Source organism: Proteus penneri, from assembly GCF_022369495.1.
GTDB classification, from domain to species: domain Bacteria; phylum Pseudomonadota; class Gammaproteobacteria; order Enterobacterales; family Enterobacteriaceae; genus Proteus; species Proteus penneri.
In genome coordinates this window covers 2,825,588-3,286,960 of the sequence record NZ_CP059690.1, presented here as the reverse complement: position 1 = coordinate 3,286,960, position 461,373 = coordinate 2,825,588, and the positions used below count along the sequence as shown (strand labels likewise).

Here is a 461,373-nt window from a genome sequence, read left to right as displayed (position 1 = left end):
ACTTAAAATGAAATGGCAGGCGATTTGCTCATCAAGCGATGTCTGTTCTGAGATTGTCGTTAAAGAGTAAGTTCCGGGTAAATCGACGAGCTCAATTTTATGATTTGCAGTTGTGAAACGACCAACTTTACGTTCGACCGTTACACCCGCCCAGTTACCCACACGCTGACGAGAGCCTGTTAACTGATTAAAGAGTGTTGTTTTACCGGCATTGGGATTACCGATAAGGCCTATAGTGAGAGGAGTCATAATAGTGATGCCAATAGTTGTCTTGCCAGGTTGAATGAGAAATAACGATTATTTTTCGCTATGAACTACTTCGCTAAGATTAATGAATGCGAGATCTTTTTTTCTTAAAATTAGGGAGACTCGGTGCGTTTCTATTTGAATAGGATCACCCAGTGGTGCGATACGAATAACGTTAAACACAGCGCCAGGTAACATACCTAAAGATAACAATTTCTGTCTGTATGCAGGGCTAATCTGAGGTGAGTAGCTCAAGATTTTATAACTGTGATTTGGGATCAGAGACATAATCGTCCTTCCACGAATGTTGATACAAAAAATAATGATACTGATAATTATTAACGCGTATGAGAATTCACATAATAATAGTCAGGATAATTATAATAAATATTTTTAATGCTAATGAGAATTATAATTATCCTTATTGGGTATAATTTAGCCTAGACTACACTTATCTGCACTTGATTTAAATCAACCAGAGAAAAGATATTGGGAGGAAATCAGGCTGTTTTCTCTATCTGTTACTAGACAAAAACAAAATGTGAAGTGTTGAGATGTCGATGTAGCAATAAAATAATAATCAATTAATAGTATTAACAGGGAACAAGATAAACGTAGATTTCAAGAATATGAAGATCGCGAGCTTAAGTAAAAAAGCTCGCGTTGTTATTGTGAATGCCTACTAATTAGTGAGTTTGCTGGTGGCTAAAAAGCTGGTAAATATTGTTAGGGGTATAGCTATCACCTTCAAATGAAACGACCCAATCAGTAATTAAATCTATATTGATGGGATAGATTTCACCTTCTTGCATCTCTTTCACATAAAATGGCACATTGAGTAATTTTGCATAAACAGTGTCTCCATCACGAGACTGTGGCACAAACCACATATGCTCTAGCTCTTCCTCTTCACCATAAGGAATGCCGAATTTGATCATAAATTGCCACGGGTTTTCGGTCTCTTCGGGTTTGTCTTTTCCTAATAACTTGGAGAGAAACCCACTTTTTTTCTCAACAGGTGGTTGATTGTAGTTATCAAACATAGAAACGAAGTATTCCCAACGTCGCTTGGCTTTTTCAGACATCTCATAGGTTTCTTCATTGCTACGCAGTAGCATCATCGCTTGCTGCTCTTCATAACCTTTAAAGAAGGTTTCTAAAACAGGATTTTCTTCATTGGTTCTAAATAGCATAGAAGAAGGATGTTGATGATATTCATCACGATCGGCCAAATCACCCAAGAAAACGCCGTGTGGTGCACCTTCCGTGTCGTAACGCATCTCTTCTAAAGGTCTAAGGCTTTCGAGTGGTGTTGATTGATTAATATGGCGAATACCTTCTTCAAAAGGTAATGCGACAAGATACTCCAAGCCTGATGATGTTTGACCGCAAAGCATTGGTTCACCAAATGCAATTTGGCGATGATTAATGCTGTTATTAACAAAGCAACGGAAGAGATCAGGAATACCATAGTAAGATTCAAGCATACTTGGAATAACTAAATCGACTTCTGTTAAACCACAACGAGCTAATCCATGTGTATGGAACCAGAACATGGTTGGTGGTTCATTTTCTGTGTCATAGACAGCATGAATAACATATAAGCTTTCTACTTCAGGATAAAGATCGGGCGTTTCTAATTGGAAGCGTATCCACTCAGGCGTTAATGCTTTACCTGCCGCTGATTCATCTAATGCTAAAACTATTTCGGGTGCGATGATATTAAGAAAATTCAGTTGATGGCGATAACTCGCTAAAGGATGCAAGGTTTCAGTAAACAGTGTTTCCAACAATAAATCTTGAGTTGTGGCATTTGCGTGCGCTAATAATTGCGGGGTAAGTTCATCTGTTGAATACATTGGGCGTATTTCGTAATTTTCATCACGAGGGTAAAGACAGACAAAAAAATGTAACTCGTCATCACCATGTTGGCAACGATAGAAAAAACCGTCATCAATATTTTCACTGAGATAATTTATTTCACCATCAGTGTAATCTGTCTGTTCGTCTAGACGTTGTTCAATAAGCGCATAGTTTAGTGGCTGTGCAGGGAAGGCCACTATACGAGAGGGCACTTTTTCTCCTTGCCCGGCTGCGATATCTAAGTACTGCTGTCTGTTATCCATATTTTTTATCACTCGTATATTAAAGATAGAAAAATAGGATATCAGGGATAACAAGAGAGGAATAGATGGAGTTATCTGAGCTTGTGAGGGTTATTTAATCTATTGTTGATAATAAAAATTAATGAAAAGTAAAACAGAGAAAACGTTATAAAAAATAACGGATATCAATAAGTTATTAATATCCGTTAGATGTCAGCTAATCAAGGAAAATAATTAATCTTTTGATTATTTACCTTTCAGCAATTGCATGATGTCTTCTGTTTTCTCTTCATCGTCATCATCTTCAAACTCAATACCCAGTTCAACCATTAATTCGTCAATACGATCAAGGGTTTTCTCAGTATAAGCCTGTTCTTCTGCGTTGAGTTTTTCACCGTTTTCAAGACGAGACAGTAATTCATCTAAACGAGCATCGTTTTCTAACAGGTCTAATTCTTGCTCAGATGTTAAACGAACGGGCTCTTCTTTAACGGGTGCCGGTTTTTTCTTCGCCACTTTTGGTGTATCACCCACAATCAGAGGGATCGGTTTTTTGCTACCAATACGGGGATCTTTCGGCGCTGTATTTTTCGTTTGCTGTTTATTTTCCGCTTCCTGCTGACGGTTACCGGCAGGATTGCCGCGGTGTTTTTTTTGACGTTTACGTTCACGTCCTTCCGCGTTCAGCTCTTCACGAGATTTCTTACGTGTTTTAGCTGCGGGTTTTCTTTTAATCATATTCATAATGGTAACTCGATAGTGATCTTCTTGGTTGCGCAATCTATCAGAAACAAATTTTCAATAAAAGCGCAAATTTAAGACAATTTAATTTTTGCTCACGTACAATGTGCGGTTCGTTTCACTATACTTTACTGTGTTGTGACGTCAATCAACGACCAAACTAAATTAATTAACTTAAATTTTTATTTATTATGACATTATTATCTGCACAATTACGTAAACCAGTATATTGGTGGGTTATTGGTTATGCGACGCTCTGGATCTTAGTGAGTTATCTCTTTGACCCTACCGTGCCTTATGATGCTGTTGAGGCTGTTAATTGGGGCACTAATGGAGGGTGGGGATCTCCAAAAAATCCTTGGTTTGTTGGTTTTATAATGACACCGGCTATTTATGGCGGTATCGATTTTAGCTTTTATTGGTATTTTATCCACTTTATTGTCATTGCCATTGGGCTATTAGGTGTTTGGAACTTAGCCTATAAGTTGACACAAAATACTAATCTAGCTTGGTTTGCTATGTTGTCGCTTAATTTATCTGGCGTTATCAACTTTGATATTATCCCGTATAACGATAATTATATTCTAGTGGGTTGTTGGGCATGGGCGTTCTATTTTTTCCTTTGTGCTATTAATGACAATCAAAAATATTGGATTGGTTTTGCGATTACGATGGGTATCGCCACAATGGGGAAATATTCATCGTTAGCTTTTATGGGTTCTGTGTTTTTATCAAGCCTTTTTGTACCTAAAGTTCGAGCAAGTTATTGTTCTCCCTATTTCTATATAGCGTTGGTTATTTGGTTTGCTTTTGTTATCCCTAATTTTATTTGGTTATGGCAAACCGACTTTGCCGCTTTTAAGTGGGTCGATTCACAAATAGAAAACCGTTTTAATTTGCGTACAACGCGTGCTGTACTGACGGTTTTTTATCCCATTATCTTGATGTGGGTAATATTACGTCTTTATGGTGGCCGAGTAAGTTGGTCTGCATCTAAAGATAGCCAATTGTTGAATTTTGTATTGCTATTCCCATTGGTAATTATTTTTGTCTGGTTTAGTTTTCATGAAGGTGGACGTATCACGGAATGGTTACAGCCCTTTATGTCAGTTGCAACTGCGCTTTTTGTGGGTTCAATCAGTGTCATGCCTAAGCGTTCATTGCGTGGTGTATTGTACGGTTTAGGTGTGTTTGGCATGTTGGTTGTTTCTGGCTATACCGTCGTTCAAGCTGCTAATGTGCGTAATGCAGGTCAAAAATTTATTGGTGTAAAAACCTTTGTGCAAGAGGTTGAACAAGCATGGCATCAGCATTATCACACGCCACTTGCATATGTTGGTGGTGAGTATATGCATGAATGGGTGACTTTTTATGGTAAAGATAGACCATTATCTTCACAGCCTTGGGTGTTAGAAGAAAATGTTCAACCACCTAATATTTATAATCGATATATAACACTTCAACAATTAGAAGAAAAAGGTGTCGTCTTAGTGAGTGCAGTCGGCTATTACTGTGAAAAAGCACATTTTGATGAAGGATTAAAGCACTGGCCGAGCTTAAAAATAGCGGATACTCAAGAGATAATGTTTCGTGCTGAACCTGATGCCATTGCCGAGCCAGTTTGTATTGCATTTGTGGCGCCAAAAACACATAAGGAAAAGTAGAGATGCGTTACGCCGATATTCAGGTTGAAACAGAAAGATTAAGATTGCGCCCTTTTGAAATGGGGGATGCGGAAGATTGGTTTAAGATCATGAGCTCACCTGAAGTGACGCGCTACTGGAGTCATCTTCCTTGGCAATCTCTGCAAGAAGCGCAAGAAGATATCATTCAAGATATCACCCATATGGAAAGAAAAGAGTATCTGCGTTTAGCGGTGATAGATAAAGCAACTAATACACTGATGGGGATGTGTGTTTTCTTTAATCATTACCCTAATTCACGACGTGGCGAAATCGGATATTGCCTTGATACGGCTTATCAAGGCAGGGGGGTGATGAAAGAAGCTATGGCTGCGTTTATCACGTATCTCCAAACGCATTTATCTGTTCGTCGTTTAGAGGCCGATATTCACCCTGATAATAAAGCTTCAGCTGCTTTATTAGCGAAATTAGGTTTTGAACAGGAAGGGTATCTTAAACAGCGTTGGATAGTCGGTGATGAGGTTTCTGATTCGATTATCTTTGGTTTGTTGTTGCCCACGAACGTTGCATAATCACCTCTTTTCTTATAAAAAACGGCACGTTATTGGTGCCGTTTTGTCTGTATCATCATGATCTTAATTTATTAAATGTTAAAATAAATTATTTAAATCAATCACGTGAGTATCAATTAGTAATATTTTTAAAATAAATAGCAGTGAAACAATCACAACACATAGATTAATTTCTTTCCAGCGGAAAGTACCCACTTTCATCACACAATAGGCAATAAAACCAAGAGCAATACCTTCAGTAATTGAGAAGCTAAATGGCATCATGACAGCAGTGATAAAGGCTGGAACAGATTCTGTTAAATCATCCCATTTCACGCGCGTAAGGCTGGATGTCATTAATACACCCACATAAATCAGTGCGCCTGCCGTCGCATAGCTTGGTACCATGCCTGCGAGTGGTGATAAGAAGATCGCGAGTAAGAAAAGAACACCGACAACGACCGCCGTTAAACCTGTACGACCGCCGACAGAAACACCCGAAGTACTTTCGATAAAAGCAGTGACAGACGATGTTCCCATTGCAGAGCCTGCAACAGAGCTTAAGCTATCGACATATAATGCTTGTTTCATCCGTGGAAATTTGCCTTTGTCATCGGTTAATCCCGCTTTATCTGTCACACCAATTAATGTGCCTGAAGAGTCAAATAGGTTAACTAACATAAAGGCAAAAATCACACCAGAAAGGCCGATATCTAACGCGCCAACAATATCCACCTTACCTACCACGGTAGTGATAGAAGGTGGCATAGCAAAGATACCTTGATATTGAACATCCCCTAAGAAAAGACCAATGATAGTGGTGATAACAATTGAGATAAGAATTGCGGCATGAATATTACGAGCAGCAAGAATAGCGATAATAAAAAAGCCTAATGCACCTAGTAATACGTTATGAGAAGCAAAATTACCGATAGTCACGATAGTGTCGTTATTAGGAATAATAATACCGGAGTTTTTTAAGCCCATCATGGCGATAAAAAGGCCGATACCGCTCGTAATACCCACACGTAAACTCAGTGGAATATGGGCAATTATCCAATAACGAATACGAAAGAGCGTGAGTAAAAACAGACCTACGGCACCCCAGAAAATCGCTCCCATAGCAACTTCCCATGAGTAGCCCATTGCACCAACAACCACAAAAGCAAAGAAGGCGTTTAGACCCATAGCGGGGGCAACGGCGATAGGTAAATTTGCCACTAATCCCATTAAAATACTGCCGAAAGCCGCAATTAAGCAGGTCGTTACGAAGACGGCTTTGATATCCATATTGGCAGCGGCGAGAATTTGAGGGTTAACGAAGATAATATAAACCATCGTTAAGAAAGTCGTGATACCCGCAATTAGTTCAGTGCGAGCGTTTGTACCGTGTTCTTGTAGCTTAAACACACGTTGGAGCAAACCCTGTGAACCAGAGTTTGGTGATGACATGCTCATAGACAAAAGATCCCAAAAAAAATGTTTTTCGCTTTATCCTACACAAATAAAACCATAACTGCACCTAAAAAAGTAATCGATTGCGTAGAGGGAAAATCTAAAGCTTAAAAAACGTTGAGATCCTTTAAGGGTTAAACTGGATAAATGTAAGGAGGCTAATAAGTCTAATAATGGTATCGACATGATGCAATTTCTATAGCGAGATCAGTCATACATTTAAATCCTTTTCTATGCCTTTTCTTTTTCGGTGAAATATTTTTTTCTAAACGGCAACACCCTTTGCCAAAAAGGGCGCTTTTCTTTTTGTGTGGAAAATAATTTAGCCACTCTATTGGCAATAATTTCCAATGAAAAACAGAGCACAAAATAGATAAAAGCAACAAACAGAAAGACTTCCATTGGGTAAACCATACTGCGGTTATTGACTTGTGTCGCTAAGAACGAAAGCTCACCGACACCGACGACATAAGCTAATGAAGTATCTTTGATTAAGGCTATCCACTGATTAATAAATGAAGGCACCATCATGCGTAATGCTTGTGGCAATACGATATGCCACAACACTTGCCAGCGATTAAAGCCTAAAGATAATCCAGCCTGCCATTGCCCTTTTCCTATTGCTAAAATGCCAGCTTTGACGCCATGTGCAATATAAGACGATGTAATTAACGCCAATGCACAAATTACGGTGGTGATTTCAGGTATTTCCATCCCTAATACAACGGGCAATAAAAAATAGACCCAAAATATCAACATAATGACGGGAATAGCGCGGAAAAAACCTAAAAAAGCCGCGAAAAGGTTAACCCAGATGCCTCTGAGCATAGCTAGGGCAATGCCACCTAATGTACCTAAAATAATAGATGCAATACCCGCAATGATACTGATAAAGATGGTCAGCGCTGCACCTTCTAAAGGCCCATCAGGATAAGCACCAAAGAGTAAGTACTGCCAGTTATCAGCAATAACAGTAAAATCCATTTTAATATCCTTGTGCTAATTTACGTTGCTGATGCCATTGTCCCCAAGCCTCCATCAAGGCTATCGCCGCAATATAAAGAATGGTTGCGACACCAAAGGCTTCAAAGGTACGTAGTGATTCTGTTTCGACTTGTCTTGATGCGTAAGAAAGCTCTGCAACACCAATAGCCATAGTCAGTGATGAATTTTTTATCACATTCATGTATTGACCCAACAAAGGAGGCAGAGCAATACGAAACGCTTGAGGTAAAATCACATAACGCATAGATTGCCACGGTGTTAAGCCTAGTGCTAAAGCGGCATATTTTTGCCCTTGTTTAACACCTTGAATGCCCGCTCTCAGCTCTTCGGCAATAAATGGCGTTGAGTAAAATGTCAGCCCCACAATGCCAGCCAAAAACTCAAAAGAAGGCCAAGAAAGTGTTACACCTAAGAATACAATCTCATGAGGTGTGTTTAACCACATCATGGCGCTTTGTGGCAGAAATTCTCCTGAGGCGAAATACCAAAAGAACAACTGTACTAACAGTGGAGTATTTCGAAATAGTGAAGTATAAGCAGTGGCTAACCAGCGTAATGGCGCAAACGTGCTATCTCTTGCAGCACTAAGGGCGAAGCTCATTAATGTTGCGATGACAATAGTCCAAAAAGAGATAAGCAAAGTGATTAGAAAACCGTTCCAGAGCCAGCTTAAATAGTGTGGCTCAAGAAGGTAATGTGATAGAAATTGCTCAAACATATAATAGGCCTATTGTAGACACCAAACCCCGCAAAAGCGGGGTAGGTGTTTTAGTAAAGGAATAACTTTATTTTGATGAAAGAAGAAAGTTATTACGCTTTAAAGATCAAGATTGTGGTGTTTGCTCTGATAGTGGGGCAAATTTAAAATCACCGCGAGGTTGAGCTGATTTGGTTTCAGGGCCAAACCAGCGGTTATAGATCTCTTCTGCTTTGCCTTCTTTTTCCAATCTTAATAGTGTGTTATTGATTTCATTAATTAAACGTTCTTCACCTTTAGCTGCTGCAACTGCTTGGTATTCACGGGTGATGCTAAACGGTGAAATTTCAAAATCTGCTTTAATGGCATCAGGAAGATTGGCTAATAAACCCACTAATTTTGCATCGTCTTGTGTGATGGCTTGTACGTTACCATTACGTAATGCGGCGAAAGCCAGTGGTGTATCGTCATAAGAGATAACTTTGGTGTCAGGATAGCGTTCACGTAACGTGATTTCTTGAACAGTACCTTTATCTGCACCAATGCGCAGTGAATGAATTTGTTCTGGGTTAGTTAAAACCCCTTTACGTGCAATAAATTTTTGTCCGGTTGCAAAGTAAGGAATAGAGAAGTCAACCTGCTTAGCGCGTTCATCGGTAATGGTGAAGTTGGCCGCGATTAAATCAACTTTCTTAGAACTTAAAAGTGGGATACGGTTTGCTGGGTTTGTTGGGCGAAGTTCCAGTTTTACACCTAAATCGTTGGCGATCTCATTGGCGATATCCGCATCATAACCTGCCAGTTTTTTGGTTTGAGGATCAATGAAGCCAAAAGGAGGATTGCTATCAAAAATCGCGATACGTACTACACCTGCTTTTTTTATATCATCGAGTTTATCTGCTTTTGCAAGACCAGAGAAAAGCACAGAGCCTGCAATTAATGCGGTTGCCAAAACACGTAGTTTCATTATTCACCCCAAAGAAAAGAATTATCATCGTTATGTTGGATATCACGCTATCAAGTTGATCTAAGTTCATAAAATAATAAAAATTGATATGTATATGCTTTTAAGGAATAAGATAAAAAAACGTGTTGAGCTAGAAGGGGATTAATTGATAAGAAAATAAAAAAACAGCGACATCAGCGTCGCTGTTTTGAAGAAAAGAAAAAGAGAGATAAATTTATTTAGAGGTGCTGCTGTCGTCACTTTTGGTGAGCATTTTTTCTACTTGGTCGCCCCCTAAATGGCGGAAATCATGACCTTTTACGTAATAGAAAATGAACTCACAAATGTTCTGGCAACGGTCGCCGATGCGTTCAATTGAGCGTGCACAAAAGAGTGCGGTTAACACACTTGGAATAGTGCGAGGGTCTTCCATCATGTAAGTCATTAATTGACGGACAATCCCCTCATATTCGTTATCAATTTTAGCGTCTTCACGATAGATGCGTACCGCTTCATCTAAATCCATGCGCGCAAACGCATTAAGAACATCATGAAGCATTTGTATGGCGTGTTGACCTAAAGATTCTAAACTCACAAGCAGAGGTTGATGCTGGTGTGAAAACTTTTCAAGCGCCGTTTTACAGATTTTTTCAGCAACATCACCGATACGTTCTAGCTCAGCGATCGTTTTTGATATCGCCATAATTAAACGTAAGTCACTCGCGGTTGGCTGGCGTTTAGCAATAATTCGCATACACGCATCATCAATGGCGACTTCCATCATATTGACGTTATGGTCACCTTCAATAACTTCATTTGCCAATGCTTGGTCTTGATTATGCATTGCCATAACGGCTTTTTTCAGTTGTTCTTCAACAAGCCCACCCATAACCATCAGCTCGGTACGGATATGCTCTAACTCAGCATTAAATTGACCAGAAATATGCTTGTTGTGATTTAAATTATCCATTGATTGCCTCGTTATCAGCCATAACGCCCAGTGATGTAATCTTCAGTTTGTTTTTTCGCAGGACGCGTAAATAACGTATCCGTATCGCTAAATTCAATTAACTCACCTAAATACATAAATGCAGTGTAATCAGAACAACGTGCTGCTTGTTGCATGTTATGTGTCACGATAACCACGGTATATTCTGATTTGAGTTCGCTGATAAGTTCTTCAATACGACCTGTTGAGATTGGGTCAAGTGCTGAACAAGGCTCATCGAGTAATAACACTTCAGGACGAATAGCGATACCGCGTGCAATACATAAACGCTGTTGTTGACCACCAGATAAACTATATCCACTTTGATGTAATTTATCTTTGGTTTCGTTCCATAATGCGGCTTTAGTCAAAGCCCACTGAACACGTTCGTCCATATCAGCGCGAGATAACTTTTCGAATAAGCGTACACCAAAAGCGATGTTGTCATAAATTGACATCGGGAAAGGTGTTGGTTTTTGGAACACCATACCGACTTTGGCACGCAATAGCGCGATATCTTGCTTATCTGTCAGGATATTGTTGCCATCTAGCAGAATCTCGCCTTCTGCACGTTGTTCGCCATAAAGCTCATACATCTTATTAAAAGTACGCAGTAAGGTTGATTTACCACAGCCAGAAGGGCCGATAAATGCAGTCACCTTATTTTTGGCAATATCTAAAGAGATATTTTTCAGCGCATGGAATTTACCGTAGTAGAAGTTCAAATCACGAACTTGAATTTTATTTCCTGCGTTATCATTAGCCATAATCATTCAACGTCTCTCTTGCTTAACTTTCTGCGTTAACCGTGCTTGCGTTTAGCAAACAGCACGCGCGCAATAATATTGATAAATAGAACACAGAGGGTGATAAGTAATACGCCAGCCCAAGCAAGCTCTTGCCATTGTGCAAAAGGACTCATGGCGAACTTAAAGATAGTCACAGGTAAGTTAGCTATCGGTTCGTTTAAGTCTGTGCTCCAGAATTGATTTGATAGTGAAGTAAATAACAGTGGTGCTGTTTCACCTGCAATACGTGCAATCGCTAATAACACACCCGTGATAATGCCTGATACCGAGGCTTTTAAGGTGATTTTAGAGATCATTTTCCACTTTGGTGTTCCTAATGCGTAAGCGGCTTCGCGTAAGCTATCAGGGACTAACTTCAACATATTTTCAGTGGTACGTATCACGATAGGAATTTGCAGTAACGCTAATGCGATAATCCCAGCCCATCCTGAAAAGTGCTGCATCTGTGCAACCACAATGGTGTAGACAAAGAGTCCGACGACGATTGATGGCGCTGACAGCAAAATATCGTTAATAAAACGTGTAGTTTCAGCAAGCCATGAACGACGACCATATTCAGCCAGATAAATCCCTGCAAGAATACCTAACGGTGTTCCAATAACCGTCGCCCACAAAATCAGTAAGCCACTACCAGCAATGGCGTTCGCCAATCCACCACCATCAGTATTCGGTGGTGGAGTCATTTCAGTAAAAAGCGCGATTGACATGCCATCAAAGCCTTTGGTGAACGTAGAGAATAAAATCCACGTTAACCAGAAAAGACCAAATGCCATAGTCGAGATAGATAAAAACAGCGCGATACGGTTTTTTTGACGACGCCAAAGTTGGCGTTTATGGCGTACACGCAGTTCGTTTTCTGTTTGAACTCGTAATGAAGAAGAGGATGTTTTAGACATATCAGCGCGCCCCTTCATTTTTTGATAAACGTAATGTCATAAACTTAGAAATCGCGAGAACGATAAAGGTGATGACAAACAAGATAAGCCCTAATTCCATTAATGCAGCAGTGTGTAATCCCGTTTCTGCTTCAGCAAATTCGTTCGCTAATGCAGACGTGATACTGTTACCTGGCATAAACAGTGAGATAGAGTCTAATTGGTAGGTATTACCGATGATAAAGGTCACCGCCATGGTTTCACCTAAGGCACGGCCTAATCCCAACATAACGCCACCGATAACACCGTTACGGGTATAAGGTAGAACGATATTCCAAATCACTTCCCATGTTGTACAACCAATACCGTAGGCTGATTCCTTCATCATGACAGGTGTCTGTTCAAACACATCACGCATCACAGAAGCGATATAAGGAATGATCATGATAGCGAGGATAACACCTGCAGCTAAGATACCAATACCAAAAGCAGGGCCTGAGAAAAGCTCACCCACAATAGGAATGGATGAAAGCACATTACCGACAGGCTCTTGGAAATAGGTGGCAAACAGTGGTGCGAAGACAAATAGCCCCCACATACCATAAACAATACTTGGGATAGCCGCGAGTAACTCAATCGCAATACCTAATGGACGTTTTAGCCAATTAGGCGCTAATTCAGTGAGGAAAAGGGCGATACCAAAACTGACAGGAACAGCAATAATCAGTGCGATGACTGAGGTCACAATGGTACCGTAGATTGGCACTAATGCACCAAATTCCTGTGCCGGTGGATCCCATTCTTTTGTCCATAAGAATGAAAGGCCAAACTGCTGAATACTTGGCCATGAGGCAAAAATCAGTGAAACAATGATACCTGTTAAAAGCAAAAGCGTAATCAACGCAGCTAGACGGACTAGTGCGCTGAAAATAACGTCCCCTCGTTTACTAGGGGCCTTTATTACCGTTGTGTGCTCGGCCATAAAGCCTCTTTTAATTTATTACCCCCTGTTTTACAGGGGGTGAACGTTAACTAATTTCTTAATGGTTGCCGTTTTATTAGTAAATCGGTTTACCATTACTGTCTTTAATACTTGTTTTCCACGCTGTGCGGATTTGTTCTACAACTTCGGTTGGTAAGACGGCATAATCAAGATTTTTCGCTTCCTGATTACCTTTCTCATAAGCCCAGTTGAAGAAATTCAGTACTTCTTTACCTTTCACAGCATCTTTTTGTGTTTGATGCACAAGGATAAAGGTGGTTGAAGTAATCGGCCATGCATTTTCACCTTTTTGGTTAGTCAGATCTTGTGCAAAGCTTTTGCTCCAATCGATTTTTCTTGCTGCCGCACTGAAACTGTCTGCTGTAGGCGCGATGACTTCGCCGTCAGCGGTGACTAATTTAGTATAAGCAAGATTGTTTTGTTTCGCGTAAGCATATTCAACATAACCAATTGAACCCGGTACACGTTGAACGAATGCAGCGATACCATCATTTCCTTTTCCACCTAAGCCTGTTGGCCATTTAACGGTAGAGCCAGCACCTACGCCATCTTTCCATGCACTATTTACTTTTGATAAGTAGCTAGTGAAAACGAAAGAGGTGCCTGAACCATCAGCACGACGAATAACCGCAATATTTTGGTCTGGTAATTTTAAGCCTGGATTGAGTTTAGCAATGGCTGGGTCGTTCCATTTTTGGATCTTGCCTAGATAGATATTACCGATAGTGTCGCCATCTAAGGTCAGTTCACCTGATTTGATACCAGGAATATTGACTGCCATAACAACGCCACCAATCACAGTAGGAAATTGGAATAAACCGTCAGCTTGTAATTTATCGTCTGCTAATGGCGCATCAGAAGCACCAAAATCAACGGTATTAGCAATGATTTGTTTAACACCACCAGAGGAGCCAATGCCTTGGTAGTTAATTTTGTTACCCGTTTCTTTCTGATAGGAATCTGCCCATTTAGCATAAACTGGGGCAGGGAACGTTGCGCCAGCACCAGTCAGCGAGGTCGTTGCCTGTGCAGAAAGAGCGGTCATTGAAAACGCAGCGGCAATGACACTAGTCAGGGTGGTACGCATCAGTTTCATAATCCCTCCTGTGGGATAGGTAGAATAATTTTCGACATCTATCAACTTCGGTTACGGTACGCACAGACAATAGGTCAGTTAGATGACAATTAAATGTCTTAATTGTGACAGTTTTATGACAAAGCATAAAAATGATGAAATATTTATAGGGGAGAAAGAAAAAAAGGAAGTGAGAAAGATAAAAAGAGATAGATTAAGATGTGCCTAATCGTCTTCGTCTTCTCGCTCTTTTAATGGAAAGTTAGCTCGAATTAATAATCCACCTTTAACACTATCATCAAGCTCAACATAACCACCGTGAGCATCCATGATACGGCGAATAATGGATAATCCTAAACCCGCCCCCGTTGAGCTACGCGCTTGTTCACCTTGAACAAAAGGCTGGAAAAGACGTTGTCTATCCTCTTGTGGAATACCAGGGCCATCATCTTCGACTTGAAACCATGCATATTCTTCATTTTTTCCACTTGAAACGCTTATCCAGCCATTGCCATAGCGGGTGGCATTGACAACCATATTGGCAAGTGCTCGTTTTACAGCGATAGGATTAGCTGTGATATTAATGGGTTCTGGATAAAGATGTTCTTCACTGATTTTTCCTGAATTAGATTCAGCTGAAATGACTTCTTGTAATAGATTATTCATATCACACAGTTCTAAAGATATCTCTTTACCCGTGCGCATATAGTCTAAAAATTGCCCAATAATAGCATCACAATCTTCGATATCTTTATTAATAGAGTCTGCGAGGTAACTATCTTCGGGACTCATCATTTCAGTTGCTAAACGAATACGAGTCAGTGGTGTACGCAAATCATGACTAACACCTGCCATAACAAGTGTTCTATCATTGTCTAATGAGCGAATTCCTGATGACATCTGGTTAAAGGCGCGAATGATTGAACGCATTTCTGAAGAGCCAGATTCAGGAATAGGAGGAGGAATGACGCCTTTTCCAATCCGGCGCGCAGCATACTCTACTTCATTGAGTGGGCGATTTTGAAAACGACTATAAAGCCAGAAAAAAGCGACAACGATAATAATAAAAATAATCGCTTGTCGATAAACAGGCAGTAAGAAGTTTTGCCCTAATTCAGTTAGTGGTACACGGATCCAAAGAGAAGGGGAAATATGTGTATTGACCCATAAAACAGGATATTCCAGCGTATTCTCGATCCAAATTTCAGTTTTCCCCTCAAGATATTCAGTCATCTGTTCACTTAATTCATCGTCTATTTTTGCCCAATAGAGCCCTTCCTTAAGTGCAGCTTCTTTATCAAAGAAAGAAATGCCTAATTCGTTATAGATTTTATTGCGTAAAGCCGGGGATATTTTTAGCGGAGTGCCGTCAACTAGGATCAGTTCTTCAGGTACTAATGTGCGTATTTCATACGCTAATACTTTATTAAATTGCTGAAGGCTTGGCCCAACAATAAGATGCTGCACAAGGATATAGCTGGCTATCAAGCTAAAAAAAAGCAGCGAGATAACCAGAAATAACGAGCGTGTCAGTTTATTGTGAGGGGAAAGCCTCAGCCTTCTCATTGAACGTTGGTTCCATCAGGAACAAAGACGTAACCAAGACCCCAAACCGTTTGAATATAGCGAGGATGTGTTGGATCTTCTTCAATCATGCGGCGTAAACGAGAAATTTGCACGTCAATTGAGCGCTCCATTGCACTGTATTCGCGACCACGAGCAAGGCTCATTAACTTATCACGAGAAAGCGGTTCACGAGGGTGTGATACCAACACTTTCAATACAGCAAATTCACCACTTGTCAGAGGCATATGCTCTTCTTCGTGGAACATTTCACGTGTACCAAGGTTTAGCTTGAATTTACCAAAAGAGATAATGGCATTATCTTGTGATGGTGCACCGGGCAGTTCGTTCGCTTGGCGACGAAGAACGGCGCGAATACGTGCGAGTAATTCTCTTGGGTTGAAAGGTTTTGATATGTAATCATCAGCGCCAATTTCAAGCCCTACAATTCTATCAACCTCTTCCCCTTTTGCAGTAACCATAATAATAGGAATAGGGTTATTTTGGCTTCTTAAGCGACGGCAAATAGATAAGCCATCTTCACCTGGAAGCATTAAATCGAGCACAATAAGGTGGATAGATTCACGTGTGAGCAGACGATCCATTTGATCAGCGTTTGCAGCAGTACGGATTTGAAAACCCTGCTCTGTCAAATAACGCTCGAGTAGTGAACGTAGACGTAAATCATCATCTACGATTAGCACTTTATAACTTTCTTGCATTTTTTAAGCTCCCGAAGTGCAAATGCTTCTATTAGCGAATTCTATCATCGATAAGAATATTAAACCAAAAACAAAGAATAAATATTAATAATTTATAGATAAAACTTGTTCTTTGGTGAGGATAAAGAGAATAAATCTATTTATTTGCCTTATTCTGAATGATACTTGATAGATAATACGCAGTAATTAACTTCACCACCTGGTGTTTGCACACTAATTTCATCATCAACTTGCTTACCAATAAGCGCTCTGGCAACAGGGGAATCAATAGAAATCCACTGCTTTGCTGGGTCAAATTCATCGGGACCCACAAGTCTAAAGGTTTTGACATTTTCGTCATCATCTTCAAGCGTAACCCAAGCACCAAAATAGACTTTTCCTTCTTGGCGAGGATCGGGGTCAACGATTTTTAGCTCATCAAGACGTTTTGATAAAAAACGAACACGTCTATCAATTTCGCGTAATCGCTTCTTTCCATAAATATATTCAGCATTTTCTGAACGGTCACCTTGTGCCGCGGCTTCTGAAACCGATTGTGTGACACGGGGGCGTTCTTCTTTCCAAAGATATTTTAGCTCTTTGTCTAAGGCATACCAGCCATCACGAGTAATATAGTTACTTTTTGCCATTACAAATAAAAACTATCATCAACATTGAATTTCATAAAGATACTATAACGTGAATGTTAAAATAATCTGTTAATTTCCTCATAATTGTCGAGATAGATAGGAAATTTGCCCAATTTTTTTAGTGCTCTGCGTGTATAATAACCATCTTTTTTTAACTATTCCTCTCGGTAGGTAAATATTTTATGAATGAATCATTAAGCCGAATTATTGCAGATGAGCTCTCAGTTAAGCCCCAGCAAGTCCTTTCGGCTATAACGTTACTGGATGAAGGGAATACGGTGCCATTTGTTGCCCGTTATCGTAAAGAGGTCACCGGCGGACTAGATGATACGCAATTACGTCAATTAGAAACTCGCCTTAGTTATCTACGGGAACTCAACGATCGCCGCCAAACAATTTTAAAATCAATTGAAGAACAAGGAAAATTAACGCCTGAGTTACGTTCTTCAATTAATGACACTCAAAGTAAAACAGAGCTTGAAGATCTCTATCTTCCTTATAAGCCTAAGCGCCGTACTCGTGGGCAGATTGCGATTGAAAATGGATTAGAACCCTTAGCGGATTTACTGTGGAATGAACCACAAAATAATCCAGAAGAAGTGGCAACCGCTTATATCGACGCAGAAAAAGGCGTGAATGATACGAAAGCCGCTTTAGATGGTGCGCGTTATATTTTAATGGAGCGCTTTTCAGAAGATGCTGGATTATTAGCGAAAGTCCGTCAATATCTATGGAAAAATGCACACCTTGTTGCCAAAGTGATTGAGGGTAAAGAAGCAGAAGGGGCGAAGTTTAGTGATTATTTTGATCATCATGAACCTATTGCTAATGTTCCTTCTCACCGCGCATTAGCAATGTTTCGTGGTCGAAATGAAGGTATTCTTCAATTATCACTTAATCCAGATCCACAATTTGAAGAAGCACCCAAAGAGAGCTACGGTGAACAACTGATTACGGAACATTTAGGGTTACGTTTAAATAATCAACCCGCAGATAGCTGGCGTAAAGCGGTTGTAAGTTGGACTTGGCGCATAAAAGTTTTAATGCATATTGAAACAGAACTGATGAGCCAATTACGAGAAAAAGCGGAAGAAGAAGCGATTAATGTTTTTGCTCGTAACCTTAATGATCTATTGATGGCTGCTCCTGCCGGCATGCGTGCCACAATGGGGCTTGATCCTGGTTTACGTACCGGTGTTAAAGTTGCGGTTGTTGATAGCACTGGTAAATTAATCGCCACAGATACGATTTATCCACATACAGGCCAAGCGGATAAAGCGGCAGCCAGTGTTGCGGCGTTATGTATTAAGCATAATGTTGAACTGGTGGCAATTGGCAATGGTACTGCTTCTCGTGAAACCGAACGCTTTTTTGCTGAAACTGTAAAACGTTACCCAGATGTCAAAGCACAAAAGGTAATTGTGAGTGAGGCAGGAGCGTCCGTATATTCCGCATCAGAGCTTGCTGCTAACGAGTTTCCTGATTTAGATGTTTCTATTCGTGGTGCGGTATCTATCGCTCGCCGTTTACAAGATCCGTTGGCTGAACTGGTAAAAATTGATCCTAAATCAATTGGTGTTGGTCAATATCAGCATGATGTTAGCCAAACATTATTAGCCAGAAAACTGGATACTGTCGTGGAAGACTGTGTGAATAGTGTTGGTGTGGATTTAAATACAGCATCAGTACCATTATTAACGCGTGTTGCAGGACTTAGCCAATCTATTGCTCAAAATATTATTAGCTGGCGCGATGAAAACGGTCGTTTTGTTGATAGAAAACAGTTACTCAAAGTGGCGCGTTTAGGGCCAAAAGCCTTTGAGCAATGCGCAGGATTCTTGCGTATTCGAGATGGCAAAAACCCACTTGACGCCTCAACAGTTCACCCTGAAGCGTATCCTGTTGTGGAAAATATCTTGCAATCTACGCAGCAAAAGATTGACGATTTAATGGGAAATAGCGCTTTGATCTCACAGGTTGATGCAAGAGCATTTATCACGGAGCAATTTGGTCTACCAACGATTAATGACATCTTAAAAGAGTTAGCAAAACCAGGGCGCGACCCTCGCCCAGAGTTTAAAACGGCAACGTTTGCTGAAGGTGTCGAAACAATGAATGACTTAGTCAGTGGTATGATCCTTGAAGGAACTGTGACTAACGTGACGAACTTCGGCGCATTCGTTGATATCGGTGTACACCAAGATGGCTTGGTTCATATCTCTTCTTTAGCAGATCGATTTATTGAAGATCCACATACTGTGGTAAAAACGGGTGATATTGTTAAAGTTAAAGTTCTTGAGGTGGATTTAGCTCGCAAGCGCATTGCACTGACTATGCGTTTAGATGAAGTCGCGGGTGATAGTGATAAAAAACAGTCATCATCAAATAACACGAATTCTGTTAGAAATAACAAAGGGCAAAAAACAGCTCGTAATAACCGTCAGCCAATGAGTAATGGTAATAATGCAGGAAATAGTGCAATGGGTGATGCTTTAGCCGCAGCATTTGGAAAAAAACGCTAATAGCGCATTTATTGCTACCCTATTAGTTGGTAGTTGGTAAAAAGAACGAGAATAATAAGTGCGATATAACTAATATAGGTTATATCGCCTTTTTTATTACACATTATTTAGATGTTTTCTTTTGATAAAGATACTTATAAGAATTAATTAAATAGTAAGGTAATATAAATTCTCTTCCATTTTTTATAGCTTTAATATTGAACTGACTTAAGTGATATTAAAAAAATAATAAACAAAGCATTCTCTGTTTTATCTCTATATTTATTTGTTATTATTTTTATCATTCATCTTCTATTCTCCCTATCGCTGATTACCTTTATATTATAAATATGAGTTGATCGCCTTATAACCTTATTATTATTAAGGTTTTTAAGTGAACGTCTATGAGCTAGAACTGGGAACCATTGTTTCTGTTTATATCAACTCTATCTTAATTAATAGAATGAATATCTATAGGTTTATTTCACCTTTATTAGGTTATTAATATGAATTTAAATAAATTATCGTTTGGTTTGATCATGATTTCTGCTTCATTACTAGCAGGCTGTGCATCAGAATCTTCACGCTCTTTAGAGGTTGCTAAAGTCGCAACCTATCACACAACTTATACAGGCACTAAGAGCGCTATTTCAATTGGTAAGTTTGATAACCGTTCTAGTTATATGAATGGAATATTCTCTGATGGTGTTGATAGATTAGGTAATCAATCCAAAACCATTTTAATGACGCACTTACAACAGACTGGGCGTTTTAATGTATTAGATAGAGCTAATTTATCTGAATTAAAAGAAGAAGCGGGTATTAAAGGCCAAAGCCAGCAATTAAAAGGTGCAACCTATGTTATTACAGGTGATGTCACTGAATTTGGCCGTAAAGAAGTCGGTGATCGCCAATTATTTGGTATTTTAGGCCGCGGTAAAACCCAAGTTGCTTACGCAAAAGTCAATTTAAACGTTGTGAATGTAAACACATCAGAAGTGGTGTTCTCATCTCAAGGTGCGGGTGAATACGAGCTTTCTAACCGTGAAATCATTGGATTTGGTGGAACAGCAAGCTATGACTCAACACTTAACGGTAAAGTGCTAGATTTAGCAATTCGTGAAGCGGTTAATAACTTAGTTGCAGGTATTGAGAGCAATGCTTGGCAGCCTTCAAAATAATATGTCTTTATAAGGATATAACGATGTCTAAATCATTAGTAAGCCTTGCTTTTGGGGCATTATTACTGACGGGCTGTGCAAGTGGCCCTAAACCACTTTATAACTGGGACAGTTATCAACAAGTGGTTTATCAACACTATCAACAAAGTGAAAGTGACCCTCAAGCACAGATTGATGCATTAAAGAAAAGCATCGAACTTTCTCGTGCTAAATCATTAGGTATTCCACCAGGATTACATGCGCATTTAGGCATGTTATATGGTGCGACAGGTGCATTAGATTTAGCGATGGCTGAATTTAATGAGGAAAAAGCACTTTACCCTGAATCAGCAGAATTTATGGATCGCCTGATGAAAAATAAAGGAATGCAAAAATGAGTCGCTTATTCACTTTAGTTTGCTTGGCTTTTACGTTGGTATTAACGGGTTGCGCCCAGCCAGTTAAAACAGATTACACTGCATTTAAACAGAGTAAACCAAAAAGTATTTTAGTCTTAGTGCCGCAAAACCACACAACGGAAGTTGAAGCAGGGCACAGTTTCTTATCTCAAGTGACATACCCTTTGGCAGAAGCAGGATATTATGTTTTCCCTGTTGCTGTCGTTGAAGAGACATTTAAGCAAAATGGTTTATCCATGGCTGGGGATATTCACGCGGTAAGTCCTAATAAATTACGTGAAATCTTTGGGGCAGATGCTGTTTTATACTTAGATATCACCGAGTTTGGAACGTCATATCAAGTTATTTCCAGTGATACGAGAGTGACCGTGACTGCTAAGCTTGTTGATCTTCGTAATGGTGGCGTGTTGTGGAGCAGCTCTGCAACGGCATCAAGTACAGAAACAGAAGGTTCATCAGGTAGTTTAGTCGGGATGTTGGTTTCAGCTGTTGTGAATCAAATTGTTAATACCGTTTCTGATAAGAGTTACCAAATTGCAGGAATAACCAGTGTGCGGTTACTTTCAGCCGGTAAAGTAAATGGTATTTTATACGGCCCTCGCTCACCTAATTATGGTAAAGATGCAGAATAAGTAAATGCATTAAAATAAGCATCATAATGAAAGGTTCTGTTTAATTAGTTTAAAATAAGCAGAGCCTTATTTTATTTACAGATAATAATTATTCTTATTTAATGTTAGGTAATACTGCTTATACTTACGATCTGATAAGTATGAGATAGAGAGGAAATAAAAAAGAAGTGCTGTTATTGAAAAGATAAACCATCCTTGGTTGCTAGTCCATTTCCTTCCATAGTTAATAATCCATAATTCGGGTATAAAAGAGACTGATAAAATAAGAGAATGGTCAATTAGAATAAGATAAGGTATGGGGGATGCTATCTTTCCTTGTAATATAGCGACCTCTATTCTTTAAATGACTCTCAAATTTAAATCAAAACACGACTGATTTGGATATTAATCAATGTTTGTCTCTAGGATATGTAATATTATAATTTAGGTAAAGGTATAAATGTTACTATTATTATAATCATCGAATTAAGAGGGAATAAAAGAATAATAAAACCAATATAACGAGATATTTAATTAATTTAAATCGTATTTTGAGTAATATATCGCTTTAAACTCGGTGTAAAAGTTTTCTTCTGATATTCCACAATAAATTTAAACGACTAACATATTGAATAAACTTAATTTATTCATGAATATCTTTAATGGATAAGACTATTTTTATATAATGTGATTTACATCACGCCGTATATTTGAGAGTTATCGTCTATCAATAAGAAGATAGAGATTTATGCGATACCTCTTTCGATCATATTCAGTTTCTGATTTATTGGTTACACTATATCTTCCAGATATTCATAATGTCTGTTTGCTGGTATGAAATATCAGCGGTTCACTTTTGGAAGGTAGAGGCATGTCAGAACAAACAATTATTTGGGATCTTGACCTGATCCATAAGTATAACTATTCAGGTCCTCGCTATACATCATACCCAACAGCATTAGAGTTTAATCAGCAATATGGCGATGCTGATTTTATCAAAGCGACTCAACGTTATCCTGAGCGCCCTTTATCACTTTATATCCATATTCCTTTCTGCCATAAGCTGTGTTATTTCTGTGGATGCAATAAAATTATTACGCGCCATAAACATAAAGCAGATGAGTATCTTGATGTTTTAGAAAAAGAAATTATTAATCGAGCACGCTATTTTAAAGACCGAAAAGTGACTCAAATGCATTGGGGTGGGGGGACACCGACTTTTCTAGATAAGCAACAAATTAGTCGATTGGTTTCGTTATTACGTCAGCATTTTGATTTTGTCGATAATGCAGAGCTTTCTATTGAAATTGACCCGCGTGAGATTGAATTAGATGTTATCGATCATTTGCGTAATGAAGGCTTTAACCGTCTGAGTATGGGCGTGCAAGATTTCAATAAAGAAGTACAACAAAAAGTCAATCGTGAGCAAGATGAAGCGTTTATTTTTGCATTAGTAGAGCGTGCGCGTGAAGTGGGTTTTCACTCCACCAGTATTGATTTAATTTATGGCTTACCTAAGCAAACCAAAGAGAGTTTTGCCTTTACATTAAAACGAGTCATTGAATTATCACCAGATAGATTAAGTGTATTTAATTATGCTCATTTGCCTAATTTATTTGCAGCTCAACGTAAAATTAAAGATGAAGACCTCCCTTTAGCGGAAGAAAAATTAGAAATATTACAAGAAACCATTTCTACGCTAACGACAAATGGCTATCAATTTATTGGGATGGATCATTTTGCAAAGCCTGATGATGAATTAGCCGTGGCTCAGCGCAAAGGTATTTTACATCGTAATTTCCAAGGTTATACCACTCATGAAGAGTGTGATTTATTAGGTATGGGTGTTTCTGCAATTAGTATGTTAGGGGATAACTATGCGCAAAATGAGAAGGTATTGAAAGAGTATTATGCGCGCGTAAATAGTGAAGGTAATGCACTATGGCGAGGTTTATCACTGACTCATGATGATTGTATTCGCCGTGATGTAATTAAAACCTTAATTTGTAATTTTAATCTGCATTTTTCTGATATTGAAAAAATGCACGATATTGTTTTCCATGACTATTTTAAAGAAGATTTAGAATTACTTGTGCCAATGAAAGATGACGGTTTAGTTGAAATAACAGTTGACGGCATTCAAGTGACACCAAGAGGACGTTTGCTTATTCGTAATATCTGCATGTGTTTTGATACCTATTTACGAAATCAAATGCGCCAACGTCAATTCTCTCGTGTAATTTAAATACAAAAGAGGGTATATATTCTAAATCATTTGAGTTGCAGGTAGGCGGCAAGCAAAGATATCCCGATGAGCATACTCATGTATGTGATTCGGGATAGCTGAGCGTAGCCAACACCCTTGCAACTTGAAGGATGACGAGTATAGAGGATTAATATTCCTCTATCCCCAACTCTTTTAATTTACGGGTTAGTGTATTTCTGCCCCAACCTAATAGTCGTGCGGCATCTTGTTTATGCCCTTGTGTATATGCCAAGGCACTGAGTAATAGTGTGCGTTCAAATTGAGGTAGAGCATCTGTTAAGATGTTTTCTTTTCCTTCCCCTAATGCTTCATCTGCCCATAATGAAAGATGTTGTGACCAATGTTGAGAAGAAGCAATTCGATTGATATTTTTGGCTCTCTCATCAGGTTGGCGAATTTCTTGTGGTAAATCTTGAGGCATAATCTCTTGGCTTGCCGTCATTACCGTTAACCAGCGACACACATTCTCTAATTGTCTAACGTTGCCTGACCAGTTGTATTCCATCATGATTTGCAAACTTTGTTGATGTAATACTTTGGCTTCGACGCCCAATTCTTTAGCTGTTTTTTGCAGAAAATAGCGCGCTAAGCTGGGAATATCTTCCGTTCTATCACGTAATGGTGGTAATTGAATACGTATTACATTAAGTCGATGATAGAGATCTTCACGAAAATCACCGGCTTGAACGCGCTTTTCTAAGTCTTGATGTGTAGCGGCAATAATGCGCACATCAACTTTAACTGGAGCATAACCGCCGACTCGATAAAATTGCCCTTCAGCAAGCACTCGCAGTAACCGTGTCTGAATGTCGAGAGGCATATCACCAATTTCATCAAGAAAAAGAGAACCGCCATTGGCTTGTTCAAATCGCCCTTGTCGTACTTGAGAAGCACCTGTAAATGCCCCTTTTTCATGACCAAAAAGCTCTGATTCAATTAAATCTTTAGGAATAGCTGCCATATTGAGAGCAATAAAAGGAGAGGAAGCTCTTGGGCTGTGGCGATGTAATGCATGTGCGACTAGCTCTTTTCCCGTACCCGATTCTCCATTAATAAGTACACTGATTGAGGAACGAGAAAGTCGACCAATAATACGATAAACCTCTTGCATTGCAGGCGCTTCACCAATCATATCGGTAACTGATTGCAGTGAGGTTTCATCGGTATTCGGTTGTTTTTGCTCGCGATAATGCGTAATAGCGCGGTCAATTAATGCTAATGTTTCGTCGATATCAAATGGCTTTGGTAAGTAATCAAAAGCGCCTTGTTGATAAGCATTTACTGCAGCATCCAGATCAGAATGTGCAGTCATAATTATCACGGGTAAAGTAGGGTAGTTTTCTTTAATGATTTTAAGAAGAGATAAACCATCAATATCAGGCATACGAATGTCTGATAACAACACATCAGGTATTTCTGTATTGAGTGCATTAAGCACATCATTCGCATGTTCAAAGGTTTTACAAGATATACCTTCACGAGAAATGGCACGTTCAAGTACCCAGCGAATTGAGCTGTCATCATCAACAACCCATACATTTCCTTTTTGCATTGGTTATCTCCTACTTAATTGGTAAATAAATAGAAAACTCAGTATTTCCGGGCCAACTGGTAAATTCGATTTTACCTGCATGTTGATCGACTAAATTACGCGCAATAGAGAGCCCTAATCCATTACCTCCTTCTCTACCGCTTACCATAGGATAAAAAAGTGTATCTTGTAGATGAGGAGGTATGCCATCACCCGTATCAATGACATCAATACGCGCAACCAGTTTGTAGCGCTCACCATGGAGTGTGACTTGAAAAGCAGTACGGGTACGCAAAATAATCGTCCCTCCTGTTTTTTCAACAGCTTGTAAGGCGTTACGAGTAATATTTAGGAGTACTTGTTCTATTTGATCGGGGTAATGTGATAACTCAGGTAAGCTGGGATCGTAATCTTTTAGCAAGGTAACATTTTCAGGGCATTCGAGAGAAATAAGTTGAGCAACGCGCTCAACGACATGGTGAATACTCTGATGTGTTTTTGTGCCTGGATGTTGGGGGCCGAGTAATCTGTCCACCAGCACACGTAGGCGATCAGCTTGTTCAATAATGACTTGCGTATATTCCGTTAAAGCAGGATCAGGTAAGGATTTTGCGAGCAATTGAGCCGCACCCCGTAATCCGCCCAACGGATTTTTAATTTCATGTGCCAGCCCCCTAACCAATTCCCTAGCAGCCATTTGCTGGGCTTGTTGTATCTGCTCTTGGCTTAACCGGCGTTGACTATCCATAGGCGCCAGTTCCAGCAAAATATGTTGCTCGGAAATAGGTTGGGCACTGAGCGACATTGTGTGTGATTGGTTATTTACAACCAATATCACTTCATTGTCGGTAAAGCTTTGTCCATTTGCTAATGTTTCACGCATTAAATCAGCATCAAAGGAGTAATAGCTGAAAAGGGCAGTGAAAGGTGTTTCAAATAATTTTCGACGGCTTTGTGCTAAAACCTGTAACGCAGAATGATTTGCGTAGCAAATAATAAACTCTTTGTTGATAACCAATACTGAGTGAATCAATGAGTCTAAAATTAATGTATTGTCAGGTAAGTCTGCCGTTTCCATATTGAATACCTCTTTGCACCATTTTAGTGCATCTTACCTTTATTGCATTAATGAACCAATGCGTAAGTGATAGATGGACTCCTTAAGTGGGAGAAAAGTGCCCATCCGAAGATGGGCAAAATAGCTTCACGGCAAAAAAAAACAGTTTTACATCTTGGCTTAAGTTTTTATCAGTAAAACTTATCTTAAGCGCTGTAATACATTTCAAATTCAAGAGGATGTGGCGCCATACGTACACGTTGAACATCCGCACGTAATAACTCTAAATAAGCATCAATAGCATCATCAGTAAATACACCACCGCGGGTTAAGAATTCACGATCTGCATTTAATGCATTTAATGCTTCTTCTAATGAACCTGCGACCGTTGGGATCTCTTTTGCTTCTTCTGGCGGTAAGTCATAGAGGTTTTTATCCATAGCATCACCAGGATGAATTTTATTGATAATTCCATCAAGACCAGCCATTAATTGAGCTGCAAACGCGAGATAAGGGTTTGCTAAAGGATCAGGGAAGCGTACTTCAATACGGCGTGCTTTCATGCTGGCAACCACTGGAATACGAATTGACGCTGAACGGTTACGCGCAGAGTAAGCCAGCATTACAGGTGCTTCAAAACCTGGGACTAAACGTTTGTAAGAGTTAGTGGTTGGGTTAGTGAACGCATTGAGTGCACGAGCATGTTTGATAATACCGCCGATGTAATACAGCGCCATTTCAGATAATCCGCCGTATTTGTCACCTGCGAACAGGTTTACACCGTTTTTAGACAGTGACATATGGCAGTGCATACCTGAACCGTTATCACCCACGAGAGGTTTTGGCATAAAGGTCGCTGTTTTACCAAATACGTGAGCCACGTTTTGTACCACGTATTTATAAATTTGGGTTTCATCTGCTTTTTTGGTCATGGTATTGAAGCGAGTTGCTACTTCGTTTTGACCTGCAGTTGCTACTTCATGGTGATGTGCTTCAACCACTAAGCCCATTTCTTCCATAATGTTACACATGGTAGAACGAATATCTTGTGATGAATCAACAGGTGGCAGTGGGAAATAACCCCCTTTCACCATAGGGCGGTGACCTTTGTTGCCATCTTCATATTTGGTATTGGTGTTCCAAGCTGCTTCAATATCGTTGATAGCGTAAGAAGCACCTGAAATATCGTTTTTAAAACGAATGTCATCAAATAGAAAGAATTCGGGTTCTGGCCCAAACAGTACTGTGTCTGCAATACCACTTGATTTTAAATAGTCTTCAGCACGTTTTGAAATAGAACGAGGGTCGCGGTCATAACCTTTCATTGTGCCTGGTTCTAAAACGTCACAACGAATAATCAGGGTTGGATCTTGGAAAAATGGGTCGAGCATTGCGGTTGTTGCATCAGGCATCAGTACCATGTCTGATTCGTTAATGCCTTTCCAGCCACCAATAGAGGAACCATCGAACATTTTTCCTTCTTCAAAGAAATCATCGTTAACCTGATGAGCCGGAATAGTAAGATGTTGTTCTTTACCGCGGGTATCAGTGAAACGTAAGTCAATATATCTAACTTTATGTTCTTCAATCATGGATAACACATGTTCAAGGGACATAGGAACTCTCCTGGCGAATGGTTTTATTGAGTGCAGTGGCCTTACACATTTTTCGGTGAATTTTTTGCTCACCTGAATTCTATTGCGAAAAGCATGCCAACTTATCTAAAAAGGGATATATACTGTATTGATGAAGTTTAGTGTAGAATATCTCCTGTGATTTTTTAATTATTGCACAAACTTGGTGCAAATTAAGCCTAATTAGTTGCACTGTTTTGGTGCAATGGAACGGATACTACTAAATTCTGAGGCGTGAAAAGGATCACAATTCAATTAATTGCATATTGTTAAGCAATCATTATTGTGATCTTGTTTAGTCTCTCGTCTAAAGCGTGTACAATACTGCGCTTATTTCTACAATGCCTGAGGCAAATTTTGTGATCGAAAACTTGCGTAATATCGCCATCATCGCCCACGTTGACCATGGTAAAACAACTATCGTCGATAAATTACTACAGCAATCTGGTACGTTCGGTGAACGTGAAACCGTTGCTGAGCGCGTGATGGACTCAAATGATCTCGAAAGAGAGCGCGGAATTACTATTCTTGCGAAAAACACAGCGATTAAATGGAATGACTATCGTATTAACATCGTAGATACCCCAGGACACGCCGACTTCGGTGGTGAGGTAGAACGCGTTATGTCTATGGTAGACAGCGTTCTATTGCTGGTTGACGCGATGGATGGCCCAATGCCACAAACTCGTTTTGTGACACAAAAAGCGTTTGCTAACAACTTAAAACCAATTGTTGTTATCAATAAAGTTGACCGCCCTGGTGCGCGTCCAGACTGGGTTGTTGATCAGGTATTTGACCTGTTCGTAAACTTAGGTGCAACTGACGAACAACTTGATTTCCCAATTATCTATGCATCTGCATTAAACGGTATTGCGGGAACAGATTATAATGACATGGCTGAAGATATGACTCCGTTATATGAAGCTATTGTCAAATATGTAGAGCCACCAAAAGTTGATCTGGAAGGTACATTCCAGATGCAAATTTCTCAGTTGGACTACAACAACTACCTAGGTGTTATCGGTATCGGTCGTATCAAGCGTGGTAAGGTTAAACCTAACCAGCAAGTGACTATTATCGATAGCGAAGGTAATACCCGTAATGGTAAAGTCGGTAAAGTTTTAGGCCATTTAGGTTTAGAGCGTATCGAAGTTGATGTTGCTGAAGCTGGCGATATCATTGCAATCACTGGTTTAGGTGAACTGAATATCTCTGATACGATTTGTGAAGTGGGTGCTGTTGAAGCGCTACCTGCATTAGCCGTTGATGAACCAACTGTTAGCATGTATTTCTGTGTTAATACTTCACCTTTCTGTGGCCGTGAAGGTAAGTTTGTGACTTCTCGTCAGATTTTAGATCGTCTGAAAAAAGAGTTAGTCCATAACGTTGCATTACGTGTAGAAGAAACAGAAGATCCAGATGCATTCCGTGTATCAGGTCGTGGTGAGCTTCACCTGTCAGTTCTGATTGAAAATATGCGTCGTGAAGGTTACGAATTAGGCGTATCTCGCCCTAAAGTTATCTTCCGTGATATTGACGGTCGTAAACAAGAGCCTTTTGAACAAGTGACTATCGACATTGAAGAACAGCACCAAGGTGATGTGATGCAAGCGATGGGTGAGCGTAAAGGCGAAATGCGTGATATGCAACCAGATGGTAAAGGACGTGTACGTTTAGACTACATTATCCCTAGCCGTGGTCTGATTGGTTTCCGTACTGAATTTATGACCATGACATCAGGTACTGGTTTACTGTATGCAACATTCAGTCACTATGATGATGTTCGTCCAGGTGAAATTGGTCGCCGTAATAATGGTGTTATGATCTCTAATGGCCAAGGTAAAGCCGTTGCTTACGCACTGTATAGCTTACAAGACCGTGGTAAATTATTCGTTACTCATGGTGCAGAAGTTTATGAAGGCCAAGTAATTGGTATTCATACTCGCTCTAATGACTTAACAGTAAACTGTTTAACGGGTAAAAAGCTGACTAACATGCGTGCTTCTGGTACCGATGAGGCGACAACGCTGACTCCACACCTGAAACAAACATTAGAACAAGCACTAGAATTTATTGATGACGATGAGTTAGTTGAAGTTACTCCGCAGTCTATTCGTCTGCGTAAGCGTTATCTGTCAGAAAACGATCGTCGTCGTGCTTACCGTAGCAAAGACTAATTCGTTATTTTGATAACATAATTCTTAGGGCGCGTTTAGCGCCCTGAGTTTATACTCATCAAGAGTCTATGTTGCTATAAAAGACGAATGCGGTGGAAAATAATCTCTGCCGCATAAGTTTTCTCTCAATCCTTTCTTCTCCCACCTTTTATCATGTTTTATCATCACCTCATAATTCCATTCTAGGTAATGATGCTTCTCATCTCTTTTTTTATCTCTCCCTCTTTGGATTTTATGTTTTACAAAAAATTAAGTGTGATTATTGTACTTTTTTAGCGTTTAAGCCTGTTCAGTAACGCGATTTATGATTAAAGTAAAACGAGTTTTCTATTATGGAGAGGATTTATGCTTTATATCTTTGATATGGGTAATGTGATTATTGATATCGATTTTAACCGAGTATTCGCAGTATGGAGTAAGCTTAGTGGTGTTCCATTAGCAAGTATAAAAAAGAACTTCACAGCCGGCGAAGTTTTTAAATTACATGAGCGCGGTAATATTACAGATATCGAATTTGCTGAAGAAATTAACTCAGAACTTGGCATGAACTTAAGTTTTGAGCAATTTGCTGAAGGATGGCAGGCTATTTTTATCGCAGTACGACCTGAAGTCATTGATATAATGAATAAATTAAGAGAGCAAGGACATCGGGTTGTGGTGTTATCAAATACGAATCGCTTGCATCATGATTACTGGCCAGAGCATTATCCTGAAATCGCAGCTTCCGCTGATTTCCTCTACTTATCGCAAGATCTTGGTATGAGAAAACCCGATCCTGAACTGTTTAAGTATGTTTTGGAGTCTGAAAATGTTGAAGCACAAGACGCCATTTTTTTTGATGATTTACAAGCTAATGTCGATGCTGCTCTTTCGGTTGGTATGAAAGCCGTGCATGTGGTTGATAAAAATACCATTATTGATTACTTCAAAGATTATGATTTTTCTCTCCCAGTAGAAGAATAATGCTATCGTAAGGATAACAATAGGCTGAGTTTGTTATCCTTTTTTATTGATTTATTTTGGAGAGAGTATGATCGCATTAATTCAACGAGTGACACAGGCAAAAGTGGATATTGCAGGTGAAACAGTCGGTGCTATTAATCAAGGTTTATTGGTTTTATTAGGTGTAGAGAAAGACGACAACGAACAGAAAGCCAAAAGATTATGTGAAAAAGTATGTGGTTATCGCATCTTTAGTGATGAAAACGACAAAATGAACCTAAATGTGCAACAAGCTGGTGGCAGTTTATTAGTTGTCTCTCAATTTACACTTGCCGCGGAAACACAAAAAGGAATGCGTCCTGGGTTTTCGAATGGCGCCCCCCCAGAATTAGCGAAAAATCTCTATCACTACTTTATTGAACAATGTCAGCAACAAGGCTTAGAAACGCAAACAGGCCAATTTGCCGCAGATATGCAAATTACACTGACGAATGATGGCCCTGTTACCTTCTGGTTACAGGTATAACATCGAACGAGCAGTGATGTTAAAAGGAGCTCAGATATGTACCATTTACGAACCCCAAAAACAGAGGCCGAATTTGATGCCTATTATGCTTTTCGCTGGGAAATGCTTCGTAAACCTCTACATCAACCTGAAGGCTCTGAAAAAGACGGTTATGACACCTTTGCACATCACCAAATGGTTGTCGATGAAACAGGACAACCTGTTGCGATTGGACGACTCTATATCAATGCCGATAATGAGGGTGCTATTCGCTTTATGGCGGTGCACACGGATGCACAAGGTAAAGGTTTAGGTACTCTCGTTGCTATGGCACTTGAGTCATTGGCTCGCCAAGAGGGTATAAAACGAATAGTGTGTAGTGCGAGAGAAGAATCTGTAAGTTTCTTTGAAAAATTGGGTTATGAAAATTGTGGTTTAGTGACAGGCCCGCAAACAACACCCATTAAGCACTTTTTTATGAAAAAAAGTATTGAGTCTTTAGATGATATTCTTCATCGGCCTGATTGGTGTGCTGAATTACAAAAACAGTGGCATCAACATATTCCTTTAAGTGAAAAAATGGGGTTACGTATTACTCAATATACGGGAACACGTTTTTACACCACTATTCCAGAAGCGGGGAACCAAAACCCTCACCACACTATTTTTGCAGGCAGCCAATTTTCACTCGCAACATTAACGGGTTGGGGATTGATTTGGCTATTAATGCAAGAACATAAGTTGCAAGGTGATATTGTGTTGGTGGATGCGCATATTCGTTATCGCAAACCTGTATCAGGGCGTCCTGCTGCCGTTGCTGATATGGAAAATTTAAGCGGAGATTTAGGGCGATTAGCGAAGGGGAGTAAGGCACGAATTAAGCTAGATGTTGATATTTGTGGTGATGAAGGTGTTGGTGCTGTTTTTAGTGGTACTTATATTGTTTTACCTTCACAAAATAAGCAGTGCTAATTCAGCTAGCTATCTTTAAAAGTAATTTAAAGGGAAATTATTATTTTCTTTTGGGTTACTTTTTCTATTTTCTGCGTTTTTAATTAAAAAAACAGAGTATAAAAAATCTATTCTTGAATGCTAGTGTTATAGAGTTTCTATCCCTATCCAATTGATGTATATTTCGCAGTTTACGGAGGGAAGCATGGACACCAATTTATCTACTCGTCTTAATAAATATATCAGTGAAAGCGGGATCTGCTCACGTCGTGAGGCTGACCGTTATATTGAGCAAGGACTTGTCCTTATTAATGGCAAACGCGCCAGTATTGGCGACCAAGTATTTGCTGGCGATGAAGTCAAAGTCAATGGTCGATTGATTGAAGCACAGGATAATTCTGAGCTGGTGCTGATTGCGCTGAATAAACCTGTGGGTATTGTCAGTACCACAGATGATGGCGAAAAAGATAATATTGTTGACTATGTTAACCACAGCACCCGCATTTTCCCAATTGGACGTTTGGACAAAGATTCACAAGGATTGATTTTCTTGACCAACCACGGTGATTTAGTCAATAAAATCCTACGTGCGGGTAATGATCACGAAAAAGAGTACCTTGTGACAGTGAATAAACCGATCACTGATGAATTTATTCATGGAATGGGTGCGGGTGTTCCTATCATGGGACAAAAAACCAAGAAATGTAAGGTCAAGAAAGAAGCGCCGATGGTGTTTCGTATAACCTTAGTTCAAGGGTTAAATCGCCAAATTCGTCGTATGTGCGAATATTTTGGTTATGAAGTCACTAAGCTTGAACGTGTTCGTATTATGAATGTGAGCTTATCTGGATTACCAGTCGGTGAATGGCGAGACTTGACGGATGATGAGCTGATCAAACTCTTTGATGCGATTGAAAAATCAACGTCAGAAGCACCACCAAAAGCTAAGCAAAATAAGCCGAAGAAACAAATCAGCAGTAATGCAAAAGCCTTGGGTATTCGCATTCCTCAAACAAAAACTAAAGAAACGGAAAATAACTCTCGTAAGCGCTTTGCTCAGCCGGGTCGAAAAAAGAAAAAACGTTAATTTCATTTTTGTAGATGCGATAAAAACAAAAAAACACCTGAAAGGGTGTTTTTTGTTTGTTCTATTTAGGCATCAATAAAGTTAGTCTAAATTCAACTCATCTAATTTATTTTGACGACGTTCAAGCACTATCGCGGCAAGTTCGGCATCCATAACTCGTTCAATTAAGGCGTCATAGTCTTCTTTAGAAAGGCAATAGAACAACGGAGTTTTGTTGTCATCACACACAAGCAGTGTGCTGTTATCTTTAAGTGCAGTTAAAGGAGATTGTTGAAACGTGTTTAAAGATATTTTTTCAGGGGAAAAATCTTCGTCAGACATGAAAACTCCACGATAAAGAAAAGGGCAATAGCGCATTGTAACGCTTTTTATTAAGGGAGCAATCCGTGCTCCTGCGAAAGATCAATATTATAGGTGATTAATTATTTCACCATTTTGTATTTCTGAATTGAGTATTTGTTGCTCACCTTTACTTCCAGTCAATGTGCCATTGAGTGTTGATATCACTGGGCTTGCACGTAAATTACCTTTCAATTTTAGTGTAAATTGACCTATTTCATCAGAGTAGGTTGTTTTTAAACCTAATGTATAAGGTATTGATAAAGGTACATTTAAACCATTAGTAATAAGTGAAAATTGGCGTTGTTGGTTAGATTGGATTAAGCCGGCTGAACCTCGAACAATGCCGTCACCAATAAATGCTGAATATTGCTCAATAATAGCGTTATCTTGCTGAGTGACAATTTTTAAATCAGGGCGACGTAATTCAATGCGATTTAATGTTCCACTATCTGCATTGAATACGGCTGAACCTTGCCATAATCCCCATTCACCTTCTTTTGCAACCATTAAATTTTGCAATTTTCCTGTTAAGTTGGTGAATTGAAATGGAAATTCCGGCGTGATATCAATCAAAATAGATTGGTTGATAGATAACTGTTCGATAGTGATATTTTGAATATTACTCTTGGTATCTATCGGTTTAGCTAAAAAATTGAGCCAATTTTCAGGTAACGTATATAAAAGACCTGATAGTGTGGCATCTTGGATCGTGATGGTTTTATTGTCTTTATTCCAATGACCAGCAAGCTTAATTAAGCCTTTTTCATAGCGTAAACTGAGGTTATCTAGATTGAGTTGATTGTTCTGCTGGTTGAGTTTTGCGATAAGATCAGTGAAATGCTCATCTTGAAAAACAAGGTCATTTGTATTGAGCTCGCCGGTTGTAAATGAAAGAGCGTTATCCCAATTAAATTGAGAAAATTGCCCATCAAAACCACTCATTGCCCACTGTTTCCCTTCAGCCGTAAAATCAACAATATTAAGCGCTCTTATGCTAATGCGTGGGTACTCAGAGAGAGATTGAATTAATTCATTAAAAGTTTGCGAAGATTGCCAGCGTAAGCCATTCATATAAACTTCATCAAACTTCCATTGATTATCTTGATACTGACCACTTAATGAGAGTGAGCCATTAAGTAAATGCGTTCCTAGTTTTTCTATTTGAATATTATTGGGCTGATATTGACCAGAAATAATAAAGTTACTGAATTTATTATTATTTATCATTCCATCAGCAATAGAAAATTGAAAATGGCCTGCTCCAATAAAATCTTCCGATGTAGGTGCCCAAGGTGTAATTCCCCCCGTCACTTTGTTTGCTTCGAAAGAAAAATCCGCATTGGTGCTGTTTAAAATCATATTTTTAAATTGCAGAATATCAGCACTTAACGGTATTGATGGAGACTTATTGGTAAATTCAATATTGCCATTTTCTAATGTAATTTTTTGCAGATGGGAAGGGGTGGTAAAAAATTGCCAATCAAATCGGATTTGTGCTGATTTTGCCGATACTCTGGCTTTATCTTGTTTAGGATTAACGAGGAGATCATAAACAATAACTTGTTCGGGCTGCATAAGGTCATGTTCAATACCTGAGAAGCGAATATCATAATCAGTGTATTCTGTTAGCCATTCGCTTGTCTTTTGCGCTCCCCACTGAGTCTGAATAAAAGCGTAAATTATAATAATAAATAAAATAACAATAAGTATCAGAGATACCATACTTTTCATCAGCCAGCGCATTGCCCTTCTCCTGTTTTATACTCCATCAAAACAGTATACAGTTATGCCTGAAAACTAGGCGATGCTCAAGTATTCATCACTAGATAAAACAAGATTATTTAACTGTTATAATTTATGGCAACTACTTTTCTTGAGGGAAAATAAGATTAAGAATAATTGCCGTTAAGCCACCTGCAGCAATACCTGATGACAGCAATGTTTTTAGCCAATCTGGAGCAAATTGTAATATTTGAGGCTGCTGTGAAACGCCCAGCCCTACCGCAAGTGAAATCGCAAGGATCATGATGGCTCGGCGATTTAACGCTTCTTTAGAAACAATGCGTACACCAGACGCAGCTATCGTACCGAACATGACTAATGTAGCTCCGCCTAATACTGGTTCAGGAATTCTTTGCACAAATTCTGCGACAAACGGAAATAATCCTAAGATAATGAGCATCGCGGCAACAACATAGCCTACGTAGCGACTAGCAACACCAGTTAATTGGATCACACCATTATTTTGACCAAAACAAGAGTTTGGAAAGGTATTGAAAAATGCCGAAACCATAGAGTTAATTCCATTAGCCAATACGCCTCCTTTGATCCGTTTCATATACAAAGGGCCACTGACGGGTTGTTCTGAAACATCAGAAGTTGCCGTGATATCGCCAATGGTTTCTAGTGAAGTGATCATAAACACCAGCATTAAAGGAATAAGCAAGTGCCAATCAAATGACAGCCCATAATAAAACGGCTCAGGAATAGTCATAAAAGGTGTTTCTTGATGTTCTACTGGTGTGGGCAACATATCTAAAGCCCAAGCAAGAACATAGCCCACAGCCATTGCAATGACTAAAGAAGCAACGCGTAAGTAAGGATTTTTTTGTCGATTAAGTAAAATAATAACGATAAGAACAGAGCCTGCTAATAACAGGTTTTGTGGTGAACCAAAGGTATTATTTTCGATAGCAGCATAACCACCACCAATTGAAGTTAATCCAACTTGAATTAAAGAGAGGCCGATTATCATTACTACGACACCTGAAACTAATGGTGTAATGATACGTCTTGCTAAGTGAAGTACACGAGAAAGGATGATTTCGGTTAATGAGGCGACCATTAATGTCCCAAAAAGGGCCGCCATCATTGTAGGAATATCTGCTCCACCATTTTTAAGTGCTAATCCTCCCATAATGAGCGGAGCAACAAAGTTAAAGCTTGTTCCTTGGATTGATAATAATCCTGAACCTATCGGTCCCCATGCTCGAATTTGAATAAGAGAGGCAATACCTGATGCAAATAAAGACATGCTAATAATGCGTTGAGTATCGTGTGCAGGTAATCCTAATGCTTGGCAAATAAGGATCGCAGGCGTGATAACCGCGACAAACATAGCTAAAAGATGTTGGCAAGCAGCAAAAAGTGTTTGTGGTAATGGCGGTTTCTCTTCTAAAGCAAAAAGAAGTTCGCTATTTTTTTTAATTGAAACATCACTATTTTTAGGCAAATTTTGTTTTTCTGAAGTAACCATGGTGTGAATTTCTTATTCGACAAAAACAGTATTTTAATGATCTGCGCCACAAAAGCAATCGTTTGCGTGAAAATGATGTTATTAAAATGCATAAGAGGCGCTCACATTTTTATATGTTTTAACTTGTGTTTGTCTGCGTTTTTTTTTCTAATCGGGGATACCTGCTTTTGGCGTTGTTTATGGATGAACTTAGCGTCGTAGTATTTTTATATAAAATTAACAAATAAGACGGGGTACATAAATGTATCATCTTGATGTTTATGGCACGCTGGTTGCGGCCACTTTGGTTCTCTTGATCGGACGTAAGTTAGTGAAATCTGTTCCTTTTTTAGAACGGTATACGATCCCAGAACCTGTTGCAGGTGGGCTACTTGTTGCAGTTCTTCTATTAGCATCTAAATCTTTTATGGATTGGGAAGTCAGTTTTGATCTCTCACTTAAAGATCCATTAATGCTAGCCTTCTTTGCAACAATTGGTTTAAACGCGAACCTTGCAAGCTTAAAAGCGGGAGGAAAAGCGCTTTTTATTTTCGTTTTCGTTGTTGTTGGGTTGTTATTAGTGCAAAACACTGTCGGTATTGCATTGGCGAAAATGTTAGGCCTTGATCCTCTTATGGGATTATTGGCTGGTTCTATTACATTATCGGGTGGTCATGGTACAGGGGCTGCTTGGGGTAAAACGTTCGTTGAAAGTTATGGCTTCATGAGTGCGTCTGAAGTCGCAATGGCGTGTGCAACCTTTGGTTTGGTCTTAGGTGGATTGATTGGTGGCCCAGTTGCGCGTTATTTAATCAAAAATATTCCAACACCAGGAATTGGTGCTGATGATCATGAAATGCCAACGGCCTTTGAGAAACCCACTACAGGTAGAATGATTACTTCAATGGTATTGTTAGAAACCATTGCGATGATCTCTATCTGTTTAATGGCCGGTACGTTCCTTTCTCAATTGTTAGAAGGCACGGCATTCTCACTACCAACCTTTGTGTGTGTTCTGTTTATTGGTGTTATTTTAAGTAATAGCCTTTCAATGCTTGGGTTCTACCGTGTTTTTGATAGAGCGGTGTCAGTTTTAGGTAACGTGAGTTTATCGTTATTCTTAGCAATGGCATTAATGAGCCTGAAATTATGGGAACTGGCTTCACTGGCGATCCCAATGCTGGTTATCCTTGGTGTTCAAGCAGGTGTAATGGCACTTTATGCAATTTTTGTTACTTTCCGTGTCATGGGTAAAAACTACGATGCGGCGATTTTAGCAGCGGGTCACTGTGGTTTTGGTTTAGGAGCAACACCAACGGCGATTGCGAATATGCAAGCTGTTACAGATCGTTTTGGCCCTTCTCATCTTGCGTTCTTAGTCGTACCAATGGTAGGGGCATTCTTTATTGATATTGTGAATGCGATAGTGATCAAACTGTATCTACTATTGCCATTCTTTACGCCTATAGTTGCAGGATAGTTTGGTTGCTATAAATTAAAATAGCTTCAAAAACGTTAAAGAGCACCTCAATGTTGGATATCGGCATTGAGGTGTTTTTCTATGTGATATGTAACTTACTAATATATTTCAAGATCGACCTAAAGCGAGTTTAAACGCACGCTAAGCCATGTAAAAGAGAAACTTTAAGCTTGGCTGTATTGTGTTTTAGCAGGTAGCCAGCGTTCGATTAAGGCTTGAGAATGTTTAGGATAGTGTTGATGCAGGTAACGAGCGATACGCTGAACTTCAGGAACAAGTCCTTGGTCGCGCAATAAATCAGCGACTTTAAATTGTGCATTACCCGTTTGCTTGGTACCTAAAAGCTCACCGGGGCCACGGATCTCTAGATCTTTTTGTGCAATGACAAAGCCATCATTGCTATCCCTTAATACCTGCAATCGCAAACGTGCCGTTTGAGTGAGTGGTGTTTTATATAACAAGACACAATGAGAGGCGATTGCGCCTCGACCTACACGTCCACGTAGTTGGTGTAACTGTGCAAGGCCTAGCCGTTCTGGATTATCAATAATCATCAAACTGGCATTAGGCACATCAACGCCAACTTCAATCACTGTTGTTGCAACTAAAAGTTGGAGTTCATTTTCTTTAAATGCGGTCATTACGGCCTGTTTTTCTGCGGGCTTCATTCGCCCATGTACCAACCCTACTTTGATTTCAGGGAGTGCAATTGTAAGCTCATCATAGATAACTTGGGCTGCTTGCGCTTCAAGAACATCAGAATCTTCAATTAAGGTACATACCCAATAGGCTTGTCGCTTTTCTTCTGTGCAAGCCAACCTAATGCGTTCAATAATGTCATTACGGCGAGTATCAGGGATAGCGACAGTGGTAACAGGTGTGCGTCCCGGTGGTAATTCGTCGATGATAGAGGTGTCCATATCAGCGTAGGCTGTCATGGCTAATGTGCGAGGGATCGGCGTTGCTGTCATCACCAATTGATGGGGATGAAAGCCTTGCTCTTCGCCCTTTTTCCATAATGCGAGGCGTTGATGTACACCAAATCGGTGTTGTTCATCAATAATCACTAAGGCTAGAGAGTGGAATTTAACTTGTTCTTGGAAAATAGCGTGCGTTCCAATAATGATCGATACTTCACCATTCGCAATGGCGTTTTGCTGTGCCTCGCGAGCTTTCCCTTTCTGCTTTCCAGCCAACCAACCCACTTGGATACCAAAAGGCTCAAACCATTTTCTAAACGTCAATGCATGTTGTTCTGCTAATAATTCTGTTGGAGCCATTAACGCCACTTGCTTACCATTTGCAATAGCACGTAATGCACTTAATGCTGCAACTAGCGTTTTACCTGAACCTACATCTCCTTGGATTAATCGCATCATCGGATAGTTTTTTTCTAAATCTGTTTCTATCTCATTGACGACACGTTGTTGAGCATTTGTCGGGGTAAAAGGTAGCATTGCGAGAAATTGCTGGCGTAATGTGGAAGTGCTTGGCATAAACAGCGGTTCTGCACGATAAGATTGCGCACCAGCTCTGGCATTGAGCATACCTAGATTGTGGGCGAGTAACTCTTCAATAATGAGTCTTTTTTGAGCAGGGTGCTGTCCTTTTTCAAGCTGTGCAAAAGCGATATCAGGGGGAGGATTATGCAGTGTACGTAATGCGGTGGCTAATGGAGGTAAACCATGAATAAATTGATCGGGCAATAATTCATTAATAGCACAGGTATCAAGTAATTCTAACGCTTGCTCTATCAGTTTTCGCAATGATGTTTGGCGTAAGCCTTCGGTTGTTGAATAAATCGGGGTGAGTGTTTCTTGTAGTTTAACCTCAGCACCTGCCACTTTGATTTTATATTCAGGGTGGATAATTTCAGGGCCACGACTTCCTCGCTTTACTTCACCATAGGCGATGACTTGTTTACCTTGAGCAAGGTTATTTTTCATTGCAACTGTAAAGTTAAAAAAGCGAAGCGTTAAAATACCTGAGCCATCAGAAATTTGGCAGGTCATCATTTTTCGTCGACCAAAACTGACTTCAGTTCTTAATACTTCACCTGAAACAGTGGCAGGGATACCGGGAAGAAGATCGCTAATAGCATAGAGGTGCGTTTGATCTTCATAACGCAAAGGAAGGTGGAGTAACAAATCCTCAATAGTCACAAGCCCTATTTTTGCCAGCTTGTCTGCCTGACTTGCACCTACGCCGTGAAGAGTGGTTAAGGGGATTGCATCAAGCAGTTTTCCTTTCATGGGATCAATACTCCGTCTTTTTTAATTTCCTAAGTTGCTTTTGTGTCATTTGCATTTCTGCCCACCATGACTCAGGTGCTTCAATTTCACCACGATCATTAATGTATGGGCGAGGCAGGCCTTTTCGACGAGAAACTTCTGCCAATACTGGGTATCCACCTTCAAATAGCAGAATTTGTTGTTCTTCTTCTGTTAAGGTGCTCTCTGTTCGATTATACATACCCGCAGCCTGACGTTGGCGTTGTGCTTCATATAAAATTAAAGCACTGGCAACTGAAACATTCAGTGATTGCACCATCCCCATCATAGGAACAATGATATCTTGATCGGCAAGCGCTATCGCATCTTGTGAGATACCGGTTTTTTCCTGTCCCATAATAATACAAGTTGGGCGAGTGTAATCAATCTCACGAAAATCGACGGCTTTATCTGAGAGATGTGTCGCAAGAACTTGCATACCTTGAGTACGAAAGGCACCTACGGCATCAGTGATTGTGGGGTGTGTTTCTACATTAACCCAACTGTTACTTCCGGCTGCTGGTGATACGAGCATTCGCATTTTTTCTTCAGGCCAAATAGCATGAATTTTAGGAATACCCACGGCATCAGCTGTCCTTATAACAGCAGCCACATTATGGGATTTATGCACTTCTTCAAGGCAAATCGTCAGGTCAGGTTGCCGCATCGCCATCATTTGACAGATGCGGGCATATCGAATTGAATTCATGACTAGTTTTTATTACGGCTAACGCGCAGAACGTCTGGCATGATACGAAGTTTACGCATGATATTGGCTAATTGAATTCGGTCTTTTGCTGTTAAGCGAATAAAAGCACAATACACGCGACCATCTTTCTCTTCTGTATTCATACTTTGAATACTTGAATTTGCATCATTAATAGCTGCGGTTAAGTTTGCTAAAGCACCTTGGTGGTTAATCATATCGACTTTAATTTCAGTAATGAAATCGCTGTTGATCTCTTTGTCCCACTCGACAGGCATGAATTTTTCAGGCTCTTTTTGGTAACCACGAATATTACGACAAGACTCATGGTGAATAACTAAACCTTTACCCGGGCTAATATGTGCAACGATAGGATCTCCCGGAATAGGGCGACAACATTTAGCGAAGGAGATCAATACGCCATCAGCACCTTTAATTGGGAGTTTAGGTGGAGCATCATTGGTTGTTTCGGTTTGTGCGTTTTCATCTTGATTTTGACTATCAATCAATAAATTACGCGCAACAACAACGCTCATGGTATTACCTAAACCAATTTCAGCCATTAAGTCGTCGATTGAATGAAGTTTCATCCGTTTCAACTCACGCTCAATATTTTCTGCTGAAATATCAGCAAGCTTGTGCTCACCTAATGCGTGATTGAGTAAACGGCGACCTAAATTAATAGAGTCTTCACGTTTTAGGTTTTTCAGCAGTTGTCTAATTTTAGAGCGTGCTCTTGAACTGACGACAAAGTTTAGCCAAGCCGCATTTGGTCTTGCGCCTGGAGCAGTAATGATTTCAACCGTTTGTCCTGTGCGTAGCGATTGTGAAAGAGGATAAGGTTGTCTATCAACCCTTGCGCCCACGCAGGCATGGCCGATATCTGTGTGGACCGCATAAGCAAAATCGACAGGAGTCGCACCCGTTGGTAATTCAACAATGCGACCTTCTGGCGTGAAAACGTAGATTTCATCAGGAAAAAGATCGGATTTTACGTTTTCGATAAATTCAAATGAGCTACCCGCGCTTTGTTGCAATTCAAGTAGACTTTGCATCCAGCGTTGAGCTCTTACTTGTGCGGTTGTGCCCGGTTGTTCACCTTGCTCTTTATAAGCCCAATGCGCAGCAACCCCCATTTCAGCCATTTGATCCATATCTTCCGTACGAATTTGCACTTCAACGGGTACTCCATGAGGGCCAATTAGTGAGGTATGAAGAGATTGGTAGCCATTGGCTTTGGGGATGGCAATATAGTCTTTAACTCGACCGGGACGTGGTTTATAAAGACTGTGCATTTGCCCTAAAACCCGATAACAGGTATCGACTTCCTTCACAATAACGCGAAAGGCGTAAATATCCATGATCGAGTGAAAACGTTGCTCTTTTAACAACATTTTTCGATAGATAGAGTAAAGGTGTTTTTCGCGACCGTTAACTTTGCATTCGATATGCGCTTCCGTTAGGCGACCTTCAATTTCAGAGAGGATTTTATTAATCATCTCTTTACGATTGCCTCGAGCAGCTTTAACGACTTCTTTGATTACACGGTAACGATTAGGATGTAGCGCCTCGAAACCCAGCTCTTCAAGCTCTGTTTTGATATGGTGTATACCTAAACGGTGTGCAAGAGGACTGTAAATTTCGAGTGTTTCGCGAGCAATACGGCGACGTTTGTCTGGGCGTAATGATCCCAGAGTGCGCATATTGTGAGTTCGGTCTGCCAGTTTGATCAAAATGACGCGGATATCTTTTACCATCGCCATAATCATCTTACGGAAGTTTTCAGCCTGAGCCTCTTTTTTGTCTCTAAACTTCAATTTATCAAGTTTAGACACGCCTTCAACAAGATCGGCCACCGTACTACCAAATAGGTTTTCGATATCTTGGAAGGTTGCAGGAGTATCTTCGATAACATCATGCAATAGCGCCGCCATTAGCGTTTGGTGGTCTAATCGCATATCTGCAAGAATACACGCAACCGCAACAGGGTGAGTAATATAAGGCTCACCACTTGAACGAGTTTGCCCCTCGTGGGCATTTCGGGCGACGATAAAGGCTTTTTTAAGTTGTTCAACTTGCTCCGATGGCAAGTATTTTTGAACGATTTGATTCAGGCTTTCAAACAGGTACAAGGCAGACCTACCCCTATTTTATAAACGATTAACGACGACCTTCCGCAATCGCTGAAACAGCTTGTAATTCTGCTGCTTCTTGCTCTTGCTGCTCTTGACGTTCACGAGCATCAAGAATTTTACCGTTAATCAGGCCTTCTTCGATTTCACGTAGCGCGACAACAGTCATTTTATCATTTTCTTCTGGAACTAAAGGGTCTTTAGCGCCAACTTGTAGCTGACGCGCACGACGTGCTGCGACCAGAACAAGGTCAAAACGGTTACCAATTTTTTCTACAGCGTCTTGAACGGTTACGCGTGCCATATTTGTGTTACTCCACCATTAACGAAATGACTGGGCATAATACTGAAAGTTAACTCAGTCTGCCAATAATTTGCTGATTAAATCACCATGTCGTAGCGTTTGACGATCAAGGCGTAATTTTTCTGAACGAATAATTGATTGTAAATCAGCAAGCGCAGTATTGAAATCATCATTAATCAGCAAATAATCATACTCATTAAAATGTTCCATTTCCGATACAGCTTGTGACATACGTTTTGTAATCACTTCTTCGCTATCTTGGCCACGTCCACGAAGTCGGCGGTAAAGCTCTTCTTTTGACGGTGGCAGAATAAAAATACTGCGAGCTTCAGGCATCGCTTTACGCACTTGTTGTGCGCCTTGCCAATCAATATCTAAAAAGACATCAACACCACTGGCTAAAATTTCTTTGATAACTTTGCCTGATGTGCCGTAATAGTTACCAAAGACACAAGCATGTTCGAGGAAATCTCCGCTGTCTATCATGCTTTTAAATTCTTCTTCAGTAACAAAGAAGTAATGTTCACCATGGCTCTCTCCCGGTCGCATTGGGCGGGTTGTATGAGAGACAGAAACCTGCGTGTCATATAAAGGCTGTGTTTTTAACAGCGCTTGAATAAGACTTGATTTACCCGCACCGCTTGGGGCGGAAACAATATAAAGTGTTCCTTGGATCATGATGACTTTCTGAATTTGACTGGAGAATTAAGTATAAATACATGTTTAGGGAGTAAATCCCCCCATATAGTATACACATACAATGAATGACATACAGCGCCCATGTTTAATACAGAGCTATTTTTTTCTTATTACATTCTATTTTCTGAATATAGAAACAAGAGAAAAATTAAACTATGTCAATATTAACATACAATTAAAGGCTCAGTGATAGGAATTACCTTTTATCACAATAGCGAAAAGAGATTATATTTTGAGATACCCCACAGAATCAAAAAGAACCGCTGTCGTTAAAATAGCGATTCGTTAATCTTGATTCTCGTAATTAAAGACAGGTAGGCCCAATTTATAACGAATAGCGAGAAGTCGAGCTGTTAACCCAGCAATTAGGGTAATGATGATAATGACGTCTCTTGGTAACGGTGTATAAAACAGTAATCCCATATAAAGCCACGCAGCACCAAAAGCGATACCGGCATAAATTTCTTTTTGGAACACGAGAGGAATGGTATTACAAAGCATATCTCTTAATACACCGCCAAAAGCACCTGTAATCACTGCGGCAATAGCAGCAATAATTGGGCCATACTCCATATCGAGTGCGATTTGTGCGCCGATAATAGAGAAAACCATTAGACCGATGGCGTCTAGGATAAGAAAGAGTCGCTGTAAGTGTTTCATCATGGGAGCAACCCACATGGTGATAACAGCAGCACATGCAACAGTGACAATATATTCAGGATGTTTTACCCAACCGAGGGGGTAATGGCCCAGTAGAATGTCCCTGACAGAGCCACCACCAATGGCAGTTGCAGAGGCGATAATAATAACGCCAAAAACATCCATTTTACGACGACCAGCAGCAAGTGCACCGGTCATGGCTTCTGCAGTAATACCAATAATATAGAGAACACTAAGTAACATGATTTTCTAATTTTTTGACTATTTAGTGAGGGTAGAGTAATTACCTTGCGAAAAAGTCTCGACTGAATTTTTTTAGTGCCAGGTAAAATTAATTAGTTTTTATAATGTGGAAATTTATTTCCCGATAAGGATAAATATGTCTTTTCAGGAACACCAGATTACGTTTGATAGCCGTCATCATCAGTTAACCAATATAAATGTTTGGACGCCAGATAGCCAGTGGTTAGTCTATGATGTACGTCCCAATGGAGGATCTTTTACAGGTCTAACCATAGAAAAAATTCATGCGAAAACAAAACAGCAACAGATAATTTACACAGCAACACAAGGGGCACATGTTGGTGTGGCTACAGTATGCCCAATTGAGCCTGTGCGTTATGCTTTTATTCATGGACCTGAAAACCCAGATGATGAATGGCATTATGATTTTCATCATCGTCGCGGAGTGATTGTTGATGGATCAGAAAACAATCGTGCATTTAATATCGACGCTTGTTCGTTGACATCACCTTATCAGGCTGGTGCTTTACGTGGCGGTACGCATGTTCATGTTTTTAGTCCTGACGGCACGCGTTTAAGCTTTACATATAACGATCATATTATGCACGAACTGGGTGGCGAATATGATCAACGTAATGTGGCTGTTGCTGTGCCACTGAAAGCGATTAATGTTGTTAAAAAACACCCTCGTGAATATGACGGTGAATATTTTTGCACTGTCATAAGCCAAACTGTCGCTCATCCACAAAAGGGGAGCGATGAAATTAATAAAGCTTATGAAGAGTGTTGGGTTGGTACTCAGGGGTATACAAAGGCTGATGGTTCACAACAACGTTGGGCTATTGCATTTATTGGCGATACCGTCAGTGAAACGGGTGATAAAGTTTCTGATATTTTCTTAGTGGATTTACCGGATGATAATCAGGCTTTCAGTATTGAAGGTGATAAACCACTGGCAGGAACCGAGACAACAATGCCAGCAGTGGCTAAAGGTATTCATCAAGTTCGCCTAACAAATACCGCAAATAGAAAATATGCAGGTGTTTTAAATCAGCCTCGTCATTGGTTAAGAAGCTCCCCACAAGGTGATGCGATTGCTTTTTTAATGAAAGATGATAACGGTGTTGTGCAGTTATATACCGTCTCGCCAAGTACGAAAGAAATAAAGCAAGTTACCTCGCAGGATTGGGATATTCAGTCCGCCTTTACATGGAATAGTAACGGACAATATCTCACTTTTATTTGTGATAATAGTGTGATGTTATGTAATGCAAAAACGGGTGAACTAACGCGATTAACAGAAAAAACAGCACAAGCACCAAGTAGTGATGCTGTTGTATTCTCTCCTGATGATCAATATATCGCCTTTATGCGTGATGTTGATGGTTATCGTCAGATATTTACGGTAGAGACTGGATTGTAGTTATTATTCTAAAAATAGAGCCTGTATTATATAGGCTCTAAAAATAGAATGAATTAGATTATAAGTGACTTTTTGAGCAATCAAATTTACACGTCTCAGTGTAGCTCCGTTGGGTTTAATTTTGTTCCGCTCCCATTTTGATACACTCTCTTTTGTCATATTGAGTATTAAAGCAAGAGACGATTGCGGAATATTATTTTGTTCACGAATTCATTTTATATTTTCACCATTCATTGGAAAAAAAACCGGCATTGCTTTCACAATGCCGGTTTTGTGTTTTTTTGTATTTCTACAATTTATTGTAAAACAGAAATATCCGCGACTTTTAAGAACAGTTCACGCAATTGACTTAACATGGTTAAACGGTTGATACGAACCGCTTCGTCTTCATCCATTACCATAACTTTATCAAAGAAGTTATTGACCACATCACGTAATGATGCCAGTTCAACTAAGGCTTCTTGGTATTTGCGCTCTGCAAATAATGGCGCCAACTTATCTTGTAATACAGAAAGATTCGCCGCTAATTGAACTTCTTCTGGTGCTTTTAAGACGGAAGCTAAAACCGTGTCGTTTAGTTTTACGTTAGCAGATTTTGCTAAGATATTAGAAACACGTTTATTCGCTTCTGCTAACGCAGCGGCTTCCTCTAATGTGCGGAAATAAGTTACCGCTTTAACGCGAGCATTGAAGTCTGCAGGTTGTGTTGGGCGACGTGCTAATACAGCTTGAATAGTATCAATGCTGTAACCCAATTCTTGATACCAAGAACGGAAACGACCTAACATAAATTCAACCACATCACTGACGACATTTTTATTTGTCAGTTTTTCGCCGTAAAGGCGAACGGCTTCTTGCGTTAATTCTTCAATATCTAGCGGTAAATCTTGCTCAACGATAATACGTAAAACACCCAATGATGCGCGACGTAGAGCAAATGGATCTTTGTCCCCTTTCGGATGTTGACCAATACCGAAAATACCCGCAAGGGTATCCATCTTCTCTGCAATAGCGAGGGCGCTAGCAACAGGATTAGACGGTAATTCATCACCTGCGAAACGAGGCTGATATTGTTCTTTCAATGCAACCGCAACTTCTTCGGCTTCACCATCATGACGTGCATAATGCATACCCATAACACCTTGGGTATCTGTGAATTCGAACACCATATTGGTCATTAAGTCACATTTTGACAGTAAACCTGCACGGGTTGCTTTATTAACATCAGTACCCATTTTACCTGCGATAAAGCCAGCTAATGCCTGAATACGGTCGGTTTTATCACGCAGTGTGCCTAAATCTTTCTGGAATAATACGGTTTCAAGGCGCGGCAAGTTATCTTCTAAACGTTGTTTACGGTCAGTTTTAAAGAAGAACTCAGCATCCGCTAAGCGAGGGCGTACCACTTTTTCGTTACCACTAATGATCTGTTGTGGATCCGAAGATTCAATATTAGTGACGAAAATAAAGTTAGGTAACAATCCACCTTGTTTATCATAAACAGGGAAGTATTTTTGGTCACCTTTCATGGTGTAAACCAGTGCTTCAGCAGGCACTTCAAGGAATTTTTCCTCAAATTTTGCTGTTAGTACAACTGGCCATTCAACCAATGAAGTGACTTCTTCCACTAAGCTATCGCTTAAATCTGCGATACCACCGAGTTTTTCAGCGGCAAGGCGAGCATCATGAAGAATAATTGATTTACGCGTTTCGTAATCAGCAATCACTTTTCCGCGTTCATAAAGAATTTCAGGATACTGATCTGCGTTATCAATAGTGAATTCAGCTTCACCCATAAAGCGATGACCACGAATAACGCGATCGCTTTGGATACCTAAAATTTCACCATCAATAACAGTATCACCTAATAATAAAGTGACGGTATGAACAGGACGTACAAAGTGAGTTTCTTTATCGCCCCAGCGCATTAATTTTGGAATTGGTAATTTTGATAATGCAGTGCTTACCATGCCAATCAGTAATTGGTTAACCGCTTCACCTTTTACTTCTGCACGATAAAATAACCATTCGCCTTTATCTGTTGATAAGCGTTCTGCTTGGTCAACAGTAATGCCATTGCCTCTTGCCCAACCTTCAGCCGCTTTGGTTGGTTTACCTTCAGCATCAAATGCTTGAGCAATTGCAGGGCCACGTTTTTCGATGGTTCTATCTGCTTGTGATTTCGCCATATTAGCGACTTTAATGGCTAAACGGCGAGGTGCTGCAAACCAAGATACATCACCATGAGTGATATTGGCGTTGTCCAGCTCTGCAGTAAAATTAGCAGCAAAAGATTCGGCTAAAGAACGAAGCGCTTTCGGCGGTAATTCTTCTGTGCCGATTTCCACGAGGAAAGTCTCAGTTGTCATGATAGCCTCTTACTTTTTACACATAGGGAAACCAAGCGCTTCACGAGAAGCATAATATGCTTCAGCAACCGCTTTGGTTAAAGTACGGATACGTAAAATATAACGCTGACGCTCTGTTACAGAGATAGCTTTACGTGCATCCAATAGATTAAAAGTGTGTCCTGCTTTTAAAATACGTTCATAGGCAGGTAGAGGCAGAGGTTTTTCTAATTCTAACAACTCACGAGCTTCTTTTTCATATTGCTCAAAGCAAGAGAATAAGAAGTCTACATCTGCGTATTCAAAATTATAAGTTGATTGTTCAACTTCGTTTTGATGATAGATATCGCCATAGGTGGTTTTACCTAATGGGCCATCACACCAAACTAAGTCATAAACGCTATCAACACCTTGAATATACATGGCAAGACGTTCTAAGCCGTAAGTGATTTCACCTGTAACCGGTTTACACTCTAATCCACCCACTTGTTGGAAATAGGTAAACTGCGTGACTTCCATGCCGTTGAGCCAAACTTCCCAGCCTAAGCCCCAAGCACCCAGTGTTGGGTTTTCCCAGTTATCTTCCACAAAACGAATATCATGGATTGTAGGATCCAAACCTAACTCTCTTAATGAGCCAAGATAAAGCTCCTGAATATTATCAGGCGATGGCTTAATGATAACTTGGAATTGGTAATAGTGCTGTAAACGGTTAGGGTTTTCACCGTAACGTCCGTCTGTTGGACGACGTGAAGGCTGTACATAAGCCGCAGCGATAGGCTCTGGGCCTAATGCTCGTAAACAAGTCATTGGATGTGATGTGCCTGCGCCCACTTCCATATCTAATGGTTGGACAATGGTACAGCCCTGGCGAGCCCAGTAATCCTGTAATGTCAGGATAAGACCTTGAAAGGTTTTGGTATCAAACTTTTGCATGTTATATCCGCATGGCGATACATAGAATAAAAAGAAAGGTTTCAGTATACCTTCTAGACGAAAGATATACAGCAAGGAATGCGGGCAATTTTCCCTCGATCAAAAAAATAATCCTTTAATTGACTTTATGACTATGCTCAAAGAATTAGATTGAATTTTTTTTACCTATTTACATGTATATTTATACAGTATATAAGTGATGCTATTGAAAGTTATTGATAACAAGGAATGAGTGAATGAGTAAACAACGCTGCGATTGGGTAACCAATGATCCTGAATATTTGGCATATCACGACGATGAATGGGGAAAACCTGAACGAGATAAATACAAGCTTTTCGAAATGATTTGCCTTGAAGGCCAACAAGCTGGGCTATCTTGGTATACCGTACTCAAAAAAAGAGAAGGTTATCGTCGCTGTTTCTTTGGTTTTTCACCTGAAAAAATTGCCAAAATGACAGAGAAAGATGTCGAAGCTTTATTACAAGATCCCGCTATTATCCGTCATCAAGGAAAAATTAACGCCATTATTAATAACGCGCGTGTTTTTATAGCAATGGAAGAGCAAGCTGAGGATTTTAGCCAGTTTATTTGGCAATTTGTTGATAATAAACCAATTGTTAATCAGTGGGATGATATATCCCAAGTACCTGCGTCCACTGAAATCTCAGATAAAATGGCAAAAACGTTAAAGAAAAAAGGTTTTAAATTTGTTGGTACAACAACTTGCTACGCTTTTATGCAAGCCGTTGGTATGGTGAATGACCATATTCTCTCCTGTTTTTGTCGCCAAGAAGAGAGTAAAAACACCAATAAAAATTAAAATGTGGGTTGAGTTATCTTTAATTTAAGAAATTATTGGTTTTATATTTCAATATTTAAATCTGTATTAATATTCCTATTTTATCATTTCCATTATAACTATTGATGCAGATTAAAGCTCGCGGTATGGTATTTCTTAACGAGAAAGCAACATAGAAGATACCTGCAAAGATGACTCAATTATCACAATTCGGGCAAAAATTTGCTCAGCACTCAGGCATTGCTCGCTTGATGCAAGATTTAAATGAAGGAATACGGACACCGGGTGCCGTGATGTTGGGAGGTGGTAATCCTGCGCATATTCCTGAAATGGACAACTATTTTCGTCAATTACTTAAAGAGATGACAGAAAATGGTACGTTAAGTGATGCAGTTTGTAACTATGATGGTCCGCAAGGCAAAGATGCTATGTTACAAGCGTTGGCGACATGCTTAAAAGAGAAGCTGGGTTGGAATATTTCGGCGAAAAACATTGCATTAACCAATGGTAGCCAAAGTGCTTTTTTCTACCTGTTTAATTTATTAGGTGGCACAACTAAAGATGGGAAAAAACGAAAAATTCTTTTCCCTATAGCGCCTGAATACATTGGTTATACTGATTCTGGATTAGAAGAAGATCTGTTTGTTGCGAATAAGCCAACAATAGAAATGTTGCCGAATGGGCAATTTAAATATCATGTGGATTTTGCTCATCTTGAAATTAGTGATGATATTGCGGCTATTTGTGTTTCAAGACCAACAAACCCAACGGGTAATGTGATTACAGATGACGAAGTTGAAAAGCTAGAGATTTTAGCTAAACGACATAATATTCCTCTGATTATAGATAATGCTTACGGTGTTCCTTTTCCGGGTATTATTTTTACTCAAGCAACACCTCGTTGGAATGACAATACTATTCTCTGTATGAGTCTGTCTAAACTAGGTTTACCGGGGGCACGTTGTGGCATTATTATTGCCAATGAAGAACTGATTTCAGCCATTACAAATGTTAACGGCATTATTAGTCTCGCACCTGGTGGAATTGGACCAGCAATGGCATTAGAAATGTTAAAACGCGATGATTTAATGCGGTTATCTCAAGATGTGATAGGGCCTTTTTATCATCAACGAGTACTTGAAACTATTAATATTATTCGTCGTTATTTACCTGAAGAGCGTTGTCTTATTCATAAGCCTGAAGGTGCGATATTTTTATGGCTTTGGTTTAAAGATTTACCGGTTTCTTGTGAAGAGCTTTACCGTCGTTTGAAAAAACGTGGTGTATTAATGGTGCCGGGACATTACTTCTTTCCGGGATTAGAAGATTCATGGGATCATGCTCATCAATGTATGAGAATGAATTATGTACCAGAGCCTGAATTGATAGAGAAAGGAATAAAAATTCTGGCTGAAGAAATCGAGAACATCTATCAGCCAGTGAATATCTAATAAAAATGCCCCTTCAGCGAGAAGAAGGGGCAAAGACAATAACGAGGACTTTTGAGCATAAGTTTGACGGAAAGAAATTGATTACTAAAAATTTAGTAATCCGTCTCAATCTAAATTTCTTAGCACGAGAACTATTAAAACAGACATTTATAAAATCTATGGCTTAAATAAGGGCTATTCATTGCCTTAATTATCACTCTGCTAAGCTAAATATAGATTTTGATAACAACTTCGGTTCAATTATTTAATATATTTATTATTTTCACTACAAAGTCCATATAATCAGTGCCATTAATTGTGGTGTTATGATGCGTAAAAACATAGCCAAGGGATAAACTGTAGCATAGGAAAGTGAGGCTGCCCCACTTGAGCTATGAATTGAATTTGCGAAGGCTAATGCAGGCGGATCTGTCATTGAACCTGCTAACATTCCACAGAGGCTTAAATAATTAAGTTTAAAGAAGACTCTGGCGATCACCCCAACAATCAATAGCGGTAATAACGTAATCAAAATGCCGTAGCCAATCCAACTCAAGCCTTGACCATCAATTAATGTTTCGACAAATTCACCGCCAGAGTTTAATCCTACCACCGCAAGAAACATGACAATACCGAGCTCTCGCAATGCCAAGTTAGCACTTGGAGGCATAAACCAATAGAGTTTACCAAATGTACCAATACGTCCTAAAATTAAGGCAACAACAAGGGGACCACCAGCTAATCCCAGTTTAAGTGCCACAGGAATACCAGGAATAAAAATAGGAATAGAGCCAAGTAAAACCCCTAAACCGATACCAATAAAAACAGGAAGCATTTGAACTTGTTCTAATTTCTGACGAGCGTTACCTAACAGGGCTGTAATGGCTTCAATAGACTCAGGGCGCCCAACGACATTAAGAATATCCCCGAACTGTAACATACTATTATTGCTTGGAATAAGTTCGATACCCGCGCGGTTCAATCGAGTCACGACAACATCGTATTTTCTTTTAAGATCCAGATCTTTTAAACGCTTACTGAGAACGGAATCATTTGTTACAACGATCCGTACTGATTGCAATAAATTTGTTGATGTTGAAAGTGAAGCATCGACCTCTTCACCAAGTACTAGGCGTACTTTATTGAGATCTTCTTTTGAACCCACAATATGCAGTAAATCTCCCAACTGAATAATTGTTGATGGCATCGGTACCATAATATTATCTCCACGCTTTAAGCGAGAGCAGACAATGGCATCTTCATTGAGCAGAGGAATATCTTGCATTAATAAGCCATCTAGATTGGGGTTTTTAATTGCAATATTAATGGTATGTAGTGCATCTTTAGTGTTGTTTTGTTGGTTGCTAAAGGCTTTTGCTTCTTCATCAATGTTGATTTTAAAGAACACACGAATAAGCCACATGACTAGCAGAATGCCACAGATCCCCATAGGGTAAGCCATGGCATAGCCCATCCCCATTTGTCCCACTGATGCTGGGTCGACATGCAGATCAGTCAGTATTTGTTGTCCTGCCCCTAAAGAAGGGGTATTGGTAACCGCACCAGAAAAAATACCCAAAATAATAGGTAAAGGAACATCAAATAGATGATAAATAGACGCGGTTATGATTGAACCAAGAAGAATAATTAGGATAGCAAAGGCGTTTAGTTTTAAGCCCGAAACACGTAGTGAGGAGAAAAAACCAGGACCGACTTGGATACCAATAGTATAAACGAAAAGGATAAGCCCAAATTCTTGAATAAAATGAAGAGTTTGTGCATTAAGTAAGAAATTATAGCGCTGAGCAAAGTGGCCAATAATAATTCCACCAAAAAGAACACCGCCTATTCCTAGGCTAACCCGATAAATTTTGATATTGCCAATCCAAAGACCTAGAGCGCCTGCTAATGACAACATCACCATTGTTAATGCAATATCACTCATAAAAAAGATCCTGTACCCAAAAAATAAAAAAAGAAGAAATTTGAGCTAAAACGATAAACCTATTTTGGCAAAGAATAATGAAAGTCGCTGTGTCTTATCGCACAGATTCAACATATATAGAGATCAAACTAACAAGAAAGATAAATATAGCGTTAAAGTGTTAATTTAAAATAATGAAGGTTGAATTTTAATATCATCAAAACATAATCATTAATAATATTATTATGATTTTTTTAATTAGAGAAAATGAAACTTTCTTACACTAGAACTATTTATTTACTGACTAAAAAATTAAGCTTTTTTATATCATCTTTCTCTTGTCCTGTAAGAGAAAACAGGTTTAACTATATGATAAAAAGCGTTGATTACAGCTCTCGTTTTATAGGTGCCCTATGATATTCAGAACGACAAGTAAAAATTTAACATTAGTTACATTTTTGACGACATTACTGACAGGTTGCTCAAGTGTTATGACTCATGCTGGCCCGAATAAAGAACTTTATTCAGGGACAAAAAATAACATGACAATGTTAAAAGATGATGAAACCGGATGGGCAATGAAGCCACTGGTTATTCTCGATTTCCCTTTTAGTGCCGTATTAGATACTTTATTATTACCATATGATTATTATACTCAAGGTGATGATAAAAGTGATAATTCACCTAAGGAACGTATAAAAAGATTGGAAAATACAACTGCGAATAATAATCATGAAAATAAGAATTAATATAAAAATTAATGACTAAATAATAAATAAGTAATTATATTTAGTCATTATCTATTTGATTATTTATGTAAAGCTGTTTCTTCTTTAGGGCCAAACATTTTATTCAAACTATTAAGCTCTTGCATTTCCTTGTCACATATAACTTTTTGTTCTGCTTGAGGTGCTGTCATTATCTGCTTTTTGCTTTGCTCGAAGTTAGCCTTAATCTCCGGCATATTATGTTTTAGATCTTCTCTTTCAGAAATGTACTGAATAAATTTATCCGCTTCTTTAAAGTACACTCGGCAAGCATGAACTGTAGATGCTTGAGCTGGAAGTGTGATTGACAATAAAAGTAATGCGACACCCAACCAACATTGTTTCATTCTCTAAATTACCCACCTTATTTGACATAATCGAATTATATAAAAAGTACACTAATTAGACGATAATAATTAAGAATAAATTTGTTATTTTTTTTCATATTTTATAGATAACGTAAAGAAAGCCATAGTAAAGCGAAGAAAGAAAGCTAAGCTTGTTACAGTAACGCTAAAAATCACCTCTTGTTTATGATAAAAAAGTTAAAAATCAACTATTTTGGTCGAAAACCGTACGAACAGTCAGGTGATACTAAAAAAGTATTGACGGAGTGGGTTTCTGGCAGTAAGATGCACCTCGTTTTCGGCGAGTAGCGCAGCCTGGTAGCGCAACTGGTTTGGGACCAGTGGGTCGGAGGTTCGAATCCTCTCTCGCCGACCATATTAAGAAACCCCGCTTTTAAAGCGGGGTTTTGTCGTTTTGGGCATCTCTTCATCAATCATCTCTTTTTACTTTCTGATAGATAGGCATGGTTGCATTATTGGCACCTATGTAGGTAAAAGACGTTTTTTATAAATCTTTTTTGTTTCTCTTTACATATACATAACACTCCTATTCCCTGTATAAGAGTGTAAATTGAATGCGTATTGAGTTGTCTATTCTAATCTACTGTATTTTATGGTGTTGTGCCTTTTTCTCTGTAGCGAATGAAAGTCATATTGATCTTTCCGTACCAGTAGATTTACCAACAGAGACACAACTTAGAGATGACTTACTACAACAAAATGACAGTGTCTCTTTAGTGAATTTAGCGCAACAAAATAAAATGGAGTTTGTCACGCCTTCTTTGCCATGTTTTTCAATCAAACAGGTAAAAATTCATCATTTGGAGGAGTTTTCTTCTCCATCATTACAACGCCAAGTGGCGAAATGGCAAGCAGCATTAATAGGGCATTGTCATTCGCAATCATTATTAGAACAAGATATCAATATTCTTAATGCGATGCTTTATGATGCTGGCTATGTGACGAGTGAAGTGGGTAACGTTGATCTTTATGCTGATGACGAGGTATTGGATATCACATTAAATGTCGGGAAAGTACAAGACATTGTTTCTAAAACGTCGACAGATAAACACTATTTGATCTCACAGGCGATGCCTATAAAAAAAGGCGATATTTTAAATATTAAAGATATTGAACAGGGCGCTGAAAATTTCAAAACCATTCCTAAAAGTAATGTCAAAATTCAGATAGAACCATCATCAAAAGAAAATGAGTCAATTATTTCTCTTTCTCAAGTTGGAAAAAGGACAGTCGCAGGCTCGGTATCGATTGATAATAAAGAGCAAAAAATTTACGGAGATCTATTTGGTACGACAAGGTTAAGCTTTGGTAATTTAGCGCAACTTAATGACACATTAATGGTTATTCTTTCAAGTCAACTTGATACCTTAAAATCAAGAGGTATCAAAAAGCAGATCTTTTTATGGCAGGTACCTTATCATTATTGGCGTGCGACATTATTTGGTTATAACATTGGATCAAACCGTAGAATATCGGAAACGACAAAAAAGTTACAAAAAACGCGTCAACAACTTCTTTCCTTTGAGATCCAGCGCCAGTTTAGACCCTCAACGCAGCGTACAGTGACTTTAAAAGGGGGAATTCAGTATTACACTTACCGAAATGAAATGTCAGGCTATCGCTTATCAGTACATGAGCGTCGTAGCCCTTATGTTAATGCGGGTATTGAGCAAAATTATCGTTTTATGAGAGGGGGTTATCTTAATACTAAATTTAATTATAAGCAGAGCGTTTTTATTCCTGGCGCTAAACTTTCTCCGATAGATTCGCTTAATGGTGTGCCAATTTTTAATATTAATTTAGAAGCGTTAATTCCTTTTAAAATTAATTCACAGTTATTTTTTTATCAGCCAGAAATACTGTTTCAACTAACTCGATCGGATATTGATGGGTTACTTGATAAAGCAAATATCGGCGGTTTATATAGTGTGTATGGTTTTGAGTCAGGCAAAGGTTATTCTGATGCAAATCAGTTTGTTTCCCGACACAAGGTCACTTGGCTTACACCCTTTAATAACCAAATGCTATTCTCTGCAATAGATTATGGTTCCGTCTCTGAAGAGAGAAAAAACGTTTTTTATAATAAAAATAAATATTTGATTGGTGCAGCAACAGGGCTAGAAGGAAGCTTTAAACAGCTGAGTTATCAGTTAATATGGAGCATACCGTTATCGGCCCCTTCTAGTAGAAAAGCAACAGGATCACAGTTTAATTTCAACGCCCAATTTAACTTCTGATTTTGGTGGTTTATCTTATATTTTTTACTATTGATTTTGTAAATCATTTGATAAATAACTATATATTATTGGCTTATATAGCATTCTAGTAGTTAAAAAGAGAAAAAGGCATTTTTCTCTTTTTAAGTTAGCTTAGTATTGCACTGATTATCTTCTATGTGTGGTGTTATTTTTTAGGGCTAACAGAATAAATCATCCATTTCTTTGTTTCATTTCAATATATTCGTTTAATATTTAAGCGTTCAATCACAAATTATGGCTTTTTTTAAAACAGTTATTTCACTTAAGGATTTTTTAATATGTGGTTTTTTTGACTAGATATTAGCCAGATACTTATTTTTTTATTCTGAGTTTGTTCGATATTTGTTTCATTTGTGTTTATAAAGAGTTCTTTTTACCTTCTAATGCCTTATTGACGTAAGGGAATACAGTTGGTTAATTGAACAATGACAAAATAAAAAGGTATTCCGTTTTTAAATAGGAAACCAAAACACAACAGAACAATTTCGGAGAGTAATGATGAAAAGCTCCAAAAAACAGACAGGAATTTTGACCGCCACAATTGGATTGCTTGCATTCGCTGTTTCTGCGGGTGTACAGGCCAAAACATTGGTGTATTGCTCTGAAGGTTCACCTGAAGGATTTAACCCTCAGTTATTTACCTCTGGAACAACCTATGACGCAAGTTCAGTGCCTATTTATAACCGTTTAGTTGAATTTAAACTGGGTACAACAGAAATTATTCCGGGCTTAGCTGAAAGCTGGGATGTGAGCGATGATGGAAAAGTGTATACCTTCCATTTGCGTAAAGGGGTGAATTGGCATAGTAGTAAGACCTTTAAGCCTACCCGTGAATTTAATGCGGATGACGTGATGTACACGTTTATGCGTCAAATGGACCCAAAACATCCTTACCATAAAGTTTCTGGCGGAAGTTATGAATACTTCTCAGGAATGGATATGAACAACATGATCGAGAAGATCGAGAAAGTTGATGATCATACCGTTCGTTTTGTTCTAACTCGTTCAGAAGCCCCTTTTATTGCTGATATGGCGATGGACTTTGCATCCATATTATCTGCTGAATATGCGGATAATATGATGAAAGCAGGTACACCTGAGAAAGTAGATCTCGAGCCTATCGGTACAGGGCCTTTTCAATTACAGCAATATCAAAAAGATTCTCGTATTCTTTATAAAGCCAATGACCAATATTGGGGTAAAAAACCAGATATTGACCGTTTAGTCTTCTCTATTACACCTGATGCCTCTGTACGATATGCAAAACTGCAAAAAGGTGAGTGTCAGGTAATGCCTTTCCCAAATCCTGCTGATATTGAGAAGATGAAACAAAATAGCGATATCAATTTGTTAGAACAACCCGGTTTAAATGTGGGTTATATCTCGTTTAACGTCGAGAAAAAACCACTGGATAACCAAAAAGTTCGCCAAGCATTAAGTATGGCTGTGAATAAAGACGCCATTATTGAAGCGGTTTATCAAGGTGCTGGCCAGAAAGCGAAAAATCTTATTCCACCAACAATGTGGGGTTATAACGATGATATCGTCGATTATGAATATAATCCTGAAAAAGCTAAAGCACTGCTAAAAGAAGCGGGCCTTGCTGATGGCTTTACCATCGATTTATGGGCAATGCCAGTACAACGTCCTTATAATCCAAATGCACGTCGTATGGCTGAAATGGTACAAGCGGATTGGGAAAAAATTGGCGTTAAAACCAAAATAGTAAGTTACGAGTGGGGTGAATATCTCAAACGTGCTAAATCCGGTGAACACCAAGCGGTTATGATGGGTTGGACAGGCGATAACGGGGATCCAGATAACTTCTTCGCTACGCTATTTAGTTGTGCAGCAAAAGAGCAAGGTTCGAACTATTCAAAATGGTGCTATAAGCCATTTGAAGATCTGATCCAACCAGCACGGATCACCGCCGATCACGACAAACGTGTTGAACTCTACAAACAAGCTCAAGTTGTGATGCATGATCAAGCACCTGCTCTAATTATTGCTCACTCGACTGTTTATGAACCAGTGAGTAAAAAAGTAGAAAACTACGTGGTTGATCCATTAGGCAAACATCACTTCGAGAATGTCTCTCTTAAATAAGAGCAATACCTAATTGTTGGGTTGCTTTAAGTACGGTGTCTTTCTTGATGAAAGACACCGCTATTCAATAATAACGAATACATTCAGTACACTGTGAGCGCAGAGGACTTTCCTCTGATTTATCAGCGCTATCTTTTAGCTGATGTTTGAAAAGAGAATTAGGATATGCTGCAATTTATCCTTCAACGTTTGGGACTTGTGATCCCTACGTTTATCGGAATTACATTACTGACGTTTATTTTCGTTCATCTTATTCCCGGTGATCCGGTCATGATTATGGCGGGTGAGCGTGGACTTTCTCCAGAACGACATGCTTATTTAATGGCAGAATTAGGCTTGGATAAGCCGTTATGGCAACAATACCTCAATTACCTAAATGGTATTTTTCATGGTGATTTGGGTATTTCGTTAAAAAGCCGCATTCCCGTCTGGGATGAATTTTTACCACGTTTTAAAGCCACTTTAGAACTTGGCGTTTGTGCCATGATCTTCGCGGTTTCAGTCGGTATTCCCGTAGGTGTTTTAGCTGCGGTGAAACGTGGCTCTATTTTTGATCATACTGCGATTAGTGTGTCATTAGCCGGTTATTCTATGCCCATCTTCTGGTGGGGGATCATGTTAATCATGTTAGTGTCTGTAAAATTAGACTTAACCCCTGTTTCTGGCCGCCTCGCTGATAGTGTCTTTTTAGATGACAGTAATCCTCTTACCGGATTTATGCTAATTGATACCTTTATTTGGGGTGAAGAAGGGGATTTTATTGATGCTATCCATCACATTATTTTACCTGCCATTGTATTAGGAACCATTCCTTTAGCTGTGATAGTGCGTATGACACGTTCTTCAATGCTTGAAGTATTAGGTGAAGATTATATTCGTACTGCTAGAGCAAAAGGCTTAAGTCGTGCTCGTGTTATTCTTATCCACGCACTACGCAATGCGATGTTACCTGTTGTCACTGTAATTGGATTACAAGTTGGGACAATGCTGGCTGGCGCAATCTTAACAGAAACCATCTTCTCATGGCCGGGATTAGGGCGCTGGTTAATTGATGCCTTACAACGACGAGATTACCCCGTAGTTCAAGGTGGTGTGCTGTTAATTGCAACGATGATTATTTTTGTCAATCTGTTGGTTGATGTTCTTTATGGCATTGTGAATCCACGTATTCGCCATAAAAAATAAGGAATGCATAATGACTGAAAATAAAGTTACACCGGTCATCAATGCACCGGCTCCCATGACACCCTTCCAAGAATTTTGGCACTATTTTAAACAAAATAAGGGCGCAGTTGTTGGATTAATTTATATCGTAATTATGTTGCTGATTGCGTTATTTGCAGGCTTTCTTGCACCTCATGCACCGAATGAGCAATTTCGTGATTTCTTATTAGCGCCTCCTGTTTGGCAAGAAGGGGGAAGTTGGCAATTTATTCTAGGTACTGATGATGTTGGCAGGGATATTCTTTCTCGCTTAATGTTTGGTGCTCGCCTTTCGTTATTAGTTGGCTGTATCGTTGTCGTACTATCACTTATTTTAGGAATTATTCTAGGACTGGCGGCGGGTTATTTCGGTGGACTTGTGGATATCGGCATTATGCGAGTGGTCGATATTATGCTGGCATTACCCAGTTTATTATTAGCATTAGTGTTGGTAGCCATTTTTGGGCCTTCTATTGTTAATGCGTCTATTGCATTAACTTTTGTCGCCTTACCGCATTATGTCCGATTAACACGAGCTGCTGTTTTGATTGAAGTAAACCGTGACTATGTTATTGCGTCTCGCGTTGCTGGTGCAGGTTCACTGCGTCAAATGTTTATCAATATCTTACCTAACTGCCTTGCACCTTTAATTGTTCAAGCCTCTCTCGGTTTTTCTAATGCAATCTTAGATATGGCGGCATTGGGCTTTTTAGGCATGGGTGCGCAACCACCAACACCTGAATGGGGAACCATGTTATCTGATGTGTTGCAGTTTACACAAAGTGCATGGTGGGTTGTGACGTTTCCTGGTTTGGCGATTTTGTTTACCGTATTAGCCTTTAACTTAATGGGTGATGGTTTACGAGATGCGCTTGATCCGAAATTAAAGCAGTAACGGAGTAAGAACATGGCATTACTAAATATTAATCAACTATCTGTTCACTTTGGTGATGAAGATACTCCGTTTAAAGCGGTAGACCGAATTAGCTATCAAGTTGAAGAAGGGCAAGTGGTCGGTATTGTAGGGGAATCAGGTTCAGGTAAATCAGTCAGCTCATTAGCGATTATGGGGCTTATTGATTTCCCTGGGCGAGTGAGTGCACAAGAGCTCTATTTTGATGGTAGAGATCTGATGAAAATTTCTGAATCAGAGCGACGCAATTTAGTTGGTGCTGATGTTGCGATGATTTTCCAAGATCCGATGACAAGCTTGAATCCTTGCTTTACGGTTGGCTATCAAATTATGGAGGCGTTAAAAGTACATCAGGGAGGAAGTCGTAAAACACGTAAGCAGCGTGCTATCGACCTCTTAACGCTGGTGGGTATTCCTGATCCAGCTTCTCGCTTAGATATCTATCCACACCAGCTTTCGGGGGGAATGAGTCAGCGTGTTATGATCGCAATGGCGATCGCTTGTCGCCCTAAATTATTGATTGCTGATGAACCGACTACGGCACTGGATGTGACTATTCAGGCTCAAATTATAGAGCTTTTGCTTGATTTACAAAAACAAGAAAATATGGCGTTAGTGTTGATCACCCATGATCTAGCATTAGTGGCAGAAGCTGCCGACACCATTATTGTGATGTATGCGGGGCAAGTGGTGGAATCCGGAAAAGCATCAGAAATTTTTAAAGCGCCTCGCCATCCTTATACACAAGCATTATTAAGAGCACTTCCGGAGTTCGCGAGTAATAAAGCGCGATTAGCATCGTTACCGGGCGTTGTACCGGGACGCTATGATCGACCAACAGGTTGTTTACTCAATCCACGTTGTCCTTATGCTCATGATGAATGCTATAAAACTGAACCTGCTTTAAGAGAATTGGGAACACATCGCGTGAAATGCCATACACCGTTAGATAATACAGGGAGACCTACTCATGGTTGAAGTTAATCCAAATGTCACTACTCCCTTATTAAAGGCGGTCAATTTAGCCAAGTATTACAGCGTAAAAGGCGGGCTGTTTTCAAAAGAGAGAACAGTGAAAGCGCTTGATGGTGTCTCTTTTGAATTAGAGCGCGGTAAAACATTGGCGGTTGTTGGCGAATCAGGTTGTGGAAAATCGACATTAGGTCGATTATTAACCATGATTGAAATTCCTACCTCAGGGGAGCTTTCTTACCGTGGGCAAAATCTGTTGATCAAAGATAAATCAGCAGAGAAATTGCGCCGCCAAAAGATCCAAATTGTATTTCAAAATCCTTATGGATCATTAAACCCGCGTAAAAAAGTAGGGCAAATTTTAGAAGAGCCTTTATTGATCAATACAACATTGAATGCCTCTGAACGTAAAGAGAAAGTATTATCAATGATGGCTAAAGTGGGATTAAAGACAGAGCATTATAGTCGATACCCACATATGTTTTCTGGTGGTCAACGTCAGCGTATTGCTATTGCTCGTGGTTTGATGCTTGATCCAGACATTGTGGTAGCGGATGAGCCTGTTTCTGCACTGGATGTATCAGTTCGTGCTCAAGTACTGAATTTGATGATGGATCTGCAACAAGATATGGGACTTTCTTATGTTTTTATTTCTCATGATCTGTCGGTTGTTGAGCATATTGCAGATGAAGTTATTGTAATGTATTTAGGACGTTGTGTTGAAAAAGGAACAAAAGCTCAAATTTTTGAAAATCCGCAACATCCTTATACGCAGGCATTGTTATCAGCAACCCCAAGATTGACGCCTGAATTAAGACGAGAGCGTATTAAATTAACGGGAGAATTACCAAGCCCGTTAAATCCACCACCAGGTTGTGCTTTTGCAGCTCGTTGCCGTCGTGCATTTGGGCCATGCAGTCAATTACAGCCAACTTTAAAAGATTATAATGGCCAACTTATTGCTTGTTTTGCGGTGGAGCAAGATAGCGTGATAGTTTAAATAAAATAAATTTATCTCATTAAATAAGAACAATATACTTATTTATATTGTTCTTATTTTTTTCATTAATAATGTTTAATAAATTTTAACTAAATAATCTAATAATAATTTTATAAATGTAAAATATTATATTTATGTGAGCTTTTAAAATGTAAATCTCAATGATATTAAAGGGAAATAATGTTTTTTATTAAGAAGTATATTACGCTTAGTATTGTATTTTAACTTTAAAATAAGGGGTTTGTAGCGTTTAATTTTATATACTTTGGTATTTTTTAGTGAATTGTATCTTTTTATTAAAATAAAGTAGATTAGTTGTAAGTAATAAGAAGAGAGTAAGGTTTTATTTTTATTTTACTATTTTTATCTTATAACTATACTCAAATAATAATTATTATATATTTATCTACTTCCATTTTAATGGATAAGCGCTTTTTATAATGTTATTTTCTTTATTGAGAGTGATACATAATCGAAAAAATACAGTATAATCCCCTTTGTTCAAGCATGGTTACCGGAAATAGCAACGATGAAACCTCATCTTAAACATTCATTAACAATAAAACAGATGGCCGCTGTTGCGGGCGTTACGTTGGTGACTATTGCTATTTTTATCAGTATTCAACTTGTTTATTTGATTGATCAACGCCGCGAAGATTATCAAAATCAGCTTTTTAATGCCGGTGTCAGTATTCAGCAACCACTCGCTGATGCATTGTTACGATCAGATTTGAATGATGCTAAACAACAAATAGTTGCACTAAAAGCGACGGGTATTTTGGGTAAAGCGATTGTTATGCAACCTGAAAATGTGCAAGTGATGAATTTAGATTTTGCACCTAAGAAAGAAGTCTCTGAATTCTCAAGTTGGCTTTTTGGTATTCCCGTTGAAGCTGTTATTCCTTTACAGCCTTTAGGTATTACTTCAACAGATGATAAGTCCTATGGTGGTCATCTCATTTTACAGGCTGACACAAATCGTTTTTATCGTTTTACCAGTAATACTGTTGCATTAATGCTAACAACATATCTGTTGATGGGGCTTATTCTAACGGTCGCTATTAGTTGGTGTATTAATCGTATTGTTGTAAAACCGTTACGCCAAATTGCCGTCACTCTCAATAAAGATAGCCAAGTTTCAGCGTTATCTTGTCCAAAATCACATTGTGATGATGAGATTGGTTTGCTGGTTAAAGGATATAATCATCAAAAATCTGATCAAAAATTGCCGAAGGTCTGAACCTTCTTACGCCATAATGAGTCTAATCACTATAGTGATTTTATTTCATGTTTCTGTGGTGATAAAGAATGATAATACAAAAAATAGATATCCAACATCTAACATGTCTTTTGGCACTTATTGTTAAACCTCATAAGTGGTTTAATACCAAGGATTAATACAATAGAGGTTCACATGCAGGGTGTAATGACACGAATTTTATTGGGAAGCGTTATGTTTGGCGCTGTTGTTTGCCAAGTTCAAGCGGAGGCTTTACAGCCTGATCCTGCTTGGCAAGAAGGGCGACTAGCAAATGGCTTTCAGTGGCAAATCTTACAAACACCGCAACGCCCAAATGATAGAATACAGATCCGTTTATTAGTTAATACGGGATCTTTGTCAGAAAAAAGCAGTGAAACGGGTTTTTCATCCTTAGTGTCCAAACTCAACGTTTTGGAAAATACAGGTTTAACACCAGAAAAACGCGATAATTTATGGAAAAATGCGTTAGATCCTGACTATCCGTTGCCTCCAATGATCGTTTCATATGATTTTACTGTTTATAATTTAAGTTTACCGAACAACCAGCCTGAGCTGTTAAAGGATGCTTTTGCATTGTTAGCAGGTATTGCTAAACCCGCACAATATACTGAAGATGCGGTTCGTAACGCAATTCAATCGCCACTTCCGATTGCAACGTTTCCTCTTAACATTGAAGATCCTATCTGGCGTTCACGTCTTGAAGGCTCTAATTTAAAAGGCCGCAATCCGGGAAAACCTGTTAATCAATCTGTAAATACTAAAGAGTTGTCAGATTATCAGCAGCGTTGGTATACCCCGGATATGATGACGCTTTATGTTGCAGGTAATGTTGATAATCGATTATTGACTGAAAGTATTAATCAAGCCTTTTCATCGCTATCAGGAAAGCGTGTAACACCCGTTCCAGTACCTGTCCTTGCCGATATGAAACCTGAAACGTTATATGTGCAAGAGCCTATGCGTGTAAAAGACCAAATTGCTTTAATTTGGGATTTAGACTGGTCGCCAGTAAAAGACTCTGACACGTTAAACAAATATTGGTTAAGTGATTTAGCTCGTGAAGTGATTTTTGTGCATTTAGGTCGTAGCCTTGAACAACGTAAGGAAAAAGACAGCACTCAGATTAACATTGATTGCCGAGTACAATATCAACGTGCAAGTTGTTCTTTAAATCTTGATACTGTCACAGCGCATATTCCTGCATTAGCATCATGGGTGGGAGAAGAATTGGGTCGCTTGCGTAATCAAGGCATCAGCGATGAGTTATACCAAGAGTTGCAACAAGAGAAACAGCTACAGTTAACTCAGTTGTTTGCACGTTATGCAAAAACCAGCACAGCGATTTTAATTAATCAGCGTCTGTTATCACAACAAAGCAATATTATTGATATTCCACCTGAACAATATCAACGTTTACGCCAAGCATTTTTAGCGGGTTTAACAAAAGAGACATTAAATCAGGAACTTTCAAGAATTCTATCTGAAGATATTACTTTTGTATTAACACAAAGTGGTGAAACGCCAACCGTAAATTTAGGTGAATTACGTATTCAATTTGAAAAGCAAGTTCATCCAGAAACGGCAAATACACCTGCACCTGCTGTAACAACGTCAGTGGTAACAACAGCGAAATAGTAATAGAACAGAAATAGACAGATATTGAAAAAATATCCGCGATAAAATAAACAAAAAGCTAAAAGTGTTATTGATACATTTTTGGCTTTTTGTTTTTTTGATATTAAAGGCGTTTAAATGCTTCTTTAATAATGGTAATCAAATCTTCACGGTTATTTCTTTGAGTTATAAAACCTGCAATAGCAATCTTTTTTTCAGGTAAGTAGTAAGCTGCTGAGCCCCAATAACCAAGGTGATAGTAAAGTGTGCCTAGGTCAGTTTCTTCGGCCATTAGACCTAAACGATAATTTGTCGCACCTGTATGTGAACCTTGCCATTTCATCTCTTTTAAGGTTGATGGATGCAAGTAAACTCTATCTTCGAAGAGATCAGCTGTAAATTTAGCTAACTCAAGGGTTGTCATCACAAGCCCGCCACCGCCAAAAGCATCCATTGATGCATCAATATGAGTACCTTCATGCTCACCTGCAAATTGTCTAGCTCGTACTTTAGGATGCTTAGGTTGTTGTTCTAAACCCTCCCACCACGTTTGTGGTAAATCTAAGTCTTGAAAATGCAATAATTCACGAACGGCGGTGGCCATATTTTTTCTCATAAACTTAGAAAGGATGTCACCTAACAAAATGTATCCAGTATCTGAATAAATGAAGCGTTTTCCGGCTGGAATAATGGGAAAGCCTTGTTGAGCATAGTGTGCTATTTGCTCTTCTCGTGTCCATTTATGAGAGGGATCTTTAATCACTTCTTCAAAGTAAGCTTCATTTGCATGGTCGAGTAATCCACTGCTATGGCTTAATAAATGGCGTAGTGTAATGGTTTTAAGATCATAGCCTAGCTCTAATAATGTCTGTTGATAATTCGCACTTAAATATTTAGTTATATCATCATCAAGGGATAAAGCATCCTGCTCCCATAAACGTAAAAAAGCAGCGGCGAGAAAGGTTTTCGTATTACTAGCGATGCGAAATGGGGTATCTACAGTTAATTTTTTCTGGGTACTTTCGTCAGCAAATCCGTGAGCCATACCAAAAGGGTATTGAATGCCTGCACCTGTAATATAGATAGCGCTTGCTGAAGGTAAAGCATGAAAAGCATCAGTCATTGATTTAACCATAGTTACTTCCTTATCTGTCAGGAAAATAAATCAGCAAAAAGGGTGTACTTGACACCCTTTATTTATATTGCAGAAATTTTTTATTTACTTTTTGTTGCTGCTCGTAATTCTGTTACTGTTTTACCGCCTATTCCCCAGTTATCTGTTTCAACTTCATCAATTACTACAACGGTAGTTGCTGGATTTTTGCCTAAGACATCAACCAAAAGTTGTGTTGCTCCCGCAATGAGTTGCTCTTTTTGCTCAGCGGTTGCACCTTCGCGTGTAATTTTAATATTAACGTATGGCATTGTTTTTCCTTATTACGTTATTTATAGGCGGTTAATGTAGGGAATTAACCATATAGTTTTATCATAAAGTTAAGATGTTGATTGCGTTTCAACCAACTGTTCTTTGCGCATATTTGGGCCATCAGTGGCGATCCAAGCGGCACAAAAGAGTGTTAATCGGGCAAAAAAGTAGAAGAAAGCCATCAAACCTATCACTGAACCAAATGCAGCACCTGAAGGTGAGCTTGCTATTCTTGGTAGCATCCATGTCATAACGGATTTTAAAATTTCAAAACCAATGGCAGCGATAAGCGTGCCTTTCATAAGCGAAATTCGTTTGGGTTGATGGCGAGGTAAGATCCACAATATCCATAAAAATAGTAAATAGTTTGCAGTAATGGAAATAGTTAAACCTATTGTTGTCCATACTGGCGTTAGCCATTCAATACCGTCTAATCCCAATATATGAACAATCATTCTTTGGGCCGAACCCGCTACAGATGTGAGTGTAATAGTGAAAATTAACGCAAAAAGTAAGCCAATTAGCGCTAAAAAGTCACGAAAATAGCGGAAATAGATTTTCTCTTGCTCTTCTTTGTTTCTTTCCCATACGGGGCGTGATTGCGCCAAAATAGCTTGGCGTAAATTACCCACCCAATTAACACCAGAATAAAGAGCAATCGCTAAACCGGTTAAACCAACGGTTGTACGCTGGCGAACTGCGGTATCAATACTTTGTTGGACCGTAGATGCAAGTGTTGGATCGTCAATGCTATTTGCGACACCTGTGATTAATTTAGCGAGCAAATCGGGATTTGAGGCTAAAACAAAACCGGCACAGGCAAAGGAAAGCATTAATACAGGGATTAATGATAAAAATGAGAAATAAGTGATAGCAGCACCAAACTGATTTCCCATTCTGTCAGTAAAGCGCTCTGCGGCACGAATAAGATGTGCAATAAAAGGAATATTGGTAATGAAATGACTAATTTTTATCCCAATACCGATGGCTTTTTTTCCACCATGTAATCCTTTTTCCAGCCCTTTCTTGAGTGGCTGAGTCAGTTGAGTTTTTTCGTTCTCTGTTTTGGGTTGTTGCTCTTCTGACATATATCCTCTTTAATTAGATCAGTCCATTTTTAATAAATTAGTGGCATTACTATAATTTCTACTCAAAAATAGCATAGCTTAATTTCTATTACACACCTTATGCTTCTTATCATTAGCCACTATTTTAAGCGATCTATTTGTTTGTTCTGGCTTAAGTGTAGATGATGCTCTGCCAAAAGGTGTCGGTAATCTTGTACTTAATAAAAGATAAAAAACCAATACAGCAATTCTGATATTAAGTTTGGTTTAATAAGAGAATGGCTACTCACTTATTGTTTTATTCTGTGTTTCACAGTCAAATAAGGAGTAGGCATTAATTACTGATGATAACTACTTTGTCAGTAGATTTAATTCTTCTTCAATAGCTTTTAATTCTGCTTTTTCTTCAGCTAGCTTTCTTTCTTGTTTAGCAATTTTATCTGCATCACCCTTAAGTTGTGCTTCTTTTAATTCGAGCTCGCGCTCTTTGATATCAAGTTGTTTTTCACGTAATTCAAGGCGCGTGTTTTCAACCACTCTTTCTGGTGTGCAATAGCGCTCAACATTTTGTAATGCTCGCTCTAAGCCTTGGATACGGTATTGATTACCGTGTGCTTTCGCATATTCCATCTGTTTTTGGATATTTTGTTTTTTAATCTCGCAGCCATTTATTGAGCTGTTGGCATACGCACTGCTAATGGAGAGTGTTAATGCAATTGTGGTAAAGAGTACTTTTTTCATTTTAATATCCTATTTAAACTTAAGTGAAATATGGACTTATCATAACGGTTGGGTACTAAGACACAACGTTTCTTTCGCTTTCAATGAAGAAGTTCGGCTTTTTCTGATACACTGAGTTCAATCACTATTTCAGAGTAAATTAATTACTAAGCTATACTTATTTCTAACGGAAGATAAAGAATGCTGAGCTATCGCCATAGTTTCCATGCTGGCAACCACGCCGATGTTTTAAAACATATTGTTCAAACACTGATCATTGAGTCTTTAAAAGAGAAAGAGAAACCTTTCCTTTATCTTGATACTCATGCTGGCGCTGGACGTTATCAATTAACCAATGCTCATGCGACTCGCACCGGTGAATATTTAGAAGGGATTGCGCGTTTATGGCAGCAAGAAGAAGTGCCAGAGCTTATTTTGCCTTACCTTGAAGCGGTTGGAGAATTAAACGCAAATGGGGAACTGCGTTATTATCCGGGATCACCTCTGTTAGCGGGTAAATTGCTAAGAGAACAAGATTCTTTAATGCTAACAGAATTACATCCAACAGATTTTCCTTTATTACGCACAGAATTTTCTCGTGATGAGCGAGCTAGAGTTTCTCGTGAAGATGGTTTTGGCCAATTAAAATCTAAGTTACCTCCGCCAAGTCGGCGTGGATTCGCATTAATTGATCCACCTTATGAACTTAAACAAGACTATTCTGCCGTTGTTAAAGGTATTGTTGAAGGTCATAAGCGATTTGCGACGGGAACTTATGCGATTTGGTATCCCGTGGTTCATCGTCAGCAAATCAAACGCATGTTAAAAGAGCTTGAAGCAACAGGGATCCGTAAAATTTTACAAATTGAATTAGCAGTGAAACCCGATAGTGATCAACTCGGGATGACGGCATCAGGCATGATTGTGATTAATCCACCTTGGAAATTAGAATCACAAATGAAATCAATACTTCCTTGGTTACATAAAACCTTAGTTCCTGAGGGTATTGGACATACATTAGTTGAGTGGGTTGTACCAGAATAAGTATCTTTATTATTGTTTTTGTCTATTACTGTAAAAGCTAAAATCTGACGAGCTATGTTTTAAATTTTGTCATAATAGATATCATGATATGAAAGGCTTAGACTGTGAGTTACCTATTTTTCTACAGATAAATGGATCAGATAAATGACGAGCAAACATTACGATTACATCGCCATCGGTGGCGGTAGTGGCGGTATCGCGTCAATTAATAGAGCAGCAATGTATGGACAAAAATGTGCATTAATTGAAGCGAAAGCATTAGGTGGCACTTGTGTTAACGTGGGCTGTGTACCTAAAAAAGTGATGTGGCATGCGGCGCAAATTGCTGAAGCTATTCATCAATATGGCCCTGATTATGGTTTTGACACTACGGTGAACCGTTTTGATTGGGATACACTCATCAGTAGCCGTTCTGCTTATATTGACCGAATTCATCAATCTTATGACCGTGTCTTAGGTAATAACAAAGTTGATGTTATCCAAGGTTTTGCTCGTTTTGTTGATGCCAATACTATTGAAGTTAATGGTGAAAAGATCACAGCGGATAATATTCTAATTGCAACAGGTGGTCGTCCTGTTCAGCCTAATATTCCAGGTGCTGAATATGGTATTAATTCTGATGGTTTCTTTGAATTAAAAGCTTTACCAAAACGTGTTGCTGTTGTTGGTGCTGGTTATATCGCTGTTGAACTTGCTGGTGTGTTAAATGCTTTAGGTAGTGAAACTCATTTATTTGTGCGTAAACATGCGCCACTGCGTAATTTTGACCCATTAATTGTTGAAACACTGTTAGAAGTGATGGAAACCGAAGGGCCTAAGTTACACACACATGCCATTCCTAAAGCTGTGATTAAAAATGCCGACGGAAGTTTAACGCTACAACTGGAAAATGGTACAGAACAGATTGTTGATACCTTAATCTGGGCGATTGGTCGTGAACCTGCAACAGATAATTTGAATCTGGCAGTAACGGGTGTTGAGTTAAATGAAAAAGGTTATATCAAAGTCGATAAATTCCAAAACACCAATGTAAAAGGAATTTATGCGGTTGGCGATAATACTGGTGCGGTTGAATTAACGCCAGTTGCTGTTGCCGCAGGGCGTCGGTTATCCGAGCGTTTATTTAACAACAAACCTAACGAACATTTAGACTATTCAAATATTCCAACCGTTGTATTTAGCCATCCTGCTATTGGTACTGTTGGTTTAACAGAGCCTCAAGCGATTGAGCAATATGGTGCAGATCAAGTTAAAGTGTATAAATCGTCTTTCACCGCAATGTATAGTGCCGTGACTCGTCATCGTCAACCATGCCGTATGAAGTTAGTTTGTGTTGGTGCCGATGAAAAAATTGTTGGTATTCATGGTATTGGGTTTGGTATGGATGAAATGCTACAAGGTTTTGCTGTGGCTCTGAAAATGGGAGCAACGAAAAAAGACTTTGATGATACTGTGGCAATCCACCCTACAGCGGCAGAAGAATTTGTTACGATGAGATAAGCACGTAATACGGCTTACTTTGATATTAATATGCAAAAGCTAGAGTTTAACGCTCTGGCTTTTTTATTGAAAATTTTGACTTAACCTAGCTTTATTTCGAACTCAAACCTCCTCTTTCTATGCATTTTCCCAAAAGCATATTCGTCTACTTACTGACCAATAAACCAGTTATTAAGTGAATTTACTTATTTTGTGAAAATAAGGTTATTACAGGATTAGGATCATCTTTTTATTTATGCAATTGTGCTACCGATTTTGCTTGTTTTGTAAATAATTTTTTACAGACCCTCCTTGTTATTTGTATCAAAATGTTAATTATTTAAACAATTACTTTTTCTATTTAAAACTTATTCCATTCTTATTATCTCATTATTTATCAATATGTAATAAAGATAAAGTTCTCATTGTCATTTCATTGAGTGATGAATTTCTATGAAAAAAAACGATTGAAGTAACCATATTGTATCTATGGATATTGTTATTCTAAGAAATGGTTAACAAATAATTATAATTATTAACAATATAATAAACTATGGTATTATTCAATTTTAAGGCAATAAATGAATGACATTATAAATATAAATGGTAAATCCATTACTGAGGTAGAAGATGAAAATTTCAAGGAGAAAGCTGCTTTTAGGTGTTGGTGCTGCGGGGGTTTTGGCCGGTGGTGCTGCATTAGTTCCAATGGTGCGCCGTGATGGCAAATTCGTTGAAGCTAAATCTAGAGCATCATTTGTCGAAGGTACAGAGGGTGCGCTGCCTAAAGAGTCTGATGCAGTGATTATTGGTGGTGGTATTCAAGGTATCATGACTGCTATCAACCTTGCAGAACGTGGCATGAGTGTCACTATTTTAGAAAAGGGCGAGATTGGCGGTGAACAATCTGGCCGTGCATACAGCCAAATTATTAGTTATCAAACATCACCAGAAATTTTCCCATTGCACCATTACGGGAAAATCTTATGGCGCGGAATGAACGAGAAAATTGGTGCTGATACTAGTTATCGTACACAAGGTCGTGTAGAAGCGCTTGCTGATGAAAAAGCATTTGATAAAGCTCAAGCGTGGATCAAAACAGCAAAAGAAACTGCGGGATTTGATACACCATTAAATACTCGCATTATTAAAGGTGAAGAGTTATCAAACCGTCTTGTTGGTGCTCAAACACCATGGACAGTTGCTGCTTTTGAAGAAGACTCAGGTTCTGTTGATCCCGAAACAGGAACACCTGCATTAGCACGCTACGCTAAACAAATTGGCGTAAAAATCTATACTAACTGCGCGGTAAGAGGCATTGAAACTGCCGGTGGTAAAATTTCTGATGTTGTAACAGAAAAAGGCGCAATTAGAACATCTCACGTTGTTCTTGCTGGTGGTATTTGGTCACGTTTATTTATGGGTAACATGGGCATTGATATTCCAACGCTGAATGTTTACTTATCACAACAACGTGTATCAGGTGTTCCTGGCGCACCTCGTGGTAACGTGCATTTACCGAATGGTATTCACTTCCGTGAACAAGCCGACGGTACTTATGCTGTCGCACCGCGTATTTTCACCAGTTCTATTGTGAAAGATAGCTTCTTATTAGGGCCTAAGTTCATGCACCTATTAGGTGGTGGTGAGCTGCCATTAGAATTCTCTATCGGTGAAGACTTGTTTAATTCATTCAAGATGCCAACATCTTGGAAATTAGATGAAAAAACACCGTTTGAACAATATCGTATTGCAACAGCAACACAAAATACTGAGCACTTAGATGCGGTATTCCAAAGAATGAAAGCTGAATTCCCAGTATTTGAAAAATCACAAGTTGTGGAGCGTTGGGGTGCTGTTGTTAGCCCAACATTTGATGAATTACCAATTATCTCTGAGGTTAAAGAATACCCTGGTCTTGTCATTAATACGGCGACAGTATGGGGTATGACCGAAGGCCCAGCAGCAGGTGAAGTTACTGCTGATATCGTAACGGGCAAAAAACCAGTTATTGATCCAACACCATTTAGTATGGATCGCTTTAAGAAGTAAATAACCCCTTGTTTTACTGTAAATTAAACATGTTAAGGAGTTTTCATGCGTTATAAAAGTTTACTTGTTGCCCTGCCTTTTATCTTTGGTGTAGCAAGCGCGAATGCGGAGGGTGTTGTGCACCATAAATTAAACGGTATGCCTATTTCAGAATCTGTTGAAGTGAGTGCAGGTAACAACCTTGTATTCTTAAGCGGTAAAGTACCCGCTAAGAAATCAGCAGATGCACCAGAAGGCGTATTAGCGTCTTATGGTAACACTGAAGAACAAACTATCAGTGTATTAGAACAAATTAAAACTCACTTAAATGAACTTGGCCTAGACATGAAAGACGTTGTTAAAATGCAAGTCTTCCTAGTTGGTGGTGAAGAAACTAAAGGTGAGATGGACTTTAAAGGTTTTATGGATGGTTATTCTAAGTACTTTGATGCTTCGAAAACTGACCAACTGCCAGCACGCTCAACTTTCCAAATCGCTAAACTGGCGAATCCAGCATGGCGTGTAGAAATTGAAGTGATTGCGGTTCGTCCTGCAAAATAAGAACGATAGCTTTTATTCAGTTTCGACGTAAAACACAATCCACTAAAACGCTAGAGAAGGGTAACTTTCTTTGGCGTTTTTTTATTTGATTTATAGCCTTTAAACTATAAGGGGTAAATTAAGTATTTTTTACAGGGGCTCTAACTACTTTCACCTTGAATAAACTTCACTGGAATAACAGAAACGTTATCTGTTATTTCTTTATTCTCAATTAATGTACTAATCACTTCTACGCTTTTTTCAGCTAGTTTTTCAAAGGGTTGTTCAATACAGGTTAACTGGCGCAGTGTTTGATTTAACCAAGGGCTACCATCGTAAGCAACAATTTTTAGTTGCTCTGGAATGGTAATATTTCGCCTTGTAGCTTCATTAAACAATGCCATGGCAGGAATATCAGCAGCAAAAATAGCATCGATATCTGTATGCAAAGAAAGTATTTTTGTTGCGAAAGAGTGAAAATAGTCTTTCTCTTCTTCTTTCCAATTTACTTTGCAAGGAATGGGGTTAATACCTGCCTGAATAAGCGTTTCTTTAAAGGCTAAACAGCTTTGATATGAAGGGGTTGATGATAAATAACTTGAGTTATCTTCAATATAGAGGATTTTCTTGCAACCTTTTTGAATAAGGTGTTCTGCTGCTAATCGACCCCCCGTGTGGTGATCAGAACAAACTAATGGAATATCACGAAGATGGCGATCTAGTGTGACTACAGGTCTTTGAATATGCTGATATTTACTATCATCCAATAACAGATATTCTGCAATAATACCGTCGATCTGACCACGTTTAAGCATATCAAAAAATATACGCTCACGTACTTTGCTATTTTGGGTTGCACATAACATCATGCTATAGCCATTTTCAGCGAGTTTATTTTCAATAAAACGGGTTACTGTCGCAAAATAAGGGTATTCAAGGCTATTAATAATGACACCAACAACTGCACTTTTTTGTTGATATAAATTTCTTAGCCAAGTATCAGGAATATAATCTAATTCCTCTACCGCTTTTTTTATTTTTTCTCGTGCAGCTTGAGACACATAACCACTGTTATTTAATGCTCTGGAAACAGTACTTGCTGCGACATTTGCTTTTTTTGCGACATCACGGATCCCGGCCATTGAATATGCTGTTGCTCCTTTCAATTCGTTGATGTCCTAATATATCTTAATATGATTATTACAAACCCATTTTTATTGAGGTAATTGTGTTTTTTTAGTATGAGCTATTTCACATTTTAGTATGTTAATTACCTTACCCTCCTTTTTAGTGCTTATAGTATCTTATATTAACTATGGAACAGTTCCATATATACTAATTACCTTGGTGAGGTGAATATGTCTAAAACTTGGTGGAAAGAAGCAGTGGTCTATCAAATTTATCCCAAGAGTTATTATGATAGTAATGGGGATGGTGTTGGGGATTTAGCAGGGATCACAGAGAAGTTAGATTATATTCAGTCACTCGGTACAAATGTTATTTGGCTATGCCCCATTTTTAAATCGCCAATGAAAGACAATGGTTATGATATTGCTGATTATTCTGTTGTCGATCCTATCTTTGGTGATAATAATGCATTAGATAAACTGATTAGCGAAGCTAAAAAACGTGATATTAAAATTTTATTAGATTTAGTATTAAATCACACTTCTGATGAGCACCCATGGTTTAAATCGGCAATTGAAGATCCTGATAGCCCATATAATGATTATTATATTTTTAAACAATGGGATAAGCCGACTCCTCCTAATAATTTACGCACTTATTTTGATTGCTCTGTTTGGAGTCGTGTTGGAAAAACTGATCGTTGGTACTTTAATTCATTTGGTCCGGAACAACCGGACTTAAATTGGGAAAACCCACAATTACGTAAAGATATTATCGACATGATAAATGTCTGGATCAAAAAAGGGGTTGCAGGATTTCGCATTGATGCGATTGGTAATTTAAAAAAATCCCCTGAAGCCTTATCTGAATATCAATTTGAACCTGATAAAGATGATGGTACTGCATCTTTAGTGCCTTGGGTTTTAAATCAACCAGGTATTGATAAATTCTTAACTGAATTAGCCGAGAAAACTTTTAAGCCTGCGAACAGTATGACCGTTGCAGAAATTGATGTGCCAGAAAAAGATTTACGTGCTTATGTCGGCGAGGATGGTTATTTCTCTATGGTATTTGATTTTAGCATTGCCGATTTAGATATCCGCAATGAAAAGCCATTTACAATTAACCCAATTACAGGTGAAAGATTAAAACCTGTATTTATCAAAAGCCAATTAGATACTCAAAGAGTAGGGTGGGGAGCGCCTTATTTAGAAAATCACGATCAACCTCGTTCATTAAATAAATTTCTCCCTAAAGGTGCTATTAATCCCATTAGTGCCAAAATGTTAGCAACATTTTTATTAACGCAACGGGGCACGCCTTTTATTTATCAAGGGCAAGAGATTGGCATGACAAATTGCCCGATGACATTAGAAGAACATGATGATTTACATGTGTTTAAATTACATGAGTGGGGTAAGAAATTAGGTTACAGCGATAAGCAAATCATTGAATACTTTAATGACCGTAGCCGTGATAATTCAAGAACACCTTTCCAATGGAATAGCGAAGTAAATAGTGGTTTTAGTACAGGTAAACCATGGTTAAAAGTTAATCCTAACTATGTCGATATTAATGCACAGAAAGAAACGCAAGATAATCACTCTCTTTTCGCTTATTACCAGCAATTGATTGCATTAAGACGGCATTCAGAGATCAGTGATATTTTGATTTATGGTGAATTTTTGCCATTAGATTCACCAGAAAATGTGATTGCTTTTAAGCGTACTTATGAAGGTAATTCAATCAATATTTATTGTAATTTTAGTGGTGAAGAAAAGGCACTAACCATTAAAGCTAAGGATATCTATTTGCATAACAGCCCAATAGTGAAAAATGCGCACGGCGACCTTATCCTTCAGCCTTATCAAGCGATTATTTTTGCTTAATTTCTTCTATTTGATTGAAAATAAAGCGCCTTTATTGGGCGCTTTATTATTGGCCATTTTTATTTCATTTGTTTCAGCCAATCTGCAATAAATTCTGCAATAGCTTCGGGTGCGTTGATATCTAGTAGTGGAAAGTCCACACTTAAATCACAATCACTGGCGATGGCAATAACATGCTCATCGAGTAATTCATTAAAATCACGCTCGTTGATGTGGCGATAAAGTGCAATTTTAGGAATGGTTTCGCCTTTAAATCCTTCGACTAAGATTAAATCTAGTTTACTTGTATCAAAACGAGATGCGAGGTAATACAAATCTAATTCTGGTAGTTCTGGGGTTTCTGTCATTAATGCCCAACGTTGTTGGCTTGCGACTAATGTCTGATCTGCACCTGCTTTTCTAAGCTCGTAGCTGTCTTTGCCAGGCTTATCCACATCCATATCATGATGAGTGTGTTTGATCATGCCTACACGAATTTCTCTTCTGCGTAATTGTGGAATAAGTTGTTTTAGTAATGTTGTTTTACCTGTTCCACTCCATGCGGTGATCCCTAAAAGGGGTAGATCAACTTGCGCCATATTTTTCATTCCTATTTTTTAATTTATTGGCTTTTTCAATATCGTCAGGGGTATTTAAATTAATAAAAGCACTTGCTTGATCCGCGAATAAAACAGGATGTGCATTTATTTGCTTCATAAACAACATTAATTTTCGATCGCCTTGTGCTAAATAAGCTTCTAGCATAGGAATAATACGACGATTTAGTAGTGCTAAGGTAGGATGTTCTCTTTCACCATCATCAACATAAACGGCTAATGCTTCGCCTCTTTGTTCATAGAGTTTTTCAACTAAATTAAGAGGGAAATAGGGAACATCGCAAGGCACAAAGGCAACCCAAGGTGTTGGGGCTTGCTTTAATAATGTGAGCATGCCAGCTAAAGGCCCTGAAAATCCTTCTATTTCATCTGTAATAACAGGATATTGGCTTTGGCGATATTGTTCTAAATTGCGGTTAGCACTAATCAGTATATTATCAACTTGAGGTGCTAGTTTTTGGGCTATATGGCGGTATAAAGGCTGTCCATGTAGAATTTGAAGTCCTTTATCAGCGCCACCCATTCGTGTTGCTTGACCACCCGCAAGTATACCACCTGTAATATTCTTCATTTTCATATTCAATATTTGTGAATAAATTGGCTAAAATTTCCGAACGATTTTTATCAAGTAAAGACGATATACTAATAAAAAATATCGACATAATGAGATTTCATGTAAAGCGACAGCAATTTTTATCAAAAAAGCGTAATATTTACGCATATTGACAGAGGTTTCCTTTTTCTATCGGATAATAATTGGTACTTTGTTGTTGTAATTAATAATAAGGATTTTTTGTATGAAATGTCACCGTCTTAATGAAGTTATGGAATTACTGCACCCAGTTTGGGAAGAAAATTCTGATTTAAACTTAGTTCAATTATTGCAGAAACTGGCTGATGAAGCGGGTTTTAAAGGTCAATTATCTGATCTGACTGATGATATTTTGATTTACCATCTGAAAATGCGTGGTTCAGCACCGACAGAAGTGATACCAGGACTAAAAAAAGATTACGAAGAAGATTTTAAAACCGCTATTTTACGTGCTCGTGGTGTGATTAAAGATTAAATTCAGGATAGAAAATGGAAATGTCTGCCTCATTTAATTTTCAGGGACTGTCACCTGACAACATTTGGGACGCGTTAGTTAAAATTGGTTTTTATCCTGAGTCAGGGTTAACAGAATTAAATAGCTATGAAAATCGTGTTTTTCAATTTATGGATGAGCATCGACAACGTTATGTGGTGAAATTTTATCGTCCTCAACGCTGGTCGTATGAACAAATAAAAGAAGAACATGAGTTTGTTTTAGCATTAAAGGAGGCTGAGATATCTGTTGCTGCTCCTTTAATGATTAATAGTGAGACGGTTCATCTTTCTGATGGTGGCTTTTATTTTGCAATCTTTCCTAGTATAGGAGGAAGAGCCTATGAAACTGATAATTTATTTCAGTTAGAAGAAGTTGGACGCACATTAGGGTGTATTCATCAAATAGGCCGAAAAAAGAGTTATGAATATCGATCGACAGTTTCTATTGCAGAATATCTGATAGCGCCAAAATTAGAATTTGAAAGTAGTGCGTTAATTCCTAATAACCTGAAACCTCAATTTATAGAGGTTATAGATAAACTTATTCATGATGTGCGTCCTAGAATAGAGGACTCTGCATGGCAAATGTTACGGCTACATGGTGATTGCCATCCTGGTAATATATTGTGGCGTGATGAAGTTGTAATGGTTGATTTTGATGATTCCCGAATGGGACCTGCAGTACAAGACTTTTGGATGTTATTAAACGGCTCACGGCAAGAGCAGGTTATACAATTAGATACGATCCTTGAGTCTTATTATGAATATCAAGATTTTGATTTACGTGAATTGTCATTGATTGAACCATTAAGAGCAATGAGAATGGTGCATTATCTCGCGTGGGTATTAAAACGTTGGAATGATCCTGCTTTTCCTCGTGCTTTTGTTTGGTTTCAAGAACAAGATTTTTGGTTTAAACAATTAGCCTTATTCAAGGGACAAGTGGAGCAACTAAATGAGCCTCCTTTACAACTTAGTCCAATGTATTAATTTTTAGGAGACGATGAGAAATGAAAAAAATTTGGCTGGCGTTAGCAAGTATGGTGTTAGCATTCAGTGTTTCTGCTGCTGATATATCTGAAGGAAAACAGTACACTAACCTTTCTAAACCTGTTGCGGCTGCGCCGGATGTTGTTGAGTTTTTCTCTTTTTATTGCCCACATTGTTATCAATTTTCTGAAGTGTATAAAGTCAATAGTACTGTTGAAAAGAATGTGCCAGAAAATACCAATGTTGTCCGCTATCACGTTGATTTTTTAGGGCCTTTGGGTAAGGACTTAACACGTTCTTGGGCTGTGGCAATGGCCTTAGGTGTTGAAGATCAAGTTTCTCCTGTTTTATTTAAAGGTATTCAAGAAACTCAATCTATTCGTTCTGTTGATGATATCCGTAATGCTTTTATTAAGGCCGGCGTTAAAGGCGAAGATTATGATGCGGCAATGAATAGCTTTGTGGTGAACTCTTTAGTTAGCCAACAACAAAATGCTGTTGCGGATTTTCAAATCAATGGTGTGCCTGCCATGATAATTGGTGGTAAATATAAAATGAAAAATGATGGTATTAGCGCAAAATCACCAGAAGAGTATGCAAAGACATATTCTGATATTGTGAATCAGTTATTGCTGAAAAAATAATATAGGCTTAATTTTTTCCTATGTAGACTAAGTAAAAGTATATAGGTTCTTATATGAAAAATAGCACTCAAGAAATAGGAGTGCTATTTTTTTACTTTCATAATTTTGTCATAATATAACTATCCACATTAATAAAAAATACAGATATTAATTTATAATATCTTAATAAATTTGCTAAGTGATTGATTTTTTAATTATGTTAATAAATTGAAAAGGAAGCTAACTTATTAATATAGAGAGGGTTACAAAACTACTCACAGAGTTATCCACAGGTTTTTTTGATATTGGTTACAAAATAAATTCTTAATAAAAAAGATGACACTAATATGAACGTTAATATTAATGATGAGTAAATGGCTCTTTCTTAAATACTTTCTAAATTACACAATAAGTTTACTGTTTATTCTTTGTTTTTAATTGAAATTAGATTAATGGATATCTACTCTGACAAAATGACCTTAATGAATATTAACTTATCATTCATACTTATTCTTTTTGTTAAGTCTGGTTAATAATAAATAATTGAGTATTTAAGCCGAATTTCTGCATTTAAGAACAGGTAATATTCGTCTATTGGGCTGTGATGTGGCATTCTAGTCATATCAACGAACCTCAGAACAATGATGAACAGATTATGGTCCAGATAGCAGAAAACCCCTTTATCCTTGTAGATGGCTCCTCATATCTTTACCGCGCCTATCATGCATTTCCACCTCTAACCAATAGCCAAGGTGAGCCAACAGGTGCGATGTATGGCGTGTTGAACATGCTACGTAGCCTGATAATACAGTATAAACCAAGCCATGTTGCGGTTGTGTTTGACGCTAAAGGTAAAACATTCCGTGATGAATTGTATGAGGAATATAAATCTAACCGTCCTCCAATGCCGGATGATTTACGCGAGCAAATAGCACCTTTGCATGAAATGGTACAAGCAATGGGTTTACCCTTGTTATCTATTTCAGGTGTGGAAGCAGACGATGTCATTGGAACATTGGCACTAAAAGCGGCAGCTGATGGCCGTGATGTTTTAATCAGTACTGGCGATAAAGATATGGCGCAATTAGTAACGCCAAAGATCACGCTAATTAACACTATGACCAACGTTATTTTAGGTCCTGATGAAGTTAAAGAAAAATATGGTGTTCCTCCTGAACTGATTATTGATTTTCTCGCATTAATGGGCGATTCATCCGATAACATCCCTGGTGTTCCAGGAGTGGGAGAAAAAACTGCATTAGGTCTTTTACAAGGGCTTGGTAGTTTAGATGATATCTATCAACAGCTTGATAATATCGCAACGTTGAGTTTCCGTGGTGCTAAAACACTTGGCGCTAAAATGGCAGAGCATGAGAAAGTGGCAAAACTTTCTTATAAGTTGGCAACAATTAAAACGGATGTTGAACTCGATAAAACGTTTGATGATTTAGTGGTTAGTGAGCCAAATTTAGAGCAATTACTAGAAATGTTCACGCGTTATGAATTTAAACGCTGGATAAGTGATCTTCAAAATGGTGGGTGGTTAGCACAACGTAGTACACAAAAAGTTGCTGTGCCTTATACCTCTGAAGCTGTTAAACCCAAAGAAGCCTCTGCATCAGCTAATTTCCCTGTTATTACACAAGAGAATTATGAAGCTATCTTGACACATGAAAGCTTAGCACGATGGGTTGAGCTTCTCAAAAAAGCACCCACATTTGCATTCGATACAGAAACGGACAGCTTAAATAATATTGATGCACGTTTAATTGGCATGTCGTTTGCGATTGAGCCAGGAAAAGCAGCTTATATTCCGTTGCGTCATGAGTATTTAGATGCACCAGAGCAACTTCCTGTTAATGATGTGCTAGCGGCATTAAAACCTATTTTAGAAGATAAGAACATTCTAAAAATTGGGCAAAATTTGAAGTTTGACCGTGGCATTATGGAAAATGAAGGCATCGAATTAAACGGTATCCATTTTGATACGATGTTGGAGTCTTACGTATTAAATAGTGTCAGTAATCGACATGATATGGATACGTTGGCTGAAAAGCACTTAAATCATAAAACTACAACATTTGAAGAGATTGCGGGTAAAGGTAAAGGCCAACTGACTTTTAACCAAATTGAGGTTGAGCAAGCAACGTTATATGCTGCTGAAGATGCGGATATCACTTTATTACTCCATCAAGCGCTATATCCTCAAATAGAAGCCATTGAGCCTCTTAAACATGTTTACCGCGATATTGAAATGCCATTAGTCCCAGTGCTTTCTAGAATGGAACGCAAGGGGGTATTAATTGATGCTCAAGTGTTAGCTGTTCAATCTCAAGAAATCACACAGCGTTTAGCTGAAATTGAAAAAGAGACGTTTGCGCTAGCAGGACAAGAATTTAATCTCTCTTCACCTAAACAGTTACAAGAAATTTTATTTGATAAACTGCAATTACCTGTTATTAAGAAAACGCCAAAAGGGGCACCATCTACCAATGAAGAAGTATTGGAAGAGTTAGCGCATAGCCATGAACTGCCCCGTTTGATTTTAGAGCATCGTGGTCTTGCGAAACTAAAATCTACCTATACGGATAAATTGCCATTGATGGTTAATAGTAAAACGAAGCGTGTACATACTTCATATCATCAAGCAGTGACGGCAACAGGTCGTTTATCTTCTCGCGATCCGAATCTTCAAAATATCCCAGTGAGAAACGAAGAAGGACGCCGTATTCGCCAAGCCTTTATCGCACGTGAAGGTTTTAAAATTGTTGCAGCCGACTATTCACAAATTGAATTACGGATCATGGCGCATTTATCGCAAGATAAAGGCTTGTTAGATGCCTTTGCTCAAGGTAAAGATATTCACCGTGCAACGGCATCTGAAGTGTTTGGTATACCTTTAGAAGAAGTCACTTCTGAACAACGTCGTAGTGCGAAAGCCATTAACTTTGGTCTTATTTATGGCATGAGCGCTTTTGGCTTATCGCAGCAGATTGGTGTTGAGAGAAGAGAAGCTCAGCGTTATATGGATCTCTATTTTGAGCGTTATCCTGGCGTATTGGATTATATGGAGCGCACACGTAAACAAGCTTCTGAACAAGGCTATGTTGAAACGTTAGAGGGTCGTCGTCTCTATTTACCAGAAATTAATTCAAAGAATGCAATTCGTCGTAAAGCTTCAGAGCGTGAAGCGATTAATGCTCCAATGCAGGGTACAGCTGCGGATATCATTAAAAAAGCAATGATTGCTGTGGATAATTGGATTTGCAATGAATGTCCTGCTGATGTGCATATGATTATGCAAGTACACGATGAATTGGTGTTTGAAGTGCGGGAGTCTTACCTAGAGAACGCAAATATCATGATCCATAAATTGATGGAAAGTAGTATGGAATTAGCTATCCCATTAAAAGTCGAAGTGGGTGTGGGTAATAACTGGGATGAAGCACATTAATTTTTAAATATTATTCTTGTTTAAAGTAGAAAAAAGAAAAGCTCGGTTAATTACCGAGCTTTTTTATGTCAAAACTTATCAAAATATGAAAAAGAGATAAGTGAATTATTAAGCAACTTGTGAATCGATCAGTTTGCTTAATTTCTTCTGTTTTTTCTCAATACGTTGACGTTTTAACGGAGATAAATGGTCAATAAAGAGTTTACCATCAAGATGGTCTAACTCATGTTGAATACAGCCTGCAAACAAATCAGAGGCTTCAAGTTCAATTTCATCACCATTTCTATCTAATGCTCTCACCTTTAAGAAGCGGTAACGTTCTGTTGGGGCAAAAGAATCTGGAATAGATAGACACCCATCCATCATATCCATCACTTCATCTTCAGTGCTGATAATTTCAGGATTAATAAGTGCAATCGGTTGATCTCGGTTTTCAGAAACATCAATTACAACAATGCGTTTAGATACATTAACCTGAGGTGCTGCTAAGCCAATACCTCGTTCTGCATACATGGTTTCAATCATGTCATCGATTAATGTGCGTATTTCGTCATCTACTTTTTCCACTGGTACTGCGACTCTGCGCAGACGCTCATCGGGAAAACGCAGGAGCGGTAATACAGCCATGGATACCTCATTTTATCGCTAATTACATATTTACTACGGTCTCGCGGTAAGCGTATCACAAAATCATTAAGGAGAAACCGCACCTTTTGTGTGATTTGTTCTATTTTTAATCATATTCATGCGAGTGATTAAAGTCTCATAATTATGTAATTAAACTACATTTATTTATGATTTGAATACATAAATGCATAGCTGAATCGTGTCTGCCTGTGAAAAAAAATTACAAAAGGGCTTTTATTAACCAATAAAATAGAGTACATTATCTCTCGTAGGGTACAGAGGTAAGATGTTCTATCTTTCAGACCTTTTACTTCACGTAATCGGATTTAGCTGAATATTAGCTGCCCCAGTCGACTTTATTTCGGCTGGGGCATTTTTTTGCCTAAAATTTGCTGAAGTGGTTTGTGCTAGAAGTGAAAGGGGAAAGGTGATTTTCCCCTAATCAATAAAAGATCAGTCAGTTTTGGGTGGGAAGAAGAGATTAAACGTTATTGTCGTTTACAGGTGCTTCTTCTTTGTCTGAAAACCATTCATTAAGCGTGTTACGTAGTTTATCAATGCCAATTTTTTTCAATGATGAAAAATATTCTACGCGGATATCACCTACTTTATTTGCTAGCTCTTCACGTACGCTCATGAGCTGCTTTTTACGCGCGCCTGATGCTAGTTTATCTGCTTTAGTCAGTAAAACGAGAGTCGGAAGCTCTGAGCCAACAGCCCAGTCAATCATTTGCATATCGAGATCTTTTAATGGATGACGAATATCCATTAAAATAACTACACCTTTTAAGCACTCTCTTTTTTGTAGGTATTCACCTAAAGAGCGTTGCCATTTACGCTTCATTTCTTCAGGAACTTGGGCGTAACCATAGCCAGGTAAATCAACTAAGCGTAAACCTTCTTCAATTTGAAAAAGGTTGATTAATTGCGTACGGCCTGGCGTTTTACTGGTTCTGGCTAATCCGTTTTGTTGGGTTAACGCATTTAAAGCACTGGATTTACCGGCATTAGAGCGACCCGCAAAGGCAATTTCAATTCCTGAATCTGGTGGTAAATGGCGGATATCAGGTGCACTGATGATGAAATGTGCTTTTTGGTAATTAAATTGGGTCATTATGGTATAAACCTCTCTGAAATAATGCGGCTTTTCATGCATACTCATTTCAATTTTGCATGAAAATGAATATCTAAAATATCTATTTGCTCTATTTTGGCGCAATTTAATGACTTATAACAGCGATTAAAAATTAAAATTTACTCCGCTATAGCGTAATTAGACTTATTGAGCGTAAATAAAGGTAAATGATTGGCACTATTTACCTCAGCGAATTAGAATCGCTGCATATTAAGTAAGTTGTAGACTATTAAAGTAAAGGATCCCTGCATGTTAAAACGTTTTCTTGTCACCTTCGTTACCGCTTGCACTTTAACAACAGCGACTTTTGCAATGGCAACGGGAGAAACCTTCGTTAAATTAGTCACCTCTGAAGGCAATATTGAAATATCACTGGATAATAAAAAAGCCCCAATAACAACGAAAAATTTTATTCAGTATGTCGAAGATGGATACTATAACGGCACCACTTTTCATCGTGTTATTCCTGGTTTTATGGTTCAAGGTGGTGGTTTTACTGCTGATTTACAGCAAAAACAAACCAGAGCACCAATTAAAAATGAAGCCGACAATGGATTACGTAATGTAAAAGGCTCTATTGCCATGGCGCGCACGTCAGATAAAGACAGTGCAACCAGCCAGTTCTTTATTAATGTGGCTGATAATGCATTTTTAGATCATGGCCAACGTGATTTTGGCTATGCTGTCTTTGGTAAAGTTGTGAAAGGAATGGATGTCGTTGATAAAATTTCACAAACGCCTACTCGGAATATTGGACCTTACCAAAATGTGCCAGTAAAAACGGTCACTATTTTATCTGCGGAAGTTGTAAAACAATAAACGCATTATTAGGATAGGATATTTACTTATTCTAATAAGATAGAAAGCATATAAACCGGAATGAATGTTTTCATTCCGGGGTTTTTAGTACGAAAAAAATATTTTTATCCTTCTTTTTTTCGTGTGATCTCCTGCAATAAGTATTCATTACACTATTAATCACTCTATTCATCATCAATTACCGTCATTCTTGTTATTGCGCAATAAACCAGCAGGTTTTCTTGCTTACTATTCATATTTTATACCTGTGCTATGATAATCGGCTTTGTTGTACCCAAGTCGGTTAAACAACGAGCTATTTTGGCAAATCTACACTCGCTTTAAAATAGTAATAAAATAGATAATGATAAGAAAATCAGTCGGATAGGCTAATATGCTGTTACTTATTGATAATTACGACTCGTTTACTTACAACCTCTATCAGTATTTCTGTGAATTGGGTGCTGAGGTTGTTGTTAAGCGTAACGATGAGATCGGACTTAAAGAGATAGAAAAGATGATGCCAGCACATCTAGTGATCTCGCCAGGACCTTGTACTCCTGATGAAGCTGGGATCTCTCTTGAGGCTATACAGCGGTTTGCCGGTGAAATTCCTATTCTTGGCGTTTGTCTTGGACATCAAGCAATAGGGCAAGCTTTTGGTGCGTCGGTTGTCAGAGCGCGAGAAGTGATGCATGGTAAAAATTCATTAATACATCATAATCAACAAGGTGTTTTTAAAGGACTTAATCGACCTTTAAGTGTGACGCGTTACCACTCTTTAGTGATTGATGCGACAACATTGCCTGTACCTTTTGAAGTGACGGCATGGAGCCAGCATGATGGAAATGTTGATGAAATTATGGGAATTCGTCATCGTACTCTGCCAATTGAAGGAGTTCAATTTCACCCTGAAAGTATTTTAAGTGAACAAGGACATGAGCTGTTAAATAATTTCCTTAAATATTAAATGGATAGCATTTAAATAGCGAAATAACGTCTTTTTATACAAAACCACATTTGATTTTTTATTCATATTTAGTGATTATATTTTCATATTGAACATGAATAACGATCAGGTGGGGTAATGACAACGCAAAGCATTAACAGGGCAACTTACGATCAAGTAATGTTGCCAATTTATTCACCCGCAGAATTTATTCCTGTAAAAGGGGTGGGGAGTCGTGTTTGGGATCAGCAAGGAAAATCGTATATTGATTTTGCTGGTGGTATTGCTGTTTTAGCATTGGGGCATGCTCATCCGGCTCTAAACCAAGCCTTGAAAGAACAAAGTGAAAAACTTTGGCATGTTAGTAATATTTTTACTAATGAACCTGCATTATGTTTAGCTCAAAAATTAATAGATAACACATTTGCAGAACGTGTCTTTTTTGCCAATTCAGGCGCAGAAGCGAATGAAGCAGCATTTAAATTGGCTCGCCATTATGCCATCACTCGCCATAGTCCTTATAAAACTAAAATTATTGCTTTTCACCATGCATTTCATGGTAGAACGTTGTTTACAGTATCTGTTGGTGGACAACCTAAATATGCCGATGGATTTGGCCCAAAACCTGCCGATATCGTACATGTTCCTTTTAATGATTTAGATGCTGTTAAAGCAGTAATAGATGATCACACTTGCGCCATTGTTTTAGAGCCAGTTCAAGGTGAAGGTGGCGTAACAGCTGCAACATCTGAGTTTATGAGAGGGTTACGTGCATTGTGTGATAAGCACCAAGCTCTGCTTGTTCTTGATGAAGTACAGACAGGTATGGGCCGTACAGGTAAGCTCTTCGCCTATATGAACTATGATGTGACACCTGATATTATTACCACTGCAAAAGCGCTAGGAAGTGGTTTTCCACTCAGTGCGATGTTAACAACAGATGAAATAGCTTCTGTAATGGGCGTAGGGACTCATGGCACAACTTATGGTGGTAATCCATTAGCTTGTGCAGTGGGCAATGTCGCATTTGATTTGATTAATACACCTGAAGTACTTGAGGGGGTTGAAAAGCGCTATCAATGGATTGTAGATGAGCTGGCGGTAATCAATCAAACGTACAATGTCTTTTCGCAAATCCGTGGGCAAGGTTTACTGATTGGTGCGCAATTGGCACCACAATATGAAGGTAAAGCCAAAGAGTTACTCGGCCTTGCTGCCAAACATGGTTTAATGATGTTAAACGCAGGAGCGAATGTGATGCGTTTTACACCATCATTAATTATTACTCAAGAAGAGCTACAAGAAGGAATGGCGGCATTAAAAGCGGCTATTGCGGAGTTTGTAAAAGGGTAGGCATTATTATAAACCCCATCGCAAGAATGGGGTTTATACAGATTTGTTATCAATAGCCCTTTGTATCGGGCTATTGTTTGTTCGGGCTGGGAAACTTAGCGAGTCCCGTAAACGACGATAGTTTTACCGTGTGCAGAGATCAGATTTTGATCTTCTAACATTTTCAGAATACGGCCTACAGTTTCGCGTGAACAACCAACGATTTGACCGATTTCCTGACGTGTAATTTTAATTTGCATGCCATCAGGATGCGTCATTGCATCGGGTTGTTTTGCTAAGTTTAATAAGGTTTGTGCAATACGACCTGTTACATCTAAGAAAGCAAGGTTGCCTACTTTTTCTGATGTCGTTTGTAATCTGTTCGCCATTTGAGCAGAAAGGCGCATCAGAATATCAGGGTTAACCTGAATTAATTGGCGGAATTTTTTATAGGAAATTTCTGCTACTTCACAGGCTGTTTTTGCTCTAACCCATGCACTACGTTCTTGATCTTCTTCAAATAATCCAAGTTCACCGATGAAATCCCCCTGATTTAGGTAGGAGAGGATCATTTCTTTTCCTTCTTCATCTTTAATAAGAACAGCCACGGAACCTTTAACAATATAATAAAGTGTTTCCGCTTTCTCACCTTGGTGGATCAGCGTGCTCTTGGATGGATATTTGTGAATATGGCAGTGTGACAAAAACCATTCAAGAGTCGGGTCTGTTTGCGGCTTGCCGAGAACCATTCGCGTTATCCTCTGTACGTTAAATGCAGCCTTTCAAAACGGATAGGCTCCCTTTTGAGACAGCGTGCTTAAAAATCCTATCTTGACCTATTAACTTCCTGAGAACACGGTAAGTTAATATGGAGTAGATTATAATAAATGAGAAAATAATGCATTGATCTTAACCACTATCATCAAGCAGATATTGTTTTTAACACAATTAGTGCATTAAGTCTCGTTTTACGCAGTCAGCATAATAAACCTATTTGCTAATTGCTAGTTGAATTATGAGAATGTACTCTTTTAGTTTCTGTCATCTTTAGGGGGAAAATAAATGGAAGCGAGAGTTAAGTGGGTTGAAGATTTATCTTTTGTCGGCGAATCTTCATCTGGCCATCAAATTATGATGGATGGGAATTCAGGAGATAAAGCCCCAAGCCCAATGGAAATGGTATTAATTGCTGCGGGTGGGTGTAGCGCTATTGATGTTGTAAGCATTTTACGAAAAGGTCGTCACCAAGTGACTGATTGTGAAGTAAAATTAACATCAGAACGACGCGAAGAAGCTCCTCGTTTATTTACTGATATCAATTTACATTTTATTGTTTCAGGTAAGGAATTAACGGATAAAATCGTAGAACGAGCTGTTCAATTATCTGCAGAAAAATATTGTTCTGTTTCTTTAATGTTAGGAAAAGCAGCCAATATTACGCATTCATTTGAAATAAAAAACGCTGACTAAATTTGATATTTTAAAATAAAGTTTAATTTGAAAAATAATATCCCTTAATTAATGGGATATTATTTTTATAGAGATAATTTTTATTTTGGTTAACTTATCTTTTCGCCATTTAATAATTTTTTGACTAATGGCGCCATAATTAATTCCATCGCTAATCCTAATTTCCCTCCCGGTACAACAATTGTGTTTATTGTCGACATAAATGAGCCATGCAGCATCGCAAGTAAATAGGGAAAATCAATATCGGTTAAGCCTCGAAAACGAATAACAATAAAGCTTTCATCAAGAGTGGGAATTGCTTTGGCAGAAAAAGGGTTTGAAGTATCAACAGTTGGGACTCGTTGGAAATTAATGTGAGTGCGCGAGAATTGAGGAATAATGTAGCTAATATAATCATCCATTGAGCGTACAACCGAATCTCTTACCGCTTCTTGCGAGTGTCCCCTTTCAGTGGTGTCTCTAATAAGCTTTTGTATCCACTCTAGGTTTACGATAGGAACAACTCCGACTAATAAATCAACATGTTGAGCTACATTATGTTCGTTAGTAACAACGCCACCATGTAATCCTTCATAAAAGAGAACATCAGTATTATTGGCTAAGGGTTCCCAAGGGGTAAATGTTCCTGGTAATTGATTGTAAGGTGTTGCTTCATCATAAGAGTGTAGATATTTGCGGGATTGACCTTGTCCTGTATCACTATATTGACTTAATGTCTTGCTCAGTAGGCTAAAATCATTTGCTTCAGGGCCAAAATAACTGATATGTCTACCTTGTTCTCTCGCTTTCCTTATCGCCATATCCATTTCGGGACGGGTATAGCGATGGAAACTATCTCCATCAATTAATGCGGCATTTGCATTGAGTTGTTGGAATATTTTACGAAAAGCTTGGCTTGTTGTGGTAGTTCCTGCACCACTCGAGCCAGTCACTGCGATGATAGGATGCTTGATTGACATAGGTTATCCTTTTGCTAAATAAGGTTGGCCCTTATTGATGGCGATGCATTGTTTGCTTTGAATAACTAACCAGAGCGAAACTGCGATGCTGGCATAATATTAACGCTCTCATGAAGTTCAGACCAAACCAACACGACCTCACCCGATTTAAGTTGTTTTTTTACGTCGGCGACTTTTTGTTCAAGCGTTTTCTCTTGGATACCATAATCAGTGCCTTCTCGTAAAACAAAACTTTCAATAAGATTATCAAGTGTCTCTGCGGAAAGCTCATTCCAAGGAATTATCATTGGGTTTTCTCCAAATAAGCGGATAACCAGTCAGGTATTCGGCTTTCAAGCCACATCACAGGTTTTGAGAGTTTTCCACCAACAAATCCCACATGCCCACCAAATTCTGTAAGTTGATATTCAATGTTGTTGGGGAGTGTTCTGACATCAGGAATAACATCCGCAGACATAAATGGATCATCTTTAGCATGAATGATAAGTGTAGTTTTCTTTATTTTATTTAATAAAGGTAATGCACTGCATTGGCGATAATAATCTAACGCATCTTTAAATCCGTGAATTTTAGATGTAATAAGATCGTCAAACTGGCGTAGTTTTTTGATGGATTTTATCGTTAATAAGCTGATTGGTAAGGATTCTGGATAACGAATAAGTTTTCGTGTTGCGTTATTTTTGAGTTCTTTTAACAGATACCATTGATAAAAACGAGAAAAGCCATGTTCAATTTTTGTTGAGCAAGGTTCTAGCATTAATGGTGCAGAGACAATAACGGCTGCATCTACAACGGCATTTTCGCCACTTTCTGCAAGATAATAGGCAAGCATATTTCCACCAAGAGAATAGCCAACCGCGGCTGTTGGTTGTTCACCAAATTCCTTTTTCAACCAATTTAAGAAGTAGCGAGCATCTTCCGTTTCACCTGAGTGATAAATACGGTTTTGTCTATTGGGTTCACCACTACATCCTCTAAAGTGCATCACAACGCCTAGCCAGCCTCTCTCTTTTGCTGCGGTTAACATGCCGTGAGCATAAGGACTATTAAATCCGCCTTCTAAGCCATGAAAGATGACTAAGCGCGGTTTATTGAGTGCTGTTGTCGGATCTTCACTCCACGCTAAATCAACAAAATCGTTATCTGGAAGATTGAGTCGTTGCCAATGTGGCGTCAGTTGTGGCGTCCTACGTATAATTCTCGGTAAGAGTGTCTGTAAATGTGGATTTTTAGCCCAACGCATTGGATTAAAGTATTGAGACATATTTTCCGTCTATCAAAATGAATTAACACTTGTTTGCTAAATAACATACTGCTATTTTCGGTGAAAATAAAACGCCTGTCACATTTTTGAGTCTTTATCATGACAATTAGCCTTATTTTTTCCTTAACTATTTTCCTGTTTATTGCCGCGATAACACCTGGACCAAACAACTTACTGCTTACCTCATCAGGGGCAAATGTAGGCTTCAAAGGCTCGTTAAAACTAATGGCCGGCATTATGCTAGGTATGCAATGCGTTTTATTGAGCTCTGCATTTGGTGTTGCCACTTTATTGATAATTTATCCTGCTCTGCATGTCGGATTGAAGATAGTTGGGAGTGCGTATTTGCTTTGGCTTGCTTGGAAAACCGCAGCATCATCTTATCAGCGTTTAGATATTCCAGCAAAAACCTTGCAGGCAGTAAGTTGGTTTCAGGGTGGATTATTGCAATTTCTAAATCCAAAAGCGTGGATGATGGGATTAGGTGCAGTAGGAAGCTTCAGTTTATCGGGCGATGCTTATTTTAGCTCGGTTATTACTATTAGTATTGTTATGGTCATTGTTAATTTCGTTGCGGGTATTGTTTGGATATTAGGCGGAACATTAATTAGCCTATTTTTACAAAGCCGACGCGCTTGGTTTATTTTCAATATCTCAATGGGATTATTAACGGCGCTCTGTGTGCCGTTGATCTGGATAGAATAAGTTAATAAAATAATTTAAAATCAATAACTAATAAACCTTTTTTGATGTAAATGATGTTTTTTTAAGATTGGTTGAAATGATATCTTTTGATATGTGTTAAAAAAAGAGTATTTCTCTATAAAAAGAGCGATCTACGATCGCCCACTGACACAATTATTCATGTTAAAATACTACTTTATATAAATAGATGACTCATTTTTAGTCGCTATACAGATCGTTATTATTTAACGACTTGATTTTTTATTTTTCATTCTTTACATCATTAAAATGAAAAAATAACTATTTTATAGAGAATTATTTATTCTTTTTTGGTGGTTTTCTTTTAAAATATTTTATATTACGTTTACGTTTTTTAATTGTTGTTAACTTAATGAAACTATTTGAAAATAATAAATAATTAAATGTAAATAGAATAAGCCTATATCGTCCTATTGACCTAAAAGAATAAATTATTATTTAAAACAAAGAAGAAAGTAAATTAAGTATTATAAAAGCTGGGTTCGATAAACATAGATTGGATTGAAAAGATAATTATAAAACTATTATAAAAATAAGTATTCTAATAATAAGGTAATTTCCCCTATACTTTATGATTGTTTATTTTCTATTTTTAATTGATTTTATTCTGAAAATTTAATTTTTTAGGTAGTAAACGCTGTACTAAGAACTATTCCAGATATAATTATATAGAACTCGAAGTGGATATTGTCATTATGCCAACATTAACAAAAATTGCCTGGATAAAGCCAGGTATGGCTACAAATCAGCGCAAAATAGCGGACTATATTTTAGACAATCCGGAAAAAACAGTGACTCTTTCATCACAACAACTTGCTCAAATTATGGGGGTGAGTCAATCGGCAATTGTTAAATTTAGCCAAAAAATAGGATTTAAAGGTTTTCCTTCTTTGAAACTTGCAATCAGTGAAGATCTTGGCAGGAAAAATGCGAACTCAGGAACCAACCCTAATATATTACATAACCAAATAGACGCTGATGATAGCTTAGTTGTTATTGCACAGAAACTCGCTCAAGAGAAAAGTAATTCAATTTGTGATACGACTCGTCAAATTAATTACCTTCATTTTGAAAAAGTCGTTCAGCTTATTGATGAAGCACAACGTGTTCAAATTATCGGTATTGGTGGCTCAGGGTTAGTTGCGAGAGATCTAAGTTATAAATTGCAAAAAATAGGAATAACAACGCTGATTGAAACAGATCATCATGTACAAATATCTGTTGCTCAAATGTTAAGTCCAAAGGATTTACAGATTGTAATTTCTTATAGTGGTAAAAGGAAAGACATGTTAGTTGCAGCCTCTGTGGCTAAAAAACAGGGGGCCAAAATCATTGCTATTACAGGAGAAAAACATTCACCATTGGGCCAAATTTCTGACTATATATTAGAAACAATTGCGGATGAGGGAGAGTGGCGAAGCGCTTCAATCTCTTCACGTACAGCACAAAACACGATCACTGACCTTATTTTTATGGCATTATTAAAGAAACGTGATGAATGTGCGAAGACATTAGTACTAAGTTCACAGGCATTAATTAATAGTCTGGATAATTAAAAAATTTGAACTGATTCAAAAAATTAATATTTAAAGATAAGTATTTACACTTATTACTAAAGTTATTCTCTTAACGGCCGAAACGATAGTTATTTAGGCAGTCTTTTTTTGTTGAGATGTTTTAATTTCAATATCGAGGAGAGTAACTAATGCGTAACAATCAACCGGTGACACAGCGAGAATACCCGGTATCTGAAAACGCAACACTGATGTCGACGACAGATCTTGATGGCAATATTATTTATGCCAATGAGGACTTTATTGAAGTCAGTGGATTTTCAATGGAAGAGCTTGTGGGGCAACCCCATAATATTGTCCGACATCCAGATATACCTTCAGCAGTCTTTAAGGATATGTGGCAAACGTTAAAGCAAGGAGAAGTTTGGACAGGGATCGTGAAAAATCGACGTAAAAATGGGGATTATTATTGGGTAAGAGCGAATATCACCCCAATTATACGTCAGGGTAAAATTCAAAGTTTTATGTCGGTAAGGACTTCAGTAAAAAAAGAGGAAATCGCACAGGCTTCAGCACTTTACGCTGCATTTAATCAAGGTAAGTATCCTTCACATATGTTTTTAAAAGGCGCTTTTGTGTATAAAGGATGGCAACGTTGGCGCTCATGGAATCAAACCATTTCATTAAAAAAACGACTCCGTCTTTTTATCCTATTACCTCTACCTTTCATGTTGTTAAGTGCATGGTTTGCTGGTTTATCGGGTTATGCTCTTTTTATGCATATTATGATTTTGCTGGTATTACTGATGGCAAATGAGCGTATTCTCTATTTTCAGCTTGTTAAGCCAATTAGACTACTTAATGAACAAGCAAATCGTGTTGCAACTGGCGATGAACATAACGTGACATATATAAACCGCATTGATGAAGTGGGTATGACACAGCGTTCAGTTAATCAATTAGGGCGTATGTTCCGTTGGTTAGTCAGTGATGTGAGTCATCAAATTCATCAAGTCGATATCTCTTGTGATCAATTAGCCGCAGGTAATCGCGATCTGTATGTGAGAACGGAGCAAACCGCTAGTAATGTTGAAGCAACTGCCTCAACAATGAATGAGTTAACAACAGCGGTAAGTAGTAATAGTGAAACGGCAGGGCAGGCAAACAGTCTTTCTAATATCACTTGTGAAGCTGCGATAAAAGGAGGTAGTGCAATGGATAGTATCGTTAATACAATGAATGATATTGCGAAAAGCTCTGATCGCATTAGTAATATCATTGGTGTTATTGATAGTATCGCCTTCCAAACTAATATCCTTGCACTTAATGCATCCGTAGAAGCGGCCAGAGCCGGCGAACAAGGTCGAGGTTTCTCCGTCGTTGCGACCGAAGTCAGGGAGCTGGCTCAGCGTAGTGCAGAAGCGGCTAAAGAGATCAAAGCCTTGATCAGTGCCTCAAGTAGCAATATCAAAGTCGGTTCAAAGCAAGTTAATGAAACTGTCGGAACTATGGAAGATATTGTGGTGCATGTTAAAAATGTGACTGATTTAATTGGTGAAATTAGCCTAGCCTCATCAGAGCAGAGTGCGGGGTTAAAAGAGCTTGGTCGTGCGGTTGAAAAATTAGAATCGATTACGCATGAAAATGCGAATTATGTTTCCAAAGCCTCAATGATTTCAGGTGAAATGAAAGTACAAACTAACTACTTAGTTAGTGCAATCAATGTATTTCATTAATTTGTCATGAGTTAAAAAATAAAAGACACCCACTAAAATAGGTGTCTTTGTGTTTATCTAAATCATGTTTTTGTCATGATCAAATTAATGGATTAAAAACTTGTCCAATCATCATCTTCATCATCATTTACAGTCGCTGTTCCTTTCGCCGATTTCCTCTCTTTCGCTTCATCTTTGACTGTATTTTTTCTCTCCTCATGTTTTGTCTGTAGTGATTTTTCAGATGAGAACTGTTTTTCTATTGCTTTGTGTTGTGCCTTTTTGTTATTGAACAGTTCACTTTCCGCTGTTTTAAACTGTTCAACGATTTGTTCAAGATTACCTGCTTCTTCAGTCAATAAACTGGCAACAGCGGAAGATTGTTCAACCATCGTTGCATTTTGCTGTGTTGCTTTATCCATTTCAGTGACTGCAAGAGAGACTTGAGTGATACCTCGAGTTTGTTCTTCTGACGCAGATAAAATTTCAGTCATTGAGTCTTCAACATGTTTTACAGATGTCAGTATTTCACCCATAGAAATGCTAACTTGTTCAACGAGATCATTACCATGACGAACACGGCTAATAGAGGCATCAATCAATTCTTTAATTTCTTTCGCTGCTTCAGCACTACGCTGTGCTAACTCCCTGACTTCCGTCGCCACCACAGAAAAACCACGCCCTTGTTCGCCCGCTCTAGCTGCTTCAACGGCTGCGTTTAAGGAGAGAATATTGGTTTGGAACGCAATGCTATTGATAACGGCAGTGATTTCACCAATTTTTTGTGAGCTATCGGCTATATCAGTCATCGTTTTCACCATTCTATTGGTGACATCGCCCCCTTTGCTGGCAATATTGGAGGTCTGGCTGATAAGGTGTGAAACTTCACGAGCACTTTCTGTATTGTTTCTCACTGTTGCTGTGAGTTGTTCCATACTTGATGCAGTTTCCTCTAAGGCACTCGCTTGCTCTTCAGTACGACAAGAGAGGTCAGTATTTCCTGCTGATAATTCTTGAACACCTGTATAAATATGATGACTTGTCCCTCGGATCGCATTCACAATTAATGACAATTCGGTACGCATATATTGAATACCTGTAATTAATTGGTCGATTTCATTATTCCCTTTTGCGGTGATATCTTTATTTTCTAATAAATTTCCTTGTGAAATTTCCGACATATAACCGACAATTTGATTGATACGTAAAACAATATTTCGGCGTATCCAAACTACAACAAGAATAGTGAAAAGAATAAAAATAAACATAAAGACAAAAGCTAAGACCAAGGTACGTTCATAATTACCTTGAGCGGCTTTTATTGCGTGAGTAACAACGTTATCACTGAGATAATCTGTTGCTTCATAAAGGGATTGAGTAAAGCGTTCATTGGTATTATGTGCATAAATAGATTGAAAACCGTAGTAATCGCGGATCTCTAGACATGATGCAAGTTGATCAAGGTCGTAAAGCACACGATTAAAGAGTTTTTTCATACTCTCTATTTTTTCGGGAGCAAAATTTGCTTTTTCGGTAGCTGTAAAATATTCGGTAATAATACGTATAACTTCTTGTTTTCTTTGTGGATAAGAGGAAAGGAAATCAGAGGTTTTATTTTCTGCTATATCGGGTGTGAGATGAGCTTCAAACATAACATTTAGCATATCTTCACGTAATTTATTTAACTCGGCATAACCATAATCCATCGTTTGTATCTGTTCAAAACCATTCGCTAATTGTGAGAGCCGTTTATTTGTTAAACTCGCATCACGGATACTCATTGCACCTGAAAAAAGTTGAATAGCGCAAAACAGTATTAAGATAAACATTAAGCCATTAGATATTTTTATTCGTTTCAGCATAGCCTTACCTATTTAATTGGTTTATAGGACACACAGCAAGGAGCGATAACTATTTATCAATTAAACTTATTCGGCTTGATATTTAAAAACTTTACCTTTTCTACTCAGTTTGATAGTAAAGACAACTTATATTTCTTTTTTTAGCTTTAATTGTCAGCTAATGGCTAAAATTTTCTAATGATTAATAGAAAAAACCATAAGTATATTACCTTACTTATTTTTTGTGTTAATTACTAATATGTAAATCTTAATAATGCATTGTTTAATATTAAAACGATAATAAGCAGTATTTTGTTTTTATTTATTTTTTTATCTTATGATAAGTAAAATAAAATTTTCTATTTCATAAATGCTCTTAATCTTTCTTAAAAAATTCTTTATTTTGTATGAAAAACGATCTTTTTTGGGTGTTTATGTACGACAGAAACAGAAATACTCCCAGAAAAATCACTGGGAGTAGGGTAGGTAGAGGTTTTGTTATATGTTCTGGACTATTTTCTACACAGAGCTCTCACACGATGTTGTGTGAGAAATATCATTAAAAGCTTTCCCAATTATCATCTGTTTCATGATTATTGGTTTTTATTGTTGGTGTTTTTAGTGTTTCAGTGTCTTGTGATTTAGCTGATAATGTAGGCAATATAGCTTTAACGGGTGTGACTTTTTCATGCTCAACTTTAAATGTATTCACAATAGTATCCAACATACTTGCTTGTTCACTTAATGTGGCAGAAGCTGCTGTTGACTGTTCAACCATCGCTGCATTTTGCTGAGTTGCTTTATCCATCTCATTAACAGCAAGACTGATTTGTGTAATGCCACGTGTTTGCTCTTCTGATGCCGATAAAATTTCTTTCATCGAACCCGAGACATGATTAACCGATGTCACAATCTCGCCCATTGATAAACTAACTTGTTCGACGAGATCGTTACCTTGTCTAACACGTAATATTGTCGATTCAATAAGCTCTTTAATTTCTTTCGCTGCTTCTGCACTACGCTGTGCTAAATTGCGGACTTCACTTGCCACTACAGAGAAACCTCGGCCTTGTTCGCCGGCTCTGGCTGCTTCAACGGCAGCGTTAAGGGCTAAGATATTTGTTTGGAATGCAATATCATCAATAACAGCCGTAATTTCACCAATCTTTTGTGAACGATCGGCAATATCTGTCATTGTCATAACCATCTTATTACTGTGTTCGCCACCTTGAACGGCGATATCTGCAGTACTCATCACCAACTCTGTGACTTCACGAGCGCTCTCTGTGTTATTGCGAATGGTTGCGGTCATCTGCTCCATGCTAGACGCCGTTTCTTCTAGTGCGCTAGCTTGTTCTTCAGTTCGGCTCGATAAGTCATTATTACCCGCAGCAATCTCTTGTACACCTGTATAAATAGCCGCACTACTATTTCGGATAGAGCTTACCATCTCTTTTAATTGTGCGCGCATTTGCTGTAATCCCAGCATTAGCTGGTCTATTTCAGTATTACCTGAAATGTCACTGTCCACACGACTGACTAAATCACCTTTAGCAATTGTCTCTTGATAGGTGATCATTTGATTAATACGAGCAATGATGTATTTACGTATCCAAATAAGCACTAATGTGGTGAAAATAAGGAAAATCCCCATAAAGGTAGACGCTATCCACAGCATGCTGTCGTAGTTCTTTTCCGCTTCGGTCACTGACGGATTAACCACTTCATCTGTAATAAAGTCTGTGGCTTCATACAGTGAGTTAGTAAAGTTAGTATTCGCTGGGCTTTTTAAGATCAATCGAACAGCATTAGTATTTCGTTCATTTAAATATTGTGCCAATAAATCAAGATCAGCGCGGCTCTTTTGATAGAGCTGTTTGATCTGTGCCATACGTTGCTGATCGAAACCTGTTTGAGCAGATAACTCAACATACTCATTCATCAAAGCATCAACTTGCGCTTTACGTGCTGGCATGGTTTGCATAAATGCGGTGATGTTTGCATCTTCTGCTTGAGGGTTTGATATATAGCTAAATGCTTGCGCAATAATATCTGTACGCAATGTGTTCAACTCCGCATAGGTATTATCCATTGTGCGTAGTTGGTCGAAACTGTATGAAATTTGCTTGAGTTTATTTTGAGTTTGGTAGGCATCGTGAATGCTCTGTACTCCAGAAATGATCTGAATAATACAAAACAGAGTCAGGACACACATTAAACCTTGAGAGATTTTAATTCGTTTTAACATAACCCTACCTATTAGCTTTGTCTTTTCGTTGGTAAGTGGGAGGTCCACTTAGCAGAATGATTAATTCGGCTGGAATGTTAAAAACTTTAGCGAGAAAGAATTTATTTCCTTTACTTAATATAAATAGGTAAAAAATAAACGTTAGATGGTTATTTTTATTGGGTTATTACTAGATAGGGTGAGATTATGTTTTGTGTAAATAGTGCTATTGTAAAATGATATAAATCCCCTAAGCGAAATGAATTGTATAAATTTTAAGAATGAATTGAAGGGTAAAAATAAAGGAACGATTTTAAGTAAAATTGTTCCTTTATTAGTGAATTGCGTTGTATTACTGGGCTTCAAATGCGTTTGTCATTTCTTCCAGCGTTTCTTGTAATTCCATCCACTCCATTTCAACTTCTTCAAGTGCTGACTTTGCGATACCTTGTCGGCTTAAACAATCTGAAAGCTCATTTTTACGGCTGATATCGTAAATGCCACTGTCAGAAAGTGCTGTTTCAATGAGGGTAAGCTCTTGGCTGAGTTTATCCATTTTACTTTCTAAGGTAGTCAGTTTTTTACGTAGCGGTTGAGTTTGTTGTCTAAACTCGGCTTCTTTACGTTTTTGTTCTTTTTTGTCTTGCGCACTTAAATTGGCGGTTGCTGTAGCATTGCCATTCTCTTGTTGGCTCTTATTTGCCTGTGTCTCTTGACGATTTTGATCAACTAACCATTGTTGGTAATCATCAAGATCGCCATCAAATGATTCAACTTGACCATCGTGAACAAGATAGAGGTCGTCAGTGGTTGAACGTAATAAATGCCTATCATGCGATACGACTACAATTGCCCCTTCAAAGCTAATTAAAGCTTGGGTCAGTGCTTGGCGCATATCTAAATCAAGGTGGTTTGTTGGCTCATCCATTAATAGCAAATTAGGGCGTTGCCAAACTAAAAGTGATAAGACCAAACGTGCCTTTTCACCACCAGAAAATTGACCACAAGCATCAGTGACTTTATCGCCATGGAAACCAAATCCCCCCAAGTAATCACGTAATTTTTGTTCAGTTTCTTTGGGCGCTAAACGAGTTAAATGTTGTAGTGCCGATTCATCAGGGCGTAAAAACTCTAATTGATGCTGGGCAAAATAACCAAGCTTTATACCTTTAGAAAGAGCCAATTTCCCTTGTAATGGTTGAATTTCACCTGCAAGTAATTTAATCAGTGTTGATTTACCTGCACCATTGCGCCCTAATAATCCAATACGTGAGCCAGGAACTAAATTGAGTTTGATGTCATTAAGAATAACTTTTTCACCATAACCCGCGCTGACTTTCTCCATTGATAAAAGTGGATTAGGTAAACTTTCGGGTTGGCGGAAACTAAATTGGAATGGGTTATCTGAATGTGCAGGAGCGACTCGTTCCATTCGTTCAAGCATTTTGACACGGCTTTGGGCCTGTTTTGCTTTTGTCGCTTTTGCTTTAAATCTATCTATAAAACTCTGTAAGTGTGCAATTTTGGCTTGTTGATTTTCAAACAAAGCTTGTTGTTGTGCGAGTTTGGTTGCACGTTGCATTTCAAACGAAGAGTAGTTACCCGAATATTCAAAGATTTTTTCTTGCTCAATATGCAATATTTTATCCACGATAGGATCAAGAAAATCACGGTCATGGGAAATTAAAATAAGTGTGCCTGTGTAGCTTTTCAGCCATTTTTCTAGCCAAATAACAGCATCTAAATCTAAGTGGTTGGTGGGTTCATCGAGTAGTAGTAAATCAGATCGACAAATCAGCGCTTGTGCTAAGTTTAAACGCATTCTCCAGCCACCTGAAAATGATTTTACAGGTTCACTAAGCTGCTGTTGGCTGAAACCTAAACCATTTAGTAAGGTCGCTGCACGAGATTGTATTGTCCATGCGTTTATTGCATCTAATTGCCCATGTATTAGTGCAATGGCGTGGCCATCATTTATCTCGTTAGCTTTTTGTAATCGTTGCTCTAACTGGCGATATTCTCTATCACCATCAATAACATAATCAATAGCCGGTACATCAAGTGCCGGTGTTTCTTGGTTAACCCATGCCATTGACCATGTACTAGGATAGGTGACATTGCCTGCTTCTGCTTGAAGTTCACCTTTTAATAAAGAGAGCAATGTGGTTTTACCACAACCATTTTTGCCGACTAGACCAATTTTTTGCCCTGGATTAATGGTTGCACTGGCATTATCCAGTAACACTCTGACGCCACGGCGAATTTGCAAAGAAGAAAAAACAATCATAAATATCGTCTATTAAGAGTATGTAAATTAATATATAGAGTAAGTTGTTCGTAACAGTTGGTCACAATGCGTGCATGGTAACGGAAAAAACAGTTTCTGACACGTTTTGTAAGGAGGAATGATGTCAAACGCATCAAATGTATTACTGGTGTATGTTCATCCCGAGCCGCGCCAATCAGTCGCCAATAAAGCGTTATTAAAAGCGGTGAGGGATTTAGAGAATATAACTATCCATGATTTATATGCTACTTATCCTGATTTTTTTATTGATATACACTATGAACAATCCTTGTTGTGTAAGCATCAAGTGATCGTTTTTCAATTTCCATTGCAAACATATAGTTGCCCTGCGTTATTAAAAGAGTGGCAAGACAGAGTGTTAACACGTCCATTTGCGAATGAAAGTGGACGGTCACATTTAAAAGGGAAAGCATTTCGCTGTGTTGTGACCACCGGTGAGCCTGAATATGCTTACCAACATAATGGAAAAAATCACTATACACTCACAGAACTATTACGTCCCTTGGAATTAATGGCAGAAATGTGTGGTATGCGCTGGCTACCACCCATGATTGTGTATTCAGCAAGACAACAATCTAAAACAACACTGACCCATATTGGTGAAGCTTATCGTCATTGGTTAAGTGCGCCACTTGAAGGGGAGCAAGCTTAATGGAAGATAATTGGATGATTAAGGCGGTGCTCTTTTTCCTGTGTGCTGCTGTAGTTATGGTACCTATTGCTCAACGTCTTAAAATTGGTGCAGTACTCGGTTATTTGATTGCTGGGATTGTCATTGGACCTTGGGGATTCGGGCTGTTTAAAGATGTCGATAATATCTTGCATTTTGCTGAGCTAGGTGTGGTCTTTTTAATGTTCCTTATTGGTTTGGAATTAAATCCAGCTAAGTTATGGGAATTGAGACGTGCTATTTTTGGTGTTGGTTCAATGCAGGTGGTATTAACCGCTTCTATTTTTTCAGGGCTCATTCTCGTTTTTACTTCTTTTTCATGGCAGGCTGCCGTTATTGGTGGATTAGGTATTGCGATGTCTTCTACGGCGATGGCATTGCAACTTATGAATGAGAAAGGAATGAACCATAATGAAGGTGGGCAATTAGGTTTTGCTGTTTTACTTTTCCAAGATATGGCGGTTATTCCTATCCTTGCCGTTATTCCTTTGTTAGCCGGAGAAACAGCAAGTAGCGATTGGTATCGAATTGCGTTGAAAGTAGCTGCTTTTGCTGGATTGCTGATTTGTGGGCGTTATTTATTACGTCCACTCTTACGCTTAGTTGTGAAATCTGGAGTAAGGGAAGTTTTTACTGCGGCTGCGCTACTTGTTGTATTAGGTGCTGCTATTTTTATGGAAACCCTAGGTTTTTCAATGGCAATGGGAACCTTTATTGCAGGGGTGTTATTGGCAGATTCAGAATATCGACATGAATTAGAGATCTCTATTGAACCTTTTAAAGGTCTTCTTTTAGGACTCTTTTTTATCTCTGTCGGTATGTCTTTAGATATCGGTATTTTATGGCGTTATCTTCCACAAGTATTATTAGGTGTCTTAGTGCTGGTTATTGTGAAAGCATTAATACTTTATAGTATCGCTTGGTTAGCCAGATTACGTTTTTCCACGCGCTTACAATTTTCAGCTGTATTAAGCCAAGGTGGGGAATTTGCGTTTGTTGTTTTCTCGACGTCTATGGCAATGGGCGTATTAGAAAGTCAGCAAATGGCATTATTGTTGGTTGTTGTCACGCTTTCTATGATGACAACGCCACTTGTGATGCAAATGACAGACGCTGTATTATCTCGCCGTTATAATGATCCTAAAACAGACGAACAGCCTTTTGTTGAAAACAATCATCCAGAAGTTATTCTTGTTGGTTTTGGTCGAATGGGACAGGTTGTAGGGCGCTTATTAATGGCGAACAAGGTTAATGTCACGGTATTAGAGCATGATGTCGGAAGCATAAGCACCATGCGTAAATACGGCTATAAAGTTTATTACGGTGATGCAACCGATCTCAATCTATTGCGTGCAGCGGGTGCGGAACACGCAAAAACGATTGTAATCACTAGTAATGAACCTGAAGCAACGATGGAAATTGTTCATCTCTGTCAGCGACACTTCCCTAATTTGCATATTATTTCCAGAGCAAGAGGACGTGTTGAGGCTCATGAATTGCTTAAAGCAGGTGTAACAGATTTTAGCAGAGAAACATTTTCTAGTGCTTTAGAGTTAGGGCGTAAGACATTAATTGAATTAGGTATGCATCCTCACCAAGCTTATCGAGCACAACAGCATTTTCGTCGTTTGGATATGCAATTACTTAGAAAGTTGGTGGATGAATCACCTGAAGAAGTTTCCAATGTTTCTCGTGTAAAAGAAGCAAGGCGAGAGCTTGAAGAACTTTTTAGTGAAGAAATTCGTCAAGAGCATCACCAACCGGATATTTGGGATGAGTCTTTAACAGAGGATATTCCTCAAATAAGTAAAGAAAAAAGATCTATTGATAAACAGGAGAACTGACCCCATGTCTGCAACCCGTAAACGCTTTATTGCAGGAGCTGTGTGCCCACACTGTCAAGCTCAAGATACACTTAAAATGTGGCGTGAAGATAAAGTGGATATTGTGGAATGTGCGAAATGTGGCCATCAACAACGGCAAACAGAGGGTGAAGTTAACTCACTTGTTCGTAAAAATGAACAAGTCATTGGGATCTTTACACCACAATAATTATAGGTTTTTTGATATAACCCGATACAGAAGATTTATTTTTCGTTACAATCGGGAAAATTTTGCCCACGGGTATGTAGGAGATGTCATGAAAGTAGCAAACGACTTGGTAGTTAGTCTGGCTTATCAAGTAAGATCGGAAGACGGTGTTTTAGTTGATGAGTCCACGGTGAGCGCACCGTTAGACTATCTGCATGGCCGTGGTTCTTTAATCAGTGGTTTAGAAAATGCATTAACAGGTCGCGAAGTCGGTGAGAAATTCGACGTAGAAGTGGCTTCTGATGATGCATATGGTCAATATGACGAAAACTTAGTTCAACGCGTACCGAAAGATGTTTTTGTGGGCGTTGATGAGTTAGAAGTTGGTATGCGTTTTCTGGCTGATACCGACCAAGGTCCAGTACCAGTAGAAATTACTGGTATTGAAGGTGACGAAGTTATTGTTGATGGTAACCACATGTTAGCAGGTCAAAACCTGAAGTTTCATGTTGAAATCGTTGCAATTCGTGAAGCGACCGAAGAAGAATTAGCTCACGGTCACGTACATGGTGAAGAAGAGCACGAATGTTGTGGTGGCCACGGTCACGGTGAAGAAGGCGGATGCTGTGGCGGTGGTCACGGTCATGGTCATTCACACGGTGAAGAAGGTGGATGCTGTGGCGGCGGTCATGGTCACGGTGGTCACGGTCACGGCAATGGCGGTTGTGGTTGTCAGCACTAATCTTTCTTTGAAAAGATCAAAAGGAGCGTTTAAGCGCTCCTTTTTTGTTTTCAGCTTTGATATTAACAGCGAACAACAACTCAATAGTGAGGTGGCGGTGTTTCATCCTCAGGTCTAGCAAGTATTGAGGTTTGAGAATTTTTTAGGCGCTCAGAAACAATTTTTAAGGCTTCTTTAAAGCGGCTGATTTCAATTTGTTGCTGTGTGACCACCTGATTTAATTCTTCAATAGTCGCATCTTGGAAAGCAACTTTGCTTTCTAATTGAATGAGCAATCGCTCTACTTCCTTAATATCCATTGTGTTTTTCCTCCTTTAAAATGTCCTATTACGACGACTATGACTAACAAACTTGCGAAATTTAATCTTATTTACTGATATATACACAGGAAGACATAAATCTGGTTTGAGATAAAAGACTATTTTGCTAATGTGGTAGCACTCAGTGCTGACAAAAATCCTAACATTAACTGTTAAGAGTGTCGGCAAAATTTTTTAAATTCATATAAAATTGCTACCCGTAGATGAGGTTTATACTCTGAATATTCGAGGTGCGACTAGGCGACAAGTGAATAAGTCACTAAGAACATACATCGTATGTGACTCGTGCAAATAAACTCAGTCAACAACTCGACAACTTGAAGTATGACGAGTACATACCGCAACGACAGCAAGAAGTGATGCAAAACGTTTTAGTGAAGGTCTATGATGATCGTTTGCAAAACGTAGCGACTCACTAACATATACTGGAGAATGGGATGAAATCTTTATTAAAAACGACGTTGTTGGCAACCAGTTTAGCTTTCGCATTCAGTGCATCGCATGCATTCGCTGAAGAAGCAGCTAAAGTGCCAACACTAAATAGCGCATTTAAAACTCAAAATGAGCAAAATGCCTATGCGTTAGGTGCGTCGATGGGTCGCTATATGGAAGCTGCATTACAAGAACAAAAAAATATTGGTATTACTTTAGATTCTAAACAACTGTTAGCCGGTGTTCAGGATGCATTTAATAGTAAATCAAAATTATCAGATGCTGAAATTGAATTAACATTAGCGGCTTTTGAAGATCAAGTCCGTACTGCAGCAACGGCAAAAATGGAAAAAGAAGCGACTGAAAACAAAGCTGCTGGTGATAAATTCCGCACAGAATTTGCTGCTGAAAAAGGTGTGGTAAAAACAAAATCCGGTTTACTGTATTTAGTTGAAAATCCGGGTAAAGGAAAAACACCAACAGATGCTGACCGTGTTACTGTAAACTACAAGGGTATGCTGATTGATGGTAAACAATTTGATAGCTCTTATGATCGTAAAGAACCTCTGACAATTAGCCTGAAAAGCGTTATTCCTGGTTGGACTGAAGGTATGAAATACATCAAAGAAGGCGGTAAAATCAAATTAGTTATTCCACCTGAATTAGGTTATGGACAACGTGCAACTAGCGGTATTCCAGCTAATTCAACCTTAGTGTTTGAAATTGAATTACTGAGTGTTGAAAGCGACAAGTAATTTATTTATAAAGAAAAAAATGCTGACATAAATGTCAGCATTTTTGTTTCTAATACATTATTTATTAACACATATAGTATTAATCGATTTTTGTTTTTTTTAATAAAAACAGCAAACCAATAATAATAGCCCCATTCCTACTAAGCTAAGTAGCGACATCTTATTGCCCAAGAAAATATAATCCATTAAGGCTGTCACTTAGGGTACTAAATAGAATAAGCTCGTGACATTAACTAAGTTACCGCTTGAGAGTAAGCGGTATAATAGCAAATGCGCTACCATTATCTAAGCCCCAACGAGAAAAGATAGCACCGCTATTCCATAATAAAACAAATAATGTCGTTGGACCGAATCTCGCCCAATATTGACGTAAATGCATGATGATACACCTGTAAAATGAGCAGTAAGATAGCTTGATTATTTTTAGTCATGGTTGGCGATTGATAAAACATCAATAAATAAACGTAAATAACACATCAATTTAGCCTGTTGGTTAAATATGCGATTAAGCCGATTAAATAGATCAAGCGATGCAAGTTGCAACAATAACCGTTGTATTGACTACAACCTCTTTCATAGGTTGAGGTGGTGGAAAGAGAGTTTCAATAGGCATAGAAGCGACAGAAATTAATCCTATTATTGATGAAGTTTGCTGAGATTGGCATATCATCAGTATATTCATGGGATTAATCGCTAGTTAAAATAACAATAAATTGGAATATAGGTAATCTATTCAATAGAGTCAATTTTGATCCTTCTCACGCCTAAAAAAGGAATTCTTCAAAAATAAAGAGAGGGGATGAGTACAAAATATGAAGAAAAATGAAAAAAGCTGTGACCTATCACAAAGCTCTTATTTTAAGTCACTTGACGTAGATCTTCTGACGATCTAACGTCAGAATCGTTCTTAATTCTGTTTTTATATTTAAATTTTTTCAATATTGAATTGATCCGCAATGACGAATCGTTATAAAAAATAGAACCTCAAGTCATTATCATAATTAAAGCCTTTAAGGATTATATAATCAAATGTCTAGCCCGTTATTTAATGGTGACAGCAGCGAGTTTGAAAAACTAGATAGCCGACCTTTTACTCAAACTGATCACGAAATATTGAAGTCCTATGAAGCAGCCGTGGATGGTTTGGCTATGCTCATCGGTAACCATTGCGAAATCGTATTGCACTCTCTGGAAGATTTGAAATGTTCAGCGGTTAAAATCGCCAATGGAGAACACACTGGTCGTAAGATTGGCTCTCCAATTACCGATTTGGCATTACAAATGTTACATGATATTACAGATGAAGATTCAAGTTTTTCAAAGGCTTACTTTACTAGAGCGAAAAGTGGTGCACTGATGAAATCAATCACGATTGCTATTCGTAATCGTGAACGTCGAGTCATTGGTTTATTGTGTATCAATATGAACCTTGATGTTCCATTCTCTGAAGTAATTAAAACCTTTATTCCTGAAGAAACACATGAAGTTGCATCTGATGTTAACTTTGCCTCATCAGTTGATGATTTAGTGGCTCAAACATTAGAGTTCACGATTGAAGAAGTAAATAATGATCGTGAAGTCGCGAATAATGCCAAGAATAAGCAAGTTGTGTTAAATCTTTATGAAAAAGGTATTTTTGATATTAAAGATGCCATTAATCAGGTTGCAGACCGCTTAAATATTTCAAAACATACTGTGTATCTTTATATTCGCCAATTTAAAAATGGAGAATAAGGCAACATTATGAGTTCCTTGACATATTGTTTAGTGGTTACGGGGCCTCATTACGGAACTGAACAAGCTTCAAGTGCCTATTTATTCGCAAATGCCCTTATTGAAAAAGGGCATCAAATTGCACAAATTTTCTTCTATCGAGAAGGTGTTGTGAATGCTAATAAATTGGTATCGCCTGCAAATGATGAATTTGATCTTCATAAAGCGTGGGTTGCGTTGGCGAAAAAACATCAAATCCCTTTACATGTTTGTGTTGCTGCGGCATTGCGTAGAGGAATTATTGATAAACAACAGGCCAAAGAACTGGAAATGATGAACGATAACATGGCGCCTGAATTTGAGTTAAGTGGTTTGGGTTCACTGGCTCAAGCTATGTTGACTTGTTCTCGTGTGGTGCAATTTTAAATGAAGAAAATGAATTCAGTTGCCTTCCTTTTTACTCAAGCACCTCATGGTAATAGTGCGGGTCGAGAAGGTTTGGATGCTTTACTAGCAACCTCAGCCTTAACAGAAGATATTGGCGTTTTTTTTATCTCTGATGGTGTATTTCAACTCGTTGAAAATCAACAGCCTGAAGGGGTGTTATCACGTCATCATGCAGCAACATTTAAAGTGCTACCCTTGTATGATGTGACAAGCGTCTATATATCACTGAAAGACATGGTTCATCGTGGATTATCCTCTCAAACTTCTTTTGTCTTGGATGCACAGGTGATATCCCAACAAGATATTGCTCAAAAATTGAGTGAATATGATGTGGTATTGCGCTTTTAATACAGAAGTTAGTCAGGAAGGTTGAACGGTTATGTTGTATACTTATTCCGTCTCTATTTATCAAAGTGATTTAGAGACTTTTTTATCTTTATTGACAAAAGAAGATGATGTTTTGTTAATACAAGATGGTGTACTGGCAGTTCTTGAAGAGAATCCCTTATTAAAATATTGTCTTCAACAGCAAATTTCAATTTACGCATTAATTGATGATGTTTTGGCAAGAGGCTTAAAAGATCAAGTATCTCATCATATTAAACTCATCAATTATGGTGATTTTGTCGATTTAACGGTAAAACACCCCCAACAAATTCATTGGGGAGCGTAGAATTGCTGTATAATTCTTGACACATGAGCCCGTCAGCAATAAAATTCTGCGTCCTCATGTTTTGTCTTGTTGACAAGACAGAGTTCAAATCCGTGTTTACGAAGCAAAAACCAGGAGCTTTTTTTAAATGGCAACTATTAATCAGCTGGTACGCAAATCTCGTAGCTCGAAAGTTGTTAAAAGCAACGTTCCAGCTCTGGAAGCTTGCCCGCAAAAACGTGGCGTATGTACTCGTGTATATACTACCACTCCAAAAAAACCAAACTCAGCACTGCGTAAAGTATGCCGTGTGCGTTTGACTAACGGTTTCGAAGTTTCTTCCTACATCGGTGGTGAAGGCCACAACTTGCAGGAGCACTCCGTAATCTTAATCCGTGGTGGTCGTGTTAAAGACTTACCAGGTGTGCGTTACCACACTGTTCGCGGCGCGCTGGACTGTTCTGGTGTTAAAGACCGTAAACAAGCTCGTTCTAAGTACGGTGTGAAGAAGCCAAAGGCTTAATGGTTCTCCGTTAAGTAAGGCCAAACATTTTTTCACCAATAATGTCAAAATAAACTCATTGAGTTTTGGACAACCCTGAATTTTAAACGGAGTATTTCCATGCCACGTCGTCGTGTAATTGGTCAACGTAAAATTCTGCCAGATCCTAAGTTCGGATCAGAACTGCTGGCTAAATTTGTAAACATTCTGATGGTAGACGGTAAAAAATCTACTGCAGAATCTATCGTATATAATGCGCTTGAGACCCTGGCTCAGCGTTCAGGCAAAACTGAACTGGAAGCGTTCGAAATCGCATTAGATAACGTACGCCCTACTGTGGAAGTTAAATCCCGCCGTGTTGGTGGTTCAACTTACCAAGTTCCAGTTGAAGTACGCCCAGTTCGTCGTAATGCATTAGCAATGCGTTGGATTGTTGAAGCTGCTCGTAAACGCGGTGATAAATCCATGGCTCTTCGCCTGGCAAATGAATTATCTGATGCGGCTGAAAACAAAGGCGCTGCTGTTAAGAAACGTGAAGACGTTCACCGTATGGCAGATGCAAACAAGGCGTTCGCACACTACCGTTGGTAATCCACGGAGTATCGCAACTCTTTTCAGGACAGCTCTGCTGTCCTTTACCTGAATTGAACGCCCACGAGAGAGGAAAAAATGGCTCGTCAAACCCCCATAGCACGCTACCGTAATATCGGTATTAGTGCGCACATCGATGCCGGTAAAACCACTACAAGTGAACGTATTCTGTTTTATACCGGTGTAAACCATAAAATTGGTGAAACTCACGAAGGTTCAGCAACAATGGACTGGATGGAGCAGGAGCAGGAACGTGGTATTACTATCACATCCGCAGCAACTACTGCATTCTGGTCTGGTATGGCTAAACAGTTTGAGCCTCACCGTGTAAACATCATCGACACCCCAGGACACGTTGACTTCACAATCGAAGTAGAACGTTCTATGCGTGTTCTTGATGGCGCGGTTATGGTTTACTGTGCAGTTGGTGGTGTTCAGCCTCAGTCAGAAACAGTATGGCGCCAGGCTAACAAATATCATGTACCACGTATCGCGTTCGTTAACAAAATGGACCGTATGGGTGCAAACTTCCTGCGTGTTGTTGAACAAATCAAAACACGTCTGGCTGCAAACCCAGTTCCACTGCAAATTCCAGTAGGTGCTGAAGAACATTTCACCGGTGTTGTTGATTTAATTAAAATGAAATCAATCCGTTGGAATGAAGAAGACCAAGGTGTTACCTTCGAATACGAAGACATTCCTGCAAATCTGCAAGATTTAGCTGAAGAATGGCACAACAACCTAGTCGAATCAGCAGCTGAAGCATCAGAAGAACTGATGGACAAATATCTGGGCGGCGAAGAACTGACAGAAGCAGAAATCAAAGCTGCTCTGCGTAAACGCGTTCTAGATAATGAAATTATCCTGGTTACCTGTGGTTCTGCGTTTAAGAACAAAGGTGTTCAGGCAATGCTGGATGCGGTAATTGAATACCTGCCAGCACCAACAGATGTTCCTGCAATTAAAGGTATGTTACCAGACGGTAAAGATACTCCAGCAGAACGTCATTCAAGCGACGAAGAGCCGTTCTCATCTCTGGCATTCAAAATCGCAACTGACCCATTTGTTGGTAACTTAACATTCTTCCGTGTGTACTCTGGTGTTGTAAACTCAGGTGACACAGTTCTGAACCCGGTTAAAGACAAAAAAGAACGTTTTGGCCGTATTGTTCAGATGCATGCTAATAAGCGTGAAGAAATTAAAGAAGTTCGTGCAGGCGACATCGCTGCTGCTATCGGTCTGAAAGACGTTACTACAGGTGATACTCTGTGTGCAATTGAGGCACCAATCATCTTAGAACGTATGGAATTCCCAGAGCCAGTAATCTCTGTTGCTATCGAACCTAAGACTAAAGCTGACCAAGAAAAAATGGGTATCGCTCTGAACCGTCTGGCTCAGGAAGATCCATCTTTCCGCGTATCAAGTGACGAAGAAACTGGTCAGACTATCATTGCTGGTATGGGTGAGCTGCACTTAGACGTGTTAGTTGACCGTATGCGTCGTGAATTTAAAGTTGAAGCGAACGTAGGTAAACCACAGGTTGCTTACCGTGAAACTATTCGTGATACAGTAACTGATATCGAAGGTAAGCACGCGAAACAATCTGGTGGTCGTGGTCAGTACGGTCATGTTGTTATCGACCTGTCTCCATTACCAGCAGGTGGTGAAGAGAACTACGTATTTATCAACGATATCGTTGGTGGTGTAATTCCTAAAGAATTCATCCCAGCTGTTGATAAAGGTATTCAAGAACAGCTGAAATCTGGTCCATTAGCAGGTTATCCTGTTGTGGATATTCAGGCTCGTTTACATTATGGTTCTTACCATGATGTTGACTCCTCAGAAATCGCGTTTAAAATCGCCGCATCAATGGCATTTAAAGACGGCTTCATGAAAGCTAAGCCAATTCTGCTTGAGCCAGTCATGAAAGTTGAGATTGAAACGCCAGAAGATTACATGGGCGACGTTATCGGTGACTTAAACCGTCGTCGTGGTATGGTTGAAGGTATGGACGATCTGCCTACCGGTAAGATCATCCGTGCCCAAGTACCACTGGCTGAGATGTTCGGTTATGCAACTGACCTGCGTTCACAAACTCAGGGTCGTGCTTCATACTCTATGGAGTTCTTGAAGTACAGCGAAGCGCCTAGCAACGTCGCTCAGGCTATTATCGAAGCTCGTAAAGCGAAATAAGATCCTTTCGAGTTCAATTTAGTTTACGCTCCCTCTATTTGAGGGAGCGATATTAAGGAATATAGTCGTGTCTAAAGAAAAATTTGAACGTTCAAAACCGCACGTTAACGTTGGTACTATCGGCCACGTTGACCACGGTAAAACAACTCTGACTGCTGCAATCACTACAGTTTTAGCTAAAACTTATGGTGGTGCTGCTCGTGCATTCGATCAAATCGATAACGCACCAGAAGAAAAAGCTCGTGGTATCACCATCTCTACTTCACACGTAGAATATGACACCCCAACTCGTCACTACGCACACGTAGACTGCCCAGGTCACGCCGACTATGTTAAAAACATGATCACTGGTGCTGCGCAAATGGACGGAGCTATCCTGGTTGTTGCTGCGACAGATGGCCCAATGCCACAAACTCGTGAGCACATCCTGTTAGGTCGTCAGGTTGGTGTTCCTTACATCATCGTATTCCTGAACAAATGTGACATGGTAGATGATGAAGAGTTACTGGAATTAGTCGAAATGGAAGTTCGTGAACTTCTGTCTCAGTACGATTTCCCAGGTGATGACACTCCAGTAATCCGTGGTTCAGCGCTGAAAGCACTGGAAGGCGAAGCAGAGTGGGAAGCAAAAATTGTTGAATTAGCAGAAGCACTGGATTCATACATCCCAGAACCAGAGCGTGCAATCGACAAACCATTCCTGTTACCAATTGAAGACGTATTCTCAATTTCAGGCCGTGGTACAGTAGTAACAGGTCGTGTTGAGCGTGGCGTAATCAAAGTTGGTGAAGAAGTTGAAATCGTTGGTATTAAACCAACAGCGAAAACAACTTGTACTGGCGTTGAAATGTTCCGTAAATTACTTGACGAAGGTCGTGCAGGTGAGAACGTAGGTGTTCTTCTGCGTGGTACTAAACGTGAAGAAATCGAACGTGGACAAGTACTGGCGAAACCAGGTTCAATCAACCCACACACTAAATTTGAATCAGAAGTTTATATTCTGAGCAAAGATGAAGGTGGTCGTCATACTCCATTCTTCAAAGGCTACCGTCCACAGTTCTACTTCCGTACAACTGACGTAACTGGTACTATCGAATTACCAGAAGGCGTAGAAATGGTAATGCCAGGTGACAACATCAACATGATCGTTGAACTGATTCACCCAATCGCGATGGACGACGGTTTACGTTTCGCTATCCGTGAAGGTGGCCGTACAGTAGGTGCGGGCGTTGTTGCTAAAGTATTAGGTTAATTACTCGCGTAATTTCCTAAAAAAGGGCATCAATTGATGCCCTTTTTATGCGTTGTTTGAAAAAGAACCTATCTCATCACTAGTTTGTTGTAAATTATTGGTGAGATAGGCTCTGATACAACGAATCGAGTCCAGTATCTTGCAGATACGAATGTCATAGAGATATGACACTGTGTCAGATGCAATCATAGTTGATTTTATGGTTAGTCTGATTTGTTTTGCTCTTGCGAGGCAAGCTGGCTATTTATTTACATCATAGTGACAGGTTAATTTATGAGTGCGAATAGCGGAGCTCAAGATAGCAAACGCGGTGGTGATATCGCTAAGTGGATCATTACCGTTTTATTGCTGGCAGTAGCAGTGGGTGGCAACTATCTTTACCGTGAATTTAACCTAGCGTTGCGAGCTTTAGCTGTTGTTGCTTTGTTCGTAGCAGCAGGTGGTTTCGCGTTGTGGACAACACAAGGTAAAGCAACGTTAGCATTTGCTCGTGAAGCGCGTATTGAAATGCGTAAAGTAGTATGGCCAACACGTCAAGAAACATTGCAGACAACTCTGATTGTTGCTGCGGTGACGGCTATTGTGTCATTAGTTCTTTGGGGACTGGATGGCATTCTGGTTCGTTTTGTTTCATTTATTACTGGCCTGTGAGGTGTTCATGACTGATTCTCCAAAAAAACGCTGGTATGTCATTCAGGCATTTTCAGGCTTTGAAGGCCGTGTTGCACAGTCTTTGCGTGAACATATCAAATTAAACGAAATGGAAGACTCATTCGGCGAAGTTATGGTTCCAACTGAAGAAGTGGTTGAAATCCGTAGCGGTCAACGTCGCAAAAGTGAGCGTAAATTTTTCCCAGGCTATGTTCTTGTCCAAATGGTCATGAATGATGCGACTTGGCACTTAGTACGTAATGTACCTCGTGTTATGGGATTCATTGGTGGAACGTCAGACAGACCTGCACCAATTAGCGATAAAGAAGTTGATGCGATTATGAATCGCTTACAACAAGTTGGTGATAAACCACGTCCTAAAACACTGTTTGAACCAGGCGAAATGGTTCGTGTTAGTGATGGTCCATTTGCTGACTTTAATGGTGTTGTTGAAGAAGTTGACTACGAAAAAAGTCGCTTAAAAGTCTCTGTATCAATCTTTGGTCGTGCAACACCAGTTGAATTAGACTTTAGTCAGGTTGAAAAAGGTTAAACCTTTTTACCTTGCTTTCTTGCAAAAGGTGGAAAAGTTATCTACAATTTTCCACCTTTCGTTTTGAGTTGTTTTGTCATAAGACAGAACAAAGTAAAATCGGGGAGCCCTAGCCGGGCGATATACCCAAATTGAGGAATTAATTAATGGCTAAGAAAGTCCAAGCCTATATCAAACTGCAGGTTTCTGCAGGTATGGCTAATCCAAGTCCACCAGTTGGTCCAGCTCTGGGTCAACAAGGTGTTAACATCATGGAATTCTGTAAAGCATTCAACGCTAAAACTGAAAGCGTTGAGAAAGGTTTACCAATTCCTGTTGTTATTACAGTTTACGCTGACCGTTCTTTCACTTTCGTTACCAAAACTCCTCCAGCAGCAGTTCTGCTGAAGAAAGCAGCGGGCGTGAAATCAGGTTCTGGCAAACCGAACAAAGAGAAAGTAGGTAAAATTACTTCTGCTCAAGTTCGTGAAATCGCAGAAACTAAAGCTGCGGACCTGACTGGTGCTGACGTTGAAGCTATGATGCGTTCAATTGCTGGTACTGCTCGTTCCATGGGCCTGGTAGTGGAGGATTAATCTGATGGCTAAACTAACCAAGCGCATGCGCAATATCCGTGAGAAAGTTGAAGTAACTAAACAGTACGAAATTACTGAAGCTGTTGCTTTACTGAAAGAACTGGCTACTGCTAAATTCGTTGAAAGCGTTGACGTTGCTGTTAACCTTGGCATCGATGCACGTAAATCAGATCAAAACGTTCGTGGTGCAACTGTACTTCCACACGGTACTGGCCGTTCAGTTCGCGTTGCTGTATTCGCACAAGGTGCAAATGCAGAAGCTGCTAAAGAAGCAGGCGCTGAATTAGTCGGTATGGACGACTTAGCTGCTAAAGTTAAAGCTGGCGAAATGGACTTTGACGTTGTTATCGCATCTCCAGATGCAATGCGCGTTGTAGGTCAATTAGGTCAAATCCTTGGCCCACGTGGCTTAATGCCAAACCCGAAAGTGGGTACTGTAACGCCTAACGTTGCTGAAGCAGTTAAAAATGCTAAAGCGGGTCAGGTTCGTTACCGTAACGACAAAAATGGTATTATCCATACCACTATCGGTAAAGTTGATTTCAACGAAGTTCAGTTGAAAGAAAACTTAGAAGCTCTGCTGGTTGCGTTGAAAAAAGCAAAACCATCAGCAGCGAAAGGCGTTTATATCAAGAAAGTAAGCCTGTCTACTACTATGGGTGCAGGTGTTGCTATTGATCAAGCTAGCTTGAGCGCGACAGTTTAATCTGAGATTAGACTAAAGTCATAAAAGACTTTACCTTGGCGTCAAATTTGTATAGAATTTGACGCCTTGAGTTTAGCTATGTGGTATTTTATTTAAGTCTACATAACTAAATTCTCTGAATTTCGGTTGGAGTCTGGCCTATCCAGACCCCGTCCAAGACCGCAGGTGTAAGTGATTACTTAATTTTCCTGCGTAGACGGTGAGAGAGCCAATAAAGAATTATATATTCTGGATTCTACTCACCGTGTTTTAGCGCTTATACCATTGTGGTTATAAGTGATGTGAGTCCCGAGTTTTTACTCGGTTAATCCAGGAGCAAGAAGCTAATGGCACTAAATCTTCAAGACAAACAAGCGATTGTTGCTGAAGTCAGCGAAGTTGCCAAAGGTGCGCTTTCTGCAGTTGTTGCGGATTCCCGTGGCGTTACTGTAGCTAAAATGACCGAACTGCGTAAAGCATGTCGTGAAGCTGGCGTTACTGTACGTGTAGTGCGTAACACTCTTCTGCGTCGTGCTGTTGAAGGTACTTCTTATGAAGTACTGAAAGATGCATTTGTTGGTCCAACCTTGATTGCATTTTCTGCTGAACATCCGGGCGCTGCTGCTCGTCTGTTCAAAGATTTCGCGAAAGCGAACCCAGCATTCGAGATTAAAGCGGCTGCCTTTGAAGGTGAGTTTATCCCAGGTTCGAACATCGATCGTCTGGCTACACTCCCAACTTACGATGAAGCAATCGCACGCCTGATGGCAACCATGAAAGAAGCCTCTGCAGGCAAATTGGTTCGCACTCTGGCTGCTCTGCGCGATCAGAAAGAAGCTGCTTAATAGCCAATTTCTTCGTTGCTTTATTTACGTATAAACTTTTTCTGAATTTTAGGAACACTTGTTATGTCTATTTCTAAAGACGATATCTTAAACGCAGTTGCTGAAATGTCTGTAATGGACGTTGTTGAACTGATCTCTATGATGGAAGAAAAATTCGGTGTATCTGCTGCTGCAGCTGTTGCTGTTGCTGCGGGTCCAGCAGAAGCTGCTGAAGAGAAAACTGAATTTGACGTTATCCTGAAAGCTATCGGCGGTAACAAAGTAGCAGTAATCAAAGCAGTACGTGGCGCTACCGGTCTTGGCCTGAAAGAAGCTAAAGACTTAGTAGAATCTGCACCAGCAGCTCTGAAAGAAGGCGTAAGCAAAGATGATGCTGAAGCTCTGAAGAAAGCTCTGGAAGAAGCAGGCGCTGAGGTTGAAGTTAAATAATTTAACTTCCCAGAGTGCAGCCTAACGGCTGATGGCTGGTGATTTTTTGGTCACCAGCCTTTTTGCGCTGTAAGGTAAGAGTAGCTTTTTCACACTTTTTGGCTTTCTCTTTACCTCAATATTTTTTGCTATTGACGACTTAATATACTGTGTTAGTCACTACGATCCACGTTGTCCAAAAGCTCGGTAGTGAGCTCAATGCAATGAAATGATTTAAGAGTAATAGCAATAAGTATTATGGAAAATTACATTTTCCTACCTACAAAAAATAGTGTTAGCAGAATGTCGTGTCGCCCTTAATAACTAAGGGTAGGCAGAGTGGGTCACTTTTCAGCGAGCTGAGGAACCCTATGGTTTACTCCTATACCGAGAAAAAACGTATTCGTAAGGATTTTGGTAAACGTCCACAAGTTCTGGATGTTCCCTATCTCCTTTCTATCCAACTTGACTCGTTCCAGAAGTTCATCGAGCAAGATCCTGAAGGTCAAAACGGTCTGGAAGCAGCTTTCCGTTCCGTATTCCCTATCCAAAGCTATAGTGGCAATGCTGAATTACAGTATGTCAGCTACCGCTTAGGCGAGCCTGTTTTTGATGTTAAAGAATGTCAGATCCGCGGTGTAACTTATTCTGCACCTTTGCGTGTAAAACTGCGTCTGGTCATTTATGAACGTGAAGCCCCAGAAGGCACCGTTAAAGACATCAAAGAACAAGAAGTCTATATGGGTGAAATCCCATTAATGACCGATAACGGTACCTTTGTAATCAATGGTACTGAACGTGTTATCGTTTCCCAGTTACACCGTAGCCCTGGTGTGTTCTTTGATAGTGACAAAGGTAAAACACACTCATCTGGTAAGGTACTGTATAACGCACGTATTATCCCTTATCGTGGCTCATGGTTAGACTTCGAATTCGACCCTAAAGATAACCTTTTTGTCCGTATTGACCGTCGCCGTAAATTACCTGCGACTATCATTTTACGCGCGATGAACTACAGCACCGAAGAAATCTTAGGTTTATTCTTCGAAAAAACATTGTTTGAAATCAGCAACAACAAGCTGATGATGACATTAGTGCCTGAACGTCTGCGTGGTGAAACTGCTTCATTTGATATTGAAGCAAACGGCAAAGTGTATGTCGAAAAAGGCCGTCGTATTACCGCTCGCCATATTCGTCAATTAGAAAAAGAGCAAATTGACCGCATTGAAGTACCTGTTGAATACATTGCAGGTAAAGTGGTTGCTCGTGACTATATTGATGAAGCAACAGGTGAACTGATTTGTGCTGCTAACATGGAAATCTCTTTAGATGTGTTAGCTCGCTTAAGTCAAGCTGGTCATAAAACGATTGAAACGCTGTTTACTAATGACTTAGATCATGGTGCTTATATTTCAGAAACTGTTCGCGTCGATCCTACAAATGATCGTTTAAGCGCATTAGTTGAAATCTATCGCATGATGCGTCCTGGTGAACCACCTACACGCGAAGCTGCAGAAAACTTATTTGAGAACTTATTCTTCTCTGAAGATCGTTATGATCTGTCTGCTGTGGGCCGTATGAAATTCAACCGTTCTTTAGGCCGCGACGAAGTTGAAGGTTCTGGCATCTTAAGCCAAGAAGATATCATTGAAGTAATGAAAAAACTGATTGATATCCGTAATGGTAAAGGTGAAGTGGATGATATCGACCACTTAGGTAACCGTCGTATTCGTTCTGTTGGCGAAATGGCTGAAAACCAATTCCGTGTTGGTCTGGTGCGTGTTGAGCGTGCAGTTAAAGAACGTCTGTCTTTAGGCGATCTTGATGCATTAATGCCACAAGATATGATCAACGCAAAACCGATTTCTGCTGCTGTCAAAGAGTTCTTTGGCTCTAGCCAGTTATCACAGTTTATGGATCAGAATAACCCGCTATCAGAAATTACGCACAAACGTCGTATTTCTGCATTAGGCCCAGGAGGTTTGACCCGTGAACGTGCAGGCTTTGAAGTTCGAGACGTACACCCAACTCACTACGGTCGTGTGTGCCCAATCGAAACGCCTGAAGGTCCAAACATCGGTCTGATCAACTCATTATCTGTTTATGCACAGACTAACGAGTACGGTTTCCTTGAAACGCCTTACCGTGTTGTTGAAAATAACGCTGTAACAGATGAAATTCACTATCTGTCTGCAATCGAAGAAGGTAACTTCATCATTGCTCAGGCTAACTCCGTATTAGACGATGACAATCACTTCGTTGAAGAATTAGTGACTTGCCGTCATAAAGGTGAGTCAAGCTTATTTAGTCGTGACCAAGTTCAGTACATGGACGTTTCAACCCAACAGGTTGTTTCTGTCGGTGCTTCACTGATCCCATTCCTTGAACACGATGACGCCAACCGTGCATTGATGGGTGCGAACATGCAACGTCAGGCTGTTCCTACACTTCGTGGTGATAAACCACTAGTAGGTACAGGTATGGAGCGTGCTGTAGCGGTTGACTCCGGTGTTACTGCGGTTGCTAAACGTGGTGGTGTTGTTCAGTATGTTGATGCTTCTCGTATCGTTATCAAAGTTAACGAAGAAGAGACTTACGCTGGTGAAGCGGGCATTGATATCTATAGCTTGACTAAATACACCCGTTCTAACCAGAACACATGTATTAACCAAACTCCTTGCGTATCTTTAGGTGAACCTGTTGATCGCGGTGATGTGTTAGCTGATGGTCCTTCAACAGACCTTGGTGAGTTAGCATTAGGTCAAAACATGCGCGTGGCATTTATGCCATGGAATGGTTATAACTACGAGGACTCCATCCTTGTATCTGAGCGTGTTGTTCAAGAAGATCGTTTCACAACTATCCACATTCAAGAACTGGCTTGTGTCTCTCGTGATACTAAGTTAGGGCCTGAAGAGATCACTGCTGATATCCCGAACGTCGGTGAAGCAGCGTTATCTAAACTGGATGAATCAGGTATCGTTTATATCGGTGCTGAAGTGAAAGGCGGTGACATTCTGGTTGGTAAAGTAACACCTAAAGGTGAAACTCAACTGACTCCAGAAGAGAAACTACTGCGTGCTATCTTCGGTGAAAAAGCGTCTGATGTTAAAGATTCTTCTCTGCGTGTTCCTAATGGTGTGTCTGGTACAGTTATCGACGTACAAGTCTTCACCCGTGATGGCGTAGAAAAAGATAAACGTGCATTAGAAATCGAAGAGTCACAGTTACGTGAAGTTAAGAAAGACTTAACTGAAGAACTGCGTATCTTTGAAGCTGGTCTATTCGCTCGTATCCGTGGTGTTCTGATTGCTGGCGGTATTGAAGCTGAGAAATTAGATAAATTACCTCGCGAACGTTGGTTAGAACTGGGTATTGCGGATGAAGAGAAGCAAAACCAGTTAGAACAATTAGCTGAACAGTATGATGAACTGAAAGCTGAGTTCGCGAAGAAACTGGAAGCTAAACGTCGTAAAATCACTCAAGGTGATGATTTGGCACCAGGCGTGCTGAAAATCGTTAAGGTTTACCTGGCGGTTAAACGTCAGATCCAACCTGGTGATAAGATGGCGGGTCGTCATGGTAACAAGGGTGTTATCTCTAAGATTAACCCAATTGAAGACATGCCATACGATGAAAACGGCAACCCAGTTGACCTCGTACTGAACCCACTGGGTGTTCCATCACGTATGAACATCGGTCAGATCCTTGAAACTCACTTGGGTATGGCTGCTAAAGGTATCGGTGATAAGATCAATGCGATGCTGAAACAGCAACAAGAAGTTGCTAAATTACGTGAATTTATCCAGAAAGCTTACGATCTGGGTATGGCACCTCGTCAGAAAGTTGATCTGGACACCTTCAGCGATGAAGAAGTGTTACGTCTGGCTGAAAACCTGAAAAAAGGTATGCCAACCGCAACACCAGTGTTCGATGGTGCAGAAGAAATGGAAATTAAAGAGATGCTGAAATTAGCTGATCTTCCAACTTCTGGTCAGATTACACTTTTCGATGGTCGTACAGGTGAACAATTTGAGCGTCCAGTAACTGTTGGTTACATGTACATGCTGAAACTGAACCACTTAGTTGATGATAAGATGCACGCCCGTTCAACCGGTTCGTACAGCTTAGTTACTCAGCAACCTCTTGGTGGTAAAGCTCAGTTTGGTGGACAGCGTTTCGGGGAGATGGAAGTGTGGGCACTGGAAGCATACGGTGCAGCTTATACTCTTCAAGAAATGCTTACTGTTAAGTCGGATGACGTTAACGGTCGTACCAAAATGTACAAAAACATCGTTGATGGTAACCATCAGATGGAACCAGGTATGCCAGAGTCGTTCAACGTATTGTTGAAAGAGATCCGTTCACTGGGTATCAACATCGAATTGGAAGACGAATAACGGATTCCATATAGACAGACTGCTAGAGATGGCAGTCTGTCAAACAGTGACTACACTGGTTTAAAGGGGTGAATGACAGGGGTCATTTGCCTGGCAGGTCTAACTCCGACAGGAGCCATTTCGTGAAAGACTTATTAAAGTTTCTGAAAGCGCAAACCAAGACCGAAGAGTTTGATGCGATCAAAATTGCTCTGGCATCACCTGATATGATCCGTTCATGGTCATTTGGTGAAGTTAAAAAGCCAGAAACAATTAACTACCGTACGTTCAAGCCAGAACGTGACGGTCTTTTCTGTGCCCGTATTTTCGGACCAGTAAAAGATTACGAATGTTTGTGTGGTAAATACAAACGTTTAAAACACCGTGGTGTTATCTGTGAGAAGTGTGGCGTTGAAGTTACACAAACTAAAGTTCGTCGTGAACGTATGGGTCACATCGAATTAGCTTCTCCAGTTGCTCACATTTGGTTCTTGAAATCACTGCCGTCCCGTATCGGTCTGCTGCTGGATATGCCACTGCGCGATATTGAACGTGTACTGTATTTCGAATCTTACGTTGTTGTTGAAGGCGGGATGACTAGCCTTGAACGTGGTCAAATCTTAACAGAAGAGCAATACCTCGATGCATTAGAAGAGTTCGGTGACGAATTTGATGCGAAGATGGGTGCTGAAGCTGTTCAGAACCTCTTACAGAGCATGGATCTGGAACAAGAGTGTGAAACGCTACGTGAAGAGTTAAACGAAACTAACTCTGAAACTAAACGTAAGAAACTGACTAAACGTATCAAGTTACTTGAAGCGTTCATGCAATCAGGCAATAAACCTGAGTGGATGATCTTAACTGTACTGCCTGTGTTACCACCAGACTTACGTCCACTGGTTCCACTTGATGGCGGTCGTTTTGCGACATCTGACCTGAACGATTTATATCGTCGTGTGATCAACCGTAACAACCGTTTAAAACGTCTGCTTGATTTAGCAGCACCAGATATCATCGTACGTAATGAAAAACGTATGTTGCAAGAGTCTGTGGATGCGTTATTAGATAACGGTCGTCGTGGTCGTGCGATTACAGGTTCGAACAAACGTCCTCTGAAATCTTTGGCTGATATGATCAAAGGTAAACAAGGTCGTTTCCGTCAAAACCTGTTAGGTAAACGTGTTGACTATTCTGGTCGTTCTGTAATCACCGTTGGTCCATACCTGCGTCTGCATCAGTGTGGTCTGCCGAAGAAAATGGCGCTTGAGTTATTCAAACCATTTATTTACGGAAAACTGGAAACCCGTGGTTTAGCGACAACAATCAAAGCCGCTAAAAAAATGGTTGAGCGTGAAGAAGCGGTTGTTTGGGATATCTTAGATGAAGTTATCCGTGAACATCCAGTGATGCTAAACCGTGCACCAACACTTCACCGTTTAGGTATTCAGGCATTTGAACCAATCCTTATCGAAGGTAAAGCTATTCAGTTACACCCACTCGTTTGTGCGGCATACAACGCCGACTTCGATGGTGACCAAATGGCGGTTCACGTACCATTGACATTAGAAGCACAGCTAGAAGCTCGTGCGCTGATGATGTCAACAAATAACATCCTGTCTCCAGCAAGTGGTGACCCAATCATCGTTCCTTCACAGGACGTTGTATTAGGTCTTTACTACATGACTCGTGACTGCATCAATGCCAAAGGTGAAGGCATGGTGCTAAGTGGCCCTAAAGAAGCTGAACGCGTTTATCGCGCTGGTTTAGCCTCTTTACACGCACGCGTTAAAGTACGTATCACTGAAGAGATCAAAGATGGCGAAGGTAACATCACCACTGAAACTAGCTTAAAAGATACCACTATCGGCCGAGCTATTTTATGGATGATCGTACCAAAAGGTCTACCTTACGCGCTGGTTAACCAACCATTAGGTAAGAAAGCAATTTCTAAAATGCTGAATACCTGTTATCGCGTATTAGGCTTGAAGCCAACCGTTATTTTTGCTGACCAAATCATGTATACCGGTTTTGCTTACGCAGCACGTTCAGGTGCTTCAGTAGGTATCGATGACATGGTTATCCCTGCGAAAAAAGCAGAGATCATTGCAGAAGCAGAAGCAGAAGTTGCAGAAATTCAGGAACAGTTCCAATCCGGTCTGGTAACAGCGGGCGAACGTTACAACAAAGTCATCGATATTTGGGCTGCGGCGAATGAGCGCGTAGCAAAAGCGATGATGGAAAACCTGTCTACTGAAACCGTTATTAACCGTAATGGTGAAGAAGAACAACAAGTATCTTTCAACAGCATCTTTATGATGGCTGACTCCGGTGCTCGTGGTTCTGCAGCTCAGATCCGTCAGTTAGCAGGTATGCGTGGTCTGATGGCTAAGCCAGATGGCTCAATCATCGAGACACCAATCACAGCGAACTTCCGTGAAGGTCTGAACGTACTCCAGTACTTCATCTCAACCCACGGTGCTCGTAAAGGTCTTGCGGATACCGCACTGAAAACAGCAAACTCCGGTTACTTGACTCGTCGTTTAGTTGACGTTGCACAAGACTTAGTTGTCACAGAAGACGACTGTGGTACAACCGAAGGCGTTATGATGACTCCGGTTATCGAAGGTGGAGATGTTAAAGAGCCACTGCGTGAACGTGTATTAGGTCGTGTAGCTGCAGAAGATATTCTGAAACCAGGTACTGCCGATATTCTTGTTCCACGTAACACCCTGTTAAACGAAAAACTGTGTGACTTGTTAGAAGAAAACTCAGTTGACAGCGTGAAAGTACGTTCAGTTGTAACCTGTAACACAGACTTCGGTGTATGTGCTAAATGTTATGGTCGTGACCTTGCTCGTGGTCATATCATCAACAAAGGTGAAGCTATCGGTGTTATCGCGGCACAGTCAATCGGTGAACCAGGTACACAGTTAACGATGCGTACGTTCCACATCGGTGGTGCGGCATCTCGTGCGGCAGCAGAATCTAGTATTCAAGTACGTAACAAAGGTACTCTGAAGCTGTTCAATGCGAAGTTCATTACCAATACTGCGGGTAAATTAGTTATCACTTCTCGTAACACAGAATTACGTTTAATTGACGAATTCGGTCGTACGAAAGAGAGCTACAAAGTGCCTTACGGTGCTCAATTAGCGAAAGGTGATGGTGAAGCGGTTAACGGTGGCGAAACTGTTGCTAACTGGGATCCACATACAATGCCAGTTGTGAGTGAAGTATCTGGTATCATCCGTTTTGCTGACATGGTTGATGGTCAAACTATCACACGTCAAACAGATGAATTAACAGGTCTTTCTTCACTGGTTGTTCTGGATTCAGCAGAGCGTACAGGTAGCGGTAAAGATTTACGTCCAGCATTACGCATCACTGATGCACAAGGTAATGACGTATTAATTCCGAATACTGATATGCCAGCACAGTACTTCCTGCCAGGTAAAGCAATTGTTCAGTTAGACGATGGCATTACAATTAACGCAGGTGACACTTTAGCGCGTATTCCACAAGAATCAGGCGGTACTAAAGATATCACCGGTGGTCTGCCACGCGTTGCTGACCTGTTTGAAGCTCGTCGTCCGAAAGAGCCTGCAATCCTTGCTGAAATCAGCGGTATTGTATCGTTCGGTAAAGAGACTAAAGGTAAACGTCGTCTAGTTATTTCTCCATTAGACGGTAGCGATGCATACGAAGAGATGATCCCTAAATGGCGTCAGCTTAACGTATTCGAGGGTGAGGTTGTGGAACGCGGTGATGTTATCTCCGATGGTCCAGAGTCACCACACGACATTCTGCGCTTACGTGGTGTTCATGCGGTTACTCGCTATATCACTAACGAAGTACAGGAAGTTTACCGTTTACAAGGCGTTAAGATTAACGATAAACACATCGAAGTTATCGTTCGTCAGATGCTACGTAAAGTTACCATTGAGAATGCAGGAAGCTCTGAGTTCCTCGAAGGTGAACAGGTTGAATACGCTCGCGTTAAAGTGTCAAACCGTATTCTGGAAGAGGAAGGTAAAGTACCAGCAACGTATGCTCGTGACCTGTTAGGTATTACGAAAGCATCTCTGGCAACTGAATCTTTCATCTCTGCTGCATCGTTCCAAGAAACAACTCGTGTTCTGACTGAAGCGGCGGTAGCAGGTAAACGTGACGAATTACGTGGCTTGAAAGAGAACGTTATTGTTGGTCGCTTGATCCCAGCAGGTACAGGGTATGCGTATCACCAAGATCGTATGAAGCGTCGTCAATCACAACTGCCGACAGATGAAACTGAAACAACAATCAGTGCTGATGAAGCCTCTGCGAACTTAGCAGAATTACTGAATGCTGGTTTTGGTGGATTAAAAGACTAAAATCTAATTTAGATTAGATTGAAATGCCCTCCATTGTGAGGGCATTTTTTGTTTCTGTTCTACAATAAGTAGGCGAAATGATGAGAATAATAACTAACGGATTGATTATCCTATTTTTTATTTTTACCGGTTTTGCTTTTGCAACCTCTTTAGAAAGGGAAATACCAACAGAAACGCAATGGGATTTAGAAACTCCGACCACAACATTGATGCAGGTTCGCCAACAAAAAACCTTATATGCTTTTATTGGTAATAAATTAAGACCTGTTGCTGAGCTATATCCTAATCAGGGATTTTATGTTTCAGATGAGATAAATAATTACCATAAAATACAATTTGGAAATGCCCAAGGTTATTTGGAAGCAGGTTATTTAGAAGATGGTTACTTTGAAGATATTGCTTCTATTTCGGCTGATAAGAAAATACGTTTCTTATCAGATAGTACGAAGAAAACCGATTACCCTATCTATGGATATCTGATCACAACAAAAAATACCCCTATCTATAGTGATAAAGATATTGCTAGCCCACAAATAGCGACTCTCTTATCCAATTTACGTTATCCCGTACTCTCTCGCACAATAAAAGAAGAGGCTAATGGAAGTAAGATCAATTGGTTTGAAATCTCTTTAGGTGACCGCTTAGGTTATATTTCATCAAGGGATGTAAAGCCTGATTTAGGAATACCAATACTTACTTATCACCATATTCTCAAAGCAACGGAAAACCATAAATTTCGCCATACATCAACAACAACATCATTAACTGCCTTTACAGAGCAGATGAATTATTTAAAAGAAGCCGGATATGAAACGCTTTCACTAAATCAAGTTGCAGGCTATTTAAATAAGAGTATTAATTTACCAGGGAGAGCTGTTGCATTAACATTTGATGATGGTTTGCAATCCGTTTATCGCTATGCTTATCCTCTTTTAAAAGAAAATGGCCAACGTGCAACACTATTTGTTATCTCATCGCGGATAAAATCTAAAACGTCCAAATGGGCACCTAATTCATTACAGTTTATGAGTTGGCAGTCACTTAGATCGAGTCGTGATGTTTTTGATATTCAATCACACTCCCATTTTTTACATCGTTTAGATAATAATAAAAAACCTATTATCTTTAGCCGTCAGTCCCACACAATTATATTGGATTTGCAACGTTCACAACGTGTATTGAGCTTATTAAATCCACATCAATATGCATTTGCATATCCTTTTGGTGGATATAACCAAAGGGCAATTAATGCAGTCAAAGCATCAGGAATGACATTGGCAGTGACGACACAACAAGGAAAAGTACGTTTAGGTGATCCGCCTTTTGCTTTAAAACGACTCTATGCGTTAAGTACCGATCCAATTGAGAAATTTGCGAGGATGGTGGGCAATGATGAGTATGAAGTAGTGAATAAAAATATCGTTGTTGATAAATAACCAAAGATGTTATGTAAAATTATTAATAGTTACCCTCGACAATTATCGAGGGTATTTCTCTATTATTACAAATTCATTTTAAATTAATAAATAACGTATATTTTTCAGATGATTATGATAATTTTTCAGTAAGGGGAATACATTTTTTTCTGTAAGCTGGCAGTCCAAATTCGGCATGGAGTCAGCTATGAATAAGCCCCTATCAATTTCTTCTCATGATTCTGCATTCAAACGTTTTATGATGAATGTCAGTAATGCCAAAGACTTTTTCTTTATCCATTTGCCTGAAGAATTAAAAAGCCAGTGTGATTTTTCGACTTTGCAATTACAGAATTCTTCTTTTATTGATATTAAATTACGTTCTCGTATGTCTGATATTTTATATTTGGTGAAAACCAAAGAGGGTGATGTGCCCATTTATTTATTGATAGAGCATCAATCTAGACCTGATAAAATGATAGCTTGGCGTATGATGCACTATGCATTTTGCACCATGAATCAGCATTTACAGCAAGGTTATAAGTCTTTGCCTCTCGTTGTTCCAATCTTGTTTTATCATGGAAAGAAGAAACCTTATCCTTTTCCTGTTAATTGGATGGAATGTTTTCCACTTTCTTCACTTGCTAATCATATTTATTCTAATGACTTTTCTTTAATTGATTTGACCTCGATTGATGATGATATTTTGCTGACACATAAAAAAGCGGCGGTAATGGAAATTGCAATGAAGCATGTTAATAGCTGTCATGATCTTAATAAGATTGCAATGCTATTATCAAAAGCCATAAATCAGAAAAACTGCAGAGATGAAGACACTGTTGCTGTTGTACAATATTTATTCTCAATCATGGATGCATCAGATTTCGAATTTATTATAAATAAGATAGCTGAACGAGTAGATAACCACAGAGAGACAATTATGAATATCGCATGGAGATTAGAAAATAAAGGGTTTAAATTAGGTATAGATGAAGGATTTGAAATAGGAAAAACTGAAGGTATTGAATTAGGGAAAACTGAAGGTATTGAAATAGGAAAAACTGAAGGTATTGAAATAGGAAGAAAATCAGTGCAATTAGAATTGGCACAAAAATTATTAAAAGAGAATTTTGATCTTCCATTTATCGAACGAATGTCTGGTTTAAGTCTACACGAGATTAAATTATTATTGATAGTCTCGTAAATATAATCAATAGCTATTATTAATTAAACACCAATAATTTATTAGAGTAACTTTTTATTTTATCTCTTTACGTATTTATTATAAATAGAATACTCCTTTCTATCATTTAAGAGGAGTATTCATATTTTATAACCGAGGGATTAATTACCATTCATCTCGATATTTAAAAGCAGCTTGATAATCATATTTATCTAACTAAATAAACTAAAGGTGGTTTTATATGATTTAAACTTTAATTAACGCCCCAAATAATTATCCCAATCTTTCCATACGGGTTGTAATCCTCGTTCTTTTAATGCGTTAATCACATCATTAACATGGCGATTATCATTAGGCGAGAATTGTTCTAATTCTTCATGACTATCAGAATATCCTCCCGGTTGAGTTTTAGAGCCCGCGCTAATGTTATTAATGGCTAATGGCACTGTGTTATCACGAAAATAAGGAGATTCACGGGTTGAAAGTGAAAGTTCAACATCAGGTGCCAAAATACGAAAAGCACAGATCAATTGCACTAATTCCGCTTCACTCATTACTGATGCAGGGCTTAGTCCACCAGCACAAGGACGTAAACGAGGAAAAGAGATTGAATAACGGCTTTTCCAATAGCGTTTTTGTAAGAACAAGAGATGTTCTGCCACCATATAACAATCGCTACGCCACTGGCTTGAAAGACCAATCAATGCGCCTAAACCAATTTTATCAATTCCAGCTTGCCCTAATCTGTCAGGTGTTTGTAGTCGCCAATGGAAGTCCTGTTTTTTACCTCTTAGATGATGCAATTGATAGGTTGGTTCATGATAGGTTTCTTGATAAACCATCACACCATCAATACCGAGTGTTTTTAACTCGGCATATTCTTCTGTAGCAAGAGGTTGAACTTCCATCATTAATGAACTGAAATGCTTTCGAATAAGAGGGATATATTGGCGAAAATAATCCATACCCACTTTTCTTTGATGCTCTCCAGTCACTAATAACAAGCTATCAAAACCTAATTGCCTGATACTATTGCATTCAGCGATGATTTCACTTTCATTTAATGTTTTACGTTTAATGGCATTACTCATTGAAAAACCGCAATAAGTACAGTCATTCGCACATAAATTAGAAAGGTAAAGTGGCACATACAATCCTACGATATTACCAAAACGCTGACGCGTTAATTGTTGAGCGCGTTGTGCCATTGGCTCTAAATAATGACGACCCGCGGGTGAAATCAGCGCCATAAAATCATCAAGTGTCAGCGTGTGGCGATTTAATGCGACTTCAACATCCGCATTGGTTTTACTATTAAGTTTTAGTGTAATGTCATCCCAATCAAGTTGTTGCCAATAATCAGAAAAAGTGTCCATTAGAATGCCTCTAAATATTGAGTTAATGGACTAGAAGCCTGTGCTTGCATATTTACAACTGAAGCAGGTGTAGCAAGTCCTGATTGTCGAGCAAGTTCACCCGCCTCAAGCGCTGCTTTAAATGCTTGTGCCATTAGAATAGGATTTTTTGCAACAGCAATTGCGGTATTAACCAATACGGCATCAGCCCCTAACTCTAAAGCTTCGAGTGCATGACTTGGTGCACCAATTCCGGCATCGACAACAACAGGAATTGAGGCTTGTTCAATGATAATTTGTAGAAAGTCACGAGTTTGTAAGCCTTGATTGGAGCCAATAGGAGAGCCTAAAGGCATCACAGCGGCACAGCCAACTTCTTCTAAACGACGACATAAAACAGGATCTGCACTGCAATAAGGCAAAACAATAAAACCTTCTTTAACGAGAAGCTCAGCGGCTTTAAGTGTTTCAATAGGATCGGGTAGTAAATATTTGGTGTCAGGATGAATTTCTAATTTTACCCAATGGGTGCCAAAGGCTTCTTTGGCTAAACGAGCCGCAAAAATAGCTTCTTGTGCTGTTTTTGCGCCAGAAGTATTAGGTAATAATTTTACTCCTAATGATTTAAGTGGTGCGATTAAATCATCATTACCATTTTTTAGATCTACACGTTTCATGGCCATCGTGACTAATTGGCTACCTGAAGCTTTAATAGCTTCTGTCATTAGTGTTGATGTTGCAAATTTCCCTGTGCCTGTAAATAGTCTAGATGTGAATGTTGTATCAGCAATTTTTAACATATCAGCCCCCTGCAATTGCTTGGAAGAGAAGAATAGTATCGCCATCATTGATAAAATGTGTTTCCCAATTTTCACGGGGAACAATGGTTTCATTGATAGCAAGCGCCACACCAATTGGTGGTTGCTCTAACTGAATAAGGAGCTGACAGATGGTGACAGGCATATCCAGAGAATATTGTTCGTCATTTACGGTGATGTTCATGCTACCCCTCGACAAACAGGACATGTTTTTGATGGTGTTAAACGCAAAGTACTCCAATTTTGTTTTCTACCATCGAAAAGGCGAAGTTTTCCACTCAGAGAGCAGGGTAAACCAGAAAGCAATTTAATTGCTTCAAGTGCCTGAAGTGTGCCAATTACACCCACAACAGGACCTAGAATTCCAGCTGTTTTGCAGTTTCTTTGTGGTTCAGTTTCATCAGGATACAGGCAGTGATAACAGCCATAAGTAAAAGGAGGTTCAAACACCATAAGCTGGCCACTAAACCCTACGGCACTGCCACTGATAAGTGAAGTTTGCTGTGCGACACAAGCACGGTTAATCGCTTGGCGTGTAAGCATGTTATCTGTGCAATCTAAAACTAAATCGACCTCTTTAACTAATTTATATAATGAATCATCATTAATACGTTGTTTATAAGAGGTAATTTTTATATCCGGATTTAATGCAAGGAGAGACTGCTTTGCGACCTCTGATTTTGCATCAGGAATATCTTGGGTACGATAAAGAATTTGACGCTGTAGATTAGAAACATGTAACTCATCATCATCAACTAAAATAAGTTCGCCAACACCTGCACCAGCAAGATAAAGAGAAGCAGGAGAGCCTAATCCACCCAGACCGACAATTAAGACTTTAGCGCATTGAAGTTTATTTTGACCTTCTAAGCCAATATCTTCTAACATCACTTGTCGGCTATAACGCATAAAATCATTATCATTTAGCATGATGGTTTTCCTTCTACTAATTCTAATAATTTACGAGTCACTTGTTGCCAATCTGGTGCTTTTGTTATTGCACTGACTAAGGCAACACTCCCAACACCAGTTGCAACAACATCAGGCACTCTTTCTAGTGAGATCCCACCAATAGCAACAGTGGGAAAATCAGGAGTCTGTTCTACTTGATGTTTGAGTGCTTTCAAACCTTGAGGCTTAGATGGCATCTCTTTTGTTGTGGTTGGAAATATATGCCCTAATGCGATGTAAGATGGGTATAACGCTTTTGCTTTTTGTAATTCCGCTTCATCGTGAGTGGAAATACCAAGGCGTAATCCTGCATGTTTAATAGCATTAAGGTCAGCAATATCAAGGTCTTCTTGACCAAGGTGAACACCATAAGCCTGATGTTTAATGGCGAGTTGCCAATAATCATTGATAAACAGTCTTGCGTGATACTGTTTACCTAGTTTTATCGCCTCAATGATCTCTTGTTCAACGTCTTCTGGCTGTTTATCTTTTATACGCAATTGAAGTGTGGTAACGCCTGTTTTTAACAGGCGTTCTATCCATTCAATAGAATCAACAACGGGGTAAAGCCCAAGCTTTTTTTCTGTTGATGCAAACGGTGTGTTAGAGGATTTGTTCATTTTCAGTCACCTCAACACTGGCGATTTCTGCACCGTGGTATAATTCACTGCCGTGCTCTTTAAAGGCTTGAGACATTTGTTCCATACCAGCTGCATAATCACGTACTTCTTGCGTTATCTTCATTGAACAGAATTTAGGACCACACATTGAGCAGAAGTGAGCCACTTTACCTGATGCTTGAGGCAAGGTTTCGTCGTGATATTGACGTGCGGTTTCAGGATCAAGCGCTAAATTAAATTGATCTTCCCATCTAAACTCAAATCGCGCTTTTGACATTGCATTATCACGAATTTGAGCGCCAGGATGTCCTTTAGCTAAATCGGCAGCATGAGCAGCGATTTTGTAAGTAATAAGGCCTTGTTTTACATCTTCTTTATTTGGTAAGCCAAGGTGTTCTTTTGGCGTAACATAACAGAGCATTGCACAACCAAACCAGCCAATCATTGCTGCACCAATACCTGATGTGAAGTGATCGTAACCTGGTGCAATATCCGTAGTAAGAGGGCCTAATGTATAAAAGGGTGCTTCATGACAATGCTCTAATTCTTCTGTCATATTGCGGCGGATCATCTGCATTGGAACGTGGCCAGGGCCTTCTATCATGACTTGCACGTCATATTCCCATGCAATTTTTGTTAGTTCACCTAATGTATGTAACTCAGCAAATTGTGCTTCATCGTTTGCATCTTGAATTGAACCGGGTCTTAACCCATCGCCCAGTGAAAGGGAAACATCATAAGCGGTACAAATTTCACAGATTTCACGGAAATGTTCGTAGAGGAAATTTTCTTTGTGATGTGATAAACACCATTTCGCCATTATTGAACCGCCACGAGACACAATACCGGTTAGGCGTTTTGCCGTCATTGGCACATAACGTAACAATACACCTGCATGAATAGTAAAGTAATCAACCCCTTGCTCTGCTTGCTCAAGTAACGTATCGCGGAACATTTCCCAAGTGAGATCTTCAGCAATACCGTTAACTTTTTCGAGTGCTTGATAAATGGGAACTGTGCCGATAGGAACAGGGCTATTGCGAATGATCCACTCACGCGTTTCATGAATGTAACGGCCTGTTGACAGATCCATTACGGTATCTGCACCCCAGCGTGTAGACCAAATTAGCTTTTCAACTTCCTCTTCAATCGAAGACGTTACAGAAGAATTTCCGATATTGGCATTCACTTTCACTAAGAAATTACGCCCAATAATCATCGGTTCTGATTCTGGGTGATTAATATTGGCGGGAATAATGGCTCGACCAGCGGCAACTTCTTGGCGCACAAATTCAGGCGTAATATTGTCAGGGAGATGAGCCCCAAAGCTAAAGCCTGCATGCTGTTGGCGTAAAACTTCGCTACGAATTCTCTCGCGCCCCATATTTTCACGAATCGCAATAAACTCCATTTCAGGTGTGATAATACCTTTTCGAGCATAATGCAATTGCGTCACGCTTTTCCCCTTTAGCGCTTTTTTAGGGCTTGGTTTTAACGGGAAACGCAGATGCTCTAATCCTGCATCAGAAAGACGTTGTTGCGTGAAATCAGAGCTTAAGAGTGAAAGTGCTTCAGTATCGTTACGCTCATCAATCCATGGTTGGCGTATTTTTTTTAAGCCAAGATTAACGTCGAGTTGAGAAGCTGGATCGCCATAAGGGCCAGAAGTGTCATATACGGGAACTGGTTCATTATCTTCAAAAACAGGGTTTTCTTTTGATCCGCCTACCAATGTTTTATCAAGCTGGATCTCACGCATTGGTACTTGAATATCGCTACGAGAGCCTTCAAGGTAAATACGTTTTGAATTTGGGAAACTTACGCCTTGAATGGTGCTAATAAACTCTTGAGCAGCATCACGCTGTTCTTTTCGTGGGCGTTGTTTGTTGTTTGTTGGTGAAATATCTTTAACGGATATAGTTTGATTTTGGGACATAGCATTTCCTAATAAATATCATGCAGGCTAATCGCCTGTCGGGTGAATATTGAGAAAAATGCTTGTCTGGAGGTCGCAGGGAGTATCGACAGATAGGTGTATATGGGAGTGTAAAAATATACGCAATAAAGCTATCAAAAGGTCGAATCACTCTTGTTCCCTTCGCGGGTATTAACCCGATCAGGTTCCGCGGATCCCGAATTAACGGTCTCAGCCTGTGTTTATAATAGCCTTATAAACACTAGGCACTCCGACAAGAAGAACTCCAGTATATGAAAGATTTTGAAAACTACAAGTCTGACATGGGTTATTTATTTAAATTCCAATGTTGCTGTTTCCAGTTTTTCATGTGTGAAATTTGAGCTAACTGTTCATCTGGATTGATAACTGTGACGTTATCAGCTTGATAACACAATGGGAGGTCATTAGCAGAGTCAGTATAGAAATAAATATAAGTATTGTTAATGTTATTGGCTTCTTTCCATTGATTTAGACGCTGCACCTTTCCTTCTCGAAATGTAGGTGTACCTTCAATATATCCAGTGTAATAATTATCTTTAATTTGCATATCAATGCCCATTGAAATATCTGCATTGAGTTGTTTTGCAATAGCGTGAACGAGAAAAGACATTGTTGCTGAAATAATTATAACAGGAATATTTTGCTGTCGATATTGTGTAATTATTGATATTCCTTCTGGGTAAAATAGTGGCTGAACTTTTGTTTCAGTAAAGTCATTAACCCAATGATTTATTTTGTTTATATCATGATGTTTAAAATAAGATAAATGTTGATAAAGATATTGATTTATATCCAATTTTTCAGCGTAATAGTCTGCAATCATCTGCTCATCTAGTTTTAGGAAATGAGGATCAGTGACTATTTTTTTATCCCATAAATAGCGTGTCCATAAACGACTAGAATCACCCGCTAAAAGCGTTTCATCTAAATCAAAAATCGCAATTTTATTTTGGGTTTTATCTATCATGCTAGTATTCCTTTATTATAAATATAATTTATAAAATTCCTTTTTGAATGTTAATAAATTATAGAGAATAATCATAATACATTGAGAGGGTCTAACTAAAGAGAGTATCCTCTATTCTATATCATTATTTTGGATAGAATGGTCGTTATGCATTTATATACATTAACAGGCTCAGAAAAGGGCTGGTGGACAGTCAGTCTTGGTGGGCGAGTGTGGTTGCCTAAAGGTGAACTTCCGTTTGGTTTAGCTAAAGATTGGGATCTCATTGGTCAGCACGCTAAAATTGTGGGTGAATGGCAAGGTGAAACAGTTTGGCTTATTCATGGAAAAATGGATAACGATATGTGTTCACCAAGGCTTATCGCCTCACAAGATGAAAACTTATTTAAATTAGTCGGCCGTGGTGTCCAACTGGCTGAGTTTTATCGTTCTCACCGTTTTTGTGGTTATTGTGGTTCTAAAATGCGCCATAGCGAGAGTGAATGGGCGTGTTTATGCGATAACTGTCATGAACGTTATTATCCACAAATTGCCCCTTGTATTATTGTGGGTATTCGTCATGAAGATAAAATTTTACTCGCACATCATGTTAGGCATAAACATTCCCCGCTTTATACTGTGCTCGCTGGTTTTGTTGAGGTTGGTGAAACCTTAGAAGAGGCCGTCGCTCGTGAAGTATTTGAAGAAAGTAATATTCGTATTCGTAATATTCGCTATGTATCTTCTCAGCCTTGGCCGTTCCCTCATTCTTTAATGATGGGCTTTTTAGCTGATTATGATGGTGGTGAGCTACGTCATGATCCTTCTGAATTAACCAGTGCGGCTTGGTATCGTTACGATCAGCTACCACAGATCCCACCGCCAGATACTATTGCGCGACGCTTGATAGAAGATACGATAGCGAATATTAGACAAGATAAAGAAAAGAACTAAATAAAGGCGTTGTCTGCCAACAGTTATTTTTCCAGCATGTTACAATGCATGCTATTTTGCGGCCCTATTACTGTTAATGGAGTTAGTCATGAGTGAGTTGAAAAACGACCGCTATTTACGTGCGCTGTTGCGCCAACCTGTTGATGTCACCCCAGTTTGGATGATGCGTCAGGCAGGCAGATATCTTCCTGAATATAAGGAAACACGGGCACAGGCGGGGGATTTCATCTCATTGTGCAAAAATACAGAATTGGCATGCGAAGTGACATTACAGCCTTTAAGACGCTTCCCTTTAGATGCCGCTATTTTATTTTCTGATATTTTAACTATTCCTGATGCTATGGGATTAGGTCTTTACTTTGAAACGGGTGAAGGCCCTCGTTTTAAATCACCAATAAAGAGTCTTGCCGATATTCAAAAACTGCCAATCCCTGATCCTGAAGATGAACTTGGCTATGTAATGAATGCAGTACGTGCAATTCGTCATGCATTGCAAGGCAGTGTGCCATTAATCGGTTTTTCGGGGAGTCCTTGGACGCTGGCAACCTATATGGTGGAAGGTGGAAGTAGTAAGGCCTTCACAAAAATTAAAAAAATGATGTACGCAGAGCCACAAGCACTACATCTATTACTGGATAAACTCGCAGATAGCGTTATCCTTTATCTGAATGCTCAAATTAAAGCGGGTGCACAATCCATCATGATCTTTGATACATGGGGTGGTGTGCTAACAGGGCGTGATTACCAACTTTTCTCATTACACTATATGCATAAGATTGTTGATGGTCTTATCCGTGAATATGATGGAAGAAAAGTGCCAGTTACTTTATTTACCAAAGGTGGCGGTCGCTGGCTAGAAGCGATGGCGGCGACAGGTTGCGATGCATTAGGGCTAGATTGGACGATTGATATCGAAGATGCACGTCGTCGAGTGGGGGATAAAGTTGCGCTACAAGGTAATATGGATCCTTCTATGCTGTATGCACCACCTGCCAGAATAGAACAAGAAGTCGAAACTATTCTTGCTGGGTTTGGTAAAGGCAACGGTCATGTCTTTAATCTTGGGCACGGTATTCATCAAGATGTTCCACCTGAACATGCTGGTGCATTTATTGATGCGGTTCACCGTTTATCGAAGCCTTATCATCAGGATAATGATTAATACCCAACAATTACGTCAGGAGCAGACAGAAAAAGCTCAACAAATTATTTTGACAGACCAATTTACAATGCCTACTTATATTGCTGGCGCTGACGTTGGTTTTGAAGATGGTGGCGCAGTCACTCGCGCTGCCATCGTGATAATGCATTATCCTTCTTTTAAAATTCTTGAATACCAAATCGCGCGAATACCTACAACTCTTCCTTACATCCCAGGTTTGCTTTCATTTAGAGAGTGTCCAGCGTTATTGACTGCTTGGCAATTAATCAAACAAAAGCCTTCTCTTATTTTTGTCGATGGGCAAGGTATTGCTCATCCTAGAAGGCTGGGGGTTGCCAGCCATTTTGGTTTATTAGTGGATACACCGACTATTGGTGTAGCAAAAAGTCGTTTATGTGGTATTGATAAAGCAGTCAATGAAGAAATGGGAAGCTATGAGCCATTAATGGATAAGAATGAGCAAATAGGGTGGATTTATCGCAGTAAGAAAAAATGCAAACCCCTGTATATATCTCCGGGTCATAAAGTGAGTATGGAAGGCGCTTTGCAGTGGGTTGAGATGTGTATGAAAGGGTATCGATTACCAGAACCAACGCGTTGGGCTGATGGTATTGCTTCAAATAGGCGATTATTTGAGCAATTGAATAAGAATAAGCTCTAAATGACCGGGAAATATGTGGATATTTTTAATTTTCAGGTAAACTGCGCCTAAGTTAAGAAAATGAGTAATCACGAATGTTGAAGAACCCAATCCATTTACGTTTAGAAAAGCTAGAGGCTTGGCAACACCTGACGTTTATGGCGTGCCTGTGTGAGCGAATGTACCCAAATTATCAGGTATTTTGTCGCGAAACAGGATTTGCTGATCCAACGCTTTATCGCCGTATTCTCGATCTGGTTTGGGAAACTTTAACGGTGAAAGATGCAAAGGTTAATTTTGATTCTCAATTAGAGAAATTAGAAGAAGCGATCCCTGATGCATCTCAGTTTGATATTTATGGTGTCTATCCTGCGATTGACGCCTGTGTTGCGCTTAGTGAAATTGTTCACTCTCGTTTAAGCGGTGAATCGTTAAGTCACGCTATTGAAGTGAGCAAATTATCAGTAGGGACAGTTGCTTCACTTGAAATGACACAAGCAGAAAGAGAAATGAGTGAAGAAGAGCTTAGATCGCTACCTGCTGTTATTGAAGAATTCGATATCCAATGGGAAATTTACCGTCTACTTGTAGAGTGTGAAGAAAGAGATATCGAGCTGATTAAAGGTCTACGTGCAGACCTTCGTGAAGCAGGAATGAGCAATATCGGTATAGAATTAACGCACTAAATCAGAAAAACGTGATTTAGTGCTTGAAAAGCGACGTTTAAAGACTTCACATCACCCCCGTGTATGTTCTACATTGGGTACGAAAAGAAGTGGCTCAGGTGTTTTACTTAATTCATCTTTTTAAAAAGATAAGTTAAGTTTTTTCACCAGATGTTTTTCAAACGATAAAACATACTTTAAGGACTATTTTATGAACAAAGCTGAATTAACCGAATCAGTTGCTGAAAAAGCGGATCTGACAAAAACTCAGGCAAAAGCTGCTATTGAAGCGTTTATCGACTCAGTAACAGGAGCTCTGAAAGAAGGCGATTCTGTACAGTTAGTTGGTTTCGGTACATTCAAGGTAAATCACCGTGCTGAGCGTACTGGTCGTAACCCTCAAACTGGTAAAGAAATTAAAATTGCAGCAGCTAACGTTCCTGCATTTACTGCCGGTAAAGCACTGAAAGACGCAGTAAAATAATTCCTTTGAACGGAATGAACAATAGAGGGGGATTTACTCCCCTTTTGTTGAAACGACAGGGGCTGTTAGCAATAGGATCTGCTTTTTTGCTCAGCGCCTGCTCTTCTACTGTGCAACTCCCTGAATTTTCTGCAACAGGTTATATTGCAGACGAAGGTGTTGTACGTCTATGGCGTCTAAATAATAAAACGTCAGAACCTCAAGTGATCATGAGTGTTTATAGCTTTTATAAAAAGCCAGAAACTGTCATCACATTTTATGAGTATCGCCAAAATAAACTTTGGCAAATCCGCTCTGAAGTTATTAATCGTAACGATCCTTCATCTTGGCACCTTCGTTTAAACAAACGTGGTGAAGTTATTTTCATGCAACAAGAAAGCCAGAAGCAAAAACGCGCGTTAACAGAAGATGAACGTTTAAGAATGGTATTTGCTGCAAATAAAGAGCGTGAAATCAGTGAAGCACTTACTATTGGAAAAGTGAACTTAGTACAGGGTGTCTGGTATCAAAATACAATGACAACATGTGCTGGTGAGAAAGTGAGTGTTTCATTTGAAGGCCCAGAGCAACGCTGGTTAAAAACAAGGACACGTAATTCAAGTAAACCTTCTTATGTTGCTTGGCTTGATTCACCAGAAGGTAAACAGTTGCTTATGGTAGCCGACCATGATTTCTGTAAATGGGAGCCAACAAAAGAGAGCTTGTGATCACTCCCTTCTGCTGTATTTAGTCACTTACTTCTTTAAACGTGCAATTGCACGATAGCCAATATCATGGCGATAAAAACTTCCATCCCAATGAATACTTTTTGCTAAGGCATAAGCATTTTTTTGAGCTTGTTCGATATCATCACCTAATGCAGTTGCACATAGTACTCGCCCGCCGGCAGTGACTACCTCGCCTTTGTCATTGAGTGTTGTTCCCGCTTGAAATATTTTTGCAGTTGTTGATGATGTCGGTGTTAATCCTTCGATAACATCACCTTGGCGATAATCAGCAGGATAGCCGCCGGCTGCAATCACAATTCCTAAAGCTGGACGAGGATCCCAAACAGAATCTTTATCTTTTAAATTGCCTTTTGCTCCAGCTAAACAAAGCTCAACTAAGTCAGATTGCATACGCATCATAATAGGTTGGGTTTCTGGATCGCCAAAACGACAGTTAAATTCGATAACTTTCGCAACGCCTTGTTTATCAATCATTAGTCCAGCATAAAGAAAACCCTGATAACGATGACCTTCAGAAGCCATGCCTTTTACTGTTGGGTAAATGATTTTTTCCATTACTTGCTGGTGGATCTCATTAGTGACAACGGGGGCAGGTGAGTAAGCGCCCATCCCACCAGTATTAGGACCAGTATCACCATCACCAACACGTTTATGATCTTGACTTGTTGCCATTGGAATAACATGTTCACCATCAACCATGACAATAAAACTGGCTTCTTCACCATCAAGAAATTCTTCAATAACAATGCGATGCCCAGCATCTCCAAAGGCATTACCTGCTAGCATATCTTTTATGGCATTTTCAGCCTCAGATTGCGTCATTGCAACAATAACGCCTTTACCTGCGGCTAAACCATCGGCTTTAATAACAATCGGCGCGCCTACTTTATTGAGATACTCAAGTGCTGGTGCTATTTCTGTAAAATTTTGATAATCCGCAGTTGGGATTTTATGACGGGCTAAAAAATCTTTTGTGAAGGCTTTAGAACCTTCTAATTGAGCCGCTCCTTTTGTTGGACCAAAGATGGTCAGCCCCGCTTCTTTAAATGCATCGACAACACCAATAACCAGTGGTGCTTCTGGGCCTACGATAGTTAAATCAATTTGATTTTCGAGGGCAAAAGCGACCAATGTAGGAATATCTGTTGCACTAATAGCCACATTCTCAACACCATTTTCTAATGCTGTACCTGCATTACCGGGGGCAACAAAAACCTGTGTTGCAAGCGGTGATTGAGCCACTTTCCATGCTAAAGCGTGCTCACGACCGCCATTACCAATAATCAAAATCTTCATATCAATACCCTATTAATGACGGAAGTGACGCATATTGGTGAAAATCATTGCGATGTTGTGTTCATTAGCCGCGGCAATCACTTCATCATCACGAATTGAGCCACCAGGTTGAATAACACAAGTCACACCGGCAACTGCTGCCGCATCAATGCCATCTCTGAATGGGAAGAATGCATCTGAAGCCATCGCGCAACCTGCAACTTCTAAACCTTCATCAGCAGCTTTTATACCTGCAATTTTTGCAGAATACACCCTGCTCATTTGTCCTGCGCCAATACCAACTGTCATATCGTTTTTAGCGTAAACAATGGCATTTGATTTTACGAATTTAGCCACTTTCCAGCAGAAGAGTGCATCTTTAAGTTCACGTTCACTTGGTTGGCGTTGAGTAACTACTCTTAAGTTTTCTTCTTTAACCATGCCTAAATCACGATCTTGCACTAAAAGCCCACCGTTAACTCGTTTGAAGTCAAAAGCAGGTTTTGGCTCTTGCCACTGGCCACAAGCTAATACCCGAACATTTGGTTTCGTTTCTAAAATTGGTAGTGCATCTTCATTAATAGAAGGAGCAATGATCACTTCAACAAATTGACGTTCGATGATTGCACTAGCTGTTTTTGCATCTAAAGGCCGATTGAATGCGATAATGCCACCAAATGCAGAGGTTGGATCAGTTTTAAATGCATTGTCATACGCCTGTGTGAGCGTGCTCGCAATAGCTACACCACAAGGGTTTGCATGTTTCACAATAACACATGCAGGCTCGGAGAATGATTTCACACATTCTAATGCGGCATCAGTATCAGCGATGTTGTTATAAGAAAGCGCTTTGCCTTGTAATTGGTTTGCAGTAGCAATAGATGCTTCTTCTATATTCTCTTCTATATAGAAAGCAGCTTGCTGATGAGCATTTTCACCATAACGCATATCTTGTTTCTTTATATAGTTCAGATTTAAGGTACGAGGGAAAGTACCTGATGGTTGTGAAGTATCACCATAATAAGGTGCAACCTTCTGACCAAAGTAGTTAGCAATCATTCCGTCGTAAGCCGCTGTGTGTTCAAAGGCTTTAATCGCCAAATCAAAACGGGTATCTAAAGTAAGGCTATTTTCGTGATTATCCATTTCTTCAATCACTCTTTCATAGTCATTACTATTTACTACAATCGTAACGTCTTTATGATTTTTCGCTGCTGAGCGAACCATTGTTGGTCCACCGATATCAATATTTTCAACGGCATCTGCTAATGAGCAATCAGGGCGAGAGACTGTTTTAGCAAAGGGATAAAGATTCACTACGACCATATCGATAGGACGGATCTCATGTTCTTCCATTATTGCATCGTCTTGGCCACGGCGGCCTAAAATGCCACCATGTACTTTAGGGTGTAGCGTTTTTACCCTGCCATCCATCATTTCTGGGAAACCGGTATAATCGGAAACTTCGATAACAGGTAAGCCAGCTTCTGCTAATAGACGTGCAGTTCCACCTGTAGATAATAGTTCTACGTTTCTTTCAACAAGCGCTTTAGCAAATTCTAAAATACCTGCTTTATCAGACACACTTAAAAGCGCACGGCGGATAGGACGAAGATGTTGCATGAGTTTTATCCCTTGGGTTTTTGGTATAACGGTAGTAATGATGAAGTTAAATCACATTAATACAGTGAAATTGTGTTTGCTTAACTAACATTTCAGAAGATGGACACAAAATCAATCTTACTTAATAAGCCCTCATAATAACGCAAACGATTGCGTTTGACATGCTAATTTTATGTAAAAAGGAAGGTTGTGGATAAAATTGTTGATAAGTGCGTATAACTAGGGGTTTTGCTGTGGAATTAAGCAAACGATTTTTTTTCTTAAAAAAACTATTGCCAGCCTCAGAAAACTCCCTATAATGCGTCCTCGTTGTCACGGCACAGGGCGCTAAGCGAACTGACTGAGAGAACAAAAAATAAAGTGAAAAGCCTTGAAAATAAACGCTTGACACTGAATGAGGAAGATGTAGAATGCATCTCCTCGCAACAACGCAGAAGACCGGAAACGGCAGCGAAGGTTGCACTGCTCTTTAACAAATTATCAGACAATCTGTGTGGGCACTCGCAGAGACGATATCTTCTAAAATATTAGATGTATCAAGTCTTGAAGAGTGAACAACAAAAGTAAATTCATTTATGAATAGCTAAGTTTTCGATTTCTTTGAGCATCAAACACTTTTAATTGAAGAGTTTGATCATGGCTCAGATTGAACGCTGGCGGCAGGCCTAACACATGCAAGTCGAGCGGTAACAGAAGAAAGCTTGCTTTCTTGCTGACGAGCGGCGGACGGGTGAGTAATGTATGGGGATCTGCCCGATAGAGGGGGATAACTACTGGAAACGGTGGCTAATACCGCATGACGTCTACGGACCAAAGCAGGGGCTCTTCGGACCTTGCGCTATCGGATGAACCCATATGGGATTAGCTAGTAGGTGAGGTAAAGGCTCACCTAGGCGACGATCTCTAGCTGGTCTGAGAGGATGATCAGCCACACTGGGACTGAGACACGGCCCAGACTCCTACGGGAGGCAGCAGTGGGGAATATTGCACAATGGGCGCAAGCCTGATGCAGCCATGCCGCGTGTATGAAGAAGGCCTTAGGGTTGTAAAGTACTTTCAGCGGGGAGGAAGGTGATAAAGTTAATACCTTTGTCAATTGACGTTACCCGCAGAAGAAGCACCGGCTAACTCCGTGCCAGCAGCCGCGGTAATACGGAGGTGCAAGCGTTAATCGGAATTACTGGGCGTAAAGCGCGCGCAGGCGGTCAATTAAGTCAGATGTGAAAGCCCCGAGCTTAACTTGGGAATTGCATCTGAAACTGGTTGGCTAGAGTCTTGTAGAGGGGTAGAATTCCATGTGTAGCGGTGAAATGCGTAGAGATGTGGAGGAATACCGGTGGCGAAGGCGGCCCCCTGGACAAAGACTGACGCTCAGGTGCGAAAGCGTGGGGAGCAAACAGGATTAGATACCCTGGTAGTCCACGCTGTAAACGATGTCGATTTAGAGGTTGTGGTCTTGAACCGTGGCTTCTGGAGCTAACGCGTTAAATCGACCGCCTGGGGAGTACGGCCGCAAGGTTAAAACTCAAATGAATTGACGGGGGCCCGCACAAGCGGTGGAGCATGTGGTTTAATTCGATGCAACGCGAAGAACCTTACCTACTCTTGACATCCAGCGGATCCTTTAGAGATAGAGGAGTGCCTTCGGGAACGCTGAGACAGGTGCTGCATGGCTGTCGTCAGCTCGTGTTGTGAAATGTTGGGTTAAGTCCCGCAACGAGCGCAACCCTTATCCTTTGTTGCCAGCGCGTGATGGCGGGAACTCAAAGGAGACTGCCGGTGATAAACCGGAGGAAGGTGGGGATGACGTCAAGTCATCATGGCCCTTACGAGTAGGGCTACACACGTGCTACAATGGCAGATACAAAGAGAAGCGACCTCGCGAGAGCAAGCGGAACTCATAAAGTCTGTCGTAGTCCGGATTGGAGTCTGCAACTCGACTCCATGAAGTCGGAATCGCTAGTAATCGTAGATCAGAATGCTACGGTGAATACGTTCCCGGGCCTTGTACACACCGCCCGTCACACCATGGGAGTGGGTTGCAAAAGAAGTAGGTAGCTTAACCTTCGGGAGGGCGCTTACCACTTTGTGATTCATGACTGGGGTGAAGTCGTAACAAGGTAACCGTAGGGGAACCTGCGGTTGGATCACCTCCTTACCTAAGAGATACGTGTTATGTGCAGTGCTCACACAGATTGTCTGATGAAGAACGAGCAGAAATACCGGTATAGGCTTGTAGCTCAGGTGGTTAGAGCGCACCCCTGATAAGGGTGAGGTCGGTGGTTCAAGTCCACTCAGGCCTACCAAATCGTATTGATACTGCGTTGTGAACTCACTCGTTTACTGTAAGTAAACTTCGTGACTCCACGCCTTGTCTCACTACGATTAGCTCAATTCTTAATTAAAGGAACATTTCCGATAAGAAAGAAAGCTGAGTAACAAAAAACGGTATTAAGAATGCATTATGGGGCTATAGCTCAGCTGGGAGAGCGCCTGCCTTGCACGCAGGAGGTCAGCGGTTCGATCCCGCTTAGCTCCACCATAATCTCTTGAATATAAACTAATAATTCAGAGTATATTAGCAATAGTATACTGCGAATTATTTTGCTCTTTAACAATCTGGAACAAGCTGAAAAATTGAAAACAAATCAATATATCACCGAGGTATATTGATGAGTCTCTCAAAATCTCAAACTTTGAATGTGTTTTTCGACATCAAAGTGGGATGAGCGAGCAATTTACAGTTCGAGGCGGCCAGCGCACAGCCAGCGCAACATACATAAGTATGTGAGCATGGCGAGCACTGCCCAACAACGAAATGTAATCTGCGCAGCCATCACCACCCAGATGTCTTCAAGAAAAGACACCTTCGGGTTGTGAGGTTAAGCGAATAAGCGTACACGGTGGATGCCTAGGCAATCAGAGGCGATGAAGGACGTGCTAATCTGCGATAAGCGTCGGTAAGGTGATATGAACCGTTATACCCGACGATTTCCGAATGGGGAAACCCAATATCCCATGGATATTATCCTGACATGAATACATAGTGTCAGGAAGCGAACCGGGAGAACTGAAACATCTCAGTACCCCGAGGAAAAGAAATCAACCGAGATTCCCCTAGTAGCGGCGAGCGAACGGGGAACAGCCCAGAGTCTTAATCAATGGCAGCATCAGGAGAACGGTCTGGAAAGTCCGGCAGTAAAGGGTGATAGCCCCGTATCCGAAGATGCTGTTATTGTGAACTCGACGAGTAGGGCGGGACACGTGTTATCCTGTCTGAATATGGGGGGACCATCCTCCAAGGCTAAATACTCCTGATTGACCGATAGTGAACCAGTACCGTGAGGGAAAGGCGAAAAGAACCCCGGCGAGGGGAGTGAAAAAGAACCTGAAACCGTGTACGTACAAGCAGTAGGAGCCCCATCACTCAAGTGCCTCGCACTGAGTGATTGGCAAAACCACTCGAAAACAGCGTAGCGTTTACCTACAAAATGGGGTGATTTTTTCAAGCCGTCGCGCAGTGTACATAGAAGTACACGAGCAACGGAAGTTAAAAAATCGCGCCAGTTTGACAGTAAAAGCAAGCGGGACATTTGAGGATGGGGTGACTGCGTACCTTTTGTATAATGGGTCAGCGACTTATATTCTGTAGCAAGGTTAACCGTATAGGGGAGCCGTAGGGAAACCGAGTCTTAACTGGGCGAATAAGTTGCAGGGTATAGACCCGAAACCCGGTGATCTATCCATGGGCAGGTTGAAGGTTGGGTAACACTAACTGGAGGACCGAACCGACTAATGTTGAAAAATTAGCGGATGACTTGTGGATGGGGGTGAAAGGCCAATCAAACCGGGAGATAGCTGGTTCTCCCCGAAAGCTATTTAGGTAGCGCCTCGTGAACTCATCTTCGGGGGTAGAGCACTGTTTCGACTAGGGGGTCATCCCGACTTACCAACTCGATGCAAACTGCGAATACCGAAGAATGTTATCACGGGAGACACACGGCGGGTGCTAACGTCCGTCGTGAAGAGGGAAACAACCCAGACCGCCAGCTAAGGTCCCAAAGTCATGGTTAAGTGGGAAACGAAGTGGGAAGGCTCAGACAGCCAGGATGTTGGCTTAGAAGCAGCCATCATTTAAAGAAAGCGTAATAGCTCACTGGTCGAGTCGGCCCGCGCGGAAGATGTAACGGGGCTAAACCATGCACCGAAGCTGCGGCAGCAATACTGTGTATTGTTGGGTAGGGGAGCGTTCTGTAAGCCTGCGAAGGTGTACTGTGAGGTATGCTGGAGGTATCAGAAGTGCGAATGCTGACATAAGTAACGATAATGCGGGTGAAAAACCCGCACGCCGGAAGACCAAGGGTTCCTGTCCAACGTTAATCGGGGCAGGGTGAGTCGACCCCTAAGGCGAGGCTGAAAAGCGTAGTCGATGGGAAACGGGTTAATATTCCCGTACTGGTGGTAACTGCGATGGGGGAACGGAGAAGGCTAGGTTGTCCGGGCGACGGTCGTCCCGGTTCAAGCATGTAGGCAGAGTGATTAGGCAAATCCGGTCACTTAATGCTGAGGTGTGATGACGAGCCACTAAGGTGGTGAAGCAATTGATGCCCTGCTTCCAGGAAAAGCCTCTAAGCTTCAGGTTACCAACAATCGTACCCCAAACCGACACAGGTGGTCAGGTAGAGAATACTCAGGCGCTTGAGAGAACTCGGGTGAAGGAACTAGGCAAAATGGTGCCGTAACTTCGGGAGAAGGCACGCTGGCGGTAAGTGAAGTCCCTTGCGGACGGAGCCGAAGCCAGTCGAAGATACCAGCTGGCTGCAACTGTTTATTAAAAACACAGCACTGTGCAAACACGAAAGTGGACGTATACGGTGTGACGCCTGCCCGGTGCTGGAAGGTTAATTGATGGGGTTATCCTTAGGGAGAAGCTCTTGATCGAAGCCCCAGTAAACGGCGGCCGTAACTATAACGGTCCTAAGGTAGCGAAATTCCTTGTCGGGTAAGTTCCGACCTGCACGAATGGCGTAATGATGGCCAGGCTGTCTCCACCCGAGACTCAGTGAAATTGAACTCGCTGTGAAGATGCAGTGTACCCGCGGCAAGACGGAAAGACCCCGTGAACCTTTACTATAGCTTGACACTGAACATTGAGCCTTGATGTGTAGGATAGGTGGGAGACTATGAAGTGTGGACGCCAGTCTGCATGGAGTCAACCTTGAAATACCACCCTTTAACGTTTGATGTTCTAACCTAGGCCCATAATCTGGGTCGGGGACCGTGTCTGGTGGGTAGTTTGACTGGGGCGGTCTCCTCCTAAAGAGTAACGGAGGAGCACGAAGGTTGGCTAAGCATGGTCGGACATCATGCGGTTAGTGCAAAGGCATAAGCCAGCTTGACTGTGAGAGTGACGGCTCGAGCAGGTACGAAAGTAGGTCTTAGTGATCCGGTGGTTCTGAATGGAAGGGCCATCGCTCAACGGATAAAAGGTACCCGGGGATAACAGGCTGATACCGCCCAAGAGTTCATATCGACGGCGGTGTTTGGCACCTCGATGTCGGCTCATCACATCCTGGGGCTGAAGTAGGTCCCAAGGGTATGGCTGTTCGCCATTTAAAGTGGTACGCGAGCTGGGTTTAGAACGTCGTGAGACAGTTCGGTCCCTATCTGCCGTGGGCGTTGGAAGATTGAGAGGGGTTGCTCCTAGTACGAGAGGACCGGAGTGAACGCACCACTGGTGTTCGGGTTGTCATGCCAATGGCATTGCCCGGTAGCTAAGTGCGGAAGAGATAACCGCTGAAAGCATCTAAGCGGGAAACTTGCCTCAAGATGAGTCTTCCCTGTCACCTTGAGTGACCTAAAGGAACGTTTAAGACTAAGACGTTGATAGGCTGGGTGTGTAAGCGTAGCGATACGTTGAGCTAACCAGTACTAATGAACCGTGAGGCTTAACCTGACAACACCGAAGGTGTTTTGTCTGAGAGACAAAGATTAATGAAGTAAGCTTGTTTAAGATTGAATATTACTGGTTACGAACTGATGAAGGGTGAGTAACGGGTAATAAAACAGACCAGTTTGTCTGGAACAAACTGGAACAGTGCGGAGCACTGGCCCCAAAGGGGTGAGTCTCAGGAAGAGACGAATAATTAAAGAATTTGAAGAATTCTGCTTGGCGGCCATAGCGCAACGGTCCCACCTGATCCCATGCCGAACTCAGAAGTGAAACGTTGTAGCGCCGATGGTAGTGTGGGGTCTCCCCATGTGAGAGTAGGGAACTGCCAGGCATTAATTAAGACGAGAAAGCCAACCCAATGGGTTGGCTTTTTTGCGTTTGGGGGGTTTTAAATCTCAAAAAATGAGCCATTTATTCTATATTTAGGTTGTTAATAAGATAATTGCTAAATAATACCTTGGCTCCAACGAGAAAATTGCTCAATTCCCATTCGATTTAATATATAACGAAACCAAACACTGTAATTTTGTGCATTCTCTTCAATATCTTGATAAAGAGAATCGAGGGAGATCCAGCGGTAATTCATCACTTCATCTGGATTACTCTGGGGTAATTCGTTACTAAATCCAAGAAATAGATGATCAAACTCATGTTCTATAAGATCATCAGTCACTTTTTCGTTATACAGAATAGTTCCAATAGATTGCATATCACATTTCATGCCTAATTCTTCATTTAAACGACGATTAATAGCATCTGAAAGTAATTCGTTTGGAAGAGGGTGACTACAACATGTATTTGCCCATAAACCACCGGAGTGGTATTTGGATATTGCACGTTGTTGAATAAGTAATTGCTTTTTTGAATTAAAAATAAATATTGAGAAGGCTCGATGTAAGGCGCCTACAATATGAGCTTCAAGCTTTGGCATCGTTCCCAGCTCATTATCATTTTTATCTACGAGAATAACAGCGTCTTCCACAAGAAATCACCTTAATAAAATAATATATTGTTATATCGTGAATATAGCATGACTGTATATCAAATAACGATTCATTGTGTTGTTCTTTTTATGGCATCACCGTGATGATGCCTTTATTATCGTAATAAATACGTAGATAATCTGTTTTTCAAAAAATGTAAAATAACTATTTGTTTTATATAAATTAAAAATAATTAACGAAAATGATTTAGATAATGATTATTAGAGAGTTTACTAGATTCATATTATGATGAGAGGTAATATGAAATACTAATTCTGCTATTGTGTGTAGCAAAATCTAAAATAAAGGAATTTAGTTATGTCATCTATATTACCTCGCTCTGTAACCTCACCAAAAAAATTCTTTATTGGCAGCCAATTACTGTCTTCTGTCGGTAAATATGTAAAAGATTTTGGTGATAACGCATTTATTATTAGTGATGAGTTTTTTTTAGAAAAAGTAACTAAAGAAGCCATTCCTTCTCTAAAAGAAAATAACATTGTTTCACTGGTTGAAAAATTTAATTACGAATGTACTGAGGCAGAAGTTAATCGCCTCGGTAAAATTGCGGTTGAAAATAAAGCGAACGTGATTATTGGTATTGGGGGAGGTAAGACATTAGATGTGTCTAAAGCCGTTGCTTATTATCAGCACATTCCTGTTATTTTATTCCCAACTATCGCTTCAACTGACGCGCCTTGTACTGCATTGTCTGTGTTATACAAAGAAAATGGTGAGTTTGATAAATATTTATTCTTGCCACAAAACCCGGACGTTGTTATTGCAGATACCGCTATTATTGCATCTGCCCCACAACGCTTTTTCTCAGCAGGTGTTGGTGATGCCCTAGCGACTTACTTTGAAGCTCGTGCTTGCTATCAAGCAGACGGCTTAAATTTGGTCAATCAACGTCCATCACGTACAGGTCTTGGCTTAGCACAGCTTTGCTTTGAAATGTTAAGTGAAAACATTGATAAAGCAATGGACGCTATTCGCCATAAAATTACCACTCCTGCATTAGAGCAAACTATTGAAGCAACAATCTACCTGAGTGGTGTTGGTGCTGAAGCCGGTGGCTTAGCTGCTGCTCATGCAGTAAATAATGGTATGTCAGCGGTTGAGTCTTTACACCGTGTTCAACATGGTGAAAAAGTAGTATTCGGTTTATTAACTCAATTAGTGTTAGAAAATGCACCACAAGAAGAAATTGATGAAGTGATCCGTATTATTAAAGCGGCAGAATTACCACTGACACTTGAAGATATGGGTATGAAAGAATTTATTGAAAGCGAATGGCGTACTGTGGCGAAAATTGCCTGTGCTGAAGGTGATACCATGGGCAATATGCCAATGAAAGTTACTGAAGATGATGTTTATAACGCAATGATCGCGGCTAACGCATTAGCTCATCGCTATAAATAATTCTTAGCTTGGCAAATGATTATCTTAAAACCCCAAATTTATTTTGGGGTTTTTCTTTAATCCAAGGTTGGATTCATGTGGGCAAGATCGAATGGTGTTATCTGATAAACATAGTAATTCAACCAATTTGAAAACAATAAATGCCCATGACTACGCCAAGAAGCGATAGGTTTTTTTCTTGGATCATTATTAGGAAAATAATTTTCTGGTAATTGAGGATCTAGCCCTGCTTTAACATCACGATGATATTCATCTGCTAGTGTATTGGGATCGTATTCTGGGTGCCCAGTTGCAAAGACAACTCTTTTATCTTTTGATGCAAACAAATAAGCGCCAGCTTCTTCTGAAGTCGCGAGGATCTCTAAATCAGTATTATTTTGAATAAGGTCGATAGGAAAACCTGCATAACGAGAATGTGGCGCAAAGAAAGTTTCATCAAATCCGCGAGTTAACAGTGAAAATGGTGAGCAAGTGTTATGATTATATACGCCTGAAATTTTTTGTTCTAGCGTGTATTTAGGCAGGCCGTATAAGATATTCAATCCAGCTTGAGCCGCCCAGCAAATAAAGAGTGTAGAAGTGACATGCTCTTTAGCCCATGTAATTACTTCTTTTATTTCATTCCAATAAGCCACATCTTTAAATTCGACTAGCCCTAATGGTGCGCCAGTGACGATAAGTCCATCGAAATTTTGTTCTTTAATTTGGTCAAAATCGCAGTAGAAAGTATCGAGATGCTCTACTGGGGTATTTTTAGGTATACGAGAGTCAATACGTAATAATTGAATATCAATTTGAAGAGGGCTATTAGAAAGTAATCGCAGAAATTGATTTTCTGTTTCTATTTTCTTTGGCATTAAATTAAGGATAAGCACTTTTAAAGGGCGAATATCTTGAATACTCGCTCTACTGGATGTCATAACAAAGACATTCTCTTTTTGTAAACAACTGACTGCGGGTAGCTCATCGGGTACTCTAATTGGCATTTTAATAACCTCTAAAAACATCTAGACATCTAGAAGCCCAAATTTAGCTAATAACCTTTTGAATGTCGAGGTCTTCATGTTGTATATGAAGAATATTCATATAAGAAAAAGCTATATAGCCAAAATTATCAAACATTAACATTCCTTTTCTCTGTCTATTATCGATCTCTTCCAGAGCTCTCGAATTATTTTGTAATTCTGATTTTTGTACAATAAAAAAACAACGATGTAATCACATTGTTAAAAATTATTTAAATAAAAATGGAATTCATTTTTGATTTTTGTAAAAACTGCATTAATCTTAATCAGGTGTGTAAACGCTTTTAGGGGAATGCAGAATGTCACAATCGTTAACTAAAGAAGAACTAAATTTTACGCAATCTTTTGGTAAACAGGAAAAAGAGATATTAAATCATGATGTTAAGTTGTTTTTAACTGACTTGTTAAATCACTTTTCAGATAGACGCCATACTTTATTAGCTGAAAGAGATAACTGGAAAAACAGAGTTGATAATGGTGAACTTCCTAATTTTATTTCGGAATCAGATTCCATTATAAACTCAGAGTGGAAAGTTAATCCCATACCTAAAGATCTTCAAGACCGTCGTGTTGAAATAACAGGGCCCGTTGATCGCAAAATGGTTATCAATGCATTAAATGCGAATGTAAAAGTCTTTATGGCGGACTTTGAAGATTCCTTAGCACCTACATGGGACAAAGTGATTGATGGTCAAATTAATCTGCGTGATGCCGTTAAAGGCACTATTTCTTATACCAATGAACAAGGTAAATGCTATCAACTTAAAGCGTCACCGGCAGTATTGATTGCCAGAGTAAGAGGACTCCACCTGCCCGAGAAGCATGTGCTATGGAAAGGGGAGCCTATTGCAGGGGGATTATTTGATTTTGCTTTGTATTTTTACCATAACCACAAAGCCCTATTAGAAAAAGGGAGTGGCCCTTATTTTTACATTCCTAAATTGCAAACATGGCAAGAGGCTAAATGGTGGAGCGATGTTTTTCATTTCACTGAAAAGCGCTTTGGTTTAGCAACAGGAACCATTAAAGCCACGGTATTAATTGAAACTTTACCCGCTGTTTTCCAAATGGAAGAAATTCTCTTTCATATGAAAGAGCATATCGTTGGACTTAACTGTGGCCGTTGGGATTATATTTTTAGCTATATCAAGACATTAAAAAATTATCCTGATCGTGTCTTACCTGATAGACAGGGGATCACGATGACTCAACCTTTCTTAAGTGCTTATTCGCGTTTACTGATCCAGACTTGCCATAAGCGAGGTGCTTTTGCTATGGGCGGAATGTCGGCGTTTATTCCAAGTCGAGATCCTGAGCAAAACGGCATTATTTTGAAAAAAGTATTTGATGATAAAGAACTTGAAGCAACAAATGGCCATGATGGCACTTGGATTGCTCATCCAGGCCTTGCTGAAACGGTATTATCTGCTTTTGATGCGGTATTGGGAGCTCGCTCTAATCAGCTCGATGTGCAACGTAATGAAAAAATAACGGCAGAAATGTTATTAGCACCTTGTACAGGTGAACGTACAGAAAAGGGCATGAGAGCTAATATTCGTGTTGCCGTGCAATATATCGAAGCGTGGATTTCGGGTAATGGTTGCGTACCTATCTATGGATTAATGGAAGATGCCGCAACGGCAGAAATATCGCGTACTTCTATTTGGCAATGGATCCGCCATCAAAAAACACTGTCTGATGGGCAAATTGTGACTAAAGATCTCTTTCGTAACATGTTGAAAGAAGAGCTTGAGGTGATACGCCAAGAAGTCGGTGATACTCGTTTTGAAGAAGGGCGTTTTAAAGAAGCGGCTTCTTTAATGGATAAGATCACAACCCAAGATGAATTAGTCGATTTTCTGACTTTACCGGGTTACCAACTTTTAAATTAAAAAAGATACGTCACAACGTATTTATAAACTGCAAACATCATCACTACCGTATTTATAGGAGCTGTTTTTATGACTATTAGTAGATCAGAGCAAATCGCCCAATTAGAGAAAGAGTGGGAACAACCCCGCTGGAAAGGTATTACCCGTCCTTATAGCGCTGAAGATGTTATTAAATTAAGAGGTTCGGTTAACCCAGAACATACCTTAGCACGACGTGGCGCTCAAAGGCTTTGGTCATCATTAAATGGAAAATCGAAGAAAGGCTATGTTAATGCATTGGGTGCTTTAACGGGTGGGCAAGCATTGCAACAAGCAAAAGCAGGATTAGAAGCTGTTTATCTTTCAGGGTGGCAAGTCGCTGCTGATGCAAACACGGCTGCAAGCATGTACCCTGATCAGTCGCTATATCCAGTTGATTCTGTTCCTAATGTTGTCCAACGTATTAATAATACCTTTAGACGTGCAGATCAAATTCAGTGGTCAAATGGCATTGGTCCTCAACATAAAGATTATATTGATTTTTTCCTTCCTATTGTGGCTGATGCAGAAGCTGGCTTTGGTGGCGTATTAAATGCCTTTGAATTAATGAAGGCGATGATTGAAGCGGGAGCAGCCGGTGTTCACTTTGAAGATCAGTTAGCCGCAGTGAAAAAATGCGGTCATATGGGGGGAAAAGTCTTAGTTCCAACCCAAGAAGCTGTCCAAAAGCTGGTTGCTGCACGTTTAGCCGCAGATGTGTCTGATGTGCCTACATTACTTGTTGCAAGAACGGATGCCGATGCCGCCGATCTCTTAACTTCAGACTGCGATCCTTATGATAGTTCGTTCTTAACTGGAGAACGCACACCTGAAGGTTTTTTCTGTACTCATGCTGGTATTGATCAAGCCATTAGCCGAGGGCTTGCTTATGCGCCTTATGCCGATCTGGTGTGGTGTGAAACATCGCTACCTGATCTGAAAATGGCAGCTAAGTTTGCTGAAGCTATTCACGATAAATACCCAGGGAAAATGCTGGCTTATAACTGTTCTCCTTCTTTTAACTGGAAAAAAAATCTTGATGATCGCACGATTGCGCATTTCCAAGATGAGCTTTCTGCAATGGGATATAAATTCCAATTTATTACTTTAGCGGGCATTCATAGCATGTGGTTTAACATGTTTGATTTAGCACATGACTACGCTAAAGGTGAGGGTATGAAGCATTACGTTGAAAAAGTACAAGAAAAAGAATTTGCTGCACTTAATCAAGGCTATACCTTCTCATCACATCAACAAGAGGTGGGAACAGGGTATTTTGATAAAGTCACGACGATTATTCAAGGTGGTATGTCTTCAGTGACGGCACTAACAGGCTCAACAGAAGAGCAGCAATTCTAAAGATCCAAAAATATTATTATCTGTTTTTGTGGTGATAATTCAGGAGCAGGATGCTCCTCTTTTTCGTGAGGTTGCTATGACGCCAGAAGATTTAATTGCTCAAACAATTTTACAAGGCTTTGATGCTCAATATGGTCGTTTCCTTGAGATAACGTCAGGAGCTCAATATCGTTTTGAGCAAGCGGATTGGCATGGTGTGCAAATCGCGATGAAAGAGCGCATCCGTTTATATGATAATCATGTTGGATTAGTGGTAGAGCAACTTAAATGTATTCGACATGACATTGATAAAGATAGTCTTTTTCTACAAAAGGTGAAAGAGAACTATACGCAATTATTGCCCAATTACCCTCGATTTGAGATTGCAGAGAGTTTTTTTAATTCTGTTTATTGTCGTCTGTTTTACCATCGTGAATTGAATAAAAAAAACCTCTTTGTTTTTTCATCACAGCCAGCTTATCGCTTTACACAAGCGCCTCGACCGTTATCAAAGCAGTTTGTTATTCAAAGTGATTTATCCGCATTACTGCAAGATATTTTATCACGCTTACCTTTACGATTGCCGTGGCAAAATAAGCAACGCGATATTCACTCTATTTGTAATGTACTTACCGCTCAGTTCTCTTCGGAACAATTACAGAGCGCAGTATTTCATATCGCAAATGAACTCTTTTATCGCAATAAAGCTGCTTGGCTGATAGGTAAAATTGTTATTGATAATCAATATATTCCGTTTCTATTACCTATTCATAATATTGAACAACAATTGTTGATTGATACTTGTTTGATAACCGCAGATGAAGCCAGTATTGTCTTTGGTTTTGCCCGTTCTTATTTTATGGTTTATGCGCCATTTCCTGCGGCATTAGTCGCATGGTTAAGAGATATATTACCGAGCAAATCTATTGCTGAGCTTTATATGTCGATAGGGTGTCAAAAACACGGTAAAACAGAATACTATCGTGAATACCTTGCCTTTATGAATTTTTCATCAGAGCAATTTATTGAAGCTCCTGGTGTAAAGGGTATGGTGATGTTGGTATTTACATTACCAACTTATGATCGTGTTTTTAAAGTGATCAAAGATAAGTTTGCACCACAAAAAACGATCACGGCGGAGCGTGTAAAAGAATGCTATCAATTGGTTAAAGAGCACGATCGTGTTGGACGAATGGCAGATACCCAAGAGTTTGAGAATTTTATAATCGAGAAGAAAAGAATTAGCCCTGAGTTAATGGCTGTCTTTGAACAGGAGATCCCCAATAAATTGGAAGATCTAGGTGATAAGCTACTGATCCGCCATCTTTATATGGAACGGAGGATGATACCACTCAATATCTATATGGAGCAGTGCGATGATAATCAACTTAAGGCTGTTGTTGAAGATTATGGACAAGCGTTGAAAGAGCTTATTGCTGCGAATATTTTTCCCGGTGATATGCTGTTTAAAAACTTTGGTGTGACTCGACATCATCGTGTGATTTTCTATGACTATGATGAAATTAGTTATATGACAGATATGAATTTTCGTGCGATCCCTCCTGCTCGTTACCCTGAAGATGAATTAGCGAGTGAGCCTTGGTATAGCGTTGCACTCAATGATGTTTTTCCAGAAGAATTTCGCTATTTTCTATGTAGTGATAAGCGAGTTTGCCACTATTTTGAAGCGCAACATCGTGAGCTTTTATCACCCGAATATTGGCAACAACGACAGCAAAAAATTAAAGATGGCTATATTGAAGATGTGTACGCTTATTCTCAAACTAAGCGATTTGCATATCAGGCAAAGTAAGCAAAAAATATGAATAGAAATAAAAGATAGGCGCAAAGGAAAGAACCTATCTTTATTGAATTTAAATCATCAAATTAATGCGTTGCCCCTGCAACGGCTTCTTTCGCTAATTCAGTAATACGCTGGAAATCACCTGCTTTCACCGCATCATTAGGCACTAACCAAGAACCACCAATACAAAGCACGCTCTCAAGTGCAAGGTAATTACGATAGTTTTCTGGCGAGATGCCACCAGTTGGGCAGAAGCGAATTGTTGAGAATGGTCCTGCAATTGCTTTTAAAGCCTTTACCCCACCATTCGCTTCTGCTGGGAAAAATTTAAATTCATTTAAGCCATAACTCATACCGAGCATTAGCTCAGAAACTGTTGAAATACCCGGAATTAAAGGGATTGTTCCAGCCACCGCAGCTTTGAGTAGCGCTTCTGTTAACCCTGGGCTAATAGCAAATTGAGCGCCTGCTTCAGTAACTTGTGCTAACTGTTGTGGATTAATCACGGTTCCTGCACCCACAATGGCTTCTGGGACTTCTTTCGCAATACGTCGAATAGCTTCAATCGCGCAATCTGTACGTAATGTGACTTCTAAAACTTTTACACCACCGGCGACTAATGCTTTTGCAACAGGGACTGCATCATCAATATGGTTGATAACAATAACAGGAACAACAGGCCCTGATTTTAGTACAGACTCTGCACTTGTATTCCAATGATTCATCATTTGTATTTCCTAATTAGAAAATGGTGAGCAAATGAATTAAATCTGCTCCTCGTTAGGCATTAAAACTTGTTGCCATTAAAAATCAATACAACAAGCACCTTGTTCAGCTCCGGATAAATGACGACGCAAATTCACAAACAGTTCACGGCCACAGCCTATATCGTTCGCACTTAAATCAGGCATCTTATCTTGGCGAGCATTGAGTGTTTGTTCATCAACAAGGAGTGTTAACTCACCTGTTTTACCATTAACACGAATGATATCACCATCACGTACTTTGGCTAATAAACCGCTATTTACAGCCTCTGGTGTAACATGAATTGCAGCGGGAACTTTACCTGAAGCCCCTGAAAGTCGACCATCTGTCACTAATGCTACTTTATAACCTTTATCCATTAATACACCTAAAGGTGGCATCAGTTTATGCAATTCAGGCATACCGTTAGCTTGCGGTCCTTGATAACGCACAACAACCACACAATCTTTATTTAGCTCACCGGTTTCAAATTTAGCGGCAATATCATGTTGGCTATTAAACACCACAGCAGGGGCTTCAATAATTTTATTTTCATCAGGTACGGCAGAAGTTTTCATTACAGCTCGACCTAAATTACCCTGCATCACTTGTGTACCACCATGGGATGAGAATGGTGTATTGATATCAGCAATGACATCTTTATCTAAAGAGCTCGTTGTACCTTCGCGCCAATCCAGTTTACCCTCATTTAACCAAGGTTCTAAGGTATAACGCTCAATGCCAAACCCTGCAACAGTATTGACATCACGATGAATTAAGCCTTTTTTCAGTAGTTCACGAATAATCAGTGCAATACCACCTGCTGCTTGAAACTGATTGATATCGGCAGGGCCATTAGGATAAATACGAGCAATAAGTGGCACAACTTGCGAAAGTTCAGAGAAATCATCCCAATTAATGATAATGCCAGCTGCGCGTGCCATGGCGACTAAGTGCATAGTGAGGTTAGTTGAACCACCTGTTGTGAGTAGCGCAATAATGCCATTAACAATGACTTTTTCATCAACTAACTGACCGATAGGAAGATAATTACCTGAGTTTTCTGTCAATCGTACAATCTGACTTGCCGCAGCATCTGTTAATGCATCACGCAATGGTGTATTTGGATGGACAAAAGAAGCGCCAGGTAGATGTAATCCCATCATTTCCATGACCATCTGATTTGAGTTCGCTGTACCGTAAAAGGTGCAGGTACCAATGCTATGGTAAGACGCTGCTTCGGCTTCTAATAAAGCATGGCGATCTACTTTACCTTCAGCATAGAGTTGGCGAATACGGACTTTTTCTTTATTGGGTAAACCGCTAGTCATAGGGCCTGCTGGAACAAAAATCGCAGGAAGATGACCAAAAGAGAGCGCTGCCATCGTCAGTCCGGGAACAATTTTATCGCAGATCCCTAAATAGAGTGCCCCATCAAACATATTATGGGATAAACCAACTGCCGCTGACATTGCAATCACATCACGACTCAGGAGCGATAACTCCATACCATCTTGTCCCTGAGTGACTCCGTCGCACATTGCCGGAACACCGCCTGCTACTTGTCCTACAGCACCAACAGCATGTAATGCTTTTTTAATTTTTTGAGGATAATTTTCATATGGCTGATGAGCAGACAACATATCATTGTAAGCCGTGATAATGGCAATATCATTATGAACCATATTTTTCAGGCGATTTTTGTCGTCAGCCTGACAAGCAGCGAAACCATGAGCCAAATTACCACAAGCCAATTGAGCACGATGTACAGTTTGGCTTTTTGCGGCTTCGATTTTTTTCAGATAAGCACGACGAGTTACATGTGAGCGAGCAATAATGCGCTCAGTCACCTGTTTTACTGTCTCATTAAGCGGAACAAAGTCGTTCTGAATTGGGTCATGGTTTTTAGGGGTCATAATGATGCTTCCTTTATTCACACAGAGTGATGAGCGTTACTATTGGCTATGAAAAGAGAGTATTTGAATTTAGCTATAGTATTTGTTACCGGTAACATTGTTACGGGTAACAAGAAGAGTTGCAATACTCTTAATGCGTCTTAAACAACATCTGTGATCAACATCAATTTTTTTAGGTGATAAATAACAGTTTTTTAATATTTAACGAATATAAAGCCGAAACTCTGTCTTTTTAAAAAGCTGAATCGGTTTAATTAAGGAGTTCCTTCCTCATTGTTTGGTAATGAGGAAGGTGAAAGAGAGGATCAGCTTTTTACCCCACCATATTCACGGCTAATTTGTTTTGCTGCTTTGATAACCATTGCGCCTAATTCAGTGATACGTGAATCAGTCATTCTAGAAACCGGGCCTGAAAGTGAAATTGCTGCAAAAGGCTGGTGGTGTTCATCATAAATACAAGCACCAATACAGCGTAAGCCTAAAGCATGCTCTTCATCATCGAAAGAAAAACCTTGTTTACGGGCTTGCTCTAAGTTTTCTTTTAGTGAAGAAGGGAGTGTTCGGGTGTGAGGTGTATAAGCCATTAAGCCTTTTTTCTGGAGCAAAGGCAGTAATTTATTTTCTGGCAACGTAGAAAGGAACGCTTTACCTGCACCGGATGCGTGCATCGGTAATTTACCGCCAATAGGCGCCGACATTCTCATTAGCGCATTACATTGCACTTGATCGACAATCACGGCATCAAATTCAATTTGGTCAAGAATAGCCAGATTGACGGTTTCACCAGAATCTTCCATCAACTGACGCAAAATAGGATGCACCATGACTAAAAGATTACGAGTTTGTAGAAAGCTACTGCCAACAATAAAGGCGTGTGTACCAACAACCCACAATCCTAAATCGCCAACTTGACGGACAAAACCATGTTGCTGAAGTGTCGTGAGTAAGCGGTGTGTTGTGGAATTAGGTAATCCAGCTTGAAAGGCGAGATCAGTTAGGGCAATACCACCCGGAGATTCGGAAATATATTCCAATAATGTCAGTCCTCGACTTAATGACTGAACGGGGCCTCCTTGTGTAGTGCTTTGAGTGGCAGTTGTTTTCGTCTTACGCACTTTTTTATTTGTAGGGGAAACTGTCATGTATACACTCCAGAAATGCTATCCATATTAGTATCTATTATGAACTATCCCGTGTAATAAAACTCCTCCGATCACTGCATTTTTCAAAACAATATGTGTGATAAGAAATATTTATTAAAAGTATTTATCACTAAGTGAAAATCTCTCATCTTCGTCTTAGAAATCTTTGCAAAAAGATATGGTAGGATAAAAAAACAACGAAAGAAAAATAAAGAAATAAGAATAAAAACATTCTCGATTAAGAGGAAGCAACGTGGCAAACATAAAACAACAACTGGTGGAAGCATTAGAAAAACGCATCTTAGTACTTGATGGCGCAATGGGGACAATGATCCAGCAATATCAACTAACAGAAGCTGATTATCGAGGTGAACGTTTTGCTGATTGGAATTGTGATGTTAAAGGAAATAATGATCTTTTAGTGTTAACACAGCCCCAGATTATTGCGGATATACATGATGCTTATTTTCAAGCGGGTGCTGATATTGTTGAAACCAATACCTTTAACTCGACTTCTATTGCGATGGCTGATTATCACATGGAGTCACTCTGTTTCGAGCTAAATGAAGAGGCTGCAAAATTAGCAAAAGCCTGTGCAGATAAATGGAGTGCCTTAACACCTGATAAACCTCGCTATGTCGCGGGTGTGTTAGGGCCAACAAACAGAACAGCATCTATATCCCCAGATGTTAATGATCCAGCTTTTCGTAATGTTTCGTTTGATAAGCTGGTGGAAGCTTATCGAGAAGCAACGCGCGGATTAATTAAAGGTGGTGTTGATTTAATTATGGTCGAAACTATTTTCGACACTCTAAACGCGAAAGCCGCTATTTTTGCGATTAAATGTGAATTTGAATCGCTCAATATTGAATTACCTGTGATGATATCTGGCACCATTACAGATGCATCAGGGAGAACCTTAACAGGACAAACAACAGAAGCGTTCTACCACTCTTTACGTCATGCTGATGCGCTCTCATTTGGTCTAAACTGCGCGTTAGGACCTAAAGAATTACGTCAATATATTCAAACACTTTCACAAATTTCTGAAACTTATGTTAGTGCTCACCCTAATGCTGGTTTGCCTAATGCATTTGGAGGCTATGATTTAGATGCCCAAGAAATGGCTGAGCAAATTAAAGAATGGGCGCAAGCGGGTTTTCTCAATATTGTAGGGGGATGTTGTGGAACAACACCTGCACATATTCTTGCCATTTCACAAGCAGTAGAAGGTATCGCACCAAGAGTATTACCGACTCTTAAGAAAGCGTGTCGTCTTTCAGGTTTAGAGCCTTTAGTGATTGATGATAATTCACTGTTTGTAAATGTGGGGGAACGAACTAACGTCACAGGTTCTGCGAAATTTAAGCGCTTGATAAAAGAAGGCAATTACCAAGAAGCATTGGATGTTGCACGTCAGCAAGTTGAAAATGGTGCTCAAATCATCGATATCAACATGGATGAAGGCATGTTAGATGCGGTGGAAGCTATGACACGTTTTCTCAATCTTATTGCAGGTGAGCCTGATATTGCCAAGGTTCCGGTGATGATCGACTCTTCAAAATGGGAAGTAATAGAAGAGGGACTAAAATGCATTCAAGGCAAAGGCATTGTTAACTCTATTTCGATGAAAGAAGGAGAAATACCTTTTCTTGAACACGCTAAATTGGTGCGTAAATACGGTGCCGCTGTTGTTGTTATGGCGTTTGATGAAGTGGGGCAAGCGGATACTCGAGAGCGTAAAATCGAAATCTGTCGTCGAGCTTATCAGTTATTAACAGAGCAAGCAGGTTTTCCACCTGAAGATATTATTTTTGATCCTAATATTTTTGCCGTTGCAACTGGTATTGCTGAACATAATAATTATGCTGTTGATTTTATTGAAGTCTGTGCAGATATTAAATCTCAACTACCTTATGCCTTAATTTCTGGTGGGGTCTCTAACGTTTCATTCTCATTTCGGGGTAACGATCCTGTTCGTGAGGCTATTCACTCCGTTTTTCTCTATTATGCCGTCAAAAATGGTATGGATATGGGAATTGTGAATGCAGGGCAACTTGCCATTTACGACTCATTACCAGATGAACTGCGTAATGCGGTTGAAGACGTCATTTTAAATCGCCATGAAGAGAGCACCGACAATTTATTAGCACTTGCTGAGCGTTATCGCGGAAGTAAAAGTGATGAGCAAAATCATCAGTTAGCAGAATGGCGACAATGGGATGTAGAAAAACGCTTAGAATACGCGTTAGTAAAAGGGATCACCGAATTTATTGTTGAAGATACGGAAGCTTGTCGTCAACAAGCATCAAGCCCAATTGAAGTCATCGAAGGGCCATTGATGAATGGTATGAATACAGTGGGTGATTTGTTTGGCGAAGGCAAAATGTTTTTACCCCAAGTTGTGAAATCAGCTCGTGTGATGAAACAAGCGGTTGCTTATCTCGAACCTTATATTCAAGCGACAAAACAAGCAGGTACTTCCGCAGGTAAAATTTTACTCGCTACCGTAAAAGGGGATGTTCACGATATTGGTAAAAATATTGTCGGAGTTGTTTTACAGTGCAATAACTACGAAATTATCGATTTAGGTGTGATGGTGCCTTGCGATAAAATTTTGCAAACAGCAATTGATGAAAAAGTCGATATTATTGGTCTTTCAGGGCTGATCACACCTTCACTGGATGAGATGGTGAATGTTGCTAAAGAGATGGAAAGGCGCGGTTTTTCTTTACCATTAATGATTGGTGGAGCAACAACATCTAAAGCGCATACGGCAGTAAAAATAGAACCCAATTACAGTCATCCTACCGTTTATGTACAAAATGCATCGAGAACTGTAGGTGTTGTTGCCGCACTATTATCTGAAACACAAAAAGCGGATTTTGTTGCAAAAACACGGCGTGAATATGAAGTCGTACGCCAGCAATATGCCAGAAAAAAACCTCGTACGCCTCCTGTTTCTTTAGAAGCTGCACGACAGAATGCACTACAAATTGATTGGCAAAATTACATACCACCAAAGCCTAATCAATTAGGCGTGCAGGAGATCGCTGCAAGTATTGAAACCTTGCGTGAGTATATCGATTGGACACCTTTCTTTATGACGTGGTCTTTAGCGGGTAAATATCCTCGAATTTTAGAAGATGACGTGGTGGGCGAAGAAGCAAAACGTGTATTTGCCGATGCAAATGCGATGCTGGATAAATTAAGTCACGAAAAATTATTAACACCAAAAGGAATTGTTGGGTTATTTCCTGCAAATCGTGTCGGTGATGATATTGTGATTTATCGCGATGAAACTAGGCAACAACCGTTGTTATATAGCTGCCATTTACGTCAGCAAACAGAGAAAAAAGAGTTTCCTAACTACTGTTTAGCCGATTTTATTGCTCCTGTAGAAAGTGGTGTTCCTGACTATTTCGGTGCTTTTGCTGTAACAGGAGGGTTAGAAGAAGACACGCTCGCCAATGCTTATGATAATGCTCATGATGATTACAATAAGATTATGGTGAAAGCATTATCAGACCGTCTTGCTGAAGCTTTTGCGGAATACCTTCACCAACAAGTGAGAACAAAAATTTGGGGATATAACCCTGATGAAGCTCTCTCTAATGACGAGCTTATTCGAGAAAAATATCAAGGAACACGACCTGCACCGGGATATCCGGCTTGTCCTGAACACACAGAAAAAGCCAAAATTTGGCAACTGCTTGATGTTGAAAATCGTATTGGTATGAAGCTAACAGATGCTTATGCAATGTGGCCAGGTGCTTCAGTATCCGGTTGGTATTTTAGTCATCCTGAAAGTAAATATTTTGCAGTTGCTCAAATTCAAAAAGATCAGGTTGACGATTACGCAAAACGTCGAGGGATGAGTGTTAGTGAAGTTGAACGTTGGTTAGCGCCTAATTTAGGGTATGAGTCTTAATTTGTCTTTATTCTAAGATCTCAACAATATAATAATCTAGAGGGGATAGCGATATCCCCTTGTTATTTCCTCTCGCAGTTCCCATTAAAGGTGTATAAGCTATAAGCCTGTATCAGAAAAAAGGACATGACGATGAACTATACTTTGTACCTTCAGAAAACCCCACCTGCTGGCGTTGAGGTGCCGTTTCCTTCTTTAGCAAAAGGGAATTATCCATTAAGTGAAGTTTTAATTAATGCTTTTTTAAATCTGATGCAATTAACAGGAAGTTTAGATACAGAGGCAATTTTAGACGAAAAAGCATTTGACAATATTTGGCTAAAAGCAGAAATGACGCCTGCACGAATTGAAGAAGTTGGAGACTATATTTATCATAAAATTCCTACTTCTCCTGAGCCTGTTGATGAAGAAATTGTGTTATTTAAGCAAGCCATGAAAGAAGAAGAAGCGTTATTAGCGAAAGAAAGTGACAAAGAAGGTCATATTCCTATTCATAAATTTGCCACTAATGATGGTTGGATTGTCACTCCGAATGAGTGTGAAATCATTGCAGTTACGCTTACCGCTAAGTTACTAGAAGATAACCGAGTTTTTGTTGAGAAAATTGCAAAGATGTCTCATCTAGCTCATCGTTCTTTAGAAATTGCTTTAATTGATTTTGGTAAATTTAACCAATTTGCGAAAAAATATGGCGGTTATCGAGTCTATTAAAAAAATAAAGTATTTTTAATGTAACGTATGAAAAGTAGAAGAGAAATAATGTCTTATCTCTCTTCTATATCTTGAAATTAGTCATTAATTAAAACAGTGTATCATGTAATTTACGCACAATATTATCCGCATCTTTCCCATCAACTAATAAACATAAATTATGGGTACTTGCGCCGTGACTTATCATTCGAATATTGTAATTTTCTAATGCGCCAAAAATCTGGCTTCCTAAGCCATTCACTTGTGAGAGTGAATTACCGATAATCGCAACCAGAGCCAAATTTTCTTCTACTTCAACACGACATAATGCGGATAGTTCCGTTAAGAGCGCATTGGTTAATAAACTACCTGATGCGCTGGTGGTACCTGTTGTATCGAGGGTTAACGCAATGCTTACTTCAGATGTGGTTATCACATCAACAGAGATATGATGACGCGATAAAATAGTAAATATTTCTGCTAAAAAACCGCGTGCATGAAGCATTTTCAGGCTATGTAACGTGAGTAAAGTTTGTTTTCTACGTAGCGCAATCGCGCGAAATACAGGTGGATTTTCTGTTTGAGCACAAACCAATGTGCCACCTTCTTCGGGGGCTTTACTTGAGCCAACAAATACAGGAATACCACTACGAACTGCGGGTAATAATGTCGCAGGATGCAAAATTTTAGCGCCAAAAGTTGCCATTTCTGCGGCTTCATCAAAGGCAATTTGATCAATACGATGTGCCTCTGGCACTATTCTTGGATCAGTGCTGTAAATACCCGGTACATCCGTCCAGATATCCACACGAGACATGCCGAGTGCTTCACCAATCAATGCAGCGGTATAATCACTACCACCACGACCTAGCGTTGTTGTTCTACCTTTTGGCTCTTGACCAATAAAGCCTTGTGTGACAATCACTGTTTCCTCTAAACGAGGTTGAATAAGGCTTTGTGTGAGCTCTGTTAATTGCATCATATCGGGTTCAGCATGGCAAAACAGATCGTTGGTTTTCATCACTTTTCTGACATCAAACCAGTCTGCTTGTACACCTTTTTCACGCAATAGTTCAACAAAGAGCAATGTCGACATTAATTCACCGTGGCTGACTAATTCATCTGTTAATGCATCAGATGTGGCAAGTGACGCTGCTTCTGAGAGCATCTCAATATTCTCAAGCAGGCGATTTATTTCTTGAGAAATAATTTCTGGCTGAGAAAGCTGATTGATAATCGCATACTCAATATCACGCACTTGTGAGAGTAAAGCTTCTCGTTGTGAAAGTTCAGTCCCTGATGCAAGTTCAATTAATAAATTAGTTATTCCCGCAGATGCCGAAAGAACGACGACACGAACTGATTTTTGTTTAAGAATAATATCTGCACACTTTTCCATTGCTGAATAGTTAGCAACACTAGTGCCACCAAATTTAGCGATAGTGTATGGCGATGATGTAGATGAAGGCGTAGCAGTATTATCAGTCATTGTCGTATTCCTTTAGGCAAAAATGAGATGTTGGACACAACTTAGAAATATCGGTTATTAAGTAGAGAGTCAATGTAGAGTGAAGAATAATCAATTTAATTAATAATCAGCTCTACATTATCGGTTTTACCTATGAAAGTAATTAGTACTAGATTTGTTGAATGGTTTTGACCAATATCATCAAATGAGAAAGAATTGACTGTAACTATTAAATGTCAGGCTACAATCTGAGAATATCAGATTGTAATCTTAAGAGAGTATTGTGAATGAAAAATGTAAACCCAACCCAAACACTCGCCTGGAAGGCATTAGAAAACCATTTTTCGGTTATCAAAGATACCGAGATGAAAACACTTTTTGCTCAGGAACCATCACGCTTTGAGCAATTTTCAAAAGTATTTTCAGACCAAATTCTAGTGGATTTTTCAAAAAACCGTATTACGAAAGAAACATTAGATAAATTGCAGGCTTTGGCTAAGGAATGTGACGTAGAAGGTGCGATACATAGCATGTTTACGGGTGAAAAAATCAACCGTACTGAAGATCGTGCTGTATTGCATACCGCATTACGTAATCGTAGCAATACTCCCGTCATCGTTGATGGCAAAGATGTCATGCCAGAAGTTAATGCCGTGCTGAATAAAATGAAACAGTTCAGTGAACGTATTATTAGTGGCGAATGGAAAGGTTATACAGGCAAAGCAATTACTGATGTTGTGAATATTGGTATCGGTGGATCCGATCTCGGCCCTTATATGGTAACAGAAGCATTACGTCCGTATAAAAACCACCTTACTATGCATTTCGTTTCGAATGTTGATGGTACACATATTGCCGAAACACTGAAAAAATGTGATCCCGAAACGACATTATTCTTAATTGCGTCAAAAACATTTACCACACAAGAGACCATGACAAATGCGCATTCAGCAAGAGATTGGTTCTTAGCATCAGCGAAAGAGAGTGCTTTTGTCGCTAAACATTTCGTCGCGTTATCTACGAATAGCACCGAAGTTGAAAAATTTGGTATTGATACGGCCAACATGTTTGAGTTTTGGGATTGGGTCGGTGGTCGTTATTCATTATGGTCAGCAATTGGTTTATCTATCGCGTTATCTGTTGGTTATGACAACTTTGAGCAATTACTGGAAGGTGCTCATGCAATGGATAACCACTTTAGAACCGCTGATGCTGAAAATAACATCCCAACAATCCTTGCACTGATTGGCATTTGGTATAACAATTTTTTTGGTACAGAAACTGAAGCGATTCTACCATACGATCAGTACATGCATCGTTTTGCTGCTTACTTCCAACAAGGCAATATGGAGTCAAATGGTAAGTATATTGATCGCGATGGAAATAAAGTCAGTTACCAAACAGGGCCTATTATTTGGGGCGAACCGGGTACAAATGGCCAACATGCGTTTTATCAACTGATCCATCAAGGTACAAAAATTATCCCTTGTGATTTTATTGCACCTGCAATTAGCCATAATCCTCTATCTGATCATCATGCAAAACTGATGTCTAACTTTTTTGCTCAAACAGAAGCACTCGCTTTTGGTAAAACTCGTGAGCAAGTTGATGCTGAATTTGCCGCAGCAGGAAAAGATCCTAAAACCATGGACTATGTTGCACCTTTTAAAGTATTTGAAGGTAATCGACCAACAAACTCTATTTTATTAAAAGAAATTACGCCTTATTCATTGGGGGCATTGATTGCCATGTATGAACATAAGATCTTTGTACAAGGTGTTATTTTCAATATCTTCACGTTTGACCAATGGGGTGTTGAATTAGGTAAACAGCTAGCTAACCGCATTCTTCCTGAATTAGAAGGTAAGGAAAGTGTTAACAGCCATGATAGCTCAACAAATAATCTGATTAATCGTTATAAAGCATGGCGTTAATCGAATAAACTGAATATAAGTAGTCGGTTAGATACAAAGGAGGTTTTTATGGCCTCCTTTATTTTTCGAATGTTTCGTGCTCAATCTAATTTTCTTTTAACGCTTTTTTAGATTATTTATGCGAAATGTTATCAGCTTTTAACTTCCCTGAGTCACATCATGATATCCTTATGAATAATAAATCGCATAAGCTAGGATCATCAACGCGTGATGATGAAATAATGTTCAAAAAATCAATAATTACTCCCGCTCCTATCCATTGGTTACCTAATGAGGAACACGAAAGTATTAAAGAAAGTACATTAAGTTGGTTAATGGAATTAGGCTCGATGACTCGACGTTTTGAGCAATATTGTAATAAAGTCACTGTAATGCCTTACCAAGAAGGATTTGTTGACTTTATTGAACTTGCTGACGAAAGAGCGTGTTTACCCAAAAGTCAGCGTTATTGGTTAAGAGAAGTGGTATTGTGTGGTGATGATATTCCTTGGTTATTAGGGCGGACGTTAGTGCCAGAAGAGACATTGACAGGCGAAGACAGAAAACTGGTCAATCTAAGAACCGTTCCACTTGGGCGTTATCTGTTTCAGGAAACAACCTTAAGTCGTGATTTTATTCATATCGGGCAACAAAATGGGTATTGGTTACGCCGTTCTCGTTTTCAGCTTTCAGATAAACCTTTATTATTAACCGAGATGTTTCTACCTGCATCACCAGTTTATGAGAAGTAATTAAGGGGAGCTAAAATTGGAGGGAAGTATGACGCAAAGTAAATGGCAAGCATATAGCCGTTTAATGCGTATAGATAAACCTATCGGAGCGCTATTACTACTTTGGCCAACTTATTGGGCTTTGTGGATTGCCGCTAAAGGCTTTCCAGATTGGCATATTCTGATTGTCTTTACTATTGGCGTGTTCTCTATGCGTGCCGCTGGGTGTGTAATAAACGACTTTGCTGACCGAAAAATTGATGGCAGTGTTGAACGAACTAAAAATAGACCATTACCTAGTGGGGCAGTGACAGAAAAAGAGAGCAAAATCTTATTTATCGTTTTGGTACTCTTGTCATTTGCATTAGTTCTAACACTTAACACCATGACTATTTGGCTCTCTGTGGCAGGGCTTGCACTGGCGTGGTTTTATCCTTTCGTTAAACGGTTTAGTAACTTACCTCAGCTTATTTTAGGTATGGCTTTTGGTTGGTCAATTCCAATGGGATTTGCCGCCGTTTCTGAAACTTTGCCGTTAGTGTGCTGGCTATTATTCCTGGTTAATATTGTCTGGTCTGTTATTTACGATACGCAATATGCAATGGTTGATCGTAATGATGATATAAAAATAGGGGTTAAATCTACCGCTATTTTATTCGGTCGTTATGACAAAATTATTATCGGTATTTTACAACTGGTGATGCTGGCATTATTAGTGGGTATTGGTATTTTGCTGAATTTGAAAGGTATCTACTACTGGTCGCTATTGTTAGTCACAGCTCTGTTTATTTATCAACAGAAGCTTATTGCAGAGCGTGAAAGAGCGCCGTGTTTCCAAGCTTTTATGAATAATAACTATGTTGGTTTTGTTTTGTTTGCGGGTATTTTATTTAGTTATTTTTAAGATAAATAAGCGCTAAAGTATTCTCTATTATTGAGTAGAAATAAAAAGGGATAAGCAATGAGCTTATCCCTTTTCTATTTCGGTCATAATGCTAATTACTGATTATTCATCAGCTTTAGGCTCACTTTTTTCGTCAACAGTTTGTACTAAATTGTTATCTTCAGTGATCCCGACGCTTTCAATGGTTAAGCGAATTTCTGGTGACATTAATTTTGCAATCACTTGGTAAAGGGCAGATGCATCTGCTTTTAGGATATCTTCATTATCATTGAGATACCCTTCTTCACGTAGCGTTGAAACTAAGGTAGAGAATACCGCTTTATCAAAGAATTCAGGTGCGTTGATACCATGCAAAACTGAAAGACGTTGTGCCAAGATACGGCTCTCTTTTTCCAATAATGCACGGCTAATTTCAGGTGCAAAATTGAGTAAAGAGAGTGTAATGCCATAGCGTTGCAGTGTTTCTCTGACACTGGCGGCTAAAAGCTGTAATGGACGAATACGCGCTGGATTGATACGCAGTAAGCCATCACTATCACAACAAATCAGGCGCTGACGGCACAATTCTGCAATCAAAGTATTAATGACTTCAGGGAGTTCTTCTTTCTCATAACGAATAAATAGTTCCGCTTTAATAAGAGGGAAGATGAGCTCAACTTGTTTCATTAAATCATCACGATGAATTTTTTCATGATGTAAGACGATGCTTGCAATTAATGACGGAGTGATCATTAAGTGGATTGTGTTATTGCGGTAATAAGTCATTAATACCGCGCTTTCACGAGGGAGTACCACAATATCACCCAAGCTGTCTTTTTCGACTTGGAATTTATCTGACTGTAGAGCGTGTTCTAATAAGGCTTTAGCGTTTTTATCAGACACAATCATATCCGTCGAATAAGGCACATTGCGTAATAATTGTAGATAACAATCTATTTGCTCTAACAGTTGTTCTCTCGTGAGTGCGCGTTGACGTGATGCCAATAAGGCTGTTGAAACAAGATTGATTGCATTAATAGATGCTGCATTATTGATATGAACCATAATGTTATCAGCGAGTGTGCTTACTGTTGGGTTTAACCAACTTGGGCGCTGTGGCTCAATGGGGTCAATATCATCACGCCATTGTGGTACAGCTTGATTTAAGTATTGTACAACAGAAATTGGCTCACCAAAATTCACATAGCCTTGACCAAGGTTACGTAATTTACGTAATCCCCTGACCATCTGCATAAAGCCTTCTTTCTCTTTTGTTGCGCCACGTAATTCTTTGGCATAGGTTGCCACTTCCATAACGTGTTCATAACCAATGTAAATTGGAACAACAGAGATAGGACGTGTTTCACCACGCAACATGGCTTGTACCGTCATTGAAAGTGTTCCTGTTTTAGGATCTAACAATCGACCTGTACGAGAGCGGCCACCTTCAACGAAATATTCAATGGAGTAGCCACGTGTAAATAGCTCGCCTAAATATTCACGAAAAATGGTGGAGTAAAGCTTGTTACCTTTAAAGGTTCTTCGAATAAAGAAAGCCCCTAAACGGCGGAAAATAGGGCCGGCTGGCCAGAAATTGAGGTTAATACCTGCTGCTATATGTGGGGGGACTAAACCTTGGTGGTAAAGTACATAAGAAAGCAGTAAGTAGTCCATGTGGCTACGGTGACAAGGAACATACACGATTTCATGCCCATCTTGCGCGAGTTTACGTACTCGTTCGGCATTATAAACGTTGATACCTTGGTAGAGCTTATTCCATGTCCAACTTAATACGCGATCACTAATACGCACTGCTTCATATGAGAAATTAGCTGCAATTTCTTCCATGATATCTGTGGCATTTTTACGCGCTTTGTCAAGTGAGATTTTCTTCGCTTTTGATTCATCTTCAATCGCTTTTTCAATTGCTTTTGATGAAAGCAATTTATTGAAGAGATCTTGGCGTGCTGGCAATTTAGGGCCAACAGCGGCTAAACGCTGGCGTGAAAAGTGAATACGTGCAACACGTGCAAGTTTTCTCGCTATACTCGTGTCCGTGCCGTGTTCGTTCGCCATTTCACGCATTGATACAGTGGGTGAAAAACGAACAAAACTATCACGACCTAACCAGAGGATAGCGATAAATTTTTGGATACCGTTAAGCACGCGTAAATGTGGAACACCATTATGGCCTTCACGACCAGGAGAGCGTCCAAACATCACAGAAACTGGCAACATCTCGATATCAAGATGTGGGTTATTACGATGTGCATCAAGATAAGCGTGGAATGTCTTCACGGAATCTTTACGAGGATCGGGGGAGTAGTAACGGAATACTCTTGGGCCGTCATCAATAAAGACATAAGCAGGAAGCTTTGTACCGCCTATCTCAATGGGTTGCAGTGGATCAGGCAATCCTAAAGATAAACATTGCTGTCTTAATGTCAGTAAGTCCGCCTTTGAATGATAAGGCAGAACATAAAGGAAAGATCGCGACGTATCTAACCCTAATTCAGTGATAGGATCAGTCGGAACTCGTTTGCTTTTTACCAGTAATTTTAGTGGTAAATTCAATGTGTTATAATATAGTTTACGCCAAGCTGACATAAATAGTTGTAGCCTCTTATTAGCAATACTTCGAAAGCATAACAGAAAGTCTTTCGTAGATCTGTGGTGCTGTGACAATATTAATAGAGAAAAGTGGCAAAATAATCGTTTGTTTTCGATAGAGTTTATTATGGCTAATCAAAATAAAGGTCTTACCCGAATCATCAAAGCAGGTGGCTATTCATACAAAGGCATTCGTGCCGCTTGGATTAATGAAGCCGCTTTTAGACAAGAAGCAATTGTGACCTTGGTTGCAATTATCCTTTCATTTTTCATCGATGTCAGTGGTCTAGAGCGCATTTTACTCATTGGTTCCGTTGTATTGGTTGTGATCTTGGAACTGGTAAATAGCGCAATAGAAGCGGTTGTCGATCGAATTGGATCTGAATACCATGAATTATCCGGACGTGCAAAAGATATGGGTTCTGCCGCCGTTCTGATTGCTATTATATTGGGATTATTTACTTGGGTAACCATTCTTTGGGGGCATTTCTTCGCATAAAGTTAAAAATTTCGCTTTTTGTCGAAAAATAATCCAGAGATGCGTGTTTTATATTCATTTTAGGTTTCAAATCGTCATATACCTGTATATACTCACAGTTTGACTGTATAAACAAACAGGGGGCGGAATGAAAGCATTAACTGCAAGGCAGCAGCAGGTTTACGATTTGGTTCGTGATCACATTTCGCAAACGGGTATGCCACCAACACGGGCTGAAATAGCTTCCCAGCTTGGGTTTCGCTCACCAAATGCGGCAGAAGAGCACTTAAAAGCTCTTGCTCGTAAAGGCGTGATAGAAATTGTCTCTGGTGCATCCAGAGGTATCCGTTTGCTAATGGAAGAAGAACCAGAAGGATTGCCATTAATTGGGCGAGTCGCGGCGGGTGAACCACTTTTAGCGCAAGAGCATATTGAAAGCCATTATCAAGTTGACCCAATGCTATTTAAACCAAGTGCAGATTTTTTATTGCGTGTTAATGGCATGTCAATGAAAGATATCGGTATTATGGATGGTGATTTACTTGCTGTGCATAAAACGCAAGATGTTCACAATGGGCAAGTGATTGTGGCGCGTATTGAAGATGAAGTGACAGTAAAGCGCTTCAAGAAAAGCGGTAATAAAATTGAGCTTCATGCAGAAAACCCAGAGTTTTCACCAATTATCGTCGATTTACGCGAACAAAGCTTTACTGTGGAAGGTTTAGCCGTTGGGGTTATTCGTAACAGCGAATGGCTGTAATTTGTGCCAAAGTAAGTCAACAAAACTTATTTTAAAAAGATGCAGATGATGTGTAAAAACATAAAATCATCTGCATTTTTTATTTTTCTAATTTGTATAAAAAAACACCATTACACTACAAATGTAATTACAATATGATGTGTTTTAATTGCGTAAGTGCTTATGACAACGATACAAGTCACCTGGCTTTTTGTATTTTATAAGTTTAACGAGGCTTATAGTCGCCGGTTTTTTTCTGCTTAAGATTATCATCCATACTATGATCATGATGACAACCTTCAGGATGGGTACACTCTTGTGCTTCATGGCATTGTGAACACAATCCATGAATTTCGATGACGCTATGTCGTAAATGAAATCCACTCTCTTTTGCTAGTAATGAAATCGCATCTTCGATTTTATGACTATTCTTTTCAGTGACAGATAAGCAACGGTCACAAATTAGCATTACTGACGTATGTTCAACATCATCAAAATGATGACAAAGCACATAACTGTTGGTGGATTCTATTTTATGGATAAATCCTTGCTCAAGTAAAAACTCTAATCCACGATAGACTGTTGGCGGTTTTGCTTGAGGCTCAACTTGGCGTAATAAATCCAATAAATCATATGCGCTGATAGCAGAAGGTTGCTGGATTATCAGACGTAATACTGCCAGACGTTGTGAAGTCAGGCGAACACCTCGTTTCTGGCAGATCTTTTCTGCCTGAGCGAGCAATTTCTCTTCATTCATGGGGATAAGATGCTCTCAGACGTTGTTAATAACATAGATCCTATCATATTTTTCAAGAGTAAACCTTTGTGTAAAGTGGGGTTTTGTGAAAATAACTGTAGTATTACATCCTTTTTAAAAGGATCTGCTGTTCGATAAAAAAACATGTTTTCTTTCAACAATATAAAGTAGATACTTTTAAAGAGAGATAAATAAGTAATAATTTATTGTGTAAAGCAAGTTGATTCACATGGGCGAACTGGTTTTTCATGTTGATATGTACTGGCCATTAGTAACAAAAACCCAGCCTAAGCTGGGTTAATTTTTTAGATGATTTTAGATAATTTGTTCTGAACCGTTGGGTAGGACACGTGCGCCCTCAAAAGGGTTAGCCGTTGTCCCCCCACCGAACCGTACGTGCACATTTCTATGCATACGGCTCTCCGCTAGACTTAGCAAAGTTTCTATAGTCTGGCAGCTTCCCTCTGTGAAGATCGACATGACAGTCCTTACATAAAACTAACGTCTTCCGATGTCGGGCAATCATCAGTCTTTTCCAAGGCTCTGTACCATCCTTAATATCCTTCAGTTTACGCACATGGTGAACTTCAAGATATCCAGTAACGGTGCCGCAGTATTCACATTTGTTACCTGCCATTCTGTCTAGCAATTCAGTTCTGCTCGAATATTTATAAACATTCGGAAACGGGTCGGCAAAACTTGCTAGAGACACACTTCGATTTTTAAGTTGAAAAACTTCAAGTTCATAAAGTTTTCCATTACGAATTTCTCTGTGGATATATCGACCATCAGCCTGCTTCAATCGTTTAGCGATTTTAGTTCTAGATGAACGATGTTTTCCAGCCAGCGTCTTTAACAGACTATTCATCCATATCCAATGTAGCTTATTCAGATATAGAACTGGTGCTAAGTTATAGTAATTGGCATAGCCACGCATTTCAGCATTGTATTGACTAATAATTTCATAGTCAGACAAATACATCATTGCAGGCTTTCCTCTGCAACCGTCCATGCCAGATTCGTAATTCCCGTAGCCACGGAGCGCACAGAATTTCTGTATTTTCGCTCTCGGAACACCAAGGTGAATGTGTTCAGTAATGGTGCGCTTAACAGCGTGAGTTTTACTGCCATCCGAGTTGTGTCCCACAACACATTTAACTCGTTTATTTTCCCTACGACATAGAATTTCATATCCGAGAAAGATAAAACCTTGTTTCGGGTCAACTACGCTTGATTTCTCTTTCGATACTTCAAGCTTTAATTCCGACTCAACAAATTCAGTAATGTCAGACATTACTTGCATTGCTTCCTGTTTAGAACCAATGATCCCAATTAGAAAGTCGTCAGCATACCGAACATAACGCATACGCTTAAAGTCAGGGTCGTCCATAAGAACACTTGAGGTATTAACCAATTGCTCTTCAAGGTTTTTGATTTCCATTTCCCACTTGGCAATTTTCTGCTCATCAGCAGGGTAGCCAGATGCACCAAAGCCTTGTCTTATCCACTTTATACGATTAGCTCGATTTTGTAGTGCCCGCTTGTATTCAGGATTAGGTTTTCTTCGTCCTCCATTGCTAAACTCTTTGATTTTAATTTTCATAAACTCATCAAGTTCATGGAGAAAAACATTGGCTAGTATAGGGGATATGATTCCCCCTTGCGGTGTCCCACTGTGGGTGCCAAAGTAACGCCATTCTTCCATGTAACCAGCTTTCAGAAACTTCTTTAGAAGCCCAAGAAAAGCCCGGTCATCAATCTTATTGCTAAGAAATTTCAGCAATAAGTCATGGTTAATATTGTCGAAGTATCCCTTAATATCGACATCACAAACCCATTTGGTGCTTTTCCAACCATTACGTATTTCAGTAAGTGCTGTGTGGCATGATTTGTTGGGTCGAAATCCATAGCTCCAATCGCTAAAGACTGGTTCATAAATTTCCTCAAGGATCATTCTCATGACCTCTTGAATCAACTTGTCGTCACCACTGGGAATTCCTAAAGGTCGTTTCTTACCATTCGGATTCCTAGCATCCTTGGGGATGTGTGTGCGTCTGCAAGGCTTTGGACGATAGTCACCTGATTTAATTAGGTTGATAATATTTTGAACTCTATCAACACCCATACCATCGAGTGTGTTTGAGTCTACCCCTTTCGTCATGGCTCCACGATTAGAGTAGATGTTGGCATACGCCTGCATCCAAAGATCTTGATGGTTACACATTATTTTATGTAATTTCTTGACCTTATAGCCTTGCTTACTTGCTTTATTAATACCAATCAGAGCATTGAGTGTTCTTTGTAATAGCACTGACTATTGAACCTCGCTTCTTTTAGTATCGTGTCTAACTGTCTCCCTTCCCCCCTACATTTAAGCTTTCGTATGAGTTACCTCGATACTTATACTCAAATTTCAGGTCGGATTTAAACCGACTGCTACCTCATTACAAGGCTACGTTGGGTACTATGGAGCCTCCGTCACCATATTGGTTGTTTATCTCAAACCAACTTAGGTGATCCCGCATTTCTTTATAAACAAGATGCGTCCCACTTAGGTTCCACTTACGTCCAATTACCACTCTCACCGAGCAGGTGCCAAGATTGTTGGATACGATAGCCTTTTAACAATAATTATCGTAAATCTTGGTATGACTCCTGAACTATCGTGAGTCAAAGATATCCCGAAACCCACTATGGACTATGATTCAACCAATCAGGTTTAACCTTATGGGACTTGCAATGACTGGCGCAAAGTAGATAGTTTCCCCGCCACCAGCCTTTTGACCTAACATGCTGCACTCCCCTCCCTCTTTCGAGGTTCAAGTCTATTACTAGACAAGGATAAGTTAGGCTTGCAATAGGCTTTCCAACAGCCTATACTTGCGACATAAATTAGCCGTAAGCGCTTGATTTACAAAGCAAAATGGCGCACTTAAAACGGAATGTCGTCATCAAAATCCATTGGTGGTTCATTACTTGGTGCTGGAGCTGCAGCGGGTTGTTGTGGGCGAGATTGAGCACCACCGCTAAATTGTTGTGATGCTTGTGGCTGTTGTGGTTGACCCCAACCGCCTTGGCCACCTTGAGATGGCGCGCTGTCTTGGCCGCCACGGCCACCTAACATCTGCATTGTGCCGCCGATATTAACAACAACTTCAGTGCTATATCTGTCTTGGCCGCTTTGGTCTTGCCATTTACGTGTTTGTAATTGGCCTTCGATATACACTTGTGAACCTTTACGCAGATATTCGCCTGCAATTTCCGCTAATTTGCCGAAAATTACCACACGGTGCCACTCGGTTTTTTCTTTCATTTCACCGGTTTGTTTATCGCGCCAGCTTTCTGATGTTGCCAATGTTAGGTTGGCAACTGCACCGCCACTTGGCATATAACGGATTTCTGGATCCTGCCCTAAATTACCGATAAGAATAACTTTGTTTACGCCTCTGCTCGCCATGTGAGGTACTCCTGCGAAAGTAAATTTTTTGAAATCATAAGCGAATAAGTTTATCACGTACGCTAAAATTTGAATATGACGTGTGATGAATTTCTCAATTGTGAACATTGTCGAAATTTTTTTGTCTCAAAATGACAGGTTTACATCATCATTCAATTTCACTATATATACTGTATATCCATTCAGTTAACTTTGTGTCATAATTATCCGATTATTTCTTTTTCGGCGACTCTCTCAATCCGGGATATATTCATGGATAAAATCGAAGTACGGGGCGCTCGCACCCATAATCTAAAAAATATCAATTTGGTCATTCCTCGCGATAAACTTATTGTTATTACGGGACTTTCAGGCTCAGGTAAATCCTCTTTAGCCTTTGATACGCTTTATGCAGAAGGGCAACGACGTTATGTTGAATCACTTTCTGCTTATGCTCGTCAGTTTCTTTCGTTAATGGAAAAGCCTGATGTTGATCACATTGAAGGTTTATCTCCCGCTATTTCGATTGAACAAAAATCTACATCACATAACCCACGTTCAACGGTGGGAACCATCACCGAAATACACGATTACCTACGTCTCTTATTTGCGCGTGTTGGTGAACCTCGTTGCCCTGATCATGATATTCCATTAGCCGCTCAAACAGTGAGCCAAATGGTTGATAATGTACTTGAGCAACCAGAGGGTAAGCGCTTAATGCTGTTAGCACCTGTGGTGAAAGAACGTAAAGGTGAGCATATTAAGCTACTCAATAATCTTGCTGCTCAAGGTTATATTCGTGCGCGTATTGACGGCGAAGTGTGCGATCTTTCTGATCCACCAACATTAGAATTACAGAAAAAACATACCATTGAAGTGGTAATTGACCGTTTTAAAGTACGTGACGATCTGGCTCAACGCTTAGCGGAATCTTTTGAAACTGCGTTAGAACTTTCAGGTGGTACTGCCGTTATCTCTGATATGGATGATAACAATGCAGAAGACATTATTTTTTCTGCAAACTTTGCTTGTCCTGTTTGTGGCTACAGCATGAGCGAGTTAGAACCTCGTTTATTCTCTTTTAATAACCCTGCAGGGGCTTGTCCAACTTGTGATGGTTTAGGTGTTCAGCAATTTTTTGATCCTGAATTAGTGATCCAAAATAGAGACATCTCCCTTGCTGGTGGTGCCATCAAAGGGTGGGATCGCCGTAACTTCTACTATTTCCAAATGCTACGCTCATTGGGTGAGCACTATCATTTTGATGTTGAAGCACCATTTGATTCGTTACCAGATAATATTCAAAAAGTCATTTTAACGGGATCAGGCAAAGAGAATATTGAATTTAAATACACAAACGATCGTGGTGATGTTGTTGTTCGTCATCATCCTTTTGAAGGTGTATTAAATAATATGGAACGCCGTTACCGCGAGACAGAATCTAGTGCGGTACGTGAGGAGCTTTCTAAATATATTAGTAATCGTTCTTGTGCTTCTTGTGGTGGTACACGTTTACGCCGAGAAGCGCGCCATGTGTATGTTGAAAACACCACATTGCCTGAAATAGCAGATTACAGTATTGGTCATGCCATGACCTTTTTCCAAAATCTAAAATTGAGCGGTCAGCGAGCGAAGATTGCAGAAAAAGTCTTAAAAGAGATCAGTGACCGATTAAAATTCTTGGTCAATGTGGGATTAAATTACCTCACACTTTCTCGTTCTGCAGAAACTTTATCAGGTGGTGAAGCTCAACGTATTCGCTTAGCCAGTCAGATTGGTGCGGGATTAGTTGGTGTGATGTATGTATTGGATGAACCTTCGATAGGGTTACATCAACGAGATAACGATCGTCTACTTGAAACGCTGATCCACTTGCGTAATTTGGGTAACACTGTGATCGTCGTAGAACATGACGAAGATGCCATCCGTGCCGCTGATCATGTTATTGATATTGGTCCTGGTGCAGGTGTTCATGGTGGTGAAATTGTCGCTCAAGGGACACTTGAAGATATTATTAATAACCCGAATTCATTAACGGGGAAATTCTTAAGTGGTGAACGTCGCATCGCAATTCCAGAACAACGAGTGCCTGTTGATCGCGAAAAAATGCTGACCATTCTTGGCGCAAAAGGTAATAACCTAAAAAATGTAAATCTAAAATTACCAGTAGGTTTATTTACCTGTATTACAGGTGTTTCAGGATCAGGTAAATCAACGTTGATCAACGATACGTTATTTCCTATCGCACAACGCCAATTAAATGGGGCAACAAATAGTGTACCTGCACCTTATTTAGATGTTGAAGGGCTAGAATATTTCGATAAAGTGATTGATATTAACCAAAGCCCAATTGGTCGTACTCCTCGTTCAAACCCCGCAACTTATACCGGTGTCTTTACACCTATTCGTGAGCTATTTGCGGGTGTACCTGAATCTCGTACTCGTGGTTATACACCGGGACGGTTCAGTTTCAACGTAAAAGGTGGGCGTTGTGAAGCTTGCCAAGGTGATGGCGTTTTAAAAGTTGAAATGCATTTTTTACCTGATGTGTATGTACCTTGTGATCAATGTAAAGGCCAGCGTTATAACCGTGAAACTCTTGAAGTTAAATACAAAGGAAAAAATATCCACGAAGCGTTAGATATGACCATTGAAGAGGCGAGAGAGTTCTTTGATGCTGTGCCAGCATTGGCTCGTAAGCTACAAACATTGATTGATGTTGGCCTTTCTTATATTCGCTTGGGACAATCAGCAACGACGTTATCGGGCGGTGAAGCGCAGCGGGTTAAGTTAGCAAAAGAGTTGTCAAAACGTGGTACGGGACAGACTCTCTATATTCTCGATGAACCCACAACAGGACTTCACTTTGCTGATATTGAGCTGTTACTTGACGTGCTTCATAAGTTACGCGACCAAGGTAATACCATTGTTGTGATTGAACACAATCTTGATGTGATCAAAACAGCCGACTGGATTGTGGATCTTGGCCCTGAAGGCGGAAGCGGTGGTGGCCAAATTTTAGTGTCAGGTACACCAGAACACGTTGCAGCGTTTGAAGGCTCACATACTGCAAGATTCTTAAAACCAATCTTAGAACGCGGTTATTAAGATCACGCCGCTTATTTCCTTATGATCTAAGCGCTACAGACAATAACTTCTTTCTTGTTTGTAGCGCGATTTCTTCAAGAAAAGTAAATCCATGAAGTACGATAGAATTTAATTCTATCGAAAAAAGTATTCTCTTTTGGTTATACACTTCCTTATCTATTTTTATCTTATCAATCGTCTATTTTTATAAAAAACAGATTAAATGGTTAATTATGCTATTTTGTAACAGTATTTTAACCAAATACGAGATAACAAAGCTAAATAGAAAGGATTATCATAGTATATCGTGATAGACAGCACAGTTTATTTGGTGATTTGTTTCAATTGTTATACTTGACTATTATTGTATAACAATATGTATTTTTCGTTATTTATCAAATATTTACTTGCTTTTAAAGGTCGCGGTAGAAGGTAGGTTATTATTTACTGTGCTCTTTGAACAGATAATCCTACTTTTCTCCTTACGATAGAATTTTTTTCCAAATCATTTCGGGCTATCACGATTTATAACAACTTTTTTCTCCGTAATATTTCCTATCATTTACCCATAATAAATAATACCTGCAAAGAGTAAGGTTATTTTGACATCGCAATGTTAGATAGACTTTTTTTACCCCCAAAATTCGTTTTGCTATTAACAATTACAATATAAAAAGTGAGTACTAATATGGAAACGGCTTCCTCAAAAACAGAGACAACAAGCTATCCCGCAACTAGTGCTGGCGCGCGTCGCGCAGGTATGACTGAACAAGAATGGCGTGCAGCTATTAAATTCGACGGCAATGATGTGGGCTGGGTTATCATGAGCATCGGTATGGCGATCGGTGCAGGTATTGTGTTTTTACCTGTACAGGTAGGCCTGATGGGATTATGGGTTTTCCTACTATCCTCACTGATTGGTTATCCAGCGATGTACCTTTTCCAACGTCTATTTATTAATACGTTGGCTGAATCTCCAGAGTGTAAAGACTACCCAAGCGTTATCACAGGTTATCTTGGTAAAAACTGGGGTATTTTATTAGGCGCACTTTACTTTGTTATGTTGGTCATTTGGATGTTTGTTTACTCAACAGCCATCACCAATGACAGTGCTTCTTACTTACAAACATTTGGTGTGACTGAAAGTTTACTGTCAGAAAACCCATTCTATGGATTGATCCTGATTTGTGCTTTAGTGGCCATCTCTTCTCGTGGTGAGCAATTACTGTTTAAATTATCAAGCTTTATGGTGCTGACTAAACTGCTGGTTGTTGCAGCGTTAGGGCTCTCCATGATTGGTATGTGGCACCTTTATAACGTAGGAGCATTACCACCTGCTGGACGTTTAATCAAAGAAGCAATCATTACATTACCTTTTACACTGACTTCAATTCTGTTTATCCAAACATTAAGTCCAATGGTTATCTCTTACCGTGGTCGTAATAAAAACCGTGAAGTTGCTCGTCACAAAGCGTTACGTGCAATGAACATCGCGTTTGGTGTGTTGTTCTGTACAGTTTTCTTCTATGCAATCTCATTCACATTAGCAATGGGTCATGATGAAGCCGTTAAAGCGTATGAACAAAATATCTCTGCATTAGCGATTGCTGCGAAATTCTTCCCTGGCGGTTGGGTTACAGTAGTAAGCGTTATGCTGAATATCTTCGCTGTAATGACGGCATTCTTTGGTGTCTACTTAGGTTTCCGTGAGGCGACACAAGGGATCGTCATGAACATTCTGCAACGTTATATCCCATTAGAAAAAATCAACCAAAAATGGGTACAAAATGGCATCATGATTTTCGCTGTGCTACTGGCATGGGGTGCAATCATCCTTAATGCACCAGTACTAAGCTTCACTTCAATTTGTAGCCCAATCTTCGGTATGGTGGGTTGTCTTATCCCTGCATACTTAGTGTACAAAGTACCTATGTTACACAAATACAAAGGTGCGTCACTCTATCTGATTATCTTTACCGGTTTACTGCTCGTTATCTCTCCGTTCTTGGCATTTTCATAGTCGCCAGCTTCGGTTCTAGTTAGGAGTTGTTTTTAAAAACTAAATTAATCCAAGGTGTTAGATTATGAGCCAGAACAAAAATTCTCATTTATGGTCACAGTTTGTTCGTCAGTTACGTGAAGGTGTTAAGCCAGCAGTCGGTTGCACTGAGCCAATATCATTAGCATTGGCAGCAGCGAAAGCAACTGCGCTTTTAGGAGAGCCAGTTGTTCGTATCGAAGCTTGGGTTTCGCCAAACTTGATGAAAAACGGAATGGGCGTAACAGTGCCGGGAACGGGAATGGCTGGGCTACCTATTGCTGCAGCATTAGGTGCGACAGGAGGAGATCCTGATGCTGGATTGGAGGTCTTATTAAAAGCATCCGCTGATGCGGTTGCTCAAGCTAAAACACTGGTTGCTCAAGGTAAAGTCACCGTGGGTGTAAAAGCACCTTGTGAGGATGTTCTTTATTCTGAAGCGAAAGTGTATAGCCAATCTGGTTATGCCATCGTCAGTATTGCAAGAGAGCATACACACGTTGTTCGTTGTGAATGTAACGGTAGCGTTGTTTTTGAAGAAGATAAATCAGCACTTACCAATAATGGTGCATGTACTGATGAAAAACCTTTTACTGATGTTTGTGCTGAAGATATCTATAACTTCGCACTTAATGTACCCGTGAGCGAAATTGAGTTTATGCTTAATGCTGCTCGTTTAAACGGTGCTTTATCAGAAGAGGGGCTACAAAACACCTATGGATTAGCTATTGGCCGTACCTTAATTCTGCAACAAGAGAAAGGTTTGTTAGGTAAAGACTTACTTAGTGAAATCATGATCAGAGCATCAGCAGCTTCTGATGCTCGCATGGGGGGAGCGGTATTACCTGCAATGAGTAACTCAGGCTCTGGTAATCAGGGTATTGCCGCAACATTGCCCGTAATGGTTGTTGCTGAATTTATTAAAGCAGATGATGAAACTTTATTGCGTGCGTTAGTTTTATCACACTTAATGGCAATTTATGTCCATAGCCATTTTCCACCACTTTCTGCTCTTTGTGCTGCAACTACAGCTTCAATGGGGGCAGCAGCAGGAATGGCATGGTTACTGACAAAAGATTTCACCACTGTCAGTATGTCTATCAACAGTATGATTGGTGATATCAGTGGCATTATCTGTGATGGCGCATCCAATAGCTGTGCAATGAAAGTATCAAGTAGTGCAGCGAGTGCCTATAAAGCAGTATTGATGGCGATGCAAAATCAAAGTGTTGCGGGTACTGATGGTATTGTCAGCGACAATGTTGATAGCTCAATAGCGAATCTCTGTGCATTAGCGAGTCATGCAATGCAACATACCGATATTCAAATCATTGAGATTATGGAAGAAAAAGCGCGTCGTAATGCTGGGGAAAAGAAGCAAGTTGTCAATATATAAAAGGTGAAAACCTAAAGCGACAGTAATGTTGTGATGCAGTAAAAAGAAATACCTGCTTATGAAAAATAGGCAGGTATTTTTTTATCATGAAATCGTGTTAATTGGTTTAAATACTCACAGCCGCAAAGGCTTGAGCAATACGCTGAACATTACCGGTATTAACACCTGCCATACAAACACGGCCAGTACCAACAAGATAAATACCAAATTCGTCACGTAATCTATCAACTTGTGCTTGTGTAAAGCCGGTATAGCTGAACATACCGCGTTGAGTTAATAGATGATCAAAATTCTTTTCAGGCAGTGCAACTTTTAAAGCTTTGACTAACGTAACACGCATCTCTTTAATGCGATCACGCATATGCGCGACTTCTTTTTGCCATTGTGCAGTTAAAACTTGGTCTGATAGCACTTTATTGACAATTTGTGCACCATAGTTTGCAGGGCTTGAATAGATACGACGTACACCCGCTTTCAACTGACCTAACACATGTTCGCATTCAGTGGCATTATCACAAACAACGGATAAGCCGCCAGCACGTTCACCGTAGATCCCAAATATTTTTGAAAAAGAGTTACTGATAAGTATCGGTAATCCTGCTTTTGCCATAGTACGGATCGCGTAAGCGTCATCATCTAAGTTTTCAGCAAATCCTTGATAAGCAATATCTAAAAATGGAATTGCTTGACGAGATTTTAATACTTCAGTGACTTGATCCCATTGATCTTTAGTCAGATCAGAACCTGTTGGGTTATGGCAACAAGGATGCATCAATACAATGCTTTTTTCAGGCAGTTTTTTAAAGCAATCTAAAAGTGCTTCAAATTTTACGCCTTTGGTTTCAGGATCAAAGTAAGGGTAGTCATTCACTTTGAAACCTGAGCCTGCAAAAATAGAACGATGATTATCCCAAGTTGGATCACTTATCCACACTTCTGATCCTGGGAAATAGCGATGCAGAAAATCAGCACCCACTTTTAATGCACCTGATCCACCTAATGTTTGGATTGTGGCTATTTTCTTTTCTGCAATTAGAGGATTATCTGCACCGAAAAGGAGATCTTGAATTTCGCTACGATAAGGTGCTAGCCCTTCCATTGGTAAATAAAGTGTTGCTGTGGGGGTCATGGCATTGAGCTGCTGACGTGCAACTGACACTGTTCCTAAAATAGGGGTCTTGCCTTCTTCATCATAATAAAGACCAATGCTTAAATTAATTTTATCCTGACGCGGGTCTTTGTTATAAACATCCATCAATGAGAGAATCGGATCTCCCGGAAACGCTTCAACCTGTTGAAACACGGCTTCTTCTCCAATCACTTTTAGTGTGTCATAGGGATACAATATCGTGTGTATTATTGTTCGTCTAGGTATTCCATGATGACGCGCGAGGTTAATTTTGTAATCAACTCATAGGCGCTAATACCACTATATTTGGCAATTTCTTCTACAGGCAGCACATCTCCCCATAAAATAGCTTCATCACCGACACTATCAATCAGTTCAGTCCCTAAATCGACGCTGATCATATCCATCGAAACACGACCCACAATAGGCACTTTTCGACCATTAATCCACACCGGAGTACCTGACGGCGCACTGCGAGGATAGCCATCACCATAACCAATGGCGATCACACCAAGATAAGTGTCTTTTTCACTGACCCAGGTGCCGCCATAACCAACAGGTTCACCCGCTTTATGTTTACGAACGGCGATCAGACTTGTTTTCAGTGTCATTGCCGGGGTTAAACCAAAGTCTTTGCCCGTTCTTTCATCACCAGTAGGTGAGATGCCATAAGTGATAATGCCGGGGCGAACCCATTGATAATGAACTTGAGGCCAAAATAAAATACCAGCAGAAGCTGAGATAGACTTATCACCGGCTTTATCTTGAATAAAATCTTGAAATAGTGAGATTTGTTTTTGTGTTGCTTCAGGAACATCAGGTTCATCAGCGCGACTAAAATGGCTCACAATATTGACAGGTTGTTGTACATTTTTGCAGGCAGAAAGTCGTAAATAAAAAGCTTGTGCATCTTCAGGGCGTATACCTAAACGGTGCATACCAGTATCGATTTTCATCCATACTTTTACGGGTTCATCTAAATTGGCTTGTTCTAAGGCTTCTAATTGCTCTTGGCTGTGAACAACGGTTTCAATATGGTTGACGACCAAAATAGGTAAATCAGCAATATCAAAAAAACCTTCTAACAGAAGAATGGGTTTTACAATGCCCCCACTTCGTAAGGTTAATGCTTCACCAATACGTGCAACACCAAAACAATCAGCATTATCCATTAAGGTATACGCTGTTTCTAATAACCCATGACCATAAGCGTTTGCTTTCACGACAGCTATCAGGTGGCTATGTGGGGCATAGTCTCTCACATGCTGAAAATTGTGACGCAGAGCGCGGCGATCTATCACTGCGGTTGCCGCTTTCATATTATTCCAATACTTCCTCTAATTAAATCAAGGTTAGTGATTATTCATCGTCGTAAGCAGGGCCAGCGTAGTTATCAAAGCGTGACCATTGACCGTTAAAGGTAAGTCTGACTGTACCAATTGGACCATTACGTTGTTTACCGATGATAATTTCTGCAACACCTTTTAAATCACTACTTTCGTGATAAACCTCGTCACGATAAATAAACATGATAAGGTCAGCATCCTGCTCGATAGAGCCCGATTCACGTAAGTCGGAGTTAACAGGTCGCTTATCAGCACGTTGTTCCAAACTACGGTTTAACTGTGATAGTGCAACCACGGGAACTTGCAGTTCTTTAGCTAATGCTTTTAAAGAACGAGAAATTTCAGCAATTTCTAAAGTTCTGTTTTCAGATAATGAAGGTACTCTCATTAGCTGTAAGTAGTCAATCATGATAAGACTTAAACCACCATGTTCACGATAAATTCGACGAGCACGAGAGCGTACTTCTGTTGGTGTTAAACCCGATGAATCATCGATATACATATTGCGTTTTTCAAGCAAAATACCCATGGTGCTTGAAATACGCGCCCAATCCTCATCATCAAGCTGGCCTGTACGAATTCTTGTCTGATCGACACGAGATAATGATGCCAACATACGCATCATAATTTGGTTACCAGGCATCTCTAAACTAAAGATAAGTACGGGTTTTTCTTCTGTCATTGCCGCATTTTCACATAAGTTCATGGCAAATGTGGTTTTACCCATCGAAGGACGTGCCGCGACAATAATTAAATCTGATTTTTGTAATCCTGCGGTTTTTTTATCAAGATCTTGATAACCACTTGAAACACCTGTGACACCATCATGAGGTTTTTGATAGAGCTGTTCTATTTTTTCAACTGTCTCTTCTAAAATGGCATCTATTGCTTTAGGACCTTCGTCTTTATTGGCTCTTGTTTCAGCAATTTGGAACACTCTTGATTCAGCAAAGTCGAGTAGATCTTCACTGGTGCGTCCTTGAGGATCAAAACCCGCATCTGCAATTTCGTTGGCGACTTTTATCATATCGCGAACAACAGCACGTTCTCGGACAATATCGGCATAAGCGTTGATGTTCGCCGCACTTGGCGTATTTTTAGAAAGTTCTGCTAAATAAGCAAAACCGCCAACACTGTCTAACTCGGCATTTTGTTCTAATGCTTCTGATAGCGTAATAAGGTCGATAGGTTTGCCTAATTCCAACAAACGTTGCATTTGAGAGAAAATAGTACGATGAGGTCGGCTATAAAAGTCTTCTGCGGTGACGCGTTCAGAAACATTATCCCAACGTTCATTATCTATCATCAGACCGCCTAACACGGACTGTTCTGCTTCCAGCGAATGGGGAGGTAGCTTTAATCCCTCCATTTGTCGGTCTTTAATATCAGACATCAGCTTGTCAGTGGTCTTGTTTCTGGCCATAAATCCTGCATAAAATCGAAAAAGTCTCAGTCAGCGTATTAGTATACGCTAACCCAATTATCTGTGCCTTGTAGAAATAGCTATCCTTTGTCATTATCTCTAAAGGTCTTTTTGCGCTCGTGTATTTAACCTCTCATCCTACAAAGGAGATAGTAATGGCTAAACGTATTCAATTTGCAACTCATGGTGATGCAGATGTTCTTGAGTTAGTAACATTTACACCCGCTCCTCTTGGTGATCACGAAGTTCAAGTTGCCAATAAGGCAATTGGTATTAACTATATTGATACTTATGTACGTAGCGGATTATATCCTGTAAGCCAATTTCCAAGTGGATTAGGCACTGAAGCTGCGGGCATTATTATCAAAACAGGCGCTAAAGTGACTTCACTAAAAGAAGGGGACAGAGTTGTGTATGCGCAATCTCCGCTAGGGGCTTATAGCGATACGCATAATGTACCAGAAAATAAAGTGGCGCGTCTGCCTGATAATATCTCTTTTGAACAAGCTGCAGCCTCTTTTTTAAAAGGATTAACGGTTTATTATCTCTTCAATGAAACCTATAAATTACAAACTGGTGAAACTTTCTTATTTCACGCGGCTGCTGGTGGTGTTGGTTTAATTGCAAGCCAGTGGGCAAAAGCCATTGGCGCAAAAATGATTGGTACAGCAGGCAGTGATAAAAAAGTTGCGAAAGCAAAAGCCGCAGGTGCATGGGAAGTAATTAATTACCAGACTGAGTCGATTGTGAAACGTGTTTTGGCGCTAACTAATAACCAAAAAGTGCCAGTTGTTTATGATTCTGTTGGTAAAGCGACTTGGTTAGACTCGTTAGACTGTTTGCAACATCGAGGCTTAATGGTGAGTTTTGGTAACGCATCAGGTGCAGTAACGGGTGTTGATTTAGGTATTCTCAATAAAAAAGGTTCTTTATATGTGACGCGCCCATCTATTTCAGGTTATATCACAACGCGCGAAGAGCTAGATGCTGCAAGTGAAGCATTATTTGCGTTAATTGGTAGTGGTAAAATTGATGTCAGTGTGCCAGATAATCAGAAATTTGCTTTAGCAGATGCCAAAGAAGCGCATCATTATCTTGAAAGCCGACAATCTCAAGGATCAAGCTTACTTATTCCTTAATTATTATTTTTAAGATTTAAAAACCTGTTTAAAATAAATTAGACAGGTTTTAAATATTTATCTTTTATTAATAAATATAATGCACTCCTATTTTTATTATCAAAAAAAAACCTTATTTTTATTTTATATTTATTTTTAACTTTATCTCTTTTAATTTACGTTTCTACTAATTTTATTAATAGAGTATGGAGTGTTTATGCAAAAGAATGAGTTAAATGATTTTATTGATTTTATCTATGAGGATAATAAAGTCAGTAATGTTGAATTACAGTTTATTCGTGATGTGGCTGATGAAAAGATAGAAGCATTATTTAAACGATTGGGTGAAAATAATAATTTATCTGCATTTCAAAAATCAATGGATGTATCAGTTCAATTAATGCAAAACGCCTTTTTTGATATTAAAAAGAAAGAGGGTTCAGAAGAAGGTAAAAGTGAAGTTAAAGAGGCTTTTGAATTTCAAATCGCTTATTTAATTGCAAATTATAATCGTTTCTTCTCATTACTTTAATTAAAATAAACCAGCCTTTAGGGGCTGGTTTTATTTTTTACATTATTTATCAGTCACAAATTTCAGGGCATTTTCTAATACAGATAAATCAGCACCTTGTTTATGCGCATTTTCACTTAAATGACGACGCCATTGTCTAGCGCCCGGAATACCTTGGAAAATCCCTAACATATGACGAGTAACATGTCCTAAATAAGTCCCTTGTGAGAGTTCTTTTTCAATATAAGGATACATTGCTCTTACGGCAGCGACAGCATCAGCAATAGGCAATTGATTATCAAAAAGTTCATGATCAACATGCGCTAAAATTGATGGGTTTTGATAAGCTTCACGGCCAACCATAACACCATCCATATGTTTTAAGTGTTCCTTAGCTTCTTCTAACGATTTAATTCCGCCATTAATCGCCATAGTGAGATGCGAGAAATCACGCTTTAATTGATAAACACGAGGATAATCTAGAGGTGGAACTTCACGGTTCTCTTTTGGGCTTAAACCTGATAACCATGCTTTACGTGCATGAATAATAAAAGTATCGCAATTATTATCGCGACTGACAGTATCAATAAAATCACATAAAAATTCGTAGCTATCTTGGTCATCGATCCCAATGCGTGTTTTTACTGTGACAGGAATATCAACCACATCACGCATGGCTTTCACACAATTTGCGACGAGCTGTGCATCTCCCATTAAACAAGCACCGAAACGCCCATTTTGTACGCGATCTGAAGGACAACCTACATTTAAATTAATTTCATCATAACCACGTTCTTGTGCCAATTTTGCACATTGCGCTAAAGCTTGGGGATCGCTTCCACCTAATTGTAATGAAACTGGATGTTCTTCTTCACTGTATTTTAGATAGTCACCTTTACCATGAATAATGGCACCTGTTGTCACCATTTCAGTATAAAGCAGCGTGTTTTTACTGAGCTGACGAAAGAAATAACGACAATGACGATCAGTCCAATCGAGCATCGGTGCAACAGAGAAGCGGTTCAAATTATATTTTTTTGAATTGCTATTAACATCATGATTTTCTGTTGATTTATTGAGTTCTATATTTTCTGACATGTTGTAATTCTTTCGTCTATTTAGGCGGTGATTATCTCTAAATTATTAAAGGAGATAAAATGAGCGCGCATTATAGCATAGAGGATAGCTTACACATGCTAGATCTGATGCTAGGATAATTTTATAAAGCCGAAGATAAGTGATAATAAACTATAAAATAGGAAAACATATGCCAACAGAAAAAAGAGCATTACCTTATTTTAAATATCATCCTGAACCGATAAAAACAGGTGTTTTTATCACAGATGATACCGTTATATGTGATTGTTGTGGAAAGGAAACTGATATCTATTATGGTAGCCCTTTCTACTCAGTAGAAGATATTGATGCACTATGCCCGTGGTGTATTGCGGATGGTTCTGCAAGTGAAAAGTTTGATGGTGAATTTCAAGATATTGCAAGCATTGAAGGCGGAGAAGTTCTTTATGACGAAGAGGGGGAGTATTGTGGTTCTACTCTACCTCCTATAGATAAAAATAAACTCGATGAATTAACAAAACGGACGCCTGGTTATCATGGCTGGCAACAAGAACATTGGCTAATACATTGCGATGAACCTTGTGCCTTTATTGATTATGTAGAATGGGACGATATCAAGGATAAATTAGAACAATTTGCTTCTTTAGAACAAGATATTCAAGACGTTGGTTTTGAACTTTCTGATTTATCAGAGCGCTTATGGGATGATGGTGGATGCCAAGGTTATTTATTTAAATGTTGTTGTTGTGGAAAATTACGTCTACATATTGATTTTAGTTAATAAATATCATTCAAATAATATTAAGCCTATTTTTAGAGTACAGGCTTGATATTATTTTTTATAAAACAATCTATTTATATTATCTCTACTAAAAATGGAAATAGTCACTGCTCAATATTTTACGCTATAAAGCAAAAAAATAAAAAGAGGAGCATTGAATATGAACATTAAAAGAAAAATCCTTATAAAAGTAAAACACATTGATTATGATAATAAAAATCTGTTATTTTCTAATTTTCATAAAAAATATTATCCCTTTTTAACTAATATATCTTTAGTTCCAATAATGTCCTCTGCTCATCAATTACCCCCAAAAAATTATATTGATTCTATTTCAATAAATTTTAATGATCTAAATAAATATTATTACCTTAATTTGCCAGAGAGTAATCATTATTCTTTAGATGAAATGATTAAAGTATTACAACAACACCCTGATATCGAATATGTACAAACGATACCGATACAGCCTATTGAACCTCCTAATATTACGCCTGATTTTACTCAATATCAGCAATACCTAAATATGCCAGAAAAAACGATAAATATTAATAAAATTAATGGATTGGGGATTTCTGAAGCATGGAAACAAGAAGCTTATGGACAAGGGATACAAGTCGCTGATATTGAGTGGGATTTCAATCTTTCTCATCATGATTTATCAACGGATAATATTACACCATTACTCCCTTTTAATGAAAAAACCAGTCAGGCTGATCACGGTACTGCGGTTGCAGGATTAATAATGGGAAAAAAAGATGGTAAAGGGATCACAGGGCTCGCTTATAAATTAGATATGTTTTATGCCATCTCTGAATTAACTTGTGGGCGCATTGATGCGATTATTGCCAGTAAACGCATATTACATGCGGGCGATATCGTTTTATATGAAATGCAAACCATCTGTGAGCACCAAGCTTACGTACCCGCTGACTATGAAATGCATATTTGGGAAGCGACTCGCGCATTAACAGATGCTGGGATCATTGTGATTATGGCGGCTGGTAATGGAGGGGTAGATTTAGATTTACCTGCTTATGAAAGTTATCGACAACGTCATGATAATAATTCAATACGTGTTGGTGCGGGTTCACCCTATACATTAAATCGATTGCCTTTCTCAACGCATGGTTCACCTATTCATGTACAAGCGTGGGGAGAAGATGTTGCAACGGCTGGTTATGGTGATCTGTTTAGAAGTGATGATAACCATACTTATACGGCTAATTTTAGTGGTACATCGTCAGCTAGTGCTTTAGTTGCAGGAGCTGCAGCGGTGATCCAATCTTGGTATAAAGACCATACAAACAGTGTGTTAACGCCGATACAAATGCGTGACTTATTAATTAGAACAGGTACGTTTCCACTGTTAAATGATAAAATTGGCCCTTTACCCAATGTGAATAACGCAATTTTGTATTTAAAAAAATTAATAAAACGTCATTAAGTAAAATGGCATCCATTCCTTTAACACCTCCAAAATATTAGGAGGTGTTATTTCAATTTCATCTATATGATATATAAAGTTTTTATCATCATGATAAGATGAAAATATAAAAAGAAGCGTAATTTAATTAACTTTTTGTATGAATAACGATACAAAAAAATAGTACTGCAAATAAATGAGCTAATAAGTATTTATAGGAAAATAAGGCGATTAGACAACTTCTAGGCGAAATTTTATTTAATCATAAACTTAATTGGTTTTTGCTATTTATATAAATTAATAGTATTTTGATTTTATTGTGTTTTTATCATAAATCCTAAAGAGCATAGTTTATGATGAAAAACTTAAATATGAATAGTTTTTCATTGTTTAAGCACCTTTTTGCTTTCAATTTCACGTCACTGCGTTTATCATTTTCCGCTTGTACTATACATACGGCGTCGCTGGTTTTGGGCTTCTGTGGAGCATAATGCTCCGGCAGCTCACACAGTCTTTTCCAGTGGCGGTTCTATCTGCATTATTCTTCGGGATAGAGTATTACCTTAAATGACTGAGAAAACATCTCTGATACCAGTTGTCGAATTAAAATCCTTAAGTAAAGGTTTCGACGGAAAACAAATTATTTCCCGCCTCGATCTCACTATCAACCATGGCGAGTTTTTAACCATCCTTGGTCCTTCGGGCTGTGGTAAGACGACGGTTTTGCGCTTAATTGCGGGTTTAGAAGACGTTGACGATGGGCAAATAATTCTTGATGGGCAAGATATTACGGATATCCCAGCGGAACAACGTTTTGTAAATACGGTTTTCCAAAGTTACGCACTTTTCCCTCATATGACTGTTTTTGAAAACGTCGCATTTGGTCTTCGCATGCAAAAAACGCCTGCTGAAGAGATTAATGTTCGCGTTGAAGAAGCCTTGCGTATGGTGCAACTTGAAGATTTCGCCCAACGTCGCCCTGCACACCTTTCAGGTGGACAACAGCAACGTGTTGCGATTGCGCGTGCTGTTGTAAATAAACCAAAGGTCTTATTGCTTGATGAATCATTATCTGCACTGGATTACAAATTACGTAAACAGATGCAAAATGAATTAAAAGCCTTACAACGTAAATTAGGAATAACCTTTATTTTCGTGACTCATGACCAAGAAGAGGCGCTGACTATGTCAGACCGGATCGTGGTGATGCGTGAAGGGCGTATTGAGCAAGATGGAACACCGCGTGAAATTTATGAAGAGCCAACAAACCTGTTTGTTGCGCAATTTATAGGTGAAATTAATATCTTTGATGCACGTGTACTCCATCGTATTGATGAAACGCGTATTCGTGCTGATGTTGAAGGTCATGAATGTGATATTTATACCACATTACCAGTGACACAAAACCAGCAACTCAAAGTATTACTTCGACCTGAAGATCTCCGGGTTGAAGAAATTCACGATCTTGAAAATCTTCCTGGTCTGATTGGTTATGTTCGTGAACGTAACTATAAAGGCATGACGCTAGATTCTGTTGTTGAAATGGAAAATGGCAAGGTAGTGATGGTTAGTGAATTCTTTAATGAAGATGATCCAGATGTTGATCACTCGTTAGACCAAAAAATTGCAGTGACTTGGGTTGAAAGCTGGGAGGTCGTGCTGGCAGATGAAGAAAACACGTAAACTATTTCAAAACATCGTAATTACTGGTGTTGTGGGTTGGTTGATGGTGTTCGTCTTCTTGCCGAATATCATGATCATTGCGACCAGTTTTTTAACGCGTGATGATGCTAACCTTGTCGAGATGGTCTTTACACTCGATAACTATTATCGCTTATTTGATCCTATGTATGCAGAAGTATTACTGCATTCAATCAATATGGCGGCGGTAGCAACATTAGCGTGTTTATTATTAGGTTATCCTTTTGCTTATTTCCTTGCAAAAATGCCTAAGAAAATACAGCCATTAATGTTGTTTTTATTGATTGTACCTTTTTGGACAAACTCCCTTATTCGTATTTATGGATTAAAGATATTCCTAAGTACAAAAGGTTATTTTAACGAATTTCTGTTGTGGGTTGGACTTATTGATAAACCACTCAGGATTATTTATACCCCAGAAGCCGTTGTACTGGGGCTGGTTTATATTTTGCTACCTTTTATGGTATTACCGTTATATTCCAGCATTGAAAAGTTAGATAAATCTTGTTTAGAAGCAGCGCGCGATTTAGGTGCCAATAAATTTCAAACCTTTATTCGTATTATTATTCCATTAACAATGCCAGGCATTATTGCGGGTTGTTTACTCGTGATGTTACCTGCTATGGGGTTATTCTTTGTCGCTGATTTAATGGGGGGCGCGAAGAATTTACTAATTGGTAACGTAATAAAAAGCCAATTCTTAAATATTCGTGACTGGCCTTTTGGGGCGGCAACCAGTATTTGCTTAACATTGGTGATGGGATTAATGCTGTTTGTGTATTACCGAGCCGTGAAGCTACTGCATAAGAAGGTAGAAATAGAATGATAGGACGGTTATTGCGTGGTGGATTTATGTCCATTATTTACGCGTATCTTTATATCCCGATTATCATTCTGATAGTTAACTCTTTTAACTCATCGCGTTTCGGGATTAATTGGAAAGGATTTACCACAGATTGGTACGCCATTTTATTTAATAATGACAGTCTGCTTCAAGCGGCTGGGCATTCATTAACGATGGCGGTCACGTCTGCGACATTTGCGACATTAATTGGCTCATTAGCAGCGGTTGCACTCTATCGCTACCGTTTTCGTGGCAAAAAATTTGTCGGTGGTATGTTGTTTGTTGTCATGATGTCACCTGATATTGTGATGGCAATTTCATTGCTTGTGCTGTTTATGATCCTAGGTGTTTCATTGGGATTTTGGTCGCTTTTATTTTCACATATTACATTTTGCCTACCTTTTGTTGTAGTAACGGTGTACTCACGATTAAGTGGATTTGATGTGAAAATGTTAGAGGCAGCCAAAGATTTAGGTGCGGGTGAATTTACTATTTTACGTAAAATCATTATGCCCTTAGCCATGCCAGCAGTGGCTTCAGGTTGGTTATTAAGCTTTACGTTATCCATGGATGACGTGGTGGTTTCTTCTTTTGTGACGGGACCAAGCTATGAGATTTTACCACTGAAAATTTACTCAATGGTGAAAGTTGGGGTTTCACCTGAGGTGAATGCGCTTGCAACCATCCTCTTAGGTCTATCCTTAGTATTAGTGTTAATTAGTCAGTTGATCTTAAAAGACCGAACTGGCAAAGCGTAATGACATGTATTAGTGCGAGTTTCTCGCACTTTTTGGGGTCTTAATGACCAATCTGTTGGAGGTAGGCTAGCTGCCTATTTGATATTAACGCATCAACCACTGAAGGAAACATAAATGAAAAAGTGGTCCTCTGTACTTGCTGCCAGTGTAATGGCATTAAGTATCGGCACAGCATCGGCTGATGATGGTAAGACATTATATTTCTACAACTGGACGGAGTATGTGCCGCCTGGTTTGCTTGAACAGTTTACGAAAGAAACTGGGATTAAGGTGATTTATTCCACCTATGAATCCAATGAAAGCATGTATACCAAGTTAAAGACCTATAAAGAAGGTGCATATGATTTGGTGGTTCCTTCTACTTATTTTATTTCTAAAATGAGTCATGAAGGCATGCTACAAAAAATCGATAAATCAAAATTAACTCATTTTGATAATCTCGATCCTAGTTTATTACATAAATCATTCGACCCAGAAAATGATTACTCAATCCCTTATATTTGGGGAGCGACAGCTATTGGTATTAATAGCGATGAAGTTGATGTGAGTAGCATTACTTCATGGGCAGATTTATGGAAACCTGAATATAAAGATAGCCTGTTATTAACCGATGATGCCCGTGAAGTGTTCCAAATGGCATTATTGAAATTAGGTTATTCGGGCAATACAACTGATCCTAAACAGATTGAAGAAGCCTATAAAGAGCTACAAAAGTTGATGCCAAATGTATTAGCATTCAATTCAGATAACCCCGCTAACCCTTATATGCAAGGGGAAGTTAATTTAGGGATGATTTGGAATGGCTCGGCATTTATTGCTCGTGATGCTGGCGCCCCGATTGAAATGGTGTGGCCAAAAGAAGGGGGTATTTTCTGGATGGATAGCTTAGCGATACCTGCTAATGCTAAGAATGTCGAAGGTGCTCATAAACTTATCGACTTCTTATTACGTCCAGAAATAGCCGCCAAAGTTGCAGAGAATATTGGTTATCCAACACCAAACCTTGCCGCACAAAAATTACTACCAAATGTGATCACTAAAGATAATTCTCTTTATCCAACAGAAGAGATTATTAACAAAGGCGAATGGCAAAATGATGTGGGTGATGCAACTGTATTATACGAAAGCTATTACCAAAAATTAAAAGCCGGACGCTAATTACCTTTAATTTTTACCCTAAAGCCACCGTTAAGGTGGCTTTTTTATAATAGAAAAGAATACATATTTATTTAATTAAAAATAAAGAGAAGTAAAAGATAGCCAGTAATGAGAAAAAGAGTAAATAGATTACGTTCAATTAAAATCATTCTTAATACAGCTTTCGGCAATTAACCGATTGTTTTTTTCTTGAGTTTTTCTTCGTTGTTCAATACTTGAAATATGATTACTTTGTAAGAAGTAACTAATATGAACATCAAATTTCTCAGAGATACGATAAATTAATTCGATACTGATCCTATTTGTTCCTCGTTCATAACGAGAAAGCTGTTGCTGGCTTATCTCTAATTCTTTAGCGAATAAAGTACCTGAATATTTTAATTTTTTTCGTAAATGGCGTATTCGCTGACCTATACGAAAATTAATGGTTTTGCTGTTATCTATCATTTATCAGCCTTAAAAATTCAAATCATCATTGATAAGAAAAAGTCAGACTGGCCAACCCGTTTGCTTTACCAGGTTTTAGTGTTCCAGTCGTGATATACCGAGTTGACAGGTTTAATGTGTAGTTTTCGTTATTAGATGTTGTTATATGAAGTAAACGTTGGTTAGGTTGTCCCGTTGCACTAATGTCAGGTCCATAAGTTACGGGGGTAGGGGTATCATTAAAGAAAAATTGAATACCAATACCTGATGCATCTGAATCTGATGTTAAGGTGAGAATATCCGTATTATTAGAATAGGTAGATTGATCGGTCATACTGGCGTACAAGTGAACATTGGTATCACAAGTCACTGAAATGGGCTTTGTTTGTATTTTTGAAGTTGAACCAACAGCACTCATCTCTCTCATTGAAATATCACCTAACTCATAGGTTAGGTTTTTGGTATTGACTGTGCAGCCACGAGCTTTAATGGTGATTGTTACAGGATTTATCGCGACAAGTGAGGTGTTATTTCCTTTATGAGCACCGCCGTACTCAGACCAAGTATTGGCAATTACGGTGTAAGGAATATTATAAACGCCAGTTTCTAAGTGTTCGTCAGTAACGACAAAGACAACTTTTGCTTTTAATGAGACGCGGTCTACGCCTTTGTTTACTGTTGAGCCTGCTGCGGGATAAATAATCGTTGCACTTGAGCCTGTGCCGACATCAATAGGCACATAAGAAACATTGTCATTATTATCTTTTAACCCAAAGGCATAACCAATACCTTTTACGCCAGCAAGAGCATACACAGGATATCGATTACTGCCTTCATAATAGTAGATCCCACTTATTTTTGAACCTAATGCATTGGCATAGAGTGTTTCAACCCAACATTTTTGTAGGAATTTGTTCTCACATTTGAAACCATTATAAACAGATGTTTCCCCAATCCATGTTGAAGTGATTGGCGTACCGGCTGGCGTTCCATCAGCAGCACCATCAAAACTCATAGGTACAGGTGATACAATAAGAGGATCTGCCACTGCCCATACCCTTTTCTCAGGGATAAACACTAAAAAAACCAGTAATGATAAGAAAGAAAGGAAATATTTCATTATTGGTACTCCAGTAAAAAAGTCGCAGTCGCATTAGCTTGCCCTGAACTAACAGGCAAATGTGTTGCGACGTAGCGGGCATAGAATTGCAAGGTATTATCTTGATTAGGCAATAACAGGTAAGATTGGCTTTTCTCATTGATGGCAATAGGTGTGCCTGATTTATCCATAAGTGCAATAGCAATACCTTGAGCACCATCCTGATTAACTGCAAGTAATGTATTATCTGATGCAGAAGGCGTCCCTTTGAAGCTGACTTTCACGCCACTGGCTTCGGGTTGGCAATCTACCAACTTAATACTAAAAGGGATAATAGGTGTACGTTGTTGAGTAATTGTCGTTGAAGTGAAATCTTTAGTCGCAATATTACCTAGTTTCACCGTAATTGTTTTTGAGTTGGTTTCTACTGTACAAGTGTTGCCGGTTACTCGGGCATTAATTTGAATCAAAGTATCATAAGTATTGCCTTTGCTTATAGAAAGTATCAATAAAGCCAAAACAAGCATTAATCTGCGCATTATTGGCACTCCTGTGTCATTTTTACAAAGGGTTCATTGTGTTGTTCAATAGGTAATTGATAGTTCACTTGGCAATGTTTAGATGATTCATTGCCCCAGCGAACATCTAATAGGCCTGAGTGAGGTACGCCAGAGAGGTAGAGCAAACCATCATCGCCCACAATACCGGAGAGATGATTCTGTTTATCGGTAGCGATAGCACCGAAAGGTAGCGGTCGCCCTTGTTGTTTTAATGTCAGTAATAATCGATATCCTGTTTTAGCGTCAAAGTTAACTTTAATAACTGCACCTTGAGTAGGAATGACTTGTTGAATATTTTGTTCAATTTCGATGTTATCTGGGAGAGCCGTGGTATCTAGAGCAACTTTGTTTTGGCGATAAGCTGTGGCATAGGGAATAACCGCGAATCCACGCCAATCAGTATAAATTCCTGTTGCATTATCAATCGGTACATCTGCTGTTTTGCCAGCATCAACTAAAATGGTATTTGAGCTTAATGGCTGACTTAATGTGATCCCTTCACTGTGTAACAGCATGCCACCTGCAAGGCTGTAATTGAGTTGCTGAGCATCTTGATGGTAGTTATAACCAGCATTGAAATTGCCATAGCGACTTTGATATCCAAGAGAAGCACTTCCCGTATAATTGCCACCTTGATTGCTATATCCCTGTTGAACACTGTAATTTAACGTATTGTCGTCAAGCAATGTGCCAGCAACACCTGCATTATGAGCAGAATAACCGTTATTATTGTGGCTGTAGTTATAAGTGAGATAGGCACTATTGATGGGTTGATAACCTGAAGGCATAAGAAGTTGTAACGGAATAGAAACGCCAAAAGAGAGTGTTTGATCCCTTTCTCCACTATTCATCATGCGGTTATAACTGTAAATAATGTTGTAAGAAAGTCCTTTGATATTGCCGTTATAACCCGTTTGGACTAAGACGTTTTTCTCATTCGTTCCCCAATAGTTTTGCCAGTGTGTTGTCATAAAAACAGAGCCATAATCGGCAAGTTGTTGTGATAAATTGATCTGGAGACTGCCTTTTTTATGATTACGCAAGTCAAAATAACGTGAAGGAGTCTGTTGATTATCTTCATAGAGATAGCCAGACATACGTGTGTTGAGCGTCTCTTCTAGCGTGTAAAATCCAGAAGTAGAATAGCGATAGCCTAATAATTGAAAATTAGTACCAAATTGGTTAAGTGATTTTGCGTAGAGAAAGCGTAAAGAGTAGCCTTCTGATGTCGAATTATCTGGTAGTTTACTATGAGCAAAAGTGATATCTGTTGATAATGCACCTAAAGAGCCCATATTTTTACCGGCTCCAAGTGCATAAGATTGATAATCAGCGCTAACTAAAGCCCCACCATATACTGTTGTGTCATAAGGCAATCCATAGATTAGATGGCCTTGTAGAAAGCGTGGTTTTTTATTTTGGTTATTTTGGCGGATTTCACCTGCTTGAATAACAAATTGTTTTTGACCTTCTCGCTGTAAAATGGGCACTGCAGAATACGGCACAACATAATCATGTTTACTGCCATCATTCTCTTCAATAGAAACATAGAGATCTCCGCTATTTGATGTTGGATAGAGATCCTTAATTTCAAATGCTCCAGGCGCAACAAAGGTTTGGTAAATAACATAGCCATTTTGTTTTATAACGACTTTGGCATTACTATTTGCTATTCCCCTAACAATAGGGGCAAAACCTCTTTGGCTATCAGGCAACATGGTGTCATCGCTTTCTAAGGAAATACCTCGGAAATTAATGCTGTCAAAAAGTGTTGATGACGTATAACTGTCGCCAATTTGTAATTGGCTTTTTAACGACACGATATTGCGTTGAAGATAGGTGTTGATGTGGTTCCACTGGTTTTTTCCATTAGATGAATGCCAAGTGGAATAATCTCTTAATCGCCAAGCGCCAATATTGATCCCACTACGTAGATTTAAATAGTAACTATTATTATGAGAATTTCCCCAACTGTTGGCACCGCTAAAGGTATAATTTAATATTCCCGCAGTAATACCGTTATCCCATTTTTCTGGTGGAATATAACCACGTGCTTTAAGATCTAAAGCTGCTTGAGGGATTTGAATTTTTAATGCTTGTTTCTCAATATCATAATTAATAACAGAGTCGGGAATAATGTCTTCAATATTAATACATTGTTTATCTGAGGCGTTTTCAATATCAGAAAATAGTTTAGTATTAATATTTAATGATAGATAAAAAGATTTATTTAAACAAGGAGTTACACTTTTATCTTGGCTAATAAAATGAATGTTTTCTGTTCTCAGATATTCATTATTAAAAATAATATCAAGAGGGTAATCTCCTGGTTTGATACTATTTCCGGCTTCAAAATAGCTTAAGTCAGCGACAGAATCGGGAGAGTCAGCCAAAAATGCAGGATTAAATCGGTTTGCACTGTGTGCTAAAAATGGCAAAGCCATTAATATTGTGATAGCACCAGAAAAGAAGAAATAAACTGTATTTTTATTAATCATGTTTTTTGACCAAGAAGTCTTGAGCTGATGTAATCTTTAATGAGAAATTTCTTTTTTTAATACAGCCGTCTGTGCGCCATAATCATTAATTGTTTGGAATGAAATGAGATTTGCATTACTTTTTATTTTTCCTAACACTAATTGAGATAACGGATTTATCATGATGCTGGTAGGAAGTTGATTATCCTTTACCGCTAAATTCACCATAGTTATATGATAAGGTGTTGGGTTATTCGCAATAAGCTCACCATTCTGGTAAGAAAAAGAAATCTGATTTGCAAACTTTTCATTATAAGCAGGCAAATTTCCGGGGCGATAGAAAAGCTTTATTCGGCTCTGTATTGCAATTTGTAGTGTATTTTCCTTAGCTAGTTCATCTTGTAATGAAGGGATTACTTTTACATTCATCCAAAATAAACTTTCTTTATCTTCAGGTAGTGGTGCACCGGTATACATAATTCTTAATGCATTTTCTTTATTGGCATCAAGAATATATAAAGGAGGCGTGACAATAAAATTATTATTTTTAACTCCGTTATTATCAGAAACCCATGACTGAATTAAAAAGCTATTTTCTTTATCTGAGTTAGTAATAACAAGGTTGGTTTGTTTAATATTTGAATTATAAATAATACGTGTGGCACCTAATGAAACACCATTAGAATAAGATAATAATGGAAAGAGAAAAATAGTAAGGAATATAAGTATTTTTTTCATAATAAAAATATATTAGGTAATGAATATAGGGCAATTGTATTTTTTGATAAAAATATGCCGTCCTTGGCAATCAGATATCAATCAAAAATGATGAGCAATTAAGAGTAAGTAACCATAAAGTTTGTGGTAACGTTTGCGCTACCTGCCTTAACGGTGTCATCAGTTGAAACAAGCGATGCGTTATAATTTAATTGGTTTTCGCCTTCAATTAACTTTTGAGTTGTTGATGGTTGGCCAGGAATAACATTTTTACTGCTTGAGTCAGTAATTTTTAATGCTACATTTGTCGCTGCACCACTACCTTGCAACGCAAATGCGCTTGCATCGCCGTCAGAGGCTGTACCATTAAAAGTAATTGCAGCTAATGTTGAAACAGTAATATCGCAGTTATTTAATTTAATACTAAAAGGAATACGACCTGTTTCATCACCTTTTTTAGTAAATTCGGCAACGCGGAATTGACCTAAACGAACAGTTTGGTTTGCTGAGCTACTATCAACACCACAAGCTGCATTAACAACAGAACCTTCAAAGTTTACAGTACCGCCATTAACGGTGACTTCTGTTGGTGCAGGAGTGCCGGTGTCTTCTGCAAATGCAGGTGCTACAATAACTGCCATTGCAGAAGTGATAATTGCAGACAATAATAACTTTTTCATTAATTATTCCTATGTTTTAAATATATATTTAACTATTAACTTAATATATTAAGTTAATAGTTAACGCTATTTATTCTCTATTTTTAAATAGAGAATAAAAGGGGATAAATTATTTTTTAGACGTGTAACGTAAGGCTGTTTATATATATTTAACAGAGAGCTGATTACCGCAATTATCGTAAAAACGATAAAACAGTCATATTCATACCTAAGTCAAATTCACAAAAATTATAGATGTGCTAAAAAAAATAGAGAAATCGTTTTAAACGATCGTTTTTAGCTTGTTTTATAGGTGATATCTATTGGTATCTTGATAACTATCGGTAATAGCTAGTGTTAAAAAGTGGAATAATACATTATTTTATCTAATGATTTCATGGTATCACATATCGTATTGATATTTATTGTATTTTTATTTTTTGTTTTTATTTCGTTGTAAGTCTCTAATAAGGAGCATCCTAAAAGGACTTTGTAAATATACTTATAAGATGATGTTTCATATGATATATTTCACAATGAAACTATTTATAAAAGGATACAAAAAATAACACTTTTTATGCTCAAAAGAGACGGTCTGGTTTCTTTTTTATTCAAATATAAAATTGAAATTTATATTTGAATAAAAAAATAGAAATATTATTTATTCATTTTAAATTGAAATTAAAAGACGTATTTTATAAATATAAAATTGATGATACTTTTTTTACTACTCATGGGAGTAGGTCAATATGTTTTATGTTTGATATTAATTGTAACAAAATGTTTCAGCATTCAACTTTTTTTGTTTTTTTGCATAAGAATGGTTAAAGCAATTATGCTGGTTTTATTTTAATATCGGCACTAATGGCACAATCTTAAATCTGAAGGCACAAAATGATATCTAGCTCATCAAAAGGGACGTTATATGGCATTGTTGCTATTCTTCTTTGGAGCACCATTGTTGGTTTAATTCGTAATATTAGTGAGTATTTTGGTGCTGTAGGGGGGGCTGCACTGATTTATACTACAGGAACAGTGTTTCTTATTTTGATCTTAGGTATACCTAAACTATCACTTTTTCCTAAACGTTATCTTTTTTGGGGAGCGATATTATTTGTTACATATGAAGTGTGTTTATCCTTGGCATTAGGATTTGCAACAGATAGAACACAAGCCATAGAACTAGGAATGGTGAATTATTTATGGCCTAGTTTTACCTTAGCACTTGCTGTCATAGTCAATAAACAGCGATTCTCTATTTTACTGATCATAGGATTATTATGTTCATTTAGTGGATTAGTTTGGGTTGTTAGTGGGGATAATCCTCTAACTATTGAAGGCTTATGGCAAAATATTCAAAGCAATCCATTAAGCTATATATTGGCGTTTTCAGGTGCCATTTTATGGGCATTTTATAGCAATTTAACTCGTCTTATTTCTGGTGGGAATAATGGTATAGTGCCTTTTTTCTTATTAACCTCACTTGCGTTATGGGGGCAATACCTATTTTCAACGCCAGTTGAATGGATTATTAATATAAAAAGTATCACGCTTTTGTTAATCACGGGTGCAGCAATTGGGCTTGCTAATGCGGCTTGGACAATCGGTATGATCAGAGGCAATGTAACCTTATTAGCCACACTCTCTTATTTTACGCCTGTTATTTCTACTGCATTTTCCTCAATACTATTGTCTACCGCCCTTTCTTTCTCATTTTGGCAGGGGGTAATGATGGTGACAGGCGGTTCTTTAATTTGCTGGTTAGCAACTCGTCAAAAAACGATAAAACCACTTAAAATGACCAAATAACCTAAAATAGGGGGTTTTTAAGTCAAATGTTGACGTAAATAGAGGTTGTTGGATCAAGAAATTCTATTTAAAAAGGGCATTTGTGTAAGTTGAAATTTTTTCACTATGCGATGAGGAAAATATCGGCTTATCTATATTACTTATAAACTGAAAAGTTACACTTGGAACATCTCCAATGAAGATGTGTTAAGTAATACGATAAGAACAAATGCAACAAAAAAGGAATTGCTATGAAACTTGAGACACTTTCTGTTCACGCCGGTTATTCACCTGATCCAACCACAAAAGCCGTTGCTGTACCTATTTACCAAACGACATCTTACGCATTTGATGATACGCAGCATGGTGCCGATCTTTTTGACTTAAAAGTGCCCGGCAATATTTATACCCGTATAATGAACCCAACCAATGACGTATTAGAAAAACGAGTTGCAGCATTAGAAGGCGGGATCGCAGCAGTTGCTGTAGCGTCAGGTATGGCGGCAATTACTTATGCAATCCAAACAATTGCACAAGTCGGTGACAATATTGTTTCTGTCGCGAAGCTGTATGGTGGTACTTATAATTTAATGGCACACACTTTCCCTCGTATTGGTATTGAAGCACGTTTTACTCCCCATGATGATATTACGGCTCTTGAAGCGTTAATTGACGACAAAACAAAAGCGGTATTTTGTGAAACTATTACAAACCCAAGCGGAAATATTGTTGATATTCAAGCATTGGCTGATGTTGCTCACCGTCATGGTGTACCTTTGATTGTTGATAATACGGTTGCAACACCTTATTTGTGTCGTCCTTTTGAACATGGCGCAGATATTATTATCCACTCGTTAACTAAATATATTGGCGGTCACGGCAACTCGATTGGTGGCATTGTTGTTGATTCTGGTAAATTCCCTTGGGCTGAGCATAAAGATCGTTTTGAAATATTAAATACACCTGATGTTTCTTATCATGGCGTAAATTACGTTGAGCACTTTGGTGCTGCTGCTTATATAGCAAGATGTCGTGTTGCGCCTTTGCGTGGAACAGGTGCTGCATTGTCACCATTTAATGCTTTTTTAATTCTACAAGGGTTAGAAACGCTGGCTCTACGTATGGATCGCCACACTGAAAATGCACAAAAAGTAGCAGAATATCTGCAGAATCATCCTCAAGTGGCATGGGTTAAATATGCGGGGTTAAACAATCACCCTGAACATGATTTAGCGGTACGTTATATGTCAGGTAAGCCCGCGGGTATTCTCTCTTTTGGTATTAAAGGGAGCGCTGAAGCGGGTGCAAAATTTATCGATGCATTGCAACTCATTGTTCGTCTTGTGAATATTGGTGATGCAAAATCATTAGCATGTCATCCTGCATCAACTACACATCGCCAATTAAATGATGAAGAATTAGAACGGGCAGGCGTTTCACGCGATTTAATTCGTCTATCTATTGGTATTGAGCATATTGATGATATTTTAGAGGATTTAGAACAAGCATTAAAAGCCAGTATTTAATTAAAGTTATACATTAAGAATTAAAACCTTCTTTATTTAAAGAAGGTTTTTAATATTTAAAACCCTGAGTTTGTTTGATACTAGATTTCTTTATAAAGTATTGATGATTTTATTTCAATAGATGATCATATTATGAAGTCTATTTAATATAAAGTTAAATTAGAAAAGAATATTAATCCTAATTTAAAATAAACAAATAATGTATTGTTTTCTTTATTTTTTCTGATTTTTGTTTTTAATAAAATAATAAGTTAAATTTTATTTTTGATAAAAATCAAATTTAACTTATCTTCAAATTATTAATTTATCTATCTAGGTCAAAACTGTAAATTAATTTAAATTTTTAAATTAAATTTGATTAAAAATAAAGGAATGTGAAGTCAACTGCATTATTTACAGATAATTAGTACGAGTCTAAAAGTGATTGATTTTGATCAATAAGGAACATACCGACTGGTCGGTATTATCCTATGCATGAATACGACTGCGCATCACCGAAAAAAAGACCCCATCCGAGTTCAAGAACAATTATTGGAAGCGGCAAGCGTTATTGTGGCTAATGAAGGAATAGCCTCTCTTTCTTTAAATGCCGTAGCAAAAGAAGCGGGTGTAAGTAAAGGTGGTCTACTTCATCACTTCCCCGGAAAATTGGAATTAGTGCAGGCCGTATTTAAACGGCTATTAGGTATTATGGATAGTCGTATTGCAGTTATTATGGAAAATGATCCTATTGAAGCAGGGCGTTTTTCTCGTGCGTATTTAACTTATATTTCTGATTTGAAACAGTCTGACGAAAGTCGCCAATTAGCGATATTGTCTTTAGCCATGCCAAATGAACCTATTATGCGTAAATGCTGGCGAGATTGGATGCTAGACCATTTAGCCAAAGGCGATAAATTAGATAATAGTTATTTAGGTACTTTAATTCGTTATGCCGCAGATGGTCTTTGGTTATCTGAATTAACAGAGGGCCCTACGCTTTCACAAGAAGAGCGTAACGCATTAGTAGAAAGATTATCTGAGATGACATTTGACTATATAGCAAACACAAAAAATCAGTAATTTTAATCAGGATGAATGAGGGCACAATGAAATACAAAATAAATGCCTTAATTTATTACGACGCAACGGATGGCGCGATATCATTAGAAAAAGACAGTGTTGATACACATCTTTCTATTACTGCAAATGCGTTACTTTTTTATTTTATTCAGCACCCTGGAGTGGTTAATCGTGATGAAGTATTAAAACGTGTTTGGGATGATAATGGGTTAGTTTCATCAAATAGTAATTTAAACCAATATTTAAGTTTATTAAGAAAAACATTTCGCCATTATGGTATTGAAAATATCATTGTTACCATTGCGAAAGGACGATTAGAGTTTAATCCAGATATTTCAGTTGAATTGATTGATGATTCAACGCTATTACCTTCAACTAAAAAAAATGAAGAAACGCCTATTTTAGTTAACGATGAAAATCAAATAGCTGTTGAAACAGTGACACCTTTATCTTTAACGCAAACACCTTTAGCGTCTACGCAAGAAGAAGCGCTTCAAAAAACACAGAAACCAGAAATTTGTTGGTATTTAGCCAGCATTGGTTTTTTATTAGGTGCGGTATTTCTTGCAGTGATCATCTTTTTTAACCAACACCAATCAAAGCCAATTTCACTAACACCATTAACACACAATGATTGTGAGCTACTTTCTAATGAAGCCATGATTAATTCTGCGGTAAGTGATAATTATGTGCGTAATTTTGACGCGGTAAGAAAGAAGCTTAATTTACAGTGTGTAAAAGGTGAGCGATTTGTTTTCTTTTATGGTGATAAATTACAAACAAATGGATTAGGGCGGGTATTTTTAGCTCATTGTGCAAAGAACGAAGATAACCCATTCAGTTATTGCGATAATTACTTTTACTATTCTTGGAAATACTAATGAAAATCTCAGGGAAACTTTTATGTTTTTTATCGGCCCTGATTTTTATCTTGGTCGCCACTTATGCAGCAACAAGATTATTAACGATTAAAAATGAAGGTGTCATGGTTTGCTCAACCAAAGGCATTATGCGTTTTGAAAATATGGAAGATGAAAATGTGAATGGTAATATTCATTTTTCATTTGGAGCCAATGGTAAAGGATCAATTGTTGTTGAAGGTTATACCACTTCAAAAGCAGGGTGGTTGTATTTACAACGTTATGTGAAATTTGATTATACGACCAAGCGTGTTTCACCGACAGAACGTCACTATTTTGTTAGCCAATGGGATGCTAGTGCATCATCAATTGATGAATCTCCAGACGTTATTTTTGATTATTTTATGCGCGAAATGTCAGATAGTCATGATGGGTTATTTATTAATGCACAAAAGCTTAATGAGAAAACCTTACTATTAAGTTCGCTTAATTCACCTCTCTATATTTGTACCTTAAAACCGGGTAGTAAATTCGATTAACTTTGACGTTTTATCTCATGTTCTTTTTATCAAAAGGTGGTGCATTATAATCACCTTTTGATTTAATCCCCTTCGTTTATAACTCTCTTCTTTCTTCTTTCTATCAGTGCTTATCGGCTTAGTTGAATGACAGTAATTAAAATTGATAACAGTGAGGTTCACTCACTTTGCTCATTAATGAGTAACGGTTTAATACGCTTATTCTTTGCAGGTTGTCTGCTGATTATTTGAATAGAGTGTAGTAATAGTGATTCTGTGTCTTGCTACTGATACAAAGCACATCAATATTTACCTTGATAGAGACGTCATGACAAAAAAAGAGCACGATTTGTATATAGACTTGATTTAGCCTTTTTCAATTATTGATCTTACGTTGAATTATCAGTGATATTCCGCACATCTTTCCCACCGATATGTACTGGCTTTTTGCACCTTTTAAACATCCTCCTAACAAAGTTAATTTGCCTGTTTTTTAATCTATCTTTTATGAGAATGGGTAAATTTATAACGATGAAAAAAACAAATTAACAGCATAGAACGATAAATAGAGAGATAAAAAACACTAAATCCCAGAGTTAAATTCTATATGTTGCAACATCATGGATTTATATTTTGTTTTTGTTTTTCCGCGTTATAGTGATTTTGCAACCAACGTCTGCGTTTAAAAAATCACCACGCAGACACAATGGGCAAACGTAAACCGTTAAACGGCTTCTCGGAGGAAATGAAAATGGGTGATGCATTAGGTCTGATCGAAACCAAAGGTCTGGTGGCATGTATTGAAGCCGCTGACGCTATGTGTAAAGCCGCGAACGTTGAACTTATTGGCTATGAAAATGTGGGTTCAGGTCTCGTGACTGCGATGGTGAAAGGCGACGTAGGCGCAGTGAAAGCTGCAGTAGATTCAGGTGTGGAGTCAGCACAACGCGTGGGTGAAGTTGTTACATCGCTCGTGATTGCTCGTCCTCACAATGACATCAACAAGATTGTTATCAAACACAAGGCATAGTTTTTGCCTTAGGAGAACGTATGGGTGATGCATTAGGACTTATTGAAACTCAAGGGCTGGTGGCTTGTATTGAAGCTGCAGACGCGATGTGTAAAGCGGCAAATGTTGAGTTAATCGGCTACGAAAATGTGGGTTCAGGTTTAGTGACTGCAATGGTGAAAGGTGATGTAGGTGCCGTTAAAGCCGCTGTGGAATCTGGCTTAGAAGCTGCTCAACGTGTTGGTACTGTTGTGACTTCATTAGTCATCGCTCGTCCACATAACGATATTCAAAAAATCGTTGCCCAGTACAAAGTGACTGAATAACGAAGGAAATAAATATGAAAGAAGCACTAGGTCTAGTTGAAACCAAAGGTCTTGTCGCTTGCATTGAAGCTGCTGATGCAATGTGCAAAGCAGCCAATGTTGAACTGATTGGTTATGAAAACGTCGGTTCAGGTTTAGTGACAGCAATGGTGAAAGGCGATGTCGGTGCAGTCAATGCAGCGGTTGAGTCAGGTGTTGAAGCGGCAAAACGTATCGGCACCGTGGTGACTTCTCGTGTTATTGCAAGACCGCATAACGATATCGAGAAAATCGCACAACAGCATAAAGCCTAATTATTCAGGCGTGCTGTAAAGCAAAGAAATACGTTATTCAGCTAAATTTTTTAACTCCTGTATGGGGGAAAACATGGTTGCATTAGATAAAGATTTGCAATCCAGACAACTGGCTCGTGAGCTAGTTCGCAACGCGAAAAATGCACAACTTGTTTATGCTAAATTTTCGCAGGAAAAAATCGACAGTATTGTAAAACACATTGCATTTGAAGCGGCTCGTCACGCAGAAGAGCTGGCAAAAATGGCAAACGAAGAGACAGGCTTTGGTAAGTGGGAAGACAAAGTTCTGAAAAATACCTTCGCGTCATTGCGTGTGTATGAACATATGAAAGACATGAAGACCGTTGGCATTATCAATGACGATAAAGTGAAAAAAGTCATGGATGTTGGCGTGCCTTTAGGTGTTATCACGGCGTTAGTCCCTTCAACTAACCCAACATCAACCATTATCTATAAAACCCTAATTGCACTGAAAGCGGGTAATGCGATTATTTTCTCTCCGCATCCAAATGCAAAACAGTGCAGTTTCCGTGCGTTAGAAATTGTTAAAAAAGCGGCATTAGAAGCGGGTGCACCAGCAGGTATTGTCGATGGTGTGACATTACTGACACTGGAAGCAACAAAAGAATTAATGCACAGCAAAGATGTGTCATTAATTTTAGCGACGGGTGGTGAAGGTATGGTGCGTGCCGCTTATGCATCAGGTACGCCAACCATCAGTGGGGGCCCAGGTAATGGTCCTGCTTTTATCGAACGCAGTGCCGATATCAAAAAAGCAGTGAGTGATATCATCACCAGTAAAACATTCGACAATGGGGTTATCTGTGCATCAGAGCAATCCATTATCGTTGAGCGTTGCATTTATAACGAAGTTCACCGCGAGCTGTTAGCGCAAGGTGCTTACTTTATGAATGACGAAGAAGCAACTAAAGTGGCTTCAATGTTGCTGCGTGCTAACGGCACAATTAACCCAGCCGTCGTGGGTAAAGATGCGATTTATTTAAGTCAGCGTGCAGGTTTTAGTGTACCAGCAAATACGCGTGTATTAATCGCATTACAAGATACCGTTTCACCTAAAAATCCGTATTCACGCGAAAAATTATGCCCAATCTTAGGAATGTATATCGAAGAAGATTGGAAATCAGCGTGCGATCGCGTGGTGCAATTACTGACTAATGAAGGTTTAGGTCATACCTTAGTTATTCATACCAAAAATGAAGATGTTATTCGTCAGTTCTCTCTAGAAAAACCGGTCAACCGTATTCTGATTAATACCCCTGCGGCATTAGGCGGCATCGGTGCAACTACTAATATTACTCCAGCGTTAACCTTAGGCTGTGGGGCTGTAGGTGGCGGTTCTAGCTCTGACAATGTCGGCCCAATGAACTTACTGAATATTCGTAAAGTAGGTTATGGCGTGCGTACCGTCGAAGAGTTAAAACAACCTTGTCCTTTAGCACAAGAAGCTGCTCAACCTGCTGTTTCTGCTTGCTCTGTTTCCAGTGCAAATCACCAGACCAGCATTCTTGATGATGACCGTTTTCGTTCACCTTCTTTAACCCCTGTTCATGCTGAATGTGCTACGGCACAACGTCAAACTCAAGGTGATGATCGCTTTGGTGCATCTCCTTATGCAACAACGGTAAGTGCTTGCGCGCAACAAGTGATTGAACAAGGTGATATTACTGAAGAAAACGTGGAACGCATTATCAAGGAAGTTCTCGGACGTCTGAGTAAATAACTCATTGATATAAGGCGATATAAACCATGATCCTCGCAAAGGTAATCGGACACGTAGTAGCGACACAAAAAAGCCCAGAACTTAAAGGTAGCAATTTATTAATGATTGCCACTTTAGATGATGAGCTTAATCCACTGAAAAACAAAACCTATGTTGCAGTGGACAGTGTAGGTGCAGGTATCAACGACATTGTGTTGGCTGAAGAATACTTTGCACTGAACAAAGAACGTTACAAAGCGATGTCAGTGGTTGCCATTGTTGAGAAGGTTTATCGGGACAGTAAGGAGTAATAACGACATGAGTGAGTTTCTGATAAAACCCAAAATTCAGTTTGGCACCAATGCACTGAATTTTCTCTCTGGGTTAACTGCCCGCCGCGCATTTGTGGTGACAGATAAAGCAATGGTGAAGTTTGGCTTTGCAAATAAAGTTACCGATAAATTATTGCAACGGGGTATCGAGTTCCAAGTTTACGATGATGTTGCGTCAGATCCTGATATTTCAGCCATTGTGAGTGGTATGAAAATCATGGATGCCCATTATCCAGATTTGGTTATCGCACTCGGTGGTGGGTCGGTGATTGATGCCGCGAAAGCCGTTATGTACTCCCTCTGGCATACCCGTAAAGAGAGCAACAGAACAAAACCACAATTTATTGCGATCCCTACCACCAGTGGTACAGGTTCGGAAGTGACCTCTTTTTCAGTGATCAAATCACGCAGTGAAAAATTGGTCTTGGTTGATGAGTTTATGTTGCCTGATGTCGCCATTCTCGATCCTGAGTTGGTGAAGTCTGTACCGCCAGCAATTACTGCTGATACGGGAATGGATGTGCTTTGCCATGCGCTAGAAGCGTATGTTTCTAAAGCTGCTTCTGATTTTTCTGATGCAATGGCAGAGAAAGCCGTCAAGTTAGTGTTTGGTCATCTTATTGATTGCCATCATCAAGGCGACAACTTATTTGCTCGTGAAAAAATGCACAACGCATCTTGCATTGCGGGGATGGCATTTACTAACGCTTCGCTGGGTATTACACACAGTCTTGCTCACGCATTAGGCGGTGTCTTCCACGTTCCTCACGGTCGAGCTAATGCGTTATTGATGACGCATGTTATTGCTTTTAATGCGAATTTTCATGGCGATTGCAATAGCGAAGCAGCAAAACGTTACGCCTATCTTGCTCAAAGCCTAGGACTTCCGGCTAATACGGTAAGAGAAGGGGTCACCAGTTTAATCGTCGCTATTAATGTATTGAAAGATGAAATGGGTATGCCGAAGAGTATTCGCGATACCGGTGTCAGTGAAGCGGACTTTTATGCCCGTTTAACGGAAATGGTCGGACAGGCTTTACGAGATAGCTGTACGCCGACAAATCCGCGTGACGTAAACACACACCAATTAGAAACATTGTATCGTCAGGCATTTGCCGGTGTATCACACAGTTAATGCTCAACCGAATTAATACCGATTAGGTCAAGTAAAGAACATCAGGAGAGCCTCACATGGCCAAATATTCTTTGACGCCACGCGTAAAAATGCTGGCAGAACGTTTAGTTTCACGTAATAGCTCCATCAGCACAGAGCGTGCAACCATTTTTGACTCATTAGACAACAGCATTGCAGGTGTGCCTCAAGCGATAAAACCTGCGCAACGTTTTTATGAGTTTATCCGCCATTTTCCAAGCTACATTGCACAAGATGAACTGATTATCGGTAGCCAGTCATCAACACCACGTGGCGCGATTTTCCACACTGAAGAAGAAGTGCGTAGCGACTCTATTTACCGTTTCTTAAGTATTAACAATAGCATTGCATCACCAGATTACATGCTGGTGGTAAACCAAGGTTTCTTAGCAATCAAAGCACAGCTTGAAGACAGAATTAGAAGCATTGGCAGTGCCGTAAATCGTAGCAGTATGGATGAAGCTAATTACTGTAAATCAGCGATTTATGCATGTGATGCAGCACTATATTTTGCACAAATTCTATCTGCAAAAGCAGAAAATTTAGCCGCAATGGAAGGTAATCCATACCGTAAAGCTGAATTATTAGATAGCGCAGCAATATTACGTAAAGTCCCTGCAAAACCCGCAGAAACTTTTAAAGAAGCGGTTCAAGTATTCTATTTGCTGCAATTAGTCTTACATCTGGAAAATGGTAGCTATGCCATTAATCCAATGGGATTTGATAAAGCAATTTATCCATTCTATCAACGTGATATAGACCAAGGTCGTTTAACACAAGCACAAGCGTATGAAATTATTGAAAGTGTATGGCTGAAATTAGCAGAGCTTTCCGAAGTACGTGCGACCAAAGAAATTGATGGTTATCCAATGTTTGATGCAATGACGCAAGGTGTTGATATCAACGATCCACGTGTCAGTATTAACGAACTGTCAGAGATGCTGTTATCAGCTCGCGCTAATCTGTCAACCTTACACAGTTCACTGCAAGTACGTTTATATAATGGTCGTGCGAATTCACAGCCTCAATACGCTGCACCTTCTGCAAACTTTGTTGCACCTAGTGTGGATGCTGGCGAATTCAAAGTAATGGAAGGTTTAACACCTCGATTACAACGTTTACGTAATCGCTATTTAGAAGCACGTCCAAGTGTCTCCATTTATAGAGCATTAGCATTTACTGAAATTGTCCGTAATAACCCAGGGTTACCACCCATTTTACTGCGCGCTAAAGCATTCCGTCGTGCATGTGAAACCGCACCTATCTTAATTCAAGATGAAGAGCTAATTGTTGGACATCCTTGTGGAAAACCGCGTGCTGGCGCTTTCTCTCCTGATATTGCATGGCGTTGGGTTCGTGATGAACTCGATACTATGAGCACGCGTCCACAAGATCCATTCCAAATTTCAGAAGAAGACAAAAAAGTTATTCGTGAAGAGATTGTTCCATTTTGGGAAGGGCGCTCTTTAGATGAGATCTGTGAAGCTCAATATCGCGAAGCGGGAGTGTGGGAATTTAGTGGTGAAACCTTTGTCAGTGATCTTTCTTATCACCAAATCAATGGTGGTGGCGATACTTGCCCAGGTTATGACGTTCTGTTATTCACCAAAGGTATGAACGGTATTAAAGCTGATGCGCAAGCTAAATTAGCTGAATTAAGTATGGAAAATCCTGCTGATATCGATCGTATTTACTTCTATAAAGCGTCGATTGAAAGCTGTGAAGGTGTGATTGCTTACGCTCACCGCATTGCAGAGCATGCGCGTGAATTAGCATCAAAAGAGAGCAATCCTCAACGTCGTGAAGAGTTACTGACGATTGCTCAAGTCAACGAAAACGTACCAGCTAACCCGCCTAAAACACTGCAAGAAGCACTGCAAAGTATCTGGACAGTTGAGTCACTGTTTGAAGTTGAAGAGAACCAAACGGGTCTTTCTTTAGGTCGTTTAGATCAATATTGCTTCCCAATGTATGAAAACGACATCAAATCAGGCCGTTTAACGCGTGAACAAGCACTGGAAATGATGCAAGCCTTTATCATCAAATGTGCTGAGTTAATGTGGATGTCGAGTGAGTTAGGTGCGAAATATTTCGCAGGTTATCAGCCATTTATCAACTTAACCATTGGCGGACAAAAACGCTCTGGTGGCGATGCATGTAACGACTTAACTTACTTAATTATGGATGCTGTGCGCTTTGTGAAAGTGTATCAACCTTCACTTGCATGTCGTATTCATAACCAATCTCCACAGCAATATATGGAAAAAATTGTTGATGTGGTGAAAGCGGGTATGGGCTTCCCTGCATGTCACTTCGATGATTCTCATATCAAGATGATGTTGCGTAAAGGCTTCGATTTTGAAGATGCGCGTGACTACTGCTTGATGGGTTGTGTTGAACCACAAAAATCAGGCCGTATTTATCAATGGACATCAACGGGTTACACCCAATGGCCTATTGCGATTGAGTTTGTATTAAACCGCGGTCGTATGGTGTTGTTTGATAGCTATCAAGGTCTAGATACAGGTGATTTACGTGACCTGCGTACTTATGAAGATTTTGATCGCGCTGTAAAAGAACAAGTGGCACATATCATTCGTTTATCTGCAATTGGTACGGTGATCAGCCAACGTGTTCACCGCGATGTTGCACCGAAACCATTAATGTCTCTATTGGTTGAAGGCTGTATGGAGCAAGGTAAAGACGTGACCGCAGGTGGTGCAATGGTTAACCATGGTCCAGGTCTGATCTTCTCCGGTTTAGCGACTTATGTTGACTCAATGGCTGCTATTCGTAAGTTAGTTTATGAAGATAAAAAATACACCTTAGAACAAATTCGTGACGGTCTATTAGCCAATTTTGAAGGTCATGATGAGCTTTTACGTGACTGCTTAAATGCACCGAAATTTGGTAACGATGACGATGTTGTTGACCAATATGCATTAGATATTACGGAATGGACTGAGCGTGAATGTCGTAAATATAAGATGCTCTACTCCACATTCAGTCATGGCACGCTATCTATCTCTAATAATACGCCAATTGGCGAGTTAACCGCGGCTACACCAAATGGTCGTTTGGCATGGAAACCATTATCAGATGGGATCAGTCCAACGCAAGGCGCGGATAAACATGGCCCAACAGCGATTATTAAATCAATCAGTAAAATGAATGTTGAAACCATGAATATTGGTATGGTTCATAACTTCAAATTCCTGAAGGGATTGTTAGATACCAATGAAGGTCGTCAAGGTTTAATTACCTTATTAAGAACGGCTTCCATTTTGGGTAACGGCCAGATGCAATTTAGCTATGTTGATAATGAAGTACTGAAAAAAGCGCAATTAGAGCCTGAAAAATACCGTGACTTAATTGTCCGTGTTGCTGGCTACAGTGCTTACTTCGTTGAATTATGTAAAGAAGTTCAGGATGAAATTATCAGTCGTACTGTGATTGAGAAATTCTAATCATAGCCATAGGGATGGCGCAGGCTATCCCTTTTAATCGACAAGATAAGATTTAAATTTATCGAACAGGGATGTTTGATGCAGATTTGGAGGCGTAAAGATGGAGACGGCGGCAGAAACAAGAGGTCGGATATTTAATATCCAGAAATACTCTATTTATGACGGTGATGGTATTCGTACTCTCGTTTTCTTAAAAGGCTGTAATATCCGCTGCCCTTGGTGTTCCAATCCAGAAGGTCTCAGCAGTGAATTTCAAGTGATGTACTCTCACGACAAATGTGTAGATTGCGGTAAATGTGTTGATGTTTGTCCTGCGGGTGTGCATTACATGACAACCAATGAAAATGGTAAGCAAGTTCACCGTGTTGATCGTGGCGTCGATTGTATCGGTTGTCGTAAATGTGAAGAGGTCTGTATCTCTGATGCGCTTGATATTATGGGAAAAGATGTTTCTGTCTCTGAGTTAATGAAAATCATCATGCAAGATTATGACTTTTACATCTCTTCTGGGGGTGGTGTCACAATCGGTGGCGGTGAAATGAGTTTACAAACTGATTTCGCGGTTGCGCTTTTACGAGAATGTAAAAAGATGATGATCAATACCGCTGTGGAGACTCAAGCGACCACTAACGTGGCGAATTATGAAAAATTAGCGGAAGTCGTTGATCAATTTCTGATTGATATTAAACACATTGATACTGCTCAGCATAAAGCGTTGTTTGGCATTGGTAATGAGAATGTCCGCCGTAATCTAGAGCGTTTAATGGATCTCGGTGCCAATGTGGTTATTCGTATGCCTTTAGTGCGAGGTTATAACGATTCTTATGATGCGATCACTGGTGCGATTAACTACGCCATGGAGCTCTCAAAACGCGGTAATCTTCAGCGCATCGATATTCTTCCTTATCACCAATTTGGACGTAATAAGTACGAAAAATTGGAGATGATCTATCCAATAAAAGTCGATCCAAGTTATACGCCAGAAGAGCTAGATAGCTTAGAAGCCTTCTTTAAGAAATTTGATTTCGATATCCGTCTTGTCCGTCATTAAGTAGGAGAGAAAGATGAACAGTTTAGGTGTGATTGAAACACGAGGATTAACCGCAGCCATTCAGGCGGCAGATGCGGCTTGTAAAGCGGCAAACGTGGAAATTATTGGATACCGAAAAGTAGGCTCTGGGTTGGTATCAATCTGTTTTCAAGGCGAGATCAGTGCAGTAAGAACGGCGGTTGATCATGGTGTTGATGTGGTTAGCCAAAAAGAGCTGGTTATTGGCTCGTTGGTTATTGCAAGACCAGAGCCAAGCGTTATTACTAAATTACTGACAATAAAAAGTAAGAAAAAATCGCCCGCTATTGCTGAAAAAGTGCAAGAAACCGCACTTGAAGCAGTCGTTGAAGACCCTGTTAAAAACGACGTTGAGAAGCTAGAGGCTGCAAAAGCTGTTGCAGATTTACAGGCTCAAAATATTGCCGCTGAAACTAAAGCTACGACAGACAAAGTACAAAGCAGTAAGAAAGAGATCAAACCAGAAGGCCGTAAAGGTAAAAAATAATGATTAATCAACAACTCATGGGAAAAATCCTCTCTCGTTTGCCTGTTCACGGCGTGATGTCGGGAGAGACGCAAGGAATGGCAATCCCTGTTGGTATTTCTAATCGACATGTGCATCTTTCACAACAAGATGTTGAAGCATTATTTGGCAAAGGTTATCAACTCACTCCGTTTAAAGATCTGAAACAACCGGGTCAGTTTGCAGCAAAAGAGTGTGTGATTGTTGTGGGATCTAAAGGTTCGATCAGTAAAGTTCGTGTTTTAGGGCCAGTTCGTCCACAAAGCCAATTAGAAATTTCAAAAGCTGACTGTTTTGCATTAGGTATAAAAGCACCAGTACGTGAATCGGGTGATTTAGTTGGTTCTGGCAATGCTGTTTTAATGGGGCCTGCGGGTCATGTGGAATTAAAAGAACAAGTCATTTGCGCACAACGCCATATTCATATGAGTGAAATTGATGCCAGAATGTTAAACGTTACGAATGGTCAAAAGGTACATGTAAAAACAGAAGGTGAGCGTAGCCTGATTTTTGATGAAGTCGTTGTTCGTGTCAGTGAGAAGTTTTCTTTAGAATTTCATATAGATACTGATGAGGCCAATGCGGCAGGGCTTCGTAACAACGATAGCGTATTTATTGTCAGTTAAGACAATGAGGTGACGTAATGGACCATCTGTTAATTGAAAGGATAGTGGCTGAAATAGAAAAAAGAATGAAAAAGTCGGTGTTGTTAGCACTTACACCTGCACCGGGATACCAAGATGAAATCTGTCAGCGTATCAACACATTTTCTCATGTTCGATTTTCTCTTTTTGTCACAGCACAGGCACAAGTCAGTCATGATTTGTCGAAATGGCGTCATCTAGGAGAAATGTATAACGCGGGTGAGTTTGATATTAATACGTTATCTTCTTATCACGCTTTATTCATTCCTTATTTCGATAAAAAGCTGGTGGGAGAGATTATTAATGGTCTATTTATCAGTGAAGAAGGGAAATTAATTCATTCTGCGCTTGCTAAAAATATTCCTATTATAGCATTACCTTATTTTTGCCAACCAGAAAGTGAATTAAATGAGATTTTAGGTTTAAATAAAAATAAAGAATACAACCTGCTTATTCAGGAAAATATTAGCCGATTAAAATCAATGGGGATTATGTTTCATTCTATAAATAATGTTGAAGCTAATTTAATAAACCATGATATTAACCATCAAGCTAAACCTGAACATAAACCTGAAATTAAACAAGAGAATAATAATCGCTATATTACTTTAAATGAAGTAATGAATAATCCTGGAGAATATCATTTATCGCAAGATAAATTGACGGATTCTGCTATTGAATATTTAAAAAGCTTAAAAAATTAATATTAAACTATATCTGATAACTCAGGAGTCTTATTATGTCCCCAAAAGCAAAATCATGGCTTTGGATGTTGGCGGTTATTATTTCAGAAACCTCAGCAACCTCTACCTTAAAAATGTTTGATAATAGTGAGGGTACCACTAAAACATTATTATTAGGCTTAATTGTTGTTCTTTATGTTATTTGTTATTACTCATTATCGCGTGCAGTAAAAAATATTCCGGTTGGTTTGGCTTACGCAACATGGTCTGGTACAGGCATATTAGTTGTATCAACATTAGGTATGGCATTTTATGGCCAACATCCTGATACTGCGGCCATAATCGGTATGGCTGTTATTGCCAGTGGTATTGTGATTATGAATCTCTTCTCGAAAATGGGTTCTGAAGAAGAGGAAGAAGAAACAACTGAAACCTCTAATATTAAACAAACTGCATCGCCAGTTAATAAATAAGTCTATTTCTTGATAAATATTTTTTAATAAATCTATTTTTAATAATAGTTATTTTATTAAAACAAATAAGGATAACAATTATGTTTACCGGATTCTTATGGCTGGCGCTGTCTATTGGTTCTGAAATCACTGGTACGTCAATGATTAAAAAAACCAACGGTTTTAGTAAATTAGCCCCTTCTGTTTTAGTTATTGCTGCTTACTGTATTTGTTATTTCGCCTTAACACGCGCAATGGGATATATCCCTGTTGGTGTTGCTTATTCACTATGGTGTGGATTTGGTATTGTCGGTGTGACCTTAGTGGCGATGATTTTATATAAGCAAAAACCAGATTTACCAGCCATATTCTCTATGGCATTGATTATCTCTGGCGGGATAATTATGAATACATTCTCTACTATGTAAGATAATCATATGAGTTAGATACTTATTTTTCCTTTTAAATTGAAATGCCGATATGTTTTTCAACAGTATCGGCATTTTATAATTGAATGTTTTCTCTTTCTTAAAATGAACATTAGTTAGAAAAGATGTTTTTTCTATATTTAAAATTTTTAATAAGGATAAAATTTGGCGGTTTTTTATTTAAATGTAATTTATAAAAAGGTCAAATATGTTTTCAATATTTAAATTTTTTAGCCGTCCAAATCTTGATAAAATAAATAGAGATTTAGAAACGAAGTATGTTAAAAAAGAGAATACTTCTCATAATAGTATTAGTCATATTAATAATACCAGTCAAAAATTGCATACACCTGTTCCAGAAAAAAGAACGATGACCGAGGGAGTTTCTCAATTACATAATACGACTAAAACTCAACAAATATATAATCAATTAAGTCGTGATGATAGTCCGCCAGCCTTACCACCTAAGAACGTTAAAGTGAATAGTCCGCCAGAATTACCACTTAGAAAATTAAAAAATATTTCACTACATTTGAATACACAAGTACCTATTCAGACAAAATCATACAGTATTTTAGAACCTACAGCTTATGTTTTTGATGAGAATGGTAATAAGAGTAGAGCTAATGTTTCGGATTTTTTAGCGGCTGTAAACAGTAAACTAAACAGTAAACTAAAAAGTGACACCTTAGGTATAGTGGATATTTTAAATACGAGTGAGACATTATTTAATAATTTAATTTCAAATAAGTATTTATCTTATCGATATGAAAAAATAGATAATTCTAAGTTTGAAATGAATTTATGTAATGAAAACCTATTAAAATATAATAATGAAAAACTACCGGCTAATATAATTAGCGGTACTCAAGATAACGCTTTAAGGGTTGCCTCGCAATATCCTAAAAGTGATGGAAAAAACATGGGGAATTATTTAAACTCTCTGATACAAAATAAAATTGACACTGTTTATATTCTCGCATCAGATGATGATATTAAATATAAAGTTAATAATGTAAAATATTTCAAAAATAACAGAAGTTATAATGATGTAAATGTAAAAGAGCACCCCTCTAAGGAGAATAAATTTGTTAAAAATAAAGACTATATATTGAACTATAATATTTATCCCAAGGTCGTAACCTCCCCGCAGGGAACTCAAGAAATAAATTTTGTTCATATTCCTAATTGGAAAGATCATACCGAAGTAGATGCAACTAAATTAAAAATGGCACTTTGTTCTATACAAAAAACAATAGGTTTATCTGCTAATTCAAATAGTTTAGTTCACTGCCTTGGTGGTATTGGAAGAACGATGGAAATGCTTCTCGTTGAAAGAATGATGAATATGTCACCTGATGAAAAACACAAAACAAGTTTAGAAGAAATGGTGCATGAGGTGAGAGAAAAAAGAACACCATTAGCATTGTATGAAATTAGACAACTTGCAGAATTAACAGTATTTGCTTTAGCAAACCGTATTCCATTATTAAAAAATAATTCCCATTAATAAATAAAATCCCCATTGCATTCACAATGGGGATTAGCTTTATGACATTACTGTTTATTATTTTTTAGTTTTACTGCTCACTGACTTGCAGCAACTGTTTTTGACGCTCAGTTTGAGCGCTGATTTGATGGTTTCGCGCCAAGAAACTATACATCGTTGGTAATACAAATAGCGTGAACAGGGTGCCGACTAACATGCCCGACACAATAATCAGCCCTAATCCATAGCGACTATTCGCTCCAGCACCACTGGCAAATAAAAGTGGAATGAGCCCAATAACCATTGCCGCCGTGGTCATTAATACAGGACGTAAGCGGATTTTTGCTGCTTCAATAATGGCATCTCGACGGTTTAGATTTTTATGAACTTGTAATTCATTAGCAAATTCCACCATTAAAATTCCATGCTTACTGATAAGCCCTATTAGTGTGACTAAACCAATTTGAGTGTAGATATTTAGTGTCACCATCCCTAAAGCGAGAGGGACTAATGCGCCGCAAATTGATAGCGGTACAGTAACTAAGATAATCAAAGGATCGACCAAGCTTTCATATTGCGCAGCTAACACTAAGTAAATAATAATAAGTGCTGCAATAAAGGCAAAGACTAGTGTATTTCCTTCTTGGGTAAATTGGCGAGAATCAGATTGCCAATCATGACTAAAACCTGCGGGTAATGAATCTGCCACCGTTTCAAGAAAAGCGACCGCTTGTCCCATCGTGACGCCGGGGGCGGGGATCGCTTGGAAAATAGCTGCGTTTTGTTGATTAAACTGTGTCAGTTTATTCGGTTCAACTTGAGTCGTAATATTCACAACGGTTGATAATGGAATTAACACATTATCTTGAGTACGAATATAGTGCCCTGCAAGTGCTGCTGGCGTTAAGCGTTGATGGCGTACACTTTGTGGGATCACATCATAAGAGCGACCATCCATACCAAAGCGATTGATATAGTGTTCACCCACTAATAGTGAAAGTGATTCACCAATATCTTGCATACGAATGCCTAAACTATTGGCTTTAGCTCTGTCTATGGCAACTTGAACAACGGGATTGTTGTAATCTAAATCGCTATCCACCACGACAAACAAACCGCTTTCTCTTGCTTGCTGTTTGATTTGTTCCATTGTTTCAAACAAAACGGGATAACCTAATGGGCTACGTAACACCATTTGTACAGGCAATCCACCCACTGAGCCGGGTAGAGAAGCTAATTGGAAAGCAAAAATACTGGTACCTTCCACATTATTGACGCGATTTTGCAAATCAGCTTGGATTTGATCTGCATTGCGATCACGTAAATCCCAACCATCAAAGTTAATACCACCAAAGCTGGCTGAAGGCCCATCTGTACCGTTAATTATCCAAGTGCTGTCTGTTTCAGGCAGACTCATATAAATTTCATCAAGCTTTTGATTAAATCGTTCAGCATAGGCAAGATTTGCATGTTGTGGTGCTTTTACCGCGGTTAAAACGCTCGCCTGATCTTCTGAAGGCGCTAGCTCTTGTTTTGTCTGGCTATATAAAAACGGCAAGCTGACAAATACAGCTAAGGCGAAAATAACAGTTAACCAGCGATTAGCTAACGAAAAATTGAGTATGTAACCATAATGATGAGCTAATTTATCAAAGACATACTCGGCTATTTTAGCCATTTTGCCTTCATTTTCTTTTGGTTTTAGCATTAATGAGCTCATCACGGGGGATAGTGTTAATGCCACAATACCGGATACAATCACACTACCTGCCAGTGTTATGGCAAATTCTTTAAATAATGCGCCCGTTAATCCAGCCATTAAACCAATCGGAGCATAAACAGCCGCTAGCGTTATGGTCATTGCAATAACAGGGCCGGCTACTTCTCTTGCCCCCACTAAAGCGGCTTGAACAGGTGATAATCCCTCTTCAATATGGCGATGAACATTTTCAACAACCACTATCGCGTCATCTACCACAAGTCCAATGGCTAAAACCATTGCCAGCAAAGTGAGCAAATTGATACTAAAACCAAAGGCAAGCATTAATCCGGCAGCACCTAACATTGATAACGGAATGGCAAGTACAGGAATAAGAACAGAACGGAACGATCCCAAACAGAGATAAATAACCGCGATAACGATTAAAATCGCTTCAATTAAGGTTTGTACTACTTGATTAATAGAGGCTTTGATAAAACGTGAAGTTTCAAATGCCAGTTCTACATCGACGCTCGGCGGTAAGGTTTTTTGAATATCAACAAGATGTTCGCGAATGCCATCAACAATCACTAACGGATTACCTGTTGGTGTCGGGAATAAACCCAAAAATACCGCTTTTTTACCATTCATAATACCGCTAGTTTCAGTGGCCGCAGCACCTAGCTCGACGGTACCAATATCACGTAAGCGGACAAGATTATTACCATCATTAATGATAACCATGTCTTTAAATTCTTCGACATTAGTGAGATCAGTATTGACATAAACGTTGGCAATGACAAACTCGCCTTCTACTTTACCGGGTGCTGCTTGATAGTTATTACGGCGAACAGCCTCTGCCACATCGCTCGCTGTTAAGTTGCGACCAGCCAGTTTATCTGCATCTAACCATAAGCGCATGGCCAATTGTTGACCACCAAATACTTGCACTTTAGCAACACCATTAATGGATGAGAACATCGGTTCAACAACGCGAGAAAGGTAGTCTGTGAGTTCAGGAATAGAAAGCTGTTCACTTGAGAACCCCACATAAGCTACGGCTGTAGACTCTCCTGATGAAAGCTCGATTACCGGATCATAAGCTTGTTCTGGCAACTTATAACGAACTTGATTTACCTTAGCCATTACTTGCGTCAAGGCTTGAGTAGGGTCGCGGTTTAATTCCATTCTGACGGTAACTAAGCTTTTACCTTGTACTGAAGATGAAGAAATATAATCAACTCCCTCAACAGAGGAAACCGCTTGTGTAATTGGCTGAGTTACAAATCCCTGCATCAACTCAGACGATGCACCAGGATAATCTGTTGCGATCGTAATCGTTGAGTTTTGTAACATAGGGTATTGGCGAACGGGTAGCTTACTGAATGCAAATGCACCCAGTAACAAGATCAATGTGCTAACAACTAATGCCAAAACAGGTCGCCGAACAAAAATATCGGTAAACTTCATTATTAACTCCCGTTATGGTTTTGTTGTCGCAGATTGAGCTAGCGCTAATGTATCTTGCTCAATAGGTTCAATTGAGATGCCATCACTTAATTTAATTTGGCCAGATGAGACAATTTGATCACCAAGGGTTAAGCCTTCTTTTATCTCAATCATGCCGTTGTAGCGCAATCCAACTTTCACAGAGACACGCTTAGCGATAAGGTTTTTTTGATTGTCAGATTGCGCTACAAACACGGTATCTCCATAGGCAGTATAAGTAACTGCCGTTTCTGGTACGGTTAATACCATAGGACTATCTGGAGAAGTAACTTGCACACGAGCAAACATGCCCGCTTTTAATTTGTTATCGGTATTAGGTAAAACAGCTTGTACTTGTACGGTGCGAGATGGACCAATAAGAGGATCGACGGCATTAATAGAGCCTGTAAATACCATCTCTGGATAAGCATCGACCTCGATATTGATGGGCTGTTTTGCGGAAATTTTGGGAGCAGCTTGTTCATCAAGTGAGAAATTGAGTTTTAAATGACTCGCATCGACTAAAGATGCAATACGTTCACCCGCATTGAGGTACTGTCCTTCATGAACAAGTTTTATCCCGACAATGCCATCAAAAGGCGCTTTTATTGCTTTCTGTGCAATTCGCGCTTTTACTTCACGAATGGATGCGGCAATCATATCGCGCTCAGATAATGTACTGTCTAATTGTGCAGCTGCTGCGACATTTTTACTATAAAGCTGTTTTGTACGGGAGTAGAGTTTATCCGCGTTAGTTAATTGTGCTTGTAAACGCAATAATTCCGCTTGTTCAGGCTCATCATTTAATTTAGCTAAAACTTGACCTGCTTTAACAGTTTGCCCTGACTCAAAATTAATCACAGCAATTCGACCATTGGTTTCAGCGGCTAAGTAGACTTGGCGCGCGGCTTCTAGTTCACCAACTCCTTGCATATTGTTTGGTAATTTTGATGATTGTACAGTTGCTAATGCCACTTTAGTGGGTGGATAAGCGAATTGCTGAGATGCATCTTCATCAGATGATGTTGTTGCATAAACCATTGCACCAGCACTGATTAAAAAGAGTGAGGCACATACCGTGAGAGTGAGTTTTTTATTCATACTATTGTTGTTTCCATAGTGATTATTTTTATATTTTTTATCGTTTTTATGCGTCAGTTTTTTTCCATAATGCTCTGAAATGACTTGCCATTGCCGTAGTGATTAATCCTCCAATAACAGAGGTATGCTCGATTGCGAAATACATCGACAACATGGCCTTATCTCCCGTCATATTCCAAAACGTATGTACAATCACAATGGTCAAAAATAGGAAAACAGCGAGCGCTCCAGCACCTAGCCATAAATAACGATCGAAAAGGACTAATAAAGAACCTGAAAATAAAACGATCGCAGTGGCAATATTAAAAAACCAGTCTGGAGTTAATCCTGCTGCACGCATCTCAGCCAAACTATTTTGGTAATCAAACACCTTGGCAAAACCAGAGGAGAGAAATAAAACAAGAATGAGTAATCTGGCGATAAACCATAAAGCGCGGCTTTCAAGAATACGTGCAATTGAATTAGGCATTTTTCTATCCTCAATAATCTTCAATACAAAAGTCGGTATCCCACTGACTTGACTTCATGAGAGGAGAGGACTATAAAACCTCAAGTTAAGTTGAGGTCAAGAGGAAAGAATGAAAAAAGAGAAAATAGATTTCAATAGAGCACTTACCGTCGGTGAGGTAGCAAAACGTAGTGGTGTTGCGATTTCAACGTTACATTTTTATGAAGAAAAAGGATTGATAGAAAGCTATCGAAGTGCAGGTAATCAGCGGCGTTATCCACCAGTTGTATTGCGCTATGTGGCAATTATCAAGGCGGCCCAAAGTACGGGAATTCCATTAAAAGAAATCCAAGAAATATTGGGAAAGTACCCGCCAAATAGTAAATTAACGGCAGAACAATGGCACGAAATATCAACGGATTGGAAAGTGCGACTCGATGAACGCATTCGCCGTCTTAAACGATTACGTAACGGGCTTGACCACTGTATTGGCTGTGGTTGTTTATCATTGAGTGATTGTCCGTTGCGCAATCCTGATGATATTTTAGGTGAAAAGGGGGCAGGGCCTCAGATCCTATAATCAAAATGAAAACGATGCACTATCTGGTTTGAAAAATCCCTCATAGTCTTCTTGGTTATCAGTCATACCCAGTAAATCAAGTGTGAATTGGTGATAGAAACCTTGGTAAGAAAGAAATGAAATAAGCGCTTGATTAATAGTCTCTTTATTTTCTGTATCATCTAATACACTCTGTTGATGCGCATACATTAATATGCTTCGTTGGCGATTCTCTTTAAGTGTTTGATTACCATCATTCATAACATCATATTGATTTAGGAAATTAAGGATAGCCTTTGTATCATTGATGCCTTGATCTTGTAATTGCTGATAAAAATCTCGATTAAGAAAAGGCGCTAAAATATCACTTTCTGTAGCCCTAGGAAGGGGCACTGGTTGATTCTCTATTGCTTCTGTTTTATCTGTATTTATTCTTGAAGATAAATGAGATAGTGGCTGTGTATAGGAAGGATCAATCTTCATTAGGGAGGTCTCTTTGAGTTTGATTTTCATCTTGGCTTTCTAATAATTCAAACTGTTGAATATAATCAATTAAACGCGTTTTAAGATCTTGAGAAAATGCGAGTTGATTTTTTTCAGTATAAGGCCGATGAAATTGAGATTTGAGATCTTGCATAAAAAGAGGAGGATCAAAGAAAAGGATTTGTGATCCTGCGCTGACAGAAATTGTCGTATTATCATGGGGAATTAATTCAATATTTTGATCACTCAGTGTTTCTTCTAAATAAGGTTGTAAGGTTTTAGGAATATTAAGTGTGAGTTTATGATCAAAAGGGCTTGCGGCAATAAGTTGTTTTGTTAGTTCTATTTGCATATCCGGTGACTGGAAATATTGAGCAACTGTCCTTGTGATCAACTCTCTTTGTTCTATTTCATAGTTGAATAAATGTGTTTGATACTGAGAGAACAAGGTTAATATATCTCCCAATAGTGCTTTCAGTCCTTCGCTATAGCCTTGCCTAACCACAGCATCATGATGTAATTTAAGTTTTTTCTCAGTATCGCGAATAAGTTTTTTCGCATTATTTTTTGTCGCGAGATTTATTTTATGGATATTATCCAATTGTCGGATATAACGGGCGCGAATAAGCACCCCTTCACAGGTATAATCTAGCAGTTTTTCATGCACAGAACGCAGCATAATTAAGCACCAAAAGAAAAAGTGAGCGTGATAAAGATAAATCCGTTGATAACTCTAATTGGGACTGATTTATAGGAAAACAGAGTTTAAACCGTTGTGCTAATGCGACTGAAATAGAGTGAATAAAAGTAAATAATAATTGATAACCTATTGTGATAGGGGCTATCTCGTTATTATCATTTTTATTTTCCTCATTTATCAAAATGACTGGTCTTAAAGAGAGAAACGCTTGCAATGATGATGGCAGTTGATAGTAATCACCTGAGTGTAAAATATATTGAGGTGAGTAAAAATAACCTAAAAATAGAGCACATTGAGGTAATAACGACCATTGAGTAAATAGTTTTTGGGCGACAAGGTCGGTTTCTATATCGCAGTCTATTTCAGTGATCAGTTTATGTTCTTTAATTAATTGATAATTAGCAAATTGCTGCCAAATAAGTTTATCATCGAGAGTTGCTACTGTTTTATAGTCTGGGTGAATGTATTGTAATGGTTCATACATCACGGTAGAAATTTTCTCAAACTGTTGAAGAGAGAATGTCATCTTTTTTCTCCTTCATCATCAGCTTTTTTTGGCGATACTTTATAAAAATAAATATTGTAATGAACAGTAAGCCAATAAAAAGTGGACCTAACAACCACCAATAATTAAAAGTGATAGCACTATTTTCATCAGTAGTGAGAGGTTTTAATACATTTAATTTATTGATATTGCGTGGATAAAGTAGAACAGTAATATTATCTTCATTCATATCGTTAAAGGAATTATGAATAAAAGCGCGAATATCTTCACCAAGTTGTTCTGCATCAGGCACACTGTCTTCATAAAAAATTATGGCAGATGCGTGAGGAGAAGGAATAATGCGCTCTGAGGGGGAAATAGGATAACTAATATGTACTCTTGCATCGATAACACTTTCAATGGTGAGTAATGATTGTTCTAATCGTTGCTCAATAGCCGAAATTAACCGTGCTTTTTCTGCCTGTGGTGAAGACACCAATGCATCAGAAGGAAATATTTGGGTAATTTCAACCCGCGTATTACTAGGCAATTGATACTGTTCCAATATTTGAATCGCGACAGCAACATCTTCTTTTTTAACTGACACATCAAATAATCCTTTGCCTAATGCGGTTTGGGTACTGGTTATCTGATGCTTTTGTAATACAGCTTGCACTTGTGTTGCTTGACGCTGATTCAGACCGGTTAATAATGACTGCTCTTTACACCCAGTTAATAGTGAAACCAGACAAAATAATAACATGCTTAATAAATATCTGGTTTTCATCACTATTGCGCCTTTAGTAGGGTTTCTACGATATTCAATGATTTTCTTGCCAAGGTACTGGCTAAATTCATGGTAATGGTATAATCATTTAGCGTGGTTTGTAGCTTGGTATAGCTATGAACATCAGAAAGCTGACTTAATGTTGCCAGTTTTTCATGTATTTGAGTTTCATACTGAAAACTACTGGCAATATTTTTTGTTATTATTGAAGATAATGAATCTTCATTATCTGTAGTTTCAGATAACGCAGATAAATTAACTGTAGAAACAGGTAAAATAGCCATAAATATCCTTTATATAATTTAAAATTAACGCATATTACCAATAATACTCATCGCTAAGTCTTTAACGACTTTAATCGATGTTGATTCAGCATTACGTGTAATATTGTATTCAGCTAACCTTGCTTGATAGTCTGCTAATGCGGCGGCATTCGAGGTATCTGCTTTTAAAGCATCAAGTGCTGATTTTAATGCATCACTTTGATTTTTAACTGGGTCTTGAAAGTAATCGTCTATTTTTTTAATTGAGCTTACATCATCGGTCACTGAATTATTTGCCATAATATTAATCCTCTGAATATTTATGATTTTATGTTAATGAAATCCGAATATTATCCCTTGGGAAAATAACGGTGTTGGCTATCAATAAAAATATATCCGTTCTCTTCTTGTAAAGTTGCTTTATTGATTAAATCAGGATTACCTATACTCTCACGGTAAAATATAAATTTTCTGCCAAAAATAAAGGTTTGTTTTTTTATAAATTGCTCAAATTTTATTTTGCTTTCTTTATTCAAAACATCATCAAATATAAACGTGATCCCATTCTTATCTTCTTTTATTTGATAACTGACTTTTTTTATAAAAGAGAGTGTATTTACCTCTTCAATTAAACTAGGAATAGATATGGCTTTGATAGTTGGTTGGCAAAAGGTAGAAAACTGTTGTTGAATAACTGAACTGATTTTATCTTTTTCATGATTATTATGATAAACAAAAGATATTATTGGATTTGAATTATTTTTAATTATAATATTGTTTGTTATTTTACTCTCTTTATTAAAGATAAGATTTAATTTTTTAATATCTATATATGAATATCGACTGTTATTATTGTTTGTTTTAACCCATTCAGGCGCGCTATCGTCATAGAGGCAATAATGATTTTTTAAACCTAAAAAATAGTGATAGTTTTCTACTGATAACGTTGGTTCTGGTATGATGTTGTTAATTTCTTTTTTGTTAAAAAATAAAAATGAAATAGATAATAATGAAAAAAAGATAACTGTTATCAATATAATGGCTATCTTTTTTCGGGGGGTAATGTTAGATGATTTATTCTTAAATACTAATAGCTCTTTTTCCAAGTTATCATTTTTACTAATTAAAAACATAGGGATATTATTAAAATAAATAGGTTTATTAAAATATATATCCATTTCAACACCTATTTCATTCGCTATCACACTCTCTTCTATAACTAATGTACTTTGATCTTCTTCTGTATTTTTTAGTTTGACATTCACTTTTTTAACCAATTCTTCATCACTGCATGGAATGTAAATCTGATTTGCATCATTATTATGTATTTTATTTCTCTTGTTGTATGTTGATATTGAATATTCATTTGGAATTAATGATATTTTTGTATACTTTAATGGTCCATTCAAAATATATAAATAATAAAGCATAAATATATCCTAGAAGTTATCGTGCCTATTTATTGTGTGAATTAATATTGGTCTTCAATATTGAAATGTTTTTTTAAAAAAAAGAACAGGTTTTTTATTTGCTAATTTAAGGTGTGTTTTATAAAAATATTTTGTAAAATATAAACTTGCTGCTTTAATTATACATTTTTATCACTAATTATTGATGGTATTATTCGAAGAACATGCAAATCATAACACGTAAATTGTATTCCGTTAGCGATATTGTATCGTTATCTTTTTCATTTTTGAGTTGATTTATATTTTTGAGGTTTAAATTATGTTGATAAACGATATAAAAATAAGTGGAGATAGAAATATCTTAATGGGGAATTCATTATTTTTTTGTATTCCCTTGAATAATGAATCATCAATTAAAATAAGAGATGGACAATTTACAAAAATGATAAAAGGAAGTGCTTTTATTTATAATGCTAAAAATAGTGATGTTGTTTTTCAGTCTGATAATCAAAGTTGGAAAATGGAAAAAAGATCTTTTTTTATCTGTGCCAGGTTATTAGCCTTTATTGATTATGCTCGTGATTTTTCAAAAATGACAGCAATAGGCACTGAATTTGATATTAATCAGCAGATTTTTTATATAGAAAGTAGAGAGGGATCATTAGAGTACATATTAATTAGCGAAGCTTTAAAAGAGAATAGCCAATTAGAACCTCTTTTTGTCACCATAAGACATAGCGAAAGCTATTGGCTTGTATTACATCTCATCAGTTATTTAGATGAGAAAAAGAGTAATATTGCTCAAATTGGAGAGCGCTATGGTGTATCAGGCACGCATTTTAGAAGACTTTGTAAACGTTATTTAGGTAATTGTGGTAAAAGCCAATTACGTTCATGGCGAGCAGCATCATCGATTCTTACTACTTTATCAACAAGTGAATCTTTGACACAAATTGCAGTAGATAATGGATTTAGCTCTGCATCCCATTTTTCTAATGAAATAAAAACACTGTTTGGTATTACACCGACGGAATTTCGTCGAATTGGTCACCTTCTCTATGAAAATAAAAAATAATATTTGCTGTGCTATTGGGCTATCAATTTGTTGTAGTTTAACTTTTCCTGTTCAAGGTGCGGAGGGAAAAGTTATCTACACACATCAGGTAAAAAAACCTGATATGTTTATTGCTGTTGATACTCGTATTGAGCAATTTTTCTTTGTGTTATCAGATAAATTAGATAAACCATTTATTTTAAGTAACGCTGTAAAGAAAAAAAGAGTGACAGGGAATTTTGATATTTCTTCACCTCAGGATGCTTTTGATTTGATGGTGCGCAGAATGTCATTACTCTATTTCAATGATGGGGAATCTATTTATGTTTATGATAATAGTGAGATCCAACAAGAACTGTTCCAAGTAAAAAATATTGGAATGAGTGAAATCAAAGAATATCTTCAAGATGTGGGTCTATTTGATGCCCGTTTCCCATTACGTTCAGGGCAGGATCAGCGTACTTTTTATATTTCAGGACCTCCTGTTTATCTTAAATTAGTTAAAGCGGCTGCTGACTATCTAGATAATGCGGTTCAGGAACAAATCTATGAAAATATAAGTAATCAAGTACCAACAGGTAGCTCTCGTTATGGAGAGGAATTTGTGCAAGTATTTGCACTAAAAAATACCTTTGTGCAAGATAGAACTTATTATTTACGAGATGAAAAAATTGTATTACCAGGTATTACAACGGTACTCCAGCAGTTATTTATGTCTCAAGCAGGAACACCAATAAAGCGCACTTACTCTTCAAGAAATAATACTGTAGAAAGGGAAAGTGAGGTCTCACAGCCTACAGATAATAATGACAATAACTTATCAGTTACACCCATTATTACACAAATGGGGAGATATCATGTTGAATTGGTTCCTTTACCTGCTGCAAATAGCTTATTAGTTAAAACCAGTCGAGAAGGATTGGAATTAGTCGGCTCCTTGATTGACCAACTGGATAAACCTAAACGACAAGTTGAACTATCTCTATGGATTATTGATATTTCAAAAAATAAAGCGGATAGCTTAGGTATTGATTGGCAAGCAGGATATAGCTCAGGCAATCACTCTTTCTTTTTTAATACATCAAGTTTAAGTGCTGCATCAGGTTTGAATTTCTTAGGAAAAATAAGAGCATTGACAGAAGATGGCGATGCCAAAATGGTTTCTCGTCCTATTTTATTAACTCAAGAAAATACTCCAGCAATTTTTGATAATAACACCACCTTTTATACTCAAATTAAAGGTGAGCGTGTTGCAACATTAGAATCGACAACTTTTGGGACGATGATGAGCGTATTGCCAAGAATTGGCAATTCTAATAAAGAAATTGAAATGATCATCAATTTGGAAGATGGGGCAGAAAAAAAAGATGATAAAGCAAAAGATGAGACGGTTGAAAGTTTACCTGTAATTAACCGTACTAATATTAGTACCGTCGCACGAGTTTCAGAAGGGGGAAGCTTACTAATTGGTGGCTATACTCGTGAAGATAATATTAATGCTGAAACTAAAATTCCCGTATTAAGTTCAATACCTTTGATTGGCGGGTTATTTAGTTATAAATCAGATAATAATAAAAAGATGGTGCGCATTTTTATGTTACAACCTCGTTTATTAGATAATACAGAAACTGATTTATCCGAATCAATAAGCCAAAATCCATTTCAACCAATGGATAAAAAAACAACACAAGCATTGCAACAACTTCAAGCTTTTATGGGGTAATGTGATGATTGCGCCAATTAACTCTTCCATACCAATTAGACAGGAAACAAAAGAAAATAACGTTAGCCGTAAAAATCAGCAAGAAACGGAATATAAGCAACCTAAAATTTCAGAAAAGCAAAATTACCAAAATCAATTAGCTGATATTGCTGATGATATGTCGATGGTTGTGACTCAATTTTCTCAACGCTATGGAAAGTGGTTAGATAAAAAAGCCAATCGGGGGAAAAGTACACTCTATATAACGGAAGATGGATCAGATAAAAAACTCAATAAAGCTTTGTTAATGTTTAAAAAGTCAGGTCAAAGTATTCAGGAGCTTCTTGCTTATTTACGGCAAATGTTTCCTGATGAAAGTGACCTCGTTATGGTATTACGCGAGTTATTAAGAAAGAAAAAACTCGGTGCTCAGTTAGATGCTGGAATAGAAAATGAAATCTCTCGATTACTTGAGGGGAAAAATGCCAAGAATATTAAAGCAGGGATAAATATTGCTTTAAAAGCCAAAACATTTGCTAAGTTATTAGCATTAAATCCCACAGTATTACGTGATTTATATCGAAGTTATATTAATTTAGATATAGAACCGATCTTTTTCTTTCAGATGTGGATGGAAGAATATGATATTAAACAATGCACAATTATTTTGACATTTCTTTCCCAAAGTTTGTTATGTGATATGCAATCTTTAATGCCAAGTTGTGCTCAAAGTTCTGAATTTGGACAATTATTAGAGCGAGTCAATAAACTAAGAGCATTATATAGTTTTATAGAGTTAAGTATGAGTTTTTTTAAGAATATAGAGTTAAAAAATACCATATCAGAAAAACAACTCTATCAATTAATATTATATGGCATGACATATCCAGGTGATATAAATAAATATTTAATTTCGTTATTATCCGGTGAGTGGGGGAAGTTATTAATAACTATAAAAATGAAGTTATTACAGGGAATAAGAAACATGTTTAATAAGTTTCCGGAGAGCTTGTTTTTATCTGATGAGTTTAGAATTGAGTGCCAAATGATTATTCAGAATATTATAGATAAATATATAAATATAGAAAAATATCACTTAAGAAAATCGATATAAATATAATGTTAAACATATTTTAATGGATATAAATTATGGTTTATAAATTTCTTTCTGCCATTAGAAATCGTCCTGAACTTATTGTATTAGCTGTGATGGTTTTAGTAATCATGATGCTAATTATTCCGCTTCCAACTTACATCGTCGATTTTCTTATCGGGTTAAACATTACTATTTCTCTTTTGATTTTTATGAGTTCTTTTTATATTACCCGAATCTTAAATTTCATGACATTCCCTGCATTATTGCTGATAACCACTCTTTTTCGCTTAGCACTTTCTATTAGTACTAGCCGTTTAATTTTACTTGATGCTGATGCAGGTGAAATTATTACTTCATTTGGTGAGTTTGTTATTGGTGAGAATCTGGTCGTCGGTTTTGTTGTTTTCTCAATTGTCACTATTGTGCAATTTTTGGTTATTACCAAAGGTTCTGAACGTGTTGCAGAAGTTGCAGCACGTTTTTCATTGGATGGTATGCCAGGTAAACAAATGAGTATTGATGCTGATTTAAAATCCGGCATCATTACTAATGATGAAGTAAAAATAAGGCGTAAAGAATTAGGGCAAGAGAGTCAACTTTATGGTTCATTTGATGGTGCAATGAAATTTATTAAAGGTGATGCAATTGCCGGTATTGTTATTATTTTTGTCAATCTTATTGGTGGCATTTCTGTTGGTATGGCTCAAATGGATTTATCGATTTCACAGGCTTTACATACCTACACATTACTGACCATTGGTGATGGCTTAGTTGCTCAAATTCCAGCATTACTTATCTCTATTAGTGCTGGTTTTATTGTTACTCGTGTTGGTGGTGAAAATAAAAATTTAGGTTTTAGCATAATGAATGAGCTATTAGCTCAAGATTTTGCTTTATTGGTGACAGCGGTACTGGCATTTATTATTGGTTTTTTACCAGGTTTTCCAACACCGGTATTCCTTATTCTTTCTGCGATCATTGCCTTTTATTTCTTTAAAAAAAATAGGGGAAATAAGAAGAAATCCACAGCATCATCGACAACAGAAGAAGGAGGAAAAAATGAAGAGGGAGAAAATAAAAAAGGACTTATTTCTAATCTTTTTTCAGGAAAGAAAAATGAAGAAGAAAATAGTTTACTTACAGAAACGATCTCTTTAGAACAAGCAGAAACTTTACCTTTAATTGTTACTGTTTCCACGACAAAAAAAGATTACCTAACTAAAATTGTTTTTGAGAAATGGCTTAAAAAAGAGTTTATTTTACAATATGGTGTTTTGCTACCTGATATTGTGATCCACTATTCTGATGTAATTGAAGAAGACAGGATAATCATTTTAATCAATGAAGTAAAAGCCGACGAATTTGATTGCCCATTTTCTCTTATCAATATAGAAGAACCGAATGATGAATTTTTTTCGTTAGGATTAAAGTATGTTGAAAAAGAAGACAATAAAATAAAAAGATATTGGGTAAAAGAAATAGAAAAAGAGAAACTCACCAAATTAGATTATCAAATTATTAAATCAGAGAATTACTTTTATAATAAGTTCTCATCTTTGATGACATCTAATATCATCGAATTCTTAGGTATTCAAGAAACTAAAAATATCCTTGATAAAGTTGAAGAACGAGCTCCTGAGTTAATGAAAGAGTGTTATAGACAAGTTTCTATCCAACGCATTAATGAAGTTTTACAAAGACTAATACAAGAAAAAATACCTATTAGAAATATAAAGACAATTGTTGGTGGGTTAGTACAATGGGGTGGAAAGGAAAAAGACCCAATATTATTAACTGAGCATATTCGTTCATTGTTAGCACGGTATATAAGTAGTTTTTTTTCTAAAAATGGAAAGATTAATGTTGTTATATTATCTAACGAAGTCGAAGAGATAATTCGTAGTGGGATAAGACAGAGTTCTTCTGGTACATTTCTTAATTTAGAACCCGCTGAACTTGATCTTATTATGGAAAAAATGACAGTTGCTTTTGATGAAATTAAATATATTCAAAACTATGTTGTTTTAACGGCAATAGATATAAGGCGATTTGTCAGAAAATTATTAGAGACGCAGTTTTCACAGCTTTCAGTTTTATCCTATGACGAATTATCTTCAGATATTGAAATAAATGTCTTGCAATCTATTTAGGGGAAGAATATGTCTTGTGATCTTGCTAGTTTAATTATCGACTCTATGAATGTCATTGGTCGTGATGATCTTTTTTCTAATGGAAAATCTATCGATAACCATTCAACAATTACCATTAGCCTCGGTGAAATGCCCGATATCAATTTATTAACTGTCGACGATGTTCCTATGATTTGGTCTGTATTACGTGAATATGATGAAAATCAATTACAGCAAAATAGTAGTGGTATTTTATTAGAGCAAATTAATGTACAGACAGAAAGTTTTTATCCTGGGCAGCCTGCTTTAGTTAAAGTGGAGTCTGATTTAGAGCTGAGAGCTTCTTTTATGCCTATTGCACTACAAAATGGTGAAACAATGGCAAAAGCAATTGATGAATTTTTTCAAGTTATGAATCAAATTCATCAGCAATTTATTAATTAACAATGAACAACTTTTTTTCAGCATTTCGTTACGCAGCTCATCCCACACGAATACAAGGAAATATTTTGGAGGTGATGTTGCGTGATGTTTTTATTGGCGAAATTTGCCAAATAAAAACAGGCATAGAAAATAAAGAGGTTGTTGGTGAAGCTATTGTTATTGGGTTTCGTAATGGCATAACAATACTTAGTATGATGGGAAGCTCTCAAGGATATTCTTTACAGATAGTCGTAGAGCCAACAGGAAAATCTTTTTCCGTTGCGTTAAATAACAATGTATTAGGTAGCATGATTGATATTAAAGGGCATTGCTTATTGAGGTTTGATCACAGTAAGCCACCTGAAGAAACGTATAATGAGTTATTTCCTGTTGACGCAAATCCTCCATCATTTAATGACAGACTGCCTATTAACACACTTTTTCAATCAGGAGTGCGAGCTGTTGATGGATTATTAAGTTGTGGATTAGGGCAACGAATGGGAATATTTGCGAGTGCAGGAACAGGTAAAACCATGTTAATGAATATGTTTATCCGTTTTTCACAAGCTGATATTTTTGTTATTGGTCTAATCGGTGAAAGGGGACGTGAGGTCACTGAATTTGTTGAAGAGTTGAAAAGTGATAGTCGCTGTAAAAAAACAGTTTTGATCTGTTCTACTTCTGATCAACCTGCGGTTGATCGTTGTAATGCTGCGCTCGTGGCAACAACGGTTGCAGAGTATTTTCGTGAGCAGGGAAAGCATGTTGTCTTATTTATTGATTCTATAACACGTTATTGTCGAGCATTACGTGATGTTGCACTTACTGCGGGTGAATTACCTGTACGTAAAGGTTATCCCGCTTCTGTATTTGATAAGTTACCTGCAATCTTAGAGCGGCCTGGCGTGACTAAAGTCGGTTCGATTACTGCTTTTTATACTGTTTTATTGGAGAGCGATGATGAACCTGATGCAATAGGTGAAGAAGTACGATCTATTTTGGATGGTCATATTTATCTTTCGCGCAAAATTGCAGCATCTGGCCATTATCCTGCTATTGATATTTTAGGCAGTGTAAGCCGTGTTTTTCAACAAATCACGAGTGAAAAACAGCAACAAGCAGCATTAAAAGTAAGACAAATTTTAATGCGTTTACAAGATATTAAATTACTGCAAGAACTTGGTGAATATCATGCCGGTGATAATGCACTTAATGACGAAGCCGTCAATAAACAAGCTTTAATTGAACGTTTTTTAGTTCAATCATTTAAAGAAAAGGCTGAATTCCAAGAAACTCAGGAAAAGCTATATGCGCTTACCTCTTGAACAACAATCTCTTATTAATGCTGTTATTAAACGTCAACAAAAAATAGAAAAAAAACAGCACCAATATCAACAATTATTAATTGAAGCTGAAAATAAAAAAATAGAACAACAACAATTAGCTAATGCGTTAAAAAATGAGATACCGACTTATGAAAAAGCAGGTATCTATTCTTTTATCTCATTAAATCAACAGCGACGAAAACAAGCTATCGTTTTATCATCATTAAATATATGTTATGCCCAAATTAAAGAAATTGAAAATAAATTAATTCAATTACAAGAAGATAAGATGGCTTTGCAAAAAGAGTATCTTGTAGCTGTTAAGAAACAAAAGAAAATGCAACGTTATTTTGATAGAAAGCTGTTAGAAAAAACACTATATCTAGAACGTTTAGAACAGAATGAGATACAGGAGATGGCGTTGTATGAACAAAATAATAACTGATAGTGCTAGATTAACTCAGATTACTTATAATGATGAGGTGCATTTTAAAAATAATGAATCTCAACTAAAAACTATAACGTCTAAAAATCTACAGAAATTTAAACATAAACTGCAACTATTATCTCTAATTAGTAAAAAAGAATTTATTTTTCAACAGCAATTAATAAGTAAAAAAGATAATAGTATTGAGCACAAAGATATTGCAGAAGTTATGGATAAAAAAGAAAAATTGTCCACAAAGAAAAACACCAAAAATGAATTAGAAGTGGATAGTGATGAGCTTAAAAATCTAGAGGGCTTATTACTCAATCAGCAAATAATGCAGCCAGCTATCCCATCGCATTTAAAAAAGCAGCTAATTAAACAAGGTATCAATATAAAAGCTAATAATTTATATAATAACATAAATAATATTGATAAAAAAAATAGACCGATAGATTTTAAAAATTTGTCGTCTACGCTGAATAGTAAAATAAAAAATAAAAAACTGAACATAAATCAACAAGAAAAATTGGTATTTGATAGTCAATTAGATAAAAAAGAAGATATAAATACAATACCATTACTAAAAAATAATAACTTGAAACATAAACTAGAGTCAGAAAATAGAAGTAAATATATTGATGGTAATAAGAAAATTTATATAGATGATTTAATATTAAGTAAAAGCTCAAGCTCAAAAAATAAATTAGATGATAGTTTGATAGAGAGAAAACTACATCATGGCTCTATGAATGAAGATAATAAAATCACTTCGTTAGAGAATGAAGGGTTATTGTTAAATAATAAATTAAATCCGAAAGATCATCATGCTTTTTTAGACTCTGACCTTAAGTCAGAAATAAAAAATAGAAAGCAAGAACAATTGCAAAATATATCTTTGATAAATGCTAATATGTTTTTAGATGATGTATCAAAATCTCAGTTAATACCTCAAATAAAAACATCGTTTTCTGGTAAGCAATTACTTAATTTACCGACATGGAATATTTTACATAAAATAGATACTTCGTCCTTTGGACCTAATAATATAACTTATGTTTTTAAACGTTGGGGAAATAATAATCATCAAGTGCAAATTCGCTTTGCACTAGAAAATCAAATTCGATTAATTGCATCAACTGGACGAGTTTATCAAGCATCATTTGAAAATTTAAATCAGTATCAAGGTCGTTCAACACTATCTTTAGAGAATAATGAGAAAAATAGCTATACACATATTAATTCAATTGATGCAGATAAGCATAAAGAGGATGAGTATTGATGAATACGTCATTAGATAGTGAAGATTATGATGGCAGTGCGATGAAATATTTATCCGCATCATTTGATTCATTGCCTACTGATATATCAAGCTATTATTTTCATATTAAAGGTGAAAATACATTAGGCACTTTAAGTGGGTTCATTTTAGTGAATACTGTTATGGCTAAGATCTACCCTGAAAAAAATATTGATTGGACACAAGTTCCTGCATCTTATTTATGTGCTTTTTTATTAGAAAAATTCTCAAAAATTACGCTTCCTTTTTCACAAGAGCCGATGTCTCTTAAGATAAATACTGTCTGCTTGGGAAAATCTGCTGATATTCGTTATCCCGTAGTCAATAGTGATATTGGTGAATTATTTATTGACAAAATTAAAGGTAAATTTCAATGGATGAACATATCAGAAAAGAAAATTGGTGCTATCGCTGATTTTTATTGGGGATATAGCCAAATTTCCCTTTCATTACTTAAAAGTGCATTACAAGGCGATATTTTATTAATTAAGACAGTATCTCCAATGTTAGTTATTGGGCAAAAGAAATGGATGAGATTTGAATGGAAAGGAGAAAATAGCGTGGAATTAAATGAAATGTTTGATCCTGATGAAAATGATCTTGATGATCTAATTCAACTTCAGCAAGAAAATCTTGATGATCATAATGATGTTACTTCACCAACTCTAGTGCATGATAATTCTGTCAACTTACAATCTATTAACTCTATTCCTGTTACTGTCTCTTTTTTATTAGCGAGTAAGACATTATTGATAGAACAGATAGAGGCACTTGCTCCTGGTGATAAAATAGAATTACCAGAAAATGCTTATCAACATATTATTATAAAAGTAAATGGCATATCCGTTGCATCAGGTGAATTAGTTAAAATTGGCGATAACTTTGCTGTTGAAATACAACGTTCTTTTTCAGCTCAAGAGTAAATTTATGGATAGCCCAACAACCTTAATTTTGACGCTTGCTTTTGCAACATTAGCACCTTTTATTATTGCAGCAGGTACATGCTATTTAAAGTTTTCAATTGTATTAGTGATGACACGCAATGCGCTTGGTGTTCAACAAGTTCCGTCAAATATGGTACTTAATGCAGTTGCATTGATGATGGCTCTATTTGTAATGACGCCAATTGCCAAAAATAGCTATCAGTATTTAGTTGATGAACCTATTAGCATAACATCACCAGAATCACTAGAACGCTTTTCTGATGAAGCGCTAGGTGAATACAAACGCTATTTATATCGTTATTCAGAACCAGAATTACTTGAGTTTTTTGAAAAAGCACAAGGAAATAGACCTGAAAGCCATGGTGATAGTGAAAATATTGAAAGCTCTTTGCTTTCATTATTGCCAGCTTATGCATTAAGTGAAATTAAATCTGCATTTATTATCGGGTTTTATCTCTATCTTCCTTTTATTGTTATTGATTTGGTGGTGTCGTGTATTTTATTAGCCTTGGGGATGATGATGATGAGCCCTATAACCTTATCAGTACCATTAAAACTTATTTTGTTTATTGCAATGGATGGTTGGACTTTATTATCAAAAGGATTGATTAATCAATATCTTGATCTTATGGCGGTAAGCTAATGGATATGGTCTATGCAGCAAATAAAGCAGTCTATCTGGTTATTTTGCTTTCCGCTGCTCCGATAGCAGTAGCAACTTTTGTTGGCTTAATTATTGGTTTATTACAGACTATTACGCAAGTTCAAGAGCAAACATTACCTTTCGGTATAAAGTTAGTAAGCGTCTTTGTTTGTTTGCTGATAACAATGGGCTGGATGGGCGATAAAATATTAGTCTATGCAAAAGAGATGTTAGTCATAGGATTATCTGGATAAATAACATGTTGATACTATTCGGGTATTTACAAGTTTATTTGGTCGATTTACTACTTTTAGTTGCTCGCTTATTTCCTGTCTTTATGTTTATTCCCTTTCTGAATAGCCGTGTATTAAATAGTCAGCTATTGAAATACATTATCGTATTTTATGTTGCTATGGGAATAAAAGCTAGCATTCCTATTACTGATAATATTAGAGATAGTTGGGGAATTATTCTAATCAGTGAGCTAGTGATTGGCATATTAATTGGGATGCTAATAGCGACACCTTTTTGGATTGCCTCAGCGTTTGGTGAGTTTATTGATAATCAACGAGGTGCAAGCATTGGTGATACCATCAATCCAACGACAGGTATTGAATCTTCTGAATTTGCATCTCTGACAGGATTATTTTGCGTTGCCTATTTTATGAATACTGGTGGTCTAATTATTTTAATGGATACCTTAAAAGATAGTTATGATGTTTTTCCTATCGGTTATTTTAATCAAAATATTGGCTACTCTTTTATTGGTAAATGGTTAACCGAGATGGTGAGAGTAGCAATTGTGTTAGTTTCACCTGTACTTATTATTATGTTTTTAAGTGAAGTTGCATTGGGTATTTATTCTCTATTTTGCCCACAACTTAACGCCTTTTCTTTATCACTGTGTATTAAGGGGATCATTGCATTTTCGGCGTTGCTCCTCTTTTTTTCCTCTGCGTTAACGAATGATTTATCTGAATTTTTTAACAACAGATATTTTTATGAGTTATTTATGGAAATTTATCATGGCTGAAAAAACGGAAAAGCCAACCCAGAAAAAACTGGATGATTCAGCTAAAAAAGGGCAAAGCTTTAAAAATAAAGAGCTAACTTCGGGGTTAGTTTATATTATTGGGATGATGTATATCTTTCATCAGACTGATTTCACAGAGTTTATTCGTTTTTACCAATCACTTTTACTTCATCCTACTAATATTACATTAAAAAGTTATATTGAAGTAATATCAAAAGTTTTTTTTGATATCATTTTACCAATATTAGTAGTAACCGCATTAGTTGGTACTATTCCTTCTTTATTTGAATCACGTTTTAAACTTGCCACTGAAGCAATAAAACTAGATTTAACTCGTATTAACCCCATTTCTGGATTTAAAAAAATATTTAGTTTAAGAACAGTAAAAGATTTTATAAAAACACTGCTTTTTATAGTAGTATTTATCATTACTTGCTATTTATTTATTATTGTATATGGGCGAGAAATCTTTTTTTTATATCGTTCTGGATTAAATCAAGTTATTGATAAATGGGGCTCGCTAGTTGTTAGTTTTATATTTGTTTTTTTTATATTGTCTTTACCTATTCTTATTTTAAATATTATAACGGATTTCTTTCTTTTCTTAAAAGATATGATGATGGAAAAGCATGAGGTTAAACAAGAAAATAAGAATATGGAGGGTGATCCAGAAATAAAATCAACACGTAAACAGTTACATCAAGAATTACTTGATGAGCCTATGAAGAAAGTAATTAGAGATTCTTCTGCGGTAATTGTTAATCCAACCCATGTAGCAGTTGGGATCTATTTCGATCCTGATAATGGAATTATGCCATTAGTTTCATTGAAATGCGTTAATGCAAAAGCATTAGCTGTTAAATCCTATGCAAAAGAAGTGGGAACACCAGTTGTAAGATATCCCGAATTAGCACGGAAAATTTATCATAGATATCACCTTTTTGAAGTCATGATGGATCAAGATTTATTGGATATTATGGATATTTTAATCTGGTTGAAGAAAATAGAAATCGATGGAAGATTAAGAGAAGAAATAGATTATATAAATTAATAAATAATTTTATAAATATAAAAAAAAATAATTAATTTTTATAAATAGTAGCGTGTGTTTTATTAAAGTAATTGAACGAAAATTATTCTATGATTTTATTATTAATTATTCATCTAAGATGAAAGGATTAACATTATGTCAGTATATGAAAAAATGTCAGAAAAAGAAATTGATCAATTAGCAAACTATATTGTTTCTATTGTTCAAAATGGGACAACACTTAAGGATGAAAGCACTATTCCAGAAGGATTTATGGAAGGAATCTACTCATTTGCTTATGACTTCTACCAGAAGGGAAAGTTGGATGAAGCCGAGGCTATTTTCAAATTTTTATGTCTCTACGATTTTTATAATGTTGATTACATTATGGGACTTGCTGCAGTTAATCAATTAAAAAAACAGTATCAAGCGGCGGTTGATCTATATGCGTTAGCTTATTTAAATGCAGATAAAGATTATCGCCCGGTATTTTATGCAGGGCAATGTAACTTGTCTTTAGGTGAAAAAGAGAAAGCAAAGTATTGCTTCGATCAAGTGGTTAAAAATATTAATGATGAAACAATAAAAGAAAAAGCAATAGTTTATTTAGAGTCATTAAAAGATATTCCACTTATAGTCATCGATGAAAGTAAGGATGAATAATATGAATGGTAAAGTTAATAATGATATTATCTATGAGCGAAAAGTTTCTACTTTTTCACCTTCTAAAGAGATTGAAAAAGTTAATAAAGAAAGTGTAAAACAAGCTCAAATAATTAATACGGTTACTAATGAGAAGTTAATTAATGAGGTTATTTTAAAAGATAAAAATAACTTTGAATACCCTATTCTAAGAGCACCCATAGAACAAGAAAAAAGTAGTAAAAAAATCGATACTAAATCGGATTTAAATTTTAATATTAAAGCAGCGTCAGAGCAAGAATATCAGACCCAGCTATATCCTCAAAAAAAAGAAAAAGAAGATGTATTAAACAGCCCAATTGAGGCAAATAGAAAAGAAGAGATTTTAGCTAATCAAAAGCATCTATATGATGATAGTCATTATATTGTAAAAAACAAAAATACTTTTTCAATCGATTCTACAAAAACAGAAACAGAAACAGAAACAGAAATTCAACTATTATATACTGAATCAAATAAATCAAAAATTTCCTCTTCAAAAAGAACAAATGATTACCTCTTTCTACAATTATCATATCAAAATCTAATAAATAAAAGCATCTTAGATAAATTAAAAAATATTGATAATCTTGATTATTATCTAGATAAATTAGATAAATTATCTCAAGGTTTTAATGGACTAAAAAATGATTGTCAATTTATTTTAGATGATGTAAATAAATATAAAGAAGCTTATACTGATTATTGGATGGAAATCTATAATCAAATTAAGATTAATAAATTTAAAAATAAAAAAGAAATTATTATTTTTTTAAAAAATAATAATATTCCTGATGCGGTTGTTAGTAAATTACTTGCTAAAAAAATTAATAGCAGAGAGGAAATGGCGGTTTTTCTTGAAGATAATTTTCCTTTCATGCGTTTACCTAAGAGCACTAAAAATTATACTTTGGATGATATTTATAAACTATATAATAAATTAGCTAATTTTTTAGACGAAGCATTTAAATATATACCAAATGTTTCTCTGAGTAATGATAAAATTAATTCAATTACATCACATAGAGATGAATTAAATTCATTAATTAATAAAAAACATGATGAATCAATCAATAGCAGATTAGATAGCGCACAAGATATTTATAACAAGCTAACAAAATTGCAAAGTAAAATAGAACTCGAAGTTGCATCACATGCACTAACGGGAATGGCATTATTAACTTTTTTATTAGCAAAATTACGAGAGTTGACATTAAGAGTCACCTTACAACGTGTCCAGGGTGAACAGAAAATATTTGATGATATTCAGGAAGTTACCACTAAATCATTAAAACAAAAAATTGAAGATCAAAAAACTCAACTTGAAAAAAAGAGAGAAACTGACTTTTGGGCAGGAATTGGCTTAAAGATACTTGGTGCCTTATTAACACTTATTGCGGGTGCTGCTTCTATTTTCACGGCGGGTGCTTCATTGGCTTTGCTTGGTGTTGCTGTCGTGATGATGGTAGCTAGTGTCTCTTTAATGGTTGCCGATGAAATTTATCAAGCGATAACTCATAAATCGTTTATGGAAGAAGCAATGGCTCCTGTTACAAAAGCGGTAAGTGAACTTGTCGATAAACTTGCTGATGTTATTAGCGATATAATTGAGGCTTATATTGATGCTTCCATGTCTGCTATATTATCGAAAGCGGGTTTGGGTAAAGAAGCTATTGAAAAAATTATTAAAGAATCTAAAAATAAAATGAAAGAAAAGATAAGAATGGCAGTAAAAATTGTCATTACTATTGGACTTTTAGTGGGAGGGGTTGCATTAAGTTGTGTTGCTGGTCCAGCGGCTAATGCAGTGACTAATGTAGCTAAAAAGATTTTTACTGAACAAACTAAAATGATATTAAAGAAAATCTTGAATGATTATCTTGAAGCCATGTTAGGTAAAATGGTTAAAGAAATAATTATGGAGACATTGAAGGATATTATAAAATCAATTACTAAACTGCTAACTAAAGATCTTGCCCAATTTGGATTAAATACTTTGAATAAAATGCTTTTAATATCAAGATTAATCACAGCAGCAGTTTCAAGTATTATTAATATATATACAGCGCTCATTACTGATGCCATTATTAGAGCTGTTGCAGATTCTAAAAAATTACAAGTTATATTAGATATGATCCAAGCATTAATAGAGAGAATTATGGATAGTTATCATGAACAAGTAGATACATTAACTGAAATGTTGCAGAGCATGAGTGATAATTTATCTGCAAGTAATAAAACTCGAGCAATTATTGTAAAAAACATGAATATTTAATTCATTTTATAGGGGCAACATTATGGCTTTCAATGTAAGTAATCAACTGAATAATATACCTGTAATAAAAGAACAGTTAGAAAATATTTTTGATGATAATGTTAAGGAAAATACCAAAATTAATAATTTTATATTTGATAGTAGAGGAAGGTCAAAAGAGATAAATGAACGGATAGAAAGAGAAAAAAATCAGGTCAATACTGTAATACCTGAGTTAAAGAAACCAAAAATAGAAAAACCTGATCTACAATGTTTAATTATTGAGTTAGACAAAGGTAAACAGTTAAAGGAAAACAATACAATAAATAATAATATTTTTAATTTTATTTCTAAAGAAATGATAAACATTATTAACTTAATGATTGATTATCTATTGTTTATGATAAAAAAATATGATTCATCAAGAAAGTTAGGGAACTTTTTTATAAAAATGCAATTAGATTTTGCGAATAAAATAAAAGATGATCTATATGAAAAAGCAGACTTTATATTATCTGCTGCTATTTCAAGTGCCGCTGTTTCTATGGTTATTCATGGTATTGGTGCTTTTACCTCTATAAAAGGAATGGGTGAGTTGAAATCACCAAATGAGACAACGAATAAAACTATGATTAAAGGTTCATTTATTTCAGCAGCGGCAGATCCTACATCAAAAATAGTTGATAATACTGTTCAAAATAACGCATTACGTATAGATGGAAATATTAAGACATTAGAATCTGCTGGTCACGCAATAGGACAAATTGATAATAATAACTCTGAGATCCAACGCGAAGCCTCAGATATTATTAAAGCATTAATACAAGCAATAGAGGCAATTATTCGGGCCAATCAAGATGCTGCTTCAACGATTTCTAGTAATGTAAGAGGTTAATAGTGATAAATTCAATTAACTATAATGAGAATTATAAAATAAAATATAACAATCTTGAGTTAAATAATAATGATAAACAACATGATCTGATATCTAATAATGAAAGAAATAAAAGAATTGAAGATTTTTATATAGAAAAGGAGAGGGTTAAATTAATATTAAAAAATAATCTTGCTGACGGTTTATTTTCAGTGCCGAAAAACATTAAATATGTTAATTCATTAGAAGAATCTATTTATTCTTGCGATAGTCAACATAAAATAAATAGTATTAATGCCAGAATTTTAAAGAAAAATATATCTCAAATTCAATATGTAGACTCTCAACTTAATGACAGAAGCAGTTCTAATGCTGATTCATTGCATGATTTTTTTAAAGAAGTCAAAGATTCTATAATCACAGGTAAAAATGATTACTTAGATGTTTTAAAAGATACCTTTTCTAATTATATGAAATTTGTTAATGAATTAAGAGAGATATTAGCAAGTATCAGTAAATATGTTAGTGCAGCAAGTGATGATAACCATATTAATTTTAAACGAAAAGATTTTTATAAAAAAATAAAAGATTTTATTGATAAATATAGTTCTATTTCCAATGAAAATCTTTATTTCGGAGAATTTGTTTTCGAACAAGATAGTGATGGTCGTTTTTATCGTGAAATTGGAGGAGAAAGAATATATGCTAATGGAATTATGGTGCCTATTGACGCTATAGAAGATTTATTAAAGGATGTTAAAAGTGGCAAGTTTAGTACAAATCAATTACCTGGCCCACCAGTTAAAATTGAAATTTATTTCAAGGTGGACTTATCTCGTTTTGATAAATTATTAGATTTAGTATTAGGTGGATCATCAGAGGATGAGATGAATAAGTCCCCTGATAATGCAACTGTTAAACTTTTATCATCAGAATTTAATTTACTAAAAAATGGTATGGATGCATTTGAAAAAAATATAAATAGTAATCTTGATGAGCTTTCTAAAAAATACAGTGCTGCCAATAGCAATTATGATAATTTTGTTAAAATAGTAAGTAGTACGATGAATACATTACTAGAAATGGCAAAAGGATTTCTACGTTTCTAATTTTTGATAAAGTGATATTATGGAAATTAAAGTGATTTTAGGGATAAAAAAGAGCTGATATTAGAATAAATATCAGCTCTTACATTGATAAAAAATAATTTAGAATTTATATTCAACACCTAACCAGTAATTACGACCATCTTCCATATAACCTTGAGTATATTCATAAGACTTATCAAAAAGATTATTTACAGAAGCATTAGCAGAAACACCATACCCAAAATCATAATCTAAACGGAGGTCTGTTTTTGCATAGCCTGCCAGTTTGTCATTTTCATCAATGCGGTTATAGGTCCAACTTTGTGCTTCTTCCATAATGGTAAAGCGAATCTGTTCTACAGGAATAAATGCTATCCACATATAGGCTTTATGTTTTGGTAAACCTTCAATGTGTGTTACTTGTTTCGGATCGCTATGGATATAGCTGTAATTTAAGCCAAGCTCTAACCAATCTGTCACATTACCTTTAGTCCCTAAATCTAAACCAATATAGTCAACACGCCCGCTATTTTGGTTTTGAAAGAATGCGTTGCCATTGCGATAAACGGTATGCGCCATAATTGCATCACTGACACGATTGTAGTAAACGCTAGTTTGATAACCCCATTTATCTGTAATGTGTCCTTCATAAGTTAAGTCGAAAGATAATGCGCGTTCAGGATCTAAATCTGGATTGATGATCCCTTTTGAGCCATCTTTGGGTTTTTCACTTGTGTAACGCTCTTTTTGTGTAGGGAAACGGCTACGATCAGATACAGAGAAACGTACAGCATCATCATTAGCTAATGAATATTTTGCCATCATTTCCCAGTTAAAGGCTGTTTGTTTGTTATCATCAGCGCCTTTGTCAGTCTCAACACTATCGCGCCAGTCATAGCTAATTGCACCCACTAAATCGAGATCATTAGTGGCAGCCCATTGATATTCTGTTGCTAAAGACCATGTTCTGTCTTTATAACGCATCCACTCACCATTTTTCTCTTTTTGAGAACGGTGAACGTCATCTTTCCAGTGAGCAGCGAAAGAGAGCAGATCATTTTCACGCGTATCGATGCCTAATTGTAATGCGGCACCTGTGCTGTAGTCGTCATAGTGGCTATAGCTGACATCATCTTTTTTATTATTTTTAGGGTACATATAGAGCGTATTTTCAAACTTATCGTGGTATGCACGACTTTGTAGATTAATACCATCGGTGATTTGTGTTATACCACTGTAGTAATAGCTTTCTTTGTTGTAATCTGGCCATGCCCAATATTTATATTTACCTTTCGCATTAGGATCTGTATTCGGTGGGCTATTTTTTTCACCGTCTTGTTTTACATAAGTTAGGGTATATTCGTCAGAAGCGCGTGGCGTCCAACCCACTTTGATCATGCCACGTTTATCATCAGTTGCAGAGTTATCACGACGCCCATGAGTTCCTGCCGCTGCATTATTTTCATCAGCACCTGGGATTGGCGTGAAACGTTGCTTTAATTGGCTACCACTGATTTGAATAAAGCCTAAATCATTACGCGCACCTAAGCGTACACTCATATTGTGTGCATAATCAGCACCACGGGCAAAACCTTGAGAATAAGCGATACTGCCTTCTAAGGGTTTTTTCGGTGTCGCGGTGGTGATATTAATTGCACCACCCATTAAGTTAGGGCCTTGCAGTAATGAGGTATAGCCTTTGTTGACTTCAATGCTTGCCAGATCGTTTGTGGTAAAGCGAGCCAAGTCTAAGTTGCCATCATAAGGAACATAAGTCGGGATACCATCAAAGAATACAGGTACTTGACGGCTATCAAAACCACGTACTTTAATGGTGTACTCATTACGGTTACCCGATTTTTGCATTACAACACCGGGTAATGTTGCAATGGCTTGCGCCGCATTGACCTTATTTTGTTCAAGCATTTGTTCTTGCGTTAATATATCTGGATTCGCTGCAATAGGACTACTCCAAACAGTTAATAAATCAGGAGTGGATTGCCCATAAGTGGTGTCAGCAAGTGCAATACTGGGTAATAGAGCAAGAGATAAACAGTAGCATAGAGGTTTTAATTTCATCATTCCAATCTCAGTTTATAATCTATATATAATCTTTTATATAACGATATGCGTAAAAATAAATGAATAAAAAGAGCGCTAACATCTGTTAGCACTCGGCTTTTTTATAAAATAAAGCAACAAATTCATATAAAAGAAGTTCAGCAAAGATGTTCCTCTATGCCACTACAACTATTTCCTTGTTATAACTTTTTTTACATTCAGTAGATGTTGTCTTTATTTAATCTTTTGGATAAAGGCGAACTTTAATATCCGTCGGTGGAGCATAATAAGGCGCAGATGTCACCAGTAAGTTGACGCCTGTCTGCGCATATTTTTCAATTGTGTTTAAGTTAATACCACCAGCCAAGGAAAGATGGCAGTGAGGTGCAATGTGAGGCACTTCTTGTTGTAGCTGTGCGATATCGTCAATAGAGAACTTATCGAGCTGTAAAATATCAGGCTGTGCTTTTAACGCCTCTCTTGCTTGTTCAATATCATCAGCTTCTACAACAATGCATTTTTCAGGTGCCGCTTGGCGTAGCTGCTTAACATGTTGCGCCCAATTATTAGGCTCTGACAAAAATCGACGATGGTTAGCAAAGAGCAAAATAGTTTCTGAGCAACCTTGGCGATGAATGACACCACCGCCCGCCAGTACGGCTTGGGTCGCGAGTAATTTAGTATTAGGGATATTTTTACGTGTACACGCAATTTGCCCTTTAGGTTGATAGCGGTGATAAATATCTAGCATTCTTGCCATATAATCACTCACGCCACAACTCCACTCAAGAACGTTTTGTACCACTTTCCAGCCTTGATGTAGTGCATCAGCACGGCCTTCAGCCATAATTAAGCAATCACCTGCATTAGCAAAATCGCCATCTTGTTGATGTGCGATGACTACTAATCCTAATTTTTCCAATAAGCGACAACCTAGAGTGATCCCACTGACGCAACCTGCTTCACGGCGTGTAAAAGTCATTGTGCCTAGTTGGTTACCAATATTCAGAGCTCGGCTGGTGAGATCGCCATATTGGATATCTTCCATCAACAAATTATCAAGAAAGGCATCAGGATAATAAATCATAGAGTTAGCTCACTTTCAGGAACAACATCCCAAGAAACCATTGCCCAATCACGAGTTGGCGAAATCAATGAAGCACCTTTTTCAATGCTTTCATGATAGTAATTTGTTAGGCGTATAATTTCGTCTTCACTTAAAGGCCCTACGGAGAAGTTGATGCCTTCAATAAATTGCTCAAGGCTATTGAAATTACTCTGACAATTACGGCTACGAATGTAATCCACTTTAGGGTGAATACCCATTTGGTTTAGCATATTCACAGCATAAATGTACGTTGGAAGCGTAGGAACCTCACGACCCAATAAGCGAATAATGCGTTGATCAACAAAGGTTGGTGAAACAGTATGAGTGGTATAAACACGTAATTTCGCTTGGCGATTAAGTTTGATTAATGCAGCTTTTAAATCCATCACTAAAGTTGAACGTGAAGCGACGGCGATATCACAACGAGGAAGCTCATCCCAGCTATCTTCCCATGAACACGTTATAAATTCTGCGTGGTTGATGCCTGCTTGTTCGGCTCTGCGTTTAGCGACCGCTAACATTCCTGTACTGTAATCAATGCCAATTATTTTTTTGAATTTATCTGCAACATGAATACTGATAGAGCCAGGACCACAACCTACATCTAATAGGGTTTCAGCACCGGTAAAATCCATCATTTCACGGAATTTTATTAAATAGGGATCGTTAGGATTGGCACAGGTTTCTGCCATTTTTTCAGCACGTTTATCCCAATGCTCTGGCTCTTTTTTGGTTCTTTCAGCCTGTACCATGTGGTTTTTATAAAGTTCAGCAAAATCCGTGGTTTCAATTGTGTTCATATTCTTGCCTATGGTCATTTTTATTATCAGAGTAAGCGTGAAAATGCGCCTGAATATCTGTTGGTTGTACACCATAAAGGTGCGCTAAATTGTCGGGTGTCAGCAAAATGTCAGGCCTATCTTGCAAAACGGGCACATGAGGTGTCAGTAAAATGACATCATCTGCCAAAGAAGCGGCATGTTGAGGGTGATGTGTAGACATAAAAACACTGATCCCTAATGCTTTTAATGCTTTAACTTGGGTAAGCAATTTGATTTGATTACCAAAATCAAGGCTTGCAGCGGGTTCATCCATAATCAACAATTTGGGTTGTTGCACTAAAGCGCGTGCAATTAATACCATCTGTTTTTCACCGCCACTTAAGGTATCAAAAGTTCGGTGAGCAAGATGAGAAAGCGAGAGCATTTCTAAGGTTTCCATTGCCATCGTTTTATCTTGTGAGCTAGGCATAGAAAAAAAGGAGAGATGCGCACCTCGCCCCATGACAACCATATCAATAACATTGAAAGAAAAGGGGATATGTGTTGCTTGAGGAACATACGCCACGACTTTGGCAAGTTCTGTTGGTGACCACTCACTTAGTGTTTTACCCGCAATATTAATCTCACCATCAATACAAGGTATCAGACCTAATAACGTGCGCATTAATGTCGTTTTTCCACAACCATTGGCACCTAATAAGCAAATTATTTGCCCTTGTTCGATACGAAAGGAGAGATCTTTAATTAAGGATTTACCTTTGTAACCAATGGAAAGTCGATTGGCATTAGCAATGATCATCAGCCTTTCCTCGTTCTAAGTAACAACATTAAGAAGAATGGCGCACCAATGGCAGAGGTTAAAATACCTAATGGAAGTTCAATATTGGCAATCGTGCGGGCTAATGTATCAGTGATTAATAACATAATAGCGCCAACAAGCAAGGAAACAGGCAGTTGCTGGCTAAAGTTAGCACCCACTAACAACCTTGCAATATGAGGCACAATTAAACCTAACCAACCAATAATACCCGCAATAGAAACTGCACTTGCGGTGATTAATGTCGCAGACAAAATAAAGATAAGCCGTGTGACCTCGACATTTAAACCTAATGCTCGGGCTTCTTCATCAGATAAACTGAGTATATTCATACGCCAACGCAGTAAAATTAACGGAATAAAACCCACTAACATTAAAGGCGCAACAGAAATGAGATCAGAAGCTGTAATGGTCGAAAGCCCACCTAAGAGCCAAAAGGTAATTGAAGGCAATTGAGTATAAGGATCGGCGAGAATTTTCATTAATGAGATTGCAGAGCCACATAGTGCACTGATAGCAATACCAACTAATACAAGCGAAAGCACTGGATCATGTTGTTTCGCAAGTCTCGCAATAAAGTAGACTAGAGCAACCGTTGCTAAACCACCCGCAAAAGCGAAAAGTTGAATCGACAACATTGATTGCCCAAGAAAAATACCTAAAACTGCGCCGACACCAGCACCGGACGAAACACCAAGAATATCAGGTGATACTAAAGGGTTACGAAACATGCCTTGATAAGCCGCACCTGCGATCGCCAATCCTCCACCAATTAAGATTGCCGCCAGAACGCGAGGAAATCTTATTTGCCAAAAGACAGTTTCAGTTCGACTGTATTCTACATTGCCGGTTAATTTATTACCCACTAGCGTCCACAGCTCATTGGTAGTAAGTGAATACTTACCACTTGTGATCGCAATTAACGCGACAATGGAAAATAACGCCAAAAGAAGTGTGATGCGTGCCGATTGACTCATGAATACCCCAGCAATTGCTGACATTGCTCCGCACTTAATTGCGTATGGTAAAAATGAGCAAAGTAATTTTGCAGATCGCGAACCGCTTGTTTTTCGATTCGAGGATCGAAATGGCCCTGTAGGCGGCGCATTCCCATTAAACGGTTGATACCCGGAGGGCCATCTAACCAACCAAATGGTAAACCTTTAAACAGTAATACTTTGTTGTTTTTAACGGCTTGAATGCTTTTCCATACAGAGTCTTGCATTATTTGCTGATAGGCGTTTTCATCTTGTGTGATGATAATTTCAGGGTTCCACATTAACAGTTGTTCTGGTGATACATCCGTTAACCCGGTGAAATCAGGAACATCGACGACATTTTCAAAACCTAATGCCTCAATGGCTTCTGTATGAATTGAGTGCCTTGCACCCGTTTGTAATCCTTTTGCACCACGAGCAAGATAAAAACGCGGGTGCGCTTTTTGTTCAGAAGCAAATAGGGCTGCATCATTAAGGTATTGCTCTGCAATTAGCGCTAATGTTTCTGCTCTTTCTGTAACACCTAATAAAGCGCCTGTTTGACGTAACTGAGCTGGGCTGTCTTTTAATGTGCCATCAATTAACACATAAGGCACACCCGTTTGATCGGAAACACGTTTCGCTAATGAGCGATAGGTTTCATCTACATTACCACTATCAATAATGATATCGGGCTCTAACATCAGTAAAGCTTCTAAAGAGAGAGTACTTCCTCGTCCAGACAAACGCCCTAAACGGGGTAATTTACGCAATTTATCTGAAAATAAAGAACTTTTTTCTAAATTAAGTGAGGAAAAACCTAATAGTTTTTCAGGGGCTAATGCGAGTAACAATTGATCAGTTGGCGGTCCTGCACTGATCACGCGATGGATCGCGGTTGATGCTGGAACATGACCAAATTGTGCTGCAATACGCGAGGTTATTGCGGCTCTTACCGAATGTGGAAGCGCTGATAATGTCGCAATGGTTGTGAGGTAAGTTAGAAATTGTCGTCTACAGATTGCCATAAGTTCACACTTTTTATTGTTTTACGTTGGTATCGTTATTTCATTTATTATATAGCGATGAATACTATATTTCCTTTGGCTTAAGTCAAGGGATCATCAGTCAAAATCAAATCTAGGCACACATCTGAAAAACTTTATTCGAAATAGTGTATAACCTAAGGCTATAATCAGTGTTCTTGGAAAATTAAAGCGCGTATTAATACGAATGTTTTTGGATAGTTGCGATATAAAATGAAGAAAAAACGCCCCTCATTACAGGATGTAGCTTCACGTGTTGGTGTCACCAAAATGACGGTTAGTCGTTTTTTGCGTAACCCAGAACAGGTCTCTGAAGCTTTACGAGAAAAAATTGCGCGCGAGTTAGATAGTCTTAATTATATTCCTAATCGTGCTCCTGATATTTTATCTAATTCTACCAGTCATGCGATTGGGGTATTACTACCTTCTTTAACTAACCAAGTTTTTGCTGAAGTTATTCGTGGTATTGAATCAGTGACCGATAAATACGGTTATCAAACCATGTTAGCGCACTACGGATATCGTGCTGAAAAAGAAGAAGAACGCCTACTTTCATTGCTCTCTTATAATATTGATGGACTTATTCTTGCAGAAAGAACACACACGCCAAAAACAATAAAAATGCTAGAAACAGCAGGGATCCCTGTGGTGGAAATCATGGATAGTGTTTCACCTTGTTTTGACTCTGCTGTAGGCTTAGACAACATTGAAGCATCACAACAGATGGTCAGTGAAATGATCAAGCGTGGCTGTAAGCGTGTTATTTATCTTGGAGCAAGACAGGATGAACGTACTCTCATGCGTTTAAAAGGCTATGAAAGTGCAATGCAAAATGCAGGCTTACCTATTGGTAATGTGATGACGCCAAAAAGCTCATCTTACTCATTAGGGGCTGAATTATTACATGCAGCACGTAAACAATATCCTGATTTAGATGGACTTTATTGTACCAATGATGATATCGCTATTGGTGCTGTTTTTGAGTGCCAACGTTTAGGAATTTCAGTGCCTAATGATATCGCCATCTCAGGTTTTCACGGACATGACGTAGGGCAAGTAATGACGCCTCGTCTGGCGAGTATCTTGACTCCCCGTGATGAAATGGGGCAACAAGCTGCTGATTTATTGCTTAAACGAATGAAAGGTAAAATTGCTCGAGGACAAGTTATTGATGTTGGTTTTCGCATTATTACAGGTGAAAGCATATAATAATTTAACTTATTGATAATATTCACATTTATTATTTAATAACCCTATTGTTATGAAATAATTAACAGTAGGGTTTTTTATTGAGCCTTAAATAAATATCGAGTTACTTCTCCAATATTTTGTTGTCAGTATGTAGATCATCTTACTTTCATTTGCGAGTCGCCTCACATTTTCACTTCTTAGTTGATTTTCGTTGTTGTATTTACCTTATCACTTCGGATATGTTACCCGTAACAGTTACGGGTAACATTACAAAAAAGACTTAATATCTGCCTTAAAGGAGCATTCTATGAACGATACCCAATCCCTACACCATGTTTTTATCTTAATGGGGGTATCAGGCAGCGGTAAATCTGCGGTCGCAAGTGGTGTAGCACAACGTACAGGTGCTGCATTTTTGGACGGTGATTTCCTCCATCCTCGCTCAAATATTATTAAAATGGCATCAGGCCACGCTTTAAATGATGAAGATCGTAAACCTTGGTTACAAGCATTAAATGATGCCGCATTTGCAATGCAAAGAACTAATAATGTTTCGTTAATTGTTTGTTCTGCATTGAAAAAACAGTATCGAGATATGTTAAGAGACGGTAATCAATGCCTGCACTTTTTATATTTAAAAGGTGACTATGAGCTGATTGAAAGTCGCTTAAAAGCACGTAAAGGGCACTTCTTTAAACCTCAAATGTTAGTGACTCAATTTGAAACCTTAGAAGAGCCAACAAAAGCTGAAAACGATGTGTATGAAATTGATATTTCAATGCCACTCGATGATGTGATTGAAAGTGTAATTAATAAGATAAATTCAGTCACTCAAGGGACTTTTGAAGGGGAAACGGTATGAGTACATTAACACTGGTGCTAACGGCAGTTGGCTCTGTTTTATTACTGCTCTTTTTTGTGATGTATGCACGTTTGCATGCTTTTATCGCATTAATGATTGTTGCAATTGGCGCGGGTCTTTTCTCGGGTATGCCTTTGGAGAAAATTACCCAAACCATGCAAAACGGAATGGGAGGGACTTTAGGTTTCCTCTCTATCGTCGTCGCTCTGGGTGCGATGTTTGGTAAAGTGCTACATGAAACAGGGGCATTAGACCAAATCGCCGTCCGATTATTAAAATACTTTGGTGAGAAACGAGCCAACTACGCATTAGGTATTGCCGGTTTAATTTGTGCTCTCCCCTTGTTCTTTGATGTTGCTGTTGTCTTATTAATTGGTGTTGTATTTGCCGTTGCTCGCCGTACTGGTGGCAATGTGGTGAAAATGGCTATCCCTCTGTTTGCTGGTGTTGCAGGTGCTGCTGCCTTCTTATTACCGGGACCAACACCAATGCTGTTAGCTGACCAAATGAACGCTGATTTTGGTTGGATGATTTTAATTGGTTTATGTGCAGCTATTCCTGGCATGTTACTCGCTGGCCCTATCTTCGGTAACTTTATTAGCCGTTACGTTACCTTAGAATTACCAAAAGATTTAACTGAGCCTAGTTTAGGTCAGAATAAAATGCCTTCTTTTGGTTTCAGTCTTGCGCTTGTGTTATTACCGTTAGTGTTAGTGGGATGCAAAACCATCGGTGCACGTTTCGTTGAGGAAGGTTCTCAACTCTATAATATTCTTGAATTTGTTGGTCATCCATTTATTGCAATCCTTGTGGCTTGTTTAGTGGCTATTTACGGTCTTGCGATCCGTCGTGGTATGAGCAAAGAAAAAGTAATGGAGATTTGTTCTGCTGCAATCCAACCTGCGGGGATCATTTTACTGGTAACAGGGGCTGGCGGTGTCTTTAAGCAAGTATTAGTAGATTCAGGTGTTGGCCCTGCATTAGGGAATGCCTTAATTGGCGCAGGTATGCCAATCGCAGTAGCGTGTTTTATTCTGGCAGGTGCAGTACGTGTTATTCAAGGTTCAGCAACGGTTGCTTGTTTAACCGCAGTGGGTTTAGTTTTACCAGTGATTAATGAGTTGGGTTACAGTAGCGCTCAAATGGCGGCATTATCAGTGTGTATCGCGGGTGGCTCTATTATTCTTAGCCATGTCAATGACTCAGGTTTCTGGTTGTTTGGTAAATTTACTGGTGCAACAGAAGCACAAACTTTAAAAACATGGTCATTAATGGAAACTATTCTTGGCACAACAGGTGCTGTGATTGGTATGATTTTCTTCGCATTTCTTTGATACCTAATCTTTGTGTTTCAAATTATTAGCGCGTCTTTTGACGCGCTTTTTCATTGCTATAAATAACTATCAAATATGACAGAAAATATCTCATTTCTCATTAACCTATAGGTTTCTTTATTCGGTGGGCATATTTAGGGCTATCATATATGGTTGACTATAATTCGCTTTTTATTAAACACACGGATTGTAATATTCATACAATCACGCTTATACGTGATTCGATTTTAGCATCAAGTAATAAGCTACAAGATAAGCTTAATTTACTCGATGAAATGGAACTTCTATTCAGCAAGATGTTAGATAATTCCCGCTTATTAACTCAATTTTTAAATGAAGTTGATACACATTTTACGCATAGCCGAGGAGAGATAGAAAATTTCTCAGATTGGCTAAAAAAAATTAAAGAGAGCGCTAGCAATATTGATAGGCTTTCTAGTCAGGCGAACCTTTTATCAATCAATTCAGCGATTGAAGCCGGGCATATAGGGCGAGAAGGTGCGGGATTTTCCGTCTTAGCCCAAGAGATGAAAAAATTATCATTAGAAATCCAAAATCAGGCTTCTTCTATTGCTAGCATTAATAATAATCTAGGTGCGCGCTTTATTCCCGTTAAAGAAACTACAGAAAAAAACCAAGAGCAGGTTCAACAAATAAAAATACAGGTTGAAGAAGGGCATCAAAATTTAACATCATTGTCAGAGCAAGCAAGCGAGCTTAAACATATTTTTACCTTTATTTCGATGCAGCAATTTTTTAATACCGTCAAACTCGATCATGTTTTATGGAAAGAAGCGATTTATATCCATTTATTAAATCATGATGATGAGCACTGCGTTAATCAGCACACTGAATGTCGATTAGGAAAGTGGTATTACCAAGGTGATGGACGGAAATTCGCGGGTAAAGAAGCCTTTCGTCGTTTAGAAGAGCCACATAAATTAGTCCATGAGTGTGGACGTTTAGCACTAAGCGCCAATATCAATGGTGATCAAGACGCAGTAACGCAATATATAAAACAGATGGAACAAGCCAGTGTTGATGTTATCAAGTATGTGGACGTTTTATTAAACTGAGCGGCTGACTAATTAGATAAATAAAAATCAGAACATCAAAAAGGAGCGATAAGCTCCTTTTGGTGTGTTGCACTGTATAGATCAGCTTTTGTTTATTAAGGTATTTAATTGGCTATAAAGTGTGTTTGCACTGCTTTCATAACCTTCACGAGAAAGATGAACACCATCAGGTCTTGCTAAATCATAGAGAGCCCAAACCTTTATTGAACATTCGCCTCCCATATAATCACGCCAATCCCAAAAGAGTGTTTTCTCTTGTTGTGCCACCTCTTTTTGAATACGGATGATATCACTTAGCCATTGAGGTTGTTGTGAACGGCAATCAGGGGCTTCTTTATTTTTAACTGAATCAGAAGGCCCAATTAATAAGATAGTGCTATTAGGCGCTTGCTGGCGAATTTGACGAATTTTATCCGTAAGCTGTTGGCGATAAGCAATTAAATCAAAGGTGTCATTAAAAGCTTCATTTGTACCATAAGCTAAAATCACCATATCAGGATGTAATTGTCCTAACGTTTCAGTCCACTGTGCGCCCCATTTATCCATCATATTGATAGTGGCACCATTAATGCCTAATGAAGAAAGCATTACCCCAGGTTGTTGATTGGTGATCAACCAACCGCCTAATTTAACAGGCTGGTTTTTGTTAACGGTAATGCTGACAGGGAATGTCATCGTTGTCGGGGTTGAAAACTGCCATTTACCTTGTGTTTGCGAAAGTGAAAGGACTTTGCTTGTCGATGACTGTACATTCACTTGCGCTGTTGTTGGCGTTTTATAAAGTGCTTGTAACTGATAACGTTGCTGAGTTATTGGGTTTTCAGATAACTGTAATTTTGCCCATTTCGCTTGAGGTTCACTAATAAAACCCCCTAATGGGAAATCAGGATCGCTATCTTTTCTGCTAGAAAGCAGTGTCCATGCTTTTTTGTCACTTTGGTATTGTACGTTTGCAATACGCTGACCAGCTACATTCGTCGGGGGAATAAAACCAATACCGCCATTACCATAGTCAGCCTGAAAACGTTCACGCAACTTACCACTGAAAAAATCAGCCGCAGTATGGGAATCCCCTAACTGGACAATGTGAACAGTTTGGCGACCTTGCTGGAGTTTCTTAACAAAGTCTGCAAAGTGAGGATCATGATAGTTATAAAGCTGTCTTGAACCATCAGCAGGTAATACGGATGGTGTGGGGAGCTTTACTGTTTTTTCAGTGTCTTGGTTACAAGCGACTAAGAGTGAAACTAAAGCCAGTATGATTGAGCTACTGATTAACGTTTTACGCTTAAGGATGTGCGTTATTTGTTTCATTTACAATAACCGTGTTTTTATCTTTTATATCATCGGCTGCATTATCTTCTTTACTTTCTTCTTGAAGATGAATACGTGAGAATACGTGCTGAGCAATAATTTGCTGACCTTTTAAGCTAAAATGAATGCCATCACCGGCTCTTAACTTAACACGGCTACTACCATCACCCATATAATCAGAATAAATATCTTTTTCATATTTAAACATATCATTGACGGAAAGGTAAATTTCGCCCATTTTCTCAGCTTCTTCACGATAAAGTTTATCGAGATATGCCATACCTTTAGATAACTTCTGCTTGCGCATATTAGGTGGTCCAACCCAAATAACAGTGACATTATTCTGTCGAGCATTTTCTATAATGCTTGCAATACGCGCTCGGTAGGCTGACTCCCATGCTTCACTCGCAAATTTTAAGTAACGTCCTCCGCCATCAGGTGGCATATCCCAAGGATCGTTAGGACCTAAAAAGACCACTAATAATTTGATAGAGTCATCACTGGCTAAACGTGTCGCAATAGTTTGTGGCCAATTGAAAAAGCGTGGATAAGCAAGTCCTGTACTTTGTTTACTTAAATCGATACTGTTGATGTTGTAATCTGTTTTCAGTTGACGCTTAAGTAAAGGTGCAACACCTTGCATCATTGAATCGCCTGCAAATAACACTTTGTCTTCTGATGATAAGGTAATTTCTGTTTTCTGAACGATGGGTTTTAAGGCTTGTAAGGCGTCATCAGACACATCCGTAACCGAATGGTAGGGTAATCCACTCATTGCTTGCTTACGCTCTAACAGTTGAGGGAAGCGTTGCGTTAATTGAGTTGCTGGTCGCGTATACCCGTTAAAGAAGTGTAGGCCAACAGCAAAGCCTTCAGGAAGTTGCTCAGGCGCTGAGGTTTGTACTATTGGTTTTGCCTGATTATCAGGATGATTAACTTGCAGGTAATCACCATAGCTTTCTACCGCAACGAATACGCCATCACGCAGCTGCCCCCCGACTTGCCAAGCATAATAGTGAGAAAGCCCAGACCAAGGTGCTGGGCGGTGATATTGTTGCTGCCAAAAGCGCTCTAGTGATGTTTGGTTTAGCCAAATCAACAGGATAGTACTAAAGAGTACCATTAAGGCGACTTTTGCTGTCTTTTTTAAATTTGAGCAGAAATCAAAAGCTGGCATAAATAAATCCTGGCACCCCATCTGGAGACAACATAAAAATAATCGTGAGGATCAACGCAAGTGGTAGAGGATAAACATACCACGGCACTCTTTTCTCAAGACGAGCCACAATATCCCTTAATGTCACAAAGCAAGGGTAAAGTAAAAAAAGTCCCCAGAACATAAAGAGGGTTAAGCCTTCAGCTTGTAGTGATGCCCAAGCTCCCACACTAAAGAGTTGCTGGATCAAGACCAACGCATCTCCCACGGTTTGACTGCGGAAAAATATCCATGCAAAGCAAACAAAGTGAAAAGTGATTATCCACGACAACAACATGTTTAATGACGATAACGCACTAGGAGGAGCATTTTTTTTCGTTGGAAAGAGGCGGTGTTTAATATTCAATAACACCACACCAATCCCGTGAATAGCGCCCCAAATAATGAAAGTCATGGCAGCGCCGTGCCATAATCCAGAAATCACCATTGCAGCAAAGGCATTAAAGTTCTGTCTAATCACTCCTTTACGATTACCTCCTAAAGGAATATAGACGTAATCACGAATAAAGGTAGATAAACTGATGTGCCACCGACGCCAAAAATCGGCTAAGTTTATCGCTAAATAAGGCGCATTAAAATTACGAGGTACGACAAAACCTAGTAATAAGGCAATACCTGTAACAAGATTGGTGTAACCCGAGAAGTTAAAATAGATATGCCATGCATAGGCATAAACAGCCGTCAATACTTGCCCACTTTGCGCTAAATTGGGGGCATTAAATACCGGATCGACATAATTTGTTGAGAACCAACCACTTAACCAAAAGAGTTTTGCGATAGCTAAAACAATCAGCATTATCGCCCCTTTATAATCAATGATTTTACGTGTTGGCGCCTGAATTTGCGGGAGAAATTCTTTAGCGCGATTAATTGGCCCCGCGACAATACTTGGGAAAAAGCATAAATAAAGAACGACATCCAAAAATGGCGCTTTAGGGATCTCTTTTCGGCAAACAGAAACGACATAACTGACTGAATGGAAAATATAGAAAGAGAGCCCTAATGGTGCAAGCAACTCAATAAGAGGTAGCTCAATACTGAGTCCCCATTGCTGGAATGTTTGCGTCAGTGTTTCTTGAAAAAATGAGTAATATTTAAAGGCGGTAAAATAGACTGCAACGAGTAACCCTAATAGCCAGTATATGACTTTAGAAGATGTGTACTTAGTTAATATGTTCGCCAGTAAATAAATAAACAGTGTATAGCTTAATAAGATAATCGCAGGACGATAATCTGCATAAAACAGAAAAGCATAACTAACTGTAATCAGTAGAATATTTTGTATCTTGACGTGCTTTTGGAAGAGCCAATATAGAACAAAAAAGCTAACAAAGGCTCCGAGAAACTCGAATGAAAAAAAATTCATAAATGGCTCTAAGGGTGTGATTTAAAAGTCATACCAAACGTGTTACCACATATATTATGAATTCTAAGCAGGCTTTCAATCAAAAGATTATCTTGTGATAAATAAAAGCCACTTTTCTCTAAAAAGAAAAGTGGCTTTTTGTCAGATGAAAGCTTGTTAAAGCTTAATAGATTAACTATCTTGCTTCGACTGCAACTGAACTTGAGTGATCAGTTTTTTATTTGAGTCGAACATTTCGGTCAGATAATCGTTATAACTTGAACCCAATTCTGAGTAACCTTTCAAGTCAGTGATTAACTGGCGAGAGTCGAGTTGTTGCTGCGTCATTCTTTGCTGTGCTCTTGAGGAGCGCAATGAATTATAGGCGCGGTGCGTATTGAGATTACGCATATAAGCAATCACTGAGCCTTCAATATCAGGGTAGGCTGCATAGCCTTTGGTTTTCCCTGGAACGTTATTGCAAGATTGACTCCCACATCGCATACCGAATAGATTATTATTTTGTTGTGCCAACTTCGATGTTCCCCAGCCAGATTCTGTTGCAGCTTGCGTTGCGACAAAGTGTGTCGGAATAATATCAACGCGAGTTAATAACGAATCCCAATTTACCTTTTTCGGGCTGGTACATGTAACGCCATAATATTGACAGATCTCACGCAATTTTTTTAAATCTGCGCTGCCCCAGTGCTGGGCTTTACGTTGGGCGGTTAACCACTCACGATCTTTCAAAATCTTATTATTAACATTGTCAATAATAGGAACTATGACATTTAAAAACGCTTTCTTACGCTGTGTTCCCGAAGGGTATTTTTTCAAATCTGGCAACGGTGTTGACGTGCTTTTGAAAGAATACGCTTGCAGTATATGGGAACTGCCGGTACTGGTTGAAGCAAAGCTTACACCAGTAAAGAGTAGTGAAATCAAGAAAGCGAAGACGGCACTTGTCCTCATCAATTGAGAGGGCATTGCTTCTCCTCGTTTAACTGGATAAAAATCGAACGAATACTAGCAAATTACTTTTTTCATATCTACAAAATATCGCCTCACATTAGGATAACTACGAGTGATTTGTTAAAAAAGTGTATAAGTTTTACTGGAAAGCCTCGTTTTATAATCGCTTTTTTCTTTTAACAAAAAGTGCTTTTTTGTTCTAAACTTAAATTTATCTTATAAAAAAAGACGTGACTTAACCCAAATTTAGCAAAATTAAGCATTTTTAATGTGTCAATTTTGTTTGTTATTTAGTCAATTTTTGTTGTTTTTGGTCTAGTTTTATTATCAATTTCACGCGCTTTTTCTGTTAAATCAGTAAAGTCCACTTCACTCCAGTAGGTTTTGGGATGAGGTAAGTTCTCCATCTCTTTTGTTGGCCAAAGCTGAAATTCTGCTAATTGTTCTAAAACGTAACCAGAATAAGTATTTGGTAATGTGAGGTAGTGGGGTGACGTTGTTTCCTCAAAAGGTAACACTGGATAGCGTTGGTCTGAGATATGATAATCACGCATTAAAACTAAAAATTTATCAGGAACTCGTTGCTGACTATCCCACCATTGTCCATCAATAACATCAAACCATTGTTGTGTTAATTGGCGAGGCTGAGCTTCTAACTGGTAGAGCGCAGAAGGAATAATACCTTGCATTGATTGATTATATTGCTCAAGGCTGGTGGCGTGGCCTTTTAAGATCAGTGTAAGAGAAAGCCTTGCGCCAATTAAATTGGAATAGAGATCTTCAGGTGAAAATGCTGAGATACCTTCTGAAAAACCGGGGACAGAACGAAAACCATACCACTGTGCAATTTCATGCCAGACAGCGAGGCGATAACCGAGGTGTGCGGCAAGATAGGCGCTTAAGGTATAACGTTCTAATTCGTTTTTAGGTGGCGTAAATGCATTAAAGTGGATCTTACGTTGTGCTAACTCATCACTTAGCGCTAATGTCCACTCTTGGCCTAATTTTGGAAAGATATGACTAAAGAGATAATAAGTATAATCTGCGGTGTCACGAATATGGGCGATATCTAGAAATCCCCCTTTGTGTGAATAAATTAAACCGGATTTTTCGCTTCCAATCCCTAATACTGCCACAGTACCGAGCCAAAAACTGTCGTTATAACGATGATTACCCAATGCAGAGGCTTCAACAACATTATCAATACGATAAAACGGGATAGGAATTTCGAACGCTTTAACTTTTAAGTTGTAACCAAAGGCACAACAAGGTCTTAAACCATTGGGTGCTGTTAACGGTGTAGGTGTTTGCCAAAGTTGTGTTGCTTCTTCGTGGGTAACACTATCAAGATTGGCATGCAGAGATTTAACCGGTGTGACTTGAGTGCAACCCGTAATAAATAAGAAGAAGACAATGGTATTGATAAAAAGAAACCGCTTAAACATCAAAATGCTTCACCTACTTGAAAATAGAATCCTGTACTTTCTTTACCGATACCAAAATCGAGACGTACATTCATGCGGGGTTTAAACTCAAATCGATAACCAATACCGATACTCGGCAACCAATGACCTTTACCTAAATCGCGCGCTTGATCGCTTAACGTACCGCCACCAACCCAAAGTGCAATGCCATGGCGCCAATCGAGTTTTTGGCGGTACTCTAATTGGGTTGAAAATACGTGATTATCTTGGTATCGGCCTTCATAATAGCCCCGCATTTGGTGCCCATTGCTTAGTTTTGACAATTGGCTCCAAGGCACATTGCCCGACGTAAAGCGTGCATAATTATCAAATGCTAATACCGCATTATTACTTAAAGGATAATAGTAGTTATATTGTATTTGGGTCGCATTAAAGCGATTATTACTGCCTGTCTTCGGTGAATAATGGGTATAGCTGATATCAAAAGCTTGACCTTGATAAGCATTCGGTAAGAAATCGCGACTATCGTAAGTAATGCGAGCTGTTATTCCCGAACTAGTTGAACGCAAAGGTAAATCGCGTGTACTCATATAGGCTTTAAAGGGGTCATCGGGGGCGGCTGCTTGTAGATTGGAGTAATCCCACCCTAAGCCTATATAGGTGTTTTTGGTAATTTGGCGCAGTAAAGTCGGTGTTAGACGCAATTCTTGAGAGCGAAATTCGCCAAAATGATCTTTTACTCGCCCTTCGTGATAACCCTCACCCCAATAATTGGTAGGGACATTGTTTAATCTACCAGTGAGATAAAAGCGCCAAGTATCATCTGCTAAATAGGTGTAGTTGCTAAAGGTCATACCAAAAGCACCCGTTGATGAGCCAAAGCCACTTAATGAGAAAGACGAAATTTTGCTATCAGGGCGACTATCTGCTTGATAAAGCCCAACAAGGGCAATCCCGACACCCAACTCTAATTCTGGTGTATAAAAAGGGCCCGGTAATATTCCCCAGTCGATAGTTTTACTGCGATCGAAGTTATTCTCCCCCCCTAAGCCCACTAACCATTGGTCTATTTGTTGTCTATCGGGAAAGAGTTGTGCTTGTGCGGTGTGTGAAGTAAAGAGGCTGGCAAAAGCCAGCCCCAAAATAAAAGGGTATTTAACCATTAAAAACGGAACTCACCTGAAACAAAGAAGCTATTACGGTTATTAAAACCGAGTTCTGTAATGACATTAAAGTTACGTGTGACTTCTAAACGGGCACCCACCGTTTGGTTCCATTTATGAGCAAGATGCTGTTCAACATCGAATTTCATGTCAGGATCATTTAAAGCTTGGATTAAACCTGAAAATGCGGGAGGAAGGTTTAAATTATTAATATTACCTTTAAAACGTTGAGTAATATCTTGGTACATTGCACCTGTCCATACTTGTAACTTGGTATTTCCTTGTCCAGCAATTAAAGGTGAAAAGACGAATTCATAACCGACTCGGGGTGAAATCACTAAGGCTTTAATATCACCGTCTAAGATATCGAGATTGGTTTTGGTGTAATTTAAATCAAAAGTAGCGAAATATTGGTTATACCCCCCTGCTAAAGTAAAACCACCACCATAAGTATTACCTTTGAAATCAAGGTCGAAAGGCATGCCTTCTATAAATGGTAAAGGCATACCACCCAAACTACCGCCATTTAGGATTGTTTTTGATGTACCTTTAGTTCGGCCATATAAGCCGTAAATATTCATAAAAGGGAATACCCAACTATCAAGCTTTAGCATATGCGTTTCACTTTTTTCACGCGTATGACCTGCATCTATTTTTAGTGCATCTGCGGTGGCAGGATTTTTAGGCATAATGAAACCTATTTTATCCACAATAATATCTTGGCGCAGATTCATATAGCTATAGCTGGCACCAAAAGGCTCGGGTAAATCATAACCACGGGCGCGAGCTTCATCGCCCCAAATCGGTAAAACACGAGATTGGCTTGCTGGGGTACGAGTATCTAATGAACCTTCACTATTTAAAGCAGTACCGCCAGACTGGCTAACACTTAAAGAAAGCAGTGGGCGATCGCTATCCGCGTAAGAAAAGCCAGTCACAAGAAGGGAGGCGGTTAATACCACCTTATTTAAATTAGAAAAGTTCATATATAACCCACAGAAAATTAAAAAAGTAAGTAGTAAAAGAGTAGTCGGAAATTTTAATCTTTTTCTTATTAATGATCACCAGCTATAAGTGCGATATACAGTAAGAGATACTTATATTTTGCGTTATCATAGTATTATTAAGGGATTATTAAGTAAAAAACCTTATTTTTTCTAAGCTAATCTTAATAAAAGTAGTCGATTTAAACTATAAAAGATAATGATTATTCTTCTTTTAATTATTACTTTTTATTATTTCGATAAAATGGCTATCGGGATAAGTTATTTGGGCAATAAAACGTTATGATAATAGCTATATCCTATGAACGCTTTTAAGAAAGGACCGTTATGACCTATCAGGAGCTTTACCAGTACGCTATTTTTATGCTCTCTCGTCGTGATTACAGTACAAATGAGCTACAACGTCGAATCGAACGCCGAATTCGTGAAACTGAGAAAGATTCACCTACTGCCCCTGAATGTTTGCCTCAAGTCATCGAACGCTTACTTGAAAGCCAATATCTTGATGACAATCGAACTATTTATAGTTTCTTTCGTAGCTATTTAAATAAATCCTATGGGCCGTTACGTATTCGTCAAGAATTACGCCTAAAAGGATTCCCTAGCGAAATTATTGATCGTGTATTAGAAGAAACAGATACCGATTGGTACGCACTCTGCCAAGATCTTAAAGAGAAAAAATTTGGTACAGACAAACCCAAAGATTTTAAAGAGAGAGCCAAACAAATTCGCTATCTGCAATATCGAGGGTTTACCTCTGAATATATTAATTCGCTATTTTAAGTCATTAACGCAGTGTCATTGCGATATCGGCTAAATTTTTATTATTCTCTTTTTTAAAATAGACTTTTTGATGTAAGAAGAAGTCAAAAGGAAAAGGAGATCGTATAAATTGTACTTCATCGTTTGTAATGGTTGAAATATAGTCAATATTTTCGGGTATAAAGCAGTAACCCTCGCCCTCATCAACACAATGTAAGACATCTGCCATCTCCGTTAACCCTAACGTGTGATATTGATATCCCTTATTTTTTAGTCTTTCTAAAATGGTTGTAAATATCGGATTTCGCAAAGAACTGCTTCTTTGTATTAAGGTTTCTTTGGCAAAGAAGGTTTTGGTATCTGGATATTTTTCAATCAGCTTTTTATTTACTAATAAACCGACCTTTTGTGTGCATAAATTAATCGCATTGATTTTTTTATAAGAATAATCAAATTCAAGAGACGAAATAACAAGATCAAACTCTTTATCAAAAAGTTCTTCGTTAATATTATCGATACAACCATCTTCTAACGATAATTTATATCGATTGTTTTCTTGTCGGATCTCCAATAATTTTGTTTTTAAGTCAGGATAATAAAGACCATCTAACTTGATACAAAGCGAGGTATTCTCCTCGTTTGAGTTCATTATTTGATTTTCAATTTTTCGGATTTTTTCATAATAAGGATACAAACGGTTATAGAGTGATTTTCCCGCGGGAGTAAGATCCATCCCATTTTTAGAACGTTTAATCAGTGATTTACCCAATTGGCTTTCAAGTTCATTAATACCATGGCGTAGTGCGGATGGGGTAACACGAGTTTGTTCTGCTGCTTTTACTAGACTTTGACAAGTCGCGACAGCAAAGAACTGGTTTATTTTTCGTGAGAAAAACATTCAGACATTCTCCACAAATCATATAAATCTCATATAAGTTATTTTTTAATAATCGCCCTGAGTGATATTTTTATATTGATGTTTATCAATAATGATTTTATAACGACTAAAAATGAAATAATTCCAAAGCTAAAGTTAAAAAGCGATATTATTGACTAATATTAATAATAAATAGTCGTATTTTTTATAAAAACAAAATCAAATGATTGATTACTTTTTATCAATCTATTTTACTTGTTGTTTGTCTCTATTTTTTACGCTTATCTTTTAATTGAAAACAGTAATTAGTCGGTAAAGAATAAAAAAACTCAATAGTAGCTTATAAAAAAGTCAATTTTCTTATTTTTTTTTCTTGATATTTTAATTTTCGAGATGAAATACAGATTTTATTCTCTCTATTTTAAATTAACTTATATTAGGAAAATATTTAATGAAAAACATTAATACGCTTTTAACAAAAATGAAGGCGAATACATCAGACATGATCTCGCTTAACGATTTAACACCATTATCGCTTCATGAAATTTATGCACTTAGTGAAGAAAAACTCAGTTGGCATGAAGCAAAAACATTATATAAAGAAGCACAAAAAGCCGCCAAAATGAGTAAAATCAATGAAGCACACTATTTAGCACGTCGTAATCCACAAGTGCAAAATGCAGTGGCTTTAGGAATGCGATCTCAGATTGCTCAAAGTAATACATTAGAAAATTGGATCCCAAATCGAGACAACTATTATGTCGATTCTAAATCTGTAGCATCGATGTTTTCGCCTGCGGGTTATTTAACAGAACTTTATCGTGAAGCGAAAGAAATACATGCTGAAAACCCAAGGTATCGCCTTAATAAACGCCGTCCTGATTTAGCAGAATTAGTACTTTCTCAAGAAAATATGGATAAAGAAATTTCAACACTGTCTTTATCAAATCAAATATTAACCACAGCATTACAATATAAATTAGGTAATGATAAAGATTTATTTCAAGAACTAGCAACACACCGTACAATGGGTGAAAATCCTTATCATCAACCTTATCAAACTATTCGAGAAACATTATTATTACACGATGGCTTGGTTGATAAATTAGTGAAAGCTAAGGATTCTCTTGATATTTTGGATACAGAATGGATCTCAACAATTATTTCATCGATTTCTCCTGAGTTATATACTATTTTAACAGAAGTAATTTCTGAAAATAATATTGATGAACTAGTAGAGAAAAATTTCGGAAATAAGGATATTAGTTTAAAAAATAATCTAAGATTCTTATCTGAATATTATTCTATTCCAGAAGAAGAAATATTACCATTATTTAATACACTTAAAGTAAATAATGAATTATCTTCAAAAGGCATGTTGATCTTAAATAAAATTATTCGCTTGCATAAAGCAACGGGGATCTCTGTTGATAATTTAATTATTTTAATTAAAACAAAAAATAATGATAACAATATTGATTCTGAGGTGATCCGCTCTATTCTTCATGTGCAATATATTATGGAGAAATACAATATTAATATTGAACAATCTATAGTGCTTAATGGTGCTAATATTAATGAAAACACATTAAATAATTCCTTGTCTCTATTTGATGTTTTATTTAATTCTCCGCCTTTAGGTGAGTTAAAATTTATTGCAGATAATAAAGCACTTGATTTTAATTCATCATCTCCAGATGATATTATACGTATTAATACCTTAAAAAGAGCATTTCATGCCGATGATATTGGTATTGCTGCTATGTGGAAATTAGCTTCAGGTAAAACAACGGAATTTACTTGTTCTATAGAAAATATTTCACTGTTATATCGAGTATATTTATTGGCAACAGTACATGGCCTAGATATTTATACTCTTTCTTTATTACTCGATATGTTGTCAGATCCTTTTAGTAAACCCATTAATCAACAATCTTCATCGGATGATGCGGCTAATTTAATTTATACAATAGATAATTATTTAAAGTTTATTCAAGATTATAAATTGAATATTCCGGAACTATATGTAATGACGGCAAATCAATATGATTTGCGCTATACAAATGAAATAAAAAATCTTATTGAAGAATTAATGAATGTTAAGTTAGTTAATAATGCCTTATTATATCCACAGACAATATTAGAATCTTATTTACCTATAATATCTTCTTATTTTCATATTTCTTCTTTAAAGCAAGCTGGTTCCGTATGGATTACTCTGGAATCTACAGCTTCATTAAATTTAACTATTTATAATTTTGTTGATTTAATCAATAAGGAAGATAAAACACAAGAGGATAAAAATAATATTATTACTTATATACAAAATTTATGCCAAATGATCGCTATTTTTGCTAAAATAGGCTTAAATGAAGATGAGATAGATATATTGGGGGGGCAACGTGCGATTGGTAATGAAATAATCCTTCCAAATATCAAGTCAATAAAAGATTTATCTGATTTTCATCATTTTTATTTAGATAAAATAAGTAATAAAGAGGAGCTGTTAAACATTATTATAGGTAGAGATCGAGCTTCAACTTTATCAAAAATATATAAAGTTAGTGAAGATGTGATTAATCAAATAATCTCTCTATTGAAACTTGATGATGTGATTAAGTTTGATAATATCAAAGAAATTTCTAGCTATATTGATATGGTTAAAGTTTTTAATATTACACCAAATAATTTTGATTTATTAACTAAATTAAAATTTTCCATAAGTGGTAATAAAGAAGAAGATTATTTGAATTGGGATAGAGTCAGTAAAAACTTACAAAGTGGATTAAACGCTCAACAAGCTATTTTACTAAAAAATAAAATGGATGAAAAAAAGAGTGTTGCATTATGTTCATTTTATATTAATCAGTTTAGTGAGTTAAATTTAGTAACTAGTGATGATGTTTATTATTATTTACTGATTGATAATAAGATCTCATCTGAAATAAAAACCACAAAGATAGAACAAGCTATTGCAAGTATACAGCTATATATCAATGAATTTTTATCCTTAGATATGAAAGCTAATCACACATCTATTAAATCTCGTCAATTTTTTATAGATTGGGATAAATATAATAAGCGTTATAGCACTTGGAGTGGCATCTCTTTATTAACTTATTATCCTGAAAATTATATTGATCCTACAGTACGTATTGGTCAAACTAAAATGATGGATACGCTGTTACAGACGATCAGTCAAAATAGCATTAACAGTGATACAATTGATGATGCATTTAAAACATATTTAACTTCTTTTGAACAAATTGCTAATTTAGATGTAATTAGTGGTTACCATGATGGTGTGACATTAGAAGATGGAAAGACTTATTTTATTGGTCATAATGCATCAGAAAAAGCAAGTTATTATTGGCGTAGTGCAGATCATAGTAAAATAAAAAAAGGTGTCATGGCATCCAATGCCTGGACTGAGTGGACGAAAATTGAGAATGGTGCTAACCCTTACAATAATTTAATTCGCCCTGTTATTTTTAATAATCGATTATATGTTGCTTGGATTGAACGTAAAGAAGTTGAGAATAGAGAAATTGAAAATAAAGAAAAAACGACGTCTGTACCAATTTCTAAGCAGGCACATTATAGTTTAAATCTATCTCATATCCGTTATGATGGAACTTGGAGTTCACCTATTGATTTCCAATTTTCTAATAATATCATAGAGAAAAAAGAAGGGAATTTTCATTTAAGCTATGATCAAGAGCTTGATAAATTATACTTTTTAACTTATATCACTAAGGATACCTATGATGATGGAAATAAGGAGTATAATGTTTATTCTATTGATAATGAAATGATATTTTCTAATATATCGGACTCAAATGAAGAAAATGCAGAAAACATTTATATTAATGTGAAATCTGAATTTGATATAGTTGGTAAAGAATCCATTAATAATGTTAATAACAAATTTATGTTGAGAGGAAAATTTGCTTATTCTATTTCTCATGATCCTATTGATAATATAAAAACGACTGACTCTAAAAATGTTTCTCTTTCAGGCAGTTTAATTAATGGCGTAAGTATAGAATCGAAAAATGAAATGTTATCTTGTTATCTTTCCGCTTTTATTAACTGTGATGTTAATTATGGACATCTTGCTCCTGCATCTATTAAAGATATTTTTAAAGGTTTGTTAAAAGAGGGGGCTATATTAGAGGATATTGTTTATACTTCTGGTAGTGTCGGTAAGTTAGAAACTTTGGCTTTTAATATAAAAACTGATTATAGTTATTATTTGGGTTTTGATATTAATACAGATACAGTTTACTTCTTTATTTATGATAATAATAAAAATGCGATAATTAAAGGCTCAGATATTAATAACGGAGAAGACTATAACGTAGAACTGGCTTTTTTCACTAAACAGTCAAATAATTTATTAACTTATACATCGAAAAATGAAATCGCCTTTACGCTTTCTAATGAGTTAGGCGATGTATCGTTACAAAAATTTTTAAACACAGAAACGCCAAGATTTCTTTTTTCTGTTTCAGGAGAAACAAAGAGTGACTTGCTTCTGGGTGCATATGGGAAAATGATATCTTACCCATTGACTATTAGTGAGAGTGATTTAAATAAAGTTATCTATACTGATGATGAAATGATTGAAGATATTAAGATAACATTATCTTCTAATCCAGATAATAAAGTCACCTATTCTCTTGAACAATGGTCTAAAGCCAATACTTCTTTAAATGAAGGCAGTAATAGCTTCAATAGTAAAAATAATGTACTTAAGCTTGATGTGCCGCTAAGTGATTTTAATGATGATGGTGAATTAATATTAACTACAAAAGTAATAGCGGTTAATAAGAAACAAAAAGTTATTTCTGAAATCTTATGTTCTTTCAAAGTTAGTGAATTGGAAAATATAAATGAAAGTGTTATTAGCTTAAAAACAAATCGAAAACATGCTCAATATATGTCAATGACAGTAGCAAATAAACCTTTGTTAGTACGTTTAAATACGTTATTTGCACGCCAATTAGTCAAACGTGCGAATAAAGGAATTGATGCTATTTTAACATTAAGTTCTCAGAGGCTACCTGAACCTGCTTTGGATGAAGGTGCTGACGTACCGATGGATTTTAATGGTGCTAATGCCCTCTATTTTTGGGAACTGTTCTATTACACTCCGATGATGTTAGCAAATGTGATGTTAGAAGGACAAAATTACGATGAAGCTAATCGTTGGCTACGTTATGTATTTAGTCCAATTGGTTATATTGATAGTGATACTCATACTCATCGTGTTTGGAATTCGCAGCCATTGTTAGCAGATATAGCTTGGGATAATGACCAATTGGATTCAACCGATCCTGATGCTGTGTCACAAGCTGATCCAATGCACTATAAGCTGGCTACGTTTATGAAGTACCTCGATATTGTTATGGCAAGGGGAGACAGCGCTTATCGTCTACTTGAACGAGACTCTTTAAATGAAGCTAAAATGTGGTATGTGCAGGCGCTGAAACTGTTAGGTGCTGAAACGGAATCAGTCAGTGACGCTATTTGGTCTGCACCAAAACTAATTGATGCAGCATCAAAAACAACCTCAACACGCGTAATTCATGAAGTGTGTGACGATGGGGAGTTACCGCGTACTGCAAATACCTTAACTTCGGTTTTTTTACCGCAAATTAATGAAAAATTAGCGCAGTATCGAGACATATTAAAAGCTCGTTTGTTTAACTTACGTCACAATTTATCGATTGATGGACAACCGTTGTCACTGCCAATTTATACGACACCAGCAGATCCTAAAGCACTGCAAAATGCTGCCGTGCATCTATCACAAGGTGGTGGTGGTTTGCCAAATGCAGTGATGCCAACACAGCGCTTCCCTGTTATTTTAAATAGCGCAAAATCCGTGGTCAATCAGCTAATGCAATTTGGTAGCTCACTTTTTAGCATTACAGAACGCCAAGATGCACAAGCATTATCTGAATTATTGATCACTCAAGGTAGCGAAATTATTCTGCAAAATATCAAATACCAGCAGAAAATGCTGGAAGAGTTTGAGCATAATAAAAAAGCATTACAGGATTTACGTTCAGGTGCTGATAAACGCCTTACTTATTATAAAAAATTGTATAACCAGAATATTAGCACGCGAGAACAACAAGCCATGGATCTCTATTTGAGCTCTTCTGTGCTAAATACCGCAAGTCAAGGGCTCAATATGGCAGCAGCGGCTGCAGATCTTGTGCCAAATATTTATGGTATGGCTGTCGGGGGATCACGTTTTGGCGCTATTTTTAATGCAACATCAATTGCTCTGCAATTATCAAGTTCTGCCACCCGTATTTCCGCAGATAGATTAAGTCAATCAGAGTCTTATCGTCGACGTTATGAAGAGTGGGGCTCATTATGTGACACCGCACAATCCGAATTAGATCAGTTTGATGCTCAACTTGCCGCATTAGAGGTTCGTCGACAAGCGGCGAAACTGCAGTTAGATAGTATGAAGTTACAACAACAGCAAACACAAGAGCACTTAATCTTCTTGCAAAATAAGTTTACCAATAAAGCCCTGTATAGCTGGTTACGCGGTAAATTAATGGCGATTTATAAACCTTTTTACGACTTAACTGTTTCTCGTTGTCGTATGGCAGAATTGGCTTATCAGTACGACTTAGGTGAAACACAAACCTTTATTCGTCCAAGGGCATGGCAAGGTAACTATTCTGGTTTGATGGCGGGTGAAAGCTTAATGCATAACCTGATCCAAATGGAAAACAGCTACTTTGAAAAAGATAACCGTGTATTGGAAATCACCAAGATTGTGTCGTTGGCCGATGTGTATCAAGGTTTAAGCAGCAATAAGTTTGGTTTTGAGCAAGTCGCTGATGTGATTAACAAATCGAAAACACAGCTTGGTACGGCTGAAAATGGTATTAGCTTAAAAGACGGACAGCTACAAGCCTCTATTAAGCTCTCTGACTTAGCAATAGGAAAAGATTATCCTGCTGATTTAGGTAAATTGCGTCGCGTTAAACAAATTAGTGTGACATTACCTATGTTGACAGGTGCTTATCAGAATATTCGTGCAGTGCTGAATTATGGTGGTAGTGCAGTGAAACCTCGAGGCTGTAGTGCGATTGCGATTTCTCATGGCATGAATGACAGCGGCCAGTTCCAACTGAATTTTAATGATGATCGTTATCTACCATTTGAAGGTTTACCAGTGGATGATACCAGTACACTGACTTTAAGCTTCCCTGATGCAACAGATAAGCAAAAAGAGATGTTACTGACATTAAACGACATCATTCTCCATATTAATTACACCATTCGTTAATTATCCAAATCTTAATTAATTACAGGCTCCTTACGGAGCCTGTCAGGAGTTCTACATGCAAAATTCAGAGAAACTCTCCTTTGATGCGCCAAATTTACCCAAAGGCGGTGGTGCTGTCACAGGATTAACCGGCAATATGGGCGCTGTTGGTCCGGATGGTGCTGCCACTTTTAGCTTACCATTGCCTATTAGTAAAGGTCGTGGTTATGCCCCTTCTTTAAGCTTAACCTATCAAAATCAAGCAGGTAACGGCGCATTTGGGTTTGGTTGGTCTGTCGGTGTGATGTCGATCCGTCGTCGTACTTCAAAAGGCGTACCGACGTATACACAATTAGATGAGTTTGTGGGTGCTAATGGCGAAGTGATTGTGCCGATTATCAATAAGAACGGTGAAGTTGAAATTGCGCAACGGGATGAGTTATTTGGCGTAAAACTTGCTCATCAATATCAAGTAATTACTTATCGCTCTCGTGTTGAGAAAAGCTTTAGTCGTTTTGAGTTTTGGTCATTACATGAGGAGAATGTCCCTGCAAATATCCCTACTCAGTTTTGGGTGATGCTGAATGCAAACGGTGATGCTCATTTGTTCGGCTATGAAATAACAGCACAGATTGTGGATAGCCAAAACCGCGCGCACATTGCGCAATGGAACCTGAATGCGTCTGTTTCTGCAACAGGTGAACAAATTGAATATCATTATCGTGCTGAAGATGAACAGGGGTGTGATCAACAAGAAATTCAATCGCATGTGAATGCCAATACACAACGTTATTTAGAGAAAGTGTATTACGGTAATCCTGTGGGTGAACGTGTTTTTTCTTGTGTCAAATCCGATAATACATTATCGAAAAACGCCCTGTTTGTGCTGGTGTTTGATTACGGTGAACGCAGTAGTGCGTTAGCGACTTATCCTCAATGGCAGAGCAATTCAGCATGGGCATTACGTAAAGACTGTTTTTCTCTTTTTCATTACGGTTTTGAAGTACGCACTCGTCGTTTATGCCGCCAAGTGTTGATGTATCACCGTCTTGAAAGCTTGGAAAAACAGGCTGCATTAGCAGAAACTCCAGAGTTAGTTGCTCGATTAACACTGACTTATGCCGAGTCGGGATCGGGTTCAATTTTAGTTTCGGCGCAACAATCTGCGTTTAACGATAATAAAGATGCTCAGTCGTTAGTCACATTGCCCCCTGTGAAATTTGATTGGCAAATGCTAGGTGCGACTAAACAAGCACAATGGCAATCATTGGATGAACTGGCTTCTTTTACACCACAACAGCCTTATCAATATGTCGATTTATTGGGTGAAGGGCTTGCAGGTGTGTTGTATCAAGACAGTGGCGCTTGGTGGTATCGCGCCCCCATCAGAAAAGAAGATAAGCAAAACCCAAATGCGGTCACTTGGGACAAAGCGAAAAAACTCCCCATTATTCCATCATTACGAAACTCAGCCATGCTGACGGATGTAACAGGTGATGGAAAACTGGATTGGTTAGTGACACAAGGTCATGCCAATGGTTATTACACTCAGGATGAAACGAAAGCAGAAAGTTGGCTGAATTTTGTGCCACTTGATGCATTACCTGTGGAATATTTTCATCCTAGAGCGGAAATGACTTCATTAACAGGCAGTGGTTTTGCTGATCTCGCCTTAATTGGTCCTCGTAGTATTCGTCTTTATGCTGGCTCTGCTCAAGGTTGGAAAAAAAGCAAAGAGGTGATGCAGGCTGAAGGCGTAACGTTACCCATTAAAAACGTCAATCGTCGTACCTTAGTGGCATTTAGTGATGTGTTGGGTTCAGGTCAGCAACATTTAATTAAAGTGGATTACCAAGGTCTGACATGTTGGGTTCATTTAGGTGAGGGGAAATTCAGTTTACCCATCACTATTCCTGGATTTTCTGCCGATCGCCTTAAATTCAACCCTAATCAACTCTATTTAGCGGATCTCGATGGTAGTGGTACCACTGATATTATTTACGCTCAATCGACCCATTTAGAAGTGTATTTTAACCAAAGTGGGAAACAATTTGTGCGTGGTGATGATATCGCATTACCTAAAGGGATACGTTTTGATAGCCATTGCCAATTACAAGTTGCTGATGTGCAAGGTTTAGGAATTGCCAGTATTTTACTGACAAAATCGTATCCAACACCACAACATTGGGTGCTTTCTTTACAAAATCAAAAACCGTGGTTATTAACATCGATTAATAACAATATGGGTTTGATTCAAACTCTGCACTACCGTAGTTCAGCGCAATATTGGCTGGATGAGAAATTGGCTCGTCAACAACAAAATAAAAAGAAAGCGGTTAGCCATTTACCTTTTGCACTGCATACGCTGTGGAAAATTGAAACTATTGATGAAATTACGCAAAGCCGTTTAACACAAACTTACCACTATCGTCATGGTGTCTGGGATGGTATAGAAAAAGAGTTTCGTGGTTTTGGTTGTGTTGAAATGACCAATGCAGAGTCATTTAAAAGTGAAGAAGATCTGGCAGACAAAACGCCAAGTGCGTTAACTCGACAATGGTTTTTAACAGGAAAATCCGTCGTTGATACCCAAATGCCTGATGAGTTTTGGCAAGGCGACGATGCTGCATTTCCACTGTTTTCTCCTCGATTTACACAAGGTGAAGGCACCTCAGAAAAAGCCTGTGATGATGCTATTTATCAGGAACATGCCTATTGGTTTGAGCGTGGGTTACAAGGTCAGTTACGCAGAAAAGAAATCTATGGGTTAGATAACGCAGTGGTTGCTGATGTGCCTTATGCTGTCACTGAACAACGACCACAAGTGCGTTTAATTGAAGCGCAAGGGCGCTCGCCAGTCGTGATGCCGTCTACCGTGGAAAGTCGAGTCTATCATTATGAGCGTATTGCTTCTGATCCTGTTTGTCATCAACAGATCACCTTAGAGCAAGACGACTATGGTTTTGTTTCTAAAGCCGTTTCGATTAACTATCCAAGACGCGCTAAGGGGGCGAAAAATCCTTATCAGCATTACGAAAGCCTGCCAGAAACGTTATGGGCATCAAGTTATGACGAACAACAACAGACACTATGTTTGAGTTTATCGCGTCAAACTTGCCATCATCTTGTTCATCCTGAAAAACAGGTTTATCAGCTCGCGATTACTAATGCGAGTCGTCAAGACATTTGGACATTGGGAGCAGAAAAACAGCCTAAAGAGGGCTTAAGTGTCGAAGCATTATTAGCAACCAATAATTTGCTCACACAAAAATCCGCATCCGTATTTGCTGGTCAACAGCAGTTTGCCTATATGGATGCTGATAATAAAGCAACCTTGGAAACACCTGATTTTCCTATTCGTTTGGCTTATACAGAAACCGCAGAATTGGATGAAGAGACAGCAAGAGTATTATCGCAGCCTTATCCTCAATTACAGCTTGATAACGTACTGAAAGATGCGGGTTATTCACAAGCAAATTATCAGTTTGCTGATGAAAAAGAGAAAGAGAAACAGCTGTGGATAAAACAGTTATTAGGCGTTACAACCTACGGTACTTTAGCTCAGTTTCACAAACCGCTGGTGTATAAACAGTCTGCGCTTTCTTGTGATTACAAACTGTTATGGGATAAACAATTTTGCGCATTAATGGGTAAAGGATCCCCTCAGAATACACAAGATTTCCATCTCACTTACGATTGGCGTTTTTTATCGCCTAATTCGATTACTGATGCCAATCATAATATTCATCAAGTCACTTTTGATGGTTTAGGTCGTGTGACGACGACGCGTTTTTCAGGAACGGAAGACGGCAAACAAAGCGGTTATAGCGATAAAGCGTTTACTATGCCGACAACCATCGATGGGGCTTTAGCATTAACCTCGCCACTGCCGATTGCAACGGGTTTTGTGTATGTGACAGATAGCTGGATGTCAACATCAGCAAAATTACCGCCTCATGCATTGCAAATCATGACAGACCGTTATGACAGTGACTCACTGCAGCAAATTCGCCAGCAAATTGCTTTTAGTGATGGTTTTGGTCGCTTACTGCAAACCTCTATCAGAGTAGAAGCCGGTGAAGCCTTTTTACGTAGCGATAATGCCACACTGAGGGTTGATAAAAATCAGCGAGCGCAACAAAAGAGCACCACGATTCGTTGGGCTATTTCAGGCGAAACAGAATATGACAACAAAGGGAATGTAAAGCGAGTTTATCAACCTTACTTTCTTAATGACTGGCGTTATCTTGCTGATAGTTCAGCTCAGCAAAATCGTTTTGCTGATACTCACTACTATGACGCATTGGGGCGTTTATATCGGGTTATTACTGCCAAAGGTTATCAGCGTAATACCCTTGTGACACCTTGGTTTATTGTGCAGGAAGATGAAAATGACACTTTAACATAAGGTGATGAAATGCGGGTTATTGACTCTTCTCTCTCTAACCCGCTTAACGTAGGAATTTTATTATGCTGGTCGCAATCCCATCTGAAAGTGATGCACTCGCTTGGATGATTATCGGTGGATTTTCAGCCTGGGGAGGTATCGTGAGGTATTTAATGGAAATAAAACAGAAACAAATAAAGTGGTCTTGGTGTGGAATTACAAGCCAAGTGGTTATCTCGGTTTTTACTGGACTATTGGGGGGCTTGTTAAGTTTTGAAAGTGGTGCAAGTCGTTATATGTCTTACATGATTGCAGGACTTTTTGGCTCAATGGGGAGTACAACACTGATTTGGTTGTGGCACCGTATTTTTGGTGTGAACAACCTTAAGGAGCCGAAATGAATACTTATACATTGAGTCAACGAAGCCAAAATAACCTAAAGGATGTACATCAAGATCTTGTCCGCGTTGTCCATTTGGCATTGACATTGAGTAAATATGATTTTGTGGTGATTGAAGGCGTTCGTTCATTAGAACGTCAAAAAGCACTCATAAAAGAGGGCAAAAGCAAAACACTGAATAGTCGCCATTTAACGGGCCATGCAGTTGATATTGTGCCATTAGTAAATGGTGCGATCCCTTGGCAAGATTGGTCTGCATTTGAATCAGTATCAAAAGCCATGAAACAAGCATCTTCCCAATTAGGTGTTTCAATTAATTGGGGGGGAAATTGGGTTTCATTTCGCGATGGGCCCCATTACGAATTATGCCGTGAGTCATACCCATGAATATAAGCACTTTTTTACGTTTGGGGGTTAAGGGTGGGGGAGCGCTCATTGTCGTCGTTACATTGCTAGTTATTCGTTATCAACATAACCAAATAAGTCGACTTTCTGAGCAAAATAGTCAGCTTGAATATCAACAAAGCACGTTGCAATCACAATTAGTGCAATGGCATCAACAAGCCGAAAAAATGTCAGAAACATTAACGCGTCAACAAAAGGAGCAACACTATTTAGAGGAAGAAAATCATGCGATACGCCAAGAGTTACGGCAAATTTTGGCTCAAGCGCCTTGTGCTAATGAGTCTGTGCCTGACGCTGTTATCCAGTTGCAGCAAAACACCCTTAACCGTCGTTAAAGCGCCAGATAAATTTGTACCAACACACTTATTACAGCCCTGTTCCGCGCCGTTTTTTAATGTGCAAGTGTGGGGGGATTATCCTGATTATGTGGCGCGTTTAATGTTGGTATTAGAGAAATGTAATACCGATAAAAAAGCGGTGGCAGAAATATTGGCAACAAAAAGTTAGCTCGGTACCAATGCGCTAGATAATAAAAAATATACAAACTAAGGAATTATAGAAATATGTTAAATCAACAATTATATACACGAACCCCGACTGTTGTGGTTCATGATAATCGTGGATCATCCATTCGTGAGATTAGTTATTGTCGTCATCCTGATTCACTGGATAAAACCGATGAACGCATTACGCGCCATCAGTATCATGCGCGTGGTTATTTAGAACGCAGCATTGATGCAAGACTGTATGACGCACAACAGTCAGACACCTCTATTCAACCTAATATTCAACAAACCATAAGCTTAGGTGGCGCCATTACTTTATCTCAAGGGGTTGATAATGGGAATAGCTTTAATCTCAATGATATTGAAGGCACGGCTGCACAGCAGATTAATGCCAAAGGAACGGTCACAATCTATAAATATAGTGAGTCTGGGTTTGAACGATATTTAGAGAAAGTAGAAGAAGGAAAATTAGGGAATTCAGACACGAAGGTTATTCAAAAATTTAAATGGGGACAAGGAAACGCGAGTGAGTTAATCGATACCAACCAAGTTGGAAAATGTATTGAACACTTTGATACGGCAGGTAAAAAAACATATGGAAATTATTCTCTCTTGGGGCATGCTATTGCAGAAACGCAACAATTTTATATGGGGAGTGTTATTGACTGGAATTCAAGTCGTGAAGTAAATGACATTCAACAAGCTGAAAAATTTACTACTCAATATACTTATGATGCGACAGGTGCTGTATTAGAAGAAACCGATGCAAAGGGAAATAAACGCCGTATTGCCTATGATATTGCAGGCTTTGTAAAACAAACTTGGTTGACGTTAAAAGGACAATCAGAGCAAGCGATTTTACGTGCTTTAACCTACTCAGCTGCGGGGCAAAAACTGCGTGAAGAGCAGGGTAATGGCTTGGTCACCACTTATGAATATGAGCCAGAAACACAACGTTTATTGCATATTAAAACAGAGCGCCCTCAAGGTCATGCGTTAGGGGCGAAGGTCATGCAAGATCTGCGTTATGAGTATGATCCGGTGGGCAACATTATTTGTTTGAAAAATGATGCAGAAGCAACGCGTTATTGGCGCAATCAGAAAGTGGTGCCTGAAAATCGCTATATTTATGATTCACTGTATCAATTGGTCAGTGCAACAGGGCGTGAATCCGCCAATCAACAAACGCCTGCTTCAATGCAATCTCAGCCTGTGACAACGTTAGTCAAAGATACGCAAAGCTATACTAATTACACCCGTTTCTATACCTATGATAGAGGCGGTAATTTAACGCAAATTCGCCACACTTCTTCGATTGCACAACAAAGCTTTACTCAAGATATTATCGTTTCAAATAAAACCAATCGCGCTTTATTAAAGTCACAATGTTCAGATCCAAAAAACGTGGATAGCTATTTTGATGTCAGTGGTAATTTAACCCGACTTCTTAATGGGGATGCCATTATTTGGGATAGCCGTAATCATCTGAAAGCCACCAAAGAGATAATGGAAAGTGGGCATTTGTCTGAGGGCGAAACCTATCAATATAACAGTGCGAGCCAACGTATGACGAAAATACGCGGGCGCAAAGTTGCTGACGGTGATTTAGAAAAAGTCACTACGCACTATTTACCGAATATTGAACAATGGGAGGTGAGTGCAAGTGCTATTACAGAGAAATATGCTGTCGTTCAAATTAACGCGGGTATCAGTGCAAAAGTCAGGGCATTGTGTTGGGAGATTGGCTCACCGAAAGAAATTGAAAATAACTCACTGCGTTATAGCTATGATGATGGTATTGGCAACAGCGGATTAGAAACGGACGGTCAAGGGAAATTAGTCAGTTATGAGGAATATTACCCTTATGGGGGTACAGCCATTTGGTCCAGCGAAAATGCGGTAGAGGCGGATTACAAAACCATTCGTTATTCAGGGAAAGAAAAAGATTCTACAGGAATGTATTACTACGGTTACCGTTATTATCAGCCGTGGATTGGTCGTTGGTTAAGTGCCGACCCCGCCGGTACGATTGATGGGCTAAATTTATATCGCATGGTGCGCAATAATCCTGTGACATTACATGATCCAGATGGGCGAATGCCATTAAAAGAAGATACTTTAGCATCTACAAGTACAAGTGAAGCGGCTAATTTATCAGAAACATCTGCGAATACTTTAAATACTCATCATTTTGTTAATAAGTTACCAACAGAATATAAAGAATTAACAGGATATAAAAAAGGCTTTAAATATGGGATTAGTGAATTAGGTAAATATTTTAAAATAATATCGACACCAGACCATCAATCAGAACAATTAGTGATTACATCACATGGTGGATATCTCCCTTGGCACAATGAAATTTCTCCGCCAGAAGGGACTGCATTAGATTTCTTAAATCCACATAAAACGTATTTAGCTGATCCTAAAATATCTAACTTAGCGACAGGAAAAAGTAAAACATTTGTTTCTATTACGAGTGAAGACACAATTCCGAAAAAACAAAATGCGGTTGAGATTTTAAATAGTCGAGGATTATGGGAGTTATCAGGTAGCCATTCAAAAGGAAAAGTAAAGGACTACGCAATATCAAAATATGAAGATGATTCGATTGAATCCGTCGCTACGGCATTATCTTCAAATAGAGATTTTGCAATAATGGATAGTAATACGGTGAGATCTGATTTTCTAATTGTCAGAAATAGGAAAGATATAAAGAGCTTATTAGCAAATGTAACATTAGGAAGTGTTTTAAAAGAATTAGAAAAAAATGATATCAATTATAAAAATATCGTTTGTGGTTTTTGCCGAAGTGCAATGCTGAGTCACAATGAAACTTATAATGTGAGTTCATCACGTTCTTTGGAACAACTTAAACCTGTAAATAAATAGTGTTTTTAATAAACATATTATTAGTCAGTCTCAAAGACGATAAGATAAGCTTCGGCAATAACTTATCGGAATATGAGCCGAATACACCCGATAGAATAGTAATGCATTGGCTGTCAATCAAGCAATTATACGAATAAATCAGAAACAAACAGTAAAAACGGATATTGTTACTGTAAAAAACTCGACCAGAATTGATAGCAAATTAGGTACTTCAGCGACGAATATAGGAGGGATTTTCCATGATTTAAAGGCAAATAATATTCACTATGACAATATTGTCTGCTCATTTTGTCGTGGCGAAATTTGTAGATCCAATATGAATTATAATCCTAAACTGCAGAGACTAGAATAATCTTATTGTAACTCGATTAATAATGATTAGAGGCTAAGGACTAAGTGTGGTTAATTTAATCACAAGGTATTTAGCCTATAAATAAATTAATAATATATCTTAATAAACAAAGGTATTTATTCACCGTTAATGACTAATAAAATAATTATTAACGATAAAGAGAAAACCACAAGGAATTAAAAATATGTCAAATCAACTATTATATACCCGAACCCCCAGCGTGGTGGTTTATGATAATCGCGGATCATCCATTCGTGAGATTAGTTATTGTCGTCATCCTGATTCACTGGATAAAACCGATGAACGCATTACGCGCCATCAGTATCATGCGCGTGGTTATTTAGAACGCAGCATTGATGCAAGACTGTATGACGCACAACAGTCAGACACCTCTATTCAACCTAATATTCAACAAACCATAAGCTTAGGTGGCGCCATTACTTTATCTCAAGGGGTTGATAATGGGAATAGCTTTAATTTCAATGATATTGAAGGCACGGTTGCACAGCAGATTAATGCCAAAGGAACGGTCACAATCTATAAATATAGTCAGTCTGGGTTTGAACGATATTTAGAGAAAGTAGAAGAAGGAAAATTAGGGAATTCAGACACGAAGGTTATTCAAAAATTTAAATGGGGACAAGGAAACGCGAGTGAGTTAATCGATACCAACCAAGTTGGAAAATGTATTGAACACTTTGATACTGCAGGTAAAAAAACATATAGCCATTATTCGTTACAAGGTGCGGTAATATCAGAAACACAACAGTTCATTGTAGGTAATAACATTAATTGGAGTACCGGCAGTGAGCAAAGTATTCAACAAGCTGAAAAATTTACTACTCAATATACTTATGATGCAACGGGTGCTGTATTAGAAGAAACCGATGCTAAAGGCCATCAACGCCGTATTGCCTATGATATTGCAGGCTTTGTAAAACAAACTTGGTTGACGTTAAAAGGACAATCAGAGCAAGCGATTTTACGTGCTTTAACCTACTCAGCTGCGGGGCAAAAACTGCGTGAAGAGCAGGGTAATGGCTTGGTCACCACTTATGAATATGAGCCAGAAACACAACGTTTATTGCATATTAAAACAGAGCGCCCTCAAGGTCATGCGTTAGGGGCGAAGGTCATGCAAGATCTGCGTTATGAGTATGATCCGGTGGGCAACATTATTTGTTTGAAAAATGATGCAGAAGCGACGCGTTATTGGCGCAATCAGAAAGTGGTGCCTGAAAATCGCTATATTTATGATTCACTGTATCAATTGGTCAGTGCAACAGGGCGTGAATCCGCCAATCAACAAACGCCTGCTTCAATGCAATCTCAGCCAATTACTACGTTAGTGAAAGATGCACAAAGCTATACTAATTACACCCGCTTATACGCTTATGACAGAAGCGGTAATTTAACGCAAATTCGCCATCACTCAGCTATTGCGCAACAAAGTTTTACTCAAGATATTACCGTTTCAAATAAAACCAATCGCGCCTTATTAAAGTCACAATGTTCAGATCCAAAAAACGTGGATAGCTATTTTGATGAGAGTGGTAATTTAACCCAACTTCTTAATGGGGATGCCATTATTTGGGATAACCGTAATCATCTGAAAGCCACCAAAGAGATAATGGAAAGTGGGCATTTGTCTGAGGGCGAAACCTATCAATATAACAGTGCGAGCCAACGTATGACGAAAATACGCGGGCGCAAAGTTGCTGACGGTGATTTAGAAAAAGTCACTACGCACTATTTACCGAATATTGAACAATGGGAGGTGAGTGCAAGTGCTATTACAGAGAAATATGCTGTCGTTCAAATTAACGCGGGTATCAGTGCAAAAGTCAGGGCATTGTGTTGGGAGATTGGCTCACCGAAAGAAATTGAAAATAACTCACTGCGTTATAGCTATGATGATGGTATTGGCAACAGCGGATTAGAAACGGACGGTCAAGGGAAATTAGTCAGTTATGAGGAATATTACCCTTATGGGGGTACAGCCATTTGGTCCAGCGAAAATGCGGTAGAGGCGGATTACAAAACCATTCGTTATTCAGGGAAAGAAAAAGATTCTACAGGAATGTATTACTACGGTTACCGTTATTATCAGCCGTGGATTGGTCGTTGGTTAAGTGCCGACCCCGCCGGTACGATTGATGGGCTAAATTTATACCGAATGGTACGTAATAACCCAGTGACTCTTCATGATCCTGATGGGCGAATGCCAACTATTGACTCCATACCAAATGGCACACCTTTGACAGAAATATTTCAAAGGGGAGATATTCTTTATGGCTTAGATAAGCCTCGAGAGAAATCTTTATCTGCGTTGAGCTCTTCCGGCTTTAAAAGAATAGAAGCGATTGAACCACCATCTACTAAAAATATTTTGAAATTCATTAGACAATCTTTCCGGAAGGTGAAAGAGAAAACTAATATTATCATTCAAAATGATATCACTAATGCTGTCTGGGATGTTAGCAAGCCTAAGGAGTATTCTGATAACAAAATGATAAAAAAACAGTTAAACGATCCTGAGCGAGCCATTCAATTCAGACAATTTATTTCTTCTCATGAGAAATACAATGTCATAGATCAGGATGAGGCGACTAAACTTATATCAGAACCATGGAAAGCAATGCAATTTGGGGTTCCTTTATGGAAAAAGACCAGTAAAGCCGGGCTGGAGTTTCAGCTGCTAGTCAGAAAAAAACCGCTTCATTTTATGACCGATCTCATTGGAGATGATATTGGTGTGGTTATATCAAAAGAAGGACACGGGGCGAGTATAACATCCAGTGAACTTCGTTGGTTATACCGACATAGAGACCTTCCCGAAGTTCGCTCCAACCTGATATTTTACCGTGATGGTAAAAAAATATCTCATGAGGAAATTTTTGGAAAAAGTGAGTGGTCGAATTACCATCCCAAAAATCAATATAATAGAATGGAGAACAAACTATCGTCACATTTAAACGAGAAAGCCTAGACGTCAAGTGATTCAAGATAAACTGAAAGATAGGTTATATTGATTTTCAAATACAAATTGCCGATTTGAATCGTTCGGCAATATCTCAAGGAGATTTTCGTATTTTTTGAGTAAACCCAAAACATACAACTCAGTGAGACAGTTTTCTTGTCTCATTTGGGTTGTTTTTACTTCATACCGATAATTTGAATCTTTTTAATAAAAGATAAAATAAAGTATTAAAAATAAATTTATTTATTGTTTTTATTATTAATAGTCATTTAATAAATATTAAATGACTGTTTTAGTTCCATTTTAATATTAAATTAAATATCGATATCGCTCACAAATATAAATAAATGAATATTTAATTATCTTTTTTTGACTAGTATATATTGTGATTGATGCAATCATTATATTTAAAAATACTTATTAATAATTATGAGGCTTTATTATGAAGAAAAATAAACTTATGGTATTTACTGCGACGTTATTATTATCATCAGCGGGTTTTATTTCAACAGCGTCAGCTGATGTAACGCTAAAACATGGTTATATTGATGTGCCACCTAGCAGAGCTTTTCTTTGTTCATCAAAAGGAAACAATTTAAATAAAAACTGTGGTTCAATACAGTATGAACCTCAATCAATTGAAGGGCCTAACAAATTTCCTCAAGAAGGGCCTGTTGATGGTAAAATTGCCAGTGGTGGAAATGCGGCATTTTCTGAGTTAAATGAACAAAGTGCTGATCGCTGGCATAAAGTAGCAATGAAAAGTGGAGAGAATACATTTAAATGGACATTAACTGCGAAGCACAGCACAAAATCATGGCGGTTTTTTATTACTAAACCAGGGTGGGATGTTAATAAACCGCTGACTCGTGATGATTTTGATTTAACACCATTCTGCCAACAAAATGATAATGGTGAAATACCAAAAGAAACCGTAGAGATAAATTGTAATATACCAGAGCGTTCAGGTTATCAGGTTATTTTAGGTGTCTGGGATATCGCCGATACAAAGAATGCATTTTATCAAGTTATTGATGCAGAATTTAAAAACTAATCTATTTAATTTAAAATCTAAGTTTAGATTAGTTTTTTATTTATTAAATAAAAATAACGGTTATTTATTGTTGATATTTAATCAATAGCGCCTTTTCATGGGCGCTATTTTCATTAAATTGACTAGAAATCGACCGCTTACAATGTTATTTTCTATGTTATACCTATAATTATTTAGCTTAAAACCAACATCATTGAGGTGCGATTATGGAAATCTATTTAGATACCGCGGATATCGAAGAAGTCAGAAAACTCTCTCAAGTTCTTCCTATTGCAGGTGTCACCACCAATCCTTCCATTATTGCTAAATCGGCACAAAATATCGAAACCCTGTTACCTGAATTAAAAGCGGCAATGGGTGGTAAAGGGCGCGTATTTGCACAAGTGATTGCCAGTGATGTCGATACTATGATTGAAGAAGCGCTACGTATTGGCAATATTGCTGATAATACGGTGATTAAAATTCCAGTTACTGAAGCGGGTTTGGTCGCCATTAAACAATTAAAACAAAAAAATATGTTGGTATTAGGCACGGCAATTTACAGTGTCTCACAAGGTTTAATGGCAGCATTAGCAGGGGCAGATTATATTGCTCCTTATGTACATAGAATGGATAGGCAAGGCTCTGATGGGGTAAGAGTGGTTAAAGAGTTACAAACTTTGATCACCATGCATAATTTACCGACCAAAATCCTCGCCGCGAGTTTTAAAACGCCACGCCAAGTGGTCGATTGTTTATTAGCTGGCGCTTCTTCGGTGACATTACCGATTGAGCTTGCTTACTCCATTATTCGCTCACCGGTTGTCGATGATGCAGTAAATAGATTTTCGGATGATTGGCAAACAGCATTCGAACGTCGTTTTTTATAATCAAATTAATAATATGAGATTAAGTGCTATAGCGCTATATAGCACTTAATTTATCAAATTTGGTATATGGAGTTATTAATCTTCATTTTTACTAATGTATTAATAACTAGGTTAATATAGCTTAAAATAAACGAATATTGATTTACATCTAATAATAAGCCACCTTTCTGGCAATCTAAATTCAGATCTATTACTATAATGTTAGTCTATAAATGGATTATTAATATAATCTATGTTTTTTATTTTGTTATTATAAATAAGTTATATATCAATCCATTATATTTTGTTTGTTACGATTTTTTTATATTTTTTAAATTTAATTGTTTTTTTGTTTTTACTCAGTTTAATTGTTATTACTTTGGTTTTAATAACAAAATAATAAATTGTGACGGGCGTGTTAATTAAAGAGTTTGGTTGTTAAAAAACTAATATTATATTAATGGGGTAGTTAAATTACCTAATTAACAGGGAAAACCGATACTCCGCGGTGCAATGATAATTAACATATTCAGTTATTATCTTTATTTAGCGATAAATAAAACTTTATTTGTGATACTGGAGTAAATATGTGTGAAGAATACATGAATAAGCCACTCTATCTGTCTATTGCTGATTGGGTTCAAGAGCAAGAGCGTTGGGTAAGTGCAAAAGAGATCGCGAAAAAATTCGATATCCCTCAATGCAATGCGATTAATATCGTTTCTTACATTCTTTCTGATGTAAAAGAAATTGAGTGTGAAACAAAAAGTGTTCCTAATCAGCTTGAAGGCCGAGGTTGCCAATGCCAACGAATGATCAAAGTCAGTCATATCGATCCTCAGCTTTATTCACGCTTAAAAGGTCATGTACAAGGCAAAAGTAGTCAAAGCTCACCTGAAAAATTAGCCAGCATGATCCCTCATGGATTAAACCATGAGCAAAAATGGCAATGGATGTTGTCAAAATCACAGCGACGCTAATAGATCATGTTTGATCTAACGATAAAGAGAGTACGACAGGCGCTATGGCACCTGTCGCTACTTGTTACTGACCTTTCGGTTTAACGTCTGTTATCCCACGTAAACGCGGACGATTAGGTTCAGGAGTAGTTAATGGCGTGGTTTCAACTAAGCTTTGACGACAACGTACCGCTAAATCTTGGTATTCACGAGTGTTCATCCGTTTCCATTCCATATCTTGGTCGGTAATATCACGGAAATGTTTGGCTGGGCTGCCCATTAACATTTGGCGAGGTTGTCCTTGAAAACCCGCTTTTACAAAGCTCATTGCAGCGACAATGCTTTCGTCACCAATCACTGCACCATCCATAATGACGCTATTCATGCCGATTAGGCTATCACGCCCGATAATACAACTATGAAGAATGGCACCGTGCCCAATATGTCCATTTTCTCTAACAATGGTATCCATATCGGTATAACCGTGCATGATACAACCGTCTTGAAGGTTAGCACCTGCTTCAACAATCAAGCGCCCATAATCCCCTCTGAGTGAAGCGAGCGGGCCGATATAAACACCTGCACCAATCATCACATCGCCAATTAATACGGCTGAAGGGTGAATATAGGCCGTTGGATGTACCACAGGAACAAGGCCTTCAAACGCGTAGATACTCATCCGTTTTCCTCTTTGTTGTATTATCGAAACACTAGATCATTACCGACCTTTCCATTCAGGTGCACGTTTCTCCGCAAAGGCAAGTGGCCCTTCTGTGGCATCTTCTGAATGGAGAACACTTGGATAATGTTTTAATACACCACTGCGCATTAATTTGTAGCCATCTTCAATGGAAAGTTCGCTGGTAGCGCGATAAATTTCTTTTAAAGCAGCCACAGCTAGTGGTGCGCTATTAGCGATTTGATCAGCCAGCTCGCGAGCGCTATCCATTAATTCAGCGCCACTGACAACACGATTTGCAATGCCCCAACGTAATGCTTCGTCCGCATTCATGCGACGGCCGGTCATTAGCATTTCATTGACGATAGCAGGGGGTAAACGTTTAGGTAAACGCAATACGCCACCACTGTCAGGCACAATGCCTAGTTGTGCTTCAGGTAACGCAAAAGAAGCATTGTCTGAGCACACCATCATGTCGGCAGCGAGTGCTAATTCAAATCCACCACCAAAAGCATAGCCGTTAACTGCAGCAATAACAGGTTTATCTAGATTGAAAAGCTCGGTTAAACCCGCAAAACCACCCGCACCGAAATCAGCGTCAGGGGCTTCACCTTCAGCAGCCGCTTTTAAATCCCAGCCTGCGGAGAAAAAGCGTTCACCTGCACCTGTAATAATCGCGACACGTAAGTTCGGATCATCACGAAAACGCAGGAAAACTTCGCCCATTTCATGGCTGGTTTTCGCATCAATAGCATTGGCTTTGGGTCTATCTAATACAATTTCAAGTACAGAACCACGAGTTGTTAGGTGTAATGACTGGCTCATGTTGTATTCCTTTTCGTCATCAAAAATAAGCATTTATGATTGAGGTTATTAATTTGTGGTTAAACTTACCTATGCCTTATTTCAAATGCTTTTTAATCACTTTTCCTGAGCAATTACGAGGCAAGCCATCTCTAAATTCAACTTCAGAGGGGATTTTAAACTTCGCCATATTTTGCTCACAGAAATGGAAGAACTCTTCTTCACTCAAGGTCTCATTTTCAACCAGTACCACAAAAGCTTTAATCGCTTCATCACGAATATTGTCAGGTACACCAATTACCGCCACATCTTGAATTTTAGGATGCGAAGAAATGATGTTTTCAATCTCAACACAAGAGACATTCTCGCCACCGCGTTTGATCATATTGCAACTGCGATCAACGAAATAAAAAAAACCTTCATCGTCACGGTAACCATAATCACCAGTATGTAACCAACCTTCTGGCTCTAGTGCTTTTGCTGTAGCATCGGGTCGGTTGTAATACTCTTTGAATAAGGTTTTTCCAGGCTCGCCTTTTACACAAATTTCGCCTACAACCCCATCAGGGACTTCGTTGTTTTGTTTGTCTCTGATTTGGGCTTGATAGCAAAAACCGGGTCTACCAATGGAGGGCCAACGGCGTTTATCGCCAGGTCTATCACCGATTAAACCCACTATAGTTTCTGTCATGCCGTAAGAGGTGAGTAATCGCACGTTAAAGCGCTCAATGAAAGCGTCTTTTTCTTCATCTGCGAGATTGAGATAGAACATCACTTCGCGTAATTTGTGTTGTTTTTCTTCTGATGAAACAGGTTGTGTCATTAAAGTTCTCATCATCATGGGGATGCATTCTGTTACGGTTGCTTGATACTTAAGGATCTGTTTCCAAAAGGCTCTAGCACTGTACTTTTCGAGTAAAACAAAGGTGGCGCCCACAGAAAAGGCAGGCAGTGATGCCGTACATTGGCAATCAATATGAAATGCAGGCATAACGGTAAGAAAAATATCATCTTCTCGTAATGCGTTTTGCCATGATGAGTAATAACCCGCAAAGCGTAAGTTATAGTGAGTGATAACGACGCCTTTGGGTTGAGAGGTCGTTCCTGAGGTAAAAAGAATTTCAGCAGTGTCATCCACACTTAATGGGGTGTGATGATTAAGCGTAACAGGGTGCTTGGCTTTCTCTTTTAGAAAATCAATAACCCCTTTCTCAGTAGGAAGTGTGTTTTCTGTTATTAAAAACAACTGAGTTAAAGGATTTTGTTCATCCTGCAACATAGGTTGATAAATAGGATAGAAATTATCGCGTGTTACCACGTAATGAGCTTGGCAATGATTGATTATCCATGCGCTCTCTTCATACATAAAGCGCGCATTAATGGGCACCATAACAGCGCCTATTTTTGCTAGCCCAAACCAGCAAAAGAAAAATTCAGGACAGTTATCAAGATGTAAGGCAACATGATCACCTTTTTTTATGCCACCAGCATGGAAAAGATTCGCGGTTCTATTTATCTCTTCATTTAATTCACTGTAGCTAAATTGTCTCACGTGTCCTTGTGCGGATTCAAAAATTAGCGCTGTTTTTGTGCCATAAACCTCTGCCAAATCATCCCACATTTGACGTAAGTTTTGTTTGCCAATCACATCCATTAAACTATTACCCTATTCTTTCGCTGTAAATTCAGACGTGTTTTATGTCTATACAGCGCCTGAATTTTACAGTGTTACTTTACAATTTTAGCTAGTCCCTTATCGACCAGCCCCCTGATTTGTTCGTCGCTATAACCGATATTTTTCAAAATTGCGTCAGTGTCCATGCCGTGAGATGGCATTCCGCGCCAGATTTTTCCTGGGTTATTTTTAAATTTCGGCATCACATTTGGCCCTTTGCAGGTTTCGCCATTCATGGTTTGCCATTCGGTGATCGATTCACGCGCGATATATTGCGGATTGTCTTCAAGCTCAGGAATAGTCAGTACTTTGGCACTGGCAATATTAAGCTCTGAAAGTCGTTTAAGAACCTCAGTGATCGGTTGTTTTGCTAACCATTCATCTAACTTGTCTTCAAATAATTGACCATGAGGGCAATTAATACGGTGAATAAGTTGAGTACCTTCTGGCACTTCAGGTGTACCTAAAAGATAAGCAAGGCCGATATCTTTGAAAATTTCTTCAATTTGAGTGATACCGACAACTTCCATCACGATAAAACCATCTTGGCAACGGTAAAGCCCACAGCCTGCGTAGTACGGATCTTTCCCTTTGGTCATTCGAGGGCAGATTTCACCACCATTGAAATAATCCATCATGAAGTATTGCCCCATACGCAACATCACTTCATACATAGCAATATCAATACTTTCGCCTTTGCCTGTCTGTTGGACTTTATACAGTGCAGCTAATGCGGATGTGGTTGCTGTCATCCCTGAGAAATAGTCTGCGGTATAAGGGAAGGCTGGCATCGGCTGATCTTTGTCACCGTTTTGGATCAGGTAACCACTAAAGGCCTGAGCGATGGTGTTATAAGCGGGTAGGTTGGTATATTGCGGATCGCCGTATTGACCAAAACCCGATAAATGCGCAATAACCAATTTAGGATTATGCTCCCACAATACTTCATCAGTAATGCCACGGCGTGCAAAGGCAGGGCCTTTACTGGCTTCGATAAAGATGTCGGTTGTTTCCATTAATTTTAAGAACGCATCACGACCTTCGTCTTTAAAGATATTTAACGATAGCGCATGAAGATTGCGTCGGGAAAGTTGGGGATAGTGAGGTTGAACGCGAATGGTGTCAGCCCATGCAACGTTTTCAATCCAAATCACTTCAGCACCCCATTCTGCAAACATTTGTCCTGCAAATGGCCCTGCAATTTCAATTCCTGAAAACACAACACGAACCCCTGAAAGTGGGCCGAATTGTGGCATTGGTAAATGTTCTGTCATAGCGTCACCTCGTAAGTGGTTTAGTGAATACTCTCTCACCTAATCATGAGAGAGTTTTCGTGATTAATTAGCGATACTGTTTAAGTACTGAACGTCCTAATGTCAGGATCTGCATTTCATCAGAACCACCAGATACACGGTCAACACGAAGGTCACGCCAGAAACGAGAAATACGGTGCTCGCCAGCAATACCGACACCACCAAGCACTTGCATTGCACTATCAACTACTTCAAACGCGGCATTTGCACAGAAGTATTTACACATAGCCGCATCACCAGAAGTGATTAAGTTGTTGTCACTCTTCCATGCAGTTTCATATAACATGTTGCGCATTGAATTGAGTTTGATCGCCATATGTGCGAATTTTTCTTGAATTAATTGGAAACGGCCGATAGCTTCGCCAAATTGCACACGCTGGTTGGCATAACGAGCGGCATCTTCGAATGCACACATTGCTGTACCGTAGTTAGTGAGAGCCACTAAGAAACGTTCGTGATCGAACTCTTCTTTCACACGGTTAAAGCCGTTACCTTCACGGCCAAACATGTCTTTTTCTTCAAGTTCAACGTTATCGAAAGTAATTTCACAGCAGCTATCCATGCGTAAACCCAGTTTTTCTAACTTGTTCACTTTGATGCCCGGCTTACTCATATCCACAAACCATTCAGTAAAGATAGGTTTATCTGGAGATGCTGAGTCACGACTCATCACAACAATGTAAGGGGTATAGGCACTACTGGTGATAAAGCATTTGCTACCGTTGAGGTAAACTTTGCCATTTTTACGGGTATACGTGGTTTGTAAGCTACCAACGTCGGAGCCTGCACCGGGTTCAGTGATAGCCGAGTTCCACATCTGTTTACCTGTACCACGAAATGCCATGATTTTATCAATTTGCTCTTGAGTCCCTTCACGTAAGACGGTGTTAAAGCCACCTGGTAATTGATAAAGCACGTAAGTTGGCGCACCTAAACGACCTAATTCCATCCAGATTGCAGCAACAGTAACAAAACCTGCATTTAAGCCGCCGTGCTCTTCAGGGATAAGCAGATTGTCGATTTCCATATCCGCTAAGGCTTTGACAAAACGTTCTGGGTATTTACTTTCGCGATCACACTCAGCGAAATAAGCTTCCCAGTTTTCACTGGCCATTAATTCGCGGACACCGTCAACAAACAGTTCCTGCTCATCATTCAATCTAAAATCCATGTTAATAACCTCTTAATATGTCATTCTTTGCGTATAGCGGATCAGTCTTTCCAATGTACTTTTGCATCTTTAATAAAGGACAAGGTGACCATGATATTGACGAAAAATAGTGGGCATCCTCCGGCGATAATGGCGGTTTGAATAGGTTTTAAACCCCCAAGTGCTAATAGGATGATGCCGATAATACCGACCAGCACAGACCAGCCGATACGCACTAATAAAGGTGGCTCAGAGCCTTCTTTCATAGAGCGACAAGTGGACATTGCTAGTGTGTAAGAGCAGGCGTTAATTAAGGTGACAGTGGCAATAAAGCAGAGAATAAAGAAGCCCCACATTGTCGCTGTACTCAGTGGTAATGCCGCCCATGTTTCGATAATGGCGCGTGGAACACCATATTGCTCAATCAGTTGTGGAATATTGAGAATGTTTTGGTCAATCAGTTGTAAGGTGTTACCACCAAGGATTGTCCAAATTAACCAAGTTCCTGCGGTTAAGCCTGCAACCATTCCTAAACACAGTTCACGAACAGTACGGCCTTTAGAGATACGTGCTAAGAAGATACTCATTTGGATGGCGTAAATAACCCACCATGCCCAATAGAAGACAGTCCAGCCTTGAGGGAATCCACCTTTACCGATAGGGTCTGTATAGAACAGCATACGAGGCATATACATCAACAATGTACCGACAGAATCGGTAAAATAATTGACGATAAAGCTCGCACCACCAACGATAAACACCCAACCCAACATTAAGAAACTCAGGTAAGTACGCACATCACTGGCGATCTTCACCCCTTTTTGCAGACCAAATGCCACGCAAATTGCGTTTAATAAGATCCAGCAAGAGATAATGATGGCATCTAATTGTAGGGTATGAGGAATACCAAATAAGTATTGAATACACTCAGTGACAAGCGGTGTGGCTAACCCAAGACTTGTCCCCATGGCTAAAATTAAGGCGACTAAGTAGAAATTATCAACAATAGTACCGAATAAGCCATTAACGTGTTTTTCACCTACCAATGGGGTTAAGGTACTACTTGGACGGATAACTTCCATTTTGCGAACAAAGAAGAAGTAAGCGAATGCAACAGAAAGAAAACTATACGTTGCCCAAGGTAGAGGACCCCAGTGGAACAAGCTATAAGCAAGGCCAATTTCTTTAGCTTGAGTCGAATAACCTTCCATCCCAAAAGGTGGGCTTGAAATGTAGTAGTATATTTCAATCGAACCCCAGAAAAGGACGGCAGCAGAAGTACAAGACGCAAACATCATAAAGATCCAGCTTGCGGTACTAAATTCAGGTTTGTCTTCCCCTAGACGTTTATTGGCATAACGACCGAAGACCAACCAAAACCAACCCCCGAACATGATAACCATGTACCATTCAAAGGCCCAACCCCAGACATTGGTAACATAGCTGAATACGGCATTAATCACTTCATTTGAAGCATCAAGATCGCGAACCGTTAACCAACATAAAATACCAACAATGATTAATGGCGGAAAAAAAACCTTCGGTTCTATTCCTGCCTTTTTATTATCTTTGCTCATAGGTAAATTTTCCAAATATATTTAGCGCAGAAGTTTAAGTAGTGTTAATTCCTAATAACTAATAAAACAGTTAAGTTTATTTATGAATATTTTGTCTATTGGTGATTCATCATAATAGAAAAATAAAGTCATTGGCTAATTCACAAATTCATTAATGATGAAGAATAATGGATATTATAAGAAATCTATTCTGTTATTCACTTCACACTATTCTTTTTGTCGATTTTATGTTACGGTTTATAACGTTTTGTTTTCATTATAACTTATTGATAATTATTGATATTGCATTATATGTAATCGGCTTGTTATATTCCGTCTTTCAATATTGTTGATCTGAGTGGCAATATTGAATGTTAAATACCGTTATATTTATTATGTTCAATATTGTTGATCGAAGTAGCAATATTGAAAGTTGAACACTTCAATTAAAACTAATTTCAATATTGGTGATGTATTTAGCAATATTGAACGCTATCTCTTCTTTATTTAATAATGTTCAATATTGGTGACCTAGGTTTAATTTTTTAATCACTTAATTATGTTAATTCTATATTACATTGCCAGAGTAAATGACATTATTTATTAATTTCAGGAGATGTAATGAATATTATTACATGTTACAAGAGTGTTCCCGATGAGCAGGATATTACGGTAAATAGCGCGGACAGTTCGCTAGATTTTTCTCGCGCTAATACCAAAATTAGCCAATATGATTTAAATGCGATTGAAGCCGCTAATCAGCTTAAGACGCAACTTGATGGTATTCAAATCACGGCAATGAGTGTGGGTGGTAAAGCTCTGACAAATGCGAAAGCACGTAAAGACGTTCTTTCTCGCGGCGCTGACGATTTAGTTGTTGTGGTTGATGAGCAATTTGAAGCCTCTCTGCCTTATCAAACGGCGGTTGCACTGGCTGCGGCGGCGACTAAAAAAGGTTATGACTTAATTCTTTGCGGTGACGGCTCTGCAGATCTCAGTTCACAACAAGTTAGCTTGCTGGTGGGTGAAATTTTAAATATCCCTGCAATCAATGGCATTAATAAAATTGTTTCTCTCTCTAATGACTCAATAACCGTTGAACGTGAATTAGAAAATGAAATTGAAACACTGACCATTCCATTACCTGCTGTCATTGCGGTGTCTACTGACATTAACACACCTCAAATTCCTTCGATGAAAGCCATTCTTGGCGCTGCCAAAAAACCTGTTCAGCAATGGAGTGTTGCCGATCTTGGTCTGGATGTGATTACTGCGCGTTCAGAGCAAAAAGTCGCGGCACCAAAACAGAAAGTGCGTCAACGCATCATTATTGAAGGTGATGGTGACGATCAGATTGCTGAGCTGGCAGAACATTTACGTAAAATTCTTAAGTAATAGGGGGAGTTATGAGTCAGTTTTCAACTGTTTGGGTATTTAGTGATGCACTTTCCCGTTTACCAGAATTAATGGGTGGCGCTTCTTCAGTAGGTCAATCTATTAATGTATTTACCTTAAATGATGAACAAAGTGCGCTTGCCTTTAAATTAGGTGCAACAGCGGTTTTCCAATTAGAAGGCAAACCAGACGATCGCATTATTGAAGACTATGCACAAAGCATGGTTGAAACCATCAAACAAAAAGGTGATGCAGGTTTAGTGTTATTACCTAATACACGTCGTGGCAAATTACTTGCAGCACGCTTAGGCCATCGTTTAGAAGCAGTTGTTTCTAATGACGCACAATCTTTAAAAGCAGAGGGTGATGCATTAGTAACAAAACACATGGTTTACGGTGGTCTTGCCTTTGGTGATGAAACGCTGAAAACGCCTTATTGCGTAGTGACTGCAAGTGTAGGTGCCTTTGATGTTGCACCAGAAACAGGGGCGACGGGGAATGCACAAAAAGTGGCATGGATTGCGCCATCTCAAACTATCGTTCGTAATTCAGTTCAGCCGCGTGCAATCAATGCAGTCGATTTAGATAAAGCACGCTTTGTTGTCAGTGTAGGTCGCGGTATTGGTAGCAAAGAAAATATCGTCATTGCAGAAGAATTAGCGAAAGCCATTGGTGCTGAAATCGCCTGTTCTCGTCCTGTTGCTGAAAACGAAAAATGGATGGAACACGAGCGCTATGTCGGTATTTCTAACCTGATGCTGAAACCAGAACTCTATTTGGCTGCCGGTATTTCAGGGCAAATTCAACATATGGTTGGCGCTAATGGCGCACAAACTATTGTTGCTATTAATAAAGACAAAAATGCACCTATCTTCCAATTTGCTGACTACGGCATTGTCGGTGATTTAATGAAGATTTTACCTGAATTAACCCGTCAATTATCTAACTGATTTATTTAAGCAGGGAAGGGGACTTCTCTGCGTTTATCGCAAATTCTGGAGATGTTATGTCCGATTCCGAAGATATTTTCGATGCCATTATTGTTGGCGCAGGATTAGCAGGATCTGTGGCTGCACTTGTTTTGGCAAGGGAAGGCGCACAAGTATTGCTAATAGAAAGAGGTAACTACGCTGGCGGGAAAAATGTAACCGGTGGTCGTCTGTATGCACATACTCTTGAACGCATCATTCCTGAGTTTGCGCAAGAAGCACCCGTTGAACGCGTTATTACTCACGAAAAATTGTCATTTATGACTGAAACCGGCGCAATGACAATTGATTACCAAAATGCCGAAGAAAATAACCCCAAAACCGCCTCTTGGTCTGTATTACGTGGTGAATTTGATCAATGGCTAATGGAACAAGCCGAAAATGCGGGTGCACAATGTATTACAGGTATTCGCGTTGATAAGCTCGTCGAGCGTGATGGCAAGATTGTCGGTGTGGAAGCTGATGGTGATGTGTTAGAGGCTAAAGCCGTTATTTTAGCTGATGGTGTGAATTCTATCTTAGCTGAACAGTTAGGGATGACAAAACGTGTTGCCGCTGAAAATGTCGCAGTAGGTGTAAAAGAGATCATCGAATTGCCTGAAAGTGTGATTAAAGATCGCTTTAACCTAAAAGATAACGAAGGCACGGCATGGTTATTCGCGGGATCACCTACCGATGGATTAATGGGCGGTGGTTTTTTATATACCAATAAAACCACGCTCTCTTTAGGTCTTGTTTGTGGGCTTCACCATATTAAAGATGCGAAAAAATCCGTACCACAAATGTTGGAAGATTTTAAACAGCATCCTGTTGTTGCTCCGCTCATTGAGGGTGGAAAAATGGTGGAGTACGGTGCGCATGTCGTTCCAGAAGCGGGCTTAAGAATGCAAAACGAATTAGTACGCGATGGTGTATTAATTGCTGGTGATGCAGCAGGGATGTGTATGAACCTTGGTTTTACTATCCGTGGCATGGATTTAGCGATGGCATCTGGTGAAGCGGCTGCAAAAACGGTGCTTTCTGCTATGGCAAAAAATGATTTTAGTAAACAATCACTCAATGAATATCTCAAACATTTAGAAGATGGCCCATTGCGCGATATGAAAGCGTATCAGCGTATGCCTGATTTACTTGATAATCCTCGTATGTTCACTGCTTATCCTGAAATGGTCGTTGGTATCGCAAAAGATCTCTTTACCGTTACGGGTGAAGCACCCGTACCAATGCGTAAAACCATGCTGCGTCATACCAAAAAAGTCGGTTGGATGAATCTGATCAAAGATGGGATCAAAGGAGTAAAAGCAATATGAGTTCTCCCGTAAATGTCGATGTCAAACTAGGCATCAATAAATTTAATGTCGATGAAGAAAATCCACATATCGTCGTTAAAGAGCAACCCGATAGGCAGGTATTAGAAACCTTAGTCAAAGCGTGTCCTGCAGGTCTATATAAAAAACAAGAAGATGGCACTATCAGTTTTGATTATGCAGGATGCTTAGAGTGTGGAACGTGTCGAATTCTTGGTTTAGATAGTGCGCTTGAAAAATGGGAATATCCACGCGGAACTTTTGGCGTGGAATATCGTTACGGATGATGTATCGCTACTTTTCTCCCAGAGCTGTCTCCGGCCTGGGAGCTTTTCTTTTTTATTTTATTTAGAAAAATACCAGGACACAGTCATGCAACCCAGAAACTTTGATGATATTCGTTTTACCTCTGTACATCGTCGGGTGATGTTATGGGGGAGTGGCGGCCCTTTTCTTGACGGCTATGTGTTAGTGATTATCGGTGTGGCATTAGAGCAACTCACACCGTTATTACAGCTTGATGCACGATGGATCGGTCTGCTCGGTGCGGCAACATTAGCAGGGCTTTTTATTGGTACATCACTCTTTGGTTATATTTGTGACAAAGTCGGTCGCCGTAAAATGTTCCTCGTGGATATTGTGGCTATTGCGCTTATTTCGATTGCAACGATGTTTGTGTCAACGCCAGTGGGCTTGTTGGTGATGCGATTTTTGATTGGGATTGTGATTGGTGCTGACTACCCGATTGCGACATCAATGATCACGGAGTTTTCCAATAAAAAACAACGCGCTTTCGCTGTCGGTTTTATTGCCGCAATGTGGTATATCGGGGCAACATGTGCCAACTTAGTCGGTTATCTTTTATATGATGTTGCAGATGGCTGGCGCTGGATGTTGGGCAGTGCTTTTATTCCTTGCGCTATTATTTTAATTGGCCGCTTTGATTTGCCTGAATCTCCGCTTTGGTTAATACGTAAAGGGCGTATTCAAGAGTGTAATGAAATGATGATCAAACTCTTTGGCGAGCCAGTGGTTTTTGAAGCGGAAGATGCCAAAAAAACGCGTTTTATCGAGCTATTTAATAAACGTCACTTCTCTTTTGTGTTGTTTGTTGCGGTGATTTGGACTTGCCAAGTTATCCCAATGTTTGCCATTTATACTTTTGGGCCACAAATTGTCGGTTTATTAGGATGGGATACTGGACGAAGTGCGGCACTGGGTAATGTGGTCATCAGCCTATTCTTTATGTTTGGGTGTATTCCCGCTATGTTTTGGTTAAACCAGACAGGACGACGCCCATTATTGATTGGTAGTTTTGCCATGATGACATTGGCATTATTCGTGCTGGGTGTTTTCCCTAATCTGCCTATTTTATTTGTGATCTTAGCGTTTGCGACTTACGCCTTTTTCTCTGGTGGTCCCGGAATTTTACAATGGCTCTATCCTAACGAATTGTTTCCAACCGATATTCGTGCATCGGCAGTGGGCATAATTATGTCGATAAGCCGTATTGGTACGGTCATTTCAACTTGTGCATTACCTGCCTTTATCGCTACTTACGGGATTAATACGACGATGCTAGTGGGTGCCGCAATCTCTTTATTCGGCATGATAGTTTCTGTGTTGTTTGCACCAGAAACCAAAGGATTAACGCTTAATCAGACTTCAACCATGCCAATGAGACGGGGTAAATAACACCTTTAATTGATAAGCAAGAAAATAAGTTAAGCAATTTAAATCATTTTTTATTTAGATGTTATAAATTTTAATCGTTATTGTATTTATTTTTATATTATTTTAATTTAAATTATCACGCCAATAATTATTGATAAGATTTGTTTATACCTTAAAGAGAGATGAGGCTATTTATATTAAAGAGAGTGATTTTATTATTTAAATAAAATCACACTCTCTTTTATTTTTAAAAATAACACCTTTATAACGCCTTAGTTTCAAATTTATTTCATTGTTATTAATTCATCTTCAATTACAAATTATATTTAACTCATCAAATCTAGACCCCAATCACAAATCTCTCTCAGACTATTCAAATGACGAAAAACAGTTCGTTATTTACCAAGAATGAATAATTTCCCCTACTCAGAATAAGGTCATTACAGACGTAAACACCAGCAAAAAAGCGGTTGAGTAGGTATTTATGACCTTATTAGAAACGACAGTTAAAGAATGTCTAAACAATATTGTAAAGCAATATGCTTCACAAATAGCCTTGATTGAAAGCCAAAGTAAAAAGACACTTTCTTGGCAACAATTACAACAAGAAGTAGAAAATGTTGCGCGTGGTTTTTTAGCGATTGGTTTAAAAAAAGGTGATCGTTTAGGTATTTGGTCTGCTAATAGTAAAGAGTGGATAATTTGTTTTCTTGCTGCGGCTCAAATTGGTGTTCCTGTTGTTTGTATTAACTTTCATTTTAAAAAAAGAGAGTTATTAGATTTATGTCGATTAACCGGTATTAAAGCCTTATGTTTTTCTGATGGGTTTAAAAGTAATGACTTTATTGAAGTGATTAATTGCCTTGCTAAAAAAGTAACTGAAAATAAGGATGTATTACCCCAGTTATTTATTAGCATGGGAAATAAATCAGCAGAAAAAAGCGTCTCATTATCTCAATTAAAAGCAATTAGCCAAACAATATCAGAGAAAGAATATCAACAGGCTATTTCACAAGTCAGTGTAAAAGATTTACTGACTATTCAAATGACTTCAGGCAGTACAGCGATGCCTAAAGGTGTCATGTTAAGCCAATATAATGTGATTAATAATGCCATGCTGTCAGCACAGCGATTAGGCGTAACGCATAACGATGTCATTTGTCTTGCGGTTCCTCTGTTCCACTGCTTTGGGCTCTCTTCTTGTCTCTTTTTTGCGTTAACAACCGGATGCCAATTAGTTCTTCTTGATAACTATTGTGCTGAAGATGTTTTAAACGTCGTCCAAGACTATCGTTGCACCGTTATGCATGGCGTACCAACGATTTTTAGCCGTTTAATGAAACACGAGCAGTTTTCTCACTACGATTTATCTAGTCTTGATAAAGGCATTATTGCCGGAGCAAGTTTTCCTCCTGCGTTAATTAATGAGATTGAAAATACGCTAGGAATGAAAGGGATCACCGTCTCTTATGGACAAACAGAAGCTTCGCCTTGTTGTACTCAAACATTACCAAACGATGCATTACCCATAAAACGCAGTTCTATCGGTAAACCATTACCTTTTGTTGAAATGAAAATCATTAGTCCAAAAACGGCTAAACCTGTGCCAGTGGGCGTTTTGGGTGAAATTTGTACCCGAGGCTTCCATGTGATGATGGGTTATGACAATGCCCCAGATAAAACCAAGGAAGCTCTAGACGAAGAAGGTTGGTTACATACAGGGGATATTGGTTATGTCGATGAACAAGGAAATTACCACTACGCCTATCGCATGAAAGAGATTGTCGTTCGTGGTGGTGAAAATATTAGCCTTTGTGAAATAGAAGAGGCCATTGCGGAATATCCCGGTGTTGACGCAACGAAAGCGTTCGGCATTCCTTCTGTCGATTTAGGTGAGGAAGTGATTGCCACTATTTGTGTGCAAAAAGACTGCACCCTAAATGAAAGCGAATTACGTGCATTTCTACAAGAGCGACTAGCTCGTTACAAAATCCCCAAAGAACTCCATTTCTTTACGCAGTTTCCTCATACCCCTTGCGGAAAAATTGATGTGCAAGCCCTGAAATTGCAATTGGGTTATGGCGTTTCAATCAAGGATGAAAAAACCAAAGTAGCGGGTTAAGTGACAAAGGATTTATCCACATTCTGACAACAGCAGTATGAAGTCTAAAAATAATTAGGAGAAAAAATGACAAGTCGTAAAGCACTAGAAGGCGTCACAGTAGTTGAGTTGGCGACCTTTATTGCCGTACCCGCAGCGGGTCGTATTTTAGCTGATATGGGTGCGAACGTAATCAAAATTGAATCCCCAAGTGGTGATAACTTACGTTACACCGCACCGACTGAAGGCCGTCCGTTAGATCAACATGAAAATACCAGTTTTGATTTAGAAAACGCCAATAAACGTGGCATCGTGTTGAATACGAAAACAGAAGCAGGGAAAAAAATTCTGTTTGAGCTGCTAGAAAAAGCGGACATTTTCTTAACTAACTGGCGTCCTGGGGCAAGAGAACGCGCAGGGTTAGATTATGAAACGTTAAAACAACGCTTTCCAAAATTAGTTTACGCCAGCGTGACAGGCTATGGTGATGAAGGTCCAGATAAAGACTTACCCGGATTTGACTACACGGCATTCTTTGCTCGTGGCGGCATTTTAGGTTCGCTGTACCAAAAAGGCACAGTGCCGATGAACGTGATCCCTGGCCTTGGTGATCACCAATGTGCATTAGGTTTAGTGTCTGGTGTGCTAGCTGCTTATATTCGCGCTAAAAATATTGGTCAAGGTGAGTATGTTTCAACTAACTTACTGCATACTTCAATTTATACCCAAGCAATCATGATCCAAGCGGCACAATACCCAGATTATGGTCAGCCGTATCCAATCGATCGTCGTAATACCACCAGCCCATTTATTCTGGCTTATAAAACAAAAGATGACCGTTTTATTCAAGTCTGTATGCCTGTTTATGACGCCTACTATCCAACCTTTATTTCTTGTATTGGTCGCCCAGATTTAGCGCAAGACACTCGTTATACACGCCTACAAGAAGTGGCAAAAAATAATCGCTCCCCTGAATTATATGACCTGATTTGGCAGCAAGTTGAGCAAAAAACAGCGTCAGAGTGGGCCGATATTTTCACCAAAAACGATATCCCATTCAGTATTGCGCAAACTTGGGAAGAGGTACTGGAAGACAAACAGGCTTGGGCAATTAACACCTTCTACAGCATGAAGTACAAAAATGGCAGTGAAAAAGCCTTAGTTCGTCCACCAATTGATTTCTTAGAGAGTGGCTTACCTGAATATCGTCGTGGTCCTTTGTTAGGTGAAGACACACCGTCTGTATTAGCTGAATTAGGGTATAGCGCAGAAGAAATTGCCAGCCTTGAAGCCAATAAAGACGTGATGACGTGGAAAGAATAATCCACTTATTTTTTTAATTTTCAGGAGAGCAAAGGCATGCAACAAGACATTTTCACAATGGGCGTTGATATCGGATCGTCTGCATCAAAATGCATCATCATGAAAAATGGTGACGCGATTGTCGCTAAATCACTGGCATCAGTGGGTGCAGGAACTTCTGGGCCTGAAAAAGCGATCGCTGAAGTATTAAGCCAGTTTGGTGGCTCCCTCAGTCAGATCAGTTGGATCTGTGCAACAGGATATGGCCGTAATTCTCTGAAAGAAGCCAATAAAGAAGTGAGCGAACTGAGCTGTCATGCCAAAGGCGCGCACTTTCTTTTTCCGGGCGTAAAAACAGTGATTGATATCGGTGGTCAAGACGTTAAAGCACTTCATATGGATGGTGTGGGCCGTTTATTAAACTTTGTGATGAATGACAAGTGCGCTGCCGGTACAGGACGCTTTTTAGATGTCATGTCGAGAGTATTAGAAACCAAGATTTCTGATCTCGCTCAAGAGGGCGCTAAGTCCACTAAAAAAGTCACGATTAGCTCAACCTGTACAGTGTTCTCTGAATCAGAAGTCATTTCTCATCTCGCGAATAACGAAACAATACCCGACGTGATTAATGGTATTCACCGCTCTGTGGCTAGCCGTATTGCTGGTCTTGCAAAACGAGTGGGGGTTGAAGCCCCTGTCGTGATGACAGGCGGTGTTGCCAGTAATTTTGAAGTTGTTCGTTATGTAAGCGAAGAGCTGAACGCCTCTATCGCTACCTCACCTTTATCACAATACAACGGGGCGATAGGTGCCGCCATTTATGCCTTTGAAGCGTACCGCCATCAATTGGAAGACGATGCGTTAACAATAGGAACATCAAAATGAGCAATGTAGATATGAATGCGCCGGATTATATTCCTGCGAAAAAACGACTGCAAAAAATCGCTGCTGATGCTTATCAGCGTGCGTGGGATGCTAAAAATAGCGGTGAGAAAATAGGGTGGTGTGCCTCTAACTTCCCTCAAGAAATCGCTGAAACATTAGGTTTATGTGTCGTTTACCCCGAAAACCAAGCTGCTGCGATTGCAGCAAAAGGCGCGGGTTTAAAAATGTGTGAGCATGCAGAAAGCATGGGATATTCCAATGATATCTGTGCTTATGCTCGGATCAGCCTCTCTTACATGGATATTAAACAGTGTGAAGAGATGGATATGCCTCAGCCTGACTTCTTGCTGTGCTGCAACAATATCTGTAACTGCATGATCAAGTGGTATGAAAATATCGCATACGAATTGAATATCCCAATGATCCTTATCGATATTCCTTATAAAAATGATTATGACACTGATGACGTGACAGTGAAGTATGTTCAAGCGCAATTTGATGATGCGATTAAACAACTTGAAAAAGTCACTGGCAAAGTCTTCTCTGAAGAAAAATTTAAAGAAGTTTGTGAAATCTCACAACGCACAGGGCGTGCATGGCTAAAAGCCGCAGAATATTGCCAATATGAACCGTCTCCAATGAATGGTTTTGATCTGTTTAATCACATGGCTGTTGCTGTTTGTGCTCGCGGTAAATTAGAAGCCGCACTGGCTTTTGAGCAACTGTGTGAAGAGATGGAACAAAACATCAAAGAGAAAAAATCGACTTATCGCGGTGAAGAAAAATACCGTGTTCTCTTTGAAGGTATCGCCTGCTGGCCTTATTTGCGTGCCACATCTACCCCGTTAAAAGAGCAAGGTATCAACGTTACCGCTACTGTTTACGCCACTGCATTTGGTGTGATTTATCAAAATAGTGACGAGATGATGCGTGCTTACTCTTACGTTCCTAACTGTGTCTCTGTTGAGCGTGCGGCAGATATGCGTATTGATGTGAGCCGTCAAAATAAAGTTGATGGTGCAATTATTCACGTTAACCGCAGTTGTAAGCTCTGGAGTGGCATTATGCCCGAAATTGAGCGCCGTATTCGCCATGAACTTAAGATCCCAACGGTGACGTTTGATGGCGACCAAGCAGATCCTCGTGTTTTCTCTGAAGCGCAGTATGTCACCCGTGTTGAAGCATTAACAGAAATTATGGCTGCGAATAAAGCAGATATGAAAAAGGGAGACATCTAATGAAAACATTAACGGATAGATTTGATGAGCTGCAAGCGGTGGTGGATAACCCCGTTGCGCAATTAGAAGGTTTTATTCGTAGTGGCAAAAAGGTGATTGGTTGTTTTCCTGAATATACTCCGAATGAAATTGTCTATGCGGCAGGTATGGTGCCTTTTGGCATTTGGGGCGCGGAAGGACGTGAGATCTCAGAAGCGAAGAAATATTTTCCGCCATTCTATTGTGCATTGGCACTTTCTTCACTTGAGATGGGATTGGATGGTGCGCTGAATAAGCTGTCAGCAGCCATAATTCCTTCTTTGTGTGACACCTTAAAATGCTTAGGGCAAAACTGGAAAGCCGGTGTGCCACAAGTGCCTTTTATCCAATTGGTGCATCCACAAAATCGTAAAACCGCAGCGGGTATTGCTTTTTTAACCGAACAATACAAAAAAATTGCACTGCAATTAGGGGAAATTTCAGGTCTGCCTGTGACAGATGATGCACTAAAAAATGCGATCCATCTGTTTAATCAGCGTCGTGCCGCGTTACGTGAATTTTCAGAGATGGCTGCGCTTCATCCAAACTTAATCACGCCACAACGTCGTAATACTGTGATCAAAAGTGGTTATTTTATGGATGTCGTTGAACATACAAAAGCCGTTGAAGCCATTGTTGCACAATGCAAAACCTTATCTGCAGAACCTTGGAAAGGACACAAAGTTGTTGTGACAGGCATTATTGCGGATAGCCCTTCTATTCTACAAATTTTGGCTGATAACAAGATGGCGATTGTGGCAGATGAAGTGGCACATGAGTCTCGTCAGTTCCGTCAAGATATCCCAGAAAATAACGCACCTTATGAAGCAATGGCAGAGCAAATCGCCCAGCTTGAAGGGTGTTCACTTTTATATGATCCAGAGAAAAAACGCGGCCGTTTAATTGCCGATATGGTGAAAAACACAGGTGCTGATGGTGTTGTCTATTTGCTAACAAAATTCTGTGATCCTGAAGAATTCGATGCCCCGATAGTGAAGAAATTCCTCGATAGAGAAGGCATTCCTTCCATCATTATCGAAATCGATCAGCAAACTAAAACGTATGAACAAGCTAGAACGGCACTGCAAACTTTTGCTGATGTGCTTTCTGCTTAACAACATTAATCAATAGTCACAAAAGACCTGTGTGGATAGCACAGGTCAATTGAACCCTAACACATATAAGTGGGGCAATCATGGGTATTATTTGTTTAATCATTGGGCTAGCGATATTAATGATCATGTGTATGAAAGGCATACATATCTTCATTTCTGTCTTTACCACTAGCCTATTTCTTGCTGTGACTGCATGGCTTGTATCACCCGATATGCTTAATCCTGTCGATGCACTGTTACAAGTGTATACCGGTGGGTTAGGTGGCTATTTTGGTAGTTTCTTCTTCATTTTCGTACTAGGTGCGATTTTTGGCAAATTAACCGCTATCAGTGGCGCTGCTGATAGTGTTGCCTCTTTTATTATTGGTAAATTTGGTGAAAGAGCCGTTATTCCTTCATTAGTTGCGGCTTGTGCCATTTTAGCCTACGGCGGTGTTTCAGTGTTTGTTGCACTGTTTACTGTTTATTCGATGATGGTGAGTTTATTCCGCAAAGCCAATCTTCCTCGCAGACTTATTCCTGCTGTCTATTTTGCCGGTGCAGGTACGTTTGTGATGATCATGCCGGGATCACCACAAATCCAAAACCTTATCCCAATGAAGTTCTTAGGTACGTCAGCTACGGCCGGTTTAGTACCGGGTATGTTGACAGCATTGTTCCAAATCACCTTAGTGATCATTTACCTCACTTGGTTATTTAAGCGTGTAAAAGCGAAAGGTGAAGGCTGGGTTGAAGACGAAAAAACAGCGAAGGCAGAGGAAGGTAAAAAAGATCGTCAATTACCCAATGTGCTCGTTGCATTACTCCCTATGCTTATTTTGCTGGTCGTGCTGAATATCCTGAAATGGGACCCTGCTATCGCACTATTCTGCGCCATTATCGCCGCCTTGATTGTGTATTTACGCTATCTCGATTGGAAAAAGCTCGTACCTAATTTGGCTGCAGGAACAATGGAAGGGGTGACCTCTCTCTTTAATACGGCGGTTATTGTTGGGTTTGGGGCATTAGTGATGACCTTACCTGCGTTCAAAGAATCATTCCAAGCGATTGCTCAATCGGGGCTGAATCCACTTGTTGTGACTGCAATTTCGGTCGGCGCTTTGGTGTTTATCAGTGGCTCAGGCTCCGGTGCGTTAAGTATTGCTATGCCAATGATTGCTGCAATGTTCCCTGCAACTGTGGTTGATCAAGGCTCCTTACACCGTGTGGCCACCATGGCATCAATGAGTACAACTCCGCCATTTAACGGATTGATTATTACTGTCTTTAGCGTTTGTGGTGTCAGCCATAAAGAGGGCTATGGCCCTGTAGGAACGTTAACTCTCGCTATCCCATTGTTAGCCATGATGTTTATGTTGCTGCTGTACACCTTCTTACCTGCATCCATAGCGACGATGTAGCAATAACGTTAACCGATTAATGCGTGCGATAAGACGACAAACGTGAAATCGCACGCCATAGAGATACCCCTATCTATTCACAGAGGAAGATAAACATGGATTTTCAGCTAACAGAAGAACAAGTCCTGATCCGCGATATGGTCAGAGAGTTTGTTGAAAATGATATTAAGCCTATTGCTGGCGAAATTGATAAAGAACACCGTTTTCCAAGTGAAAGCGTTGCACCTATGGCTGAATTAGGACTCTTTGGTTTCAATATTGATGAAAATTATGGTGGAACAGAAGCTGATGCAATTAGCTATGTATTAGCAACAGAAGAAATGGCAAAAGTCAGCGCTGCACACGCCATGATCATGGGGTCACAGTGTTCATTAACTGGGCCTGTTATTCAAAAATATGCTGATGAAGCAACCAAAGCACGTATTTTACCGGGAGTGGTTTCAGGTGAACAAATTGGTTGTTTCTGTTTATCCGAACCAAGTGCGGGTTGTGATGCCGCAGCTCAACAAACAACTGCAGTTCGTCAAGGTGATAATTATGTGATCAATGGCTCTAAATTGTGGATCACAGCAGCCCCTCAAGGTGCATTCTTTATCGTATTTGCCATGACTGATAAAAGTGCGGGCGTTAAAGGGATCACGGCATTCTTAGTTGAGCGTGATAACCCAGGGATCAGCATTGGTTTACCAGAAGAAAAAATGGGTATGAATGGTTCTGAAACCTGTTCTGTCAGTTTTAGTGACTGTGTTGTACCTGTTAGCGCACGTTTAGGTGCTGAAGGTAAAGGCTTTAGTATTGCCATGGAAACCTTAGATGGTGGCCGTTTAAGCTGTTCAGCGATTGCGTTAGGTATCGCACAAAGTGCATTAGATGCCACGATTGATTACACCAAAGAGCGTATTCAATTTGGAAAACCTATTGCAGCCAACCAAGGTGTGCAATGGATGCTAGTGGATATGGCTACCCGCGTAGATTGTGCTCGTATGTTGGTGTATCGCGCAGCTGCGGCAAAAATTGCTGGGCTTCCTTATACCCGCGAATCAGCACAAGCCAAGTTATACGCTTCTGAAACAGCAACCTATGTAACTCAAAAAGCCGTTCAACTCCACGGCGGTATGGGTTACACCAAATCTTATCCTGTTGAACGCCTAATGCGTGAAGCAAAACTCACTGAAATTTTTGAAGGCACAAGCGAAGTGCAACGCATGGTGATCGCTAAACATATTTTAGCGTAATGACATTGGGATTTTATTAATTTGCTCCCTTGAGCAAAACGGAGAATGTGAATTATGAAACTTATTGCCTGCTGTAAGGTTGTTCATGACGAACAAGACATCACAACGCGGCCTGATCGTACACTCGCAACTGATAATGCGGGTTTAAAAATTAGTTTATATGATTTAAATGCAATTGAAACCGCAGTAGAAATTGCCTCGGCTATAGGGGATAGCACCGTAACCGCATTAAGTGTGGGGACAAGTGCCATGGTAGAAAACGCGAAAATCAAAAAAGATATTTTATCGCGTGGCCCTGATGCATTAACACTTGTTGCTGATGATGCTTGCAATGCTCTTTATTCAACAGATACCGCCAATATTATTGCGCAAGCCGCACAAAAAGTGGGTTTTGATTTATTAGTTTTCGGTGAAGGTTCTGGTGACTTATACGCTCAACAAACAGGTTTAGCGGTAGGTGAGTACTTAGGCTTACCTTGTGTTAATGCCGTTAATAAAATCACCGTTGAAGGTGACAAAATCATTGTTGAACGTGATCTAGAAAATATCACTGAAGAGCTAGAGCTGACATTACCTGCCGTTGTCTGTGTGACATCAAGCATTAACACCCCAAAATTACCATCAATGAAAGCCATTTTAGCGGCGAATAAAAAGCCGGTTGAGAAACTTGGGTTAGGCGATATTGGTGTTGATATTTCAGCACTGACAGTAGTGCAAACACAAGTGTGCGCACCAGAACAGACTGATCGCCTTGGTATTATTTTAGAAGGTGATTCAGATGAAAATATTGCCACGTTTGCTGAGCATTTACGCCAAGCGGTTAATCAATAAGGAGATTAAAAATGGCTAGTTTACTACCTACTACCTTTGTTTATGCCGAGAAAGCGGATGATTTAGCGAAGCTGATAGCGTTTGCTCGTGGTCTTGGCGAAAAAGTGAATGTGTTATTTATCGGTGATGATGAAAGCACGCGTGAATGTGTCAGCCTTGGCGCTGATTGTGTCTATTGCTTTGCGCCACAAGAAGGTGTGATTACTGAAGATTATGCGGCCTCTTTTGCTGAAATTATTAAAGAAGCAGGTGCTAATGCATTGGTTTTATTAGCATCATCAAAACGAGCAAAAGCCATTGCGGCTCGCCTAGGTGTGACGTTAAAAGCGGGTGTTGTCAGTGATGCATTAAGTCTGACTGTTGAAAACAATACCGTGATCGCAACACACCAAGTTTATGGTGGTTTAGCACATGCTAAAGCAGAAATTCGCTCACCTTATGCTATTGCTACCGTTGGTAGTGCATTAGATGTGGAGGTCATTACAGATGCGCCCAATGCATCAGTGGTGCAAGGTGCCTTTATCGCCCCAGCACATACATTAAAAGTGTTAGCACGTAAGCCAAAACAAGGTAGTAGCGTTGATTTAGGTAAAGCGCATTGTGTTGTTGGTGTTGGACGTGGCTTTGGTAAGGCGGATGATATTGCGTTAGCGTCAGCATTGGCGAAAGCCCTTCAAGGTGAAGTGGGTTGTTCACGTCCAATTGCAGAAGGCGAGGGCTGGATGGAACACGACCGTTACATTGGTGTTTCAGGCGTAACCTTAGGTGCGGATGTATATGTTGCTGTCGGTATTTCAGGACAAATTCAACATATGGTCGGTGTAGATAGAGCAAAAATTATTGTTGGTATCAACAAAGATAAAAATGCGCCTATCTTCAATATGGTGGACTACGGGATTGTCGGCGACCTCTACAAAGTGTTACCTGCATTAACAGCAAAACTTGGCGGCTAATTCCCGTCGGTCGCTTAGTGAACGTATGCTAAGCGACCACACATAATAAAAGGATAGAAAAGTATGTCAGACGATATTTTTGACGCCATTATTGTGGGTGGTGGACTTGCTGGTGGTACTGCTGCCTATGTTTTAGCGCAAGCAGGATGTGATGTATTAGTGGTTGAGCGAGGTAATTTCGCTGGCAGTAAAAATATGACGGGCGGACGTTTATACGCACACAGCCTTGAAAAAATTATCCCCAACTTTGCCGAAGAAGCCCCAGTTGAGCGCCTTGTTACGCGTGAAAAGATCTCCATGTTAACACCGACAGATGGTGTGACGTTAGATTATCAGCATACTCAGCAAGAAGAGGAAGCTGCACGCTCTTATACTGTATTGCGCTCTTCATTTGATCAGTGGTTAATGGAAAAAGCAGAAAATGCTGGCGCACAAGTGATCACGGGCGTTCGTGTCGATGAAGTATTAGTAAAAGATGGCAAAGTATGTGGCGTTAAAGCGGGTGATGATGAAATTGAAGCCCATGTGGTTATCCTTGCTGATGGTGTTAACTCGTTATTAGCAAAACAATTAGGTATGACACAGAAAGTTAATCCTCATACTGTTGCTGTTGGTGTTAAAGAATTACTTGAATTTACTCCTCAACAAATGGAAGACCGATTTGGTTGCACCAATGATGAAGGGTTAGCTTGGCTTTTTGCGGGCGCACCATCAGGGGGATACTTAGGTGGTGGTTTTTTATATACCAATAAAAATACCGTTTCTTTAGGCCTAGTTTTAGGGCTACATAATGTCGATAAGTTCGAAAAAACGGTTCCTCAATTATTAGAAGATTTTAAACAACATCCTGTTGTTGCACCGCTTATCAAAGACGGCAAATTATTAGAATATTCAGCCCATATGGTGCCAGAAGGTGGCATGAATATGGTATCTGAATTAGTGAGAAATGGTGTATTAGTGGCGGGTGATGCTGCTGGTTTTTGCCTCAATGTGGGTTATACCGTAAGAGGGATGGATCTGGCGATTGCTTCAGGCGAAGCTGCCGCAAAAGCGGTATTAATGGCGAAAGAACAAAACAGCTACAGTCAAAAAGAGCTGAGTTGTTATCAATCTTTATTAAATGACAGTTTTGTTATGAAAGATATGAAGCTATATAAAGATCTACCTGCTTTCCTCGATAACACCAGATTCTTTACGGATTACCCGCAAATGGCAGCCAATGTTATGCATGATTTATTCGTGATTAATGGTCCAGAAAAACCAGTACGTAAGAAAATACTGTCTCAAGTTAAGAAAGTCGGTGTGATGAACTTAATTAAAGATGGCTTTAAAGGAGTACGTTCTTTATGAGTCAAGTAAACGTAGACGTTAAATTAGGCGTCAATAAATTTAATGTGGATGAAGAAAATCCGCATATTGTCTTAAAGGATGATATCGATCCTGCACAATTTGAAATCTTAATGAAAGCTTGTCCCGCAGGGTTATATAAAAGAGATGAAAAAGGGCAATATCTTTTTGATTATGCGGGGTGTTTAGAGTGCGGTACTTGTCGTGTGTTATGTGGCGAGACGATTTTAAAGAAATGGGAATATCCGTGTGGCACACTAGGCATTGAGTTTCGTTACGGTTGATGTGATAACTTTTATTTCCCCTCTCTAGAATAACCTCCAAAATAGAAACTAGAGGGGGGAGATAATTAATCTATTTATCTCAATGAATGTATTTTTCGATACTCTGAAGGTGTCATAAAAAATTCAGATTTAAATTTTCGACTTAAATTAGAAATATCACTAAATCCACATTCATAAGCCAGTTGGGTAATATTTTTCTCTGCTAAAAGTGGATTAACTAACGCCGCTTTATAATTCTCAAGACGTTTTTGGTAGATCCAACGAAGTACAGAGGTATTTTGTTCTTTAAATAACATCTGTAAATAGCGTACTGAGATCCCACATGCATTAGCACATTCATTCACACTGAGATCAGGATCAGAAAGATGTTGCTCAAGATAGTGCTGAGCAAAATAAAACAGTGTTGATCTTCCTAAGCTTTGCGGTGGTGTCGCAATACTGAATTCGCTAAAGGCTGAGGTAATTAAATTCAATAAAATATCAGCAAGTTGTTGTGCATGTTGTGGTGGCATTGAATCCAAGAATGGAATATAACGCATCACAAAACTATAAACGAGAGAGCCGGTAATGCTATTACCACGTATCGCCCTTGCAGTAAGATTTTGGGTATTACCTAAACGTGATGCCAGTTTCTCCCTTGGGATCAGGATCTTAAATAACGAGTAGTCGTTATCAAAAGACCAAGATACGGGTCTTGCCATATCAAAAATACAAAAGTCGCCTTGTCGCAGAAATGCGGTTCTTCCATCTTGAGTTAGATGGCTGGTTCCTGAACGCTGTATCTCAATTTGAAAATGTTCTTCTAAGCTCAGTTTATGGCTCAAAGGACGGCTACTTGCCCAATGTCCATTAGACTCTAACTGAATAAAGCGAATATTTGTCACCTTTTGCTCGACAATATTGGCATAAAATCGAGAATGAGGAGGCAATTCGACTTCATTGCATTCATAAGACGATAAAAAGCGGTCTTTTATTGTATCCCTGAATACGGAAAACCGATCTACGTCAGGGAGCTCCCGAGTCGTAAACATGCTTTTCATAGTACGCCCACTTTTATTGAAAGTATTTTTGTTGTGTAGCTACTCGTCGAGTATAAAAATGTCTTAACTCAGACAGAAATAGAATAATTTTTTCGATAACGTTAATCTAAACATTAGAATAGTACGTTTAAATAATTATTAATGAAGATATGTATTATCTTGCTTGTTAATAAATTGAAGACAATATATTTAAAAATTTTTAATTTATTTAAACTAAAGTCATGTAAATTATAGAACTAATTTATTGCATTTTTTATGCTATCATCTCTATGCTATTAATCCTAAGTTAATTTCCTATCTTTAGAGAGAGATCTCATAAATAGATTAAGAGTGATTCTTATTAATATCTTATTTATTTCATTCTTTTCAGAGTGTGAGTTAATATGGATTTTATGTACTTAATATAATTGATTGTTAAAATATTTTATATTTTATGGTTAAAATATAATGAGTAATTAGGTTTAATTATATAATTACTGATTTTTGATATTAATGCAGTGGTATATTATATACGGATTTGTTTTTTTATCATAATTAAATGTTAATAGTGACGGTTTTTTTAAATTTTATTAATTATATTAGTTTATAAAATTACTTAATTTATAAAATAGTTTCGATAAACACAGCCCACTAAAATAGTGGGCTGAAAAGGGCTATTTTCTATCTTTAGCATAGAGTATTACCCACATACAGCACCACGTTGTTACCCTTAAGTTGTGTTTATCAATCAGCTCCTGGCTATCTGCTCCTGTCAGGTATCACTAGAGCGGATTTTTTAGGAAAATCTCGAAATTTTAATCACTTTTTTATCACAATGACGGAATATATGTGAAAGATACTTCAATTAGTAATTTATTTTATTTATTTTGCATGATAAAAATAATTATTGTGCTAATGTAATAAATATTACTATATTATAGCTAGTGTAAGGCTAAATTTTGAAAGAAAATATTTTGCAGACTATCCTAGATTGGATAGAAGAAAACTTAAATAGTCCTTTATCTCAAGATGATGTTATAAAAAAATCAGGATACAGTAAAAGGCATTTTCAAGATTTATTTTATAGTTATACTGGCAATACGATTGCTAAGTATATCCTCGCGAGACGGTTATCGTTGTCTGCAACTTTATTACGATTGACAAATCTTTCTGTGTTAGAGATATCAATCGTTTATCAATTTAATTCTCAACAGAACTTTTCAAGAGCTTTTAAACGATACTTTAAAATAACACCAAGCGCTTACCGGAGCTGTGCATACTGGGATTTTACTGATTATATACCGCAATACAGATATTTAACTTTCCCGAGTTTGATGAATAGTGAGAGCTTTGTTTGTCTGTTACATTCTGAAAATGAGGAAAGTGTTTTTTATGTTTATATTCCTTTTGAGCTTAAGGCTAAAGTTGCTCGAACGGGATTAGGTTTTAAGAATAAAAATAAAATAGATAAATTAAAAAGCTTAATAAAAAATAGTTCTGAAATTTATTTAAATGTATATTATAGATATGAAAGAACCACCTCCACTAAGAACATTTTAGCTGTATATAACTTTTTTGAATTTACTAATAAATATGAAACCTTTGTTTCTACAAATGGTGATAGGTATTATAAATTTTCATTTTATGGTACATGGGATGAATATTTCATATTATCTAATGTTATTTATTTTAGAGAGCTACCAAAGTTAAAGGCTAAAAAAAGAGATAGCTATGATATTGAAGTTTTTAATATCAACGATATGAAAGATAAATGTAATATATGCTCATTAGATTATTTCGTTCCTGTAGTATGATTTTTTAGTAATTTTTTAGGTGTTGTATTGTAATATTCTTTAAATTTTTTTATAAAATATGAAGTTGTTTTATACCCTAATTTATTTGATATAGTATTGATATTTAAATTTGTTGTTGTTAATAAATTTATAGCATGTTCCATTCTTGTTTTTGTTAATATTTTAGTAAAGCTTGTTTTTTCAGCCTCGAGTTTTTTTCTTAAAGATGATGTTCCAATATATAGCCTTTTACTAATATCTTTTATTGTCCACTCATAACTTAAATCTTCACTAATGATATTGGTGATTTTATTTGTATATGATGAATTATACATCTCATAGATAAATCCCATCATATTTATTTCTAATCCGCTCAATAAACATGCTATTTTTAATATATATTCATGTTCTATTTTATCAGACGTGACAATTTCATTGTTAAATTTACTTTTTAATTTATTAAATAATAGAATATCTTCTGGTTGAGCCTTTTTTATTAAAACATTATTTTCAATACTCTGTGCATTCTCTTTTAATCTAAGATGGTTAGAGGCAAGGTTTATTTTTAACGCATCTCTAAGAACATCACAAGATAAATAAAGTAAAGTTGGTTTGTTTATATTAGAAAAATATACATCGAACTTTATATCTTTTGATATTATAGCAATACTGTTTTTGTTTATTGATTTTTTAAATTTATTTGTTTCTATTCGTATTTCGCTGTCTTTCGTTAGTAGCATAATGTAATTAGATAGGGTTAAGTTTTTTAAATGAAAATAGTAATCTTTCATGTAAATAGACTCACTTTAATCCAAGTTAAATTAGTTAAATAGTAATGATAAATATTAATGATCAGTCTATGGTTTTATTTTTATAAATGAAATTATATTTATCATAGGGTGGCAAATAGTGATATTTATTTATCTTTTAGTGTTATTTTTGTGTAAAACAGCTTAGTTAAAGACTGATTTTTTCAAGGTCACTTACATGAATGTGAGTATAACTTTGATTATAAGGATCTATTTTAACATTTTTGGCGATTTAATTAAAAGTTGTGGCAATTTATCTTTTTTTTGAGCGCTATTTTGTTGATAGATATCTTGTTTGTTATTTTGTGGTATTTATTTATTTGTTTGTTTGATTTGGGGAGTGAGGCTAGGTGATACACTGAACTTAAGTGAAATTGTATTTGTAGTATTTCTATCTTTATCCCTGGATTAGGTAATTAAGATGTATGGCTGGAATATTAATTATGTAATAGGAAACGAGGTTAAAGCTATAAGGAAGGCTAAAAAACTGACAGGGATTAATATGTCAAAGAAAATGAATATAAGTCAACAACATTATTCTCGTCTAGAACGAGGTGATGTTAAATGGAGTGTTTCTACACTAGTAGAAGTTTGCTTTATTTTAAATATATCCATTCTTCATTTTATAAAAATATTAGACAGTAAAAAGAGAATAATTATTGATTGTAATTGTGAGTATATTCATAAAGATAAAAAATGAAAATGTAAGGAGAATGAAAGAGGAAAGAATATCATTTTGTAACTAATTCTTAATAAAGAAATTTTTTAAATAAAAAGAAAGTATCTTCTGTTTAGAAGTTCTATTCTAATGCTAGGTAATTATTATGAAATTTATCTTTTCTGAAAAAAATTCAGATATACAAGTGCAGTTAAATCCACATGCAAAGCATGTAATAACGGCAAAGCCAAATGAGGTTTATCAATTATTTGATTCTGAAACAAATCTTTCACCACTAGATATTAAAGCACTTCGTAAATCGGATGATCTTATTTTATCTAGTAAAGAACAAGATATTGAAGTTGTAATTAAAGATTTCTGGGAAGAATGCAAACCAGGAGAGCAACAGTGTTATGCAACTTTAAATGTCTTAGATCAAAATGGAGTAATGGGGGAAGCCACTATTACTCAAGATGGTCCTGTTTTAGAGAATTTAGTTGCTGGTGAAACAGGTACTCTTTCTGATAATGATAATGGAATTGGCCTATTTTTATGGGCTGTGGGTTCTATCGGTAGTGCATTAGCGATCTTTTTAGCTAATAGAAATCATGGTAGTGACAATAAAGGTAATGATGCAGATGTCACTGCACCAAGTAAACCGGGATTAACAGCTGAAGATGATGGTTCTGTTTCTATCGATTTACCAAAAGATGCAAACAAAGGTGATTCTGTAGATGTTACTTTTGAAGATGAAGATGGTAATTCAAATACTGTCACATTAGAGAAAGACGATAATGGCTGGACATCGAGCAATCCGGACTTAATTCCTGATACAGATAACGATCAGGTCACTATTCCTAATGACAAGATAAAAGATAATAGCGACGTTACCGCAAGTTCAAAAGATCCAAGTGGTAATAAAAGTGATGATGTTACTGTAACAGCAAAACCAGATCCTGTTACAGATGTACCAGTTTTAAGTATTCCAGAAGTGGCGGATGGCTATGCAAATGCGGATGAGCTGAAAGACGGTTTACAGGCCGAAGTCACCTTACCAGCAGGCACTGTGGAAGGCGCAGAAATTACATTAACTATTACTCGTCCGGATAACACCACTGAAACTATTACACATACCGTCACGAAAGATGAAGTCACGGCGGGTAAAGTGTCAATGGATATTCCGAAAGACGCAGTACAAAACGGCCAAAATAGTGTTGATGTCAGCTTAACCCAAGGTAATAACCCAGCCAAACCAGGGAATAAAGTGGAGTTTGCCACTGATGGACAAATTCCCGGGGATACCGACGGTGATGGTGTGGTAGATACAACACCGGTAGTGACTATTCCAGAAGCGGCAAATGGTGTGAATGCTGATGAGTTAAAAGACGGCGTACAAACCGAAGTGACCGTACCGGGTGGTAGTGCAGCGGGTGACACACTGACACTGACTATTACCAAACCTGATGGTAGCACTGATACCGTTGAACACACACTGACAGCGGATGAAGTAGCAGCCGGTAAAGCGGATGTCACTATTCCAGCGGATAAAGTGACAGCGGATGGTAACTATTCAGTTACTGCGGAAATCACCGATCCAGCAGGTAACACCAGTGGTCAAGGTCAACCAACTGACTTTGCTGTTGATACACAAATTCCGGGGGATACTGACGGTGATGGTGTGGTAGATACAACACCGGTAGTGACTATTCCAGAAGCGGCAAATGGTGTGAATGCTGATGAGTTAAAAGACGGCGTACAAACTGAAGTGACCGTACCGGGTGGTAGTGCAGCGGGTGACACACTGACACTGACTATTACCAAACCTGATGGCAGCACTGATACTGTTGAACACACACTGACAGCGGATGAAGTAGCAGCCGGTAAAGCGAATGTCACTATTCCAGCGGATAAAGTGACAGCGGATGGTAACTATTCAGTTACTGCGGAAATCACCGATCCAGCAGGTAACACCAGTGGTCAAGGTCAACCAACTGACTTTACTGTCGATACGGTGGCACCATCGGCACCGGTATTAAATGCGGAAGACAACGGTTCTGTTTCCGTTGAACTGCCAGGAGATGCCAATAAAGGTGATACTGTTGAAATTACGTTTGAAGATGAAAACGGTGATAAACAGACTGTAACAATGGAGAAAGGGGATAATGGCTGGACATCTAGCGATCCTAATTTGATCCCAGACAGTCAAGGTAATAACACGACTATTCCGTCTGATAATGTAAAAGATAACAGTGAAGTGACCGCAATTGCTAAAGATCCAAGTGGTAATAAAAGTGATCCTTCGACTGTCACTTCAAAAACAGATGGTGTTACAGATGCTCCTGTGTTGACTATCCCAGAAGTGGCAGATGGCTATGCAAATGCGGATGAGCTGAAAGACGGTTTACAGGCCGAAGTCACCTTACCAGCAGGCACTGTGGAAGGCGCAGAAATTACATTAACTATTACTCGTCCGGATAACACCACTGAAACTATTACACATACCGTCACGAAAGATGAAGTCACGGCGGGTAAAGTGTCAATGGATATTCCGAAAGACGCAGTACAAAACGGCCAAAATAGTGTTGATGTCAGCTTAACCCAAGGTAATAACCCAGCCAAACCAGGGAATAAAGTGGAGTTTGCCACTGATGGACAAATTCCCGGGGATACTGACGGTGATGGTGTGGTAGATACAACACCGGTAGTGACTATTCCAGAAGCGGCAAATGGTGTGAATGCTGATGAGTTAAAAGACGGCGTACAAACTGAAGTGACCGTACCGGGTGGTAGTGCAGCGGGTGACACACTGACACTGACTATTACCAAACCTGATGGCAGCACTGATACTGTTGAACACACACTGACAGCGGATGAAGTAGCAGCCGGTAAAGCGAATGTCACTATTCCAGCGGATAAAGTGACAGCGGATGGTAACTATTCAGTTACTGCGGAAATCACCGATCCAGCAGGTAACACCAGTGGTCAAGGTCAACCAACTGACTTTACTGTCGATACGGTGGCACCATCGGCACCGGTATTAAATGCGGAAGACAACGGTTCTGTTTCCGTTGAACTGCCAGGAGATGCCAATAAAGGTGATACTGTTGAAATTACGTTTGAAGATGAAAACGGTGATAAACAGACTGTAACAATGGAGAAAGGGGATAATGGCTGGACATCTAGCAATCCTAATTTGATCCCAGACAGTCAAGGTAATAACACGACTATTCCGTCTGATAATGTAAAAGATAACAGTGAAGTGACCGCAATTGCTAAAGATCCAAGTGGTAATAAAAGTGATCCTTCGACTGTCACTTCAAAAACAGATGGTGTTACAGATGCTCCTGTGTTGACTATCCCAGAAGTGGCAGATGGCTATGCAAATGCGGATGAGCTGAAAGACGGTTTACAGGCCGAAGTCACCTTACCAGCAGGCACTGTGGAAGGCGCAGAAATTACATTAACTATTACTCGTCCGGATAACACCACTGAAACTATTACACATACCGTCACGAAAGATGAAGTCACGGCGGGTAAAGTGTCAATGGATATTCCGAAAGACGCAGTACAAAACGGCCAAAATAGTGTTGATGTCAGCTTAACCCAAGGTAATAACCCAGCCAAACCAGGGAATAAAGTGGAGTTTGCCACTGATGGACAAATTCCGGGGATACTGACGGTGATGGTGTGGTAGATACAACACCGGTAGTGACTATTCCAGAAGCGGCAAATGGTGTGAATGCTGATGAGTTAAAAGACGGCGTACAAACTGAAGTGACCGTACCGGGTGGTAGTGCAGCGGGTGACACACTGACACTGACTATTACCAAACCTGATGGCAGCACTGATACTGTTGAACACACACTGACAGCGGATGAAGTAGCAGCCGGTAAAGCGAATGTCACTATTCCAGCGGATAAAGTGACAGCGGATGGTAACTATTCAGTTACTGCGGAAATCACCGATCCAGCAGGTAACACCAGTGGTCAAGGTCAACCAACTGACTTTACTGTCGATACGGTGGCACCATCGGCACCGGTATTAAATGCGGAAGACAACGGTTCTGTTTCCGTTGAACTGCCAGGAGATGCCAATAAAGGTGATACTGTTGAAATTACGTTTGAAGATGAAAACGGTGATAAACAGACTGTAACAATGGAGAAAGGGGATAATGGCTGGACATCTAGCAATCCTAATTTGATCCCAGACAGTCAAGGTAATAACACGACTATTCCGTCTGATAATGTAAAAGATAACAGTGAAGTGACCGCAATTGCTAAAGATCCAAGTGGTAATAAAAGTGATCCTTCGACTGTCACTTCAAAAACAGATGGTGTTACAGATGCTCCTGTGTTGACTATCCCAGAAGTGGCAGATGGCTATGCAAATGCGGATGAGCTGAAAGACGGTTTACAGGCCGAAGTCACCTTACCAGCAGGCACTGTGGAAGGCGCAGAAATTACATTAACTATTACTCGTCCGGATAACACCACTGAAACTATTACACATACCGTCACGAAAGATGAAGTCACGGCGGGTAAAGTGTCAATGGATATTCCGAAAGACGCAGTACAAAACGGCCAAAATAGTGTTGATGTCAGCTTAACCCAAGGTAATAACCCAGCCAAACCAGGGAATAAAGTGGAGTTTGCCACTGATGGACAAATTCCCGGGGATACCGACGGTGACGGTGTGGTAGATACAACACCGGTAGTGACTATTCCAGAAGCGGCAGATGGTGTGAATGCTGATGAGTTAAAAGACGGCGTACAAACCGAAGTGACCGTACCGGGTGGTAGTACAGCGGGTGACACACTGACACTGACTATTACCAAACCTGATGGTAGCACTGATACCGTTGAACACACACTGACAGCGGATGAAGTAGCAGCCGGTAAAGCGGATGTCACTATTCCAGCGGATAAAGTGACAGCGGATGGTAACTATTCAGTTACTGCGGAAATCACCGATCCAGCAGGTAACACCAGTGGTCAAGGTCAACCAACTGACTTTACTGTCGATACGGTGGCACCATCGGCACCGGTATTAAATGCGGAAGACAACGGTTCTGTTTCCGTTGAACTGCCAGGAGATGCCAATAAAGGTGATACTGTTGAAATTACGTTTGAAGATGAAAACGGTGATAAACAGACTGTAACAATGGAGAAAGGGGATAATGGCTGGACATCTAGCAATCCTAATTTGATCCCAGACAGTCAAGGTAATAACACGACTATTCCGTCTGATAATGTAAAAGATAACAGTGAAGTGACCGCAATTGCTAAAGATCCAAGTGGTAATAAAAGTGATCCTTCGACTGTCACTTCAAAAACAGATGGTGTTACAGATGCTCCTGTGTTGACTATCCCAGAAGTGGCAGATGGCTATGCAAATGCGGATGAGCTGAAAGACGGTTTACAGGCCGAAGTCACCTTACCAGCAGGCACTGTGGAAGGCGCAGAAATTACATTAACTATTACTCGTCCGGATAACACCACTGAAACTATTACACATACCGTCACGAAAGATGAAGTCACGGCGGGTAAAGTGTCAATGGATATTCCGAAAGACGCAGTACAAAACGGCCAAAATAGTGTTGATGTCAGCTTAACCCAAGGTAATAACCCAGCCAAACCAGGGAATAAAGTGGAGTTTGCCACTGATGGACAAATTCCCGGGGATACCGACGGTGATGGTGTGGTAGATACAACACCGGTAGTGACTATTCCAGAAGCGGCAAATGGTGTGAATGCTGATGAGTTAAAAGACGGCGTACAAACTGAAGTGACCGTACCAGGTGGTAGTGCAGCGGGTGACACACTGACACTGACTATTACCAAACCTGATGGTAGCACTGATACCGTTGAACACACACTGACAGCGGATGAAGTAGCAGCCGGTAAAGCGGATGTCACTATTCCAGCGGATAAAGTGACAGCGGATGGTAATTATTCTGTTAAAGCAGAAATCACTGATCCAGCAGGCAACACCAGTGGAAAAGGTCAACCAACTGACTTTACTGTTGATACGCAAATTCCGGGGGATACCGACGGTGATGGTGTGGTAGATACAACACCGGTAGTGACTATTCCAGAAGCGGCAAATGGTGTGAATGCTGATGAGTTAAAAGACGGCGTACAAACCGAAGTGACCGTACCGGGTGGTAGTGCAGCGGGTGACACACTGACACTGACTATTACCAAACCTGATGGTAGCACTGATACCGTTGAACACACACTGACAGCGGATGAAGTAGCAGCCGGTAAAGCGAATGTCACTATTCCAGCGGATAAAGTGACAGCGGATGGTAACTATTCAGTTACTGCGGAAATCACCGATCCAGCAGGTAACACCAGTGGTCAAGGTCAAGCAACTGACTTTGCTGTTGATACGCAAATTCCGGGGGATACCGACGGTGACGGTGTGGTAGATACAACACCGGTAGTGACTATTCCAGAAGCGGCAAATGGTGTGAATGCTGATGAGTTAAAAGACGGCGTACAAACTGAAGTGACCGTACCGGGGGGTAGTGCAGCGGGTGACACACTGACACTGACTATTACCAAACCTGATGGTAGCACTGATACCGTTGAACACACACTGACAGCGGATGAAGTAGCAGCCGGTAAAGCGGATGTCACTATTCCAGCGGATAAAGTGACAGCGGATGGTAACTATTCAGTTACTGCGGAAATCACCGATCCAGCAGGTAACACCAGTGGTCAAGGTCAACCAACTGACTTTGCTGTTGATACACAAATTCCGGGGGATACTGACGGTGATGGTGTGGTAGATACAACACCGGTAGTGATTATTCCAGAAGCGGCAAATGGTGTGAATGCTGATGAGTTAAAAGACGGCGTACAAACTGAAGTGACCGTACCGGGTGGTAGTGCAGCGGGTGACACACTGACACTGACTATTACCAAACCTGATGGCAGCACTGATACTGTTGAACACACACTGACAGCGGATGAAGTAGCAGCCGGTAAAGCGAATGTCACTATTCCAGCGGATAAAGTGACAGCGGATGGTAATTATTCAGTTACTGCGGAAATCACCGATCCAGCAGGTAACACCAGTGGTCAAGGTCAACCAACTGACTTTGCTGTCGATACGGTGGCACCATCGGCACCGGTATTAAATGCGGAAGATAACGGTTCTGTTTCCGTTGAACTGCCAGGAGATGCCAATAAAGGTGATACTGTTGAAATTACGTTTGAAGATGAAAACGGTGATAAACAGACTGTAACAATGGAGAAAGGGGATAATGGCTGGACATCTAGCGATCCTAATTTGATCCCAGACAGTCAAGGTAATAACACGACTATTCCGTCTGATAATGTAAAAGATAACAGTGAAGTGACCGCAATTGCTAAAGATCCAAGTGGTAATGAAAGTGATCCTGCAACAGCAACGTCTAAAACAGATGTATTGCCAACAGTGAGTATCAGTGTTGATACAACATCAACGAATGCTAACGGCGACAAGGTTAGCGGAAATGCTTCTGTTTCTGGTGAGGCAATTGACGTTCCAGCAACCATTGAAGACAACGATGATACTACCGGATTAGTGTATACCGTTGCTCTGGATTATGCTGCAGCACAAGATGTGACTGTAACCATAACCTTAACAAATGGTGCAGGTTATGCGAGTGCACAGGATTATTCAACGCTTGCTGGCTCTCAGCACAACGGAAAAATTGCCCTGCATGGTGACACTGGCAAAGTAACGTATGATGGTGCATCAACAGTAACGGTTGTTATCCCTGCTGGCTCTAAGAGTGTTTCATTTATCGTTGATCCAACAATGGAAGCTAACCAAAATGCATTCAATGCAGAAGGTATGGAGAAAGTACTTGCAACCATTACGGGAACATCTGATAACGCTACAGCTGTAACCGAGACAGTAAATAATGCAGGTGCTTCAGCAACCGGTGTTATTTATGATGGTAACCCAATTTCATTACGTAATCTGGATGGTGATTTTACGCTGAAATATTCATTATCATCATCTAAAGCGGGAAAAGGTGATTTTGGATATACCATCGGTGCGACTAGCGGTGATTCTGACCCTATGTTAACAACTGATTATAACGATACAGTTTATGTTGGTTATTATCAGGATGGTAGCGAAACTTCATCATACAGCAATGTGGCTAACTCACAGGATAATGGGCCTGATGGTACAAAAACAGATGGTAATCAAAGTATTACAACTGTTGATTTAGGGGCTGGCGATGACCTGATGGTGGTTCGCGGTAATATGTTAACCAATACCCGAGTCTATGCTGGTGAAGGTAACGATACCTTTACTATGGATGGTATGAATACAGCGTTGCGTGTTATGTATGCTGGTAGTTACCTCTTTATGGAATCAGGGAACGACACGGTTACCATTAAACACACTGGGGTAACAAATGCTGGTCAAATCTATCTTGGCTCAGGCAGTGATACGTTTACTCAAGGGGATGCTAACTCTCAAAATGATACCAAATTATCCGGTTTATTAGATTTGGGTAGCGGTATTCAAGGTCAGTCAAATCTGCCAAAAGAGTATCTTGCTATTTATCAGGATGGTAGCGATTTAAGTCTGGGTAATGACACTAATATTGACGCAGTTACGGATGTTAATACTGTCACTATTTATGGCTCTGTATCTGGTGAAATTTTAGGTGGATATGGTAGTGATAATATCACTATCACTAAAAATCTGACTGGTAATGTTTCTACCGGTGATAATGCAGATACTTTAACTGCTGGGTGGATTTATGGTGGTGCTACTGTTTCTATGGGGGATGGTAATGATACTGTTACCGTTACTGAGGGAGCATATAACGCCACTATTTCACTAGGAGCTGGTGATGATGTATTTGATTCCACTAGTGCAACTTTAGGTTCAGCTGCGACAACCATTGATGGTGGTGAGGGGAATGACACAATCAAAATTGGCACTATTTCAAATGGTAATATAACCATTGATGCGGGTGCTGGTGATGATATCGTTGTTCTGACAAAAGACTATGATACCAAACCTATTGGTAATCAAGGTTCCATTAACGGTGGAGAAGGTAGTGATACTCTGGTTCTGGCAGGTAATATTTCTGTCAATCTAGCTACAGGGAAGAATGAAGGTATTACTGGCTTCGAGAAAGTGGATATGACTGTTGGCAGTAATCTGAAAGCAGACAATTCATCTCAAACCATTAAATTAACAGTATCGGATGTATTGGGAATAAATGACCATTCAACGCTTTATATTTCCGGTAATGCCAATGATAAAGTTGATTTAGGGGCTGATGATGCAAGAAGTTTAGGAACATTTACTGCAACGGCCACAACTGTTAAAGCAACGGCGTTAGATGGCACTGAGCATACTTACACACTTTATAGTAGTGCAGGTGGTGCTAATGTCTATATCGATAATAATATTATCGATAATGGAGGGGTTATTTAATTATCTGTTGTAATTAAATCTAAGGCTGCTCATTCGAGCAGCCTTATTAGCCAATCATAAATTTCTATATTTAGATTGTATTTTTTATTAGAGGTAATATCTGTGTTTTCTATAAATAAACTCAAAATAATAACGTTTGTTATTTTTGGAGGCGTATTATTTAATGCACATGCAAATTCTTTAAAATACATATTAAATAACGCATTAAATAATGCACCAGAGTTATTAGAAGCTAAAGCCGATATAGATATATCTGTTGCAAGAGTTAATCAAGCTAGAGCTCAACATTTTCCAGTAATAAGCGTAACTGGAAATAAATTATTAGGGCAATATCATCGTGATGAAAGTGATTATGATAATAATAGTTTTACTCCAGGACTAAGGGGGGAATTAAATCTCTATTCTTTTGGTGGAATAGAAAATGATGTTGAACGTAATGAAAAAGAACAGCTTTATTATCAATTTAAATATAATGAAACCAAAGAAAATGTCGCTTACACCATATCAGACCTCTATCTAAAAGCGTTATTAGCTAAAGAATCTATTGCGGTAAAGAAAAAGAGTTTAGATAGACATAATAAGATTATATCTGAATTAAATGTAATAGCTCGTAATGATGAAGGGCGTGTTTCTGAATATGTTCAGGCAGAAGCAAGAAAAATATTAGTAGAACAAGATATTAATTATTATGAAAAAGAATTAATGACAACGTTAAGTACTTTATCAAAATATACTGGATTTCCGGTTGGAGAGAGTGATCTTGTTAATCCTTTTTCTGACATGACAGTCAGCGATATGTACAGAGATTTTACTGCGGAAAATAATAATCAAAATCCTGCCTATCTTGTGAGTCAGGCTGATATCGATGCTAAAAAATTGGGCGTTAAAGTTGAAAATAAAAAACAATTACCGAAAATTAATTTAACTGGAAATATAACTGAAGATGATCGTCAGATAGGCATTGATGTGACATGGGATATTATTAATTTTTCATCATTATATTCTATTGATGAAAAAGTAAGCCAGTTAAATGCAGCTCAACAGCGAATGGATAGGGTTATTCGAGATATTGAAGAAGCAAGGCGCTTATCTGTAATTAATATTCAAAAAAGTACTCAAAAATTAAAGATATTAGATGCACAAATTTTATCATCGACAAAAGTCGTCGATTTTTATCAATTGCAATTTAATGTTGCTCGCCGTTCTTTGTTAGATGTTTTGAATGCAGAAAAAGAGCTATCTGATGTTGAATTATCTTATGCCACCACATTGAGTGATCTTAGGTATGGAATGCTTGATTATTTATATGCGCAAGGAACACTTTCTCACTGGGCACTTAATTCACTCGCACATTAATAAATTAAGGTAAATATTGTAGTTATGAAATTGATCATAGAAGGTCTTTCTCTTACAACTCAGTTATTAGGCACACATTTATCCGTGGCTACACTAACTGCACATACAATCCGTACCGCAAAGATGGGAATTGATTTTTCATCACTGGTTGAATATCTGAAGAGTGAAGGATTTGAAAATACATTATCACAACGCTTATTGGATGATATTCCCTCTCTGGCTATGCCAGTCTTATTATTATTAAAAAATGAAGATAGTGCTGTTTTAACGGAAATTTCATTTGATGAAAGTGGACAGCGTAAATATAAAATTCAGCAAATCGATGGTTTATCTGTATGGTTAACTCAAGCGGAATTAAATGAAAAATATTTAGGTTATTGTTGGTTTATTAAGCCTCGTATTGCAACAGATGTACGTTCAGAGTTGCCTGAATATACAATGCCTAAAGCATGGTTTTTTAAAGTTATATGGCGCTTTAAAAAATATTATTATCAAATTATTCTTGCCACTTTTGTAATTAATTTTCTAGCACTTGTTAGTTCATTATATGTCATGAATGTTTATGACAGAGTAATACCAAATAAGTCATATCAAACTCTCTGGGTTTTAAGTATTGGTGTAATTATCGCGATATTATTTGAATTTACAGCAAAGATGATCCGAGGACGGTTAACGGATATTGCAGGTAAAAAGGCTGACTTAATTATCAGCTCGGCTTTATTTAGAAAAGTGACAAATCTTAAATTACAGGAAAGGCCTATATCATCTGGCTCCTATGTTAATAATTTACGAGATTTTGAATCTGTCCGTGATTTTATGACGAGTGCAAGTTTATTAACATTAGTTGATATGCCTTTTTTAATTTTATTTGTCTCTGTCATTGCACTGGTTGGGGGAAGCTTGGCTTTGGTGCCACTTACGATAATTCCACTGGTTATTATTATTGGTCTTTTAGCTCAGATACCTTTATCAAAATATATTAATGAATCAATGAAGGAATCGTCACAAAGACAAGGATTAGCAGTAGAAGCGATTGAAGGCATAGAAACGTTAAAAACGAATAATGCAATGAATTGGGCTCAAAAGCGTTGGGATTATTACACAGCCAAAACAGCTTCTTCATCAATGAAAGTTAAAAATATCAGTAATTTTGTTATTTATTTTGCAGTTATGATGCAACAGTTAAATACGATATTTTTAGTTATTATCGGTACTTATTTGATTCATAGTGATGATCCTGCAAATAAAATTACGATGGGGGCGTTAATTGCAACGGTTATTTTATCTGGTAGAGCGTTATCACCATTAGGGCAAATTGCGGGTTTAGCTGTGCGCTTTCAACAGGCCTGGGTCGCCTTAAAAGGTGTAAATGGTATTGTTGAGCGACCTTCAGAACGTGAACCTGATAGGAAATATATTACGCTAAAACAAATGAACGGAAATATAAAATTCCAAAATGTTTCATTTGCTTATAGTCAAGATACTAGCAGTGTAGTGAAAAATTTATCATTTGAAATAAAGCCGGGTGAAAAAGTTGGAATACTCGGACGTATTGGTAGTGGTAAATCAACGACTTTAAAATTAGCTGCCGGACTCTATCCAGCAGAACAAGGAAGCATCACATTAGATGATGTCGATATTCGCCAAATAGATCCTCATTATTTGCGTAATCAGGTTTTGTTGTTAGAACAGGCGCCAAGATTATTTTTAGGTAGTTTAAGAGAAAATCTTGATTTAGCCCGTATGGATGGTTTTTCTAGTGATCAAGATTTGATTGTGGCATTGAAGCGATTTGGCTTAGACAAAGTCATTAAAAAGCATCCAAGAGGATTAGATATGTCCTTGGGTGAGAATGGTTTGGGTCTTTCTGGTGGGCAAAAACAGATTGTTGCTTTGGCTAGAATGACGTTGCGAAATCCTAAAGTGGTTTTACTGGATGAACCAACAACGGGACTTGATCAATATTCAGAAATTCAGGCATTAAATGCCATTTCAGCATGGTGTCGTGCAAGAACATTATTGGTTGTTACTCATCGACCTCAGGTTCTGAGTATCGTCAACCGAATAATTGTTGTTGATAACGGTAAAGTGGTGATGGATGGCCCCAGAGATGCGGTCTTACAACAGTTAGCTAAAAATGAAAAAGAAAAACAAATAACTGTTCACTCAAAAGCCAAAACAGATAAGTAAGATTGAGAATGTTGAAATGAATGAATTAAATAAAAAACAAGTGACATCGCCAAGTCATCCTAAAGAAGCTTTTTCTAATAAAGATTTAGCATTGCTCAATGACTTACATGCGGCACTTCAGCACGAAAAGCATCATAAGAGCTTTATGATGATCACAATGTTACTGATTTTTTTGATTATTTTTGTTATTTGGGCGTGGAACAGTAGCCTTGAAGAAGTGACTCGAGGCCAAGGTAGTATTATTCCGAGCAGTCGAGAACAGATCATCCAGACATTAGATGCTGGCATATTAAAAAGTATGGAGGTAAAGGAAGGGGATATTGTTGAGAAAGGGCAAGTATTGTTGACTCTAGATGATACCCGTTCATCGGCTATTTTAAGGGAAAGTGAAGTGAAGGTTGATAATCTGGAAGCTATTCGGGCAAGACTTAAAGCGGAGGCTTATTCTATAGAACTTAAATTTCCTGAGGGATTAGCTACTGATTTAGTGGAGCGTGAAACAACCGTATACAATATACGTAAAGAGGCACTGGAGTCAGGGATAGATAATTTACAAAAAAGTAAAGCCTTATTAGACAGAGAGATTGCAATAACAAGGCCTATTGTTGCACAAGGTGCGATGTCTGCTGTGGAATTATTGCGAATGGAGCGACAGTCAGCTGATATTCAATCTCAGATAAATGAAAAGAAAAATAAATATTTAACGGAAGCAAGTGCTGAGTTAGTTAAAACAGAAGCAGAATTAGCTCAGGCAAGGGAAAATATGGCAGGGCGTGCTGATCCGGTTGAACGTGCATTAATACGTGCTCCATTAAGAGGGATTGTTAAGAATATACGTATTAATACTGTTGGTGGGGTAATTTCTGCGGGGCAGGATATTATGGAAATTGTTCCATTAGAAGACCAACTATTAGTTGAGGCATATATCAGCCCAAGAGATGTTGCTTATGTTCGCACAGGAATGCCAGCATTAGTTAAACTGACCGCATATGATTACGCTATTTATGGTGGGTTGGAAGGTGTTGTTACTTTAGTTAGCCCTGATACATTACATGATCAAAAGAGACCCAGTGATTTAAAACTAAACCAAGATGAAGCGTTTTATCGTGTGCTAGTCACCACACAGAGTAGTCATCTTACTGACAAAAATGGAAAGGAATTACCTGTTATTCCTGGGATGATTGCGAGTGTGGATATTAAGACGGGTGAAAAAACAGTATTCCAATATTTGATTAAGCCAATAACCAGGATGAAACAAGCATTACAAGAAAGATAATTCTATTTTTAATCTCATGCGGTCTTGTTCGTATAATAAGGCTGCATGAGAAATAATGTTTTCTGAGAACAAGAAAAGTCATAATTCAATAAAAGGATTTTCTCATTTAAAGGGATATTGAAAATGATGAAGCGTAGAAAGCAAAAAACCAGCCCTAAGGCTGGTTTTTCTAAAGATGGTGCCCGAACTCGGAATCGAACCAAGGACACGGGGATTTTCAATCCCCTGCTCTACCGACTGAGCTATTCGGGCTAACGAGGCGCATTAAACCGTATTCAGCCGGATGCGTCAACGTCTTTTTAATAAAAAATGCAAAAATAAGTTTGTTTGCTTTCTTTTTATTCTATTCACGTTTAAATTTTCATCATAAGCTATTTTTTAGTAAAAAATGCTTAAATAACAATCAGTAAAGATATCCACTTTTTTGCATGTCAAAGAGAAATTTTTCTCTTTTTTGATGATTTAATTTCTTTTTTGCTACTCTATAGAAAGAAATTGAGGGGCGCGAGAAAATAACTCATTTCTTTCGTTTTCCAACATTCAACACTAACTTAATGCGCCATTTTTACGGCATTGAGCTATCTTAAGAATATCCTCTGCCAATAATTTTGCTGTAATAATATCATCAGCATGATGATTCACCATTAAACGGCTTAAACAGCCTTCTAAGATGAGTTCCATCTGTTTAGCAACTAACTCGCTGTCTTCGATATCAAGCTCGCGTAGTAGCGTTCTGGAGTAATCAAATGAGCTTTGTTTTTGACGTTGGCTTAATTGGTGGATTTGAGCGTGTTCATCCGGGTATGCGCTACATGCTGCAACAAATAAACAACCAGGAAAACGGTTTTTCTCTAAACGTATGGCGAGCTGATCATAACGTGCCAGTAATTTTTGTTCGATAGTCAGTTCTTCATCTAACATCACTTGGCGTTGCCAAATATCAATTTGCTGCCCATGATGGCGAAGACAATCAAAAATTAAGGCGTCTCTATCCGGCCAGAATGGATAAAGTTGAGATTCATTGATACCCGAATCTTGAAGAAGCTCTGGTAAAGTCGCCGCTAAGCCATATTGCTCTAACTGGATAAGTACGTGGTCTAATAACGCTTCACGTTGCACGGAAATCTCCTTAAATCACGTTGTCGCGGGAACATCATAATTAGCAGACTTTAACTAAAAATGAAAGCAAGAGGCGACAGGGTAAAATGAAAATACCCCATCTTGCGACGGGGTATTTTCTTGTTTTTTATTTTTTGTAAGCGCTAGGCGCTTTTTTGCAATGTTTTAATTTTTTACTTCAAACTACAGGAGCATACCACCGAAGAGGAAACCAAATGCAACGGCTAATACCACACCAATTGTACCAGGGATAAAGAATGGGTGGTTGAAGACTAATTTACCGATACGGGTTGTACCTGTGTCATCCATTTGAACTGCCGCAACCAATGTTGGGTAAGTTGGCAGGATGAACAGACCAGAAACCGCAGAGAAAGATGCTATTGCAGTTAATGGAGATACACCTAGCGCTAAAGCCATTGGCATTAATGCTTTTGCTGTTGCTGCTTGTGAATATAACAGTGCAGAGCAGAAGAAGAAGATAACGGCTAATAACCAAGGATGGCCAGTGATTAAATCACCCGCAGTCAGTTTGATCCAATCAATGTTGCTTGAAACAAAAGTATCACCTAACCATGCAACACCCAGAATACAGATACATGCACTCATACCTGCTTTAAAAGTACTTGAGTTGAGGATGGTGTCAGTTTTCACTTTACAGAAAACAGTGATAAGTGTTGCAACACTCAGCATGATGATCAGAATAGCGTTAGTTGTGTTCATTAACGGTTCTTTCACAATGCCTAAGCTTGGGCTGTTGATGATTGCATAAGTAACAACACAGACAACACCTAGTAAGAACAGCATTACAGATGATTTAGCACCTGGTAATGTTTCTCTGCGCGCTTGGCTACCACGTAACTCAACCAGACCTTGTTCTAAACGCTCACGATAGACTGCATCATCAGACAGTTTTGAGTTAAATACCCAAGACACGATGAATGACATCAGAATAATAGCAAGGAAAGTCGCTGGTAATAAGATAGACAGCAGAGTGATGTAGCTTACAGTGTTACCTTCACCGACCATTGCAGGGTTTTCCATGACAGATGCCATGTAGACAACCGCTGCAGAGATAGGTGATGCAGTAATACCGATTTGAGCTGCAACAACACCAGTTGATAAAGGACGGCAAGGTTTGATGCCTTGTTCTTTTGCAACTTCAGCGATAACTGGTAGTGTTGCTAAAGAGATGTTCCCTGTACCTGCAAATAGAGTTAAGAAATAAGTCACAATTGGCGCAAGAATTGTGATGTATTTTGGATTACGTCTTAACAGTTTTTCAGTTTGGCCAACAAGATAATCCAAACCACCAGCAACCTGCATCGCAGAGATTGCGGCAATAACAGCCATAATGATGGAGATAACATCAAAAGGGATTGAACCAGGTTTAACACCGATAGCGGCTAAAACTAAAACCCCTAAACCACCGGCAAACCCGATACCAATTCCCCCAAGTCTCGCACCGAGGAAAATGGCCAGCAGAACGATAATCAATTCTACGGCTAGCATAGCGTTTACTCCTTGAGATAATTAAAAAAATGAGAAAGATAAGTTAAATTTTTGTTTTTACAATCAAGTAAAAAGGCACGTCTCTTAAAGAGTCCGTGCCTTGTATTTTTAAGAGCTCATTCTTATGTTTAACAGTGTCATGTTATAAAACACAATTATTAATCATCGAAGCGTTTTGCTTTGTAAGCCGGGTTTTTTAAGTTCTCGATAGAGAAGATATCATCCAGTTGTTCTTCGGTTAATAAACCACGTTCTAGAACAACTTCACGTACGCTCTTACCTGTTTCTGCACAAATCTTACCAACGATGTCGCCGTTATGGTGACCAATGAATGGGTTCAGATAAGTAACGATACCGATTGAGCTAAATACGAAGTGTTCACAGATTTCTTTATTCGCAGTGATACCATCAACACATTTTTCTACTAAGTTACGGCAAGCGTTGCTTAACAGAGAGATTGATTCGAACATTGCTTGACCGATAGCGGGTTCCATTACGTTTAATTGTAATTGACCTGCTTCAGCAGCCATAGTCACGCAAGTGTCATTACCGATAACTTTAAAGCAAGCTTGGTTAACAACTTCTGGAATTACTGGGTTTACTTTAGCTGGCATGATTGAAGAACCTGCTTGTAGTTCTGGAAGATTGATTTCTTTCAGACCTGCACGAGGACCAGAGGACAGTAAACGTAAGTCATTACAGATTTTAGACATTTTCACAGCTAAGCGTTTTAACGCGCCGTGAACCATCACATAAGCACCACAGTCAGAAGTTGCTTCAATTAAGTCTTCTGCTGGAACACAAGCTAAACCAGTTACTTCTGCCAGTTTTTCAACCGCCAGTTTTTGGTAACCCGGTGCTGTATTCAGACCAGTACCGATAGCAGTTGCACCTAAGTTCATTTCTAACAGTAACTCAGCAGTGCGTTTCAGGTTTTTGATTTCTTCTTTCATCAGTACAGAGAAAGCATGGAATTCTTGACCTAAAGTCATTGGTACAGCATCTTGTAATTGAGTACGACCCATTTTCAGGATGTCTTTGAACTCAACTGCTTTTCTATCAAAACCTGCTTTCAGCAGTTCGATAGATTCAGTTAATTTGATAATAGAGTTATAAACCGCTACACGGAAACCACAAGGATAAGCGTCGTTTGTTGATTGGCTCTTATTGACGTGGTCATTCGGGTTCAGGTATTGGTATTCACCTTTTTGGTGGCCCATTAATTCCAGACCGATGTTTGCGATAACTTCGTTGGTATTCATATTTAATGAAGTACCTGCACCGCCTTGGAATACATCAACTGGGAATTGATCCATGTGTTTACCTGTTTCTAATACTACGTCACAGGCTTTGATAATCGTATCAGCGATTTCACGAGGAATAGTGTGAAGTTCTTTGTTTGCTAATGCTGCGGCTTTTTTCACCATTACCATACCGCGGATGAATTCTGGAACATCATTGATGGTACGATCACTGATGTAGAAGTTTTCAATTGCACGTAAAGTGTGGACGCCATAGTAAGCATCAGCAGGAACTTCTCTTTTACCTAACAGGTCTTCTTCGATACGAGTTTTATTTGACATGAGAACCTTCTTATTAAAATTTTAACTGTCTAGTTATGCGCTTGTTAATAAAATATATCGTTAACGGTTAATAATGTAATATAACTTACCGTTTTGCTTGGTACTGACACGATCATATTCGGGTTGTGAACAAATACCTTTAAGCTGGATCACTTTATACGTAAATAACCTCTAAATATTTTCTTTTTGTGATCTATCTCATGGATTTTACCGTTCTAACTCTCTTTTTAACGCCCCTTGAAAAGGAGTGTTAGGCTCCCCATTATTATGTAGATAAACTAAGAAAAAGCGAGTTCGTAAACCATCACCTTAGATGTAGTTCACACTACTTTCTATTAATAATATGAATCTTTTTTTATAAAAAGGAGAACCAAGTGCGTTGGCTCCCATTAATTGTTATCTGTCTTCTTATCTATATAGAAGCTGTTATTTTCGTCAATGTAGCATCTTCGATTGGCGTGCTTACAACACTATTCCTTGTGGTGCTGACTTCTTGTGTTGGTGTCTCATTGGTAAAAAATCAGGGCGTAAAAAATATTGCTTCAATGCAGCAAAAACTTGCCGTGGGTGAAGTGCCTGCTGCTGAAATGGTGAAAAGCGTTTCGTTAATATTGGCGGGTATTTTACTGTTGATCCCAGGCTTTTTTACGGATTTCTTGGGCTTGCTGTTGTTGTTACCACCGTTGCAAGCACTGTTAGTGACTAAATTGATTTCTCGTATTCGTGTTTATTCAGCAGGTCATGGTCAAAGTGGATTTTCGTCTGATCAAAATGGAACAACATTTGAAGGCGAGTTTCAGCGTAAAGAGGATTCACCGAGTAACCAACTGAATAATAAGGCTGAAGATCAGAATAACGACCATTTTTCTGACAAAAAATAATCAGCCGAAAGCATAATCAACTGAAATGGGGAAAATTTGAAAAAAAATCACACTTCTCCCCTTGAAGTTTTACTTGATGCCCCCACCTGTATCGTCATGGTACTGGTTCATTTTGGGCACTGGTATCAACCTTAATCCTGATATGGACTTTTTTATAGGAGCACTATTAATGAAGATTCGTCCATTACATGACCGTGTTATTGTTAAACGTAAAGAAGTCGAAGCTAAATCAGCAGGCGGTATCGTTCTTACTGGCACAGCAGCGGGTAAATCAACTCGTGGCGAAATTTTAGCCGTGGGTCAAGGCCGTATTATGGAAAACGGCGACGTTAAACCACTGGATGTTAAAGTCGGCGATATCGTAATTTTTAACGACGGTTATGGCGTTAAAACAGAAAAAATTGATAACGAAGACGTGCTTATCATGTCTGAAAGCGACATTTTAGCAATTGTAGAAGAATAATTTTTCTCTTTTAAGATCTTCTTAAACTGAACGAATTCAAAGGAAATATACGATGGCAGCTAAAGACGTCAAATTCGGTGTAGATGCTCGTAATAAAATGTTACGTGGTGTTAATGTTCTTGCAGATGCAGTTAAAGTAACTTTAGGCCCTAAAGGTCGTAACGTTGTTTTAGATAAATCTTTCGGCGCACCTGTTATTACTAAAGATGGTGTATCTGTTGCACGCGAAATTGAACTCGAAGATAAATTCGAGAACATGGGTGCACAGATGGTGAAAGAAGTTGCTTCTAAAGCCAATGATGCGGCAGGTGATGGTACTACAACTGCAACAGTATTAGCACAATCAATCATTGCCGAAGGCTTAAAAGCAGTCGCCGCAGGTATGAACCCAATGGATCTGAAACGCGGTATCGATAAAGCTGTTGTTGCAGCAGTCGAAGAACTGAAAAAACTGTCTGTTCCATGTTCAGATACTAAAGCGATTGCTCAGGTTGGTACAATTTCAGCAAACTCTGATGAAACCGTCGGTACTCTGATCGCGCAAGCGATGGATAAAGTAGGTAAAGAAGGTGTTATCACCGTTGAAGAAGGTACTGGCTTAGAAGATGAGCTAGATGTTGTTGAAGGTATGCAGTTTGACCGCGGTTATCTATCTCCTTACTTCATCAACAAACCTGAAACGGGTACAGCAGAATTAGAAAATCCATTCATTCTGTTAGTTGATAAAAAAGTTTCTAACATCCGTGAATTACTGCCTGTTTTAGAAGCTGTTGCTAAAGCTAACAAACCTCTGCTTATCATTGCAGAAGATGTTGAAGGTGAAGCATTGGCAACATTAGTTGTGAACAATATGCGTGGTATCGTTAAGGTTGCCGCTGTTAAAGCGCCTGGCTTTGGTGACCGTCGTAAAGCAATGCTGCAAGATATCGCAACATTAACTAACGGTGCAGTGATTTCTGAAGAAATCGGCATGGAGTTAGAAAAAGCGACATTAGAAGACTTAGGTCAAGCAAAACGCGTTGTTATCAACAAAGATACAACAACGATTATTGATGGTTTAGGTGATCAAGACGCAATCAGTGGTCGTGTAGCTCAAATTCGTCAACAAATCGAAGATGCGACTTCAGATTATGACCGTGAAAAATTACAAGAACGCGTTGCTAAATTAGCAGGCGGTGTTGCAGTCATTAAAGTTGGTGCCGCAACTGAAGTTGAAATGAAAGAAAAACGTGCTCGTGTTGACGATGCTCTGCATGCAACTCGCGCAGCAGTTGAAGAAGGCGTTGTTGCTGGTGGTGGTACTGCTCTGGTTCGTGTTGCTAACGCTCTGCGTGAGATGGTTGGCGATAACGAAGAACAAACAGTGGGTATCCGCGTTGCATTACGTGCAATGGAATCTCCAATGCGTCAAATCGTTGCTAACGCAGGTGAAGAACCTTCTGTTGTTGTAAACAAAGTGAAAGCAGGTGAAGGTAACTACGGTTATAACGCTGCAACTGATGATTACGGCGATATGATTGATATGGGTATCTTAGATCCAACTAAAGTTACTCGTTCTGCACTGCAATTTGCTGCATCTATCGCAGGTCTGATGATCACAACTGAAGCGATGATCACAGATTTACCTAAAGATGACAAAATGGATTTAGGTGGCGCTGGTGGTATGGGCGGCATGGGTGGAATGGGCGGCATGATGTAATTCATCAGCTAACTATTTTACAAAGAAAACCCGAGCTTAGGCTCGGGTTTTTTTATATCTAAATACAATCGAGATTAAATATTACTATATTTGAATTAATTTATAGCAATATAATCGTCAGATGATGATTGATTATCTAACGATTTTTAAAAAAATGAGCTAATTGTGTGTTCATTCTCGCACTGTGTAGGCTGAAAATAAACCATATCGTTTTAAAAGCGTAAAAGCGGTGTAGAATAGAGGTGTTGTTGCTTTGTCTATCTCAAAGCCGAATTTGTACATTAAAATAAGTTTGAAGCGAAAATAATATCTTAAAGCTATTGGCTAACGTTGAGATAGCAATAATGATTTATTTTTGCGCATAATAGGGATGACAAGGTATATTGTTGTCATGACTAAACGGACACTCAAATAAATGAGGGGATCATGCGAATTAAATTGTTATTGGGAGCTACTGCAGCATTGTTACTAGCAGGCTGTTCTGCAACAAACACATTAAGCACTGCTGGCTCACAGGTACAAATCACTGATACGCAACCAGGCAGTGAATGCCAATTATTAGGAACAGTGACAGGTGTTCAAAATAACTGGTTATCAGGTTCCCGTACTGAAAGCCAATCACTGCGAGGTGCTGCTAACGATTTACGTAATAAAGCAGCTGCAATGGGGGGTAACGTTATTTTTAACGTGGGTACTGGCGCAGGTAGCTTTGTTGATAGCTTTGCACCATTAGATAGCAAAATGAGTGGGCAAGTTTATAAGTGCCAATAAGGCATTTAATTTATTCACTATTTATTAGTCTGCTAATAGATAAAAAGCTGTAGTCACTTCATCTATTTTGAATTGAGCTACAGCTTTTTTGTTTTTATGATATGGATTATTGCTGGCGTAATCCAAGATCTAACAATGTCTTACTTGGTTCACCACCAATTTCACGCGTGAGTTTAGGCACCATATAACCTGATACTAAGCTCATTAGTGCTTTCATAATTTCTCTTGCTTCACTGTCTGGCACCATAAAGTGAGCCGCACCTTGAACTTTATCTAGAACATGTAAGTAATACGGCATAACACCGGCATCAAATAGTGCGCGACTTAAATCTGCAAGGACTTCAGCACTGTCATTAACCCCTCGCAATAACACACCTTGATTCAATAGCGTAACATTGGCTTTTTTTAGCTTTGAACAGGCTTCTCTCAATGCGTCATCCATTTCATTAGCGTGATTGGTATGCAGTACCATGATATTTTGCAAACGTGATTGTTGTAAGCGCTGACATAGCGCATCAGTGACGCGAGCAGGAATAACTACAGGTAAGCGAGAGTGAATGCGTAAACGCTTAAGATGAGGGATCGCTTCTAGTTGTGTGATTAACCAATCAAGCTCATCATCTTTCGCCATAAGAGGATCGCCCCCAGAGAAGATGATTTCATCGAGTTTTGGGTTATTTTTGATATACTCTATTGCCTTTTGCCAATTAGCCTTGTTTCCTTTGTTATCTTCATAGGGAAAATGACGACGAAAACAGTAGCGACAATTGACAGCGCAACCACCTTTGACCAGAAGCAATGCACGATTCTGATATTTATGTAATAAACCTGGCACCGCATTTTGTTGCTCATCTAATGGATCCGTAGAAAATCCCGGTGTTATGGTAAATTCAGCATTTGCAGTTAATACTTGTAAAAGTAATGGATCGTTAGGATCGCCTTTTTTCATGCGTGCAACGAATTCACGGGGAACCCGTAGCGGAAAAAGCCGTCGCGCCTGAGCTCCTTTTTGGAGTTCTTCGTGATGTTCCAACGCTAAAAGTTGGAGTAATTCAACAGGATCACTGATTGCCTGCGCGAGTTGTGTTAACCAGACTTCTCTGGTGGGGTGATTATGAGTTACAATGTGTGCCATTTTTTGGCTATGCCATTTTAAATTAAAAAAGTTAGAGGATATTCATGGCTTCTTATAATACCAACGATTTTCGTTCAGGTCTTAAAATCATGTTAGATGGCGAGCCAGCCGTCATTACTGAATGTGAATTTGTTAAACCAGGTAAAGGTCAGGCATTTGCTCGTGTACGTCTGCGTAAACTGATCTCTAACAAATTACTGGAAAAAACATTTAAATCTACTGATTCAGCAGAAGGTGCTGATGTCATGGATATCAACTTAACTTACCTGTACAACGACGGTGAGTTCTGGCATTTCATGAACAACGAAACTTTCGAACAATTAGCTGCAGACGAAAAAGCCGTTGGTGATAATGCTAAGTGGTTGATCGACCAAGCTGAGTGTATCGTAACACTGTGGGATAATCGTCCTATTGCTGTTATTCCACCAAACTTTGTTGAATTAGAAATCGTTGATACTGATCCAGGTCTGAAAGGTGACACCGCAGGTACAGGTGGTAAACCAGCAACATTAAGCACTGGCGCTGTTGTTAAAGTTCCACTGTTTGTACAAATTGGTGAAGTTATCAAAGTTGATACTCGTTCAGGCGAATACGTATCACGCGTAAAATAATTGCGTAGATTATTTTACTAAGTACAACGTTAAGTATAATAATTAATTACCGCAGATAATGTTAACTATCTGCGGTATTTTTTTGTTTTAATTTATAATAATTGAATAAACTACGCTATTTTTTTCTAAAAAATTGATTAATTTGTATTACTGCATTATTTAATTTTTCATGTTATTATTTTGTTCCTAATTTATTTATCCCTTCATTATATTTTAAATGCCAAAAATGAATGCTCTATTCAATATTGGAATTGGTAAAAAATAACCACTTTCTTAGAATGGATGTGTAGGTTATTTTGGTAAAGATAATCCACAGCAATATTTATTTTAAGTTATTTTGACTTTCCTTTAAGAGATATTGAAGAGTATAGATAAAAACATTAATCCTGTAATATTATTGATCTTTATTTTATATTTTAGTTATACTAGGGAAACCCTTTCAATATAGATATTTACTTTGATATATCTCTTTTATTTTTTATCAATTCAATTATTAACATAATAAATTTAGCTTGTTTTATAGGTTAAATATCTCCTTTATGGAATGAATTTCCATTTCTTTATTTCTTCTTATTTTTTGTAAATTCCCTATACTTAAACACAAAAATAGAATTTTAATCTATACTTTATCTAGGTTAAATATAAAAAATAGTCTTTGAATTTATTTTAATTTAAAATTTTATCAATGACTTATATTTATCGGTAGTGATTAAGTTAATTTAGGAGGCTATATGGAAAATAGAATGATTATTATGGGCGCTGATCCTTCAGGATTTGAACTTAAAAATGCGATTAAGTCATACTTGTTAGAAAAAAATTACACAATAAAAGATCTCACAGAATCAGGCCCTATTGGCTATTGTGATGTAGGGGATAAAGTTGGTTCAATTATTTCTGAACATCCTGAATATATTGGTTTTGTTTTCTGTGGTACAGGAATGGGAGTAAGTATTAGTGCGAACAAACATAAAAATGTTTATTGCGGTGTTTGTGAAAGCGTGACTAGTGCTCGTTTTTGTAAAATTATCAATAACTGTAATATTCTTGCTATGGGTGGGTTATTAATTACACCATTTAAAGCCAAAATGATGGTTGATGCTTATTTATCGGCAACCTTTACAGAAGGTTTTTCTGAAGCAACACCAGAAGATTTACAATCTGGCTTAAATTCAATGAAACAAGTAGAAAAGAAAATTTATAAAAATTAACTCATTCTTATTATTCACTTTTATAAGCCTGAATTATCAGGCTTATTTTTTTCTTTGTACTCCGCCATTTTTGATATCTAGTCATAGTGACGACGAAATTGTTGTTTAAAACTCACCACTTACTGTCAACGTCATAATTGTCGACACGTCATTTATTGTTTCCTTTTTGTTTTTTAATATATTGATTTTAAATGAAAATAAAATAAATCATCTCTTGGCACGAAATATGCTTCATCTAAAGAAAAATTGACGACAGTAATGCTGTTAAACGTTTTTCTCGGAGGATGTGGCGAATGAATCGCTTTGTAATTGCAGAGCCACAACGATGCATAGGGTGTAATACCTGTATGGCAGCTTGTTCAGAAGTTCACCAAGCTGTGGGATTACAGGCGCATCCGCGTCTTACAGTGGTAAAAGTGGAGGATCAGACAGCACCGATGCTTTGTCGGCACTGTGAGGATGCTCCTTGTGCTCGCGTGTGCCCAGTCAATGCCATTACTCATGAAGATAATATGATCTTTCTTAATGAGAGCCTGTGTATTGGCTGTAAGTTATGTGGTCTGGTTTGTCCTTTTGGGGCAATTACACCATCAGGTAGTAAACCCGTTAACTTACCAGCTGTCTTTGAACATTTTGTTCCAGAAGAGATGTTGGCCGATGTGCCAGCAAGTCTTCCAACAACCAACCCATTTCTTGCGTGGAATGCGGGGGTTCGTGCAATTGCAGTGAAATGTGATTTGTGTGCTTTCTCTGATGAAGGCCCTGCTTGTGTCAAGGTGTGTCCAACCGATGCATTGCATTTAGTTGAAGATGACAAACTTGAAGAGCAGATGAAAACGCGTCGCTTAGATTCTGTGATGGAACCTATTACGAGTCTTGACGATTTATCTACTTTGACACAGGAGCGGAAGTAATATGGAACCTCTTCAGTTACTGCTGTGGTCAGTCATCCTGTATGTTGTTGGTGGCGTTATTGCACTGTTTTTAAAGAAACAGGAAGGGTTGGCAATCCTTATTTCAGGGATCAGCGCAATCATCGGCGGTGTATTAGGTGTTTTAAGTGCATTACCGGTTATTTTTGGTGGTGAAATCGCCACTTTTACCGCGGCAGGCCCATTTGAATTTGCAGCCTTCGTGGTACGCATGGATATGTTAGGCGCCTTTATGGTGTTCGTCATTTCATTATTGGTCAGTGTGTGCGCGCTTTATTCTCTTGCTTATGTGCAAGAATATAAAGGACGTGGCGCTTGGAGCATGGGATTCTTTATGAATCTGTTTATTGCTTCTATGGTTGGCTTAGTGGTGATGGATAATGCGTTCTACTTTATTATCCTATTCGAAATGATGTCACTGGCTTCTTGGTTCTTAGTTATTGCTGACCAAGATGACGAATCTATTCACGCAGGTTTACTTTACTTCTTTATCGCCCACGCAGGCTCCGTGTTAATCATGATTGCCTTCTTCTTGATGTGGCGTGAAAGTGGTAGCCTTGATTTTGATTCATTCCGTCAACTCTCTCTTTCTCCTGCAATGGCCTCTGTGGTGTTCTTACTGGGTTTCTTTGGTTTTGGTGCCAAAGCAGGTATGTTGCCATTACACAGTTGGTTACCAAAAGCCCACCCCGCAGCGCCTTCACACGCATCGGCATTAATGTCAGGTGTCATGGTTAAAATTGGTATCTTTGGGATAATCAAAGTCGGTATCGATTTATTAGGTGCCACAGAAATGTGGTGGGGTATTGTTGTTCTTGGGTTTGGTGCTGTTTCTTCTGTATTAGGTGTGATGTACGCCTTAGCAGAGCACGATTTAAAACGCTTACTTGCATGGCACACCGTTGAAAATATCGGCATCATTTTAATGGGTGTGGGTGTAGGCATGGTAGGAATGGCCACTGATCATCCTGTTATAGCCGCACTTGGATTGTTAGGCGCTTTATATCACTTATTAAACCATGCCGTGTTCAAAGGATTATTATTCCTTGGTGCGGGTGCCATTATTAACCAAATTCACACACGTGATATGGATAAAATGGGGGGCTTAGCCAAACTAATGCCTTATACCGCAACAGCCTTTCTAATTGGTTGTATGGCGATTTCAGCGTTACCACCATTAAACGGTTTTGTTAGTGAATGGTATACCTATCAATCTCTTTTTTCGATGAGTTACGAAGGTAACTTCGTGATGCGTTTAAGTGGTCCTATTGCCATTATTATGTTGGCAATTACAGGGGCATTGGCGGCCATGTGTTTCGTTAAAGTTTATGGTGTTAGCTTTTGTGGTGGCCCGCGTAGCGAGCAAGCAACGAAAGCGAAAGAAGTGCCTTTACCAATGACGATTGCAATGGGCTTATTAGCACTATTCTGTGTTGTGTTAGGTGTGGGAGCGGCTTTTGTTGCGCCAATTATTGCCAACATTGCAATGTCACTTAGCGAAACCAGTGCATTAACCGTGACTCAAGGCGCAATGCTTGTTCCTGATACCGCATCACAAGCAATGTTCTCTCCAGCATTAACATTTGTTTTATTAATTGCCTTACCGCTTATCCCATTCCTGATTTATCTCGGCCTGAAAGGCAATCAACCTGCGTTTCGTCGTAAAGGTGATCCTTGGGCATGTGGTTATGTATGGGAAAAAGACATGGCAGTATCAGCAGGAGGATTTACTCAAGCATTACGTAGCATGTTTGCACCACTTTATCGTATGCGTAAACAACTTGATCCATCTCCATTGCTGTCTCGTGGTTTTAATAAAACACAGCTCGGTGCTGAAAAGGTCGAACCATTCTGGGATGAACGCATTATTTATCCTCTGGTTCGTGGTATCCAACGTTTTGCAAAACGTATCCAATGCCTACAAGGCGGGGATTTCCGACTCTATTGTCTATACGTTGTTGCAGCGCTGGTCATCTTGCTTTTAGTCATCGCAGCGTAAGGAGAGGGACTTATGACTTTCCAAGAAGCACCTACGTTAATGATGGGAATATTCGCACTCATTCAAGCACTCTTTCTGCTGGCGATAACCCCATTGTGTACAGGTATTTCGCGCACAATTCGCGCCAAGATGCATTCGCGTCAAGGCCCTGGAATTTTGCAAGATTATCGAGATATCTTTAAGTTATTTAAACGTCAATCAGTAGCGCCCGAGCAATCTGGTGTGATCTTCCAAGTGATGCCATATGTGTTACTCGGAAGTATGTTAGTGGTTGCTATGGCACTGCCTGTCTTTACTGCAACGTCACTGTTTGCAGGTGCGGCAGATCTTATCGCACTGATTTATCTGTTTGCACTTTATCGTTTCTTCTTCTCTTTATCTGGTCTGGATTCAGGAAGCCCATTTGCGGGTATTGGTGCTAGTCGTGAATTAACACTGGGTGTGTTAGTTGAGCCAATTTTAGTGTTATCGCTGATTGTGGTGGCTTTAATTGTCGGTTCAACCAACGTTGGCACCATCAGTGCAACACTGGCTCAAGGTTGGGTATCACCCACAGCCACACTGTTAGCCTTATTAGCATGTGCTTTTGCGGCATTTATCGAAATGGGCAAAATGCCATTTGACGTTGCGGAAGCTGAGCAAGAGCTACAAGAAGGGCCATTAACTGAGTACTCAGGCTCTGGTTTTGCCATGGTGAAGCTGGGTCTTGGCTTAAAACAAGTTGTGGTGGCTGAACTGTTCTTAGCCATATTTATTCCTTTCGGTAAAGCAACAGAATTCACCTTTATTGCATTGATCATTGCGTTAGTTTTAATGGCAGTGAAATTGTTAGTGGTGTTTGTATTAGCGTCATTGGTTGAAAACAGTTTAGCGCGTGGTCGCTTCCTGCTGACTCACCATGTGACATGGTTAGGATTCGGTGTTGCGGCACTGGCTCTTGTTTTCTATTTAACCGGTCTATAAGGAGCGATGATTACAATGGAAAATATAGCTCTTGCGACCTTACTCATCCCATTTGCGGGGGCGTTGATTACGTCCTTAATGCCAAATCGGATGGCGAAGTGGTTATGTACACTGTTCGCTTTATTAGCCACATTAGGAACGGTTGTTTTAGGTTGGCAGTTCCTCGCTGAAGGTAAAGTCGATACCACAATTACGCTAGTACAATATGGTGATGTTGCGCTCTTTGGTTTTACCATTGACCGTGTCAGTACTTTGATTGCTTTCGCTGTTGTGTTCTTAGGATTGTTAGTAAGTTTTTACTCTACTGGCTATCTAACTAACGGTAACCGTGAGCATCCTCATGATGGTACTCGTCGTTATTATGCCTTCTTGCTGATTTTTATTGGAGCAATGGCAGGTTTAGTCCTTTCATCGACTATTTTGGGGCAACTCCTCTTTTTCGAAATCACAGGGGGATGTTCTTGGGGATTAATCGGCTACTACCAATCTGAAAAATCACTCCGTTCAGCAATGAAAGCGTTGTTGATCACTCACGTTGCTTCAATTGGTCTTTATCTTGCAGCAGCAACTTTATTTGTGAGTACAGGTACCTTTGAGTTAACCGCCATTGCCACTTTAGACGAACCAACCAAACTGATTGTGTTTGGCGGTATCCTCTTTGCTGCTTGGGGTAAATCAGCTCAACTACCACTACAAGCTTGGTTACCTGATGCGATGGAAGCACCAACACCTGTGAGTGCTTACTTACACGCAGCATCAATGGTGAAAGTCGGTGTTTATATCTTTGCTCGTGCGATTATGTCAGCAGATGGTGATGTCCCTCATCTTATTGGGTGGGTAGGTATTACCATGGCAGTTATCACATTGATTTATGGCTTTATGATGTATTTGCCACAAAAAGATATGAAACGCCTGTTAGCATGGTCAACCATTACTCAGCTCTCTTATATCTTCCTCGCATTATCTATCTCTATCTTTGGACCGCGTGAAGCGTTTGAAGGCGGTATTGCTTATATCTTTAACCATGCCTTTGCTAAAAGTTTGTTCTTCTTAGTTGCGGGTGCATTGAGCTATAGCTGCGGTACTCGCATGTTGCCTCGTTTAAAAGGGTTAATTAATAAATATCCATTATTGGGTGTGGGTTTCTGTGTCGCCGCACTGGCAATTGCAGGCGTTCCACCACTTAATGGCTTCTTTAGTAAATTCCCAATTTTTGCCGCAGGTTTTGAATTGTCGAGTATTTTCTGGGTGATGACACCAATTATGGTGCTAGTGCTGATTGAGTCTGTGGCTAGCTTCACTTGGTTTATCTACTGGTTTGGTCGTGTTGTTCCGGGCAAACCAAGTACAGAAGTTGCAGAAGGGCAACCTGTTCCTATGGCAATGCAAATTGTGATTGGAATACTGATTGTGATGTCCTTTGCATCCAGTGTTATCGCAGTCACTTGGCTAGGATAAGGGAGATAAATCATGACTGGAGCACTTATCGTAAACAATTTGGCGGGGTTAATGATGATAACTTCGCTATTGGTAATTGGCGCGAAAAAGCCGATTGCTTCATGTTGGTTCTATGCATTGCAATCTTTCGTCTTGGTGATGATTTTTGTCACCTTGGCCAATATGTTAGATGCACACCAACTGACACTTTGGGCGATGACCGCCTTCTTTACTAAAGTTCTGCTTGTTCCACTTATTTTAGGATTTGCATTCCGTAAGTTATCCGATCCTAGTGCGAATATCAGTGTTATTAGCCCCGCACTATTGATGTTGCTGGCGGCTGTTATCGTTATTTTAAGCTGGTTTGTGGTTGAACCAATTCAAATACCAATGGTTGTTGATTTGAAACCTGCACTGGCAGTTTCTTTGGGACACTTTATGTTGGGTCTGCTTTGTATCGTGACACAGCGCAATATCCTAAAACAAGCTTTTGGTTACTGCTTAATGGAAAACGGCTCTCACTTAACACTGGCATTATTGGCTTGGAGAGCACCAGAACTGGTCGAAATCGGTATCGCCACTGACGCCATCTTTGCTGTGATCGTGATGGCAGTGTTGGCTCGTAAGATTTACCGCACGCTCAACACACTGAACGTGGATCAACTGACCGCGCTGAAGGGGTGAGGAGATGAACCAAACAACCATGTTAACAATTTTAATGTTTGCGCCGTTGGTATTTTCAATATTGGCGTTTCTGAGTCCGTTATTAAAAGCGGGTGCGCGTCCTATTGTGACAGGCATTCATGCAATTGGTATCACCGTCTTGTTAGTCGCAGCATTAGGAACTGTGGCAGATGTCATGTCTCATGGCGAAATATTGGCGGCTGCTAATTGGGTTCACGTGGATAGCCTAGGCGCATTATTCCTAGCTATTTTAGGCATTATCGGCTTTTTAACGGGGCTTTATTCTATTGGCTATATGAGCCACGAAGTGGATGAGGGTGAAATCTCAGTACGTACTTTATGTAACTACTATGGCTTCTTCCACCTGTTTTTATTCACCATGTTATTAGCAATCACCAGTAATAACTTGATTTTAATGTGGGCAGCCATTGAAGCAACAACCCTAAGCTCTGCATTCTTAGTCGGAATTTATGGTCAACGTTCTTCTCTGGAAGCGGCGTGGAAGTACATCATCATCTGTAGTGTCGGTGTCGCGTTTGGTCTTTTCGGTACTATTTTGGTTTATGCCAATGCCGCAAGCTTTATGCCTGATCCAGATCAGGCCATTTTCTGGACTGAAGTGTTGAAATATACAGACCAGTTAGATCCAACTCTGATGCATTTAGCTTTTGTCTTTATTTTAATCGGTTTTGGTACCAAAACGGGGTTATTCCCAATGCATGCTTGGTTACCAGATGCGCACAGTGAAGCACCAAGTCCTGTTAGTGCCTTGTTATCGGCAGTGTTACTGAACTGTGCTCTATTAATCATCATTCGTTACTACATCATTATTGATGCAGCAATTGGTACTGAATTTACACGTAACTTACTGTTAATCTTTGGTTTCCTCTCTGTTGCTATCGCGGCGTTCTTTATTCTTATTCAGCGTGATATGAAACGTCTTTTAGCGTATTCCAGTGTGGAAAACATGGGATTAATTGCCGTCGCATTAGGAATTGGCGGACCGATTGGTATTTTGGCTGCTTTATTCCACACCTTAAACCACAGTTTAGCGAAAGCATTGTTGTTCTGTGGCTCTGGTAACGTGTTATTGAAATACGGTACTCGTGATTTAAATGTCGTGAAAGGCATGTTTAAAGTGATGCCATTAAGTGCCGCTCTGTTTGCTGGTGGTGCTTTAGCGTTAGGGGGGATGCCTCCTTTCAATGTCTTTATCAGTGAGTTTATGATTGTTGTGGCAGGTTTAGCTTCTCAGCACATTGTCTTAACTATCCTATTATTATTGTTATTGACCGTAGTATTAGGTGGGCTAGTTCGTATGGTGGCTAAAATTGTCTTTGGTCCAAAACCTGATGTTGTTGCTAAAGGCGAACTGGGAATTTTAACCACATTACCAATGGTCATTCTGATTGCACTTATGCTGTTAATGGGAACTCATATTCCTAAGCCTGTCAGTGAGTTGTTAGAAAATGCCGCTAATATCGTGATGAATATTGATAAAAGTGAGTCACCTACTTATACATGGCCAACGGCTTTAATCAGTAATCCATCCACATCGGTTCAGGAGATGTAACGTGAGCTACCAAAATTATGTCAGTAGAAAAGAGGGAAAAGAACTAGGTGGAGATTATGTTGCCAAAGTTCGTGAAAAATTCCCATCAGCTGTTCTTGATGAAGAGCGACAAACCGCTGATCAATTGACGATAACAGTAAAAACGGAATCACTTCCTGAAGTGGTGGAATACCTGTATTACGGTTTAGGCGGTTGGTTACCTGTTTTATTCGGTAACGATGAACGTAGTTTAAACGGAGACTATGCTGTTTATTACGCATTATCAATGGAAGAGGGTGAAAAATGCTGGGTTGTTGTAAAAGCCCATGTTAGCCCAATCACTTTAGAATTCCCATCAGTGACACCGCGTGTACCCGCTGCCGTGTGGGGGGAACGTGAAATTCGTGATATGTATGGTCTTATCCCTGTTGGTCTACCTGATGAACGCCGTTTAGTGCTTCCAGATGACTGGCCTGAAGAAATGTATCCATTGCGTAAAGATGCGATGGATTATCGCCAACGCCCGACACCAACGACAGAAGTTGAGACTTACCCTTTTGTGAATGAAGGTAAGCAAGACGCACGTGTTGTACCAATCGGCCCTATGCACATTACTTCGGATGAACCTGGACACTTCCGCTTATTTGTAGACGGTGAAAATATTGTCGATGCTGATTACCGTATGTTCTATGTTCACCGTGGTATGGAAAAGCTGGCTGAAACCCGAATGGGTTATAACGAAGTGACATTTTTATCAGATCGCGTGTGTGGTATCTGTGGTTTTACTCACAGCGTGGCCTATGTGACTTCTGTTGAAAATGCGTTAGGCATTGAAGTGCCTCGTCGTGCGCATACCATTCGTTCTATCTTATTAGAAGTTGAGCGCCTTCATAGCCATTTATTAAATATTGGTTTAGCGAGCCACTTTACAGGTTTTGATACTGGCTTTATGCAATTCTTTCGTATTCGTGAAAAATCAATGCAGATTGCAGAAATGCTCACGGGTGCGCGTAAAACCTACGGCTTGAATTTAATTGGGGGTATTCGTCGCGATATCTTAAAAGATCAGCGCCTTAAAACTATTCAATTAATAAGAGAAATGCGTCGCGAAGTGACTGAACTTGTCGATGTTCTTCTCACTGCTCCTAATATGGAACAACGTACTGTTGGTGTGGGTATCTTAGACAAAAAAGTGGCTCGTGATTTTAGCCCTGTCGGCCCAATGATAAGAGCAAGTGGTTTTAAACGTGACGTACGTTTTGACCACCCATTTGCCGATTATGGCAATCTTCCTTTGACTCTCTTTAGTTATGAAGGTGGTGACGTATTCTCCCGTGTGATGGTACGAATTAAAGAAGTTTTAGATTCAATGGCAATGATTGAATACGCCTTAGATAACCTGCCTGAAGGCCCGCTATTAACGGAAGGCTTCACTTATCAACCTTATAAATTTGCACTGGGCTTTACAGAAGCACCACGCGGTGAAGATGTTCACTGGAGTATGTTGGGTGATAACCAAAAACTCTTCCGCTGGCGTTGCCGTGCAGCTACTTATGCTAACTGGCCTGTATTACGTTATATGTTGCAAGGAAATACTGTATCCGATGCGCCATTGATTATCGGTAGCCTTGACCCTTGCTATTCCTGTACTGACAGGGTAACGCTCGTCGATGTGAAAAAACGTAAATCTAAAACAGTTTCTTATAAAGAAATTGAACGTTACAGCATTGAACGTAAAAATTCGCCGCTCAAGTGAGGGAATGAACGATGTTAAAATTGTTTAAAACCATAATCAAAACAGGCGAAGCAACGACCAAATATCCGTTTAAGCCCCTGGATTTACCTGATGGTTTCAGAGGAAAGCCTGAATATGATGCAGAGCAATGCATTGTCTGTGGTGCTTGCACCGCAGCATGCCCTGCTAATGCGTTAACGATGGAAACGAATTTGGAAACAGGCGAGCGTCATTGGCAATTATTCATTGGTCGCTGTATTTATTGCGGTCGTTGTGAAGAAGTTTGCCCAACAAGAGCGATTGTTTTATCCGATATGTTTGAAACGGCAGTAACGAAAAAATCAGACCTTTATATTAAAGGAACGTTTAAGTTATTGAATTGCCGTGAATGCCATCAACCCTTTACGCCGAGAAAATCAGTTGACTATGCGATGGCGCTATTAGTGCAATCAGGTTGGGATGAGCAAACCGTAGAAGCCATGCGACCACAATTTGAAACTTGCCCTGAATGTAAGCGTAAACATAACTTATTATCTGATGGCCGTGAAAATATTAGTATGGGCGAGATCGGGAGTACAATAAAATGAGTCTACCAGAAATTCCCATTAATCATCATGTTAGCCAACCTATCACCCTTGATGATCAGGTTAAAAAGCTAAAACAGACATTGTTGAAAGATATTCAACGTTCAGCTTATGTTTATCGTGTTGACTGTGGTGGTTGTAATGGTTGTGAGATTGAAATTTTTTCTGCAATTACACCAGTTTTTGATGCTGAACGTTTTGGTATCAAAGTGGTCGCCTCGCCTCGTCACGCTGATATTTTATTATTCACTGGCGCAGTAACGCGCCAGATGCGTGTTCCTGCATTACGTGCTTATGAATCAGCGCCCGATCCAAAAATTTGTATCTCTTATGGTGCTTGTGGCTGTGGTGGCGGTATTTTCCACGATCTGTATTGTGTCTGGGGTGGGAGCGAATCTATCGTGCCTATTGATGTTTGGATCCCTGGTTGTCCCCCAACGCCAGCAGCAACAATTTATGGTTTTGCTGTTGCACTAGGTTTGTTAGACCAAAAATTAAAAGGCGAATCGCATATTGAAGTAGAGAATGAAAAAGCATCTCTCATTTTGCCTTCTATTCCTTTAGATGCTCGAGTGATGATTGAGCGTGAGGCTCGTCGTCTTGCGGGTTATTATCAGGGGAGACAAATCAGTGATCATTTTCTCACCTTATTAGAAGGTGCCACAATTCAAGAAGTGAGTGGCCGTGTTGATGAATGGTTACGACAAGCTAACGATCCTCGCTTATCAGAGATTGTGAAACGCTTGGTTTACTCTTTAAGCCAAGGAGGCATATATGCCTGATGACGCTAAAGTTTACTTTTGGTCATTAAGACAAAAGTTTGTAGATAGTGATGATGATATTCCTGAACAAGCACAACAGGTGATGTATTACTCGCTCGCAATTGGCCACCATGTGGGAATGATCGACTGTTTAAAAACAGAGCTAGTCTGCCCTTTAGAAAAATATAAAGCATGGATTGATTTATTACCTGAAGGTGAAGCCAAACGCAAAATGCAAGGATTACTGACATTTGGTGAAATCAATATTAATTCAGAGCATACTCACTTATTAGCGTTAGCATTTGATCCAATTATGAAAAATGACGATCCTATTTTTAGTGAGTGGAGTCAAACACTGATTAAATTACTGGGTGAGATCCATGCAGAACCTGCTATTTATTTGATTGTGAAGAGAAAACCATGAGTGAAGCAATGGCAGCACCTAAAGTGGTATTAACGGTTGGCAACAGTATGATGGGCGATGATGGTGCAGGCCCTCTGCTTGCTGAATTAATGGAAACAAACCCAATTGATGGATGGATTGTTATCAATGGGGGAAGTGCGCCTGAGAATGTTTCTTACCAAGTAAGAGAGCTACAACCGCAATGTGTTGTCATTGTTGATGCTGCTGACATTGGTTTAAAACCAGGTGAGATTAGGGTGATAGACCCTGATTATATAGCGGAAATGTTTATTATGAGCACTCATAATATGCCGCTGAATTTTCTTATTGATCAATTAAAAGATGATATTCCAGATATTACGTTCTTAGGGATCCAACCCGATCTCGTTGGTTTTTATTATCCAATGACTGAAGCGGTAAAGAATGCTGTTGATGAAGTGTATCAAGGGCTCAAGTCTTGGCGAGTTGATTACTTTCCAGAACTTGAAGTCTGCGATGAAGATGAAGAAGAGATTGAAGAATAAGAGTATAACAAAACAAGTATCCTAATATTATTGATATAAATAAAGACTAAAACATCCGCTTAGCGGATGTTTTTCGTTAATGAACAAAACGCTCATCAATAACATTTATTTTCTACACTAACCTTAATTTTTCCTTTAGTCCTTTATTTTAAAAAACAAACCACCTTAACCCTTTCTTCATAAGAGATAAAAAGAAGTTAATTATAATTAACCTCGTTAAATATCAGTTTTACCTTTAATTAGTTAAAAATTAAATTTTAATTAAGAATTAATTAAGACGGTTCTATTATTTTATTACTCTTTTTTAATTTTTAAGATTAACTATTTAGAGGGAAAATTCTTAGCTAATAATATAAAAGGTTGGTTATGTTTTCTTCTCTACCTCAACTGAGTATTGTGGTCGCCGTTTATAATGGTGAGATGTTTTTATCTCAGTTTTTCAATGGGTTAAAGTCTATTAAATTGAATAACTGGGAGCTTATTTTAGTTAATGATGGCTCTAGAGATAACTCACTTAAAATATTACAAGAATGGAAAGAAAGATTTCCTCAAGTCACTATTATTGATCAGGAAAACCAAGGCGTTTCTGTTGCTCGTAATGTTGGATTCAATATTTCGAAAGGGCAATATATTGCTTTCCCAGATATTGATGATGTAATTCATCCTAATATGTATGATAGAATGATTAATATAGCTAAAGATGATAATTTAGATATTCTAACCTGTAACGGTAATTATGTTTACGCAGACGGAAGGCCTTCACGTCCTATTTTCCCTTCAAATAGATTACGTTCTACGGGCGTTTTAACTGGGCCACAATGGCTAGAAATAGCATTGGATTCTAAGAAATTCTTACATGTCACTTGGTTAAATATTTATCGACGTGAATTTCTACTTGCTCATGGTTATTATTTTGAACCCGGTTTACATCATCAAGATATTCCGTGGACAACAGAAGCATTATTAACGGCTAAACGCGTTAAATATATTGATGAGCGTTACTACGATTACTTTATTCACTCTGGTTCTGTTTCTCATGCAACGCCTAATGACACTATTCATGTTAGAACAATTCATAATTACATGAAAATATTAGAAATGCTTGATGCTATTAATCAAAAATATAAAGATGTGACTCAAAATATCAATGCATGTTATTGGCAAATCGCAAAAGAAGGTTTGGGAATTATCCATTCAATTGATTCTATTCAGTCTATTGAAGTTAAAAAACAGATGGTTAAAGAGTTTTTTGATAGAGGAATATGGTCACTAATTTGGAAAAATGCGAAAAATTTTAGATTACGTTGGCGTTTAGGGCGACGCTATTTTAAATTAAAAAGAATATTAAATTCATAAATACAAGAAGGGCGCAATGATGTGCCTTTTTTATTTTTAATGCATATTAAATAAAATGAAATAATCTAATTTCGTTAAAAAGTCACTTTATTTCGTTTTACGCTCACTGATAAATTCAATGATAAATATATAACTTATTTATTAGAAAAATACTGTGCACTTGCTAGAAGTTTGCCATAATGAGTATTACTGCTTAATAAAAGTTTATGTAAAATCAATAAACTGTCGAATATTATTCGAGTAGTTGAATAAAAAAACTTATTATGATGTCACTGGTTTAACCTTTATCTGCAACAATTGCAGAGTATCATAATCATCATTGTTATTTATCTTGTTTCAGCCTCTTTATCTTATTTAGATAGAGACTGGTGATAAGTCATATCTAAAAAATCGGAGAATGTTTTATGTCTATTCGGTTTGGTTGGCGTCAGTCATTAGTAACGTTAACTTGCTTAGCCGCGTTAAGCGTTCCTTTTGCATCATCTGCTCAAACGTTAAAACTGGCTATTGGTGAAGAGCCAACAGAGGGCTTCGACCCAATGTTAGGGTGGAGTCATGGTAGCTATTTACTTCTCCATAGCCCATTGTTAAAGCAAAATGCGGATCTCTCTTGGTATAGCAATATGTTAAGTGACTACCAGCCAAGTGAAGATGGCAAAACATGGAAATTAACATTAAAGCCAGATTTAAAATTCTCTGATGGCTTACCGCTTACTGCAAAAGATATTGTATTTACCTATAACAATGCGGCTGCAAGTGGCGGTAAAGTTGATATGGGTAACTTCCTTTCTGCAAAAGCTGATGATGACTTACATGTCACTATTACATTGAAAGCACCACAAAGTACTTTTGTGAACGTACTGGGTTCTTTAGGTATTGTTTCTGCTGATAAGTATGATGAAAAAACTTACGCACAAAAGCCAATTGGTGCAGGCCCTTATCGCATGGTAAGTTTCCAGCCAGGTCAGCAATTAATTGTTGAAGCTAACCCTTATTATGCGGGCAAGAAAAATGATTTTGAAAAACTGATTTTTGTTTTCCTTGATGAAGATGCCGCTTTTGCAGCTGCTCAAAGTGGACAATTAGGTATTGTGCGTATTCCACCAGCAACGGCTGCAATCGCTAAAAATTTACCCAATACCAAATTGTGGGAAAGAGCAAGTGTTGAAAACCGCGGTATTGTTTTTCCAATGGTAAAATCAGGCGAGAAAAACGCTCAAGGTTATGATATTGGTAATGATATCACCGCAGATATCGCTATTCGTAAAGCAATTAACTATGCTCTTGACCGTAAATTGTTATCAGAGCAAGTACTTGATGGTTATGCGGTTCCTGCATATACCGGTGTAAAAGGTTTGCCTTGGGATCAAACAGACGCTGCTTTCGAAGATGGGGATGTTGAAAAAGCGAAGCAAATTCTTGAAGATGCTGGTTGGAAACTCAATAAAAATGGTATTCGTGAAAAAGACGGCTTAGAAGCGAAATTGACCTTATGGTATACCAGTGGTGATGCAACTCGTCGCGATTTAGCCGAGTCAATTCGTGCGCTAGTGCAACCTCTCGGTATTCAAATGGATCTTAAATCAGGAAGTTGGGATACCGTAGAGCGCTATATGCACTCAAATCCAACTTTATTTGGTTGGGGAAGTCTTGATCCTATGGAGTTATATCATCACTACAGCGAAAATGCGGCGGGTGTTGGTTATTATAATCCGGGTTATTACAAAAACCCTGAGGTTGAAAAACATCTGCAAGCTGCACTCGATGCCCATACATGGCAAGAAGCCGTTCCTCATTGGAAAGCGGTTGAGTGGGATGGTAAAAATGGCGTTGGTGTGAAAGGTGACGCTGCTTGGGCTTGGCTGATGAATGTGCAACACACTTACCTGACTAACCCTTGTGTTGATTTGGGGACAGGAACGCCGGAAATTCATGGTTCATGGTCATTATTAAATAGCGTAGATACTTGGAAGTGGACTTGTCAGTAATACGTCAAAGTGCAGGTTTTTTCCTGCGATTACTCTGCCTGCTGTTGGTAACAACAGCAGGTGTTTTTATTTTATTAAGTTTCTCACCGATCGATCCCATCAAGGCGTATATCGGTAGTGATTTATTGAATGTTCCTCCTGAGCAATATCCTTTAATTGCAGCACGTTGGGGTATTGACCAACCTTTATGGATGCGATTTTGGCTCTGGTTTAGCCAAATCATTCAAGGGGATTTTGGTTATTCCATGTTGTATAACATGCCTGTTATTGATGTTATTCGCGAACGGGCGGGGCCTTCATTTATCTTGCTCTTTTCAGCGTGGATGTTTTCTGGCGTTATTGGTGTTGTGATGGGATTAGTTGCGGGTCGATATCTTAACCGCTGGCCCGATCGAATTATTTCTACACTCTCTTATTTGTTAGCCTCTTTACCAACATTCTGGGTGGGATTACTGCTGTTATCACTGTTTTCTGTCACCTTACATTGGGCGCCAATTTGTTGTGCTTGGCCGATGGGAAGTAGTGCCGAAACCGCAACGTTAAGCCAGCGTTTTTCCCATCTTATCTTACCTATGATTGCTCTTGGATTATTAGGCACTGGGAATATCGCACTGCATACTCGCGCGAAAGTTGCCGAAGTGATGGGCAGTGAATTTATCCATTTTGCTAAGGCTCAGGGTGATAAGGGGTGGGCTATGATGCTATTTCATGTTCTACGTCATGCCATTACACCTGCACTTTGTTTACAGTTTGCATCTATTGGTGAATTACTTGGTGGTTCTCTTTTAGCTGAGAAAGTTTTTGCTTACCCAGGATTAGGGCAAGCTACCGTTGATGCAGGATTGCGAGGTGATATTCCTCTATTAATGGGAATTGTTGTCTTTAGTACTATTTTGATTTTCTTTGGTAATAGCATTTCTAACGGGTTATTACGACGTATTAATAAAGGAATTTTGCGAGACTCATGATTTACGATCCAAACAAGCCTTTATTGAAACTTTTATTCGTGACTCTCGCCTTGATTGGGTTAGTCACTTATGGTTTTTCTATTTCTCATACTGATATTGCAATGGATTTTTTGGCCAGAAACCAAGCACCTTCAGAACAATATTGGTTTGGTACTGATAATTTAGGTCGTTCTTTGTGGCTACGCTGTTTTCAAGGCATGTTAAGTAGCTTAAATATTGGGGTGACAAGTGCGGTTGTTAGTGGTGCTATCGCTCTCATTTTCGCGGGTATTTCGTCAATTAATCGTTATTGTGATTTCTTTGTTAGAGGTGTTGTTGATGCGCTTTTAGCATTACCTCATTTATTACTACTAATTTTGATTTGTTTTACTTTAGGTGGTGGGCAACAAGGGGTAATTTGGGCTGTGGCATTAACTCATTGGCCTAAGCTTGCGTTGATTTTACGTGGTGAAATTCAACGTATTCGAGAGGCGGATTACGTCATGCTATCACGTCGTATTGGCAATTCACCTTTTGAGTGTGTAAAAAAACACTATATTCCCATGTTATTACCGCAGTGGATTGTAGGAACCTTATTGATGTTTCCTCATGCCGTATTACATAGCGCAGCGTTAAGTTTTTTGGGGTTTGGGCAAGCGGCGCATGAGCCATCTTTAGGTTTGTTGCTATCTGATGCACTGCGTTATTTAAGTACAGGCTCTTGGTGGATGGTGGTATTTCCGGGATTAATTTTGATGTGCTTGGTCTTGATTTTCGATCAATTTGCTAAGGCAATGCAACAACTGTGGTTAAGAGGGGCAGGATGTTAAGTTTTGAACAGCTTTCCATTGATATTGCACAATTTCGCTGGTTGGGAAAACGAAATTGGCAACCGTTGCTAAAATCAATCTCTCTGGATATTAAACCGGGTAAAATGTTGGCATTAGTGGGGGGAAGTGGTGAAGGTAAAAGTTTGCTATTACAAAGTGCATTAGGGCTTTTACCTGCCAATATGCGTGTACGAGGTTCGATTAAACTTAATGGTCACGCATTAAGTGAGCGAGAACTGATTGCTTATCGAGGAAATACTTTCTGCTATATTCCTCAGGGAGTCACTGCACTTAATCCTTTGATTTGTATCGGTGATCAACTCAGTCGCTCTGCGCGTTTAAGTGGTGCAGACGTTACGTCAGATGATATTGTGCAGCAATTGGGTCTGTATCATCTTTCTGGATCGTTAGTTAAAACGTATCCAGCAAAACTATCTGGTGGAATGGCAAAACGCGTATTAGCCTGTAATGCAACACTTTCTAATGCACAATATATTCTGGCTGATGAAATTACCTCATGGCTTGATGATGAACATGCTTGTTTGTTATTAGGGCACTTAAGAGAATTATGTAATCAAGGTAAATCAGTGCTTTGGGTTACACATGATTTAGCCTTAGCAGCACGATTTGCGGATACAATAGCCGTGCTTAATCAGGGTGAGGTTAACGAAATTATCCCTGCTAATGTGCTTAATCGTCATGAAGGTAGTGAGTGGTTGAAGACACTCTGGAATGCATTACCTGAACAACAATTTATAAATACCAAAGAAGCATCACTTAATTCATTATAATATGGTGTTCTTAAGTCTTACTTTTATACATTTCATTTGTTATTTCTGGAGTTATCTTTATGCCACTTTTAGAGTTAAAACAATTATCTGTGGAGCAAGCAGGTAAGGTGTTATGGCAAGATCTCTCCTTTTCGTTAGATGCGGGAGAGCGACTCGGTATTTCAGCACCAAGTGGTACAGGGAAAACGACATTAGGTCGTGTTTTAGCGCAGTGGCAAGCACCAACTCAAGGTTCAATTCTTATTAATGGTAACCCATTGTCTAGAAAGGGTTATTGTCCCATTCAATTAGTTCCTCAACATCCTGATAAATGTTTTAATCCTTTTCGTTCGACAGGTGATAGTGTCCGTGATGCATGGCACCCTGATGATAGTTGGTTAGAAAAGTTAAAAATAAAATCAGAGTGGCTAACTCGTAGGCCTAATGAATTATCAGGTGGTGAATTAGCGCGTATTGCATTATTAAGGGCGCTCGATCCGCGTACTCAACTATTAATTGCGGATGAAGTCACGGCACAATTAGATGCGCAAACCCAAGCTGATATTTGGAAAGTTTTAATCGATGAAAGTCAAAAAAGACCTTTAAGCTTGATTATCTTTAGCCACAACAAAGCACTACTTGAAAAGGTTTCGACTAAAGTATGGTGGGTGGATAAAGAAGAACATTTCTACGGTTAGAATAGATAATTATTAAGCTTAATAAAAAAAGCTTCCTATATTTTTATAGGAAGCCAAATAATACTGCTAAAGTTAACCCCAAATATAATAACAAGGAATTAGAAACGATAAGTGTAGCTTACGCCAAACTGCATATCGTGATTGCGATAAGTGGTCATTCCCCAATCTGCTGATGTATTAATGGAAGATTGTTTATCTAATTGATAAGTCAATCCTACTTTGGCAAATGGGCGTTGTTTTAACTGCTTTTTATTTTCTGAATAATCAATGTGTTGCTGACCTAAATAATCAATATGGCTACGGAAATCGCCTTGATGGTGTGATAAATTCCACAGTAAGCCCGCTTTAGTATTCAATATGAAAGATGAACCTAATAAGTAGTCCATACCTAGTCCCATTTTGGCTAATAGTGAGTGCGTTTTAAGTGCATCATAATGTGCTGCAAATTGTGCATTTTGAGTTTCACTATATGCTGAACGAGAAACTTGGTTAAATGTTAGTCCAATAAATGGGGTAAGCATTAAATCATCTGCCAATGAATAAGGATAATAACTTTGTAAATCAATATGATATCCAGAGATCCTAGCGTTGCCTTTACCTGCTTCTGTATCTTCTAATACTTGTCTTTCGATGGATATTTTACGATTTAAGTAAGCACCTTTTAGCGACAGGTGTAATGCATTGCTCTTTAACTCAGGATTGAGTGATGGTATTAAATCTAAGCTAAAACCGATTAAAGGTAATGCATAACCTTGATATTGATAGCCTTTAGGTAATGAGGAATAGACATCAGTATCAATGGCAAGGCCGATAACCAATGGAATATGGTTAACATCAAAACGATAGGCTCCACTTAACCCAGTTTGGGTTGCATTAGCTTTATTTACGTTTTGATAGTGTGCAAAACCACTGATACAGGCTTTTTCAGTACCAACAGAGCAAGTTGCAGAAGCTAAATAATGCAGTTGCCCTTGCTGCATATCCATAAGCTTATAGCCGTTTTCAGCCATCAATTGCATTGATTTATAGGTATTTTCAATGTCGATAGGTCTGCTGATAGTAATCGATGGTTTTGCCGTTTCTTTCTCTTTTGCCTTTTCTTTAGCGCGTTGTGCTAGTTCATCTTCTACAGGGGTAAGTTCTTTAGCTTCAGCATCAGCTTTAGCTTTATCGGCTTGCTCTTTGTCTAAGCGCGCTTGTTCTGCTTTAGCTTTATCAGCTTGCTCTTTGTCTAAGCGCGCTTGCTCAGCTTTAGCTTTATCGGCTTGCTCTTTGTCTAAGCGCGCTTGTTCTGCTTTAGCTTTATCAGCTTGCTCTTTGTCTAAGCGCGCTTGCTCAGCTTTAGCTTTATCGGCTTGCTCTTTGGTTAAGCGTTCTTGCTCAGCTTTAGCTTTATCGGCTTGCTCTTTGGTTAAGCGTTCTTGCTCAGCTTTAGCTTTATCGGCTTGCTCTTTGTCTAAGCGCGCTTGTTCTGCTTTAGCTTTATCAGCTTGCTCTTTGTCTAAGCGCGCTTGCTCAGCTTTAGCTTTATCGGCTTGCTCTTTGTTTAAGCGTTCTTGCTCAGCTTTAGCTTTATCAGCTTGCTCTTTGTCTAAGCGTGCTTGCTCAGCTTTAGCTTTATCGGCTTGCTCTTTGGCTAAGCGCGCTTGCTCAGCTTTAGCTTTATCGGCTTGCTCTTTGTCTAAGCGCTCTTGCTCAGTGATATTATCTCTTGTATTCGGTTCGATATTAGCGGTTTGCTTATCTTTTTGTAATTCAGCCAGTATTTGTTGATTTTTTTGGTGTTCATAGCTAACAATCTGTAATTTAAGCCCTATTGGGCTGTTATCTGATGTTGATATATCCCTTTTAATATTATCTTGTTTTGTTTTATAAAAATCTATATCAGATGTATATTCATGGAATTTATTGGAATGTTTATTCCAAGCTTCTACACCTCCGTTATCTATGATTTCCTCTATTTTCTTTTTATTTTCTATGGCTTCATTATATTTTTTAGTTGTTTCTTGTAGTTGAATTTTTAAATTAACTACAAAACGATCATATTCCGTTTGGGCTGTATTTAGTCTTATTTCTGTTGTATTAAAATGATCTTTTGCAGATTTAATATCCTTTTTCGCTAAAATAGTATCTAAGAATATATTAATTTTTTCTTTTTCTTGTTCTATTGTGTTGATTTTCTTTTTATCTAAATGCCAAGCGACCGCATACCACTTATCATCCTGTTTTTTAGAGATCCCAAAAATAGTATTACCATCTTTAGAAATAGAGTGTGCTTCTGATTCTTCGTTGTTATCGTGATTTCTAATTTTAAAATTTGGTAATAAAATAGAATGATTATCTTGAATAAAGTATGCAAAAGCATTTCTAGGGTGTTGTGATAAACGTAATTCTTTTATTTCCCTTAAATCACCATCACCGTATTCGGTCCATCCAACAAAAAAATCACCTTTTTCTGAAATAGCTGTTGCTTCTGAATTATAGTAATTAATGCTACTATTAATTCTAGGGATTTTAAATTTATCGTTATTTTGAATGTTTGGATTGTAAATGAAAGCTTGCCGAATTAATCTCTCATTACGTTCCTCTCTGCGCTTAACAAGTGATTCTACCCAGCCTACGGCAATATCATTTTTTTTAGAAAAATGATTTATTTTTGATGAACCATACTCTGAGTTTGAAAGTAACTCAATCGTGTTTTTTTCTTTGTCATAAATGAAAGCTAATCTAACATTAATTGAATCTGGATTATCTCTTTGTTGTGTACCATAAATATACTTTCCACTATACGAGATACCCGTAATATTGGGATTTTGGTCTGAGGAGTAATTATTGAATATACTTAAATCATTAAAGGCAATAAATCTATTTTTTTCAATGTGATTTTTTAATTCAGTATTATCTATATCACTAAGCAGAACTGTTTTTTTATTTTTATTATCAAAGATAAAAAAATTTTTTTCATTTGTTGGGTCAAGGTGTGAGTCAGGGTCTTTATCTTCCGAGTAAAGGCTAAATAAGCCATCTTCTGTAGTAAGATAATAGTCGTCATCAATATAGTAACTAATACCATTTTTATTATTGAATAAAGTTATTTCTTTTAAATAAATATCATACACAAAAAATATATCACTATTATTATTTTTATGTTCACCATGAGCTGTTAAGTAACGACCATTCTCAGAAAGAGAGAGCGCTTTAATATTATTAAAACCGTTTATTTTTAATGGGTTAAAGCTTTTTCCTAAGTCGTGACTTATATTAATTTTATTATCATCAGAAACTATTATTGTATTTTGGTATTTAGAAGTTAAGATTACGGGAATATCTCTTGTTTCCATTCTACCATGAATATGTTTGTTACTTGAATACTCTTTAAGTGAAAGGCGATCAATAAATTCGAATTTGAATTTGTTTTTTTTAGTTTCGATTAATTCTTTTGGAGAGTCTACGGCATAGCTATATGACGAGTTAATTATTATTGAAGCAATAATTGATAGTTTTATATTTGGTTTACTTATAAGCATAAATTATTATTCCATATATATTGGCAGGTTTTTTTGAAGACTAATTTGATATTCTTTTTATGTCAATATAAATGGATTTTATTTTAAAATACATTGCTAATTATGTTTATTATAATTATTAGTTGTTATTTTAATTTTTTATTTATTTTGATTATGAATATATATTTGTTGTTTTAATATTGAAAATGCCTCTTTTATTTAATTCTTTTTTAAATAAATCAATGTGTTGTTTTTGTGCTATTCTCCAATTACTCGCTTCACCATATACTCCATGCTGATGAAAAGCATTGATTCTAATTAATATGGATTCACCAAGGGAATTAATAAACTGAGAAAGTAATCCAATATTCTCTAAATAATCTGTTTTTTCTGGAATATATAAAAGGCGTAATTCTGTAAGTAAATTATTATTCGCGAGCCATTTAATTGATTCTTTAATACGTTGATTACCTCGACCGGTTAAATAAATATGTGATTCTTCATGCCAACTTTTTAAATCGATCATAGCACCATCCATATAGGGGGCAATTTTCTGCCAACCATTAATTGATAATGTGCCATTACTATCAATTAAACAGGAGAGGTGTTTCAGATCGGGTGCTTCTTTGATTGCTTTAAAATAATCAATCAAAAAAGGCAGTTGTAACGTAGATTCACCACCACTGATGGTGACACCATTAATAAATGCTGCATATTTGCGTGTAAGAGCCATTAGTTCATCAACAGTATAGGTTAATGTCATTGGGCTTGATTGTCGTGGGCATTGTTGAATACAGGTATCACACTGTTCACAGCTTGTACTATTCCAATTTATCTTACCATTTTGTAATGAAAGCGCTTGCTGTGGGCAAGTCGCAATGCAGTCACCGCAACTGTCACAGATCCCCATAGTGTAGGGATTGTGACAATTTTTACACCGCAAATTACACCCTTGCAGGAAGATGGCCAGACGATTTCCTGGCCCATCTACACAAGAGAAGGGGAGTATCTTATTTATCGAAACGCATCTGCTGTTCATAACTGATAACTCGAGGTTTACGTTCAGCGATATGACAGTTTGCTGTGGCTTCATCACCTAACCAAGTGGTATTAAGGCGAGAGCCTTCTTCTTTGTATTTTTTTAAATCAGATAAACGCACCATATAACCAGTAACACGCACTAAATCATTACCCCCCACGTTGGCAGTAAATTCTCTTAATCCGGAGGAAAATGCCCCTAAGCAGAGTTGCATTAACGCATCAGGATTTTGTTTGATGGTTTCATCAACGGTTAAAATATCGCTGATCCCTGAGGTATAAAATTGATGGTGAGGAGCAACCGTCATTAAATGGGTAACAGGGTCTGGCTCTTTACCATAAGGAATGCGAGTCGCAGGAGTTGTGCCAATATCAGAACTAATACCTGATTGTGCATGTAACATGGCTCGATGCTTCCAACCATATTTAACAGGTGTATCAGCGACAAATTGTGCCAGTTTTTCGCTGATCATATAGCTAAGTTTGTTGGCGGATTCATTATCACCATAAGCCGCTTGCTTGCCTTCTTTTTCAAGTAGAAGTGCTACGGCTTCTGCCATGCCATAAATACCAAACATTGGCGCGAAACGATTAGGTGAGATCAAACCTTCTTCTACTAAGAAACTTTGTTGAAAGAAGTTCGATTTTTCATAGAGATATTCACAACGTACATCAATAATCTCTATCTGTTTCTGCATATAAAATGGCAAAACATGAGTTAGAAAATCTTGGCTATCTTGGCTACGTTTAGCGACTTCTTTAAGGTTAATCCGTACTAAAGTGCTACCGCCACCACTTTGCGGCAGAGAGTTATAACAACTGACAATTCCGTATTCATCTTTTCCAAATACCGCATCTTGCAAAATACCGTTAGCAATATGAGGTTTACTGCTGTGGCAAATATTGGTGATGGCTTGGTGAAGAAGGTCTGTTGGTGTTGAATTCGCATCATAAATAAAGGTGAGATTAGGTGCGACTTGCTGAAGTTCAACATCCACTTTAAGAATTAAACGTGTAAGAACAGAGTCTTCAGGGCCAATATTGGCGTGCATAAAAGCATCGGGTAGTGTTCTATCGAGATAACGCCAGAAGCGTTTTAATTTAGGGTAAAGCTGCTCTTCGGTTAGCTCGCCGACATAAGGCAGTAAAATTTTATCAATACGCCCTAAATAAACAGGCATAGAGGTTACAGAAGGAACATGGTGATAAAGGATAGTCAGCATGTTTAAGGCGTCGTCAAAATCTTGCGCAGGTTCGAGTTCTAAATAGCGAGATCCCTGTGCTAAAAACTTCGCGTAATCAGGCAGGACATAACGTGGTTTATAAGGGGCATGACCTTCATACATATCACAGATAACCCGTTCATTAAGCGCTTTAGCTGCATCTTCAGGTAGAGACGGATAAGGCAACATATTCTCAGCTTCTAACGCCAGAAAATGACGTTTTTGTTCCGGGGAAAGGGTTGGGTTTTCTACGATTTGTCGACAACGTTGGATAACAGATTGTTCAGTCATAACCACCTCAGTACTCAAAGAGCCAGAAAAAGATTTAAAACTTATCTTTTTAGGTTAATGACTTGGTCAGAATTTACCGTGACTTTAAACAAAACCCCCTTAAAGATTAAGGAAATAGCACAAAAATACGCATAAATTAGATATATCTAAATAAGTAAATAGAAAAAAGTGAGCTTAGTTAATTATTCACTAAACTCACTGAATAGTTTGCTAAAAAATAAGAATTTATATTTTATCTATTTTATTGTCAGTGTCGTTATTTTCCTCTTTGACACCCTCTTTTAATTCATTTTCTTCATCATTTTCATCCACGCTTTCTTTATCTTCCCCTTTTTCAGTACGAGGCGGTAAATTAGCTGTTAATAAATAAGGAGACTGTTGCCAATGAACGGGAGTTAGCTGAAGAAGGTTATGAGAAAGCAAAAAGCCAATCGCAAGTGCAACTAATAGCATGACTCGCAATAAATTAGTGGTGTTATCGACTTGGCTTGATTCAGTGATCAACTGGTGAGTATCTAATGTCAGCCTTAAAAATCCCTTCGGTTTATCTTTACCCGGTACAGGAACAACAAGTTGGTGATTAAAAGAACCGCCACTCTTCTGTCCTTCTAGTGCTAATCGTTCTTTAACAGTGACATTTTCACCACTATGCGCTATTTGTGTTCCATCTTCTAAATAAAGGCTGGCATCAAGTACCCGACTATTGTGAGTGAGATGATTTAAATTAGCCATAATGAGGGGATTTACGTTATCTTTGCTACTGTCATCCAAATAAGTGGATAAAGAGAACGCAACTTGTTCTGCCAGCGTTTTTGCAAGCTCTTCAAACTGAGTAATACGGGCGTGTTGATTAGCACGGCTAAAATAAGACGCGCCTTGCATAAGAAATGCCAATAGTGCGATACAAATCAGTATAATCGCCGTTTTTTGTAGTTTGAATTTTAGTTTGTCTTTAAGCATGTTCATCCTTTTGCGTAAGCAAGTATGTGCATGTTGCCAGATGAGTCAGAGATAGAATAGGCTGAATAACGATTATTTTGTTCAGACAGGGGAAAACAGGAGAATAAGTATGTCAAATAGTCTGACCTATTGCTATTTACCGGATGAAATCCGTAAATGGCCAGGTCTGCCACTATCACTCAGTGGTGAAGAAGTCATGCCACTGGATTATCGTGCTGGCGATAGTGGGTGGTTACTTTATGGACGAGAACTCGATAAAAAAAGAATTAGCGAGTTTCAACATAAATTAGGCGTGGCAATTGTGGTGGTTTCTTCATGGCGTATTGATGATTACCAAGTGGTACGTATTGCCGGCAGCCTAACCCGTAGAATTCGCCGTTTATCTGATGAATGTGGTCTGGATGTCGTTCCACTAGGTGAAATCCCTCGCTTGCGTTCTCCTGGACTTTTAGTGATGGATATGGATTCAACGGCTATTCAAATTGAGTGTATTGATGAAATCGCCAAACTTGCAGGAGTGGGTGATAAAGTTGCGGCAATAACAGAACGCGCTATGCAAGGTGAAATGGATTTTAGTGAAAGCTTAAAACTCCGTGTTGCTGAACTGAAAGGTGCTGATGCTTCTATCTTGCAAAAAGTAATGGATGATTTACCTCTTATGCCGGGGTTAACGAGCTTAGTGCGTAAACTTCAAGCGATGGACTGGCATATTGCTATTGCATCGGGTGGCTTTACGTATTTCGCCGATAATTTAAAACAAAAATTACGCTTAGTGGCTGCTGTTGCTAATCATCTTGAAATTAAAGATGGCAAACTGACAGGTAAAGTCAAAGGCACGATTGTTGATGCAAAATATAAAGCACAAGTGCTTGCGCGTTTAGCGAAAGATTTAGAGATCCCAATAGAGCAGACAATTGCCATTGGTGATGGTGCAAACGATCTTAAAATGCTGAGAAAAGCGGGGCTTGGCATTGCATATCATGCAAAACCGAAAGTGTATGCTCAAGCAAAAGTCGCTATTCGTCATGCTGATTTAATGGGTGTAATGTGTATTTTAAGTGGTGGTTTAAAACACGAAGAGCGCTAAGTGCGTTTTTCTAAAATCGTTATTGTTGGGAGAAAAGTGTGGCAAAAGCAGCAAAAAGAGCCTTTGTATGTAATGAATGTGGTGCAGATTATCCTCGTTGGCAAGGGCAATGCTCGGCTTGCCATGCGTGGAATACAATTACAGAAGTGCGCCTTGCCGCAACCTCTTCTTCCCGTAACGAGCGTTTCAGTGGCTTTGCGGGTGATGCAAAAGGTGCTAGCCGTGTTCAAAAGCTATCGGAAATTAGCCTTGAAGCATTACCCCGATTCTCAACAGGATTTAAAGAGTTTGACCGTGTATTAGGTGGTGGCGTTGTTCCCGGAAGTGCTATTTTAATCGGGGGAAGTCCCGGCGCAGGTAAGAGTACTTTATTACTACAGACTATGTGCCGTTTAGCTACTGAAATGAAAACGTTGTATGTCACGGGTGAAGAGTCGCTACAACAAGTTGCTATGCGCGCTCATCGATTAGGTTTACCGACAGCAGAACTGAATATGTTGTCAGAAACCAGCATTGAGCAAATCTGTTTAATTGCGTCACAAGAAAAGCCTAAATTGATGGTGATTGACTCTATTCAAGTGATGCATATGGCGGATATTCAATCATCACCGGGCAGTGTTGCTCAAGTGCGTGAAACGGCTGCTTATTTAACTCGTTTCGCTAAAACCAATGATGTTGCCATTATTATGGTAGGCCATGTGACAAAAGATGGCACATTGGCAGGGCCTAAAGTACTGGAACACTGTATTGACTGTTCTGTTATGTTGGATGGTGAGACAGACTCCCGTTTCCGTACTTTACGTAGTCATAAAAACCGTTTTGGTGCCGTTAACGAATTAGGTGTTTTTGCCATGACGGAGCAAGGATTACGAGAAGTGAGTAATCCTTCTGCTATCTTTTTAAGCCGAGGAGATGAAATCACATCAGGCAGTTCTGTGATGGTGGTATGGGAAGGAACAAGGCCTTTGCTGGTGGAGATACAAGCCTTAGTTGATCACTCAATGCTATCAAATCCACGTCGTGTGGCTGTGGGATTAGAGCAAAATCGTCTTGCTATTCTACTTGCCGTTTTACACCGTCATGGCGGATTGCAAATGTCTGATCAAGACGTTTTTGTCAATGTGGTGGGAGGGGTTAAAGTCACAGAAACCAGTGCTGATTTAGCCTTGTTATTATCATTAGTATCAAGTTTTCGTAATCGTCCTTTACCGCGTGATTTAGTGATATTTGGTGAAGTTGGCCTTGCAGGAGAAATTCGGCCTGTACCGAGTGGACAAGAGCGTATTGCAGAAGCTGCAAAACATGGATTTAAACGGGCGATTGTACCGAGTGCGAATATGCCGAAAAAAAATCCTCCTGATATGAAAGTGTATGGTGTGAAGAAGCTGTCAGATGCATTATCTGTTCTTGATGATTTAGAAGATTTCTAAAGGAGCTAATTATGGGACCTTTTGATTATATCAAACAGGCTATCAGAAAAAATGGATATACATTACAACAAGTTGCTGATGAAAGTGATATGACGAAAGGCTATCTTAGCCAATTGATTAATAATAAAATCAAGAGCCCCAGTGCGCAAAAAATGTCAGCGTTACACCAATTCTTAGGGTTAGAATACCCAGTGAAAAAGAAAACCATCGGTGTGATTTTCGGCAAATTTTATCCACTCCATACAGGGCATATTTATTTAATTCAACGCGCTTGTAGTCAAGTGGATGAATTACATGTCATTTTGTGTCATGACGAGCCTCGTGATAAAAACTTATTTATCAATAGTGCGATGTCACAACAACCGACAGTCAGTGACAGATTACGTTGGTTATTACAAACCTTTAAATATCAAAAAAATATTCGTATTCATGAGTTTGATGAGCACGGTATTGAACCACAACCCCATGGTTGGGAAATGTGGAGTGAAGGGATCAAAGCGTTTTTGCACGAAAAGCAGATAACCCCTGATTTTATCTATACCAGTGAACGAGAAGATTCAGAACAATATAATTCTTTCTTGGGTATTGAAACGGTATTGATTGATCCTGAACGTTCCTTTATGAATATTAGTGGTAGCCAAATCCGCCAAGCACCTTTTAAATATTGGGAATATATTCCAACAGAAGTTAAACCCTTCTTTGTGCGTACCGTGGCTATTTTAGGCGGTGAATCTAGCGGTAAATCAACACTAGTCAATAAGCTTGCCAATATCTTCAATACAACCAGTGCATGGGAGTATGGTCGCGATTATGTTTTCTCTCATTTAGGTGGAGACGAGATGGCATTACAATATTCGGACTACGATAAAATCGCATTAGGACATGCTCAATATATTGATTTTGCTGTTAAATATGCCAATAAAGTGGCTTTTGTTGATACGGACTTTGTCACAACGCAGGCATTTTGTTTACGTTATGAAGGTAAAGAGCACCCCTTTGTTCAAGCTTTGATTGATGAATACCGTTTTGATTTAGTTATCTTGCTAGAAAATAACACGCCATGGGTAGCTGATGGTTTGCGTAGTTTAGGCAGTGATAAAGATCGTCGTCGTTTCCAAACTTTACTGATGGAAATGTTAGATAAAAACAATATTGAGTATATTAAAGTTAACTCACCTGATTATGACGAGCGCTTCTTAAGTTGCGTCGAATTAGTCAGAGAATTATTAATGATGCAATCAAAACATATTGAGTAACGTTATAATTAAAAACGCCATTAGTGGCGTTTTTACATTAAAGAATTAACACAAATGCAAGCTTCTCACTTTCTATTAAAGAATAAAGCATTTTTATTCTTTATCACTGATGAGCTATCAGAACAAAATTACTTACTAAAAGATAAAAATACATAAAGAAATCTGTCAAATAAGCTATTTACCTAATAATGCTATTATTTTTCAATAAGGTGAGAAAGGTTACTGAAAATTAATGCGGAGATCTTTATTATAAATATTAGGTATAGATTTATCGGTGTGTATTTCTTTTACCATTAGGTGTGAGGAGTCACACTCTCTATCTTCATTCGCTCAGGTGAAGAAGCTGACTATTTTTCGTAAAAGGACAAGATAATGGCGCAACCTTCCCGTGTTTCACATCGTATTAAGAAAACGGTCATTTCGTTAGCGATTGCTGCTTTAGGTTTTACCGTTTCATCAACTGCATTGTCTTACCAAAAAGTGCATCAGCCAGATAATAGTTATCAGCAATATGTTTCTCAGCGTCAAACTGTTGATAGCTTGATCCAAGATGCGTTAGATGCCTTTAAATCTCCGGCACGAGTGTCAGATGCAGGGTTTACGGGGAAATTGCCATCCAATATGGAAATTGTGGCGCAAAAACTGCAACAAGCTTATAAATTAGAACCTTACCGCCTCGATTTATTATTTAGCACCGCGAGTGCTTATATCTATAACAATGATGTTCCTCGCGCGATTACTATTTATAAACAAATTTTAGAAGCCGCTCCTGATGATATTGATGCGCTAATTTATGTCACTTCATGGACTCGTTTTGAAGGAAAAGACAAAGAAAGTGAAGCGTATTTCAATAAATTGAAATCATTAAATCCAGCTAAAGCTGAAGAGATTAATCGCTTTTTCGCAGAGATTGACCGCGTCAGTAAAATGCCTTTAAGTGATAAATTGACACCGGTAGATTTGGCAAAACTAAATAAAACCAAAGATAACAACGCGATTGTGACATTGGGTTATGCCTTAAATCCCGATGGCACAATGAATAAGATTTTAATTGAACGCTTAAATAAAACCTTAGAAGTGGCTAAACAATTACCTGATGCCATGATTGTCGTTACGGGAGGTGTGCCGAAAGCACATCAAACGGAAGGTAAATTAATGGCGGATTGGTTGGTGAAAAACGGTATTGCACCGGAACGTATTTTCCAAGAAAACTACGCACGTACAACTGTCGAAAATGCGTTATTTAGCCGTTATGCTTTAACCAAACATCGTATTAAAACAGCAGTGATTATTAGCTCTGGTAGTCATGTTCGTCGTGCTGATGCGATTTTCACTATCGCGAGTTGGCAAAGTGGCCCAAGTGATATCTCTTACCTAACAGTTGTCGCACCTGATAAGCCATTAGCGGAATTACAAAAAGCCAGTAAATCAGATATACAAGGTATTTATCGTGATGGCTTAAAAGCGTTAGGATTATGGAGTTTTCGTAGTTATCCATTAGAAGAGCGTTGATTTAATATTGCATTATAAAAAAGCTCAAATAATTTATTTGAGCTTTTTTATTTGATGCGAAAAATAGTTTTGATGATATGTAGCAATTTTACCTTTTTACTTATTGTAATGATAACAATTATCATTACTATTGTTTCTCACAATAGTTCATAACGAGAATAATATAGTGAGAATTCCTTTGATGATATGTGCACTAATGGCATCCTTTCCTAGTTTTGCTAATTGTTTATCTGTAACAGAAGGTAATGAAATAACAGGCCAGTTTGATAACAATACGGTGTGTTTTGCTACTCATTTAGAGCACGAACGTTATGTTGAATTAAACGTAAAAGGCATACAAAATCTACGGTTAGAGACACAAGATGGTACTCATATTCGTAGCTTATTGAAAGATGTTCCCGCTGATGGACAACAAAAAATCCGTTTTTTATTGCCTAAAACGTCTAGTTATCAATTGGTTGGACAAGGTGAGAAGGGGAAGTCATGGCAACTCATGCTAACAACACAACCTTATCAACCTTTAGATAAAGATGCCGGTATTGCACTAACTAGCCCTCGTTTACAAACGCTCGCTAAACAACTTGATCAAAAAAATATTCAGGCGTTTTGGCAACAAATACGTCAGGAAGGGACTCCTCTGATTGAGCCTTATGATAGTGGTAAAAAGCGAGTCACTTTTCTATGGCAAGGCGCCAAAAAGAATGTTTATTTATTGGGATCACCCGATGGTAATCATGATCCGTTAACACGTTTAGCCAATAGTGATATTTGGTATCGTAGTTATATCGTGCCTAACGACACATTAATGCAATATAAATTAGCGCCTGATGTACCTGTTATTGAAAATTCAGCGCCTTTTGAGCAACGTCGCGCGATTTTAACCACGGCACAAGCTGATCCATTTAATTCCCAAAATTCACCAAGTCAATCTGAGGATATCTATAATCACTTTTCTTTATTGTCGCTAGGCAGTAAGCGTGAATGCCAGTTGCCTGATATTCTTGATAGAACCATGAAGGGTAAGACAGAGATTGTTCGCTTTCACAGTGAGATCTTAAATAATGATCGTGAAATAGCACTTTACCGGCCAGCCCAAAAAATGGAAACACCACGGATCCTCGTATTATTTGATGGTCAAATTTATCGTCGCCAATATGGTATTGATAAGTTTTTTGATAAACAGATAGAGGAAGGGAAATTGGCACCGATGATGATCCTATTTGTTGATAGTATTGATAGCGATCGCCGTAGTGTTGAATTACCACCAAATCCTGATTTTTACCGTTTCTTGGCAGATGAATTATTTGTTTGGCTAGAAAAAGAGAAAGGTATTCACATATCAGCAGAAGAAACGATTGTATCAGGCTCAAGTTATGGTGGATTAGCGTCTTCATGGGTTGCATTTAATCGCCCAGATCGCTTTGGTAAAGTACTGAGTATGTCCGGATCTTATTGGTGGGCACCTGAAAATGAAGAGCCTGAATGGCTTATTCGACAATTTGAGCAAGCAGATAAAAAGCCATTACAGTTTTTCTTAGAAGCAGGGCTATTTGAAAGTCGTGGTGATAAAGGCGGGATTTTAAATAATAATCGCCACTTGAAACAGGTTTTAGAGCAAAAAGGCTATCCTGTTCAATCACTCGAAATGGCCAGTGGGCATGATTATATTTCTTGGTGTGAAACCCTGTATTTAGGGGCAAAAGCATTAACTCAAGAGAATGACGAGTTTAAGATCACGCCTTAACAATATGTTTTAATATAACAAAAGCTTATACACGTATTCGCAGTATAAGCTTTTTGTTTGTCATCAAGGTGTCATAAAGTTGTCATCGAAATCGCTTTTACCCTTCATTTCTCTGTCATTTAACTGCCGTAAGCTTTTCCTGACTTAAAACATTAACCCTGTTTTTTACTTTAGAGTGCAAGGAAAAAGCTATGTCTCATCGTTACCAACGTTCTATTTTATCCGTTATTGTCACAACGCTATTGGCTGGTGCGAGTTTCTCTTCTTTTGCAGCTCCCGTTGCTGCCGATGCAATTTTGGCACAAGATCGCGCAGCAAAAGGTAATATCACGGAATTTGGCGGTGCTCGCCGTATGACTCAAGATCAAACTGAGGCATTAAAAGCAGCTTTAAATAATAACCAAGCGAAAAATGTGATCCTCTTTATTGGTGATGGTATGGGGGATTCTGAAATCACTGTTGCACGTAACTACGCTGAAGGTGCAGGTGGCTTTTTTAAAGGTATCGATGCGTTACCGATAACGGGTCAATACACACACTATTCATTAGATAGAAAAACACAAAAACCTAACTATGTAACAGATTCGGCAGCCTCAGCAACAGCATGGGCTTCTGGTGTGAAAACTTATAATGGTGCATTAGGGATTGATGTATTTGGTAAGGATCACCAAACTATTTTGGAATTAGCAAAAGCCAACGGAAAGGCAACAGGGAACGTGACTACATCTGAAATTCAAGATGCGACACCTGCCGCACTGTTTTCTCATGTCACTGGACGTAAATGCTATGGTCCAGTTGAAACCTTAGAAAAATGCTCAACTAATGCATTAGAAAATGGCGGCAAAGGTTCTATCTCTGAGCAACTATTAGTGACTCGTGCAGACGTTACATTAGGGGGCGGTGCAAAAAGTTTTGCTCAAACTGCCGCAGCGGGAGAATACAAAGGTAAAACGTTAGAGCAACAAGCTATCGAGCGTGGTTATCAAATCGTCAAAGATGCAAAATCATTAGATGCAATTACTTTGGCAAATCAGGATAAGCCGGTATTAGGTTTATTCCATGAAGGTAATATGGCTGTGGCGTGGGAAGGACCAAAAGCCACGTATCATGGTAATTTGAATAATCCACCATTAGAGTGCAAACCTAACTCTAAACTCGATCCAAATGCGCCAACACTGGCACAAATGACTAAAAAAGCGATCGATTTACTGAAAACTAATGAAAATGGTTTCTTCTTACAAGTCGAAAGTGCTTCTATTGATAAGCAAGATCATAATGCTAATCCTTGCGGACAAATCGGTGAAACTATTGCGTTAGATGAAGCAGTACAAATCGGTTTAGATTTCGCTAAACAAAACGGCGACACTTTGATTATTGTTACCGCTGACCATGCGCATTCAAGTCAGATTATTGAAGCTGATGTGAAATCAAGTGGCTTAACACAAGCACTTATCACTAAAGATGGTGCGGTTATGGTGGTGAATTACGGTAACTCAGAAGAAGGATCTCAAGAGCATACTGGTGCGCAATTACGTGTTGCTGCTTATGGCCCGCATGCTGCAAATGTGGTTGGGTTAACTGACCAAACAGACTTGTTCTTCACAATGCGTGATGCAATGGGTCTGAAGTAAATTCCAGTTGAATTTATAGTCTGTCTGAACTTGTAGTCGAATTGCCTTACTAAATTGTTGTATTTTCGCGCGACTTAGAGAGATACCCTCTGGTCGCGTTTTTTTATTAAAAATTGAGCCTATTTAAAATAAAATGATAATAAATCAATAGGTTATTTATAGGCTGATTTTGAAAGTGACACATTTTCTGTTATAATTAACAGAATTCACAAATTAATCTATGTAATATTCTCAATTTCTCCATTGATTATTGCACTTAAGTTGCAATATCTTTTAGCCTAGTCACCTTATGTGTTATTAAGGCATTACCAATAAAAATCTTTTCTCAGATGTATCTGCTCATGGTCTTTCTCTTTTTATGAGATTGAAGGAGAACAGAGTCAAACAAACAACGATAAAAATAAGGTTATTATTTCTATGCTGACACTGCTTCATTTACTCTCATCAGTCGCGCTTCTTGTCTGGGGAACACATATTGTTCGTACAGGCATTATGCGCGTCTTTGGCTCTGATTTACGCCGAATTTTAGGTAAAAGTATTAATAAAAAATCCAACGCTTTCCTTGCAGGTGTTGGGGTAACAGCATTAGTCCAAAGCAGTAATGCGACGGCACTTTTGGTTATCTCTTTTGTGACGCAAGGACTTATTTCGATTACACCTGCACTTGTTATTATGTTAGGTGCGGATGTAGGTACAGCACTTATGGCACGAGTGCTGACGTTTGATCTCTCTTGGTTATCTCCACTTCTTATTCTTGTCGGGGTGATTACTTTTTTAAGCCGTAAAAAAGAGCGCGTCGGGCAACTTGGGCGAGTGGGAATTGGCCTTGGCTTAATTATTTTAGCTTTGCAATTGATAGTCACCTCAGCAGAGCCAATCACTCATGCCAGTGCGGTAAAAGCTATCTTTACATCATTAAGTGGAGACACTGTTTTAGCTCTCTTAGTGGGCGCTCTGTTTGCCATGGTGAGTTATTCAAGCCTTGCGGCTGTGTTATTGACCGCGACATTGAGCGCAACTGGGCTAATGCCTTTGTATATCAGCTTATGCATTGTGATTGGCTCTAATATTGGCAGTGGCTTACTTGCGTTAATGAGTAGTCGGGGACAAAATATTGTTTCACGCCAAGTCGTATTAGGAAGCCTCTTCTTTAAATTAATTGGTGCATTATTGGTTTTACCTTGGATAACCATCATTGCAAATAAAATCCAGCAATATGGATTTTCATCGGCTGAAGTCGTTATCTATTTTCATGTTATTTATAACCTTGCACGCTGTGTATTGATGATCCCTTTTGTCGGCATAATGGCAAAATTATGTCAGCGACTTATTCCGGAATTACCAGCCACAGGATCGGAAGTTGCGCCTCGTTATTTGGATCAATCTGCTATTGATACTCCATCTTTAGCTATCGCTAATGCGGTGAGAGAATCACTACGATTAGGTGATGTTGTAGAACAAATGTTGCAACGTTTTACTGCATTAATGGAAGGTGATCGTCAGCAGAAAAGGGAAATTAGTCAGTTAGAAGAAGAGGTGGAGTTGCTCCATAGCAGCATTAAATTGTACATGGCGCAAATTCAACAGCATGATCTAGGTACGGAAGATTCCCGACGTTGGGCTGAAATTATTGATACAGCGATGAATTTACAACAATCATCCGCTATCATTGCGCGTATGTCGGCTGAAGTGGTGAGTAAAGGTTTAAATCATCACTTATTTTTATCGGAGGAAGGACGTCGTGAATTACAGACACTCCTTGAGCGTCTGCAAAGTAATCTGAATCTGGCGATGTCGGTATTTGTTTCCGGCAACATGGAACATGCTCGTAAGTTACGTCGAGCAAAACATCGTTTCCGTTTACTCAACCAACGTTACTCGTTTGCACATGTAGAACGTCTTCATTTGCATAATATGCAAAGCATTGAAACCAGTTCTTTGCATACCAGTTTGCTTGGTGATATGAAACGGTTGAATTCCTTATTCTGTGCGGTGGCTTACCACGCATTAGAAAAAAGTGAATCATCATCAGAACAGGTTAATCATTAATAATGAAAAATAATATTCGTCAATTAACAAGAAATGAAATTCCGCAAGTATGGGAAATTGATAGAACGGAGCTTATTGAAAAGCTATATGTATTGAAAGAAGGAAAGTTGCTTTTATCAAAGCAGCGCTTTGATATGAAAGGTTGGCCAGAAGGTGAGGCAGAACATTACACCCCAGTTTTACTTGAAAGCTTTGATCGAGGAGCGCCTTTTTGGGGTGTTTTTGAACATGATCGATTGGTCGCAGCGGCAAGTGTTGATCCGAAAAAGCGCGGTAAAAATGGTAGTCTGCTTCAACTCTCTTTTTTACATGTCAGCCACCCGCAACGTGGGCAAGGCTTAGCGCGAATATTATTTGATTATTGTGTGGAATATGCGAAGGAAAACGGTGCGGATGGATTATATATTTCATCAACACCTTCTGAAAACAGTGTGAATTTTTATCAGCATTTAGGGTGTCGTTTAATTGATATTCCTGATCCTGAACTTTATGAAAGAGAGCCAGAAGATATTCATATGGTCTTTTATTTTATAAAGCCAAATAACGCTTAATTTCGTTTATTAATAATATTATAAAATCAAACGCCTTTTCGTGAGAATGAGAAGGCGTTTTTTATGTTTTAGAAAATGCTTTAACCTTTTAAAAAATAAGGATATAGAGCGTTTTTTTTCTTTATATAAGTTGATTTAGTATTGGTGCTGTATATAATAATGAAAATCATTATCATTAATGGTGAGTTATTATGGCTAAATTAACACGTTTATCTTCAGTCGCTTCTTGGACATCTCGTATCAGTTTATGGGAAATGTTAGCGGTTTCTTCTTTGCTTACCGTCATTATGCACTCGATTGCTGGAACATCTGCATTTACGTTAGTTTTAGTTGTTTCAATGCTGCTATCAACATTGATGTTATTCCATAAGAAATTGCAGATGTGGGTGATGATCCCGGCTGGTGTTGTGTTGACTTATAGCTTAATGACACTGTTAGTCACATATTCTGGATAATGAATAGAGAGCAATAAAGGATTATTAACTGGGGGTTATCAAAGGAAAAGAAAGGTTAATTGAGTGGTGCGAAGAGGGGGACTTGAACCCCCACGTCCGTAAGAACACTAACACCTGAAGCTAGCGCGTCTACCAATTCCGCCATCCTCGCAGTCAGACAGAACGCGAATTCTATGCCAATTATTTTTGGCGTCAATTATTTTTTATCAATAAATATCTTGGTGATGAAAAATAAAACCCTGTCATAAATAACAGGGCTTGTGATTAGCCTTTCTTGGTGGCTTGGTAAACTTTGAATTTACCTGTTGATGCAAGCACTTCATGAGAGCCAAATACATGATCCAGGATATCTGGATAAGGGATAAACGAATTCGCTACAATGCGTAATTTACCGCCTTTTTTCAGATAATTTGGTGCAAGGCGAATAATATCTTCAGCAGCAGTATAGCTTGTACCTAAACCATCATGGAAAGGCGGGTTTGAGATTATCCAATCATAAGTTTCTTCAACGGCAGAATAGACATTACTTGCAATCACTCGGCCTTCTAATTCATTCACATTTAATGTCGCAATACTGGAAGAAATTGCCGCTGCATTTACATCACACAAGGTGAGTTTCAACATTGGGTTTTTCTTGCCTAAAACTGTAGCAAGAACGCCACAACCACATGCCATATCCAGTAAATCGCCAACCATTGCATCATCAAAAGTTGAAAGTAATAAACGGCTACCTTCATCTAATGCATTTTGGCTAAAGACACCCGGTAATGCCATTACGGTTAAGTCGTCATGGCGATAGGTTTGCCACCAGTTATTACGGTCAAACAGTGTTTGATATGTTTGAGTACCAAAAAATAAGCTACAACGGCGTGCAGAATCTATTTTTTTAAGTTTAGCGATACCGTTCATTAATTCAGTGGCACTTTTAACACCGCTACGGTTTTCACCGACGATAAAAATTTCAGTACCCACTTGTAAGTTAGAGCAAAGGCTACGCAGTTGGAAAGTGGCTTCGTTTTTATTTTTAGGCCAAAAATAGATCAAGGTATTGCAATATTTCACAAAGGATTGATCTGCAACTAAACCGAAGAGTGCATTATCCCCCATTGATTTTAGTAATGGTAGCCACTGGTGATATTGGTTGGTATATGCTCTGACACTTTTTGCCTGAATTTGCGCCGCAAAAGTATCTTGAAGATCACCTGCAATAAGTACATGCCTGTCTGCGAAATGATCTAGGTGACGAAGAATAACTTCGCTAGCAGGGGACAGTGAGGACATTATGATTATTACTCCTTAAAAAACATGAGACGCATGATATCAGATATAAAGAAACCGACGCTATTTATTGGCGTAGTTTATGCCCTCTGATACTATGTACCGTTGTTCTACACTTGATAGGTAAACATAATGAGCCGTAAAGACAGAATGTTATCCCAACTTGGAATTCGTCAGTGGGTACTTCATAAGCCTGCTGTGTTAAAAGGCGAGCATTCTGTTCAATTTCCGGATACAACACGTTTACTTATCATTACTGATGATACCGTTGATCTAAATAACGGGCTTTTCTCTGATATTTTTAGCGCCATGGGGATAGATAAAGACGAAATCTATTGTATTACAACAGATGATGTGAGCATGCTCACAGAATCATTCAATCTTCCCTGCTGGTTATTAGGCACTGATCTCATACTTCCCTCTGAATATACTTCTCTGAGAAGCCCTTCATTACATCAGTTATATTTTGATGCTGATGCAAAACGCGATCTTTGGAAACAAATTTATCAATATGAAGACCATTTCACTCTTAAACCCTGCTGATTTACTTTTAGCATGGGAAATTGAAAAATTAAGTCATTCATTCCCTTGGAGTGAAGAAACATTTTATAGTAACCAAGGTAGTCATTATTTTAATCTGAAAATTTGCATTGATAATATTATTGTAGGTTTTGCAATTACGCAATTAATATTAGATGAGGCAACACTTTTTAATATCGCAATCCATCCTGATTATCAGGGGAAAGGTTACGGTAAAGCACTTTTATTGGAACTGATTGAAACACTTGAGAAAAAAAATATTACTACCTTATGGTTAGAGGTGCGAGAATCTAATGAAAAAGCATTCAATCTCTATGAATCTATAGGATTTAATTTCGTTTCAAAACGCAAAAACTATTACCCAACGAAGACAGGAAATGAAGATGCGATTATCATGGCTTATCCTATTTCTTTCTAATTAAATCTTTATTTAAGTTAAATTTAAAACGCCTTCTATTAGGCGTTTTTTGTTTTATTTGAAGAATGATAATTTTATTTTTTCATTATTTTTATTTGAAATTTATCTTTATTTTTACTTAATGTAAATTTATCAAGTTAATTTCACTTTTGTCATCGTTAAATTTTAAAACGTCAGGTGATTATAACGGTGTTAAAAAGGTGAATAATATTTAAAAGAAGTAGTTGAGTATTTGCTTTTATTTTAAATAAAGTGATTAGTCTCTAAATATAGACAAAATTAAATCTAAATGAAGGTATGTTTATTTAGATCCTTCTATTCAATCCTGAACCGAAAATAAATAGGCTAACGCTTTGCTTTATTGTTAGCTCATAAAGGTAGCTTGTAGAATTTTTAGCAAACATAGGTATGCTGAGCGTATCAATGAAAACAATGTTGCTCTATAAGGCAGTAGATACGATTAATTTTTTCAAACACTAGGCATCACTCCCTCAAGTAGATAAAATAGTAACCATTGATTGTTTATACAGACAAGATAGGCGAAAATAAGCGCCAATTAAGATTAACTTACGGGTTGAATGTTTTTATAGTCACGTTAATTATTACTTATAGCAATATATCAGTGTCTTACATTCTCTCGTCTATCAACCAGAAGATCACCATTGATGTCTAATCCTATTTTTCAGCAAGAAGTTGCTCGTCGTAGAACTTTTGCCATTATTTCGCACCCTGATGCCGCCCAGCCTTTCAACGCTTAAAACCACCTTTCATTGCACACCACAATCACATCTCTACGTACTGAATTTAAAGGCTTTTTGTCTTTTTCTCGTTTCTTTGCTTTTCAATGATGTTCAAGCGTAACCTCGGAAAATGTGTACAAACTTGAGTACAAATCGCCATATTTACCGTTTTTAGCCAAATTCCATGACACAAACCTAGCTGTAGGCCTTGTTCCTACTGGGTTTTAGCCAAAACTTGCCTATATTTTTTATGCCAAAAATCGAGAAATGATGGTAAGACGTTCGCGATTATCTCTAATTGTTTGCCGGTTGAGTTGGTTACCGGTTGCTTTCTTGCTGTCCTAAAAGTTCATTTGTATGGGCCTGATCTTCTGAACAAATCATGCATCTTTCTGACCATCAACAAGTGATGAATCAGGCGATGATAGCTTTACATTGATTTTCAGGAGAATGCAGATGACAGCAGTAGCGCACCAAGTAACCCCTTTTCTAACGTCTTACGAAGTTATGGCTCGTTACCACATTAGCTATACGACGCTCTGGCGAAGAATAAAAGATGGCAGCTTGCCGCAACCTCGTATCAACCGAAATACACGAAACAAGCTGTGGCACATTGAAGACTTGGAGGAGTATGAGAAGAATTAGGAATAGATAGCGTAGCTTAGTTTTTCTGTTGGAGCTTGGACTAACGCTTTGAAACGCCGGCTTGTGCCAACAATATAGTTAATATGTACACCAACTTAGGCTAAGATAGCAGCATGGATTTTTTATTGATTGGATGGATAGGTAAGTGACGACTCCTCAAGAACGGACAACAGGTATTACAAATGCGTCGATAAAAAAACGTTTCGGCTCAATTCCCGCTTGGAAGATGTTGAGTGAATATATCTGGAACGGTTTGGATGCTGGTGCATCAGATATTGATGTCATTATTAACACCTGTGATCTCGGCGGGGTGGAGTCAATAGAGATCCATGATAATGGTGAAGGAATTGACTTTCATAACCTAGACCGAAATTTTGATAATTGGGATGACTCATCCAAAAAACAGGTTACCCAAAAAGGCAGTCAAGGCAGAGGGCGGTATTCATTTCATAAATATGCTGCAACAGCAACCTGGCTTACGAGAAGACAATCTGAGAATGCACGTATTACCATAGACTCGTCTCGTATTAAAACGTACAAAGTTGAGTTGATCGACGATAAAGAACAGCATAGTAGTATTCTTTCAAATGGAAGTGGGACATCAGTATTTCTTACGGGCATTACGAGTGAAAAATCTCAAAAAATCCCTAATATTGAAAATATCATGGAGGAGCTTTCAAATGAATTTGGTTGGAAGCTAATAGTTTTTTCTAACCTTAAAATATCAGTTAATAGAGTCCGAGTGACGCCTCCCCAACATAGGTTGTTTCAAGAGCTTATAGATGTTGATGGAAATATATTTAGTTCAAGTATCATTCAGTGGATAAAAAAACCATCTGGTGAAAAGTCATACAATTATTTTAGAGATTCAAAAGAACATCAGAAGTATAGAAATCTGACTGGTTTTAACTACAAAAACAATTTTTTCATAAGTGGATATATACAATCTGAGTGGTTCGATAATTTTCAAGATACCTCATCTCCAAATGCTGATCTCTTCATTAGTGAAAAGAGTGATGGGAATAAAGTTTTAGCTATGCTGCTAAAAGAACTGCGCAACAAAACAGCCGAGATTTATCAGGGGTTCCTTAGAGAAAGAGCTGTTCAGCTTGTCGATTCTTTCGAAGAAAAAGGATATTTTCCTGTTTACAATTGGGAGTCTGACGAAGATCGTTCCTTTAGAATTGCACATACGAAGAAATTAGTAACTAGTATCTGCGTTGCTGATCCAGCAGCTTTTAATGGGCTAAAGGCTAAGCAAACAAAAATTATAATCGGTTTGCTTGATAGGCTATCTACATCAAGTGAAAATGATAGTTTGATAGATATATTGGAAGGCGTTTTAGACTTAAATAAGGAGCAAATGGATGAATTTGCATCTCAAATAAGTAAATCTAAACTTGATTATATAATTAGCACGATTGGACACATTCATAAGCGAGATCTAGTCGTACAGAAAATGAAGTACCTTTTTAAAGAGCACGCTAAAGAAGTTCTAGAAACACCAGACTTACAAGGTATTATTGAGGCTAATACATGGTTGTTTGGCCCTCAGTACACAACTATAGGTGCCGAAGAGGATGACTTTTCTAATACAGCTAGAAATCTTCGGAATTCAGATATTGAAATATTGGATGGGGACGATATCAGTACCAGTGATCTTATTGAAGGCGCTACCATAGAGGGGGCAAAAGGCCAAGTAGATTTGTTTCTTGCACGCAAAATGGTCACAATTGATCATTCTACACAAGAAGAATTTATTAAATGTACGATCATTGAAATAAAAAGACCAAGTGTAGCATTGAATAAGAAACATTTAGCTCAAGCTGAACGTTATGCTGAGGTACTTGATAAGCATCCTGCCTTTAATGATGAGAGAATGAGATTTGATGTTGTTCTTGTTGGAACTAAAATCTCCCAGAATGATACTCAAATTACAAGGCGGTTGAAAGACCTTGCTGGTAAGGGCGGCGCGGGCCTTGTTTCCGGGGCGGATGAAAGAATTCGAGTATACGTTAAAAGTTGGTCTACAATTTTTAATGATTTCGAGGTGACTCATAGTGCTTTATTACAAAAGCTAAAAATAAAGAGAAGCGAGCTAGAGTATAAATCTAAGCAAACCCTTGTGGATGAATTGCAAATACCTCTCTCTGAGGCGTCGTGAGACTTATAATAATTATTCGATAAGTTGTTTTTTTGTAACTGGAAAAACAACTAATCTAAACCGAGCCAAATGCACTACTTGACTCGGTCATTTGTACTAGCTCAGTCTCTTCCTTAATTCAGCTACCCCTTATTGTCCGAAACGCCAGTTGAATGGAAAGCCTGTCGGCTCGATGATGGTTTCTAGTTGTTGATACCAAACGTCGTAAGCATGACGCATTTCGTCCAGGTACTGATATTGGTTGTAGATAGCATCCAGCCCTTTTTTGCTGTGGCCAATCATCAACTCGGCAACTTCTTGCGTCGTGATGGCAGACATTCGCGTTCGCATCGTTCTGCGAAGATCATGCATAGACCAGTGTTCCATCTCAATACCAAGCGATCTGCGAGCCCAGATTTTCACATTGTTAGGAATAGTGGTATCAAAGCCATTTGTGGCAAGCTCTTCTTGTCCGTTCGCGGGAAACAAGTAAGTTGATTTGCTCATCTGCATCGCCAGTTCAATCAGCTCAATAGCTGGCTTAATCAATGGCCGCATGATCGGCGCTCCAATTTTCTCACCTTGTTTGCGGATCTCTATGGGCACTGTCCACATTGCAGATTGCAAGTCAAAGTGATGCTTTTCAGCTTGAATGAGTTCGCCCTTGCGCCCTCCCAATAAGAGAAGCAGTTTTATGTAGATGCGATTCTTCTCAGTGATTTTTGACTCATGCAAATAGCGCCAAAGTATCCTGATCTCGTTGTCATTTAGCACCCGAGTTCGTTTTCCTTTTTTACCGCCAACCTTTTTTGCTGTGATCCCAGCGGCAGCGTTAATTTCCAAAATTTGTTCATCAATCAGCCAGTCATAGAACTTATGCAGTACAGACACTAGGCGCTCTGTGTTTGACGGAGACGATTCCGAAACCTCACGAAGACAGTTTCGCAAGGACAATTCAGTGATGTCAGTTAATGGATACTTGCCAAGTCGGGGCAGCAAATATATTTCACTGCTGCGTTTTTGGTAGTGCCACGTTTTCTCCTTTAGCCCTTGCTTACCGGCAGAGTCTATCCAGTCTCGAAAAATCGATTCGAAGCTTTGATTAGCAGAATACTTAGCCCGTTCCTGCTGTAGGTAAAGCTTGGGGTTTCGGCCTTGATCAAGTACTGCCCTTAACCTATCCAGCTCATTCCTGGCTTCAGCCAGCTTCATAAGGGGGTAAGTACCTATGTCTACCCGCTGTTGCTTGCCATCGAACCGATAACGAAACTGAAAAACAATTTTGCCCTTGGGCGATACCCGAGCACTTAGCCCATCTCGGTCGGCTTTTACTACGGTTTCTTTTGCTTCTTTATTTAACCTGGCATCGAGCCAGCTAACTGATAACGCCATGTTATAAGCCCAGCCCTAGTTTTGATTTTAATGATTGTTTACGTGTTTCTGCTTTGGGTTCTGGCGCTGTACTCATAGAAGTAACTTCACCATCTGGTGCAAGGCCATCCACCGGTACAGATGTCGTGGATAGATTGGGTTGGCTCATTTGAATTAACCCAAAGGTTGCCAGCATCCGCAGACGCTCAGCGCGTTCCCGTGGTGGCGTCTTTTCCAATTCTTTGAGTAGTTCTGGGTGGCTCCCTGGGGGAATGTTGACGACAACTCTCATGATCATGCCCCATAAAACCAGAAGCCTCGGACGTTCGCCAAAACAGACTGCTCAGGCACGATGATCTTGCTTCGTGAAAAAATCTCCTTGGCCGCTTCCTTATAAGCCAAGGCTCCACCTCCGGCGATCAATACCAAGTCCGCATTAATGCTTTCGTCACGCATGGATTGACGCATGGCTGTAAGAGCAACAGGCGCTACCTTTTTCATGGCAGCATTCAGATAAGGTGAAATATCGACTTTTTCTCCAAATAGCAGGACCTGTAAGTCGCCGGTTCTCATGGCTTTTTCAAGTCGATCCATTCCGACTTTGGCACCATGATCTTCCGAAATCAGCTTATCGATGGTTTCCAGTAGCACGGACATTGCCTGAAGACTGGTTCCTGATGAGCTGTAGCGAATTTCTCCGGCCTCAAGGGCAACCCAATCAACAGAAAAGAAGCCGGGATCAATGACGACGACACGACCTTCTTCAATCAAGCCCAGATCACCACCCGTTTGAACCAGATCCATATAGGCACCGGCAGGCTGTGGTAGTACTTTGACGTCATGAACGGTGATGCTGCGCTTAGGCGTCACTTGATGGACACCTTTTAAACGCTGCACAAGGTCAGACTTACGTTGTGGTTCATGAAACTGGGAAACCGGTAATCCAGTGACAACCAAATCGATGGATTCTGTTTCAGCCATTAACAAGGCGGCATGAAAAAGTGCCTTATAGGTTTTTGTGGTGGGATATTCCGGGTGAAGCTCTCGTTCCCAGCCTTGAAGGCGTCCAGCAGGAACACCAGCGGCCCAGCGCTCATTATCGACAGAGACATACAAACAAGTTTCATCATCGCCTCCACCGATACGCTCCGGCATACGATCCGCTGGACCGGCACCCGCAGGTAGAATAATGGTTTTCGGTTCACTACCTGATTGGCCAATTGCCAGCTTCAGGTTTGAGTAACCGATATCTACGCCTAGTACAAACATACTTATCTCCTGTGCACTCAAAGTGCTCTAACGGTTTTCAATCAACCGCGCTGTTCACGCTTGGGCATTTCCAAGTGCTCTGGCGGTTTACTCAAATGTCATTATCAGGATTCGGTGCACTGGCGGTGGGCAGAAAGGTGACAAATCCTTTCATCTATCTGCCTATTGCATTTTTGCAAAAGTATGAGAATAGGCTCTGTTTGGCGGCTGGTGACCTAGCCAAAAAAATTGAGACGCCAAACGTCGTTTGCATTCTGGCCTGAACTTGCCAAACGGTTTGTATCTTCATGGCGATACGTCTTTTTAGGTGTTTTTAAGTGAAATCAGCCTGTATCCCTTGTCGGGTATGGGATTGAGCGAGTCGATTTATATCGAGACGCCAAACAGTGATTGTGACGGCAGTTTTACGTTTGGCGTTTCGATCCAAAAGCCAAACGGATAGTGGTTTTGGCTTTAGGGGTTAATTGGATGGGGAAATTGGTTTGGTAGAAATCGTCAATGAACAATGGAAAGCAGATGTATCAGATTTACTTCAGCAAGAAACGGACAGGCTAAAAGCGCTGGCACGAGCTGAAGTTGATGACTTTTGGGTTACCCATTACAAGGTTCGAGAGAATGAGCCCTTTAAAGACTGGGGTCTGCTTGGTGTCCGTATCAGAGACTTTAAGTATGGCTTTGGCATAGAGTGGTATATCAACAGTTTTCACGGTCAACGAGGCAAACGCGTGGTCTTTAGCAAGGGGCTGCGTATCTCAAAGACGAAGCTGAGATACGCATTTTTAGACTGCCAAGGTTTGGCCAAAGAATGGGAGCTAGCGCTGGCCATGGAGAAAGAGGAATTCTTCAGTGATATTCGACGCCAGGTTGATAAGCTCAACATGCTGCGTCGCAGAGTGAATGCGTATTGAGTCAACTGCGCTACTTCACTCGCGGTAACTGGTCCCAGCGTGTTGTATAAGCGGGAGACAAATGCTCTCGCTTCATCGACCAATCTTTCTTGAGTCCTTGTCCAGCAAAGAAAACCTTTCCGGCACCGCTTTGGTTAATGGTGTCCAATACAGACATTAGCTGCTGGCTATTAGAGCGGGTCGATACGTCATCGAATAGTCCTGGTTGAAACATGCCAGGATCGTAAAAGTCAGACAGCATGACGCCCGCTTTGGCATAACGAAAACCATCCTTCCATATCCGCTTGAGTAAGTGATTGGCCAGCTCGATAAAATCCCGCGTGTCGCAACTGGGGATTAGCAATTCACCCGATGCAGAGTTGCTGTACTGCGGCTCGTTGTCCTTAAAGGGGCTGGTACGTATGAACACGGTCAGCACTTTGGCTTGCTGCTGTTCTTTGCGAAGTTTCTCAGTGGCGCGGGTTGCGTATTCGCATACGGCTTCACTTAAAAATTCAAAGTGCGTCACTTTTACGCCAAATGAACGGCTACAGACGATTTGCTTCTTAGTTGGCGGGATCTCTTCAAGTTCAATGCACGACTCACCATTGAGCTCTCTGACGGTTCTTTCTAAAACCTCTGAAAACTGGTCTCTGATGGCTCTAGGAGAGGCATTGGCGAGATCTAAGGCTGTGGTGATACCCAACGCATTTAAACGCTTAGAAAGCCGTCTACCAACGCCCCAAACATCATCAACCGGGACTAATGCGAGCAATCGACGTTGCCGATCTGGATTGGTCAGGTCTACAACCCCCTGAGTAGCTGGATATTTTTTGGCGGCATGGTTAGCCAGTTTGGCGAGTGTTTTAGTCGGTGCAATGCCTACACAGACGGTGATCCCAATCCAGTGGCCTATGCGCTCTCGCACTTGTTGTCCGAACTCGACAAGAGATATGGCAGACTCAATACCGGTTAAATCCAAAAACGCTTCGTCAATAGAGTAAACCTCTACTCGTGGTGCCATCTCCTCCAAAGTGCGCATCACTCGACTGCTTAAATCTGCATACAGCGCGTACAGTTGGCTAAGAATTCCCGCTAAAAATAGACGAGTAAGTGAGCAACCATTCTGCCGCATGGGTTGCTGGCGTCTAACACCAGAAAAATCACCCAGCCCAACCCGCTGTCTATTTTTTAAGGTGGGCATTCATCTACATGTCTAATTTTTTACCAATTTGATCGCTAAGATGTACTAATTTGATTACCGAGGGAGACTGACGGACTAATTACTTAGGGGCTTAATCGTACAATCTCCACTCGACACCACACAACTCACTTCTGGACATTTCTGAGTTGCATTTTAGCTAATTTAGAAAAACATGAATTAGATAAAGTATGGAAATTTCAAATCAATATGAGGCGGACATGAAGAAATTGAAAAAAGTAGCTTAACTGGGTTGGTCAATTTTGGTTGACCACGTCATGTTCCGGTGAGTACGCAAGTCATTGGCGCTAACGAATATGAAGGTCACTTTGCTTTTGACTTACTCTATAACAACTCTTCAGATATACAGCCTAATACCTTATCGACCGATACGCATGGTACCAATAATGTTAACTTCGCTATATTAGATTTCTTTGGTTACACATTCGCCCCTCGATACGCGAAAATGAAAAAGGTGTTTTTTGAGCTATTTGAAGTGACTGAAGAGAACGGAGGCCGTATTCAATTAAAGAAAGATATTAATCATAAGCTAATTGCTGAAGAATGGGACAATATTCAGCATATTGTTTGTTCATTGAGTCGTAAAACCACCACTCAAAGCACAATCATTAGAAAGTTGAGTAACGGCAAGAGCCGAAGATTGTCAGCATTGCATGAGTACGACCGTTTAATTAAATCTATTTATGTTTTGGAGTATGTTGATAATTCAACGTTGCGTCATTACGTCCAGCAAGCCTTGAACAGAGGTGAAGCATACCATCAGTTAAAACGTGCTATTACTTCAGTTAATGGCAATAAATTTCGTGGGGGGAATGATTACCAAGTATCACAATGGGGTTCTAGGGATTTTCCCCTCTAAAAAGACTTAATCCTCTGTAGACCACACCAATAAATGGCTGCGGAGGTGGGTTACTACTTATAAGTGTGGCAAATTAGGTAAATATCGTACATTTAATACGGAACAGCCCTGATATGGCCATCAAAAACGAAATTACTATTCTCACGAGAGCAGAACAGGCAGATCTTTATTCCCCACCCATTTTTTCAATCGAAGAACAACGTCTGTACTTTTCTCTGAACGATGCGGAATTGGCAGTTTTTCGGTCAATTCGTCTCAGAGCTCATAGATGTTACTTTGTCGCGATTTTGGGATACTTCAAATCAAAGCCCGTCATCCTAGATATCGCTTACTCGCAGGTTTCTAAGGATTTAATGTTCATCAGTAAAGAGCTGCTTGGCGGCAAGGGCTCAGACCATTCACTCCTCACAAAAACAAAAGATCGACTCTACGCAAAAGTATTAGACCTTGCTGGTTATCACAAATGGGACGAAAGTCAGCACTTCAATTCTCTTTTCGACCACCTTGTTCAGGTGGGCAATGCCTGGCTGGAGCCGCGTTACCTCTTTGATACTGCTATTGAATTCCTAACCAGTCACAGCATTGCTATCCCTAGGTACACCGTACTCCAGAGACTGATAAGCAGAGCGATGCAGCAGGTCAGAAAAGACCTGGCGCACCAACTTAATCAACTCACCAGTCCTGAACTTCACGTCTTTCTGGACAGCATAACAGCCATTGATGACGGACTAAGCCTGAACCAGCTCAGAGGCGGTGCAAAAAGTCTGACCGTACCTGAACTTAAAAAAGAGCTTGCCCTTTATCATCAGTTAGCGCCATGGCGCACGCAAATCAATGGCGTTATCGATGGGCTTAATCTGTCTCTTAAAAATCGACAACACTTCGGTGAGCTCATCAACTATTACGGTAGTAAACTCAAACGATTCAAACGCGCACAGCAGCATCTATGGTTGCTATGTCACCTGACAGAGCGGATACAACTGGCACTGGAACGGTTAACTGATGGGTTCATTTACCATATCCGCAAGCAACAAGAAGCTGCCAACACCTTTGCACAACAAGCAGTGTTCCTGTCCTGGCAGTCAGCCGCGGACAATGTCACGAAAGCGGCAGAGTTACTGCATCTGTTTGTGGATGAGAACATTGATGATAATCAACCCTTCTCAGTAGTCAGACAACAGGCATTGAAGGTCATGAATGACAGGGATATCCAGACCCTCTGCCTTTACCTGAAAAAACAGAAACGGACCGTGGAAGAGTACCAGTGGCAACATTACGATGAACAATGCAATCTCCTGGAGCAACTGTTAAGGCAGGTGTTCTTGTGCCTTGAATGTGAGGCCGGTAAAGGCTCAGAAGCCGTCGTCGCCCAACTTCAACAGATGCAGACGGAAATCGCATTCGGTGGACCACTGAAGACGATGGATACGTCGCTCATCCCGAAAAAGCACCTCCCATGGTTGGTTAAACAGGATAACGTTAACCCGCAACGTTACGAATGGCTGCTCTACCGGCAGTTAACCTCACGACTGAATGGACGCATTTATTTGCCAAATGTTACCAAATACCGCGCACTGGAAGACGACCTGATCCCCCAGACATCGCAGGATACCTTGCTGGCCTCATCAACACTGGACAGACTAAAACAGCCCGCAGAGTTATTGTTACAGGAGAAACAACACCGGCTGGAAAGTGCACTCAAAGACGTTGCTCTCCATATTGATGAGGGAGACAATCGAAATGTGATCATGAAAAATCGTACCGGTACCCGCTGGCGTCTGCCGACCAAAAGCGCTACATCTCTGGTCAACAATCCCTTTTTTAAGCGAATGCAACCGGTCGGTATCGCGGATGTACTGCGGTATGTAGAGCGCGAAACCGGGTTCATGAAATGTCTGACTCATGTACTTCCGATACAAAAACAAGGGTTCACTCATCAGGATGATTTACTGGCCATTCTGATTGCCAACGCCACTCACCGTGGTGTGTATGGCATGGCGCAGATCTCCGATCGAAGCTATGAACACCTGAGTACGGTGCAGGCCAACTATATCCGGCCTGAAACGCTGCATGACGCCAGCGACGTGATCAATAATGCGGTTGCAGCGCTACCCATCTTCCGCCACTACCATATTCAGGAGGACCAGCTGCATGCCAGTGCGGATGGTCAGAAATTCGAAACCCATCTGGAAACCTTTAAAACCCGGTACTCCTCTAAGTATTTCGGCACCAACAAAGGGATCACGGCCATGACACTGGTGGCCAACCACAGCGCCCTCAATGCTCGGATCATCGGTTCCAACGAGCACGAATCACACTATATTTATGACCTGTTACAATCCAACAGCAGTGAAATCAAACCTGACGTACTCTCGACAGATACACACGGTGTCAATCATGTTAACTTCGCCTTACTGGATCTATGCGGTTACAGTTTTGCACCGCGATACGCGCAGTTCAGTAGTGTCATCAATGATCTGTTTGATGTGACTGAAAGTGAACAAGGCAGCACCATACTGGCGCTAAAGAAGCCTATCAGAACGAATGTTATTACAACGGGATGGCAAGATATCAGGCGTATTGTTCTGTCACTTCAGACAAAGCGGACGACACAAGCAATGCTGGTAAGAAAGTTGTCTGGTTACCCTTCTGGACACCCAATATTACAGGCTCTGACGGAGTATAATCGACTGGTTAAAGCGCAATATTTACTTGACTACATCGACGATGCCAGTTTGCGGCAGTATGTGCAACGTGCCCTGAACCGGGGAGAAGCATGGCACTTCCTTAGACGAGCCATTGCGTCGGTGAATGGTGATCAGTTCCGTGGCAAAAACGAGTCTGAAATCGCTATCTGGAATGAATGCGCAAGATTGCTTGCCAACGCGATCATCTACTTCAACTCCGCGATACTGAGTCATCTTCTGGGACACTTTGAAGCGAGAGGAGATGAAGAGAAAGCGGGTATCACTCGTGCTGTTTCGCCCGTTGCGTGGCAAAATATCAACTTAAGCGGAACGTATAACTTCACTAATACTGGGAAATTGCCCAATATTGGCGAAATAACAAGGCCGATAGTGGATGATTAGGCTCCAAGCTGAAAGTAAACCACCTCCGCAGCCATTTATTGGTGTGGTCTACAGAGGATTATGTCTTTTTAGAGGGGAAAATCCCTAGAACCCCACCTTGAGACAGAACGCGCCTTGGTCAGAATCCCAGTCGCTGGGCGGGTTTGCGCCTACGCTCTTGACCCCCACGAGGTCTGGAAAGGGTACGACAACGCCAAAGAATACGCGGCCTTCGTGACCAAGACGCTGGTCAACAAGGACGGCGATATTAAGCGCCGGATCATGTCGATGTTTAGCCCAGAGGAACGCCCAGACGACAGGGAGTGACGGGCACTGGCTGGCAATGTCTAGCAACGGCAGGCATTTCGGCTGAGGGTAAAAGAACTTTCCGCTAAGCGATAGACTGTATGTAAACACAGTATTGCAAGGACGCGGAACATGCCTCATGTGGCGGCCAGGACGGCCAGCCGGGATCGGGATACTGGTCGTTACCAGAGCCACCGACCCGAGCAAACCCTTCTCTATCAGATCGTTGACGAGTATTACCCGGCATTCGCTGCGCTTATGGCAGAGCAGGGAAAGGAATTGCCGGGCTATGTGCAACGGGAATTTGAAGAATTTCTCCAATGCGGGCGGCTGGAGCATGGCTTTCTACGGGTTCGCTGCGAGTCTTGCCACGCCGAGCACCTGGTCGCTTTCAGCTGTAAGCGTCGCGGTTTCTGCCCGAGCTGTGGGGCGCGGCGGATGGCCGAAAGTGCCGCCTTGCTGGTTGATGAAGTACTGCCTGAACAACCCATGCGTCAGTGGGTGTTGAGCTTCCCGTTTCAGCTGCGTTTCCTGTTTGCCAGCCGGCCCGAGATCATGGGGTGGGTGCTGGGCATCGTTTACCGCGTCATTGCCACGCACCTGGTCAAGAAAGCGGGCCATACCCACCAAGTGGCCAAGACGGGCGCGGTCACCCTGATCCAGCGTTTTGGATCGGCGCTCAATCTGAATGTTCACTTCCACATGCTGTTTCTCGACGGTGTGTATGTCGAGCAATCCCACGGCTCAGCGCGTTTCCGCTGGGTCAAGGCGCCGACCAGCCCAGAGCTCACCCAGCTGACGCACACCATCGCCCACCGGGTGGGTCGCTATCTGGAACGGCAAGGCCTGCTGGAACGGGATGTCGAAAACAGCTATCTGGCCTCGGATGCGGTGGATGACGACCCGATGACACCCCTGCTGGGGCACTCGATCACTTACCGTATCGCTGTCGGTTCACAGGCGGGGCGAAAGGTGTTCACTTTGCAAACTCTGCCGACCAGTGGTGATCCGTTCGGTGACGGGATTGGCAAGGTAGCCGGGTCCAGCCTGCGCGCCGGCGTGGCGGCCAGGGCCGATGAACGCAAGAAGCTCGAACGGCTGTGCCGGTACATCAGCCGCCCGGCGGTATCCGAGAAGCGGCTGTCGTTAACACGAGGCGGCAACGTGCGCTACCAGCTCAAGACGCCGTACCGGGACGGCACCACGCACGTCATTTTCGAACCATTGGATTTCATTGCAAGGCTGGCCGCCCTGGTACCGAAGCCCAGAGTCAACCTAACCCGCTTCCACGGGGTGTTCGCACCCAACAGTCGGCACCGGGCGTTGGTCACGCCGGCAAAACGGGGCAGGGGCAACAAGGTCAGGGTGGCTGATGAACCGGCAACACCAGCACAACGGCGAGCGTCGATGACATGGGCGCAACGGCTCAAGCGTGTTTTCAATATCGACATCGAGACCTGCAGCGGCTGCGGCGGCGCCATGAAAGTCATCGCCTGCATTGAAGACCCTATAGTGATCAAGCAGATCCTGATCACCTGAAGCACAAAGCCGAAACCAGCGGGACCAGGGCGTTACCCGAAAGCCGGGCGCCACCGGCTGAGCTGCTCCTGGGTCTGTTTGACTGACGAGCCTGAAGGCCAACGATACCAATCAAAATGCTGCGTTCACAGCGCCGCGGCAGGATCCGCCGTGCTGGTTGTCGGAAAAGGAGCCGCTAGTGGGAAAGAGGAGGGTAAATTTTCAGCGTTGCTGGCTCCCCGTCAGCCGGATTGGGTTGCATCGCAGGGGTGTCGAAAGAGTCAACTGCGGTCCAAAGCTGTTGGACTTGGGTGAAAAGGGCGTTTATTCTTCCTATACGTATGATTCAAACTGCAGATGAGTTACATTTGAAAGAAAAGGTGAAAAACCAATTGAGAAATTATTGCATGTGCTTAATGCCTCAAATAAAAAATTAATTATTCAATACCGATCATTATGAAACTATCATTAATTGTTGCCATGGATAAAAATTTTGGCATTGGTAAAGACAACGATTTGTTATGGAAATTGCCGGCTGATATGAAATTCTTTAAAGAAACTTCAACAGGTCATGTAGTAATAACCGGACGTAAAAATTATGAATCTATTCCTGAGAAATTTAGACCCTTGCCAAATCGTGAAAATGCCGTTTTAACTCACCAAATCGGCTATCAAGCACCAGGAGCTCATGTCTTTTTTTCACTTACTGAATGTTTAGAGTTCTATAAAAATGAAACCGAAAGAACTGTTTTCATCATTGGTGGGGGACAAATTTATGCAGAAGTTATGCAGCGAAACATCCTTCAAGAAATGTATATCACACAAGTAGATGGAGTGTTTGACGCAGATACTTTTTTTCCTAAATTTTCTGAATCTGAGTGGAATAGTGAAACTGTACTGAAACAGGGTATTGATGAAAAACACGCTTTTGCTTTTGAAATAAAAAAATATACACGTAAATAACTCTAAAACTTACTGTTTTTGTTGAAATGTTTTGTATGTAACGGTTTCAAAACTTCAACGACCTTACTAACTTTGCCTCCTTATGATTTTATGTATAGCTGAAAAACCTTCTGTGGCAAAAGATATTGCCGAAGTAATTGGTGCAAAACAACGCAACAACGGCTTTTATGAAGGAAATGGCTATTGGGTAACCTGGACTTTTGGCCATCTGTGTACATTGAATGAACCCCATGATTACAAAGAAAATTGGAAATACTGGAAATTGGAAGATCTGCCAATTGTACCTAAAAAATTTGGCATTAAACTAATTGATAACGATGGAGTAAAAGGCAATTTGCTGTTATTGAAAAATTGGTAGCATCTTGTTCTGAAGTCATCAATTGCGGGGATGCCGGGCAGGAAGGGGAGTTGATACAAAGATGGGTATTGGCACCTGGTCAAGAAAGCGGGCCATACCCACCAAGTGGCCAAGACGGGCGCGGTCACCCTGATCCAGCGTTTTGGATCGGCGCTCAATCTGAATGTTCACTTCCACATGCTGTTTCTCGACGGTGTGTATGTCGAGCAATCCCACGGCTCAGCGCGTTTCCGCTGGGTCAAGGCGCCGACCAGCCCAGAGCTCACCCAGCTGACGCACACCATCGCCCACCGGGTGGGTCGCTATCTGGAACGGCAAGGCCTGCTGGAACGGGATGTCGAAAACAGCTATCTGGCCTCGGATGCGGTGGATGACGACCCGATGACACCTGCTGGGGCACTCGATCACTTACCGTATCGCTGTCGGTTCACAGGCGGGGCGAAAGGTGTTCACTTTGCAAACTCTGCCGACCAGTGGTGATCCGTTCGGTGACGGGATTGGCAAGGTAGCCGGGTCCAGCCTGCGCGCCGGCGTGGCGGCCAGGGCCGATGAACGCAAGAAGCTCGAACGGCTGTGCCGGTACATCAGCCGCCCGGCGGTATCCGAGAAGCGGCTGTCGTTAACACGAGGCGGCAACGTGCGCTACCAGCTCAAGACGCCGTACCGGGACGGCACCACGCACGTCATTTTCGAACCATTGGATTTCATTGCAAGGCTGGCCGCCCTGGTACCGAAGCCCAGAGTCAACCTAACCCGCTTCCACGGGGTGTTCGCACCCAACAGTCGGCACCGGGCGTTGGTCACGCCGGCAAAACGGGGCAGGGGCAACAAGGTCAGGGTGGCTGATGAACCGGCAACACCAGCACAACGGCGAGCGTCGATGACATGGGCGCAACGGCTCAAGCGTGTTTTCAATATCGACATCGAGACCTGCAGCGGCTGCGGCGGCGCCATGAAAGTCATCGCCTGCATTGAAGACCCTATAGTGATCAAGCAGATCCCGATCACCTGAAGCACAAAGCCGAAACCAGCGGGACCAGGGCGTTACCCGAAAGCCGGGCGCCACCGGCTGAGCTGCTCCTGGGTCTGTTTGACTGACGAGCCTGAAGGCCAACGATACCAATCAAAATGCTGCGTTCACAGCGCCGCGGCAGGGATCCGCCGTGCTGGTTGTCGGAAAAGGAGCCGCTAGTGGGAAAGAGGAGGGTAAATTTTCAGCGTTGCTGGCTCCCCGTCAGCCGGATTGGGTTGCATCGCAGGGGTGTCGAAAGAGTCAACTGCGGTCCAAAGCTGTTGGACTTGGGTGAAAAGGGCGTTTATTCTTCCTATACGTATGATTCAAACTGCAGATGAGTTACATTTGAAAGAAAAGGTGAAAAACCAATTGAGAAATTATTGCATGTGCTTAATGCCTCAAATAAAAAATTAATTATTCAATACCGATCATTATGAAACTATCATTAATTGTTGCCATGGATAAAAATTTTGGCATTGGTAAAGACAACGATTTGTTATGGAAATTGCCGGCTGATATGAAATTCTTTAAAGAAACTTCAACAGGTCATGTAGTAATAACCGGACGTAAAAATTATGAATCTATTCCTGAGAAATTTAGACCCTTGCCAAATCGTGAAAATGCCGTTTTAACTCACCAAATCGGCTATCAAGCACCAGGAGCTCATGTCTTTTTTTCACTTACTGAATGTTTAGAGTTCTATAAAAATGAAACCGAAAGAACTGTTTTCATCATTGGTGGGGGACAAATTTATGCAGAAGTTATGCAGCGAAACATCCTTCAAGAAATGTATATCACACAAGTAGATGGAGTGTTTGACGCAGATACTTTTTTTCCTAAATTTTCTGAATCTGAGTGGAATAGTGAAACTGTACTGAAACAGGGTATTGATGAAAAACACGCTTTTGCTTTTGAAATAAAAAAATATACACGTAAATAACTCTAAAACTTACTGTTTTTGTTGAAATGTTTTGTATGTAACGGTTTCAAAACTTCAACGACCTTACTAACTTTGCCTCCTTATGATTTTATGTATAGCTGAAAAACCTTCTGTGGCAAAAGATATTGCCGAAGTAATTGGTGCAAAACAACGCAACAACGGCTTTTATGAAGGAAATGGCTATTGGGTAACCTGGACTTTTGGCCATCTGTGTACATTGAATGAACCCCATGATTACAAAGAAAATTGGAAATACTGGAAATTGGAAGATCTGCCAATTGTACCTAAAAAATTTGGCATTAAACTAATTGATAACGATGGAGTAAAAAGGCAATTTGCTGTTATTGAAAAATTGGTAGCATCTTGTTCTGAAGTCATCAATTGCGGGGATGCCGGGCAGGAAGGGGAGTTGATACAAAGATGGGTATTGGCACCTGGTCAAGAAAGCGGGCCATACCCACCAAGTGGCCAAGACGGGCGCGGTCACCCTGATCCAGCGTTTTGGATCGGCGCTCAATCTGAATGTTCACTTCCACATGCTGTTTCTCGACGGTGTGTATGTCGAGCAATCCCACGGCTCAGCGCGTTTCCGCTGGGTCAAGGCGCCGACCAGCCCAGAGCTCACCCAGCTGACGCACACCATCGCCCACCGGGTGGGTCGCTATCTGGAACGGCAAGGCCTGCTGGAACGGGATGTCGAAAACAGCTATCTGGCCTCGGATGCGGTGGATGACGACCCGATGACCCCTGCTGGGGCACTCGATCACTTACCGTATCGCTGTCGGTTCACAGGCGGGGCGAAAGGTGTTCACTTTGCAAACTCTGCCGACCAGTGGTGATCCGTTCGGTGACGGGATTGGCAAGGTAGCCGGGTCCAGCCTGCGCGCCGGCGTGGCGGCCAGGGCCGATGAACGCAAGAAGCTCGAACGGCTGTGCCGGTACATCAGCCGCCCGGCGGTATCCGAGAAGCGGCTGTCGTTAACACGAGGCGGCAACGTGCGCTACCAGCTCAAGACGCCGTACCGGGACGGCACCACGCACGTCATTTTCGAACCATTGGATTTCATTGCAAGGCTGGCCGCCCTGGTACCGAAGCCCAGAGTCAACCTAACCCGCTTCCACGGGGTGTTCGCACCCAACAGTCGGCACCGGGCGTTGGTCACGCCGGCAAAACGGGGCAGGGGCAACAAGGTCAGGGTGGCTGATGAACCGGCAACACCAGCACAACGGCGAGCGTCGATGACATGGGCGCAACGGCTCAAGCGTGTTTTCAATATCGACATCGAGACCTGCAGCGGCTGCGGCGGCGCCATGAAAGTCATCGCCTGCATTGAAGACCCTATAGTGATCAAGCAGATCCTTGATCACCTGAAGCACAAAGCCGAAACCAGCGGGACCAGGGCGTTACCCGAAAGCCGGGCGCCACCGGCTGAGCTGCTCCTGGGTCTGTTTGACTGACGAGCCTGAAGGCCAACGATACCAATCAAAATGCTGCGTTCACAGCGCCGCGGCAGGGATCCGCCGTGCTGGTTGTCGGAAAAGGAGCCGCTAGTGGGAAAGAGGAGGGTAAATTTTCAGCGTTGCTGGCTCCCCGTCAGCCGGATTGGGTTGCATCGCAGGGGTGTCGAAAGAGTCAACTGCGGTCCAAAGCTGTTGGACTTGGGTGAAAAGGGCGTTTATTCTTCCTATACGTATGATTCAAACTGCAGATGAGTTACATTTGAAAGAAAAGGTGAAAAAACCAATTGAGAAATTATTGCATGTGCTTAATGCCTCAAATAAAAAATTAATTATTCAATACCGATCATTATGAAACTATCATTAATTGTTGCCATGGATAAAAATTTTGGCATTGGTAAAGACAACGATTTGTTATGGAAATTGCCGGCTGATATGAAATTCTTTAAAGAAACTTCAACAGGTCATGTAGTAATAACCGGACGTAAAAATTATGAATCTATTCCTGAGAAATTTAGACCCTTGCCAAATCGTGAAAATGCCGTTTTAACTCACCAAATCGGCTATCAAGCACCAGGAGCTCATGTCTTTTTTTCACTTACTGAATGTTTAGAGTTCTATAAAAATGAAACCGAAAGAACTGTTTTCATCATTGGTGGGGGACAAATTTATGCAGAAGTTATGCAGCGAAACATCCTTCAAGAAATGTATATCACACAAGTAGATGGAGTGTTTGACGCAGATACTTTTTTTCCTAAATTTTCTGAATCTGAGTGGAATAGTGAAACTGTACTGAAACAGGGTATTGATGAAAAACACGCTTTTGCTTTTGAAATAAAAAAATATACACGTAAATAACTCTAAAACTTACTGTTTTTGTTGAAATGTTTTGTATGTAACGGTTTCAAAACTTCAACGACCTTACTAACTTTGCCTCCTTATGATTTTATGTATAGCTGAAAAACCTTCTGTGGCAAAAGATATTGCCGAAGTAATTGGTGCAAAACAACGCAACAACGGCTTTTATGAAGGAAATGGCTATTGGGTAACCTGGACTTTTGGCCATCTGTGTACATTGAATGAACCCCATGATTACAAAGAAAATTGGAAATACTGGAAATTGGAAGATCTGCCAATTGTACCTAAAAAATTTGGCATTAAACTAATTGATAACGATGGAGTAAAAGGCAATTTGCTGTTATTGAAAAATTGGTAGCATCTTGTTCTGAAGTCATCAATTGCGGGGATGCCGGGCAGGAAGGGGAGTTGATACAAAGATGGGTATTGGCACCTGGTCAAGAAAGCGGGCCATACCCACCAAGTGGCCAAGACGGGCGCGGTCACCCTGATCCAGCGTTTTGGATCGGCGCTCAATCTGAATGTTCACTTCCACATGCTGTTTCTCGACGGTGTGTATGTCGAGCAATCCCACGGCTCAGCGCGTTTCCGCTGGGTCAAGGCGCCGACCAGCCCAGAGCTCACCCAGCTGACGCACACCATCGCCCACCGGGTGGGTCGCTATCTGGAACGGCAAGGCCTGCTGGAACGGGATGTCGAAAACAGCTATCTGGCCTCGGATGCGGTGGATGACGACCCGATGACACCTGCTGGGGCACTCGATCACTTACCGTATCGCTGTCGGTTCACAGGCGGGGCGAAAGGTGTTCACTTTGCAAACTCTGCCGACCAGTGGTGATCCGTTCGGTGACGGGATTGGCAAGGTAGCCGGGTCCAGCCTGCGCGCCGGCGTGGCGGCCAGGGCCGATGAACGCAAGAAGCTCGAACGGCTGTGCCGGTACATCAGCCGCCCGGCGGTATCCGAGAAGCGGCTGTCGTTAACACGAGGCGGCAACGTGCGCTACCAGCTCAAGACGCCGTACCGGGACGGCACCACGCACGTCATTTTCGAACCATTGGATTTCATTGCAAGGCTGGCCGCCCTGGTACCGAAGCCCAGAGTCAACCTAACCCGCTTCCACGGGGTGTTCGCACCCAACAGTCGGCACCGGGCGTTGGTCACGCCGGCAAAACGGGGCAGGGGCAACAAGGTCAGGGTGGCTGATGAACCGGCAACACCAGCACAACGGCGAGCGTCGATGACATGGGCGCAACGGCTCAAGCGTGTTTTCAATATCGACATCGAGACCTGCAGCGGCTGCGGCGGCGCCATGAAAGTCATCGCCTGCATTGAAGACCCTATAGTGATCAAGCAGATCCGATCACCTGAAGCACAAAGCCGAAACCAGCGGGACCAGGGCGTTACCCGAAAGCCGGGCGCCACCGGCTGAGCTGCTCCTGGGTCTGTTTGACTGACGAGCCTGAAGGCCAACGATACCAATCAAAATGCTGCGTTCACAGCGCCGCGGCAGGATCCGCCGTGCTGGTTGTCGGAAAAGGAGCCGCTAGTGGGAAAGAGGAGGGTAAATTTTCAGCGTTGCTGGCTCCCCGTCAGCCGGATTGGGTTGCATCGCAGGGGTGTCGAAAGAGTCAACTGCGGTCCAAAGCTGTTGGACTTGGGTGAAAAGGGCGTTTATTCTTCCTATACGTATGATTCAAACTGCAGATGAGTTACATTTGAAAGAAAAGGTGAAAAACCAATTGAGAAATTATTGCATGTGCTTAATGCCTCAAATAAAAAATTAATTATTCAATACCGATCATTATGAAACTATCATTAATTGTTGCCATGGATAAAAATTTTGGCATTGGTAAAGACAACGATTTGTTATGGAAATTGCCGGCTGATATGAAATTCTTTAAAGAAACTTCAACAGGTCATGTAGTAATAACCGGACGTAAAAATTATGAATCTATTCCTGAGAAATTTAGACCCTTGCCAAATCGTGAAAATGCCGTTTTAACTCACCAAATCGGCTATCAAGCACCAGGAGCTCATGTCTTTTTTTCACTTACTGAATGTTTAGAGTTCTATAAAAATGAAACCGAAAGAACTGTTTTCATCATTGGTGGGGGACAAATTTATGCAGAAGTTATGCAGCGAAACATCCTTCAAGAAATGTATATCACACAAGTAGATGGAGTGTTTGACGCAGATACTTTTTCCTAAATTTTCTGAATCTGAGTGGAATAGTGAAACTGTACTGAAACAGGGTATTGATGAAAAACACGCTTTTGCTTTTGAAATAAAAAAATATACACGTAAATAACTCTAAAACTTACTGTTTTTGTTGAAATGTTTTGTATGTAACGGTTTCAAAACTTCAACGACCTTACTAACTTTGCCTCCTTATGATTTTATGTATAGCTGAAAAACCTTCTGTGGCAAAAGATATTGCCGAAGTAATTGGTGCAAAACAACGCAACAACGGCTTTTATGAAGGAAATGGCTATTGGGTAACCTGGACTTTTGGCCATCTGTGTACATTGAATGAACCCCATGATTACAAAGAAAATTGGAAATACTGGAAATTGGAAGATCTGCCAATTGTACCTAAAAAATTTGGCATTAAACTAATTGATAACGATGGAGTAAAAAGGCAATTTGCTGTTATTGAAAAATTGGTAGCATCTTGTTCTGAAGTCATCAATTGCGGGGATGCCGGGCAGGAAGGGGAGTTGATACAAAGATGGGTATTGGCACCTGGTCAAGAAAGCGGGCCATACCCACCAAGTGGCCAAGACGGGCGCGGTCACCCTGATCCAGCGTTTTGGATCGGCGCTCAATCTGAATGTTCACTTCCACATGCTGTTTCTCGACGGTGTGTATGTCGAGCAATCCCACGGCTCAGCGCGTTTCCGCTGGGTCAAGGCGCCGACCAGCCCAGAGCTCACCCAGCTGACGCACACCATCGCCCACCGGGTGGGTCGCTATCTGGAACGGCAAGGCCTGCTGGAACGGGATGTCGAAAACAGCTATCTGGCCTCGGATGCGGTGGATGACGACCCGATGACACCCCTGCTGGGGCACTCGATCACTTACCGTATCGCTGTCGGTTCACAGGCGGGGCGAAAGGTGTTCACTTTGCAAACTCTGCCGACCAGTGGTGATCCGTTCGGTGACGGGATTGGCAAGGTAGCCGGGTCCAGCCTGCACGCCGGCGTGGCGGCCAGGGCCGATGAACGCAAGAAGCTCGAACGGCTGTGCCGGTACATCAGCCGCCCGGCGGTATCCGAGAAGCGGCTGTCGTTAACACGAGGCGGCAACGTGCGCTACCAGCTCAAGACGCCGTACCGGGACGGCACCACGCACGTCATTTTCGAACCATTGGATTTCATTGCAAGGCTGGCCGCCCTGGTACCGAAGCCCAGAGTCAACCTAACCCGCTTCCACGGGGTGTTCGCACCCAACAGTCGGCACCGGGCGTTGGTCACGCCGGCAAAACGGGGCAGGGGCAACAAGGTCAGGGTGGCTGATGAACCGGCAACACCAGCACAACGGCGAGCGTCGATGACATGGGCGCAACGGCTCAAGCGTGTTTTCAATATCGACATCGAGACCTGCAGCGGCTGCGGCGGCGCCATGAAAGTCATCGCCTGCATTGAAGACCCTATAGTGATCAAGCAGATCCTTGATCACCTGAAGCACAAAGCCGAAACCAGCGGGACCAGGGCGTTACCCGAAAGCCGGGCGCCACCGGCTGAGCTGCTCCTGGGTCTGTTTGACTGACGAGCCTGAAGGCCAACGATACCAATCAAAATGCTGCGTTCACAGCGCCGCGGCAGGGATCCGCCGTGCTGGTTGTCGGAAAAGGAGCCGCTAGTGGGAAAGAGGAGGGTAAATTTTCAGCGTTGCTGGCTCCCCGTCAGCCGGATTGGGTTGCATCGCAGGGGTGTCGAAAGAGTCAACTGCGGTCCAAAGCTGTTGGACTTGGGTGAAAAGGGCGTTTATTCTTCCTATACGTATGATTCAAACTGCAGATGAGTTACATTTGAAAGAAAAGGTGAAAAAACCAATTGAGAAATTATTGCATGTGCTTAATGCCTCAAATAAAAAATTAATTATTCAATACCGATCATTATGAAACTATCATTAATTGTTGCCATGGATAAAAATTTTGGCATTGGTAAAGACAACGATTTGTTATGGAAATTGCCGGCTGATATGAAATTCTTTAAAGAAACTTCAACAGGTCATGTAGTAATAACCGGACGTAAAAATTATGAATCTATTCCTGAGAAATTTAGACCCTTGCCAAATCGTGAAAATGCCGTTTTAACTCACCAAATCGGCTATCAAGCACCAGGAGCTCATGTCTTTTTTTCACTTACTGAATGTTTAGAGTTCTATAAAAATGAAACCGAAAGAACTGTTTTCATCATTGGTGGGGGACAAATTTATGCAGAAGTTATGCAGCGAAACATCCTTCAAGAAATGTATATCACACAAGTAGATGGAGTGTTTGACGCAGATACTTTTTTTCCTAAATTTTCTGAATCTGAGTGGAATAGTGAAACTGTACTGAAACAGGGTATTGATGAAAAACACGCTTTTGCTTTTGAAATAAAAAAATATACACGTAAATAACTCTAAAACTTACTGTTTTTGTTGAAATGTTTTGTATGTAACGGTTTCAAAACTTCAACGACCTTACTAACTTTGCCTCCTTATGATTTTATGTATAGCTGAAAAACCTTCTGTGGCAAAAGATATTGCCGAAGTAATTGGTGCAAAACAACGCAACAACGGCTTTTATGAAGGAAATGGCTATTGGGTAACCTGGACTTTTGGCCATCTGTGTACATTGAATGAACCCCATGATTACAAAGAAAATTGGAAATACTGGAAATTGGAAGATCTGCCAATTGTACCTAAAAAATTTGGCATTAAACTAATTGATAACGATGGAGTAAAAGGCAATTTGCTGTTATTGAAAAATTGGTAGCATCTTGTTCTGAAGTCATCAATTGCGGGGATGCCGGGCAGGAAGGGGAGTTGATACAAAGATGGGTATTGGCACCTGGTCAAGAAAGCGGGCCATACCCACCAAGTGGCCAAGACGGGCGCGGTCACCCTGATCCAGCGTTTTGGATCGGCGCTCAATCTGAATGTTCACTTCCACATGCTGTTTCTCGACGGTGTGTATGTCGAGCAATCCCACGGCTCAGCGCGTTTCCGCTGGGTCAAGGCGCCGACCAGCCCAGAGCTCACCCAGCTGACGCACACCATCGCCCACCGGGTGGGTCGCTATCTGGAACGGCAAGGCCTGCTGGAACGGGATGTCGAAAACAGCTATCTGGCCTCGGATGCGGTGGATGACGACCCGATGACACCTGCTGGGGCACTCGATCACTTACCGTATCGCTGTCGGTTCACAGGCGGGGCGAAAGGTGTTCACTTTGCAAACTCTGCCGACCAGTGGTGATCCGTTCGGTGACGGGATTGGCAAGGTAGCCGGGTCCAGCCTGCACGCCGGCGTGGCGGCCAGGGCCGATGAACGCAAGAAGCTCGAACGGCTGTGCCGGTACATCAGCCGCCCGGCGGTATCCGAGAAGCGGCTGTCGTTAACACGAGGCGGCAACGTGCGCTACCAGCTCAAGACGCCGTACCGGGACGGCACCACGCACGTCATTTTCGAACCATTGGATTTCATTGCAAGGCTGGCCGCCCTGGTACCGAAGCCCAGAGTCAACCTAACCCGCTTCCACGGGGTGTTCGCACCCAACAGTCGGCACCGGGCGTTGGTCACGCCGGCAAAACGGGGCAGGGGCAACAAGGTCAGGGTGGCTGATGAACCGGCAACACCAGCACAACGGCGAGCGTCGATGACATGGGCGCAACGGCTCAAGCGTGTTTTCAATATCGACATCGAGACCTGCAGCGGCTGCGGCGGCGCCATGAAAGTCATCGCCTGCATTGAAGACCCTATAGTGATCAAGCAGATCCTTGATCACCTGAAGCACAAAGCCGAAACCAGCGGGACCAGGGCGTTACCCGAAAGCCGGGCGCCACCGGCTGAGCTGCTCCTGGGTCTGTTTGACTGACGAGCCTGAAGGCCAACGATACCAATCAAAATGCTGCGTTCACAGCGCCGCGGCAGGGATCCGCCGTGCTGGTTGTCGGAAAAGGAGCCGCTAGTGGGAAAGAGGAGGGTAAATTTTCAGCGTTGCTGGCTCCCCGTCAGCCGGATTGGGTTGCATCGCAGGGGTGTCGAAAGAGTCAACTGCGGTCCAAAGCTGTTGGACTTGGGTGAAAAGGGCGTTTATTCTTCCTATACGTGCCGCGTTCCAGGCGGCGACTATGAGGGCTATGTCGATGCCCATGTGCGCCGGCTGGAGGCGCTACGCCGGGCCGGTATCGTCGAGCGGATCGACGCCGACCAATGGCGCATCCCCAATGATCTGGTCAGCCGTGCCGCCGCCCATGACGCCGGCCGAGACAGTCAGGCCAGCGTTCGCGTCCTTTCCCCGGTCGATCTGAACAAACAGATCGGATCGGACGGCGCGACCTGGCTGGACCGGCGGCTGATCCACGGCGAGACGGCCGACCTTGCGCCAACCGGCTTCGGGCAACAAGTCCGCGAAGCCATGGACCAGCGCCGCGAGCACCATATCGAACAGGGCGACGCCACCCGCAGCCGGGACAGCCGCGTCTTCTACCGGCGCAACCTTCTCGCCATCCTGCGGGAGCGCGAGGTAGCCGGCGTCGGATCGGATATGGCTTTGAGTAAGGGCCTGCCGTTCCGCGCCGCCACGGACGGCGAGAGCGTCAGCGGCAAGTTTACCGGAACCGTGCATCTATCGAGCGGCAAGTTCGCCGTGGTCGAGAAATCCCATGAGTTCACCCTTGTCCCGTGGCGGCCGATCATCGACCGCCAACTCGGCCGCGAGGTTATGGGCATCGTGCAGGGCGGGTCGGTGTCGTGGCAGTTAGGGCGGCAGAGGGGGCTGGAACGCTGAGTGCGCCCATGCCGCATTGCGAAGCAAAAGATAATCGGATAAAATGTAGCAATTCATATTCGTAAGCGTGGAGTAATCAGATGGGAAATTCCAAGTCAGCAGACAAGTAAGCCGCAACAACCAGTATTGTTGTTGCGGCGCTCTGTAAGGCTAGTCTCATCTGATTGCTGACGAGCAGACGTCGCCCGGTATTCCTTAATCGAGGGTTGATTCGTCATGACCACCACACGCCCCGCGTGGGCCTATACGCTGCCGGCAGCACTGCTGCTGATGGCTCCTTTCGACATCCTCGCTTCACTGGCGATGGATATTTATCTCCCTGTCGTTCCAGCGATGCCCGGCATCCTGAACACGACGCCCGCTATGATCCAACTCACGTTGAGCCTCTATATGGTGATGCTCGGCGTGGGCCAGGTGATTTTTGGTCCGCTCTCAGACAGAATCGGGCGACGGCCAATTCTACTTGCGGGCGCAACGGCTTTCGTCATTGCGTCTCTGGGAGCAGCTTGGTCTTCAACTGCACCGGCCTTTGTCGCTTTCCGTCTACTTCAAGCAGTGGGCGCGTCGGCCATGCTGGTGGCGACGTTCGCGACGGTTCGCGACGTTTATGCCAACCGTCCTGAGGGTGTCGTCATCTACGGCCTTTTCAGTTCGATGCTGGCGTTCGTGCCTGCGCTCGGCCCTATCGCCGGAACATTGATCGGCGAGTTCTTGGGATGGCAGGCGATATTCATTACTTTGGCTATACTGGCGATGCTCGCACTCCTAAATGCGGGTTTCAGGTGGCACGAAACCCGCCCTCTGGATCAAGTCAAGACGCGCCGATCTGTCTTGCCGATCTTCGCGAGTCCGGCTTTTTGGGTTTACACTGTCGGCTTTAGCGCCGGTATGGGCACCTACTTCGTCTTCTTCTCGACGGCTCCCCGTGTGCTCATAGGCCAAGCGGAATATTCCGAGATCGGATTCAGCTTTGCCTTCGCCACTGTCGCGCTTGTAATGATCGTGACAACCCGTTTCGCGAAGTCCTTTGTCGCCAGATGGGGCATCGCAGGATGCGTGGCGCGTGGGATGGCGTTGCTTGTTTGCGGAGCGGTCCTGTTGGGGATCGGCGAACTTTACGGCTCGCCGTCATTCCTCACCTTCATCCTACCGATGTGGGTTGTCGCGGTCGGTATTGTCTTCACGGTGTCCGTTACCGCGAACGGCGCTTTGGCAGAGTTCGACGACATCGCGGGATCAGCGGTCGCGTTCTACTTCTGCGTTCAAAGCCTGATAGTCAGCATTGTCGGGACATTGGCGGTGGCACTTTTAAACGGTGACACAGCGTGGCCCGTGATCTGTTACGCCACGGCGATGGCGGTACTGGTTTCGTTGGGGCTGGTGCTCCTTCGGCTCCGTGGGGCTGCCACCGAGAAGTCGCCAGTCGTCTAACCGACGACTGGTAGCAGGCCCGCTCCGATGCGGCGCACTAACCATCGAAACCTCGTGAATGTCGGTATCCTGTCTGGCAGGATACCGCTCATTTCCCTTGTTCAGTTCATCGCCGTCGCCGAGCATCTGAATTTTCGGCATGCGGCCAAGGCACTTGGTATCAGCCAGTCGAGCGTCAGCGCGCGTGTGAAAGCGCTGGAGGATAACCTTGGTGTCCTGCTATTTGAGCGCCATGCGCGGGGCGTTCGGCTAACAGACGCAGGCAGGCACTTCATGGAGCGTGTCACGGCGGGTGTCGATCAACTCGATCACGCAGTGAAGACCGCGGAGTGACGGGCACTGGCTGGCAATGTCTAGCAACGGCAGGCATTTCGGCTGAGGGTAAAAGAACTTTCCGCTAAGCGATAGACTGTATGTAAACACAGTATTGCAAGGACGCGGAACATGCCTCATGTGGCGGCCAGGACGGCCAGCCGGGATCGGGATACTGGTCGTTACCAGAGCCACCGACCCGAGCAAACCCTTCTCTATCAGATCGTTGACGAGTATTACCCGGCATTCGCTGCGCTTATGGCAGAGCAGGGAAAGGAATTGCCGGGCTATGTGCAACGGGAATTTGAAGAATTTCTCCAATGCGGGCGGCTGGAGCATGGCTTTCTACGGGTTCGCTGCGAGTCTTGCCACGCCGAGCACCTGGTCGCTTTCAGCTGTAAGCGTCGCGGTTTCTGCCCGAGCTGTGGGGCGCGGCGGATGGCCGAAAGTGCCGCCTTGCTGGTTGATGAAGTACTGCCTGAACAACCCATGCGTCAGTGGGTGTTGAGCTTCCCGTTTCAGCTGCGTTTCCTGTTTGGGGTCGTTTGCGGGAAGGGGCGGAATCCTACGCTAAGGCTTTGGCCAGCGATATTCTCCGGTGAGATTGATGTGTTCCCAGGGGATAGGAGAAGTCGCTTGATATCTAGTATGACGTCTGTCGCACCTGCTTGATCGCGGCCGCGATAGCTAGATCGCGTTGCTCCTCTTCTCCATCCGCGTTCCAAGCTGCGGAAAGGCACCCATAAGCGTACGCCTGGTCGAGCAGGCGACGCGGATCGACGTCCAGCGCACGAGAGAATGCGTCCGCCATCTGTGCAATGCGTCTAGGATCGAGACAAAGGTCGTCTCTGTCAGCCGGATCGTAGAACATATTGGCGGCGCCAAAGCCCACTTCACCGACCAGACCGACGGGATCTATCACCAGCCAGCCGCGACTGGAGAACATGATGTTTTCATGATGCAGATCGCCATGTAGCCCACGCAGTTCCGAGGCATTGCTCATCATTTGATCGGCTATAATCGCCGCGTGGACGTAGTCAGTTTGACAACCTGCGTTTTGATCATCGCGCGCCCGCTGAAACAAAGCTGCAAAGCGATCCCGGATCGGGAGAAGGGCAGAAGGCAGGGGTTCCTCAGATGCGGCATACAGCTTCGCCATTAGTTCCGCTGCAATTTCGGTCGCCTGGTAGTCGCCGTGCTCGGCAACGATGTGAGAGAGCATTCGCTCCCCGGCATATTCGAGCAACATCAGATTGTTCTCACGACCGAGCAACCGGACTGCTCCCCTCCCATTGCGCCATACCAGATAGTCGGCCCCGCGCAGTTCATCAGCAATGTCTTCTATAGGTTTCAATCCCTTGACGATTGCAGGAGTCCCGTCTGGCAATGAAACTTTCCAAACGAGGCTGGAAAAGGTGTCCGCAATGAGAACAGGTTGCGAAACGTGCCAATGAGCAGGAAAAACAGGCGGCATGAACATCAACCCCAAGTCAGAGGGTCCAATCGCAGATAGAAGGCAAGGCGTTCGCGGTCGGGGGCTTCGATCCCCAATACATTGAATAGGACAGCGAAGGCGCGCTCTGCTTCATCTGGCGCTGCCCAGTTCTCTTCGGCGTTAGCAATCATGAGTGCCAAATCGGCATAGCGATCTGCTGTTCCGAGCCGCCCAAGGTCGATCAGACCCGTGCATTGAAGAGTTTTAGGGTCCACCATGAAGTTCGGCATGCAGGGATCACCATGGCAAACAACCATATCGGTGCGCTCTTGGTCGAGCCGCACCGGTAGCTCTCGTTCGACACGAGCCAAAAGATCGAGCTGCGGCGTACTCTTGTCCTCGTCCGGTAAGAAGTCGGGATTGACGGCATTGCGGGACACCACATCAACGGCGCGTCCGAACATTCGCGACAGCCTGCGCTCAAACGGACATTGATCAACCGATAGGCTGTGAACAGCGCCAAGTTGCTGCCCCATTGACGGCCACGCTTTGAGCAAATCCGCTCCAGACAGATCAGCCGCCGGTACTCCCGGAATTGCCGTTATCACCAAGCATGCACCCTCCTGTTCCTCCTGCCAGTTGATGACCTCGGGGCAAGCCACACCTCGACCTTTGAGCCAAATGAGGCGGTCACGCTCTCCAGCGAGCTCACCGCGGCGGGAAGCAGGTGCGATTTTCGCGAAGGCATGCCCGTCACCACGTCGAAAAACAAAATCACCAGATTCTCCGCCTCTGACAGGCAACCAGTCAGAATGCGATTCACCAAAAAAAATATTAGTTCGATTCAATGGAGGTTCCTTCAGTTTTCTGATGAAGCGCGAATATAGAGAAATATCCCGAATGTGCAGTTAACGAATTCTTGCGGTTTCTTTCAGCGCCGCCAATACCGCCAGCCCGTCGCGCAAGGGGCGCGGCTCGTGTGTGCGGATGAAGTCAGCTCCACCTGCGGCGGCGGCAAGCTCTGCAGCGAGTGTCGCGGCCCCGACATCCCCCGGACCACGGCCTGTGAGCGCGCGCAGAAAGGATTTGCGCGAAACAGACAGAAGCACCGGCAAATCGAAGCGCAGCCGCAATTCATCGAACCGCGCCAGCACCGAGAGCGAGGTTTCGGGAGCAGCCCCCAGAAAAAACCCCATGCCGGGATCAAGGACAAGGCGGTTGCGTTTGATACCGGCACCCGTCAGCGCCGCGATGCGCGCGTCAAAGAACGCCGCAATGTGATCCATGATGTCGCCAGCGGGTGCCTCGCGCCGATCTGCCTGCCCGTCTTGCACCGAATGCATAACGACGAGTTTGGCAGATGATTTCGCCAATTGCGGATAGAACGCAGCGTCTGGAAAACCGCGAATATCATTGAGATAGGCCACACCACGCGACAAGGCATAGGCTTGCGTCGCGGGTTGATAACTGTCGAGCGAGACGGGAATGCCATCTGCCTTGAGCGCGTCCAGCACCGGCGCGATACGCGCGATTTCTGTGTCGGACGAAACAGGCGCGGCGTCGGGATTGCTGGATGCCGGACCGAGGTCGATCACATCTGCCCCCTCGGCCATCAGCTTACGCGCCTGCGCAATGGCTGCGTCTGGCGCCAGATACCGGCCTCCATCGGAGAAACTGTCCGAGGTTATGTTGACGATGCCGAAAATGATGAGCGATTTATTCATGGGGGCTTCTATAATAATAATAATCGAGCATGAGTCTCATACGGATGCTCGGGTCGAAAGGGAATCCCCAGGCGAGTAACCTGTTTGCGGTGATCCATTAGCTGCAGGAGCAGAATAGCATACATCTGGAAGCAAAGCCAGGAAAGCGGCCTATGGAGCTGTGCGGCAGCGCTCAGTAGGCAATTTTTCAAAATATTGTTAAGCCTTTTCTGAGCATGGTATTTTTCATGGTATTACCAATTAGCAGGAAAATAAGCCATTGAATATAAAAGATAAAAATGTCTTGTTTACAATAGAGTGGGATACAGACACGCTTGATATGTTTGGAGATGGGGTTCTAGGGATTTTCCCCTCTAAAAAGACTTAATCCTCTGTAGACCACACCAATAAATGGCTGCGGAGGTGGGTTACTACTTATAAGTGTGGCAAATTAGGTAAATATCGTACATTTAATACGGAACAGCCCTGATATGGCCATCAAAAACGAAATTACTATTCTCACGAGAGCAGAACAGGCAGATCTTTATTCCCCACCCATTTTTTCAATCGAAGAACAACGTCTGTACTTTTCTCTGAACGATGCGGAATTGGCAGTTTTTCGGTCAATTCGTCTCAGAGCTCATAGATGTTACTTTGTCGCGATTTTGGGATACTTCAAATCAAAGCCCGTCATCCTAGATATCGCTTACTCGCAGGTTTCTAAGGATTTAATGTTCATCAGTAAAGAGCTGCTTGGCGGCAAGGGGCTCAGACCATTCACTCCCTCACAAAAACAAAAAGATCGACTCTACGCAAAAGTATTAGACCTTGCTGGTTATCACAAATGGGACGAAAGTCAGCACTTCAATTCTCTTTTCGACCACCTTGTTCAGGTGGGCAATGCCTGGCTGGAGCCGCGTTACCTCTTTGATACTGCTATTGAATTCCTAACCAGTCACAGCATTGCTATCCCTAGGTACACCGTACTCCAGAGACTGATAAGCAGAGCGATGCAGCAGGTCAGAAAAGACCTGGCGCACCAACTTAATCAACTCACCAGTCCTGAACTTCACGTCTTTCTGGACAGCATAACAGCCATTGATGACGGACTAAGCCTGAACCAGCTCAGAGGCGGTGCAAAAAGTCTGACCGTACCTGAACTTAAAAAAGAGCTTGCCCTTTATCATCAGTTAGCGCCATGGCGCACGCAAATCAATGGCGTTATCGATGGGCTTAATCTGTCTCTTAAAAATCGACAACACTTCGGTGAGCTCATCAACTATTACGGTAGTAAACTCAAACGATTCAAACGCGCACAGCAGCATCTATGGTTGCTATGTCACCTGACAGAGCGGATACAACTGGCACTGGAACGGTTAACTGATGGGTTCATTTACCATATCCGCAAGCAACAAGAAGCTGCCAACACCTTTGCACAACAAGCAGTGTTCCTGTCCTGGCAGTCAGCCGCGGACAATGTCACGAAAGCGGCAGAGTTACTGCATCTGTTTGTGGATGAGAACATTGATGATAATCAACCCTTCTCAGTAGTCAGACAACAGGCATTGAAGGTCATGAATGACAGGGATATCCAGACCCTCTGCCTTTACCTGAAAAAACAGAAACGGACCGTGGAAGAGTACCAGTGGCAACATTACGATGAACAATGCAATCTCCTGGAGCAACTGTTAAGGCAGGTGTTCTTGTGCCTTGAATGTGAGGCCGGTAAAGGCTCAGAAGCCGTCGTCGCCCAACTTCAACAGATGCAGACGGAAATCGCATTCGGTGGACCACTGAAGAGGCTGTACTTGGAGAACCACCGACTTTTCCAGTTTCATCCTTGGTATAAAGGTTTTCCAATAAATAGTCTCGATATCTCACGATTGGACTTTCCTCTACCTTCTCGGTGCAGTCATATATTGTTAACGGAGGTTTTTCATCAACCAGAAGGCCAGTCCTTGGGTGTGTATGTTCGGGGATTTCCGTGCTCAACCACCGATAGAAGCTCAATAACGCAACTGCATGGGATTGAATCGTCTTATCGGAGGATATATCTGGATCTGCCAACAAAGAGTGAAGATATAGATTCACTGGCACCACATTGATACCATCGGGGTCTATTAAAATTGGAAGTTTATGAGCAAATGGTTTTGAGTTGTCCCTAACGTCATGGATGATCTCGCCACTGTCAGGGTGTGGCCTACTTATAAATGAGGGATATTTCTCCGTACTAATCCACATAAGACAATAGTCAAAGCCGAAGTCATCTGGAAACGACCTATTTTGTTCAATCACATTAACACCTAAATCATCCGTTATTCACACTGCTAAGCCTTCCCCCAGGGGGTTACGCGTTCATACATCTACTTTTTCAAGATATTTCTTAACCAATAGTAAAAATTGTAACCACCCCTCATCTCGACGTCTAATTTATACAACCTGAAACATTACAACATGTGATGTCTAAAGTATTTCCCAACTGTAAGCGCATAGTTAGAGGAGAATGCCAAAATGCCATGGCGCTGCATTTCGGCTTTGATCTGAAAGACGGGTACGCCCATTTTAATACCGAGTAACTTAGCTTCACGCGAGCGTGCAACCACGCAGCCGTCATTGTTGGACAGCACCACAACCGGCGTATCTTTTAAATCAGGACGAAACAGCTTCTCACAACTGGCGTAAAAGTTGTTGCAGTCCACCAAGGCAAATACAGGCATGGGACAGTCACGACTTACGGCGCATGTTTCGCACCACATTGGTGACCACACCAAATATCTCTAACTCTGCCCCTTCAGGAATATGAATGGGCTCATACGCCTGGTTTCTTGGGATCAGCTTGACGCACGGCCTTAGTTGAAGCTCCTTTACCGTGAGTTCTCCATGGATGCCAGCGATGACAATGTCACCGTGTTCTGCTTGAACAGAACGATCAACCACCAAAATATCATCTGGGTGAATCCCAGCATCAATCATTGAATCACCTTCAACACGCACAAAGAACGTTGCAGCCGGTCGCTTGATGCACAGCTCGTTGAGGTCGAGCGTTTGCTCAACATAATCCTGCGCTGGTGAGGGAAAACCAGCAGAAACACGTTCCATGAACAATGGAATACGAAGGCGCTTGGCTTTGATGAAGGCAAGTGCGCCGCTACGGCCTATCAGCGAGACACTCATGACGAACCTCGAAAAAATAGAATTAATACTGTTTGTTTATACAGTATCTGATGCTATGCTGATTTCTACAAGTAAAATTGTAGGTAAAACTGTAGTTGTTCGAGTAAGACGTTGTGTCGTGGGTGATTTCTTTTTTGTGTTGAAAAGCTTGATGTGGGGATTGCTCGCCCTCGTCAAAGCCTGCAAGGCTTGGACAATACTGCTTCTGCCTACTGCTCTTGTTTCTGTTACTGATCCTGTTACTGCTACTGGTTAACGCATGGGTCAAGTAACCGTCAAACAAGGCTTGTTGAACCCTTTGCAAAGGGTTTAAAAACAGTTAGTAAAATTCTGCTTCGTATTGAATTTACTGGCTTAAAGCGAAGTCAGGAGCATCATTAAAATGCTCAGTCGAACTCAGTTCAAGCCTTTTTCAACCGTTTGAAAAGGGGTTGGCTAAGCCATACCTAAAGGGTATCGGTAAGGGTTACCTAAAGGGTTTAGCTAAGGCTTTCTGAAAGGCTTAGCCAAAGCCTTCATACATGGGTCACCCAGTAGAAAGATCAAAAAAACGCTGAGGTATCCAAGGTGCATTTAGAGAAACCTGTGGCACAGTGAAATAACCCAAAGCGAACAATAGAATTGAAGAGGAACCATCAATGACAAGAGCCCCTGCGCCATTTCCGCTAGAGCGCCTCGCGGATATTCCAGAAAGACCAGAAGATTTTAGATTGCTGGAGCGTATTCCATTAACGCGTGAGCCGCAGTCCTGGCCACTTGAACTTTCTCCTATGGTTGGTGATGAACAGCCAATGGTGCTGCTCGATACAGAGACAACCGGACTGTCTGCCGAGGACGAGTCCATTATTGAGCTTGGTATGGTTAAGGTGCTTTACAGCCCCTCTGCTCAGCGGATTGTGTCGATTGTTGATGTGATCAGCTTGTATGAAGATCCCGGTAAGCCTATCCCCGAGCTGATTACCGAGTTAACCGGTATCACCGATGATATGGTGCAAGGCCAGCACATTGATGATTCACTGGTAGCGAGTTGGTTATCCGATGATCCGCTGGTGGTTGCACACAATGCGCAGTTTGATCGTCCTTTCTTTGAAAAGCGGTTTGCTGCATTAGGCCATCTATCTTGGGCCTGTTCAGCCAGTGGCATAGATTGGAAGGCACTGGGTTTTGAAAGTCGAAAGCTTGAGTACCTGCTGCTTCGCTTAGGTTGGTTTTATGAAGGACACCGAGCTGCAACCGATTGTTTGGCGATGGCCTGGTTGTTCCATTTGTTGCCCGAGTCCGTTGCAAACTTGTTGTCTGAAGCGGACAGGCGAACTGTGTTAGTTCGTGCGTTTGGTGCGCCGTTTGACGTAAAGGACTATTTAAAAGAGCGTGGTTACCGCTGGCATGACGGTGTTAAAGGTGCCAACAAGCATTGGTGGCGCGAAATCAGCGAAGACGAGTTACCGCAGGAACAAACTTACCTGGATGATTTGTACCATCGTGGCTCAGAACATGCCCACTATGACTACAAAGATGCTCGCAATCGATTTAAAGCTTTGTAGCTCTCTATAAGTTAAGCCTTGCATATTTGAGAATCTCTGGAAAATGGAAAGTGAACTCATGGTTTAACCAACAAGAGGAATCTTTCCATGTACCAAGACACCTACATTGAATACTGGGGCGAAATCTTCGTCTCTGCCCGCATCATTGAATTTGGCATCACGTTCGAGCGCTTTCTTAAAGATCCATGGAAGCACTTGATGTCCTGTGGCCAAGAGTCTGCACCGGACGCGATTGCTGAAGGGATGCTGCCATTGCTACCAGCCCAGGCAGAAGTCGCCAGGCGCATTCGGGAGAGTGAGCAACGAGCCCTGATGTCTACAGAGTCGGACAAAGGGGTATCTCATTGCAGTTACATCGTGGTGCCACTGGTTCGGGTAGCGCATTGATTGATAGCAACTATCATCGATGGCACCAAACAAGGTCTTCACGCCCATACCTGAGCGGCAATTGCAATCCAGATCAAAAAGTTGCCGCTTAGTCTTCCCTACAAAATAATTTGTGATAGGATGATACCTAATAAAATTAATTAGGTTGAAGCCTATTCAGTGTTTTATGGCCATCTGTCCAGCTTCAACCGGTAGAGATTGATTAGTCATTGCGGATGAAGAGCAGCATTGAGTGACACTATTCAATGTGATTACGCGATGTCTGACCGTACTTTATAAACAGAGTTTTAAGAATCTGGTTGAATTGGATAAACAAGACGCATGACAAATGATGGTCTGAAACAAACGGTAGTGGTGAAGCCAGATAGGCTTTCGCAGATAGCGCAGTTGCCACAAGCAACCAGGGATCGCATTGCCCACATCGATTTCACCTTATTGTTTAAGGGAGAAGCGGTACGGGCAGACTTAGTAGATCGGTTCAGCATAGCTGCTGCACAAGCAACGAAAGACTTCACCATGTACCGAGAGCTTGCGCCAGGCAACATTGAGTATGACCAAAAGCTCAAATTGCATAAGCGCGGTGAAGCTTTTGAACCCTTGTTCGACTACGACGTTGTCAGAACACTGGCAACCATTAGCCAAGGCTACGGAGATGGCTTTACTGGAAAGGTAAAACCACCATTGGCTTGTGAAGCGCCTTATCACCTTAACAAGCCGAGTTTGTCGATAGTGGCGAAGGTCACCGAAGCCATCCACAAAGGCAAAGCCTTGAGCATTACCTATGTGTCGTTATCGAGTGGTGAAACTACGCGTGAAATAGTGCCGCATACGCTGGTGGACAATGGCCTGCGTTGGCACGTTCGTGGTTTTGACCGCAAGCATGGCCAAAGCGGAGCGCCAAATGGGTTCCGTGACTTTGTGCTTACCCGAATTAAAGCAGCGGTCGTGCTTGAGGATTCCATTCTGTCAGAGGCTGAACTTGAAACCCAAGACCGGCAATGGAATCGCTTTGTAGAGCTTGAGTTAGTACCGCACCCACGCATAGAGCACAGCGAAGCGATTGAGCTTGACTATGGCATGAAAGGTGGTGTTTTAAAGATTGAGATTAGAGCGGCAACGGCAGGTTATTTACTCAGACAATGGAATGTCGATTGCTCCAAAGCAGCTCAGCTAAAAACACCCGAATTTCATTTATGGTTAAAAAATTATCAAACTTTATACGGTGTCGGTAACCTTGCGATTGCGCCTGGTTTCGATATGGTCACAGAATAGGAAATAACATGAACAAGCAACAATTAGCCGCAAAAATCTGGGAATCAGCAAACCAGATGCGCTCAAAAATCGAAGCTAACGAATACAAAGACTACATCTTAGGTTTCATTTTTTACAAGTACCTGAGCGACCAATTAGTTCAGTTTGTCACCAAAGAGGGCATGACACCTGAAGACATTAAAGCCCTAAACGAAGAAGACGCGGACACGGTCAAGTACATTCAAGACAATCTAGGCTATTTCATCGCTTATGATAACTTATTTTCAACATGGATTGCTCCAGAGTCCGACTTTGACGAGTCTAACGTGCGCGATGCGCTATCCGCCTTTAGCCGTTTGATTTCTCCTACCTACAAAAAATTGTTTGAAGGTATTTTCACCACACTCGAAACGGGTCTTAGCAAACTGGGTGAAAGCGCGGGTAAACGTACTAAAGCCATTAGTGACCTACTGCATTTAATCAAAAGTATCCCAATGAACGGTAAGCAAGGCTATGACGTACTGGGTTACATCTATGAATACCTGATTGAGAAATTTGCCGCCAATGCCGGTAAAAAAGCCGGTGAGTTCTACACGCCGCATGAAGTCTCGGTACTGATGTCGCACATCATCGCCCACGAATTAAAACACAAAGACACCATCGAGATTTACGACCCAACGTCGGGCTCAGGTTCGTTACTGATTAATATTGGTGAAGCGGTCGAAAAATACGCCAAAAGCAAAGACAGCATTACCTATTATGCCCAAGAACTGAAAGCAAATACCTATAACTTGACCCGTATGAACCTGATCATGCGCGGGATTAAAGCCAGCAATATCAAAACCCGTAACGGTGACACCTTAGAAGACGATTGGCCATACTTTGATGAAAACGATCCGCAAGGTACTTATCATGCCCTATATGTGGATGCGGTTGTCTCTAACCCGCCTTACTCACAAGCCTGGGACCCAAGTTTTAAAGACAGCGATCCACGTTATTCGCGTTTTGGTCTTGCGCCCAAAACCAAAGCAGACTTTGCCTTTTTGCTGCATGATCTTTATCATCTAAAACCCGATGGCATTATGACCATTGTCTTGCCCCATGGCGTGTTGTTCCGTGGCGGTGAAGAAGGCGAAATTCGCAAGCAATTAATTGAGCAAAACCACATTGATGCCATTATCGGCTTACCTTCTAATATCTTTTTTGGTACTGGTATTCCTACCGTTATTTTGGTGCTTAAGCAGAAGCGTGAAAACAATGACGTATTGATTGTGGATGCCTCCAAGCACTATGTTAAAGAAGGCAAAAATAACAAACTGCAAGCCAGTGACATCAAGCGCATTGTTGATTCCGTCATCAATCGCGAAAGCATCGAAAAATTTTCGCAAGTAGTCAGCAAACAAACCCTGCGCGACAACGGCTACAACTTAAACATACCGCGTTATGTAGACTCGTCACCAGCGGCTGAAAGCTGGGATTTACACGCCACTATGCTAGGCGGCATCCCAAATAGCGAAATTGCGCAGTTACACCAATATTGGCAATCATTCCCGCAATTGCATGATGCGCTGTTTGTGGCCAAGTCTGCCGCCTACAGTGAATTAGCCATTGCCAAACGAGACGTTAATGCAACCATTACCCAGCATCCACAAGTCATCGAATTTATCAGCACTTATAACCAAGCTTTCGCCGGTTTTGATGACTATTTAAACACTACACTTATTCAAGGCTGGCAAGCCGTTAACCGTAACCAGCAAGAGCCTGAATTAAGCACCGAACTTTTCACACGCTTAGCGCCCATTGCACTCATAGACAAATACCAGGCCTATCAATATTTGAACAACCAATGGCAATTGATTAGTGCTGATTTAGAAATGATGCAAACTGAAGGATTCGTCGCCACGAAACAAGTTGACCCCAATATTGTGGTTAAAAAAGTTAAGGGCAAAGATACCGAAGTGCAAGACGGCTGGAAAGGCCACATCATGTCCTTTGATTTAGTACAACAAACATACCTGAGCGATGACCTAGCGGCTCTGGCAAAACAAGAAAACCGCCTTGTCGAAATCGCCAGCGCGCTTGAGGAAATACTCGAATCTCTAAGCGAAGAAGACAAAGAGCAAGACACGGTAAAAGAAAGCAAAGACGGCTTTGCCAATGCCGAAGTCGCCAAGGCGGCGAAAGCTTTCCTAAAAGAGCAAAAAGACAGCAAAGTTAAATTTGCAGCCGAAAGCTACGAAGCCAAGATAATGGCGGCGAGTAAACTCATCGACGAAGAGAAAAAGCTGAAAAAAGCAGTCAAAGAAGCTCAATTCGCCCTGCACTTAAAAACGAAAACCACCATCGAAGGTTTAAGCGACCAGCAAGTCAATGAATTGCTGCACCTAAAATGGATCGCGCCATTAAGCCAAGAGCTTGCTGCTATGCCAAGCGCCGTGATTACTCAGCTCACCAGCCAAGTACAAGCCCTTGCCGATAAATACTCGGTGACCTATTCGCAAGTCGCGAATGAGATTAAAACCACCGAACAAGAACTGGCAGACATGACGGGTGAACTCACTGGTAATGAATTTGATCTGCAAGGCTTAGCTGAGCTTACTAGCTTATTAAAGGGCGCTTAAGATGACCATTCAGACGAAGGCACCAGACATTCGCTTCGAGAACTTTAGTGGTGATTGGCAAGATAAAGAAATTGGAAGTATTTTAGCTGAGACAAGACGCCCAGTTGAGCTGCTCGATAACGAATTATATCAATTGGTGACCGTGAAGCGTCGCAACGAAGGTGTTGTGGCTAGAGCTTCACTAAAAGGAAAAGATATATTAGTAAAAAACTATTTTGGGATTAAATCTGGTGATTACTTAATTTCAAAGCGGCAGGTTGTTCATGGTGCCAATGGGATTGTACCAGAGAGTTTAGACAATGCTGTTGTATCTAATGAGTATCTTGTCGTAACAGATAGTGATGAAATAACTGCCAAATTTTGGACTGTGATTTCAAAGCGCCATCAGATGCATAAGCTTTTTTTTATTAGCTCCTATGGCGTCGATATTGAAAAGTTAGTATTCGATGTTACGGACTGGAAAAGTAGAGTCATTACAATCCCAGATATAACCGAACAAAGCGCTATAACTGATTATTTCCGGCAGCTAGATGGTCTAATCAACCAACACCAACAAAAGCATGACAAGCTTAGCAACATCAAAAATGCCATGCTGGAAAAAATGTTTCCTAAGCAAGGCAAAACGATCCCTGAAATCCGCTTTAAAGGATTTAGTGGGGAGTGGATGGAAGTTCAATTTAAGAGCATTGCTGGAGTAAGGAGAGGACTTACTTACAAGCCAGATGATATCGCTGAAAATGGAATTATTGTTTTGCGTTCATCAAATATTAATGTTGATAGATTCGAATTAAGAAAAGATGACGTCCAAGTCAATAAAAATGCAGTGAATATTAACCGTGTTAAAAATGGCGACATACTAATAACATCAGCAAATGGCTCAAGCAATTTAGTTGGAAAACATGTTGTAGTGTGCGGCTTAACTGTAGATGCAGTGCATGGAGGCTTTATGTTGCTAGCCGAAACAGATGTACCTCATTTCTTAAATGCTTCAATGAATACATATTGGTACGATCGATTTCGTTCTATGAATGTATCCGGTGGAAACGGAGCTATTGGAAACATTAAAGGAAGTGCTTTAGAGGAAGAATATCTTTATATCCCTAAGAAGGAAGAGCAGATCGCCATCGGCAACTACTTCCAAAAACTTGATGCGTTGATCAACCAACACCAACAACAGATCATCAAACTTAATAACATCAAGCAAGCCTGCTTGAGCAAAATGTTTGTTTAGCAGGGAGCACAACCATGACGACGTTTAAAACCGAAGCACAATTTGAGCAGGCCTTTATCGAGGTGCTTACCCATAAAGGCTGGGAAAGCGAGATACTTAAAAACAAAACCGAAGCGGATTTACTGCAAAACTGGGCGAACATTTTATTTGAAAATAATCGCCAGCAAGACCGCTTAAACGATGTGCCCCTGACGGCAACGGAAATGCAGCAGATTATTGAGCAGATCAAAGAACTGAAAACCCCGCTCAAGCTTAATGGTTTAATCAACGGTAAAACCGTGGCTATTAAGCGCGATAACCCCGCCGATGCCTTGCATCTTGGCAAAGAAGTCAGCCTTAAAATCTATGACCGCCAAGAAATTGCGGCAGGCCAAAGCCGTTACCAAATCGTCCAGCAGCCGAAATTTGAACGCGGTAGCCCACTGCGTAATGACAGACGTGGTGATGTGCTGTTACTGATTAACGGTATGCCGGTTATTCATGTGGAGCTTAAACGTAGTGGCGTGCCGGTAAGCCAAGCGGTTAACCAAATTGAGAAGTATTCTAAAGAAGGTATTTTTAGTGGCTTATTTTCACTCATTCAAGTGTTTGTCGCTATGGAGCCTAATGAGGCCAAATACTTTGCCAATCCTGGGCTAGATGGCAAATTTAATCCAGACTACCAATTCAATTGGGCCGATTTTAACAACGAGCCCATGAACCATTGGAAAGACATTGCCTCGACGTTGTTATCCATCCCCATGGCGCACCAGTTAATTGGCTTTTACACCGTTGCCGATGATACCGATGGTGTGCTTAAAGTGATGCGCAGTTATCAGTATTACGCCGCCAATGCGATATCGGATAAGGTAGCCAAAACCAACTGGCAACAATTGGGTAGCGCTGCTAATAACCCAGACCGCTTGGGCGGCTATGTGTGGCATACCACGGGTTCCGGCAAAACCATGACCAGCTTTAAATCAGCACAGCTGATTGCCCAATCAAAAGATGCCGATAAAGTCATTTTTTTGATGGACAGAATCGAACTTGGCACCCAGTCGCTGGCGGAATATCGTAATTTTGCGGGCGATGGTGAAGATGTCCAAGCGACCGAAAATACTCATGTGTTGGTAACCAAGCTAAAAAGCACGTCCCCAGCCGATACCCTCATTGTTAGCTCTATTCAAAAAATGAGTAATATTTTTGAAGAAGTGGATGATGAGGGCACTGCAACAAACTCGGCAGATATTGAAAAAATCCGCGCTAAACGCTTGGTATTTATTATTGATGAGGCGCACCGTTCAACGTTTGGCGACATGCTGATCATTATTAAACGCACCTTTCCCCGCGCCTTGTTTTTTGGTTTTACTGGCACTCCGATCCAAGAAGAAAATGAAAAAAACGGCAATACTACCAGTACCGTATTTGGCAATGAGTTGCACCGCTACAGCATAGCTGATGGTATTCGAGATGGTAACGTACTCGGCTTTGATCCCTATAAAGTGCCTACTTTTAGGGACGGTGACTTAAGGCAGGCTGTCGCCCTAGAGCAAGCTAAGGCGGAATCGGTAGCGGAAGCCATGGATAATCCCGCCAAAAAGAAAAAATTTAATTATTTTATGAATGAAGTGCCTATGGCTGGCTACAAAGACGCCACAGGTAAATACCACAGAGGTATTGAAGATTATGTACCTAAAAGTCAATACCTAAGCGAGACTCACCAAGCCAAAGTGGTAGAAGATATTTTACACAAATGGGATGTGCTAAGCCAAGGCTATAAGTTTCATGCGATTTTGGCTACTAACAGTATTGCTGAAGCCATTGATTATTACCGTCTGTTAAAGGCTGCTAAGCCTGATTTAAAAGTATCAGCACTGTTTGATCCCAACATTGATAATGACGGCAGTGGTGACCGTGGGCCAACGTTTAAAGGTGATGGCCTGGATGAGATTATGCGTGACTATAATGCGCGTTATGGCCACGATTTTGATTTTGCCCGTCATGCAGCATTTAAGAAAGATCTAGCCGCACGCCTTGCTCACAAAAAACCTTATGAGCGTATTCATACCGATCCTACAAAACAGTTGGATTTATTGATTGTTGTAGACCAAATGCTCACCGGTTTTGACTCCAAGTGGCTGAATGTCTTGTATTTAGATAAGGTAATTAAATACCAAAACATCATCCAAGCCTTCTCTCGTACCAATCGATTGTTTGGCCCCGATAAGCCTCATGGTGTTATCCGTTACTATCGTTATCCGCATACGATGGAGCAACATATTAACGATGCGGTAAAACTATACTCTGGCGACAGACCCATAGGGTTATTTGTTGATAGGCTAGAAAGTAACTTAGAAGCAATGAATGAACTATTCGGTGATATTACCGAGTTGTTCATTAGTGCCGGTGTGGCGAATTTTGAAAAGCTGCCAGAAGATGTTGAGGCGTGCGCAAAGTTTGCTGAACTATTTAAAGTATTTAACCAGCATCTAGAAGCCGCGAAGGTACAAGGTTTACATTGGGAGCAGTCGGTTTATACATTCACGACGGACGCTTCAACAGGCGAAAATGGCACTGAACATGAGGTTACTCTCGCCATTAATGAACAAACCTACCTGAGCCTTGCGCTGCGTTATAAAGAGCTCGTATCAAAAGGTGATGGTGGTGGTGCGGGTGGCGGAGATGTGCCTTTTGATATTAGTGGCTATTTGACGGAAATCGACACAGGAAAGATTGATGCCGACTATATGAATAGTCGCTTCGATAAATATTTAAAAGAGCTAAATCAGCATAATGATCAAGCCAGCATTGAACTTACGCTTAACGAACTGCACAAGTCATTTTCTTCACTGACGCAAGCTGAACAAAAATACGCCAAGCTTTTCTTACATGATTTACAGCGTGGCGATGCAAAGTTAATAGAAGGCCATACTTTCAGAGATTACATCAACACCTACAAAGACAATGCTGAAAACGCCCAGATTAATGCCATTGTTAATGCGTTAGGTTTAGATAAAAGCCAGCTTATTAGCTTATTAAACGATAGTGTCAATGAGAAAAACCTTAATAATTTCGGTCGCTTTGACGCGCTTAAAGACACTGTTGATAAGGCAAAAGCCAAAGTTTATTTTGAAAAATTAGATGGCCTAAGCATTCCGCCCTTTAAGCTCAATATTCGCATCGATCAGTTTTTAAAGCAGTTTATTTTTGCTCAGGCTGATGATCTCTTGAATGATGTAGTAGATATGCTTGATGGAGTAATGGAAGAGTCATGAGTAGCCAATCTCATTCTCTTTGCACTGTTAACTTGGTTAATTCAGCTATCTCAGTGAGAGAGTGGTCGCTGTTTTTACGAAAAAGTATCCAGGAGGAAAATAATGGTCACATTTGATCAGCTTATGCTCCCGCTAATAAAGGCATTAGTTAACCTTGGGGGCTCAGGCAGCATCGACGAGATTTACGAAGAAGTTGTCGAGCTTGAGAAGTTTGATGAGGGTACTTTGGCTGTTCTGCACAACCCCGAAAAAAGTAGCCAAACAGAGGTTGGATATCGATTAGCTTGGGCTAGAACCTATCTGAAGAAAGCTGGATACCTTGAAAACTCATCTCGTGGCGTATGGGCACTTACAGATAAAGCTAGACAGGAACCGGAAATTGATAGCAGAGAAATTGTCAACTTTGTTAGAGCTCTGGACCGCAAGCCTGAACAGGCTAATGCTACGACATCTACTCCAGAACTGTCGTCAGATGACTCCCCAGAAGAGGCTATGCTTTGGCGTGAAAAACTGCATCATGTGCTAATTGAAGAAATGAGCCCGGATGCGTTTGAGCGACTAACACAGAGATTATTGAGAGAATCAGGTTTTATCCATGTTGAAGTGACTGGCCGCACGGGTGATGGTGGTATCGATGGCAAAGGAATTGCCCGAATCAACGGTTTGATGAGCTTTCATATCGCTTTTCAGTGTAAAAAGTACAAAGGTTCCGTTGGGGCTCCCGAGATCCGTGATTTTAGGGGCGCAACCGTTGGTAGAGCTGATCGTGGGATGTTTATCACTACAGGTAGCTTTACAAAAGCTGCCATTGAAGAAGCCAACCGTGATGGCGTTGCTCCGATTGACTTGGTCGATGGTGATCAGTTAGCCGATAAACTTAAGGAACTTAGTTTAGGCGTTAAAACAGAGTTGGTTGAAAAAGTAACAGTTGATCCTAGCTGGTTTTTAGGCCTTTAACTGTTAATAAGCACCAAGAGAACTCCAAAATGCATTTTCAAGTTCTTGAATATATGCGATTAAATACGGCCACTAACATAACGGGAAGTTAGAATGAATCCTGAAAAATACAATAGAAGTATAAGCTTGCTTTGCCCGACTTGTGGCTGTTCAGACTTTTCATACGAAGACGGTTGCGATGAAACAATACAAGTAATGACTTGTGCATCTTGTGACCGAGAGTTCAATAAAGATGAGCTTATTCAAGAGAATAGCGAAAATATTGATGAGCACCTTTCTGAAATCAAGGAAGAAGTTTTAAAAGACGTTCAAGACGAACTACGTAAATCTTTGAAAAAGGCTTTTTCTGGTAGCAAGAATATAAGGATTAGGTAATGCCGGTAACTATTGATGTAGGTGATGTGATAGCTGGATTAGCTTTCCTTTTATCTAGCTACGCAACATGGCAAACGGTCAGCTTTAATAAGAGGCAGAAGTCACTTGTCGAAAGCCAGGAAAAGCTAAACACCATTCTCTTGGAAAAAGAAAATGAAGATGCTCTGAAAGGAAAGCAAGCTGACCTTGGTGCATCAATTATAAAACTTGGCAGCAGTAAGTATCGGCTTAAGGTTTGGAATAAAGGTTCTGCTACTGCAAGAAACGTCAGAATTGAGTTCCCCGAAGGTAACGATTTAGTTATTGAATCAGAAGTGACTGACAAATTTCCAATGGAAAGCCTCGAAAAGTATCAAGCCGTTGAGCTAATAGCCGCTGTTCATATGCAAACGAAACGAAAGCATGTTGTTCGGCTAGTTTGGGAGGATGATGCCCAGTCTTACAATGAAAAGCTGTCTTACCCCACACTGTAATGTAACTGTCGGTTTTCTCACTAGAACGAAAACAACTACAGATAAATGCATATTTCTTTCGGCTATCTAACATCTTCAGTTGCTAAAGAACCTTCACACTATCGTGTCGGAGGTTCACTATGTTCAAAAACCTATTTTTTCAAACCAAAGCACTACCAGAGCTGTCATCGCAACTGGATACAGAAATTCCGCGCTATCCGCCATTTCTGAAGGGGTTGCCAGCAGCGTCACCCGAGGATTTGCAGTCCACACAAGACGAGCTAATAGCCAAACTGCGTCAGGTACTTGGCTTCAACCAGCGTGATTTTCAAAGGCTAATTCAACCCTGCATTGATCATCTGGCGTCCTATGTTCACTTGTTGCCAGCTTCTGAGCATCATCATCACAGTGGTGCGGGTGGTTTATTACGTCATTCGTTGGAAGTTGCTTTCTGGGCGGCACAAGCAGCTGAAGGGATCATCTTTGTTGCCAGTGGCACACCGGTTGAGAAAAAAGAGCTAGAGCCAAGGTGGCGTGTTGCAGCAGCTCTTGGCGGTTTGTTCCATGATATTGGTAAACCTGTTTCAGACTTGTCCATCACAGACGAAGATGGACGCTATCAGTGGAACCCTTTTTTAGAAACCTTATCCCAGTGGACGACAAATAATAGCATTGAACGCTATTTTATTCGCTGGCGCGACGGACGATGCAAGCGGCACGAGCAATTTTCAATTCTGGTGTTAAACCGGGTGATGACACCTGAGTTGCTCGCCTGGTTAACCCAGCCGGGCCCTGAAATTTTGCAAGCCATGCTAGAGGCAATTGGCAATACCGATCCCGAGCATGTCCTGTCTAAATTGGTTATTGAAGCTGACCAAACCAGTGTCCAGCGAGACCTGAAAGCTCAACGAATTTCCGTTGACGACAATGCCCTTGGTGTCCCAGTCGAACGCTATCTACTTGATGCCATGAGGCGATTGCTTGCCAGTTCCCAGTGGCTGGTCAATCAGCGAGACGCCAGAGTCTGGATACGAAAATCGAATCAATCAACCAATCTTTACCTGGTCTGGAAAAGCGCGGCTAAGGACATCATTGAGCTGTTGGCCAAAGACAAGATACCTGGCATCCCAAGAGATCCCGATACCCTTGCGGACATCCTCATTGAGCGAGGATTGGCCACCAAATCCGCCTCAAATGAGCGATATGAAAGCCTTGCCCCTGAAGTGCTGATCAAAGACGGCAAGCCAATCTGGCTACCCATGCTGCATATATCTGAGGCCGATTTATTGTTCAGCTCGAATGTACCAAGTTGTGTGACACTGTTTAACAAATCTGAGTGGGAAGCAACACAGCAAACACAAGCAGAGCCACAGAGTCGCTCCAGTGAGCATTCAGACTTGCCTGAAGCGTCATTATCAATCGAACTCAGTAATTCGGCTGAGTCACCATCGACAAACTCGTCCGAACAAGATGATGAACTTTGTCATGCCTGTGATGTTAATCACCTTCAGGCAACTGAAAATGCTCCAGGTGATGAATGCGAAAAGCCTAACAATTCATATGATGGCGCTATCTCAAATAACGTAAGCCAGCAAAACGAAGCAGCATTGACCCCCCCTGAATCTTTGGCGTGGCTCCCAGAGGCCAGCAGTGCGTTGGTTATAGTTGGTGAACAGATACTGATCCGCTATCCCGATGCCGTAAGACCTTGGTGTGCCCCCCGAAAACTGCTTGCTGAACTCAGCCGATTAGATTGGCTGGAATTAGATCCGGCAAACCCGACACGTAAGGCCAGAACTGTGACAACGAAAGATGGCGTTCAGGAGCAAGGGTTACTGCTTAAGGTATCGATTTCTAAAGGGCTTACTTCACTGATTGACCTTCCCAAACAAGACGCAGAATCAGCGGCAGCAATTCAGAACGAAGAGGCTTCACCGCGACCGAGTCGAACTGAGACAACCAATGCCCAAGCAAAAGAGCCCGCCAAAAGAGCGGAGCGTAAGCAAAAGCCGATTGCGCCCAATGCGAACTCAATTACAGACCCCAAACACGAACAGCGGCAAAAGATGGTTAATTTTGTGAAAGATTTGCCCATCTTACTGACCGATGGCGATTACCCAGACGTGGATCATAGTGCCGATGGTATTCGCGTCACGATTCAAACTTTACGCCAAGTCGCCAATGAGCATGGTATTCCAGCCGGGCAATTGCTTCGGGGGATCTCGGCCAGTGACCAATGCCAGTTTGATGAGGGGGAAACGGTTCTGTTTACCGCCCACGCTAAACGTTAATCCATTTGAAATTAATCGGATTGCAAACGGTTATTTTGCGGAGCATGAATGAAAGAAAACGCATACGAGATGCCTTGGCGCACGAACTATGAAGCCATGGCAGCAGCAGGCTGGCTGGTTGGGGCTACTGGGGCGATTGCGGCAGAAATGCTGACTGAGCTACCACCTGAGCCATTTTGGTGGATGACAGGGATTTCCTCGGGCATGGCGTTGTATCGCCTGCCTGAGGCTTACCGTCTTCATAAGTTACAGAAGGGATTAAAAGGCAAACCTTTGGCTTTTATGGCGCTGTCGCATTTGCAAAAAGTGATGGCAAAACATCCTGATGAATTGTGGTTAGGATATGGCTTTGAGTGGGATCAACGTCATGCTCAACGCGCTTATGAAATATTAAAGCGGGATAAGCAAACCTTGCTTAACCAAGGTCACGGCAAACAAATGGGTTCGACCTGGATCCATGGTGTTGAGCCCAAAGAAGAAGATGTGTACCAGCCAGTTGGTCACACCGAGGGGCATACCTTAATCGTCGGAACGACCGGTGCCGGAAAACCCGATGCTTTGATGCGATGATCACTCAGGCCATTTTGCGTAATGAAGCCGTGATTATTATTGACCCTAAGGGAGACAAGGAACTTAAGGATAATGCACAGCGAGCTTGTATTGCCGCCGGTAGTCCTGAGCGATTTGTGTATTTTCATCCGGGTTTTCCAGAGCATTCAGTACGTCTTAATCCCCTGAGAAACTTTAATAGGGGCACTGAAATTGCCAGTCGTATTGCGGCATTAATCCCATCTGAAACCGGTGCTGATCCATTTAAAGCCTTTGGCCAAATGGCACTGAATAACATAGTGCAAGGTTTGTTGCTTACGTCACAACGCCCTGATCTGAAAACACTGAGACGATTCTTAGAAGGTGGCCCAGAAGGCTTGGTAGTAAAAGCCGTCACGGCTTGGGGTGAGCAGGTATATCCGAACTTTAGTGTGGAGATTAAGCGCTTTACCGAAAAGGCCAATACCTTGGCTAAACAAGCTATGGCGATGCTGCTTTTCTACTACGAACGCATTCAGCCCGTTGCCGCCAATACTGATTTAGAGGGGCTATTGAGTATGTTTGAGCATGACAGAACCCACTATTCAAAGATGGTGGCCTCATTGATGCCGGTACTCAATATGCTCACATCAAGTGAACTAGGTCCATTGCTATCACCGATTGCAAACGATGTGGATGACAGCCGGTTAATTACGGATTCTGGCCGTATTATCAACAATGCCCAAGTGGCCTATATCGGGTTGGATTCATTGACCGACGCCATGGTTGGCAGCGCCATTGGTTCGTTGCTTTTATCCGATCTCACCGCCGTGGCCGGTGACCGCTATAACTATGGTGTTGAAAATCGTCCCGTAAATATCTTCATCGATGAGGCGGCTGAAGTCGTCAACGATCCCTTCATTCAACTGCTCAACAAAGGCCGTGGCGCAAAAATGCGTTGTGTGATTGCTACTCAGACCTTTGCTGACTTTGCAGCTCGTACAGGCAGTGAAGCTAAGGCTCGCCAGGTGTTAGGTAACATCAACAACCTGATAGCTCTTCGGGTGATGGATGCCGAAACTCAGCAGTACATTACTGACAATCTGCCTAAGACTCGGTTGCAGTACATCATGCAAACTCAAGGTATGTCGTCCAACTCGGACAGCCCCGCGTTATTTACCGGCAATCATGGCGAACGCTTGATGGAGGAAGAAGGCGATATGTTTCCACCGCAGTTATTAGGCCAGCTTCCCAACCTGGAGTACATCGCCAAGCTTTCAGGTGGCCGCGTGATCAAAGGCCGCATTCCTATTTTAACCAGCTCTACACAGGCAGCATAAGGAGTCTGTATGCATCATTCTGTCTGTCTGAAAATGACAACACTTACCAGTAAAGAAATGCTCGCTCAGTGGCAGCAACATAACCCCCAGTTCAAGGAAACCTTAAGACTGCTTGAAACCGACTGGCCTCATGCTTTGGCCTCGGTGTATTGCTTGGCGGACTACTTAACGGATGCGTTCACGTTAGATGGCCATTCCATCTTTGATTTGTGTCTGTGTAATGGCTTGGGCAGTTATGAAGAAGTCAGTTGTGATGATGACAGTGTACGCCTGTGGCATTTCATTGAGGCACTGACCTGGACTGCCGCCAGTGCTTTAACGGGGATTCGCCTGCGTGATCCTGACCATTTCGAGTGGGCCGCCGTAGATGGTGTGTATTTCTACTCCTGGATTCGTAATCGTCCAAATCGAATGGGGTATCTGGCTGAAGGACGCATCGATGTGCGTTATGTCAGTGGTCATACGACGACAAAGCGGCTTCAACAAGTGATTAAAGCCCGGATTATGACGCCAACCGTTGCAGCCATGCTGGCGCGAGTAGAAGAGGATGTTTGGCATGAGCAAGCATAAGTCGGTTTGGCTGCTGTGTCTGGCACTGATGCTGGAGATTATTGCCATTGGCGTGTTAGTGCCCGGTGATTGGACTGGCCGGGTTATTAATAAAGAGAAGCAGATGATTCAAAACCAATTGGGCGCACAAACAAGCTATTGGATTGGTCAAACTAGCCATGGCTGGTATCAGTCATGGATTGTGGATACACAGATGGAGCAATCTGTGCGTGATTTTCTAATCCCCACTGAAGAGCAACGACTGCGCTCTAAAGGGATGGAGAACATGGGAGGCTTTTGGTTTGTGTGGGTAGAAGACCGTATTCAGGCATTTTTTGATGTGTTGTACCAAGTGTTCACTCGATTTGCTTTGCTGATGGTCTGGTTGCCCTTTGCGCTTATTCTCATGTTACCGGCGCTGTGGGATGGCTTAATGACCTGGAAGATTAAGAAGACAACCTTTGATTTTTCGAGCCCTATCATTCACCGCTACAGCATGATTATCCTGGGCTCAGGTGTCATTTTGCTGTTTATGGGATTGTTCGCCCCGCTGGCCATTCCACCGGTGGTGTTACCGTCGCTGATCATCGGTTTGGCATTGATGGCGGGGGTGGCGTTAAGCCACTTGCAGAAGAAGATATGAGGCCTGTCAGGCCTCATCTTGTAGAGCTAAAACCTTACGCCTACGGTATTGCCGTTCTCGTCTTCAGCAGGCAAATGGTAAGTATCAATAAGGTGACCTTGAAGCCAAATATATTGCGGCATCCAAAACGAGTACTGTCGTATAAGAGACAATACTTCTTTTAACGGTTTGTTTGCATGAGGCTCGGCAAGACGGAAGTAAATGAATGAGCAATAATCTCGAAAATACTCATGAAGCTCTGAATCCGATAGCGTTTCTTTTAGCGGCCTGTTTTGTTCGTCGTCCTCATCAGGAGAATTGGCATAAATTTCAAATAGCTGCTTTTCAGTGAGCATCTCCAAGAAGTGGTCTTCAATTAAGATCCCATCACTGGTATCGACATCCATACCATCTTTGACATCAAAAGCCATGACACATCCTGAAGATAATGCCACTTCTGATGGTTTCAGTACGTCATTAGCTTGTACAACCTGATGCCAATGATTAAAACCAGCAGATACTGCAATTTCATCGAGTGCTTGAGTGTGTGGAATAGATTTTTCACGTTTAAGCTTTCGTGCTTTTTGCTTTAAACGTTCAACCGTGGCAGAGGAAATGATTTTAGTAATTTGCATTGAGTTTCTCCTATTAGCGAATACGGTGCCCACTGCCGAGGTCGCAGAAAAAACCTAAGCAAAAAATAAATTTGATATGCATGTCGTCCCGTCCGGGTTTGCTAAAGTGGGCAGCTGGTCTCGACACGACCAATATCCCCATCATATCAACCGCATCAAAAAGATCAATTGTTAGTATTGTCTGAGTAGAACCCTCAAAACCTTCAAGAATTCGGCATCTAGCTGACCACTGAAGCTGCCAATCCCGAGGCATTCTTCACTTCTCAATTCAAACAACGAGGAGTGACTATGGAACCTGTGAGTATTCCGTCCTATATCGATGACCCGCCGCACTTCCTGCTTTGGAGTGCCGACGAGATGGCTCCCATTCTGTTGGGGCTAGTGATCGGCATTTTTACCGGTAATGCCTTGGTTTTATGCCTGTTGGGGTTGGTGACAACCAAGCTCTATCGGCGTTTTCGTGATGGTCGCCCGGATGGTTTTATTCTTCACGCCATCTACTGGGCCGGAATGTTGCCAACCAAAGCCAAGACGATCCCTAACCCATTTATCAGGAGCTATCTGCCGTGAAGTTCGACGTGTTTTTAAAATCATGGCAAGGCACGCAATTAGAGAACCGATGGCAACGGTTCCTGATTGCGGTGCTGGTGCTATCTAACTTGCTGCTTGCGGTAGCGGCATTTTCTCGCAATACCGTGGTAGCCATTCAACCACCAACTTTGTCTGAACCGGCTGAAGTGTCACGAAACCAGGCCACTCAGCCTTACTTGGAATCCTGGGGACTCTACCTGGCTGAGCTTATGGGTAACGTGACGCCAGGTAATGTGTCTTTCATCCGGGTTGCCATTGAGCCGCTACTTTCTCCAGCGGTGTACCAGCAAGTGGTCGATGCACTGGAGATTCAGGCAAGACAAATCCGCGAAGACCGGGTCACGCTCAAATTCCAACCCAGACAAGTGGAATATGAGTATGAAACCGGCCATGTCTTTGTGACCGGTTATTCCTTGGTTTCTGGGCCATCTGGAGATGAGCAGCGCCAAACTCGCACCTATGAGTTTGACATCGATATTGAGCAATACCGTCCAAAACTTAGCTGGATGGATACGTATGAGGGGCAAGCTAGAACGAAGCGCGTTCGTGAAAAGTTGACCCATGAGCAAAACCGGAGGGTGAATGATGCGAACCAAAATTAGTCGATGGATGACACCAAGCTTAATCGCAATGAGCTTGAGTGGCGTCCTGTTATCTCAAGCGTCGTATGCAGACGTGGAATTGCCGATTGTGCCAGCCAGTGTGATGAAGCAGTCTGCTACTGCAAATCCACCGGTTCAAACCAATACGGTTTCAACGGATGTGCCAACAACGCTACTGATGACACCGGGGATTAATGAACTGATCCCTGTAGCACTTGGCCATCTGAACCGGATTGTGACGCCGTTTGAATCGCCTCAGGTGAGAACAACCAGTGATGCTCAGACGCAAATCAAGGGGAATGTTGTATATGTAGCCACGGACAAAGAATCACCGGTTTCACTTTACATCACTCCGCCTGGTCAGGAAGCGCCCGCGTTATCTGTCACCTTAGTACCTCGTCGTATTCCACCGCGTGAAATCACCTTAGCTATTGATGGTCAGCAGTGGCCTATTAAGGGCGTCGTGAACCGAAAAGCCGCCACTTGGGAAACGGCTCAGCCATACGTCGATAGCTTACGTGATTTACTCAGACGCCTTGCACTAAATGAGTTACCACAAGGCTATGACATCCGTTTAGCTGGCCAAACTGACACAAGCCCGAAATGTTTTCAGCCTGGCTTAAAGTTTGGTTTTAAGCAGGGGCAAATTGTGACGGGACATTACTTCACCGTCTATGTAGGACTGGTTGAAAGCTTTGCCGATGAGCCGATAGAAGCCAGTGAAATAGCCTGTAATGCACCAGATATAGTGGCAAGCGCCTACTGGCCTCGCAATATCTTGTTGCCGGGTGAAAAGACAGAGTTGTATGTGGTTGTTCGCAATCATCGTGAAGAAGCGGTGGAAAGTCAGCGACCTTCGCTTCTTGTGGGAGGTGAATAACGATGAAAGCACAATGGGAACAAATGAGCCCGAACATGAAGCGGGGCCTATCGGTTGCAGGTATTGCTGGTGGTCTCATCCTTATGGTGATGGTGTTTTCACCTAATCCTGACGATGGCTCAAGTAGTCGGAACCGGAAGGAAACGATCAGGCACATTCTTACGGATACCAATACTCGTGATGTTGGGGTCGATAGTTTGGCTGCAAACGTAAAACTACTCAGTGAGCGCAATGAACAGTTACGTCGTGAAGTTGAGCGCTTGCGTCGTGACGTCGATTCAGGACGGCTAAGCCCAGGTTCGCCTTCTATACCAAGCGAGGTCAATGCGGAGTTGGCTCGCCTTCGAGCGGAACTTGATGATGTTCGCGCTGGAGGTGATGCAGCAGTTGAAGGCACAAATAGCCGTTTCGAAGTGCCTTTATCTGCCATGGAATTACCCAAAGACGAAAAGCCACTGCCGTCTAACCCAGACGACTATTTTGCCAATGCGCCGCTGCCTGATCCGCTCTATCAGCAGCCAGCCAATGGCCAAGGTACACGAGCTCGGGATGTTCCATTGCCGCCAATCACGATTCGTATGATTGAGCCTGAAGTGGTTGCTGAACCAGAGGTTGTTGTGCAAGAAGCGCCGCCTTTGTATCTACCGGCGGGCAGCATCATCTCAGGTACTTTGATCACAGGTTTGGATGCTCCTACTCACGAGTCCGCAAGACGCGAGCCTTTTCCTGCATTGCTGAGGATTCAAAAGGAAGCCATTTTACCCAACCGATTTAGAGCGGATATCAAAGAGTGTTTCTTGATCGCCGCAGGTTACGGTGATTTGAGCTCTGAGCGTGCTTATTTGCGAGGCGAGACCATTTCATGTGTGAGAGAAGATGGTGGCGTCATTGAAACACGACTGGATTCTTATGCCGTGGGTGAAGACGGCAAAGCCGGTATTCGTGGCCGATTAGTGTCGAAACAAGGCCAGCTGGTGGCCAAATCAATGATGGCCGGATTCCTTCAGGGCTTGGCAGGCGCATTTGATGTGAATCCTGTACCAACGATTCAGACGGGTAATGCCGGTGATACTCAGTTGTACCAGCAAGTCATGAGCCAAGAAGCATTACAAGGTGCTGCGATTAAAGGCACCGGTAAAGCATTGGATCGAGTGGCCAAGTTCTATTTGGACATGGCTGAAAATATGTTCCCAGTCATAGAGGTAGACGCTGCAAGGAAAATTGAAGTCATAGTCACTCGTGGTGCCTCGTTGTCGTTGGCTACTTCGCAAGGCGGAGGTGCAAGAAGATGAAAAAATCCTGCATGTTGCTAACCGATCGAAGTCCGTTTCAGACAATAAGATGTGTATCCAGAGGAGAGTTAACCATGACGACATCAATGCAGAACAACCCAAAGCACCAGTCAAAACAGTGGTCTAAAGCTGGATTACTTTTATTGGCAGTCGGCTCAACCTTATTGTCTGGCTGTAGTTCATTGGGTCTTGGGAGTAGTGAATATGGATGCCCAGGTATGCCTGACGGTGTGCGCTGTTTATCCGCTCGTGAAGTCTATGAGCTTACCAGCAATGGGGCTGCACCCAAGACGATTGATGCTGTGGCGACTCGAATTGGTTCTCCCTCTGGGTATTCACAATCTGATTTAGAGACAGGACTGCTGAGCCATCCGGCATTACCCGAGACGCAGCAATCTGCACCTATTCGCATTCCTTCAAGGGTAATGCGGATTTGGATTGCGCCTTGGGAGGATGACCGTGGGGATCTGAATTTATCCAGCTACGTGTTTACCGAAATTGAACCGCGCCGGTGGGATATTGGGGTGTCAGCACCTCGAACGGTTTCGCCAGTGCTACGTCCACTTCAGACTCAAAGCGATTCAGCCTCAGCGGGAGCTGATGGTAAGCGCGATAACTTGAGTATCTACGGAGAAACTAACGAATGACAAATGCAGTTCGCACCATTCAAACTCAGCGCCTAATGACCATTGGTGCGCTTGGTTTAATGGCGTTAATGATTTCGGAGCCCTCATTTGCGGGCACCGGTGGTGATGCTTTCACCGATGTGTGGGATACCCTAAAAGATTGGACCCAAGGTACTTTGGGACGGATCGTAGCGGGAGCCATGGTACTGGTGGGTATTGTGGGCGGTATCGCTCGCCAAAGCTTGATGGCTTTTGCCTTGGGCATTGGTGGCGGTATGGGTCTCTACAATACGCCAACAGTCGTTGAAAGTGTTATGTCTGCAACTTTACCTGTCGTTGCCAGCACTCAAGAAGTCATTGGCACAACAGTTCCAGCAATCAGCGCCGTCTTACTGGGCACCTGATAACAATAAAAAACGCCCAAGCGGCCAGATATCTGACGGCTTGGGCGTCATCCCACCCCGTACCCGTTTATCATGACAGCGTTTCAGTTAATAGGTTTCCCATTCACTTAGCTTGATTTCAAGCCGCGGCCATGAATACCGAAAAGAATGCTAGCGCCGCCTCTGCAAAAGGCAGTTAGCGGGGCTTTCCTTGAGGGAGCACATTCAAACAGGCTACTAGCCTGATATTTTGAGCTTTAGGCGCTCGTTCCTTTTGGGTTGGATTTACACACTACCAAACGGCAGGATATTCAACAATACCCGACACTGGGAATCCATGGTTTAAAAGAGATTGTCTGATTAAGAACGGCAACGTATTAGCATCACTTGGGTATCTGCTTAACTTTTCATTGGAATAGTGATCAATGAAATCGATTAGCTGCGTCGTAGTTAAAGGTTCGAGCACATGCGAATTCCAAACAGCATCCTCTACGCTATGATCAAGTTCTTCATTCGTATGCCTGAAAGTCAATCGACTTTGACTGACGACGCGAAACTGATCGGCCCCTTGATGGTGTACCACGAGTTTTAGCTCTGGAACTTTTTTGACCAGTTTGCCTCGTTGGTCTCTTCGCGGATCATAAAATGCTTGGCTAAGAATTACCTTCCCTTCAACACGGTAAAAGGTTTTCTCCATAGTTTCAGTGTTTAATGACCAATAAACTTTAAAACTGTTTCGACGAATTTTGTTGCCATAGATATTGAGCAAAGGCAGCAGTTGTTGTTCCGTGCCTTGTTTCGAACCTTTGTTCCAAGCACTTACGATGGATTGCTGTGTTCTGCATTTTTCGGCAATCTCTTGTTGCGTCCACCCGTCGTTCAGTGCAAGCCGAATAAGTTCTCTTGTCCATTTGAACGGTTTTTTCTTACTGTTTTTGCTCTTGTCCATGTAGTCCCTTAAAGGAAAGGGAGCATTAAGCCCCCTTCACAACTTATTTTTTCTTACCGCCATTCTGCGGATTTTGAGGGTTCATCTGCCACCCTCGATTTCCTTGGTTTTGTGAGTAAGTCTTGTTAGTACCAGACGTACCCTTATTGGCGTTTGTCATATCTGAGTTGTGATTGTTTTGCTTAGACATTTTTGTCTCCTTGTTTATGTAAAAGTACAAGGCACATGCTATCAAGGGCAAAAAATCACGCGACTGATGATTTTATGATAATTGGTGATATTCACTGATATTTTCTGATTTTTCAATTTTTCTAGGTCAACGGGAGAATAGGATGCCTAGCAAGGCACCCAATTCTTCAATCTATCTAACCGAGTCCACATAGGACAACTACATAGACTGGAGCCTCGATTTACATTAACGAGGACTCCTCATGCGAAAACTATCTCCAATTATTCTGGCGCTTGCGCTGTCTCCATTGGTTCAAGCTGAACCTGTGTCTGAAGTGTCGCCCGTTGGCAAAATTGACGGCATGGTTTCTTTGCCGGTCACGGGTATGAAAGCGGTCGAAAGCAATGGCCGTATTGTTTTCATGTCAGACAGTGGCCGGTTCGTCATTGATGGCACGCTCTATGATGCCTGGTCGAAAAAGCCGCTTACCAGCCTTGAAGAAATTCGTGAAGCGGGTAACACGCTGGACTTAAGTCGTCTTGGCTTAAAAATGGATGATTTGAATCCACTGACGCTGGGTGAAGGCAAAAAGAAAGTGGTGGTCTTTGTTGATCCCAGGTGTCCGCATTGCCATGAGCTTTTGAAACAAGCCCTACCGCTAACCAAGGAATACACCTTCCAAATTCTCCCTGTGCCAGTGCTTGGTCCTGATTCAGAGCGTCAGGTTCGCCAGCTTGGCTGTGCGCGTGACAAGAAAGCGGCCGCCGATGCATTGCTCAATGGCCGGATTGGTAACCTAGAGCAGGATGATGCCTGCAACTTAGAGCCAATGCAGCGTACCTTGGTGACCGCTCAAATTCTGGGAATTCAAGGTGTGCCTTTCATCGTCGCCAATGATGGTCGCATCAGCCGAGGCCGTCCTTATGATCTTTCTGCTTGGTTGGAGGGGCGTTAATGAAAGCCTCTCTGTATTCAGGGCAACGCGCTTCTGAGCTATTGCCAGTATTGGCCTATTCAGACGATGAGCAACTGTTTTTCATGGAAGACCAGAGTGCTGGCTTTGGTTTTCTATGTGACCCATTGCCGGGTGGTGATGAGTCTGTTGCAGACAGGGTTAATGTTCTTCTCAACAACGACTGGCCAAAAGACACTTTGCTGCAATTTGGCCTGTACGCCTCGCCTGATATTCAAACCGACCTTCAGCGCATGATGGGCTTACGGCATCGACAATCCGATCCATTACTCAGGGCGTCGATACGCAAACGTGCGGATTTTCTCGATGGGGGCACGGTTCAACCGATAGAAGAATCGACCCAGACTCAGGTTCGCAACTTTCAACTGATCGTCACCTGCAAATTGCCTTTGGAAAGTCCTATTCCGACGGAGCGTGAGTTGAGTCGAGCATCCGCGCTTCGGGCTTCTTTCTCGCAAGCGCTGGCAACGGTTGGTTTTCGCGTCACGGAGATGACTGACCGAAATTGGCTCGCAGCATTAAGTGCGCAGCTTAACTGGGGAAAAGATGCTTCCTGGCGCAATCCATCACCAATCCGCAGTGAGGCTGATAAACCACTTCGAGAGCAAGTGTTGGATTATGACCGAGCTATCAAGGTGGATAGCCAAGGTCTGATGTTGGGTGATTACCGAGTTAAAACCCTATCGTTTAAGCGCCTGCCTGAGCGGATCTGGTTTGGCCATGCCGCAAGTTTTGCGGGCGATATGATGACGGGCAGTCGCGGTTTACGCGGGAGCTTTTTGCTGAATGTCACCATTCATTTTCCCTCAGCCGAGGCGATGCGATCTCGTTTAGAGACGAAGCGTCAATGGGCGGTCAATCAGGCCTATGGCCCGATGCTCAAGTTTGTGCCGGTGCTTGCAGCCAAGAAAAAGGGGTTTGATGTTCTTTTTGAAGCCTTGCAAGAAGGTGATCGTCCTATTCGGGCAAATATGACTTTGACGCTGTTTTCACCAACGGAAGAAGCGTCCATCAGCTCTGTTTCAAATGCTCGAACCTATTTCAAAGAGCTCGGATTTGAGCTGATGGAAGACAAGTACTTCTGTTTGCCCATTTTCCTGAATGCCTTGCCATTTGGTGCTGACCGCCAGGCGATGAACGACTTGTTTCGATTCAAGACCATGGCGACACGGCATGTGATCCCACTGTTGCCTTTGTTTGCGGATTGGAAAGGCACTGGCACGCCAGTGATTAACTTTGTTTCCCGTAATGGTCAGATCATGAGTGTGTCCCTTTATGACTCGGGCAGTAATTACAACTGTTGCATCGCGGCGCAATCGGGGTCGGGCAAGTCTTTCCTGGTGAACGAAATCATCTCCTCCTACCTATCAGAAGGAGGCCAATGCTGGGTAATTGATGTTGGCCGGTCTTATGAAAAGCTGTGTGAAGTCTATGACGGTGATTTCTTACAGTTCGGGCGGGACAGTGGCATTTGCTTGAATCCGTTTGAAATCGTTGAGGACTATGACGAAGAAGCGGATGTACTGGTTGGGCTATTGGCCGCAATGGCCGCACCAACGCAGTCATTAACCGATTTTCAGATGGCCAACCTAAAGCGTCAGACCCGTGAACTGTGGGAGAAAAAAGGTCGTGCCATGTTGGTTGATGATGTGGCTGCGGCTTTAAAAAATCATGAAGACCGACGTGTGCAGGACGTGGGTGAGCAGCTCTATCCGTTTACGACACAGGGCGAATATGGCCGCTTCTTTAATGGCCACAACAATATTCGCTTCAAAAACCGTTTCACCGTTCTGGAGTTAGAAGAGCTTAAGGGGCGTAAGCATCTACAACAAGTAGTGTTGCTTCAGCTTATCTACCAAATCCAACAAGAGATGTACTTAGGTGAGCGGGATCGTCGCAAGATTGTGTTCATTGACGAAGCCTGGGATCTGTTGACTCAAGGTGATGTCGGTAAGTTTATCGAAACCGGTTATCGTCGATTTCGAAAATATGGCGGCAGTGCTGTAACGGTAACGCAGTCGGTCAACGATTTGTATGACAGCCCTACAGGTAAAGCCATCGCTGAAAACTCGGCCAATATGTACCTGCTTGGCCAAAAAGCTGAAACCATCAACGCACTCAAAAAAGAAGGCCGCTTGCCACTAGGTGAAGGCGGTTATGAATACCTGAAAACGGTTCATACCGTCACGGGTGTCTATTCCGAAATTTTCTTTATTACCGAAATGGGCACAGGGATTGGCCGCCTCATTGTCGATCCGTTTCACAAGCTGTTGTACTCGTCCCGTGCAGAAGATGTAAACGCGATTAAACAGTTAACGCGCAAAGGCCTTTCTGTTGCTGATGCCATCTCTCAGTTGTTGAAGGAGCGAGGCTATGAATAAGTCCACGCTTTGGCCATTTATGGCCTCTATTACTTTGTCTATTGCTGGTAGCGGGTTAATGACCAGCTGGCTCTTAATGAAAACACTCGAACCCATCCACAACCAGTTGGCGTTAAGTACGCCCATTGCAGTCGTGGATTTTGGGGAGGCGGTGTTGTCACTGGGCCCCAATGCCAGCGAACAAGACATCGAATCTAGGTTGCTTCAGACCAATCAGCAAATTGAAAAGTTAAAAACGGCCGGTTTTATCGTGCTGGATGCCCAAGCGGTGGTGGGTGCTGATGATTCCGTATTTGTGCCAGTAGGCTCTAAGGAGGTGTCTCATGCAGATACTCCGTAAAAGAATGCCTTGGCGGCCTTACCTCATCCGGCTGGCCATTCTTGCGTTAATCATGGCCATGGTAGGCACCTACACCATGATGCGCTACCGAATAGGTATTGATACCCAGCAAGAGCGCTGCCTGCCTGATACCACGGTGTATCTGATTGACCTATGGAATAAAGAGCCCGTTAAGGATGGTTTGTATGCCTTCCACTCAAAAGGACTCGCTCCGTTATATAACGACGGTACTCGTATGCTGAAACGCCTAACAGGGATGCCTGGGGATGAAGTCAATGTGACGTCTGAGCATGTTCTGGTGAATGGTACTGAAGTCTCAATCGGCATGGCATTAGCCCAGCGTCTTGGTGTAGCTGAAGCAGAATTTAGCCGCTCATTGACGCTGCAAGAGAACGAATATTGGTTTTCCGGTGAGGCTGCAACGAGTTTCGACTCCCGCTATTGGAATGCCGTTAAGCGCGAGCAGATTGTCGGTCGCGCTTGGCCGCTTTGGTAGGAGGTAGATGATGCAAAGACTATGTCTCTTATTTTTGTTGGTTGCTCCATTGTCTTGGGTTCAAGTGTCCTGGGCACAAGAGCCTTTTCTGTTGTCTGACGAAGACAAAAAGATCGTCGAAATGAGCCGCAGCATTTTACAAAGTGCTGTGGATGGTTCATCTGAATTTATAGAGCCTTTTGCACCGGTTGAACAACCTGCGTCGCTCAAACACAGCGATGAATGGTTGATATTTGCGTCGTCTTCACTGGGGGATTCCTCACTGAAGCAGCTTTTCAAAGAGGCCAGTGCTACCGGCGCTATTGTGTTGTTTCGGGGAATTCCTGAAGGAAAGACCTTGGGGGCGGCTATCCGTGATTGGCATATCCTGATGGCGGGACTTGATCCTGTTCCTCAGGTTCGAATCGATCCGAAAGCCTTTGTGCACTGGCGGGTGACTAGCGTGCCTGCCATTTTTCGCATAGACGATGACAAGGTGACTGCAAGTGCACTAGGGGTTTACAGCAAGGACTGGTTGCAACGCCAAATTGAAACCGGCAATACCGGTTCATTGGGTCAACGCGGTCCGATTCATTCGATTTTAGAACCGGACTTGATGCAAGTGGCGATGCAGCGATTACAGTCGATTGACCTGGGCGCATTAAAGAAAAAAGCCATTGAGCGTTTCTGGTCTCGCCAAACATTTACTGATTTACCCAAAGCCACGCAGTATCGGATAAGAACGGTTGATCCAACCATCGTCATGCAGCGGCCACTATTGGATGCCAATGGTCGAACATTGATCCCAGCAGGAACGCGTATTAACCCGCTAAAAGCCTTGCCATTTACTCAGCAGCTTGTGGTGTTTAATGCTTCGAACGCTGAAGAAGTGGACGCAGTTGCGCATTGGCTTGAGACGCAAGATAGGACACTGCGCCGCATTACGCTTATCACCACGCAGCTCGACCGTACTCAAGGTTGGAATAGCCTCAATGCGCTCGAAAAGACATTGGACAGTCCGGTTTACCTTCTCAATGCCTCGCTAGCGCAGCGCTTTGATCTGCAAGTCACCCCATCGTTTGTGCAAGCAAAGGGGCTCGCGTTTGAAATAGAAGAAATTCCAGCAAAGGAGCTTGTTCATGAAAAAGCTCAATAATACGTATCGTCTGTTGCGGACTCTCGTTGTCATGTTTGTCCTTGGCGCATCTATTCCTGCAAAAGCAGAACTGACCTGCCCAGACGCGGGTTTATTGTCGGGTAAGTTGCTGACGGATGTTTGCTGGTCATGCATTTTTCCTATCCGAGTTGCGGGTCTTCCTCTTGGCTCTGGCAGTGTCCCAAGCGGCGCATCAAACAAGTCATTTTGCTTATGTGAAGACAACTTAGGTGTGCCAAGGCCAGGTATTGTTACCAGCATGTGGGAGCCAGCGCGTCTGATTGAACTGGTCAGAACGCCTGGTTGTTCGCCTTCCCTGGGAGGGATTCGTTTACCGTTAGGTGATAGACGACTGCAAGGTGGTCATGGCGAGGGTGAATACGACACCGGTGATCTCGCTTTCTACCATTACCATTATTACGCCTTTCCGCTTTTGGTCATGCTCGATTTGTTCATGGATGGCAATTGCAATGCCGATGGTTACATGGACTTTGACTTGATGTATTTGTCCGAATTGGACCCAACATGGCTGAACGATGAACTGGCCTTTTTTACTCAGCCTGAAGCGGCTGCCGTTGCCAATCCATTGGCTATTTCGGCTTGTACCGCTGACGCTGCCTCATCGACGCTTGGTAAACCCATCGACCAGTTGTTTTGGTGTGCTGGCAGTTGGGGCCATCTCTATCCCTTATCTGGCCACACCTTAGCCTTTGGCTCATTAGCAGAAAACACCAGCCATTTAGCGGCGCGAGCAATCGCGGCTCAACATAGGCGTGGTCTTGCAAGGCGAACAATGGGGAACAGTGCGCTATGCCGACCTGTTATCGAACCCATGCTGCCGAAATCCCAATACAAGATGAGTATGTTCTTCCCTGTACCAGAAACTGAAAGTGCGCATGTCATCGGTGAAAGCACCATGAAATGGGGAGAGTGGCGAACGATCCCCGGTGCCGGTGAAGATGCGCTCTACATTTTGTGGCGCTGGCAAGACTGCTGTAACTCGGGAGGTTAAATATGAAACCAACACTTTTTACCCGAGTGTTAGCGGGTGTTTTATCAATCACTATGGCGTGCTTGCCCTTACATGGTGTGGCCGCTGATGCGCAGCGCCAATTCGGCCTAAGCGGACAACAAGATGGTAAGCAATTGCTGCAAAGCTGGACGATGCCCGCACTCAATGGCAATACATTGTCGGTGCCGAATGGCAGTGGTAATGAGTCCATTAACTTGCAAGAGCTTTTCCCTGGTATGGATCAGGGTTCATTGGATGTCTTAACGGGCGTTTATGGTTCTGATGCCAGCATGAATCAATTGGGGACGCAGCGCCAAGAGAGCATGGCATCCGAAAGTGGCGCTACGGGTGAAGCATTTCGCTCGCTACAGCAAATCAAAGACAGGTCTCGGCCAGATATGGTCAATGATCCGCTTTGGGCATTAACTGACGCGGTTCAAACTGACCCCAATCTATTAACTCAAAGCTTCCCCGGCTGTGAGTCGCAAGGTGAAGGCAGCCCAAATTACCAGCAATGTGACAGGCTCAATACAGCGGTTAACAGCTGCACTATTACTCACGATTACACGGCAGGCATTATTGAGCATGTTTCAGGGCCGATGAACCTTCGCTCTTGTGGTGAGGGGTGTCTTGAAGTTTGGATAGGACGTATTGGCGACAACTACTGGAGTGGTAGTTGTAAAGTGTTCGAACAGGCCATCACACTCAAAGTCGTGAACCCCGATGCGATTACCTCAGCTGTTCTTGAGTACGCAAAATGGGATGACTACATGCAAGTGTGGCTTGGCGATCAGAAAGTCTGGTCTGGGCCGAACAATAACTTTCCACCAGAAACGGCAGGTCGCTGCGAGCTCAGTACCAGTTGGGAGCGCAATCCAAATACTGACTTAACCGCTAAGCTCAAAGCGGTAGAGCCCGGTTTAGAAGTGCCAGTAAAAATTCGCGTATCGGTTACGGGTAGTGGTGAGGGGTATGTACGCATCAAGGTACGCTTTGATCCAACCAAGGTGGTGATGAATGATAGTTGGTCGCCACAATCCTGTATTGAACAAGCAGCGGATATCCCGGCTAAGTTTTCTGACTACAGCATTCAATGCACGGATCAGCCTTCTTCAACAAACGGATGTACGGTGGTCAACGGTGTTTCAGTCTGTGAATCCTATTTTGCCCCAAGCCCAGTGGCTGGCATATCGCCTTTGTGTCGGCGTGTACAAGTTAGTGTGGATGATGAAAGCTATAAGGGGATTGAAAATCAGGCCTGCCAAGTGCTTGAAGCGAATCCTTCCTGTGGATTCATGTCGTCAGAATGTGCCGAGACCAATGATAAAGGTGAATGCATTCGTTTTACCGATACCTATGACTGTGGATTGCAAACCAGCGATCCAAAGTGTGTGGTATCCAATCTTATGCCGAGTAGTTTTGAGGCCTGTGAGCCTACTCAGACGATCACGCCATTTACTGAAACCAAGCATGTACCCGATTACCAGGTGTGCGAGAAGATCAGCACGCTTACTCAGTGTCAGTTAGAGCGACGTGTATCCGCTGAAAATCATCAACAAAGCTGGTCCATTGAGCGCGGTTGCTTTAGCTCTGAAACGCTCAGCTTTGTTCCACAGCACAGCAGCACTATGCAAACTGGAAACGCGACGCTGAGGATTTTTGATAATCAAAATACTGAGATAAAAATCACCGAGTCGCCATCCAAGGCAAATGGTTGGAAAACGACACTCTCACTGACGGGCAATAAGGAAACGGTGACTGAGACGAAACCGTCCTTTAAATACCCTGAAATGACGTGTCCAAAAGGAACCTTGGTTGGTTCATTGTGTAAAGTCGTCAATGGGTCGATTATTTCTTGGCATGAACCCCAAGAGGTCACTCGTTCCAGATGTGAGTCCGGCTGGAACAAAGTCAATTTTGATACCTGTAGCCGAGAAGTTCAGAAGTGTTTGGCTCCTGCGAAACTGAGCGCTTCATTGACCTTCTCTGGCAAGTACTTAGAGCAAGACATTGTTCATCAATCAACTGATCCCGGTATAGACCAATGCTTGATGCAAACGGATCAGTTCACTGCGGTGCAGTGGCAGTGTTTGGATACGGGCACAAAACGAATTGAAGGGTTAACGGTTGGTAGTGGCGAGTTGGCCAATCTTGGAAGCCTTTATCCGGCGGTTGTTTCGTCTCCTGCTCATTTAACCAGTCGCGGCAGCTCTGATGGACTGGGACTCTCATGCTGGAGGGCAAGAGCAACCTACAATGCTTCGACTGCTCATCCAGAGTTCAACATGGGCAGCTCAGATAGCTGGGTAGATGCCAATGGTAATACGCAAACTATCGTCAATAACGGACAAAACACGACCACCAATACGTGTGCCGCGCTAGAGCAAAACCCAGCCTGCCAGTACGTCAGAACCGAATGCACTGAAGGCGGGGCTGGTCATGAAGGCTTCTGCTATATCCAAAGTTTGGTGTATGACTGTGGACAAAGCGTTGAAGTGCAAAATGCACGAATGGAAACTCAATTCAACTGTGAGGGCCCAGTTCGCTGTATGGGCACAGATTGTTTAGAGCCAGAGTCAATCAAGCAGGCTAACTTTGCAGAGGCCGCTGCGATGCTTAATGCGGCGCAGTTTATGACCAATGATATGTCATGCACGGGGGCTGATGGCCAAGATAACGTCGAGTGTACGGTTTTTAAAGGTAATGCAGGCCAGTGCAAAAAAGCCGTTGGCGGTATAGTGGATTGCTGTGAAAAGCCAAGTGGCGTGTCGTTATCGGACTACATCACGATGATAGTGGCGGTTAACAAGCTTGATACGGCAGTCATGGCCATGAATCCGTCTTCGGCAATCTATGGTTCGTGGAATACGCTTAGGGAACCGATCACGAGTACCTGGAGTGCAGTTAAAGAGCCTTTTGTGTCTGCATGGGACTCTCTCATGGGGGCTGGGCCATCAACGGCTGCTGGCGCGGGAGCGGAGCAAGCTGCGACTGGCTTTATGCAGGTGTTGACCAACAAAACGGCTGAGTGGGTAGGCACGACCTTTGGTTCGGGGGCGCAATCGGCACTGTTTAGTAACGTTGGTGGTGCGGTTGGAGCCGATGGTGTTGTATCGGGTGGTAACTTTGCGCTGGGTGGCGCTGCGGGCGCGGTTCTGAGTACGGTTATGACGGCCTACATGATTTATTCAGTCACCATGATCCTCATTCAGCTTATCTGGAAATGTGAGCAGAGCGAGTTTGAAATGAACGCCAAGCGGGTATTGAAGAGTTGCCACTACGTAGGCTCTTACTGCAAGTCTAAGTTCTTAGGTGCCTGTGTTGAGAAACGGCAATCATATTGCTGCTTTACTTCGCCGCTTTCACGGATCATTCAAGAACAAGTACGTCCTCAATTGGGCCTTGGTTGGGGCAGTGCCAAGTCACCAAACTGCGAAGGTTTGACCGCGAGTCAGTTAAACCAGGTGGATTGGAGCCGAGTCAATCTGGATGAATGGATAGGTATCTTATCGATCACGGGCAACCTACCCGAAGTACCGTCACTGGATCTGGAAAGACTCACAGGCTCAGGAAGTACGCTAAACGTGGATGGAAATCGTCAGAGTGCCGCAGAAAGAGCTATTGAAAGGCTAAACGGAATGGATGCCCAGAAATTACGCCAAGAGGCGACGGAAGAAATTTCGGGGAATAACTAGAAGAAAAAATCTTTGTCAGCTCCAGTATATTTTGGAGCTGACATCGCGCTAGATGTTGCATTATATGTAGTAAAGGGAACGTTTTTGAGGACGATTTATGGCTTTGCAAGTTTAATGACTTTTTAAATGTGCGTTAAATCGGTAATAAACTGTGCTGCATATTGAAGGTATTCCTGTTGTGGAGTTCGAATTACATCCCATCTTTTTGCATAGTTAAGAGGCCTGTCGCGTTGTTTTGCGTATGTAAGAACAAGCCGACGTTTGGCACGGGATACACCAACAAAGAAAGCACACCGATTAGCATCTTGATCCCCAAAGAATATTTCGTTCTCAACGGCCATAATTATCGTTGAGTCGAACTCCAATCCTTTGCTCTTATGGATAGTCAGAATACGCACAGCCTGATCATCAGAGAAACGAGTCAAGGCTTGAGGCAAATCGGGGGTAAGTTCAAGCAATTCTTCAATGCGTGCTTTGGTATCTCCCACAACTTCACCTAATCTGGCATGTGACTCATAGTCAGGCGAGAGAGCAACAAGAGTCTCCATTCCTATTTCCTTCAAAAATCCACACACAGAATCCCACCATCCTGAAAACGGTTCATCCAACAACTCGGCCATGGCTATGATTTTTCGCTGTTCCTTGAAGAAGCTTTGGAAATTTTGCCTGACGCTAGACTGCACCTCATCATCGGCAAAGGGAATCAATTGATTCATCAGCCGAATCCAGGCTTTGGGCTCTCGCTGGCCATAGAGACAGGACAAATAGTCAACAACGAGCCTTGCGGCAGGTTCGACAGTAATATCCTGCATCTCCTGCTCATTCCGGTACGGTATTCCCCTAACTTCTAATGCCACCATCAGGTGATTGGCGTAAAGATCTAGTTGTTTGGACACTAATACGGCGATTTCGGATAACGGAACCTGTTCATTTCTTATCCACCCGGCAATCAAATCGGCCAAGTACTCAGCTTCACTCTGGGCATTCTCGAATTGCCACGCGAAGACCTCTCCCTCTTCACCAGCAAGTTGGTGATCAGGCATGACGGAAGCCGGATCGAGCACGCGAATTATCTCGTTCTGCATCCGAAGCAGGCGTGGTTTTGAACGAAAGTTTCGGTACATGTTCAATGGGACCGCTGAAAAATCCCTAGCGAACGTTTGGAAAATTCCGTCCAATGCACCTGCCCATCCCATGATTTTCTGCTTGGTATCACCGACAGCAGTGAGACGAATGCTCGTACCTTGGAAGGCTACCTTCACGAGTTCATACTGCTGATCCGTGCAGTCCTGGAATTCATCCAAGAAAACATCGCTGTAAGTTTGGCGTATGGCATTTCTTGCGACAGTGGAGGCCTTAAGAATTTGAATTGCTAGCGGTACAAGATCATGAAATGTAATTTGCCTTTTTGTGACTTTTCTTTCGCCAATCGAATAATCCAGATCAAGAGCATCATTACCAGTAAGCACTACTCGGAAACGATCAATAATACGCTTTGCAAACGCATGAAATGTGTAGCTATCAAAACGGGAAGCCAATTCTTGTCCACAGCGTCGCTGGATTCGCTCCTTCAAGTTTTTGCTGGCGTCAACTTTGAAAGAGATAGCGAGTATTCTCTTCGGATAACGGCAGGTTCCGGTTCGTAGGAGGAAGTCAGCTCTTTGTGCAAGCATTTCCGTCTTGCCCG

The 461,373-nt window shown here is 40.0% G+C and carries 380 protein-coding genes, 5 tRNA genes, 3 rRNA genes, 13 pseudogenes and 1 riboswitch (2 of these 402 only partly in view); of the genes and pseudogenes, 264 read left to right on the top strand and 137 right to left on the bottom strand.

Translation table 11 applies throughout. From position 1 onward, the window contains the following. From feoB to yihI, 4 genes are all read right to left on the bottom strand, one after another. Positions 1-249, bottom strand: partial view of a Fe(2+) transporter permease subunit FeoB gene (feoB, locus tag H1225_RS14780; RefSeq protein ID WP_006534548.1) — the start only. The gene continues 2,079 nt to the left of window position 1, outside the view; only the first 249 of its 2,328 coding nucleotides appear in the window; it begins with the start codon at positions 247-249; the stop codon falls past the left edge of the window. Between the two features lie 48 nt (positions 250-297). Then, positions 298-534: a ferrous iron transporter A gene (gene feoA / locus H1225_RS14775; RefSeq protein WP_161707234.1), complete on the bottom strand. Its 237-nt coding sequence runs from the start codon at positions 532-534 to the stop codon at positions 298-300. Positions 535-932: 398 nt separating this feature from the next. Continuing rightward, positions 933-2,372 carry a DUF4026 domain-containing protein gene (locus H1225_RS14770; RefSeq protein ID WP_115065681.1) on the bottom strand — a complete coding sequence of 480 codons (1,440 nt, stop codon included), beginning with the start codon at positions 2,370-2,372 and terminating at the stop codon, positions 933-935. A 225-nt stretch (positions 2,373-2,597) separates the two neighbouring features. Further along, complete coding sequence (yihI, locus tag H1225_RS14765) at positions 2,598-3,095, bottom strand: Der GTPase-activating protein YihI (RefSeq protein ID WP_072064892.1); 498 nt, start codon at positions 3,093-3,095, stop codon at positions 2,598-2,600. 188 nt (positions 3,096-3,283) lie between these two features. Here yihI and H1225_RS14760 point away from each other — a divergent pair, with 188 nt between their 5' ends. Next, positions 3,284-4,756 (top strand): glycosyltransferase family 39 protein, encoded by a 1,473-nt coding sequence (locus H1225_RS14760; RefSeq protein ID WP_161670860.1) that lies wholly within the window; start codon positions 3,284-3,286, stop codon positions 4,754-4,756. Between the two features lie 2 nt (positions 4,757-4,758). Then, entirely contained in the window at positions 4,759-5,307 is a 549-nt protein-coding gene (locus tag H1225_RS14755; protein WP_006534555.1) for a GNAT family N-acetyltransferase, read from the top strand. A 78-nt stretch (positions 5,308-5,385) separates the two neighbouring features. On the opposite strand, the gene H1225_RS14750 is transcribed toward H1225_RS14755, so the two are convergent. The 12 genes from H1225_RS14750 to greB all read right to left on the bottom strand — a co-directional run bounded on the left by H1225_RS14750 (position 5,386) and on the right by greB (position 17,053). Beyond that, positions 5,386-6,744 carry an NCS2 family permease gene (locus H1225_RS14750; protein ID WP_072064880.1) on the bottom strand — a complete coding sequence of 453 codons (1,359 nt, stop codon included), beginning with the start codon at positions 6,742-6,744 and terminating at the stop codon, positions 5,386-5,388. Between the two features lie 228 nt (positions 6,745-6,972). Next, positions 6,973-7,725, bottom strand: coding sequence for an amino acid ABC transporter permease (locus H1225_RS14745; protein ID WP_109399121.1), 753 nt, complete (start codon positions 7,723-7,725; stop codon positions 6,973-6,975). A 1-nt stretch (position 7,726) separates the two neighbouring features. Further along, on the bottom strand, positions 7,727-8,464 hold the full coding sequence (locus H1225_RS14740; protein ID WP_109848006.1) for an amino acid ABC transporter permease: 738 nt from the start codon (positions 8,462-8,464) through the stop codon (positions 7,727-7,729). A 106-nt stretch (positions 8,465-8,570) separates the two neighbouring features. Continuing rightward, positions 8,571-9,410, bottom strand: a complete 840-nt coding sequence (locus H1225_RS14735) for an ABC transporter substrate-binding protein (RefSeq protein ID WP_072064877.1) — start codon at positions 9,408-9,410, stop codon at positions 8,571-8,573. A 214-nt stretch (positions 9,411-9,624) separates the two neighbouring features. Next, complete coding sequence (gene phoU, locus H1225_RS14730; RefSeq protein WP_239739211.1) at positions 9,625-10,359, bottom strand: phosphate signaling complex protein PhoU; 735 nt, start codon at positions 10,357-10,359, stop codon at positions 9,625-9,627. A 14-nt stretch (positions 10,360-10,373) separates the two neighbouring features. Beyond that, positions 10,374-11,150, bottom strand: a complete 777-nt coding sequence (gene pstB, locus H1225_RS14725) for a phosphate ABC transporter ATP-binding protein PstB (protein ID WP_006534565.1) — start codon at positions 11,148-11,150, stop codon at positions 10,374-10,376. Positions 11,151-11,179: 29 nt separating this feature from the next. Further along, positions 11,180-12,082, bottom strand: a complete 903-nt coding sequence (pstA, locus tag H1225_RS14720) for a phosphate ABC transporter permease PstA (RefSeq protein WP_072064874.1) — start codon at positions 12,080-12,082, stop codon at positions 11,180-11,182. A 1-nt stretch (position 12,083) separates the two neighbouring features. After that, positions 12,084-13,043 carry a phosphate ABC transporter permease PstC gene (gene pstC / locus H1225_RS14715; RefSeq protein WP_006534568.1) on the bottom strand — a complete coding sequence of 320 codons (960 nt, stop codon included), beginning with the start codon at positions 13,041-13,043 and terminating at the stop codon, positions 12,084-12,086. 76 nt (positions 13,044-13,119) lie between these two features. Further along, entirely contained in the window at positions 13,120-14,160 is a 1,041-nt protein-coding gene (gene pstS, locus H1225_RS14710; protein ID WP_006534569.1) for a phosphate ABC transporter substrate-binding protein PstS, read from the bottom strand. 204 nt (positions 14,161-14,364) lie between these two features. Beyond that, a complete protein-coding gene (gene envZ, locus H1225_RS14705) occupies positions 14,365-15,705 on the bottom strand; it encodes a two-component system sensor histidine kinase EnvZ (RefSeq protein WP_115065680.1) in 1,341 nt (446 codons plus the stop codon). Further along, entirely contained in the window at positions 15,702-16,424 is a 723-nt protein-coding gene (gene ompR / locus H1225_RS14700) for an osmolarity response regulator transcription factor OmpR (protein ID WP_006534573.1), read from the bottom strand. The genes envZ and ompR overlap by 4 nt, the downstream gene beginning before the upstream one ends. Positions 16,425-16,573: 149 nt before the next feature. Further along, a complete protein-coding gene (gene greB, locus H1225_RS14695; RefSeq protein WP_006534574.1) occupies positions 16,574-17,053 on the bottom strand; it encodes a transcription elongation factor GreB in 480 nt (159 codons plus the stop codon). A gap of 182 nt (positions 17,054-17,235) precedes the next feature. On the opposite strand from greB, the gene H1225_RS14690 reads away from it, so the two are divergent. The 5 genes from H1225_RS14690 (at position 17,236) to hemN (ending at position 23,989) form a co-directional block, all read left to right on the top strand. Next, positions 17,236-19,575, top strand: coding sequence for a Tex family protein (locus H1225_RS14690; protein ID WP_006534575.1), 2,340 nt, complete (start codon positions 17,236-17,238; stop codon positions 19,573-19,575). Positions 19,576-20,060: 485 nt separating this feature from the next. Next, the gene (locus H1225_RS14685; RefSeq protein ID WP_006534576.1) at positions 20,061-20,735 is read left to right on the top strand and encodes a CsgG/HfaB family protein; all 675 of its coding nucleotides are present in this window, start codon (positions 20,061-20,063) and stop codon (positions 20,733-20,735) included. A 23-nt stretch (positions 20,736-20,758) separates the two neighbouring features. Beyond that, positions 20,759-21,112 carry a DUF4810 domain-containing protein gene (locus H1225_RS14680; RefSeq protein WP_072064868.1) on the top strand — a complete coding sequence of 118 codons (354 nt, stop codon included), beginning with the start codon at positions 20,759-20,761 and terminating at the stop codon, positions 21,110-21,112. Further along, the gene (locus H1225_RS14675) at positions 21,109-21,765 is read left to right on the top strand and encodes a DUF799 domain-containing protein (protein WP_006534578.1); all 657 of its coding nucleotides are present in this window, start codon (positions 21,109-21,111) and stop codon (positions 21,763-21,765) included. The genes H1225_RS14680 and H1225_RS14675 overlap by 4 nt, the downstream gene beginning before the upstream one ends. 850 nt (positions 21,766-22,615) lie before the next feature. Further along, positions 22,616-23,989: an oxygen-independent coproporphyrinogen III oxidase gene (gene hemN, locus H1225_RS14670; protein ID WP_072064865.1), complete on the top strand. Its 1,374-nt coding sequence runs from the start codon at positions 22,616-22,618 to the stop codon at positions 23,987-23,989. 148 nt (positions 23,990-24,137) lie between these two features. Here hemN and glnG read toward each other — a convergent pair whose 3' ends face one another. From glnG to glnA, 3 genes are all read right to left on the bottom strand, one after another. Next, positions 24,138-25,562 (bottom strand): nitrogen regulation protein NR(I), encoded by a 1,425-nt coding sequence (gene glnG / locus H1225_RS14665; protein ID WP_006534580.1) that lies wholly within the window; start codon positions 25,560-25,562, stop codon positions 24,138-24,140. Positions 25,563-25,572: 10 nt separating this feature from the next. Further along, positions 25,573-26,619, bottom strand: coding sequence for a nitrogen regulation protein NR(II) (gene glnL / locus H1225_RS14660; RefSeq protein WP_072064861.1), 1,047 nt, complete (start codon positions 26,617-26,619; stop codon positions 25,573-25,575). Between the two features lie 185 nt (positions 26,620-26,804). Beyond that, the gene (glnA, locus tag H1225_RS14655) at positions 26,805-28,214 is read right to left on the bottom strand and encodes a glutamate--ammonia ligase (RefSeq protein WP_072064860.1); all 1,410 of its coding nucleotides are present in this window, start codon (positions 28,212-28,214) and stop codon (positions 26,805-26,807) included. A 359-nt stretch (positions 28,215-28,573) separates the two neighbouring features. On the opposite strand from glnA, the gene typA reads away from it, so the two are divergent. The 5 genes from typA to rluF all read left to right on the top strand — a co-directional run bounded on the left by typA (position 28,574) and on the right by rluF (position 33,894). Further along, entirely contained in the window at positions 28,574-30,409 is a 1,836-nt protein-coding gene (gene typA / locus H1225_RS14650; RefSeq protein ID WP_006534586.1) for a ribosome-dependent GTPase TypA, read from the top strand. Positions 30,410-30,754: 345 nt separating this feature from the next. After that, on the top strand, positions 30,755-31,372 hold the full coding sequence (gene yihX, locus H1225_RS14645) for a glucose-1-phosphatase (RefSeq protein ID WP_006534588.1): 618 nt from the start codon (positions 30,755-30,757) through the stop codon (positions 31,370-31,372). Between the two features lie 67 nt (positions 31,373-31,439). After that, positions 31,440-31,877, top strand: a complete 438-nt coding sequence (gene dtd / locus H1225_RS14640) for a D-aminoacyl-tRNA deacylase (RefSeq protein WP_072064855.1) — start codon at positions 31,440-31,442, stop codon at positions 31,875-31,877. 36 nt (positions 31,878-31,913) lie between these two features. Continuing rightward, positions 31,914-32,828, top strand: coding sequence for a fatty acid biosynthesis protein FabY (fabY, locus tag H1225_RS14635; RefSeq protein WP_072064853.1), 915 nt, complete (start codon positions 31,914-31,916; stop codon positions 32,826-32,828). A 184-nt stretch (positions 32,829-33,012) separates the two neighbouring features. Further along, positions 33,013-33,894 (top strand): 23S rRNA pseudouridine(2604) synthase RluF, encoded by an 882-nt coding sequence (gene rluF / locus H1225_RS14630; protein WP_239739210.1) that lies wholly within the window; start codon positions 33,013-33,015, stop codon positions 33,892-33,894. Between the two features lie 81 nt (positions 33,895-33,975). Here rluF and H1225_RS14625 read toward each other — a convergent pair whose 3' ends face one another. The 3 genes from H1225_RS14625 to H1225_RS14615 all read right to left on the bottom strand — a co-directional run bounded on the left by H1225_RS14625 (position 33,976) and on the right by H1225_RS14615 (position 37,492). After that, entirely contained in the window at positions 33,976-34,215 is a 240-nt protein-coding gene (locus H1225_RS14625; protein ID WP_072064850.1) for a hypothetical protein, read from the bottom strand. Between the two features lie 87 nt (positions 34,216-34,302). Continuing rightward, complete coding sequence (locus tag H1225_RS14620) at positions 34,303-35,979, bottom strand: AsmA family protein (protein WP_239739209.1); 1,677 nt, start codon at positions 35,977-35,979, stop codon at positions 34,303-34,305. 121 nt (positions 35,980-36,100) lie between these two features. Next, positions 36,101-37,492, bottom strand: a complete 1,392-nt coding sequence (locus tag H1225_RS14615) for a uracil-xanthine permease family protein (RefSeq protein WP_072064847.1) — start codon at positions 37,490-37,492, stop codon at positions 36,101-36,103. A 241-nt stretch (positions 37,493-37,733) separates the two neighbouring features. Here H1225_RS14615 and gltS point away from each other — a divergent pair, with 241 nt between their 5' ends. Continuing rightward, on the top strand, positions 37,734-38,951 hold the full coding sequence (gene gltS / locus H1225_RS14610) for a sodium/glutamate symporter (protein WP_072064843.1): 1,218 nt from the start codon (positions 37,734-37,736) through the stop codon (positions 38,949-38,951). A gap of 164 nt (positions 38,952-39,115) precedes the next feature. On the opposite strand, the gene recG is transcribed toward gltS, so the two are convergent. From recG to H1225_RS14580, 6 genes are all read right to left on the bottom strand, one after another. Next, positions 39,116-41,203 carry an ATP-dependent DNA helicase RecG gene (gene recG, locus H1225_RS14605; protein WP_109848002.1) on the bottom strand — a complete coding sequence of 696 codons (2,088 nt, stop codon included), beginning with the start codon at positions 41,201-41,203 and terminating at the stop codon, positions 39,116-39,118. Between the two features lie 4 nt (positions 41,204-41,207). Further along, positions 41,208-41,930, bottom strand: a complete 723-nt coding sequence (gene trmH, locus H1225_RS14600; RefSeq protein ID WP_109848001.1) for a tRNA (guanosine(18)-2'-O)-methyltransferase TrmH — start codon at positions 41,928-41,930, stop codon at positions 41,208-41,210. A gap of 2 nt (positions 41,931-41,932) precedes the next feature. After that, on the bottom strand, positions 41,933-44,059 hold the full coding sequence (gene spoT / locus H1225_RS14595) for a bifunctional GTP diphosphokinase/guanosine-3',5'-bis pyrophosphate 3'-pyrophosphohydrolase (protein WP_109395897.1): 2,127 nt from the start codon (positions 44,057-44,059) through the stop codon (positions 41,933-41,935). A gap of 28 nt (positions 44,060-44,087) precedes the next feature. Continuing rightward, the gene (gene rpoZ / locus H1225_RS14590) at positions 44,088-44,363 is read right to left on the bottom strand and encodes a DNA-directed RNA polymerase subunit omega (RefSeq protein ID WP_006534607.1); all 276 of its coding nucleotides are present in this window, start codon (positions 44,361-44,363) and stop codon (positions 44,088-44,090) included. Positions 44,364-44,417: 54 nt separating this feature from the next. Continuing rightward, positions 44,418-45,041, bottom strand: a complete 624-nt coding sequence (gene gmk, locus H1225_RS14585; protein WP_006534608.1) for a guanylate kinase — start codon at positions 45,039-45,041, stop codon at positions 44,418-44,420. Between the two features lie 306 nt (positions 45,042-45,347). Further along, positions 45,348-45,965, bottom strand: coding sequence for a trimeric intracellular cation channel family protein (locus H1225_RS14580; protein ID WP_006534609.1), 618 nt, complete (start codon positions 45,963-45,965; stop codon positions 45,348-45,350). Positions 45,966-46,101: 136 nt separating this feature from the next. On the opposite strand from H1225_RS14580, the gene H1225_RS14575 reads away from it, so the two are divergent. After that, positions 46,102-47,388 (top strand): YidR family protein, encoded by a 1,287-nt coding sequence (locus tag H1225_RS14575; RefSeq protein WP_109848000.1) that lies wholly within the window; start codon positions 46,102-46,104, stop codon positions 47,386-47,388. A 3-nt stretch (positions 47,389-47,391) separates the two neighbouring features. Here the strand turns inward: H1225_RS14575 and H1225_RS14570 are convergent, their stop codons facing one another. The 3 genes from H1225_RS14570 to glyQ form a co-directional block, all read right to left on the bottom strand. Then, complete coding sequence (locus tag H1225_RS14570; protein ID WP_006534612.1) at positions 47,392-47,547, bottom strand: helix-turn-helix domain-containing protein; 156 nt, start codon at positions 47,545-47,547, stop codon at positions 47,392-47,394. Positions 47,548-47,684: 137 nt separating this feature from the next. After that, the gene (gene glyS / locus H1225_RS14565; protein WP_006534613.1) at positions 47,685-49,757 is read right to left on the bottom strand and encodes a glycine--tRNA ligase subunit beta; all 2,073 of its coding nucleotides are present in this window, start codon (positions 49,755-49,757) and stop codon (positions 47,685-47,687) included. A 9-nt stretch (positions 49,758-49,766) separates the two neighbouring features. Then, the gene (gene glyQ / locus H1225_RS14560; protein ID WP_004246832.1) at positions 49,767-50,672 is read right to left on the bottom strand and encodes a glycine--tRNA ligase subunit alpha; all 906 of its coding nucleotides are present in this window, start codon (positions 50,670-50,672) and stop codon (positions 49,767-49,769) included. Positions 50,673-50,908: 236 nt separating this feature from the next. On the opposite strand from glyQ, the gene H1225_RS14555 reads away from it, so the two are divergent. Continuing rightward, complete coding sequence (locus H1225_RS14555; RefSeq protein ID WP_239739208.1) at positions 50,909-51,493, top strand: DNA-3-methyladenine glycosylase I; 585 nt, start codon at positions 50,909-50,911, stop codon at positions 51,491-51,493. 170 nt (positions 51,494-51,663) lie between these two features. Continuing rightward, positions 51,664-52,923: a valine--pyruvate transaminase gene (locus H1225_RS14550; protein WP_072064833.1), complete on the top strand. Its 1,260-nt coding sequence runs from the start codon at positions 51,664-51,666 to the stop codon at positions 52,921-52,923. A gap of 265 nt (positions 52,924-53,188) precedes the next feature. Here H1225_RS14550 and H1225_RS14545 read toward each other — a convergent pair whose 3' ends face one another. Beyond that, positions 53,189-54,847, bottom strand: a complete 1,659-nt coding sequence (locus tag H1225_RS14545) for a putative transporter (RefSeq protein ID WP_161748153.1) — start codon at positions 54,845-54,847, stop codon at positions 53,189-53,191. A gap of 392 nt (positions 54,848-55,239) precedes the next feature. On the opposite strand from H1225_RS14545, the gene H1225_RS14540 reads away from it, so the two are divergent. Next, a complete protein-coding gene (locus tag H1225_RS14540) occupies positions 55,240-55,575 on the top strand; it encodes a YceK/YidQ family lipoprotein (RefSeq protein WP_072064830.1) in 336 nt (111 codons plus the stop codon). Positions 55,576-55,634: 59 nt separating this feature from the next. Here the strand turns inward: H1225_RS14540 and H1225_RS14535 are convergent, their stop codons facing one another. After that, positions 55,635-55,940 carry a DUF5339 family protein gene (locus H1225_RS14535; RefSeq protein ID WP_006534621.1) on the bottom strand — a complete coding sequence of 102 codons (306 nt, stop codon included), beginning with the start codon at positions 55,938-55,940 and terminating at the stop codon, positions 55,635-55,637. 299 nt (positions 55,941-56,239) lie between these two features. Between H1225_RS14535 and H1225_RS14530 the strand changes: the two genes are divergently transcribed. From H1225_RS14530 to H1225_RS14490, 9 genes are all read left to right on the top strand, one after another. Next, positions 56,240-56,316: transfer RNA gene (locus tag H1225_RS14530), tRNA-Pro, on the top strand. Between the two features lie 199 nt (positions 56,317-56,515). Beyond that, the gene (locus tag H1225_RS14525) at positions 56,516-58,198 is read left to right on the top strand and encodes a ShlB/FhaC/HecB family hemolysin secretion/activation protein (RefSeq protein WP_109847997.1); all 1,683 of its coding nucleotides are present in this window, start codon (positions 56,516-56,518) and stop codon (positions 58,196-58,198) included. A 519-nt stretch (positions 58,199-58,717) separates the two neighbouring features. Beyond that, positions 58,718-60,325 carry a dipeptide ABC transporter periplasmic-binding protein DppA gene (gene dppA / locus H1225_RS14520; RefSeq protein ID WP_161724007.1) on the top strand — a complete coding sequence of 536 codons (1,608 nt, stop codon included), beginning with the start codon at positions 58,718-58,720 and terminating at the stop codon, positions 60,323-60,325. A gap of 165 nt (positions 60,326-60,490) precedes the next feature. Further along, positions 60,491-61,510 carry a dipeptide ABC transporter permease DppB gene (gene dppB, locus H1225_RS14515; RefSeq protein WP_072064823.1) on the top strand — a complete coding sequence of 340 codons (1,020 nt, stop codon included), beginning with the start codon at positions 60,491-60,493 and terminating at the stop codon, positions 61,508-61,510. Positions 61,511-61,520: 10 nt separating this feature from the next. After that, positions 61,521-62,423, top strand: a complete 903-nt coding sequence (gene dppC, locus H1225_RS14510; RefSeq protein WP_072064820.1) for a dipeptide ABC transporter permease DppC — start codon at positions 61,521-61,523, stop codon at positions 62,421-62,423. Between the two features lie 12 nt (positions 62,424-62,435). Next, a complete protein-coding gene (gene dppD, locus H1225_RS14505) occupies positions 62,436-63,419 on the top strand; it encodes a dipeptide ABC transporter ATP-binding protein (protein WP_161727540.1) in 984 nt (327 codons plus the stop codon). After that, positions 63,412-64,413: a dipeptide ABC transporter ATP-binding subunit DppF gene (gene dppF, locus H1225_RS14500; RefSeq protein ID WP_072064816.1), complete on the top strand. Its 1,002-nt coding sequence runs from the start codon at positions 63,412-63,414 to the stop codon at positions 64,411-64,413. The genes dppD and dppF overlap by 8 nt, the downstream gene beginning before the upstream one ends. 529 nt (positions 64,414-64,942) lie before the next feature. After that, entirely contained in the window at positions 64,943-65,653 is a 711-nt protein-coding gene (locus tag H1225_RS14495) for a HAMP domain-containing protein (protein ID WP_109399098.1), read from the top strand. A gap of 174 nt (positions 65,654-65,827) precedes the next feature. Further along, positions 65,828-67,309, top strand: coding sequence for an insulinase family protein (locus H1225_RS14490; RefSeq protein ID WP_161669470.1), 1,482 nt, complete (start codon positions 65,828-65,830; stop codon positions 67,307-67,309). 103 nt (positions 67,310-67,412) lie between these two features. Here the strand turns inward: H1225_RS14490 and H1225_RS14485 are convergent, their stop codons facing one another. From H1225_RS14485 to H1225_RS14470, 4 genes are all read right to left on the bottom strand, one after another. Next, the gene (locus H1225_RS14485) at positions 67,413-68,423 is read right to left on the bottom strand and encodes a serine hydrolase domain-containing protein (protein ID WP_109847995.1); all 1,011 of its coding nucleotides are present in this window, start codon (positions 68,421-68,423) and stop codon (positions 67,413-67,415) included. Positions 68,424-68,503: 80 nt separating this feature from the next. Then, on the bottom strand, positions 68,504-68,713 hold the full coding sequence (locus tag H1225_RS14480; RefSeq protein ID WP_006534633.1) for a 2-hydroxymuconate tautomerase family protein: 210 nt from the start codon (positions 68,711-68,713) through the stop codon (positions 68,504-68,506). A 69-nt stretch (positions 68,714-68,782) separates the two neighbouring features. Next, entirely contained in the window at positions 68,783-69,802 is a 1,020-nt protein-coding gene (gene yhjD / locus H1225_RS14475) for an inner membrane protein YhjD (RefSeq protein ID WP_109399095.1), read from the bottom strand. Positions 69,803-70,132: 330 nt separating this feature from the next. After that, positions 70,133-70,522 carry a DUF1090 domain-containing protein gene (locus tag H1225_RS14470; protein WP_161724011.1) on the bottom strand — a complete coding sequence of 130 codons (390 nt, stop codon included), beginning with the start codon at positions 70,520-70,522 and terminating at the stop codon, positions 70,133-70,135. A gap of 180 nt (positions 70,523-70,702) precedes the next feature. On the opposite strand from H1225_RS14470, the gene H1225_RS14465 reads away from it, so the two are divergent. The 4 genes from H1225_RS14465 to H1225_RS14450 all read left to right on the top strand — a co-directional run bounded on the left by H1225_RS14465 (position 70,703) and on the right by H1225_RS14450 (position 75,616). Further along, positions 70,703-71,545: a 23S rRNA (adenine(2030)-N(6))-methyltransferase RlmJ gene (locus H1225_RS14465; protein ID WP_006534636.1), complete on the top strand. Its 843-nt coding sequence runs from the start codon at positions 70,703-70,705 to the stop codon at positions 71,543-71,545. Positions 71,546-71,689: 144 nt separating this feature from the next. Continuing rightward, on the top strand, positions 71,690-73,045 hold the full coding sequence (gene gorA, locus H1225_RS14460) for a glutathione-disulfide reductase (RefSeq protein WP_072064809.1): 1,356 nt from the start codon (positions 71,690-71,692) through the stop codon (positions 73,043-73,045). Between the two features lie 609 nt (positions 73,046-73,654). Then, positions 73,655-75,076 (top strand): NAD(P)/FAD-dependent oxidoreductase, encoded by a 1,422-nt coding sequence (locus H1225_RS14455; protein WP_006534641.1) that lies wholly within the window; start codon positions 73,655-73,657, stop codon positions 75,074-75,076. 45 nt (positions 75,077-75,121) lie between these two features. Continuing rightward, positions 75,122-75,616, top strand: coding sequence for a RidA family protein (locus H1225_RS14450; protein WP_006534642.1), 495 nt, complete (start codon positions 75,122-75,124; stop codon positions 75,614-75,616). Between the two features lie 140 nt (positions 75,617-75,756). Here the strand turns inward: H1225_RS14450 and H1225_RS14445 are convergent, their stop codons facing one another. Then, a complete protein-coding gene (locus tag H1225_RS14445) occupies positions 75,757-76,761 on the bottom strand; it encodes a LacI family DNA-binding transcriptional regulator (protein ID WP_161748324.1) in 1,005 nt (334 codons plus the stop codon). Between the two features lie 192 nt (positions 76,762-76,953). Here H1225_RS14445 and H1225_RS14440 point away from each other — a divergent pair, with 192 nt between their 5' ends. Further along, positions 76,954-78,612: an alpha-glucosidase gene (locus tag H1225_RS14440; protein WP_239739207.1), complete on the top strand. Its 1,659-nt coding sequence runs from the start codon at positions 76,954-76,956 to the stop codon at positions 78,610-78,612. 59 nt (positions 78,613-78,671) lie between these two features. Here the strand turns inward: H1225_RS14440 and mobB are convergent, their stop codons facing one another. Both mobB and mobA read right to left on the bottom strand, forming a co-directional pair. Next, positions 78,672-79,190, bottom strand: a complete 519-nt coding sequence (gene mobB, locus H1225_RS14435) for a molybdopterin-guanine dinucleotide biosynthesis protein MobB (RefSeq protein ID WP_198813293.1) — start codon at positions 79,188-79,190, stop codon at positions 78,672-78,674. After that, positions 79,177-79,785, bottom strand: coding sequence for a molybdenum cofactor guanylyltransferase MobA (gene mobA, locus H1225_RS14430; RefSeq protein ID WP_072064801.1), 609 nt, complete (start codon positions 79,783-79,785; stop codon positions 79,177-79,179). Before mobA ends, mobB begins: the two co-directional genes overlap by 14 nt. Positions 79,786-80,005: 220 nt before the next feature. On the opposite strand from mobA, the gene H1225_RS14425 reads away from it, so the two are divergent. From H1225_RS14425 to polA, 4 genes are all read left to right on the top strand, one after another. Next, positions 80,006-80,275 (top strand): YihD family protein, encoded by a 270-nt coding sequence (locus H1225_RS14425; RefSeq protein ID WP_072064800.1) that lies wholly within the window; start codon positions 80,006-80,008, stop codon positions 80,273-80,275. Between the two features lie 14 nt (positions 80,276-80,289). Then, on the top strand, positions 80,290-81,285 hold the full coding sequence (locus H1225_RS14420; protein ID WP_109847991.1) for a serine/threonine protein kinase: 996 nt from the start codon (positions 80,290-80,292) through the stop codon (positions 81,283-81,285). Positions 81,286-81,305: 20 nt separating this feature from the next. Then, entirely contained in the window at positions 81,306-81,929 is a 624-nt protein-coding gene (gene dsbA / locus H1225_RS14415; protein WP_115065676.1) for a thiol:disulfide interchange protein DsbA, read from the top strand. A gap of 634 nt (positions 81,930-82,563) precedes the next feature. Next, positions 82,564-85,362 (top strand): DNA polymerase I, encoded by a 2,799-nt coding sequence (polA, locus tag H1225_RS14410; protein ID WP_109848044.1) that lies wholly within the window; start codon positions 82,564-82,566, stop codon positions 85,360-85,362. 108 nt (positions 85,363-85,470) lie between these two features. On the opposite strand, the gene def is transcribed toward polA, so the two are convergent. Further along, a complete protein-coding gene (gene def / locus H1225_RS14405) occupies positions 85,471-85,989 on the bottom strand; it encodes a peptide deformylase (protein WP_006534655.1) in 519 nt (172 codons plus the stop codon). A gap of 286 nt (positions 85,990-86,275) precedes the next feature. On the opposite strand from def, the gene spfP reads away from it, so the two are divergent. After that, the gene (spfP, locus tag H1225_RS18485) at positions 86,276-86,323 is read left to right on the top strand and encodes a small protein SpfP (protein ID WP_438361642.1); all 48 of its coding nucleotides are present in this window, start codon (positions 86,276-86,278) and stop codon (positions 86,321-86,323) included. A gap of 147 nt (positions 86,324-86,470) precedes the next feature. Here spfP and yihA read toward each other — a convergent pair whose 3' ends face one another. Next, positions 86,471-87,103 (bottom strand): ribosome biogenesis GTP-binding protein YihA/YsxC, encoded by a 633-nt coding sequence (gene yihA / locus H1225_RS14400; RefSeq protein ID WP_072064795.1) that lies wholly within the window; start codon positions 87,101-87,103, stop codon positions 86,471-86,473. A gap of 270 nt (positions 87,104-87,373) precedes the next feature. Between yihA and ppiA the strand changes: the two genes are divergently transcribed. The 3 genes from ppiA (at position 87,374) to argD (ending at position 90,224) form a co-directional block, all read left to right on the top strand. Continuing rightward, complete coding sequence (gene ppiA / locus H1225_RS14395) at positions 87,374-87,943, top strand: peptidylprolyl isomerase A (RefSeq protein ID WP_072064793.1); 570 nt, start codon at positions 87,374-87,376, stop codon at positions 87,941-87,943. Between the two features lie 373 nt (positions 87,944-88,316). Further along, positions 88,317-88,892, top strand: coding sequence for an aminodeoxychorismate synthase component II (locus tag H1225_RS14390; protein ID WP_006534660.1), 576 nt, complete (start codon positions 88,317-88,319; stop codon positions 88,890-88,892). Between the two features lie 117 nt (positions 88,893-89,009). After that, on the top strand, positions 89,010-90,224 hold the full coding sequence (gene argD, locus H1225_RS14385) for a bifunctional acetylornithine/succinyldiaminopimelate transaminase (protein WP_072064792.1): 1,215 nt from the start codon (positions 89,010-89,012) through the stop codon (positions 90,222-90,224). Between the two features lie 95 nt (positions 90,225-90,319). Here the strand turns inward: argD and crp are convergent, their stop codons facing one another. After that, positions 90,320-90,952 carry a cAMP-activated global transcriptional regulator CRP gene (gene crp / locus H1225_RS14380; RefSeq protein ID WP_004246872.1) on the bottom strand — a complete coding sequence of 211 codons (633 nt, stop codon included), beginning with the start codon at positions 90,950-90,952 and terminating at the stop codon, positions 90,320-90,322. Between the two features lie 313 nt (positions 90,953-91,265). Here crp and H1225_RS14375 point away from each other — a divergent pair, with 313 nt between their 5' ends. Further along, positions 91,266-91,673 carry an OsmC family protein gene (locus H1225_RS14375; RefSeq protein ID WP_072064790.1) on the top strand — a complete coding sequence of 136 codons (408 nt, stop codon included), beginning with the start codon at positions 91,266-91,268 and terminating at the stop codon, positions 91,671-91,673. Positions 91,674-91,762: 89 nt separating this feature from the next. Here the strand turns inward: H1225_RS14375 and H1225_RS14370 are convergent, their stop codons facing one another. The 3 genes from H1225_RS14370 to H1225_RS14360 form a co-directional block, all read right to left on the bottom strand. Next, a complete protein-coding gene (locus H1225_RS14370; protein ID WP_006534664.1) occupies positions 91,763-92,632 on the bottom strand; it encodes a phosphoribulokinase in 870 nt (289 codons plus the stop codon). A 65-nt stretch (positions 92,633-92,697) separates the two neighbouring features. After that, the gene (locus H1225_RS14365) at positions 92,698-92,919 is read right to left on the bottom strand and encodes a YheU family protein (protein ID WP_239739206.1); all 222 of its coding nucleotides are present in this window, start codon (positions 92,917-92,919) and stop codon (positions 92,698-92,700) included. Beyond that, complete coding sequence (locus tag H1225_RS14360) at positions 92,916-93,896, bottom strand: hydrolase (protein WP_006534666.1); 981 nt, start codon at positions 93,894-93,896, stop codon at positions 92,916-92,918. The genes H1225_RS14365 and H1225_RS14360 overlap by 4 nt, the downstream gene beginning before the upstream one ends. Positions 93,897-93,995: 99 nt before the next feature. Between H1225_RS14360 and H1225_RS14355 the strand changes: the two genes are divergently transcribed. From H1225_RS14355 to H1225_RS14345, 3 genes are all read left to right on the top strand, one after another. After that, positions 93,996-94,601, top strand: coding sequence for a LysE family translocator (locus H1225_RS14355; RefSeq protein WP_109847989.1), 606 nt, complete (start codon positions 93,996-93,998; stop codon positions 94,599-94,601). A 713-nt stretch (positions 94,602-95,314) separates the two neighbouring features. Then, the gene (locus tag H1225_RS14350; protein WP_109848043.1) at positions 95,315-96,175 is read left to right on the top strand and encodes an SIS domain-containing protein; all 861 of its coding nucleotides are present in this window, start codon (positions 95,315-95,317) and stop codon (positions 96,173-96,175) included. A 149-nt stretch (positions 96,176-96,324) separates the two neighbouring features. Further along, positions 96,325-97,869: a methyl-accepting chemotaxis protein gene (locus H1225_RS14345; protein ID WP_072064785.1), complete on the top strand. Its 1,545-nt coding sequence runs from the start codon at positions 96,325-96,327 to the stop codon at positions 97,867-97,869. A gap of 92 nt (positions 97,870-97,961) precedes the next feature. Here the strand turns inward: H1225_RS14345 and H1225_RS14340 are convergent, their stop codons facing one another. From H1225_RS14340 to H1225_RS14330, 3 genes are all read right to left on the bottom strand, one after another. Continuing rightward, complete coding sequence (locus tag H1225_RS14340; protein ID WP_109847988.1) at positions 97,962-99,710, bottom strand: methyl-accepting chemotaxis protein; 1,749 nt, start codon at positions 99,708-99,710, stop codon at positions 97,962-97,964. Between the two features lie 538 nt (positions 99,711-100,248). Continuing rightward, positions 100,249-101,937 (bottom strand): methyl-accepting chemotaxis protein, encoded by a 1,689-nt coding sequence (locus H1225_RS14335; RefSeq protein WP_109847987.1) that lies wholly within the window; start codon positions 101,935-101,937, stop codon positions 100,249-100,251. A 331-nt stretch (positions 101,938-102,268) separates the two neighbouring features. Next, positions 102,269-104,203, bottom strand: a complete 1,935-nt coding sequence (locus tag H1225_RS14330) for an ABC transporter ATP-binding protein (RefSeq protein WP_161669467.1) — start codon at positions 104,201-104,203, stop codon at positions 102,269-102,271. 121 nt (positions 104,204-104,324) lie between these two features. On the opposite strand from H1225_RS14330, the gene kefG reads away from it, so the two are divergent. The 4 genes from kefG (at position 104,325) to slyD (ending at position 107,667) form a co-directional block, all read left to right on the top strand. Beyond that, positions 104,325-104,876, top strand: a complete 552-nt coding sequence (kefG, locus tag H1225_RS14325) for a glutathione-regulated potassium-efflux system ancillary protein KefG (RefSeq protein WP_115065671.1) — start codon at positions 104,325-104,327, stop codon at positions 104,874-104,876. Beyond that, a complete protein-coding gene (gene kefB / locus H1225_RS14320; protein WP_109847985.1) occupies positions 104,876-106,738 on the top strand; it encodes a glutathione-regulated potassium-efflux system protein KefB in 1,863 nt (620 codons plus the stop codon). Before kefG ends, kefB begins: the two co-directional genes overlap by 1 nt. A gap of 4 nt (positions 106,739-106,742) precedes the next feature. Next, entirely contained in the window at positions 106,743-106,946 is a 204-nt protein-coding gene (locus H1225_RS14315; protein ID WP_006534684.1) for a YheV family putative zinc ribbon protein, read from the top strand. A gap of 88 nt (positions 106,947-107,034) precedes the next feature. After that, entirely contained in the window at positions 107,035-107,667 is a 633-nt protein-coding gene (gene slyD, locus H1225_RS14310) for a peptidylprolyl isomerase (protein ID WP_161669465.1), read from the top strand. Between the two features lie 80 nt (positions 107,668-107,747). Here slyD and H1225_RS14305 read toward each other — a convergent pair whose 3' ends face one another. Further along, positions 107,748-107,966 (bottom strand): SlyX family protein, encoded by a 219-nt coding sequence (locus H1225_RS14305; RefSeq protein WP_023583298.1) that lies wholly within the window; start codon positions 107,964-107,966, stop codon positions 107,748-107,750. A 458-nt stretch (positions 107,967-108,424) separates the two neighbouring features. Here H1225_RS14305 and fkpA point away from each other — a divergent pair, with 458 nt between their 5' ends. Then, positions 108,425-109,174: an FKBP-type peptidyl-prolyl cis-trans isomerase gene (gene fkpA, locus H1225_RS14300; protein WP_161669464.1), complete on the top strand. Its 750-nt coding sequence runs from the start codon at positions 108,425-108,427 to the stop codon at positions 109,172-109,174. Positions 109,175-109,412: 238 nt separating this feature from the next. On the opposite strand, the gene H1225_RS14290 is transcribed toward fkpA, so the two are convergent. Together H1225_RS14290 and H1225_RS14285 are read right to left on the bottom strand one after the other, a co-directional pair. Next, complete coding sequence (locus H1225_RS14290; RefSeq protein WP_006534692.1) at positions 109,413-109,553, bottom strand: hypothetical protein; 141 nt, start codon at positions 109,551-109,553, stop codon at positions 109,413-109,415. Between the two features lie 144 nt (positions 109,554-109,697). After that, positions 109,698-109,856, bottom strand: a complete 159-nt coding sequence (locus H1225_RS14285; RefSeq protein WP_157955979.1) for a hypothetical protein — start codon at positions 109,854-109,856, stop codon at positions 109,698-109,700. A gap of 347 nt (positions 109,857-110,203) precedes the next feature. Here H1225_RS14285 and H1225_RS14280 point away from each other — a divergent pair, with 347 nt between their 5' ends. From H1225_RS14280 to H1225_RS14195, 18 genes are all read left to right on the top strand, one after another. Further along, positions 110,204-110,908, top strand: coding sequence for a helix-turn-helix transcriptional regulator (locus tag H1225_RS14280; protein WP_072064772.1), 705 nt, complete (start codon positions 110,204-110,206; stop codon positions 110,906-110,908). Positions 110,909-110,917: 9 nt separating this feature from the next. Further along, positions 110,918-111,313, top strand: coding sequence for a sulfurtransferase complex subunit TusD (tusD, locus tag H1225_RS14275; protein WP_115065670.1), 396 nt, complete (start codon positions 110,918-110,920; stop codon positions 111,311-111,313). Then, entirely contained in the window at positions 111,314-111,682 is a 369-nt protein-coding gene (gene tusC / locus H1225_RS14270; protein ID WP_161724030.1) for a sulfurtransferase complex subunit TusC, read from the top strand. Positions 111,683-111,713: 31 nt separating this feature from the next. Continuing rightward, complete coding sequence (tusB, locus tag H1225_RS14265) at positions 111,714-112,007, top strand: sulfurtransferase complex subunit TusB (RefSeq protein WP_006534698.1); 294 nt, start codon at positions 111,714-111,716, stop codon at positions 112,005-112,007. 127 nt (positions 112,008-112,134) lie between these two features. After that, the gene (gene rpsL, locus H1225_RS14260) at positions 112,135-112,509 is read left to right on the top strand and encodes a 30S ribosomal protein S12 (RefSeq protein ID WP_004236497.1); all 375 of its coding nucleotides are present in this window, start codon (positions 112,135-112,137) and stop codon (positions 112,507-112,509) included. A 99-nt stretch (positions 112,510-112,608) separates the two neighbouring features. After that, on the top strand, positions 112,609-113,079 hold the full coding sequence (gene rpsG, locus H1225_RS14255) for a 30S ribosomal protein S7 (protein ID WP_004246897.1): 471 nt from the start codon (positions 112,609-112,611) through the stop codon (positions 113,077-113,079). A 78-nt stretch (positions 113,080-113,157) separates the two neighbouring features. Beyond that, positions 113,158-115,272 carry an elongation factor G gene (gene fusA / locus H1225_RS14250; RefSeq protein ID WP_109847982.1) on the top strand — a complete coding sequence of 705 codons (2,115 nt, stop codon included), beginning with the start codon at positions 113,158-113,160 and terminating at the stop codon, positions 115,270-115,272. Positions 115,273-115,339: 67 nt separating this feature from the next. Next, entirely contained in the window at positions 115,340-116,524 is a 1,185-nt protein-coding gene (gene tuf, locus H1225_RS14245; RefSeq protein ID WP_006535489.1) for an elongation factor Tu, read from the top strand. A gap of 273 nt (positions 116,525-116,797) precedes the next feature. Further along, a complete protein-coding gene (gene secE, locus H1225_RS14240; protein ID WP_006534701.1) occupies positions 116,798-117,175 on the top strand; it encodes a preprotein translocase subunit SecE in 378 nt (125 codons plus the stop codon). 7 nt (positions 117,176-117,182) lie between these two features. Then, positions 117,183-117,728 (top strand): transcription termination/antitermination protein NusG, encoded by a 546-nt coding sequence (nusG, locus tag H1225_RS14235; RefSeq protein WP_004246900.1) that lies wholly within the window; start codon positions 117,183-117,185, stop codon positions 117,726-117,728. Between the two features lie 146 nt (positions 117,729-117,874). Next, positions 117,875-118,303, top strand: coding sequence for a 50S ribosomal protein L11 (gene rplK, locus H1225_RS14230; protein ID WP_006534703.1), 429 nt, complete (start codon positions 117,875-117,877; stop codon positions 118,301-118,303). Positions 118,304-118,307: 4 nt separating this feature from the next. Next, positions 118,308-119,009, top strand: coding sequence for a 50S ribosomal protein L1 (gene rplA, locus H1225_RS14225; RefSeq protein WP_069368741.1), 702 nt, complete (start codon positions 118,308-118,310; stop codon positions 119,007-119,009). A gap of 326 nt (positions 119,010-119,335) precedes the next feature. Then, a complete protein-coding gene (gene rplJ, locus H1225_RS14220; RefSeq protein WP_006534706.1) occupies positions 119,336-119,833 on the top strand; it encodes a 50S ribosomal protein L10 in 498 nt (165 codons plus the stop codon). Between the two features lie 63 nt (positions 119,834-119,896). Beyond that, entirely contained in the window at positions 119,897-120,262 is a 366-nt protein-coding gene (gene rplL, locus H1225_RS14215; RefSeq protein ID WP_023583093.1) for a 50S ribosomal protein L7/L12, read from the top strand. A gap of 350 nt (positions 120,263-120,612) precedes the next feature. Then, positions 120,613-124,641: a DNA-directed RNA polymerase subunit beta gene (rpoB, locus tag H1225_RS14210; protein ID WP_109848569.1), complete on the top strand. Its 4,029-nt coding sequence runs from the start codon at positions 120,613-120,615 to the stop codon at positions 124,639-124,641. 122 nt (positions 124,642-124,763) lie between these two features. Further along, positions 124,764-128,990, top strand: coding sequence for a DNA-directed RNA polymerase subunit beta' (rpoC, locus tag H1225_RS14205; RefSeq protein WP_072064765.1), 4,227 nt, complete (start codon positions 124,764-124,766; stop codon positions 128,988-128,990). Between the two features lie 80 nt (positions 128,991-129,070). Then, positions 129,071-130,426, top strand: a complete 1,356-nt coding sequence (locus tag H1225_RS14200; protein WP_006534712.1) for a polysaccharide deacetylase family protein — start codon at positions 129,071-129,073, stop codon at positions 130,424-130,426. A gap of 187 nt (positions 130,427-130,613) precedes the next feature. Then, positions 130,614-131,609 carry an Rpn family recombination-promoting nuclease/putative transposase gene (locus H1225_RS14195; protein WP_115065668.1) on the top strand — a complete coding sequence of 332 codons (996 nt, stop codon included), beginning with the start codon at positions 130,614-130,616 and terminating at the stop codon, positions 131,607-131,609. A 236-nt stretch (positions 131,610-131,845) separates the two neighbouring features. On the opposite strand, the gene thiH is transcribed toward H1225_RS14195, so the two are convergent. The 7 genes from thiH to H1225_RS14160 all read right to left on the bottom strand — a co-directional run bounded on the left by thiH (position 131,846) and on the right by H1225_RS14160 (position 138,256). Then, positions 131,846-132,964 (bottom strand): 2-iminoacetate synthase ThiH, encoded by a 1,119-nt coding sequence (thiH, locus tag H1225_RS14190; protein ID WP_109848572.1) that lies wholly within the window; start codon positions 132,962-132,964, stop codon positions 131,846-131,848. Next, positions 132,964-133,743 (bottom strand): thiazole synthase, encoded by a 780-nt coding sequence (locus H1225_RS14185; RefSeq protein WP_006534716.1) that lies wholly within the window; start codon positions 133,741-133,743, stop codon positions 132,964-132,966. The genes thiH and H1225_RS14185 overlap by 1 nt, the downstream gene beginning before the upstream one ends. Before the next feature lies 1 nt (position 133,744). Beyond that, complete coding sequence (gene thiS, locus H1225_RS14180) at positions 133,745-133,945, bottom strand: sulfur carrier protein ThiS (protein ID WP_006534717.1); 201 nt, start codon at positions 133,943-133,945, stop codon at positions 133,745-133,747. Beyond that, positions 133,942-134,691 carry a HesA/MoeB/ThiF family protein gene (locus tag H1225_RS14175; protein WP_072064755.1) on the bottom strand — a complete coding sequence of 250 codons (750 nt, stop codon included), beginning with the start codon at positions 134,689-134,691 and terminating at the stop codon, positions 133,942-133,944. The genes thiS and H1225_RS14175 overlap by 4 nt, the downstream gene beginning before the upstream one ends. Next, the gene (gene thiE / locus H1225_RS14170) at positions 134,685-135,332 is read right to left on the bottom strand and encodes a thiamine phosphate synthase (RefSeq protein ID WP_109399071.1); all 648 of its coding nucleotides are present in this window, start codon (positions 135,330-135,332) and stop codon (positions 134,685-134,687) included. Before thiE ends, H1225_RS14175 begins: the two co-directional genes overlap by 7 nt. Beyond that, a complete protein-coding gene (gene thiC, locus H1225_RS14165; protein ID WP_109848573.1) occupies positions 135,316-137,268 on the bottom strand; it encodes a phosphomethylpyrimidine synthase ThiC in 1,953 nt (650 codons plus the stop codon). Before thiC ends, thiE begins: the two co-directional genes overlap by 17 nt. 140 nt (positions 137,269-137,408) lie before the next feature. Then, a riboswitch (TPP riboswitch) is annotated at positions 137,409-137,531 on the bottom strand. A gap of 44 nt (positions 137,532-137,575) precedes the next feature. After that, positions 137,576-138,256: an HAD family hydrolase gene (locus H1225_RS14160; RefSeq protein ID WP_239739204.1), complete on the bottom strand. Its 681-nt coding sequence runs from the start codon at positions 138,254-138,256 to the stop codon at positions 137,576-137,578. A 147-nt stretch (positions 138,257-138,403) separates the two neighbouring features. Here H1225_RS14160 and nudC point away from each other — a divergent pair, with 147 nt between their 5' ends. The 6 genes from nudC (at position 138,404) to H1225_RS14130 (ending at position 142,847) form a co-directional block, all read left to right on the top strand. Continuing rightward, on the top strand, positions 138,404-139,189 hold the full coding sequence (gene nudC / locus H1225_RS14155) for an NAD(+) diphosphatase (protein WP_072065049.1): 786 nt from the start codon (positions 138,404-138,406) through the stop codon (positions 139,187-139,189). Positions 139,190-139,277: 88 nt separating this feature from the next. Continuing rightward, complete coding sequence (gene hemE / locus H1225_RS14150) at positions 139,278-140,351, top strand: uroporphyrinogen decarboxylase (protein ID WP_072064749.1); 1,074 nt, start codon at positions 139,278-139,280, stop codon at positions 140,349-140,351. Further along, the gene (nfi, locus tag H1225_RS14145; RefSeq protein WP_109848574.1) at positions 140,344-141,012 is read left to right on the top strand and encodes a deoxyribonuclease V; all 669 of its coding nucleotides are present in this window, start codon (positions 140,344-140,346) and stop codon (positions 141,010-141,012) included. Before hemE ends, nfi begins: the two co-directional genes overlap by 8 nt. Positions 141,013-141,086: 74 nt before the next feature. Continuing rightward, complete coding sequence (locus tag H1225_RS14140) at positions 141,087-141,677, top strand: YjaG family protein (RefSeq protein WP_006534730.1); 591 nt, start codon at positions 141,087-141,089, stop codon at positions 141,675-141,677. A 190-nt stretch (positions 141,678-141,867) separates the two neighbouring features. Then, complete coding sequence (locus H1225_RS14135; RefSeq protein WP_004246922.1) at positions 141,868-142,140, top strand: HU family DNA-binding protein; 273 nt, start codon at positions 141,868-141,870, stop codon at positions 142,138-142,140. A 44-nt stretch (positions 142,141-142,184) separates the two neighbouring features. Continuing rightward, positions 142,185-142,847: a DUF1481 domain-containing protein gene (locus tag H1225_RS14130; RefSeq protein ID WP_229096609.1), complete on the top strand. Its 663-nt coding sequence runs from the start codon at positions 142,185-142,187 to the stop codon at positions 142,845-142,847. 27 nt (positions 142,848-142,874) lie between these two features. On the opposite strand, the gene purD is transcribed toward H1225_RS14130, so the two are convergent. Together purD and purH are read right to left on the bottom strand one after the other, a co-directional pair. Then, complete coding sequence (gene purD / locus H1225_RS14125; RefSeq protein ID WP_006534733.1) at positions 142,875-144,164, bottom strand: phosphoribosylamine--glycine ligase; 1,290 nt, start codon at positions 144,162-144,164, stop codon at positions 142,875-142,877. 12 nt (positions 144,165-144,176) lie between these two features. Then, entirely contained in the window at positions 144,177-145,766 is a 1,590-nt protein-coding gene (gene purH / locus H1225_RS14120; protein ID WP_006534734.1) for a bifunctional phosphoribosylaminoimidazolecarboxamide formyltransferase/IMP cyclohydrolase, read from the bottom strand. A 618-nt stretch (positions 145,767-146,384) separates the two neighbouring features. On the opposite strand from purH, the gene H1225_RS14115 reads away from it, so the two are divergent. The 5 genes from H1225_RS14115 to rrf all read left to right on the top strand — a co-directional run bounded on the left by H1225_RS14115 (position 146,385) and on the right by rrf (position 152,050). Continuing rightward, positions 146,385-147,924, top strand: a 16S ribosomal RNA gene (locus H1225_RS14115). Between the two features lie 71 nt (positions 147,925-147,995). Beyond that, positions 147,996-148,072, top strand: a tRNA-Ile gene (locus tag H1225_RS14110). A 160-nt stretch (positions 148,073-148,232) separates the two neighbouring features. Beyond that, positions 148,233-148,308, top strand: a tRNA-Ala gene (locus tag H1225_RS14105). A gap of 338 nt (positions 148,309-148,646) precedes the next feature. Further along, positions 148,647-151,722: ribosomal RNA gene (locus H1225_RS14100) — 23S ribosomal RNA — on the top strand. Positions 151,723-151,934: 212 nt separating this feature from the next. Then, positions 151,935-152,050: ribosomal RNA gene (gene rrf / locus H1225_RS14095) — 5S ribosomal RNA — on the top strand. Together the 16S, 23S and 5S rRNA genes with 2 tRNA genes alongside form the textbook arrangement of a ribosomal RNA operon. 114 nt (positions 152,051-152,164) lie before the next feature. Here the strand turns inward: rrf and idi are convergent. Continuing rightward, positions 152,165-152,701: an isopentenyl-diphosphate Delta-isomerase gene (gene idi, locus H1225_RS14090; RefSeq protein ID WP_109848129.1), complete on the bottom strand. Its 537-nt coding sequence runs from the start codon at positions 152,699-152,701 to the stop codon at positions 152,165-152,167. Between the two features lie 319 nt (positions 152,702-153,020). Here idi and H1225_RS14085 point away from each other — a divergent pair, with 319 nt between their 5' ends. Next, complete coding sequence (locus H1225_RS14085; protein WP_072065201.1) at positions 153,021-154,124, top strand: glycerol dehydrogenase; 1,104 nt, start codon at positions 153,021-153,023, stop codon at positions 154,122-154,124. Positions 154,125-154,180: 56 nt separating this feature from the next. On the opposite strand, the gene metA is transcribed toward H1225_RS14085, so the two are convergent. Further along, the gene (gene metA, locus H1225_RS14080) at positions 154,181-155,110 is read right to left on the bottom strand and encodes a homoserine O-acetyltransferase MetA (protein WP_115065753.1); all 930 of its coding nucleotides are present in this window, start codon (positions 155,108-155,110) and stop codon (positions 154,181-154,183) included. 338 nt (positions 155,111-155,448) lie between these two features. Between metA and aceB the strand changes: the two genes are divergently transcribed. The 3 genes from aceB to aceK all read left to right on the top strand — a co-directional run bounded on the left by aceB (position 155,449) and on the right by aceK (position 160,210). Then, positions 155,449-157,041: a malate synthase A gene (gene aceB, locus H1225_RS14075; protein WP_161724040.1), complete on the top strand. Its 1,593-nt coding sequence runs from the start codon at positions 155,449-155,451 to the stop codon at positions 157,039-157,041. 69 nt (positions 157,042-157,110) lie between these two features. Further along, positions 157,111-158,418, top strand: a complete 1,308-nt coding sequence (aceA, locus tag H1225_RS14070; protein ID WP_072065199.1) for an isocitrate lyase — start codon at positions 157,111-157,113, stop codon at positions 158,416-158,418. A 76-nt stretch (positions 158,419-158,494) separates the two neighbouring features. Beyond that, positions 158,495-160,210: a bifunctional isocitrate dehydrogenase kinase/phosphatase gene (aceK, locus tag H1225_RS14065; protein WP_161724042.1), complete on the top strand. Its 1,716-nt coding sequence runs from the start codon at positions 158,495-158,497 to the stop codon at positions 160,208-160,210. Positions 160,211-160,284: 74 nt separating this feature from the next. Here the strand turns inward: aceK and H1225_RS14060 are convergent, their stop codons facing one another. The 3 genes from H1225_RS14060 to iclR form a co-directional block, all read right to left on the bottom strand. Beyond that, positions 160,285-160,926 carry a bifunctional 4-hydroxy-2-oxoglutarate aldolase/2-dehydro-3-deoxy-phosphogluconate aldolase gene (locus H1225_RS14060; protein WP_161724115.1) on the bottom strand — a complete coding sequence of 214 codons (642 nt, stop codon included), beginning with the start codon at positions 160,924-160,926 and terminating at the stop codon, positions 160,285-160,287. A 78-nt stretch (positions 160,927-161,004) separates the two neighbouring features. Then, the gene (gene edd, locus H1225_RS14055) at positions 161,005-162,861 is read right to left on the bottom strand and encodes a phosphogluconate dehydratase (protein WP_239739202.1); all 1,857 of its coding nucleotides are present in this window, start codon (positions 162,859-162,861) and stop codon (positions 161,005-161,007) included. Between the two features lie 305 nt (positions 162,862-163,166). Next, on the bottom strand, positions 163,167-164,003 hold the full coding sequence (gene iclR, locus H1225_RS14050) for a glyoxylate bypass operon transcriptional repressor IclR (protein WP_109400135.1): 837 nt from the start codon (positions 164,001-164,003) through the stop codon (positions 163,167-163,169). Between the two features lie 253 nt (positions 164,004-164,256). Between iclR and metH the strand changes: the two genes are divergently transcribed. Both metH and H1225_RS14040 read left to right on the top strand, forming a co-directional pair. Then, positions 164,257-167,934: a methionine synthase gene (metH, locus tag H1225_RS14045; RefSeq protein ID WP_115065663.1), complete on the top strand. Its 3,678-nt coding sequence runs from the start codon at positions 164,257-164,259 to the stop codon at positions 167,932-167,934. Between the two features lie 132 nt (positions 167,935-168,066). After that, positions 168,067-168,645, top strand: a complete 579-nt coding sequence (locus H1225_RS14040) for a hypothetical protein (protein WP_229096596.1) — start codon at positions 168,067-168,069, stop codon at positions 168,643-168,645. Positions 168,646-168,733: 88 nt separating this feature from the next. Here the strand turns inward: H1225_RS14040 and lysC (H1225_RS14035) are convergent, their stop codons facing one another. Next, positions 168,734-170,113, bottom strand: a complete 1,380-nt coding sequence (gene lysC, locus H1225_RS14035) for a lysine-sensitive aspartokinase 3 (RefSeq protein WP_115065662.1) — start codon at positions 170,111-170,113, stop codon at positions 168,734-168,736. A 266-nt stretch (positions 170,114-170,379) separates the two neighbouring features. Between lysC (H1225_RS14035) and pgi the strand changes: the two genes are divergently transcribed. The 3 genes from pgi (at position 170,380) to ubiA (ending at position 173,640) form a co-directional block, all read left to right on the top strand. Beyond that, positions 170,380-172,026 (top strand): glucose-6-phosphate isomerase, encoded by a 1,647-nt coding sequence (pgi, locus tag H1225_RS14030; protein WP_109400131.1) that lies wholly within the window; start codon positions 170,380-170,382, stop codon positions 172,024-172,026. 221 nt (positions 172,027-172,247) lie between these two features. After that, the gene (ubiC, locus tag H1225_RS14025) at positions 172,248-172,757 is read left to right on the top strand and encodes a chorismate lyase (protein ID WP_239739701.1); all 510 of its coding nucleotides are present in this window, start codon (positions 172,248-172,250) and stop codon (positions 172,755-172,757) included. Between the two features lie 28 nt (positions 172,758-172,785). Next, positions 172,786-173,640 (top strand): 4-hydroxybenzoate octaprenyltransferase, encoded by an 855-nt coding sequence (gene ubiA, locus H1225_RS14020; protein WP_006536376.1) that lies wholly within the window; start codon positions 172,786-172,788, stop codon positions 173,638-173,640. A gap of 102 nt (positions 173,641-173,742) precedes the next feature. Here the strand turns inward: ubiA and plsB are convergent, their stop codons facing one another. Further along, complete coding sequence (gene plsB / locus H1225_RS14015) at positions 173,743-176,226, bottom strand: glycerol-3-phosphate 1-O-acyltransferase PlsB (protein WP_109400130.1); 2,484 nt, start codon at positions 176,224-176,226, stop codon at positions 173,743-173,745. 130 nt (positions 176,227-176,356) lie between these two features. On the opposite strand from plsB, the gene H1225_RS14010 reads away from it, so the two are divergent. Together H1225_RS14010 and lexA are read left to right on the top strand one after the other, a co-directional pair. After that, complete coding sequence (locus tag H1225_RS14010) at positions 176,357-176,728, top strand: diacylglycerol kinase (RefSeq protein WP_006536373.1); 372 nt, start codon at positions 176,357-176,359, stop codon at positions 176,726-176,728. A 127-nt stretch (positions 176,729-176,855) separates the two neighbouring features. Next, a complete protein-coding gene (lexA, locus tag H1225_RS14005; protein WP_161729891.1) occupies positions 176,856-177,467 on the top strand; it encodes a transcriptional repressor LexA in 612 nt (203 codons plus the stop codon). A gap of 205 nt (positions 177,468-177,672) precedes the next feature. Here the strand turns inward: lexA and zur are convergent, their stop codons facing one another. The 3 genes from zur to ssb1 form a co-directional block, all read right to left on the bottom strand. Then, positions 177,673-178,203 carry a zinc uptake transcriptional repressor Zur gene (zur, locus tag H1225_RS14000; protein WP_006536370.1) on the bottom strand — a complete coding sequence of 177 codons (531 nt, stop codon included), beginning with the start codon at positions 178,201-178,203 and terminating at the stop codon, positions 177,673-177,675. A gap of 406 nt (positions 178,204-178,609) precedes the next feature. After that, positions 178,610-180,514 (bottom strand): reverse transcriptase domain-containing protein, encoded by a 1,905-nt coding sequence (locus H1225_RS13995; protein WP_161724058.1) that lies wholly within the window; start codon positions 180,512-180,514, stop codon positions 178,610-178,612. A 621-nt stretch (positions 180,515-181,135) separates the two neighbouring features. Further along, a complete protein-coding gene (ssb1, locus tag H1225_RS13990; protein WP_072065188.1) occupies positions 181,136-181,660 on the bottom strand; it encodes a single-stranded DNA-binding protein SSB1 in 525 nt (174 codons plus the stop codon). 252 nt (positions 181,661-181,912) lie between these two features. Here ssb1 and uvrA point away from each other — a divergent pair, with 252 nt between their 5' ends. The 3 genes from uvrA (at position 181,913) to H1225_RS13975 (ending at position 188,160) form a co-directional block, all read left to right on the top strand. Then, positions 181,913-184,747, top strand: coding sequence for an excinuclease ABC subunit UvrA (gene uvrA, locus H1225_RS13985; RefSeq protein ID WP_161724060.1), 2,835 nt, complete (start codon positions 181,913-181,915; stop codon positions 184,745-184,747). Positions 184,748-185,414: 667 nt separating this feature from the next. Further along, a complete protein-coding gene (locus H1225_RS13980) occupies positions 185,415-186,746 on the top strand; it encodes an SLC5/6 family protein (protein WP_006536365.1) in 1,332 nt (443 codons plus the stop codon). Between the two features lie 64 nt (positions 186,747-186,810). Further along, positions 186,811-188,160 carry an L-cysteine desulfidase family protein gene (locus tag H1225_RS13975; protein WP_109848136.1) on the top strand — a complete coding sequence of 450 codons (1,350 nt, stop codon included), beginning with the start codon at positions 186,811-186,813 and terminating at the stop codon, positions 188,158-188,160. A 106-nt stretch (positions 188,161-188,266) separates the two neighbouring features. On the opposite strand, the gene H1225_RS13970 is transcribed toward H1225_RS13975, so the two are convergent. The 3 genes from H1225_RS13970 to dnaB are packed head-to-tail and all read right to left on the bottom strand — an operon-like array spanning position 188,267 to position 192,058. After that, on the bottom strand, positions 188,267-189,463 hold the full coding sequence (locus H1225_RS13970) for an amino acid aminotransferase (RefSeq protein WP_161724062.1): 1,197 nt from the start codon (positions 189,461-189,463) through the stop codon (positions 188,267-188,269). A gap of 53 nt (positions 189,464-189,516) precedes the next feature. After that, positions 189,517-190,608 (bottom strand): alanine racemase, encoded by a 1,092-nt coding sequence (gene alr, locus H1225_RS13965; protein WP_006536361.1) that lies wholly within the window; start codon positions 190,606-190,608, stop codon positions 189,517-189,519. 40 nt (positions 190,609-190,648) lie between these two features. Next, a complete protein-coding gene (gene dnaB / locus H1225_RS13960; RefSeq protein WP_023583065.1) occupies positions 190,649-192,058 on the bottom strand; it encodes a replicative DNA helicase in 1,410 nt (469 codons plus the stop codon). Between the two features lie 155 nt (positions 192,059-192,213). Between dnaB and H1225_RS13955 the strand changes: the two genes are divergently transcribed. Next, positions 192,214-193,197 carry a quinone oxidoreductase gene (locus tag H1225_RS13955; protein WP_161670907.1) on the top strand — a complete coding sequence of 328 codons (984 nt, stop codon included), beginning with the start codon at positions 192,214-192,216 and terminating at the stop codon, positions 193,195-193,197. Positions 193,198-193,393: 196 nt separating this feature from the next. Continuing rightward, the gene (locus H1225_RS13950; protein ID WP_072065183.1) at positions 193,394-193,708 is read left to right on the top strand and encodes a hypothetical protein; all 315 of its coding nucleotides are present in this window, start codon (positions 193,394-193,396) and stop codon (positions 193,706-193,708) included. 42 nt (positions 193,709-193,750) lie between these two features. Here the strand turns inward: H1225_RS13950 and dusA are convergent, their stop codons facing one another. Further along, positions 193,751-194,785 (bottom strand): tRNA dihydrouridine(20/20a) synthase DusA, encoded by a 1,035-nt coding sequence (dusA, locus tag H1225_RS13945; RefSeq protein ID WP_275585103.1) that lies wholly within the window; start codon positions 194,783-194,785, stop codon positions 193,751-193,753. Between the two features lie 169 nt (positions 194,786-194,954). Between dusA and cbrC the strand changes: the two genes are divergently transcribed. The 6 genes from cbrC to potD all read left to right on the top strand — a co-directional run bounded on the left by cbrC (position 194,955) and on the right by potD (position 201,432). Next, positions 194,955-195,545 (top strand): PF03691 family colicin E2 tolerance protein CbrC, encoded by a 591-nt coding sequence (gene cbrC, locus H1225_RS13940; protein ID WP_109400123.1) that lies wholly within the window; start codon positions 194,955-194,957, stop codon positions 195,543-195,545. 409 nt (positions 195,546-195,954) lie between these two features. Further along, positions 195,955-196,992 carry a S8 family serine peptidase gene (locus H1225_RS13935; RefSeq protein ID WP_229096586.1) on the top strand — a complete coding sequence of 346 codons (1,038 nt, stop codon included), beginning with the start codon at positions 195,955-195,957 and terminating at the stop codon, positions 196,990-196,992. 546 nt (positions 196,993-197,538) lie between these two features. After that, positions 197,539-198,654, top strand: coding sequence for a spermidine/putrescine ABC transporter ATP-binding protein PotA (potA, locus tag H1225_RS13930; protein ID WP_161669375.1), 1,116 nt, complete (start codon positions 197,539-197,541; stop codon positions 198,652-198,654). After that, a complete protein-coding gene (potB, locus tag H1225_RS13925; protein ID WP_006536347.1) occupies positions 198,638-199,498 on the top strand; it encodes a spermidine/putrescine ABC transporter permease PotB in 861 nt (286 codons plus the stop codon). The genes potA and potB overlap by 17 nt, the downstream gene beginning before the upstream one ends. Next, positions 199,495-200,274: a spermidine/putrescine ABC transporter permease PotC gene (gene potC / locus H1225_RS13920; RefSeq protein ID WP_006536346.1), complete on the top strand. Its 780-nt coding sequence runs from the start codon at positions 199,495-199,497 to the stop codon at positions 200,272-200,274. The genes potB and potC overlap by 4 nt, the downstream gene beginning before the upstream one ends. 114 nt (positions 200,275-200,388) lie before the next feature. Next, positions 200,389-201,432, top strand: coding sequence for a spermidine/putrescine ABC transporter substrate-binding protein PotD (potD, locus tag H1225_RS13915; protein ID WP_006536345.1), 1,044 nt, complete (start codon positions 200,389-200,391; stop codon positions 201,430-201,432). A gap of 135 nt (positions 201,433-201,567) precedes the next feature. Here the strand turns inward: potD and H1225_RS13910 are convergent, their stop codons facing one another. The 6 genes from H1225_RS13910 to H1225_RS13885 form a co-directional block, all read right to left on the bottom strand. Beyond that, the gene (locus H1225_RS13910; RefSeq protein ID WP_072064475.1) at positions 201,568-201,879 is read right to left on the bottom strand and encodes a helix-turn-helix domain-containing protein; all 312 of its coding nucleotides are present in this window, start codon (positions 201,877-201,879) and stop codon (positions 201,568-201,570) included. 25 nt (positions 201,880-201,904) lie between these two features. After that, entirely contained in the window at positions 201,905-202,978 is a 1,074-nt protein-coding gene (locus H1225_RS13905; protein ID WP_109848142.1) for a fimbrial protein, read from the bottom strand. Continuing rightward, the gene (locus H1225_RS13900) at positions 202,978-203,496 is read right to left on the bottom strand and encodes a fimbrial protein (RefSeq protein WP_109848143.1); all 519 of its coding nucleotides are present in this window, start codon (positions 203,494-203,496) and stop codon (positions 202,978-202,980) included. The genes H1225_RS13905 and H1225_RS13900 overlap by 1 nt, the downstream gene beginning before the upstream one ends. After that, the gene (locus H1225_RS13895) at positions 203,496-206,015 is read right to left on the bottom strand and encodes a fimbria/pilus outer membrane usher protein (RefSeq protein WP_109848144.1); all 2,520 of its coding nucleotides are present in this window, start codon (positions 206,013-206,015) and stop codon (positions 203,496-203,498) included. The genes H1225_RS13900 and H1225_RS13895 overlap by 1 nt, the downstream gene beginning before the upstream one ends. Positions 206,016-206,051: 36 nt before the next feature. After that, positions 206,052-206,732 carry a fimbrial biogenesis chaperone gene (locus tag H1225_RS13890; RefSeq protein WP_109400119.1) on the bottom strand — a complete coding sequence of 227 codons (681 nt, stop codon included), beginning with the start codon at positions 206,730-206,732 and terminating at the stop codon, positions 206,052-206,054. 98 nt (positions 206,733-206,830) lie between these two features. Then, positions 206,831-207,391 (bottom strand): fimbrial protein, encoded by a 561-nt coding sequence (locus tag H1225_RS13885; protein ID WP_006536338.1) that lies wholly within the window; start codon positions 207,389-207,391, stop codon positions 206,831-206,833. Positions 207,392-208,264: 873 nt separating this feature from the next. Here H1225_RS13885 and yddG point away from each other — a divergent pair. From yddG to H1225_RS13790, 19 genes are all read left to right on the top strand, one after another. Then, positions 208,265-209,179, top strand: a complete 915-nt coding sequence (gene yddG, locus H1225_RS13880; protein ID WP_006536337.1) for an aromatic amino acid DMT transporter YddG — start codon at positions 208,265-208,267, stop codon at positions 209,177-209,179. Positions 209,180-209,409: 230 nt separating this feature from the next. Then, complete coding sequence (locus tag H1225_RS13875; RefSeq protein WP_239739199.1) at positions 209,410-210,684, top strand: bifunctional O-acetylhomoserine aminocarboxypropyltransferase/cysteine synthase; 1,275 nt, start codon at positions 209,410-209,412, stop codon at positions 210,682-210,684. Between the two features lie 474 nt (positions 210,685-211,158). Beyond that, positions 211,159-211,746: a TetR/AcrR family transcriptional regulator gene (locus tag H1225_RS13870; protein ID WP_006536334.1), complete on the top strand. Its 588-nt coding sequence runs from the start codon at positions 211,159-211,161 to the stop codon at positions 211,744-211,746. Positions 211,747-211,772: 26 nt separating this feature from the next. After that, positions 211,773-212,627 carry a transcriptional regulator gene (locus H1225_RS13865; RefSeq protein ID WP_161727407.1) on the top strand — a complete coding sequence of 285 codons (855 nt, stop codon included), beginning with the start codon at positions 211,773-211,775 and terminating at the stop codon, positions 212,625-212,627. Beyond that, positions 212,627-213,145, top strand: coding sequence for a FidL-like protein (locus H1225_RS13860; RefSeq protein WP_006536331.1), 519 nt, complete (start codon positions 212,627-212,629; stop codon positions 213,143-213,145). Before H1225_RS13865 ends, H1225_RS13860 begins: the two co-directional genes overlap by 1 nt. Positions 213,146-213,875: 730 nt before the next feature. Next, positions 213,876-214,154 (top strand): BMC domain-containing protein, encoded by a 279-nt coding sequence (locus H1225_RS13855; protein WP_004249182.1) that lies wholly within the window; start codon positions 213,876-213,878, stop codon positions 214,152-214,154. 20 nt (positions 214,155-214,174) lie between these two features. Next, entirely contained in the window at positions 214,175-214,459 is a 285-nt protein-coding gene (locus H1225_RS13850) for a BMC domain-containing protein (RefSeq protein WP_006536329.1), read from the top strand. Between the two features lie 14 nt (positions 214,460-214,473). After that, complete coding sequence (locus H1225_RS13845) at positions 214,474-214,752, top strand: BMC domain-containing protein (RefSeq protein WP_006536328.1); 279 nt, start codon at positions 214,474-214,476, stop codon at positions 214,750-214,752. Between the two features lie 73 nt (positions 214,753-214,825). Further along, a complete protein-coding gene (locus H1225_RS13840; RefSeq protein ID WP_072069146.1) occupies positions 214,826-216,493 on the top strand; it encodes an acetaldehyde dehydrogenase (acetylating) in 1,668 nt (555 codons plus the stop codon). Positions 216,494-216,519: 26 nt separating this feature from the next. Continuing rightward, positions 216,520-216,783 (top strand): EutN/CcmL family microcompartment protein, encoded by a 264-nt coding sequence (locus tag H1225_RS13835; RefSeq protein ID WP_072064466.1) that lies wholly within the window; start codon positions 216,520-216,522, stop codon positions 216,781-216,783. Positions 216,784-216,790: 7 nt separating this feature from the next. Next, positions 216,791-217,939 (top strand): 1-propanol dehydrogenase PduQ, encoded by a 1,149-nt coding sequence (locus H1225_RS13830; RefSeq protein ID WP_072064465.1) that lies wholly within the window; start codon positions 216,791-216,793, stop codon positions 217,937-217,939. Between the two features lie 56 nt (positions 217,940-217,995). Further along, a complete protein-coding gene (cutC, locus tag H1225_RS13825) occupies positions 217,996-221,424 on the top strand; it encodes a choline trimethylamine-lyase (RefSeq protein WP_161706950.1) in 3,429 nt (1,142 codons plus the stop codon). A 100-nt stretch (positions 221,425-221,524) separates the two neighbouring features. After that, positions 221,525-222,475 (top strand): choline TMA-lyase-activating enzyme, encoded by a 951-nt coding sequence (gene cutD / locus H1225_RS13820; protein WP_006536322.1) that lies wholly within the window; start codon positions 221,525-221,527, stop codon positions 222,473-222,475. A 13-nt stretch (positions 222,476-222,488) separates the two neighbouring features. Beyond that, the gene (locus H1225_RS13815) at positions 222,489-222,980 is read left to right on the top strand and encodes a BMC domain-containing protein (protein ID WP_109848150.1); all 492 of its coding nucleotides are present in this window, start codon (positions 222,489-222,491) and stop codon (positions 222,978-222,980) included. 56 nt (positions 222,981-223,036) lie between these two features. Beyond that, on the top strand, positions 223,037-223,624 hold the full coding sequence (locus H1225_RS13810; protein WP_373273826.1) for a phosphate propanoyltransferase: 588 nt from the start codon (positions 223,037-223,039) through the stop codon (positions 223,622-223,624). Between the two features lie 17 nt (positions 223,625-223,641). Further along, complete coding sequence (locus H1225_RS13805) at positions 223,642-224,346, top strand: hypothetical protein (protein ID WP_109848151.1); 705 nt, start codon at positions 223,642-223,644, stop codon at positions 224,344-224,346. Positions 224,347-224,381: 35 nt separating this feature from the next. Beyond that, the gene (locus tag H1225_RS13800) at positions 224,382-224,798 is read left to right on the top strand and encodes a DMT family transporter (protein ID WP_006536318.1); all 417 of its coding nucleotides are present in this window, start codon (positions 224,382-224,384) and stop codon (positions 224,796-224,798) included. 80 nt (positions 224,799-224,878) lie between these two features. Then, positions 224,879-225,205, top strand: a complete 327-nt coding sequence (locus tag H1225_RS13795) for a DMT family transporter (protein WP_004245856.1) — start codon at positions 224,879-224,881, stop codon at positions 225,203-225,205. A 208-nt stretch (positions 225,206-225,413) separates the two neighbouring features. Further along, on the top strand, positions 225,414-226,715 hold the full coding sequence (locus tag H1225_RS13790) for a protein-tyrosine phosphatase family protein (RefSeq protein ID WP_239739198.1): 1,302 nt from the start codon (positions 225,414-225,416) through the stop codon (positions 226,713-226,715). 70 nt (positions 226,716-226,785) lie between these two features. Here the strand turns inward: H1225_RS13790 and H1225_RS13785 are convergent, their stop codons facing one another. From H1225_RS13785 to H1225_RS13775, 3 genes are read right to left on the bottom strand one after another with little or no spacing between them, the layout of a single operon-like run. Beyond that, positions 226,786-229,863 carry a MexW/MexI family multidrug efflux RND transporter permease subunit gene (locus H1225_RS13785; RefSeq protein ID WP_239739197.1) on the bottom strand — a complete coding sequence of 1,026 codons (3,078 nt, stop codon included), beginning with the start codon at positions 229,861-229,863 and terminating at the stop codon, positions 226,786-226,788. Positions 229,864-229,875: 12 nt separating this feature from the next. Further along, positions 229,876-230,982 (bottom strand): efflux RND transporter periplasmic adaptor subunit, encoded by a 1,107-nt coding sequence (locus H1225_RS13780; RefSeq protein ID WP_109848155.1) that lies wholly within the window; start codon positions 230,980-230,982, stop codon positions 229,876-229,878. A gap of 46 nt (positions 230,983-231,028) precedes the next feature. Then, positions 231,029-231,451 carry a DoxX family protein gene (locus tag H1225_RS13775; protein WP_109400105.1) on the bottom strand — a complete coding sequence of 141 codons (423 nt, stop codon included), beginning with the start codon at positions 231,449-231,451 and terminating at the stop codon, positions 231,029-231,031. Between the two features lie 109 nt (positions 231,452-231,560). Between H1225_RS13775 and soxR the strand changes: the two genes are divergently transcribed. Next, the gene (soxR, locus tag H1225_RS13770) at positions 231,561-232,010 is read left to right on the top strand and encodes a redox-sensitive transcriptional activator SoxR (protein WP_006536309.1); all 450 of its coding nucleotides are present in this window, start codon (positions 231,561-231,563) and stop codon (positions 232,008-232,010) included. On the opposite strand, the gene H1225_RS13765 is transcribed toward soxR, so the two are convergent. The 7 genes from H1225_RS13765 to H1225_RS13735 are packed head-to-tail and all read right to left on the bottom strand — an operon-like array spanning position 232,011 to position 236,136. Next, positions 232,011-232,472: a hypothetical protein gene (locus H1225_RS13765; protein ID WP_072064455.1), complete on the bottom strand. Its 462-nt coding sequence runs from the start codon at positions 232,470-232,472 to the stop codon at positions 232,011-232,013. Then, positions 232,462-233,151 (bottom strand): type III secretion protein, encoded by a 690-nt coding sequence (locus H1225_RS13760; protein WP_161724082.1) that lies wholly within the window; start codon positions 233,149-233,151, stop codon positions 232,462-232,464. Before H1225_RS13760 ends, H1225_RS13765 begins: the two co-directional genes overlap by 11 nt. Next, positions 233,132-233,698 carry a hypothetical protein gene (locus H1225_RS13755; RefSeq protein WP_006536305.1) on the bottom strand — a complete coding sequence of 189 codons (567 nt, stop codon included), beginning with the start codon at positions 233,696-233,698 and terminating at the stop codon, positions 233,132-233,134. The genes H1225_RS13760 and H1225_RS13755 overlap by 20 nt, the downstream gene beginning before the upstream one ends. Further along, positions 233,673-234,443 (bottom strand): type III secretion system inner membrane ring lipoprotein SctJ, encoded by a 771-nt coding sequence (gene sctJ / locus H1225_RS13750; RefSeq protein WP_161769651.1) that lies wholly within the window; start codon positions 234,441-234,443, stop codon positions 233,673-233,675. The genes H1225_RS13755 and sctJ overlap by 26 nt, the downstream gene beginning before the upstream one ends. A gap of 2 nt (positions 234,444-234,445) precedes the next feature. Beyond that, the gene (sctI, locus tag H1225_RS13745) at positions 234,446-234,727 is read right to left on the bottom strand and encodes a type III secretion system inner rod subunit SctI (protein ID WP_006536303.1); all 282 of its coding nucleotides are present in this window, start codon (positions 234,725-234,727) and stop codon (positions 234,446-234,448) included. Between the two features lie 24 nt (positions 234,728-234,751). Then, positions 234,752-235,006: a type III secretion system needle filament subunit SctF gene (sctF, locus tag H1225_RS13740; RefSeq protein WP_006536302.1), complete on the bottom strand. Its 255-nt coding sequence runs from the start codon at positions 235,004-235,006 to the stop codon at positions 234,752-234,754. A gap of 50 nt (positions 235,007-235,056) precedes the next feature. After that, positions 235,057-236,136 carry a hypothetical protein gene (locus H1225_RS13735; RefSeq protein ID WP_161727403.1) on the bottom strand — a complete coding sequence of 360 codons (1,080 nt, stop codon included), beginning with the start codon at positions 236,134-236,136 and terminating at the stop codon, positions 235,057-235,059. Positions 236,137-236,434: 298 nt separating this feature from the next. Between H1225_RS13735 and H1225_RS13730 the strand changes: the two genes are divergently transcribed. The 17 genes from H1225_RS13730 (at position 236,435) to H1225_RS13650 (ending at position 254,139) form a co-directional block, all read left to right on the top strand. Then, on the top strand, positions 236,435-237,190 hold the full coding sequence (locus H1225_RS13730) for a helix-turn-helix domain-containing protein (protein ID WP_109848160.1): 756 nt from the start codon (positions 236,435-236,437) through the stop codon (positions 237,188-237,190). Next, positions 237,174-238,892 carry a type III secretion system outer membrane ring subunit SctC gene (sctC, locus tag H1225_RS13725; protein ID WP_239739196.1) on the top strand — a complete coding sequence of 573 codons (1,719 nt, stop codon included), beginning with the start codon at positions 237,174-237,176 and terminating at the stop codon, positions 238,890-238,892. Before H1225_RS13730 ends, sctC begins: the two co-directional genes overlap by 17 nt. A 4-nt stretch (positions 238,893-238,896) precedes the next feature. Further along, positions 238,897-239,985 carry a type III secretion system gatekeeper subunit SctW gene (sctW, locus tag H1225_RS13720; RefSeq protein WP_239739192.1) on the top strand — a complete coding sequence of 363 codons (1,089 nt, stop codon included), beginning with the start codon at positions 238,897-238,899 and terminating at the stop codon, positions 239,983-239,985. 35 nt (positions 239,986-240,020) lie between these two features. Beyond that, on the top strand, positions 240,021-242,117 hold the full coding sequence (locus H1225_RS13715) for an EscV/YscV/HrcV family type III secretion system export apparatus protein (protein WP_109848163.1): 2,097 nt from the start codon (positions 240,021-240,023) through the stop codon (positions 242,115-242,117). Positions 242,118-242,126: 9 nt separating this feature from the next. Beyond that, positions 242,127-242,540, top strand: coding sequence for an InvB/SpaK family type III secretion system chaperone (locus H1225_RS13710; protein ID WP_161670899.1), 414 nt, complete (start codon positions 242,127-242,129; stop codon positions 242,538-242,540). A 2-nt stretch (positions 242,541-242,542) separates the two neighbouring features. Next, positions 242,543-243,844 (top strand): type III secretion system ATPase SctN, encoded by a 1,302-nt coding sequence (gene sctN / locus H1225_RS13705; protein ID WP_239739187.1) that lies wholly within the window; start codon positions 242,543-242,545, stop codon positions 243,842-243,844. After that, positions 243,828-244,289, top strand: coding sequence for a type III secretion protein (locus tag H1225_RS13700; protein ID WP_161727402.1), 462 nt, complete (start codon positions 243,828-243,830; stop codon positions 244,287-244,289). Before sctN ends, H1225_RS13700 begins: the two co-directional genes overlap by 17 nt. After that, positions 244,270-245,553 carry a hypothetical protein gene (locus H1225_RS13695; protein WP_239739186.1) on the top strand — a complete coding sequence of 428 codons (1,284 nt, stop codon included), beginning with the start codon at positions 244,270-244,272 and terminating at the stop codon, positions 245,551-245,553. The genes H1225_RS13700 and H1225_RS13695 overlap by 20 nt, the downstream gene beginning before the upstream one ends. After that, complete coding sequence (locus H1225_RS13690; protein WP_115065649.1) at positions 245,553-246,494, top strand: FliM/FliN family flagellar motor switch protein; 942 nt, start codon at positions 245,553-245,555, stop codon at positions 246,492-246,494. Before H1225_RS13695 ends, H1225_RS13690 begins: the two co-directional genes overlap by 1 nt. Before the next feature lie 4 nt (positions 246,495-246,498). Further along, positions 246,499-247,158 carry an EscR/YscR/HrcR family type III secretion system export apparatus protein gene (locus H1225_RS13685; RefSeq protein WP_109400090.1) on the top strand — a complete coding sequence of 220 codons (660 nt, stop codon included), beginning with the start codon at positions 246,499-246,501 and terminating at the stop codon, positions 247,156-247,158. Then, positions 247,158-247,412: a type III secretion system export apparatus subunit SctS gene (gene sctS / locus H1225_RS13680; RefSeq protein WP_006536279.1), complete on the top strand. Its 255-nt coding sequence runs from the start codon at positions 247,158-247,160 to the stop codon at positions 247,410-247,412. Before H1225_RS13685 ends, sctS begins: the two co-directional genes overlap by 1 nt. Positions 247,413-247,417: 5 nt before the next feature. Then, positions 247,418-248,191: a type III secretion system export apparatus subunit SctT gene (sctT, locus tag H1225_RS13675; protein ID WP_239739184.1), complete on the top strand. Its 774-nt coding sequence runs from the start codon at positions 247,418-247,420 to the stop codon at positions 248,189-248,191. Further along, on the top strand, positions 248,184-249,242 hold the full coding sequence (locus tag H1225_RS13670; protein ID WP_109848168.1) for an EscU/YscU/HrcU family type III secretion system export apparatus switch protein: 1,059 nt from the start codon (positions 248,184-248,186) through the stop codon (positions 249,240-249,242). Before sctT ends, H1225_RS13670 begins: the two co-directional genes overlap by 8 nt. A gap of 135 nt (positions 249,243-249,377) precedes the next feature. After that, positions 249,378-249,884 (top strand): type III secretion system translocator chaperone SicA, encoded by a 507-nt coding sequence (sicA, locus tag H1225_RS13665; protein ID WP_109400087.1) that lies wholly within the window; start codon positions 249,378-249,380, stop codon positions 249,882-249,884. A 1-nt stretch (position 249,885) separates the two neighbouring features. After that, the gene (sctE, locus tag H1225_RS13660; RefSeq protein WP_239739174.1) at positions 249,886-252,177 is read left to right on the top strand and encodes a type III secretion system translocon subunit SseC family protein; all 2,292 of its coding nucleotides are present in this window, start codon (positions 249,886-249,888) and stop codon (positions 252,175-252,177) included. 22 nt (positions 252,178-252,199) lie between these two features. Then, positions 252,200-253,051 carry a type III secretion protein gene (locus tag H1225_RS13655; RefSeq protein ID WP_161669894.1) on the top strand — a complete coding sequence of 284 codons (852 nt, stop codon included), beginning with the start codon at positions 252,200-252,202 and terminating at the stop codon, positions 253,049-253,051. 2 nt (positions 253,052-253,053) lie between these two features. Further along, complete coding sequence (locus tag H1225_RS13650) at positions 253,054-254,139, top strand: IpaD/SipD/SspD family type III secretion system needle tip protein (RefSeq protein ID WP_161727392.1); 1,086 nt, start codon at positions 253,054-253,056, stop codon at positions 254,137-254,139. A gap of 99 nt (positions 254,140-254,238) precedes the next feature. On the opposite strand, the gene H1225_RS13645 is transcribed toward H1225_RS13650, so the two are convergent. The 6 genes from H1225_RS13645 to H1225_RS13620 form a co-directional block, all read right to left on the bottom strand. Further along, positions 254,239-256,197, bottom strand: coding sequence for a TonB-dependent receptor plug domain-containing protein (locus tag H1225_RS13645; RefSeq protein ID WP_239739696.1), 1,959 nt, complete (start codon positions 256,195-256,197; stop codon positions 254,239-254,241). 220 nt (positions 256,198-256,417) lie between these two features. After that, entirely contained in the window at positions 256,418-257,266 is an 849-nt protein-coding gene (gene modD, locus H1225_RS13640) for a ModD protein (RefSeq protein ID WP_161727390.1), read from the bottom strand. Next, on the bottom strand, positions 257,263-258,087 hold the full coding sequence (locus H1225_RS13635; protein WP_109848172.1) for a class I SAM-dependent methyltransferase: 825 nt from the start codon (positions 258,085-258,087) through the stop codon (positions 257,263-257,265). The genes modD and H1225_RS13635 overlap by 4 nt, the downstream gene beginning before the upstream one ends. After that, positions 258,074-258,868, bottom strand: a complete 795-nt coding sequence (locus H1225_RS13630; RefSeq protein ID WP_109400081.1) for an ABC transporter ATP-binding protein — start codon at positions 258,866-258,868, stop codon at positions 258,074-258,076. The genes H1225_RS13635 and H1225_RS13630 overlap by 14 nt, the downstream gene beginning before the upstream one ends. Then, positions 258,868-259,863 carry a FecCD family ABC transporter permease gene (locus H1225_RS13625; RefSeq protein WP_109848173.1) on the bottom strand — a complete coding sequence of 332 codons (996 nt, stop codon included), beginning with the start codon at positions 259,861-259,863 and terminating at the stop codon, positions 258,868-258,870. The genes H1225_RS13630 and H1225_RS13625 overlap by 1 nt, the downstream gene beginning before the upstream one ends. After that, positions 259,860-260,891 carry an ABC transporter substrate-binding protein gene (locus tag H1225_RS13620; RefSeq protein WP_006536259.1) on the bottom strand — a complete coding sequence of 344 codons (1,032 nt, stop codon included), beginning with the start codon at positions 260,889-260,891 and terminating at the stop codon, positions 259,860-259,862. The genes H1225_RS13625 and H1225_RS13620 overlap by 4 nt, the downstream gene beginning before the upstream one ends. A 231-nt stretch (positions 260,892-261,122) precedes the next feature. Between H1225_RS13620 and gntR the strand changes: the two genes are divergently transcribed. The 4 genes from gntR to H1225_RS13600 all read left to right on the top strand — a co-directional run bounded on the left by gntR (position 261,123) and on the right by H1225_RS13600 (position 265,372). Next, entirely contained in the window at positions 261,123-262,118 is a 996-nt protein-coding gene (gene gntR / locus H1225_RS13615) for a gluconate operon transcriptional repressor GntR (RefSeq protein WP_072064428.1), read from the top strand. Between the two features lie 289 nt (positions 262,119-262,407). Further along, on the top strand, positions 262,408-262,962 hold the full coding sequence (gntK, locus tag H1225_RS13610; protein WP_109400078.1) for a gluconokinase: 555 nt from the start codon (positions 262,408-262,410) through the stop codon (positions 262,960-262,962). After that, on the top strand, positions 262,959-264,296 hold the full coding sequence (gene gntU, locus H1225_RS13605) for a gluconate transporter (RefSeq protein WP_239739170.1): 1,338 nt from the start codon (positions 262,959-262,961) through the stop codon (positions 264,294-264,296). Before gntK ends, gntU begins: the two co-directional genes overlap by 4 nt. Before the next feature lie 149 nt (positions 264,297-264,445). Next, positions 264,446-265,372: a methyl-accepting chemotaxis protein gene (locus tag H1225_RS13600; RefSeq protein ID WP_072064425.1), complete on the top strand. Its 927-nt coding sequence runs from the start codon at positions 264,446-264,448 to the stop codon at positions 265,370-265,372. An 81-nt stretch (positions 265,373-265,453) separates the two neighbouring features. On the opposite strand, the gene H1225_RS13595 is transcribed toward H1225_RS13600, so the two are convergent. The 7 genes from H1225_RS13595 to H1225_RS13565 all read right to left on the bottom strand — a co-directional run bounded on the left by H1225_RS13595 (position 265,454) and on the right by H1225_RS13565 (position 273,792). Beyond that, positions 265,454-266,686, bottom strand: coding sequence for an SGNH/GDSL hydrolase family protein (locus H1225_RS13595; RefSeq protein WP_072064424.1), 1,233 nt, complete (start codon positions 266,684-266,686; stop codon positions 265,454-265,456). Continuing rightward, positions 266,661-267,863: an SGNH/GDSL hydrolase family protein gene (locus H1225_RS13590; RefSeq protein ID WP_006536250.1), complete on the bottom strand. Its 1,203-nt coding sequence runs from the start codon at positions 267,861-267,863 to the stop codon at positions 266,661-266,663. Before H1225_RS13590 ends, H1225_RS13595 begins: the two co-directional genes overlap by 26 nt. After that, complete coding sequence (locus tag H1225_RS13585; protein WP_239739169.1) at positions 267,850-269,268, bottom strand: MBOAT family O-acyltransferase; 1,419 nt, start codon at positions 269,266-269,268, stop codon at positions 267,850-267,852. Before H1225_RS13585 ends, H1225_RS13590 begins: the two co-directional genes overlap by 14 nt. A 171-nt stretch (positions 269,269-269,439) precedes the next feature. After that, the gene (locus H1225_RS13580; protein WP_072064422.1) at positions 269,440-270,234 is read right to left on the bottom strand and encodes a protein bax; all 795 of its coding nucleotides are present in this window, start codon (positions 270,232-270,234) and stop codon (positions 269,440-269,442) included. Positions 270,235-270,509: 275 nt separating this feature from the next. Continuing rightward, the gene (locus H1225_RS13575) at positions 270,510-271,664 is read right to left on the bottom strand and encodes a DUF4056 domain-containing protein (protein WP_006536245.1); all 1,155 of its coding nucleotides are present in this window, start codon (positions 271,662-271,664) and stop codon (positions 270,510-270,512) included. Next, positions 271,664-272,806 (bottom strand): BamA/TamA family outer membrane protein, encoded by a 1,143-nt coding sequence (locus H1225_RS13570; protein ID WP_161724098.1) that lies wholly within the window; start codon positions 272,804-272,806, stop codon positions 271,664-271,666. The genes H1225_RS13575 and H1225_RS13570 overlap by 1 nt, the downstream gene beginning before the upstream one ends. Further along, positions 272,806-273,792, bottom strand: coding sequence for a hypothetical protein (locus tag H1225_RS13565; protein WP_161769641.1), 987 nt, complete (start codon positions 273,790-273,792; stop codon positions 272,806-272,808). Before H1225_RS13565 ends, H1225_RS13570 begins: the two co-directional genes overlap by 1 nt. A gap of 345 nt (positions 273,793-274,137) precedes the next feature. Between H1225_RS13565 and H1225_RS13560 the strand changes: the two genes are divergently transcribed. Next, the gene (locus tag H1225_RS13560) at positions 274,138-274,593 is read left to right on the top strand and encodes a regulatory protein RecX (protein WP_072064419.1); all 456 of its coding nucleotides are present in this window, start codon (positions 274,138-274,140) and stop codon (positions 274,591-274,593) included. A gap of 4 nt (positions 274,594-274,597) precedes the next feature. On the opposite strand, the gene H1225_RS13555 is transcribed toward H1225_RS13560, so the two are convergent. Beyond that, positions 274,598-275,470 (bottom strand): LysR family transcriptional regulator, encoded by an 873-nt coding sequence (locus H1225_RS13555; RefSeq protein ID WP_161670886.1) that lies wholly within the window; start codon positions 275,468-275,470, stop codon positions 274,598-274,600. A 430-nt stretch (positions 275,471-275,900) separates the two neighbouring features. Between H1225_RS13555 and H1225_RS13550 the strand changes: the two genes are divergently transcribed. The 12 genes from H1225_RS13550 to caiF all read left to right on the top strand — a co-directional run bounded on the left by H1225_RS13550 (position 275,901) and on the right by caiF (position 297,553). Then, on the top strand, positions 275,901-282,770 hold the full coding sequence (locus H1225_RS13550; RefSeq protein WP_219515396.1) for a Tc toxin subunit A-related protein: 6,870 nt from the start codon (positions 275,901-275,903) through the stop codon (positions 282,768-282,770). Positions 282,771-282,825: 55 nt separating this feature from the next. Beyond that, positions 282,826-287,157 (top strand): SpvB/TcaC N-terminal domain-containing protein, encoded by a 4,332-nt coding sequence (locus H1225_RS13545; protein WP_239739168.1) that lies wholly within the window; start codon positions 282,826-282,828, stop codon positions 287,155-287,157. Positions 287,158-287,219: 62 nt separating this feature from the next. After that, the gene (locus tag H1225_RS13540; RefSeq protein WP_072064415.1) at positions 287,220-287,537 is read left to right on the top strand and encodes a phage holin family protein; all 318 of its coding nucleotides are present in this window, start codon (positions 287,220-287,222) and stop codon (positions 287,535-287,537) included. After that, positions 287,534-287,923 carry a M15 family metallopeptidase gene (locus H1225_RS13535; protein ID WP_161670883.1) on the top strand — a complete coding sequence of 130 codons (390 nt, stop codon included), beginning with the start codon at positions 287,534-287,536 and terminating at the stop codon, positions 287,921-287,923. The genes H1225_RS13540 and H1225_RS13535 overlap by 4 nt, the downstream gene beginning before the upstream one ends. Beyond that, positions 287,920-288,276: a DUF2570 domain-containing protein gene (locus tag H1225_RS13530; protein ID WP_072064413.1), complete on the top strand. Its 357-nt coding sequence runs from the start codon at positions 287,920-287,922 to the stop codon at positions 288,274-288,276. Before H1225_RS13535 ends, H1225_RS13530 begins: the two co-directional genes overlap by 4 nt. Beyond that, positions 288,167-288,448, top strand: coding sequence for an Rz1-like lysis system protein LysC (lysC, locus tag H1225_RS18455; protein ID WP_420910159.1), 282 nt, complete (start codon positions 288,167-288,169; stop codon positions 288,446-288,448). The genes H1225_RS13530 and lysC (H1225_RS18455) overlap by 110 nt, the downstream gene beginning before the upstream one ends. 56 nt (positions 288,449-288,504) lie before the next feature. Continuing rightward, a complete protein-coding gene (locus H1225_RS13525; RefSeq protein WP_239739167.1) occupies positions 288,505-291,339 on the top strand; it encodes an RHS repeat domain-containing protein in 2,835 nt (944 codons plus the stop codon). Positions 291,340-291,445: 106 nt separating this feature from the next. Next, entirely contained in the window at positions 291,446-291,691 is a 246-nt protein-coding gene (locus H1225_RS18480) for a putative adhesin (protein ID WP_354384728.1), read from the top strand. 184 nt (positions 291,692-291,875) lie between these two features. Then, the gene (locus H1225_RS13520) at positions 291,876-294,680 is read left to right on the top strand and encodes an RHS repeat-associated core domain-containing protein (RefSeq protein ID WP_239739165.1); all 2,805 of its coding nucleotides are present in this window, start codon (positions 291,876-291,878) and stop codon (positions 294,678-294,680) included. A gap of 433 nt (positions 294,681-295,113) precedes the next feature. After that, positions 295,114-295,725 (top strand): lytic polysaccharide monooxygenase, encoded by a 612-nt coding sequence (locus H1225_RS13515; RefSeq protein WP_006536210.1) that lies wholly within the window; start codon positions 295,114-295,116, stop codon positions 295,723-295,725. A 206-nt stretch (positions 295,726-295,931) separates the two neighbouring features. Further along, positions 295,932-296,594 carry a fructose-6-phosphate aldolase gene (fsa, locus tag H1225_RS13510; protein WP_006536209.1) on the top strand — a complete coding sequence of 221 codons (663 nt, stop codon included), beginning with the start codon at positions 295,932-295,934 and terminating at the stop codon, positions 296,592-296,594. A 566-nt stretch (positions 296,595-297,160) separates the two neighbouring features. Continuing rightward, positions 297,161-297,553: a carnitine metabolism transcriptional regulator CaiF gene (gene caiF, locus H1225_RS13505; protein WP_072064411.1), complete on the top strand. Its 393-nt coding sequence runs from the start codon at positions 297,161-297,163 to the stop codon at positions 297,551-297,553. A 64-nt stretch (positions 297,554-297,617) separates the two neighbouring features. Here caiF and caiE read toward each other — a convergent pair whose 3' ends face one another. The 6 genes from caiE to caiT form a co-directional block, all read right to left on the bottom strand. Next, positions 297,618-298,211, bottom strand: a complete 594-nt coding sequence (gene caiE / locus H1225_RS13500; RefSeq protein ID WP_006536206.1) for a carnitine operon protein CaiE — start codon at positions 298,209-298,211, stop codon at positions 297,618-297,620. Between the two features lie 39 nt (positions 298,212-298,250). Continuing rightward, positions 298,251-299,036 carry a crotonobetainyl-CoA hydratase gene (gene caiD, locus H1225_RS13495; protein ID WP_109848187.1) on the bottom strand — a complete coding sequence of 262 codons (786 nt, stop codon included), beginning with the start codon at positions 299,034-299,036 and terminating at the stop codon, positions 298,251-298,253. A gap of 76 nt (positions 299,037-299,112) precedes the next feature. Continuing rightward, the gene (caiC, locus tag H1225_RS13490) at positions 299,113-300,669 is read right to left on the bottom strand and encodes a crotonobetaine/carnitine-CoA ligase (RefSeq protein ID WP_072064409.1); all 1,557 of its coding nucleotides are present in this window, start codon (positions 300,667-300,669) and stop codon (positions 299,113-299,115) included. A gap of 74 nt (positions 300,670-300,743) precedes the next feature. Beyond that, positions 300,744-301,964: an L-carnitine CoA-transferase gene (caiB, locus tag H1225_RS13485; RefSeq protein WP_006536201.1), complete on the bottom strand. Its 1,221-nt coding sequence runs from the start codon at positions 301,962-301,964 to the stop codon at positions 300,744-300,746. Positions 301,965-302,031: 67 nt separating this feature from the next. Next, positions 302,032-303,174, bottom strand: coding sequence for a crotonobetainyl-CoA dehydrogenase (gene caiA, locus H1225_RS13480; protein WP_006536200.1), 1,143 nt, complete (start codon positions 303,172-303,174; stop codon positions 302,032-302,034). A 41-nt stretch (positions 303,175-303,215) separates the two neighbouring features. Then, positions 303,216-304,730 (bottom strand): L-carnitine/gamma-butyrobetaine antiporter, encoded by a 1,515-nt coding sequence (gene caiT, locus H1225_RS13475; RefSeq protein ID WP_006536199.1) that lies wholly within the window; start codon positions 304,728-304,730, stop codon positions 303,216-303,218. A 600-nt stretch (positions 304,731-305,330) separates the two neighbouring features. On the opposite strand from caiT, the gene H1225_RS13470 reads away from it, so the two are divergent. From H1225_RS13470 to H1225_RS13395, 16 genes are all read left to right on the top strand, one after another. Next, positions 305,331-306,104 (top strand): electron transfer flavoprotein FixA, encoded by a 774-nt coding sequence (locus H1225_RS13470; protein WP_006536198.1) that lies wholly within the window; start codon positions 305,331-305,333, stop codon positions 306,102-306,104. Positions 306,105-306,115: 11 nt separating this feature from the next. Continuing rightward, entirely contained in the window at positions 306,116-307,054 is a 939-nt protein-coding gene (locus H1225_RS13465; protein WP_109848191.1) for an FAD-binding protein, read from the top strand. Between the two features lie 56 nt (positions 307,055-307,110). Then, positions 307,111-308,403, top strand: a complete 1,293-nt coding sequence (gene fixC, locus H1225_RS13460; protein WP_072064406.1) for an FAD-dependent oxidoreductase FixC — start codon at positions 307,111-307,113, stop codon at positions 308,401-308,403. After that, a complete protein-coding gene (gene fixX, locus H1225_RS13455; protein ID WP_109400055.1) occupies positions 308,400-308,687 on the top strand; it encodes a ferredoxin-like protein FixX in 288 nt (95 codons plus the stop codon). Before fixC ends, fixX begins: the two co-directional genes overlap by 4 nt. Positions 308,688-308,772: 85 nt before the next feature. Further along, on the top strand, positions 308,773-310,095 hold the full coding sequence (locus tag H1225_RS13450) for an MFS transporter (RefSeq protein ID WP_072064404.1): 1,323 nt from the start codon (positions 308,773-308,775) through the stop codon (positions 310,093-310,095). 463 nt (positions 310,096-310,558) lie between these two features. Further along, positions 310,559-312,196 carry an AMP-binding protein gene (locus H1225_RS13445; protein ID WP_109848192.1) on the top strand — a complete coding sequence of 546 codons (1,638 nt, stop codon included), beginning with the start codon at positions 310,559-310,561 and terminating at the stop codon, positions 312,194-312,196. Positions 312,197-312,262: 66 nt separating this feature from the next. Then, positions 312,263-313,498, top strand: a complete 1,236-nt coding sequence (locus H1225_RS13440; RefSeq protein WP_006536191.1) for a CaiB/BaiF CoA transferase family protein — start codon at positions 312,263-312,265, stop codon at positions 313,496-313,498. A gap of 36 nt (positions 313,499-313,534) precedes the next feature. After that, the gene (locus tag H1225_RS13435) at positions 313,535-314,362 is read left to right on the top strand and encodes an acyl-CoA dehydratase activase (protein ID WP_072064401.1); all 828 of its coding nucleotides are present in this window, start codon (positions 313,535-313,537) and stop codon (positions 314,360-314,362) included. Then, positions 314,359-315,600 carry a 2-hydroxyacyl-CoA dehydratase subunit D gene (locus H1225_RS13430; RefSeq protein ID WP_109400051.1) on the top strand — a complete coding sequence of 414 codons (1,242 nt, stop codon included), beginning with the start codon at positions 314,359-314,361 and terminating at the stop codon, positions 315,598-315,600. Before H1225_RS13435 ends, H1225_RS13430 begins: the two co-directional genes overlap by 4 nt. Beyond that, the gene (locus H1225_RS13425) at positions 315,600-316,733 is read left to right on the top strand and encodes a 2-hydroxyacyl-CoA dehydratase subunit D (protein WP_109848193.1); all 1,134 of its coding nucleotides are present in this window, start codon (positions 315,600-315,602) and stop codon (positions 316,731-316,733) included. The genes H1225_RS13430 and H1225_RS13425 overlap by 1 nt, the downstream gene beginning before the upstream one ends. An 80-nt stretch (positions 316,734-316,813) precedes the next feature. After that, complete coding sequence (locus H1225_RS13420; protein ID WP_006536187.1) at positions 316,814-318,133, top strand: GntP family permease; 1,320 nt, start codon at positions 316,814-316,816, stop codon at positions 318,131-318,133. Between the two features lie 95 nt (positions 318,134-318,228). After that, complete coding sequence (locus H1225_RS13415) at positions 318,229-319,368, top strand: acyl-CoA dehydrogenase family protein (RefSeq protein WP_109848194.1); 1,140 nt, start codon at positions 318,229-318,231, stop codon at positions 319,366-319,368. Between the two features lie 54 nt (positions 319,369-319,422). Then, positions 319,423-320,199, top strand: a complete 777-nt coding sequence (fixA, locus tag H1225_RS13410) for a putative electron transfer flavoprotein FixA (protein ID WP_161670879.1) — start codon at positions 319,423-319,425, stop codon at positions 320,197-320,199. 11 nt (positions 320,200-320,210) lie between these two features. Next, positions 320,211-321,152: an FAD-binding protein gene (locus H1225_RS13405; RefSeq protein ID WP_239739163.1), complete on the top strand. Its 942-nt coding sequence runs from the start codon at positions 320,211-320,213 to the stop codon at positions 321,150-321,152. A gap of 63 nt (positions 321,153-321,215) precedes the next feature. Continuing rightward, complete coding sequence (locus H1225_RS13400; protein WP_239739161.1) at positions 321,216-322,502, top strand: FAD-dependent oxidoreductase; 1,287 nt, start codon at positions 321,216-321,218, stop codon at positions 322,500-322,502. Beyond that, a complete protein-coding gene (locus H1225_RS13395) occupies positions 322,499-322,783 on the top strand; it encodes a ferredoxin family protein (RefSeq protein WP_006536179.1) in 285 nt (94 codons plus the stop codon). The genes H1225_RS13400 and H1225_RS13395 overlap by 4 nt, the downstream gene beginning before the upstream one ends. A gap of 74 nt (positions 322,784-322,857) precedes the next feature. On the opposite strand, the gene H1225_RS13390 is transcribed toward H1225_RS13395, so the two are convergent. Further along, positions 322,858-323,823, bottom strand: coding sequence for a helix-turn-helix domain-containing protein (locus H1225_RS13390; protein WP_006536178.1), 966 nt, complete (start codon positions 323,821-323,823; stop codon positions 322,858-322,860). 938 nt (positions 323,824-324,761) lie between these two features. Here H1225_RS13390 and H1225_RS13385 point away from each other — a divergent pair. Next, the gene (locus H1225_RS13385; protein WP_161707266.1) at positions 324,762-325,616 is read left to right on the top strand and encodes a helix-turn-helix domain-containing protein; all 855 of its coding nucleotides are present in this window, start codon (positions 324,762-324,764) and stop codon (positions 325,614-325,616) included. Here H1225_RS13385 and H1225_RS13380 read toward each other — a convergent pair. Continuing rightward, positions 325,595-326,386, bottom strand: a complete 792-nt coding sequence (locus tag H1225_RS13380; protein ID WP_161707267.1) for a helix-turn-helix transcriptional regulator — start codon at positions 326,384-326,386, stop codon at positions 325,595-325,597. The genes H1225_RS13385 and H1225_RS13380 overlap by 22 nt on opposite strands. Positions 326,387-326,825: 439 nt before the next feature. Between H1225_RS13380 and H1225_RS13375 the strand changes: the two genes are divergently transcribed. The 6 genes from H1225_RS13375 to H1225_RS13350 all read left to right on the top strand — a co-directional run bounded on the left by H1225_RS13375 (position 326,826) and on the right by H1225_RS13350 (position 341,340). Next, positions 326,826-327,104, top strand: coding sequence for a helix-turn-helix domain-containing protein (locus H1225_RS13375; RefSeq protein ID WP_161724113.1), 279 nt, complete (start codon positions 326,826-326,828; stop codon positions 327,102-327,104). Positions 327,105-327,228: 124 nt separating this feature from the next. Further along, positions 327,229-330,756 (top strand): Ig-like domain-containing protein, encoded by a 3,528-nt coding sequence (locus tag H1225_RS13370; protein WP_239739158.1) that lies wholly within the window; start codon positions 327,229-327,231, stop codon positions 330,754-330,756. Then, positions 330,750-336,518, top strand: a complete 5,769-nt coding sequence (locus tag H1225_RS13365; protein WP_239739156.1) for an Ig-like domain-containing protein — start codon at positions 330,750-330,752, stop codon at positions 336,516-336,518. Before H1225_RS13370 ends, H1225_RS13365 begins: the two co-directional genes overlap by 7 nt. 102 nt (positions 336,519-336,620) lie before the next feature. After that, positions 336,621-337,874 (top strand): TolC family protein, encoded by a 1,254-nt coding sequence (locus tag H1225_RS13360; RefSeq protein ID WP_161707020.1) that lies wholly within the window; start codon positions 336,621-336,623, stop codon positions 337,872-337,874. 24 nt (positions 337,875-337,898) lie between these two features. After that, positions 337,899-340,064, top strand: coding sequence for a type I secretion system permease/ATPase (locus H1225_RS13355; RefSeq protein WP_161723766.1), 2,166 nt, complete (start codon positions 337,899-337,901; stop codon positions 340,062-340,064). 16 nt (positions 340,065-340,080) lie between these two features. After that, a complete protein-coding gene (locus H1225_RS13350) occupies positions 340,081-341,340 on the top strand; it encodes an HlyD family type I secretion periplasmic adaptor subunit (RefSeq protein WP_161723768.1) in 1,260 nt (419 codons plus the stop codon). Between the two features lie 176 nt (positions 341,341-341,516). On the opposite strand, the gene H1225_RS13345 is transcribed toward H1225_RS13350, so the two are convergent. The 4 genes from H1225_RS13345 to aspA form a co-directional block, all read right to left on the bottom strand. Further along, positions 341,517-341,592: transfer RNA gene (locus H1225_RS13345), tRNA-Phe, on the bottom strand. Between the two features lie 294 nt (positions 341,593-341,886). After that, positions 341,887-342,459, bottom strand: a complete 573-nt coding sequence (gene dicD / locus H1225_RS13340; protein WP_161669513.1) for a division control transcriptional repressor DicD — start codon at positions 342,457-342,459, stop codon at positions 341,887-341,889. Between the two features lie 183 nt (positions 342,460-342,642). Beyond that, the gene (locus H1225_RS13335; protein WP_161670876.1) at positions 342,643-343,968 is read right to left on the bottom strand and encodes an anaerobic C4-dicarboxylate transporter; all 1,326 of its coding nucleotides are present in this window, start codon (positions 343,966-343,968) and stop codon (positions 342,643-342,645) included. Positions 343,969-344,126: 158 nt separating this feature from the next. Continuing rightward, positions 344,127-345,551, bottom strand: coding sequence for an aspartate ammonia-lyase (gene aspA / locus H1225_RS13330; protein ID WP_072064394.1), 1,425 nt, complete (start codon positions 345,549-345,551; stop codon positions 344,127-344,129). A 374-nt stretch (positions 345,552-345,925) separates the two neighbouring features. Here aspA and H1225_RS13325 point away from each other — a divergent pair, with 374 nt between their 5' ends. From H1225_RS13325 to H1225_RS13310, 4 genes are all read left to right on the top strand, one after another. Continuing rightward, the gene (locus H1225_RS13325; RefSeq protein WP_006536174.1) at positions 345,926-346,432 is read left to right on the top strand and encodes an FxsA family protein; all 507 of its coding nucleotides are present in this window, start codon (positions 345,926-345,928) and stop codon (positions 346,430-346,432) included. A gap of 169 nt (positions 346,433-346,601) precedes the next feature. Continuing rightward, positions 346,602-346,895 carry a co-chaperone GroES gene (locus H1225_RS13320; RefSeq protein ID WP_036914050.1) on the top strand — a complete coding sequence of 98 codons (294 nt, stop codon included), beginning with the start codon at positions 346,602-346,604 and terminating at the stop codon, positions 346,893-346,895. Positions 346,896-346,947: 52 nt separating this feature from the next. Continuing rightward, on the top strand, positions 346,948-348,594 hold the full coding sequence (gene groL, locus H1225_RS13315) for a chaperonin GroEL (protein WP_006536172.1): 1,647 nt from the start codon (positions 346,948-346,950) through the stop codon (positions 348,592-348,594). Positions 348,595-349,020: 426 nt separating this feature from the next. Next, positions 349,021-349,365 carry a DUF4156 domain-containing protein gene (locus H1225_RS13310; RefSeq protein WP_006536171.1) on the top strand — a complete coding sequence of 115 codons (345 nt, stop codon included), beginning with the start codon at positions 349,021-349,023 and terminating at the stop codon, positions 349,363-349,365. Between the two features lie 106 nt (positions 349,366-349,471). Here H1225_RS13310 and epmB read toward each other — a convergent pair whose 3' ends face one another. Next, positions 349,472-350,500, bottom strand: coding sequence for an EF-P beta-lysylation protein EpmB (gene epmB, locus H1225_RS13305; protein WP_109848200.1), 1,029 nt, complete (start codon positions 350,498-350,500; stop codon positions 349,472-349,474). Between the two features lie 44 nt (positions 350,501-350,544). Here epmB and efp point away from each other — a divergent pair, with 44 nt between their 5' ends. The 19 genes from efp to H1225_RS13210 all read left to right on the top strand — a co-directional run bounded on the left by efp (position 350,545) and on the right by H1225_RS13210 (position 370,482). Continuing rightward, the gene (gene efp, locus H1225_RS13300) at positions 350,545-351,111 is read left to right on the top strand and encodes an elongation factor P (RefSeq protein WP_006536168.1); all 567 of its coding nucleotides are present in this window, start codon (positions 350,545-350,547) and stop codon (positions 351,109-351,111) included. Positions 351,112-351,842: 731 nt separating this feature from the next. Continuing rightward, positions 351,843-352,319, top strand: coding sequence for an RpiB/LacA/LacB family sugar-phosphate isomerase (locus H1225_RS13295; RefSeq protein WP_109848201.1), 477 nt, complete (start codon positions 351,843-351,845; stop codon positions 352,317-352,319). 293 nt (positions 352,320-352,612) lie between these two features. Next, positions 352,613-353,233, top strand: coding sequence for a 4Fe-4S dicluster domain-containing protein (locus H1225_RS13290; RefSeq protein WP_072064392.1), 621 nt, complete (start codon positions 352,613-352,615; stop codon positions 353,231-353,233). Position 353,234: 1 nt separating this feature from the next. After that, positions 353,235-355,250, top strand: a complete 2,016-nt coding sequence (gene hyfB, locus H1225_RS13285) for a hydrogenase 4 subunit B (RefSeq protein WP_239739153.1) — start codon at positions 353,235-353,237, stop codon at positions 355,248-355,250. Between the two features lie 12 nt (positions 355,251-355,262). Then, positions 355,263-356,213, top strand: a complete 951-nt coding sequence (locus H1225_RS13280; protein ID WP_006536164.1) for a respiratory chain complex I subunit 1 family protein — start codon at positions 355,263-355,265, stop codon at positions 356,211-356,213. Between the two features lie 6 nt (positions 356,214-356,219). Then, on the top strand, positions 356,220-357,671 hold the full coding sequence (locus H1225_RS13275) for a hydrogenase 4 subunit D (protein WP_115065632.1): 1,452 nt from the start codon (positions 356,220-356,222) through the stop codon (positions 357,669-357,671). A gap of 12 nt (positions 357,672-357,683) precedes the next feature. Next, positions 357,684-358,334 carry a hydrogenase 4 membrane subunit gene (gene hyfE / locus H1225_RS13270; RefSeq protein WP_006536162.1) on the top strand — a complete coding sequence of 217 codons (651 nt, stop codon included), beginning with the start codon at positions 357,684-357,686 and terminating at the stop codon, positions 358,332-358,334. 4 nt (positions 358,335-358,338) lie between these two features. Further along, positions 358,339-359,907 (top strand): hydrogenase 4 subunit F, encoded by a 1,569-nt coding sequence (locus H1225_RS13265; protein WP_109400039.1) that lies wholly within the window; start codon positions 358,339-358,341, stop codon positions 359,905-359,907. Between the two features lies 1 nt (position 359,908). Next, positions 359,909-361,642, top strand: coding sequence for a hydrogenase large subunit (locus H1225_RS13260; RefSeq protein WP_109848206.1), 1,734 nt, complete (start codon positions 359,909-359,911; stop codon positions 361,640-361,642). Positions 361,643-361,653: 11 nt separating this feature from the next. Then, positions 361,654-362,208 (top strand): hydrogenase 4 subunit H, encoded by a 555-nt coding sequence (hyfH, locus tag H1225_RS13255; protein WP_006536159.1) that lies wholly within the window; start codon positions 361,654-361,656, stop codon positions 362,206-362,208. After that, on the top strand, positions 362,205-362,987 hold the full coding sequence (locus H1225_RS13250; RefSeq protein ID WP_072064386.1) for an NADH-quinone oxidoreductase subunit B family protein: 783 nt from the start codon (positions 362,205-362,207) through the stop codon (positions 362,985-362,987). The genes hyfH and H1225_RS13250 overlap by 4 nt, the downstream gene beginning before the upstream one ends. Further along, positions 362,980-363,390, top strand: coding sequence for a formate hydrogenlyase maturation HycH family protein (locus H1225_RS13245; RefSeq protein WP_006536157.1), 411 nt, complete (start codon positions 362,980-362,982; stop codon positions 363,388-363,390). The genes H1225_RS13250 and H1225_RS13245 overlap by 8 nt, the downstream gene beginning before the upstream one ends. After that, positions 363,387-363,893, top strand: a complete 507-nt coding sequence (gene hycI / locus H1225_RS13240) for a hydrogenase maturation peptidase HycI (protein WP_006536156.1) — start codon at positions 363,387-363,389, stop codon at positions 363,891-363,893. The genes H1225_RS13245 and hycI overlap by 4 nt, the downstream gene beginning before the upstream one ends. Positions 363,894-364,259: 366 nt before the next feature. Beyond that, positions 364,260-365,249 (top strand): glycosyltransferase, encoded by a 990-nt coding sequence (locus tag H1225_RS13235; RefSeq protein WP_006536155.1) that lies wholly within the window; start codon positions 364,260-364,262, stop codon positions 365,247-365,249. 404 nt (positions 365,250-365,653) lie between these two features. Next, a complete protein-coding gene (locus H1225_RS13230) occupies positions 365,654-367,237 on the top strand; it encodes an ABC transporter substrate-binding protein (RefSeq protein WP_109848208.1) in 1,584 nt (527 codons plus the stop codon). Next, positions 367,222-368,205 carry an ABC transporter permease gene (locus H1225_RS13225; protein ID WP_072064383.1) on the top strand — a complete coding sequence of 328 codons (984 nt, stop codon included), beginning with the start codon at positions 367,222-367,224 and terminating at the stop codon, positions 368,203-368,205. Before H1225_RS13230 ends, H1225_RS13225 begins: the two co-directional genes overlap by 16 nt. Next, positions 368,202-369,014: an ABC transporter permease gene (locus tag H1225_RS13220; protein ID WP_072064382.1), complete on the top strand. Its 813-nt coding sequence runs from the start codon at positions 368,202-368,204 to the stop codon at positions 369,012-369,014. Before H1225_RS13225 ends, H1225_RS13220 begins: the two co-directional genes overlap by 4 nt. Beyond that, complete coding sequence (locus H1225_RS13215; RefSeq protein ID WP_006536149.1) at positions 369,008-369,805, top strand: ATP-binding cassette domain-containing protein; 798 nt, start codon at positions 369,008-369,010, stop codon at positions 369,803-369,805. Before H1225_RS13220 ends, H1225_RS13215 begins: the two co-directional genes overlap by 7 nt. A gap of 59 nt (positions 369,806-369,864) precedes the next feature. Continuing rightward, positions 369,865-370,482 (top strand): ATP-binding cassette domain-containing protein, encoded by a 618-nt coding sequence (locus H1225_RS13210; protein ID WP_109848210.1) that lies wholly within the window; start codon positions 369,865-369,867, stop codon positions 370,480-370,482. Between the two features lie 98 nt (positions 370,483-370,580). Here the strand turns inward: H1225_RS13210 and H1225_RS13205 are convergent, their stop codons facing one another. The 4 genes from H1225_RS13205 to H1225_RS13190 form a co-directional block, all read right to left on the bottom strand. Then, positions 370,581-374,009, bottom strand: a complete 3,429-nt coding sequence (locus H1225_RS13205) for an autotransporter domain-containing protein (RefSeq protein ID WP_239739152.1) — start codon at positions 374,007-374,009, stop codon at positions 370,581-370,583. 151 nt (positions 374,010-374,160) lie between these two features. Beyond that, on the bottom strand, positions 374,161-375,027 hold the full coding sequence (locus H1225_RS13200) for a YjjW family glycine radical enzyme activase (protein WP_161727474.1): 867 nt from the start codon (positions 375,025-375,027) through the stop codon (positions 374,161-374,163). After that, positions 374,999-376,540, bottom strand: a complete 1,542-nt coding sequence (locus H1225_RS13195) for a YjjI family glycine radical enzyme (protein ID WP_072064379.1) — start codon at positions 376,538-376,540, stop codon at positions 374,999-375,001. The genes H1225_RS13200 and H1225_RS13195 overlap by 29 nt, the downstream gene beginning before the upstream one ends. A gap of 225 nt (positions 376,541-376,765) precedes the next feature. Continuing rightward, on the bottom strand, positions 376,766-377,500 hold the full coding sequence (locus H1225_RS13190; RefSeq protein WP_109848048.1) for a YtjB family periplasmic protein: 735 nt from the start codon (positions 377,498-377,500) through the stop codon (positions 376,766-376,768). Positions 377,501-377,609: 109 nt separating this feature from the next. Here H1225_RS13190 and serB point away from each other — a divergent pair, with 109 nt between their 5' ends. The 9 genes from serB (at position 377,610) to H1225_RS13145 (ending at position 389,215) form a co-directional block, all read left to right on the top strand. Beyond that, positions 377,610-378,587: a phosphoserine phosphatase gene (serB, locus tag H1225_RS13185; protein WP_109400031.1), complete on the top strand. Its 978-nt coding sequence runs from the start codon at positions 377,610-377,612 to the stop codon at positions 378,585-378,587. A gap of 38 nt (positions 378,588-378,625) precedes the next feature. Further along, on the top strand, positions 378,626-380,017 hold the full coding sequence (gene radA / locus H1225_RS13180) for a DNA repair protein RadA (RefSeq protein ID WP_109400030.1): 1,392 nt from the start codon (positions 378,626-378,628) through the stop codon (positions 380,015-380,017). Between the two features lie 11 nt (positions 380,018-380,028). Continuing rightward, positions 380,029-381,273, top strand: coding sequence for a multifunctional transcriptional regulator/nicotinamide-nucleotide adenylyltransferase/ribosylnicotinamide kinase NadR (gene nadR, locus H1225_RS13175; RefSeq protein WP_239739150.1), 1,245 nt, complete (start codon positions 380,029-380,031; stop codon positions 381,271-381,273). 372 nt (positions 381,274-381,645) lie between these two features. Further along, on the top strand, positions 381,646-382,785 hold the full coding sequence (locus tag H1225_RS13170; RefSeq protein WP_161724170.1) for an ElyC/SanA/YdcF family protein: 1,140 nt from the start codon (positions 381,646-381,648) through the stop codon (positions 382,783-382,785). A gap of 196 nt (positions 382,786-382,981) precedes the next feature. Beyond that, positions 382,982-384,529, top strand: coding sequence for an alpha/beta hydrolase-fold protein (locus tag H1225_RS13165; RefSeq protein ID WP_237585319.1), 1,548 nt, complete (start codon positions 382,982-382,984; stop codon positions 384,527-384,529). A 191-nt stretch (positions 384,530-384,720) separates the two neighbouring features. Continuing rightward, positions 384,721-386,160: an alkaline phosphatase gene (phoA, locus tag H1225_RS13160; protein ID WP_219515808.1), complete on the top strand. Its 1,440-nt coding sequence runs from the start codon at positions 384,721-384,723 to the stop codon at positions 386,158-386,160. A 417-nt stretch (positions 386,161-386,577) separates the two neighbouring features. Next, a complete protein-coding gene (locus H1225_RS13155) occupies positions 386,578-388,209 on the top strand; it encodes a Na/Pi cotransporter family protein (protein WP_219515810.1) in 1,632 nt (543 codons plus the stop codon). A 2-nt stretch (positions 388,210-388,211) separates the two neighbouring features. Continuing rightward, a complete protein-coding gene (locus H1225_RS13150; RefSeq protein ID WP_161729796.1) occupies positions 388,212-388,760 on the top strand; it encodes a GNAT family N-acetyltransferase in 549 nt (182 codons plus the stop codon). A gap of 191 nt (positions 388,761-388,951) precedes the next feature. Beyond that, positions 388,952-389,215 carry a DUF1435 family protein gene (locus tag H1225_RS13145; RefSeq protein ID WP_072064369.1) on the top strand — a complete coding sequence of 88 codons (264 nt, stop codon included), beginning with the start codon at positions 388,952-388,954 and terminating at the stop codon, positions 389,213-389,215. Positions 389,216-389,279: 64 nt separating this feature from the next. On the opposite strand, the gene H1225_RS13140 is transcribed toward H1225_RS13145, so the two are convergent. Both H1225_RS13140 and rsmC read right to left on the bottom strand, forming a co-directional pair. After that, a tRNA-Leu gene (locus H1225_RS13140) sits at positions 389,280-389,366 on the bottom strand. Between the two features lie 113 nt (positions 389,367-389,479). Beyond that, positions 389,480-390,496, bottom strand: coding sequence for a 16S rRNA (guanine(1207)-N(2))-methyltransferase RsmC (gene rsmC, locus H1225_RS13135; protein ID WP_161769535.1), 1,017 nt, complete (start codon positions 390,494-390,496; stop codon positions 389,480-389,482). Between the two features lie 129 nt (positions 390,497-390,625). Between rsmC and H1225_RS13130 the strand changes: the two genes are divergently transcribed. From H1225_RS13130 to H1225_RS13120, 3 genes are all read left to right on the top strand, one after another. Beyond that, complete coding sequence (locus H1225_RS13130; RefSeq protein ID WP_072064367.1) at positions 390,626-391,036, top strand: DNA polymerase III subunit psi; 411 nt, start codon at positions 390,626-390,628, stop codon at positions 391,034-391,036. Further along, positions 391,005-391,451, top strand: coding sequence for a ribosomal protein S18-alanine N-acetyltransferase (gene rimI, locus H1225_RS13125; RefSeq protein ID WP_161727475.1), 447 nt, complete (start codon positions 391,005-391,007; stop codon positions 391,449-391,451). The genes H1225_RS13130 and rimI overlap by 32 nt, the downstream gene beginning before the upstream one ends. Before the next feature lie 1,530 nt (positions 391,452-392,981). Then, on the top strand, positions 392,982-395,000 hold the full coding sequence (locus tag H1225_RS13120; RefSeq protein WP_000211147.1) for an ATP-binding protein: 2,019 nt from the start codon (positions 392,982-392,984) through the stop codon (positions 394,998-395,000). Positions 395,001-395,129: 129 nt separating this feature from the next. Here H1225_RS13120 and H1225_RS13115 read toward each other — a convergent pair whose 3' ends face one another. Genes H1225_RS13115 through H1225_RS13105 form a run of 3 tightly spaced genes read right to left on the bottom strand, consistent with a single transcriptional unit; the run spans position 395,130 to position 397,619 of the window. Continuing rightward, the gene (locus H1225_RS13115) at positions 395,130-396,371 is read right to left on the bottom strand and encodes a tyrosine-type recombinase/integrase (RefSeq protein WP_001218618.1); all 1,242 of its coding nucleotides are present in this window, start codon (positions 396,369-396,371) and stop codon (positions 395,130-395,132) included. A 1-nt stretch (position 396,372) separates the two neighbouring features. Then, a complete protein-coding gene (locus H1225_RS13110) occupies positions 396,373-396,642 on the bottom strand; it encodes a hypothetical protein (RefSeq protein WP_001995600.1) in 270 nt (89 codons plus the stop codon). A 2-nt stretch (positions 396,643-396,644) separates the two neighbouring features. Next, positions 396,645-397,619, bottom strand: coding sequence for a ParM/StbA family protein (locus H1225_RS13105; protein ID WP_000497807.1), 975 nt, complete (start codon positions 397,617-397,619; stop codon positions 396,645-396,647). 464 nt (positions 397,620-398,083) lie between these two features. Here H1225_RS13105 and mobI point away from each other — a divergent pair, with 464 nt between their 5' ends. Next, positions 398,084-398,527: a conjugative transfer protein MobI(A/C) gene (gene mobI / locus H1225_RS13100; RefSeq protein WP_000348524.1), complete on the top strand. Its 444-nt coding sequence runs from the start codon at positions 398,084-398,086 to the stop codon at positions 398,525-398,527. 10 nt (positions 398,528-398,537) lie between these two features. Here the strand turns inward: mobI and umuC are convergent, their stop codons facing one another. After that, positions 398,538-399,710, bottom strand: coding sequence for a translesion error-prone DNA polymerase V subunit UmuC (gene umuC, locus H1225_RS13095; protein ID WP_001142610.1), 1,173 nt, complete (start codon positions 399,708-399,710; stop codon positions 398,538-398,540). Between the two features lie 283 nt (positions 399,711-399,993). Between umuC and H1225_RS13090 the strand changes: the two genes are divergently transcribed. The 23 genes and pseudogenes from H1225_RS13090 to H1225_RS12995 form a co-directional block, all read left to right on the top strand. Continuing rightward, entirely contained in the window at positions 399,994-400,587 is a 594-nt protein-coding gene (locus H1225_RS13090) for a Tn3 family transposase (RefSeq protein WP_000107352.1), read from the top strand. 113 nt (positions 400,588-400,700) lie between these two features. Then, complete coding sequence (locus tag H1225_RS13085; protein WP_239739148.1) at positions 400,701-403,676, top strand: Tn3 family transposase; 2,976 nt, start codon at positions 400,701-400,703, stop codon at positions 403,674-403,676. 93 nt (positions 403,677-403,769) lie between these two features. Then, positions 403,770-403,982: pseudogene (locus H1225_RS18340) on the top strand (repA); the annotation flags it as partial. Between the two features lie 111 nt (positions 403,983-404,093). Then, positions 404,094-405,586 (top strand): annotated as a pseudogene (locus H1225_RS13080) (IS91-like element ISCR2 family transposase). Positions 405,587-405,929: 343 nt separating this feature from the next. Beyond that, on the top strand, positions 405,930-406,442 hold the full coding sequence (locus H1225_RS13075) for a dihydrofolate reductase (protein WP_086371372.1): 513 nt from the start codon (positions 405,930-405,932) through the stop codon (positions 406,440-406,442). Between the two features lie 82 nt (positions 406,443-406,524). Beyond that, positions 406,525-406,800 carry a toprim domain-containing protein gene (locus H1225_RS13070; protein WP_239739147.1) on the top strand — a complete coding sequence of 92 codons (276 nt, stop codon included), beginning with the start codon at positions 406,525-406,527 and terminating at the stop codon, positions 406,798-406,800. A gap of 72 nt (positions 406,801-406,872) precedes the next feature. Beyond that, a pseudogene (locus tag H1225_RS13065) lies at positions 406,873-407,898 on the top strand (IS91-like element ISCR2 family transposase); the annotation flags it as partial. A 344-nt stretch (positions 407,899-408,242) separates the two neighbouring features. Beyond that, a complete protein-coding gene (locus H1225_RS13060) occupies positions 408,243-408,755 on the top strand; it encodes a dihydrofolate reductase (RefSeq protein ID WP_086371372.1) in 513 nt (170 codons plus the stop codon). Positions 408,756-408,837: 82 nt separating this feature from the next. Continuing rightward, positions 408,838-409,125 (top strand): annotated as a pseudogene (locus tag H1225_RS18450) (DNA topoisomerase III); the annotation flags it as partial. 61 nt (positions 409,126-409,186) lie between these two features. After that, a pseudogene (locus H1225_RS13055) lies at positions 409,187-410,213 on the top strand (IS91-like element ISCR2 family transposase); the annotation flags it as partial. A 345-nt stretch (positions 410,214-410,558) separates the two neighbouring features. Further along, positions 410,559-411,071: a dihydrofolate reductase gene (locus H1225_RS13050; RefSeq protein WP_086371372.1), complete on the top strand. Its 513-nt coding sequence runs from the start codon at positions 410,559-410,561 to the stop codon at positions 411,069-411,071. Between the two features lie 82 nt (positions 411,072-411,153). Beyond that, the gene (locus tag H1225_RS13045; protein WP_239739147.1) at positions 411,154-411,429 is read left to right on the top strand and encodes a toprim domain-containing protein; all 276 of its coding nucleotides are present in this window, start codon (positions 411,154-411,156) and stop codon (positions 411,427-411,429) included. Positions 411,430-411,501: 72 nt separating this feature from the next. Then, positions 411,502-412,526 (top strand): annotated as a pseudogene (locus H1225_RS13040) (IS91-like element ISCR2 family transposase); the annotation flags it as partial. A gap of 343 nt (positions 412,527-412,869) precedes the next feature. Next, positions 412,870-413,380, top strand: a pseudogene (locus H1225_RS13035) (dihydrofolate reductase). Between the two features lie 82 nt (positions 413,381-413,462). Further along, a pseudogene (locus tag H1225_RS18445) lies at positions 413,463-413,750 on the top strand (DNA topoisomerase III); the annotation flags it as partial. A gap of 61 nt (positions 413,751-413,811) precedes the next feature. Then, a pseudogene (locus tag H1225_RS13030) lies at positions 413,812-414,840 on the top strand (IS91-like element ISCR2 family transposase); the annotation flags it as partial. A gap of 345 nt (positions 414,841-415,185) precedes the next feature. After that, positions 415,186-415,698 (top strand): dihydrofolate reductase, encoded by a 513-nt coding sequence (locus H1225_RS13025; RefSeq protein WP_086371372.1) that lies wholly within the window; start codon positions 415,186-415,188, stop codon positions 415,696-415,698. A gap of 82 nt (positions 415,699-415,780) precedes the next feature. Beyond that, positions 415,781-416,056, top strand: a complete 276-nt coding sequence (locus H1225_RS13020; protein WP_239739147.1) for a toprim domain-containing protein — start codon at positions 415,781-415,783, stop codon at positions 416,054-416,056. Positions 416,057-416,128: 72 nt separating this feature from the next. Further along, positions 416,129-417,155 (top strand): annotated as a pseudogene (locus H1225_RS13015) (IS91-like element ISCR2 family transposase); the annotation flags it as partial. A 30-nt stretch (positions 417,156-417,185) separates the two neighbouring features. Beyond that, positions 417,186-418,070: a DUF3363 domain-containing protein gene (locus tag H1225_RS13010; RefSeq protein ID WP_021598067.1), complete on the top strand. Its 885-nt coding sequence runs from the start codon at positions 417,186-417,188 to the stop codon at positions 418,068-418,070. Positions 418,071-418,286: 216 nt separating this feature from the next. Beyond that, positions 418,287-419,501 carry a chloramphenicol/florfenicol efflux MFS transporter FloR gene (gene floR / locus H1225_RS13005; protein ID WP_023300759.1) on the top strand — a complete coding sequence of 405 codons (1,215 nt, stop codon included), beginning with the start codon at positions 418,287-418,289 and terminating at the stop codon, positions 419,499-419,501. 27 nt (positions 419,502-419,528) lie between these two features. After that, positions 419,529-419,834, top strand: a complete 306-nt coding sequence (locus tag H1225_RS13000) for a LysR family transcriptional regulator (RefSeq protein WP_001255015.1) — start codon at positions 419,529-419,531, stop codon at positions 419,832-419,834. Between the two features lie 111 nt (positions 419,835-419,945). Beyond that, a pseudogene (locus tag H1225_RS12995) lies at positions 419,946-420,350 on the top strand (IS91 family transposase); the annotation flags it as partial. A gap of 106 nt (positions 420,351-420,456) precedes the next feature. On the opposite strand, the gene H1225_RS12990 reads toward H1225_RS12995, so the two are convergent. The 3 genes from H1225_RS12990 to sul2 are packed head-to-tail and all read right to left on the bottom strand — an operon-like array spanning position 420,457 to position 422,972. Further along, positions 420,457-421,293, bottom strand: a complete 837-nt coding sequence (locus H1225_RS12990; RefSeq protein ID WP_000480968.1) for an aminoglycoside O-phosphotransferase APH(6)-Id — start codon at positions 421,291-421,293, stop codon at positions 420,457-420,459. Continuing rightward, positions 421,293-422,096 (bottom strand): aminoglycoside O-phosphotransferase APH(3'')-Ib, encoded by an 804-nt coding sequence (gene aph(3'')-Ib, locus H1225_RS12985; RefSeq protein ID WP_001082319.1) that lies wholly within the window; start codon positions 422,094-422,096, stop codon positions 421,293-421,295. The genes H1225_RS12990 and aph(3'')-Ib overlap by 1 nt, the downstream gene beginning before the upstream one ends. Positions 422,097-422,156: 60 nt before the next feature. Beyond that, complete coding sequence (gene sul2 / locus H1225_RS12980; protein WP_001043260.1) at positions 422,157-422,972, bottom strand: sulfonamide-resistant dihydropteroate synthase Sul2; 816 nt, start codon at positions 422,970-422,972, stop codon at positions 422,157-422,159. 470 nt (positions 422,973-423,442) lie between these two features. Here sul2 and H1225_RS12975 point away from each other — a divergent pair. Then, positions 423,443-424,756, top strand: a pseudogene (locus H1225_RS12975) (DUF4158 domain-containing protein); the annotation flags it as partial. A gap of 678 nt (positions 424,757-425,434) precedes the next feature. Here the strand turns inward: H1225_RS12975 and H1225_RS12970 are convergent. Both H1225_RS12970 and umuD read right to left on the bottom strand, forming a co-directional pair. Next, positions 425,435-425,668: pseudogene (locus H1225_RS12970) on the bottom strand (Y-family DNA polymerase); the annotation flags it as partial. 7 nt (positions 425,669-425,675) lie between these two features. After that, the gene (gene umuD / locus H1225_RS12965) at positions 425,676-426,125 is read right to left on the bottom strand and encodes a translesion error-prone DNA polymerase V autoproteolytic subunit (RefSeq protein WP_000116661.1); all 450 of its coding nucleotides are present in this window, start codon (positions 426,123-426,125) and stop codon (positions 425,676-425,678) included. Here umuD and H1225_RS12960 point away from each other — a divergent pair. The 15 genes from H1225_RS12960 to H1225_RS12895 all read left to right on the top strand — a co-directional run bounded on the left by H1225_RS12960 (position 426,124) and on the right by H1225_RS12895 (position 443,548). Further along, positions 426,124-426,381 carry a hypothetical protein gene (locus tag H1225_RS12960; protein ID WP_000182836.1) on the top strand — a complete coding sequence of 86 codons (258 nt, stop codon included), beginning with the start codon at positions 426,124-426,126 and terminating at the stop codon, positions 426,379-426,381. The two genes, umuD and H1225_RS12960, sit on opposite strands and share 2 nt — an antisense overlap. Before the next feature lie 382 nt (positions 426,382-426,763). Then, positions 426,764-427,669, top strand: coding sequence for a 3'-5' exonuclease (locus H1225_RS12955; RefSeq protein ID WP_000196208.1), 906 nt, complete (start codon positions 426,764-426,766; stop codon positions 427,667-427,669). 87 nt (positions 427,670-427,756) lie between these two features. After that, the gene (locus H1225_RS12950) at positions 427,757-428,056 is read left to right on the top strand and encodes a hypothetical protein (RefSeq protein ID WP_000284112.1); all 300 of its coding nucleotides are present in this window, start codon (positions 427,757-427,759) and stop codon (positions 428,054-428,056) included. 321 nt (positions 428,057-428,377) lie between these two features. After that, on the top strand, positions 428,378-429,328 hold the full coding sequence (locus H1225_RS12945; protein ID WP_025611179.1) for a WYL domain-containing protein: 951 nt from the start codon (positions 428,378-428,380) through the stop codon (positions 429,326-429,328). Positions 429,329-429,336: 8 nt separating this feature from the next. Next, complete coding sequence (locus H1225_RS12940; RefSeq protein ID WP_025611180.1) at positions 429,337-431,928, top strand: type I restriction-modification system subunit M; 2,592 nt, start codon at positions 429,337-429,339, stop codon at positions 431,926-431,928. Between the two features lies 1 nt (position 431,929). Beyond that, positions 431,930-433,159 carry a restriction endonuclease subunit S gene (locus tag H1225_RS12935; protein WP_025611181.1) on the top strand — a complete coding sequence of 410 codons (1,230 nt, stop codon included), beginning with the start codon at positions 431,930-431,932 and terminating at the stop codon, positions 433,157-433,159. Between the two features lie 14 nt (positions 433,160-433,173). Further along, the gene (locus tag H1225_RS12930) at positions 433,174-436,413 is read left to right on the top strand and encodes a type I restriction endonuclease subunit R (protein WP_140133279.1); all 3,240 of its coding nucleotides are present in this window, start codon (positions 433,174-433,176) and stop codon (positions 436,411-436,413) included. A gap of 102 nt (positions 436,414-436,515) precedes the next feature. Continuing rightward, positions 436,516-437,370, top strand: a complete 855-nt coding sequence (locus H1225_RS12925; RefSeq protein WP_025611289.1) for a restriction endonuclease — start codon at positions 436,516-436,518, stop codon at positions 437,368-437,370. Positions 437,371-437,463: 93 nt separating this feature from the next. Beyond that, on the top strand, positions 437,464-437,745 hold the full coding sequence (locus H1225_RS12920; protein ID WP_025611290.1) for an ECs_2282 family putative zinc-binding protein: 282 nt from the start codon (positions 437,464-437,466) through the stop codon (positions 437,743-437,745). Beyond that, entirely contained in the window at positions 437,745-438,218 is a 474-nt protein-coding gene (locus tag H1225_RS12915) for a hypothetical protein (protein WP_025611291.1), read from the top strand. Before H1225_RS12920 ends, H1225_RS12915 begins: the two co-directional genes overlap by 1 nt. A gap of 119 nt (positions 438,219-438,337) precedes the next feature. Continuing rightward, a complete protein-coding gene (mobH, locus tag H1225_RS12910; RefSeq protein ID WP_025611292.1) occupies positions 438,338-440,488 on the top strand; it encodes a MobH family relaxase in 2,151 nt (716 codons plus the stop codon). A gap of 48 nt (positions 440,489-440,536) precedes the next feature. Next, entirely contained in the window at positions 440,537-441,058 is a 522-nt protein-coding gene (locus H1225_RS18475; RefSeq protein ID WP_478358752.1) for a TraD, read from the top strand. After that, complete coding sequence (traD, locus tag H1225_RS12905) at positions 441,055-442,356, top strand: conjugative transfer system coupling protein TraD (RefSeq protein ID WP_478358750.1); 1,302 nt, start codon at positions 441,055-441,057, stop codon at positions 442,354-442,356. The genes H1225_RS18475 and traD overlap by 4 nt, the downstream gene beginning before the upstream one ends. Before the next feature lie 9 nt (positions 442,357-442,365). Then, positions 442,366-442,926: a hypothetical protein gene (locus H1225_RS12900; RefSeq protein ID WP_025611032.1), complete on the top strand. Its 561-nt coding sequence runs from the start codon at positions 442,366-442,368 to the stop codon at positions 442,924-442,926. Continuing rightward, a complete protein-coding gene (locus H1225_RS12895) occupies positions 442,913-443,548 on the top strand; it encodes an IncC plasmid conjugative DNA transfer DtrJ family protein (protein ID WP_065870893.1) in 636 nt (211 codons plus the stop codon). Before H1225_RS12900 ends, H1225_RS12895 begins: the two co-directional genes overlap by 14 nt. Before the next feature lie 26 nt (positions 443,549-443,574). Here H1225_RS12895 and H1225_RS12890 read toward each other — a convergent pair whose 3' ends face one another. Next, positions 443,575-444,162 carry a hypothetical protein gene (locus H1225_RS12890; RefSeq protein ID WP_005396800.1) on the bottom strand — a complete coding sequence of 196 codons (588 nt, stop codon included), beginning with the start codon at positions 444,160-444,162 and terminating at the stop codon, positions 443,575-443,577. 288 nt (positions 444,163-444,450) lie between these two features. On the opposite strand from H1225_RS12890, the gene traL reads away from it, so the two are divergent. From traL to traA, 6 genes are all read left to right on the top strand, one after another. Continuing rightward, complete coding sequence (gene traL / locus H1225_RS12885; protein WP_065870891.1) at positions 444,451-444,732, top strand: type IV conjugative transfer system protein TraL; 282 nt, start codon at positions 444,451-444,453, stop codon at positions 444,730-444,732. Then, complete coding sequence (locus tag H1225_RS12880; protein WP_065870890.1) at positions 444,729-445,355, top strand: TraE/TraK family type IV conjugative transfer system protein; 627 nt, start codon at positions 444,729-444,731, stop codon at positions 445,353-445,355. The genes traL and H1225_RS12880 overlap by 4 nt, the downstream gene beginning before the upstream one ends. After that, positions 445,336-446,235, top strand: coding sequence for a TraK domain-containing protein (locus H1225_RS12875; RefSeq protein ID WP_373273830.1), 900 nt, complete (start codon positions 445,336-445,338; stop codon positions 446,233-446,235). Before H1225_RS12880 ends, H1225_RS12875 begins: the two co-directional genes overlap by 20 nt. A 2-nt stretch (positions 446,236-446,237) precedes the next feature. Then, the gene (locus H1225_RS12870) at positions 446,238-447,527 is read left to right on the top strand and encodes a TraB/VirB10 family protein (RefSeq protein WP_065870889.1); all 1,290 of its coding nucleotides are present in this window, start codon (positions 446,238-446,240) and stop codon (positions 447,525-447,527) included. An 86-nt stretch (positions 447,528-447,613) separates the two neighbouring features. Further along, on the top strand, positions 447,614-448,174 hold the full coding sequence (gene traV, locus H1225_RS12865) for a type IV conjugative transfer system lipoprotein TraV (protein ID WP_002019846.1): 561 nt from the start codon (positions 447,614-447,616) through the stop codon (positions 448,172-448,174). Next, the gene (gene traA, locus H1225_RS12860; protein ID WP_000180225.1) at positions 448,171-448,557 is read left to right on the top strand and encodes a TraA family conjugative transfer protein; all 387 of its coding nucleotides are present in this window, start codon (positions 448,171-448,173) and stop codon (positions 448,555-448,557) included. The genes traV and traA overlap by 4 nt, the downstream gene beginning before the upstream one ends. Before the next feature lie 271 nt (positions 448,558-448,828). Here traA and H1225_RS12855 read toward each other — a convergent pair whose 3' ends face one another. Together H1225_RS12855 and H1225_RS12850 are read right to left on the bottom strand one after the other, a co-directional pair. After that, positions 448,829-449,485 (bottom strand): hypothetical protein, encoded by a 657-nt coding sequence (locus H1225_RS12855; RefSeq protein WP_025611037.1) that lies wholly within the window; start codon positions 449,483-449,485, stop codon positions 448,829-448,831. 43 nt (positions 449,486-449,528) lie between these two features. Further along, positions 449,529-449,675, bottom strand: a complete 147-nt coding sequence (locus tag H1225_RS12850; protein WP_162838621.1) for a hypothetical protein — start codon at positions 449,673-449,675, stop codon at positions 449,529-449,531. A 241-nt stretch (positions 449,676-449,916) separates the two neighbouring features. Here H1225_RS12850 and H1225_RS12845 point away from each other — a divergent pair, with 241 nt between their 5' ends. The 7 genes from H1225_RS12845 to traN are packed head-to-tail and all read left to right on the top strand — an operon-like array spanning position 449,917 to position 459,686. Then, a complete protein-coding gene (locus H1225_RS12845) occupies positions 449,917-450,609 on the top strand; it encodes a DsbC family protein (RefSeq protein ID WP_024008832.1) in 693 nt (230 codons plus the stop codon). Further along, positions 450,609-453,008 carry a type IV secretion system protein TraC gene (traC, locus tag H1225_RS12840; RefSeq protein WP_025611038.1) on the top strand — a complete coding sequence of 800 codons (2,400 nt, stop codon included), beginning with the start codon at positions 450,609-450,611 and terminating at the stop codon, positions 453,006-453,008. The genes H1225_RS12845 and traC overlap by 1 nt, the downstream gene beginning before the upstream one ends. Further along, complete coding sequence (locus H1225_RS12835) at positions 453,001-453,348, top strand: hypothetical protein (RefSeq protein ID WP_025611039.1); 348 nt, start codon at positions 453,001-453,003, stop codon at positions 453,346-453,348. The genes traC and H1225_RS12835 overlap by 8 nt, the downstream gene beginning before the upstream one ends. Beyond that, a complete protein-coding gene (locus tag H1225_RS12830; RefSeq protein ID WP_025611040.1) occupies positions 453,332-453,844 on the top strand; it encodes a S26 family signal peptidase in 513 nt (170 codons plus the stop codon). The genes H1225_RS12835 and H1225_RS12830 overlap by 17 nt, the downstream gene beginning before the upstream one ends. A gap of 10 nt (positions 453,845-453,854) precedes the next feature. After that, a complete protein-coding gene (locus tag H1225_RS12825) occupies positions 453,855-454,979 on the top strand; it encodes a TrbC family F-type conjugative pilus assembly protein (RefSeq protein ID WP_025611041.1) in 1,125 nt (374 codons plus the stop codon). Beyond that, complete coding sequence (locus H1225_RS12820) at positions 454,963-455,991, top strand: TraU family protein (protein ID WP_004249369.1); 1,029 nt, start codon at positions 454,963-454,965, stop codon at positions 455,989-455,991. The genes H1225_RS12825 and H1225_RS12820 overlap by 17 nt, the downstream gene beginning before the upstream one ends. Positions 455,992-455,993: 2 nt before the next feature. After that, positions 455,994-459,686, top strand: coding sequence for a conjugal transfer protein TraN (gene traN / locus H1225_RS12815; RefSeq protein ID WP_239739145.1), 3,693 nt, complete (start codon positions 455,994-455,996; stop codon positions 459,684-459,686). Positions 459,687-459,808: 122 nt separating this feature from the next. Here traN and H1225_RS12810 read toward each other — a convergent pair whose 3' ends face one another. Next, positions 459,809-461,373: the 3' portion of a UvrD-helicase domain-containing protein gene (locus tag H1225_RS12810; RefSeq protein WP_025610717.1), read on the bottom strand. 112 nt of this gene lie beyond the right edge of the window; the window shows 1,565 of its 1,677 coding nt (coding positions 113-1,677); its start codon lies off the right edge, out of view; its stop codon occupies positions 459,809-459,811.

Bases quoted from the DNA above. Each gene is read 5' to 3' on its own strand.
- H1225_RS13430 (WP_109400051.1), top strand. From the start codon at position 314,359: ATGAGCAATGTAGATATGAATGCGCCGGATTATATTCCTGCGAAAAAA.
- fixA (WP_161670879.1), top strand. From the start codon at position 319,423: ATGAAACTTATTGCCTGCTGTAAGGTTGTTCATGACGAACAAGACATC.
- ubiC (WP_239739701.1), top strand. From the start codon at position 172,248: ATGTTCAAAAAATCAATAATTACTCCCGCTCCTATCCATTGGTTACCT.
- H1225_RS13520 (WP_239739165.1), top strand. From the start codon at position 291,876: ATGTCAAATCAACTATTATATACCCGAACCCCCAGCGTGGTGGTTTAT.
- H1225_RS12920 (WP_025611290.1), top strand. From the start codon at position 437,464: ATGAATCCTGAAAAATACAATAGAAGTATAAGCTTGCTTTGCCCGACT.
- H1225_RS12870 (WP_065870889.1), top strand. From the start codon at position 446,238: ATGAAAGCACAATGGGAACAAATGAGCCCGAACATGAAGCGGGGCCTA.
- H1225_RS14450 (WP_006534642.1), top strand. From the start codon at position 75,122: ATGCGTTATAAAAGTTTACTTGTTGCCCTGCCTTTTATCTTTGGTGTA.
- H1225_RS13210 (WP_109848210.1), top strand. From the start codon at position 369,865: ATGCCACTTTTAGAGTTAAAACAATTATCTGTGGAGCAAGCAGGTAAG.
- sctE (WP_239739174.1), top strand. From the start codon at position 249,886: ATGAATGGTAAAGTTAATAATGATATTATCTATGAGCGAAAAGTTTCT.
- H1225_RS13335 (WP_161670876.1), bottom strand. From the start codon at position 343,968: ATGCTAGCCGTAGAATTGATTATCGTTCTGCTGGCCATTTTCCTCGGT.
- H1225_RS14580 (WP_006534609.1), bottom strand. From the start codon at position 45,965: ATGTTACTTAGTGTTCTCTATATTATTGGTATTACTGCAGAAGCCATG.
- fabY (WP_072064853.1), top strand. From the start codon at position 31,914: ATGTACCATTTACGAACCCCAAAAACAGAGGCCGAATTTGATGCCTAT.
- pgi (WP_109400131.1), top strand. From the start codon at position 170,380: ATGAAAAATGTAAACCCAACCCAAACACTCGCCTGGAAGGCATTAGAA.
- rplJ (WP_006534706.1), top strand. From the start codon at position 119,336: ATGGCACTAAATCTTCAAGACAAACAAGCGATTGTTGCTGAAGTCAGC.
- glnA (WP_072064860.1), bottom strand. From the start codon at position 28,214: ATGTCCCTTGAACATGTGTTATCCATGATTGAAGAACATAAAGTTAGA.
- mobH (WP_025611292.1), top strand. From the start codon at position 438,338: ATGTTCAAAAACCTATTTTTTCAAACCAAAGCACTACCAGAGCTGTCA.
- H1225_RS13540 (WP_072064415.1), top strand. From the start codon at position 287,220: ATGCTGGTCGCAATCCCATCTGAAAGTGATGCACTCGCTTGGATGATT.
- modD (WP_161727390.1), bottom strand. From the start codon at position 257,266: ATGATTTATTATCCTGATGCCTTTCTTGATAATTTGTTGATGGAAGAT.
- H1225_RS12825 (WP_025611041.1), top strand. From the start codon at position 453,855: ATGCAAAGACTATGTCTCTTATTTTTGTTGGTTGCTCCATTGTCTTGG.
- H1225_RS13685 (WP_109400090.1), top strand. From the start codon at position 246,499: ATGGATAGCCCAACAACCTTAATTTTGACGCTTGCTTTTGCAACATTA.
- H1225_RS14470 (WP_161724011.1), bottom strand. From the start codon at position 70,522: ATGAAAAAAGTACTCTTTACCACAATTGCATTAACACTCTCCATTAGC.
- hyfE (WP_006536162.1), top strand. From the start codon at position 357,684: ATGACTGGAGCACTTATCGTAAACAATTTGGCGGGGTTAATGATGATA.
- H1225_RS14175 (WP_072064755.1), bottom strand. From the start codon at position 134,691: ATGCTAAATGATAATGATTTTATGCGTTATAGCCGACAAGTGATGTTA.
- H1225_RS13590 (WP_006536250.1), bottom strand. From the start codon at position 267,863: ATGCCAGCTTTTGATTTCTGCTCAAATTTAAAAAAGACAGCAAAAGTC.
- rsmC (WP_161769535.1), bottom strand. From the start codon at position 390,496: ATGTCCTCACTGTCCCCTGCTAGCGAAGTTATTCTTCGTCACCTAGAT.
- H1225_RS14535 (WP_006534621.1), bottom strand. From the start codon at position 55,940: ATGAAACAATGTTGGTTGGGTGTCGCATTACTTTTATTGTCAATCACA.
- H1225_RS12890 (WP_005396800.1), bottom strand. From the start codon at position 444,162: ATGCAAATTACTAAAATCATTTCCTCTGCCACGGTTGAACGTTTAAAG.
- H1225_RS13415 (WP_109848194.1), top strand. From the start codon at position 318,229: ATGGATTTTCAGCTAACAGAAGAACAAGTCCTGATCCGCGATATGGTC.
- H1225_RS14185 (WP_006534716.1), bottom strand. From the start codon at position 133,743: ATGTTAAAAATTGCTGATACAACATTCACATCTAGACTATTTACAGGC.
- H1225_RS14685 (WP_006534576.1), top strand. From the start codon at position 20,061: ATGAATTTAAATAAATTATCGTTTGGTTTGATCATGATTTCTGCTTCA.
- caiE (WP_006536206.1), bottom strand. From the start codon at position 298,211: ATGAGTATCTACGCGTTTGAAGGCCTTGTTCCTGTGGTACATCCAACG.
- secE (WP_006534701.1), top strand. From the start codon at position 116,798: ATGAGTGCGAATAGCGGAGCTCAAGATAGCAAACGCGGTGGTGATATC.
- H1225_RS14140 (WP_006534730.1), top strand. From the start codon at position 141,087: ATGTTGAAGAACCCAATCCATTTACGTTTAGAAAAGCTAGAGGCTTGG.
- H1225_RS13715 (WP_109848163.1), top strand. From the start codon at position 240,021: ATGGTTTATAAATTTCTTTCTGCCATTAGAAATCGTCCTGAACTTATT.
- ssb1 (WP_072065188.1), bottom strand. From the start codon at position 181,660: ATGGCGAGCAGAGGCGTAAACAAAGTTATTCTTATCGGTAATTTAGGG.
- H1225_RS13955 (WP_161670907.1), top strand. From the start codon at position 192,214: ATGGCTAAACGTATTCAATTTGCAACTCATGGTGATGCAGATGTTCTT.
- H1225_RS14755 (WP_006534555.1), top strand. From the start codon at position 4,759: ATGCGTTACGCCGATATTCAGGTTGAAACAGAAAGATTAAGATTGCGC.
- H1225_RS13895 (WP_109848144.1), bottom strand. From the start codon at position 206,015: ATGATTAATAAAAATACAGTTTATTTCTTCTTTTCTGGTGCTATCACA.
- sctT (WP_239739184.1), top strand. From the start codon at position 247,418: ATGTTGATACTATTCGGGTATTTACAAGTTTATTTGGTCGATTTACTA.
- fusA (WP_109847982.1), top strand. From the start codon at position 113,158: ATGGCTCGTCAAACCCCCATAGCACGCTACCGTAATATCGGTATTAGT.
- gntK (WP_109400078.1), top strand. From the start codon at position 262,408: ATGAACGATACCCAATCCCTACACCATGTTTTTATCTTAATGGGGGTA.
- gntR (WP_072064428.1), top strand. From the start codon at position 261,123: ATGAAGAAAAAACGCCCCTCATTACAGGATGTAGCTTCACGTGTTGGT.
- H1225_RS13875 (WP_239739199.1), top strand. From the start codon at position 209,410: ATGAAACTTGAGACACTTTCTGTTCACGCCGGTTATTCACCTGATCCA.
- H1225_RS13220 (WP_072064382.1), top strand. From the start codon at position 368,202: ATGATTTACGATCCAAACAAGCCTTTATTGAAACTTTTATTCGTGACT.
- H1225_RS12875 (WP_373273830.1), top strand. From the start codon at position 445,336: ATGATGCGAACCAAAATTAGTCGATGGATGACACCAAGCTTAATCGCA.
- H1225_RS13550 (WP_219515396.1), top strand. From the start codon at position 275,901: ATGAAAAACATTAATACGCTTTTAACAAAAATGAAGGCGAATACATCA.
- thiS (WP_006534717.1), bottom strand. From the start codon at position 133,945: ATGAACATCACCGTAAATGACGAACAATATTCTCTGGATATGCCTGTC.
- H1225_RS13515 (WP_006536210.1), top strand. From the start codon at position 295,114: ATGAAGAAAAATAAACTTATGGTATTTACTGCGACGTTATTATTATCA.
- sul2 (WP_001043260.1), bottom strand. From the start codon at position 422,972: ATGAATAAATCGCTCATCATTTTCGGCATCGTCAACATAACCTCGGAC.
- H1225_RS13790 (WP_239739198.1), top strand. From the start codon at position 225,414: ATGTTTTCAATATTTAAATTTTTTAGCCGTCCAAATCTTGATAAAATA.
- zur (WP_006536370.1), bottom strand. From the start codon at position 178,203: ATGAATGAAGAGAAATTGCTCGCTCAGGCAGAAAAGATCTGCCAGAAA.
- rplK (WP_006534703.1), top strand. From the start codon at position 117,875: ATGGCTAAGAAAGTCCAAGCCTATATCAAACTGCAGGTTTCTGCAGGT.
- H1225_RS12990 (WP_000480968.1), bottom strand. From the start codon at position 421,293: ATGTTCATGCCGCCTGTTTTTCCTGCTCATTGGCACGTTTCGCAACCT.
- typA (WP_006534586.1), top strand. From the start codon at position 28,574: ATGCCTGAGGCAAATTTTGTGATCGAAAACTTGCGTAATATCGCCATC.
- tusC (WP_161724030.1), top strand. From the start codon at position 111,314: ATGAAGAAAATGAATTCAGTTGCCTTCCTTTTTACTCAAGCACCTCAT.
- pstS (WP_006534569.1), bottom strand. From the start codon at position 14,160: ATGAAACTGATGCGTACCACCCTGACTAGTGTCATTGCCGCTGCGTTT.
- H1225_RS13575 (WP_006536245.1), bottom strand. From the start codon at position 271,664: ATGTTTAAGCGGTTTCTTTTTATCAATACCATTGTCTTCTTCTTATTT.
- H1225_RS14735 (WP_072064877.1), bottom strand. From the start codon at position 9,410: ATGAAACTACGTGTTTTGGCAACCGCATTAATTGCAGGCTCTGTGCTT.
- sctI (WP_006536303.1), bottom strand. From the start codon at position 234,727: ATGGCTATTTTACCTGTTTCTACAGTTAATTTATCTGCGTTATCTGAA.
- potB (WP_006536347.1), top strand. From the start codon at position 198,638: ATGAAGAAAACACGTAAACTATTTCAAAACATCGTAATTACTGGTGTT.
- H1225_RS14680 (WP_072064868.1), top strand. From the start codon at position 20,759: ATGTCTAAATCATTAGTAAGCCTTGCTTTTGGGGCATTATTACTGACG.
- H1225_RS14485 (WP_109847995.1), bottom strand. From the start codon at position 68,423: ATGGTTAAATCAATGACTGATGCTTTTCATGCTTTACCTTCAGCAAGC.
- H1225_RS13265 (WP_109400039.1), top strand. From the start codon at position 358,339: ATGAACCAAACAACCATGTTAACAATTTTAATGTTTGCGCCGTTGGTA.
- H1225_RS13695 (WP_239739186.1), top strand. From the start codon at position 244,270: ATGAACAAAATAATAACTGATAGTGCTAGATTAACTCAGATTACTTAT.
- glyS (WP_006534613.1), bottom strand. From the start codon at position 49,757: ATGACAACTGAGACTTTCCTCGTGGAAATCGGCACAGAAGAATTACCG.
- H1225_RS13190 (WP_109848048.1), bottom strand. From the start codon at position 377,500: ATGCTTAAAGACAAACTAAAATTCAAACTACAAAAAACGGCGATTATA.
- H1225_RS14740 (WP_109848006.1), bottom strand. From the start codon at position 8,464: ATGTTTGAGCAATTTCTATCACATTACCTTCTTGAGCCACACTATTTA.
- H1225_RS13445 (WP_109848192.1), top strand. From the start codon at position 310,559: ATGACCTTATTAGAAACGACAGTTAAAGAATGTCTAAACAATATTGTA.
- hyfH (WP_006536159.1), top strand. From the start codon at position 361,654: ATGTTAAAATTGTTTAAAACCATAATCAAAACAGGCGAAGCAACGACC.
- H1225_RS13290 (WP_072064392.1), top strand. From the start codon at position 352,613: ATGAATCGCTTTGTAATTGCAGAGCCACAACGATGCATAGGGTGTAAT.
- nadR (WP_239739150.1), top strand. From the start codon at position 380,029: ATGGGACCTTTTGATTATATCAAACAGGCTATCAGAAAAAATGGATAT.
- H1225_RS13440 (WP_006536191.1), top strand. From the start codon at position 312,263: ATGACAAGTCGTAAAGCACTAGAAGGCGTCACAGTAGTTGAGTTGGCG.
- H1225_RS14285 (WP_157955979.1), bottom strand. From the start codon at position 109,856: ATGAATATACTGATGATATGCCAATCTCAGCAAACTTCATCAATAATA.
- H1225_RS14750 (WP_072064880.1), bottom strand. From the start codon at position 6,744: ATGAGCATGTCATCACCAAACTCTGGTTCACAGGGTTTGCTCCAACGT.
- H1225_RS14010 (WP_006536373.1), top strand. From the start codon at position 176,357: ATGGCTAATCAAAATAAAGGTCTTACCCGAATCATCAAAGCAGGTGGC.
- H1225_RS13295 (WP_109848201.1), top strand. From the start codon at position 351,843: ATGGAAAATAGAATGATTATTATGGGCGCTGATCCTTCAGGATTTGAA.
- thiH (WP_109848572.1), bottom strand. From the start codon at position 132,964: ATGGACACTTTTTCTGATTATTGGCAACAACTTGATTGGGATGACATT.
- H1225_RS13450 (WP_072064404.1), top strand. From the start codon at position 308,773: ATGCAACCCAGAAACTTTGATGATATTCGTTTTACCTCTGTACATCGT.
- caiD (WP_109848187.1), bottom strand. From the start codon at position 299,036: ATGAGCCAGTCATTACACCTAACAACTCGTGGTTCTGTACTTGAAATT.
- H1225_RS13890 (WP_109400119.1), bottom strand. From the start codon at position 206,732: ATGAAAAAAATACTTATATTCCTTACTATTTTTCTCTTTCCATTATTA.
- rluF (WP_239739210.1), top strand. From the start codon at position 33,013: ATGGACACCAATTTATCTACTCGTCTTAATAAATATATCAGTGAAAGC.
- H1225_RS13860 (WP_006536331.1), top strand. From the start codon at position 212,627: ATGAAAATCTCAGGGAAACTTTTATGTTTTTTATCGGCCCTGATTTTT.
- H1225_RS12935 (WP_025611181.1), top strand. From the start codon at position 431,930: ATGACCATTCAGACGAAGGCACCAGACATTCGCTTCGAGAACTTTAGT.
- H1225_RS14420 (WP_109847991.1), top strand. From the start codon at position 80,290: ATGGAAATGTCTGCCTCATTTAATTTTCAGGGACTGTCACCTGACAAC.
- H1225_RS13000 (WP_001255015.1), top strand. From the start codon at position 419,529: ATGCGGCGCACTAACCATCGAAACCTCGTGAATGTCGGTATCCTGTCT.
- H1225_RS12930 (WP_140133279.1), top strand. From the start codon at position 433,174: ATGACGACGTTTAAAACCGAAGCACAATTTGAGCAGGCCTTTATCGAG.
- H1225_RS14330 (WP_161669467.1), bottom strand. From the start codon at position 104,203: ATGATTGTTTTTTCTTCTTTGCAAATTCGCCGTGGCGTCAGAGTGTTA.
- hycI (WP_006536156.1), top strand. From the start codon at position 363,387: ATGAGTGAAGCAATGGCAGCACCTAAAGTGGTATTAACGGTTGGCAAC.
- H1225_RS13280 (WP_006536164.1), top strand. From the start codon at position 355,263: ATGACTTTCCAAGAAGCACCTACGTTAATGATGGGAATATTCGCACTC.
- H1225_RS14625 (WP_072064850.1), bottom strand. From the start codon at position 34,215: ATGTCTGACGAAGATTTTTCCCCTGAAAAAATATCTTTAAACACGTTT.
- rpsL (WP_004236497.1), top strand. From the start codon at position 112,135: ATGGCAACTATTAATCAGCTGGTACGCAAATCTCGTAGCTCGAAAGTT.
- recG (WP_109848002.1), bottom strand. From the start codon at position 41,203: ATGAAAGGAAAACTGCTTGATGCAATCCCCTTAACCACTCTTCACGGC.
- purD (WP_006534733.1), bottom strand. From the start codon at position 144,164: ATGAAGATTTTGATTATTGGTAATGGCGGTCGTGAGCACGCTTTAGCA.
- efp (WP_006536168.1), top strand. From the start codon at position 350,545: ATGGCTTCTTATAATACCAACGATTTTCGTTCAGGTCTTAAAATCATG.
- thiE (WP_109399071.1), bottom strand. From the start codon at position 135,332: ATGAACAAATCCTCTAACACACCGTTTGCATCAACAGAAAAAAAGCTT.
- H1225_RS14760 (WP_161670860.1), top strand. From the start codon at position 3,284: ATGACATTATTATCTGCACAATTACGTAAACCAGTATATTGGTGGGTT.
- H1225_RS13045 (WP_239739147.1), top strand. From the start codon at position 411,154: ATGATTTTATGTATAGCTGAAAAACCTTCTGTGGCAAAAGATATTGCC.
- H1225_RS13800 (WP_006536318.1), top strand. From the start codon at position 224,382: ATGTCCCCAAAAGCAAAATCATGGCTTTGGATGTTGGCGGTTATTATT.
- traD (WP_478358750.1), top strand. From the start codon at position 441,055: ATGATCACTCAGGCCATTTTGCGTAATGAAGCCGTGATTATTATTGAC.
- H1225_RS13545 (WP_239739168.1), top strand. From the start codon at position 282,826: ATGCAAAATTCAGAGAAACTCTCCTTTGATGCGCCAAATTTACCCAAA.
- rpoZ (WP_006534607.1), bottom strand. From the start codon at position 44,363: ATGGCACGCGTAACCGTTCAAGACGCTGTAGAAAAAATTGGTAACCGT.
- H1225_RS13555 (WP_161670886.1), bottom strand. From the start codon at position 275,470: ATGTTTTTCTCACGAAAAATAAACCAGTTCTTTGCTGTCGCGACTTGT.
- H1225_RS13130 (WP_072064367.1), top strand. From the start codon at position 390,626: ATGAGCCGTAAAGACAGAATGTTATCCCAACTTGGAATTCGTCAGTGG.
- traV (WP_002019846.1), top strand. From the start codon at position 447,614: ATGCAGAACAACCCAAAGCACCAGTCAAAACAGTGGTCTAAAGCTGGA.
- hemE (WP_072064749.1), top strand. From the start codon at position 139,278: ATGAGTGAGTTGAAAAACGACCGCTATTTACGTGCGCTGTTGCGCCAA.
- H1225_RS13145 (WP_072064369.1), top strand. From the start codon at position 388,952: ATGGCTAAATTAACACGTTTATCTTCAGTCGCTTCTTGGACATCTCGT.
- H1225_RS14200 (WP_006534712.1), top strand. From the start codon at position 129,071: ATGAGAATAATAACTAACGGATTGATTATCCTATTTTTTATTTTTACC.
- H1225_RS13470 (WP_006536198.1), top strand. From the start codon at position 305,331: ATGAATATTATTACATGTTACAAGAGTGTTCCCGATGAGCAGGATATT.
- envZ (WP_115065680.1), bottom strand. From the start codon at position 15,705: ATGAGAAGGCTGAGGCTTTCCCCTCACAATAAACTGACACGCTCGTTA.
- H1225_RS13150 (WP_161729796.1), top strand. From the start codon at position 388,212: ATGAAAAATAATATTCGTCAATTAACAAGAAATGAAATTCCGCAAGTA.
- tusB (WP_006534698.1), top strand. From the start codon at position 111,714: ATGTTGTATACTTATTCCGTCTCTATTTATCAAAGTGATTTAGAGACT.
- fkpA (WP_161669464.1), top strand. From the start codon at position 108,425: ATGAAATCTTTATTAAAAACGACGTTGTTGGCAACCAGTTTAGCTTTC.
- sctJ (WP_161769651.1), bottom strand. From the start codon at position 234,443: ATGAAAACCAGATATTTATTAAGCATGTTATTATTTTGTCTGGTTTCA.
- H1225_RS13580 (WP_072064422.1), bottom strand. From the start codon at position 270,234: ATGCCCTCTCAATTGATGAGGACAAGTGCCGTCTTCGCTTTCTTGATT.
- H1225_RS12960 (WP_000182836.1), top strand. From the start codon at position 426,124: ATGACGAACCTCGAAAAAATAGAATTAATACTGTTTGTTTATACAGTA.
- H1225_RS14575 (WP_109848000.1), top strand. From the start codon at position 46,102: ATGTCTTTTCAGGAACACCAGATTACGTTTGATAGCCGTCATCATCAG.
- H1225_RS13250 (WP_072064386.1), top strand. From the start codon at position 362,205: ATGAGTCTACCAGAAATTCCCATTAATCATCATGTTAGCCAACCTATC.
- def (WP_006534655.1), bottom strand. From the start codon at position 85,989: ATGGCTGTATTACCGCTCCTGCGTTTTCCCGATGAGCGTCTGCGCAGA.
- H1225_RS13655 (WP_161669894.1), top strand. From the start codon at position 252,200: ATGGCTTTCAATGTAAGTAATCAACTGAATAATATACCTGTAATAAAA.
- pstC (WP_006534568.1), bottom strand. From the start codon at position 13,043: ATGGCCGAGCACACAACGGTAATAAAGGCCCCTAGTAAACGAGGGGAC.
- H1225_RS12940 (WP_025611180.1), top strand. From the start codon at position 429,337: ATGAACAAGCAACAATTAGCCGCAAAAATCTGGGAATCAGCAAACCAG.
- H1225_RS13310 (WP_006536171.1), top strand. From the start codon at position 349,021: ATGCGAATTAAATTGTTATTGGGAGCTACTGCAGCATTGTTACTAGCA.
- H1225_RS12850 (WP_162838621.1), bottom strand. From the start codon at position 449,675: ATGTCTAAGCAAAACAATCACAACTCAGATATGACAAACGCCAATAAG.
- ompR (WP_006534573.1), bottom strand. From the start codon at position 16,424: ATGCAAGAAAGTTATAAAGTGCTAATCGTAGATGATGATTTACGTCTA.
- floR (WP_023300759.1), top strand. From the start codon at position 418,287: ATGACCACCACACGCCCCGCGTGGGCCTATACGCTGCCGGCAGCACTG.
- H1225_RS13855 (WP_004249182.1), top strand. From the start codon at position 213,876: ATGGGTGATGCATTAGGTCTGATCGAAACCAAAGGTCTGGTGGCATGT.
- H1225_RS14350 (WP_109848043.1), top strand. From the start codon at position 95,315: ATGCCAACATTAACAAAAATTGCCTGGATAAAGCCAGGTATGGCTACA.
- H1225_RS13805 (WP_109848151.1), top strand. From the start codon at position 223,642: ATGGACCATCTGTTAATTGAAAGGATAGTGGCTGAAATAGAAAAAAGA.
- phoU (WP_239739211.1), bottom strand. From the start codon at position 10,359: ATGGATAATTTAAATCACAACAAGCATATTTCTGGTCAATTTAATGCT.
- potA (WP_161669375.1), top strand. From the start codon at position 197,539: ATGACTGAGAAAACATCTCTGATACCAGTTGTCGAATTAAAATCCTTA.
- yihX (WP_006534588.1), top strand. From the start codon at position 30,755: ATGCTTTATATCTTTGATATGGGTAATGTGATTATTGATATCGATTTT.
- dppC (WP_072064820.1), top strand. From the start codon at position 61,521: ATGACTGAAAATAAAGTTACACCGGTCATCAATGCACCGGCTCCCATG.
- H1225_RS13215 (WP_006536149.1), top strand. From the start codon at position 369,008: ATGTTAAGTTTTGAACAGCTTTCCATTGATATTGCACAATTTCGCTGG.
- H1225_RS13760 (WP_161724082.1), bottom strand. From the start codon at position 233,151: ATGCTGCGTTCTGTGCATGAAAAACTGCTAGATTATACCTGTGAAGGG.
- thiC (WP_109848573.1), bottom strand. From the start codon at position 137,268: ATGTCCCAAAATCAAACTATATCCGTTAAAGATATTTCACCAACAAAC.
- H1225_RS14195 (WP_115065668.1), top strand. From the start codon at position 130,614: ATGAATAAGCCCCTATCAATTTCTTCTCATGATTCTGCATTCAAACGT.
- caiC (WP_072064409.1), bottom strand. From the start codon at position 300,669: ATGGATGTGATTGGCAAACAAAACTTACGTCAAATGTGGGATGATTTG.
- H1225_RS13885 (WP_006536338.1), bottom strand. From the start codon at position 207,391: ATGAAAAAGTTATTATTGTCTGCAATTATCACTTCTGCAATGGCAGTT.
- glnG (WP_006534580.1), bottom strand. From the start codon at position 25,562: ATGCAAAAAGGAAATGTATGGGTTGTTGATGATGACAGCTCAATTCGC.
- H1225_RS13910 (WP_072064475.1), bottom strand. From the start codon at position 201,879: ATGATAGATAACAGCAAAACCATTAATTTTCGTATAGGTCAGCGAATA.
- H1225_RS13425 (WP_109848193.1), top strand. From the start codon at position 315,600: ATGAAAACATTAACGGATAGATTTGATGAGCTGCAAGCGGTGGTGGAT.
- H1225_RS14480 (WP_006534633.1), bottom strand. From the start codon at position 68,713: ATGCCATACGTTAATATTAAAATTACACGCGAAGGTGCAACCGCTGAG.
- cutD (WP_006536322.1), top strand. From the start codon at position 221,525: ATGGAGACGGCGGCAGAAACAAGAGGTCGGATATTTAATATCCAGAAA.
- H1225_RS13870 (WP_006536334.1), top strand. From the start codon at position 211,159: ATGAATACGACTGCGCATCACCGAAAAAAAGACCCCATCCGAGTTCAA.
- mobA (WP_072064801.1), bottom strand. From the start codon at position 79,785: ATGAAAATGAAGAATATTACAGGTGGTATACTTGCGGGTGGTCAAGCA.
- H1225_RS14425 (WP_072064800.1), top strand. From the start codon at position 80,006: ATGAAATGTCACCGTCTTAATGAAGTTATGGAATTACTGCACCCAGTT.
- H1225_RS14555 (WP_239739208.1), top strand. From the start codon at position 50,909: ATGAGTAAACAACGCTGCGATTGGGTAACCAATGATCCTGAATATTTG.
- potD (WP_006536345.1), top strand. From the start codon at position 200,389: ATGAAAAAGTGGTCCTCTGTACTTGCTGCCAGTGTAATGGCATTAAGT.
- H1225_RS14160 (WP_239739204.1), bottom strand. From the start codon at position 138,256: ATGATAGATAAAACCCAAAATAAAATTGCGATTTTTGATTTAGATGAA.
- H1225_RS12855 (WP_025611037.1), bottom strand. From the start codon at position 449,485: ATGGACAAGAGCAAAAACAGTAAGAAAAAACCGTTCAAATGGACAAGA.
- hyfB (WP_239739153.1), top strand. From the start codon at position 353,235: ATGGAACCTCTTCAGTTACTGCTGTGGTCAGTCATCCTGTATGTTGTT.
- umuC (WP_001142610.1), bottom strand. From the start codon at position 399,710: ATGCCCACCTTAAAAAATAGACAGCGGGTTGGGCTGGGTGATTTTTCT.
- fixC (WP_072064406.1), top strand. From the start codon at position 307,111: ATGTCCGATTCCGAAGATATTTTCGATGCCATTATTGTTGGCGCAGGA.
- H1225_RS14550 (WP_072064833.1), top strand. From the start codon at position 51,664: ATGACTCAATTATCACAATTCGGGCAAAAATTTGCTCAGCACTCAGGC.
- potC (WP_006536346.1), top strand. From the start codon at position 199,495: ATGATAGGACGGTTATTGCGTGGTGGATTTATGTCCATTATTTACGCG.
- H1225_RS13765 (WP_072064455.1), bottom strand. From the start codon at position 232,472: ATGAAGATTGATCCTTCCTATACACAGCCACTATCTCATTTATCTTCA.
- H1225_RS14280 (WP_072064772.1), top strand. From the start codon at position 110,204: ATGTCTAGCCCGTTATTTAATGGTGACAGCAGCGAGTTTGAAAAACTA.
- H1225_RS13595 (WP_072064424.1), bottom strand. From the start codon at position 266,686: ATGAAACAAATAACGCACATCCTTAAGCGTAAAACGTTAATCAGTAGC.
- kefB (WP_109847985.1), top strand. From the start codon at position 104,876: ATGGAAGATAATTGGATGATTAAGGCGGTGCTCTTTTTCCTGTGTGCT.
- H1225_RS14390 (WP_006534660.1), top strand. From the start codon at position 88,317: ATGCTGTTACTTATTGATAATTACGACTCGTTTACTTACAACCTCTAT.
- H1225_RS14375 (WP_072064790.1), top strand. From the start codon at position 91,266: ATGGAAGCGAGAGTTAAGTGGGTTGAAGATTTATCTTTTGTCGGCGAA.
- H1225_RS14335 (WP_109847987.1), bottom strand. From the start codon at position 101,937: ATGTTAAAACGAATTAAAATCTCTCAAGGTTTAATGTGTGTCCTGACT.
- plsB (WP_109400130.1), bottom strand. From the start codon at position 176,226: ATGTCAGCTTGGCGTAAACTATATTATAACACATTGAATTTACCACTA.
- H1225_RS18475 (WP_478358752.1), top strand. From the start codon at position 440,537: ATGAAAGAAAACGCATACGAGATGCCTTGGCGCACGAACTATGAAGCC.
- H1225_RS13815 (WP_109848150.1), top strand. From the start codon at position 222,489: ATGAACAGTTTAGGTGTGATTGAAACACGAGGATTAACCGCAGCCATT.
- H1225_RS13630 (WP_109400081.1), bottom strand. From the start codon at position 258,868: ATGATCATTGCTAATGCCAATCGACTTTCCATTGGTTACAAAGGTAAA.
- H1225_RS14060 (WP_161724115.1), bottom strand. From the start codon at position 160,926: ATGAATCATTGGAATACAAGTGCAGAGTCTGTACTAAAATCAGGGCCT.
- H1225_RS13390 (WP_006536178.1), bottom strand. From the start codon at position 323,823: ATGAAAAGCATGTTTACGACTCGGGAGCTCCCTGACGTAGATCGGTTT.
- H1225_RS13785 (WP_239739197.1), bottom strand. From the start codon at position 229,863: ATGAAGTTTACCGATATTTTTGTTCGGCGACCTGTTTTGGCATTAGTT.
- H1225_RS14570 (WP_006534612.1), bottom strand. From the start codon at position 47,547: ATGACAAAAGAGAGTGTATCAAAATGGGAGCGGAACAAAATTAAACCC.
- H1225_RS13380 (WP_161707267.1), bottom strand. From the start codon at position 326,386: ATGAAAGATTACTATTTTCATTTAAAAAACTTAACCCTATCTAATTAC.
- uvrA (WP_161724060.1), top strand. From the start codon at position 181,913: ATGGATAAAATCGAAGTACGGGGCGCTCGCACCCATAATCTAAAAAAT.
- fixX (WP_109400055.1), top strand. From the start codon at position 308,400: ATGAGTTCTCCCGTAAATGTCGATGTCAAACTAGGCATCAATAAATTT.
- yhjD (WP_109399095.1), bottom strand. From the start codon at position 69,802: ATGTCAGAAGAGCAACAACCCAAAACAGAGAACGAAAAAACTCAACTG.
- H1225_RS13170 (WP_161724170.1), top strand. From the start codon at position 381,646: ATGGCGCAACCTTCCCGTGTTTCACATCGTATTAAGAAAACGGTCATT.
- feoA (WP_161707234.1), bottom strand. From the start codon at position 534: ATGTCTCTGATCCCAAATCACAGTTATAAAATCTTGAGCTACTCACCT.
- H1225_RS14675 (WP_006534578.1), top strand. From the start codon at position 21,109: ATGAGTCGCTTATTCACTTTAGTTTGCTTGGCTTTTACGTTGGTATTA.
- H1225_RS13620 (WP_006536259.1), bottom strand. From the start codon at position 260,891: ATGGCAATCTGTAGACGACAATTTCTAACTTACCTCACAACCATTGCG.
- H1225_RS13635 (WP_109848172.1), bottom strand. From the start codon at position 258,087: ATGAACACAATTGAAACCACGGATTTTGCTGAACTTTATAAAAACCAC.
- traL (WP_065870891.1), top strand. From the start codon at position 444,451: ATGGAACCTGTGAGTATTCCGTCCTATATCGATGACCCGCCGCACTTC.
- H1225_RS12895 (WP_065870893.1), top strand. From the start codon at position 442,913: ATGAGCAAGCATAAGTCGGTTTGGCTGCTGTGTCTGGCACTGATGCTG.
- argD (WP_072064792.1), top strand. From the start codon at position 89,010: ATGACAACGCAAAGCATTAACAGGGCAACTTACGATCAAGTAATGTTG.
- trmH (WP_109848001.1), bottom strand. From the start codon at position 41,930: ATGAATTCAATTCGATATGCCCGCATCTGTCAAATGATGGCGATGCGG.
- pstA (WP_072064874.1), bottom strand. From the start codon at position 12,082: ATGTCTAAAACATCCTCTTCTTCATTACGAGTTCAAACAGAAAACGAA.
- H1225_RS13710 (WP_161670899.1), top strand. From the start codon at position 242,127: ATGTCTTGTGATCTTGCTAGTTTAATTATCGACTCTATGAATGTCATT.
- dppB (WP_072064823.1), top strand. From the start codon at position 60,491: ATGCTGCAATTTATCCTTCAACGTTTGGGACTTGTGATCCCTACGTTT.
- rpoB (WP_109848569.1), top strand. From the start codon at position 120,613: ATGGTTTACTCCTATACCGAGAAAAAACGTATTCGTAAGGATTTTGGT.
- dnaB (WP_023583065.1), bottom strand. From the start codon at position 192,058: ATGGCCAGAAACAAGACCACTGACAAGCTGATGTCTGATATTAAAGAC.
- H1225_RS14770 (WP_115065681.1), bottom strand. From the start codon at position 2,372: ATGGATAACAGACAGCAGTACTTAGATATCGCAGCCGGGCAAGGAGAA.
- rplL (WP_023583093.1), top strand. From the start codon at position 119,897: ATGTCTATTTCTAAAGACGATATCTTAAACGCAGTTGCTGAAATGTCT.
- H1225_RS13355 (WP_161723766.1), top strand. From the start codon at position 337,899: ATGAAATTGATCATAGAAGGTCTTTCTCTTACAACTCAGTTATTAGGC.
- H1225_RS14315 (WP_006534684.1), top strand. From the start codon at position 106,743: ATGTCTGCAACCCGTAAACGCTTTATTGCAGGAGCTGTGTGCCCACAC.
- caiA (WP_006536200.1), bottom strand. From the start codon at position 303,174: ATGGATTTTAGATTGAATGATGAGCAGGAACTGTTTGTTGACGGTGTC.
- lysC (WP_420910159.1), top strand. From the start codon at position 288,167: ATGCGATACGCCAAGAGTTACGGCAAATTTTGGCTCAAGCGCCTTGTG.
- H1225_RS13700 (WP_161727402.1), top strand. From the start codon at position 243,828: ATGCGCTTACCTCTTGAACAACAATCTCTTATTAATGCTGTTATTAAA.
- rpsG (WP_004246897.1), top strand. From the start codon at position 112,609: ATGCCACGTCGTCGTGTAATTGGTCAACGTAAAATTCTGCCAGATCCT.
- H1225_RS13840 (WP_072069146.1), top strand. From the start codon at position 214,826: ATGGTTGCATTAGATAAAGATTTGCAATCCAGACAACTGGCTCGTGAG.
- mobB (WP_198813293.1), bottom strand. From the start codon at position 79,190: ATGGCGCAAGTTGATCTACCCCTTTTAGGGATCACCGCATGGAGTGGA.
- caiF (WP_072064411.1), top strand. From the start codon at position 297,161: ATGTGTGAAGAATACATGAATAAGCCACTCTATCTGTCTATTGCTGAT.
- gorA (WP_072064809.1), top strand. From the start codon at position 71,690: ATGACGAGCAAACATTACGATTACATCGCCATCGGTGGCGGTAGTGGC.
- glyQ (WP_004246832.1), bottom strand. From the start codon at position 50,672: ATGCAAAAGTTTGATACCAAAACCTTTCAAGGTCTTATCCTGACATTA.
- yddG (WP_006536337.1), top strand. From the start codon at position 208,265: ATGATATCTAGCTCATCAAAAGGGACGTTATATGGCATTGTTGCTATT.
- dppA (WP_161724007.1), top strand. From the start codon at position 58,718: ATGAAAAGCTCCAAAAAACAGACAGGAATTTTGACCGCCACAATTGGA.
- sctW (WP_239739192.1), top strand. From the start codon at position 238,897: ATGATTGCGCCAATTAACTCTTCCATACCAATTAGACAGGAAACAAAA.
- H1225_RS13845 (WP_006536328.1), top strand. From the start codon at position 214,474: ATGAAAGAAGCACTAGGTCTAGTTGAAACCAAAGGTCTTGTCGCTTGC.
- H1225_RS12925 (WP_025611289.1), top strand. From the start codon at position 436,516: ATGGTCACATTTGATCAGCTTATGCTCCCGCTAATAAAGGCATTAGTT.
- H1225_RS13755 (WP_006536305.1), bottom strand. From the start codon at position 233,698: ATGACATTCTCTCTTCAACAGTTTGAGAAAATTTCTACCGTGATGTAT.
- glnL (WP_072064861.1), bottom strand. From the start codon at position 26,619: ATGGAAACGGCAGACTTACCTGACAATACATTAATTTTAGACTCATTG.
- gmk (WP_006534608.1), bottom strand. From the start codon at position 45,041: ATGATCCAAGGAACACTTTATATTGTTTCCGCCCCAAGCGGTGCGGGT.
- dusA (WP_275585103.1), bottom strand. From the start codon at position 194,785: ATGTCAGAAAATATAGAACTCAATAAATCAACAGAAAATCATGATGTT.
- H1225_RS13780 (WP_109848155.1), bottom strand. From the start codon at position 230,982: ATGAATAAAAAACTCACTCTCACGGTATGTGCCTCACTCTTTTTAATC.
- H1225_RS14690 (WP_006534575.1), top strand. From the start codon at position 17,236: ATGAATGAATCATTAAGCCGAATTATTGCAGATGAGCTCTCAGTTAAG.
- metA (WP_115065753.1), bottom strand. From the start codon at position 155,110: ATGCCAATTAGAGTACCCGATGAGCTACCCGCAGTCAGTTGTTTACAA.
- H1225_RS12900 (WP_025611032.1), top strand. From the start codon at position 442,366: ATGCATCATTCTGTCTGTCTGAAAATGACAACACTTACCAGTAAAGAA.
- purH (WP_006534734.1), bottom strand. From the start codon at position 145,766: ATGCAACATCTTCGTCCTATCCGCCGTGCGCTTTTAAGTGTGTCTGAT.
- fsa (WP_006536209.1), top strand. From the start codon at position 295,932: ATGGAAATCTATTTAGATACCGCGGATATCGAAGAAGTCAGAAAACTC.
- H1225_RS13775 (WP_109400105.1), bottom strand. From the start codon at position 231,451: ATGCCTAATTCAATTGCACGTATTCTTGAAAGCCGCGCTTTATGGTTT.
- H1225_RS13435 (WP_072064401.1), top strand. From the start codon at position 313,535: ATGCAACAAGACATTTTCACAATGGGCGTTGATATCGGATCGTCTGCA.
- edd (WP_239739202.1), bottom strand. From the start codon at position 162,861: ATGACCCCTAAAAACCATGACCCAATTCAGAACGACTTTGTTCCGCTT.
- H1225_RS13585 (WP_239739169.1), bottom strand. From the start codon at position 269,268: ATGAATTTTTTTTCATTCGAGTTTCTCGGAGCCTTTGTTAGCTTTTTT.
- H1225_RS14440 (WP_239739207.1), top strand. From the start codon at position 76,954: ATGTCTAAAACTTGGTGGAAAGAAGCAGTGGTCTATCAAATTTATCCC.
- alr (WP_006536361.1), bottom strand. From the start codon at position 190,608: ATGAAAGCGGCAACCGCAGTGATAGATCGCCGCGCTCTGCGTCACAAT.
- yihA (WP_072064795.1), bottom strand. From the start codon at position 87,103: ATGACCCAATTTAATTACCAAAAAGCACATTTCATCATCAGTGCACCT.
- H1225_RS13525 (WP_239739167.1), top strand. From the start codon at position 288,505: ATGTTAAATCAACAATTATATACACGAACCCCGACTGTTGTGGTTCAT.
- lysC (WP_115065662.1), bottom strand. From the start codon at position 170,113: ATGACTGATAATACTGCTACGCCTTCATCTACATCATCGCCATACACT.
- H1225_RS14365 (WP_239739206.1), bottom strand. From the start codon at position 92,919: ATGATAATTCCTTGGAATGAGCTTTCCGCAGAGACACTTGATAATCTT.
- serB (WP_109400031.1), top strand. From the start codon at position 377,610: ATGTCAAATAGTCTGACCTATTGCTATTTACCGGATGAAATCCGTAAA.
- H1225_RS13645 (WP_239739696.1), bottom strand. From the start codon at position 256,197: ATGAAATTAAAACCTCTATGCTACTGTTTATCTCTTGCTCTATTACCC.
- H1225_RS13865 (WP_161727407.1), top strand. From the start codon at position 211,773: ATGAAATACAAAATAAATGCCTTAATTTATTACGACGCAACGGATGGC.
- sctS (WP_006536279.1), top strand. From the start codon at position 247,158: ATGGATATGGTCTATGCAGCAAATAAAGCAGTCTATCTGGTTATTTTG.
- umuD (WP_000116661.1), bottom strand. From the start codon at position 426,125: ATGAGTGTCTCGCTGATAGGCCGTAGCGGCGCACTTGCCTTCATCAAA.
- H1225_RS13165 (WP_237585319.1), top strand. From the start codon at position 382,982: ATGGCATCCTTTCCTAGTTTTGCTAATTGTTTATCTGTAACAGAAGGT.
- H1225_RS13935 (WP_229096586.1), top strand. From the start codon at position 195,955: ATGATTAAAGTATTACAACAACACCCTGATATCGAATATGTACAAACG.
- H1225_RS12955 (WP_000196208.1), top strand. From the start codon at position 426,764: ATGACAAGAGCCCCTGCGCCATTTCCGCTAGAGCGCCTCGCGGATATT.
- H1225_RS13420 (WP_006536187.1), top strand. From the start codon at position 316,814: ATGGGTATTATTTGTTTAATCATTGGGCTAGCGATATTAATGATCATG.
- cbrC (WP_109400123.1), top strand. From the start codon at position 194,955: ATGCCAACAGAAAAAAGAGCATTACCTTATTTTAAATATCATCCTGAA.
- H1225_RS14040 (WP_229096596.1), top strand. From the start codon at position 168,067: ATGAACTATACTTTGTACCTTCAGAAAACCCCACCTGCTGGCGTTGAG.
- rplA (WP_069368741.1), top strand. From the start codon at position 118,308: ATGGCTAAACTAACCAAGCGCATGCGCAATATCCGTGAGAAAGTTGAA.
- dtd (WP_072064855.1), top strand. From the start codon at position 31,440: ATGATCGCATTAATTCAACGAGTGACACAGGCAAAAGTGGATATTGCA.
- H1225_RS13900 (WP_109848143.1), bottom strand. From the start codon at position 203,496: ATGCGCAGATTAATGCTTGTTTTGGCTTTATTGATACTTTCTATAAGC.
- gltS (WP_072064843.1), top strand. From the start codon at position 37,734: ATGTATCATCTTGATGTTTATGGCACGCTGGTTGCGGCCACTTTGGTT.
- H1225_RS13690 (WP_115065649.1), top strand. From the start codon at position 245,553: ATGAATACGTCATTAGATAGTGAAGATTATGATGGCAGTGCGATGAAA.
- H1225_RS13110 (WP_001995600.1), bottom strand. From the start codon at position 396,642: ATGAGAGTTGTCGTCAACATTCCCCCAGGGAGCCACCCAGAACTACTC.
- phoA (WP_219515808.1), top strand. From the start codon at position 384,721: ATGTCTCATCGTTACCAACGTTCTATTTTATCCGTTATTGTCACAACG.
- H1225_RS14745 (WP_109399121.1), bottom strand. From the start codon at position 7,725: ATGGATTTTACTGTTATTGCTGATAACTGGCAGTACTTACTCTTTGGT.
- H1225_RS13625 (WP_109848173.1), bottom strand. From the start codon at position 259,863: ATGAGTCAATCGGCACGCATCACACTTCTTTTGGCGTTATTTTCCATT.
- H1225_RS13370 (WP_239739158.1), top strand. From the start codon at position 327,229: ATGAAATTTATCTTTTCTGAAAAAAATTCAGATATACAAGTGCAGTTA.
- H1225_RS14355 (WP_109847989.1), top strand. From the start codon at position 93,996: ATGACAATTAGCCTTATTTTTTCCTTAACTATTTTCCTGTTTATTGCC.
- sctC (WP_239739196.1), top strand. From the start codon at position 237,174: ATGAAAATAAAAAATAATATTTGCTGTGCTATTGGGCTATCAATTTGT.
- soxR (WP_006536309.1), top strand. From the start codon at position 231,561: ATGAAAAAAGAGAAAATAGATTTCAATAGAGCACTTACCGTCGGTGAG.
- H1225_RS14085 (WP_072065201.1), top strand. From the start codon at position 153,021: ATGTCATCTATATTACCTCGCTCTGTAACCTCACCAAAAAAATTCTTT.
- H1225_RS12830 (WP_025611040.1), top strand. From the start codon at position 453,332: ATGCAGATACTCCGTAAAAGAATGCCTTGGCGGCCTTACCTCATCCGG.
- epmB (WP_109848200.1), bottom strand. From the start codon at position 350,500: ATGGCACACATTGTAACTCATAATCACCCCACCAGAGAAGTCTGGTTA.
- gntU (WP_239739170.1), top strand. From the start codon at position 262,959: ATGAGTACATTAACACTGGTGCTAACGGCAGTTGGCTCTGTTTTATTA.
- H1225_RS12950 (WP_000284112.1), top strand. From the start codon at position 427,757: ATGTACCAAGACACCTACATTGAATACTGGGGCGAAATCTTCGTCTCT.
- aceB (WP_161724040.1), top strand. From the start codon at position 155,449: ATGTCACAATCGTTAACTAAAGAAGAACTAAATTTTACGCAATCTTTT.
- hemN (WP_072064865.1), top strand. From the start codon at position 22,616: ATGTCAGAACAAACAATTATTTGGGATCTTGACCTGATCCATAAGTAT.
- H1225_RS13670 (WP_109848168.1), top strand. From the start codon at position 248,184: ATGGCTGAAAAAACGGAAAAGCCAACCCAGAAAAAACTGGATGATTCA.
- H1225_RS13535 (WP_161670883.1), top strand. From the start codon at position 287,534: ATGAATACTTATACATTGAGTCAACGAAGCCAAAATAACCTAAAGGAT.
- H1225_RS14525 (WP_109847997.1), top strand. From the start codon at position 56,516: ATGCGTATTGAGTTGTCTATTCTAATCTACTGTATTTTATGGTGTTGT.
- H1225_RS13810 (WP_373273826.1), top strand. From the start codon at position 223,037: ATGTCGGGAGAGACGCAAGGAATGGCAATCCCTGTTGGTATTTCTAAT.
- H1225_RS13530 (WP_072064413.1), top strand. From the start codon at position 287,920: ATGAATATAAGCACTTTTTTACGTTTGGGGGTTAAGGGTGGGGGAGCG.
- H1225_RS13565 (WP_161769641.1), bottom strand. From the start codon at position 273,792: ATGAACTTTTCTAATTTAAATAAGGTGGTATTAACCGCCTCCCTTCTT.
- H1225_RS12915 (WP_025611291.1), top strand. From the start codon at position 437,745: ATGCCGGTAACTATTGATGTAGGTGATGTGATAGCTGGATTAGCTTTC.
- dsbA (WP_115065676.1), top strand. From the start codon at position 81,306: ATGAAAAAAATTTGGCTGGCGTTAGCAAGTATGGTGTTAGCATTCAGT.
- H1225_RS13070 (WP_239739147.1), top strand. From the start codon at position 406,525: ATGATTTTATGTATAGCTGAAAAACCTTCTGTGGCAAAAGATATTGCC.
- H1225_RS13320 (WP_036914050.1), top strand. From the start codon at position 346,602: ATGAAGATTCGTCCATTACATGACCGTGTTATTGTTAAACGTAAAGAA.
- H1225_RS13205 (WP_239739152.1), bottom strand. From the start codon at position 374,009: ATGCTTATAAGTAAACCAAATATAAAACTATCAATTATTGCTTCAATA.
- H1225_RS14540 (WP_072064830.1), top strand. From the start codon at position 55,240: ATGATATTCAGAACGACAAGTAAAAATTTAACATTAGTTACATTTTTG.
- rimI (WP_161727475.1), top strand. From the start codon at position 391,005: ATGAAGACCATTTCACTCTTAAACCCTGCTGATTTACTTTTAGCATGG.
- cutC (WP_161706950.1), top strand. From the start codon at position 217,996: ATGGCCAAATATTCTTTGACGCCACGCGTAAAAATGCTGGCAGAACGT.
- groL (WP_006536172.1), top strand. From the start codon at position 346,948: ATGGCAGCTAAAGACGTCAAATTCGGTGTAGATGCTCGTAATAAAATG.
- H1225_RS13950 (WP_072065183.1), top strand. From the start codon at position 193,394: ATGCAAAAGAATGAGTTAAATGATTTTATTGATTTTATCTATGAGGAT.
- H1225_RS13235 (WP_006536155.1), top strand. From the start codon at position 364,260: ATGTTTTCTTCTCTACCTCAACTGAGTATTGTGGTCGCCGTTTATAAT.
- nfi (WP_109848574.1), top strand. From the start codon at position 140,344: ATGATTAATACCCAACAATTACGTCAGGAGCAGACAGAAAAAGCTCAA.
- H1225_RS13245 (WP_006536157.1), top strand. From the start codon at position 362,980: ATGCCTGATGACGCTAAAGTTTACTTTTGGTCATTAAGACAAAAGTTT.
- traN (WP_239739145.1), top strand. From the start codon at position 455,994: ATGAAACCAACACTTTTTACCCGAGTGTTAGCGGGTGTTTTATCAATC.
- H1225_RS13405 (WP_239739163.1), top strand. From the start codon at position 320,211: ATGGCTAGTTTACTACCTACTACCTTTGTTTATGCCGAGAAAGCGGAT.
- H1225_RS13570 (WP_161724098.1), bottom strand. From the start codon at position 272,806: ATGGTTAAATACCCTTTTATTTTGGGGCTGGCTTTTGCCAGCCTCTTT.
- yihI (WP_072064892.1), bottom strand. From the start codon at position 3,095: ATGAATATGATTAAAAGAAAACCCGCAGCTAAAACACGTAAGAAATCT.
- H1225_RS13850 (WP_006536329.1), top strand. From the start codon at position 214,175: ATGGGTGATGCATTAGGACTTATTGAAACTCAAGGGCTGGTGGCTTGT.
- H1225_RS12835 (WP_025611039.1), top strand. From the start codon at position 453,001: ATGAATAAGTCCACGCTTTGGCCATTTATGGCCTCTATTACTTTGTCT.
- H1225_RS14370 (WP_006534664.1), bottom strand. From the start codon at position 92,632: ATGTCAATCAAGCATCCTATCATCGCAGTGACTGGCTCGAGTGGTGCA.
- dppF (WP_072064816.1), top strand. From the start codon at position 63,412: ATGGTTGAAGTTAATCCAAATGTCACTACTCCCTTATTAAAGGCGGTC.
- H1225_RS13115 (WP_001218618.1), bottom strand. From the start codon at position 396,371: ATGGCGTTATCAGTTAGCTGGCTCGATGCCAGGTTAAATAAAGAAGCA.
- H1225_RS14340 (WP_109847988.1), bottom strand. From the start codon at position 99,710: ATGCTGAAACGAATAAAAATATCTAATGGCTTAATGTTTATCTTAATA.
- sicA (WP_109400087.1), top strand. From the start codon at position 249,378: ATGTCAGTATATGAAAAAATGTCAGAAAAAGAAATTGATCAATTAGCA.
- H1225_RS13400 (WP_239739161.1), top strand. From the start codon at position 321,216: ATGTCAGACGATATTTTTGACGCCATTATTGTGGGTGGTGGACTTGCT.
- H1225_RS13195 (WP_072064379.1), bottom strand. From the start codon at position 376,540: ATGACTGAACAATCTGTTATCCAACGTTGTCGACAAATCGTAGAAAAC.
- H1225_RS13230 (WP_109848208.1), top strand. From the start codon at position 365,654: ATGTCTATTCGGTTTGGTTGGCGTCAGTCATTAGTAACGTTAACTTGC.
- H1225_RS13155 (WP_219515810.1), top strand. From the start codon at position 386,578: ATGCTGACACTGCTTCATTTACTCTCATCAGTCGCGCTTCTTGTCTGG.
- H1225_RS13200 (WP_161727474.1), bottom strand. From the start codon at position 375,027: ATGAACAGCAGATGCGTTTCGATAAATAAGATACTCCCCTTCTCTTGT.
- H1225_RS13735 (WP_161727403.1), bottom strand. From the start codon at position 236,136: ATGCTTTATTATTTATATATTTTGAATGGACCATTAAAGTATACAAAA.
- polA (WP_109848044.1), top strand. From the start codon at position 82,564: ATGGTCCAGATAGCAGAAAACCCCTTTATCCTTGTAGATGGCTCCTCA.
- iclR (WP_109400135.1), bottom strand. From the start codon at position 164,003: ATGACAGTTTCCCCTACAAATAAAAAAGTGCGTAAGACGAAAACAACT.
- H1225_RS14490 (WP_161669470.1), top strand. From the start codon at position 65,828: ATGCAGGGTGTAATGACACGAATTTTATTGGGAAGCGTTATGTTTGGC.
- H1225_RS13600 (WP_072064425.1), top strand. From the start codon at position 264,446: ATGGTTGACTATAATTCGCTTTTTATTAAACACACGGATTGTAATATT.
- aspA (WP_072064394.1), bottom strand. From the start codon at position 345,551: ATGTCAAATAAAACTCGTATCGAAGAAGACCTGTTAGGTAAAAGAGAA.
- H1225_RS13795 (WP_004245856.1), top strand. From the start codon at position 224,879: ATGTTTACCGGATTCTTATGGCTGGCGCTGTCTATTGGTTCTGAAATC.
- ppiA (WP_072064793.1), top strand. From the start codon at position 87,374: ATGTTAAAACGTTTTCTTGTCACCTTCGTTACCGCTTGCACTTTAACA.
- H1225_RS13275 (WP_115065632.1), top strand. From the start codon at position 356,220: ATGATTACAATGGAAAATATAGCTCTTGCGACCTTACTCATCCCATTT.
- caiB (WP_006536201.1), bottom strand. From the start codon at position 301,964: ATGACAGAACATTTACCAATGCCACAATTCGGCCCACTTTCAGGGGTT.
- kefG (WP_115065671.1), top strand. From the start codon at position 104,325: ATGTCAAACGCATCAAATGTATTACTGGTGTATGTTCATCCCGAGCCG.
- H1225_RS13560 (WP_072064419.1), top strand. From the start codon at position 274,138: ATGACCTATCAGGAGCTTTACCAGTACGCTATTTTTATGCTCTCTCGT.
- H1225_RS13465 (WP_109848191.1), top strand. From the start codon at position 306,116: ATGAGTCAGTTTTCAACTGTTTGGGTATTTAGTGATGCACTTTCCCGT.
- H1225_RS13980 (WP_006536365.1), top strand. From the start codon at position 185,415: ATGGAAACGGCTTCCTCAAAAACAGAGACAACAAGCTATCCCGCAACT.
- H1225_RS13350 (WP_161723768.1), top strand. From the start codon at position 340,081: ATGAATGAATTAAATAAAAAACAAGTGACATCGCCAAGTCATCCTAAA.
- aceK (WP_161724042.1), top strand. From the start codon at position 158,495: ATGACGCCAGAAGATTTAATTGCTCAAACAATTTTACAAGGCTTTGAT.
- H1225_RS14465 (WP_006534636.1), top strand. From the start codon at position 70,703: ATGCTGAGCTATCGCCATAGTTTCCATGCTGGCAACCACGCCGATGTT.
- H1225_RS13830 (WP_072064465.1), top strand. From the start codon at position 216,791: ATGAGTGAGTTTCTGATAAAACCCAAAATTCAGTTTGGCACCAATGCA.
- H1225_RS14345 (WP_072064785.1), top strand. From the start codon at position 96,325: ATGCGTAACAATCAACCGGTGACACAGCGAGAATACCCGGTATCTGAA.
- H1225_RS12820 (WP_004249369.1), top strand. From the start codon at position 454,963: ATGAAAAAGCTCAATAATACGTATCGTCTGTTGCGGACTCTCGTTGTC.
- H1225_RS12945 (WP_025611179.1), top strand. From the start codon at position 428,378: ATGACAAATGATGGTCTGAAACAAACGGTAGTGGTGAAGCCAGATAGG.
- ubiA (WP_006536376.1), top strand. From the start codon at position 172,786: ATGACGCAAAGTAAATGGCAAGCATATAGCCGTTTAATGCGTATAGAT.
- caiT (WP_006536199.1), bottom strand. From the start codon at position 304,730: ATGAGCAAAGATAATAAAAAGGCAGGAATAGAACCGAAGGTTTTTTTT.
- H1225_RS14620 (WP_239739209.1), bottom strand. From the start codon at position 35,979: ATGCGCTGGCTGATGAAAAGTATGGTATCTCTGATACTTATTGTTATT.
- H1225_RS13835 (WP_072064466.1), top strand. From the start codon at position 216,520: ATGATCCTCGCAAAGGTAATCGGACACGTAGTAGCGACACAAAAAAGC.
- H1225_RS13085 (WP_239739148.1), top strand. From the start codon at position 400,701: ATGGCCATCAAAAACGAAATTACTATTCTCACGAGAGCAGAACAGGCA.
- H1225_RS13905 (WP_109848142.1), bottom strand. From the start codon at position 202,978: ATGAAATATTTCCTTTCTTTCTTATCATTACTGGTTTTTTTAGTGTTT.
- H1225_RS14360 (WP_006534666.1), bottom strand. From the start codon at position 93,896: ATGTCTCAATACTTTAATCCAATGCGTTGGGCTAAAAATCCACATTTA.
- sctF (WP_006536302.1), bottom strand. From the start codon at position 235,006: ATGGCAAATAATTCAGTGACCGATGATGTAAGCTCAATTAAAAAAATA.
- pstB (WP_006534565.1), bottom strand. From the start codon at position 11,150: ATGATTATGGCTAATGATAACGCAGGAAATAAAATTCAAGTTCGTGAT.
- H1225_RS14545 (WP_161748153.1), bottom strand. From the start codon at position 54,847: ATGAGTGATATTGCATTAACAATGGTGATGTTGTCATTAGCAGGCGCT.
- H1225_RS12845 (WP_024008832.1), top strand. From the start codon at position 449,917: ATGCGAAAACTATCTCCAATTATTCTGGCGCTTGCGCTGTCTCCATTG.
- H1225_RS14615 (WP_072064847.1), bottom strand. From the start codon at position 37,492: ATGGTTACTTCAGAAAAACAAAATTTGCCTAAAAATAGTGATGTTTCA.
- H1225_RS13105 (WP_000497807.1), bottom strand. From the start codon at position 397,619: ATGTTTGTACTAGGCGTAGATATCGGTTACTCAAACCTGAAGCTGGCA.
- H1225_RS14495 (WP_109399098.1), top strand. From the start codon at position 64,943: ATGAAACCTCATCTTAAACATTCATTAACAATAAAACAGATGGCCGCT.
- H1225_RS14135 (WP_004246922.1), top strand. From the start codon at position 141,868: ATGAACAAAGCTGAATTAACCGAATCAGTTGCTGAAAAAGCGGATCTG.
- H1225_RS14455 (WP_006534641.1), top strand. From the start codon at position 73,655: ATGAAAATTTCAAGGAGAAAGCTGCTTTTAGGTGTTGGTGCTGCGGGG.
- nudC (WP_072065049.1), top strand. From the start codon at position 138,404: ATGCATTTATATACATTAACAGGCTCAGAAAAGGGCTGGTGGACAGTC.
- slyD (WP_161669465.1), top strand. From the start codon at position 107,035: ATGAAAGTAGCAAACGACTTGGTAGTTAGTCTGGCTTATCAAGTAAGA.
- H1225_RS13730 (WP_109848160.1), top strand. From the start codon at position 236,435: ATGTTGATAAACGATATAAAAATAAGTGGAGATAGAAATATCTTAATG.
- nusG (WP_004246900.1), top strand. From the start codon at position 117,183: ATGACTGATTCTCCAAAAAAACGCTGGTATGTCATTCAGGCATTTTCA.
- lexA (WP_161729891.1), top strand. From the start codon at position 176,856: ATGAAAGCATTAACTGCAAGGCAGCAGCAGGTTTACGATTTGGTTCGT.
- H1225_RS13020 (WP_239739147.1), top strand. From the start codon at position 415,781: ATGATTTTATGTATAGCTGAAAAACCTTCTGTGGCAAAAGATATTGCC.
- sctN (WP_239739187.1), top strand. From the start codon at position 242,543: ATGAACAACTTTTTTTCAGCATTTCGTTACGCAGCTCATCCCACACGA.
- H1225_RS14305 (WP_023583298.1), bottom strand. From the start codon at position 107,966: ATGGATATTAAGGAAGTAGAGCGATTGCTCATTCAATTAGAAAGCAAA.
- dppD (WP_161727540.1), top strand. From the start codon at position 62,436: ATGGCATTACTAAATATTAATCAACTATCTGTTCACTTTGGTGATGAA.
- H1225_RS13010 (WP_021598067.1), top strand. From the start codon at position 417,186: ATGCTGCGTTCACAGCGCCGCGGCAGGGATCCGCCGTGCTGGTTGTCG.
- H1225_RS13375 (WP_161724113.1), top strand. From the start codon at position 326,826: ATGTATGGCTGGAATATTAATTATGTAATAGGAAACGAGGTTAAAGCT.
- traA (WP_000180225.1), top strand. From the start codon at position 448,171: ATGACAAATGCAGTTCGCACCATTCAAACTCAGCGCCTAATGACCATT.
- H1225_RS13395 (WP_006536179.1), top strand. From the start codon at position 322,499: ATGAGTCAAGTAAACGTAGACGTTAAATTAGGCGTCAATAAATTTAAT.
- traC (WP_025611038.1), top strand. From the start codon at position 450,609: ATGAAAGCCTCTCTGTATTCAGGGCAACGCGCTTCTGAGCTATTGCCA.
- H1225_RS13975 (WP_109848136.1), top strand. From the start codon at position 186,811: ATGAGCCAGAACAAAAATTCTCATTTATGGTCACAGTTTGTTCGTCAG.
- tusD (WP_115065670.1), top strand. From the start codon at position 110,918: ATGAGTTCCTTGACATATTGTTTAGTGGTTACGGGGCCTCATTACGGA.
- crp (WP_004246872.1), bottom strand. From the start codon at position 90,952: ATGGTTCTCGGCAAGCCGCAAACAGACCCGACTCTTGAATGGTTTTTG.
- aceA (WP_072065199.1), top strand. From the start codon at position 157,111: ATGACTATTAGTAGATCAGAGCAAATCGCCCAATTAGAGAAAGAGTGG.
- H1225_RS14290 (WP_006534692.1), bottom strand. From the start codon at position 109,553: ATGCATTTACGTCAATATTGGGCGAGATTCGGTCCAACGACATTATTT.
- greB (WP_006534574.1), bottom strand. From the start codon at position 17,053: ATGGCAAAAAGTAACTATATTACTCGTGATGGCTGGTATGCCTTAGAC.